Consider the following 452187-nt stretch of genomic DNA (forward strand, 5'->3'; position numbering starts at 1 on the left):
GGGGATTTCCGCGACTGGCTTCTGTCGGACGCGGCGAACGAGGCCTCGCTCGCCAGCCTCGCGCCGGGGCTGACGCCGGAGATGGTCGCAGCCGTCTCCAAGATCTGCCGCAACCAGGACCTCGTCCTGATCGCGCGCAAATGCCGCGTGGTCACGCGCTTCCGCAGCACGATCGGCCTCAAGGGCCGGCTCTCCGCGCGGCTCCAGCCCAACCATCCGACCGACGATCCGACCGGCATCGCCGCCTCGATCCTCGACGGCCTGATGTACGGCAGCGGGGATGCGACGATCGGCATCAACCCGGCGACCGATTCCGTGCCCGCGGTCACCACCCTCGTGCACATGCTCGACGAGATCATCCGGCGCTACGAGATCCCGACGCAGTCCTGCGTCCTCACCCACGTCACGACCTCGATCGCGGTGATCGAGCGCGGCGCGCCGGTGGACCTCGTCTTCCAGTCCATCGCGGGGACGGAAGCCGCCAACCGATCCTTCGGCGTGTCGCTGGCCACCCTTCGCGAAGGCCATGACGCCGCCGCGAGCCTCAACCGAGGCACGCTCGGCGACAACGCGATGTATTTCGAGACGGGGCAGGGGAGCTGCCTGTCGGCCGGCGCCCATCACGGCGTCGATCAGCAGACGCTGGAGGCGCGCGCCTACGGCGTCGCTCGGGTCTTCCGGCCGCTTCTCGTCAACACGGTCGTCGGCTTCATCGGCCCGGAATATCTCTATGACGGCCGGCAGATCATCCGCGCCGGGCTGGAAGACCATTTCTGCGGCAAGCTGCTCGGCGTGCCGATGGGCTGCGACATCTGCTACACCAACCACGCCGAAGCCGACCAGAACGACATGGACACGCTGCTGACCATGCTGGGCGTGGCGGGCGTCTCCTTCGTGATGGGCATTCCGGGCTCGGACGACATCATGCTGAACTACCAGACGACCTCCTTCCACGACGCGCTCTATGCGAGAGCCGTGCTCGGCCTCAAGCCCGCGCCCGAGTTCCAGGACTGGCTGGAGCGCGCCGGCATCTTCGAACCCGGAGAGGCGCTGGCGCTCGGAGCAAAGCTTCCTCGCGCCTTCGAACGCGCGCTGACGGCGAGGGCGTCGTGAGCGGCGAGGACGACAAGCCCTCCGCGATCGTCGTTCCCAATCCCTGGGACCGGCTGCGCGAGGTGACGCCCGCCCGCATCGCTCTCGGGCGCGCGGGCACGAGCCTGCCGACGCGCCCGCATCTCCAGTTCCAGCTCGCCCATGCCAAGGCGCGCAGCGCGGTCCACCGCGAGCTCGACGTCGCCGCCCTCGCAGCGCGCATCGAGCCCCTGTTCGGCGCGCCGGTTTCCCTGCACAGCCGCGCGACCGACCGGGCGGCCTATCTCCAGCGCCCCGACGACGGACGCCGCCTCGACGAAGCTTCGCGCGCGGCGCTGGAGGCGAGCGGACGATCCGGCTTCGACGTGGCGTTCGTCGTCGCGGACGGGCTCTCGGCCTTCGCGGTGGAGGAGAACGCAGGCCCGCTTCTGGAGGCGCTGCGCCCGCTGGTCGAGGCGAAGGGCTGGTCGCTGGCGCCCGTCACGATCGTCGCCCAGGGCCGCGTCGCGATCGGCGACGAGATCGGTGAGATGCTGGAGGCGCGGATGGTCGTCGTTCTGATCGGAGAGCGACCGGGCCTCTCCTCGCCGGACAGCCTCGGCCTCTATCTGACGCTGAACCCGCGAGCCGGTCTCACCGACGAGGCGCGCAACTGCATCTCGAACGTTCGGGCCGAGGGGCTGAAGCCCGATCGCGCGGCGGCCAAGCTCGTCTATCTGATGGGGGAGGCCTTCTCCCGAGGGGTCTCCGGCGTCGCGCTGAAGGACGAGGAGGAGGCGTCGGCTTCGATCGGTCCCGGCGGCGGCGGGAACTTTCTGACGCGGGACTGAGGGGCGCTTACGGCCGCGCGGCCTCGATCGCCCGCAGCCCGTGCGCGTCGACCGCGATGCCGGGGCAGAGCGGGAAGAGCGCGGCCTGGAGCGAGTGGTAGATGTCCGGCTTGCCGGCGAACTGCTTGCCGGTCGAGCCGTCCGCCGCGCGCGCCTCCGGCAGCCAGCCGCCGTGCTCCCGGTCGATGAAAAGACGCTCGCTCGCCTCCCAGAAGCGGCGATAGTCGCCGTGCCGGTCGTCCCCGAGCTTGATGAGCGCGGCGGCGGCCCCGATCGCCTCCGTCACCGGCCACCAGTAGCGATTGTCCCGGAGAACGCGGCCGTTCTGCGGATCGACCGTGTAGACGAGACCGCTGCGCGCCTCGTCCCAGCCGTCGGCGAGCGCCCGTTCGTAAAGGGACGTCGCCCAGGACCGCAGGGCGTCGTCCGGCGACCGCGCATGCAGCTGCAGGATCAGCCGTGCGAACTCGAAGGAATGGCCCGGCGTCGAGCCGGCCGGGCGGAACATCGGGTTGCCCCCGTAGGACGGGTCCACCTGCCAGCGCCCGTCGAAATGCTCGGGCAGGCGCCAGCCGTAGCGCCGGCCCATCTCCCCGACGAAGAAGTCGAAGATGCCGCGGGCGCGCGCCAGGAAGCTCCGGTCGCCCGTCGCCTCGAAGGCGGCGAGAAGCGCCTCGGACATGTGCATGTTGGCGTTCATGCCGCGATAGGCGGAGACCGGCTGCCAGTCGCCGGCAAACTCCTCGCGCATGCGGCCCGTCTCGGGCTCCCAGAATCGAGCCTCGACGACCTCGAGAATGTCGGCGATCAGCCGGTCGGCGTCCGGGTGCCCGGCCATCTTGGCGCTGGAGCCGGCGAGAAGCACGAAGGCGTGGCCGTAGGCGAGCTTGGCCTCGTCAGCGGGCGCGCCGCCGGGCGAGAAGGACCAGCGGTAGCCGCCATGGACCGTGTCGCGATGGAGACGCCAGAGCGCGTCCATGCCGTGGTCGATCATGGCATCGCAGCCCTCGAACCCGGCGAGACGGGCGATGGCGAAGGCGTGCACCATGCGGGTCGTCGCATGAAGCTCGCGCGGCTGGCCCTCGATGGGCCGGCCGTCCACGCCCTGCGCGTGGAAGCCGCCGGCCGGATCCAGGCTCGGCCGGAAGAAGTCGAGCTGGGCCCTCGCGTCGGCGAGAAGGGCGGTCCGATGCTCCGGCGTGCCGAAGAGGGGACCGTCTCGCGGAATGGAAGGCCGCTCGCTCATCGCCGCTCAGACGGCGTCGGTGCGCAGGCGGCGGTTGAAGCGGAGCGCGGCCAGCGTGCAGAGCGCGCCCGACAGGAGGTACACCGCGACCGCCACCACGCCGAACTGGGCCGTGAAGAACAGCGCGACGAGCGGCGCGAAGCCGGCGCCGAACAGCCAGGCGAGGTCGTTGGTGAGGGCCGAGCCGGTGTAGCGGTCCTCGCTGGCGAAGTTGGAGGCGACGGCGCCCGACGCCTGGCCGTGGCTGAGGCCGAGGAGCGCGAAGCCGACGAGGATGAAGATCGTCTCGCCCACCGTGTCGAGCCAGAAAAGGAAGGGCGAGGCGACGGCGAAGATCGCGATCGCGACCGCGCAATAGCCCAGATGCCGGCGACGGCCGATCCGGTCGGCGATGACGCCCGAGAGCATGATGCAGCCCAGGCAGATGAAGGCGCCGATCAGCTGGATCAGCAGGAAGTCGCCGAGCGAGGTGTCGGTGAAGAGGTCGACATAGGAGATCGGGAAGATCGTCACGAGGTGGAAGAGCGCGAAGCTCGCCAGCGGCACGAAGGCGCCGATCAAGAGCTCCTTGCCGCGCGTGCCGATGATCTGGGAGACGCGCGAGGGGGCGAGCTCGCGGCTCTGGTAGAGCTCGGCGTACTCCTCGGTCGCCACCAGTCGCAGGCGCGCGAAGAGCGCCACGACGTTGATCGTGAAGGCGACGAAGAACGGGTAGCGCCATCCCCAGGAGAGGAAGTCCTCGGTCGTCAGGTTCAGGTAGAAGAAGGCGAAGAGGGCGCTGGCGACGATGAAGCCGATGGGTTGGCCCATCTGCGGCACCATCGCGTACCAGCCGCGATGCTTCTCCGGCGCGTTCAGGGACAGGAGCGCGGGCAGGCCGTCATAGGCGCCGCCGAGCGCGAAGCCCTGACCGATGCGAAAGAGGATCAGGGCGACGATCGAGATCGGACCGAGAGCCTGATAGCTCGGCAGGAAGGCGATGAAGGCCGTCGATCCGCCGAGAAGGAAGAGCGAGATCGTCAGCTTCATGCCGCGCCCATGGATCCGGTCCACCTTCAGGAAGAGCATCGAGCCGAGCGGGCGCACGACGAAGGCGAGCGAGAAGACGGCGAAGGAGTAGAGCGTCCCCGTCAGCGGGTCGGCGAAGGGAAAGACCAGCGCCGGAAAGACGAGGATGCAGGCGATGCCGAAGACGAAGAAGTCGAAGGCCTCCGAAGCCCGCGAGATGACGACGCCGATCGCCAGCTCGTTCGGCGAGATGGCGTGACCTTGCCCGCCGGTCGCAAGACGCGCATCGTGTTCCACGGTACTCGTGGACGCTGCGTCCGAAGAGAGAGTCATCACATTGTCTCCGCGAAGCAGGCGATACCTATGGCCGATCGAGGCCCGCCCTCTAGCATGTGAGTAATCTTAGGGCCGTTCCCCCGTCAAAGGGAGGTGGGTTGGACAAAACGTCCAATCCTTCCTTCGACGTAAACGACCTAGTTGGATGACGTGAAGCCCGACTGGCCGAGGTCTGCCTTGATTTCGAAACTTCTGCGAACGGTTCCCCTCCTTGGTCTCGCCGCCCTTCTGTCGGGTTGCGGCATGGTGGTGATGGACCCGGCCGGCGACGTCGCGGCGCGTCAGGCGAACCTGATCCTCTACTCCACCGGCCTGATGCTCCTGATCATCGTGCCGGTCATCGCCTTCACGCTGATCTTCGCCTGGCGCTACCGCGCCTCGAACAAGAACGCCGAATACGATCCCGAATGGCACCATTCGACGCAGCTCGAGGTGCTGATCTGGACCGCGCCGCTGATGATCATCATCGCGCTCGGCGCCATCACCTGGCTCTTCACCCACCTCCTCGATCCCTATCGCCCGCTCGACCGGATCGACGCCTCCACGCCCGTGACGGAAGAGACCGAGAGCATCACGGTCCAGGTCGTGGCGATGGACTGGAAGTGGATGTTCATCTACCCCGAATACGGGATCGCGACGGTCAACGAGCTGGCCGCTCCGGTCAACACGCCGATCAATTTCCGCCTCACCTCCACCTCGATCATGAACGCGTTCTACGTGCCGGCTCTGTCGGGCATGATCTACGCCATGCCGGGGATGCAGACGCAGCTCCACGCCGTCATCAACCAGGAAGGCAATTACGCGGGCTTCTCGTCCAACTATTCGGGACCCGGCTTCGCCAACATGCGCTTCCGCTTCCACGGCCTGTCGGCGCAGGATTTCGACGGCTGGGTCGAGCAGGTCCGCGAGCAAGGCGAGCCGCTGACGACCGAGCGCTACCTGGAGCTGGAGGCGCCGAGCGAGCTGGAGCCCGTCCACTACTTCTCGGAGGTCCAGAACGGGCTCTACCACGCCATCCTGAACCTGTGCGTCGAGCCGGGCCGCATGTGCGCCGACGAGATGATGCACATCGACATGCAGGGCGGCGCGGGCCTGGAAGGCCTCGGCAATCTCGAACGCCTCGTCTACGATTCCAACCGCGCCCACGACGGCAGCGCCGGCCACGGACCGGACGGCTATGCCGCGCCGCGCAACGCGGGCGACGCCGAGGCGCCGGGGGCGACCTTCCCCGCCTCGTCCCGCCCGCCGCGCACCGGCGAGGAGGCGCCGTCCACCCCGGCCGAGGCCGGCGACGGCGCGCACGAGGGCGACCGCCCGGGCGAGCCGGGCGCGGGGCCCGCGCCGGAAGCCGACGGGCCGGCGCCGAGCCAGCTGAACGAATGAGAGGCCGGACGGGGCGCCACGCGCTCCGCCCTCCTAGAACGCGCTAGAAACCGGACACAGCGATGCTTGCCGACACGGGCCTCTACCAACTGATCTTCGGGCGCCTCACCATCGGGGCGATCCCCTTCTACGATCCCGTCATCCTCGTCACCTTCGCGGTCGTCGCGGTGCTGGGGGCGGCGCTGCTCGGCGCGCTCACCTACTACCGGCTCTGGGGCTATCTCTGGACCGAGTGGTTCACGAGCGTCGATCACAAGAAGATCGGGATCATGTATATGATCCTCGGCATCGTCATGCTGCTGCGCGGCTTCGCCGACGCGCTCCTGATGCGCGCCCAGCAGGCGATGGCCTTCGGCGCGAACGAGGGCTTCCTGCCGCCGCACCACTACGACCAGATCTTCACCGCCCACGGCGTGATCATGATCTTCTTCGTGGCGATGCCGCTGATCACCGGCCTGATGAACTATGTCATGCCGCTGCAGATCGGCGCGCGCGACGTGGCCTTCCCCTTCCTGAACAACTTCTCCTTCTGGATGACGGCGGCCGGCGCGATCCTGATCATGATCTCGCTCTTCGTCGGCGAGTTCGCGCGCACCGGCTGGCTGGCCTATCCGCCCTTGTCGGGGGCGGCCTACAGTCCGGGCGTGGGCGTCGACTACTATCTCTGGGCGCTGCAGATCGCGGGCATCGGAACGACGCTGTCGGGCATCAACCTGATCGTGACGATCGTGAAGATGCGCGCGCCGGGAATGGGCCTGATGAAGATGCCGATCTTCACCTGGACCACGCTGTGCACGAACATCCTGATCGTGGCGTCCTTCCCGGTCCTGACCGTCTGCATCACGCTGCTGACGCTCGACCGCTATGTCGGCACGAACTTCTTCACGAACGATCTCGGCGGCAATCCGATGATGTACGTGAACCTCATCTGGATCTGGGGCCACCCGGAGGTCTACATCCTGATCCTGCCGGCCTTCGGCATCTTCTCCGAGGTCGTGGCGACCTACTCGCGCAAGCGCCTCTTCGGCTACGTCTCGATGGTCTACGCCACGGTCGTCATCACGATCCTGTCCTACCTCGTCTGGCTCCACCACTTCTTCACGATGGGGGCGGGCGCGACGGTGAACTCGTTCTTCGGCATCACGACGATGATCATCTCGATCCCGACGGGCGCCAAGATCTTCAACTGGCTCTTCACCATGTACAAGGGCCGGATCACCTTCGACGTGCCGATGCTCTGGACGATCGGCTTCATGGTGACCTTCACCGTGGGCGGCATGACGGGCGTCCTGCTCGCCGTTCCCCCGGCCGACTTCGTGCTCCACAACTCGCTCTTCCTCGTGGCGCACTTCCACAACGTCATCATCGGCGGCGTGGTGTTCGGCCTCTTCGCCGGCATCAATTACTGGGCGCCGAAGGCGCTCGGCTTCCGGCTCGACCCGTGGTGGGGCAAGGTCTCCTTCTGGTTCTGGCTCACCGGCTACTGGTTCGCCTTCACGCCGCTCTACGTGCTCGGCCTGATGGGCGTGACGCGGCGCCTGAACCACATTGAGGATCCCTCGCTCCAGATCTGGTTCCTGATCGCGGCCTTCGGCGCGCTCCTGGTCCTCGTCGGCATCGTCGCCTTCCTGGTGCAGATCTACGTCTCGATCCGCGACAAGGAGCGGCTGCGCGACGTGACGGGCGATCCCTGGGGCGGGCGCACGCTGGAATGGGCGACCTCCTCGCCGCCGCCGCAGTACAATTTCGCCTTCACGCCGGTCATCCACGCCCACGACGCGTGGTGGGACATGAAGCGGCAGAACTACCAGCGGCCGATCGAGGGCTTCGCGCCGATCCATATGCCGAAGAACACGCCGGCCGGCGTCGTCCTCTCCGGCCTCTCGCTCGCCCTCGGCTTCGCGATGGTCTGGTACATCTGGTGGCTGGCCGCGCTCTCCTTCCTCGGCATCGTGGCCTACGCGATCTGGCACACCTTCGAATACGAGTGGGACTACTACATCCCGGTCGAGGAGGTGGTCTCGGAGGAGAACCGCCGCACCCAAGCCCTCTCCGCGGGAGCCTGACGCCATGGCTCAGACCATCTCCACCCCCGCCGACGCGAACGGCGAGATCCAGTTCTACCTGAAGGAGGACCCGCATCACGGGCCCTCCGACGGCGGCTCGCTGCTGGGCTTCTGGATCTACATGATGAGCGACGCGCTCATCTTCGCGGTCCTCTTCGCCGTCTACGGCGTCTACGGCACGTCCTATGCCGCCGGTCCCTCCGGCGCCGATCTGTTCGACCTGGAGCTCATCGCGGTCTCGACCTCGATGCTCCTCCTGTCCTCGCTGACCTTCGGTCTGGCGATGATCGCGATGGTGGCGAACCGGCGCGGCGCGACCCAGGCGTGGCTCGCCGTCACGGGCGTTCTCGGCGCGGTGTTCCTCGGCATTTCGCTCTACGAGTTCCACCATCTGATCGAGATCGGCGCGGGACCGCAGCGCTCGGCCTTCCTCTCGGCCTTCTTCACCCTGGTCGGCACCCACGCGCTGCACGTCTTCATCGGCTGCATCTGGCTGGTGGTCCTGATGGTGCAGGTGCACCAGCGCGGACTCATTCCCGCGAACCGCACACGCCTGATGTGCCTGTCGATGTTCTGGCACTTCCTCGACGTCGTCTGGATCGGCGTCTTCTCCTTCGTCTACCTGATCGGGTCCCTGACATGAGCGCCAAGCCTCATCCGGTGAACGTGTCGACGCACGACGCTCACACGCAGGATCACCACGGCCAGGAGGGCCACGCGCACGGCACGTTGCGCGAGTACCTGATCGGCTTCTTCGCCTCGGTCGTGCTGACCGTCATCCCGTTCTGGCTGGTGATGGGCGGCGTGGCGCTGGAGCGCGAGCTGATCGCGCTCCTGATCATGGGCTTCGCGGTCGTGCAGATCGTCGTCCACATGGTCTACTTCCTGCACATGAACACGAAGTCGGAAGGCGGCTGGAACATGCTCGCCCTCCTCTTCACCATCGTCATCACGTTCATCATGCTCGCGGGCTCCCTGTGGGTCATGTACCACCTGAACACCAACATGATGCCGATGGGTGGAGAGGCCGCGCGGGGCGTGATCTGACCATGGCGGCCGCCGGCATACGGGACGGGGAGAGGCGGGGGCGCTCGCCGCGCACGCTCCTTCTCGTCGCGGTCGCCGGCGCGCTGCTCGCCGCCTTCTTCGCCTCCCTCGGTGTCTGGCAGGTGGAGCGGCTGTCCTGGAAGCTCGATCTGATCGAGCGCGTCGAGACCCGGCTCGCGGCAGACCCGGTGCCCGCGCCACCAGCCGCCGAATGGGCAGAGGTCCGCCCGGAGACGCACGAGTATCTGCGGGTCCGGCTCGAGGGCCGCTTCCTTCACGACCGGGAGACGCTGGTTCAGGCGGTCACCGATCTCGGGCCCGGCTTCTGGGTCCTGACCCCGCTGGTCACGTCCGACGGCGCGACGATCCTCGTCAACCGCGGCTTCGTGCCGGGCGAGTACCGCGACCCGGCGACGCGTGCGGCCAGCGCGCAGGCGGGTGAGGTCGATTTGACCGGCCTGCTTCGCATGGACGAGCCCGGCGGCGCCTTCCTGCGCGAGAACGATCCGTCGGCCGACCGCTGGTTCTCCCGCGACGTCGCGGCGATCGCCGCCGCGCGCGGCCTCGCAAACGTCGCGCCCTTCTTCGTCGATGCCGATCGCGGTCCCGACCCGTCCGCCTATCCGGTGGGCGGGCTCACCGTCGTCGCCTTCCGCAACCATCACCTCGTCTACGCGATCACCTGGTTCGTCCTCGCCGCCATGGTCGCCGGCGCCACCGTCTACGTCCTGATGGACGAGCGCCGCCGCCGCCGGTCGTCGAAGGAGGATCGGCAGTTCGAGCGGGCGGCGGGATGAGCGGCGCGGGCGGAGAGACGGTCCGCGCGGCCCCGGCGACGGACGATCCGACCGGCTCGCGCAATCTGCGCCTTCTGGTGACGCTGCGCTGGATCGCCGTCGGCGGCCAGATCGCCAGCATCGGCGCGGTCGTCCTCCTCTTCGACGTCGATCTGCCCTGGCAGCCCATGGCGGCGGTCGTCGCCGGGCTGGTGCTTCTCAACCTCCTCAGCCTCTGGCGCCTGCGCTTCCGCCGTCCGGTCGCGCAGGCCGAGCTCCTCGGCGCCCTGCTCATCGACGTCGCGGCGCTGACCTTCCTGCTCTATCTGTCGGGTGGGGCGAGCAATCCCTTCGCCTTCCTGTACCTGCTGCAGGTGGCGCTCGGGGCGGTCATGATCGACCGGCGCGCGACCCTCGTCCTTCTCGCCGCCACGGTCGCCGCCTTCGTGGGGCTGACGATCTTCAACGTGCCGCTGCCGCTTCTGGAACGTCCGGTGAGTTCGGCGGTGACCTTCCAGACGATCGGGCTCGTGATCTGCTTCGCCATCAACGCCAGCCTCCTCGTCGTCTTCGTCACGCAGGTGGCAGGCAACATCCGGGACCGCGACGCGCGGCTCGCGGCGCTCCGCCAGCGCGGGGCAGAGGAGGACCATATCGTGCGCATGGGGCTGCTCGCCTCCGGCGCCGCGCACGAGCTCGGCACGCCGCTCTCCACCGTGTCCATCATCCTCTCCGACTGGAAGCGCATGCCGGCCGTGAAGGCCGAGCCGAGCCTCATCGCCGATGTCGAGACGATCGAGGCGGAACTGAAACGCTGCAAGGACATCGTCTCCGGCATCCTCCTCTCGGCGGGCGAGATGCGTGGCGAGTCCGCCGAGGTGACGACGCTCGGGGCCTTCTTCGACGGGCTGGCGGCCGACTGGTCGGAGCGCCGGCCGGGCACCGCGTTCCACTACTACCGCGATGCGGAGGGCGAGGTCGCGATGGTCCTCGACTCGACCCTGCGCCAGTCGATCGTCAACGTGCTCGACAACGCCTACGAGGTCTCGCCGGCCCGCATCCGCTTCACCGTCGAGCGCGAGAGCGACGTGTTGAAGATCGAGACGCGCGACGAGGGTCCGGGCTTCGACGCCGGCATCCTGGAAGCGCTGGGCCGGCCGTACCAGTCCACCAAGGATGCGCCGGGCCGGGGCCTCGGCCTGTTCTTCGCGATGAATGCGCTGCGCAAGCTCGGGGGCCGGCTGGAAGCGGCGAACCGGCCGGGCGGCGGCGCCGTCGTCACGCTCCTCCTGCCGCTCGCGCCCCTTCTGATCGAAGAGGAGGAAGCGGCATGAGCGAGCGCCTTCTCGTCGTCGTGGACGATGACGACGCCTTCACCCGCACGCTCGCCCGCTCCTTCGAGCGTCGCGGCTACACGGTGCGCGTCGCGCCGGACCTGACGGCGCTCTCGGCGCTCCTGAAGAGCGAAAGTCCCGGCTATGCGGTGGTCGACCTGAAGCTCGCGGGCGCCTCCGGGCTGACGGCGGTGCAGACGCTGCACGCCCACGACCCCGACATGCTGATCGTGGTGCTGACCGGCTTCGCCTCCATCGCGACGGCCGTCGAGGCGATCAAGCTCGGCGCCTGCCACTATCTCGCCAAGCCCTCCAACACCGACGACATCGAAGCCGCCTTCGACCGCGCCGAGGGCGACGTGGACGTGCCGCTCACCGGACGGCCGACCTCCATCAAGACGCTCGAATGGGAGCGCATCAACGAGGTCCTGGTCGAAACGGACTTCAACATCTCCGAGGCCGCCCGCCGGCTCGGGCTCCATCGACGCACGCTGGCGCGCAAGCTCGGCAAGCGCCCGGTCCGCTGACAGAGGAAAGATCGAGACATGACCCTTTTCGCCCGCATCCTGACCGCAGGCCTGCTTCTGGGAGCTTCGATGCCGGCCGCCTTCGCGCAGGGTTCGGACGGCGGCATCACCGTCGAAGCCCCCTGGAGCCGCGCGACCCCTCCCGGCGCGCGGGTCGGCGTCGGCTACATGACCATCCGCAACGAGGGCGCGGAGCCGGACCGTCTGATCGGGGCCCGGTCCGAACGCGTGCCGCAGACCGAGGTGCATTCCATGTCGATCACCGACGGCGTGATGGAGATGGACGAGCTGACCGACGGGCTGGAGATTCCCGCGAACGGCACGGCGCGCCTGGAGCCAGGCAGCTACCATCTGATGCTGGTCGGGCTGGAAGAGCCGCTCGTCGAGGGCGAGAGCGTGCCCGTCACGCTTCTCTTCGAGACGGCGGGCGAGGTCGAGGTCGAGCTCGCGGTCGGATCGATCGGCGCGCGCGGTCCCGGCGAGCCTGCCGGAAGCGGCGTCTCGCACGAGGGGCACGGCTCGCACGGCGCGCATTCAGGTCATTGAGAGGCGGGCGGGAGCGTTCGGCCCCGCTCGATGTTCATGAGGAAGCGGGCGCCGACGCACGGACCCGCAGCGAGAAGGAAGAAAGACGATGAAGCGGGTCGACACGGTTCTCGCCATCGGCGGTCTGACGGTGCTCGTCGCGCTGATGGTCGGCGTTCTCGGCTACACGGCCATCTCGCGGCCGCAGGGCTCGGCCACCGCGCCCTTCGAACTCCAGGCGACGACGGGCGAGGCGATCGACCAGACCGCTTTCAAGGGCCAGCCCTCGCTCCTCTATTTCGGCTACACCCACTGCCCGGAAGTGTGCCCGACGACCCTCGTCGACATGACGCAGTGGCTGGAGATGCTCGGCCCGGACGCCGACCGGCTCCAGTCCTTCTTCTTCACCGTCGATCCGAAGCGCGACACGCTCGACGTCATGGGACCCTACGTCTCGGCCTTCTCGCCCCGGATCGTGGGCGTGACCGGCGACGAGGCGGAGATGCGAAAGGTCACCGACGCCTGGCTCGTCACGGCCGAGCAGCGGGGCGGCGAGGACGACTATTCCATGCGCCACATGACCTCGATCTACCTGATCGGAGCCAACGGACGGCTCGCCGGTCTCATCCCCTACGGGACCGAGCCGGAAGCGGCGGTCGCCAAGATCCGCGACGTTCTTCTGTCCGGTTCGGCGACGGCGTCGCGCCCGGAAGACAACCGCGCTCTCTGACCGGAGGGGAATGGAAGGCGGCGTCGCCGGAGCCGGAGGGCTCGGGCGGCCTCAGCCGTTCGCCGGATCGGCGTCGACGGTCTCGAAATGGGCCGCCGGCACGGTGAGCAGATAGGAGACGCCGTCGGGGTGATAGGTGAGCGAGGCGCGCCCGCCGACCGAATTCGGCACGATCCGTTCCAGCGTCGAGGTCCCGAACCGCGTGTCGTGGTCGGACTGCACCTGCGGTCCGCCGCTCTCGTGCCAGCTCAGCCGCAGCGCCGGCTCGCCGTCCTCCGTCACGATCTCCGAGAGGATCGAGACGTGGCCGTAATGGGTGGAGAGCGAGCCGTAGGAGGCTGCGTTCACGGCCAGCTCGTGCAGCGCCAGGCCGACATGCAGGGCCGCGGAGGGGGAGAGATAGACATCCTGACCGCGCAGCATCACCTGCTTCATGCCGTCCGGCGCGTAGCGCTCAACCTGCATGGCAACGAGGCCGAAGAGATCGGCGCCGCGCCAGTCGGAATCCGTCACGATGTCCTGAGAGGAGGAGAGCGACTGGATCCGGCCGCGGAAGCGGACGAGGAATTCAGGGACCGTGACCGAATGGCGGGCCGTCTGGCTGGCGAGGCTCTGGATGATGGCGAGGAGGTTCTTGGAGCGGTGCGACAGCTCCCGCAGCAGCGTCTTCAGCGTGTCCTCACGCCGCTTCTGCGCCGTGATGTCGATCGACGTGCCGACCAGCCCCTTGATCTGCCCGTCCGCGTCCCGCTCCACGTCCAGGCGGATGTCGTAGCAGCGCGTCCCGTCGGCGCGGCTGACATAGAGCTCGTACCGGCTGGCGACACCGGTCGAGAGCACCTCGGACTTGATGGAACGGGTCTGCTCGGCCGTCTCGGACGCGAGGATCTCCTCGTCCCGGGTTCCGGGCACCGCGTCTTCCAGCCAGGACGACGCGGCGTTGAACGTCCAGACGTAGCGCAGCTCGGTGTCCTGGCCGAACAGGCTCATTTCGCTCGTCGCGGCGGCCTTGCGAAAGCTGTTCTCGACCTGCGCCGGCACGGCCTCGCCAGCTTGCGAAGCGACGAAGGAGCGCGAAGGGCCCGGACGAGCAGACGTCCATCCGTTTTCGGCTTCTGTCGCCATGCTCATCGCGGGTTCGAGTGACAGGAGGGGGCGCCGAAGCGCCGCGGTCGAACGGTCCCGATCAGGTGCCGGTAGGTCAGTGAACGGAGCGAACCGACTGAAGTTCCCGATCAAACCGCCTTCGGCTCCGCATTTCTGAATCGTGCCGGAAAAAGATTAGCCGGCCACTAATAAGATCGGGAAAGGCCCGCTCCGTCTTGCGGATCGGGCCTCGCAATCCTCGATCAGGCCGCTGCGCGCTTCTCGCTCTCGAAGAAGAGAGCCTGACTGATCAGCGCCTTCACCATGTCCGGGTTGAAGGGCTTGGTCACCAGGAAGGTCGGCTCCGGGCGCTCGCCCGTGAGCAGGCGCTCGGGGAAGGCGGTGATGAAGATCACCGGGACCGCGACCTTCGCCAGGATGTCGTTCACCGCGTCGATGCCCGAGGACCCGTCCGCCAGCTGGATGTCGGCGAGGACCATTCCGGGGCGCTGCTCCTCGAAGAGCGACAGCGCCTCCTTGTGCGTGCGGGCGATGCCCGTGACGCCATGGCCGAGGCTCTCGACCATCTGCTCGATGTCCATCGCGATCAGAGGCTCGTCCTCGATGATCATGATGTTGGTCGAGACCTGACGGCCGATGTCCGAGCTGGCCTGATCGATGAGTTCGGAGAACTCGCGGTCGTCGACGCGCAGGATCGAGGCGGCCTCCTCGGTGGTGAAGCCCTCGACGGCGACCAGGAGGAAGGCCTGGCGCGGCAGCGGCGAGATCGCACGCAGATTGCGCGAGGCACGCTCCTCCCAGGCCGAGACGGGCGCATCCTCGCGGATGTTCACCTCGACGGACTGCCAAAGCGAGGAGAACAGCTTGTAGAGCGAGATGCGGGGGCTCTCTTGCGTGTCGAACAGCGTCGGCTCCGCAATCAGCGCTTCAAGCACGGCCGCGACGTAGGCGTCTCCGCTCGCCTGAGAACCGCTGAGGGCGCGAGCATAGCGGCGAAGATACGGTATGTGCGGCGCAATGCGCGACGACATCGACATGAAAGCTCCCCAAGGATCGGTCAGAACCGGAGGACCCCAACAAAGCGGCAGAGTGAAGGCGCAACGCGCCAGTTCACCCAACGCCGCGTCCGGGATGCGTCTCTCGGCGACGACACAGGCTGGCACAACATAAGGCGCAGGTTGCAGCCCGTGTAGGGGCAAGGGAAGCTGCCCAACGATTCCGCCGAGCGAGCGTCGCCTGAATCCGATTCGCCCACTTGAGAATGGGAGCGCCCTCCACACTTAGGCTCAAGCGGAAGGACGGCGGACGCGGACGACGGCTTCCGGGCGATCGGCATGCGGTGAGGCACGATGAGCGAGAACGAAGATCAACCGAAAGAGGCAGGTGGGGCGTCGCCTCCTGGCCGTTCGTTCGGTTCCGAACTCGGATCGAGTTCGGCCATCGGACGTCGGTTGAAGGCCTATTACGACGACGTGGCGAGCGAGCCGGTGCCCGACCGCTTCCTCTCGCTGCTCGACGCGCTGGACGCGGCCGAGAGCGGCGGCGCCCGCGCCAGGGATCGGGGGTCGAAATGACGGCCGAGCCCGACTTCCGACGTGAACTGATCTCGATCATCCCGAACCTGCGCGCCTTTGCGGCGTCGCTCGCCGGCTCCTTCGACCGGGCCGACGATCTCGTTCAGGAGACCCTCGTCAAGGCCTGGGACAAGCAGCACACGTTCCAGCCGGGCACCAATCTGAAGGCGTGGCTCTTCACCATCCTGCGCAACGAGTTCTACACGCAGATGCGCAAGAAGGGCCGCGAGGTGCAGGACGTGGACGGCATCCATGCCATGCAGCTGGCCGGCCATCCCGAGCAGCAGGGGCATCTCGACCTGCAGGACTTCCGCCGCGCGCTCGACCTTCTGCCCGACGACCAGCGCGAGGCGCTGATCCTGATCGGCGCGTCCGGCTTCTCCTACGAGGAGGCCGCCGAGATCTGCAAATGCGCCGTGGGCACGATCAAGAGCCGCGTCTCGCGCGCCCGCACCCGGCTGGCCGACATGCTGGGCATCGAGGGCGACGGCGAGTACGGCCCCGATTCGATCTCCTCCCAGATCATCGGGGTGGCGCCCGCCGCCTGATCGTCGCGCGGCGCGGGAACTTCGCGCCCTGCGACGCATTGTCCTTGCCGCGAGGGTGCGGCATGCGCGCCCTCATTCCGTTTCGATCCGCAGCAACGCTGAAAGGTAATTCGATGTCCGACACGCAGAGCAACGAGGCGAAGGCTGCCGAGGCGAAGGAGCGCGCGCGCCAGACGGGCGACGACCTCAAGGACGCCGTCAACCAGACGAGCGAGGACATCGGCCGCCGCACGAAGGACACCAAGGAGGATCTGGAGGCGCAGATCGCCCGTCTTCGCGAGGATGTCGCGGGCGTCACGGAATCTCTGCGGTCGCTGGCGACCGGTTCGGCCACGACCGCGCGCGCCCAGGCCTATGCCCTTCGCGACGACGTGAAGCAGACCGGCGAGCGCTACTACCGCCAGGCGCAGGAAGCGGCGAGCGATCTGGAGCAGGAGATCAGCGACCGCGTGCGCGCCGAGCCGATCAAGGCGGTTCTGATCGCCGCCGCGGTCGGTTACTTCTACGCCCGCATCTTCAAGAACTGATCCATGTTGGGATCGCTGGTCGTCAGGATCCTGACAGGCGAGGCGGGCGTTCTCTTCGCCCGCCTGCGCACCGTCGCCGTCCTTTACGCGCTGATGGCGGTCGCGGCCCTCTGCGTCGCGATCTTCCTGATGCTGGCGCTGTTCCTGTGGGTCGCCTCGCATCTCGGCGGGATCTGGGCGTCGCTGATCTTCGCCGGTGTCTTCGCGGTGATCGTCGCAATCCTCTACGCTTCGCTCGCCGCCAGCCGGCGCCCGAAGGAGACCGACCGTCAGGAGCGGCTGCGCCGCGACGTGGCCTCGATCGCCGGGGTGGCGGCGATGTCGAACCTGCCGGTGATCCTGCGCTCGGCACGCCGGCAGAAGCGCCTTCTGGCGATCCCGGTGGCGGCCATCGGCCTCTGGGGCGCCGTGCGCATGGCGATCTACTATCGCCGACGCTGAACGATGGGCGATGCGCGCGTTCTCGTGCGCGTCGCCTGCACACGACCGGAGTCTCGGGCGGTTCATCCTCGAGCACCACGCCCTGAGGGATACCCATGGCCAACATCGACCCGAAAGACGCCCGCCAGGGCAAGAAGGGGCAGCCCATCCTGATCGTGCTCGTGGCCGCGCTCGCGCTGGCCGTGATCGCCTTCATCGGCATGGGCTTCTACGGCGGCTCGTTGCCCGATGAAAACATCGGCTCGCCCGAGGAAGCCGGCGTTTCGACCGAGCCGGCGACCCCGGCCGAAACGCCCGCCGGCGGAGCGCCTGCCGGTGTCGTGACGCCGGAAGAGGCGCCTGCCGCGCCGCCCCCGGCGAACTGAGCGCTTCGTCGAGACCGGACAGGAGGAGGCGTGCCGATGAACAGCGACCAGACGGGCGAGCCGGACGCGGGCGCCTTCAGCCGCGACGCGCTGGTCGGCGACGCCGTCCGCGACGAGGAGCGTCGCCGGCTGATCGCCGAGATCTCCTCCGACGAGACCATGCCCGTGGCGGACCGGCAGGCGAGGCTGGAGGCCCTTGCGGCCGAATGGGGCTTGCCGAGCGAGGCGGAGGCGGTCGACGATCCCTTCCGCCAGCAGATCGCGCGGGCGCTCTCGCTTCTGGCCGAGGGCGGACACGTCTGACCGCCCTCGCGCCCCGGCCCATGAGCCGGTGAGGCAGGCCTCCGGGCCGGGCTGCCTCGAGCAGGCGAACGGCCGTGCGATCGTCGCACGGCGGCCTTGCGCATGAGGCTCTTGCTTTCCCGCGCGGCCCGTGCGGAAAAGCCGGTCATGACACAGCACACCGACACCGTCCTCATCGTCGACTTCGGGTCCCAGGTCACGCAGCTCATCGCGCGGCGCGTGCGCGAGGCCGGGGTCTATTCCGAGATCGTCCCCTTCCAGTCCGCCGAGGAAGGGCTGGCGCGGCTCAAGCCCCGCGCCGTCATCCTCTCCGGCTCTCCGGCCTCGACCATCGAGGAGAACAGTCCGCGCGCGCCCAGGGGCGTGTTCGAGTCCGGCCTGCCGGTGCTCGGCATCTGCTACGGACAGCAGACCATGTGCACCGAGCTGGGCGGCCGGATCGAGGGCGGGCTGCACCGCGAGTTCGGCCGCGCCTTCCTCGAAGTGAAGAAGGCCTCGCCGCTCTTCGAGGGCATCTGGGCCGAGGGCACGCGCCATCAGGTCTGGATGAGCCATGGCGACCGCGTCACCGCGTTGCCCGACGGTTTCGAGATCATCGCCTCTTCTCCCGGCGCGCCTTTCGCGGCGATCGCGGACGAGAGGCGCCGGCTCTACGGCGTCCAGTTCCATCCCGAAGTCGCGCACACGCCGGACGGCGGCAAGCTGATCGCCAATTTCGTGCACCGCATCGCGGGCGCGGCGGGCGACTGGACCATGGCCGCGTTCCGGGAGCAGGCGATCGAGGAGATCCGCGCGAAGGTCGGCACGGGCCGGGTGATCTGCGGCCTTTCGGGCGGCGTCGACTCCTCCGTCGCCGCGATCCTCCTGCACGAGGCGATCGGCGATCAACTGACCTGCATCTTCGTCGATCATGGCCTGCTGCGCATGGGCGAGGCCGAGCAGGTGGTCGGCATGTTCCGCGACCACTACAACATCCCGCTCGTGCACTCCCAGGTGCAGGACCTCTTCATCGACGCGCTGTCGGGCGAGAGCGACCCGGAGGTGAAGCGCAAGACCATCGGGCGCCTCTTCATCGAGACCTTCGAGGCCGAGGCCGAGAAGCTGGGCGGCGCGGACTTCCTGGCGCAGGGCACCCTCTATCCCGACGTCATCGAGAGCGTCTCCTTCACCGGCGGGCCCTCGGTGACGATCAAGTCGCACCACAATGTGGGCGGCCTGCCCGAGCGCATGAACATGAAGCTCGTGGAGCCGCTGCGCGAGCTCTTCAAGGACGAGGTGCGCGCGCTCGGCCGCGAGCTCGGCCTTCCCGAGAGCTTCGTTGGCCGCCATCCCTTCCCGGGGCCGGGCCTCGCCATCCGCTGTCCGGGCGGCATCACGCGCGAGAAGCTCGACATCCTTCGGCAGGCCGACGCGATCTATCTCGACGAGATCCGCAAGGCCGGGCTCTACGACGCGATCTGGCAGGCCTTCGCCGTTCTGCTTCCCGTCCAGACGGTGGGCGTGATGGGCGACGGGCGCACCTACGAATATGTCTGCGCCCTGCGCGCGGTGACGTCGGTCGACGGCATGACGGCGGATTTCTACCCGTTCGACATGGAATTCCTCGGCAACGCCGCGACCCGCATCATCAACGAAGTGCGCGGCATCAACCGCATCGTCTACGACGTGACATCGAAGCCCCCCGGCACCATTGAGTGGGAATAATTCGCGCCGCTTCGGAGCGGTAAGCTCGACGACCGGCGACGGCGGCTAACCCGCCGCGTCGGCGAGCGCCTCGCGCAGAACGGTCGGCAGCTTTCGGTCGGCCATCTGCGTGACGTTGAAGCGCATCCAGTCGGGAGCGGTCTGGCCCGCGCTGAAGACGTTGCCGGGCGCCAGGACGATCTTCTGATGAAGCGCGAAGCGGGCGACATCGGCGGCGTCGCGGCCGTCCGGCAGGCGGCACCAGAGATAGAAGCCGCCGCGCGGCTCGATCCAGGGTTCGATCCCCAGGCCCCGCAACTGCGCCGCCACCTCCCTTCGCCGCCGAGCGAGGCGCGGGCGCAGCGCTGCCAGATGCTTGCGATAGCTGCCGTCGTGAAGGACCGAGACCACGATCTGTGACGCGATCGGGCTCGGGCCGCCGAAATTCGTCGCGACCTGCAGATCGACCAGCCCCTCGATCCAGTCGGCGCGGGCCGCGACATAGCCGCAGCGGATCGAGGCGGACAGCGTCTTGGAGAAGGAGCCGACCCGCACGACCGTGGCCAGCCCGTCGAGAACGGCGAGACGCGGGGAGGGCTCCGGCTCGAAATCGGCGAAGATGTCGTCCTCGACGATCGTCGTCCCGTGCGCGGCGGCGAGCGTCAGGACGCGGTGCGCGGCGCGCGGCGAGAGCGTCGCCCCGGTCGGATTGTGGATCGCCGAGTTGGTGACGTAGAGGCGCGGGCGGTGCTCGACGAGCGCCGCTTCGAAGAGCGCGAGGTCCGGACCCGTCGGCGTCATCGGCACGCCGACGACGCTCACGCGATGGGCGCGAAGCAGCGCCTGGAAGTTGAAGTAGCAGGGATCGTCCAGAAGCACCGTGTCGCCGGGCTGCAGAAGCAGGCGGCAGACGAGGTCGATCGCCTGTGTGCCCGATGGGGTCAGGAGGACCTGATCCGTGCCGATCTCGAGACCCTCGGCGGCGAACTGGCGGGCCAGAAGACCGCGTAGCGCGAGCGAGCCGCGCGTCGCGCCGTAATCGGCCAGGAGCGCCTCCTCGGTGCGCGACAGCCCTCGGAGCGCGCGACGGATGGAGGCGTTGGGCATCCAGTCCGCCGGCATCCAGCCGCAGCCCGGCCGCACGACGTCCGGCCCGCCGTCGAGGCTCTGCCGCGACACCCAGAAGGGATCGACGGCGCGGTCGGCGCGCGGTTCGACCTCGGCCAGGGTCAGAGGCAGGCTGCCGGCGACGAAGAAGCCCGAGCCGGGGCGCGAGCGGATCAGCCCCTCGGCCGCGAGGCGATCGTAGGCCTCGACGACGGTGGAGGGCGAGACGCCCATCCGCGCGGCGGTTCCGCGGATCGAGGGAAGCTTCTCGCCCGCCTGGAGCGATCGCGTGGCGATCCGGCGGCGGACCTCGTCCATGACGGTGCCCGTCCGGCTGGCCGCTCGATCGGCGCCATGCTCTCCACTTCCCATCCGTACCGGCCCCCGCATCCATACAGTTCGGACCGACCGTATCGCACCGTTCCTTCCGCAACGAGGGCGGAACGGGCTTTTGGCTCAAACGGCGAACGGGAGACGAGAGATGGACAGATCCATGGCCGGCTGGGGAAGCGGCCTTCTCGGCGTCCTCATCTTCAGCGGATCGCTTCCCGCGACGCGCGTCGCCATCGGTGGCTTCGCGCCGCTGTTCCTGACATCGGCGCGCGCGGTGATCGCCGCCCTGCTCGGCGCCGCGCTTCTCGTGGCCCTGCGGCAGGCGCGGCCCCGCGCCGGGGATATCGCCTCCCTCTCCATCGTGTCGCTCGGCGTCGTCGTCGGATTCCCGCTTCTGACGGCGCTGGCGCTCCAGCATGTCAGCGCCGCCCACTCGATCGTCTTCATCGGGCTTCTGCCGCTCGCCACCGCGGTCTTCGGTGTCCTTCGCGGCGGGGAACGTCCCCGGCCGCCGTTCTGGCTGTTCTCGGTGCTGGGTTCGGCGGCCGTCGCGGGCTTCGCGCTGACGCAGAGCGGACCGTCCTCGCTGGAGGGCGACCTCCTGATGATCGCCGCGATCCTTCTGTGCGGGCTCGGCTATGCGGAAGGCGGCGTGCTCTCGCGAAGGCTCGGCGGCTGGCAGGTGATCTCCTGGTCGCTTCTCCTTTCGGCGCCTGTCATGGCGCTGATCGCGATCCTCACATGGCCGGAGAGCTTCGGGCGCGTCACCGCGCCGGAATGGCTGGGCCTCGGCTATGTCTCGGTCTTCTCGATGCTCGTCGGCTTCGTGTTCTGGTATCGCGGGCTGGCGCTCGGCGGCATTGCGGGCGTCGGCCAGCTGCAGCTTCTCCAGCCCTTCTTCGGGCTGGCCCTCGCCGCGATCCTTCTCGGCGAGCCCGTCGCGCCCTCCATGATCGCGGTGACGCTGCTCGTCGTCGCGTCGGTCTTCGGCGCCAGGAGGTTCGCGCGATAATCGTCCGCCTTACGGAACCTCCGGATGCTCTTTGATGGGCATGTCGTCCGCCGGCGGCACGGTCTGGCGCTCGATCATCCGGTGGACGCGCGGCCGTCCGGGTCCCCTGTGGAGCGAGCGGAGGCGTTCGTTGATGTCCGCATCCGCCTTGGTGCGCCGCGTGTTGTGGCGCACATACTCGACCCAGGTCGGGACATGGTAGGTCTCGGTCCAGATGCGCGGGTTCTCCAGATCGCGCAGGAGCGCCCACTGCCGCGCCCCGTCGCGGATGCGCACGCGCCGGCGCTCGGTCATGGCGCCGAGGAAGGCATCGACGTCCTTCTGGTCGATCTCGTAGTCCACCATCACCATGATCGGGCCGCTGCGGGAGCGGATGTCGAGCGCGAGGGTCGGCTCGCGGAACTGGTCGAGCGGGTCGAGGTCGAGGGCGAGCAGCGGCGGCAGGACGAAGCGCAGGCCGACCAGCGCGCCGAAGGCGAGAAAGCCGCCGGAGACCATCAGCGCCGTGCCGGGATCGTGCGCCTCGGCCAGAAGGCCCCAGAGCCAGCTGCCCGCCGCCATGCCGCCGAAGGTGGCGGTCTGGTAGATCGACAGGGCGCGGCCGACCACCCAGCGGGGCGTCGAGAGCTGGACCGTGACGTTGAAGAGCGAAAGCGCCAGCACCCATGAGGCGCCGGCCGGCAGGAGCACGAGGCAGGTGAGCCACGTCTCGCGGCTGATGGCGACGAGCGCGGCGGAGGCGCCGAAGGCGAGGAAGGCGCAGCGCGCCAGGTTCTCCGTGGTCAGGCGCTCGCGCAGCCAGGTGTTGGAGAAGGCCCCGCCGATGGCACCCAGCCCGAAGCTGCCGAGAAGCACGCCGTAGACCGCGGCGCCGCCGGCCACGAGGTCGCGCGCCACGAGCGGCAGGAGCGCCAGAAGCGCGACGGCGCCGAAGCCGAAGAGGAAGGCGCGGCCGATCACCAGGACGAGATTGGGCGACATGGCGACGAAGCGGAGCCCCGCCGAAATGGCGATGCCGAAGCCCTCCCTCGGCAGGGGCGAGGGCGGGCGCCGAAGCTTCCAGCGCGCCAGCGACGCGACGAGCGGCACGTAGCTCACCGCGTTCAGCGCGAAGGCCCCCGCCGCTCCGACGGAGGCCACGATGACGCCGCCGATCGCCGGGCCGATGCTGCGCATCAGGTTGAAGGCCATGCTGTTCAGCGTCACCGCCGAGGGGATGTCCGACCGGGGCACGAGATCGCCGATGGAGGCCTGCCAGGACGGATTGTGGAGCGCCGTGCCGCAGCCGATCAGAAAGGTGAAGAACAGCAGGAGCCAGGGCGTCATCAGCCCCTGGAAGGTGAGGACCGCGAGCGCGATCGAGGCCGTCATCATCGACGACTGCGCGACCAGCATGACCGTGCGGCGGTCGAAATTGTCGGCGAGCGCACCTGCCGCCAGAGAGAAGATCATGATCGGCAGCGTCGTCGCGGTCTGGACGAGCGCGACCATGTCCGCCGAGTCCGCGATGCTCGCCATCATCCAGCCCGCGCCGACCGCCTGGATCAGGCCCCCCAGATTGGACACGAGGACCGCCGACCAGAGGAGGCGGAAGTCGGCGCTGCGGAAGGGCTGGAAGAGCGAGGAACGCTGGGACAAGGGACGGATGCGGAACGGCTGGAACGAGGACGGGGACCGACCGGCCGGAAGGGTCGCCGATCGATGCGGGAGTTCGAGAGGGTCTCGAGCGAGAACTAGGCCGGACCCTGCCGGTTGACGAGCGCCGGGACGAAGATCGCGCGCGCCGTATCTATCGAATGTCTTCGGCCTCCCGCAGGAGGCGGTCGAGGAAGGCGTCCTCTTCCGCCGTCAGGGTCACGCCGTCCTCCCGCGCCCTGCGGCGGGCGTCGAAGCGACGCTGGGAGGGAAGGCGTGCGCCCTGCGCGAGAATCTGGCCGAAGAGGAGTTCGGCGCGCGCCAGCGGATCGCCTTGCCGTCCGCGCGAGAAGGCGGACGGGGAGAAGGCGAGGATCAGCTCCCCGTGCATCGGCGAAAGAGCCGTGGTTCCGAGCGCGTCCAGCACCTCAGGGCTCGTGAGGTCGCCGATTATCAGGCCCGCCAGAAGCTCGATCATGGTGGCGATGGCCGAGCCCTTGTGGCCGCCGAAGGGCAGCATCGCGCCCTCCAGCGCCGCGTCCGGATCGGTGGTCGGCGCTCCCTCAGCGTCGATCGCCCAGCCTTCCGGCAAGGTGCGCCCGGCGCGGCGGTGGAGTTCGATCTCGCCGCGCGCGACCATGGAGGTGGCGAAATCGAAGACGTAAGGGTCGGTGCCGGGGCGCGGCCAGGCGAAGGCGAGCGGATTGGTGCCGAGCAGCGGCGCGGTCCCGCCGGCCGGGGCGACCGCCGAGTAGCTGGGACAGAGCGCGAGCGCCGCGAGACCTTCGGCCGCCAGCGCCTCCACCTCCGGCCAGAGGGCCGAGAAATGGGTGCAGTCGTTGATGACGAGGGCGGCAAGCCCGTGACGGGACGCGGCGTCCACGAGCGCCGGCAGGCCAAGCTCGAAGGCGGCGGGCGCGAAGCCGTGGCCCGCATCGACGCGGATGACGGCCGAACCGTCGGGCGGCTGGAGGGCGGGGAGCGCGTCCGGCTTCACCTTGCCGGCCTTAACCGTTCGCAGCGCGCCTTCGATCCGGTAGATGCCATGCGACTTGGCGCCGTCCCGCTCGCCCGCGACCACGATCCGCGTCACCGCCTCCGCTTGAAGCCGGCTCAGGCCGCCCGCGCGGAAGATCGCCTCGACACGGGCCGAAAGCGCGTCGAGAGACAGGACAACGGGTTCGCTCATGCCGGGCCGCTCCTTGTATGACGCACTGGTTCTAGCGCTCGCCGGGTCTCTTGCGCGACTCTCGGCGCTTCGGCTTGATGGCCGCACCGCGACGCTGGTCTGTAAGCTCCGCGGGCGGATCGGGATCGTCATGGCAGCATCGTTCGGCGTATCTCGTTCGGCATCCGCGCGCCGATGAGCGCGGGGTCGGGAATGGAGCGTCCCGATCTACTCGTGGTCGGGGCAGGGGTCGTGGGCCTCTCCTGTGCCATCGCGCTGCGCGAGCGCGGCCTGTCCGTCACGGTCATCGACCGGGAGGGGCCGGCGGCGGGCGCCTCGGCCGGCAATGCGGGCGCCTTCGCCTTCTCCGACATCCTGCCGCTGGCCTCCCCGAAGACCCTCGCCCTTGCGCCGCGCTGGCTGTTCGACCCGCTCGGGCCCTTGAGCGTCCCGCCGGCCTATGCGTTGAAGGCCGCGCCCTGGATGCTGCGCTTCGCCAAGGCCAGCCTGCCCGGACAGGTGCGACGCTCGACCATCGCGCAAGCGGCTCTGATGGCCCTGTCGCGCGCCGAGCTGGAGCCCTTTCTGGAGCGCACCGGGATTCTGCCGATGCTGCGGCGGGAGGGCAATCTCGAAGTCTACGAGAGCGCCGTCGAGTTCGAAGCCTCGCGGCCCGGCTGGGAGGCGCGGGCCCGCGCGGGAATCGCGTTCCGGCATATGGATGCCGACGAGATGGCGGTGCTGCAGCCGGGCCTTTCACCGCGTTTCACGCACGGCACCTTCACGCCCGACTGGTGCTCGATCGCGGAGCCGCGCGGCTACGTTCTGGCGCTCGGCGAGCATTTCGCCCGGCAGGGCGGACGGATCGAGATCGTGGAGGCCCGTTCTCTCCAGCCCGAGACGGACGGCGTGCGGATCGAGACCTCGGGCGAGACCCTTCGCGCGCATCGCGTTCTCGTCGCGGCCGGGGCCTTCTCCCATCGCCTGACCCGCACGCTCGGCGATCGCATCCCGCTCGAGACCGAACGCGGCTACAACACGACGCTGCCGCCGGGCGCCTTCGACCTGCGAACGCAGGTGACCTTCGGCGGCCACGGCTTCGTCGTGACGCGCCTATCCTCCGGTGTCCGGGTGGGCGGCGCGGTCGAGTTCGCCGGGCTCGACAGGCCGCCGAACGTCTCGCGGGCCGACGCCATGCTGGAGAAGGCCGCGCGGTTCCTGCCGGGCCTGAAGATCACCGGCGGGCGGCGCTGGATGGGCTTTCGACCCTCGCTGCCGGACTCGCTCCCCGCCATCGGTCTGGCGCGCGGAACGGAGCGGGTCGCCTACGCCTTCGGCCATGGTCACCTCGGCCTGACGCAGTCCGCGGGCACCGCACGCCTCGTCGCCGATCTTCTCACCGGCCGACCGGCCGCTCTCGACCTTTCGCCCTTCTCGCCCCAGCGCTTCTGACGGACGCATCTTCCATGGCCAGCCACACCTTCCTCTGTCTCGACGGGCACACCTGCGGCAATCCGGTGCGGCTCGTGGCGGGCGGCGCGCCGCTCCTGAAAGGCGCGACCATGCTGGAAAGGCGCGCGCATTTCCTCAAGGAGTTCGACTGGATCCGCACTGGCCTCATGTTCGAGCCGCGCGGCCACGACATGATGTCGGGCTCGATCCTGATGGCACCGACCCGCGAGGATTGCGACGTCGCGATCCTCTTCATCGAGACCTCGGGCTGCCTGCCCATGTGCGGCCACGGCACCATCGGCACGATCACCATGGCGGTGGAGAACGGTCTGGTGACACCCCGCGAGGCCGGCCGCGTCGCGCTCGACGCGCCGGCGGGGCGGGTGGATGTCACCTATCGGCAGGAGGGGCGCTTCGTGGAGGAGGTGCGGCTGACGAACGTCGCCAGCTTCCTGCATTCGGAGGGGCTGACGGCGGAGGTCGAAGGGTTCGGGGAGATCGTCGTCGACGTCGCCTATGGCGGCAATTTCTACGCCATCGTGGAGTCGCAGAAGAACTTCGCGGATATGGCGGATTTTACGGCCGGCCAGCTCGTCGCGCTCTCCGCGAAACTGCGTTCGGCGCTGAACGAGAAATACGAGTTCGTTCATCCCGATCACCCGGCGATCCGGGGGCTGAGCCACATCCAGTGGACGGGCGCGCCGCGCGACCGGAAGGCTCACGCACGCAACGCCGTCTTCTACGGCGACAAGGCGATCGACCGATCGCCGTGCGGGACCGGCACGTCGGCGCGCATGGCGCAACTGGCGGCGAAGGGCCGGTTGTCCGTCGGGGACGATTTCGTCCACGAGAGCATCATCGGCTCGCTGTTCCACGGGCGGGTGGAGGCGGCGGCAGAGGTCGGGGACCGGCCTGCGATCGTGCCCTCCATCGCCGGCTGGGCGCGCCAGACGGGCATCAACACGATCTTCATCGACGACCGGGACCCCTTCGCCCACGGCTTCGTCGTGGTGTGAGCGGTCAGGCGGCGGAGCGTTTCGCGTCCAGCCGCCGCTGCAGGATCGAGCGATCCTCGCCATAGCCTGTCTGGTAGTGCGCGCTGATCGAATCCTTGGCGGCGAGCCACTGCTCGACCGGCTGGCGCGCGGCGGAGGCGTCGGGCAGCTCCACCTCGTCGAAACCGCAGGCGAGCGCTTCGGCGAACTGGTCCGCGACCAGAGGCCCGCGTGCGCGCAGCCGCCCCGTGAAGCCCTCGCGGCGCAGGCGACGGGCGAGCGACAGGCCGGTGCCGTCGGAGAAGCCCGGGAACGCGATCGCGATCAGGGCGAGCGAGCCGAAATGCGGGACGAGATCCTCCGCCTTCGTGCGGTTCGGCACGAGGACGCCGACCGGCGCATTGGAGCCGCCCGCCAGCGCCTCGGACAGAAGCTCCAGCGGAACCAGCACCGGCCGCTCGGCCGTGGCCAGCGCGGCCGAATCCTCGGCGAAGGTGAAGGCGTCGTCGATCCGCCCGGTGGCGTCGATCAGGGCGCTCATGCCGCTTCTCCCACCTTGCCCTCGGCCGAGGCGACATAGGCCTGGAAATCGGCCTTGAAGGGGTCGAGCCCGGCGCGGCGGACCGTGTCGATCAGGGCCTCGCCCTCGCGCTTCTCGCGCTGATAGGTCGCGACGATCGCCTCGACCGCGCCGGTCACCTGATCGGCGTCGATGCCGGGGCCGAGGCGTTCGCCGAGCGCGGCGTTCTCGGTCGCGTCGCCGCCGAGCGTGATCTGGTAGTTCTCGCGCCCGCCCTTCTCCAGGCCCAGAATGCCGATATGGCCGACATGGTGGTGGCCGCAGGCGTTGATGCAGCCGGAGATCTTGATCTGCAGCGGGCCGATCTCGCGCTGGCGCGGGGCGAGCTTGACCGAGATGTCCTGCGCGATGCCGATCGAGCGAGCGGTGGCGAGCGCGCAATAGTCGAGGCCGGGGCAGGCGATGATGTCGGTGACGAGGCCGGCATTGGCCGTCGCCAGACCCGCTTCCTTCAGCGCGGCGTAAACGGCCGGCACGTCGTCCTGTCTCACGTGGGGCAGGACGAGGTTCTGCACGTGGGTGACGCGCAGCTCGTCGAAGGAGTAGCGCTCGGCGATGTCGGCGAAGGCGCGCATCTGCTCCGCGCTCATGTCGCCCGGCACGTCGCCGATGCCCTTGAGCGAGACCATCAGCGCGATGTAGCCGGGCTGGCGGTGCGGGAAGCCGTTCTGCTCGACGAAGGCGTCGAGTTCGGAATCCTTCGAACGGGCCGCTCGCAGAATCTCCGAGACCTCGGGCAGCGTCTCGTAGGCCGGGGCGGCGAAATAGGCGGCGATGCGCTCCACCTCGTCCTGCGGCGCGTTCACCGTCGGCCCGTCGAGCTTGGCGTATTCCTCCTCGACGCGGGCACGGAACTCCTCCGTCCCGATCTCGTGGACGAGGATCTTCACGCGCGCCTTGAACTTGTTGTCGCGGCGCCCTTCGGAATTGTACACGCGCATCACGGCTTCGAGATAGGCGAGCAGTTCGTCCTTGGGCAGGAAGTCGCGGATCACCTTGCCGACGAAGGGCGTGCGCCCGAGCCCGCCGCCCACGATCACCTCGTAGCCGATCTCGCCCGTCTGCGGGTGCCGAAGGATGCGCAGGCCGATGTCGTGGACCTTCACGGCGGCGCGGTCGTGCTCGGCGCCGGTGACGGCGATCTTGAACTTGCGCGGCAGCCAGGAGAACTCCGGGTGCAGGCTCGACCACTGCCGGATCAGCTCGGCGGTCGGGCGCGGGTCTTCCACCTCGTCGGCCGCAACGCCCGCGAAATGGTCGGCGGTGACGTTGCGGATGCAGTTGCCGCTCGTCTGGATGCAGTGCATCTCGACATCGGCGAGCAGGCCGAGGATCTCGGGCACGTCCTTCAGCTTCGGCCAGTTGAACTGCAGGTTCTGGCGCGTGGTGAAGTGGCCGTAGCCCTTGTCGTAGACGTCCGCGATGTGGGCGAGCTGGCGCAGCTGGCGCGAGTTCAGCGTGCCGTAGGGCACGGCGATGCGCAGCATGTAGGCGTGGAGCTGGAGGTAGAGGCCGTTCTTGAGCCGCAGCGGCTTGAACTCGTCGTCGGACAGCGAGCCGTCGAGGCGGCGCGAGACCTGATCCGCGAACTGCGCCACGCGCTCGCGCACGAAGCGCTCGTCGAACTCGTCGTACCGATACATTCCAACCTCGCTTCGCGGCCTGGGACGGCCGCTAGAATTCGGCCTGCTTGCCCATGTCGGGGTGGATCGTGGGGCCCTTCAGGCGGATCGCCTCGCGGAAGTGCTTCGCCTGCGCATGGCCGTCCTCGCCGAGCGCGACCTCGACTAGATAGGGCTCGACGATGCGGTTGGCCTGGAAGTCGGCCTTGGCCCGCGTCTCCAGGCTCTCGGCCGTTCCCTCGTCGCGCGCCACGAGCGCACCCGCCGGATCGGGCGTCCAGCCGCCTTCGCCCAGGAACACGACCTCGCCGTCCAGGAGGTCGTTCGCGGTCATGATCACGGGCAGCTTCGGACCCTTGCCGCGCGCCGCCATCTTGGATTCGGCCATCGCACAATCACTTCGCGCCGGACGCCGACGGCCCGCCCGCCAGCTTCGAAGCATTCCAGATACGGCAAAGCCTCGCCTGGTGCTGCGAAGGATTTTCCAATCGAGGCCGCCTTTTCGAACGAAATTTGCGGCCTGCGGAATGCGTCGTCAGATCGGCTCGCCCTGCAGAAGGCGTGGCGAGGGGCCGGAGAGGCCCGCCGCCTGACCGATGAAGTAGCGTTTGGCGAAGGGGGCGCGGTCCACCAGGGAGAGGCCGAAGGTGCGGATCTGGCGCAGCAGGCCGCTGTCGTTGGAGAACAGATGGTTCAGCACGTCGGTGACGACGCCCATCTGCACCGTGTCGAAGCGCCGCCAGCGCTGGTAGCGCTCCAGCGTGTCGATCGAACCGATGTCGCAGCCGAGCCGCGCGGCGTCGACGACGGTCTCGGCCAGCGCCGCCGCGTCCTTGAAGCCGAGATTGAGGCCCTGGCCCGCGATCGGGTGAATGCCGTGCGCGGCGTCGCCGACGAGGGCGATTCGCGGGCGCACGAAGTCGCGCGCCAGCGTCAGGCCCAGCGGGAAGGCGCGCCGGTCGCCCTCGACGCGCAGAGGTCCGAGCTTGAAGCCGAAGCGCTGCTCCAGCTCCATCTCGAACACCATCTCGTCGGCCTCGATCAGCCGGTTGGCCTCCGCCGTCGGCTCGGTCCAGACCAGCGACGAGCGGTTGCCCTTCAGCGGCAGGACCGCGAAGGGGCCGGCCGGAAGGAAATGCTCCTCCGCGCGGCCGCCATGCGGGCGCTCGTGCGCGACGGTCGCCACGATGCCGGACTGCCCGTAGGCCTTATGGATCGTGCGGATGCCGGCCATGTCGCGGATCTTGGAGCGCACCCCGTCCGCCGCGACGAGAAGGCGGGCGCCGACGGTCGTGCCGTCGCCGAGCTCGATGCGGATGGTGGCGGGGCGCTCGTCGATCCCCGTCACCGCCGCGCCGGCGCGGAACTCCACGCCCAGCGCCTCGGCGCGCTCGCGCAGCGCGCCGTTGAGGCTGGTGTTCGGGACCATGTGGGCGAAGGGCTCGCTCGGCCCCGCCTCGCCGCCGAAGGTGAGGAAGACCGGACGCACCGGGTCGGAGGTGCGCGAATCGGTGACGATCATCTCGGTGATGGGCTGGGCGTCGCCCTCCATCGTCTCCCAGGTGCCGAGCCGCCGCATCATGCGGACGGCCGCCGCCGCCAGGGCCGAGGCGCGCGCGTCCTTGCGCCAGACGCCCTCCGGCGCGGCGTCGACGAGAAGGATCGACAGCTCGGGCGCGGCATCGCGGATCGCGACCGCCGTCGCCAGGCCGACATAGCCCGCGCCGGCGACCACGATGTCGTATTGCGGTCCGTTCGCGGCCGTCTCCATGGTCGTTCCTTCCCGCCTCGTCGTCGTTCTTGCCCGTGACTTAGGCGCCCGGTCCCGCCACGGCAATCGCGCAACGGACAGCTTGCCACCATCGGCCCGGTGACCCAGAAGGCTGAGACGCCCTTTCGCCGTCCCGAGGAGATGCGCCCCATGAACGACATCGTCGCCGGTCTCGTCGCCATCCTCGACCTGGAACGGGTCGAGGAGAACCTGTTCCGCGGCCTCAGCCCCAAGATCGGCTGGCAGCGCATCTTCGGCGGGCAGGTGATCGCCCAGGCGCTCGTCGCCGCGCAGCGCACCGTTCCGGTCGAGCGGCCCGTCCACTCGCTTCACGGCTATTTCATGCGGCCGGGCGACCCGTCCGTTCCCATCGTCTACGACGTGACGCGCATTCGCGACGGCGGCTCCTTCACCACGCGCATCGTCACCGCCATCCAGCACGGGCAGGCGATCTTCACCCTCTCGGCCTCCTTCCAGAAGCGGGAGGAGGGTCTCGACCATCAGGCCGCGATGCCGGACGTTCCGGGACCGGACGACCTGCCGCATGGCGACGACCTTCGCGAGACGATCCTGTCGCACGCGCCCGAGCCCGTCCGGCGCTATTTCGACCGACCCCGGCCGATCGAGTTCCGGCCCGTCTCGATGGACCATTACCTGACCGAGAAGAAGCTCGAGCCGCGCCAGGACATCTGGGTGCGTCTGGCAGCCCCGGTCGGCGACGACCCGGCGCTGAACGCTGCGATCCTAGCCTATCTCTCCGACATGACGCTCCTGGACACCTCGCTCTTCGCGCACGGGCTCTCGGTGTTCGACGCGCGGGTGCAGGCGGCGAGCCTCGACCACGCCATGTGGTTCCATCGACCGTTCAGCGTCCACGAATGGCTGCTCTACAGCCAGGACTCCCCGTCCTCTTCCGGCGGGCGGGGGCTGACGCGCGGCTCGCTCTTCGCGCAGGACGGCACGCTGGTCGCCTCCGTCGCGCAGGAAGGGCTGATCCGCCCGCGCAAGGGTGCGCCCGCCTAAGCATCGACCATTTGCCCGTTTCTTGGGCAGCGCGCCGGGTCTGATCGTCCCGTCCTGCGCTCTCGATCGTCACGCAGAGCGATTGTGCGGCACCGAATCCGCACTTCGCGACGTTTGGCACGCTTCTTGCTTCTCCTTGATTCGCAGCCGTCGCGTCGCGTTCGGCAAGGGGATGACCGGTCGAAACTCCGGTCCAGAAGCGAATCGAGGTGGACATGAAGATCGTGATGGCGGTGATCAAGCCGTTCAAGCTCGACGAGGTGCGCGAAGCGCTCACCGCCGTCGGCATCCAGGGTCTGACCGTGACCGAGGTCAAGGGTTACGGCCGGCAGAAGGGCCACACCGAAATCTACCGCGGCACCGAATACGCGGTCTCCTTCCTGCCCAAGCTGAAGATCGAAGTCGGCGTTCCGTCCGACCTCGCCGAGCGCGCCGTCGAGGCGATCGCGAGCGCGGCCAAGACCGGCCAGATCGGCGACGGCAAGATCTTCGTCTTCGACATCGAGCGCGCCGTGCGGATCCGCACCGGCGAGACCGATGTCGACGCGCTCTGAGGGGACGATCCGATGCAAATGAGAAAGACCATCGTCACGGCCGGCCTTCTGACGCTCGGCCTCGCCACCGCAGCCCTCGCCCAGGACGCGGCCCCCGTCGTGGAGGCGGCTCCCGAGGCGGAAGCGGCCGTGGACGTGAACTTCTACGTCTTCAACACGCTGCTCTTCTTCCTCGGCGGCATCCTCGTCATGTGGATGGCGGCCGGCTTCTGCATGCTCGAGGCGGGCCTCGTGCGTTCCAAGAACGTCTCGATGCAGTGCCTGAAGAACATCTCGCTCTATTCGATCGGCGTCCTCGTCTACTGGATCGTCGGCTACAACCTCATGTACACGGGCGTCGACGGCGGCTGGTTCGGAACGCCGTCCTGGATGGTGTTCCCGTCCCCGGCTGAGGACACCGGCGACTATTCGCTCGCCACCGACTTCTTCTACCAGTCGATGTTCTGCGCCACGGCCGCCTCGATCGTCTCGGGCACGGTCGCCGAGCGCGTGAAGCTCTGGCCGTTCCTTCTCTTCGTCGCGGTCCTGTGCGGCGTCCTCTACCCGATCACGGGCTCCTGGCAGTGGGGCGGCGGCTGGCTGTCCGAAGCCGGCTTCTCCGACTTCGCGGGCTCCACGCTCGTCCACTCGGTCGGCGGCTGGGCCGCGCTCACCGGCGCGCTCATCATCGGCGCGCGGCGCGGGCGCTTCACGGCGGACGGGCGCCCGGTGGCCATGCCGGGCTCCTCGATCCCGCTGGCGACGCTGGGCACCTTCATCCTGTGGTTCGGCTGGTTCGGCTTCAACGGCGCCTCGCAGCTCGCTCTCGGCACGCTCGAGGACGCCGCCTCCGTCGGCCGCGTCGTCGTCAACACCAACACGGCGGCCGCGGCCGGCGTCGTCATCGCGATGGTGCTCACGCAGATCCTCTACAAGAAGGTCGACGTCACCATGGCGCTCAACGGCGCCCTCGGCGGCCTCGTCGCCATCACCGCCGAACCGCTCACCCCGACCTTCCTGTCGGCCGCGATCATCGGCGGCATCGGCGGCGCGCTCGTCGTCGTCACGGTGCCGATCCTCGACAAGCTGAAGATCGACGACGTCGTCGGTGCGATCCCGGTCCACCTCGTGGCCGGCATCTGGGGCACGCTCGCCGTTCCCTTCACCAACGCGGACACGACCTTCGGCGCGCAGATCCTCGGCATCGTCTCGATCGGCGCCTTCACGGTCGTCGCGAGCGGCATCGTCTGGTTCGCCATCAAGGCGACGGTGGGCGTGCGGCCGAGCGCGGAGGAAGAGGATCTGGGTCTCGACCGGGCGGAAGTCGGCGTCGAGGCCTATCCGGAGTTCCAGTCCTCGCGCGTCTAGCGCGGGACTCGTCGACAGGGCGTCCGGCGGCCACGCGCCGCCGGACGCCGGCTTCGTTTGCTGTGGCCGCTTCAGGAGTGGAGAGAGCGGCGTCGGCTTTTCGGGGAGCCGTTCTTCCCCGGGCAAGGTCAATCCGATGAAGATCGTCATGGCGATCATCAAACCGTTCAAGCTCGACGAGGTGCGCGAAGCGCTGACCTCGATCGGCGTCCAGGGCCTCACCGTCACGGAGGTCAAAGGCTATGGCCGGCAGAAGGGCCATACCGAAATCTATCGCGGGGCGGAGTACGCGATCTCCTTCCTGCCCAAGCTGAAGGTCGAGGTCGGCGTGCCCGTCGATCTGGTCGACCGCACGGTCGAGGCCATCGCACGCGCCGCCAAGACCGGCATGATCGGCGACGGCAAGATCTTCGTCTACGGCATCGATCGGGCGGTCCGCATCCGCACCGGCGAGACCGACCTCAACGCGCTCTGACAAGGCCTGCCCCGATGCGCAAGCTCGTATCCCTTCTTTCGGGCGGCCTTCTCGCCACCCTCGTGCCCGTCCTCGCCTTCGCGCAGGACACCGGCATCGCCCCCGCGCCCGAGACCGTCGAGGCGGCCACCGCGACCATGGACAAGGGCGACGTCGCCTGGATGCTGGTCTCGACGGTCCTCGTCCTCTTCATGATCCTGCCTGGCCTCGCGCTCTTCTATGGCGGCCTCGTGCGCGCCAAAAACATGCTCTCCGTGCTGATGCAGTGCGTCACCATCACCGCGCTCGTGATGGTGATCTACGTCCTCTACGGCTACTCCTTCTCCTTCGGGGGCTCGGAAAGCGCCTTCTGGGGCGGCACGGGCAAGCTCTTCCTCGCCGGCATCGGCCCGGACACGATGGCCGCGACCTTCACCGACGGCGTCGTCATCCCCGAGCTGGTCTTCATCGCCTTCCAGATGACCTTCGCCTGCATCACGCCGGCGCTGATCGTCGGGGCCTTCGCCGAGCGCATCAAGTTCTCGGCCGTCATGCTCTTCACCGCGCTCTGGGTGACGATCGTCTACTTCCCCGTCGCCCACATGGTGTGGGACGCCAACGGCTTCATCTTCACCGGCGCCCATGCCGGGGGCGTGGCCGCGCTCGATTTCGCGGGCGGCACGGTCGTTCACATCAATGCCGGCATCGCCGCGCTGGTCGGCTCCATCCTGGTCGGCAAGCGCGCCGGGCTCGGCCGCGACAACATGGCCCCGCATTCGATGACGTTGACCATGGTCGGCGCCTCGATCCTGTGGGTCGGCTGGTTCGGCTTCAACGCCGGGTCCAACCTCGAGGCCAACGGCGGCGCGGCGCTGGCGATGATCAACACCTTCACGGCCACCGCCGGCGCGGCGCTCGCCTGGGTGGTCGTCGAGGCGTTGCAGCGGGGCACGGCCTCCATGCTGGGCGCGGCGTCCGGCATCATCGCCGGCCTCGTCGCGGTAACGCCCGCCGCGGGCCTGATCGGACCGGTCGGGGCCATTGCGCTGGGCGCTCTGGCCTCGGTCGCCTGCTACGTCTTCGTCACGGTGGTGAAGGTGAAGGCGGGCTACGACGATTCGCTCGACGTGTTCGGCGTGCATGGCGTCGGCGGGATCGTCGGCGCCATCGGCACGGGCGTCCTAGCCTCGGCCTCGCTCGGCGGGGTCGGCTACGAGGAGGGCGTCACCATGGGCGCGCAGGTCTGGTCGCAGTTCGTCGCCGTCGCCATCACCATCGTCTATTGCGGCGTGGTCTCGGCGATCCTCTACAAGCTCGTCGACGCCATCGTCGGCCTGCGCGTGACGCCGGAGGCGGAGATGACGGGCCTCGACCTGACCAGCCACGGCGAGCAGGCCTACCACGCCTGACTTCGCTTCGTCGGACATGCGAAAAGGCCGGCGGAGCGCTCCGCCGGCCTTTTCCGTTGGTTCGGGACGGGAACTCCATCACCCCCTCCGCCGGCCGGAGAGGGGGCGCCGAAGGGTCCGTCCTCACCGAACGGCCGCGTCTTCCCTGGGACCGCGCCCGGCCTCAGACCCGCCCGACCGGCTTCTCCTCTTCGGTGGCGATGTCGCCGTACTTGTCCGGATGCGCCTTGAAGAGCGAGCGGACGTAGGAGCAGGCGGGCACCACCTTCAGGTTCCGCGAGCGCGCATAGGCGACGCCCTCGTTCACCAGCGCCTCGGCGATTCCCCGGCCGCGCAGCTTCTCCGGCACATAGGTGTGGTCGAAGACCAGCGCGTCCTGAATCCCGGCATGGGCGTAGGTCATCTCGGCGCGTTCGTCGCCGTCTCCGTAGTAGAAGATGCCGTCGCGGCCGCGGTCGTCGTGAAGGATGTTCATGCTCGCGTTTCCCCTGCGTGCTTCGCCAGCGGAAATGGAAATTCCGGGGTCCGGGTTCCCCGTCCGGCGCTCCCGACCGCTCAGGGTTAAACGCCCCTTAACCACGACCGCTTAACCTCGCGGGCAGGAACAAGGCGACCTTCCTCCCGACGCTGCGCGCTCGGGCCGGGAGCGGGCCGGACGGAAGGCGGGCCCGCTCGGCCCGCCATCATTCGACGGGTGAGCGCGGCATGGCATTGGCATCGATCGAGCCGAAGATGGAAGAGCGGGCGGCGGTCGGCCGGCTCGGCCGGATCTGCGGGGGCCTCGCGCTCCTCGGTCTGGCGGGCTGGCTGGGCCTTTCGCTCGGCTCCTGGAACGTCGCCGATCCCTCCCTCAGCCACGCCGGCACGACGGAGGTCACCAATCTCGCGGGCGGCTCCGGCGCGGTCGTCGCCGACCTCGCCATGCAGATCCTCGGCCTGTCCTCGGTCCTGCTCGTCGTCTTCCCGACGGTGTGGGGCCTGATTCTCGTCGCGGACCGGCGGATCGGTCAGATGTCGCGCCGCGGCTGGATGGCCGCGGGCGGGCTCGTCCTTTCCGCCGCCGCACTCGGCTGCCTCTCCGCGCCCGCCGGCTGGCCGCTGCCGATCGGGCTCGGCGGCATCACCGGCGATCTCGCGCTCCGCGTTCCCTCGCTGGTCACCGGAGCCTATCCCTCCGGCGTCTTCGGCGCGGTCCTGGCCATTCTCCTCGGCCTTCCGGCCGGCTGGCTCAGCCTCTACGGCGCCGGCCTCCTGAAGCCCGCCCGTGCCGAGACGATCGCCGCGGCCGCTCCGTCCCGCCGGGGCGCCGCCGCCGATCCCTATGGCGAGGAGGAGGATGCGCCCGGACGCCTGCAACTGGCCGCAGGCGCCATGGGCCATGCCGTCTATTCGCTCGGCGCCGCGCTCTCGCGCCGTGTCGGCAGCGCCGCCCGTCGCGACCGCGAGCCCGAACTCGCCCGCCATGCCGAGCCGGTCTGGGAGGCGTCGGAGCGGCGCGCGGACCCGTCCGGCCTGCCGCCCGCACCGGCGCCGCGCATGCGGGCCGAGCGCGAGGTCCGCGTCGTCGAGCCGCGCATGGAGGAGTACCCGCAGGAGGACCCGGCCGCGCGCTACGTGCCGCGTCAGGCCGTGCCCGTGGCTCCCCGTCCCGCGGCACCCGCGCCCGCCTTCGAACCGGCTCCCTTCGAGGAGGCGCCGTTCGAGCCGCTCGCGGCCGAGCCGCCCCGCCGCCCCGTCGACACCAGCCGCGCCACGGTGCGCCACGGTCGCTCCGACTGGAACGGCTCGGTCGCCGCGTCCCGTCTCGGCCAGCCGCGCGGCCAGCCGACCGGCCGCGACGGCGAGCCGGAGTTCGAGGAACTCGAGGATAGCCTGCAGAACCTCGAAGCCGCCTTCGAGCATGAGGACCCGCAGGCCGGCTTCGAGCCGGAAGAGGCCGCGCCCGCCTGGGCGCCCGAGCCCGAGCCGGCGCAGGAGGCGGCCCTGTCGCTCGACGCCGACGACCGCATCCAGCCGGTCGAGCCCGCTCGCGAGGACGAGGATGGCGGCTGGCTGAACCGGGCCGCCAACATCGTCGCCTTCCCCGGCATGCGTCGCAAGGCCGAGGCCCCCGTGGCCGCGCCGGCTCCCGTGGCCGCGCCCGCGATGCGCGCGCCACAGGCTCCGGCGGCGCGCGTCCAGCAGCCCTCCATGGCCGACCACCAGCCGCGCGTCGTGCCCACCGCACCCGCGCAGGTCCAGTCGCGGCAGGCCGCCCAGCCGCAGCGCGTCTATCAGGGCGAGCCGGCCCACGCCTACGCGCCCGAATATTTCGAGCTGCCGCCGATCGACCTGCTCTCGCCTCCCAAGGCGCGCTCGCGCGACGATTCGCTCTCGCCCGAGATGCTGCAGGAGAACGCGCGGCTCCTGGAGGGCGTCCTCGACGATTTCGGCGTGAAGGGCGAGATCATCGAGGTGCGTCCCGGCCCGGTCGTCACGCTCTACGAGCTGGAGCCCGCGCCCGGCATCAAGTCGTCCCGCGTCATCGGCCTCGCCGACGACATCGCCCGCTCGATGTCGGCGATCGCGGCGCGCGTCGCGGTCATTCCGGGCAAGAACGCCATCGGCATCGAGCTGCCGAACGCACGTCGCGAGACCGTCTATTTCCGCGAGATGATCGGCTCGCAGACCTTCGGCCAGAACAAGGCGAAGCTCGCTCTGGCGCTCGGCAAGACGATCGGCGGCGAGGCGGTGATCGCCGATCTCGCCAAGATGCCGCATCTGCTCGTCGCCGGCACCACCGGCTCGGGCAAGTCCGTCTCGATCAACACCATGATCCTGTCGCTGCTCTACAAGCTGACGCCGGCCGAGTGCCGCATGATCATGATCGACCCGAAGATGCTGGAACTGTCGATCTACGACGGCATTCCGCACCTCCTGTCGCCCGTCGTCACCGATCCCAAGAAGGCCGTCGTCGCCCTCAAATGGACGGTCCGCGAGATGGAGGACCGCTACCGCAAGATGTCGAAGGTCGGTGTGCGCAACATCGACGGCTTCAACACGCGCGTGCGGCAGGCGATGGAGAGCGGCGAGACGATCTCGCGCACGGTGCAGACGGGCTTCGACCGCGAGACCGGCGAGCCGATCTTCGAATCGGAGGAGTTCGACCTCTCGCCGCTGCCCTACATCGTCGTCATCATCGACGAGATGGCCGACCTGATGATGGTCGCCGGCAAGGAGATCGAAGGCACCGTCCAGCGCCTCGCGCAGATGGCGCGCGCCGCCGGCATCCACGTCATCATGGCGACGCAACGCCCCTCGGTCGACGTCATCACCGGCACGATCAAGGCCAACTTCCCGACCCGCATCTCCTTCCAGGTCACCTCGAAGATCGACTCGCGCACCATCCTGCAGGAGCAGGGCGCCGAGCAGCTTCTGGGCCAGGGCGACATGCTCTTCATGGCCGGCGGCGGGCGCATCCAGCGCGTCCACGGCCCCTTCGTCGCCGACGAGGAGGTCGAGCAGATCGTCGCGCATCTGAAGACGCAGGGCCTGCCGGACTATCTCGACTCGATCCTGGAGGACGAGGACGAGGAGGAGGCCGGCGCAGCTTCGGGCGGCAAGGGCGGCGACACGAGCGGCCTGGAGGAATCGGGCGACCTCTACGACCAGGCGGTCGCGGTGGTGCTGCGCGACGGCAAGGCCTCGACCTCCTACGTCCAGCGCCGTCTCGGGATCGGCTACAACCGCGCCGCCTCCCTCATCGAGCGCATGGAGAAGGAAGGGCTGATCGGCCCGGCCAACCATGCCGGTAAGCGCGAGATCCTGGTGCCGACCGACAACGCCTGACGCGAGGCCGCCGGCCGGGGCACGGATGACGAAAGCGTAAGGGATGGGGCGTTGGCGCAAGGCCGCCGGCGCCCCATCTTTGCGTTCGAAGAGACGCCATCATCGGGCCTCAGCCGGCCCCTATCGTCGCCGCCGGGACGACCCGGCCGAGCGCGAGAACGGATGCGGGCGGACGCGGATACGAGGACGAGAAGACTTGACGATGAAGCCGAACAGAACCGCCGCGCGCAAGCGCCGGCTCACCGCCGCGATCCTGGCCCTGTCGCTCGCAGCCCCGCTCGGCGCGGGCGTGCTGGCGCCCGTCCCCGCGCAGGCTCAGGCGAGCCAGGCCGCGCAGGCCGTCGCGGACCGCTTCTCCTCCGTCCGCTCCATGACCGGCTCCTTCGTCCAGTTCGACGCGGCGGGCAACCAGTCCGAGGGAACGTTCTATCTGGAGCGGCCGGGCAAGATCCGCTTCGACTATTCGGGCCAGCCCCTGCGGGTGATCTCGGACGGCGACCAGGTCGCGATCAACAACCGCCGCCTCAACACCTGGGACCTCTACCCGCTGTCGCAGACGCCCATGGCGCTGCTCCTGAACCAGCGGATCGACCTCGGCGCCGCCAACATCCAGGACATCCAGCAGACGTCCGAGCTGATCACCATCGTGATGGCCGACCGCTCGCGCTTCGGCGGCAATTCGCGCATCACCATGATGTTCGACCCGAACACCTACGAGCTGCGCCAATGGACGGTGCGCGACGCGCAGAACCGCGACACGACGGTCATCATCTCCGGCGTGCAGGAGGGCGTGAACCTCGACCCGGCCATGTTCCAGATTCCCTACCAGCAGATCCGCGGCGGGGCGACCGGCAACTGACGTCGAACGGGGAGCGGAGCCGGCTCCGCTCCCCGTTCCCCTTGCAGACCCGGCGCGAAAGCCCCCGGCGATTGTTGACTTTCCCCGCCGTCATCGGATTGTGACAGTCTGGTCCTAATCGCGAGGGCCCGCGACCGTACCGGGCGCTACAGGGGGAACGAACATGATCGACATCAAGCGCCGCTTGCTCCTCAAGGGCGCGGCCTCGACCGCCGGACTGGCGCTGGCGACGCCCTACATCTCGCGCCGCGCCTTCGCGCAGAGCGCGGACCAGGTCAACATCTTCGCCTGGGCCGGCTACATCAACGACGAGATGCTGGCCGCCTTCCGCGAAGCCACCGGCATCACCGCCAATTTCACGCCCTACGGCACCAATGACGAGCTGCTGAACCAGCTGCGCGCCAATCAGGGTTCGGGCTTCGACATCATCTGGCCGACGGTCGACCGCGTGCCGAACTACGTCGAGTTCGAGCTGGTGCAGCCGATCGACGAGAGCCGCATCGAGGTGGACCGCGTCCTGCCGAGCGCTTGGGAGAGCTCGCGCGAGCTCGGCGCCGTGGTGAATGGCGAGCGCTATCAGGTGCCCACCGACTGGGGCACCGAGGGCGTCGCCTTCGACCGCGACCAGATGCCGCTGGAGCCGGGCGAGGCGTCCTATGGCGACATCTGGAAGCCCGAGGCCGAGGGTCTGGCGACCGTGCGCGGCCATTCCGGCCTCGTCGGGCTCGGCCTGTGGCTGGAGGCGGAGGGCCGCCTGCCGATGCCGCTGCGCGAGGCCTTTGTCTCCGAGGAGAACATGACGGCGATCTACGACGTTATCCTGGAGGAGGCGATCGCCCGCAAGGCCAACATCGCCCAGTTCTGGTCCAACGAGAACGAGGCGCAGGGCGCCTTCCGCGTCAACGGCTGCGCCGTCGGCCAGACCTGGGATTCGACGGCCGCCGCGCTGCGCAAGGAAGGCCTGCCGATCGGCTTCCTCGCTCCGAAGGAAGGCGCGCTCGCCTGGATGGAGGGCGTCTCGATCCCGGTCGGGGCCGGCAATCTCGACGGCGCCTACGCGTTCATCAACTGGATGCTGACGCCGGAAGCCGGCGCCATGTACACCAACGCGACCTCGATCAACTCGACCGCCGTCGGCGCCGCCGACCTCATCTCCGAGGACGCCCGCCAGTTCTTCGCCGACGCCTATCCGGGCGACGCGCTGGAGAAGCTCTGGTGGTGGCCGATCCAGGAGAACTGGTTCGTCACCAAGCGCAACGAGTATCAGGACCGCTTCCTCTCGGCCTGATCCGACAGGCGCCGGGGGAGGGGCCGACACCTCTCCTCCGGCGAGATTACGAGAGGAGCCCCATGTCTCATTCGGTTCAGCTTCAGAACGTCGGCATGCGCTTCGGCGCGACGAACGCCGTCGGCGACGTCTCCTTCACGGTGGAGGGCGGCGAGTTCTTCTCCATCCTCGGCCCGTCGGGCTGCGGCAAGACGACGATCCTGCGCATGATCGCCGGCTTTCTGGAGCCGACCGAGGGGCGCGTCATCATCGGCGGGCGCGACATGAAGGGCCTGGGGCCGAACCAGCGCCCGACCGCGATGATCTTCCAGAGCCTGGCGCTCTTTCCGCTGATGAGCGTGGCGGAGAACATCGCCTTCGGGCTGGAGGCGCGGGGCGTCTCGAAGGCGGCGCGCCGGGCCCGGGCCGACGAGCTTCTGACGCTGATCGCGCTGGAGGGCTATGGCGACCGCATGCCGGCCGAGCTCTCCGGCGGCCAGCGCCAGCGTGTCGCCATCGCGCGCGCGCTGGCGGTCGAGCCGCAGGTTCTGCTCCTCGACGAGCCGCTTTCGGCGCTCGACCTGAAGCTGCGCCAGCACATGCGCGCCGAGCTTCGCGCCCTGCAGAAGCGCACGGGCGTCACCTTCATCTACATCACCCACGACCAGTCCGAGGCGCTCGCCATGTCGGACCGTGTGGCCGTGATGAGCGCCGGACGCCTGCAGCAGGTCGGCAGCCCGCGCGAACTCTACGACGACCCCAGGACGCCCTTCGTCGCCTCCTTCGTCGGCGAGACCAATGCGCTCGCCGGCAAGGTTCGGCGCATCGAAGCGGGACAGGCCGTCATCGACACGGCCTTCGGCCCGCTGGTCGGGCGGGCGGGCGACGGACTGGCGGACGGCTCCAAGGCGCGTCTCTACATCCGCCCGGAGGCCCTTCGCCCCGGCGAAGAGGGCGGAAACTCCTGCTCGCCACGGTGGAGCGCATCGATTTCGAGGGCGCCTTCGCCCTGATCCATGCCCGGGCGGCGGGGGGCAGCGCGTCCTCTCCTCCGTCACGAGCACGGAGCTGTCCTCCGCGCCGCTGCCGGGCGCGAGCACGCGTCTCGCCTTCGCGTCCGCTCATGCGGTGGTGCTGCCCGATGGCTGATCTCTATCGCCGGTTCGGCCCCGGCCTCTCGACGCTGTTCCTCACGCTCGTCGCCGCCTGGCTCGCGGGCATGGTCATCGCGCCGAACCTGATGATGATCGACTACGCGCTGCGGCCGAACCTGATGCCCGCGCTGCGCGGCGGGGAAAGCGACGTCTACTCGCTTTCCAACTTCGCCTATTTCGCGGGCGAGGCGACGCACCGGGCGATCTTCCTCAAGACGGTGTGGGCGAGCGCGCTGGTGGCGCTCCTCACCTTCCTCGTCTGCTATCCGATCGCCTTCTGGCTGGCGCAGCGCGCGACCAGGAACCAGACCGCGCTGGTGCTTCTGGCGCTGACGATCCCGTTCTGGATCAACGAGGTTCTGCGCACGCTCGCCTGGTACATCATCCTCGCCTTCCGGGGGCCGCTGAACGTCGCGCTCATGGAGCTCGGGATCATGGAGACGCCGTTCCGCTGGTACGGCGATTCGGGCGTGCTGATGGGCATGGTCTACGCCTACATCCTCTTCATGCTCTTCCCGATCTACAATTCGATCGAGAGCCTGGAGAAGGCGCAGATCGAGGCGGCCCGCGACCTCGGCGCGCCGACATGGCGCATCCACTGGCGCATCGTCATCCCGCACGCCAAGGCCGGCATCGCGACGGGCTGCGTCTTCACCTTCATGCTCGCGGCCGGGTCCTACGTCGCGCCCGCGCTTTTGGGCGCGCCCGGCTCGCGCTGGTTCACGCAGATCATCTACAATTGGTTCTTCGAGGGCGGCGACTGGAACCGGGGCGCGGCCTACGCCCTCGTCCTTCTCGTCCTGTGTCTCGCGGTCGTCCTGGCGACGCTCAAGCTCTTCCGCGTCAATCTGACGGACGTCGCCAAATGAAGGCCACCGACGCGATCGCCAAGGCCCTCTTCGGCTTCTACTTCGTCGCCTTCTTCCTCTATCTCTTCGCCCCGCTCGCCATCATGGGCGCGGCGACCTTCAACGAGAGCCGCTTTCCCACGATCACGCCCTGGCAGGGCACGACGCTGCAATGGTTCTCGGCGCTCTGGGCCGACCGGGCCATGTGGCAGGCGCTCGGCACGAGCCTGATCGTGGCGTTCTTCGTCGTCCTCGTCTGCCTCCCGGTCGGCACCGCGGCGGCGCTGGTGCTCACCAGCCTGCACGCCCGCGCGCGTTCCTTCGCCTACGGGCTGATGGTCTCGCCGCTGCTCGCGCCCGGCGTGGTCATCGGCATCGCGACGCTGATCCTGTGGCGCGAGATCGGGGTCGGAGGCGGGATCTTCCTGATCGTCGTCGCGCAGTCGAGCTTCATCATCTGCTACGTGATGCTGATGGTCGCGGCTCGGCTCCAGCGGTTCGACCGCACGCAGGAGGAGGCCGCGCTCGGCCTCGGCGCCTCGAAGTTCATGGTGTTCCGGCGCATTCTGCTGCCGTTCCTGAAGCCCGCGCTCATCGCCGCCGGCCTTCTGGCCGTGCTGCAGTCCTTCGAGAACTACAACACGACGCTCTTCGTGCGCGGCTTCGACACGCCGCTGACGGTGCACATCGCCACGCAGGTGCGCACCGGGCTGACGCCGGCCGTGAACGCGCTGGCGCTGGTCATGATCGCGGTCACGGTTCTCGGGGCGACCGCCTTCGAGATCGCCCGCCGTCGCCGCGAACGCGCCTCAGCCGACGGCGCGTAGGGACTCGACGGTTCTCTCCAGCATCGCCTCTCCCTCGTCCGTGAGGCGCCCCCGGGCGCCCTCGACGGTGAGAAGCCCCGCGTCCTGCATTTCCTTCACGCCGTCCGGGTCGGCGCGGTGGCCGTTGCCGTCTTCGAGGACGACATCGCGCACGATCTCGCCGCTGGCGAGCTGGTGATAGGCCGCGAAGGTCAGGATCGAGCGGGCCTTGTCGGACAGGGGCATGGGGTCACTCCGTCGGGTTCTGGTCCAGCCCCAACGCCCATGGGCGACGCCCGATCCCGCATTTCGTTTGCGGCGCCTCGTCGCGGCCGAACTCGAAGGCTCCGTCAGACCCGTTCGAGATGCCGGAACTCGGCGATCACCCGTTCGTAGACCTCGCGCTTGAAGGGCACGACGAGGTCGAGCGCTTCGTCCATGGTCTTCCACGCCCATTCGGTGAACTCGGCCTCGTGGCCGCCGGGGGGCGGGGCGATCTCGATCTCGCTCTCCGGGCCGGTCAGCCGGAAGGCGAACCACTTCTGGCGCTGGCCCTTAAATCGGCCCTTGAGCGCGACGCCGACGAGCTCCGGCGGCAAATCGTAGTCGATCCAGCCGGCGGTCTCGGCGAGAAACTCGACCGAGCGCATGCCGGTCTCCTCGTAGAGCTCGCGCTTGGCGGCGGGCAGCGGCTCCTCGCCCTCGTCGATGCCGCCCTGCGGCATCTGCCACAGCTTCACCGCGCCATCCATCTCGCCCTTCGGAATGACGACGCGCTTGCCCAACCAGACGCGGCCTTCCGCGTTCAGGACCATGATGCCGACGCAGGGGCGGTAGGGCAGATTGTTGAAGTCGATCGGGTCGGTCATCGGGCGGGCTCCGGGAAGGTCGTGCCCGCGATGTAGGCTTGCCGCGCCTTAACGCGCAACCGTCAGAACATCTGCGGATCGTGGGCGAGGGCGGAGACGGGCACGATCTCGATGCCGCGCGCCTGCGCCTCGGGTATCCATTGCGCGATGGCGGCGACCGAGACGTCGAAGGCGCTTGCCAGACCGATCGCGGAGCCCTGCGCGCGGGCCGAGCGCTCCAGAATGTCGAGCTCGGCGCGGATCGCGGCCGCGTCCCGGACCTCGTCCAGCACGCGCTCGCCGCGCGCGAAGGGCACGCGGTTCGCCATGGCGACGTCGCGCGCCACCGAGCGGGGCGAGGCCCCGTCCTCGACGAAGAGAAGGCCCCGACGCTCGATCTCCGCCAGGACCGGCTCCAGCGCGGCGGGCTCGGAGGCGAGGCGCGCGCCCATGAAGTTCATGACGCCGACATAATTCGTCATGCGCCCGAGGGCGCGGTGCAGGTCGGAAAGATCGCCCGCGGCGGCGCTCTCGGCCGTCAGCGTTCCCGGCCCGGCCGAGACGTTCGGATAGCCGAAGGGCTCCATCGGCACCTGCAGGAGAAGCTCGTGGCCGGCGCGGCGGGCCTCGTGCATCCAGCGGTCCAGCGAATTGCCGGTGGCGGCGAAGCCGAGCGTCACGGCCTGCGGCAGCGAGGCGAGCGCGCCTTGCGTCCCGGTCTGGCTGATCCCGATGCCGCCGACGATGAGCGCGATGCGCACCCCGCCCGAGCGGCTGCCTTCGCCGGCATAGACGTCGAGCGGCCGGCGTCCGTCGCTGCCGCGCCGCGGCAGGGGGCCGAACTCCGACGGTTCGATGAGGGCGTCGTCGGGTATGTGGGCGAAGCGGGGCGGCTGGCGGAGCGAGCCGGGCTCGGAGACGCGGATGGAGCCGGTATAGGCCTCGTCCAGCGCGAAGGGCGCGACCTCGACCACCCGCATGCCGGGGGTCTCGTTGCCGCGCGTGACCGTCGGAGCGGCTTCGGCCGGCGAGGGGACGGCGGCTTCGAGCGTCATCGCCGGTGCGTCGGTTTCGGTTCTCTTGGCCTGAAGGCGAAAGTCCGGTTCGCGAAGAGCGCTCGCGGCCGAAGCGCCGATGACGGCGAGCGCGAAGAGCGCGAACGCCGCCTGGCCGCCCGAAACCTTCGGAAGGCGCACGATCCGTGCGCGGCGGTCGATCGTCCCGAGCGGCTGATTGAGATCAAGGGTCATCGGTTCCGGCCCGGCGGACGCCACACGAAGCCGGACCCTAGCGGGCGAGGCTGGCGCCTGCCTGTTCGCGGCCGGCAACGAAAAAGGGCTCCGACCGCGCGGTCGGAGCCCTCGAGAAACGCTTCGGATGGCGGGCGGACGCCCGCAATGCGTCTCAGTTGGCGGCGGAGGCCGCCGTGTCGTCGCGCGGCGGGAAGGCCGCATGGGTCTCGGTGCCGTTCAGGAGGCCGAAGGCGTATTGCAGCTGCAGGTCGTCGGCCATCTCCGGCGGCACGTAGTCGAGCGAGCCCGAGCCCTCTTCGGTCTCCTCCGCGCCGGTGATGTGGCCGCGCAGGGAGGATTCACCCCGACGCGCGTCGAGCTCTTCCTGCGTGATGCCCATCTGCTCCAGCATCTCGGCGGGTAGCGGCTGCTCGATGGTGATGTCCGGCTCGATGCCGCGTCCCTGGATGGAGGAGCCCGAGGGTGTGTAGTAGAGCGCCGTGGTCAGGCGCAGGGCGCCGTTCTGGCCGAGCGGGATGATGGTCTGCACCGAGCCCTTGCCGAAGGAGCGCGAGCCGACGACGGTGGCGCGGCGCTGGTCCTGCAGGGCGCCGGCCACGATCTCGGAGGCCGAGGCCGAACCGCCGTTGACGAGCACCACCAGCGGCTTGCCGTCCACCTCGTCGCCCGAGCGGGCGTTGTAGCGGCGCGTTTCCTCGGCGTTGCGGCCGCGCGTGGAGACGATCTCGCCATTGTTCAGGAAGACGTCCGAGACGCTGACCGCCTCGTCCAGGAGGCCGCCCGGATTGCGGCGCATGTCGAGCACGTAGCCCTTCAGCTCGTCCTCGGGCACCTGCGCCCTGATGTCCTCGATCGCGTCCCGCAGGCCGACCGTGGTCTGCTCGTTGAAGCGCATCAGGCGGATATAGCCGATTCCGGCCTCGATCGAATGGCGCACGGAGGGCACGCGGATCTCGGCGCGCTCCAGCGTCAGGCGGATCGGCTGGGCCGCGCCCTCGCGGATGATGGTCAGATCGACCGAGGTGCCGATGTCGCCCTTCATGCGGTCCACGGCGTCGGTCAGCGTCAGGCCGCGCACCTGCTCACCGTCGATCTCGGCGATGAGGTCGTTGGCGAGGATCCCGGCCTGGTCCGCGGGCGTGCCCTCGAAGGGCGAGATGACCTTGACCAGCTCGTTCTCCATGGTGACCTCGATGCCGAGGCCGCCGAACTGGCCGCGCGTCTCCGTGCGCATGTCCGCCGTCTGCTCGGCGTTCATGTAGGAGGAGTGCGGGTCGAGCGCGGTGAGCATGCCGTTGATGGCGGTCTCGATCAGCTTCTCGTCGTCCGGCACGTCGACATATTGCGAGCGCACGCGATCGAAGACGTCGCCGAAGATCGCCATCTGGCGATAGGTGTCGGAGGCCGCCGCGGCCTGGGCGATCGCGGCCGGCGAGCCGAGCACCGCCGTCATCGCGGTCGCCCCCATCAGGGCACCTGCGAAGAGTATCGAGAGCTTACGAATCATTCCTCGTCCTTCCAGATGCCCCCTCGATCCACCAGGGATCGGGGTCGACGGGCTTCCCGTCCTTGCGGAACTCGACATAGAGCGAGGGCTCGGTCGAAGGCAGGTCGCCGTTGCCGGCACTCGCCAGCCGCCTCGCGCCCATCACCGCCACCGGCTCCCCGGCCAGTACGAACTGGCCGACGTCCACGTCGATCTCCCGCATGCCCGCCAGGACGATATGATAGCCATCGCCGGCGTTCAGGATCAAGAGTTGGCCGTAGGAGCGGAACGGCCCCGAATAGAGGATCCGTCCGTCCGCCGGCGCAGTGACGAGGTCTCCCGCGCGCGCTGCGAAGACGACCCCCTCGGACCTGCGTCCGAAACCGTCGTCCTTGCCGAATTCGCGAAGGGTCTCGCCGGCCACGGGTCTGACGAGACTCCCCTCCAATGTCGAAAATGGGGCCGACACCTCCAGCGCATTCATCTCACGGCGAAGTGAGTCGATGTCGTAGGCCGGCTTCGCCGGGTCCGCCTCCGGTTCGAGCGCCGCCATCTCGACCTGCGGATCGCCGCCGGAGCGCGGCATTCCGGCAGGGTCGGCGCTTCGCTGCGCGGCCGCCACGCGGTCGCGTCGGGCGTCCTCTTCCGCCAGCGTCGCAAGGCGCCGAGCCTCCGCCTCCGCCGCCTCGCGTGCGGCGATCCGGCGCGCCTCGTCTTCGGCCGCCTGCGCGGCGGCGAGATCGCTTTCCAGCGCCCCGATCAGTTCCTCCAGCGAGGAGGCGCGGCCCGCCAGCTCCGTTCCGCGCGCGGCCATCTCGGTCAGCGCCTCGCGGCGGTCGGCCTCGAGCTTTTCTCGCTCCTGCGACAGACGGGCGAGCCGTCCCTCCTCCTCGCGCTGGCGCTGGAGGCTGGCGGCGAAAGCCTGTCGCTGCTCCTCGATGTCGGTCCGCAGGGCCGCGAGCTCGTCGAGGTCGCGGCGAAGGGCGTCGGTCTCCTGCCGGATCGTCGGAACGACGGAGCCGAGGAGGATGGCGCTGCGCACCGAGCCGAGCGCGTCGTCGGGATGGACGAGGATGGCGGGCGGCGGACGCCGCCCCATGCGCTCCAGCGCGCCCAGAACCTCCGCGAGCGTTCCGCGCCGGGCGTGGAGCGAGGTGGTGAGGCGGCCCTCCCGAAGGCGCAGCTGCGCGATCTCCTCCTCGCTCGCGGCGATCTCGGCGCTGGCGCGGCGCTGGGCCTCCGCCGCCTCGATCATCGCGGCGCGGATCGTCTCGCGATCCTTGGCGATCGCCTCGATCTCGGCATCGAGAGCGCGCGTCGTCTCCTCGGTGGTCTCCAGCTCGGCGCCCAGCGCCTCCAGCTCCGCGCGGGCCCTTTCGCGCTCCCGCTCGATCTCGCCGATCGCCAGCGACGCGGTCCGCAGGACGGGCTCGTCGGGGTCCAGGGCGTGGGCGGGCGCGACAAGGGACACGGCGACGGCAACGGCGAACGCGGCGCGCAGGCGGGCTCCCGCCCGTCCTCGCCGTCTTCCCGCTTCGGCCGACGCCCAACGCATATGGCTCGCTTCCCCCTGTCCGATCCCGGACGCCCGCTCCCGCCTTCTCGCGCCCGCATGCGGCGCGGCGAAAGCGGTGCGGCCCTGATCCGAACCGTAAGATCGGCTCGGTCGCGAGCCGTTCAACGGGCCGATATCATGATTCGCCCTCACCCCTGCGCGAGCCTGTGGACGCGCCGGGCGGAGACCTCAACTGCGATGATAGGGGTGGCCGGACAGGATCGTCGAGGCGCGGTAGAGCTGCTCGGCCAAAAGCAGCCGCACGATCTGGTGCGGCCAGGTCATCGCGCCCAAAGCGAGAACGGCGCGCGCGCCGGCGCGGAACTGATGGTCGAGCCCGTCCGGCCCGCCGATGACGAAGGCGGTGTCGCGCACGCCCTCGTCCCGCCAATGGGCGAGGCGCTCGGCGAAGGCTTCGGATGTCTCGCTGCGGCCTGTTTCGTCGAGGACGACGAGAGCGGCCTTGTCGGGAAGAGCGGCGGAGAGGCGAGCAGCCTCGTCGCGCTTGCGCTCGGCGGCGTTCGGGGAGCGGGCTTCCGGCAGCTCGCTGACGCCGCCCCATTCGAGCGCGACGGCGGGCCCGGACTTGGCGAGCCGGTCGAGATAGCGTGCGGTGAGGTCGCGCTCGGGCCCGGCCTTCAGCCGCCCGACCGCCGCGATGGTGAGCCTCACCGCGCGCGCGTCGCGATCAATGGACCTGGGTCGCCGGACCGGTCTCGGAGACCGACCACATCTTCTCGATGTTGTAGAAGGCGCGGACCTCGGGACGGAAGATGTGGACGATGATGTCGCCCGTATCGATCAGCACCCAGTCGCCGTTCTGCAGACCCTCGACCTTGGCGGTGCCGAAGCCGTTTTCCTTCAGATCGCGAAGCAGATGGTCGGCGACGGCCGCCACATGGCGGTGGGAGCGGCCGGAGGCGACGACCATGTGGTCGGCGAGCGCGGACTTGCCCCGAAGATCGATCGAGGCGATCTCCTCGGCCTTGGAGTCATCCAGGCTGGAGAGCACCAGTTCGATGGCGTCGCGCGCGGTCGGACTGTCCCCGGCGGGCGCTTCGGAAGGCGCGTCGAAGGCGGCTTCCGGTTGAGATGCAGGTCGCAGTGTGTCGTTTCCTTCTGCCGGACCTTTTCGCGATGCGGCCAATACTCCGCAACTGCCAGTAAAGTGGCAAAAAGGTTTGGCCGTTTCAAGACGTGGGGACTTTGGCCGAGCGAATCGCGGTGGACGACAGCGACGAGCGCGGTCCGTGCAGATAGACCCAGGCCGGCGCCGAAGCAAAGGGCAGGGCGGCGGCACGGGTCTCGGGCAGGCGGGCCGAGGCGAAGGCCCGCGCCATCGGGGCCGAGAGCGTGGAGAGCGTCGCGCCGGGCCGGTCGATCACGGCGATCGGCAGGCGCCGCACGATGTCGGGCCAGTCCTGCCAGTGATGGAAGCCGGCGAGGCTGTCTCCGCCCATCACCCAGACGAAGCGCACGCCGGGCCGCCGCGCCAGAACCCAGCGCAGCGTGTCGGCGGTATAGGCGAAGCCGACCCCGGCCTCGAAGCCGGTCACGACGGTGCGCCGGTCGCTCAGGAGCGCGCGGGAGGCCGTGATGCGGGAGGCGAGGGGCGGCAGGCGGCCGTGATCCTTCAGCGGATTGCCCGGCGTCACCATCCACCACAGACGGTCGAGCCCGAGCCGCTTCAGCGCGGTCTCGGCCACGAGCTTGTGCGCGGCGTGGGGCGGGTCGAACGTGCCGCCGTAGAGGCCGACGGTCAGGCCGGCCGGCGCGGGTGGAAGCCGCAGATCCTCCGGCCGGGGTCGCGTCGTCACGGACGCGTCTGGCCGGTGCCGCGGACGCGGTAGTTGAAGCTCGTCAGCTGTTCGACGCCCACCGGCCCGCGCGCGTGCATCTTGCCGGTCGCGATGCCGATCTCGCCGCCGAAGCCGAACTCGCCGCCGTCGGCGAACTGCGTCGAGGCGTTGTGGAGGAGGATGGCCGAATCGATCTCCGAGAGGAAGCGCTCGGCCGCCGCCGCATCCCCGGTCACGATCGCCTCGGTGTGGGCGGAGGAATACGCGCCGATATGGGCGATCGCCCCGCCGACCCCGTCGACGAGGGCGACGGAGATGATCGCGTCCAGATACTCGGTTCGGAAGTCCTCCTCGCTCGCTGGCGCTGCGCCGGGATAGACGGCGCGCACCTCCTCCGTGCCGCGGATCTCGCAGCCGGCTCCGGCAAGCGCGTCGAGGATCGGCGTCAAATGGGTCGCGGCGACCTTGCGATCGACCAGAAGCGTCTCGGCCGAACCGCAGATGCCGGTGCGGCGCATCTTAGAGTTCACAGCGAGGTCCACGGCCATCGAGAGGTCCGCCGCCGCGTCGATGTAGAGGTGGCACAGGCCTTCCAGATGCGCGAAGACCGGCACGCGCGCCTCGGACTGCACGCGGGCGACGAGGCTCTTGCCGCCGCGGGGCACGATCACGTCGATCGAGCCGGATAGGCCCGTCAGCATCTCGCCCACCGCCGCGCGGTCGGGCGTCGGCACGAGCTGGATCGCCTCGGCGGGCAGGCCCGCCTCGCGAAGGCCGTTCTGCAGCGCCGCATGGATGGCGCCGGACGAGCGCAGCGAATCCGAACCGCCGCGAAGGATGACGGCGTTGCCGGCCTTCAGGCACAGGGCGCCCGCGTCGGCCGTCACGTTCGGCCGGCTCTCGTAGATCACCCCGATGACGCCGAGCGGTGTGCGGACGCGGGAAATCTCCAGCCCGTTCGGCCGCGTCCAGCTCGACATGACGGCGCCGACCGGGTCGGGCAAAGCGGCGATGTCGCGCAGCGCCTCGGCGATGGCGGCGACGCGGCTCTCGTTCAGCGTCAGCCGGTCGAGCTGCGCGGCGGCCATGCCGGCTTGCCGCGCGGCCGCCAGATCCTGCGCGTTCGCCGCGAGGATGTCGGTCGCGCGTGCCTCCACGGCTGCCGCCATCGCCATGAGCGCGGCGTTCTTCTCGTCGGTCGATGCGGTCGACAGGCGCCGCGAAGCCGCCTTGGCCGCGCGCCCGATTCCCAGCATCAGGCCGGCGACGTCGTCTTCCATGCGGGTTCCGTCGGCCATCACGCCATGTCCTTTTCGGTCTCGTCGGCAAGCCGGGTGACGAGGTCGTCCCGGTGGATCATCGCCGCGCGCGGCGGATATCCAAGCACGGATTCGATGGCGGAGGAGCGCAGGCCCGCGATCGCCCGCGCGTCCTTCGCGTCGTAGGCGACGAGGCCGCGCGCGATCTCGCGTCCGTCGCCGTCGAGGACGAGGATCGTGTCGCCGCGCGCGAAATCGCCGTCGACGCGCCGCACCCCGGCCGGCAGGAGGGAGCGCCCGGCCTTCAGGGCCGCGATCGCGCCCTCGTCCACCGTCAGGCTTCCCATGGCGTTGAGGTGGCCCGCGATCCAGCGCTTGCGGGAGGTCACCGGGTTGGAGGCCGGCGAGAACAGCGTCATGCGCTCGCCGCGTTCGATGGCCGAAAGCGGGCTCATCCGGTCGCCGGCGGTGATGATCATGGACGCGCCCGCGCCGGTGGCGATCTTGCCCGCGTCGATCTTGGTGCGCATGCCGCCGCGCGAGAGGGCGGAGGCCGCGCCGCCGGCCATCGCCTCGATCTCGGGCGTGATGGCGGGCACGTGCGGGATGTGACGCGCCTGCGGGTCGCTCGCGGGCGGCGCGGTGTAGAGCCCGTCGATGTCGGAGAGAAGGATCAGGAGGTCGGCCGTCACCATGGTCGCGACGCGGGCGGCGAGGCGGTCGTTGTCGCCGTAACGGATCTCGGACGTGGCGACCGTGTCGTTCTCGTTGATGACGGGGAGGGCGCCCAAGGCCAGAAGCGTGCCGATGGTGGCGCGCGCGTTCAGATAGCGGCGGCGCTCCTCGGTGTCGCCGAGGGTGAGCAGGACCTGACCCGTCTCGATCCCGTGGGCGCCCATCACCTCCGAATAGGCGCGGGCCAGCGCGATCTGGCCGACGGCCGCCGCCGCCTGGCTCTCCTCCAGCTTGAGCGCGCGCATCGGCAGCTTCAGGATCTTGCGGCCAAGCGCGATTGCCCCGGAGGACACGAGCAGAACCTCGCGGCCCTCGCGCGTCAGCCGCGCGACATCCTCGGCGAGCGAGGCCAGCCATTCGCGCTTCAGCCCGCTCTGGCGATCGACGAGAAGCGCCGAGCCGATCTTGACGACGATGCGGCGATGGTTGCCGAGCGCGCTCATCCCCGCCAGTCCGTCTCGCTCAGGCGTCCGCCGTAGCGCTCCTCGTCGGCCTGCGCCTGGGCCTCCCGCTCGTCGGGAAGGGTCGCGCGCTGGATCTCGCGCTTCAGCCGGCGCAGCGCCTCGGGAATGCCCTGGCGAGAGACGGCCGAAAGCGGAATCGGCGAATGGCCGATCTCGGCTTCGAGCGCCTTCATCTTCTCTTCCAGATCCTCGGGCGTCAGAACGTCCATCTGCGAGAGCGCGACGATCTCGGGCTTCTCGGCAAGGCCGCCCTCGTAGAGTTCGAGTTCGCGGCGCACGGTCCGGTAGGCCTTCGCGACGTCCTCTTCCACCGCCGAGACGAGGTGCAGGAGGACGCGCGTGCGCTCCACATGGCCGAGGAAGCGGTCGCCGATACCCACGCCCTCGTGGGCGCCTTCGATCAGGCCCGGAATGTCCGCGATCACGAACTCCTCGGTGTCGACGGTGGCGACGCCGAGATTGGGATGAAGCGTGGTGAAGGGATAGTCGGCGATCTTGGGGCGCGCGGCGGTGACGCTCGCCAGGAACGTTGACTTGCCGGCGTTCGGAAGGCCGACGAGGCCGGCGTCGGCGATCAGCTTGAGCTGCAGCCAGATCGTCAGCTCCTCGCCTTCGAGGCCCGGATTGGCCCGTCGCGGCGCCTGGTTCACCGAGGAACGGAAATAGGCGTTGCCGAAGCCGCCATTGCCGCCCGCCGCGATGCGCTCGATCTGACCCACTTCGGTCAGGTCGAAGAGCAGCGTCTCGCCGTCCTCGGCATAGATCTGCGTGCCGACGGGCACTTTCAGCGTCACGTCCGCGCCCTTGCCGCCGGTGCGGTTGCGGCCCATGCCGTGCATGCCGGTCTTGGCCCGGAAATGCTGCTGGTAGCGATAGTCGATCAGCGTGTTGAGGCCGGAGACGGCCTCGACGAACACGTCGCCGCCGCGCCCGCCGTCGCCGCCGTCCGGTCCGCCGAACTCGATGAACTTCTCGCGCCGGAACGAGACGGAGCCCGCCCCGCCGTCGCCCGAGCGCACATAGACCTTCGCCTTGTCGAGGAATTTCATGGGTCTTGGGCCTTCTCGGAAGGGGTTGTCTTATCGTTCCGCCGGAGCGGAGGGAAGGGCGGCCACGTCCTTGGCGAAAACGACCGAGGACGTCGCGAGCGGCAGAGCGAAGCGCGAGACCACCACGTGGTTGGCGACGGTGCCGTCGTCCCGCATCCTCATGTGATGGGCGAAGGCGAGCCGCATGCCGCCGCCCGGCGCGATCCCGTCGTACCGCAGGCGCACGCCGTCCGAGTCCGACGTGCCGGAGACCGACGCGGGCGGGGCCAGGGCGCCGTCCGCCCGCTCGGTCTCGACCGTGCCCGCGAAACCGCCGGGCACGGCCCGAAGGTTCCAGACCTGCAGCCGCTCGCCTTCGGGAAAGGCGAAGCGCTCCTCCAGCCGGAGCGTCTCGCCCTGCCGTTCGCCGGCGAAGCGCGCCGTGAAGGCCCGTTCGCGAAGGCCGAGCGTCGTGATCGTGCCCTCGCTCGCGCTCGTCCCCTCGAAGAAGGCGAGAAGATCGAACCCGCCCGGCCCCGACACCTGCGGCTCCCGCGCGCTCCAGAGGAGCAAGGCGACAGCCGCCGTGACAGCGAGAGCGAGCAGGATCGCGAGGCGCTTCACTTGCCGCCCCAGCTCTTCAGCGACTGCCAGCAGCGCCGGTCCATCCGGTAGATCTCCGAGGCGACGCGGCCGGCGGCGAGCGAGAGATCCATCGCGGTCCCCGCATACTGGAAGCCGCACTTGCTGATGACGCGGCGCGACGCCCCGTTGACGACCCGGCAGCGCACCTCCACCAGCGAGACGCCGAGCGTCTCGAAGGCGTGGTCGATCAGCACCTGCGCCGTTTCGGTGGCAAAGCCCTGGCCCCAGAAGGCGCGCCCGAGCCAGTAGCCCAGCTCGACATGGCCTTGCCTGGCGAGCGGCTTCAGCCCCGCGCAGCCGAGAAGAACGCTCCGGCCGGCGGTGCGGACCGCGAAGACCTTCTCTTCGCCGAGGTCCGAGAGGAAGTCCTCGGCGTCCTCGATCCCGTAAGGGTGGGGAATGCGCGAAGTCATCTCGGCGATGTGCCGGTCGTTGGCGAGCGCGGCGACCTCGGCCGCGTCCGCCAGTCGTGCGGGTCTGAGGACGAGGCGTCTGGTGCTCAGACACTCGTCTTCCTCGGTCTCCATACTCATCGCTTCAGTCCCTCCGGGAACGAGTAAAGGGGAGATGGGTGGCGCCCCATCTCCCCTTTCGATCTCGATCCCCTCGGAACCGTCAGGTTCCTCGTCGAGCTCCGGGTCGGTGGGACGCCGGTGCTCGAAGGCGCAACCGGGTCACTCGGCGGCTTCGGCTTTCGGCATCACGGCAACGTAGGTTCGGTTGCCCGACTTCTTCTGGAAGGCGACCGTGCCGTCATTCAGCGCGAAGAGGGTGTGGTCGCGGCCGATGCCGACGCCCGCGCCCGGATGCCAGCGCGTGCCGCGCTGACGGATGAGGATGTTGCCGGCGCGAACCGCCTCGCCGCCGAACTTCTTCACGCCAAGGCGCTTGGACTCGGAATCGCGACCGTTGCGGGAGGAACCGCCTGCCTTTTTATGTGCCATCGTTCAGTCTCCTGTCTCGTGAGCGCCGGGCTCGTCTGAGCCGCGCGGCGCCTTTCATTCTCTAATCTCGCAACGGACGGCTCGTTTGGCCACCCGCTTCTCGAAAAATGCCTCAGGCCTCGTCGGAGGTCTCGGCCTTCTTCTTCGAAGCACGGGGCTTCTTCGCCTCGGCCGGCGCCTCGGCGGCGGTGTCGGCCTTCTTGGTCGCGCGCTTGGGCTTCTCGGCCTTCGGCGCGTCCTCGGCGGCGGCGGCGTCCGTCACCGCGTCGTCCTTGGCCTTCGCCGGCTTCTCGGCCTTCTTGCCCGAAGGCTTGGCGCCGTCCGTCAGGATCTCGGAGATCCGGATCAGCGTCAGCTCCTGGCGATGGCCGCGCGTGCGCTTGGAGTTCTGGCGACGGCGCTTCTTGAAGGAGATGACCTTCGGGCCGCGAACCTGCTCGACAATCTCGGCGGCGACGCTCGCGCCGGAGACGAAGGGCGCGCCGATCGACGTGCCGACCATGAGCACCTCGGCGAAGGAGACGGTGTCGCCCGCCTCGCCCGCAACGCGCTCGATCGTGAATTCGTCGTTGGCGGCGACGCGGTACTGCTTCCCGCCGGTCTTGATGACTGCGAACATTGAATTGGCCTTTTCAGCGTGCCGGTTCTCGAGGAAAAGCGCCCCGGACCGTCTTCTTGTCGTTCTTGTCGAAGCGCGCGCCGAACCGGCCCGAAGCGGGAGGATAAGCGCACACGCGCGTTGCCATAGCGGCCGAGGGCCGTTCGGTCAAGGTTCGGCGGCCGCGAGGCCGCGAAGGCGGGCGGGAACGCCGGGCCTCAGGCGAACGTCGCCTCCATCTCGCGCCTCACGCGGATCGCCTGGCTGTCGGTCGCCTCGACGTCCTCCCAGCTCACGACCGAGCCTGAAGCGACCGCGCGCCGAAGGCTCAGGCCGTGGGCGAGCCCGATCGGCAGGGCGTTCGCCCGCAGGGAATCGGCGGCACGGGCGAGCCGGCCCCAGACCGTGTAGCCGCCCTCGCCGTCGAGCCGTTCGCCGACGGCGAGATCCTTCTTGGCGACCGCCACCACGTCGGAGGAGAAGCCGGCGGTCGTGCCCGTCGGCTCGCCGCGAAGGGCGACGCTCGCCACGCTGATCCCGAGCTCGAGGCCGATCAGATGCGAGGGACGCCAGAGCGCCGCGTAGCGCCCGCTGCGGTCGTGCGAGACCTGATACTCGCCGAAGCAGCGGCGCACGTAGTCGGCGCCCCGCCCTTCCGCCTCGGCGGCCTCGAAGGTGACGTAGACGCCCCAGCGAAGGTCGCCCAAGACCTCGCGCCCGTCGCGCTCCTGGCTGGAGACGACCTCCACCATGCCGCTCTCCTCGAGACACCCGCCGTGGGCGCGCGGCTTCAGGACGTCCGCGAGATCGTGGACCCCGCAGGGCGGGAAGGCGAGGCCATCCATTGGCGCCAGAAGGCCGGAGGCATTGGAGATCGCGGCCATCTCCAGCGCCGACTTGGTACCGTCGAGGAAGGAGTTGAACATCTGCGGGTTCATGCCGCCGGCCTCCGCCGCCTCGGGAGACAGGCCGTAATGCTCCCAGACGGTGGCCGGCGTGGAGGCGACGAATTCCGGCCGGTAGCGCGTGCCCTTGCCGGCCGCGACGACCTTGAGCCCGCAGGTTCGCGCCCAGTCGATCATCTCGCAGACGAGGGCCGGCTGGTCGCCATAGGCCATGGAGTAGACGAGTCCGGCCTTGGCGAAGACCCGCGCCAGATAGGCGCCGGCCAGGACGTCGGCCTCGACGTTGACCATCACGATATGGCGGCCGTTCTCCGCCGCCAGGAGGGCATGGGCGATGCCAGCGGCGGGATGGCCGGTCGCTTCCACGACGACGTCCAGCCCGCCCGTGCGCATCAGCGCCCCGGCGTCGTCGGTGATCCAGACGCCACCGGTACGGACCGCGTCCTCGGCCGAAGCGGCGACGGCGCTCCCGTCCCAGCCGGTGTTGTCGAGCGCCCTGCGGGCGCGCTCGGGCGAAAGGTCGGCGATGCCGAGGAGATGCATGCCCGGCGTCGTGCGCACCTGCGCCAGGAACATCGAGCCGAACTTGCCAGCGCCGATCAGCCCGACGCGGACCGGCCGGCCCTCGGCCTCCCGGGCCTTGAGCTTGGCGTAGAGATTCATCTCGTCCTCCCCCTCCGCCCGTCTCTCCCAGGCGGCATGCGCAGTCCTGTGCCCCCGGCCTTCAAAGGCCGAGGGCCGGCCTCAGCACTCCTCGCCGAAGCCGTCCTCCACGAGGTCCGCGATCGCCTGCAGCGCGTCCTGCGCCTCGCGCCCCTCGGCCGAGACGTGGATGGTCGAGCCCTGTCCGGCGGCCAGCATCATCAGGCCCATGATCGACTGTCCCCCGACCTGCAGCCCGTCGCGGCTGATGGTGAGGTCCGCGTCGAACCGCTCGGCCGTCTGCACGAAACGGGCGGAGGCGCGGGCGTGAAGACCGCGCCGGTTGCGGATGGTGAGGGTTCGCTCGAGAGGGGACGCGGCCCCGTCGACCTTCGTCGATCCCGGCGCGTTCGGATCGGTGGGGACGAGGTCGGCCATGGTCGCCTATTTTCCGCTGAGCACGCGGCTGGCGACGGTGATGTATTTGCGCCCGGCCTCCTGGGCCTGCGCGAGCGCTTCGGCCATCGGCCTGTCGGCACGCACCGAGGCGAGCTTGATGAGCATCGGCAGATTGACGCCGGCGACGACGTCGACATCGCGTCCGTCCATGACGGAGATGGCGAGATTGGAGGGCGTTCCGCCGAACATGTCGGTCAGGATGATGACGCCGGCCCCGCGCGAGGAGCTTTCCACGGCGGCCACGATCTCGTCGCGTCGCGCGCCCATGTCGTCGTCCGGGCCGATCGAGACGGTCTCGAACGCCTCCTGCGGGCCGACGACGTGTTCCACGGCCGCCTTGAACTCGCGCGCCAACTGGCCATGGGTGACGAGCACGAGGCCGATCATAAGGTCACACGCTCCAGGACTGTGTCAGGCGACGACTCATGCCGTTCGACGCTCGCCGATACAAGCGCCCGTTCGCCACGCTCTTTAGAAAAGCGCCAAATCGCGCGCTTGCCAACCGCCCCCTCGTCGATTCCTCACCGATCGAGGAGGGAATCGACGCCCGAGGTTAAGAGCGTCAGCAGAAGATCGGCCGCGAAGGGCGCCTGGCGGGCGGGCAGGAGGAGGCGGGGGAGGGCGACGCCGAGAAACTCGACCGTCGCCGGGTCCGGCAGACGCTCGGGCGCGTCCGTCAGCTCGGCGACGAGATCGATGCGACTGTCCGCGATCGCCGGGACGCGGAGGATGCCGATGCCGGAAAGCTCGATCAGCCCGGCGATCGTCTCGGGCGCACGGCCGAAGAGACCGGCCTCCCGCCGCTCCAGGATCACCCGGTCGTCGGCGACGAGACCGGCCGTCATCCCTTCTCGCGCGGCCGACCGAAGCAGGCTGACGGCCAGGGCCGACTTGCCGCTGCGGGCCGGCCCGAGAATGAGAAGGCCGGCCCCCCGATCCGCACGAGGCCCGCGTGGATGTTCGACGCGCCCCCGCTCACGCTTCCGCCGGGAGGGAGACGGTGAAGCGCGCGCCGAGGATGCGGCGCGGCTTGCCCTTGTCGAAGACGTTCTCGGCGGTGATCGTCCCGCCATGCGCCTCGATGATCTGGCGCGAGATCGACAGGCCGAGACCCGAATTCTGTCCGAAGGCCTCGGTCGAGGGCCGGTCGGTGTAGAAGCGCTCGAAAATGCGCTCGATGTCCTCGGCCTGGATGCCGGGGCCGTTGTCCTCGATGGTGACGACGACGCGGCGGGCGAGGCGCTTGCAGCGCAGAACGATGCGGCCGTCCTCCTCCGGCACGAAGGAGCGGGCGTTCTCGATGAGATTGGTGAAGACCTGGCTGAGCCGAAGGTCGTGGCCGGAGACGACCATGGAGCGCGGCGCGCCCTGCGCGGGCTGTTCGATCTTCAGGTCGATGGAAAGGGTCCGGCCCTCGCGCGAGTGGGCGCGCGCGCCCTCCACGACCGAGGAGAGAAGCCGCGCGAGATCGACGTTCACCGAGGCCTCGCGGGCGAGCTCGGCGTCGAGGCGCGAGGCGTCGGAGATGTCGGTGATGAGCCGGTCGAGCCGCTTCACGTCGTGCTGGATGATGCCAAGCAGGCGCTGGCGCGAATCCTCGTTGCGCGCCAGCGGCAGCGTCTCGACGGCCGAGCGCAGCGAGGTCAGCGGGTTCTTCAGCTCGTGGCTGACGTCGGCCGCGAAGCTCTCGATCGCGTCCATGCGCGCATAGAGCGCGTTCGTCATGCCCCGCAGCGCCGAGGCGAGATTGCCGATCTCGTCGGTCCGGTCGCCGAAATCCGGGATCTCCTCGCGCGCGTTGACCGATCGCCGGACCCGGATCGCGGCGGCCGACAGCCGGCGGAGCGGCGTTGCGATGGTCGAGGCGAGAAGGATCGACAGGACGATGGTGACGAGGGCGGCGACCGCGAAGACACGGACGATCGCCATTCGCTCGTCGTGAACGATCTGGTCGATGTCGCCGCCTTGCGTGGACAGAAGAAGCACCCCCAGGACGGCCCGGAAGCGCTGGATGGGTATGGCGACGGAGACGACGAGGTCGCCGCTTTCGGTCACGCTCTGATGCGCCGAGCGCGACCCGGTCAGCGCCGTCATCACTTCGGGAAAGGCCGTGCCCGAACCGCCCGGCGTCTCGCGGTAGACGGGGAAGGCCGAGGAGCGGAAGAAGCGCCAGAACCGGTCGCCGAGGTCGTCCAGGAAGCTGCCGCTCTCCTGTTCGATCGGGGGCAGATCGTAGCGGAGCACCTGTCCGCGCGAATAGGAGAGGTGGCGCGTGTCGAGGATGAGGTTGGCGTCGCGGTCGTAGATCCGGGCCCGCGTGCGCGTCGGCGAGATCAGCTGGCGCAGCAGCTCTCCGGCCTGCTCCGGATTGATGGGAAAATCCAGATTGTCGATGAAGTCCGAGCCCGGCTGCAGCGTGGCGCCGGCCTGGAGCTCCAGGAGGCGTTCCGGGTCGAGCGTGATCGAGTTGGTCTCCACCGTCGCCGACGAGGCGATGGCGCTGGCGATGATCTGCCCCTGTGTCAGCAGGCTTTCCATCCGCGCCTCGATCAGTCCCTGGCGGAACTGGTTGAGGTAGAGGATGCCGGTGACGAGGACGATCAGCGCGACGAGGTTGAGGAAGACGATCCGGCGCGTGAGTGAGGACAGGATCGTGTGGCCGAGCAGCCAGCGCAGGCGGAAGAGCGTGCGGCGCACGAAGGTGGGGCGCCGCCAGGAGCGCGCCCGCCGCGTGCGCGGCACGCGTTCACCCTGGATGTCGCCCGTCGAAGCCAAGCGGCGCCTTCCCTCCCCGTTCGTCGCCAGACGCGCGGCGTCGCCGCCGGCCCCCGCGAGACGAGGTTCTGCCTACCTCAGACCTCGCGGAACCGGTAGCCGACGCCGTAGAGGGTCTCGATCATGTCGAAGTCGTCGTCGATCGCCTTGAACTTCTTGCGCAGGCGCTTGATGTGGCTGTCGATCGTGCGGTCGTCGACATAGACCTGCTCGTCATAGGCCGCGTCCATGAGCGCGTCGCGGCTCTTCACCACGCCCGGACGCTGCGCCAGCGCGTGGAGGATCAGGAATTCGGTGACGGTGAGGGTGACCGGCACGCCGATCCAGGTGCAGGTGTGCCGCTCCTGATCCATCACCAGCTGGCCGCGCTCGAGCGAGGATTCGGCCGCCACGCCCGTCTTGGCGCCGCCCTCGCGCGCCGCGCCGCGCCGCAGGATCGCGCGCACGCGCTCCACGAGGAGACGCTGGGAGAAGGGTTTGCGGATATAGTCGTCGGCGCCCATCTTGAGGCCGAACAATTCGTCGATCTCCTCGTCCTTCGAGGTGAGGAAGATCACCGGCAGGTCCGACTTCTGGCGCAGGCGGCGAAGAAGCTCCATCCCGTCCATGCGCGGCATCTTGATGTCGAAGATCGCCAGATGCGGAGGGCGGTTCGACAGGCCCTCGAGAGCGGATGCGCCATCGGTGTAGGTTTCGACCCGGTAACCTTCGTTCTCGAGCGCGATCGACACCGAGGCGAGAATGTTCCGGTCGTCGTCGACCAGGGCGATGGTGGCCATGGGGCGGCTTCTCTCTCTTTCCGTCCGTCGGGCCCTTCGGCCCTTGTCGTTGTCCCAGACCCCTCAAATGTGGCGTTTTGAGCGGAAATGCAAATTTCCGCCTTGGAATCAGGGCGCTCAGGCCGCGCCCCGATCCCGTCCCGGCCGGCCGTTCAGGGCCGGATCGTCTCGTGCGTCCCGGCCTTCGGGCGGTCCTGGTCGCCGAAATAGGCCTTCGCCAGTTCGTAGGCGTATTTCACGCGGCTGGTGGTCACGTCCCAGACCTCGGCGAACTCGGGCCGCACCGCGAGAACCGCGACGTTCGGGTCGTCCTTGCCGTTCGGCATCCAGGCCTCGACCTCCTCGTCCCAGGCGTCGTCGATCAGCGAGCGCTCGCTCGACACGCGCGCGGTGCCCGAGACGGCGAGATACTCGCCATGCTTGGTGAAGGAGCACGAGACCTGGGGATCGCGCTCGATCTCCTCGACCTTGTGGGAGGAGCGTTCCGTCACGAACAGGATCTCGTCGCGGTTCTTGGAGACCTTCGGCGCCATCGGCCGCGCGCGCAGGCGTTCGCCGTCGCGCGTCACCACCATGCAGGTGTCGAAGTCTCCGACGCGGTCCCAGAACTTCTCGGATGATGTCTCGGTCATGGTCAGGCCCTTGCGCTGTCGTTCTGCGCCCGCGCCGCGGCGCGGGGATGAAACCCCTTAACGAGCGAGCCGGGGTTTGGTGCCCTCGGGCATGCGGGGGCGGCGCCCACCGAAGATCAAACGATTAGATTGCGGCAATCGCGGATTAAAACGATTGAATACTATGGACATGGAAGTAGAGTGTTGCAAATGGCTTGCTCTTGGGGCGCAGTGCCCGTATTGGGCAGCGCTCGTCACTTGACGTGACTTCGCGACTTGGAGCCGTTTCGCATGGAAGAAATCGGGACCCGCAACCCGGCCGCCGGGATCGAGACCACGGGCTTGTCCGGCCTGTCCTCGGTGCGCTGGAACCTCACGGCCGCCGACCTCGTCGAGACGGCGATCCGGCGGGGCGAGGGTCGCCTGACGGCTCACGGCGCCTTCGTGGCGACGACCGGCCAGCACACGGGCCGCTCGCCGAAGGACAAGTTCGTCCTGGCCGACGAGAACACCGATCCGCGCGTCTGGTGGGACAACAACAAGCGCCTGGAGGAGGACGCCTACGAGCGCCTCTCGGCCGACTTCCGCGAGCACGCCAAGGGCCGCGACCTCTTCGTGCAGGACCTGATCGGCGGCGCCGACCCGCAGAACTCGATCAAGGTGCGCGTCGTCACCGAGTATGCCTGGCACTCGCTGTTCATCCAGAACCTCCTGATCCGCCCGTCGCGCCAGGATCTGGAAAGCTTCGTGCCGGAGTTGACGATCATCGACCTGCCGTCCTTCCGCGCCGACCCGACGCGCCACGGCTGCCGGTCGGAGACGGTGATCGCCTGCGACTTCACCGGCAACACCATCCTCATCGGCGGCACCTCCTATGCCGGCGAGATGAAGAAGAGCGTCTTCACCGTCCTCAACTACCGCCTGCCCGAGAACGGCGTCATGCCGATGCACTGCTCGGCCAATGTCGGCGACGCGGGCGACGTCGCCCTCTTCTTCGGCCTGTCGGGCACCGGCAAGACCACGCTCTCGGCCGATCCGAGCCGCACGCTTCTGGGCGACGACGAGCACGGCTGGGGCGAGGACGGCGTCTTCAACTTCGAGGGCGGCTGCTACGCCAAGACGATCCGCCTCTCGGCCGAGTCCGAGCCGGAAATCTTCGCGACCACCCGCCGCTTCGGCACGGTGCTCGAGAACGTCGTGCTGGATTCCACGCGGGTGCCGGACTTCGACGACGGCTCGCTGACCGAGAACACGCGCGCGGCCTATCCGCTGCACTTCATCCCGAACGCGTCGGAGACCGGCCGCGCCGGCCAGCCGAAGAACATCGTGATGCTGACGGCGGACGCCTTCGGCGTGATGCCGCCGATCGCCAAGCTGACCCCGGCCGAGGCGATGTACCACTTCCTTTCGGGCTACACGGCCAAGGTCGCGGGCACCGAGAAGGGCGTCACCGAGCCGGAGGCCACCTTCTCCACCTGTTTCGGCGCGCCCTTCATGCCGCGCCACCCGTCCGAATACGGCAACCTCCTCAAGGAGCTGATCGCGCGCCACGGCGTCGATTGCTGGCTGGTCTCGACCGGCTGGACGGGCGGCGCCTACGGCACGGGCAACCGCATGCCGATCAAGGCGACGCGCGCGCTTCTGGCCGCCGCGCTCGACGGCTCTCTGAAGGACGCGGAGTTCCGCACCGATCCGCATTTCGGCTTCCAGGTGCCCGTGGCGGTACCGGGCGTCGATTCCGCGATCCTCGACCCCCGCTCAACCTGGGCGGACGGCGCGGCCTACGACGCGCAGGCCCGAAAGCTCGCCGGCATGTTCCGCGCGAACTTCGAGAAGTTCGAGACCCATGTGGACGACGCGGTGCGCGCCGCCGCCCCGCAACTGCCGATGGCCGCGGAGTAGTCTTCGCGGTGCGTCCCGGCTGATCGGGGGGCCGCGGCATGTGGCCCTTCCGGGCAAGGCCGCTTCTCGACGACGACGTGGTCGATTGGATGATCGACCACGTCCACTGGCTCATGTCCCGGCAGGCCCATCGGGCGGCCTACGCCTCGGCGGGGCCGCTGCCGATCTCCGACCGGATCTTTCCCTTCGATCCTCGAGGCGGCCACGATGCGGCCGTGCGTCTGCTTCTCCTCGTGATGCAGAGGATGGGCGTCGAAGGGCTCCCGGTGGTGCTGGAGGCGGACGCTTCGAGCGCGCGGTACGATCCGGGGCTCGGCGGTCATCGTCCCGTTCCGCGCGTGACGGCGGCCGGAACCTATCGACCCGCCCGCGACGGGATCGTCATCACCTACGACACCACGCTTCTCCACCGTCCGGCCGAGCTCGTCGCCGTGCTCGCGCACGAGATGTCGCACGCTATTCTCGATCTGGGCGCGGAGACTCCGCCGCCGAGCGACGCGGAGGAGATGCTGACGGACCTCTCCGCGACCCTCCTCGGCTTCGGGTTCTATCTCATGCTGTTCCGATACGACACGGCGATCGAATCGCCGGACGTGGCCCGGGAATGGCGCGGCTATTTCGAGGAGTATATGAGCCTGCGCGAACTCTGCTTCGCGACGGCGATGCACAGCGACCTTTCGGGCGTCGAGCGCTCGATCGCGCTGCGCCACGCGGCCGATGCGGTCGGACCGGACGCTCAGGCTCACATGAAGCGGGCCTTCGCCGATCTCGACCGGATACCGTCCCGCCTCGCTCCGCTGCGCGCGCTCCGCATGGTCTCGCCGCCATCGCCCTCGCGTCCCGGATGACGCGACGGTTCGATCCGGTGAAGAGTCACGGGTCCTCGGCTTCCTCGCCGTTCGCATCTGGGGTTCGAACGCGAGACGCGATATGTCTCGGCTGCAACGAGGAGTCCGAGAGAGCGTGCCTGACCGAGCCGTAAAGTGCGCCGGAGCCGTGCGTTGAGCGAGGAGGGCGCCCGTCCGTCCGGGCTCTTCGTCTCCCGCCGCGTGACGATCCCCGAGGACGAACTGGAGGAGACCTTCGTGCGGGCCTCCGGGCCGGGCGGGCAGAACGTCAACAAGGTCTCGACGGCGGTGCAGCTCCGGTTCCTGGCCTCGCGCTCGCAGGCGCTGGGGGAGGAGGCCAAGGAGCGCCTCATGAAGCTGGCCGGCCAGCGCGGGACGAAGGCGGGCGACGTCCTGATCGAGGCCTCGCGCTTCCGCACGCAGGAGCGCAACCGCGAGGATGCGCGGGAGCGGCTGGCGGCGCTGGTGCGCGAAGCCCTGGTTCCGCCCCCGCCGCCGCGCAAGAAGACGCGGCCCTCCAGAGGCGCGATCGAACGGCGCCTGCAGGCCAAGAAGGGCCGTTCGGGCATCAAGCGCATGCGCGGTCGCGTCGACGAATAGAGCGATGGACCATGGACCGCGTCCGGCGGCCCTTGTGATCCCCGCCATGTGATCCCCGCGATGTGATCGACGCCTTGGCCGCCGCTGCGGCAAAGCGACACCGATCCGCCATCTTCGCGGCGATCCTCGTTGGCCGGCCCCGTTCCCGTTCCCATCTCGGGATGAATGACGGTCGTTCAGGCCAGAAGGAGCGGATCGATGCGACGGCGTGACTTTCTTCTTTCAGGTGCGGCCTTTCTCGGCCTTGCGGCGGTCGGGGCGCGGTTCGGACTGTTCGACGGCGAGGCAGGCGCGCAGGAGGCGTTCCCGGTCTCGATGAGCGAGGAGGACTGGCGCGAGCGCCTGTCCCCGGAAGCCTTCGCCGTGCTGCGGCAGGAGGCGACGGAGGCCCCCTTCACCAGCCCCCTGAACGAGGAGAAGCGCGCCGGAATCTTCGCCTGCGCGGGCTGCGGCAACGAGCTCTATTCGTCGGACGCGAAATACGATTCCCGCACCGGCTGGCCGAGCTTCTGGCAGCCGATCGCGGACGGACGGATCGGCACGAAGGTCGACTACCACCTCGTCTATCCGCGCACCGAGGCCCATTGCGCGCGATGCGGCGGTCATCTCGGTCACATCTTCGACGACGGCCCGCAGCCGACCGGCAAGCGCCACTGCATCAACGGCGTGGCGCTGGCCTTCGCGCCGGCCGACGCCGCCTGAGGCGTGCCCTCCCGCGCGCCGGGATCCTTCGCGCGATCATTGAAGAGGCGGGGAGGGGACGCCATATCAGGGAGGAACCGCACCGGCGGTGCCTTGAAGGGCCGCCGGTACTGAAAAGTCGCTTGCAACAAGGACTTGTCGCGTGACGAGCAGGACCACGCCCTTCTCCCACCCCTTGCTTCTGGGGTTCGATTCCATCGAGCGGACGCTGGAAAGGATCGGGAAAGGAGGGGACGGTTATCCTCCCTACAATATCGAGCGTGTCGCTTCGCGCACCGCCGACGGACGGGACGGCGAACCGGTGATCCGGATCACGCTGGCCGTCGCCGGGTTCGGGCCGGAGGACCTCGAAATCGTGACCGAGGAGAACCAGCTGACGATACGGGGCGTTCAGGTCGAACAGAAGGAGCGGGACTTTCTCCATCGCGGGATCGCCAGCCGCCAGTTCCAGAAGAGCTTCCTCTTCGCGGACGGCATGCGCGTTCTGGGAGCGGAGCTGAGGAACGGGCTTCTGTCGATCGAACTGGCAAGGCCGAAGGTGGAGCGTGCGGCCAAGAGGATCGAGATCGCCGTCTCCTGACGGACGGCTCGAGGCTCAAGCTCGCGAAAGGAGCCGATGATCATGGACATTCACAACACACGCCTGTCGAAGACCGATTTCGCCGCGCTCGGCGAAGGGCATCTGGCCTATCTGCGCCGCATGTCCTCCGACGACATTCGCGAGAAGTTCCCGGCCGCGCAGTCGATCCAGCCCGGGCTGAAGCTCTGGGCGCTGTTCTCCGCCGACGGCACGCCGCTCGCGGTCTCCGACGACCGCTCCTCGATCCTGGCGAGCGCCTCGCAGAACGAACTGATGACGGTCAGCATCCACTGACGGCCATGGCGCCGGCCACCTCGGGCCGGGCCTCGGACCTTCCCGGCAGGATGGGCGAGGGGTTCGACCACTGCCGTTATGCCGTCGTGCGACGGCGGAGCGGAGATGACGAAGGGCGGCCGGTCGGTCGCCCTTTTCGTGTGCTCGTCGACAGGAGCGCCGAGCGTCCGCTTGGACGCGCAAAGGCCGCTCCAACTCCTTGAATCTGCGCATCGCGCTTTCCAAAATCGGTTCCGATCTACGGGCCGATGCTGTCGCTGCCGAGCCCTGCGAACACCGGGTCTCGCCGCTCAGGCCGGCCGGTAGCCCGGAACGCCCGTTAGGATCGCGTCCACCACCGTCTCGATCTCGGTCGCGGCTCGGTCCAGCTGCCCCATCAGCAGGCGGTGCAGCGCGTAGGCGACCGCGAGCTCGATGATCATCCCGCCATTGGTGTCGGCAGGCACCTCTCCGCGCGCCTTCGCACGGTCGACGATCTGGATGGCGATCGCCATCCGTCCCGCCTGATAGGCCTCGAGCGCTTCGGCAGCGCCCGCATCGTTCTGCGCCTCGGCGATCACCGCCCGATAGACGAGCCCGCACAAGCGGTTGTGCCAGAAGCCGATGAGCTGGTTGGTGAGCAGGCCGACGAGGTCGCCGCGCAGGCTGCCCGTATTGGGGAACGCCCGCGCGTTCTTGAAGCGCTTGTAGACGTCGAGCATCAGCACCGTGCGGTTGGGCCACCAGCGGTAGATGGTGGGCTTGCCGGCCCGGGCCCGCCGCGCCACCGCCTCGATGGAAAAGCCGGCGATGCCCTCCTCCCGCAGCACCGCCTCGGCCGCGTCCAGGATGGCCTCTTGGCTCGCCGGATTGCGGCGTGCGCCGATGGAGCGACGCGTCTCGGCCTTGTCCTGATCGTTCATGCTCATGAGCTCCGTATGGCCCAGCGAGAGTCGAATGAAAAGCTTGAACGAAACGGATCGTTTCGATATATGAAACGGATCGTTTCTATGGAGCCCGCCATGCCCCTCTCCGCCCGTCTGCGAATGACGCTGTTGATGACCTTCGCCGTCTATCCCATCGTCACGCTCTATCTTTACATCATTTTCCCGTTCACCGACGGCTGGACCATCTGGCAGCGCAGCCTGGTTCTGGTTCCGGCCATGTCGGCGACCATCGTCCTCTTCGTCGTGCCATTCATCACCCGCCGCTTCGGGGCCTTCATCGCCGGCCGCACGTCACAAGACGCTCGAAGCGCGTAACTCGGGTCTGGATCGCTGCGCGCGTCCGTGCGCCTTTGAGCTCCGCCGACCCTATCGACGAACGGAAGCACCGAAGGCCCTGCGGACCTTCGATCCCGTCCCCCGCGTGGACCGTCCTGTCAGGAGGCGCTCGCGGTCCCCGGCCGATGGTCGGCGTTCTCGGGGGGCTACAGCGTCGGCCCGAAAATCGGAATCGATTCTCCGAAAGCCTGATGCGTAGATTCAAGAAGATGGAGCGACCTTTGTGCGTCCGAACGGACGCACGGCGCTTCAGCCGACCGGGTCCGGATGCTGGATGTGGAACAGCATGGAGGCCGCGTCCGGCGAGCGGCGGAGGGCTTCAACCGTCGAGCGGCTGCGCAGGAGCCGGGCGACGCGCGACAGCGCCTTGAGATGTTCTGCGCCCGAGCCGATGGGCGCCAGGAGCAGGAAGACGAGATCGACCGGCTCGTCCTCGCCCGCCTCGAAGGGCACGGGCTTGGCGAGACGCGCCAGCACGCCGACGACGCCCGTCAGCCCCGGCAGCTTGCCGTGCGGAATGGCGATGCCGTTGCCGACGCCGGTGGAGCCGAGCTTCTCGCGCTCCATCACCTTTTCGAAGATATCGCGTTCCTTCAACCCGCTCAGCTGCGCGGCGCGGGCGGACATTTCCTGAAGGACCTGCTTCTTCGAGCCAGCCTGCAGAAAGGGCATGATGCCCTCCTCACGGATCAGCCCTTCCAGTTCCATCGCCGTCGCCCGCCTCGACTGCCGATCTCGCGGCAGCGGTTCCTTTTCGTGGGCCGTAAGATTGAACGACCGCTTCTCCAGAGCGCCGTGCGACCGTTCGGACGCACGCAAGACCGCTCCATGTCCTCGCTTCCGCGCATCGTCCGTTCGAAGACCGGATACGGTCTTCCAGCCGATGCTGGACCGAGCCCTGTCCCGGAACGACGCGCCCTGCGACCGATGCGCGCTTCCGGCCGACCGGATCCGACGCCGCGTCCCGTTCGCGCGTTTCCGCCGCCGGAACCCGCAGGACGCGAGTCCCGGCGCGGAATACTGCGTCAGCTCTTGTCGTGCAAGGAGGAGGGGTCCACCCAGCCGAAATTGCCGTCCGCGCGCCGATACACGATGTTGATCGCGCCCGAGCCGGCGTTCTTGAAGACGACGACCGGGCTGTCGCGCCGGTCGAGCTCCATGACGGCGCCCGCGACCGAGAAGGTGCCGACCGAGAGGGTGGTCTCGGCGACGATCGCCGGCGCGTAGTCCTCCGGCACCTCGTCCGCCTCGTCCGGGATGGCTTCCATCACGGTGTAGGCGACCTCGCGCGTCGCCGCGCCGTTGGCCTTGTGGTCCTTCAGGCGGCGCTTGTAGCGCCGCAGGCGCTTCTCGATGCGCTCGGCGGCCTCGGCGAAGGAGGCCTCGGGGTCGTGTGCCATGCCGGCGGCCTGGAAGACGACGCCGGTGTCGAGATGGAGCGTGCAATCGGTGGAGAACCGGCTCGACTCCTTCGACAGGACCACGGTCCCGGAGAAGTTGCCGTCGAAATATTTGGCGACCTGCTCGTTCAGGCGCTCCTCGATTCGAGAGCGGAACGCTTCGCCGACATCCATGTGGCGACCAGAGACGCGAATTGACATGCAAGGCTCCTTCTTCAACGTCGCGACGGTCGGCCGGTCTCGACCTCCCGTCGCGGTCCGTCGCCTGAACTTAGCGCATCGCGCGGCAAATCGAAGGCGTTTCGCGACGGGGATTCGCCGCCCGGCGGGGCCTCAGGAGGCGAGGCGGCGCAGGCCCATCTCGCGCCGGCGCCGGGCGGAGGAAGCGATGCCGAGCGCTTCGCGGTACTTGGCGACGGTGCGCCGCGCGAGCTCCACGCCCTCGGCGCGCAGCCGGGCCGCGATGTCCTCGTCGGACAGGACCGCGCCGGGCCGTTCGGCGGCGACGAGCAGGCGGATCCGCTCGCGCACGCCGCTCGCCGAATGCGTCTCGGCCCCCTGCGAGGACGCGAGCGCGCCGGAGAAGAAGAATTTCAGCTCGAAGGTCCCGCGCGGGGTCGAGACGAACTTGCCCGAGACGATGCGGCTCACGGTCGATTCGTGGAGGCCGACGGCCTGCGCGACCGCCGCCAGCGTCATGGGGCGCAGTGCGGTCGGGCCGACGGCGAGAAACGCCTTCTGGCGCCGCAGGACATGCGTCGCGACCGTCAGGATCGAGTTCGCCCGCCGGTCCACCGCCCGCAGGATCGCGGCCGCCTGTGCCCGGCACTCCTCCAGGAAGGCGCGCTCGGCATCGTCGCGGCAGCCTGCCAGGATGTCTCTGGTGAGGTCGGCGTCGAACGACACGCGGGGCATCGAGCGCGCGTTGAGGACGACGTGCCAGCCGCCTCCGTCCCGCTCCTCCACGAACACGTCCGGTTCGATCGTCACCGGACCGCCGGCCCCGAAGGCGCTGCCGGGTTTGGGGTCGAGACTGCGCAGCAGGGCGACGAGCTCGGCGACGCCGTCCGCATCCCGCCCGCTCAGGCGCGACAGCGCACGAAGGTCGCGTTTCGCGACGAGCTCGAGCTGGGAAAGGACGGCGGCCATGCCATCGTCCAGCCGGCCCTGGCGCTCCAGCTGGAGCCCGAGGCATTGAGCGAGGTCCCGCGCGAAGAGCCCCGCCGGCTCGGCCTGCGCACGCAGCGTCGAGAGGACGGCTTCGACGGTCTGGCGCGCGATGCCGAGGCGCGCGGCCGCCTCGCCCGGCTCGATCCGCAGATAGCCCGCCTCGTCGATCTCGACGCAGAGCGCTTCGGCGATGCGGCGCTCGGCGGGCGAACGGAAGATGTCGGCGATTTCCGTCAGGACATGGGCGCAGAGGGAGGGGGCGGCTTCCGCCGCCATGTCGAGAGCGTCCGTCCGCGCCGGACCGGGGCGGGGTGCGAGGCGTGCCGCGGAGCGTCGTCCGCCGGGCCGATCCTCGACCGTCAGAAGCGGGTTGCGGTCGCCCTCGCGGCGCAGGAAGTCGGCGAGGTCGTGCCGGTCGAACTGCAGGAGCCGGATGGACTGGAGGAGCTGCGGCGTCAGCGCGAGCGATTGGGATTGGCGAACCTCCAACCGCATCGAGACGCTCATCGCGTGCCTCCCATCCGCGCGGACCGGGCGCGTGCCCCGTGCCCGGCCCCTCGCCGGACGGGCTCATGAAGCGATGGGCGGCGCCGCTCTGTCAAGGCGCGGCGCGCCGGCTCTCAGTAGCTGAAGCGGTCGCCGAGATAGATGCGGCGCACGTCCTCGTCGGCGACGATCGCCTCGGGCGTTCCGTGCGTCAGGACGGCGCCGGCATGCATGATGTAGGCGCGGTCGATGAGGCCGAGCGTCTCGCGGACATTGTGGTCGGTGATGAGGACGCCGATGCCGCGCGCCGTCAGATGGCGGACGAGGTCCTGGATGTCGGAGACCGCGATCGGATCGACGCCCGCGAAAGGCTCGTCGAGCAGCATGAAGGTCGGGCGCGAGGCGAGGGCGCGCGCGATCTCGCAGCGCCGCCGCTCGCCGCCCGAAAGGGCGGTGGCGGGCTGGCGCCGCAGATGCGCGATGCGGAATTCGTCGAGAAGCGAATCGAGCTGCTCGTTGCGCTTGGTCCGGTCGGGCTCCACCACCTCCAGCACCGCGCGGATGTTGTCCTCCACGGACAGGCCGCGAAAGATCGAGGCCTCCTGCGGCAGATAGCCGATTCCGAGGCGCGCGCGCCGGTACATCGGCATCTTCGTGATGTCGTGCCCGTCGAGCTCGATGCGGCCGGAATCGGCCGGAACGAGGCCCATCAGCATGTAGAAGCAGGTCGTCTTGCCGGCGCCGTTCGGACCGAGAAGACCGACCGCCTCTCCGCGCCGCACGCCGACATCCACCCCGTCCACCACCCGGCGGCCGCGAAACGTCTTGGTCAGGCCGCCGGCGACCAGCGTTCCCTCGCGCGCGCCCGGCGTCGAGGCGTCGATCGGGCGTGCCGCGGCCGAAGGGTGGGTTTCGTGAAGATTCGTCATGCGCCTCCGCGCTCCGGCGTGCCGCCGGAGCCTCGTCCTGTCACCATCGGATGCGGCTAGTTCTGCGAGCCGGGCGTCAGCAGCATGCGGACCCGGCCGCTTCCGCCGCCCGAACCGCCCGGGCAGTTCGAGCTCTGGAGCTGCGCGACGCCCGTCTCCATCTGGACGGTGAGCCGGCAGCCGGTCGCCACGTTCGGTCCCTGGCTGAGGACCACGTTCCCGGTCATGACCACGACTTGCGTCGCCATGTCGACATTGGCCTCGTTGGCCGTCGCCACCTGATCGGCCGAGGTGATCTCGACCGAGCCGCTCGCCTCGATGCGCCGGATCTCGTTGCCGCCGCCGGGCAGATTCCCGCCCGAGGAGGCGGGCTGGGCGCCGCCCGAGCCCTGCGAGTAGTGGACCACCAGGCGGTCGGCCTGCATCCGCGTCTCGCCCTGCTCGACCGACACGTTGCCCGAGAAGGTGGCCTGCGCGGCGCGGTCGTCGACGTCGAGCTGATCGGATTCGATCGCGATCGGCTGGTCGCCCTGCATCTGCAGGCCGCCGAAATTCTGCTGCGCGGCGGCCGATCCGGCCGTCGCGGCAAGAAGGGCCCCCGCGAGGGCGAGAAGGGGCATGTTCACGATCGGCCTCATGGGTTGGCTCCGACGTCGGTCTCGTCGGACGCGCTCGGAAGAAGGGTGAGCTTGACGCGATCGCCGAAGGAGAGCCGCTCGCCGCCCTCCTCAATGACGACGCTGCCCGATTCCAGTCTCTGGTTCGGCGTGGTGATGACGACGGGCCCCTGGCCCTGCATGCTGCGACCTGCGAGGTCGATCTCCGCCTCCGAGAGCCGGATGGCGATGCCGCTCGTCGTCTCCACCTCGATGTCGTCGAAGAGGCGCAGGCGTTCCGTGCCCACGTCGTAATAGCCGTTGCCGGCCTGAATGGTCGCGTTGGTGCTCTCGTCCACGGCGATGTCGGCGCGAACGCCCTCCAGATCGACGCCCGAGGCGGAGCCGGCCACGGCCTGCACCGCGCGGCGCGCCGTCATCGAATAGGGGCGGTCGCGGGAATCGCTGCCGGACATCCGCGGGTCCTGCATCACCAGCCGCCCGTCCTCCAGTGTCGAGGAGGCGAAGCTGAGTTCGCCGGGCAGCGAGCGGGCGACATAGGCCGCGCCGACCCCGAGGAGCACCATGACCGTGGCGATCGCAGGCAGGCCGACCTTCAGGAATCGCACCCGGCGCGAGTGGCGGCGCGCGCGCGCGAAGGCGTCGCCCGATCGCTGCTCGGACGGGCGGGACGGCACCTCGTCGAGGCTCCGGTTCGAAGAGCGGGCGGCCAGATCTGCCAAGCGTGTCCTGTCGGGAAGACGGTTCGGTTCGAGAGGCCCGGCAGCGCTCGCCTGAGAGCAGGCGCCATCGGTTCGGATCACGTTATATAAGCCCGTATACGGTTTTTGAATGGTAACCGAAGAACGACCGCTCGCTTGGCAATGCGAAGCCGCGCCGCTATCGCTGCGGGCCTCGCCGAAACGCCCGGGGAACATCGAATGACGCTTGGTCCGCACGATCTCATCGACCGCAGGCGGCTGCGCGCCAAGCTCGGCTTCTGGCGCCTTACCGCGCTCGGCATCGCGGCGATCGCCGTTCTGGGCGCCTCGTGGATGGCCATCGGAGACGCGCGCGGGGGAGGGGGCGGTCGCGAGACGATCGCCCGCGTCGAGATCAGCGGCCTCATCACCCAGGACCGCGAGATGCTGGAGCTGTTCGAGACGCTCGCCGAGGAGGACCGGGTCCGCGCCGTCCTCGTCTCGGTCAATTCGCCCGGCGGCACGACCGCCGGCGGCGAGACGATCTACGAGGCGATCCGCAAGCTGGCGCAGGTCAAGCCCGTCGCCGCCCAGATCGAGACGCTCGGCGCCTCGGCCGGCTACATGGTCGCCAGCGCCGCCGACCATGTCGTCGCGCATCAATCCTCCATCGTCGGCTCGATCGGCGTGATCTTCCAGTATGTCGATGCCTCGACGCTGCTGGACCGCATCGGCGTCGACGTGAACGCGGTCCGCTCCTCGCCGCTGAAGGCGGAGCCTTCGCCCTTCCAGCCGGCCTCGGAGGAGGCGCGCGCGATGATCGCCCGGCTCGTCGGCTCCTCCTACGACTGGTTCGTCGAACTCGTCGCCGAGCGCCGGGGGCTGACGCTGCCGCAGGCGCGGGTTCTGGCCGACGGCTCGGTCTTCACCGGGCGGCAGGGGCTGGACAACGGCCTCGTGGACGCGCTCGGCGCCGACGACGAGATCCGCCGCTGGCTGGAGGAGGAGCGGGACGTGCCGCAAGGCCTCGAGATCGTCGATCGCGAGCCGAACCGCGACACCGGACCCTTCTCGCTCCTGCGCTCCGGGCAGGCCGCGATCCTCTCCTTCCTGGGGCTCGATCCGTCCGCCGCCTCGCTGCCCGACGCCCTGATGCGCGAGGCCGGTCGCCTTGACGGTCTGGTGTCCCTCTGGCAACCTTTCGGCAGCGAAGTCCGGTGACGGGCGGGGCGGGCCGGGGGGCTCGCCGAACTGCCTTCAACGCGATCCTGCCGCGGCCTTCGCTGCGACGGGTCGTGTCGTGACCGGCCATCGAGGGGCAACGACGTGATCAAATCCGAACTCGTGCAGATCATCGCGAGCCGAAATCCGCATCTCTATCAGCGGGACGTCGAGACGATCGTGAATGCGATCTTCGACGAGATCACCGAGGCTCTCTGCCATTCGAACCGGGTGGAACTGCGCGGCTTCGGCGCCTTCTCCGTGAAGAACCGGCCCGCGCGCGCCGGGCGCAACCCGCGCACCGGCGAAGCCGTGGCGGTCGAGGAGAAGTGGGTGCCCTTCTTCAAGCCCGGCAAGGAGCTGCGCGAGCGGATGAACGGCGCGGCCTGACAGGGCGCGCCGTCCCGGCCTGAAAAACCTCAGGGTCCGGCGTCGATGCGAACGCCCGCCGGCGGCGAGCCCCGCGCGTCACGAAGCTCTCCCTACCCTGCCGGGACCTTTTCGCGCAGAGCGAAAGAAGGGTGCGGTTTCGATCCACGGCATCGTTTGAGGCGAAGGGCACCGTTCCTCTCTCCTTGGAGAGGGGGCCGAAGGGCCGGGTGAAGCCCGAAGCCATGGGTATATCCCCGCACGAGGCGCGCTCAAGGGGCCGTGCGCCGCGCCGTGCGAACCGACGCGATTGACGGACGGCGCGCACTCCTTAACTTCTAGTCTTCCCAATCTTGCCGGGCGCGATGCGGCCCGACGTCCGAACGAGACCTGAGATGCTTTCAAAGCTTCTGACCTTCCTGGTCCTCCTGCCGCTGGCGCTGCTCCTGGTCGTCTTCAGCGTCCTGAACCGCGCGCCGGTCACGCTGTCGATGGACGTGTTCGGAACGACCCCGCAGCTCGCCGTCCAGGCGCCGCTCTTCGTCGTCGTCCTCACCGCGCTCATCATCGGCGTGATCCTCGGCGGCATCGGCACCTTCATGACGCAGGCCCATCACCGTCGGCGCGCCGCGCGCAAGGAGCGCGAGGTCGAGCATCTGCGCCAGGAGGCGGCCGTCTCCAAGGAACGCGTCCGTGCCATGCGCGAGGAGCGCGAGCGGGCCGCCGCCGCGTCCTCCGCGACGCCCGCAACGGGCATCGGCTCCGCGCCGCGTCCGGGAGCGCTGCCGGCACCCCGCGCCGCGTAAGCGGGACGCTTCGACGAAGCCGGTCCGGCCAGCGTCACATTCCCGTGCGCACGCCCTCCGCCGCCGCCGGCCGGGCTCTCAGGCCGGAGCCGTGATCTCCTCTGCGCTCGCCGTGCCGCCGGACACCTTCGCGGCGAGGCAATCGAAGAACTGGCCGGAGAGCTTCTTGGCCGTGGAATCGATCAGCCGCCCGCCGAGCTGGGCGATCTTGCCGCCGACCTGCGCCTCCACCGTGTAGGTCAGAACCGTGTGGTCGCCGTCCTCGGCCAGATGAACGTGCGCGCCGCCCTTGGCGAAGCCCGCGATCCCGCCCTTTCCCTCGCCGACGATCGAATAGCTCTCGGGCGCCACCACGTCCTCCAGCCGGACCTCGCCGTTGAACTTCGCCTTCACCGGACCGACCTTGGCGACCACGAGCGCCGTCATGCGCCCGTCCTCCTGCCGCTCCAGGCTTTCGCAACCGGGAATGCACTCGCGCAGCGTCTCCGGGTCGTTCAACGCCTCCCACACCGCCTGCCGCGACGCCGGCAGCCGGTACTCGCCCTTCAGGTCCATCCCGCTCCTCCCAAGCTCAGGGCGCCGTCTCGCGTCCCTCGGGTGTCAGGATGAAGCGCCCGCCGCGCTTTGCCAATGGGCTGCAGACGGGTTAGAGCCGAGCCCATGAGCAGGAAGCCGGATCGGAAGGGACAGCGCCCCCCGGGGCGCGAGGAGAGCGAGGCGCGCCCGAGCACGGCCGCGCGCGCGCAGGACGCCCGCGCCGGGCGGCCGGAGGTGAGGATCGCTGACGGCGCCCGTCCGCAGGAGCGCCTGCCGGTGATCCTGACCGTGGAGCCGAACGCGGACTACGCGCTTCTCGACACGGGCGACGGCGAGAAGCTGGAGCGCTACGGGCCGCTGACGATCCGCCGGCCCGAGAACCAGGCGATCTGGCCGCGCCGCAGGCCTTCCGCCGAATGGGACCGCGCGGACGCAATCTTCACCGGGGACACGGACGAGGAGGGCGTCGGGCGCTGGCGTTTCCCGAACATGCCCCTCGGCGAGACCTGGCCGATGCGCCAGGACGGGCTGCCCTATCTCGGCCGCTTCACCTCCTTCCGCCACACCGGCGTCTTCCCCGAACAGGCGGCGCACTGGGCCTTCATAGTCTCGCAGATCGAAGCCGCGCGGGCGCAGGGACGCCGGGTTCGGGTGCTCAATCTCTTCGGCTACACCGGTCTCGCCTCGCTTCTGGCCGTCAGGGCCGGCGCCGAGGTCACCCATGTCGACGCCTCCAAGCGCGCCATCGGCTGGGCGCGCGAGAACCAGGAGATCGCCGGCCTCGACGCCGCTCCGATCCGCTGGATCTGCGAGGACGCGGTCCGCTACGTCGAGCGCGAGGTGAAGCGCGGCAGCGCCTACGAGATCGTCCTCCTCGATCCGCCGAAATTCGGGCGCGGCCCCAAGGGCGAGATCTGGCAGGTCTTCGAGGACCTGCCCTATCTCCTGTCGCTCGCGCGCGCGCTCCTGTCGGACCAGCCGCTCTCGCTCGTCCTGACCGCCTACTCGATCCGCGCGTCCTTCTATTCGCTCTCCGCCCTGATGGCCGAGCATTGCCGCGGTCTCGGCGGGCGGATCGAGTCGGGCGAGCTCGTCATCTCCGAGGAGGGCGAGGAGCCGCGCCGCCTCTCAACCTCCCTTTTCTCGCGCTGGGTGCAGTCATGACGAAGCCGACGGTCGCGCCGGGGCGGGTGAAGGAGGTCTCCTCCATCTCCAACCCGATCGTGAAGGACATCCGCACGCTCGCCCAGAAGAAGGGCCGCGACGAAAGCGGGCTGTTCCTCGCCGAGGGGCTGAAGCTCGTTCTCGACGCGCTCGACGCCGGCTGGAGGATGGAGACGTTGCTCGTCGCCAAGGCCAAGCTCGACGGCGAACTCCTTCAGAAGACGGCGGCGCGCGCCGTCGCCTCCGGCGCGGACCTTCTGGAATGTTCCGAGAAGGTGCTCGCCGCCGTCGCCCGGCGCGACAACCCGCAGAGCGCCATCGGCGTCTTCCGCCGTCATCTGACGCCGCTGGATCGCATGGAGACAGGTGCGGACGGCGTGATCGTCGCGCTCGACCGGGTGCGCGATCCGGGCAATCTCGGCACGATCCTGCGCACGTCGGACGCGGCCGGCGTCAAGGGCATCGTCCTCATCGGCGACTGCGTCGATCCGTTCTCGCTGGAGGCCGTGCGCGCCACCATGGGCTCGATCTTTGCCGTGCCGGTCGCGCGCGCCGACGAGGCGGGGTTTCTCGCTTGGCGAAAGCGCTTCTCCGGCCTCGTCGTCGGCACGCATATGCGCGGAGACACCGACTACCGGCAGCCTCGCTATGCCGGTCGGCCCTCGGTCATCCTCATGGGCAACGAGCAGTCCGGCCTTTCGGACGCGCTGGCGGGCGCCTGCGAGGCGCTGGTCCGCATTCCGCAGGTCGGCCGCGCCGACAGCCTCAATCTGGCCGTCGCCACCGCGCTGATGATCTTCGAAGCGCGCCGCGACGCGCTGAAGCTCGACTGAAGGTCGCTTTCATGCCGCCCATCGCCCTCGTCCTCATCATCGCCGCGTCCGTCGCCCTCGACCAACTCGTCAAGTTCATCGTCGTCGAGACCATGGCGCTCGGGCAGGCGATCGAGGTCCTGCCCTTCCTGGCGCTCCTTCACGCGCGCAACGAGGGCATCGCCTTCTCGCTCTTCGCCGGCTTCGAAGGCTGGACGCTGGCGATCCTCTCCACCGCCGTCCTCCTCTTCGTGCTCTGGCTCTGGCGTTCCACGCCCCGTTCGCGGGTCTACGCCCAGCTCGGCTTCGCGCTGATCGTCGGCGGCGCCATCGGAAACCTCATCGACCGCGTCCTCCTCGGCTACGTCGTCGACTACGTCTATTTCCATACGCCGGTCTGGTCCTTCGCGGTCTTCAATCTCGCCGACGCCTTCATCTCCGTCGGCGCCGGCCTCGTGATCCTCGACGAGTTCGTCCTGGAGACGTGGCGCAAGCGACGCGGGAGCCGTCATGAGACCGACGCCGACAGGCTCTAGACCTTGCCTCGCGGATCACGGTCCGAAGACGAGCGCGGAGAGGGGCGATGAGCGAAGCGCGGACGGTAAATCTTGAGGGGATGAGCCCGGCGGGGCTGCGGATGGGACAGGAGCGCGCGCTCGAAGGGCGCGTCCTCGGCCGGCTCGGGGGGCTGGAGGTGCGTCTCGCCGCCTGCGAACCCGACATCGAGCTGGCGCAGGCGCTGCGCTACCGGGTCTTCTACGAGGCCTGCGGGGCGACGCCGAGCGCGCTTCAGCGGCGGCTGCGCCGCGACGTCGACCGGTTCGACGCCCATTGCGACCATCTCCTCCTCCTCGACGCCGACGAGACCCTGCCCGCGGCCGAGCGCGTCCTCGGGACCTACCGCCTTCTGGCGCAGGAGCGGGCGGTGCGCGCCTGCGGCTTCTACGGCCAGAGCGAGTTCGACGTCGATTCGCTGGTGCGGCGTCATCCGCGCCGGCGGTTCCTGGAGCTCGGCCGGTCCTGCGTCGACCCGGCCCATCGCGGCCGGCGGTCGATGGAGCTCCTGTGGCACGGCGTCTGGGCCTATGTGCTGGAGCGCGGCGCGGACGTCCTGTTCGGCTGCGCCTCGCTGCCCGGCACGTCCCGCGAAGCGCTGGACCCGCAACTGGCCCTGCTGCGCGAGCAGGCTTTGGCGCCGGCCGAATGGCGGGCGGCCCCGACCGCTTCGGCAAGCTTTCCGCTGCCCGAGAGCCCGCCGGAGCCGGCGCTTTCCGCCAAGGACCTGCCGCCGCTCGTGAAGGGCTATCTGCGGCTCGGCGGGATGATCTCCGATCACGCCGTGGTCGACGCGGAGTTCGGCACGACGGACGTTCTCCTCGTCCTGCCGCTGGAGCGCATTTCGCCGCGCTACCTGGCTCATTTCGGGATCTCGGCCGACCGCTTCGCCTGAGTCGCGCCGGCGTCGTCCCGCCATGGCGCGGCCCGGATTCTTGCTCTAGGCTGCGCCCATGGCAGACGCCCTGAAGAAGCCGACGAGCCTCTACGAGAGCGACTTCTACGCCTGGACGGTGGACCAGGCGGAGAAGCTGCGCGCGCGTGCCACCTTCGACAATCGGGGCGACATCGACTGGGAGAACGCGGCCGAGGAGATCGAGAGCGTGGGGAACTCGGAACGCTACGAGATCGAGAGCCGGATCGCGGTCCTTCTGATCCATCTCCTGAAATGGCGCCTTCAACCTGAGCGCCGTTCGAGCGGCTGGAAGGGAACGATCGTCGAGCAGCGGAACCGGATTCACAGGCGTCTGGCGAAGAGCCCGAGCCTCCGGGCCTATCCGAGCGAGGCGGTCGAGGAGGAATATCCGTCCGCCCGCCTCCTCGCAGCCGGCGAGACCGGGCTTTCGGAGGACCGGTTCCCCACGGCCTGCCCCTTCACGATCGACCAGATCCTCGACCCCGACTTCTATCCGGACGCCGAATGAGATCGGCTCTCTCCTGCGCTCTGGCCGCATGGTTCGTCCTCGCGGCACCCGTCCGGGCCGTCGAGCTCGATCTTCCCGGAGAGGCGATCCGCCACATCGTCGCCTACACCTGCTCGGACGGCATCGATCGCTCGGCCGACTATGTGAGCGTCGGCGGGAACGATCTGGCGCTTCTCGATCTGGATGGCGAGCGGCGCCTTTTCGTTGCCGTCATCGCCGCGTCCGGCGTCCGCTACGCCTCCGGTGCCCATATCTGGTGGACCAAGGGCGCAGAGGCGACGCTTTTCGACGAGACACGGCCGGACGACGAGGGTATCGCCTGTCGGTCCAAGGAGAATGCCGGATGATCACAGCCGAGACGATCCGCGAGCGCGGGCACCATGAGGGCGACTTCGCCGACACGATCACGCTCGACGAGGATCTCCGGCACCGCCGGCGCATGGCCATGGTCTCGGACGGCGGCATCGCCTTCGTCCTCAACCTGTCGGAGGCGCGGCTCCTGCGCGAGGGCGACGGCATCGTGCTCGACGACGGGCGCGTCATCGAGGTCAAGGCCAAGCCCGAGCCGCTCTATGCGGTGCGCGGGCGCGATCCGGTCCATCTCCTCCATCTCGCCTGGCATCTCGGCAACCGGCATCTGGCCGCCGCGATCGAGGCCGACCGTCTCCTGATCCGGCAGGACCGGGTGATCCGCGACATGGTCGAAGGTCTCGGCGGAATCGTCGAGGAGATCGAGGCGCCCTTCGATCCGGCGGGCGGAGCCTATGCGAAAAATCATGCGCACGGGCACGCCGACGGTCACCATCACGGCCACGGGCAACATGACGGACATTCCCACGGCTGAGGGTCCCGCGGGCTCCCTTCTCACGCTGCTGACCTGGTTCTCGCCCGCCTTTCCCGTCGGGGCCTTCGCCTATTCGCACGGGCTGGAGGCGGCGATTCAGGAGGGCGCGGTCAGCGACGCCGCTGCCGTCGCCGACTGGATCGAGACGCTGCTGCGCTCCGGCAGCGGCTGGAACGATCTGGTTCTTCTCTCGGTCGCGCTGAAGGGCGAGGCGCTGCCCGACGACCTCTCCGACCTGGCTGCCGCGCTGTCGGGCTCCATGGAACGCCGTGCCGAGACGCTCGCGCTGGGCGATGCCTTCGCCCGCGCCGTCCGGCCCTGGGCCGATGTCGATCCGGGCCGTCCCTATCCGATCGCCGTGGCCGATGCGGCCCGGCAAGGCGGGTTCCGCGAGAGCGACGTCCTCCTGGCCTACGCCCACGGCTTCGCGTCGAGCCTCGTCTCGGCGTCCGTGCGCCTCGTGCCGCTCGGCCAGAGCGAGGCGACGGCGATCCTCAAGCGGCTGGAGCCCGTTCTGGCCGAGGTGGCCGCCTGCGCGGTGAACGCCGGTCTCGACGATCTCGGCAGCCGCTCGCTCCTTTCCGACGTCGCATCCATGCGCCATGAAACGCTTGCAACGAGGCTCTTTCGCTCATGACAAACAGGCACGGACCCCTTCGCGTCGGCATCGGCGGCCCGGTCGGCTCCGGCAAGACGACATTGGTGGAGAAGCTGTGCGTCGCCGCGCGAGACCACTGGTCGATCGGCGTGGTGACCAACGACATCTACACGGTGGAGGACGCGGAGGCTTTGGTGCGCCGGCAGGCGCTCTCGGCCGACCGGATCGAGGGCGTGGAGACGGGCGGCTGCCCTCACACCGCGATCCGCGAGGACGCCTCGATCAACCTCGCCGCCATCGCGAGGCTGAACGCGCGGCATCCGGACCTCGATCTGGTGCTGGTGGAATCGGGTGGCGACAATCTGGCCGCGACCTTCTCGCCCGATCTCGTCGATCTCTCGATCTACGTGATTTCGGTCTGCCAGGGCGACGATATCCCCCGCAAGGGCGGGCCGGCGATCACCCGCTCCGACCTTCTGCTCGTCAACAAGACCGACCTCGCGCCCCATGTCGGGGCGGACCTCTCGCGCATGGAGCGGGACGCCGAGAAGGGCCGGGCCGGGCGCCCGACCGTCTTCACCGACCTGTCGCGTGCCAAGGGGCTCGACGACATCCTCGCCTTCCTGACGAGCGTCGGCGCGCTGCGTCCCCTGCCGGAAAGTCGCACACATTAGAACATCGTTCTGCAAAACCGCCCGAAGTCGCAAAGAACGCTTGTCGCGTTTCGACATCTCACCCTAATGTGAACGCTTCGACGGCGAAAACGGGGTGGAATAATGGTGAAGTCGAGATGGGCCGCGCTGACGAGCGGCGCGCTGGTGGGCCTCGGGTTGGTCGCGGGCGCGGCGGTCGCGCAGGACATGGCCTTCTTCCGCATCGCGACCGGCGGCACGGCCGGCACCTACTTTCCCATCGGCGGGCTGATCGCCAACGCCATCTCCAACCCGCCGGGCTCCAGGGCCTGCGATGCCGGCGGGAGCTGCGGCGTACCGGGGCTGATCGCGACGGCGGTCGCCTCAAACGGCTCGGTCGCCAACATCAACGGCATTTCCGGCGGCGCGCTGGAATCCGGCTTCTCGCAGTCTGACGTCGCCTATTGGGCCTATACCGGCACGGGCGTCTTCGAGGGGCAGCCGGCGGTCGAGGGCCTGCGCGCCATCGCCAATCTCTATCCCGAAAGCATCCATCTCGTGGCGCGGGCCGATTCGGGCATCGAAACGGTCGCCGATCTCGCCGGCAAGAAGGTCTCCCTCGACGAGCCGGGCTCGGGCACGCTGGTCGACGCCCGGCTGATCCTGGAGGCCTACGGCCTCACCGAGACCGACATCGAGCCGGAATATCTGAAGCCGAACCAGGCCGCCGACCTCATGCGCGACGGCAATATGGACGCCTTCTTCTTCGTCGGCGGCTTCCCGGCCGGCGCCATCGCCGAGCTGGCGACCAGCCTCGACATCACTCTCGTGCCGCTCGCCGGACCCGAGGCCGAGGTGATCACCGAGGAGTACGGGTTCTTCTCGTCCAACACGGTGCCGGGCGGCACCTATGAGGGCGTCGAGAACGACGTCGAGACGCTCGCTGTCGGCGCCCAGTGGGTGACGAGCGCCGACCAGCCGGAAGAGCTCGTCTACGGGATCACCAAGGCGCTGTGGAACGACAATTCGCGCGCGCTCCTCGACGCCGGCCACGCCAAGGGCCGCGAGATCGTGCTCGAGAACGCGCTGAACGGCATCGGCATCCCGCTCCATCCGGGCGCCGCGCGCTTCTACGAGGAAGCCGGCCTCGACGTGCCGGACGAAGCCGCCGCGCAGTAACGGCCCCGCAGGGCGGGCATGAAGGAAGCGGGGTCGGCGGTGCCGGTCCCGCTTCATCGTTGATGGTAGAGAAGGGAAGAGCCGCGATGGCCGGACAGGAAGTCGCCTTCGACGAGGCCAAGGCGCGCGAGATCGAGGAGAAGTTCGATCCCGAGATCCGCTTCCGTCCGCTCGGCCCGGTCGCGGCCTGGATCGCGGCGATCGCGCTCTTCTCCCTGTCGGTCTTCCACTACTACACGGCCGGTTTCGGGCTCCTGCGCGAGGTCACCCATCGCGCCGTCCACATGGCCTTCGTGCTGGCGCTGATCTTCCTCGTCTTCTCGGCACGGCGCGACGACCGCACCCTCTACGCCTCCTCGCTCTGGCGGCCGGCCGGCATCCCGCTCCTCGACTGGGCCTTCGCGGCAGCGGCCGTCGTCTCTACGCTGTACGTTCCCTACGTCTTCTCCGACCTCGCCTTCCGCGTCGGCAATCCGCTGACGATCGACGTCGTCATGGGCACGCTCCTGATCGTCGTGCTTCTGGAGGCGACGCGCCGCTCCATGGGCTGGCCGTTGCCGGTCATCGCGATCCTGATCATCGCCTACGGCCTCTTCGGCCGCCATGCGCCGGGCGTCCTCGTCCATCCGGGCGCCTCCTGGTCGACCATGGTCAACCACCTCTATCTGACGAGCCAGGGCATCTACGGCCTGCCGGTCGGGGTGGTGGCGACCTACGTCTTCCATTTCGTCCTGTTCGGCGTGCTCGCCACGAGGATGGGGCTCGGCCAGCTCTTCATCGACACGGCGACATCGATCGCGGGGCGCTTCTCCGGCGGCCCGGCGAAGGTCTCCGTCGTCTCCTCGGCGATGATGGGCACGATCACCGGCTCCTCCATCGCCAATGCCGTCACCACGGGCGCGCTCACCGTTCCGGCGATGATCCGCATCGGCTATCCGCGCCATTTCGCGGCGGCCGTGGAAGCCGCCGCCTCGACCGGAGGGCAGATCACGCCGCCCATCATGGGCGCGGCGGCCTTCCTGATGATCGAGTTCCTCGGCATTCCCTACACACACATCATGATCGCGGCGCTCGTGCCGGCCTTCATGCACTTCTTCGGCGTCCTGATGCAGGTCCATCTGGAGGCCAAGCGCCAGGGGCTGCGGGGCCTGACCAAGGAGGAGATGCCGAAGATCTGGCAGGTCCTGAAGCGGGACTGGCCGACGCTCTTCCCGCTCTTCATCCTCGTGGCGATCCTGATGAACGGCTACACGCCGTATCTCGCCGCCTTCTGGGGCATCACCGCCTGCATCGTCATCGGCTTCCTGAACCCGCGCAACCGGCTGACGCCGGCGGACGTGTTCGAGGCCTTCGTGACGGGCGCGAAATACGCGCTCGCCGTCGGTGCGGCCGCCGCGACGGTCGGGATCGTCATCGGCGTCGTCACGCTGACCGGCGTCTCCTTCAAGGTCGCCTACATCGTCACCTCGACGGCCGCCGACTGGGCGTCTGCGATCGAGAGCGTCGTCCCCTTCGACCTGATGACGACGGCCACGCTGACGCTTCTGATGACGTTGATCCTGACGGGCGTCGTGTGCATTGTGATGGGGGCGGGCGTGCCCACGACGGCCAACTACCTCATCATGGTGACAGTGGCCGCGCCCATCCTGGGACTTCTGGGCGTCGAGCCGCTCGTCGCCCACTTCTTCGTCTTCTACTACGGCATCCTCGCCGACATCACGCCGCCGGTCGCGCTCTGCGCCTATGCGACCGCCGGCATCGCCAATTCGAACCCGTTCACGACCGGAAACACCGCGTTCCGCCTCGGCATGGGCAAGGCCCTCGTGCCCTTCGTCTTCGTGTTCTCGCCATCGATGCTGATCATGGTGCAGGACTTCTCGCTGAACGAGTTCATCCTCGCCACCGGCGGCTGCATCCTCGGCATCACCGCCCTGTCGGCGGCCTTCTCCGACTATCTGCTCGACCGGCTGTTCTGGTGGGAGAGGATTCTGCTCGCCTTCGCCGCGCTCCTTCTCGTCGCCCCCGAGCTGACGACGACGATCATCGGCATCGCCATCTTCCTGCCGATCGCGCTTCGGCCGCTCGTCTGGAAGACCCGCGAAGGCGCGCCGCAACGGCCACGCGCCGGCTGACCCCGCCGTCGCCGGACGGCGGCGGCGTGCTGGCAGGGCGCAACAAGCCGGGCTATCCTGCGGGCCGGCGTCCACGCGCCGTCCCGCTCCAGACCCGCCGGAGAGGTCGATGGTCGCTCATCTTCCGCCGGAGGCGCTTCTGGCCGGCGCCGATCCGCTGATCCGTGTCGCCGTTCGCGCGACCCGCGGCTCGGCCCCGCGCGAGGGCGATGCCCTCATGCTGGTCTCCCGCGCGGGCGTCGCCGGCACGATCGGCGGCGGGCGGCTGGAGGAGATGGCGATCGAGCGGGCGCGGGCCATGCTCGCAGGGGGAGAGGCGCAGGACGTCCTGTCGGTGCCCCTTGGGCCGGAGATCGGCCAGTGCTGCGGCGGCGCCGTGACGCTCGGCCTAAATCGCCTGGACGACCGCGCCCGATCGGAGCTTGCCGCCGAGCTCGACGCCGAGCGGCTTGCCCGGCCGCAGGTCTATGTCTTCGGCGCCGGCCATGTCGGGCGGGCGCTGACGCGCTGCCTCCTGCTTCTGCCGGTGCGCCCCGTTCTGATCGACAGCCGCGCCGACGAACTCGCCGCCGCTCCCGCCGAAGCCGAGACGCGCCTCTTGGCCCTTCCCGAGTCCGCGTTGGCGAAGGCGCCGGCCGGCAGCGCGGTCGTGGTCCTGACGCATGACCACGCGCTCGACTTCCTGATCGCCTCGCAGGCCCTGGCCGCCCGCCGCTTCGCCTATGTCGGCATGATCGGGTCCAGAACCAAGCGCGCGCTCTTCGCCCGCTCGCTCGCTGGCGGCACGGTGGACGACGCGGCTCTGGTCTGTCCGATCGGCGGAGCGGCCGTGCGCGACAAGCGGCCGGAAATCATCGCCGCGCTGACGGCGGCCGAGATCGCGGCCCGGCTGTTCGGCGCGGCGCCGGCGGGCGCTTGACCGCCCGAGCGCCCGCGTGGAACGAACGGCCGACTCTCACCCCATGCGCGGGAGCGCCCATGTCCGCCGGAATCGTCGTCGTCGGGTCCAACATGATGGACCTCGTCACCTATGTGGACCGGATGCCGGAGCCCGGCGAGACGCTGGCGGCGCCGAGCTTCGAGATGGGCCATGGCGGCAAGGGCGCCAATCAGGCGGTGGCCGCCGCCAAGCTCGGCTCCCCGGTCGCGATGGTCTCCAAGGTCGGCTCGGACGCTTTCGCGAAGGCCACCATCGACAATCTGTCCCGCCACGGCGTTGACGTGACGCATGTGACGCGGGCCGAGGGCGTGTCGTCCGGCGTCGCGCCGATCTTCGTCGAACGATCCGGGGAGAATTCGATCCTGATCGTGAAAGGGGCCAACGACCGGCTGGGGGCGGAGGAGGTGGATGCGGCGGCGGAGCTGATCGCCGGCTGCTCGATGGTGCTCCTGCAGCTCGAAATCCCGGTGGCGACCGTCTACCACACGATCGCGCTCGCCAAGGCGCGGGGCGTTCCCGTCCTGCTCAACCCGGCGCCGGCCGTGGCCGATCTCGACGTGTCCCGGATCGCTTCCGTGCGCTTCCTCGTGCCGAACGAGACCGAGCTCGCCCTCCTGACCGGCATGCCCGTCGAGGGCGAGGCCGAGGTGGAGAGCGCCGCGCGCAGCCTGATCGCGCGCGGCATCGGAACGGTGATCGTCACCATGGGCGCGCGCGGCGCCCTGCTCGTCGAAGGCGATCGCAGCGAGCGCATCGCCCCGGCGAGGGTCGAGGCCGTGGACACCACGGGCGCGGGGGACGCCTTCATCGGCGCCTTCGCCCATTTCTTCACGGGCGGCTTGCCGGTGGCGGAGGCGCTGCGCGAGGCCGCGCTCTACGCCGCCGATTCCATCACGCGGCGCGGCACGCAGAAGGCCTATGGAGACGCGCGGTCCTTCGTCGAAGCGAAGGCGCGTCTGACAAGCGAAAACGAGGTGTCGTCGTGAAGCTGCAGGCGATCCCCAAGCGATTCGAGACCGGGCGCCTCGTCCTTCGCCCCTTCGCGGCCCCCGATCGCGACGCTTACGCGGCCTATCATTCGCGACCCGAGGTCTACCGCTATCTCTATATGGCGACCCCTTCGGGCCGCGCGCTGGACGAGCAGTTCGGTGCGGTCCTGACCGCACCCTTCGAGGGCGACGGCGATGTCCTGCGTCGGGCGGTCGTGCGAAAGGAGGACGACGCCGTTCTCGGCGAAGTCCTCTTCAAGCTCGCCAGCCTCGACGCGTTGCAGGGCGAGGTCGGCTACATCTTCAACCCCGACTTCGCCGGACGGGGCTATGCCAGCGAGGCGGTGGCCGCGATGCTGAAGCTCGGTTTCGAGGCGATCGGCTTCCATCGCATCTTCGCGCGCCTCGACGCGGCGAACGAGGGTTCCGTCGGTGTCGTCGAACGGCTCGGCTTCCGGCGCGAGGCCCATCACATCCAGAACGACCGCTTCGACGGCCGATGGGGCGACGAGTATGTCTACGCCCTGCTCGCGAGCGAGTGGGCCGAGCGCTCCGTCTGATCGAATGCGTCAGGCTCCGTCGCGGCGGCGTTGACGGGCGCGCAGGAGCCGCCGCGCCAGCCTCGGGTCGGAGGTCAGGGGCGCGAGCGGGGCATGACGGGCGAAGGCGGCGGAGATGTCGTCCAGGGAGCAGGTGAATCCGCCTTCCGGAATGGAGATGTCGCCCTGCCCGATCCAGGAATTGTGGTGTCGGGCGAGGCGCGCTCCGAAAGGCCCCGGATAGCGCCCGGGTTCGCGCAGCCAGATCGTGAGGTAGCGGGAGCCGAGATAGGATTTCGTCTGCCAGCGCATCACCGCGCTCCAGGGGATCGTCTCCCTCGACCATGCGCGCCAGCGAAAGCCGTCGGCCGAAACCTCCAGCATCGGACCGCGCATGAAGAGGTTGCGGACGGGCCGGAGGAGGATGAGCGAGACGAACGCGATCAGTGCGCCGAAGACGACGCGGAACGCCGGCGGGTCGTGCGAGATGACGACGTTCGGCCACGCCATCAGCACCAGCATCGGCGTGAAGGCGGCGATCATCACCAGCGCCTTCTTCTTCGACGCAAAGGCCCGGAAGGGCGGTGGCGATGCTTCCATTCTATCAGCTTCCCCCGTTCGGCGTCAGCGTGAGAAGCCCGAAGACGATCGTTCCGGCGGACAGGAGGAACAGGAGACCGATCGCCAGCCACTGCAGCCGGTCGTCCAGCTCAGTCCGGTGCGAAAGAAGGCGGCGATGCAGGGTGCCGGCCGGCTTCACCAGCGCCATGCAGATCAGGATGGCGGCCATGTAGCCGATCTCGACCGGTCCCGTGGGGCTCCGCATCCGGTACGACAGGCCGAAATAGCTCAGAACGAGGATGGACAGCATGATGAGGACGATCCCGTAGCCGACGAAGATCCGTCGCCACGGAATGATGTCCCTCGGCGCCGCGTCGCCCCCTCCCGTCGAGCGGTCCGCAGCCGTCACGGGCAGGGCTCGGTGAAGCTCTCGGTGGTGATCCCGTCGGCCACGCTGACGGTCGAGGCCGTGCGTTCGCCTTCGCCCGAGGGGCCCTCGCAGCTGTCGACATAGACCTCGCGGAGGATTTCGTCGATCTGCGCCGTTCCGTCCTCGCCGATCGACGCCACGGTGAGCGACATGACGATCTGCCCCATGTTCATGGCGGAGGATTCGAGGAAGACCTCGTCTCGTCCGTCGCCATCCGTGTCGGCGGCGGCCACGAGCCGCTGATACTGCGTATCGTCGGGAAGGGCGTGAAAGCTCGGGCTGCCGTCCGCTCCCAGCACCAGAAGGACGGGCGCGCCCTCGTCGGGGAAGGGCTCGGCGGCCACGGCCGCCTGCTCTTGAATGAGGAAGATGCGCTCGTCCGCGCCCGGCGCGGTGAAGGAGCCGGCGGCGTCGCCCCGGATCACGAACTCGTCGGCGAAGCGCTGGGCGATCTCGTCCGGCGCCTGCGCCAGAGCCTCCTGCACCGTCCGTCGCTCCGATGCCGAATAGAAGGGAATGCCGGACAGGAATGCCTCGTCGCGGTAGTCGAGAAGCGTCTCGGCGCCGGCTGGCAGGGCGCCGGCCATGAGCGCCGAAAGGGTCAGTCCGCACCATGTAATGCGTCGCATGGATGTCTCCTATGAGGGTGTCCACAAGGGCGCGTTGCCGGCGATCAGCATCCACCAGACGGCTAGAGCCGCCGCCCAGACGATCGCAACGTAGAGGGGGATGCGCGTCCGCCGGCTCCGGCCGCGACGCGTCGCCCAGCGGTTGACGAGGCCCGCCACGACGAAGGCCGGCGACCAGACGACCGGCATCGCGATGATGAGCGGCCAGACGAGGGGCTGGTCCCAGGCCTCGAGCGGCGGGAAGCGGAGGTTCAGGATGGGCGACACGAGGTGATAGAGGACGAGGCCGAGCAGCCCCATCGACAGGAACCCGCCCATCGCGGCCATGAGAGCGGCGACGAGGGACGGCCAGATATCGCGGAGGACACGCAGGACGGTCATGGCGCTCCCATGCCGCAGGCGCGCTTTCCTGGAGCCCGGTGAGCCCCGGTCGCCGGTGACGCCGCTGCCGAACGGCCCTCGGGGCTCGCTCTTTCCATCGCCCGTCCTCCTGATCACGATGGTCTCGCGAGAATGTGAAGATTAGGAGGCGCCTCGATGAGGAGGCCTCGCTTTCAACTCGGCGGCGAGGCGGAGGAGGCGGGACCCGTTGCGCAGGCGTTGAATCCGCAGGACAGTCCGGGGCGGAAAAGGCCCGAGCTGTTCCGCGGCTCGGCGGTTCAGTCGGAGAGCACGTTGGAAAAGCTCGATCTGAAGAAGGCCTATCGCGACCTGTTCCAGGCGCCGACGCGCGACTTCGTGGAGGTACGGGTGCCCACGATGCGCTTCGTGAAGGTGGACGGAGCGGGCGATCCCAATCGCGCCCCCGGCTACCGGACGGCGGTCGAATGGCTCTATTCGGTCAGCTACGCGATGAAGTTCGCCGCCAAGCATGAACTGGAGCGAGACTATGTCGTGCCGCCGCTGGAGGCTCTCTGGTGGTCCGACGACCCTGAAAGCTTCCTTCGGCGCGAGAAGGATCGGTGGCAGTGGACCGTGATGATCATGGCGCCCGACTTCGTGACGGAAAGCCTGTTCGACGAGGCGGTCGCGAAAACGCTGGCCAGGCGCGACGACCGACCGTCGTCGCTGCGGTTCGAGGCTTATGACGAGGGCCGGTCGCTGCAAATCCTGCATGTCGGCAGCTATGATGACGAGGGTCCCGTTCTGAAGCGGTTGCACGATGAGGTCATGCCGGGCCTCGGGCTCACCTTCGGCGGCCCGCATCACGAGATCTACTTGAGCGATCCGCGCCGGGTCGAGCCCGCCAAGCTCAAGACCATTCTGCGCCAGCCGGTTCGGGACCGTTGAGCGCGGACCCCTCGAGTTCTATCCTCGATTGATCGCGTTGGCCGCCTCGACGGCCAGCGGCGCGTAGCGCTGGCGGAAGGCGCTCGGCGTCCATTCCGAGAGCGAGCCGATGAGGTGGAGCGCGGCCACCGGCCCGTTCGGACCGAGGATTGCGACGCCGAGCGCGATCTCGCCGACCAGCACCTCTTCCACCGCCAACGCGTAGCCGTCCTGCCGCGCCTCGCGCACGAGCCGCATGATGTCGTCCGTCGCGACCACGGTCTTGTCGGTGAAGGGTCGGCGGTCGGAGCGCGCCAGGATGTCCGCGACGCGCGAATCCGGCAGATGGGCCATGACCGCCCGTCCGCCCGAGGTGCAGAAGACCGGGACGTCGTAGCCGACGAGACTGGCGAAGAAGGTCTCGCGCTTGGACTGCATGCGGACGGCATAGACGAGGCGCAGATCGTCGAAGAGCGACAGGTCGATGCGCTCGCGGGCGCTGCGGCGCAGATCCTGCAGGACCGGCGTCGCGCGGGCGATCAGCGGGTTCATCCGCAGATAGTCGCGCGAAAATTCGAGCGAGCGCACGCCCGGCACGAAGCCGCGGTCGGCCTCGTCCCGCTCGATGTAGCCGAGCGCGCGCAGCGTGTGGACGAGGCGCTGAGCGGCGCTTCGCGTCACGCGCGCCGCCTGCGCGATCTCGCCCAGCGAAAGCGGCCGGGTGGCCCCCCCAAAGGCCGACAGGACGGCCATCGCCCGGCCGACCGACTGGACGAAGAGCGGGTCGTCCGCGCTTTCGAGCCCGTCCGGCAAGCCGGTCCTCTCGGTCGCGGTGGGAAGTTGGCGCATTCTTGATCACCGGCGTTGACGGATGAATTTAGCAGCCATACGCTTGCTTGGCGATAGAAGCGTATCGAGGTGCGATACAATGACAGCATTGTCAGGCTCGATCTGATGGTAAAGCGCGTCGCGGTCGCCGGCTTCCTGCACGAGACGAACACGTTCGCGCCGTCGAAAGCCAACCTCGACGCCTTCCGTCAGGGCGGCGGATATCTTCCCCTCAGCCGGGGCGCCGAGATCACGGCGCGGTGCGGCGGGGTCAATCTCGGCATCAGCGGCTTCCTCGATCACGCGGACGCCGCCGGGTGGGGCATCGTCCCGCTGCTGTGGTGCGGCGCCATTCCATCCGCCCAGGTCGAGCGGGGCGCGTTCGAGGCGATCGCGGGCGAGATCGCGGAGCGCCTTCGCGCAGCCGGCCCAGTGGACGGGCTTCTTCTCGATCTGCACGGCGCGATGGTCGCCGAGCATCTGGACGACGGGGAGGGCGAGCTTCTGGCCCGCCTGCGCGGGATCGTCGGGCCGGAACTCCCCATCGTCGCCAGCCTCGACCTGCACGGCAACGTCACGCCGCTGATGGTGGAGGCGGCGGACATGCTCGTCGCCTTCCGCACCTATCCCCATGTCGATATGGCCGAGACCGGGCGCCGCGCCGCCGCCGGGCTCGGCGCATTGATGGAGCGCGGCCGTCCCTATGCCAAGGCGTTCCGGCAGCTTCCCTTCCTGATCCCGATCCCGTGGCAGTGCACGACGATCGAGCCGGGCGCCTCGCTCTACGCCACGATCGAGGAGGTCGAGGGCGGCGCGGTCGCGAGCGCGTCGATCCTGACGGGCTTTCCCGCGGCGGACTTTCCCGACTGCCGGCCCTCGGTCCTCGCCTATGGCGAAACGCAGGAGGCCGCCGACGCCGCAGTCGACAGGCTCGAAGCGGCGTTCCTGGAGCGCGAGGCCCGCTTCGCAGGTCAGGCCTTCGAGGCGGAGGAGGCCGTGGCCCGCGCTTTGGCGATCGCCAAGGGCGCGGCGCGTCCGGTGGTGATCGCCGACACGCAGGACAATCCGGGCGCGGGCGGCGACAGCGACACGACGGGTCTCCTGCGCGCGCTCGTTTCGGCCGGCGCATCCCGCGCCGCCATGGGTCTGATCGTCGATCGCGAGGCGGCCAGGCTCGCTCACGAGGCGGGGCAGGGCGCGACGCTGACCCTCGCGCTCGGCGGTCGCTCCGGCATTCCCGGCGACCGGCCCTTCGAGGCCGAATTCACGGTCGAGACCCTGTCGGACGGACGCTTCATCGCGACGGGTCCCTATTACGGCGGCTCGGCGCTGGCGCTCGGGCCCTCCGCCTGCCTTTCGATCGGCGGCGTGCGCATCGCCGTCACCAGCGAGAAGGCGCAGCTGGCCGACCGGGAGATGTTCCGCTTTCTCGGCATCGTGCCGGAGGAGGCGGGTGTCCTCGTGGTGAAGAGCTCGGTGCATTTCAGAGCCGATTTCGAGCCGATCGCCGAGGCGGTGATCGTCGGCCTCGCGCCGGGGCCGATGGCGCTTCGGGCCGAGAACCTTCCCTTCACGCGGCTGGCGGACGGAGTGCGGCTTTCGCCGTGCGGCACGCCGTTCCGGCCGCCGGCATCCCTGCGGGCCAGCGCATGAACCGGCGCCCCGCGGACGTTTCGACCAGACACGACGACAACCAAGGCGCAGAGGGGCAGAGCATGACCATTCATGAATTCGCATGGGCGCGCACGATCCGCCGGTCCGGGCGCGGCATGGCCGTGGCGGCGGCGCTTCTGGCGTCGACGGCGCCCGGCGCGCTGGCGCAGGAGGGCGGCACCGTGACCGCCGTGATGCATTCGGGCCTGCGCGTGCTGGACCCGATCATCACCACCGCGCACATCTCGCGAAACCACGGCTACATGATCTACGACGTTCTGATCGCCCAGAACGACCGGTTCGAGCCGCAGCCGCAGATGGCCGAGTTCGAGGTCTCCGAGGACGGTCTCGTCTACACCTTCACGCTGCGCGAGGGCCTCGTCTTCCATGACGGCGCCCCGGTGACGGCGGAGGACGCGGTCGCCTCGCTCCAGCGCTGGGGCCAGCGCGATTCCGGCGGCCAGCTGATCTTCGACGTCACCGCGAGCCTGGAGGCGAGCGACGATCGCACGATCACCTGGACGCTGTCGGAGCCCTTCGCCCCGCTGCTCGACATCGTCTCCAAGCAGTCGGCGGTGCCGCCCTTCATCATGCCCGCGCGCGTGGCCGCGACCTCGCCGGACGAGGCCATCACCGAATATGTCGGCTCGGGGCCCTTCACCTTCGTGGAGGAGGAGTTCCAGCCGGGCGTTTCCGTCACCTACGAGAAGTTCGAGGACTACGTCCCGCGCGAAGAGCCGGCCGACTGGATGGCCGGCGGCAAGGTGGTGAACGTCGATCGCGTGGTCTGGCAGACCATGCCGGACGTGCAGACCGCCATCAACGCGCTGATCTCGGGCGAGATCGACTATCTGGAGCAGGTCCAGTTCGACCTTCTGCCGATCCTCGAAGCGAGTCCCGACGTCGTGGTCGAGGTGCGCGATCCGCTCGGCTACCAGACGATGGCGCGGCCGAACTTCCTGCATCCGCCCTTCGACGACAAGAAGATCCGGCAGGCCGCTCTCATGGCGATCGGCCAGGAATCGGTGCTGGCCGCGCTCGTCGGCAATCCCGAATACTATCTGGAATGCGGCGCGATCTTCGGCTGCGGCACGCCGCTGGCGACCGACGCGGGGTCCGAGACTCTTCTGAACGGCGGCGACCCGGACGGCGCCCGCGCGCTTCTGGAGGAGGCGGGCTATGACGGCACGCCCATCGTCCTGATGCAGCCGACCGACGTCGTGACGCTCGCCGCGCAGCCGGTGGTCGTGGCCCAGCAGCTGCGCGCCGCCGGCTTCACGGTCGATCTCCAGCCGATGGACTGGCAGACGCTGGTGACGCGCCGCGCCAGCCAGGCCGCCCCGGCGGATGGCGGCTGGAACATGTTCATCACCAACTGGGTCATCCCGGAAATTTCGACGCCGCTCGTCAACGCCATGGTCAACGGACGCGGGCAGGACGCCTGGTTCGGCTGGCCGACCGACGAGGCGCTGGAGACGCTGCGGGCCGAGTTCATCGCGGCCGACAGTTCGGAGGCGCAGGTCGAAATCGCCGGCCGGATCCAGGCCCACGTGCTCGACGAGGTGCTCTACGTGCCGCTCGGCGAATACACCTCGGTGCAGGCGCGCAGCCCGAAGATCGAGAACATGCTCCGCTCGCCGACGCCCGTCTTCTGGGGGCTGACCAAGACCGAGTAGCAAGGCCTCGCCCCGCACCGAACGGGGCCGGCGGCGCCGGCCCCACCCCCCGCCCATCCAGGATTCCCACCGCCCATGCTCGGATACATCCTGCGGCGCGTCCTTGCGGTCATACCCGTGATGGCGATCGTCGCGGTCTTCGTCTTCCTGCTTCTGCGGCTGACCCCCGGCGACCCGGCCGCGATCATCGCGGGCGACGCCGCGACGCCCGCGCAGCTGGAACGCATCCGCGAGACGCTCGGCCTCGCCGATCCCATCCACGTCCAGTTCGTCACCTGGATGGGCCAGCTTCTCCAGGGCGATCTCGGAACCTCGATCATCTCCAACCAGCCGGTGACGCGCCTGATCGGCCAGCGCATCTGGCCGACGCTCCAGATCGGCACGCTGACGATCATCCTCTCGGTGCTGATCGCAGTGCCGCTCGGCGTCCTCGCCGCGTGGCGCCACCGCTCCTTTGCCGACACCGCCGTCATGGCCTTCTCGGTCCTCGGCTTCTCGATCCCGGTCTTCGTGATCGGCTATCTCTTCATCAAGCTCTTCGCGATCGACCTGCGCTGGCTGCCGGTGCAGGGCTACACGCCGCCCTCGCAGGACCTGCAGGCCTTCCTGGCGCGCGCCGTCCTGCCCTGCCTGACGCTCGCCACGATCTACGTCGCGCTGATCGCGCGCATGACGCGCGCCTCCATGCTGGAGGTGCTGGGCGAGGACTATGTGCGCACCGCGCGCGCCAAGGGCGTGGGCGAGCGGCTCGTCCTCTTCCGTCACGCGCTGCGCAATGCGGCGGTGCCGATCCTGACCATCGTCGGCACCGGCTTCGCCCTCCTGATCTCGGGCGTCGTGGTGACGGAAAGCGTCTTCAACATTCCCGGCATCGGGCGCCTCACCGTCGACGCGATCCTGGCGCGCGACTACCCGGTGATCCAGGCGATGATCCTTCTGACCAGCGCGCTCTACGTCTTCGTCAATCTCCTGATCGACATCTCCTACACGATCTTCGACCCGAGGATCCGCTACTGATGGCCGGCGAACCTAAGCCCGCCGCCGGTCTTCAGCCCGTTCTCGGCCTGCTCGCCCTGCCGCGCGCCTTCCGTCTCGGCTGGGGGCCGACGCTGGCGGCGGCCGTTCTCCTCCTCATCGTGCTCGCGGTCGTGACCGCGCAGCTCTACGTGCCCTTCGATCCGATGGCGATCGACTCGCTCAACCGCCTGAAGCCCCCGAGCGAGACCAACTGGCTCGGCACCGACGCCTTCGGCCGCGACCTGTTCTCGCGCATCATGATCGGCGGGCAGGTCTCGCTCTTCATCGGCGTCGGCGCGGCGCTCGTGGCGGTGATCGTCGGCCTCGTCATCGGCCTCGTCTCGGGCTTCTTCCGCCTCGCCGACGCGATCATCATGCGCCTCATGGACAGCCTGATGGCGATCCCGTCCGTGCTCCTCGCCATCGCACTGGTCGCCCTGAACGGGCCGAGCCTCTGGTCGGTCATCGCCGCGATCACCATCCCGGAAATCCCGCGCGTGGTGCGCCTCGTGCGCTCGGTCGTCCTGTCGGCGCGCGAGGAGCCCTATGTGGAGGCCGCGATCGCGCTCGGCACCTCCATGCCGAAGATCCTCCTCCGCCATCTGATGCCCAACACGCTGGCGCCGCTGATCGTCCAGGGCACCTACATCTGCGCCTCGGCGATCCTGACGGAGGCGATCCTGTCCTTCCTCGGCGCGGGCGTCTCCACTGAGATTCCGACTTGGGGCAACATCATGGCCGAGGGCCGGCTCTACTTCCTCATCAAGCCCGAGCTCATCTTCTGGCCGGGCCTGCTCCTGTCGCTCTGCATCCTGACGATCAATCTCCTCGGCGACACGGCGCGCGACGCGCTCGATCCGCGCCTCCAGAAGCGGAGGAGCTGAGCCGATGCAGTTTCGAAACCGCGACATGACGAACCGTCCCGAAGTGCTGCGCATCGCGGGACTGTCGGCGAAGGCGAGCGGGTCGGGATCGTCGATCCTCTCCTCGATCGACGTCTCGATCCGCGAGGGAGAGACGGTCTGTCTCGTCGGCGAGAGCGGGTCCGGCAAGTCCGTCACCTCGCTCGCGATCATGGGCCTTCTGCCGAAGGGGTCGATCGAAGTGACGGGCGGGGAGATCCTGCTCGAAGGCCAGAACCTCCTGCGGCTCGACGCCAAGGCCATGCGGCGGCTGCGCGCCAGCCGCATCTCCATGATCTTCCAGGAGCCGATGACGGCGCTGAACCCGGTGATGCGGGTCGGCGACCAGATCGCCGAGGTTCTGGACAGCCATGTGCGGCTGCCGGCCAAGGAGAAGCGGCGCCGCGTCGTGGAGATCATGGAGCAGGTGCACCTGCCCGATGTGGAGCGCATCTACCGCTCCTACCCGCACCAGCTTTCGGGCGGCCAGCGCCAGCGCATCATGATCGCGATGGCGCTGATCCTGGAGCCCAAGCTCCTGATCGCCGACGAGCCGACGACCGCGCTCGACGTGACGACGCAGAACCAGGTCCTGTCGCTGATCGTCGAGCTGCAGGAGAAGCACGGCACGGCCGTTCTCTTCATCACCCACGACATGGGGGTGGTCGCAGAGATCGCCGACACGGTCCATGTCATGCGGCGCGGCGAGATCGTCGAGCGCGGGCCGGTGGAGACGCTTCTGCGCGCACCGCAGGCGGACTATACGCGCCAGCTTCTCTCCTCCGTGCCGAGCCTCGTGCCGCGCCCCGAGCGTCCGGCGGGCGGGACGGCGCCCGTCCTCCGGGTCGAGGGGCTGACGAAGGTCTACGACATCCGCGGCTTCCTCGGCGGCGGCGTCTCCACGCGGGCGGCCGACGACGTGAACCTTTCGATCGCGCCGGGCCGCACGCTGGGCATCGTCGGCGAGAGCGGCTCCGGCAAATCGACGGTGGCGCGCTGCGTCATGCGGCTGATCGACCCGAGCGAGGGGGCGATCCGCGTCGGGGGAACCGACATCGCCACGCTCGGCCGGGGCGAGCTGCGGCCGCACCGCCAGCGCATCCAGATCGTCTTCCAGGACCCGTTCCGCTCGCTCAACCCGCGCTGGACGGTCGGCGAAAGCCTGATCGAGGGGCCGTTGAACTACGGCGAGGACCGGACGTCCGCGCTCGCCCGCGCGGCCGAGCTGATGGATCTGGTCGGCCTGCCCGCCGACAGTCTCGGCCGTTATCCGCACCAGTTCTCCGGCGGCCAGCGCCAGCGCATCGCCATCGCCCGCGCCGTCGCCATGCGCCCGGACGTCCTCGTCGCCGACGAGGCGGTCTCCGCGCTCGACGTGTCGGTCCAGGCGCAGGTGCTGCGGCTTCTCGACGAGCTGCAGGAAAAGCTCGGCGTCGCCATCCTCTTCATCACGCACGACCTGCGCGTCGCGGCGCAGATCTGCGACGAGGTGATGGTGATGCAGAAGGGCAAGGTCGTCGAGCACGACACCGCCGCCCGCATCCTCGCGGCGCCCTCCCATCCCTATACGCGCGCCCTCATCGAAGCGGCGCCGGGGCGCGGCTGGGACTTCGCCAACTTCCGCGAACTCGCACCGTCTTCCGCTCATCGTCCCGAACCCGCCAAAGCAAGGCTGACATGACCGATCTCGTCGCATTCACGGCCACCGAACTCCTCGACGGATATGCCGCCGGCCGCTTCTCGCCCGTGGATGCGACCGAGGCGGTGATCGGCCAGATCGAGCGTCGCGAGAGCGAGCTCGGCGCGCTCTATCTGTTCGACGCGCAGAAGGCGCGCGCGGCCGCAAGGGCCTCCGAGGCCCGGTGGCGTGCGGGCGAGCCGTTGCGCCTGGAGAACGGCACCACGATCGACGGCGTCCCCATCACCATCAAGGAGAACATCGCGACGAAGGGCGACCCGCTGCCGGTCGGCACGGTGGCGAGCGACCACACGCCCCAGGCGGCCGACGCTCCGGCCGCTGCGCGGGTGCGCGAGGCGGGCGCGGTGATCCTCGCCAAGACGACCATGCCGGACTACGGCATGCTCTCCTCCGGCCTGTCGAGCTTCCACCAGCTCGCCCGCAACCCCTGGAACCTCGCCATGAATCCCGGCGGCTCGTCGGCCGGCGCGGGGGCGGCGGGGGCCGCGGGCTACGGCCCGCTGCATCTGGGCACCGACATCGGCGGCTCGGTGCGTCTGCCCGGCTCGTGGTGCGGTCTCGTGGGGCTGAAACCCTCCTTCGGCCGCGTGCCGGTGTCGCCGCCCTTCATGGCGCGGGCCGTCGGTCCGATGACGCGCACCGTCGCGGATGCGGGCCTTCTGATGAACGTCATCGCGCAGCCCGATGCGCGCGATCACATGAGCCTGCCGCCGACGAGCCAGGATTTCCGCGTCGATCCGCTCGACCTTCAGGGCGTGCGCATCGGGCTTCTGCTCGACGCCGGATGCGGGCTCGCCACCGATCCGCAGGTCCGGCGCGTCGTCGAGGAGGCCGCGCGTCGCCTCGAGGAGGCAGGGGGCACGATCGAGCCGATCTCACCCTGGATGGACGAGGACCTCTTGAACGGCGTCGACCGGTTCTGGCGGGCCCGCGCGGCGGTCGACTTCGCGCCCCTGTCGGACGAGATCCGCGCCAGAATCCTGCCGGCGGTTCGCGAATGGGGCGAGGCCGGCGCCGATCTGTCCGGCGCGGAGGTCTATCGCGCCTATGCCGCGACGCTGGACATCCGCGCGCGCACGCTCGCCGCGACGCAGGGCTTCGACTTCGTCCTCTCTCCGGTCTCGCCGAATGCCAGCTTTCCGGCCGAATGGCCGCATCCGGCGAACGACGTCGCGCAGGCCTTGGCCCATATCGGCTTCACGCTGCCCTTCTCGATCGGGGAGCAGCCGGCCGTGAGCGTCCCCTTCGGGCAGGACGATGCCGGCGTCCCCGTCGGAATCCAGATGTCCGGCCGCCGCTTCGACGATGCCGGCGTCCTGTCCCTTGCCGCCGCGATCGAGACGATCCGGCCCGAACAACCGCCGTTCCCCTTCTGAACGGCGCGTCGCAGACATCGAGAATTGGGAGGAGTTCCCCCGTGCCCACGCTGCCCCGCATCGACGCCTTCGCCGACGAACTGACGGCGATCCGCCGCGACCTCCACGCCCATCCCGAGATCGGCTTCGAGGAGGTTCGCACCGCCGGGATCGTGGCGCAGGCGCTGCGCTCCTACGGCATCGAAGTCCACGAGGGCATCGGCAGGACCGGCGTCGTCGGCGTGCTCGACGGCAAGGCGCCGGGCCGCACGATCGGCCTTCGCGCCGACATGGACGCGCTGCCGATGGACGAGGAGACCAATCTGCCCTGGCGCTCGCAGACACCGGGCGTCTTCCACGGTTGCGGCCATGACGGCCACACGACGATGCTGCTCGGGGCGGCCCGCTATCTGGCCGAGACGCGCGACTTCGCCGGGCGCGCCGTCTTCGTGTTCCAGCCGGCCGAAGAGGGGCTGGGCGGCGCGCGCGCGATGATCGCCGACGGTCTCTTCGAGCGTTTCCCGTGTGACGAAATCTACGGGCTGCACAACAATCCGCTCGCCGGGCCGAACGAGATCGGCGTGAAGCCGGGCCCGGCGATGGCGGGCGCCACCTTCTTCGACATCGTCGTAAGAGGCGTCGGCAGCCACGGGGCGATGCCGCACCATTCGCGCGACCCGATCGTGGCGGTCACCTCGCTCGTCCAGTCGCTGCAGTCCATCGTCTCTCGCAACGTGCCGGCGATCCAGCCGGCGGTCCTGTCGGTGACGAAGATCCACTCGGGCTCGGCCTACAACGTCGTGCCCGACCGCGCGACCATCGGCGGGACGATCCGCTATTTCGACGACGAGGTGAAGGAGCTGATCCTGCGCCGAGTGCGCGAGGCCTGCGAGGGCTGCGCGACGCTCTTCGGCGTCGAGATCGAGGCCGATCTGCGCGACACCTTCACCGTCCTCATGAACGACGCGTCCCTGACGGACGCCTATCTCGATGCCGCGCGCGACATCGTGGACGAAGCGAACGTCTCGACCAAGAACGACCTCGTGATGGGCTCGGAGGACTTCGCGGACATGCTGAAGGTCGTGCCCGGCGCCTATTGCACCATCGGGCATGGCGGAGACGTGCCGGTCCACAATCCCGGCTTCGTGCTCGACGACGCCATCCTGCCGGTCGGCGCCAGCCTGATGGCGCGGATCGTCGAGAAGCGCCTGCCGCTCTGAGAGGACCGACCATGACCTTCGACGTCAACGCGCTGCCCTTCGATCCGGACGAGATGCTGCGGGGCCTGAAGCCCTGGATCGAGTGCGAGAGCCCGACCTTCGACGCGGCCGCGGTCGACCGCATGATGGATCTGGCGGCCTACGACCTGGCCGAGGCGGGCGCCGAGATCGAGCGCATTCCCGGCCGGATGGGGTTCGGCGGCTCGGTGCGGGCGCGCTTTCCCCATCGCGACTTCGGCAAGCCGGGCATCCTGATCTCCGGGCATCTCGACACGGTGCACCCGCTCGGCACGCTCGCCAAACTGCCCTTCCGACGCGAGGGCAACAAGGCCTTCGGCCCCGGCATCCAGGACATGAAGGGCGGCAACTACGCGGCGGTGGAGGCGATCCGCCAGCTCGCGCGCGCCGGGATCGAGACGAGGCTTCCGGTCACGGTGCTCTTCACGCCGGACGAGGAGGTCGGAACGCCGGCCACGCGCGGGCTGATCGAGGCCGAGGCGAAGAAGAACGCCTATGTCCTCGTGCCCGAGCCCGCCCGCCCGGACGGCGGGTCGGTGACGGGCCGCTATGCCATCGCGCGCTTCAACCTCAAGACCGAAGGGCGGCCGAGCCATGCCGGGTGGGCGCTGAAGGACGGCCGCTCGGCCATCGCGCTGATGGCGCGCAAGATCCTCGAGATCGAGGCGATGACGACCGAGGACTGCACCTTCTCGGTCGGCGTCGTCCATGCGGGCCAGTGGGTCAACTGCGTCTCCTCGGTCTGCCATGCCGAAGTCCTGTCCATGGCCAAGCGGCAGGAGGACCTCGATCGCGGAGTGGAGGCGATGCTGGCGCTCTCGGGCAGCTGGAACGAGGTCGCTTTCGAGGTGACGCGCGGCGTGACGCGGCCGGTCTGGGAGCCGGACGGCGGGACGATGGCGCTCTACGAGCTCGGACGGCGGATCGCCTCCGAAATCGGCTTCGACCTGTCGCATGCGAGCGCGGGCGGCGGCTCGGATGGCAACTTCACCGGCGCTCTCGGCATTCCGACGCTCGATTCCATCGGCGTGCGCGGGGCCGGTCTCCATACCTTGAACGAGCATATCGAGGTCGACAGCCTTGCCGAACGCGGACGGCTGATGGCCGGGCTGCTCGCCCGCCTCTGAGCCATTGCTCGATCCCGTGGATCGGACGCGCGGGGGCTGGACCTTGCCCCCCGCCCGCGCGATATGCGCGCCGCCCGGCCACAGGAGCGGATCAGTGGACACGATCGAGACGGAACGCCTGCGCCTGCGGAACTTTCGCGCTGGCGACGCCGAAGGCCTGTTCGCCTATCTGCGCGAGCCCGGAGCCCGCTGCTTCCTGTCGCTGCGGCTGGACGATCTTGCCGCCGCCGAGGCCGAAGCGGCCCGCCGCGCTTCCGACGACGGGCAGATCGCCGTGGCGCTCCGGGACGACGACCGCCTGATCGGCGATCTCTTCGCCCATTTCGAGGCGCCCGACACCTACTCGGTCGGGTGGAACTTCAACGCCGGGTTCGCCGGTGCGGGATACGCGCGGGAGGCGGCGCGCGCCCTCTTCGCGCATCTGTTCGGCGAGAGGCGCGCGCGGCGGCTCTACGCCTATGTCGAGACCGACAACGCGCCCTCGCGCCGGCTCTGCGAGAAGCTCGGGATGCGCGTGGAGGGCACGTTCGTCGAGTTCGTCACCTTCACCGACGCCCCGGACGGCACGCCCCTCTACGAGGACACGATGCAGTACGCGATCCTCAAGAAGGAATGGGCGCGCTGAGGTCCGCCTCCCGGTGAAGGCCGAGAAACTGGCGCAGCTCCGGGGTCTTCGGATGCGCGAAGACCTCCTGCGGCGGGCCGATCTCGTGGACGCGGCCCTGATGCATGAAGACGACGCGGTGGCAGACGTCGCGCGCGAACTTCATCTCGTGCGTCACCATGACGAGGGTCATGCCCTCGGCGGCCAGCTCGCGGACCACCTGAAGCACCTCCGCGACCAGCTCGGGATCGAGCGCCGAGGTGATCTCGTCGCACAGAAGCGCGATCGGCTGCATGGCGAGGGCGCGGGCGATCGCCACGCGCTGCTGCTGGCCGCCCGAGAGTTGGTCCGGATAGGCGTCGAACTTGCCGGCCAGCCCGACGCGCTCCAGCTGCCGCCGCGCCATGGCCTCCGCTTCGGCCTTCGGCGTCTTCTTCACCACGGTCTGCGACAGCATGACGTTGCACCCGGCCGTCAGGTGCGGGAACAGATTGAACTGCTGGAAGATCATCCCGACCTTCAGCCGCAGCGCCTTCAGATGCGTCTCGTCCGGCAGGAGATGGGCGCCCGCGACGACGATCGACCCGTCGTCGATCGTCTCCAGTCCGTTGATGCAGCGCAGAAGCGTGGACTTGCCGGACCCGCTCTTGCCGATGATCGCCACGACCTCTCCGGGCGCGATGTCGAGGTTGATCCCTTTCAGGACCTCGTTGTCGCCGAAGCGCTTGCGAACCTCAGTGACCGCGATGAGCGACATTCAGCTTCCTTTCCAGGATCTGGCTCGACTTCGAAAGCGGCCAGCAGAGGGCGAAGTAGATGAGGGCGACGAGGCCGTAGACGGTGAAGGGCTGGTAGGTGGCGTTGGTGACGACCGTTCCGGCGCGCGTCAGCTCCACGAAGCCGATGATGGAGGTCAGCGCCGTGCCCTTGATGACCTGCACGGAGAAGCCGACCGTCGGCGGGATGGCGATGCGCAGGGCCTGCGGCAGGATGACGTGGCGCATCTGCTGGACGCGGCCCATGCCGAGGGAGGCGGAGGCCTCCCACTGGCCCTTCTGGATCGCCTCCACGCAGCCGCGCCAGATTTCGGCGAGGAAGGCCGCGCTCCACAGGATGAGCGCCAGCCCCGCCGCCAGCCAGGCCGGCAGGTTCACGCCCAGGAGCGACAGCCCGAAGAAGGCGAGGAAGAGCTGCATCAGGAGCGGCGTGCCCTGGAACAGCTCGATATAGCCCTTGGCGAGAAGGCGGGTGCCGCGCCGTCTGGAGATGCGGGCGAAGAGGACGACGAGCCCGACGACCGCGCCGCCGACGAAGGCCGCGAGCGACAGGGCCACGGTCCAGCGCGTCGCCAGGAGGAGGTTGCGGAGGATGTCCCAGAGCGTGAACTCGACCATCAGCGCGCCTCCGCCCGGCGCCCGACGATCGCCTCGCCGACCAGCGCCATCGCCTTGCGGATGAGGATGGCCAGCGCGAGATAGACGATCGTCGAGGCGATGTAGGTCTCGAAGGCCCGGAAGTTGCGCGACTGGATGTAGCTCGCGGCATAGGTCAGATCCTCGGCCCCGATCTGCGAGACCACGGCCGAGCCGAGCATGACGATCACGACCTGCGAGGAGAGCGCCGGCCAGATCCGGCCGAGCGAAGGCACCAGCACGACGTGGCGGAAGGTCTCGAACCGCGTCATGGCGAGACTCGCGCCGGCCTCGAACTGGCCGCGCGGCGTCGCCTGGATGCCGGCCCGCACGATCTCGCAACCATAGGCGCCCAGATTGACGATCATGGCGAGATTGGCCGCCTGCAGCTCCGACATCTGCACGCCCAGAGAGGGCAGGCCGAAGAAGATGAAGAAGAGCTGGATGAGGAAGGGCGTGTTGCGGATCAGCTCGACATAGGCGCTCACGAGCGGCCGCAGCCAGCGGGGCCCGAGCGTGCGCGCCCAGGCGCAGGCGATGCCGAGCGCGATGCCGAACACCGCGCCGACGAGGATGAGCTGGAGGGTGACCGCGACGCCGCCGAGGATGAGCGGCCAGTACTCGGCGACCCAGCCGAATTGGAATTGATAGCCCAAGCGGAGGCCTCGTGTGCGAGCGAGGGGGAAGGGAGCCCCGCCGGTCTCTGCGGCGGGGCGAAGGGCCTTAGAGGTCGGCGGGAAGGTCCGCGCCGAGCCAGCGCTGCGAGATCTCGTTCAGCGTGCCGTCGCCTTTGGCCTGCGCGATGATGGCGTTGACCCGCTCCAGAAGCGCCGGCTCGTTCTGGGCAAGGCCGACATAGCAGGGCGAGTTCTTGATCAGGAACTTCGGCTCGGGCCGGCGCGGCGGGTTGCGCTCCAGGATCGTGGCGGCGACGACGTTGCCGGTCGCGATCGATTCCACCTGCCCGGACAGGAAGGCCGAGATCGTCCCGTTGTTGTCCTCGTAGCGCCGGATCTGGGCATCGGACGGCGCGAGGTCGGTCAGCGCCAGATCCTCGACCGAGCCGCGCGTGACGCCGACGGTGCGGCCCGACAGATCCTCGGCGGCGGCGATCTCCACGTCCTGCGGCGCGAAGACGCCGTTGTAGAAGGGCGCGTAGGCGTCGGAGAAGGCGATCAGCGCCTCGCGCTCGGGATTCTTGCCGAGCGAGGAGATGATGAGATCGACGCGCCCCGTCTGCAGATAGGGGACGCGGTTGGCCGAGGTCACCGGGACGAGCTCGACCTCGACGCCCAGACCCTCGGCGATGAGATTCGCCATGTCGATGTCGTAGCCCTGGGGCGTCATGTCGACGCCGACGGAGCCGAAGGGCGGGAAGTCCTGCGGCACGGCCACGCGCAGCGTGCCGCGCGTCGTGATGTCGTCGAGCGCGTCGGCGCTGGCCGGAACGGCGTGAAGGCCGATGGCGAGGCCGACGATGGCGGCCATGGAGGCGAGGAGGAAGCGGCGGTGGATCATGGATGCCCTTTCAGAGCGAGGCGGGACCTTGAGGGGAAGCGGCCGCCGTCCCGTTCGGCGGTGCTGTGAGCGGTGGCAGGGGAAAGCCCAGCGATCGCCGCAGATCGGCGAGCGGGTCCTGACGCATGTCGAGGCGGAGCCCGGCTTCGACCTCGTCGAGATGCGCGGTGGCGAGACGGGCCGCCTCCTCGTGGTCTCCCGCCACCAGCGCCTCGAAGATCCGTCTGTGGCCCGCATGGGACTCGGCCGCGTGCTCCTGCGACTGGTAGAGCGTCGAGATCAGGATGGTGCGCGCCGTCAGGTCCCGCGTGATGGCGGTGACGACGCCGTTGCCGGCGAGTTCGGCGAGGCGGATGTGGAAGTCGCCCATGAGGCAGATGAGGAGCGGGCGATCGCCCGCCGCCAATGCCTCGGTCTCCTGGCGCAGATGGTCCCGCACGGCATTGAGGGCGCTCGGAGGCAGGGGGGCGGACAGCGTTCGGAGCAGGCCGGTCTCCAGAACCCGCCGCGCGTCGAACACCTCCCGCGCCTCGTCCGAGGACGGCTCCACCACGAACCAGCCCCGGCGCGGCCGCACCTCCACGATGCGTCGTGCCTCTAGACCCTTCATGGCCTCCCGCACGCCGGTGCGCGAGACGCCGAAGAGCGTCGCCAGCTCCGCCTCCCCGAGCCGCTGGCCGGGCCGGATGCGATGGGCGAAGACGCCGGCGAGGATCGCGGCTTCGATCGACTGGGACGGCTTGGAGGCGGACAAGGCTTGCATACAAGAGTGCCAAGCAAGTTCCATGCCAAGCGCGCCGATGCCGAAGGAGCGGGCCGCCGACATGGCCGGTCGCGCCCCCGTCGCGCTTCGAATGGGCAATCTGCCCCGTCGCGGGTCGCCGAGGCGCACAATGCCGCGCCATCTGCTGGTCCGTCGCCGTGCGATCGCGTAGACCTGAACCCACATCGAGGTTCGAGACGATGGCGCGCGTTCCGACGGAGCTGACGGTGGGGGAGGTGGCCCGGCGCTCCGGCGTCGCGGTCTCCACGCTGCATTTCTACGAGACCAAGGGCCTGATCGCGGGCTGGCGCACGGCCGGAAACCAGCGGCGCTATCCCCGCGCGGTGCTGCGCCGCGTCGCCATCATCCGCATCGCGCAGCGGGCCGGCATCCCCCTCGCCACCATCCGCGAGGCGCTGGCGGACCTGCCGCACGACCACGTCCCGAACGCCGCCGACTGGAAGCGCTTCTCGCAGACCTGGCGCGAGATGCTGGACGCGCGCATCGTCGCCCTCTCCCAGCTTCGCGACCAGATCAACTCCTGCATCGGCTGCGGGTGCCTGTCGCTGGAGGACTGCCCCTTGCGCAATCCCGACGATGCGCTCGGCCAAAGCGGCCCGGGCCCGCGCCGGCTCACGGGCGAGCGATAGGCCGGCTCCGAAAGTCGCTTGACCTCAACCATGCTCGAGGTTCTAGACCCCTTGTCGGCATCGTTCAGACAAGGAGCCGACCATGTCATCCTCCGCAGGACATTCCAGCCTCGATCTGGAGCCGGACGCCGCCCCCGGATGGGGCGATCTCTTCAGCGGCCGCAACGGCATCTTCGCGGCCGCCTTGGCCGGCGGCGTCGCCCTCCACGCGGTCAACACCTACATCGCGACCACGGTCATGCCGTCGGTGGTGCGCGAGATCGGCGGCCTCGACTTCTACGCCTGGGCGACGACGCTCTTCGTCACCGGCTCGATCATCGGCGCGGCGCTCACCGCACGGCTTCTCGCCCGCTTCGGCCCGCGCGGCGCCTATCTGACGGCGGCGGCCCTGTTCTTCGCCGGAACGCTTCTCTGCTCGGTCGCCCCGTCCATGCCGGTCATGCTCGCCGGACGCTCGGTGCAGGGGCTCGGCGGCGGCTTCCTCTACGCGCTGTCCTACGCGCTGACGCGCCTCGTCCTGCCGGAGCGCCTATGGGGCCGCACGATCGGCCTCGTCTCCGCCATGTACGGCATCGCCGCGCTGGCCGGGCCGGCGGTCGGCGGTATCTTCGCCGAACTCGGCTCCTGGCGGGCCGCCTTCTGGTCGCTCCTGCCCTTCGCGGCGCTTCTGGCGCTCGTCGCGGTCCGGATGCTGCCGCGCGCGAGCGACGATGCGGGCCGTGGGACGGCCATCCCCTTCGTCCAGCTGACTCTCCTCGTCGCCTCGGTCCTCACCGTCTCGGCGGCGGGCCTGTCGCAGACCGTCGGCTGGCAGCTGGCCGGGCTCGGCGCCGGCCTCGGCCTCGTCGCGCTCATCGCCGTGGTCGACGCGAAGGCCTCCGCGCGCCTGCTGCCGCGCCGCGCCTTCAATCCGGCGACCGCTCTCGGCGCCGTCTACGCGCTGATCGCGCTCCTGATGCTCGCCATGCAGCCCGAGATTTTCGTGCCCTACCTCCTGCAGGTCTTGCACGCGCAGTCGCCGCTCTGGGCCGGCTATTTCGCCGCGCTGATGGCGATCGGCTGGTCGCTCGCCTCGCTCATCAGCGGGCGGTGGCAGGAGGCTCACGGAAACCGGCTGCTTCCGGCCGGCACGGCCCTGACGCTTTGCGGCCTCGGCCTCCTCACCGCCTTCCTGCCGCATCCGAGCGGCGGCGAATGGGCGCAGCTCTCGGCCATCTGCCTCGGCATCCTGCTCGTCGGCTTCGGGATCGGCCTCGCCTGGCCGAGCGTGGTGACGCGCGTCTATGCCAGCGCGCCGGCGGGCGAGGAGGATCTGGCGACCGGCGGCATGACGACGGTGCAGCTTTTCGCCATCGCCTTCGGCACGGCGCTGGCGGGGATGCTGGCGAACATGGCCGGCATCGCCGATCCCGGCGGCGCGGAAGGGGCTTCGCGGGCAGCGCTCCTGCTCGGTCTGGCCTTCGCCCTCGCACCGGCTCTCGGCCTTCTCGTCGCGCTGCGCGTCGTGCGTCTCACCGGCGGCCGGCGGTAGAGCGCCGTGCGTCCGAACGGACGCACAAAGGTCGCTCTAACTGCTTGAATCTACGCATCGAGCTTTCCGAAGATCGATTCCGATCTTCGGGCCGATGCGGTAGCCAGGGCGCCCCGACGCCGCGCGTCAGCGACGTCGGGGCGCGCGGCAAGGCTTCTCGTCGCTCGCGGTCAGAGGACCGAGATCATCCCGCCGTCGACATAGATGACCTGACCGTTGACGTAGTTCGACGCGGGAGCGGCCAGGAAGACGGCGGCTCCCGCCAGTTCGTCCGGCCGGCCCCAGCGGCGGGCCGGCGTCCGGCCCTTCACCCAGCCATCGAACGCGGGATCGGAGATCAGCGCCTCGTTCATGTCGGTCAGCATGTAGCCAGGGCCGATCGCGTTCGCCTGGATGCCGTGCTCGCCCCACTCGGCGGCCATCGCCTTCGTCAGCATCTTGATGCCGCCCTTGGCGACCGTATAGGGCGCGACCGTGGCGCGGGCGAGCTCGCTCGTCAGCGACGCGATGTTGACGATCTTGCCGCCCCTCCCGCGGGCCATCATGCGCCGGGCGGCCTCGCGCCCGACGACGAAGGCGCTCGTCAGATTGGTGTCGATCACGCGCTGCCAGTCCGCCGTCGCGAGCTCGACCATCGGCTTGCGGAACTGGATGCCGGCATTGTTCACGAGGATGTCGATCTCGACGCCCTCGGCGTCGAACCGCTGGAAGGCCGCGACGATCTCGGCCTCGTCGGTCACGTCGAAGGCCGCGGCCAGCACGTCGCGCCCCTTGTCGCGCAGGGCTTCGGCCGTCGCTTCCAGCCGTTTTGCGTCGACGCCGTTCAGGATCAGGCGCGCGCCCGCATCGGCCAGTCCCTCGGCCATGGCGAGCCCCAGCCCGCGAGAGGAACCGGTGACGAGCGCCGTGCGGCCCGAAAGGTCGAAGAGAGGGTTCACGCCAGAGCTCCGGTCGGGATCGTGGCGGCGGTTCTCGCCGTCACGCGGGTTTGGGACGCCGCCGGTTCTCCCGGACCGCGATGACGCAGCCCGAGGCGACGATGATCGCCGCTCCGATCAGCATGGTCGCGCTCGGCAGGTCGGCGAAGAACAGCCATCCGAGGACGATCCCCCAGGGCAGCAAGGTGTATTGCAGCGGGGCGACCGTCGCCGCGTCCGCCAGCTTCACGGCCCGGTTCACGCAGATATGGGCGACCATGGCGACGACCCCGAGCGCGCCGAGCAGGATGACGTCCACCGCGCTCGGATCGACCCAGGTGGCGGGCGCCAGCACGATGCCCGCCGCCAGCGCGCCGAGGATCTGGAACAGGACCAGCACCGTGTCCGGCGTGCCTCTCAGCGTGCGACCGGTGACGACCATCAGCGCGAATGCGAGGCTTCCCACGAGCGAGACGGCGATCGCGAAGGGCTCGATCTCGCCGGACGGCGTGAGCGCGATCAGGACGCCGACGAAGCCGAGGGCGATCGCGGTCCAGCGCACCCGTCCCACCGTCTCGCCGAGCAGGAAGGGCGAGAGCGCCGCGACGTAGATGGGGCCGGCGAGCCAGTAGGTCATGACGTCCGCGAGCGGCAGATAGATCACCGCCCAGTAGAAGCAGAAGACCTCGACGGTGGAGAAGAGGACGCGCGCGAGCTGAAGCAGCGGCCGCTCGGCCGACAGGATCGGCCGCAGGCCGAGCTTCCAGAGGAACGGAGCCAGGATCGCCAGCGCGACGGCCGAGCGCAGGAGCAGGACCTGACCCACCGAATAGGTCGCCACCAGCCATTTGCCGAGCGCGTCGTTCGTTGCGAAGAGGAACATGCCGAGCAGCATGATCAGCATGCCGATCCGGGCCGGGGTCATGGCGCGGCCCTGATGGCGCAGGCTTGTCGCGCTCATCTCAGAGCTCTCCGTCGGCGTTCGACCGCCGGTGGACCGCGTCCGCCCGCCGGAACGTCTCGGGTAGGAGTTCGACGCCGAGGCCCGCCGTCTCGGGAAGGCTGATGTTTCCCCGCTCCACGGTCGGCAGGGCATCGACCACCTCCCTGTACCAGCCGGTGTAGAGCGCCCGGACCGATTCCTGGATCAGCGCGTTGCGGGCGTGCAGGGAGAAGTGGCACGAGGCCATGAAGACCACCGGCCCGGTGCAGTCGTGCGGGGCGACGGGAATCTGGTGCGCCTCGGCTAGCGCGGCGATCTTGCGCGCTTCGGAAAGCCCGCCGCACCAGGAGAGGTCGAGCATGGCGACGCCCGCGACGCCCGTCGCCAGATAGTCCCGGAAGGCATGCGGATAGGCGAGGGTCTCGGAGGCGCAGATCATCGCGTCGCTGTGGGCGGCGTAGGCCTTCAGCGTGTCGAGACTGTCCATGCGCACGGCGTCCTCGTGCCAATAGGTGTCGTAGGGCTTGAGGGCGCGCGCGATCCGCTGGGCGGCCGGAAGGCGCCAGAGCGAATGGAACTCGACCATGATGTCCATCCGGTCGCCCACCGCCCGGCGGATCTTCTCGAAGGGCTCCAGCGCGGCGTTCAGTTCGGCCGCGGAGATGTCGAGGCCGTGGGTCCGCTCGGCCGCGATGTCGAAGGGCCAGATCTTCATCCCGGTGATCCCCTCTTCCAGAAGGGAGTGGGCGAGATCGTCGGCGTTGTTCAGGAAGGCGTGGAGGTCTTCGTAGGGTCCGGCCGGCTCCAGCCCGAGGCCCCAGTTCTCGACCGACTGCGCCCGCGAATCGCGGATGTAGCCGTATCCGGCGCAGGTGTTGTAGGTGCGGATCGTCTCCCGCGACCGGCCCCCCAGGGCGACGCTCACCGGAACGCCCAGCGCCTTGCCGAAGATGTCCCACAGCGCGATGTCCACGGCGGAGTTGCCGCGGGTCTCGACGCCCGCCCCGCGCCAGCCGAGATACCCGATCAGGTCGCGGTTGATGGCCTCGATCTGCATCGGATCGCGGCCGACGAGCTTGGGCGCGACGGTCTCGTGGATGTAGGCTTCGACCGCCGCGGCGCCGAGGAACGTCTCGCCGAGGCCCGTCAGCCCCTCGTCGGTCCGGATCAGCACCCACAGGACATTGGCGAACTGGCCGAGCCGAAGGGTCTCGACGCCGGTGATCTTCATGGCGATGTCCGGAAAGGCGTTGGACGGCGGGAGCGGGCCGGGACCTTTCGGCGCCGGCCCGCTTTGCTCCTGAAGCTTACTGCCCGCGGATGGTCCGCAGCTCGGCGTTCACCCGCTCGATCACGTCCGCGCCGATGGAGTTCGCGCTGCGCTCGTAGACGCCCGCGACCGCCTCGCGGATCTCCGCCATCGCCTCCTCGGAGATGTCGTTGACCTCGAGGCCCGCGTCCTTGATGCGCTGCAGGGACTCCTCGGAGAGCGACCGGCTGGCCTCCCGCTGGACGGTCTGCCCGGCCGCCGTGCAGTCGAACAGGATCTGCTGCTCCTCCTCCGAATAGGTGTCGAAGATCGGCTTGGAGAACAGCACCATGAACGGCGTGTAGGCGTGGCGGGTGTTGGAGACGTAGTCCTGCACCTCGTAGAAGCGCGAGGTGTCGATCGTGACGTAGGGGTTCTCCTGCGCATCGATCGCACCGGTCTCGAGCGCGGTGAAAACCTCGCCGAAGGCCATCGGCGTCGCGTTGGTGCCGAGCGTCTGGAAGGTGTCGAGGAAGATGTTGTTCTGCATGACGCGCACGCGCATGCCGCTGAAGTCCTCTAGCGATTCCACCGGCCGCACGGAGTTCGACAGATTGCGGAAGCCGTTCTCCCAGAAGGAGAGATTGACCAGATTGTGCTGGGGCATCATGTCGGCCATATACTGGCCGAACTCGCCGTCGAGCAGCGCGTCCGCCTCCTGCTCGTTGGAGATCAGGAAGGGCAGGTCGAAGACGCCCAGCGCCGGCTCGATGGCCACGAGCGGCGAGGTGGAGGAGATGACCATCTCCAGGGTCCCGGAGCGCAGCGACTGGGCCGACTGGAGATCGTCACCCAGCGCCGAGCTCCAGAAGGCGTTGATCGTCCAGGCGCCGCCGGTGCGCTCGTCGATGCATTCCTTCATGGCGTCGACGCCCTTGCCGACGGGGTGATCCTCCGCGATGCCGTTGGCGATGCGGATGGTGCGGGTCGAGACCTCCGCGCTGGCGGGCAGGGCGACGCCGAGGGCCAGGGCGGCGGCGATCGAGGCTGTGATGACGGTTTTCATGGGCAAGCTCCTCCAAGTTCTTTTGCGTTTGTCGAATCGAAGCGTCAGCGCAGCCAGCCGAGGGGCGTCAGCACGATCTGCGGGAAGGCCACCAGCAGGGCGAGCACGACGAGCTGGGACAGGATGAAGGGCACGACGCCGGCCGCGACCTTTCCGAAGGGCACGCGCGACACCCCGCTCACCACGTTCAGGACGACGCCGACGGGCGGCGTGATGAGCGAGATGCAGGTCGTCATCACGAAGATGATGCCGAAATAGACCGGATCGATGCCCGCGGTGCGGATCATCGGCATCAGGACGGGCGCGAAGATCAGGATGGTGGGCGCGAGGTCCAGAACCATGCCGACGATGAGCAGCATGACCACGATGCCGAGCATCAGCACCTGCGGCCGGTCGATCAGCGGCTCGACGAGGCGGATCAGCTCGTTCGGGATGTTCGCCGAGGTGATGAGCCAGGAGGTGACCAGCGCCGCCGCCACGAGGAACATGACGACCGAGGTGGTCTTCGCGGCGTTGACGAAGACGCGGTAGAGGCTCGCAAAGGTCAGCTCGCGATAGATGACGCCGCCGACGAAGAGCGCGTAGACCGCCGCCACGACCGCCGCCTCGGTCGGGGTGAAGATGCCGAAACGGATGCCGGCGAGGATGATGACCGGCATGAAGAGCGCCCAGATGGCCGAACCGGCGGCCTTCAGGCGGTCGGCGCCCGAGCGCCGGGGCAGCGGTGTCACGTTCTCCTTGCGCGCGACGAAGCCCCACATGGCCGCGAGCGCGGCGCCCATCATCAGGCCCGGCACGATGCCGCCGAGGAACAGGCCCGTGATGGAGACGTTCGCGGCCACGCCGAAGATGATGTAGGCGAGGGACGGCGGCAGGACCGGCGCGACGATGCCGCCCGCGCTCATCAGGCCCGCGGCGCGCGGCACGTTGTAGCCCGCATCGCGCATCATCGGGATGAGAATGGCCGCCAGGGCGGCCGAGTCGGCGGCGGCCGAGCCGGACATGGAGGCCATGATGATCGCCGCCATCACGGCGACGTAGCCGAGCCCGCCCTTGATGTGGCCGCAGCAGGTGACCGCGAAGTCGACGATGCGGCGCGACAGGCCGCCTGCGTTCATCAGCTCGCCCGCCAGAAGGAAGAAGGGAATCGCCAGAAGCGTGAAGGTGTTGGCGCCCGTGATCATCTGCTGCGCGATGATCTGGGTGTTGAAGATGCCCATGTAGCTCATGAGCACGATGCCGGTCGTCAGAAGCGCGAAGGCGACGGGCACGCCGATGGAGAGCGAGGCGAAGAGCGCGGCGAGGAAGACGACGATGGTCACGATGCGCGCTCTTCGGTCTGCGTGTCGTCGTACTCGCCGACGAAGCGGGCGATCTCGCTTTCAGGCACGCGCCCGGTGAGGATCGCGGCGACGCGTGCCAGGGCGATCAGGCCGATGCCGGCGCTCGTGAAGTAGCCGATGCCGTAGACCCAGATCATCGACATGTTGACCACGGCGGCGGTCATCGTCGCGTTGATCGGATGCTGCACCCAGGTCCCGTGGAAGAAGACGGCCGAGCAGCCGAAGATGATCAGGTTGGATATCAGCATGCAGGCCAGACGGCCGCGTCGGCCGAACCGGCGGACGAGCGTCTCGACGCCGATATGGCCGTGTTCGCGGAAGGCGAGCACGGCGCCGACGAAGGTCAGCCACACGAAGAAGTAGCGGGACATCTCCTCGGAGAAGGTCAGGCCGCTATTGAAGCCGTAGCGAAGGACGACGTTCAACGCCACCATCACGACCATGCCGAGGAGCAGGGCGGCGAGGACCATTTCGATCGCCCTGACGACGACGTCGACGGCCTTGGTCATGACCGGACGACCCGCGCCCGGAACCGCGAATGCGCTGAGCGCATGATGAAAATCTCCTCCCGAGCGCGCTCAAGCGCTCCCGGACCTCCTGCCGTCTCGCTCGCGACGCATCGCGGAACTGGCGGCTCTCCCGAGATCATGCTTATTTGGTAACGTAAAACATTGTCAACGACCTGCATCGTTCGACGGCTGGGCAAAGGGGGGGCATGTCGAGGAGAGCCAAGGCCTTGCGGGCCGCGACGCTGAAGGACGTCGCCTCCGCCGCCGATGTTAGCGCTATCACCGTGTCGCGGGCGTTGCGCACGCCGGACATGGTCTCGGACGCCGTGCGCACGCGCGTCGCCGAGGCCGTCGAACGGCTGGGCTACACGCCGAACGAGGCGGCCCGGACGCTCGTCTCGGCGCGGAGCTCGACGATCGGCGTCCTCATCCCCTCCGTGTCGAACCTCGTCTTCATCGACGTCCTGCGCGGCATCTACGACGCGGCGGAGGGCACGCCCTACCAGGTGCAGCTCGGCAATTCGCGCTATCAGGACGCCAAGGAGGAGGAGCTCCTCAAGCTGTTCGCCGCGCAGCGCCCGGCCGGACTGGTCGTCGCCGGGCTCGACCAGTCCCCGCGGGCGCGGGAGATCCTGTCCGGGCTCGGCTGCCCGGTGGTGCAGATCATGGATGTCGGCCCCGATCCGATCGACATGGTCGTCGGCTTCGACCATCGCAAGGCGGCGCAGACGGCGACGCGGCATCTGATCGAGCAGGGCTACCGGCGCGTCGGCTTCATCGGCGGGCGCATGGACCCGCGAAGCCAGCGGCGGCTTCAGGGCTATGTCGATGCGGTCGTGGAAGCCGATCTCTACGACGAGGCCCTGATCCTCACCTCGCCCCAGCCGACCTCCGTGTTGCACGGCAGCCGCATGTTCTCCGACTTCCTGGCCATGGCGCCCGAGGCGGACGCGGTGTTCTGCAACAATGACGACATGGCGCTGGGCGCGCTCTTCGAGTGCCAGCGGCGGCGCATCCGCGTTCCCGACCAGTTCGGGATCATGGGCTACAACGACATCGAATATGTGAGCGCCAGCGCTCCCTCGATCTCGTCCGTGAGGACGCCGCGATACGAGATGGGGCGCGGCGCGATCGAGATGATCGTGGCCGCCGCGCGGGGCGAGCGGCCCGAGCGGGCGGTCGTCGATCTCGGCTTCGATCTCATCCGACGCCAGAGCACCGACCGGCTCGCCGGGCGCCTTCGCGAAGCGGGCTGAGCGCCGAAGCGCAGCGACGACAGCCCGGGCCGCGTCAGCCCGCCCGCAGGAGACCGCGCCTTGCGAGATTGGCCATCAGGGCGCCGATGCCGAAGGTCCATTCCGCGCATTGGTCGCTGTACCGGACCTCGTTGACGAGGCGGCCGAGGCGGGGCGAGGAGATGGTGACCCTGTCTCCGATCTCGTGGGTGAAACCCAGGCCCGGGCCGCGCCTGTCCTTCGTCGGCGCGAACATCGTGCCCAGGAACAGGAGCGCTCCGTCCGGATATTGATGGTTTCGGTTGAGGAGCTGCGAGACGAGATCCTCCGGCGTTCGGCTGATCGCGCGCATGGGGCTGACGGCATCCAGTTCGAAGCCGTCCTCGCCCTCGACGCGCAGGGCGATCTCCGCGCCCTTCACGTCGTCGAGGGAGAAGCCGGCGTCGAACAGGCGGATGAAGGGGCCGAGAGCGCAGGACGCGTTGTTGTCCTTTGCCTTGGACAGGAGGAGCGCCGAGCGGCCCTCGAAGTCGCGCAGATTGACGTCGTTGCCGAGGGTGGCGCCGACGATGACCCCCCGCGAGGTGACGGCGAGGACGATCTCCGGCTCGGGATTGTTCCATTCCGACTTGGGATGAATGCCGATCGGCGAACCGCAGCCGACGGCCGAAAGCGGCTGAGCCTTGGTGAAGATCTCGGCATCGGGCCCGATGCCGACCTCCAGATATTGCGACCAGAGCCCGAGCTCCTGAAGCAGCGCCTTCACTTCGGCCGCCTTGTCCGACCCGGCCGCGACCCCTCGCAGACTGTCGCCGAGGACCGGCGCGAGGCGGGCGCGGACCTCTTCCGCACGGCCCGCATCGCCCCGCGCATGCTCTTCGACGACACGCTCGAGCATGCTGTCTGCGAAGGTGACGCCCGCCGCCTTCACCGCCTGCAGGTCGGCCGGAGCCAGGAGTTCGCCCGCCGCGCCGGAGAGGTGGTCGTCGAGCGATCCGAGGTCGGGAAGGCCGTCCGACAGCGCCCGCAGGTCGCCGAGATCCGGGCGTTCCAGAAGCGCCGACAGCGTCGGCGCGAGCGAAGAGAGATCGGTCAGGCGGCCTTCGCGAACGAGGACGGGGCAGGGGCCGCCCGCCGCCTTCGACCAGACCCGGCCGACGAGAAGCGCCTCGTTTCCGTCCTCCGGCAGGATGCGCTCGGCGCTCAGCCCATGTCGCTCCATCGTTCTCTCCCCCTCGAAGGTGACTTGTTGTCGGATGTCAGACAAGTTCGCCTCCCACATCGGCGGGGGGCTGTCCAGTCCGGTTCGCAACGTCGCGTTGCGGCGAGCCCGTGCGTCGAAGCGAAGCTCGGCTAAGGCGTCTCCACGACGATCTGCAGCCTCGCCGCCGCCTGCACGAGATGGCGCTGCATGGCGGTGGCGGCGCCCGGCGCATCGCCCGCCGCCACCGCCTCGTGGATCGCCGCATGTTCGTCGATGGTGATCCTGACGATGTCCGTTCCCGTCGCCCGGGAGAAGGCGGTATCGATGGTCAGGCTGATCTTTTCGGCGACGAAGCCGAGGAAGATCGTGAAATACTCGTTCTGCGTCGCCGCCGCGAGCGCGCGATGGAAGGCGAGGTCTCCCTTCACGCCCCGATCCATCCAGTCCTTTGCATGGATCATGTCGTCGAGAGCCGCGCGCAGCTGGTCGAGGTCACGCTGCGTGCGATGCCGGGCGGCCAGCCGCGCCGCCTCGATCTCCAGCGGCAGTCGGAGCTGGAAGAAGCTTCGAAGGCTGGCGGGGTCGGCAAGGCTCGCCTGCTCGATGCGGATCGTCGCGCGCCTTTGAGGATCGGTGACGAACGCGCCGACGCCCTGCCGCGTCTCCACCACCCCCTCGTTGCGCAGTTTCGCGATCGCCTCGCGCACGACCGAACGGCTGACGCCGAAGGCGTTGGAGAGAACCTGCTCGGTCGGCAGCCTTTCGCCGGCTCCCAGACCCCGCTCGGCGATGGTGCGGACGATCTCCTTGGCGATGCGGGTCGGCAGATGAGCCGCGCGCGCGATCTGCCGAAAGCCCGTCCCCGCCGTTTCCGCTGGCCGCTCCGCCATGTCCGATTCCCTTTCGCCCGCAGACCGGTCGGCGGCCGGCCGTCCTTCCAGACCCATTCCTAGAGCGCCGTGCGTCCGATCGGTCGCACAAAGGTCGCTCCATCTCCCTGATTCTACGCGTCACACTTTCCGAAAATCGATTCTGACTTTCAGGCCGATGCTGTAGAGCGTTATCAGACAACCGTACAAGCTCGTCCGCGATTTGCGGCGAGACAGAGAGGGGGAGGGGTGAGCCATGCATGTCGCCGTGATCGGTGCCGCCGGAATGCTGGGGCGCAAGCTGACCGACCGGATCGTGCGCGAGGGCGCGCTCGGCTCGCGCACGGTCGAACGCCTGACGCTCGTCGATGCGGTGAGACCGGAGGAGCCGGCCGGGTTCCCGGGCGCCGTCGAGGCGAGACAGGCGGACATTGCGAGCCCGGAGGAGGCCTCGCGGCTGATCGCGGGACGGCCGGACGTGATCTTCCATCTGGCGGCGATCGTCTCGGCCGAGGCCGAGCTCGACTTCGAGAAGGGCTACCGCGTCAATCTCGACGGGACGCGCCATCTCTTCGACGCGGTCCGCCTCGCCTCGCAGGAAGACGGCTACCGGCCGCGCGTCGTCTACGCCTCGTCGATCGCGGTCTTCGGCGCGCCGCTGCCGCATCCCATTCCGGACGATTTCCATCAGACGCCGCTGACGAGCTACGGAACGCAGAAGGCGATCGGGGAACTGCTTCTGTCCGACTATTCGCGGCGCGGGTTCTTCGAGGGGATCGGCATCCGCCTGCCCACCGTCTGCATCCGTCCGGGGAAGCCGAACAAGGCGGCCTCGGGCTTCTTCTCCAGCATCCTGCGCGAGCCGCTGGTCGGACGGGAGGCGGTGCTGCCCGTGCCGGAGACCGTGCGCCACTGGCATGTCTCTCCCCGCTCGGCCGTCGGCTTTCTCGTGCATGCCGCCACGATCGATCCCGAACGGGTCGGCGCGCGCCGCAACCTGTCGATGCCGGGCCTTTCGGCGACGGTGGGCGAGCAGATCGAGGCCCTGCGCCGCATCGCCGGCGAGAAGGCCGTGTCGCTGATCCGGCGCGAGCCGGACGAGATGATCACCCGCATGTGCGAAGGCTGGGCGCCCGGCTTCGAGGCCAAGCGGGCTTTGGCGCTCGGCTTCACCGCAGAGACGAGCTTCGACGAGATCATCGCCGTGCACATCGAGGACGAGCTCCAGGGCGCCGGCTGAACGCGGAACATCGGTGGGCGGGGCAGGGCGGACGCTAGAACGCGCCCGTCCCGCTTCGACGCGGCACCGTCCTTCAGTCGCGCGCGGCGTCCGTTCTCGCGATGGCATGCCAGCGAACCGCACAGGCGAGGATCACGGCGTAGGCGAAGGTCTCCATCGTCTCTTCGATGGCCCGCGGCAGCCATTCGACGCCCCAGAGGGCGTGACGACCGTCGATCGCGTCCGCCGCGAGGAGGACGAGACCGGCAAGGGCCAGGGGCCAGACCGATCGGCTCGCCAGCCATTTCAGGATTTCGGGGGCGAACCGGAGGCCGCGAGGCGCGGCGAGGATCGCGAGAACGGCGACGACGATCGCTTCGTGCAGACGGAAGGCGCCGGACTGCAAATAGGTCGCGACCGGCTCGTCGCCGACCGGTTCCAGCTCCCGGAAGAAGAAGACGGCGGAAAGAACTGCGCCGGCCATGGATGCCAGACGGGGCGCGCCCATGGGCTGCCGCAGGGCGGCCGCGACCAGGAAGGCGGTGGTGAGGACCAGAAGCCATTCCTGCGCGGTCTCGAGCGGGCCCTCTTCCGCCGAACCGAACTCGATGCCGAAGGTCGCGAAGGCAAAGACCGCGATGAGGGCCGCGGCGAGAAGGCATGCCGCGATGTCGCGCAGGAACGCCGTGGGGAAATCGTACCGGTGCATATCGGCCTTTCGAGCCTCGTGACGTTCACCACGACATTCGAAAAGCGCAGCGAGACTTACGATTCCGCTTCTAGCGTCCGTCTTCCGTTCGATCCATGGTCCATTCGCGGCAGGCCGGGACTGTCTTGGAATCCGGAGCCTTCGGTAAACCTCGTGCGGTTCGCTCCATAGGTCGTCACGCGGGTGAAGACTCGGTCTACGGCCCGACGTCTGCGATTGTAACATTCGTCATCGTTCCGGGAGAGCGCATCGCTAAGGATCGTCTCCGCCGCGCTTGAGGAGGAGCGGCGGGCTGCTCTTCGCATTGATCGCGCCGGAGCCGCCAGCTCCCTTGGGTCTGTCTTGCATCATTTCGGCGGAGCCTTTCGGAAGCTCGCCGACGCCGAGCGTCTGAGGGGCACACCGTCCATTATCGGGAGGAACGACGTGATGAATTTCAATCCTGTTTCCCGCCTTGCGCTTTCCGCGGCGATCGTCGGGCTCGGCTCCGCCGCCCCGGTCGGCGCAGCGAACGCGCAGGCGTTGACCGTCTATTGCAGCGTCCTGGAGGATTGGTGCCAGTCCATGGCGAACGCCTTCACGCGCGAAACCGGCGTGCAGGTGAACATCACCCGCAAGGGCTCCGGCGAGACCTTCGCCCAGATCCGGGCCGAGGCCAGCAATCCGCGCGGCGACGTCTGGTGGGGCGGCACGGGCGATCCGCATCTGCAGGCCGCTCAGGAGGATCTGACCGAAGCCTACGAGTCCCCCATGCTGGCCGAACTCCAGCCTTGGGCAACGCAGCAGGCCGAGCAGTCGGAGTACAAGACGGTCGGGATCTACGCGGGCGCGCTGGGCTTCGTCTACAACACCGAGCTCCTGGCCGATGCCGGACTGGAGGCGCCGCGCTGCTGGGCCGACCTGATCAAGCCCGAGTTCGAGGGCGAGGTGCAGATGGCGAACCCGATGTCGTCGGGCACCGCCTATACGGCGCTCGCGACCCTCGTCCAGCTTTTGGGAGAGGACGAGGCCTTCGAGTATCTGGGCGCTCTGAACGCCAACATCAACGAGTACACGCGCTCCGGCTCGGCACCGGCCTCGGCCGCCGCGCGCGGCGAGACCATGGTCGGCGTCGTCTTCATCCATGACGGCGTGACGCAGGTCGTCGGCGGCTTCCCGGTCGAGGTGGCCGCGCCTTGCGAGGGCACGGGCTATGAGATCGGATCGATGTCGCTGATCAAGGACGGGCCGAACCCGGAGGCCGCGCGTCAATGGTACGACTGGGCGCTGACGGCGGCCGCGCAGGAGGTCGGCGCTGCGTCGCAGAGCTTCCAGGTGCCCTCCAACGTCAACGCCGCCATTCCCGAGGACGCGCCCGATCTCGAAGAGATCGAGCTCATCGAGTACGACTTCGTGAAGTACGGCGATACGGCCGAGCGCGACCGTCTGCTGGGCCGATGGGACTCCGAGATCGGCAGCCGCAACTGACCTGAGGAGGCAGGGGAGGGGAAAAGAGGCGGGAGGCCGGTTCGATGCATCGAAGCCATATCATCTGGCTGGCCGTCGGCTGGGCGGGCTACGCCCTCCTGCCCTGGTACGCCTACCCGCCTCGTGGCGGCACGGAGCTGTCCGTTCCGCTCTCGGCCCTGGCGCTCGGCCTGCTGGACGGACGGAGCTGGCTCCTCGTCCTTGCGCTGCCGCTGCTCCTGCCGCTTCTCGCCATCCGCGACGGACGCCGGGCGGGCGATCTCCTCGTCCTGTCCGGCGGCTTCGGCTTCGCCTATGTGCTGGCCCAGGGCTTTGCCTTGAACCACCGAGGCTGGGGGTTCTCGTTCTTCGAAAACCTCTTCGGGGCGACGGAGGCGACGCAGCCGGGCCTCGGCCTCGGCGCGCTCGTCACGCTCGCCGCGCTCCTCTTCCTTCTGACGGGCGGGCTCGCGGCCAAGGGGGCCATGAAGGGAGACCGCTTCACCACCGGCGCGATCGGGCTCGTCATCGCCTCGATCCTGATCTTCGTCTTCCTGCCGGTCTTCTACGTCCTCGCGGGCGCTGCGCAGGCGCCGGAGGGGCAGTCAGCGCTTCTCACCTTCATCCAGCGTCTGAGTTCCCCGGACATCTGGAGCCTCGGCTGCCTCGGGGGCGGCACGCGCTGCGGCGTTGCCTGGACGAGCCTTTTCCTCGCCGTTCTGACCGGCACGACGACGACGCTTCTCGGCCTCGCCTTCGCGCTCGTGGCGGTGCGCACCGGGTTCCGGTTCAAGCGCTCGCTCCGCCTCCTCACGGTCCTGCCGATCATCACGCCGCCCTTCGTCATCGGTCTCGCGCTGATCCTTCTGTTCGGGCGCAACGGCACGGTGACGCTGGCGCTGAACGACTGGTTCGATCTCGGCCTGTCGCGATGGATCTACGGCCTGCCGGGCATCCTCCTCGCGCAGACGCTGGCCTTCACGCCGATCTCCTTCCTCGTTATGATCGGCGTCGTGCAGGGCATCTCGCCCTCGATGGAGGAGGCCTCGCAAACGCTGCGGGCGAGCCGGTGGCACACGTTCAGGCGCGTGACGTGGCCGCTGCTGCGCCCCGGTCTCGCCAATGCCTTCCTCATCGGCTTCATCGAGAGCCTCGCCGATTTCGGCAATCCGCTGGTTCTCGGCGGCAATTACGAGGTGCTGTCGACGCGCATCTTCTATGCGGTGGTCGGTGCGCAGGTCGATCCGGGGCGCGCGGCCGCTCTCGCGGTTGTCCTTCTGGCGCTCTGCATCGGCGCCTTCTGGCTGCAGCGCTCCTGGCTCGGCAAGAAGTCCTACACGACGCTGGGGGGCAAGGGCGACTCCGGCGTTCCGGCAGAACTCCCCAAAGGCGTGCGCTGGCTGGTCTTCGGCACGGCCATTCCCTGGGCGACCTTCACCTTCGTTCTGTACGCGCTGATCCTCGTCGGCGGCTTCGTCGAGAACTGGGGCCGCAACAATGCGCTGACGCTGCGCCACTATCTGTCGGGCTTCTCCGTCGAGTGGACCGAGCACGGCATCCTCTGGTCGGGCCGGGCCTGGAACTCGTTCTTCACGACCATGCAGATCGCGACGATCTCGGCACCGCTGACGGCGGGGATCGGGCTCCTCACGGCCTATCTCCTCGTGCGTCAGCGCTTCGCGGGCAAGGGCGCCTTCGAATTCATGACGATGATGAGCTTCGCCATTCCCGGAACGGTGATCGGCGTCAGCTACATCCTCGCGTTCAACGCGCCGCCGATCGAGCTGACGGGAACCGCCGTCATCCTCGTCATCTGCTTCATCTTCCGCAACATGCCGGTCTCGATCCGGGCGGGCGTGGCCGCGATGAGCCAGATCGACAGGAGCCTCGACGAGTGCGCGCTGACGCTTCGCTCTTCCAGCGCGCGCACCGTGCGCCGGGTCATCGTGCCGCTGCTGCGGCCGGCGATCGTCGCCGCGCTCGTCTACTCGTTCGTCCGCGCGATCACGTCGGTCAGCGCGGTCGTCTTCCTCGTCTCAGCGCGGCACGATCTGGCGACCTCCTACATCGTCGGCCGTGTGGAGGCCGGCGATTTCGGCCTCGCGATCGCCTACTCCTCGGTGCTGATCGTCTTCATGGGCCTCGTCATCACCCTCATCCAGCTCGTTGTCGGCGAGCGCCGCCTCGGCCGCCGCGCCGGCAAGGCCGCGACGCGCGCCGCGCGCATCCAAGAGGTGCCAGCATGACCCGCCAGACCACGACCCCCGTCGTCCAGCACCCCGCCGAAGCCGGCGCGGTCGAGTTCCGGAACGTCACCCGACGGTTCGGCAGCGTCACGGCGGTGGACGACATCTCCTTCCGGATCGAACCGGGCACGCTGGTGACGCTGCTCGGACCTTCAGGCTGCGGCAAGACGACGACCCTGCGCATGATCGCGGGGTTGGAAGCCGCGAGCGAGGGGCAGATCCTGATCGGGGGGCGCGACGTGACGCTGCTGCCGGCGACGGACCGCAACGTCACGATGGTGTTTCAGAGCTACGCGCTCTTCCCCCATATGAGCGTGGCGGAGAATGTCGGCTTCGGACTGGAAACGGGGCCCCTGTCGAAGAAGGCGCGTCTTGCGAAGGCGGAGGAAGGGCTGGCGCTCGTCGGCCTCGCCGGCTTCGGCGACCGTCTGCCGAGCGAGCTCTCGGGCGGCCAGCAGCAGCGCGTGGCCGTGGCTCGGGCGCTCGTCTTGGAGCCCGAGGTGCTTCTCTTCGACGAGCCCCTCTCCAATCTCGACGCCAAGCTGCGCCGCCGCATGCGCGAGGACATCCGCGACCTGCAGCAGAAGCTCGGCCTGACCTCGGTCTACGTCACCCACGACCAGGAGGAGGCCCTCGCCGTCTCGGATCGCGTCATCCTGATGAACCGCTCGGTGATCGCGCAGGAGGGCACCCCGCGCGAGCTCTACGAACGCCCGCGGGATCGCTTCGTCGCCGACTTCATCGGCGCGGCCAACCTTGCCGAGGGCCGCATCGTGCGGCGCGACGGGGAGGCGGCGGAGGTCGAGGTCGGACCGGTGCGCCTGACCGTGCACGAACCGCGCGGGCTCTCCGACGAGGTGATGGTGGCGGTGCGTCCCGTTGCCATCCGGCTCGATCGGGAGCACACCGCCAACAGTCTGCCGGTGGAGGTGCGCAAGGCCACCTATCTCGGGTCCCATATGGAGTATGTCTTGGCGAGCGAGGTCGGAGAGCTCTTCGCTCTGGGCGAGCCCGCGGCGGCCCTTTCCCCGGGCGCCAGAGCCTTTGCGCGCCTGAACGAAAGCGGTGTCGCGCTCGTCGCCCGATAGGACGGCGCCGGCGCGTCGACAAGGCGCTTCGCGCGGGCTCGCGCGCGTCTTCAATCGGGGCGCGAGCGTTCACGGCCGCCTCATGGTCGTGCTCGCCATTCTGTCGGTGGTCCTCGTGGCGGCCGGCCTCCTCGGCTGGTTCGGGTTCGCGCGCACCGAACGCGTGCTTCAGCTCCAGCAGGAAGAGGCCCTGGCCGATCTGACGCGGATCATGACGCTGGCCGAACGCGGGACGAGCTTCGGCGCGCTCGCCGCGGTGTCCGTCCTGGCACGGGACCGGGCGGAACTCGCGAGCGCGAGCGACTCCCTGCACCGTCGTCTCGACGAACTGCGCGAGCTGACGGCGCAGCTTCCGCGCCTGGGACAGGCGAACCGGGCCGCGCCCACCGAGGTTCCGGCGATCGTGCGGCTGATCAACCGGCTGGACGGGATCACGAACGAGCTCGTCGCCGTCACAGCGCTTCGCCTGTCGTTCGACGAGGAACTGGCGGGGGCCGTCGCCGAAAGCGAAGCGGTGGCCGAGCGCCTCATCTCGACGCGTCTCCCGCCACAGGCGACGGTCTTCGGACAGGCGGCGATCGCGGCCGCCATGTCCGCCGCGACCGCGCGCGACGAGCCCGGTCTCCTGAGTGCCCAGGCCCGGTTCTCGGCCGCTCTCGGCGCCTTCCGCAGCAGCGCGACAGACGCGAGCGCCGATGTGCTCGGCGACGACATCGCCTCTCTGTCCACGATCTTCGAGCGCAAACGTGCGGACCTGAATGCCGCAGCCCGCACCCGCATCTTCGCCGCCGCGATTTCGGTCGGCTCGGGACAGCTGAACGATTTCGTCCGCTCCTTCGCGTCGCGCGTCAACGCGGCCGCCCTCGACCGCGGCAACACGACGCTCGGCATCCTCAATCTCGGACGCTGGGCGTTCTTCGCGCTCGGGCTGTGCTGCCTGGCGCTTGTCGTTCTGGCCGCATCACTTCTCATCCGCGACGTCGCGGCCAATCTTCGCGGCGCGACCGACGCTCTGACGCGCCTCGCTTCGGGCGATCAGAGCGCCGAAGCGCCGGGCCTCACCCGCAAGGACGAGATCGGCGACCTCGCGCGGGCCTTCTCGGTGTTCAAGGCACAGGCGTTGGAGCGCGAGCGACTTCTGGCGCGGCTCGATGACAACCATCGCCTTCTCGACGCCATCGTCCGCAACACCGACAGCGGCATCGCGCTGTTCGACGCAGGCAACCGGCTGCTGGCCTCCAATCCACGCTTCGTGGAGCTCAGCGGGCTGCCGCCGTCGCTGGTACAGGACGGGCTGCCTGCCACCGTGATCGTGGAGGCTTTCCTAGAGCGCGGCACGCTGTCGCGCACGCTGGAAGGGCGCGCGATCGCCGCCGAACGGCTCACCAAGGCGGCCGAGCGCGACAGCTTCTCGGCCGAACTCGCCCATCCCGACGGCCGTACGGTGGAGGTGCGCGGTGTGCGCACGCCGGACGGCTGGCTCGTCGTCACCCTCTCCGACCTGACCGAGCGGCGGACGCTGGAGGAGCGGTTGCGGCAGGCCCAGCGGCTGGAGGCGATGGGCCGCCTGACCGGGGGCATCGCGCACGACTTCAACAATCTTCTGGCGGCCATCACGCTCAACCTTCAACTGGTCGAGGGCGACCCGGGGCTGACGGTCGCGACACGCGCGCGGGTTCTGCGCGCAATCGACGCCGCGGAAGGCGGCGCAGCCATGACGGACCGGCTGCTCGCCTTCGCCAGCCGTCAGCCTCTGCTTCCCGAGCCGGTCGAAACCGGCTCGCGTCTGCGGGAGGTCGCCGCCCTTCTCGAGGCGGGACTCGATCCGTCGATCGACGTTCGGGTCGAGGCCGACGACCCGGCCTGGGCGAGCGTGGACGCGGCTCAGTTCGACAATGCCCTCGTCAACCTTCTCTACAATGCGCGCGACGCCCTGGCCGGAGGGAAGGGGACATTCGTCGTTCTGTCGGCCTCGGCGGTACAGGACGGCGTCCGCATTGAGGTTCGCGACGATGGGCCCGGCATGACATCGGACGTCTTGGCGCGGATCTTCGAGCCGTTCTTCACGACGAAACCGTTCGGTCGCGGCAGCGGACTCGGTCTGTCGATGGTCTACGGTTTCGTCCAGCAGTCGGGCGGCACGATCGAGGTGAAGTCCTCGCCAGACGGAGGCACAGCTTTCATTCTCACGCTTCCAGCCGCCGATCCACCGGCCGCCGACGACCGACCGGCCTCCGGGACGTTTCGAGTACCTGCGGGACAAGGCGGCCGCGTTCTCCTCGTGGACGACGATCCGCGCGTCCTCGCGGCCACCGCCGACATGCTGGACGGCATGGGATACGAGGTCGTTCCGGCAGGGTCCATGGACGCCGCGGAATCGGCGCTGGCCAACGGGCGCTTCGGAATCCTCCTGACGGACATCGTCCTGGGTCCCGGTGGAGACGGTCGGGAACTGGCGGCCAGGGCACGGCGCGCCGACCGGCACATCCTCGTCCTCCTGACGACAGGCTACGAAGGCGCAGAGACGGTCGATCCGGAATGGCCGGTTCTCCGAAAGCCGTTTCGCGCCGAAGCGCTTCGCGCAGCGCTGGCTTCGATCACGAGCGCGTCGTCCTGAACTTGGCGCGCCTCTTTTCGCGTCCGGAGGCCGCTCGGGACGTCTCGTCGAGGCTGATCGAGCAGTCTGGTGCAGGGCGGCTAACGAGGCTCGGTCGCCCCGACGATGTCCTGACTCCCGATCGCAGTGACGCCCGGTGTGAAGAGATAGCCGCGCCCGCGCTCGGTGCGGATGAACTGCGGCTGGGACGGATTGGGCTCGACCTTGCGGCGCAGGCGAAGAACGAGGACGTCGATGGTTCGATCGAAGACATCTTCGTTCGCGCCCGGCAAGAGGTCGAGCAGGCGCTCGCGACTGAGAAGACGGCCCGAATGGTTGAGGAAGGCGTTCAGAAGATCGAACTCCGCGACGGTGAGCGAGACGTTGCTCCCGTTCTCGTCGAGAAGACGGCGGCGGTCGAGATCGACCTTCCGCCCCGCGAAGGCATAGCCTCGCCGGATCTCCGGCGCGGGAGGGGTCGCTGCAGGCTCACCCGACGTGCGACGGAGCACTGCCCGCACCCGTGCCAGCAGCTCCTCCATGTCGAATGGCTTGACGACGTAGTCGTCCGCGCCCGTCTCAAACCCCTCGATCCGGTCCGCCCGCCCACCGCGCCCCGTCAGCATGATGATCGGCGTACGGGAGCGTCTTCGAACCTCGACGGCAACGGTCAGGCCGTCCTCGTCCGGGAGGGCGAGATCGAGAAGGATCAGGCCATGCGGGATGCCGGCCGAAACCGCCTCCACCAGCGAACGGGCATCCGGGTACAGAAGCGGGCGGAAGCCGGCCGATCGCAGGCCGTCCGCGAGCGTTTCCCGCAGGGTGCGGTCGTCGTCGACGACCGCGATGGATGTTGCGTCTTCCAGCGTCATGCCTCCCGGCCGCTCCTCCGGCCGACATCCCCTCGTTTCATCACAGCCACGGCCGAAAGGCCAGAATGCCCGCGATCCGAAAGCTCCGCATGACGCAAGCCGCCCGTTCCGCTCCTTTCCGTCTCGCGCTTCTGGCTGATCCGCATTATCACGCCGTGGACGCCGACTTCGGCTTCGATGGCATCGATTGGCGAGGCGTGAGGCGTGCCGCTGTTCGGACGCTGGCGGATAGCGGGGCCTCGACCCGCATCTACAACGAAAGCTTCTTCGCACTGCCCTCGGCCCTGGATCAGGTCGTTGCCGAAGGCATTCGTCACGTCGTCATCGCCGGCGACCTGACCGACGACGGACAGGCGGCCACGATGGCGGCGGCCTGCGCGCTTCTGTCCGACTACGAGGCGCGGCATGGGCTGCGCTTCTACCTGACGCCCGGCAACCACGATTTCTTCGGCATGCACGGGCGCGACCACACCAAGCGCTTCCTTGCGGCAGGCGGCGCCGCCGTCTCCGTCGGCAGCGGCGCCGAGGCGGACATTCAAAGCGCCGCCATGGCCTGCGAGGGATATCCCGCCGCACTCCGCAAATGGAGCCGCTTCGGCCTCGGTCCGCGTGAGGACGACCTTCTCTGGGAGACGCCGTTCGGCGGGAGCGGCGCAGCATCGGACCGCGTCTTCGAGATGCGTTCGCCGGACGGCGCGATCCGCCATCGCCAGATCGACGCGTCTTATCTCGTGGAGCCGGAAGACGGGCTTTGGATTCTCTCCCTCGACGCCAACGTCTTCGCGCCCCGCGACGGACGCCCCGACCAGCGCGCGCCCGACGCCGTTTCAGACTCCACCGATGCGGGGTGGAACGCGATGGTGGAGCACAAGGGTTTCGTTCTCGACTGGATCGCCGACGTCGTCCGCCGCGCGAAGGCCGGCGGCAAGGCGCTTCTGACCTTCTCGCACTATCCGATGATCGACCCCTTGCGCGGAACGCTTCGAGAGGAACGCGAACTCTTTGGCGACACGTCCATGGGACGGCGCACGCCCATGCCCCACGTAGCCGAGCGCCTCGCGGGCACCGGGCTCTCCCATCACTTCAGCGGGCACCTGCACGTCGAGGCTGTCTCCCGGGTACGGTCCGGCGACCATGACCTCACGAACTTCGCCTTGCCCTCGCTCGTCGCCTTCCCGGGCGGCTGGAAGAGCGTCGCCCTCTCGAGCCAGGAAATGACGTTCGCCTACCGCGAGGTCGAGCCGAAGGATTTCGATGCCTTCTTCGATCTGTACCGCGCGTCGGACCCCGCGGCGCCGATCCTCGGAGCGCAGAGCTACGGCGCTTTCCTTTCCGAGCATGTGCGGGAAATGGCGGTCCGGCGCTATCTGCCGCAGGAGTGGCCGCAGGACCTCGTGGCCGCCTTCGCCAGCTCGACGGTGCGTGATCTCATACAGGACCGCAGCGGTCTGCCGAGCGAGCTTCTCGACCGCTCCTTCGTCGACCTCGTGGCCGACTTCTACCGGTTCCGCAACGGTCACCGCGCGGCGGTGGAACGGATGCCTGCCGAGAGGCTCGCCGGCTACCATCGGCTTGCGGAACGGCTCTCGGACGGAGGTGCGGCGTCGGGCGAGCATCGCGATCGCCTCGTTCTCTTCGGCCGGATGCTGCGCGCCTATCTCCACGGCGACGAGGCTGGCTGAGGTCTCAGCGCTCGCCGTCGAGGGGCTTCAGACGCGATTCCCCGAGCGCTCCGAGATCGTCGAGAATGGGGTAGGCGACCGAGATCAGATGCGCGTTGACGCGCTTGAGGTCGCGCAGGACGTCGAGATGCATGCCGGAGGTCTCGATCGTCTCGGTGCGCTGGGCGCGCAACCGCTCCAGATGCCGTTCCGCCGAATTCGTCTCCAGCCGGCGCACGTCCACCTTGGCGTGGACGAGCTGGCGCGCGAGGTCCGCGTCGCGCGTCAGAAACACGCTCTGGGCAGTCTGCAGGATGTCGAGCGTGCGGTGGTAGAAGCTCGTGATCTCGGCGAGCCCTTCCGCCGAGAAGCTGAGACTGCGTCGCGCCTTCTTGGCCGCGAGATCGACGAGGCCGGAATCGATGATGTCGCCGACATGCTCGAGGTTGACCGCATAGGACATCACCTCGCCCGCCCGCTTCACATCGTCTTCGTCCAGTCCTTCGCGCCCGAGCGCGGCAAGGTAGGACTTGATGGCGCCGTAGAGCGTGTCGATGTCCCGCTCGATCGCGACGAGGCGGTCCCGGTCCGCCGGGTCGTTTCCCTGGAGTGCGCGCAGGCTGCCGGACAAAAGCTCGTTGACGAGATCGCCGAGGCGCAGGGTTTCGCGCGCCGCCAGAGAGATGGCGATCGCGGGCGTCGAGAGAGCCGTATCGTCGAGATATTGCGGGCCGAACCGCTGCGCTGTCGAGGAGGGCACAAGGCGCTCCGCACCCCGCGTGACGGGCCCGAGGATCGGCAGAAACAGAAGAAGCAGCACTGCGGAAAAAGCGAAGTGCGATGCGAGAGCCATCTGCGCGGTGTCCGGCCAGATGCCCGAAAGAAGCGGCGCGAGCCAGGGCGCAAGGACGGTGACGACCACGGCGCCGAGCGCGCGAATGCCGAGATTGGTCGCCGCGATCCGCCGCGCCTCCGCCCCTTCCGCGAGCACCGCGATGTAAGGGGGCACCGCGCCGCCGAGATTGGCGCCGGCCACGAGGACGAGCGCGGTGAGGGGTGAGACGACCCCGCTGCCCGCCAGCAGCGCGACGAAGAGGACCACCGCGAGGCTCGACGAGGCGAGAAAGGCGAGGATCGCGCCGAAGAGCAGGCCGAGGACCGGCGCTTCCCCGAGACTCGACAGGGCGGAGATGACGGCCGCGGAGGCGCGGATCGGCTCCGTCGCCTGGCCGAGCAGGTCGAGCGCCAGAAGCATCAGGCCGAGGCCGAGAAGCGCGCGGCCGATCCCCTTTCCGTTCGCCTGCCGCGCTCGCGAGAAGATGGCGACGCCGAGCAGGATCATGAGCGGCGAGAGCCAGTGGATGTCGAGCGAAAGGAGCGCTGCCGCGATCGCGGTACCGACATTGGCGCCGAGCATGACCGCCTGCGCCATCACGCCAGAAATCAGGGCACGGGCGGCAAAGGAGGAGGTGATGACGGCGGTCGCCGTGCTGGACTGGACGGCGACCGTCGCCACCGCGCCGACGAGGGCGGCGAGGGCGCGGTTCGACGTGCCGCGCGCGATCGAGCTTCGGAGCGAGGCTCCGAAGGCGCGCAGCATGCCCGTCTTGATGAGCCGCAGCCCCCAAAGAAGGAGGGCGGCCCCGCCCAGAAGGTCGATGAGGACGAGGTTGGCGTTGATCGCCGGCTCCTTGAGGGACGTTCGACATCAGCTGTCTCGCCAGAGACTTTAGAGTGGCCTTGCATAGGTGTGCAACGCCGTTTCGTTTGGTCGTAACCGCCGGCCGTTGGACTTTGCGGACAGAGTTTCCGCCGTGCTATGATCGCGGAGTGGCTGGGAAGCCTGCATCCTTGTGCAGGCGTTCGTTAAGCGAGCCGATCCGGAAACGATGAGCAGAGCCGAACGCCCGTCGCGATCCTTCGTCAGCGCCCAGGACGTGGCGCGCGCCGCAGGCGTTTCGCGCTCGGCCGTCTCGCGAACCTTCACAGACGGGGCGAGTGTCTCGCCGAAGACCCGTCGGAAGGTTCTCGCGGCCGCCGAAGCGCTCGGCTACCATGTGAACCATCTGGCTCGCGGTTTGACCCGGGATGCGAGCAATATCGTCTCGCTCGTGGTCACCGATGTCGGGACGCCCTACCAGTCGCAGCTGCTCGATGCCCTGACGCGCCGTCTTCAGGCGGCGGGAAAGGTCTCGATGGTCATCAACACCTCGGGGGATGCCGAGCGCGTGGAAGCGGCGCTGCGCCAGACGCTTCAATACCGCGCGGACGCGACCGTGGTTCTCTCGGGGCAGCCGGCGGCGTCGCTGATCGCGACCTGCCTCGCCAATGGCCAGCACGTCATTCTCCTCAATCGCGACCATCCCGAACCGGGGCCGGAAACGCTCGAGGTCACCAGCCGCCGCGCCGCGACGGAAGCCTTCCACATGCTTGAGAGGGCCGGTTGTAAGCGCTTGCTCGTCGCGGCCTCGGACATCGGCAGCCCGAGCATCCGGGCGCGGGAGGAAGCCTTCGTCGCGGCAGCGGCCGAGGGCGGCATGAGCGTCGAGGTGCGGCGCTTCGGGCCGTCCGTCCACCAGTCCGGCGCCGAGATCGCGCGACGCGCCTTCAGCGGGCGCGAGCGGCCGGACGGCGTCTTCTGCGCGACCGACCTCATCGCCTGCGGTTTCATGGACGTCGCGCGCCACGAGTTCGGCCTGCGTATCCCCGAAGAGCTCTGTGTGGTCGGGTTCGACGACATCGAGCAAGCCGGCTGGCCATCCTACGCGTTGACGACGTTCCGCCAGCCGATCGAGGAGATCGCCAGCCATATCGTCTCGCGGCTGGATGGCGGGCTCCTCGACGAGGAAGCCCCCGCCAAGACGACCTTCTATGTGGAACCCGTCTGGCGCAGGACGGTGCGTCCGCGCTCGGCCGCCTGACGCTTCAAGGCGATCCCGGTCGCCGCGCTCATACGATCGGCCATGCCCGGACAGGTCGCCAGGACCGGACCGCCGCCGTCGAGGCCTCCGTCCGACAGGAAGTCGCAGACCCGCCCGCCCGCTTCCTCGACGAGAAGGAGGCCCGCCAGGCAGTCCCATGGCTGCATGTGCAACTCGCCGTAAGCATCCGAACGTCCGTCCGCGACATAGGCGAGTCCGAGCGCTCCGGTCGCGGCCCGCCGCACGTTCGCGCCGCCGTCCGAAATCTTTCGCAGAACATCGAAGTAGACATCGTTCGCGACGCGGGTGGACCAGCCGAGTTCGACGCAGGCCGCCGACGCTTCACTGGTCCGGGAGACGGCGATCGGCTTGCCGTTGAGCGTCGCACCGCCGCCTCTTCTCGCCAGATACAGCTCGTCATGCGACGGATCGTAGATCGCACCGATCTCGATGATTCCGTGGGACACGAAGGCGATCGAGATGCAGTAATGCGGAATGCGTCGGGCGAAATTGGCGGTGCCGTCGATCGGATCGACGACCCAAAGCTCGTCCGCGAGCGTGCCGCCGCCTTCCTCGCCGAGAAAGCCGTCCTCGGGAAAATCGGCCGCGATGCGCGCGCGAAGGTGGTTTTCCACCTGCGCGTCGGTTTCCGTCAGGAAGTCCTGCGGCCCCTTCATGCGCAGGAGAACAGGATCGTCGAACGCGGCTCGCGCGATGGCTCCGGCCTCGCGGATCATCTGCGAGAGCCGGGTCGCGCGCAGATCGAGGTCAGAGGCAGGCGCTTCGCGCTCGATGCGGCCGAGGGTGGTGACGTTCATCCTGTAAGCTTTCTTCGAGGATTTCCGGGGCTCTCAGCGGCTTTGACGGATGCGCCAGGAGTCCCCGCCAGTCCTGCCGCCGATCGAAGTCGTCGATCACGGTGGTCGTATGGAAGCGCATCATCTCGTCCAGATGGTCGTCGACCCCGAAGACCAGAACGCGCGAATCGCAGCCTCCCGATGGAACACTCATTCATCACGCGGCCCCTTGTCCATCGAAATTGCACAGATGTGCAAACCGATCTTCGATGTCCGAACGCTGCCTGCGGGTTCATCGGACAAGGTCACGGCACCCGAGTTCCCCAACTGCGAACCGTTTCCGCGAAGATGATACTGCATGGGTGTGCATCGCGCGGCGGCGTTCCGTTGTCGCTGGCCCTGGCGCATTCTCGTTCACTTGCAGGCAACGGGCGTTGAGGGCAATTCGGTAGTGGCCTGGAAGGTCGCCCGTTAGCGTCGATCCGGTTCACTGGAGTTCAGGCCGATGATGTCGCTTCGCTCGATCACCCTTGCCGCTATGGTGGCCACGAGTCCGCTTCCTGCGTTCGGAAGCGAAGACTATCCAATCCGTCCGGTGACGATCGTCGTGCCGTGGTCCGCAGGCGGCGCCGTCGATATCGTCGCGCGCCTCTTCCAGTCCGGTCTCGAGCAGTCGCTCGGCCAGCCTGTCATCATCGAAAATCGGCCGGGGGCGACGGGGACGATCGGCCATGCCAGCGTCGCGCGCGCCGAGCCGAACGGCTATACGATCACCCTTGCGACGAACAGCACCTACGCGATCGCCGGCAATTTCCTCCCGTCGCTTCCCTACGACCACGAGGCCGACTTCGCGCCGATCGCAATGCTGGCGGCCAGCCCGCTTCTCCTGGCCTCCACGCCCGGAAACGACCTCTCCAGCGTGGCAGACGTGATCGCGGTTGCGGGCGCCGAGCCCGGGCGTTTGGCCTTCGCCTCCGGCGGGATCGGAACCACGAGCCATCTGGCGATGGAGCTCTTCATGGCGCTGGCCGGGATCGACATGGTGCACGTTCCGTACCAGGGCGGTGCACCCGCGGCGACCGCCGTCGCCGGAGGCGAGGTCGACATCGCGTTCCTCGATCTCGGCGCTTCGCTCCAGTTCATCGAGGGCGGTCAGCTGGACGCCGTTGCCGTCGGCAGTCCGGAGCGCTCGTCCAAGCTGCCGGATGTCCCGACGATCATGGAATCCGGGCTAGAAGGTTTTCGCTCGACCACGACCTTCGCGCTCTACGCGCCCGCGGCAACCCCTCAACCCGTCATCGACCGGTTGCACGAGGCGGTCGCCACTGCCGCGCAGCAGGATTCCGTGCGCGAAGGTCTCCAGAAGATCGGTGTCGTGATCGATGTCTCGACGCCCGAGGAGTTGCGTCAGAGCGCGATGGACGAGACGCGGCAATGGCGTGAACTGATCGCCGAGCGCGGTATCGAGGACAATTGAGCGTGGCGAACGTGCAGGCCGCTCCGGCCGGTCGCATCGCCGTCGTCGGAGCCGGACCGGTGGGCTGCGCGACGCTGGCCCATCTCTCCGCACGAGGGCATGCCGCCGCTCTCTACTCACCGACCGCCGGACGGCTCAACAGATCCTCCGGCATGGTTTCCTTCAGAAGCGAGGGGGCGGTCGAAGCCTCGGTCGAGGCGGAGTTCGTCGTCACGCCCAACGATCTGGGAGGCTTCGACACGCTCTTCGTATGCCTGCCTGCGACCGCCTTCGTGCGTGTTCTCGGTCCGCTCGGCGGCGTCTGGCGGGACGGTCAGCGGATCATCGTCAGCGGAGCTCTTTCGCTCTCGCCTCTATGGATCGAGAACGCCGCGAAACGGAACGGGGCAGCAGTAGACGTCGCGGGCTGGGGAACGACCTTGACGACCGCTCACTTCGTCGAGAATGCGAAGGTCCATGTGAACCCGATCCGGGCGCGCATCGATATCGCAGCCCTCGGCGAGACGTCGGAACAGGTGGTCGCACTCTGTCGGGGTCTGTTCGGGACGGCCTTCGTCCGGTCCGACAATCTTCTCGGCCCGCTGTTCGCGAACATCAATCCGATCGCCCATGCCGCGGAAGTCCTGCCCAACGTCACCCGAATGGACAAGGGAGAGGAGTGGGCGCTCTTCGGCAACTTCACCGAGGCGGTCGGACGACTGGCCGAAGCGCTGGATGCGGAAAGGCGTTCGGTGGCTCAGGCCTTCGGGTTCGACCTACCCAGCCTTCGTCAGCATTACGCCCGCTCGTATGGGGTGCCGGAAGGGGCGCTCGATCAGATGGCCGGCGCCATCGAGGCGAAGGGAATGGGACCCAAGGGGCCTTCAACGCTGTGGCACCGCTACGTTCTGGAGGACGCGCCCTACGGCCTCGCCGTCCTCGAGCGGCTGGGCCGGATGACCGGAACGCCGACGCCGATCCTCACCGGCGCGATCGACATCCTCCAGGCCTGTTATGGCCGCGACTTTCGAGCCGGCAACGACCTCGCAGAGGGGATCGGGCTTCATGATCTCGACGCAGCCTCGCTGTACACGCGCTGCGCGGCCGACCGGATGGCCGAGACGCCGGTGTATCGCGCGTCGGTCAGCCGATAGACGAGGACGATCGGAAGCGCAGGAGGCGCCGGTGTGACCGGCAGGCTGACGAGGCGTCCGCTCTCGATCAGCTCTTGAGCCGCATGGTCGGAAACGACCGTGAGGCCAAGGCCTTCGGCGGCCAGACGCAGGTTCGTCGCCGCATTCAGGCTTTCGTATCGCGGCACGATGGGTGAAAGCTTGGCCGTTCGCGCGAGATCCTCGATCATGCGACGGGCGTTCGTCGGGCGCGGCGGGAGGATCCAGTCGACCGAGCGGAGGTCATCGAGGGAAATGCCTCCCTTCTCACGGGGCAATCGCAAGGCCGGGTGCTCCGGTCTGCCGACGATGAGCCAGCGGTCGAGGCCGACGGGCTCGAGCGCGTAGCCGTCCGGCTTCAGATCGCCGAGCTCCGAAGGGGAGTCCATCGTGACGAGAATGTCGACGTCGCCACTGTCGAAGCGCTTCGTCATATCCGCCAGACGCCCTTCGACGATGCGGGTGGACGGCCGGTGCTGGGGCGCGAGCGCCGCGAGAAGCTTCGGAACCCAGCTCCAGGCGATGAAGGGCGGCGCCCCGATGACGAGGGTCCCGCCTGAGCCCTGACGGGCGGTCGAGAGCTCATCGGAGAGAAGCGCGATCTCCGCGAGCAGAAGCCGGGCTCGCTGGATGACGAGGTCGCCTGCGAACGTCGTGGCGAGCCCGCGCGGGAGGCGGCGGAAAATGGGCGTACCGAACAGCTCTTCCGCCTCGTGCAGGCTCTTGCTGACGGCGGAGGTCGTCATGTTCAGTCGCTGCGCGGCCGCTCGCATGTTCCCCGTGTCGCCGAGAGTGCTGATGATCTGAAGCTGGCGCAGGCGGAGAGACGCGATCAAACGCGTGACCGAGTTCGATTCTCTCGCCTTATCGCTGGACACCTCGGCAAGCCTCCCCCGGTCCGAAGAGCGACACTTACGATCGTGGCTGAATGATCGTCAAAGGGGGCGACGAGACGTGCGCAGCCAGATGCGGAACGACGAACGGCTCGTCCGTTCCAGACATCTTCGCCCTTTCCGCCCGCTTCGAAACGGCCGACCGCCGGCCGGCTCAAGTGAGCGGGTGTGTATCATGAGGGGCCCGCCGACGGTCTGCCTGAAGGGCCTCTCCAACTAGGAGATCATGAAGCCGGCATCGACCGGATCGTTGCGATTGATCGTCCAGCGCGCCGTTCCGATCAGGCCGCTGGCTTCCTTTCGCCACGTCAACCGCGTGCTGCAGCCAGCCGACCGAGGTGCGATTCAGGGCGTCGGCCGATCGCCCCGGCGATGAAGAGGCCCGCCTGCGTGATCTTCTCCAGATCGATGCCGGTCTCGATGCCCATTCCATCCAGCATGTAGACGAGGTCCTCGGTCGCGACGTTGCCGGTCGCGCCCTTGGCGTAAGGGCAGCCGCCGAGGCCGCCGACGGCCGAATCCACGACCGCGACGCCGAGTTCGAGGCAGGCGAGGATGTTGGCGAGGGCCTGCCCGTAGGTGTCGTGAAAATGGAGAGCGAGGCTTTCCACCGGCACGTGTTCGGCCACGGCCTCCACCATGGCGACGGCCGCACGCGGTGTGCCGGTGCCGATCGTGTCGCCGAGCGAGATTTCGTAGCAGCCAAGGGCGGAGAGCCGGTTCGCCACGTGGGCGACCGCCCCCGGCGCCACCGCTCCCTCGTAGGGGCAGCCCAGAACGCAGGACACGTAGCCGCGCACGCGAATGCCGAGATCGAGGGCGCGCGCCGTCACCGGTTCGAAGCGTTCCAGGCTCTCCTCGATGGTGCAGTTGATGTTGGTGCGGGAGAACGATTCCGAGGCCGCGGCAAAAACGGCGATCTCGCGTGCGCCGGCCTCCACCGCCGCCTCCAGACCCTTCATGTTGGGAACGAGGACGGGGTAGTCGATGCCATTCTGCTTCGGCACGGCCGCGAGGATTTCGGCGCTGTCGGCCATCTGCGGCACCCAGCGGGGCGAGACGAAGCTGCCGGCTTCGATCGTTCGGCAGCCGGCTTCCAGAAGACGATCGATGAGAGCGAGCTTCACCGCCGTCGGGATCGCGACCTTTTCGTTCTGCAGCCCGTCGCGCGGGCCCACTTCGACGATCCGCACGGCATTCGGCAGTGTCATTTCGGGCAACTTTCTATCGGTTCGAAGGGGTGGCGCGTGCCGAGCCGATGGCCCCGGCAAGGAAGTCGAGGAAGCGCGGATCGGCGCCATGGGCGACGTTGATGCGGAGGGCTGGCGGGTGGCGGTCCGAACGTTGAGGATAAAAGACCGCGCCGGGCGCGACGAAGATGCCTTCGGCAGCCGCGCGTCGGCACAGCTCCGCCTCGTCGGTGCCGGCCGGCAACGCGAGCCAGAGATAGTAGCCGACCTGGTTCGCTGCGGAAGGCTCCGGCAGAAGGGCTCCGAGCCCCTCCAGCGTCGCGGCCCATTCCTTCGCCAATCTGGAGCGCAGGCGTCGGAGATGGCGTAGATAATGGCCGTCGTGGATCAACTGGAAGACGAAGCGCTCCACGAGATCGGACGTCGCGACGGTCGTGACCATCTTGATGTCGCGCAAGGGGGCGACGAGCGTCGGATGGGCGGCGACATAGCCCGTCCTCAGGCTCGCAGAGAGCGTCTTGGAGAAGGAGCCGACATGGATGACCCGGTCCAATCGGCCGAGGGCGGCCAGACGCGGCAGGCTCGCAGGAACGATGTCGCCGAAGGCGTCGTCCTCGACGATGCGAAAGCCCCACTCCTCGGATGCCTGAACGAGCGCGAAGGCGACGGCTGGGGTCAGCGAGGTCCCGGTCGGATTGTGAGCCTGGGACTGCGTGAAGAAGAGCTTGGGTCGGTGGAGAGGCAGTTTCTGGTGCAGGTCTTCGAGGTCCGGCCCGTCGGGCGCGCGTCGCACGCCGACCATCCTGACCTTTGCGAGGGTGAGTTTGGCGAAGAGCGGATAGTAGCCGGGCTCGTCCACGAAGACCGTGTCGCCGGGTTCCAGGAACTGGCGGATCACGAGATCGAGTGCGTGGTTGGCGCCGTTCGTCAGAAGAAGGCCGCCCGGCTCGACGGCGATCATCCGCTCCCCCAGCATATGCTGAATTCGCTCGCGCAAGGGCGCGTAGCCTTCCGTGCTGCCATAACCGAAATCGACGTCGCCCCCGCCACGGAACGCCCCGAAATGCCGCCGGAGCTCCGAGGATTCCATCCAGGAGGGCGGCGGCCGCCCATCGCCCGGACGCAGGGCGAGCTGCGGGTCCAACTGCTCGCGCAGGAGCGAGACCGCGTCTGCTGCCTCGACGAAATGGGGGGCGGTCGTGGCGCGCAGCCCCTGGCTCCTCTGTGCGGCGTAGTATCCGGATCCAGCGACCGCCCGCAGGATGCCTTCGGACACGAGGCGGTCGTAGGCTTCGGCGACGGTGTTCTTCGAGGCCGAGTAGCGCTGCGCTGCGACACGCACGGCGGGCAGCCGATCGCCGATCGCGTAGATGCCGCGCGCGATCTCCTCCTTCACGTCCGCCACGATCGCATCGACGCGCGTGGAAGACCCCTCCGCTCTGCGAGCCAATTGTCCACCTTCTAAGGCAGGGACAATCCGGGCGAATTCGTCCCTTACTGTCCCTTGATTGTCCCCATTGAGGAAAGGACGATTATGCCAAGCGTCGGCCGAGAGGCAAGGCCGGCTCATTCGGAGGAGGATCCCCATGCATTCCACGAGCCGTCCGACGGCCGACGTCGATTCGCGCCTGAAGGGCATGCGGGATCTGACGCCGGAGGAGCGGCTCGCGGCCGTCGCCAGAGCCGCCGGCCTGACAGCCGATGAGGCCGGCACGCTTTCGGATCCGAACGCTCTGAGCCCGGAGCGGGCGAACGGCATGATCGAGAACGTCGTCGGCGCGTTCCAGCTTCCGCTCGGCGTGGCCACCAACTTTACGGTCAACGGCCGGGACTATCTCGTGCCGATGGCGGTGGAGGAGCCCTCCGTCGTCGCGGCCGCGTCCTACATGGCCCGGATCGCACGGGACAACGGCGGCTTCTCGACGTCGAGCACGCTGCCGATCATGCGGGCCCAGATCCAGGTCCTGGGACTGAAGGACCCGCACGGCGCCCGGCTCGCCCTTCTGAAGGCACGCGAGGAGATCATCGCTCTCGCCAACGGGCGCGATGCGGTTCTGGTGGGTCTGGGCGGCGGCTGCCGCGACATCGAGATCCACGTCTTCCCGCAGACGCGTCGCGGGCCGATGATCGTCCTCCACCTTCTGGTGGACGTGCGCGACGCGATGGGCGCCAACACGGTGAACACCATGGCGGAGGCGGCGGCGCCGCTCGTCGAGAGGCTGACGGGCGGGCAGGTTCGCCTGCGCATCCTCTCCAACCTCGCCGACCTTCGCATCGCCCGCGCCAGCGTGCGCATCGCCGAAGCGTCGCTCGCGACGAAGGACTTCTCGGGCCGTCGGATGATCGACGGCATCCTCGACGCCTATGAGATGGCGGCCATCGACCCCTACCGCGCGGCGACGCACAACAAGGGCATCATGAACGGCATCGACCCGGTCGTGGTGGCCACCGGCAACGACTGGCGGGCGATCGAGGCCGGGGCCCATGCCTACGCGTCGCGCACCGGGCGCTACACCTCGCTCTCGACCTGGGAGGAGGACGGCGACGGCAATCTCGTCGGCACGCTGGAAATGCCGATGGCGCTCGGCCTCGTCGGAGGAGCCACGAAGACCCATCCGGCCGCGCAGGCGAGCCTTCGCGTGCTCGGCGTCCGATCCGCGCAGGAACTGGCCGAGGTCACGGTCGCGGTCGGCCTCGCCCAGAACATGGCCGCGCTGCGTGCGCTGGCGACAGAGGGCATCCAGCGCGGCCACATGGCCCTGCACGCCCGCAACATCGCGATCCTTGCCGGGGCAAGCGGCCCGGAGGTGGAGGCGGTGGCACGCGAGCTTGCGGCGGCACACGACGTGCGCACCGACAAGGCCCGGGAGATCCTGGCCCGCCTGCGCGGTTGAGAAGGCGTAAGCCCGCGGCGCTTGGGCGCCGCGGGACGAACGGCCGCCGCCCTTCGACCCGGAGCGGTGTGACGAGGGGAGCAGTCGCGCCGGAAGGCGCGACCTCACCGGGAGACGGGTCGAGGAAGCGGGAGGAAACGATATGACCGAGAACGACGGGGCGAACATCCCCCGGCGGGCAACCGCAAGCGATCCCCGAAGCCCGGGCGCATCCGACTTCACGCAGGTCTGGGGCGATGTCGTGGCCCTGAGGGACCTGCGGCTGGCGATTCCGATCGGAGCCGCGATCAGCCTGACGGCCTATCTCGGCGCGTCGGCGCTCTTTGCGCGCGTCGTCGAGGATCCCTCCATGGCCCGCGCCTACGGCATGCTCGTCGGCATCGTCGGGTGCATCCTGTCGGGCGCCGTGTGCGCCGTCCTGTTCAAGCCCAAGCGCGTCGTCCACGAACGGATCGCCGACACCGCCTGGCACGAGCAGGTGATCGACCAGCTCGCGGCCGAGCGCGGCGGCATCGGTCGGATGAGCGATCTGTCGCCTGCGACCGTGTCCGAGTTGAAGGAGCTCGGCCTTTACGACCTCTTCGCCGAACGCGCCGCACGCGAGGAGCGGGACGCCGCAGGGTCGGCCGCAGTGCAGGGGAGGGCATGATGGACGATCTCTACTTCCAGATCGCCGTAGCGGTCGGCATGGGTGTCCTCGGCGCCGTGCTCTTCTCGCTGATCGGCCTCGTCTCGGGAACAGACGAAACCGCGACCATCGCGCCGGTGACGCTCGTCGTCGTGCTGCTCGGCGTCCCGCCGGTCGGCATCTTCACCTTCTGGATGGCGGCCGCCGTCTCCAAGCATCTGACCCATGCCGTTCCGACCGCGCTTCTCGGCATTCCGGGCGACACGCTGGCGATCCCGCTGATGCCGCAGGCGACCGCGCTTCGAAATCTCGGCGTGCCGCACATCGCCCTGCGCAAGATGATCTCGGGCGGGCTCCTCGCCGCCTTCATCGCGGTGCCGCTCTCGGTCGGATTCGCGCTGATCCTGGCGCCCTTCGCCTCGGTGATCACCAGCTCCGCGCCCTGGCTCTTCCTCGTCGCGGCGCTTCTCATCGCCTATTTCTCGGCCGGACGCTGGGCCTCGGTCGCGGCTCTCGTGCCCTTCGTCCTGATGATCGTGGCGCTTCGGGCCTTCACCGCCGGCTACGACACGCCGCTGACGATTAGCTACTTCCTCGGGATCGCGGTCGGCCCGCTGGTCGCCTCGCTCTTCTCCGTCCTGTCGCCGCTCGAGCGCGCGAACATGAAGGCGGACGGGCCACGCCAGTTCTCGCTGGCACCGGACGTGAAGTCCTGGACGGGCTACATGCCGAACCCGCTCCGCGTTCTCGACCGGGCGCAGATCAAATGGACCGCCGGCGCAGCGGCGGTCACGAGCGCCACCTTCGTCTTCAGCCCGGTCGCGATGACCGTCATCATGGGCGAGGCCGTCGGCGCCCGGATCAAGCACGCCTACCACCGGCTGACGACGGTGCTCTCGGTGCGCAACGGCGTGACGGAATCCACCTACATCGCCGAGGCGATGATCCCGCTGATCGCGTTCGGCCTTCCCTTGAGCCCCGTCGCGGCCGGCCCGGCCGCCCCCTCTTCGTCGCGCCGCCGCGCTTCACGGTGGACAGCGCGAGCGGACAGGTGGAGAACCTCCACACCCTGATGTCGCCGCTGGAGTTCCTCGGCTACGGGCTTCTCGCGGTCGCGCTTGCCGGCCTCATCGCCTATCCCTTCGCGATGAACTACGCGCGCACCGCGGCCATGTTCGTCTCGCGCAAGATCAGCCACGAGGCGATCATCGCAACCTTCGTGGGACTGGTGCTCGTGATCGGCGGCTGGGAAGGCGGCATTCTGGGCGTGCTGGTGATCACGACGGTCGGGCTCGTCGGCGGGCTGCTCTACCGCATCATCGGCTTCAACACGGGCGTTCAGTTCATGGGCTTCTACACGGCCATCCTGACCGTGCCGGCGCTCATCGCCCTGTTCTGACCGAGCCGGGCAGGCTTCGTCCGTCGTCGTTCCGACCTGATGATGGCACCGCGCCGGCTGACCGGCGCGGTGCAAACCATGGATACCGCTCGCCCGAAGCCGCCGAAGGTCATGCGACATCTGGCTTCCACGGCGAACGAACAGCTGGAAAATCGTTCGTTTCCGGTCGGCTCGACCGGACGCCGCGACCGTCCCGGAACGACGGGCGAGATCGCGGGATCGTCTGCCACTGCCGACGCTCCAGCGTTGTCTCGAGGCGCCGGTCGATGCCATGATCGGCTGGGAAGGCTACGGCCGATCGCCTCCCGTCAGGCCGCCGAGTTCCTGATGCGCCCGCCGCGCCGATGGCGACCGGCATGATCGACGAAGGCCCGCAGCCGCGACGACATGGTCCGGCGACTTGGATAATAGAGAAAGAAACCCGGGAAGGGCGGACAGAACCGTTCGAGCAGCTTGACGAGTGTCCCGCTCGCGAGATCGTCGTGAAACGTCTCCTCCATGCCGAAGGATAGGCCAGCGCCTGCGCGGGCGAGCTTTACCATCAACGCCATGTCGTTGGTGGTGATCTCCGGTTCGACGTCGACCACGAAGTCGCGCCCGTCCTGGGTGAACTCCCAGCGGTACGGTGCGGTTCGCGGTCCGGGTCGCCAGCCGATGCACCGGTGCTGAGCCAACTCGCGCGGGTGTGACGGCGTGCGGATGTTCTTGAGAAAGGCGGGTGCGCAGACCACGACATGGCGCTGGTCCGCGGAGACCGGCACGGCGATCATGTCCTCCTCGATCACCTCGCCGAGGCGGACTCCGGCGTCGAACCCGGCGGCGACGATGTCGAACTCCTCGTCGGTCACGAGGATGTCGAGCTGCACGGCCGGGTGATCGCGGCAGAACTCCGCCAGCAGCGCTCCCGACAGGACGCTTTCCGCGATGGAGGAGACGGCGAGGCGGAGTTGACCGCGGATTTCGCCCGTTTCCCCACGCACGCCCTGCAGGGCCGCACGCATGTCCGCGATCGCGGGGGCGATTTCGTCGCGCAGCCGTGCGCCTTCCTCCGTCAGACTCATGCTTCGCGTCGTGCGTCGCACGAGGGCGACGCCGAGATCGGCCTCCAGGCGTCGAAGCGTCTGGCTGACCGCCGAGCGGGTGACGCCGAGACGGTCGGCTGCTGCCCTGAGGCTGGTCTCCTCGGCGATGATCGCAAAGACGGAGAGAGCGTTGAGGTCGTCGCGCATTGTCGATTTTCTCTTTCCAGCGTGTGCAGAACACGCGGTCTTCTGGCGACAATGGGGTGGGTCTACCTGTTGCGCAACCGCGCGGCCATCGAGGGTCGCAGCGGGATCCCGGACCCAACTCAAGGAGGCCCTCATGGCTCTCGACAAGACCGTTCTCATCACCGGCGCCTCGTCCGGCATCGGCGAAGGCATCGCCCGCGAACTCGCATCGGCCGGCGCACGGCTCATGCTCGGGGCTCGCCGGACCGACCGGCTCGATGCGCTCGCGAATACGCTTCGCGAGGCCGGCGCCACCGTCGCGACCCGACGGCTGGACGTGACCGACCGTGCCGACGTGGAGGCGTTCGCGGACACGGCACGCGCACAGTTCGGACGCGTCGATGCGATCGTCAACAACGCCGGCATCATGCCCCTGTCCCCGCTGGCCGCCTTGAAGGTCGATGAGTGGGACCGGATGGTCGACGTCAATGTGAAGGGCGTTCTCTACGGCATCGCGGCGGTTCTGCCGGAGATGACGGCGCGCGGCTCCGGCCACGTCGTCAACATCGCTTCGATCGGCGCGCTCGCCGTCTCGCCGACGGCGGCCGTCTACTGCGCGACGAAGTTCGCGGTGCGCGCGATCTCGGACGGGCTTCGGCAGGAGCGACGGGACATCCGTGTCACCTGTATCCATCCCGGCGTCGTGGAGAGCGAACTCGCCTCGACGATCACGAACCCGGATGCCGCGGCGTTGATGGAAGGCTATCGCTCGATCGCGCTGACGCCCGACGCCATCGGCCGGGCCGTTCGCTTCGCCCTCGAGCAGCCGGACGACGTCGACGTCAGCGAGATCGTCGTGCGTCCGCTGCGGTCGGCCCATTGATGGCCCGCTCCGCATTCGCCGGCGCGGCTCTCCTGGCCGCGTCGATCACTCCCTTGAACGCCGAAGAGACGACCATGCGAGACCATCCCTACATCGGCCTCTGGGTGACCGATGACGATCACGTGCGCCACGAGCTCCTGGCGAATGGGCGCTATGACGAGGCGCGCGGCACGCGCGAGAGCGCCTATCGCGGGCGCTACGAGGTGACCGGCACCCACATCGAATACTGGGACGACACCGGCTTCACCGCCGATGGCGACTTCGTGGACCAGAACACGCTCCATCACGGCGGCATGGTGCTGCGCCGACGACGCTGATCAATCTGGGCCGCCCCGGTGCGCCGAGGTGGCCCAGCTCGGATCGATTTTCAGCGTATGCCGACCATCGCCGCGGCGAGGTGAGCGAAGCCGATACGTGGAGGGTTCTCCGCCGCGCCGCACGGCACTCGGGCTGGCCAACGGCCAGACCCGGGGGATACGCCGAGCGAAGACATCGATGACGAAAGCGACGTACACGAAGCCGGACCAGGTCGCGACATAGTGAAGTCCGACACCCAGAGCATGTTCGGCGGCGCCCTGAAGAAGTGGTTCACACGATCGAGCGGGCATGGAGCCGCAGTGTCGGGGATCGTGGTGCGGATGCTTCTGCCCCGTACGACGCCCTTCAGACCCATCTCCCGCATGAGGCGCGAGATGGTGCATCGGGCGACAACGAAGGCTTCGCGCATCATCTGCCGCCAGACCTTGCGAACGCCATAGACGCCGAAGTTCTCAACGAACACTCGGTGCACCTCGGCCTTCAGGACCGCGTCCGCTTCGCCTGCTCCGATAGTTTCGCTGGGTTGGCGCGCTTGTGACGTGGTCGTGGTAGGTCGACGGGGCGATCGGCAGGTCGGCTGACACTACAGCTCGAAGCTTTGAGCCTTCCCTTACCACCGAGCCGTAGCGCCTCAGGCTGATGAATCAGCCGGCAATAAAAGCCAACGCCGATTCCAGTCTTAAGAACGAGGCTTTAGGTCGGATCGACATTCACGATTCCGTTTCGGTTTGGTCGCTGGTTCACGGGGTTCCGTGTTTTGAGCATGGAGCCTTCGGATGGCGGCGAAGCGGTACGAGTTGAGCGATGCGCAGTGGGAGCGGATCGCACCTCTTCTGCCCGGCAAGGCCGGCGATCCCGGCCGCACGGGCTCGGACAACCGCCCGTTCGTCAACGAATGTCTATGGGTGCTGCGGTTCGGCGCGCACTGGCGCGACCTGCCGGAACGATACGGGCGCTGGAAGACCGTGCATCGGCGCTTCAGCCGCTGGTGTCACACCGGCGTCTGGGAGCGCATTTTCGGAGCTCTGACGGCCGAGCGCGATAACCGGTATCTGATGATCGACAGCACCATCGTGCGCGCTCACCAGCAGGCGGCGAATGGAAAAGGGGGGCCAAGGATCAGGTATTGGGGCGTCCCCGAGGCGGATTGACGACGAAGGCCCACATGCTGGCCGACGCGCTCGCACGACCGCTGCGCGTCATCGTGACGGCCGGGCAGGTCGGCGACGTCACACATGCGCCGGCCTTGCTCGAAGGCCAGGCAGGGGCGGCGGTTCTGGCCGACAAGGCTTACGACAGCAACGCCTTGCGCGCCCTCATCGCCGCGATGGGCACCGAGGCAGTGATCCCGTCCGACCGCTCCCGAAAGCAGCCGATCCCTTACGACGAGGCCGCTTACAGACACCGAAACCGCATCGAGCGGTGTTTCAACCGCCTCAAGCACTTCCGCCGCTTTGCGACCCGCTACGACAGGCGGACCATCCACTTCACCGGTTTCGTTCATCTCGCCACAGCGATGAACTGGATGCGCTGAATGTCGATCCGACCTAGGCAAAAGGTCGCCGTACGCACGGCGCGGGGTGTCTCTCAGCTGCTCGATTTTCCCGACCCTCTGCCGACGAAACAGGGCCTCGCTCCGTCGCGGCAGTGAGTGCCTTGAATGAGCTCGTCTGCAACCTCCCGGTCGTTCGGCGCGGTCAGGAGCAATGGGCCAGCATGATCTCGCGCAGCCAGCGATGCATCACCGAAGCGTTGGTGCGGGCCGTCCATACGACGCACAAGTCGAAGCGACCGCGAAAGGGGCAGTCACTCATAGCCATGCGGCCGGCGATGCGCGCCCCGAGCCGGCGTGGCAGGGTCGCCACTAAATTTGATCCCGCCAGCATTTCGGCAAGTCCCGCTGGGCTCGGCACGGTCAGCGTCGGCTCCAGCCGGTGGCCCGCCGCTTCCAACTCCTGCAGATAGGCCGACTTCCAGCCGCCGCCGTAGTTGATCAGGACATGGCGCAGGGCGAAATAGTCCTGAACGCTCAGGTCGCGACCCGCCATCGGATGGGCCGGGTCCATCAAGCAGGCATATTCCTCGGTGTGGAAGCGGCGGACGTAGAAGCCCGACTCGCTGCGCCCGAAGGGGCCGACCAGCACGTCGGCCTCTCGCGCCAACAGGCGGTGGTGGCCGTCGCCCAGCGCGTTGACGACGCGGATAGTCATGTTGGGGGCCTCGGCCCGCAGGGCGGCGATGATGCGAGGGATCAGCAGCACCCGCTCGTAGTAGTTGCAGGCGATGGTCAGGGTATGGGTCGAGGTCGCCGGTTCGAAGCGGTCGGCCTGTGCCATTTCGCTCAGAAGGTCCAGCATCTGTCCCGCCTCGGCCAGCAGCCGCTCGCCGCGCAGGGTCGGGACCTGCCGGCCGCCCTCGCGCACGAACAAGGGATCGCCAAAGCAGGCACGCAGCTTAGCGAGCGTGTAGCTGACCGCCGACTGGTTCACATCCAGCCGCTCGGCCGCTGCGCTGAACGAGCCGAGTTCATGAACCAGCCGCAGCGTCTGGAGGGCGTGGAAGTCCAGGCTGCGGGGATCGGGGATCACGGAGCCTCCATCAGATCTTTTGATGGCAGATAATAAACCCATCGTCTGGTTCGGCAATCCCGGCACGGTTTAGCTTCCGTGTCGGAGGAGGACGATCATGGCGCTAGCACCGCTGGATACGGATATCACACTGGACCAGCTGACGCTGGATCCCTATCCGACCTACCGCCGCTTGCGGGCCGAGGCGCCGGTAATGCGTGTGGCATCAGCCCGGCGGACCTTCTTGACCAAGGCGGCGCTGACCAAGCTGGTCAAGGATGACCCGGTCCTGTTCAGCAGCGACGATCCCAACACGCCGATGAAGCCCGCCTTCCGCGCCCACACGCTGATGCGCAAGGACGGCGATGAGCATCTGGCCGAGCGGCGTGCGATCAACCCGGCGCTGACGCCCAAGCGGATCAACAGCGACTGGGGCCCGCTCTACGAGAAGCTTGCCGCCGAGTACCTCGACCGCCTGCCGCGGGGCGAAGTGGTGGACCTCTTCGGAACGCTCTGCGGCCCGCTGGCGGCGCGCATCCTGACCCATATCCTCGGCATCCCCGAGGCGAGCGACGACGAAATGCAGCGCTGGTCGCAGCGGCTGATCGATGGGGCGGGCAATTTCGGCTGGCGGCCCGAGCCTTTTGCTGCCTCGAACGAGGCGAACGACCAAATGGACGCCCTGTTCGCCCGCCTCGCGCCGCTGCGCATCGTCGAGCCGGACGGGTCGGCCTTTTCCGTAATGCTGACGGCCGAGAACCCGATCCCGCTCAGCCAGATCCACGCCAATCTCAAGATCGCCATCGGCGGCGGCATCAACGAGCCGCGCGATGCTTTGGCCACCGCCGTCTTCGGCCTGCTGACCAGCCCCGACCAGCTGGCCGAGGTGAAGGCGCAGGGGGCCTGGAGCGCGGCCTTCGAAGAGGCGATCCGATGGGTCGCGCCCATCCAGGCCAGCTCGCGCCTCGTCACCGCCGATACCGAGCTGGGCGGTTTCGAGATCCCCAAGGGCGAGACGGTGATGACCATCCAGGCCTCGGCCAATCGCGACGAGGAGATCTTCGAGAACGGCGAGGAGTTCTTCGTCTTCCGCGACAAGAACCCGCACCAGGCGTTCGGCAACGGGCCGCACCATTGCGCGGGCGCTCATGTCGCGCGGCGCACGGTCGGCAAGATCATCCTGCCGATGCTGTTCGAGCGCTTCCCGAACATGACCCTACCCGACCCGGCAGCGGTCCAGTGGCGCGGCTTCGGCTTTCGCGGCCCGATCAACCTGCCGGTCGTTCTGAACTGAAGGAGGAGCCTCATGGTCCAGTTGACCTTCGTCCACCCGGACGGCAGCAAGACCCGGATCGTCGCGCCCGAGGGGCAGTCGGTGATGAAGGCGGCCGTCGCCAACGACGTGGACGGCATCGTCGGCGAATGCGGCGGCGCGATGATGTGCGCCACCTGCCATTGCTATGTCGACGAGGCTTGGGCGGACCGCACCGGCGCCCGCGAGGACGGCGAGGACGACATGCTCGAGGGCGCCGCCTCGGAGGCGACCGACCGCTCGCGCCTGTCCTGCCAGATCAAGCTGACGGCCGAGCTCGACGGACTCGTGGTCCATCTGCCCGCGGAACAGCTTTGAGCGGGCCGGGCGTCGTCATCGTCGGTGCGGGGCAGGGCGGTCTTCAGGCTGCGATCAGCCTGCGGCAGGAGGGCTATGGCGGTTCCCTCACCCTGATCGGCGTCGAGCCGGGCTTGCCCTATCAGCGTCCCCCGCTATCCAAGGCCTATCTGGTGGAAGGGGATGCGGACGCCCTGACCCTGCGGCCCGAGAGCTTCTTTGCGGCCAAGAACATCACCTACCGGCCCGGCACGAGGGTCGAGGCGATCGACCGCACCGCGCGGCAGGTGGTGCTGCCGGACGGGGAACGGCTGGACTACGACCGGCTGATCCTGGCGACGGGCACGCGCAATTTGCGCCCTCCGATCCGGGGGCTAGCCCGCGCGCTGGACCTTCGCACGCTGGCCGATGCCGGGCGCCTTCGCGAGGTGCTGGCCGGTCCGCGCCGCGTGGCAGTGATCGGGGGCGGGTTCATAGGCCTCGAATTTTCCGCCGCCGCGCGCAAGCTTGGACATGAGGTGGCTGTGATCGAGGCGGCGGACCGGCTAATGGCGCGTGTGGTCTCACCTTCGATGTCGGCGCATTTCAGGGCGCTTCACGAAGGCTGGGGAACCGAGCTGCACCTCGGCCAGCCGGCGGCCGGCGTGGACGAGACGGGTGTCACGCTCGCCGATGGCCGCCACGTGGCCGCCGAGACGGTGCTGCTCGCGGCCGGCGTTTGTCCCAACACCGAACTGGCCGAGGAGGCGGGTCTGGTGATCGAGAACGGCATCCGCACCGATGACCGCCTGCGCAGCTCGGACTCGGCGATCTTCGCGCTCGGTGACTGCGCCAGCTTTCCCGATCCGCGCAGCGGGCGCCAGGTGCGGCTGGAAAACGTGCAGGCGGCGACGGACCATGCCCGCCTCATCGCCGCGCAGATCGCCAAGGGTGCGGACGCCCCATATGCCGCCGTGCCATGGTTCTGGTCCGACCAGGCCGACCGCAAGCTGCAGATCGCCGGGCTGGCCGAGCCGGGCTGCGTGGAAGAAATCATCGCGGACGGGATCATCGCCCGCGTCGATGCGGCGGGCGTCGCCGCGCTGGAAACCGTGAACAACACCGGTGCGCACATGCGAGCGCGGCGCTTGCTCGCGGCTGGGAATGCCATCACGCTCGAGACGATGCGTGAGACGGTGCTGAAGACCGCTACCTGACGACGATCTGAAATCAACGAAGATGTTTGGGAGGACATCATGACCCTGAAGACCCTGATCCTTTCCTCGGCCGCCGCACTGGCGCTGACCGTGGCGACCCAGGCGCAGGAACTGCGCTACGCCAACTGGGCCGCGCCCATGCATACGATCAACAGCTCGCAGATCGAGCCCCTGGCCGAGGCGCTCGACGAGGCGACCAACGGTGCTGTCACGCTGCGCGCCTTTCACGGCGGCGAACTGGGCGCGGGCCCGGCCGATCAATATGTCCGCGTGGTGCAGGGCACGGCCGAGATGGGCTGGGGCCTGCCCGGCTACACGTCCTCGCAGTTCCCCAAGACCATGATCGCCGAACTCCCCGGCGCTCTTGATCTCGACGCCTCCGCATCCGATGCGATGTGGCTCGCCTTCGATGCCGAGCTTTCCTCCGAGTTCCCGATGACCGAGGTGATCGCGCTTTGGGGCTCCGAGCCGAACATCTTGATGATGCGCGACCGAGAGATCCGCAGCCCCGAGGATCTGCGCGGCCTCAAGATCCGGGTTTCCGGCGCAGCGGCGGCCGATGCGGTGACAGCGCTCGGCGCGACCCCGGTGCAGTTGCCGATCACGCAGGTCTACAACGGGCTGCAGACCGGCCTCATCGACGGGCTGGTCAGCGGCGCCTCGGTTCTGTCCGACTTCAAGCTGGACGAGGTCGTGGGGACCATGTCGCTCGGTGCCAACCTCGGGCGGCTCAGCTTCTTCACCGTGATGAACAAGTCCGCCTATGACGGGCTGCCGGAGGAGGCCAAGGCTGCGCTCGACCGCGACATGCGTGTAGAGATGTCGGGCCGCGCCGAGGAAGCGTGGAAGGCGACCGCCAACGCCGGGATCGAGGCTGCCCGCAACTCCGACCGAACCACCGTGATCGACCTGTCCGATGACGAAATCGCGGCCTTCTACGCGGCCCTCTCTCCGGTCACCGACGCCTATGTCGCCAATGTCGGCGGCGAGGCGGCGCTGACCGCAATGCGCAGGCAGTGATGGGTGCGCTCATGCGCTGGACGGACAGGCTCATCGGTCTGTCCGCCTTCATCGGCACGGCGGGGCTTCTGTTCGTGGTCGGTGTGATCCTCGTGGACGTGGTCGGGCGCAACTTCGGTCGCCCGCTCTACGGCTCCCAAGACATGGTGACGATGACCATGGTGCTGATCGTCTTTGGCGGCATGGCGCTGTGCGACCGCTTGGACGGGCACATCGTGGTGGATATCTTTGAGACCGCCTTTTCCGAACGGCTAAACCGCGTGATCGACGTCGCCTCGGCCCTCCTGGGCGCGTTGATCTTCGCGCTGATCGCCTGGGCGGTCTGGAACAGCGCGCAGCTCAGCGAGATGCTGAACCTGTCCACCAACCTGCTGCGCCTGCCGCTGGCGTGGTTCCAGTACACGCTGGTCGCCTTTTCCACCGTGGCCCTGCTGGCACTGGCCCTGCGCGCGGCCCTCCTGCTGTCGGGTGCGCCTCGCAAGCCTGCCGTTTCGGAGCCTCTGGCATGAGTCCCGTTCTTGTCGGTACGCTCGGCCTTGCGCTGCTGCTGGCTCTTCTCCTAATCCGCGTACCCGTTGCCTTCGCCATGTTCGCCGTCGGCTTTTGCGGCATCTGGCTGCTGAACGGCCTGCCCGCCGCAATCGGCTTGTTGTCGTCGGAAACCTTTGCGCTTTCGTCCAATGCCGAGCTCATCGTGGTGCCGCTGTTCATTCTGATGGGCAACGTCGCCAGCGTCACCGGCATGAGCCGGCGGCTCTACGACGCGGCCTATGCGTGCATCGGCCAGATCCGGGGCGGGCTCGCCTCGGCAACCGTGATCGGCTGCGGGGGATTCGCGGCGCTGTCGGGCTCGTCCGTTGCCTCGGCGCTGACAATGGGGCGCACGGCCTTGGCCGAAATGGACCGCTTCGGCTACAGCCCGCGCCTGTCCACCGGCGTCGTTGCGGCCGGCGGCACGCTCGGCATCCTGATTCCGCCTTCCACCGGCTTCGTCATCTACGCGATCCTGACGCAGCAGAGCATCGGACGCCTGTTCAGGGCCGGCGTCCTGCCCGGCATCCTCCTGCTCACGCTGTTTATCCTGACGGTCATGACTCTTTGCTGGATCTGGCCCGAGATGGGTCCCAAAGGTCCCGCCACCACGGCCGCCGAAAAGAGTCGCGCGTTTCTCGGGGCCGTGCCGATCCTCTCGGTGGTGCTGGTGACCATCGGCGGCATCTACGGCGGCATCTTTTCTCCGACCGAGGCCGCCGGCGTCGGCGCCGCCCTCGTCATCCTGATCGGCGCACTCAGCCGCAGCCTGACGCTGGCGAGCTTCTGGCGGGCGGCGCGCAGCAGCATCGTGACCACCGCCTCGGTCATGCTGATCCTGATCTCGGCGCATCTGATCAACCCGTTCATCGCTCTCAGCCACCTGCCGGCCGAGGTCAGCGGAATGCTGGTGACGCTGGATCTGGGCGTCTACGGCACGCTTCTGGTAATCCTTGCGATCTACCTGGTGCTGGGCTGCTTTCTGGAAGGGCTGGCGATGCTGGTCCTGACGCTGCCGATCTTCATGCCGGTGGTGCTGCAACTGGGGATCGACCCGATCTGGTTCGGCGTCCTCGTGGTTCTGACGCTCGAAATGGGCCTGATCTAGCCCCCCGTCGGGATCAACGTCTTCATCGTGAAGTCCGTCGCCCGCAACGTGCCGCTCGGAGACATCTTTCGAGGGGTCACGCCCTTCTGGTTCGCGATGCTGCTGTGCCTTCTTATCATCGTGGCCGTCCCGCAGGTCGCGCTGTGGTTGCCGGGGATGATGTAAGGCTCTTACAAAGCCGCCTGGATTGTTCAATCCATTCCGCGTATCTGCCGAATTCGTAGCGGTGAGCTACTATTTGGGCCTGTTGTCGTCTTCGCTTATCAAAGCGGGCCCGAGATTCTCGCCCGATGCAATTTTCGTAGACACAGAGATAATGTGTTTAAACGAAGTGAAGAGTGGGAATACGAAGAATTAAGATTGGCCGCGATTTCAAACCAAGAGTGATAGGGCTGGTCGCGACTAGTGTCGTTGTAGAGCGCGATCTGCGCAAGATAACGCCGCTGACTGCGGACTATCTGTCGTCAGGCGATGGATTGACAACACGCCGAAATGTCGTTTCCTTCGGGGTCAGCGATGTCCATCAGGCACTGGATGCAGGCACGACCGGGGCGCTCCTCCTCACCGGCGATACGGGACAGGGACGGCGGCGGCCCTCCGTACGGATCGGCAGCGGCAAGCTGTACTACATCCTGTCGAACCCGATCTATGTCGGTCGTGTGCGGCATGGCGAGACGCTTCATGCCGGCGAGCATGATTCGATCGTGACGCAGGACCTCTTCAATGCCGTGCAGGCGAAGCTGACCGAACAGGCGCAGTGCCCGCGTGGCTCGACCCTGCAGCCGGACGTCCACCTCCTCGCCGGCCTGATCCGCGACGGGGTCGGCGACCCCTGCCGACCAACCCATGCGACGAAGGGCGGCAAGCGCTACCGGTACTACGTCTCGAAGGTTCTTCTCAAGACCAACGATGCAGATCGCAGCTCAGCCTTGCGCCTTTCCGCGCGCGAGATCGAGATATTGGTGATCAGTGAGCTGCGCAAGCTCTTGGACGACGCGGCGCCGCTGACGCGATGGCTGGAGACAGCGGGACGGGACGGGTCGGTCGAAGTGGCGCTGCGCCGAGCGACGCAACTGCGCGAGGAACTCGCTGATGCTAAGGCCACCGATCGCCTGCGCCGGTTGCTGGCGGCGATGATCGACCGTGTCACGGTCTCTTCGATCAGCGTCGAACTGAGCGTCAATCGACGGGAGCTCATCGGGCTTCTGCTTGCATCCGACGGATCGCCGCCCGCTTCGATACGGGCTGGCAAAGCCGCTCGGTCTTTCAGGTCGAAAGCGGCCCCGGAAACCGGATCGCTGGCGGATCGAGCTGCGGGCGATGATCGAGCTTCCCCTTCCAACATCGATCTCGATGGACCGAAGGCGAACACGCCGTCGGCGGCTGACACATCGAACTTTCACACGATCAGCCTGCCGCTGGCGATGCGGCGGCGCGGCTTCGAGCGACGTCTGGTGACCGAGGGGCAGGAGGCTGCACCCGCGCGTCCCGACCGGCCGCTGATCGAGATGACCGCCCGCGCCCATCTCTACCTTCGCGCGACGACCGTCGAGGGACTGGATCGGCGGCAGGTGGCTCAGCGCTATGGCACGCGCGCGGAGGACGTCGGACGCGTCCTGCCGCTCGCCTTCCTGTCGCCTGAGGTCACCGACGCGATCCTGACTGGACGCCAGCCGAGCGATCTGTCGGTCATCCACATGGCCCGTCAGACCGATCTGCCTCTAGCTTGGACGCAGCAGAGCGACGAACTTGGATTCTGACTCGCACCGGTCTCGCGATCACTCGATCGGCGGAAACTGACCGTCGAAGTCCCGCGTAGCCTCTGCCGGTCGTTGCGAGTGCGCGCGCTGTCCCAATGGACGCGATCCTTAGAAGTTTTCGGAAGCGCTTTTCTGTGGGAGTTGAGACGGTCGTCACATCCGGCGCCTGCGGAACGCGGATCGCAGGACCATCCGAAAAGGCGCGAACTGAATTTTGAGAAGCGGCAACAGAGACGCAGGGGACTGGACCGCAAATCTCGGCGTCTCGACTGTCGCGGCCAGCCACGCGACGACGCATGAACCGCACTAACCCACAGAAATGGCGTGTATATTCCACGCGTCTCGGAATCTGCAGAAAGCGACAACGGTGAATGGTGGATGACCCAGTCGGATGCGAACCAGTCTCTAAGAGCCCATTTCCCTGTTAGACGGGAAGATACAGGGATATTTCGTGCGGTCGCGCGGTGAGAGGGTGGCTATCGGTGCCCGAAGGTCGTTGTTTCAAAGGGGGCGCCGCGAAAATCCCTAAGCTGTGAACAGGGAATGTTTATCAATTAACAAGGATCGGTGATGCTCTGAACACGTAACGTCGAGAATGCGACTGCGCGATCGTTGCTGATCGGACAACGTAGCGAACGCGGCGCAACTTGTGACCCGGCCGACAGGGCGCTGCGTTCCCTACACATGTACGCTCCTGCTGCCGACGAGCGAGGTTCGACGACGCTAGCCAACGTGAACGTCGACGCCGCATCCGACATCTGACGGCCGAGTTCCGCGAGAAGGTCGCCAACCTTTCTCCGACGGCAATAGCTTCTGATGGCGCGGATCGAAGCCGTCTGCCGTCCGCGTGTATGGGCACGCAGGTACGCAGGCATCGGACGCCAGCGTGACAGGATATAAGAACGCTCGATTCACGGGGCGCTCGTACCGCTCGACCCACCGTAAGGAAGCAGGCGGCTCAGAGCCGACCTAATTTTTTGGAACGTCCGCTGTCCTTCGGCGAGACACGTGCGTTTGCGGACTGGAAAACTTATGCATCCAGTCGGCCGAATGGTCGGCGAATGCACGGGCCGCCGTCGATAGAGGACGCGACTTTAGAAAGCCGAGCGCGAAAACGTGTGAGATCACCGGGCGAAGGGGAATCGAGACCGTCGACAGATGTCCAAAGTCTTGGGCCATCAGACGATTGACGATGGCGATGCCAATACCCGCTGCGGCGAAGCCGCAGGCCGCGCTGACTGAATGCGTCTCCACCTTCACACGAGGAGTGACGCCGGCCTCAAAGAAGGCGGTATCGACGTCGCGACGCGGAGCGCGCTGTCGGCCAAGAAGCACCAGCGGTTGATGTCGCAGATCGTCCACCGACAACCATTCACGCGACGCAAGGGCATGATCGCGCGTCATGACGCAAACGCTGTCTGTTTCTATGACGGCCGTTGTGTCGATCGCGTGCTGCTGCAATGGTAGGCGCAGGAAGCCGAGTTCGACATCTCCGTCCATGATCATGCGCTCGATCGAATTGTAGGGCCCCGTCATCACTTCGATCACGATCTCGCTGTTCTCGGCGAGAAAGCTTTTGACGAGAGTCGGTAGAATGCCGAGCGTCATTGAATTCGGGAAGGCGACGCGAAGAGAAACCGCACCGGAGTTCCCGCGGCGGATCTCATCGGCCGAATGGCGTAGCCGCAGCGCGCGTTCCAGAAGGTCCTGGATTTGAGGAAACAGGAGCTTTTCCTCCTGCGTGGGGATCAGCCGTCCCTTCTCGCGCCAGAAGAGCTGTATCCCCAGGGTCTCCTCCAGCTGCGTGAGAAGCCGCGACACGGCTGATTGGGAGATGTCGAGGCTGCGCGCGGCCCCGAGCGTCGATCCCGTTGCGACGATCGCGCGGAACACTTCGAGCTGGCGCAGGCTGACATCCGCGACGTTCGGATCGCTATGCGATGAGCGCATAGGCTTACCCGCTCCCCTCATAATATTGCGGCCTCCTCGCAGCACTGCCCAAACTGCACCCAACGGCATTCGCTGCCCGACGAATGCTCATCCACTGCGCGAGGAGGCGCTTCGTGGCGTTCATCATCCGACGACTGGCCCAAAGCATCGTGGTGCTCTTCCTGACCTCGGCCATCGTCTTCCTCGGCGTCTACGCGGTCGGCGACCCGCTCGAAATCCTGCTGCCGGCCGACGCCAGCATGGCCGAGCGCCAGCAGGTGATCGCCAGCCTCGGGCTAGACCGGCCCTTGTACGTCCAATACTTCGCCTTCCTTGGCAATGCGCTGCAAGGCGATTTCGGACGCTCTTTCGTGTTCAACCAACCGGCGATCGAACTGATCCTTCAGCGCCTGCCTGCGACGCTGGAACTCGCCTTCGTCGCGCTCGTCCTGTCGCTGATCATCGGCCTGCCGCTCGGCATGTGGGCAGGCCTTCGTCCGCGCACCGCCGTCGACGAGACGATCATGACGGGCTCGATCCTCGGCTTTTCCCTGCCGAATTTCTGGCAGGGCATGATGCTGATCATGATTTTCGCGGTCTGGCTCGGCTGGCTGCCGTCCACGGGCCGCGGGCCAACGGGCGAGATCCTGGGGATCACCACGAGTCTGGCGACCGCCGAGGGGCTGCGGCACCTTTTCCTCCCTGCGCTGAACCTTGCGCTCGCGCAGATCGCGCTGGTGATCCGGCTGACGCGCACCGGCGTTCAGGAAACGATGCCGCTCGACTTCGTGAAGTTCTCGCGCGCCAAGGGCCTCACCGAAAAGCGGATCGTCTCGGTCCACGTCTTCAAGAACATCCTCATCCCGCTCGTCACGGTGATGGGTGTGGAGTTCGGCTCGCTTCTGGCCTTCGCCGTGGTCACGGAGACGATCTTCGCCTGGCCGGGGGTCGGCAAGCTGATCATCGATTCCATCAACAATCTCGATCGCCCCGTCGTGGTCGCGTACATCCTGGTCATCGTCACGATGTTCATCCTCATCAACTTCGTGGTCGACATGCTCTATGCAGTCCTCGACCCGCGCGTGCGCGGGAGGGGTTGAGCGATGAACCTCCTCGCCGCCGGCCGGATGCCGTCCGACACGCTTGCCTCGCGGATGCTGCACGGCATTCTGTCGAGCCCGAAGGCGACGCTCGCCGCGATCGTCTGCCTACTTCTGGTTCTCGCGGCGATCTTCGCGCCGCTTATCGCACCGCAGAACCCCTACGACCTCGCGCAGCTCTCGATCTTCGATTCCCGTCTGCCGCCGGGCTCCGAATCGATGGAGGGCATGCGCTACCTCCTCGGCACCGACGGGCAGGGCCGCGACATGGTGTCGGCCATGCTCTACGGCCTGCGAACAAGCCTTCTCGTCGGCGTCGTCAGCGGCGTCTGCGCACTCGTGATCGGCACGTCGCTCGGTCTGGCCGCTGCCTATTTCGGCGGGCGCTTCGAAGCGCTGATCATGCGTATCGTCGACCTGATGCTCGGCTTCCCGACCATCCTCGTCGCCCTCATCATCCTCGCCGTATTCGGCCAGGGGACGGCTAAGGTCATCTTCGCGCTGATCTTCGTGCAATGGGCCTATTTCGCCCGTGCCGTGCGCGGCACCGCGCTGGTGGAGACCTCCAAGGACTACATCGAGGCAGCGCGTTGCCTCGGCCTGTCGCCGGCCCGGATCGTCTTCGGCCATCTCCTGCCGAACTGCATGCCGCCCATCATCGTGATCGGCACAATCCAGGTGGCGAGCGCGATCTCGGCGGAAGCGACACTCTCCTTCCTCGGCATAGGCCTGCCGATCACTGAGCCCTCGCTCGGGCTCCTGATCTCCAACGGATACCAGGTGCTCCTCGCTGGACTCTACTGGATGTCGGTCTTTCCCGGCCTTCTCCTGCTCGTACTCGTCTTCTCGATCAACATCGTGGGCGACCGGCTGCGCGAGGTGCTGAACCCGAGGCTCGCAGCATGAGCGCGCAGACCCCCGCCCCCGAAGAGACGCTACTCGTGCGCGATCTCCAGACGCAGTTCCCGACATCGGGCGGCGTCGTGCGCTCGGTCGATGGAGTCAGCCTGGAGGTCGCGCGCGGCGAGATCCTCGGTCTCGTCGGCGAGTCCGGCTCGGGCAAGTCGATCACTGGCTTCTCCATCCTCGGCCTCGTCGACCGCCCCGGACGTGTCGTCGGCGGCTCGATCCGCTTCAAGGGCGAGGAACTGACCGAGGCGAGCCAGGCTCGCATGCGCGCCCTTCGCGGCAACCGCATCGCGATGATCTTCCAGGACCCGATGATGACCCTGAATCCGGTGCTCAGCATCGAGACGCAGATGGTCGAGACGGTCCTGGCGCACGAGCGGGTCGGGCGCGCCGAGGCCAGGGTCCGCGCCGTCGAGGCGCTCAGCCTCGTCGGTATTCCCTCGCCTCAGGAGCGACTGAAGGCCTATCCGCACGAGTTCTCCGGCGGAATGCGCCAGCGCGTGGCGATCGCCATCGCACTTCTTCACAAGCCCGACCTTATCATCGCCGACGAGCCGACCACCGCGCTCGACGTGACGATCCAGGCCCAGATTCTTGCGCAGGTGCAGGGGCTATGCCGTCAGTTCGGCATGGCGATGATCTGGATCAGCCATGATCTGGGCGTCGTCGCCGGCCTCGCGGACCGGATCGCAGTCATGTACGCGGGCCGCATCGTGGAACAGGGCACCGTCGACGAGGTGCTCGACGCTCCCGTCCATCCCTACACGATCGGCCTCATCGGTTCAGTCCCGATCGCCAACGATCGCGGTGCGCCGCTTCGCCAGATTCGGGGGTCGGCGCCACCGCCGCTGAAGCGCCCCGAGGGCTGCGCCTTCCGACCGCGCTGCGATCACGCTACCGAAATCTGCCGCACCGAGCCGCCGGAGGACCGCGCGTCCTCGCGCACCTGGCGCTGCTTCCACCCTCGGACGGAGGCCTCCCGATGAGCGACATCCTCGCCGAGGCGCGCGCTGTTTCGAAGCGCTTCACCACCGACCTCGATGTGGCCGACCGCATCGCCGCCCGTTTTGGCGCCAAGCGCGCGCCCACTACGGTACATGCGCTCGACGGCGTCGACCTACAGATTGCGCGGGGCGAGGTCGTAGGCCTCGTTGGCGAGTCGGGTTGCGGCAAGTCCACGCTCGGGCGGATCATGGCTGGCACCCTGTCGGCCACGGACGGAGAGGTGCTGATCGAGGGCCGCGAGCGTGGTGCGCTGCGCGGGCGTGCCGCGCGCCAGGCGCGGCTCGACGCGCAGATCATCTTCCAGGACCCGATGTCGGCGCTCAATCCGCGCAAGCGCGTCGCAGACATCGTGGGCGAGGCGCCCGTGGTGCACGGGCTCGTGAAGCGCGGGGATAAGGACGGCTTCGTCGCCGGGCTTCTGGAGAAGGTCGGGCTCGACCCGGACATGCGCTCGCGCTACCCGCACCAGTTCTCTGGCGGGCAGCGCGCGCGTATCGGCATCGCGCGCGCCCTCGCGGTGAACCCCAAGTTCCTGATCTGCGACGAAAGCGTCGCCGCGCTCGACGTCTCGATCCAGGCGCAGGTCATCAATCTGTTCATGGAGCTCCAGCGCGATCTAGGGCTCACTTATCTCTTCATCAGCCACGATCTTGGCGTGGTGCGCCACATCTCGGACCGCGTCGTCATCATGTATCTCGGGCGCGTCGTGGAGTCGGCGCCGGCAGACGATCTGTTCGCCCGGCCGAACCATCCCTATACGCGCGCCCTTCTCTCAGAGATCCCCCGCATCGATGTGCGCAAGCGCCAGTTCTCGGCGATCAAGGGCGAGATCCCCTCGCCAACGAACCCGCCCCGAGGATGCCACTTCCACCCGCGCTGCCCGCACGCCTTCGAGCGCTGCCATGTCGAGCGCCCAGCCTTGCGCGAGGTGGCCGGCGGCCATCGCAGCGCCTGCCATCTCAACGACCTGCCCGAAACCGAGCGTCCGCCCGTCCCCGCGGCGGCGTGACACGAAGGAGAATCCTCGCATGACCGCCTTCAGACCTTTCCTCCTCGCAACCTGCGCGACGCTTGCTCTTACGGGTGCCGCGATGGCGCAGGACGTCACCATCGGACGCGCCACCGAGCCCTCCGCGATCGACCCGCACTTCTCCCGCTCAGCCAACAACCAGATGACGGCCACCGATATCTTCGACCGCCTCGTGGTCTCCGATCCGCAGCTTCAGATCTCGCCGGGCCTCGCGCTCTCCTGGGACAATCTCGACCCGCTCACCTGGGAGATCAAGCTGCGCGAGGGCGTCAAATTCCATGACGGCTCGGACTTCACGGCCGAGGACGTGGTCTATTCCTTGGAGCGCGTGAAGGACATTCCGAACAGCCCGGCGCCCTTCACCGACATGGTTTCTTCGGTCGAAGCCTATGAGATCGTCGATCCCTTGACGCTGCGCGTGACCACGAAGACGCCCGCCCCGGCCCTGATCGAGGAGATCGGCCGCGTCTTCATTGTCTCGAAGGCTGCTGCCGAAGGAAAGGCAATCGAGGCTTTCAATTCGGGCGAGGCCGCGATCGGCACGGGCCCCTACAGGTTTGAGCGCTGGACGCCGGGCGAGCAACTCGTTCTGTCGCGCAACGACGACTATTGGGGCGAGGCGCCCGACTTCGAGACGGTCACGCTGCGCTTCATCGCCAACGACGCGGCCCGTGTTGCCGCGTTCCTGTCGGGCGCGGTCGACTTGATCGACGCGGTGCCGCCGGCCGATCTCGACCGGCTCCAGTCGACGGCCGGCGTCAGCGTCGAATCCATCGACAGCGGACGCGTGATCTATCTGGGCATCAACCAGCGCCCGGGGGCCGTTCCGTTCTTCGTCGACAATGCCGGTCAGCCGCTCGATCCGAGCCCCGCGCAGGACGCGCGGGTGCGCAAGGCGATGTCCTTGATGATCGACCGCCAACTCATCATCGACCGCCTCATCAACGGCTCGGGCACCGCAGCCGGCCAACTCGTTCCGGAGGGGATCGGTGGCCATGTCGCCGACCTTCCTACCGACACGGCGGATGTCGAGGCGGCCCGAGCGCTCTTGGCGGAAGCAGGCTTCGCCGACGGCTTCGGCATCACGGTCCACTCCTCGAACGACCGCTTCGCGGGCGACGGCGACATCGCGCAGGCCCTCGGTCAGATGTTCGCCCGCGGTGGACTGACCGTAAACGGCGTCGTGACGCAGCCCTATAACGTCTACGCCGCCGCCACCACGCGCGGCGAGTACGGTGCCTTCGTCTTCTCGCTCGGCACCTCCACGCCGGACGCCGCGCCGAACCTGTCCGCGCTGCTGGAGACGCACGACACCGAAGCGGGGACCGGCTCCTTCAACCGCATGCGATACTCGAACCCCGAGTTCGACGCCGCGCTTGCCACCGCTCTCGAGGATTTCGATCCCGAAGGCCGCATTGCGGGGCTGGAGAACGCCACCCGCATCGCCTTCGAGGATGTCGCGATCATCCCGCTCTTCTGGCAGCGCGTCCATTGGGCGACCCGCGAGGGCGTCGGCTACGTGCCGAACATGAGCGAGTACACAACCGCTTCCTGGACGCTGGAGGCGAACTGACCCCATGGATACGATGATGCCCGACGATCTCGACCTTGGGGACGATGTTGTCGTCCAGCGCGACGTGATGGTCGCCATGCGTGACGGGGTCCGGCTCGCCACCGACATCTACCGCCCGGCCGTGAACGGCCGTGCGGTAGAGACGCCGCTTCCGGTGATCTTCGAGCGCACGCCCTACGATAAGAGCGGCCGCCCGCGCACCGAATTCAATCTCGGCATGACACAGCCGCTGACGCGGCCTGAACTCGCCGTGCTCCTCGTGCGAAGGGGCTACGTTGTGATCTGGCAGGATTGCCGGGGTCGCTACCGGTCCGAAGGCGAGTTCACGAAATATCTGTCGGAAGGCGAGGACGGCTTCGATGCCCTCGAATGGATCGCGTCGCAGGGCTTCTCGTCCGGCAAGGTCGGGATGATGGGCCTGTCCTACGACGCCCATGTGCAGATGGCCGCCGCCTGCCTCAACCCGCCTGCGCTCGCCTGCATGGCGGTGGATTCTGGCGGCTTCTCCAACGCCTATCGCTGCGGCATCCGCCAGGGCGGGGCCTTCGAACTGAAGCAGGCGACTTGGGCCTATCATCGGGCCATCGAAAGCCGCCTTGCCGAGGCTGATCCCGCGATCCGTCGTGCTGTCGAGGCCGAAAAGCTCGACGAGTGGTTCAAGACGATGCCTTGGGGTCCGCGCCGCTCGCCCGTGCGCTGGGAGCCCGACTACGAGGCCTATCTGCTCGAGCAATGGCAGCGCGGGACGTTCGATGCGTTCTGGAAGAAGGTCGGCATCTACGCCGCCGGCTACTACGACACCTTCCCGAAGATCCCGACCATCCTGATGTCGAGCTGGTACGACGCCTACGTCCATTCCACGCTCGACAATTACGAAGGGCTGAAAGGCGATCCGGATCGTCCGTTGACGCTGATCATGGGTCCCTGGACGCATGGCAACCGGACCAAGCGGGTTTTCGGAGACGTCGATTTCGGCGCAGCTGCGCCCTTCGACGGAAACGTTGCCGACAACTGGCTGGAGTACCGCGTCCGCTTTTTCGATCGCTGGCTGAAGGGTGCCACGGTGGAGGAAACGCCTTCGGTCCAGATCTTCGTGATGGGCGGAGGCAGCGGCGCGAAGACCGACGAGGGAAAGCTCGACCACGGCGGGCACTGGATCAGTGAGGAAAGCTGGCCGCCGGCTGGCAGCGAAGAGCGTTCGCTCTTCCTGCGGGCGGACATGACGCTCTCATCGACGGCCGAAGCCGCGAGCACGTCTCTGACTTATGATTTCGATCCCGCGAACCCGGTTCCGACGATTGGCGGCTCGCTGACGAGCGGCGAACCGATCTTCACGGGCGGCGCTTTCGATCAGCGAGAGGACACGCGCTTCTTCGGCTGCACCCGTCCTGGCCTTCCGCTTTCCGCCCGTCCGGACGTCCTCTCCTTCGAGACCGAACCGCTGGAAGAGAGCATCGCGATCGTCGGCCCGCTTTCGATTGAACTGTTCGTCTCGACCGACGCGCCCGACACGGACTTCACCGCCAAGCTCGTCGACGTCTACCCCCCGAGCGAGGACTACCCGACGGGCTTTGCGATGAACGTTACCGACGGCATCTTTCGCTGTCGCTACCGTAAAGGCTGGGACAGCCCGGAACTGATCGAAGGCGAAGAAGTGTTCCGGATCGAGATCGAGCCCTTTGCGACGGCCAACCTTTTCGCGAAGGGGCACCGTATTCGCCTCGACGTCTCATCGAGCAATTTCCCGAAGTACGACGTCAACCCGAACACGGGCGAGCCGGAGGGCACCGGACGGACGAAGCGAGTGGCGCGAAACAGCGTGCATCTGTCACAGGACCATCCGTCACGTCTGCGCTTCCGTTCGCTCGGCCGCTCAAGCCTCGCTAATTGAAACCAAGCTGGAAGCGGCGACCGTCGATGGACCGCGCCGCTGCTTCCATGTTGGCGCCTTCCATCGGCACCAAGGGGCTTCTACGAGTTGTCGTCTTCGACCCTTGAGTTGCTACGATCGAGGTTCGACGCTCCACGCTTGGACGGCCATACCGTTTTCCAGCGTGGACAGAGCCGAAAGTTCGAGAGCCGGTATTGGCGGTCCGGTCAGTCGACGAATTCGCAGCCTGCTTCGATCAAGACCTTATCAACCCAGGAACGATCGACGGTTCTGGCCGTCGTCTCCTCCATCTGCCGCGTCTCGGCGTCGTTCTTCTTCCGAGTGCGAGCGAGCACGTCTTCGGCGCCTGAACGAGGCACCGAGACGACGCCGTCGAAATCTCCAAGGATGAGATCGCCCGGTTCGATCGTCATGCCTTCGATGGCGATTGGGAACCCAATTTCGCCAGGCCCTTCGCGATAGGGGCCGCGATGAGTGACGCCTGTCGCATAGACCGGTAAATTGCGCGCGAGGAAATCGGCCGCGTCGCGGATGGCGCCGTAGAGGACGAAGCCAGCTACGCCGCGCCCGATCGCGTGGGCGAGCATCAGCTCGCCCATCAGCGAGTTGGTCGTGTCGCCGCCAGCATCCACCACGATAACGTCGCCCGGCTGTGCGATGTCGATCGCCTTATGCAGCATCAGATTGTCGCCCGGCCGCGTCTTCACCGTCAGCGCCGGACCCGCGAGGTTGCCTTCGCGATGCATCGGCCGCAGCGACGGGCCGCCCGCTGCTAATCGAGACATGGAGTCGCTGACATTGGCGACGGGGAGGGTCCGGAACGCCTCGACGAGGTCGGGGCGGGTCCGCTCGAAGCGCGTGCGTACGCGAAAGCCGATGGGCATGGTTTCGTCCTTATCTTGGTCGTCTCAGGCGGCGAGGCTGTCCGGCCGCGCGAGGCTTCGCTCGTCCGGTGCATGGCCGTCGAGGACCTGGATGATGTGACGGGCGGCCGTCTCGGCCATCGTCTTGGCAGAGCCGGCCGTCACGCCACCGATATGCGGGGTCGCGAAGAGGTTCGGCGCGCGCCAGAGCGGATTGTCCGCCGAGGGCGGCTCCAAGGCGAAGCTGTCGAGTGCGGCACCCGCGATCGTACCCGCCGTCAAGGCGGCAGCGAGCGCCGCCTCGTCGATGAGGCCGCCACGCGCTGTGTTCACGAGAAACGAGCGAGATGACATCAGCGAAAGTCGCCGCGCATCGACAAGGCCGCGGGTCTCGTTGGTCAGGGGGCAATGCAGGCTGACGACGTCGACGTTCGCGAAGAGGTCGTCGAGGGTCCGGACCTCGTCATGACCAAGGCTCTGGATCGCATCGCTGGAGAACGGATCGTAGACGCGAACGACCATGCCGAGAGCGTTCGCCAGGCGCGCCGTCTCCTGACCGATGGCACCGAAGCCAACGAGGCCGATCCTCGCACCGGCTATGTCGCGCCCGATGAAGCTCGGCTTCGGCCATGCCCCGCCGGTGACGGCTTGGGTGAGCGGCAGAACTTCCTTCAACAGCGCGACGGAAAGCGAGATCGCGTGCTCGGCGACGGCCCGCGCATTCGACCCGAGAGAGCGCAAGACCGGGATGCCGCGCCGATCGGCGGCGACGAGATCGACATTGTCGACGCCGACCCCGTGCTTGACGATGACCTTCAGCTTGGGCGAGGCGCCGATGACAAGGTCGTTGATCTTGCCCTGACGCACCATGATCGCGTCGACAGCGAGCTCGGCCGCGCGTGCCGCCACCGTCTCCGGGGGGTCGTAGGGCGGGGAGAAGAAGACGTCGATGTCGTTCTCGTTCAGGAGCGCGATCGCGCTGTCGGCGATGCTGTTGTGGGTGACGAGGATGCGCCGGCGGCGCTGGGTGGTCGCGGCGGAGGGTTCGGCCGGCATGGCTTGAGAAATCCTGTGTTGTCAGACGCGCGAGAGGGTCGCGCGGGCTCGCGCGACGATCGGGGCGTCGATGAAGCGTCCGTCCAGCGTAAAGGCGCCGAGGCCCTGCGCGGCCGCCTCTTTATCCGCCGCCACGACCTTGCGGGCCCATTCGATCTCTTCTGCGCTCGGGGCGAAGGCGTCGTTAAGGATCGGCACGATGCTTGGATGGATGCAACTGGCCCCGTCGAAGCCGAAGTCGCGTGCTTCGCGCGTGGCGGCCCGCATCGCCTCGATGTCGGAATAGTCCGCCACCGAGCGCATCAGGCCGAAGGACAGGACCTTCTCGGCTTTGGCCGCCATGTGGATCATCAGCTTGGGCAGGCGCAGCACCTCCGGCGTCGGGCGGGCTCCCATCGCGGTGGCGATGTCCTCGCCCCCGGCGCTCAAGCCCAGCACGCGGTCGGCCCGTGCGATGTTCCTCGCCTCGAACACGGCGCCAGGATCCTCGATCAAGGGCACGAAAACCATGCGCTCGCGCGCCATCTCGCGTTCCACGGGGGCCAGGAGCGCGGCAAGGCGCATAAGCGTCTCAGCGCTCTCGACCTTCGGAACGTAGAGCCCGTAGGCGCCCGCGCGGCAGGCCGCCAGAGCGTCCGCCTCCATCCGCTCGGCCTCGGCGTTGATGCGCACGAAAACCTTGGCGCCACCTTGCCCGACGAGGCCGACGGAGAAGGCCAGGGCCTCGCGCGCGGCCGCCTTGGCGTTCGGCGCAACCGCATCCTCAAGATCGACGATGATCGCGTCGGCGCCCCGTTCGTGGGCCTTGGCGAGGAAGCGATCGCTCGAACCCGGCACGTAGAGAAGCGAGCGGATCACCGGTCCGAACCCCTCGCGCGACGTTCGGCAAGCTCGGCGCGGATCTCGATGTCGTGCTCTCCGAGCGCCGGAGCGGGACGACGCCAGACGCCGGGTGTGCCCGACAGGCGCGGCACGATGTTGTGCATCGGCAGCGTGCCGTTGTCTGAATCCTCGACCTCGACGACGATGCCGCGCTCTTCGAAGTGCGGGTCCTGCGCAATATCGGCGATGTCGTAGACGGGTCCGACGGTTGCGCCGGCCTCCCGCATGATGGCGAGGGCCTCGTCACGGCCGCGCTCGGCGAACCAGGCACCGACGGCCTCGTCGACGAGGGCGCGGTTCTTCACCCGAGCGCCGTTGGTCGAAAAGCGCTCGTCGGTCTTCATGTCGGGCCGCCCGATGATGTCGAAGATGCGCATCGCCACCACCTGCATGGACCCGGACAGGGCTACGTACTTGCCGTCGGCGCAGCGGTAGATGTTGCGCGGCGAGACGGTGTTGGAGCCACTGCCGGCGCGCTCCTTCACCTTACCCGTCACGCGGTGGATCGAAGCCTCGGGCCCGAGCACCGAGAACATCGGCTCCAGCAGCGAGAGGTCGATCACCTGCCCGCGCGACAGACCCTTCTCGCGGGCGAGAAGCGCCATCGTCACGGCTTGCGCCCCGAAGATGCCGGAGATCATGTCGGCCAGAGCCAGAGGGGGGAGCACTGGCTCACGATCAGGGAAGCCGGTGCGCGCCGCGAAGCCGCTCATCGCCTCCACCAGCGTGCCGAAGCCCGGAAGCTGGGCATAGGGGCCGGTCTGGCCGAAGCCGGAGATGCGCACGACGATGAGGTCCGGGTTCGCTTCGATGAGCGTTGCCGGTGCGAGACCCATCGTCTCCAATGTTCCGGGCCGGAAGTTCTCGACGAAGACGTCGACGCTCGCGATCAGTTCGCGAAGCGTCGCGAGATCGTCCGCGTCGCGAAGGTTCAGCGCGATGGAGCGCTTGTTGCGACCGTAGGTCTTCCAGTGGAGCGACTGCCCGTCGTCCTTCCAGTCGCGCAAGGGGTCGCCGGACGGCGGCTCGACCTTGATGACGTCGGCGCCGAAATCGGCGAGCTGCACAGTCAGCATATTGCCCGCGACGAGGCGCGAGAGGTCGAGGACGCGCACGCCGCGAAGCGGCCCGGAGGCGCTCGGATCGAACCGGATGATGGCGTCGGGATGGGATGCCATGGCGCTCACCCGATCTCGGGCGCGGCTGTGAAGATGGCGGTCGCCTCCGGCGGGATGCGAACAAAGGCCTCTTCCACCCCAAGCCGCCGCGGCGTCTGGATCCGGAAGGTCTCGCCGGCAGCCTCGAGCTCGTACTGGTAGACCGAGCCGAGATAGGTCGAATGGGTGACGCGGGCGCGGATCGCGTTCTCGCCCCCCTCTCGACGATCTCCAGCCGCTCCGGGCGCACCGCGACCACGAGCGAGCCGTTGTCGGAAGGCTTTCCCGGGATGGCGCGGATGCGCGAGCCGTCGGTGAGCTCGACCATCGAGTGCTCGCCTTCGCGCCCAAGAAGCTTGCCTTTCAGGAAGTTCGAGGAGCCGATGAAGTCGGCGACGAAGGCGTCCTTCGGGCTTTCGTAGATCTCGTGCGGCGTGCCGAGCTGGCGAAGATGCCCCATGCTCATCACCGCGATGCGGTCGGAGACGGCGAGCGCCTCGGCCTGGTCGTGCGTGACGTAGATGGTGGTGACGTTCAGCCGCTCCTGAAGCTCTCGCAGCCAGACACGGGCGCGTTCGCGCAGCTTGGCGTCGAGGTTCGACAGCGGCTCGTCGAGGAGGAGAAGGCTTGGACGATAGACGAGCGCGCGGGCCAAGGCCACGCGCTGCTGCTGTCCGCCAGAGAGCTCGAACGGGTAACGCTCGGCATAGGGCAGCATCTCGACCAGCGTCAGCGCCTCGCGAATACGCTCGTCGCGCTCGGCGCGGCCCATCCTGCGGAGCTGAAGCGGGAAGGCGAGGTTCTCGGCGACGCTCTTGTGCGGCCAGAGCGCGTAGGACTGGAAGACGAGCCCGATGTCGCGGTGCTCGGGCGCGAGCGAGACGCTCCGGGCGCCGTCGAAGAGAACCCGGTCGCCGATCCGGATCGTGCCGGACGTCGCCTTGTTGAGGCCGGCGATCGCGAAGAGGGTCGTCGACTTGCCGCAGCCGGATGGCCCGAGCAGCGTCAGGAACTCGCCGGCCGCGACGGAGATCGAGATGTCGTCGACGGCAGTGACGTCGCCGTAACGAATGGTGAGATGATCGAGGACGAGATCAGCCATAGATCTTGGCTCCCAGTACGCGGCGGGCGAGAAGCACGAACACCGCTGTGATGACGACCTGGATGGTGGCGAGTGCCGAGACCGGCCCGTTGTCGCCTTGCGCGACGAGCTGGAGCATCGTGGTTCCGATGATCTCCGAGCCCGGCTGGTAGAGGAACACGGCCGTCACGTACTCCTTGAAGAAGTGGATGAAGAGAAGCGCGAAGCACGAGAAGAGCGCCGGCTTCAGGATCGGCAGGATGATGCGGGTGACCGTGGTCCACCAGTCCGCGCCGGAGATGCGCGCGCCACGGTCGAGCTCTTCGCCGACCTGCGAGAGGGCCGGAGCGATCGCCCCGAAACCGATGGGGATATAGCGCAGGATGAACGCGATCATCAGGATCCAGATCGTGCCCCGGATGAGGTCGAGGCCCGGAACCCAGACGACGGCGTAGAAGAAACCGAGGCCCGCGATGATGCCCGGCAGCGAACGCGGGAAGAGCGCCAGATATTCGAGCGGACGGGCGAAGCGGAACTCGGAGCGCCGCGCGATGAGCGTGATGATCGCCACGAAGAACGTTCCGATCAGCGCGCCGACGAGCGAGATCACGACCGAATTGGTGATCGAGCGCATGTAGTTCGTCGAGGAGAAGATCAGGTCGAAATTGGCGAAGGTGATGAGATTCCAGAACGGGATCAGCGGCGTCAGGAACGACACGGCCGAGCGCATGAAGATGCCGCCGAAGATCGCGATGATCGTGAAGAAGACGTAGGCGAACACCGCCAGGAACGCGACCCAGCGCCAGGGTCCGAGGTCGAGGATCGAGGGGCGGCTCGCCTTGCCGCGCACCGTGACGAAGCGGCCCGATCCCTTCATCAGATAGCCTTGCAGCCAGACCAGGAAGGCGACGAGGGCTAGCAGGATCACGGCGGCCGCGCCGACGATGCCGTAGTCTGGCTGGACGGCGGCGTTGATGCCGCGGTCGTAGAGGAAGGTCGTGACCGTCTGGATGCCGCTTGGTCCGCCGAAGAGAAGCGGGATCGCCAGCATCTCGATGCCGATCACGAAGTTGAGGACCGCCGAGTAGATGATCGCGGGACGCATCATCGGCACGGTGACCGACCAGAGGGCGCGGAAGGGACCGGCGCCGGCCGAACGGGCGGCGTCCTCGAGTTGCGGGTCTGCCTTCGTCACTGCGCCAAGGCACATGAGGTAGGCGAGGGGCGCCTGGCTGAGGCCGGCGACGATGCCCATGCCCGTCACCGAATAGAGGTTCCACGGCACGAAGCCGAACCAAGTGCGCATGGCGAGCGAGATGTAGCCGGAGGGCCCGTACATCGTGAACCAACCGAAGGCGATCACGAGGTTCGAGACGAAGAGCGGCCAGACGACGAGCTCGCCAATCCAGCGCCGACCGGGAAGGTTGGTGCGCCCAATGACGACCGCCATCACCGCGCCGAAGACCTGCGCCACGACCATCGTCAGGAGCGCGAAATAGAGGGTGTTCCAGAACACGGCGAGCATGCCGGGTTCGCGGACGAGGCGGGTGAAGTTCGACAGCGTCGCTCCCGCGTCGGCCGCGTAGAGTGGCCGGTCGAGAAAGGCCTGGATCAGGATCGGGGCGAGCGGGCCGATCACGAGCACAGCGGTGAGAAGCGCCACGCCCCAAAAGATCAGGCGCGAGCGGTCGATCACGGGCTCACGGTCCCGTGCCAGCGTCATGTCGGTCATCGTACGAGGCTCCGGATGGTCGCGACGGAAGGGCGCGTGCGCCCTTCCGTCGTCGGGGTCGCTCAGCGGCCCTGAAGGGCGGCGTTCCACTTCTCGACGAAGGGTGCGGCGTCGGTGATCAGGCCCTCGTCGAAGCCGGCGATGATCATGTTGTCTTCGCCGATCGCTTCGGAGATCCCCTGGTAGGTGTAGCGGACCTCGCTCTCGGGCACGTCCTCGCGATGGGGTACGAGGCCCCCTTTGCCGACCAGCGTCTGGCCTTCCGCGCTCAGCGTATAATCAAAGAAGAGCTTGGCCGAGTTCGGGTTCGCCGCGTTCTCCGGAATGCCCATGCCGCGCAGCATCACGATGGTGCCGTCGTCAGGAAAGGAGAAGCCGAGGATCTCGCCGCCCGGCTGTTCGAGGCGCGGGAAGATGGTGATGCCCGAGACCGCGATCCCCATGGCGTACTCGCCGGTTGCGACCTTCTCGTTCATCGGCCCGCCCGAGGTCTCGCCGCGGATCATCGGGCCGATCTGGCGAAGTTCGTTCCAGCCGTCCTCGCCCTTCACGTTCATGTAGTTCCACCAGGCTGCGAGCCCGAAGGAGTTGCGAGCGGCGTCGTAGGTGGTGATGCGGCCCTGAAACGTGCCGGGGTCAGCGACGGCCGCCTCGACGAGGGACGCGAAGCCGGTTGGGCGCTGAGCCTCTTCCAGCAGCGCGGCGTTGTAGACGATGACCAGCGGATCGGCGGACAGCACGGAAACACCCGGATACGGATGGGCGAAGTCGGGCAGGTGCTCGAGCTCGGGGCTCGCATAGTCGAGCATACGGCCTTCCAGCCCGTAGCTCGCCCAGCGGTCGTTGGCTCCGGAGACGAGGATGTCGGCGCTGCGCGACCCGCTGCCGGCCTCGGCTTCCCAGCGCGAATGGACGGTGCCCGAGCCGAGATCGAGCGTCTCGACGTTGATCCAGGGATAGGCCTCGCGAAAGCCCGCGATCACCGGCTGCCAGTTGTTGTCGGCCATGTTGGAGTAAATGACGAGGCCCGCCTCGCCTCGCGAGGCCTCGACGATCTCCGAGTAGTCGGCCGGATAATAGTCGGGCAGAGAATGGTCCTGAGCGAGCGCGGCGCCGGCGCCAAGCGCCAGGCCACTGGCGGTCAGGACGCCTGCGAAAAGTTTCCGTTCCATGGGTTGTCGTTCCTCCCGTTAGGCTTCCGCGGATTGCGCGTCCGGCGGGCCACCTCCTCAGTGGCGAGGCGTGCTGCCTCCACGACGGCCTTCACCGCCACGTCCTGATGCGCATGGAACCGGTCTTTGGGACCGGATAGATTGACGGCGGCGATGACGCGGCCGTCCGTATCGAAGACAGGGGCTGCGACGCCCGCGGCGCCTTCGACCACGCCTTTGAGATTGACGTAGAAGCCGTCGTGCCGCGCGCTGGAGACCATCGCGGTGATCTCGTCGCGCAGTTCGCCCTCGACGGAATGGCCCTCAAGGTAGGCTTCGAGCCCGCTGTCCCGGACATCGGTCAACAGCACGATCCCACTCGCCACCTGATGCGGCACGCGCAGCCGGGTGATGTCGCGGTCGTAGCGGACCTCCCGGTCCGGTAGGATCTTGTTCAGGTAGCGGACCTGTCCTGCTTCCATCACCGCGACGAAGCCGGTCTCCTGCGATGCCTTGACCGCGTCACGCAGGAACGGCTCGGCGATGCGCAGGATCGTCCCCCAGGCCTCCCGGCCCTCAGAGACTTCGCCCGGAAGACGCACGAGGCGATAGCGACCGTCGGCCATTCGCTCGACGTAGCGGCGATCGACGAGAAGGCGCAGGAGCAAGAGCGTGCTGCTCTTCGGCAGGTCCAGAGCCTGGACGAGATCGGTCAGCGAGGCCGAACCCGGATGGGCCGCCAGCCATTCAATCACATCCAGTATCCGTTCCGAACCACGTCCGCTCAAAGTCTGCCTGTTCAATATATTGAACTAGTCTTATATATTGAACGTACGCGGCCGGTGGGTGCTTGTCAAACCTGCAGGGGCTGATTTGCGTTCGCAGAGCCTCAGGGCTTGGCGGGCTGATAGCCCAATGCATTGAGGCGATGCGGAATGGGTGCTCGACCGCTTTGGTACTTGGCACTGTTACGTTGGCTAATCCCACGAGCTGCGCGGCTAAGCGGTGCGGCGCGGTCGCGGCTCTCGCTCAGATCTCGCCGCTTGCAGCCTACCCGCCTCGGGGTGCTCACGATCGGCGGCGTAGCCCTTGATCGGATCGGCAGAACGCCAGCTTACTCGTCTTCGGCGAGCGACGTCGCCGTCAGCGGCTTTCGCGGAAGGATTTCGGGTAGGAACCGCCGGAGATAGACGATCGAGGCCTCGGTGGCCTCGATGCGTAGCTCGTCGGTGATCCGCCCGTGCTTGCCGTAGGACATCGCCCAAATGCCGTCGAGACAAGCACCCGCGACTTCGATCCGGTAAACGAGGTCGGGCATGGCGGGCATCTGAAAGTAGGCGTGGAACATCCGCGCGCGTCCTGCTGCGATCCGCGCGTTGCCCGAAAGGTCGGAATTGCGTACGGCAACGCTGACGCCTGCGCCGAGGAAGAGCCGAAGCGCCGCGGGCCGCGAGTTCTGGAAGGCCGCGGCGCGCTCATGCTTCATGTGCAGCAGTTCCTGCCACGTCTGCGGCTCGGGATCGGTCAACAGCTGAATCGACAGCGCGTAGATTTCGTCGTTGAACCGACGTGCGAGGGCGACGAAGGCGGCATTCCTGTTAGGAAAAAAATGGTAGACCGACGGCAGAGGGACGTCAGCCGCCTCCGCGATCTGGGCCAAGCTGACGTCCTCGTCTGAACGGTCGGCGAGCAGCGTCTCGGTGGCATCCAGAAGCCGCTGAAGGCGATCGACCCCTCGCCGACGCATCGGCCGATCCACTGGTCTACGAGAGGCGCCTTTAGCAGTTCCTACCAAATCCGGCTCCATCTTTGCGCGGACGGTCCGTCGCAGCCGGCGCCCCTTTCAGTCGCACATCGCCGCCAGCGCCTGCAACATGACGTCGTCGTCGCCGAGCTTGCCGGATTTGAAGTAAAGCGAAAGCCTTGTCGGCTGAGTTGAGACGCAGAGTCCGCCCCCGAAGCCATGGTCCGGTAGGCAGCGCACGACGGAAAGCTGGAGTGCTTCAGCGACCGCGCCCGACGTTTCTCCACCAGCCACTGCCAGCCGTACGACGCCACGTTCGACCAGGCCGCGCGCGACGCCCGCGAGTATCGCCTCGGCCCGGCGGGCTGAGCCGAGCATTCCGAACCGCTCCTGCGCCTGAGATATCCGGCCAATATCCTCCGGCGCGGTCGTGACGCCGAGCGGTCGGTCGCCGATCCTCGGTCCGGCCCAGTCGAGGCATCGTCCGACGATCGCCTCGGTCCCTGCATCTTCCGTCAGGTCTATTCGAAGAACCGGGTACTCTCTCTCGAACGCCTCGATCTGAGCGTTGGCGACGGGTCCGACGCTCCCGAAGATTGCTGCGCCCGGTCCCGCCGCATGGCGCGCAGGCGGGGCGAATGCGCGGGAGGTTTCCGCCGCCCGCAGGCTTGCCAGCGCCATCACGTGGGCATCGCTTCCGATAGTCGCCCGCCGTCCGAGCGTCAGATGAGCTCCAACCTTCGCGTCCTCGTCGTCCGAGCAGTCGATGAGGAGAAGCGAATGGCCCTCTTCCGCGAGCTGTTCGACGAGGGCGCGCGCATGCGCTTCCCCGGTCCGGAGGGCCACATGGGGAATGAGCCCAACGCGAGCGTTCGTCTGACGAGAGATTGTGCGCACGAGATCGGGGTCGCTCATCGGCGTTAGAGGGTCGTGGCGCTTGATCGACTCCGACACCAGGCGCCCACGGTAGAAGAGATAACCCTGGTGCACGGTCGTTCCGTAGCGCGGGAAGCCCGCACTCAGGAGAAGCGGCGTCTCGCCGTAGCGCGCGAGAAAGAGGTCGGCGACCGGGCCGATATTGCCATCGTCGGTCGAGTCGAAACTTGCGCAGACCTTATAGGCGACCTGCGGGGCAGCGCCGTTCCGCTCCACCTCGACCAGGATGTCGGCGACCGTGGCCACCGCATCGGCAGCGGGCGCAAGACGAGTGCGGGTGGCAAAGATCACGATCGGCGAGCGCTCGTCGCGCGCCGCTTCCGGAGCGCCGATGACGACGGGACATTCCGTTCCTTCTGCCTCCAGCGAAGCTCCAACGAGGATCGCGCCGGTCAGGTCGTCGGCGATGATGGCCAGATCCAATCTTCCCCCGAGCCCTAATGGCCAGCGCGTGAATGTCGATCGTTCGTAACATTTAATGACAGACAAATCGACTTAAATCATGTCAGACTGAATGAACGGCGAGCGGACTCGTCACCATCGTCGAAATCTTTGTGAGTATGATCCTGCTGGGAAGGGGCGCTGCATGCGAGATATCGAGGCGCGCGAAGCTATCGTGGAGGCCGTGCGCCTTCTCGAAGTCAAGGGGTACAATCACGGCAGTTCCGGCAATGTGAGCGTTCGGGCAAGGGAGGGGCTTCTCGTCACGCCGACGGGCGCTCGGGGATCGACACTGACGCCGGAGGCGGTGGTGCATATGGACTACGACGGCCATGTCGACGGGCCGGGGACGCCTTCGAGCGAATGGCGTTTCCATGCAGAACTTCTGCGACGGCGGTCGGAGATTGATGCCGTGATCCACACCCATGCCGATGCCTGCGTGGCGCTTTCCTGCCTGCGTAAGGCTATCCCGCCTTTCCACTACATGGTGGCGAGCTTCGGAGGTGATGCGGTGCCCTGCTCGCGGTACGAGCCTTTCGGATCAGACCGGCTCGCCGAGACTGCTGTAGAAGCCTGCGAGGGCCATTTCGGCTGCCTTCTCGCCAACCACGGAATGATCGCGCTCGGTCGGAGCCTATCCCACGCGCTCGACCTGACCGCCAAGCTCGAGACGCTGGCGCGTCAGTACATCCTCGCGCTGCAGGCTGGGGAACCCGTACTCCTTCAAAGCGACGAGATGGCCGTGGTGCGCGAGCGCTACCGCCATTACGGGTCCGCCTCCATGCCGCGCTGAGTCCCTCCGCCCCGTCACCGGTCGCCCAGAATGTCTGAAGCAAGGTCAAAGCCGGCGTTTTCACGACGATTGGCTCGGCGTCGCGCGGTTCCCTCGGGGTCTGAAGCCTTCCGGTCGAACGAGAAGGAAGCCGTCGGTGACGGCCTCCTTCGTGCAATCGATCGATGGGGACGCGGCGCCTGCGGTAGGCTTACTGGGCCAGCCAGTTGGTCCAACGCTCGCGCAGCATGTCTCGGTTTTCGCCGATCCATTCGAAGTCTGGGTCGACCATCGCCTCGTAGTTCGCCGGGTAGGTGGCGAAGAGCTGCTGCTCCTCCTCCGGTAGCGCGGCCAAACCGTTCGAGGTGGCTGTCGCATAGCCGACGGCGCGCATGAATTCGGGCTGGCCCTCGGAGTTGCCGTAGAAGAAGTCGATGAAGTTCAACGCACCTTCGGGGTTGGGTGAGCCCTGCAGGATGGCGAAATAGCCGGTGTCCCGGATCGCGCCATCCCATGCCATGGCGAACGGCGTTCCCTCATTGATCGTGGCGAGCGCCCGTCCGGAGTAGGACATGGTCATCACGACCTCGTTGTCGCGCATGATCTGTTGGACTTGATTGCCCGTCTTCCACCAGACGGCGATGTTCGGCCGGATCTCGTCAAGCTTGGCATAGGCGCGGTCGAGATCTAGAGGGAAGAGCTCGTCCTTCGACACACCATCCGCCAACAAGGCCACCGCCGGCAGCCACCAGTCGCGGTCTCCGGTATCGGGCAGACCACGCGGGCCGGGGAAGGTTGTTGTGTCCCAAAAATCCGCCCAAGTCTGCGGCGCCCGGTCAGCGAATACCTCGCTGTTGTAGGCGAGAAGCATGCCGCCGGTCGTGCGAGCGACGCCCTTCGGCTCGCAGGAGCCCTCAAGCCCGAACTCCTGAACGTTCGCCAGCTGGTCGCAGGGAATGTCCATGAGCATGTCGGCGCGGGCGATCAGGTCTGGTCCCGTCGCCGTGACGATGTCGAACTCGACCGCGCCGGTCCGCGTCATGCCCTCCGCTCGGGCCCACTGGTCCGGTACCTCGATGTCGAACGGCAGGATGACCGTGCCCGTCTCGTCCTCGAAGGGAAGATACATGTATTCTTCCAGCATGTTCCGCATGAGGCCGCCGGTGGTGGCGATCACCACCTCGTCGGCCTGTGCGGGCAGGCTGGTGGTCGCGAGGAGGGCACCGGCCATGGAGCCGAGAAGTGTGGCCCGTATCGTCATTGCAGTCGCTCCTTGTCGAGGGGTTTATGTCGAACTTCACTCTTGCACGGGGACGGCGGCGGTCCGGGTGGAGGCGCGTCGCAGGAGCGCGGCGCCGACGAGGACTAAGATCGAGAGGCAGGTCAGGAGCACCGCGATCGCCGGGATGACGGGAGTCAGGTTCTGCTCGATGTCGTCGAACATCATGCGCGGCAGTGTCTTGTCGCGGATGCCTGCGAGGAAAAAGGCGATGACCGGCTCGTCGAAGGAGATGATGAAGGCGAAAAGGCCGCCGGACAGTACGTTCGGGAGGATGAGGGGCAGCGTGACGAGCCGGAACGCTTTGAAGCGGCTGGCGCCGCAACTCATCGCGGCGTCTTCCAGCGCTGGATCGACCGAGGTGAGCGCCGCAGCGACGGTAAAGACAACAAACGGCATCGCGATCACCGAATGCGCCAGGACGTAGCCGGCGACCGTTCCGCTGAGGCCCGTCTGCTGGAAGAACAGGTAGAGCGCGACCGCGAGGGCGATGTGGGGAACGACGATAGGTCCGATCAGCAGGCCTTGGAAGAGCGTGCCGAGCCTTCCGGCGCCGCGCACGAGCGCATAGCACGCCATCGTACCAACTAGGGTCGTCGTGATCGCCGTGAGGAGCGCGATCTGCGCGGAGAAGGAGAGGGCCACCATCCATCTGCGGCTGCCGAAGAACTCCCCAAACCAGCGGACCGTCAGCCCTTGGGGCGGGAAGGTCAGATATTCCGACTGGCTGAACGCCATCGGAAGGATGATCAGGATCGGAACAAGGACAAAAACGAGGACGGCATAGACATAGGCATTGAGGAGGAGCGACCGGGCGTTCATGCGCGGGCTCCCATCATGCGGTCGAAGCGGAAGACCTTCGAGAAGGCCAGCGTGATCGCCGTGACGAAGAGGGTCAGAACGCCGACGAGCGCCGCCGCGAAGGGCCAGTCGAGATTCTCTCGAATCTGTTGCGAGATCAGCGTCGCGATCATCAGCTCCTGCGGAGACCCGAGCAGCGACGGCGTGATGAAGTAGCCGAGCGATGTCAGGAACACGAGGATGAAGCCGCCGACGATCCCCGGCATGGCCAGAGGCAGGTAGACTTCTCGGAAGGTGCGCAGCGGGTTGGCCCCGCAGATCGCCGCCGCCTTCGCGTAGTCTTCCGGGATGTTGCGCAGGGCGCCGTAGATCGGCAGCACCATGAAGGGCATCAGCACGTGGGTCATCGCCACAACGACGGCGCCCTGGGTATAGAGGAGCCGCAGCGGCTCCGAGGTCAGGCCGATGAACTGCATTCCTTCGTTGACGAGCCCTTGGCGCTGGAGGAGCACCGCCCAGGCGGCCGTGCGCACAAGCACCGAAGACCAGAAGGGGAGGAGGATGCAGGCAGTGATGAATGCGACCTTGGGCCCTTTCGACCGGACCATCAGCCACGCCACCGGAAAGGCGAGCACCAGCGACAGCAGACTGACGAGAAGAGCGATGCGCAGCGTTCGCAGAAGAACGGTGACGTAGACCGGATTCTCGACGACCCGCCTGTAGTTGTCGAGCGTCGGCGCCGGCTCGAGGACGGAGACCGAGAGAAGGCTGAGCAGCGGGTAAAGGAAGGCGAAGAAGATAAGAGCGAAGAAGGGCAGCATCAGGAAGACGATCCCGGCCTTCGACAGATTGCGCCCCTGAGGCCGGAAGACGTCCGCGATCATGCGGTGGCGCCGGAATAGAGCAGCATGGCATCCTGCGAAAAGCCGAGATCGAGCCTGCTGCCGGGTTCGATAAGCTGGCTGCCGTGGCTGGGAACCCTCGCACGGACCTCCGTACCGTCGGACAACTGGCCGATGATGAGCGTTCCTGCGCCACCGTAGACGACGTCGTGCACCGATACGATCAGAGTGTCCCGGTGCTCGCCGGCAGGAACCTGGCCGATCCGCTCGGGCCGTACCGCCAGGATCGCTGGCCCGGGAGATACCGGACTGACCTGAGCTGCGGGTGGGATGGCGAGCCGCGTTCCGTCGCCCAGCGTCGCCGCCGTACCGTCGAACTGGACGGGGATCTTGTTCATCTCGCCGATGAAGCCGGCTGCGAAGAGGTTCGCGGGGCGCTCGTACAACTGGCGGGCCGGCGAGATCTGCTGAAGGCGCCCGTCCTTGAGGATGGCGACCCTGTCGGCCATGGTCAGGGCCTCGCTCTGGTCGTGCGTGACGAAGACAACGGTGATCCCGAGCTCCGAATGCAGCCGCTTGATTTCAAGCTGCATCTCCTCTCGCAGGTTCTTGTCGAGCGCCGAAAGCGGCTCGTCCATCAGAAGCACGCGGGGGCTGTAGACGATCGCCCGTGCCAGAGCGACGCGCTGCTGCTGGCCGCCGGACAACTGCTTGGGCATGCGTTCGGCGAAGCCATCGAGACGGACTGTCGCCAGCGCCTCACGTGCTCGACGATGGCGCTCGCCCTTGGCCACCTTCCGCATCTTCAAGGGGAAGGCAACGTTGTCGAGGACCGACAGGTGCGGGAACAGCGTGTAGTGCTGGAACACCATACCGATGTTGCGCTTGTGCGGAGCGAGCGGAGTGCAGTCCTGTCCGTCGATCAGAATCGCGCCTCCTGTCGGACGCTCGAACCCTGCAATGCTCATCAGGATGGTCGATTTGCCGGATCCGCTGGGGCCGAGAAGCGCCAGAAATTCGCCGCTCCGAATGTCGATCGACACGTCGTCGACCGCTGCAAGGCTGCCGAAGCGTTTCTGGAGCGAGCGGATCGAGATCGCCGCGCCGTTCGACGCCTGTCGGTTCGACATAGTCAGAACTCCTGAACCCGCTTTCGCGATCGGCCAGCCGACCCGTGAATTGAGACGTTACGAGATATATCAAAAAGTGCAAGAACGTTCGGCTAAAATCGCTGAGGTGGGCACAGGGCTGGGCAGTCGTCCGGTCGTTTGCTTACAGTGCGCCGGGAAAACGCTGAGGCCGTTCGGCAAGCTGAATGGGGTGAGAATCACCAGAACTGGGTTAATCGCTTGGCGAAGTATCTTCTCGGGATTGGCTCTGTGGAGCGAAGGCCAAGCGCGCTAAAATTCACTCGCTTTGTCTCATGATCGAATAAAATATCATCAAGTCGCATTTCATCGTTGACAAGGCGCTCAGGCGTAGGCTGTCTGATATATCGAGCGTCGGGTTCATTGGCCGGCGTGGGAGAGCCGCCATGTTCACTACGATCAGCCCCGCCAGTCCTTCCCTCGACGAGAGCTTGCGTCGCCGTGCGGTGGACGTGATCCCGGGCGGTATGTGGGGGCATCAGCGCGCGGCGGCCGTTCCCGAAGGCTATCCTCAGTTCTTCGCCGGAGGCGACGGAGCGCGGGTGCGCGACGTCGAAGGCAGAAGCTACATCGACTTCATGTGCAGCTGGGGGCCGATCATCCTCGGTCACCGCCATCCCCGGGTGGAGGAGGCGGTGCGCCGCCAGCTCGACGCTGGTGACTGCCTCGACGGGCCGACCGAACATGTGGTGACACTCGCCGAAATGCTGGTCGAGACCATTCCGCACGCCGATTGGGCTCTGTTCCAGAAGAACGGCTCGGACGCGATGACGTCCTGCGTGACGATCGCGCGGGCCAAGACCGAACGCCGTAAGGTGCTGGTCGCGACCGGCGCCTATCACGGCGCGGTGCCGTGGTCCTCGCCGTCGGTCGTCGGCGTCACGGCCGAGGACCGCGCCCATATCCTCCAGTTCGCTTACAACGACATCGCGAGCTTGCGTGCGGCCGCCGCGGCAGCCGGGGATGACCTGGCCGCAATCATCGTTTCGGCCTTTCGCCACGACCTCGGCCGAACGCAGGAGCTGCCAGAAGCAGAGTTCGCTCGTGCCGCCCGCGCGCTCTGCGACGCCGCCGGTGCCGCCCTCATCGTCGATGACGTGCGGGCGGGGTTCCGGCTCCATCTCGGCGGAAGCTGGGAGGTCGTCGGCATCCGGCCCGACCTTGCAGCCTACTCCAAAGCGATCGCCAACGGGCAGCCGCTGGCGGCGATCACCGGCGCCGAAGCGTTCCGCGATGCCGCTTCGCGCGTCTTTGTCACAGGCTCCTTCTGGTACTGTGGTGCGCCGATGGCCGCGGCGGTCGCGACGCTGACGGAGCTGCAGCGCGTTGATGCCCCGGCACGCCTCGACGCGATGGGGCGGCGTCTGGCGGACGGCCTGCTTGAACAAGCAGGGCGGCACGGCTTCGAACTGGAGATTTCTGGCCCGCCGCAGATGCCGCTGATGCTTTTCCGGAACGATCCCGATGCGGTGCTTGGAGCCGCTTTCTGCCGCGAGGCCCTCGCGCGCGGCGTCTACCTGCATCACCGCCACAACATGTTCCTATCCCTCGCGCATACCGAAGCGGTGATCGACGAGACGTTGGAAGCGACCGAGGCATCCTTCGCGTCCGTCGCACGCGTGCGCGCGGCCTGACATGAACGGGCTTGCGGACGATCCGGCCGACAGCCTGTCTGAGACCGTCTATCGGCGGATGCGGACCGCCCTGATGCGGGCCGAGCTGCTTCCGGGTCAGCGCCTCAAGGTCCGCGATCTCGCACGGCAGATGGGCACGTCGGAAACTCCGGTGCGCGAGGCTCTAATTCAACTCGCGCATGACGGCGCGATCGAGATCAAGCCGCGCTTCTACATCCGCGTCCGCCGCTTGTCCTTCGCAGCCTATTCCGAGATCCGGGACATCCGCCTCGAACTGGAGCCAATGGCCGCCGAACGCGCGATCGGACGTCTGGGGGCTAGCGACATCGACGCGCTGGCGCGTTCCCACGAGACACTTGTCTCGGCAGAGGAAAGCGGCGACTGGCAAACCGCCTTGCAGGCCAATTTTGAGTTTCACTTCGGCATCTATCGTCGATCCGGGCTATCGACGCTCACTGACATTATCGGCGGGCTCTGGGTGCGCGTCGGCCCGATGCTGTCGGAGCTTTATCCGGCCGCACGGCCGAGCTACGCAGAAGAGCATCAGCATCTGGCAGTCCTGGACGCCCTTCGCCGCAGCGACGCGCCCGCGCTGCGGATGGCGATCCGCATGGACCTAATCGAGGGCGGTCGAAACCTGCGTCGCCATCTCGCAGACCTCGAGAGAGATCAAGCACCGAACGCAGCCGAGCTGTCCAGCGCGGCAGACCGTTTCTCCTAGGAGCATGACCCGATGGCCCAAGACTCAAAAGCCGCGCCGTTCGCGCATCCCGAAATGGGTCCGCACGCCATCCGCCCCTGGCACGTCCGCAAGATGTACGGCGACGAGCACTTTCTCTCCGACTACCGTTACCAGTTCCCCCGCGAAGACCCGGCGTTGGCGGAGGTGTTCGTCTACACCGACCGCATGTCCTACGATCCAGGCGAGACGGTCGATTTCCATGGCTCGACGACCGCCGAGCGCTGGAGCATCCAGATCTATCGCGACGGCCATCGGCCAGAGATGGTCCACGAGAGCTTCGATCTCCCGGGAAGTTTCACCCGCACGTCTGAGACGGCCTACATAGACGGCTGCGACTGGCCGGTGCTCCACCGCTGGACGATTCCGGCCGACCAGCGGTCCGGCTTCTACCGGGTCGTTTCGACCTGCTTGCGTGCGAACGGTGAGCGCTTCGTCCAGCACCATTTCGTGGTGGTGCGGCCAACGCCGGAGACGCGGCGCGGACGAATCCTCTTCATGCTCGCGACCGGCACCTGGACCGCCTACAACGATTGGGGTGGCGCCAACCATTATTTCGGGACATGGGGCGAGAACCGGAACGAGGGTTCTCCGATCCTCAGCCTGAAGCGTCCCTGGACGCGTGGCATGATCTGGCTGCCGAAGGGGGCCGCTCGGATTGTGACGGCACCCCTGCCAGATATGAACGACGCACCGCGATTCCCTTCGAAGGAGTGGGGCTATTCCGGAGGATGGGGCCAGTACTACGCCGCCGCTGGCTGGGCGCAGTTCGACCGGCACTTCGCGGTCTGGGCCGAGAGCGAAGGGTACGAGTTCGACATCGTCACCCAGACCGACCTCCACAACCGGCCAGACCTTCTCGATGACTACACCTGCCTCGTGACCGTCGGGCACGACGAGTATTGGTCCTACGAGATGCGCAAAAGCGTCGAGGACTTCGTCGAGCGGGGCGGGGGCTTTGCTCGCTTCGGAGGCAACTTCCTCTGGCAGATCCGGCTGGAGGACGAGGGCACGCGGCAAGTTTGCTGGAAGTTCAAGGCGCCGACCATGGACCCCGTGCGTGACGACCCCGAGCGTCGGCACCTCCTGACCGCTTCATGGGAGAGTGAGGGCGCTAACTGGCCCGGTGCGTCAACCGTTGGCGTCAACGGCTGCCACGGCATGTACGGCAGTTGGGGTGGTTTCGCACCGCGGGGTTCGCGCGGATTCACAGTCTACCGTCCCGAACATTGGGCGTTCGAAGGGACGGACCTTCGCTATGCCGATGTCTTCGGTGCCGAGGCCGGCATCTTCGGCTACGAGGTCGATGGACTCGACTATACGGTCCGCCAGGGTCTGCCCTATCCGGTGCCGGCGCCGGGCGTGCCGGAATCGATCGACATCCTGGCGATGTCGCCCGCGGTTCTGCTCGAACACGAGCATCCCGGCGAGGGGGTGCGCTACTACGTGCGCGACAGCGACCTTGCCGGCCTGGCCGAACTCGCGCCCGGCAATACGGCCGCTGCCTACCGGAAGTTCCAGTACGGGTCCGGCATGGTGGTCGGGATGACGCGGGGCAAGGGCGAGGTGCTGACGGCGGGCACCTGCGAATGGGTCATGGGCCTGACCCGGCACGACGCTTTCACCCAGAAGATCACGCGTAACGCGCTCGGCCGCTTCACGGCCTGAACGCGCCGTCGCGGCCCAGGCCGGACGGACCATCGATCCGGCGAGGAGACATCCATGCGAAACGACCATCGCCCGAGCGAAGACGAGATCGAAGGATTGCGCGAGCGTGCCCGGTTCGTGCGGCTGGAGACGATCCGCCTCATCGAGATCGCCAAGATCGGGCACTATTCCTCCGTCTTCTCGGCGGCGGAGATCTTCGCCTCGCTTTACTACGACGTCATGCGCCTGTCGGACCATCCACGCTGGCCCCAGCGCGACCGGTTTCTCATGGGAAAGGGGCACGCCGCCGTCGGCCTGTTCCCCATTCTCGCCGATAAGGGATACATCGCTCGCGACGTTCTCGACGGCTACACGCGGTTGGGCAATCCTCTCGGCGACCACCCGGACATGCGCAAGGTGCCTGGGATCGACTTCTCGTCCGGATCGATTGGACACGCTCTCTCCAACGGTCTGGGGATGGCGCTCGGCGGTCGGCTACAGGGCCTCGACTTCCACACCTTCGTGATGCTCGGCGATGGCGAGATGCAGGAGGGGCAGGTTTGGGAGGCTGCCACAATGGCTGCCCACAATAAGTTGTCCCGCCTCGTCGCCATCGTCGATCGCAACGGTTACCAACTCGACGGGCGCGTCGACGATCTGATGGGCATCGAGCCGCTCGACGAGAAGTGGCGGGCCTTCGGTTGGGATGTGCATGTCGTTGACGGACACGACATCGCCGAGCTGACGGCACTCTTGCGTTGGATCAAGGCTGACACGCTCGCCGATCGGCCACGATGCGTCATCGCCCGCACGCTGAAGGGGAAGGGCGTCTCCTACATGGAGCGCGAGGCCGGCTGGCATCTCGGATACCTCGCACCTGAGGATGCGGAAGCGGCGCGCGCCGAAATCATGGCGAACACGATATGACCGGAACCCCTGCGATGAACGACGTCCAAGGACCTCGGTCCGCCGCCTCCTGGCACTACCGGGAGCTCAACATCAAGAACCCGGGGCTGGACCACCTTTCGAACGGGCTCATCGATCTCGCCGAGGCCGGGCATCCCGTGGTCGCGGGGTCGGCCGACCTGAAGTACTCGAACGGGTTGAACCGGTTCGCCGAGCGCTTCCCGGACCGCTATATCGGCTTCGGGATCGCCGAGCAAAACATGGTGTCCGCCGCCGCCGGCCTCGCGACCACCGGGCTCGTCCCCTATGTCGCGACCTTTGCCTCGTTCCTCGGGCTTCTCGCGTGCGAGCAGATCCGTATGGACGTCGCTTACTGCGCGCTCCCGGTGCGTCTGATCGGCCATCACACCGGCATCTCGATGGGCTTCTACGGCACCTCCCATCACGCGACCGAAGACATCGCGACGATGCGGTCTATCGCCGACCTGACCGTGGTCTCTCCAGCGGACGGGCCGCAGCTGGAGGCGGCGATCCGCGCCTCGATGGATCATGACCGGCCCATCTATTTCCGTACCGGGCGCGGACGAGAACCTGCCGTCTACGATGCACGAACACCATTTGTCTTCGGTCAGGCGATCGAGCACATGCAGGGGGAGGAACTGACGATCATCGCGTGTGGTCTGCCGGTTCACCCTTCGCTCGAAGCCGCCCGGAACCTCAACGCCGCAGGACGCAGCGTCGGTGTTATCGACATGCCGACCGTCAAACCGCTCGACCGCGAAGCGATCCTGGGCGCGGCGACGCGTTCCAGAATGATTTTGACGGTCGAGGAGCACAACATCCTCGGGGGGCTCGGCTCAGCGGTGGCGGAGGTGCTGGCCGAGGAGGGGATGCCGGCCCGCCTGCTGCGCCATGGGATCCGCGACGAGTTCGCGCTGATCGCTCCTCCCGCCCATCTCTATGCTCACTACGGCCTCGACGTCGACGGGATCGAACAGATAGCCAATGAGTGTCTGCGAAAAAGGATCGGCTGATAGAATGACGAGCGGGGCAGCAAGGTGGGCTGCTAGACAGCGCCTTGCGTAGCCCGAATATACGTCGATCTGTATTTTTTATGCAGCCGCAATACTCAAATCATAGACGAACGAATATTCGATATTTTTGGTTCGACAGCAGAAATCGATATTATTTATCTAATCAATAACATTGATCGGTCAGGTGATAAATCGAACCGAGTTCCATGCGGAACATGGTGCATACGGCGAGCGTAGGATTACATACGTCGGCTTTGCTGAAAGCTATACTCTACCTTTAAGGGAGCAGCTTGATTGCAGCGAATCCGCCTACCGTACCGGCCGCTGCGAGGACGAAAGCGAGCTTGAGCAGCCCGCCGGCGGTCGGCCGGCGGGCTTCTCCAATCAGGAGACCATGAAACCGGCATCGACCGGATCGTTTCGGTTGATCGTCCAGCGGGCCGTGCCGAGGATGCCGGCGGTGCCCTTCACGGTCGGCCGGATCGCCTTGAAGCTACCGAGCTGGGTCTCGCCGACGATGCAGCCCTCGAAGGTGCCGCTGCCCAGAAGCCCCTCCGACAGGATCGGCTGGTCGACGCCCAGCTTCCCGCGTGCCTCGAACATCGCCATCATGGCGCTGGTGCCGGTGCCGCCGGGCGAGCGGTCGAGCTGGCCGGCGCTGAACACGTGGACGTTCTTGTAGAACGCGCCCTCGATGGTCGGCTCGTGCCAGAAGGTGATGAAGTTGAGGTTGTTGATATGCCCCTCGGTCGGGTGCTGGACGACGAGCTTCTCGCGCAGCTGCTCGCGGGCGATGAGGCCGATGCGGGAGAGTTCGCTGCCGTTCTCCGGCTTGATGACGAGCCCCGAGCCGCGCAGGTCGATGATGCCGAAATAGTTGCCGCCCCAGACGAGGTCGGCCTTCAGCTTGCCGTAGGTCGGCAGCTCGATCTCGACGTCCTGCTCGGCGACGTAGGCCGGCACGTTCTCGAAGCGCGTCCACAGCACGGTGTCGCCCGCATTGGCGACCTCGGCGACGACGAGGCCGGCCGTCGTCTCGAAGCGGATGATCGTGCGACCGTTTTCCCCACGCGGCACGAAGCCGTGCGCGACCATCGCCATCGCCACCGCGATCGTCCCGTGCCCGCACATGTGCGAGTATTCCGCGCCGTCGATGTAGATGAGGCCGGCGTCGAACTCCGGGCTCGAGGGCGGCGTCAGGAACACGCCGAACATGTCGGCGTGGCCGCGCGGCTCGCGCATCAGCGCCTTGCGCAGCCAGTCGTAGTTGGCCTCCAGGAAGGCGCGCTTCTGAAGGATCGAGGAGCCGGCCGGGTAGGGGATGCCGCTGTGGACGATGCAGAGGGGCTCGCCCTCCGTATGGGTATAGATGACGTCGTACGCGTCCTGGATGCGCATCGTTCTCTCCTGATGATGAGGCGTTCGGTAAGGGGTCAGTCGTCGTCGGGCAGGAAGTCGAGGCCGACGGTCAGGTCGATGAGGACGATCGCGACGACGGCTGCGAGGATGGTCGCGGCGGAGACGGCGGCGATCGAGGGGTCGACCGAATACTGGACGTAGTTGAAGAGCTGGACGGGGATCGTGTTCAGCGCCGCCGTCGTGTTGAAGATCGACAGCTCGACATTGATGAACGAGGTGATGAAGGCGAAGATCGCGCCCGCCACGATGCCCGTGCGGATCTGCGGCAGGGTGACGAAGAAGAAGGTCTCGACCGAGCCGGCGCCGAGGTCGCGCGAGGCCTCCTCCAGCGACAGCTGGTCGTTGTCGAGCATCGGCAGGACCGTGCGCAGCACGAAGGGCGTGACGATCACGACGTGCCCGACGAGGAGGGCCGCGAAGTTGCGCGTCAGGCCGATCGCGCCGCCGAACTGCAGGAGCGCAGCGCCGAGAACGAGGTGCGGGAGCACCAGCGGCGACAGGAGAAGCGCGGCGAAAGCCGCCTTGCCGCGGAAATCGTTGCGGGCGATGGCGAGCGCCGCCGGTACGGCGAGGACGACGGCGACAAGGGTGGCCGAGAGCGCCAGGCCCGTGCTCGTCAGGAAGGACGAGACGTAGGTCGGGTCGGTGACGACCACCTCGTACCAACGCAGCGTCAGCCCCTGCGGCGGGAAGGCGAGGAACTCGCTCGCCGTCAGCGAGGCGCCGACGATCACGACGAGCGGCAGGACGAGGAAGGCGAGCGTCAGGAACGCGACCGCGCGGACGAGGAGGCGAAGGGCCATCAGCGCGCTCCCATCCGCGAGACGAGCGAGGACAGGGCGATCATCGCCATGGTGAAGGCCAGAAGCGTGATCGCGAGCGCGCCGCCGTAGTGGAAGTCGAAGACCGTAGAGTATTGTTGGAATACAAGGACGGCGAGGACGGTGACGCGTCCGCCCGAAAGAAGCGCGGGCGTCACATAGGCGCTGACGGCGAGGGCGAAGACGATGATCGCGCCCGAGACGACGCCCGGAATGCTGAGCGGCAGGGTGACGTGCCAGAAGGTGGCGGCCGGGCCCGCGCCGAGATCGGCCGAGGCCTGCTCGACCGAGCGGTCCACCTTGCCGAGGGCGTTGCCGACGGTCAGGACGACGAAGGGCAGCAGGATGTAGACGAGCCCGATGAGGATGCCCGTCTCGGTTCCCAGCAGCCGCAGCGGCCGTTCGATCAGCCCGGCACTCTGCAGCGTCTCGTTGACGAGCCCGTTGCGCCCGAGCAGCACCATCCAGCCGAAGGAGCGCACGATGTTGGAGGTGAAGAGCGGCAGGACGAGAAGGATGACGCAGATGCGCCGCCAGGAACGCCAGCGCACGATCCGCACGAGATACCAGGCGAGCGGATAGCCGAGGACGAGGCAGATCAGCGTCGTGAGGATGCCGAGCCGGAAGGTCACGGCGATGACAGACCAGTGGTACTCGTCTAAGAGGATCCGCGCGTAGTTCGAAAAGGTCGGGCTGCCGTCCGCGCCCGTCAGGCTCGCGATGAAGACGGTCGTCAGCGGCACGAGGAAGAAGGCCGCGAAGAACGCGAGCGGCAGGACGACGAGCCCGAACACGGCGGGGCGCGACAGCGTCATCGCGCGCCGCCCGGAATGACGTGAGCGTCCTCGGGGGCGAAGGTCACCGTGACGGGCTGGCCGACCATGAAATCCTCGACGAGGCCGAGGCGGCGCGCGGTGAGGGCGTGCCCGAGGGCGACGACATGAATGTTGGTGACGCCGCCGATGGTGGTGACGGCCTCGATCCGCCCGTCGAGGCGGAGGCAGCAATCGTCCTCCGGAACGCCCGTTGTCTGCGGCTCGATCCTCAGATGCTCCGGCCGAACGCTCGCGAGCCGTCCATCTGGCTGGCCGGCGATCGCGACGCGAAGGTCCCCGTCCGCATCCGCCGTCACCGGCACGAGGTTCGTCTCGCCGATGAACTCGGCGACGAAGCGGGTCGCGGGCTTTCGGTAGATGGCGGCGCCGGTGCCCAGCTGCTCGATCCGCCCACCGCTCATGACGGCGATGCGGTCCGACATCGCCATCGCTTCCTCCTGGTCGTGGGTGACGAAGATGAAGGCGATGCCGAGCTTCTCCTGCAACTGCTTGAGCTCGATCTGCATGCGCTTGCGCAGCTGCAGGTCGAGCGCGCTCAACGGCTCGTCGAGGAGGAGAAGCTTGGGCCGGTTGACCATGGCGCGGGCCAGCGCGACGCGCTGCTGCTGGCCGCCGGACATCTGCCGTGGATAGCGGTCGCCGAACTCGGCGAGCCCCATGAGGTCGAGCGCCTCGGCGGCCCGCGCCGCCGCCCCGACCTTCGAGGCTCCGGCACGCCGGGGCCCGTAGGCGACGTTCTCGGCGACCGTCAGGTGGGGGAACAGAGCGTAGTTCTGGAAGACGGTGTTCAGCGGTCTTTGATGCGGCGGCAGCCGCGTCAGGTCGTTCCCCTCGATCGAGATCGTTCCCCTGTCGGCGGTCAGGAAGCCGGCGACGAGCCGCAGAAGCGTGGTCTTGCCGCAGCCCGAGGGCCCGAGAAGCGAGACGAACTCGCCCGGCTGGACCTGCAGCGAGACGTCGCGGACCGCCTGGTGCTTTCCGAACGTCTTGGAGACGCCCGCGATCGAGAGAAGTGCCATATCGGGACCCGTCAGCGCGCGATTTCGCGGTTCCAGGTGTCTGTAAGCTCGGCGCGCCGGGCGTTCACCTCGTTCCAGTCGAGGAGAAGGAGGTTCTCGAAGGAGCCGTCCTCGCCCCAGGGGAGCTTGCGCGCCACCTCGGGTGTCAGCTCGACGCCCTCCACGGCCGGGCCGAGATAGAGGCGCTCGGCGAGGCAAGAGGCAGCGTCCGCGCTCATCGCCATGTCGAGGAACTGCGCCGCGCCCTCGGGGTTCGGGCCGTCCTTGACGAGATGCAGCCGCGCGTCGGTCGCCCAGACACCCTCCTGCGGGACGGTGAAGGCGATCGGCAGGCCGCTGTCGACGAGTGCCCAGGCGCCGACGTTGAAGTGGGCGCCGATGATGACCTCGCCGCTCTGGAAGGCGTTGCTGGCCGCACCCGAGGAGTCGAAAAAGAGACCCGCGTCGATCTCCTTCAGCCGCTCGAAGGTCGCGGTCATGTCGTCCGGCGTGCCGCCCGTCATCTGATTCAGGAAGAAGATGAAGGGGATGCCGGCCGAGTTGGCGGGCGAGGGGATGGTGACCGCGCCGGCATAGTCCTCGTCCCACAGGGCGTCCCACGAGGTCGGCGCCTCGGTGATCTCCTGGGTGTTGTAGGTGAGGCCGAGCGAATAGTAGCCGCCGCCGATCGCGAAGACATGGTCGCCGTTCCAATACGCGGCCGCGTCGGAGAGGTTGGCGCCGTTCGGGAGGGCGGCGAGGTCGATGGGGGCGAGCACGCCGGCCGCTTCCGCAAGTTCGCTAATGCCGCCGTCCATGTAGGCGACATCGAGCGTCGGGGCGCCGGCCTGCTGCTGGAGCTTGGCGAGGGTGGTCGTCGAGGTGCCGATGTCGGCGACGACGGCAATCCCGGTCTTTTCCGTGAAGGGCGCGGCGACGCAGGCGTGGAACGCGTCGCCCCAATTGCCGCCGTACCAGGCGACCGTGATCGACGACGGCTGGGCGTTGGCCGCGGGGAGGCCGGCGGCCAGCGCCATGGCCGAAGCGGAGAGAAGGACTGTCGGATATTTCATCTCAGGACCCCGTTGCTCGCTCGATGGGCAACTCTCGCAGCGCACCGCCCGAATGCGCTTGAAGGCCGTTGCCAGAAACTTGAATGTTATCGACAATGTCGACGGTGAAATCGATAAGGTAGACGAACGGAGTAATGGCGTCTGAACCACATGTCCAAGGCCTGCTGCGCGTCGGCTTCGTGCTGCTCGACAAGTTCACGCTCGCAGCCTTCGGCGGACTGATCGACGCCCTGCGGCTGGCGGCGGACGACGGCGGGCAGAGCCGGCAGATTCATGCGTCCTGGACGATCATGACGCCCGGCGCGAAGGAGAGCGTTGCGAGCTGCGGGCTGCGCGTAGAGGGCTCGCGCGATCTCCTCGATCCGGCCCAGTTCGACTATATCGCCGTCTGCGGAGGCAACGGTTACGTCAGAGCCCGCCCGGTACCGCACTTGAACGACTATCTGCGCCGGGCTCACGCCTCGAGCGTGCGCCTCCTCGGCATCTGCACCGGCAGCTTCGACATCGCGCGCGCCGGACTGGCCGAGGGGCGCTCGGTCTGCGTCCACTGGAACGTGCGCGACGAGTTCGAGCGCCAGTTCCCGGGCGTGAAGACCTCGATCGACCGCCTCTTCGTCGACGAGGGCGACCTCATCACCTGCGCCGGATCGACGGCCGCGATCGACCTTGGCCTCTATCTCGTCTCCCGCCATTGCGGGCGTGACAGGGCCACGCAGGCGGTTCGGCACATGATGCTGACGGGCATTCGCTCGCCATCGCGCCCGCAGGCCTCCTTCCGGCAGGAGCTGGAGGGCGTGGCCGACCCGCGCGTGGTCAAGGCCGTCCACTTCATGGAGCAGCAGCTCGACCATCCGCCGACCCTGCCGACGCTGGCGCGCTATGTCGGTGTCAGCGCGCGCCAGCTGGAGCGCGCCTTCAAGGCCGAGCTCGGGCTGACTCCCATGCGCTTCAACCGCGTCATGCGACTCGGCTACGGCCGTTGGATGATCGACAACAAGCTGGAGAACATCACCCAGATCGCGCTCGACTGCGGCTTTGCCGACACCGCGCACTTCTCGCGCGAGTTCCGAGCTTATTACGGTCTATCTCCAAGCCTCTATCGTAAGACGATCTGACCTTTGCCAAACAGTTGAGAGCCTTATTTGCCCTCGCGGTGGCGTGCGAGTTGACCACACAGGCGAGAAGCACCGCTCAGCGATGGTTTCAGTTGTCTTCTGGATGGTGCTCGAGGGCCATTCGAGGCCCCACCCACATGACGCTGGTCGATGGCGTCCACCGCAAGGTGGGTGGGCCCGCCTGTCGTCAGCGGCCAGCTCGATCGGCTCGCCGGCCCTCTCAGGATCCCGCGCACGAACCGAAACCCGCGCGGGGCGGCAATGACGTCCCGATTTCGGATCCGACTTCGCTCCTCGTTCATGCTGATCGGGGAGCGGCGACCCCGCCAGCCTTCGCCTAGAACGGTTTGCTAAGCCGGGCTGCCAGCGAGTGGTCCCGTGCCCCGCCTTCGATGCCGAGCGCCGGCCTGTAGTCGAAGGCGAGAGACCAGCCGTCGGCGAAGGCGGCATCGAACCCTAGACCGAACTCAAGCCTATCCCGCCCATCGCTGTTCGTCCGCACGCCGTAGGCAAGCGATCCAATGTCGGCGTAGCCAAGCGAGACACGATCGGACTGAGCGAAGTCGTGAGCGTACTCGATGCGTGCTCGCGGCGTCAGCACGCCCCAGTCGAAGCCGATGTCGGCTTCCATCCGCAGGCCGAGAATGCCGGCGAGACTGGAGACGTCCTGACTGCCGTAGGAGAGCGCGAACGGACTGGTGCCGGCTTCTGTGAAGGCGTCGAGCCGCGCTTGCGAACCCTCTAAGCCAAAATAGGGCGCTAACAGATGGTGCTCGCCTCGTTGCTCCCAGGTCGCGGTCAGCGAGCCGAACACCTGATCGCCGGATCGTTCGCCCCGAGCCATCTCACCGGTTGCCGTCACGAAGCGTTGGCTGTCGAACTCCAACCGGCTGTAGCCGACGAGGCCGTCGAGGAAGACGTTCGCGCTTGGCGAGAAGCTGCCGTAGACGACGCCGCTATAGGCCTCGCCCCGGCTGGTTGTGCCGTTCTCCCCGACGTCGGCCCGCTCACGGCCGTAGCCGATGCCGATACCGCCGACGAACTGCGGGGTGAAGCGGTAGTCGACCCCGGCACTGAGCCCGACCAGTGTCCGGTCCAGGTCGATCGACACTTCGTCGATATTACGCGACCCAAAATTGACGAACCCCCCGGCCCAGAAGGCCGCGTTCGATCTCGGCGCCTCGCTCGAGGCTGCCGCCGACTCTGGAACATTCGTCGGACGCTTTCCGGCGGAGGTCGGATCGACGGCTCCGAATCGTTCGTTCAGCGCGTTCGCGTCGCGCTCCTCGAAGAGTGCGATCGGATCGTTGGCGGACGACTCGCCTGGCAGGCCGATGGAGATGTTCGCCGACCCCTGACGACGCTCGTCCTCGTCATGCGTGCGCTCCAATCGGTCTCGGAAGTTTCGGATCTGGGCCCTGGCGATCCGCCGCGTCGAATCCGCCTGCGCGCCGAGAAGGCCGACAACTTCCGGGTCGAGCGAGGGGTCGGGGCGCGCTTCGACGAGCACCGTAAGGGTTGCAACGTTCGACAGGCCGAACGCGTTCGACAGCGTGTAGGCGACGTTCGTGCGCCCCGATCCCGTCGGATCGGCGGTGAAGAGGAGCGAGGTTCCTGTACCGCCCCGATCGAGCGTGGCAGTGCCAATGCGCGGATCTGCCTGTGTGACGATCGAGGCGCCCGTGAAGGGCCCGCCGGTCGCGCCTGCCGTCAGGTCCACCGTTATGGACGTGCCCGCGAGAACGGTCACTGTCGCGTCGGCGGCGACCGGAAGCTGGCCATCGACACGCAGCGTGTAGCTGACGGTTCCGGTAAAGTTGTTGGCGTCAGCGGCCTGTAGGGTGAAGGCGAACGAGCCGCCGGCCGTGGGCGTGCCGGCGAGGGTTCCCTCGGGGCTCAGCGTGATGCCTGCGGGCAGCGCGCCGGTGACGAGGGAGAAGGTGTAGGGGCCCGTTCCGCCGCTGGCGATGAGGGTCTGGCTGTAGGGGGTGGCGACGGTGCCCGCCGGGAGCGTCTCCGGCGCGATCGCGATCGTCGGAGCACCGACAGCGAGGGTGTAGACCTGTTCGCCGGTGTTGCCGTCGGCGTCGGTGGCCGTCGCGGTAATGCCGAAGCTGCCGGTCTCGGTGGTGGTGCCGGCCAGGGTCCCCTCGGCCGCCAGGGTGATCCCAGCGGGCAGGGCGCCTGCGGTGACGGTGAAGCCGTAGGGCGCGGTGCCGCCCGAGGCGGACAGAGTCTGGGAGTAGGCGAACCCGGCCGTGCCGTTCGGCAGGGTCCCCGGGGTGATGGCGATGGCCGGCGCTTCGAAGGTGAGGCTGTAGGGCCGGCTGCCGGCGTTGCCATCGACGTCGGTGGCGGTGGCGGTGAAGGAGAACGTGCCGGCGGTCGTCGTCGTACCGGCCAGGGTTCCCTCGGCCGCCAGGGTGATCCCGGCGGGCAGGGCGCCTGCGGTGACGGCGAAGCTGTACGGCGCGGCACCGCCCGAGGCGGTCAGTGTCTGGGTATAGGGCACGCGTGTGGTGCCTTGCGCCAGCGTCTCGGGATTGATGACGATCTCGGGGACGGTGACGGTCAGACTGTAGGCGAGGGACCCGGCGAAGGGGCCGCTCCCAGTGCTGGAATCGGTCGCCGCGACGGTGAAGTTGAACGTCCCGCCGACCGTCGGCGTGCCCGACAGCGTGCCGTCCGCACTCAGGGTAAGGCCCGTCGGCAGCGCACCGGCGGTGACGGCGAAGTCGTAAGGGGCGGTGCCGCCCGAGGCCGTGAGACTCTGGCTGTAGGCGACGTTGCGCGTTGCGTCGGGGATCGTGGCGGGCGCCAGCACGACCGTCGGCGTGCCGATTACGAACTCGTAGGCGCGGGTTCCGGTAAAGTTGTTGGCGTCAGCGGCCTGTAGGGTGAAGGCGAACGAGCCGCCGGCCGTGGGCGTGCCGGCGAGGGTTCCCTCGGGGCTCAGCGTGATGCCTGCGGGCAGCGCGCCGGTGACGAGGGAGAAGGTGTAGGGGCCCGTTCCGCCGCTGGCGATGAGGGTCTGGCTGTAGGGGGTGGCGACGGTGCCCGCCGGGAGCGTCTCCGGCGCGATCGCGATCGTCGGAGCACCGACAGCGAGGGTGTAGACCTGTTCGCCGGTGTTGCCGTCGGCGTCGGTGGCCGTCGCGGTAATGCCGAAGCTGCCGGTCTCGGTGGTGGTGCCGGCCAGGGTCCCCTCGGCCGCCAGGGTGATCCCAGCGGGCAGGGCGCCTGCGGTGACGGTGAAGCCGTAGGGCGCGGTGCCGCCCGAGGCGGACAGAGTCTGGGAGTAGGCGAACCCGGCCGTGCCGTTCGGCAGGGTCCCCGGGGTGATGGCGATGGCCGGCGCTTCGAAGGTGAGGCTGTAGGGCCGGCTGCCGGCGTTGCCATCGACGTCGGTGGCGGTGGCGGTGAAGGAGAACGTGCCGGCGGTCGTCGTCGTACCGGCCAGGGTTCCCTCGGCCGCCAGGGTGATCCCGGCGGGCAGGGCGCCTGCGGTGACGGCGAAGCTGTACGGCGCGGCACCGCCCGAGGCGGTCAGTGTCTGGGTATAGGGCACGCGTGTGGTGCCTTGCGCCAGCGTCTCGGGATTGATGACGATCTCGGGGACGGTGACGGTCAGACTGTAGGCGAGGGACCCGGCGAAGGGGCCGCTCCCAGTGCTGGAATCGGTCGCCGCGACGGTGAAGTTGAACGTCCCGCCGACCGTCGGCGTGCCCGACAGCGTGCCGTCCGCACTCAGGGTAAGGCCCGTCGGCAGCGCACCGGCGGTGACGGCGAAGTCGTAAGGGGCGGTGCCGCCCGAGGCCGTGAGACTCTGGCTGTAGGCGACGTTGCGCGTTGCGTCGGGGATCGTGGCGGGCGCCAGCACGACCGTCGGCGTGCCGATTACGAACTCGTAGGCGCGGGTTCCGGTAAAGTTGTTGGCGTCAGCGGCCTGTAGGGTGAAGGCGAACGAGCCGCCGGCCGTGGGCGTGCCGGCGAGGGTTCCCTCGGGGCTCAGCGTGATGCCTGCGGGCAGCGCGCCGGTGACGAGGGAGAAGGTGTAGGGGCCCGTTCCGCCGCTGGCGATGAGGGTCTGGCTGTAGGGGGTGGCGACGGTGCCCGCCGGGAGCGTCTCCGGCGCGATCGCGATCGTCGGAGCACCGACAGCGAGGGTGTAGACCACATTACCGGCATATCGGCCGCCGGGATTGGGGCCGCCGGTCGAGCTGTCGGTCGCGGTCACGGTGAAGGAGAAGCTGCCCTGGACGGTGGGCGTGCCCGACAGGACGCCGGTGAGCGACAGCGTGACACCGGTCGGGAGCGTTCCTGCGGTGACGGCGTAGCTGTAGGGCGCCGTTCCCCCGCTCGCAGTCAGGGTCTGCGAATAGGGTTGGCCGCCCGTAGCGGGAGGCAGCGCGCCTGGCGCGATCGCGATGGTCGGTGCCGACACAATTCCGGTGTATCGGCGCTCACCGGTGAAGGGCGCGCCGGTCCCGGTCGAACTGTCCGTCGCCGCGATCGTGAAATCGAAGGCGCCGCCCTGAGTGGGTGTGCCGGAGAGCGTTCCGCCCGGCGCCAGCGCAAGGCCCGCCGGCAGCGTGCCGGTGCTGACGGAGAAGGTGTAGGGCGCCGTTCCCCCGGTCGCCCCGAGGACGGCGTTGTAGGCCGCGCCCACCTGCGGCTGCTGGATCGAGGGCGGCGTCACGGCGATGGTCGGAGCCTGGATGTTGCCGCTGTAGGCCACTGTCAGCGTGTAGGGCCCACCGCTTTCGGGGGGCGAGCTGTCGGTCGCGGTGACGCTGAAATTGTAGCCTCCGGCCTGCGTCGGCGTGCCGGAGAAGCGGCCGGTGCCGGCGTCGAGCGTCATCCCGGCCGGCAGGCTGCCGCTAGCGAGGGTGTAGGCATAGGGCGCGGTCCCGCCGCTCGTGGAGAGATTCACGCTGTAGGCCACGCCCACCGTCCCGCCGGGAAGCGCGCCCGGAGGAGGAGACGCCGTCAGGGTCGGTGCCGCGACCGCGATCGTGAAATTCTGCGACTGTGTGACCGGTGGGCTGCCGAGGCCCGTATCGGTGACTGTGACGGTGAAGGTGAAATTGCCGCTGGCGGCCGGCGTGCCGGTGATCTGACCGCCAGTCGAGAGCGTGAGCCCCGCGGGCAGGGCGCCGCTCGTGATCGCGTAGCTGTAGGAGCCCGATCCGCTGCTGGTCGTGAAGGTGAAGTCGTAGGCCGCGCCCCGCTGGCCGGCGGGCGGCGTGCCCGAGATCGTCAGCGTCGGATCGGCGATGGTGATCGAGACCGTGGCCGGCGCGGAGGTGGCGACGCCGTTGCTGACGGTGAAGGTGAAGCTATCCGCCTCGCGCGCGTTCGTGGTCGGCGTGTAGGTGAGGTTCGGGGCGGTGCCTGCGAGTGTTCCGCGCGCCGGGTTGGTCGCGACGCTGTAGGTCAGCGTCCGCGCGGGCGAGTTCGGGTCCGTGCCCGTCAGGGTGATCGCCGTCGCGGTGTTGAAGGGCACGGTGACGCTCTGGGCGTTCGCGGTCGGCGCCTGGACAACGGTGAGCGTCGCCGCGTTCGTGGTGACGGTGCCTTGGCCGTTGGTGAAGACGGCGCGGTAGCGGTTTCCGTTGTCGGACGCCGTCGTCGCTGGCGTCGTATAGCTTGGAAGAGTGGCGCCCGCGACGTTCGTGAAAACTCCGCTGCCGGCCGGCGCAAGCTGCCACTGCACGGTCGGCGCGGGAGAGCCCGACGCCGTGGCGTTGAAGGTCGCCGTCGCTCCGACGGCGACGGACTGGTCCTCCGGATCCGCCGAGACGACCGGCGCGGTCAGGAGGACGTAGGTGTATCCGCCCGCCGCTGTCGCCGTGCCGCCGCCCGTTGTCACCGAAACATCGGCCGCGCCCGCCGAACCTCCGGGCGTCACTGCAGTGATTTGGGTGGGGCTGTTGACGACGAAGCTCTGCGCGGCCGCGCCACCGAACGTGACGACGGTCGCGCCCGTGAGGTTCGTGCCGGTGATCGTCACGCTCGTGCCGCCGGCGGTGGTCCCCGAGTTCGGCGTGACGCTCGTGAGCGTCGGTGCCGCGATGTAGGTGTACTGGTCGGCGGGCGGGTTGGCCGCGGTGGTCACGCTCCCTGTCGTGACGCGCACGCCGTAGGTTCCGACCGGCCGGGCCGGCAGCGTCGCGTTCAGCTGCGTGGCGTTGACAAATGTGACGCCGGTGGCGCCCACGCCGTCGATGGTGACCGTCGCGGCTGGCGTGAAGTTGGTGCCCGAGATGGTGACCGCGCGTGGCTGACCCGCCGGGCCGGAGGTGGCGCTAAGCGCGGTGACGGTCGGGGCGGCGTAGGTGAAGGTCGCGGCGCCGGAGGCGGCAAGATTGCTCGTGGTGTCGGTGACACTCACCGTCACGGCGCCGTTGCCGGCCGGCGTCGTCGCGGTCAGCGCCGTCGCACTGGCGAAGGTCGCGGGCACCGTGGTGCCGCCGAAAATCGCGCTGTAGGTGCTGGTGTTGACGAAGTTCGTGCCGGTGATCGTCACGGGCGTGCCGCCGCCGCTCGAGCCGCCGGTCGGGGAAATCGAATTGATCGTCGGAGGGGTCGGTGCGGCAGCCGTGCAGGTTACCCTGACGCTAAAGGAGCCGTTCCAGTCGGTCTGTTCCCGCCTCAGCTGCACGAAGGCGGCGTTCGTCGTCGGGGTGGTTGTCAGAGTGCTGGTGTAGGTTCCAGGAGTGTCCACGTTAACGAAGGCGTTGTTTTGAAACGCTCCCGTATTGGCGTTCGAGAGCCCGGCGTTCGTTCGGAAGCTCGGTGCGGTCGCGCCCGGCGTGACACTGTTGGTCGTCACGCTGATATTGATCGTTTCGTTCGCGGCGAAGTCGTATCGATCCGAGCCGAAGGCCGGCCTTCCAGCTGGGAGAAAGGTACTACCTCCGGTATAGCTTGCCGAGCTGATCGCCTGCGTGTTCCCGACCACGCCGTTGCCGCGTGCGCCCGGACTGGAAGGCCCGGTCGAGCTCCAGATGGTGTCGAAGTCGAGATATCCGGCGTTGATCGCGGTGCAGGCGTCCGACTGCGCAACAGCGGCCGATGGCGACAACATCGTGTAAATTGCTGCAGCGGCAATGCTCGTCGCCATCGAGGCGAGCCAAGACTTCGCTCCCCGATGCCTCGCATCGCCACCTGTTCGGGCGAGTGCCCTGCGGCAGACAGACAGTGCGCGCTCTAGGGCACGGACGAAGGCAGTCGACATTGGCGAATTCCCGACCTCTCGCCAGTTCCCCAACTGGTTGAAGAGAGTGACGATACCGTGTCGGAAGGCTTTATCTTGTCAATGAGTATATCCGCGCAGATCGCTTCGTTAGGGGATGCATATCGTCTGATGATGCGAATATAACACTGAACCAGAATAGTATTTATAGAAGAACGATTCAAGGAGCGGCATTTTCGAGATTCAGCTTGAAGCATGTTATGCGAGTTGCAAAACTCCGCCCCTGACCGGTTCGACAGGTGAGGCGCCAATCGTGGGGTGGCGCTCAAACGGTGACCAGCGCACCGATCCTAGGAGCGAATGATGGAAGCTTATCTCGGGTACGTCATGTTCACGGCAGGAAGCTACTCGCCCCGAGGCTGGGCCCTCTGCCAGGGGCAGCTTCTCGCCGTGTCGCAGAGCACGGCACTCTACTCGCTGCTCGGCACAGTCTATGGTGGCGACGGCCGGACGACCTTCGGGCTGCCCAATCTCGGCGGTCGTACGCCCGTCGGCACCGGCCAATCACCGGGCGTCGGCCATTACTACCAGCCGGGGGAAATGGCTGGGACCGAGCAGACCACGATCCTCGCTTCTCAGATGCCGATGCACGTGCACGCCGTTCCGGCTCAGGCGGGGGTGCCGGCTGTCACGGACAACACCGCGGACGACACGGTGAACAGTCCCAGCGAGGGGGCGCGTCTTGGTGCCGGCGTCGACCCGTCGGGGGCAGGGGTGACCTCGATCTATGTGCCCGCGGGTTCAGGCGGCGCCACGGTCAACCTCGCAGGCAGTCCGGCAGGCGCCACCGCCTTTGCGGGCGGCAGCCAACCTATGTCGATCATGCAGCCCTATCTGGCGATGAACGCGGTCATCTGCATCGAGGGTTTATTCCCTCCGCGTCCCTGACGCCTGCGACGGGTTGCGCGGTGCCTAGACTGCCTTCCCCGCCTCAGTTGAAGACAGCTTGGTATATCCGGCGATCCTTCAGGGGCGGGCATTGGGTGATGAAGATGCTGTGCGGCCCGCCGCGCCCGCAGTCGAATTCGTAGGCGAGGTCAAGCAGGCCGATCGACAGCGGCGCCTCGAAGAAGAGGGTAAAAGGCTGTCGAAAGTCGAGTCCGGGGCCGAGCCTCGGCATCGTCTCGATGCGGGCGAGCCGGACCTCGACGGCCTCGGGCAGTGTTTTCACCTTGATCGCCCTTCCAACCCAAGGGGCGAAGTCCTCCGGTGTCAGCAAATGCATGGCAAATCTTCCAGATGACAGCGCGACCGAAGCCGCCGCGTCTATGATTAGCGAAGCAGCACGTACGACGCGAGTCCGCCCGCGCTCGTCCATGACTGCATACCGGTACTGGTCTTGACCCGTGAAACTGGTCCAGACTGTAAGAGAATTTTCGGGGCACGATTTCTCGACGAGAGGAGAGAGGCGATGCCCAAGAAGCGGTTCACTGGCCTGCCCCCGTTGAAGTGGTCCTTCATGAAGTATGGTTGGGGATCGGGAAAGATCCGCTAGGCCCCCCGTTTTCATCCTATGACGATGGCGACGACACCACCTGCCTCCGCTGCCCTGACGGCCGAGTGGCCGTTCCCGACGAGGGCGACGATAGGCTCGGCGGTGCGTGCCAAAGGCATCGAGCGCGAGATGAAGGCGCGTCTCGCGTTTGCCGACCGGAAACACCTCGCCGTCGAAGCCGGGCAGGTTCGCCTGTCCTTCGATGCCGGGGACGACAAGCGTCTGGAAGCGGCCGCGGCGGTGATCGCCGCCGTCCTCGACCGGATCGAAGCGCTGCCGGTGCTTCCCCGGGAGATCGAGGACATCCTCACGATCTCGGCGAGCGAGCGGATGAAATGGCTGAAGGACGGCCGTTTGAAGAGCGCGGGAACCCGAACCGTGAAGCTTCGCGGCCGTGCCAAGGCCGTCATCTTCCATGTCTTCGAGCCGAACCATGTGGAGGACGTTCTCGACCGCGATCTCCCGGCGATCTGGCGCGCCGAGGACAGGCAGGCGGCCGTCGAGGCACGGCGACGCGCGGCGGGAAAGGCGGCGCTCACGCGGAGGGGCAAGCGCAGCCCGGAGGCGAAGGCCGGATGCCGTTGCGAACGCTCCGAGCGGACGGACGGCTCCGACCTCAAGGATTGGGACGCCTTCGCTTCGCAGGGCTGGCTTAGGTAGCGCGCGCTGTCAGGAACGCGTCCGCACTGCGCAGGCTCAGCGCCATGATGGTCAGCGCCGGGTTGGCGGCCAGAGCGCTCGGGAAGACCGAGTTGTCCGCGATCCAGAGGTTCTCGACATCGAACGACTTGCCGAACGGATCGACCACCGCCGCGTCGCAGTCCGTGCCCATCCGGCAAGTGCCGATCGTATGGGCGGTGCGCTCCATGACCCAGATGTCCGAGGCGCCGGCCGCTTCCCATATCGAGCGCATGAACGCGACGGCGTGCGCCTTCAGCGCCTGCTCGTTCTCGCTGTAGGAGAACCGCACGAGCGGCTTGGCCATTCCGGTGTCGTCGCGTTCGTCCGAGAGGATCATCCGGTTGTCGTCGCTCGGCAGGCATTCGCCGTTGATGCCGATGCCCGCGAGATGGTTGTAGCGCCCGAGATAGTCGAGAAGATCGCGGCCCCAGAGCCCGCGTCCCCGTGTCACCTGGTCGGCGAAGGTCTGGAGGACGACGCCAAGGCTCTGGACGAGATAGCCGCCGGCGAAGTCCGCGTCTTTCGGCCGAACCATCTCCTCGGTGATGATCGAGGACGGATAGCCTCGGTTCATCCGCATCTCCGTCTCGAACGTTCCCCAGACCTGTGTCGCCACATGCGCCGTGTAGTTCCGCCCGACCTGACCGCTCGAATTGCCGACGCCGCTGTGGAGAAGCAGGCGCGGTGTCTCGATGGCGCCCGCACAGAGGAAGACGGCAGCGCAGCGCTGGCGCCTGTCGCGACCGTTCTCCCGGTAGACGACGGCGGTGATGCGTCCGCTTCCATCCCGCTCGAAGCCGTGCGCCAGACAGTTCGGACGAATCTCGGCGCCATGAGCGACGGCGAGCGGCAGGTAGGTAACGTCCATCGAAGCCTTCGAACCGTTGCGGCACCCCTGGTGGCAATATCCGCAGCCGACGCAGGCGTGTCGTGTGCCGTGCGCCTCCTGCTCGAACGGGCGGGAGACCAGTGCCGCAGGCGCGTCCGCATGACGGATACCCAGGGCAGAACAGGCTTCGAACATGACGCGCGCCGGCCCGTTGCGGGCGACCGCCGGGTTCGCATAGCGGCGGCGCGCGTCCCACGGGTAGTCGGCTGGACCCGACACGCCGAGATACGCCTCGACTTCGTCGTAGTAGGGTTCGAGGTCAGCGTAGTCGAGCGGCCAGTCGACGCCGAGCCCGGTCTCGGTCCGCAGGCGCAGGTCGCGCGGATCGGCTCGCGGCACGAAGGCGCCCCAATGCAGCGTCGAGCCGCCGACGCCGATGCCGCTGTTGTTGGCACCGAACGCCTCCGGGGTCGCACCTCCGCTGATGCGTTCGCCCATCCAGTAGAGATTGGCCGAGGCGGTCTCGTCGGCGACGAATTCGGTCTCGGGGTGACGGTTGGCTCCGGCTTCGAGTGCCACGACCTTCAGCCCCGCCCGGGCCAGCCGCGCCAGGAGCGGCGCGCCTCCCGCGCCCGTGCCGATGACCACGGCGTCGACGACGTCGTCGTCGCGGTAGCGCGCCATGCGGTCGAGGTTCATCGGACGTCCTCGATCATGCGGTCGCTCCAACCTTCGAAGCCTGCGCCGCCTGCCACGCCGTTCGCATGCCCTTCGTAGTCGATGGTGGCCATCGCCGCCGGATGGGCAACGTAGATCCGAACCGCATCGGACCGGAGATCGTCGAACCAGACCTTCATCTGCCCGGCATCAAAACTTCTGTTCGCTGGTGCGACAAAGGTTCCAGCAGCGATCGACGTTAGCAGCGCGTGCTGCGTGTCGCGGGGTGCGGTCGCGAACGGCGACCCTTCGGCTTGTGCCGCCGCATCCAGCGTATCGAGGCCCTTCGCGTAGGCCCGCGCGTCGGCGGGAAGCGTCTCCGCCCGCCATCCGTCCCCCGACCCTTGCGCAAGCTTCGCGTCGATCCGCCGGGCGATGTCCAGCCCCTCGATGGTGTGAGGAACGACGAGCGCCAGGACCGCCCGAAGCACTTCAATGCGGGCGCGCGTCAGAACGACGGGTTCGTAGGGCTCCTCGTCGTATCGCGCACGATCGTCGAGGATCGCCAGGAGGCGAGGGGCGATCCTCGCTTGGCGTGCGATCGCCGCCGTATGTCGATCCATCATATCGCGATCAGCCATCGACGCGGTCCCTCCGCTTCGGAGCGGTCTTCGCAGGTCGATCCTCGCGGCCATAGGCCGTCGACAGCGCCATCAGATGGGCGAGGTGGCTGAGGCCCTGTGGCATGTTGCCCAGAAACGACCTGTCGTTCGGATCGACGATCTCCGACAGCACGCCCGAACCGTGCGAGAGGGCCGTCTGCAGTTCGTCCAACCGTTCGCATGCCTTTGCACTGTCACCGAGAAGCGCCCAGGCTTCCGCCGTCCAGTACGAGCAGGCGAGGAAGCAGCCTTCCTCCTTCTCCGCGCCGGAGTAGCGGTAGTGGAACGGACCGGACCCGAGCTCGCGGTCGATGGCCTCGAGGGTCGCGCGCAGACGGTCGCGTCCGTCGAAGCCGAACCGCACGGCCAGGGCGAGCGAGGCGTCGAGGCGCGTCGTCCCGGGATACATCACGAAGCTTCCGGCCTCCTCCGACCAGCAATGCTCCTCGATCCAAGCGGCGATCCGGTCCCGCTCGCGCATCCAGCGCTCCCGGCAGGTCGTCGGCAACTGACCGCCGTCGGCCAGTTCCACGGCACGGGCGAGCGCCTGCCAGCAACTGATCTTCGACATCGTGTAGTGCTGGATGTCCTCCAGCTCCCAGATTCCCGAATCCGGCGTGCGCCAGAGGTCGGCGCATTCGTCCGCGATGCGCGAAAGCGTCGCCGCGCTCCGGGCGTCGAGGATGTTGCCGCGCTCGACGAAGCGCGACGCGGTCTCGAAGATGTCGCCATAGACGCCGTGCTGGCGCTGCTGGGCCGCGACGTTTCCAGTAACGACGGGGGTCGAGCCGCGATAGCCCGGCATCGCCCATTCCTGGAGGTCCGAGACCAGTCCGCCGTCGAGCGTGTAGCAGACCTGCGTCCCATGCTCTTCGATCCGGTTGAGGAGCCATGAGAATGCGGCCTTGGCCTCGGCCTCGGCACCCGCGGCGAGGAACGCCTTGATCGTGTAGCCCGCGTCCCGCACCCAGGCGTAGCGGTAGTCGTAGTTCTTCGGTCCGCCGACCTTTTCCGGAAGCGATGTCGTCGGCGCGGCGGCGATCGCTCCGGACGGCGAGAACAAAAGGAGCTTCAAGGCGAGCGCGCTGCGCACGAACGCCTCGCGTCCCGGCCCGTCGTAGCTGACGCGTGCAGCCCAGACGCGCCATTCCTCGTCGGAGATGTCGATGCGCTCGTCGATCTCCTCGATCGTCGGGACGACGAGGGGACCGTCGCTGCACGCGATGATGGCGAAGGTGCGCCTCTCGCCCGCTTCGACCGAAAATCTCCCTGTCACGCATTCGTCGGACCAGTCGAACTCCAGATCAGCCGAATGAAGGAAAAGCCCGAGGACATCGCCGACGTTGAAGACCGTCTGCCGGCCGATCGTCGAATGGTAGGGGTTCACCGTGTCGCCGCGTCGGCCGGGACGCATGAGGACGTCGAACCGCATCGAACCGTCGACGCATTCGATGCGGCGCGCAAGCTCGGCCCACGGCAGGCGGCCGGCCGTTCCGCTGTTCAGGGATTCAACGAGGACGGCCTTGCCGCTCGCGGTGGTGAACACCGTCTCCAGCACGTTGCTCGCCTCGCGGTAGCGCTGCTCGACGTTGAACGGCTCGTCCGGCCGGATGGAGAAGCGGCCGCCGTTCTCGCCGTCGAGCAGGCGGTCGAAAGGGGAGGCGAGTCCATGTTCGGGACGCACCACCAGTCGATCGAGCCGTCGGTGCCCGAAAGGGCGACCGAGCGTCCCTCGCCGATTGCGCCGTAGTCCTCCAAAGGAAGATACCCATCGGTGCGCCGGCCGCGCTTGCGCGGATTCTCCGCCCGGATGACGCCCGCCAACCGCTCGGGAACCGCACTCATCGGATGCGCCTCGCGGCAGCGTTGCGGAGCAGGCCGCGCAAGGCCGCCCCCGCGAAGAGAAGCCCTCCGGCGCAGGCGAGCTTGAACGTCCGGACGTCGCGGCTGGTGACGTATTCGGAGGGCGAACCGACAACGTCCCCGACGCGAGGACCGTCGATCCTGGCAGGTCCCGATGCGGGCTCAGCAAGGTTGCCCTTACGTGGGGGCATCGGGTCTCCCTGCTGCGCCTCGATCATGCCCGCGGCCTGCCGATCCGCGAACGATGGTGCGAGAGCTTGGCCGAGCGCCATCATGACGGTGGACCGACCGACCCAGACCTCGCGCTGGGGGTCGAGCACCGAGGAGAACACGGCTTCCGCGCAAAGACGCGGATCGAACAGCGGGTCCGGGATGACCTGCTCGTGGCCGGTGCGGTTGCGCGCCCAGGTGGGTTGCGGCGTGTTGACGCCGGGCAGGTAGACGACGGAAAGGGTGACGCGCGACTTCTCCGCGATGAGCTCGGCGCGCAGGGAATCGGTGAACCCGCCGACTGCGGCTTTCGCCCCGCAGTAGGCCGCTTGCAGCGGCGCGCTGCGGAACGCCAGCCCGGACGACACCTGGACGATCGCTCCGCGGCCTTGCTTTCGCATCTGCCGCAGGGCCGCGAGGGTCCCATAGACTTGTGACAGGTATGTCAAAGCGGTGACCTGCTGGTACTCCCCGGCGGTGATCTCGTCCGCCGGCGCGACGACCGTCGTCATCGCGTTGTTGATCCATGCGTCGATCCGGCCGAACGCCTCGATCACCTGCGCCGCGGCGGAGTTCACCTGTTCGGGGTCGGCAACGTCGGTCGGAATGTCGAGGACGGTGCCGCCGACGCGCTCCAGCCGGGTACGGGCCTCACGAAGACGCTCCGGCTCGCGGGCGAGGATGGCGATCGTCCAGCCCGCTTTCGCGAAGCGCTCGGCGATAGCAAGGCCGATCCCGGCACTTGCACCCGTTACGACGGCAACTTCCATGAATCGATGACCTTGTCCGCACGGCTTCACACGCCGACGGCAGAGCCGACGCCCGAGCACAGTCCTGTTCTGCATCGCACAACGTCCGAGCCTAGCACCCGTTCGCCGGCAAACGGTCGCGAAGGGTGCGACACATCCGCCTTCGGCGGTTCGAACTCGTCAGGCGAGCGAACGATGCGCGTCTTCCGGTGTTGGTGAGATCCAAGCCAATCTGCGATCGGATCCTCGTGCCCCTGAACCTTCTCGTCGTCTCCAGCGAAACCCCGGATCAGCAGGAGGCGCGTCGCCGATGGGTCGGTGAGGCTTCGCACGAGACTTACGCGTCCACGATCCAACAGCTCGCTCCAGACGCGAGCATCAGCCACTGTTCCTGCATCGATGGCTCACAGCTCCCGAGCCTGGCCGACATCCACGGTGTCCTCTTCGCCGGCTCGCCCATTCAGATGCACGAGGAGAACGACGAGACGCGCGCGGCCGCATGCTTTGCCGCGGCGCTATTCGAGGCCAGCGCCAAGGCTTTCGGTTCGTGCGCGGGCCTCCAGATCGCGGCAGTCGCGGCTGGCGGTACGTGCCGGCCGCGCCGCGAGTCGATGGAGGCAGGCTTCGCGCGCGGCATCGTCGCGACGAAGGCTGGGCGTGACCACCCGATGCTGTCCGGGCGGCCGCTGTCCTGGGATGCGCCCGCGATGCACTCCAGTGTCGTCGACACCCTTGGGTCCGGAGGGTCGGTTCTGGCCCAAACCAGAAGCACGCCCGTCGAGGCCGCCGAAATCCGGAGCGGGCGAGGCATCTTCTGGGGCGTCCAGTACCATCCCGAGCTGACGGTGACCGAGATCGCGGCAACTCTTCGGCGTCAGGCGAAGGATCTCGTCGAAGCGCGAATGGCGCGCGACGAGCCTTCCGTCGAGTCCTACGCGTGCCTCCTGGACGACCTCGGTTCGCCCGGTAGCCCCGACATCGCCTGGCAGGTCGGCATCGACGAGGAGATTACCGACCCCGTCAAGCGAACGAGGGAGCTCTCTAATTTCCTTCGCTTCATCACCAATCGCTGAGTCGCGTCGGCCGGCTCGCCTTCGTTCGGGTCGCGGCGAACGGGCTCATGGCGGAGCTTGACCGGCGCGACTATGGTGTGCCGACATGGTCTACGCTCCTGACCTCGCCGCGATCGACACGACGTCCTGCGACCGCGAACCGATCCACATCCCTGGATCGATCCAGCCCTATGGCTGCATGCTTATCGCGGACGCCGAGCTTCGCGTCGTCGGCCACGCCGGTCTCCCGGGCCTGGACGAGAGCGACCTCGTCGGCCAGACGCTCCCGGATATTCTATCCGGGCGCCTCTCGCTGACACCGGAAAGCGTGCCCGCCAGCGGTCTCTACGTTCTCGGAGCCGTGACGTTCCGGGGGGAGGTGAAGGACGCCGTCGCCTTCCGCACAGGGGAGCACGTCGTCGTAGAACTGACGGATCGGGACGATGGCCCGGAGCTCGACGCAAGCTTCCTCGCCGAGATCGAGGCTGTCGGCGGCTCGCTCGATCGGGCCAACTCGTTCAGCGAGCTGTTCGACGAGGCCGCACGAACGTTCCAGCATCTGACCGGCTACGACCGGGTGATGATCTACCAGTTCGTCGACGACGAAGCGGGCGTGGTCGTCGGCGAGGCGCTATCCGACAGCACCGCCAGCTTCATGAACCACCACTTCCCGGCATCGGACATCCCACGGCAGGCCCGGGCGCTTTACGTGCGCAACCGCGTCCGAGTCATTGCGGACGTCCATTACGAACCCGCGCCGATCGTCGGGGCGCCGGAGCTCACTGAGATCGATCTCAGCGATTCCACGCTCCGCAGCGTCTCTCCCGTCCACATCCAGTACCTGAAGAACATGGGTGTGGAGGCCTCCGCCTCCATGTCCATCGTGAAGGACGGCATCCTTTGGGGCCTGGTCGCCTGCCACCATCATTCGCCGCGGCCCCTGTGCCTGACGACGCGGCTCGCAAGCCAGACGCTCGCATCGAGCCTCGCGCGCCAGGTCAAGGCCCGCGAGGACAGCGATCTCTATCGCGAACGGCTACGGCTTCGTTCGCACGAGGACATCGTCCTCAGGCGGCTCGGCGGAGACCAGACCCTCGAGCGGTTCTTCGACGGGTCGGGCGAGGACCTTGCCCGCCTCATGCGCGCCGATGGCTTCGCGGCCGTGCAAGGAGGCGAGGTGTACTGTGCCGGCTCGTGCCCTTCTGCCGAGGACATCCGGGAGATCGCATCCTTCGTGAAGGCACCGGGGGCGCTGAAGCCCTTTGCGAATGCGAGCCTTGCCCGCGACCTGCCGAACGCACGGGCCTATGCGGATATCGCGAGCGGCCTCCTCGCCATCACCATGTCGACGGAAGTTCCGACGATCCTCATGTGGTTCCGGGCGGAGTACCTTCAGGTGGTGCAGTGGGCGGGCAATCCGCACAAGGACGTGCCGGCGACCCTGGGCGAGACCCTTCGCCCGCGTTCGTCCTTCGAAGCTTGGTCCGAGAGCGTGCGTGGGCGATCGAGACCCTGGACGATCGGCGAGACCGAGGCCGCATCGCGGATCGTACGGCTTCTCCTCGACGCGCGGACCAACACCCGGCTGGAGCGGCTGAACGAGGAGCTGGCGACGACGATCCGCGAGAACGAGACGCTGCTCCGGCAGAAGGACTTTCTCCTCAAGGAGGTCAATCACCGCGTCCAGAACAGCCTCGGTCTCGTCTCGGCGTTCCTTCGTCTCCAGCGAAGAGAGGCCTCGGCCGAGGCGGCGACGCACCTCGTCGAAGCCGAGAAGCGCCTGAACGCGGTTGGGCTGGTCCACAAGCGCCTTCATCAGGACGACAGCGTCGAGATCGTCGACCTGTCGCGCTACTTCGAGGAACTCGGCGGCGAGCTGTTCGGCAGCCTCGGAGAAGCATGGGAACGCCAGATCACGCAGGACTACGCGCCCATCCTCGTGACGACGGACCGCGCGGTCAGTCTCGGCCTCATCCTGAACGAGCTTGCGACGAACGCGATCAAATACGCCTACGGAAGCGAGCCCGGCCCGCTCGGCATCCACCTCATGGAGCATCGCGACCGGCTCCGCCTGACGATCTCCGACAAGGGCGTCGGTCGCTCGGGCTCGGTGAAGGGAAGCGGCTTCGGCACACGCATGCTAGCCGCCCTCGTGGAGCGTCTCGACGGCACCCTCGAGTACGAGGACAACCATCCGGGCGTTCGTGCGATCCTCAACGCTCCCATCCAGGCCGCCTCATAGGCTTCAGCCCGAAATCAAGAGGCTATGGATCGTTGGACGGCGCCCGGCGTTGGCACTCGGCAGTGGAGTGCGACGCGTGGAGCCGATGGCAAACGAGACGAACCGATATGCACTCGTTGCCGACGACGACGGTATCATCCGCATGGACGCTTCGGCGATCCTCGAGGATGCGGGATACGAAACGCTCGAAGCCAGCAACGTCGAAGAGGCGCTCGCCGAACTCGAGCAGCACGGGCACGACATCCAGATCCTGTTCACCGATGTTCACATGCCGCCGAGCGAGCGGGATGGGTTCGAGCTTGCGAGACTCTGTTCGAAGGGCTGGCCGCATATCGCGATCATCGTCGCCTCCGGCGCGGCGGAGCCGAAACCGGATGATCTGCCCGAGGGCGCGGTCTTCATCCGCAAACCGTTCTCGCCAGAGGTAGTTCAGGACCACTTGACGCGTGTTAAGGGCGAATAGAGAAGACCTGTGATCGTCCCGTTAATCTGATGATTTCTGCTTGGATCGATTAGTAGTCCCTCGGAGGGCCAAGAGCGATAGCCGAACGCACTCGCTCGTTTCCGTAAACGTGTTTTGCCATCATCTGTGGAAACGGGTCCGGCGGGGTCCCCATCGTAGGCGAAAGCCGCATGATCGGGAGAATCCGCTTTAGAATTCGTCCTGCGGCGGGAACAGCGTTCCAGCCTGAAGTTCTAAAGCCGTGCGTCCCTTCGATCGGTTTCGGCTCGTCGAGGATGACGAGGAACAAATACTTCGGATCGTTCGCGGGCAAGACACCCATGAATGAGGTCATGACGCGCGTTCTCTCGTAGCGTCCATTGATCACCTTCTCGGCGGTGCCAGTCTTGCCGCCGATGTAGTAGCCATCGATGTTCGCGCCTTTGGCCGACCCCGATATGGCGTTGAGACGCATGAGGTAGCGCAGCGCTTCGCCGGTCCCAGGCGAGACGACCGGGTCGCGGATAATGCGCTCCGCTGCGTTCGATCCCTTCACGAAGGTTGGGCGGATCAGTTTGCCTCCGTTCACGAGGGCGGCGACGCCCATCGACGCCTGCAGCGGCGTGACGGCGAGCCCGTGCCCGAACGCGATCGTGGCGGTGTTCACGGCTTGCCAGTTTCGAGGGACGATCGGGCTGGCGCTCTCGGGCAGCTCAGTCGTCAGTCGATCAAGTTGACCGAGCTGCCGCAGAAAATCCTTGTGCCGGTCGACACCGACCCCCATCGCCATCCGGCCGAAAGCAATGTTCGAGGAAACCAGGAAGGCCTCCGGCAAATTAAGAGGCCGGTTCTCGCCCCGGAAGTCGTTGATCCTGAAGCGGCCAAAGCTAATGGGTTTGCTGGCGTCGAAGATCGAATTGAGGGTAAAGTTGCCTGAGTCCAAGGCCATGGCGGTCGTCATCGCCTTGAATGTCGAACCCATTTCGTAGACGCCGACATTGATCCGGTTGATGTGCTCCGGCTTCTGAGCCTGCGTCGCGTCGTTGGGGTCGAAGTCCGGCAGGGAAACGAGGGAGATCACCTCGCCGTTCGTGACATCGAGGACGAGACCCGCTCCGCCCACGGCTTCGAAGCGCTCGATCTCGGACGCGAGCTGGTCGGCGAACGCGTACTGAACCTTCATGTCGATACTCAGTTCGACGGGCGCCAGTTCATCTGCTTCAATCGCGAGTCCCGAAGACCGCAGCGCTTTGAGACCGCTTTGATCGATATAGCGTTCTATGCCTGCGATGCCCTTGTTATCGATGTCTGTGGCATCGAACCATTTGAAGCGCCAGGCCTCGCCCGCGAAGACATGGATCACTACTTGCCGCGGTCGCTCTATCCGTTCGCCGGCGCCAATCTGCGCAACCTTGCGCCGATGGGGGGCAAGTGTAACCGTGCGTACAAGCAGGCGCTCGATGTCATCTGCGACGGTGCCGGGCAGAGGCGAAGATGCTTTGATCCGTACGGCGAGAGCCGCGCGGAAGTCTCATTGCTAGCGAGCCGGCCATTTGAGGGCGGTGGCACGGATCCGTTCCCCCTACCCGTGTGGCGGGTGGATCTGCTGGGCGATGCAGAATCCGTCGCCACCTGGGATCATGTCTTCCAGATTCGCCGCCGCTACGAGGGGAAGGTCCAAGCACACTTCCGCGAGTGGATGGAGCACTTCGCGATCTGGTGCGAGGGGCAGGTGGGTCTCATCACAACCCGAGAGGAGGTGATCTCCGCATTGGGTGGATACCTCGATTTCGTTCTTCAGCGCACTCATGATGATGGTGCCCATCTAAAAAGAGCGATGTTCCAGATGCTGCGTCATCAGTGCGCGGAAGCGGATGTTTCCGATCGGCTGACGAATTGGCTATCCGCCCTAGTCAGAAGCCAGAGGCAGCTCGCCGCGTAGACCCGTCATCAGGGGGTTCTGCGGATTCCAGTCTCGCAAACTGATGCCTCTTGGAAGGAGTCGCGCCTCGGCCAATTGCGCTGGCGCAACGTGAAGGTCCGCTTGCCAGTCCCGCGACCCGAAAGCGGGCGGACGGCTTACGGCCCAACCTAGCCTAATTCCCGCAGAAGTGGACAAGGAACGGCAGAGCGTCCGGCTAGTGGGGCACTCAGCTCGCTGAGCGATCGGCAGCCTCAAGCTGCGAACAGGCCGTCCTCGGAAGCGAAGCCCTTGATCTCGATCGGGTTGCCGGAGGGGTCGAAGAAGAACATCGTGCGCTGTTCGCCCGGTTCGCCCTCGAATCGAACGACCGGCGGAATGTCGAACCGCACCCCCTTGGCCTCCAGTCGCGCTGCCAGCGCCTTCCAATCGTCCAACATCAGCGCGACGCCCATATGCGGCATCATCACCATGTGATCGCCGACCTTGCCGGTCCGCGTCGTTTCGAACGGCTTGCCGAGATGCAGCGAAAGCTGGTGGCCGAAGAAATCAAAATCGACCCAGGTGTCGGTCGAGCGACCTTCCCTGCAGCCGAGCGTATCGCCGTAGAAGGCGCGGGCCTCGTCGAGATCGGTGACGTGGCAGGCGAGATGGAAGACGGATTTCATTTCATGTCCTCGAGACTGCGATCGGTATAGTTGGCGGGCGGCCGGCTCACAGGCCGGCTCCAGTGGTTGCGGCGCGGATGGTCGATGCTCTCAGGCGGCCATCCAACCGCCGTCGACCATCAGATTGTGGCCGGTGATGTAGCTCGCCTCATCGCTGGCGAGGAACAGGGCCGCTCGGGCCACGTCGTCCGGGGTGCCGAGACGCGGCATCGGCGTGCGTTGGTTCGAATAGTCGATCCAGTGCGGGTCGTTCGCCCGCCCCGGCTTTCCAGTGATGATCTTGCCGGGCGCAACGGCGTTGCAGATGATGCCGTCCTGCGCATAGTCGGCCGCGATCTGCCGTGTCATGTAGGCGATGCCGGCCTTCGACACGCCATAGGCGAAGTCTTCGGGCGCGGCGATCATGCCATGCTGGGACGAGATGTTGACGATGCGCCCACGCGCCTCGCCGTGCGGCGTCTGACGCAGCATCCGACGCACCGCCGCGCGGGCGCACAGGTAGGCGCCCTTCAGATTGACGTCCATCACGCGGTCCCAGTCGCTCTCGCTCGTCTCGACGAGGCGGGCGGGCGCATGGATCGCCGCGTTGTTGACGAGAATGTCGACGCGACCGAACTGTGCGGCGGCGGCGTCGACGAGCGCCTCGACTTCCGAGCCCCGGGAGATGTCGGTGCGGTGGAAGATGCCCGTACCCCCCTCGGCCGCGATCAGGGCGCAGGTGGGCTCTCCGCTCTCGACCACGTCCTCTGTAAGGTCGGCGACGACGATTCGGGCGCCTTCGCGGGCGAACATGCGCGCGATCGCCCGTCCGATGCCGGACGATCCGCCGGTCACGATTGCGGTCCTGCCCTCAAGGCGCATCGTCGAGTTCCTTTCGCTCATGTCCGGGCGATCCCGCTCAGGAAAGCCCGCGCCCGCTCGCTGCGGGCGGCGGTAAAGAAGGCCTCCGGGTCGCCCTCCTCGACGATCGCGCCGGCATCCATGAAGACGACGCGGTCCGCGACGCGCCGTGCGAAGCCCATCTCGTGCGTCACGACGATCATCGTCATCCCCTCCTCGGCGAGATTCACCATGGTCTGGAGAACCTCGCGGATCGTCTCGGGATCAAGCGCGGACGTCGGCTCGTCGAACAGCATGGCTTTCGGGCGCATGCAGAGGGCTCGAGCGATCGCGACGCGCTGCTGCTGCCCGCCCGACAGGGCGTTGGGCAGCTTGTCGGCATGCTCGCTCACCATGACCTTGGCGAGCATGTCGCGCGCCCGCCTTTCGGCCTCGGCGCGCGGCACGCCGGCGATCCTGACTTGGGCGATGGTGCAGTTGCCGAGAACGGTCAGATGCGGGAACAGATTGAAGTGCTGGAACACCATGCCGATGTCGCGGCGCACCTTGTCGAGCGTCGCCGTCTGCCCATCGAGCCGGTGTCCGTTGACCACGATCTCTCCGGCGTCGAAGGACTCCAGCCCGTTGATGCAGCGGATCAGCGAGGATTTGCTCGAGCCCGAAGGGCCGCAGACGACCACCTTCTCGCCGGGTCCGACCTTGAGGTCGATACCGCGCAGCGCCTCGTACTTCCCGTACGATTTGCGCACGCCCTTCAGGGTGATCAACGGCTTGCTCACGTGGTCTCCCGCAGCCAGCGGATGGTCTCTTCGGCCGCGCGGGTCGGCGATGTCGTCGCCACTGGCCCGAGCGCCGACTCGATACGGGCGCTGTCGAGGACGGCCCGGTCGTGCGAAAGGGCCGGGCGCAGCGTGGCCGCCGCGTCGTCGATGCGCCATTCGAAGTCTTCGATGCAGCCGGTCAGCGCCGCACACCATTCCGCTAGGCCGAGAACCGGCCCGCCGAGGTTGAACAGGCGATGCGGGACGGTCTCCCGCGAAGCGATCTCAACGATGGCCCGCGCTGCGTCCCGGCTGTGAATGAAGTCGCCGCGCACCGGCCGCGAAAGGACGCAGCGTCCCATCTCCAGTGCCTGGTCGAGCACCTGCCGGGGCGGGCTGAGGATCGGGCGCAGTCCCGTCTGGTATTCCCAGGGCCCGAAGGCGGGACCGAGGCGGATTGCGCGAACGTCTATCGACCACAACTCGCCGAGCCGCAGCGCCGCCTGTTCCGCGGCGAGCTTGGTGATGCCGTAGAGGCTGGAGGGCGCCGGCGGCGTGTCCTCGTCGAGCGCACGCTCGACGAGCCGCCTTTCGCTCCCGTAGACCGCGACGGAGCTGAGGACGACCACACGCCGAACGCCCACCTGCCGGGCGCGCGACAGCGCAGCGAGCGTGCCGTCGACATTGACCGAGAGGATATCGCGCGGCCGCGCGGCCTCCATCGCCGCGTCCGGCGTGACGGCCGCTCCGTGGATGAGGACGTCCGTCTCCTCGTCGATGGCGTGGACGAGGTCCGGCGCCGCACGAACGTCTCCGGACAGGATGCGCGTGCCGCGCAGAGCCGGATGGCCGCCGATCGCCGCGGGCAGAGCACCGGTGCCGAAGAGGCTGACGGTGTCGCCACGCGCAAGGAGAGCCTCCGCGATCGCCAGTCCGATGAAGCCGGTTCCTCCGGTGACGGTGATCCGCATCAGCGCGCCTTCAGGGCGTTGCGTTCCAGCCGCGCGACGATGCGGGCGAACGGCCACAGGAGAACGAAGAAGATCACGGCTGCGGCGACGAGGGGCGTCGGATTGTAGGTCTGCTCTTGGGCGACCCGCGCCGAGCGAAGGAGCTCGGGCAGCGCGACGAGCGCGGCGATCGACGTCGTCTTGACGAGCTCGAGCGAGTTGGACGCCAGGGGAGCGACCACTTTGCGCACCGCCTGCGGCAGGATGATGTAGACGAGCGCCTTGAATCGGTGGAAGCCGAGCGCCGAGGCCGCCTCGAACTGCCCCTTCGGGATCGAGGCGAGGCCGGCACGGAAGATCTCGCCGAAGTAGCCTGTGTTGTTGAGGACGAGCGCGAGGACCGCCGAGGCGAAGTTCGAAAGAGTCAGTCCGACGAAGGGCAGGCCGTAGGCGATCAGGACCAGGAGCACGAGCACCGGGAAGGAGCGCAGGAGGTCGATGACGACGATGATCGCCAGCCGCGTGCGACGACCTGCGAAGCTGTACAGCAGCGCGATGCAGAGCCCCGAGGCGACTGCGAGCGGCAGCGCGGTGAGCGCGAGAAGCAGCGTCAGCTGCAACCCCTGCAGCAGCAGCGGATAGATCAGCAGCAGGCTGTCGAGATTGGCGAAGTTCTGGAGGAAGAGTTCCATCAGGCGACGCCCGCGCCGCGCGTTCCCACCCGCCATTCGACGATGCGGCTGAGGATCACGAGAGGAATGAAGAAGCACAGGTAGAAGGCTGCGGCGAGCGTCAGCGGGGACGGGTTCGCCATGATCGCCATCGCGCTCTGCGCGCTCGACAGGATCTCAGGAAGCGCCACCGCGCTGCCGAGCGCCGTGCCCTTGGTGATCGCGATCGCGCGATTGGTCAGGAGCGGCGTCGCAAGGCGCATGGCCTGAGGCAGGATCACCAGAAACATCACCGGGGTTGGCCGCAGACCGAGCGCGCTCGCCGCGTCCCACTGCCCCTTCGGCAGCGCCTGGATCGACGCGTAGAAAGTCTCGGCTGAGAAGGCTGCGAGGACGGCGCCGAGAGCCATCACGGTGGTCGTAAACGGCGAGGGCGCCCAGCCGGCATAAGGCAGGCCGAAATACAGGATGATCATGATGACCACCTGGGGCAGCGTGCGGAAGATGTCGCTGAAGATCGCGACGGGAACGGTCGCGAGCCGGTTCGGGGTGCAGCGCACGATCGCGAGCGCGAGGCCAAGGAGGATGCCGACGACGATCACGCAGACGGCGACCTGTACCGTGACCCAGAAGCCTTGCAGCATGGCCGGCAGTGCCCGCGCCATGATCGCGGCGTTGAAGTAATTGTCGACGATCCGGTCCAACTTGCCCTCGCGACGATGGAGCTGGGCGGCATGGGTGCCGCCCGGCTGGAGCGGTGGGATCAGTTGCAGGACGGCGTGTGCGGCTCGTCCAGGAAGCCGGTCATCTCCGGCGGCCCGTATCCCTCGTAGACGGTGACGAGCGAGGAGCCTTCCGCAGGCTCGGCCCCGTACCATTTGCGGTAGAGTTCGGTGAGCGTGCCGTCGAGCTTCATGCACTCGATCTGCTCTTCCACCTTGTTACGGTACTCGACGCTGTCCTTCCGGAAGGCGAAGCCGAAATTGCGGCCGTTGAAGTCGGTGAAGGCGACCTCGACCGCGCTGTTGCGGCTGGCGGCGTAGACGACGGTCGGAATCTCGTTCAGTGCCGTGAAGGCGCGCCGCGTGATCACCGCCTGTACCGTGTCCGGGAAGGTGTCGTAGCGCTCCACGGTGAAACCATAGGTCTCGGCATTCGCGGTGGCCCAGGTGTCGGAGATGGTCCCGCGGTTCACCGCCAGCGTCTTGCCGTCGAGATCCTCGAAGCCGCTCATGGTCTCGCCCGCCAGCGTGAGGAACCCGTTGCCGGTGGCGAAGAACGGCTCGGTGAAGAGCATCTGCTCGGCGCGTTCGGCGGTGATGTTCAGTGGATTGACCGTGAACTCGATGCGCCCGGAGAAGAGCGCGGCGAACAGTCCGGAGAAGTTGATGTCGACGATCTCGACGGACGGGCGATCGAGACGCTCGGCGAGTTCGGTGACGAGGTCGAAGCCGAAGCCCTCGGGGCCGTTCGTCCCGCGCATCATCCAGGGTGCGACACCGAAGTCGGAGCCGACCACGAGCGGCTGGTCGGACGGGTGGGCGCTCTCCTGTGCCGTCGTCGGCACGGCCCATGCCGCCTGCGCGGCAATCAGACCGGCAAGGGTCGCCTTCAGCATGCTGTTCATGACCTGCTCCTTCGGTTGCAAGAGGTTAGACGCGGTGATGCGTGTGCCAGTGCCGGGCGATGTCGCCGCGGCGGCAGACCCAGACGCCCGAATGGGCGGCGACATGATCGAGGAAGCGCTCGAGGCCGGCGGCGCGTGCGGGATGTCCGGTCAGGCGCAGATGCAGGCCCACCGACATCATCCTCGGCGTGGTCGCGCCTTCGCGGTAGAGAACGTCGAAGGCGTCGCGCAGCATCTCGAAGAACTGGCCGCCCGTGGCGAGGCCCCCGCGGATGAACTTGGCGTCGTTGTTGGTCAGCCCGTAGGGCACGATGAGGTGCGGTCTGCCCTGGACATCCACCCAATAGGGCAGTTCGTCGGCGTAGCTGTCGCTGTCATAGAGAAAGCCGCCATGCTCGGCGAGCAGCCGGCGGGTGTTGACGCTCGGCGCATAGCGGCAATACCAGCCGAGTGGCCGGGCGCCGATCGTGTGCTCCATGCTCTCGACCGTTCTCGCGATGCGCTCGCGCTCGGTGTCTTCGTCCAGCCCGCTGTGGTTCTCCCATCTCCAGCCATGGGCGCAGACATCGAACTGCGACTGGCGAATGTGCTCGCAGACCTCGGGATTGCGCTCCAGGGCCAGCCCGCAGCCCATGATCGTCGCCGCGAAGCCGCGCTCCTCGATCATGCGCGCGATGCGCCAGTAGCCGACGCGGCTGCCGTATTCGAACATCGATTCGGCGGCAAGGTCGCGGCCCTCGAACTGGCCGCCGCCCTCCGTCAGGCCGCGCTCGCTGGTCGCATCGCCGTCCTGTACCGAGGGTTCGGACCCCTCTTCGTAATTGACCACGAGATTGAGCGCGAGCCGTGCGCCGTCCGGCCAGCGCGGGTTCGGCGGGTTGCGGCCGTAGCCGACGAAGTCGCGGGTCGGCTGGCGTTCATGCGGCATCGGAAGCCTCTTCGGTGTTTGCCACAAGCGTCACAGTGAAGGGCTGCGGCAGTTCGAAAAAGACGTCGTCGTCGGCCTGGCCGACCGCCATCGACACCAGGAACTGGGCCGGAGCCTCGAGGACGCTCAGGCCATGGTGCCAGACATTGCGCGCGTAGCTGACGCCCTGCGAGGGCTTTGCCACGAAGGCCTCGACGGTCGACAGATCGGGCTCGCCCGTGGCGTCTGAGCGGCAGACGACCACGAGGGATGGCTGACCGAGGAGGGGCGCGAAAAGCTGGCGCGAATGCGGATGGCGTTCGAGCATCGTGATGCGGGCCGGCATGACGAGAGCCTCGCCGACGCGCGAAACCCAAGCGACCGCGTTCGCTTCCAGGAGGTCGGGATAGTGCGTGCGTCGTTCGTCGCCGAGGTGCTCCACCACCTGACCGAAGGGAGCGAACGCCTCGGCCGTCAGCGCTCGCGCTGTGACATCGGTGCGGGAAGGCGCTTCGGACATCGAGCTCTCTTCGGATACGAGTGGGATACCAGTGGAGTATCAAACGTTCGCTAGAGCTTGTCGATTGAAATCAACAAAACAGGGTAGAATGCGCGATGATTCGAACGAACGCTTTTCTTTTCGGCAGTCCCCGATCATTCGGTGGGCAGGCTGCCGTCCGCAGAAACAGCGCCGTGACCGAAGGTTGGGAGACACGACGGATGTCCAATGCGACCGCGCAGAAGGCCGTCGAAGCGCCGGCGAGCGTGTCCGAGCAGGCCTATCAGCATCTTCGGTCGCGGATCATCGCGCGTGACCTCGCGCCGGGGAGCGTCCTGGGTGAACGGCGGCTGGCCGAGGAGTTGCGGGCGTCCCGCACGCCGCTTCGCGCCGCGATCAGTCGTCTCGAAGGGGAGGGGCTAATCGAGCGGCTGTCGAACGGCAGCGTGGTGATCCGCCAGGTGTCGGTCGACGAGCTCTTCGACATTCTCTACGTGCGACGGCTTCTGGAGAGCGAGGCGGCGTTCACCGCGGCGACGTCGCTCGATCGCGGCCTTCTGGCCGCTCTCATCGCGGAAAGCCATGAACTGCTCGGCAGCTCGAACGTCTCCTTCGAAGACTTCTGGCGCTACAACGACCGGTTCCATGCGCAGATCGCGGACGCCACGGGGCGTCCGGTTATGGCGCGCACGATCACCGATCTGCAGGGCAAGGCCCGAATGTGCCACATCAAGCAGATGTCCGGGCACTTCGAGAACCAGATCCAAGAGCATCTGGCGGTCTTGAAGGCGATCGAGGCCGGCGACGGACGGGCCGCCAGGCGCGCGATGAGCAAGCACTTCGATAAGGTGCAAAGCCGGCTGCTGGGCTGGCTCGGCGCGCGATAAAATGTTTGCGACGCGAAGCCTGGCTGAATTCGACCTCGTATGTCCGTCGCTCTCAGCTTGAACAACGGTAGCTGAGTTCGATCCTTTAGATACCAGTCAGGCAGAATAGAAGGTGCCGCGCGACCGCCGCTGCTTACTCGAAGCGTCGGCAGCTTTCTACCCCCTGTCGCCCCACAGCGGAAGGTCTCCTTTCGGCCCTCAAGCGCTGTGTGGCGCTTGAACCAGCAGCACACTCCCTATCGGCGCCTGGCGGTCTATGCACATCTTTGACGAGTAATGTCGTTTTCGTTCTCAGTTCTCGTCGCTGGGATTCAGCGCATCGTTGAGGCCGTCACCGAGGAGGTTGAAGCCGAGGACGATGGTGACGATAGCGAGGCCCGGCCAGATCGACATCCAGGGCGCCTCGGTCATGAATTGGCGCGCAACGTCGAGCATGCTGCCCCAAGATGCGGCAGGTGGGCGTTGGCCGAGGCCTAGGAAGGCGAGGCTCGCCTCGGCGAGGATTGCGACAGCCATGGTGATCGTCGCCTGTACCACCACTGGGGTCACGACGTTCGGGAGGACGTGCGAGACGATGATCGCTCGGTCCCTCATCCCCTGACCGCGTGCGGCCGTCACGAAGTCCTCGTTCTTGATCGAGAGCACCTGGCCGCGCACCAAGCGGACGAAGATCGGCATCGCCGAGATACCGATCGCGATCATCGCGTTCTGGAGGCTCGCCCCGAGGAAGGCGGCGAGCGCGATCGCCAGGACGAGGAATGGGCAAGCAAGAAGCGCGTCGGTGCAGCGCGAGATGATCGTGTCGATCCAGCCGCCGAAATAGCCCGCGATCAGGCCGAGCGGCAGGCCGGCGAGAATGGCGATACCAACCGCGATGAGGGCGGCAAGAAGCGAGGCCTGCGCACCGTAGATGACGCGAGAGAGCACGTCGCGGCCGAGATCGTCGGTGCCCATCCAGTGTGCTGCCGACGGCACCTGACGAACGTTCAGCCAGTTCGAGGCGACGGGATCGTAGGGGGCGATGAGCGGCGCGAAGAGTGCCATCACGACGAAGAACGCAACGATGGCGAGGCCGATGACGGCGCTACGTTGGGACGCGGCGCGCCGCCAAAAACTTCGGGTGCGCGGCCGGGAATGTCCGGTCTGTGTGGCGGTCGCGCTCATGCCTGCAGCCTCGGGCTTAGCTTGACGTAGAGAATGTCGGCGATGAGGCTGAGGAGGAGGAAGATCGCTGCCGAACACAGGATCACCGCTTGCACCACGGCGTAGTCGCGGCTGAACACGCCGTCGACGATCATCTTGCCGAAGCCGGGAATGCCGAAGACCTGTTCGGTGAGGACGGCCCCCGAGAGAAGTTCGCCGAGATGCAGCGTCCCCGTCGTTACCACCGGGGTCAGACCGTTGCGCAGCGCATGCCGCACGATGACGATGCGCTCCTTCAGCCCCTTGGCGCGGGCGGTACGCACGTAGTCCTGCTTGAGGACGGTGAGCATCGAATTTCGCGTGTGGCGCATGATGATCGCGGCCGCCGCGGTTCCGAGGACAAGGCTCGGCAGGGTCGTGTATCGTAGGTTCTCGAGCGGCGACTGTAGGAAGCTCACATAGCCGCCGCTGGGCAGCCAGCCGAGCGAGACGGCAAAGGCCATGATGAGCATGATGCCGAGCCAGAAGCTCGGCACCGACAGGCCGGCCAGCCCCACTGTCGTCACGGCAACGTCTATGAGGCTGCCGCGCCGCAGAGCGGCGTAGACACCGGCCGGCACGCCGATCACAATGGCGATCAGCATCGCCTGGAGCGACAGTTGCAACGTCACGGGAAGGCGCTGAGCGAGCATCTCGCCGATCGGCAGGCGCGTGCGGATGGAGGTTCCGAAATCGCCCTGCAGGATGCCGGTGAGCCATGTGAGGTACTGGACGGGCAGCGGCTGATCGAGACCGTAGCGAATGCGTATGCTCTCGATCACCGCCGGGTCACGATCCTCGCCGGCGAGCGCGATGGCCGGATCGCCGGGCAGCAGCTTCAGGAGCAGAAACACGAAGACCGACAGGATCAGGAGCGTCGGGATCGCCGACGCCAGACGCCGCAGGATGAAGTTCAGCATCTGCATGCCGAGGGCCTTCCGGGCGACCGCGCAGGCGCTGGGCCCGCCCGGTCGCGGTTAGAATGTCAGTTCGAAGGCTTCACGCCGGTGACGCGCAGGAGACCGTCGGGATGGATGGCGATGCCCTTGACCCCGGCCCGTGCGCCGTAGAACCACGACGGATGGTAAAGTGGGATGGTCGGCAGGTCGTTCAGGAGGATGCCGGCGGCCTCGTTGTAGAGGGCGACACGCTCGTCCTGGCGGACCTCGCTGCGGGCCTTGGCGAGTACGTCGTCGAGCGCGGTGTTCTCGTAGCCGTTGAGGTTCTGGCTGCCGGCCGCGCCGAAGAAGGTGTTCAGCGTGGGATCGGGATCGGCGCGGCCGCTCCAGTTGCCGATATAAAGCTGGAAGTTGCCCGCCTGGTACCGTTCAATCGCCGAGGACGTTTCGAGCGGCAAGAGTTCGACCGCAAAGCCCGCCTCACCGGCCATCGCCTGGATGATCTGGGCGACACGTCCGTCCGTCAGCGAGTTCTCGTAGGTGATCTCGATCGAAGGACGGTCGACGCCGACCTCGGCGATCAGCGCCTTCGCCTGCTCGACGTCGCGCGCCGGCATCGGGTGGTCCTTGCTGTGGAACGGGCTCAACGGCGTCAGCATCTGGTTGTCCGCCGTGAAGGCGCCGTTGAAGGCGACCTGGTTGATCGCCGTGCGGTCGAGAGAGAGCTCCAGAGCTCGCCGCAGTTCGGCGTGCTCGGCGAGCGGGCTGCCGGAGTCGGCACGCAGATTGATGAAGAGGTGCGAAACGCCGAGGCCCGGCGACTCGTGCAGCGCAAGGCGCTCGTCGCCTTCCAGCGTCTGAAGATCTGTCGGCGCGATGCGCTCCGCGACATCGAGATCGCCGGCCTGCAGGCGCGACAGGCGAACCGTGGAATCCGGAAGGATCTGATATTCGACGCGGTCGTAGCCAATCGCCTCGGCGTTCCAGTAGTCCGCAAACTTCTCTAGAACGATAGAGTCGCGGGCGCTGCGGCTGACGAAGCGGAACGCGCCCGAGCACACCGGAGCGGCGGCGAAGCCGTCGCCCGCCGCCTCGGCCGCCGCTGTCGAGACCATCATGCCGGCGCGGTCCGTCAGCACCGACAGGAGCGGCGCGAACGGGGCGTCGAGCTTGAAGACGACGGTCTGCGGATCGACGATCTCGATTTCCGTGATCGGCGACAGCTCGGCCTTGCGCTTGGATTCGGCGAGCGTCTGCATGCGCTCGATGTTGTCCTTCACCGACTGCGCGTCGAAGGCGGTGCCGTCGTGGTAGACGACGTTTTCACGCAGCTTCAGCGTCAGCTCAGTACTGGCGTCGTTCCAGCTCCACTCGGTGGCGAGCTTCGGCACAAACCGGAGATCACCGTCAATGTCGATCAACTTGTCGCAGAGCGCCTCGAAGACGATGCGGCCGGCATAGGTGCCGCCCAGTGCCGGATCGAGCGCGTCGGGATCGTCCTGCAGCCCGACTCGCAGGTCGGCGGACCTCGCGGACGAGATGCCGGCCAGCATGATGGCCGCGACGATGGAGAGCCTACCCCCGATGGTCATGATCATTCCCCTTGCGCTTCGAAAACCGACAACCGCAGCGAACTATAGCTCGAGGCTTTTGTAAAGTTGGTGGACGATCTTTTTGGCAATGTCCGTCAGAGCGCCGTAACGGATGGGTCGACGGCATTGACCGGCAGTCCATCTTGGGTAATTTGTCCACATAAGGAACTAAAGCCGGCTCGTCATGATCCTCGCCTCGCAATCGTTTTCGTCCCGCCAGCAAATCCAACGCGCTGTGATCCTGGCGGTTATGGACAACGCCCAGGTCTCGCGTGCGGAGCTGGCGCGGGTGTCGGGCCTGTCCAAGCAGACGATGTCCGACGTCTTCCGCGGGCTGGAGGATGACGGGTGGATCGAGGTCGTTGGCCGCACGTCCGGCAGCGTCGGGCGCAGCGCAGCCGTCTATGAACTGTCAGCCAATCGAGCGCTGCTCTTCGGAGCCGATGTCGGCGGCACTAAGATCCACGCCGCGCTCGCAGACGCGCAGGGCGACCTCCTTGCCGAGATGGAGGTGCCGACGACGCAGGCCGGCGCCGTGGCCTTCGGCGAGCAGATCGTCGAATGCTGCGGCGCGCTTGCCGCGGAGGCGAACCAACCACCGGACCGGATCGCCGCCGGAGCGGTCGGTATCCCCGGTGCCTTCGACCCGGCCCGGCGCGAGCTCTTCATGGTGCCCAACATCACCGGGATGAACGGATACGCCATCCAGGACGACCTCCATGGGCGCCTGGGCTTCCCGGTCCGGGTGGACAACGACGTCAACATGGCCGCCAAGGGCGAGATGTGGCGCGGCGAGGGACGCGACATTGCCTGCTTCGTCTTCATCGCGCTCGGCACCGGCATCGGCATGGGGATCATCAACGAGGGACGCATCCTTTCGGGTTCGAGGGGAGCGGCCGGCGAAATCTCGACCCTGCCGATCGGCGGCGACCCGTTCGATGCGCGTGGCTTCCATGCCGGCGTTCTAGAGCGCAGCGTCGGCAGTATCGCCATCCGCGACCGCTACGAGGGCGCCGGCGGTGCGCGAGGGCTCACGGTCCGCGACATCTTCGAGGCGGTAGAGGCCGGCGATGAGGCGGCTGGAGCCGCGCTCACCGAGGTCGCGCGGCAGATCGCCGTCGGTATCGTGGCGATCTGCGCCATCCTCGATCCGCAGCGCATCGTCATGGGTGGCAGCATCGGCGCACGTGAGGAACTGCTGAAGCGCATCCGGCATTTCATCCCGCTCTGCACGCCGACGCCGCCCGAATGCGTGGTCAGTACGCTCGGGCGCCGCGCGGGGCTCCTGGGAACGATCAGCCAGAGCCGAGATCTCCTACGCGAGCTGCTTCTGACAACCGAGCCCGCGAGGGTCGGACGGCCATGATGCCCAGACCGACGAGCGCGCGGATGGCGAACAGGCATTTTCGGGTCGTTCGCTGCGATACGCTGGAGGACGCCGCAGGAATGACCGCCTCGTTCCTTCGTGATTACGTTTGCGGGGCTCGGAACCCGCGGCTGGGCCTTGCGACCGGTCGCACGATGCTTCCTGTCTATGCGCGACTGCGTTCGCTGCATTCCGAAGGTGCGCTGAGCCTGTCGCGCTGCCAGAGCTTCAACCTCGATGAATATTGCGGCCTGCAGTCCGCAGATCCGTCCAGTTTTGCGAGCTACATGCGCCGCAATCTCTTCGACCATGTCGATGTGCCGGCAGGCGGCTTTCATCTGCCCGACGAGGCCGATCCCGCCGCATTCGAGACGCTGATCCGGCAGCATCACGGCATCGGCCTCCAGTTGCTGGGCATCGGTCGCAACGGCCATATCGGCTTCAATGAGCCTGGCGCCGAACCGACGACCCGCACGCGCGTCGTGCCGCTGACCGAATCGACGCGCGCGGCGAACGCAATCGATTTTCCCGCCGGGGCCGCTGTCCCGCGGCATGCGGTGACGATGGGGATCGCCACGATCCTCGACGCCGAAGCGATCGTTCTTCTGGCGACCGGGAGCGCTAAGGCCGAAATCCTCCGGCGCGCCTTCCGGGGCCCCGTCTCGGCCGATTGCCCGGCCTCCTACCTGCAGACGCACGACGACGTCACCGTGATCTGCGACAGTGCCGCCGCCGCCTTGATCGAGGAGCCCTCATGATCGGCCAGACCATCGTCGAACGGGATTTCATGCGCCCAGGCCGCTCGGTCGCGCTGGCGGGGCAAGCGATGATCGCGACGTCGCACCCGCAGGCGACGCGGGCGGGACTGGCAATACTGGAGGCCGGCGGCAACGCCGTCGACGCGGCGCTCGCGGCGGCAGCGCTTCAGGGCGTCGTCGATCCGCACATGACGGGCATCGGCGGCGACTGCTTCGCGCTCTACTGCGCGGCGGGGCAGGCGCCCGTGGCGATGAACGGATCGGGGCGGGCGCCCGCCGCCGCGACGCCCGGCCATTTTGCCGCTCTCGGCCTCGACGCGATCCCGGACGGCTCGGTGCACGCCGTCACGGTTCCGGGCGCGGTCGATGCCTGGTGCCAGTTGAGCGACCGTTACGGCCGACTGGGCCTTGCGACCGCCCTGCAGCCCGCCATCGACGCGGCGCGCGAAGGTTTCATCATCACGCCGCGGGTCGCGAGCGACTGGGAACGATATGCGGATCGCCTGCGCTCCTACCCCGCGTCCGTCAAGCAATTCCTGCCCGGCGGTCTGCCACCGCGCATCGGCGACCGTCTCGACAACCCGGAGCTTGCCGCCACCCTGGAGCGGATCGCCGTAGAGGGGCGCGGCGCCTTCTACGAAGGTGCGGTCGCGCAGGACATGGTCGACACGCTGCGGGTGCTCGACGGCCTTCACACGCTGGAGGACTTTGCCTCCTACACGGCGTTCGAGACCGCCCCGATCGCAGCCTCCTACCGGGGCTACGACCTCGTCGAGTGCCCGCCGAACGGACAGGGGCTCGCCGCGCTGGTGATGGCGCGCATCCTGGACGGCTTCGACCTCGCCTCCGCCGACCTATCGCGAGCCGACCGCATCCATCTCTTCGCAGAGGCCACGAAGGCGGCCTATCGCCAGCGCGACCTGTATTTCGCTGATCCGGAGCACATGCGGTACACCGTGGACGAACTCCTTTCGGACGCGTTCATCGATGCCTTGCGCGCGCGGATCGATCCGCGACGGGCCAGCCCCGTGGAGCGGTTCGACGTCCCCGTCCACCGCGACACGGTCTATGTCAGCGTCGTCGATGCGGACGGCAACGCGATCTCGTTGATCAACTCGATCTTCTTTGCCTTCGGCAGCGGCATCTACGCCCCCCGGGCCGGCGTTCTCCTGCAGAACCGGGGCGCCGGCTTCTCGCTGGAGCCCGGCCACGCGAATGCGATCGGCCCGCGCAAGCTGCCGTTCCACACCATCATCCCGGCCATGGTCCTGCGCGAGGGGCGGCCCGTCATGTCCTTCGGTGTGATGGGCGGGCAGTATCAGGCCGTTGGGCACGTCCACATCCTGTCTCAGATCGTTGATCACGGCCTCGACGTCCAGATGGCCAGCGATCAGCCGCGCTCATTCTTCACCGAGGGCGCGATCTCGCTGGAGCCAACGATCCCTGACGAGGTGCGGATGGATCTCGAACAACGCGGCCACAAGACGCGCTGGGCCGAGGAGCCTCTCGGCGGCTGCCAGGCCATCTGGATCGACCGCGAGCGCAGACTGCTCTGGGGAGCGTCGGACCATCGCAAAGACGGCATGGCGCTGGGCTATTAATCATGGACAAGCGCACGATCGTCTCGATCCGCAATCTCAGTCTGCGCCTGCCTAAGGGGGCGGACCGGCAATTCGCCCTCCAGGAGATGAACCTCGACCTCGACGCCAACGAGATCGTATGCATCGTCGGCGAGTCCGGTTCGGGCAAGTCGCTGTGCGCGCAAGCCCTAATGGGCCTTCTGCCGAAGGCCATCGGCATCGCGTCGGGCGAGGCGCTGCATGACGGGCAGGATCTTCTCAAGGCGAGCCAGCGCCAGATGCGCGCGGTTCGCGGGGCGAAGATCTCGATTATCTTCCAGGAGCCGATGACCGCGCTCAACCCGTCGATGCGCGTCGGCGACCAGATCACGGAGATGTTCGAGGCGCATGGCCTCCTGAAACCTGCCGAGAGGCGGGCCCGCGCGCTCGATCTGGCCCGGGAGGTGCATCTGCCCGACCCGGTGAAGCTGCTCGAAGCCTACCCCCACCAGCTTTCGGGCGGCCAGCGGCAGCGCGCGATGATCGCCATGGCGCTCGCGCTGGAGCCGGAACTCATCATTGCCGACGAGCCGACGACCGCTCTCGATGTTACCACGCAGGCGCAGGTGCTGAAGCTCATCCGTGAGATCCAGCAGCGGCGCGGCACCGCCGTCATGTTCATCACCCACGATTTTGGCGTTGTCGCCGACATCGCCGATCGAGTGCTCGTGCTGCAGCGCGGCGTCGTGGTCGAGCAAGGGAGCGTCGACGAAGTGCTGCGCGCTCCGCGGCACGAATACACAAAGGCGCTTCTCGCCGCCGTGCCGACAGGCAAGCCAAAGATCGCCGGCGAAAATCAAGCCCAGCAACCCGCGCTCGAAGTCACGAAGCTGCGCAAGACCTACCGCACGCGCTCGGGCCTTACCGGATCGGTGCGCGAGGTAGTCGCCGTCGACGATGTCAGCTTTTCGATCGCGCGCGGCGAGACCCTTGGGCTTGTCGGTGAATCCGGCTCGGGCAAGTCGAGCATCGCCAAGCTCGTGACGCGGATCACCGAACCGGACAGCGGCAGCATCGTGCTTGCCGGGCAATCCTTCTCGCAGATGACCGGGGAAGCGCTGCGCAGAGGTCGCAGCCGCATCCAGATGGTCTTTCAGGACCCGTTCGCCTCGCTCAACCCACGCCGCCCGGTGGGCCTGTCGATCGCAGACGGGCCGATGGCGCGTGGCGCCACGCGGCGAGAGGCCCTGCAGCGGGCTCGCGAGCTTCTGGAGATGGTCGGCCTTTCGCCGGACGCCGCGATACGGCTGCCGCATGAGTTCTCCGGCGGTCAACGTCAGCGGATCGGCATCGCCCGCGCTCTCGCCCTCGACCCCGAAGTGCTGATAGCTGACGAGGCGGTCTCGGCGCTCGACGTAACGGTGCAGGCGCAAGTGCTGAAGCAGCTGGCGGAACTGAAGACGCGGCTAAACCTCGCAATGCTGTTCATTACCCATGACCTGCACGTGGCAGCGCAGGTCTGCGACCGGCTCGCGGTGATGCGCCGTGGCGAGATTGTAGAAATGGCGCCGACGGCGGAAATTTTTCACAACCCTAGGCACGAGTATACGCGCACCTTGCTCACTTCGATACCAGGAGCCGCACGCTTGTAGACCGCACGCGAAATAGCAGCTGGAACTTGCCGTAAATCTCACACATTTTGAGCGCTACTCAGTACACTTGAGATAAACTCGAAATGAACCGGCAGTCTACACGACAGTCGCCGGCTCAAGCCCTATAGGGCACGGCCGCTTCAGCGTTCGTGCCCCCGAATGCGGACGGTCTCCTTTCGGCCCTTTCGTCCCACGCACGCGAACGTTCCTCAAGCTTCGTCATGAGCCGACACTCTCTCCCTCGGCCATCCTGGCCGAGGGAGAACGACAATGGGACGCTCATCATTCGACCCGGTAACGAGTACAACAAAGGCATGGAATGCCGGCCGCACCGTCGGTGCCAAGCGGGCGCTGAAGCCCTCGCAGGTCTGGGCCATTCGGTTTTGGCTAGACCATGAAGGCCGGCTGCGTGATCGTGCTCTTTTCGATCTGGCCATCGACAGCAAGCTGAGAGGCTGTGACGTGGTGAAGGTGAAGATCGGCGATCTCGTGTCCGGCGGATGCGTTCGTGCCCGCGCAATCGTCATTCAGCGCAAGACGAAGAAGCCCGTGCAGTTCGAGCTCATGGAGGCAGCACGGGCGAGCCTTCTTCGCTTGGCTGGAGCGTCGCGGCGGCACGGTCGACGACTACGCTTTCCCGAGCCGCATCGATCAGACGACACATCTCAGTACGCGGCAGTATGCCCGCCTCGTTGATGAGTGGGTCACGGCGGCCGGCCTGAGGAAGGAAGACTACGGGACACATTCGCTTCGACGGACTAAGGCCTCGATCATCTATAAGGCGACCGGCAACCTCCGTGCCGTCCAGATCCTCCTCGGCCACACCAAAATAGAGAGCACGGTGCGCTACCTCGGCGTTGATGTCGAGGATGCGCTGACGCTCGCCGAAAGCACCGAAGTTTAAGGATTCCGAGATCGCAGTAGATTTGCACGGAACGGCCGCTTGCGAGACGCCGCCGCGGCCGTTCTGATAGCCGGACTGGGTGGAAAGTGGTCGGTCCGCGTTGGAGAAGGTTAGCGCTGGAAGCTGTCATTGGTGCGTACCGCCCGCCCTTCGAAAGGTTGCGGCGGATCGTGCAGTCCTATTTCATTCGGTTGGCCGGCCCTGATCTGGATGTCCGCTCTTTTGAGGTGGTCGACGAACGCTCGGAGCGGCGAAGGGACGTGGCGGCGTCCCGGATAGTAGAGCATGTACCGCTCGTCCGCTGGGCACCACTCGAGCAGCAGCGGTACGAGCGTACCATCGGCGATCTGCGCCTCGACCAGTTGTTCAAGCACGAACGCGATTCCGAGACCTTGGGCAGCAGCCTCGATCATCAGCGCCATTCGGTCGAGCGTCAGGCTGCCGGGCACGTCGAGGGCCAGTTTCTCTCCCCCGCGCGCAAACTCCCACGCGTAGCGTTCGCCGCGTGGCATCCGTGTGCGGATGCAGCGATGCTCTATCAAGCCGCTGGGGTGGGTCGGCGTGCCGCGCTGTGCCAGGTAAGACGGTGAGGCTACAGGCAGGAAGCGCAGTCGTTCGCCGAAGGGAACGCCGATCATATCCGGCGACACCGTCCTCTCTAGGCGCACGCCCGCGTCGCACCCTTCCGCGACGATGTCGACGAGGCGCTCTTCGTGCCGCAGGTCAAGTCTGATGCCTGGATGGCGGGCGGCGAAGTCGGGAACGATCTTCGCCAGAAGGTAGGAGCCCGCCGACAGCGGAACGTTGATCCGCAAGTCGCCTTCGATGGCCTCGTCCGACCCGCGCGGGGCAATTGCTTCGTCGAGCTCAGCCAAGAGCGGCGCGATGCGAGCCAGCAACGCTTCGCCCTCTGGCGTCAGGCCGACGCTTCTGGTGGTGCGGTTGAAGAGGCGGCGGCCGAGCTTGCGTTCGAGCCCGGTGACGAGATGGCTGAGCGTGGAGGGCGCCATGTCGAGCCGGCGGCTGGCAGCACGGAAGCTGCCGCTTTCCCGGATCGTTAGAACGATCCGCCATTCCTTGATCGTCGGTTCGGTCATTGGTGGCGTATATCGAACAAGCCGATGGGCCGCCACGTCATTCCAGCCGAAGGGGCGAACAGCCAGATGGGGAACGGTTCACGGACATAAGGATCCTCCCATGGCCAAGACATGGCTTATCACAGGCGCGAACTCCGGCTTCGGCAAGCTGATGACGCAGGCACTCGTCGAGCGGGGCGACCGGGTCGCGGCACTCGCGCGGCGTCCCGAGACGCTCGACGTGATCGACACCGGCGGACACAATGACCGGCTCGTCCGGCTGCGCCTCGATCTCACCGACGAGGCGACGATCCACGACGCCGTAACGCGGGCCTTCGCCGAACTCGGCCGGATCGACGTGGTGGTCAGCAACGCTGGCTACGGCACGTTCGGGGCGATCGAGGAACTGTCGCCTGCGCAGATCCGGCGGCAGATTGAGACCAATCTTGTTGGCACCGTCCTCTTCATTCGCGCGATTTTGCCACACCTGCGCCGGCAGGGCGGCGGGCGCGTCATCCAGGTGTCGTCGGAGGGCGGGCGGACCACCTATCCCGGCTTCTCGACCTACCATGCGAGCAAATGGGGCCAGGAGGGCTTCATCGAGACCGTGCGCCAGGAGGTCGCCCCCTTCGGCGTCGAGATGGCGTTGGTGGAGCCCGGCCCGACGGGCACCGGCTTCCTGGCCGGAATCGACATGGGACAGCCGCTGGCCGACTACGCCGCGAGTCCGGTGCATGGCCTGCGAGACGCGTTGGAGACCGGCGGCTTCACGATGACCTACGGCGACCCGGTGCTGATCGCAGAGGCGATCGTCGCGCTCGCCGAAGCCCTGGAGATGCCACTCCGCATGCCGATGGGCAGCACGGCTTGGGAGAACGTCAACCGCGAGGCGCGGGCACGCCTTGAGCTTTTGGTCGGGCAGAGGGATGCCGCCTATGCCTGCGACGCTGCACCAGACCTCGGCCATAGAGACGCTGGCGCCGAAGCGAAGGGTGCATGATCATGAGGAACCCGAACACCGCTCACCATCGACGGTCATTCATCGCGGCCTCCTTGGCAGCGGGCGTAGCCCTGACGCTCGGTCCTAGCGCACTCGCGAGGCAGCAAGGGGGAACGGTAGGGGGAGAGGACTTCCCCCTCGGCCGCACCGACGAGACGAACTCGTCTGCCGACGATACGACGCTTTCGCATCGTGCGCGCGCCTTAATCCGGATCGGCGAGGACGGCATCGCACGCGAGAATAGGGCTGCGTTTGAAGCCTTCTTTCATCCGAAGTTCCGGTTCCCATGGGCCCGGAGGTGCCGAGCTCGACCGTGAAGCCTTATGGAACTACTTCGCATTGTGCCGTGACGCTTTCGACGAGTTCTCCGTGACGCGCCAGGCGATGGTCTTGGACGGCACGCAGTACCTTGCCTGCCGCACCCGCTTCGCCGGGCGGTTCACGCGCCCCTTCGCGGGGTGCCGGATGGCCCGCTTCAGCCGAACAGCCGGAACGTCGAGTACCGTCCCATCAACATTTTCCGCTACGCGCCCGACGGCCGCCTGATCGAAGAATAGGTGCAATACGACGTCGGAGCTTTCCACGCGCAATTGCGTCGACCGGCGCAGGAATGACCGTTGGCAAATGAGAGGAACCATCATTGCTCGGCTATAGCCCCTGCGGAGCCAATGTCCGCGTTCGGATAAGATCCACTACGGGCGCTAATAGCAATGACGGGTCGAAAGCTGAAAGGCAGCTTTCCGATTTCTGCGACAAGGCTGTCGGTCTCCTTTCGACCCAGTCTTGCCGAGGAGCAAGGCTCGCACCTCGACGTCGAAACATCTCAGAACGTCGCTGGACTTCAGCCTAACACCAAGCATGAGTGAGGTCGGGCTCAGATAGGGCCGACTTCCTCGACATACCCGGCCCGGACGCGGGCTTTCCTCGGTACCGGCGCCGGACGCGCGCCGAGCCGAGGAAAGGAGCATGTTCATGAAGATGCAGAACACGAGCACGAAGACTACGAACCGCGGGAAGGGATCGAAGCGCATTGCTGCGCCGATCGTACCGGCCGGCGAGACGGCAACGATCGCGCGCCTGGAAGGAGGCGTCGAGGAGGCAATTGGTGGGGCCGGAGGGGCCAAGCCGGATACGCCTCGCGGAGCGCCGGACGTAGCGGCGGCAGACGGTTCGAAGGGCTCCGCAGCTGTCGGCATCGGCCTGATTAACGCGGCCGCCTCGTCGCAGCGGAAGGAAGAGCCGAGGAGCGAAACGCTCGCTGCTGCTCCGGAACGGAAGACCGGCGCCGTGGCTTCCGCTTCGTCGCGGTCGTCGACTGCGACGGTCGCCAGCACCGCAACGAAGACCGCGCAAGTCCTGAAGAAGCTGCAGGCGCCGCGGGGGACGACGCTGGCGGTGATCATGAAGGATACAGGCTGGCAGGCTCATTCGGTACGCGGCTTCCTGTCCGGCACGGTGCGCAAGAAGCTGGGGCTAACCTTGGCCAGCGAGGTCGGCAAAGATGGGGTGCGCCGCTATCGCGTCTCCGGAGCTGGGGCATGACAATCGCGCGAGCGGATCGGCTCGCGCAGGAGCTTGCTGATCTGACTGAAGCACCGAGAGAGGTGTTGGTCGAACGCTGGAGGGCCGCCTATGGGCGGCCGCCGACGCGGGGCACGCGGCGCGAGCTACTAGTCGCGTCAGCGGCATGGCATCTGCAGACGAAACGGCTCGGGGATCTGTCGCGGGAGGCCAAGCGCCGCCTGAAGCGCGAGATGGCGAAGGTCGCTGCCTTCAAGGTCGGACCGGAGGCAGACGAGAAGATCGTTAAGGCGTCCGCGGTCGGCGGCCCGCTCTCGCCGTCTTCAGTTCTGGTCGCCCCGCTCGCCGCTGGCCAGGGAATGATGACCGACTTGGTCTTACTCAATGAGCATGACTTCCCGGCCGCAGAGGCAACCGTCATCGATCCGGGTGATGCCATCAACGACGCTCCGAGAAGCCCGATCGCGCAGACCGCACAGATACTGCCGGTCGATCAGCCTGCCCCGGCACCGCTGCGGCTCCCCGCCGAGCGCCGGACGATCTTGCCCGGCGCCCGGCTGCTGCGTGACTGGAACGGGGAGACGCATGCCGTAGACGTCGTGGAGGGCGGATACCTCTACGACGGACGGGTTCACCGATCGCTCTCTTCCATCGCCAAGGCGATCACCGGAGCACATTGGTCCGGTCCGAGGTTCTTCGGCCTATGAGCGAGCGGAGCACCAAGCTGCGCTGTGCGGTCTACACCCGCAAATCGCACGAGGAAGGCCTCGACCAAGCCTTCAGCTCGCTGGATGCCCAGCGTGAGGCTTGCGAGGCCTACATCGCTTCGCAGGCCGGGCTCGGCTGGCGGCTCGTAAAGGACCGCTACGACGACGGCGGTCTCTCCGGCGGCACGATGGAGCGGCCGGCGCTGCAGCGTCTGCTCGACGAAGTCCGGCAGGGCCGGGTGGACGTCATCGTCGTCTACAAGATCGACCGGCTGACGCGCTCGCTGATGGACTTCGCCCGTATGGTCGAGATCTTCGACCGGGCGAAGGTGTCGTTCGTCTCGGTCACCCAGCAGTTCAATACGACGACATCCATGGGCCGGCTGACGCTGAACGTGCTTCTGTCTTTCGCCCAGTTCGAGCGCGAGGTCACGGCCGAGCGCATTCGCGACAAGATCGCGGCGTCGAAGCGCAAGGGTATGTGGATGGGCGGGACCGTGCCGCTGGGCTACCGGGCTGTGGATCGTAAGCTCGTCATCGAGCCGAAGGCGGCCATCGCCGTGCGTCATCTGTTCGAGCGCTATCTCCAGCTGGGATCGGTACCGAGGCTTGCCGCCGAGCTGAACGCGGAACGCGATCGACGCACGATAACGCCGCTGACTGCTGCGGACCAGCTGTCGTCAGGGGATGAGGCGGCAAGGGGCCGAGATGTCGCTTCCTCCGGGGTTAGCGATGTCCATCAGGCACTGGATGCAGGCACGACCGCGGCGCTCCTCCTCACCGCCGATACGGGACAGGGACGGCGGCGGCCCTCCGTACGGATCGGCAGCGGCAAGCTGTACTACATCCTGTCCAACCCGATCTATGTCGGTCGTGTGCGGCACGGCGAGACGCTTCATGCCGGCGAGCATGATGCGATCGTGACGCAGGACCTCTTCAATGCCGTGCAGGCGAAGCTGACCGAACAGACGCAGCGCCCGCGCGGCTCGAGCTCGCAGCCGGACGTCCATCTTCTCGCCGGCCTGATCATCGACGGGGCCGGCGATCCCTGCCGGCCGACCCACGCGACAAAGGGTGGCAAGCGCTACCGGTACTACGTCTCGAAGGCTCTCCTGAAGACCACCGATGCAGACCGCAGCTCCGGCCTGCGCCTTCCCGCGCACGAGATCGAGATCTTGGTGATCAGCGAGCTATGCAGGCTTCTGGGCGATTCTGCCCTTTTGACGCGATGGCTGGAGACAGCGAGACAGGACGGGTCGGTCGAAGTGGCGCTGCGCCGGGCGACGCAACTGCGTGACGAACTCTCCGACGCGAAGGCGACCGATCGCCTGCGCCGGTTGCTAGCGGCGATGATTGACCGCGTCACAGTCTCTTCGACCAGCGTCGAACTGAGCGTTGATCGACGGGGGCTCATCGGGCTTCTGCTTGCATCCGACGGATCGCGGCCCGCTTCGATACGGGCTGGCAAAGCCGCTCGGTCTCTCAATTCGAAAGCGGTCCCGGAAACCGGATCGCTGGCGGATCGAGCTGCGGGCGATGATCGAGCTTCCCCTTCCGACATCGATCTCGATGGACCGAAGGCGAAGACGCCGTCGGCGGCTGACACATCGAACTTGCACACGATCAGCCTGCCGCTGTCGATACGGCGGCGCGGCTTCGAGCGGCGTCTGGTGATCGTAGGGCAGGAGGCTGCATCCGCGCGTCCCGACCGGCCGCTGATCGAGATGATCGCCCGCGCCCATCTCTACCTTCGTGCGACGACCGCCGAGGGACTGGATCGACGGCAGGTGGCTCAGCGCTATGGCACGCGCGCGGAGGACGTCGGACGCATCCTGCCGCTCGCCTTCCTGTCGCCACGCATCACCGATGCGATCCTGACCGGACGCCAGCCGAGCGACCTGTCGGTCATCCGGATGACCCGGCAGACCGATCTCCCTCTGGCTTGGACGCAGCAGAGCGACGAACTCGGGTTTTGATCCCCTCGGTCCTGCGATCCTTCGATCGGCGGAAATTACCGCTCGAAATCTCGCCGGGCCTCAGCGGTTCATCACCGATGCGCGCGCTATCCCGATGTAGGCGATCCTCCAAAGTCTTCGGAAGCGCTCTTCTTTAGGAGCTGAGACAGTCGTCGCATCCGCGCCTGCGGAACTCGGATCGCGGGACCGTCCGAAAAGGCGCGAACTGGATTTTGAAAAGCGGCGACAGAGACGGGGCGGGCAAAACCGCAGAACTCGGCGTCTCGACGGTGGCGGCCACCCACATGGCAACGCATGAACCGCACTAACCCGCGGAAAAGACGTGTCTATTCCCCACGTCTCTGAATGTACGGAAAGCTACAACGGTGAATGGTGGAGCTGAGCGGGATCGAACCGCTGACCTCGTCATTGCGAACGACGCGCTCTCCCAACTGAGCTACAGCCCCGTCCACCGGTGGAGCGCTTCTAGGCCCCGCGCCGCCGCTCTGTCAAGCGGCCCGAGCCTGCCCTTTCTTGCGAAGCGCGTCCGTCCCGGCTACATGCGGCCTGCCCTTTTGATCGCCGTCGGCCTCCGTCCCGGATGCCGACTCCGATCCCAGCCCGAGGACAACCGAAAAACCGATGCTGGCTCTCATCCAAGTCGTGCTGGTCGCGCTGAACATCCTGTGGTGGATCATCATCGCCTCGGCGGTGCTCTCCTGGCTCTTCGCCTTCAACATCGTGAATCCGCGCAACCAGTTCGTGGGCACGATCGGCGAGTTCCTCTACCGCGTGACCGAGCCCATCTACCGGCCGATCCGGAACGTCCTGCCCAATATGGGCGGCATCGATCTCTCGCCGCTGGTCGTGCTTCTGGGCATCATCTTCCTGCAGAGCTTCATCGTGCTCTACATCGTGCCAGCGGTGCGCAGCGCCGGCATCTGACGCCTGGACGACCGGAGCGCCGGCGCGGGCTCGACGCCGACGCTCCCCGCTCTCAGGCCGATTTCTCGAGGCCGTCGCCGACGTCCTTCAGCGTCTGTCCCAGCTTCTCGTCCTCCACGCGCCCGGCGATGCGCGCGGTCTTGCCGCCGAGCTCGGACAGAAGCTTCTTCACGGCCGCCTCGTCGATCTCGTCGGCCGAGAGCTTGGTCTTCAGCGACTTCAGGTCGGCATGGATGCCCTTGGCGCCCGAGATGTCGACGTCCGCGAGCTGTTCCTCCCAATAGTCGATCTGCTCGATCGCGGCCTTCGCCGTCATCGTCTTCAGCCCCTTCGACAGGGCGTTCTGGAGCTTGGTGAAACGGGCTGCCATCGTTCTTGGTCCTTCCGGCTTGGTTCGCGCGGCCGATGCCGCGATCGTGAAGCCAGAACGTCGAGCGCGCACCCGGACGGGGTGAGGCAGATTGTCTTGTGAAGAGCCGGCTACCGACCGCTCTTCCCGTTCCAGCCGAAGGACATGAAAAGGCCGGGCCCGTCCGACGACGAGCCCGGCCTGATCGCAAAGCCGGTCGAGCCGCGAACGATCAGCCGTTCTTCTGCGCCTCGTAGCGCTCGACGGCTTCCGAGATCAGGGTCTTGGCCTTGTCGACGCCGCCCCAGGAGCCGATCTTCACCCACTTGCCGGGCTCCAGATCCTTGTAGTGCTCGAAGAAGTGCTCGATCTGCTTGCAGGTGATCTCGGGCAGGTCCTCGTAGCTCTCGATCTTGTCGAACTGCGAGCTCATCTTGCGCGAGGGGACCGCGATCACCTTTTCGTCCTGTCCGCCGTCGTCCTCCATCACGAGGACGCCGATCGGGCGCACGTTGACGACGCAGCCCGGCACCAGCGGCCGGTCGATCGCGATCAGGACGTCGATCGGGTCGCCGTCGTCCGAGAGCGTGTGCGGCACGAAGCCGTAATTGCCCGGATAGACCATCGGGGTGAAGAGGAAGCGGTCGACGAAGAGCGCGCCGGATTCCTTGTCCATCTCGTACTTGGTCGGCACGCCGCCGACCGGCACCTCGACGATGACGTTGATGTCCTCGGGCACGTTCTTGCCGCGCGGGATGGCGTCGATGCGCATGGATGGTCCTCGGTGGTTGGATGAAGGTGGCGGCTGATTAGCTTCTGGCGCGGTCGGAGGCAACTCGCGGGGAGGGCAGGCCCGTCAGGCCGCCCGGCTCGCCTCGGCCGACGCCCCGTCGAAATAGCGCGAGACGCTGGCGACGACGCGATCGACGTCCGCTTCGCTTAGATCCAGATGGGTGACGAAGCGCGTGCGCTGCCCGACGGAGGTGACGATCCCGTCCGCCTTCAGATGGTCGGCGAGCGGGGCCCAGTCGCGCGGCGCGACGTCGAAGAAGCGGATGTTGGTGCCGCCGCCGATGCACCTCATGCCCTCGACGCCGCGAAGGCCCGCCTCCAGCCGCTCGGCCTTGGTGTGGTCCTCGGCCAGCCGCTCGACATGGTGATCGAGAGCGTGAAGACAGGCCGCGGCGAGGAGCCCCGCCTGCCGCATGCCGCCGCCCAGCACCTTGCGCCAGCGCCGCGCGGTCTCGATCAGGTCGCGCGGGCCGACCAGGGCCGAGCCGACCGGGGCGCCGAGGCCCTTGGAGAAGCACAGCGAGACCGTGTCGAAGGGCTTGGCGATCGCCTCGATCGAGACGTCGTCGGCCACGGCGGCGTTGAAGGCGCGCGCCCCGTCGAGATGGACGCCGAGGCCGGCGTCGCGCGCGAAGGCGGCCGCCTCCTCGACATAGGCCGCGGACAGCACGAGCCCGCCATGGGTGTTCTCCAGCGCCAGAAGGCGCGTGCGCGCGAAGTGGAAATCCTTCGGTTTCAACGCCGCCTTCAGCTTTTCGATCGGCAGCGAGCCGTCGGGCGCGTGCTCCACGGGCTGCGGCTGGATGGAGCCGAGAACGGCCGCGCCGCCGCCCTCGTATTTGTAGGTGTGGGCGTTCTGCCCGCAGAGATATTCGTCGCCCCTCCCGCAATGGGCCATCAGGCCCGCGAGATTGCTCTGCGTGCCCGAGGGGAAGAAGAGCCCGGCCTCCTTGCCCGTGCGCTCGGCGATGACCGCTTCGAGGCGCGCGACCGTCGGGTCCTCGCCATAGACGTCGTCGCCGACGGGGGCGGCGGCCATCGCCGCCATCATCGCGGCGGTCGGCCGGGTGACGGTGTCGGAGCGCAGATCGATCGGGGCGTTTGCGGGGCGGGTCATCGGCTCTGGGCCTCAGGGTCTGTTGCGGGCCTGCCGGTCGCGCCGGCGGCCCTTCAAGACCACAGGAAGGCGACCTTGGAAAGCCGCTTGCCGTCGAAGGCCTCCGCGCCGGAGGCCACGTCGGTGCCGCCCATCGCAGCATAGAAGCCCATGGCGCGCTCGTTGTCCTCCAGCGCCCAGACGACGAGGCCCTCGAACCGGTGCGAGGCGAGGGCGGCACGCGCCTCGTCGAAGAGCAGCCGGCCGAAGCCGATCCCCTGGAACTCCGGCTGGAGATAGAGCTCGTAGATCTCGCCGTCGGCCCGCAGCGCCGCCGTCCGGTTCCGGCCGATGGTCGCGTAGCCCGCCAGCGCGTCTCCGTAGTGCAGGACGAGGATCGCGGAACTCGCGTCGATCGCCCGCCGCCACCAGTCCGGCCCGCGCCGCTCGATCATCGCGTTCAGCGCCCGATGGGGGATGAGGCCGCGATAGGCCTCCCGCCAGCTCGCCTCATGGAGCGCGGCCAGGCCCTCGGCGTCGGCCGAGCGGGCAGGGCGAGTCTCGGCGAGAACCGTCGTCATGACGGCTCAACTTCTGCGGGGGCAATTCGATCCCGAGTGGCGGGCAAATCGCGTCGGGCGGAGGGTGCGTGCATTCCCCCGGTTGGACCATGGGGGAGGCGGGCGGAGAAGCCCGCGGGCGCGATTTCCCCAGCTACAGCACCGGCCCGAAGATCGGAACCGATGTTCGGAAAGCCTGATGCGCAGATTCAAGGAGATAGAGCGACCTCTGTGCGTCCGATCGGACGCACGGCGCTCTCGGAGCCCCGGATGGCCGCCTCTGCGAAAAGGCCCTCCCGCGAACTCGTCGCGGAAGGGCCTTTGGAAGCGATTTTAGATTACGCCGCCTTGCGGGACTTCTCGAAGCGCTTGCGCTCGTGCGGATCGAGATAGAGCTTGCGAAGCCGGATCGTCTTCGGCGTCACCTCGACCAGCTCGTCGTCCTGGATCCAGGAGAGCGCGCGGTCGAGCGTCATGCGGATCGGCGGCGTCAGCTTCACCGCCTCGTCCTTGCCGGACGCGCGCATGTTGGTGAGCTTCTTGCCCTTCAGCACGTTGACCTCGAGGTCGTTGTCGCGCGTGTGGATGCCGATGATCATGCCGGCATAGACCTTCACGCCCGGATCGATGATCATCGGACCGCGGTCTTCCAGGTTGAACATGGCGTAGGCGACCGACTCGCCGTCCTCCATGGAGATCAGGACGCCGTTGTTGCGGCCCGCCAGCTGCCCCTTGAACGGCTGGTAGGAGTGGAACAGGCGGTTCATGATCGCCGTGCCGCGCGTGTCGGTCAGAAGCTCCGACTGGTAGCCGATCAGGCCGCGCGTCGGCGCGTGGAAGACCAGGCGCTGGCGACCGCCGCCCGAGGGGCGCAGCTCGACCATCTCGCCCTTGCGCTCGCTCATCTTCTGGACGACGACGCCCGAATGCTCCTCGTCGACGTCGATGACGACCTCTTCGATCGGCTCCAGCGTCTCGCCGGTCGTCTCGTCCTTCTGCATCACGACGCGCGGACGCGAAACGCCGAGCTCGAAGCCCTCGCGGCGCATGGTCTCGATGAGGACGGCGAGCTGCAGTTCGCCGCGGCCCGAGACGAAGTAGGAATCCTTGTCCTCGGACTCCTCGATCTTCAGCGCGACGTTGCCCTCGGCCTCCTTGAACAGGCGGTCGCGGATGACGCGGCTCGTGACCTTGTCGCCCTCGGTGCCCGCGAGCGGGCTGTCGTTGACGATGAAGGACATGGTGACGGTGGGCGGGTCGATCGGCTGGGCGACCAGCGGCTCGGTGACCTGCGGGTCGCAGAAGGTGTCGGCGACCGTGCCCTTGGAAAGGCCCGCGATGGCGACGATGTCGCCCGCCTCGGCGTATTCGAGTGGCGTGCGCTCCAGGCCCCGGAAGGCGAGGATCTTGGTGACGCGGCCGGTCTCGAGCGTCTTGCCGTCGGCGTGCAGCACCTTGACGGGCTGATTGGGCTTCAGCGAGCCCGACTGGATGCGCCCGGTGATGAGGCGGCCGAGGAAGGGATTGGCCTCCAGGATCGTCCCGATCATCTTGAAGGGCTCGTCCTTGCCGGCGGTGTCCGGCTCGGGAACGTGCTTCAGGATCAGGTCGAAGAGCGGCTCCAGACCCTTGTCCTGCGGGCCCTCGGGCGCCTCGGCCATCCAGCCGCCGCGGCCCGAGCCGTAGAGCACCGGGAAGTCGAGCTGCTCCTCGGTCGCGTCAAGATTGACGAAGAGGTCGAAGATCTCGTTCAGGACCTCCTGATGGCGCTCGTCCGGGCGGTCGATCTTGTTGATCGCCACGATCGGCTTGAGACCGACCTTCAGCGCCTTGGACAGGACGAACTTGGTCTGCGGCATCGGCCCTTCTGATGCGTCCACCAGGATGACCGCGCCGTCCACCATGTTCAGGATGCGCTCGACCTCGCCGCCGAAATCGGCGTGGCCCGGCGTGTCGACGATGTTGATGCGCGTGTCCTTCCACTCGACCGAGGTCGCCTTGGCGAGGATCGTGATGCCGCGCTCCTTTTCCAGGTCGTTGGAGTCCATGGCGCGCTCTTCGGTGCGCTGGTTCTCGCGGAACGAGCCGGACTGGGCGAGGAGCTTGTCGACGAGGGTCGTCTTGCCGTGGTCGACGTGGGCGATGATCGCGATATTGCGCAGCTTCATGTCTGGCCTTGCGGAGTTGGCCGGCGCTTCTCGTGCGCCCGCGGGAATTTGGGCCGGCCCGTTCCGCCGGCGGGAATGATGGCGCGCGTGGAAAAAGACCCCCTCGAAGGCGAAGGGGCCGTCCACGCGAGATCAAAGATTGGCGGCCTTATACCGCAGACTTCGCAGCTGCGAAAGGGTGCCCGTCAGAACGACCCGAAGAGCATCCCGAGGATGTTGATGACGACGCCCGCCAGGAACGGAACGAGGAGGCTGACCATGGCGATGTCGAAATAGGACTGGCGGTGCGTGAGGGCGGTGATCGTGAGCAGCGAGACGACCGCGCCCGAATGGGGCAGGGTGTCGAAGCCGCCGGACGAGACGGTGGCGATGCGGTGCAGGAGATCCGGGCTGATGCCCGCCGCCTCCGCACGCTCCAGATAGGTCGAGCCGAGCGTGCCGAGTGCGATCGACAGCCCGCCGGAGGAGGAGCCGGTGATGCCCGCCAGCGTGTTGACCGCGACGGCGAGCGAGATGGTGGGATGTTCGGGCGCGATCCCCAGAACTGCGTCCCGGATGACGGCGAAGGCGGCGAGCGAGGCGATGACGGCGCCGTAGGCGACCTCGCTCGCGGTGTTGAAGATCGGTCGCAGCGCCCCGAAGGCGCCTTCGTTCAACGTCTCCTTCGGACGCTCAATGAAGCGCCACTGCGTGGCGAAGGCGACGGCGATGGCGATCACGAGGGCGACGATCAGCGCCCAGGTTCCGATCACGGTCGAGGGATCGATCGAGCCGTAGGCCTGCTCGGCCAGATAGGAGAGGTCGAGGGCGGGGAGGACGAGGAGCGAGAAGAGCGCGTTCAGGCCGATGACGGTCAGGATCGGCAGAATGGCGAGAACGAAGCGGGGGCGGGCCCTGCGGTCGTCGATACCGGGCGCGCCGGCCGGATCCTCGCCATAGCCTTCGCCCGCCGCGCGCAGGCGCCGCGAGCGGTAGCCGAGCCAGGCCATTCCGAACGCGAACATGATGAGGGCGGCGATGAGCCCGAGGCCCGGTGCGGCGAAGGTCGTGGTGCCGAAGAAGCGCGTCGGGATGGCGTTCTGGATCGACGGCGTGCCCGGCAGGGCGGTCATGGTGAAGGTCGCCGAGCCCAGCACGATCGACGCCGCGATCAGGCGGCGCGGCACGCCCGCGGCGCGGAAGAGCGCGGCGGCGATCGGGTAGGCCGCGAAGGCGACGACGAAGAGCGAGACGCCGCCATAGGTCAGGATCGCGCAGGCCAGCACCACGGCGAGGATCGCCCGGTGGGAGCCGAGGCGCGCCACGATCGTGCCGGCGATGGCGAGCGACGCGCCGCCGTCGGCCATGACCTTTCCGAAAATCGCCCCGAGCATGAAGATGGGAAAGAAGAGCACGACGTAATTGCCGAGGCTCTGCATGAAGATCTGCGTGTAGGTCGCAAGAAGCGGGCCGCCCTCGGAGAGGAACACCGCCAGAAGCGCCATCAAGGGCGCCAGGACCAGGACGTTCACGCCGCGATAGGCGAAGAACATCAGGCCCGCGAGCGACAGGACGATCGCGAATATTCCCATTTCGAGTTTCCCCCTCCCGAGCGTCTTCGTCACCCCTCGGCGGATGCTACCTGAAGGATCGGGGCGGATCGGGGCGGATCGGGGCGATCCTTGCGAAAATCCGCGGCGCTCTAACGGCGGCGGCGCGTCGGCGCGTGAAAGTCCGGTGCCTTGCGGGCGACGAAGCGCAGGAAGGGCTGGAGGACGGGCTGGTCGGCGGGGCGCTCGCCCTCGCGCTCCAGCCGGGCGAGTTCCTTGTTGGTGAAACTCGCATGGAGCGCGCGGTGGCAGATAGGGTGCACCGGAACGGTGATGCGCCCGCCCTCGCTCTTCGGCCTCGGATGATGCCACTCGGTCCGCGCGCCCAAGGGCCGTCCGCACAGCCAGCAGGCGGGCGGGGCGGCCGGGGCGGGGGCAGGGTCCGGGAGGTCGAGGCGTCTTCGCGGCATTCGCACCAGATGGGGCCCGCGTCCGCGCTCGGCCAGCGACCGGATGCCGTCTCTACTGCGCGGCCTCGGCGTAGCGCTCCTCTGCGTCGGTCTCCTCATCCTCCGCGCCGATCGCCAGGAGGTCGCCCGGCACGACGGGGCCGATCTCCAGCGCCTCGACGTCGCGCAGCCTGCGGCTGACGGCGCGCGTCCGCTTGCCGGCCTCGTCCACGGTCCGGCGCGCGGTGTCGAGCTGCTTGCCGAGCTTCTCCCAAACCTCGCCGTATTTCAGGAACTCGCTCTTGGCCGCGCCGAGCACCTGCCAGACCTCGCTCGACCGCTTCTCGATCGCGAGGGTGCGGAAGCCCATCTGAAGGCTGGTCAGCAACGCGGCCAGCGTCGTCGGCCCCTGGATCATGACCCGGTGCTTGGACTGCATCTCGCTCGCCAGACCCGGCCGGCGGATCACTTCGGCGAAGAGGCCTTCGGTCGGAAGGTACAGGATCGCGAAATCGGTCGAATAGGGCGGGTGGACGTATTTCTCGCAGATCGTCTTCGCCTGCAGCCGCACGGCGCGCTCGAGCGCCTGCGCCGCCCTCTCGATCTCCTCGGCCATGCCGGCCTCCTGTGCGGCCAGAAGCCGGTCGTAGTCCTCGTGCGGGAACTTGGCGTCGATCGGCAGCCAGAAGGGAACGTCGTCGCCGGACCGCCCCGGAAGCCGCACCGCGAACTCCACGATCTCGGTGGAGTCCGGCCGGATGCGGACGTTCGTCGCGTACTGGTCGCGCGTCAGCATGTCCTCCAGGAGCGCCCCGAGCTGCACCTCGCCCCAGCCGCCCCGCGACTTCACGTTGGTGAGGACGCGCTTGAGATCGCCGACGCCCGTTGCGAGATTCTGCATCTCACCGAGCCCCTTGTGGACCGCCTCCAGCCGTTCGGAGACGAGCTTGAAGCTCTCGCCGAGCCGCTGCTCCAGCGTGCCCTGCAGCTTCTCGTCGACGGTGGCGCGCATCTGCTCCAGCTTGGCCTCGTTCTCCTGACGAAGCGTGGCGAGCTGCTTCTCCATGCTGGCCTTCAAGGCTTCGCCGGCCCGCGCGTTGGTTTCGTTGATCTCGCTCAACCGGACGCCGAACTCCGCCTGCGCCTGCCTGCCTCGCTGCTCGGTCTCGGCGGCGCTCTGGCGGAGCTGGCGTGCGAACTCGTCGAGCTGCTGGCGCTGGGCCGTGCCCGCTTCGCGCAGCCGCTGGCCGAGGGCGTCGGCCAGCCGCGTGATGGCGGACACGACCTCCTCGCGCAGCGCGCGCTGGCTGTTGCCGGCTTCCTCGCGCGCGATCCTGAACTCCTCGCGCTGCACGCGCTCGGCCCGCCCGATCGAATCGTCCAGCGCGTCGAGCTGGCCGAGAACGGCCCGATCCGGCCCGCCGAGGGCGGTCAGGCGGCTCAGGATCAGAAGGCAGAGGGCCACCGAGAGCGCGGCGAACGTCAGAGCCGCGATCGACAGGAGGAAGATCGGATCGGACATGGCGTTCGGCCCCGTGGCGAGTCGGGACCGAACGTAAACGAAACGGGAACAAAAGGCCACCCGCCGGGCGGGTGGCCTTTTCCGAAGACCTTATGCGGCAAGCCCACGCTTGCGCATGAGCGCGTCGGGCGTCGGCATGCGTCCGCGGAACGCCTTGTAGAGCTCGGCCGGGTCGCGCGAATTGCCGGCTGAATAGATGTAGCGGCCGAGGCGCTCGGCCGTGTCGGCATGGAACGGGTCGTCCTGCTCCTCGAAGGCTTCGAAGGCGTCCGCGTCCAGCACTTCGGACCACATGTAGGAATAGTAGCCCGCCGAATAGCCGTCGCCAGAGAAGACGTGGGCGAAGTGCGGCGAACGGTGGCGCATCACGATCTCGGCCGGCATGCCGATCTCGGCGAGGATTTCGGCCTCGCGCGCCATCGGGTCGGCCGGCGGCTCGCCGGTCTCGTGGAGAGCCAGATCGACGAGCGCGGAGGCGGTGAACTCCACCGTGTCGAAGCCGGTGTCGAAGGTGCGCGCGGCCTCAAGCCGGTCCGCCAGATCCTGCGGCAGCGCCTCGCCGGTCTCCACGTGGCGGGCGTGCTTGGACAGGACCTCGCGCGTGCCGAGCCAGTGCTCGTAGAGCTGCGAGGGCAGCTCCACGAAGTCGCGCGCCACGGCCGTGCCCGAGAGCGAGGGCCAGGTGACGTCGGACATCATTCCGTGGAGCGCGTGGCCGAACTCGTGGAAGAGGGTGCGCGCGTCGTCCATGGAGAGAAGGGCGGGCGAGCCCTTCGCCGGCTTGGCGAAGTTGCAGACATTGTAGATGATCGGCGTCTGCCCGCCGTCGAGCTTGTGCTGGGAGCGCAGCGCGCTCATCCAGGCGCCCGAGCGCTTCGAGGTCCGCGCGAAATAGTCGCCGATGAAGAGGCCGCGCTGCGCGCCGTCACGGCCGAGGACCCGCCAGACCCTTGCATCGGGATGCCAGGCGCGGGCCTCCGGCATCGGCTCGAAGGACAGGCCGAAGAGCCGGTTCGCGACGTGGAAGGAGGCCTCGATCATGGCGTCGAGCGCGAAGTAGGACTTCACCGCACCCTCGTCGACGTCGAACTCGGCGCGCCGGCGCTTTTCGGCGTAGTAGCGCCAGTCGTGCGGCTCGATGGGGCCGTTCTCGCCCTCGTCCTGCGCGATCGCCTGGAGCTTGGCGGCATCGGCGCGGGCGCGCTCAACCGCCTTCTCCCACACCGTCGTCAGAAGATCGCGCACGGCCTGCGGCGTCTTGGCCATCGTGTCGTCGAGCTTGTAGGCGGCGAAGGAGGCGAAGCCGAGAAGCCTCGCCTTCTCCGCGCGCAGCGCCAGCGTCTCCTTGATGATCGCCCGGTTGTCGCTCGGGCCGCCGTTCTCGCCGCGCTTCGTCCAGGCCGAGAAGGCGCGCTCGCGAAGGGCGCGGTTCGGGCAGTAGGTCAGGAAGGGCACGACGATCGAGCGCGAGAGGGTCACGACATGGCCGCTCATCCCGCGCTCCTCCGCCGCCTGCGCCATGGAGGCGACGAGGAAGTCGGGAAGGCCCGCGAGATCGGTCTCCTCGACCGGCAGCACGAAGGACTTCTCGTCGGAGAGGACGTTCTGGGAGAAGGCCGTGCCGAGTTCGGACAGGCGGGCGTTGATCTCCGTCAGGCGCTCGCGATCCTCGCCTTCCAGGCGGGCGCCGCGCCGCACGAAGCCGGCATGGGTGCGCTCCAGAAGCCGCGCCTCCTCGGCGCCGAGCCCGAGCGCCTCGCGTCCCGCGAAGAGTTCGTCGATCCGTGAGAAGAGCTGCGGGTCGAGCGAGATGGCCGAGGAATGGCGCGAGAGCTTCGGTGAAATCTCGCGCTCCACGGCCTGCAGGTCGTCGTTCGTGTTGGCACCCGCCAGCGCGAAGAAGATGCTGGCCACGCGCTCCAGATCCTGCCCCGCCCGCTCCAGCGCGCCGATCGTGTTGGCGAAGGTCGGCGCTTGCGGATTGTCCGCGATGCTCCGGATCTCGTCCCGGTGCGCCTGCATCGCCGCGTCGAACCCGGACCGGAAGTCGTCCGCCGTCAGGGCGGCGAAATCGGGAAGTCCGGCGGGGCCGTCGAAGGCGAAACGGGCGAGATCCGTCGAGGGGGCATTTGCGGTCAAAGGGGTGCTCCGTTTGCAGTCGCTTGTTTTGGCCGCTAGATAAGGGTCCCAGACCAGTCTTGGAATGCGTTCCGTACGGGAAAACTCGCCACGGCCTCACCTTTCGACGCGGGCCGGGAAGCCTCGTCACCTGTCCAGGAGTTCCCTTTGTCTCATCTGACCTCCGGAAATGCGCTCGGGTTCCTTCTCTCCGACACGGCGCGTCTCTTCCGTCAGTTCTTCGAGCGAAGCGTGACCGAGAACGGACTAGGACTGACGCCGGGCGAAATCCGGGCGCTCGGCCACGCCATACGCTTCGACGGCTCGCGGCAGGCGGTCCTGGCCGACCGGATGGGCGTCGAGCCGATGACTCTCTCGGCCTATCTGGACCGTCTGGAGACCCGCGGCCTCATCGAACGGTCCGTCGATCCGTCCGACCGCCGCGCCAAGATCGTGCGCCCCACGACGGCGGCGACGGAGATCATGCGCCAGCTCGATCCGCTGTTCGAGACGGTCTACCTCCAGGCCGTGCAGGGCCTGACGGAGGATCAGGTGGACGCGATGACCGAGGCGCTGGCCGTCATCCGCGCGAACCTGACCAACGACGCGAGCATTCTCGCCAAGCTCGACCTCCTCTCCGAGCGCAGGTCGGCCGGCTCCGAGGCGCGCGCGCCCGCCTGACGCAGACCTTCCGTTCCGTCGAAGGCGTCCTATAGTAAGGCGACCATTCTAATCGGCGCGGGCCCGCGCCGCGTCCGAAAGACCCCCACTCATGCCTCTCGCGATGTCCGAGCGGCGGACGAGCCTCCTCGGCGCGCTCCTCGTCGCGATCGCACCCGTCTCCATGGCGCTCTACACGCCGGCCTTGCCGACGCTGGTGGAGGCCTTCGACACGACGCCCGCCGTCGTGAACCTCACGCTTCTCGTCTATTTCGCCGGCTTCGCGCTGACCCAGCTCGTCTGCGGCCCCCTGTCCGACGCCTATGGCCGCAAGCCGGTGACGCTGGCCTTCCTCGGCCTCTACGTCGTCGGCTCCGTCATCGCGGTCCTGGCTCCGACCATCGAATGGCTGGTCGCCGCCCGCGTCGTGCAGGGGATCGGCGCCTCGGTCGGCGTGGCGACCTCGCGCGCCATCGTGCGCGACCAGTATGTCGGGGAAGCCTCCTCGCGCATCATGAACGCCATCGGCATCATGCTCGCGATCGCTCCGGCCATGGCGCCGACGATCGGCGGGCTGACGCTGGCGGTCGCGGACTGGCACGCGATTTTCGTCGTCATGCTCTTCGCGGGCCTCGCGCTTCTCGGCATCGTCCTCGTTTTCATGCGGGAGACGACGGTCGGCAACCCGGCGCTCGCCCATCCGGGCAGCCTCCTGCGCTCCTACCGGCAACTGGCGGGGAACCTCACCTTCGTCACCAGCGTGCTGACGGTCGCGGGCTCGGTCGGCGCCCTCTACACGCTGGCGACCGTGCTGCCGTATCTGCTGATCGACCGCGCGGGACTGACGCCGGCGCAGTTCGGCCTCGGCATGCTGGCGCAGTCGGGCAGCTTCCTTCTCGGCTCGGTCGTCATGCGGGGCCTGATGCGGCGCTTCTCAGCCTATGCGCTCGTCCCGGCAGGCCTCGGCTGCATCGCCCTCGGCTCGGTCCTGATGGCGCTGTCCATCGCGTTCCTGCCGATCAGCTATCCGTCGATCATGGTTCCGGTCGCGTTCTATGCCTTCGGCATCGCCTTCGTCATGCCGGCGATGACGACCGCCTCGCTCGCCCCCTTCCCGACGATCGCGGGGGCGGCGGCCGCGGCCATGGGCTTCGTCCAGATCGGCGCCGGTCTCGTCGGCGGGCTGGTCGCGACCGCCATCGGCGACCCCGTGCTCGGCACGCAGCTCGTCATCCCCGCGCTCGGAACGACGGCCATCGTCTCCTATTGGATCTTCCGCAGACGCACGCGCGTCATGGCCGTTCCGGCCCGCCCGAGCGAGCCGGACCCCATTCACGGGGTGGAGTGAGCCCTCACTCCGCCGCCTCGGCCCGGACCGCCCCGGAGCCGAGCGAGCGCATGGCGTCGGCCGCGATCGTGAAGGAGCGCTTGCGCGCCTCGTGATCGTGAATCATCCCGGTCAGGATGATCTCGTCCGGCCGGTGGGTCTCGATGAGGCGCGAGAGTTCGCGGCGCACGGTCTCGGGGGAGCCGACGGCCGAGACGCGCATCGCCTCCTCCACCATCGCCATGCCGGCCGCGCCGATCTCGGCCTCGATGTCCTCGACGGGCGGGGGCAGGAGACCCGGCTGGCCCGAGCGCAGCCGCGCGAAGGATTGCTGCATGGAGGTCCGCAGATAATGCGCCTCCTCGTCGCTCGGCGCGGCGAAGACGTTGGCGGCCAGCATGAAATAGGGCGCCTCCAGCGTCGCGGAGGACCGGAAGGTCTCGCGATAGATCGAGGCCGCCTGCTCCAGCGCGGCCGGGGCGAAATGCGAGGCGAAGGCGTAGGGCAGGCCGAGATGGGCCGCGAGCTGCGCGCCGTAGAGCGATGAGCCGAGGATCCAGACCGGCACATGGGTGCCTCCGCCCGGCACCGCCTGGACGCGCTGGTTCGGCTCGACGTCCTCGAAATAGGCCATCAGCTCGAAGACGTCCTGGGGGAAGTTGTCGGAGTTCTCCAGGCTTCGCCGAAGCGCGCGCGCCGTCATCATGTCGGTGCCCGGCGCGCGCCCGACGCCGAGGTCGATGCGGCCGGGAAAGAGCGTCGCCAGCGTGCCGAACTGCTCGGCGATGACCAGCGGAGCGTGGTTCGGCAGCATGATGCCGCCGGCGCCGACGCGGATCGTCTTCGTGCCCGCCGCCACATGCCCGATCACGACGGACGTCGCCGCGCTCGCGATGCCGGGCATGTTGTGATGCTCGGCCAGCCAGTAGCGGTGGTAGCCGAGCGATTCGGCGTGCTGGGCGAGATCGAGGGTGTTCGCCAGCGCGTCGGCGGGCGTCGAGCCCTCGGGCACGGGGGTGAGGTCGAGGAGGGAATAGGGGATCATCGCAGGGCGGCTCCGGCTGTTCTCCCCGCAGATGGTAAGGCGAACGCACGATGTCGAGGGAGGCCTCGCCGTCCCGCCGTAAGGTGCTTCGTGGCGAAAGGTTGGCGGCGGGAGCCTTTCCGTCTAGGGCTTGCCCTTTTCGGCGCGACGTCGTGAGCCTCCGCCCGGCCGCGCCCGACTTCGAAGGGTCCCATGGATATCGGCATCTGGATCAGCCTCGCGCTGTATTTCGGGCTGACGCTCGGCATCGCCTATTATGCCTGGAAGAACGCCGCGGCGACGTCGGAGCACTACGTTCTGGGCGGCCGGGGCCTTTCCCCCGGCGTCGCGGCGCTGTCGGCGGGCGCCTCCGACATGAGCGGCTGGCTGCTGCTCGGCCTGCCCGGCGCGCTCTACGCCTCCGGCCTCGTCGAGGCCTGGATCGGCATCGGTCTCTTCCTCGGCGCGTTCGCCAACTGGATTATCGTCGCGCCGCGCCTTCGCGAGCAGACGGAGCGCTACGACGACGCGCTGACCGTTCCAGCCTTCCTCGCCAACCGCTTCCCCAGCCGCGCCCGCGCCCTGCGGGTGGTCTCGGCGCTCATCATCGTCGTCTTCTTCGCCGTCTACACGGCCTCGGGGCTCGTCGCGGGCGGGCGCCTGTTCGAGACCGCCTTCGCCCCGCTCGTCGACGTTCCGGGCGTGTCGGACTACGCGCTCGGCATCTGGCTCACGCTCGGCGTCGTCCTGATCTACTCCGTCGTCGGCGGCTTCATGGCCGTCAGCCTCACCGACGTCCTGCAGGGCGGCATCATGATGCTCGCCCTCGTCCTCATCCCGATCGTGGTCTTCCTCGACCCGGCGGTCGGCGGCGCCTCGGGCATCGCCGAGACGGTGGCCGCGATCGATCCTACTTTCCTGTCGCTGACGAGCGGCATCACCTTCCTCGGCTTCCTTTCGGCCGTGGCCTGGGGCCTCGGCTATTTCGGCCAGCCCCACATCATCGTGCGCTTCATGGCCATGCGCTCGGCGGCCGATGCGCCGAAGGCGGCCGCGATCGGCCTTTCCTGGATGGCGGTCTCGCTGGTCGGCGCCATCGCCGTCGGCATTCTCGGGCGCGTCTATGCCGAGCGCACGGGACTGGATGTCGCCGATCCGGAAACGATCTTCATCGTCTTCGCCAACGTCCTCTTCCACCCGCTCATCACGGGCTTCCTCCTCGCCGCGCTGCTGGCCGCGATCATGTCGACCATCTCCTCCCAGCTGATCGTCGCCGCGTCCTCGCTGACGGAGGATTTCTACCACCTCTTCCTGCGGCGCGAGGCGACGGGGTCGGAGCTGGTGCTCGTCGGCCGCATCTCGGTCGTCCTCGTCGCGGTCGCGGCCGCGATCATCGCGCGCGACCCGAACTCGCAGGTCCTCGGCCTCGTCGCCAACGCCTGGGCCGGCTTCGGCGCGGCCTTCGGCCCGCTGATCCTGCTCGCGCTCACCTGGCCGCGCATGACCGGTGCGGGCGCCATCGCCGGCCTCGTCACCGGCGCGGCCGTGGTCATCGGCTGGATCGCGCTCGGCTGGAACGCCTCGTTCCTCGGCGGGGAGGGGATCTACGAGATGATCCCGGGCTTTGCCGCCGCCATGATCGCCATCGTCCTCGTCAGCCGGGCGACGAAGGATGCGGGCGAGTTCCGGGCGCTGGCCGCCCGAGGCTGAATCAAAGCGGCGGCGTGTTTCGCCGCCGCCTTCCCTCAACTGTATGGGAGGCTAACGAATTTCGACGTTTGGGGAGGACAGGCCGCCCGTTGACGGGTAGCTTTCGCGGAACGCCTTGTTTGGGAGGACATCCGCGTGAACCAATCCCTGCTGTTCGTCCTGGCGCTCTTGCCGATCGGGATCGTCTTCGTCCTGCTCGTCGCGATGCGGCGGTCGGCCAAGCTCGCCATGCTGGTCGCCTATGTCGCGACCGTCGTCCTCGCCATGGCGGTCTGGGGCCAGAGCGCGGGCACCGTCGCGGGCGCGACGGTCAACGGCCTCGTCACGGCCCTCACCCTGCTCTTCATCATCTTCGGTGCGATCCTTCTCCTGCAGACGGTGCAGGAGAGCGGTGCGATCCGCGCCATTCGCGACGGCTTCACCGACCTCTCGCCCGACCGGCGCATCCAGGCCATCATCATCGCCTGGATGTTCGGGTCCATGATCGAGGGCGCGTCGGGCTTCGGAACGCCGGCGGCGGTCGCGGCGCCGCTGCTCGTCGCGATCGGGTTTCCGGCGATGGCGGCGGTCCTCGTCACCCTCATCATCCAGTCGGTCCCGGTCTCCTTCGGCGCGGTGGGAACGCCGATGCTCGTCGGCGTGGCGACGGGACTGGGCGGCGATCCGGCGGTGGCGACATCCATCGCGCCGACGGCGGTCTCCGACTACGTGGTGCAGGTCGCGGCCAATGTGGCGCTGCTGCATGCCATCGTCGGCTTCGTCATCCCGCTTCTCATGGTCGGCATGCTGACGCGCTTCTTCGGCGCCAGCCGGTCGTTCCGCGAGGGCTTCGCGGTCTGGCCCTTCGCGCTCTTCGCCGGGCTCGCCTTCACGGTGCCCTATACGCTCGTCGCCTTCCTGCTCGGCCCGGAATTTCCCTCGCTTCTCGGCGGTCTCATCGGCCTTCTCATCGTGGTTCCGGCGGCTCGCGCCGGCTTCCTCCTGCCACGGGAGCGCTTCGACTTCCCCCGGCGGGCCGGCTGGAACGAGCACTGGTTCGGAACGCTCGGCGCCGCCGACGTCCGGCAGGCCGCCGCGCCCGCGGGGCAGGGCATCTCGCTCCTGCGCGCCTGGTCGCCCTATCTCGTCGTCGCCGCGCTCCTGGTCCTCACGCGCGTCGTCACGCCGCTGCAGAGCGCGCTGCGCTCGGAGGCCGCGACGCTGTCGATGACCGACCTCTTCGGCTCGGGCATCAACGCGTCGGCGCAGCTTCTCTACTCGCCGGGCTTCATCCTCATCCTCTCCTCGCTCGTCGCCTTCTTCGTCTACCGGATGAGCGCGGCGGCCTATGCGCGGGCCTGGAGCGGCTCCGCGCGCACGATGGTCGCGGCCGCGCCCGCGCTTCTCATCGCGGTGCCGATGGTTCAGGTCTTCCTGAACACCGGCGGCGGCACGCTCAACTCCATGCCGCTGGTGCTCGCCGAGAGCGTGGCCGGCGTGGCCGGTGCCTCCTGGCCGCTCTTCGCGCCGCTCATCGGCTCGCTCGGCGCCTTCATCGCGGGCTCGAACACCGTTTCGAACATGATGTTCTCGCTGTTCCAGTTCTCCGCGGCCGAGCAGATCGGGCTGGCGGGCGTCGGCACCATGCTCGTCGTCGCGCTTCAGGCCGTGGGCGGGGCGGCCGGCAACATGATCTGCGTCCACAATGTCGTCGCAGCCTCCGCCGTGGTCGGGCTCACCGACCGGGAGGGCGACGTGATCCGCATGACGCTGATCCCGATGACCTACTACGTCGTCCAGGCGGGGCTCGTCGGCATGGGCTTCATCTATGGCGGCGTCTGGTGGGTTCTCGCATTCGTCTGGCTGGCCGGCGTCGTCACGGCGATGACGATGAACCGGGGACGCGAGCGCACGGCCATGGCCGCCGCCGAGTAGGCGCGCGGCGCGCCTCATGAAAAAGGCCCGGCGGAGCGATCCGCCGGGCCTTTTCGTTTGCCGTTCGGGATCGGCCCCCGCGTCAGATCCGGTCGCGCTTGGCGAGCGTGCGAAGGCGCAGGGCGTTCAGCTTGATGAAGCCCGCCGCGTCCTTCTGGTCGTAGGCGCCCCGGTCGTCCTCGAAGGTGACGAGCTTGTCGGAGTAGAGCGACTTCGGGCTCGTGCGGCCGGTGACCATGACGTTGCCCTTGTAGAGCTTGAGCGTCACCTCGCCCTCGACATGACGCTGCGAATGGTCGATCGCGGCCTGCAGCATCTCGCGCTCCGGCGAGAACCAGAAGCCGTAATAGATGAGCTCCGCATAGCGCGGCATCAGCTCGTCCTTCAGATGCGCGGCACCCCGGTCGAGCGTGATCGACTCGATCGCGCGGTGCGCCGCGAGCAGGATCGTGCCGCCGGGCGTCTCGTAGACGCCGCGCGACTTCATGCCGACGAAGCGGTTCTCCACGAGGTCCAGACGGCCGATGCCGTTGTCGCGGCCGAGATCGTTCAGCTTGGCAAGAAGCGTGGCCGGCGACAGGCGCTGCCCGTCGATCGAGACCGCGTCGCCGCGCTCGAAGCCGATCGTGATCGTGGTGGCGACGTCGGGCGCGTCTTCCGGGGAGATGGTGCGCATGTGGACATATTCGGGCGCGGCCACGGCCGGGTCCTCCAGCACCTTGCCCTCGGACGAGGAGTGCAGCAGGTTCGCGTCGACCGAGAAGGGGGCCTCGCCCTGCTTGTCCTTGGCGACCGGGATCTGGTTCTTCTCGGCGAAGTCCAGAAGGTCGGTGCGCGACTTGAACGACCAGTCGCGCCAGGGCGCGATGATCTTGATGTCCGGGTTCAAGGCGTAGGCCGACAGCTCGAAGCGGACCTGATCGTTGCCCTTGCCGGTCGCGCCGTGCGCGATGGCGTCGGCGCCGGTCTTCTTGGCGATCTCGATCAGGTGCTTGGAGATCAGCGGCCGGGCGATCGAGGTGCCGAGGAGATAGACGCCCTCGTAGACCGCGTTGGCGCGGAACATCGGGAAGACGAAGTCGGAGACGAACTCCTCGCGCACGTCCTCGATGAAGATTTCCTTGATGCCGAGCATCTCGGCCTTGCGGCGCGCCGGCTCCAGCTCCTCGCCCTGGCCGAGATCGGCGGTGAAGGTGACGACCTCCGCGCCGAGTTCGGTCTGCAGCCATTTCAGGATGATCGAGGTGTCGAGGCCGCCGGAATAGGCGAGGACGACCTTCTTGACGTCGCGGGGGAGGGCCATCGTGCCGGGTTCTCCGTTTCGGGTTCCGTTCCGGAGGTGGCCTCTACATCAGAAGGGCGGGCCATGCGAGGCGTGGCCCGAAAATTCGGGTGGCGCGGGCATCGGCGCGGGAGTAACGCTGCACGCTCCGCAATCTTCGAGCCGCTCCGATGAGCTTCGTCCCCGACCTTCCGGCCCTTCTCGCCTTCACGCTGGCGGCGGTGATCCTCACCATCACGCCCGGACCGGACATGACGCTCTTTCTCGGCCGCACGCTGGCGCAGGGTCGCGCGGCCGGACTGGCGGCGATGTTCGGCGCGACCTCGGGCGTCGTCGTGCATACGACCCTCGCGGCCTTCGGCCTCTCGGCGCTAATCGCGGCCTCGCCGGAAGCGTTCCTGGCGCTGAAGGTGGCCGGCGCGGGCTATCTCGTCTTTCTCGCGGTGCAGGCGCTGCGCTTCGGCTCGGCGCTGAATCTCGACGAGACGGCGCGTCCCAGGCGGCAGGTCTCGCTCGTCCGCAACTGGGCGACCGGCGTCGGGATCAACCTCCTGAACCCGAAGATCGTGCTCTTCTTCGTGACCTTCCTGCCGCAGTTCGTCTCGGTGAGCGACCCGAACGCGACCGGCAAGCTCTTCTTCCTCGGCATCTACTTCATCGTCATCGCGACCCCGATCGCGATCGCGATGATCCTGGCGGCCGACCGCTTCGCGCGGTTCCTGAAGGCCAAGCCGAGGGTCATGCGGGCGATCGACTACGTCTTCGCCAGCATCTTCTCCGCCTTCGCGCTGCAGATCCTGCTCGCCCGCGCCTGAGGTTCAGGCGTAGGCGTAGGGGCCGCCTTTCTCCAGCGCCGCCTTATAGGCGGGGCGGGCGTGGATGCGGGCGAGGAAGTCCTTCACCGCGGGGTGGCGCGAATAGTCCACGCGGCTCGCGCCCGCCTCGACCGGGAAGCTCATCATCACGTCGGCGACCGAGAAATCCGCTCCCGAGAACCAGCCGGAGGTCTGCAACGCGCGCTCCCAATGGTCGAGATTGGCGGCGATCTCGGGCGCCACCAGCGCGCGGTCCAGCGTCGCCATGGCCGACTTCAGGATGCCGCGCGCGAAGAAGGGCGCGCGCTTGGGCATCTCGATCGTGACGAGCTTGAGGAACAGCGGCGGCATCGCCGTTCCCTCCGCATGGTGCATGAAGTGGCGGCACTGCCAGTAGGCGGGGCTGCCGGGCTCGGGCGTCAGGCGGCCGCGCGCATGGGTCTCGACGATGTACTCCACGATCGCGCCCGTCTCGGTCAGCGTCAGGCCGTTCTCCTGCAGGATCGGCGCCTTGCCGAGCGGATCGACGGCCTTCAGCTCGGCCGGCGCGCGAAGGTTCTTGCCGCGCCGATAGTGCTCGATCTCGTAGGGCAGGCCCAACTCCTCCAGGAGCCAGAGCACGCGCTGCGAGCGGGAATTGTTGAGATGGTGGATCGTGATCATCGTCTCGCCTGTCTTCGCACGTCGTGTCAGCGCTCGCCGCGCCCTATCGGTTCCCGCCCGCTCCTGCGAAGCGTTTACCATCGGACCGGCGAATGGCGCTCCGTTTACCTGACGGTGGCCCCCGCCGGTCCATATCGCGAAGACGGGGCGTTCCGGCCCTTCGAGGACCAGCCCCGATGCGTCTCTATCGCATTCTCGGCGTGACGATCACCGATGAGGCCTTCGAGGCGGCGGCGGATCACGTCCGCGCGCTCGTGGACGGAACGGGGCCGCGCTCGCTCGTCTTCGTCAACGCCCACACGCTGAACCACGCCGCCGCCGATCCCGCTTTCCGCGACACGCTGAACGCGGCGAGCCTCGTCTTCGGCGACGGAACGGGCGTGCGCTGGGCCGCGCGGCTGCAGGGCCTGAGGCTCCAGGCCAACCTCAACGGCACGGATCTGGTGCCGGCGGTGCTGAAGCGGCGTCCGGGCGTGCGCTGTTATCTCGTCGGCTCGGCGCCGGACCGGATCGCGCGTGTTCTCGAAGGCGCGAGGCGGCTCTTTCCCGAGGTCGAGTTCGTCGGCGCCCATCACGGCTATCTCGACGAGGCCGCGAGCCGGACGGTGGCGGAGGACATTCGCCGGTCGGGCGCCAATCTCGTCCTCGTCGGCATGGGCAATCCGATCCAGGAGCGCTGGGTCGAGGCCCATCGCGAGGCGGCGCCGGACGCGCTCTTCGTCGCGGTCGGCGGCTTCTTCGAGTACTGGCACGGCAATCTCCAGCGCGCGCCGGGCTTCATGCGCCGCGCCGGGCTGGAATGGGTGCATCTGATGATGCGCCAGCCGCGCAAGGTGCCGCGTTACCTTCTCGGAAATCCGCTCTATCTGGCGCGGGTCATGCGCTCTCTTCCGAAGGACAGGGCGTTCCGCGAACGCTTGTCCAACGCTTCAGGAGACCGATCATGAGAGAGCGCCCGATCGCCCGGAAGCGCTGGATCGCCAAGAAGGCCGCGCGGGCCGGCGTCGGCGCGCTCGGCCGGCTGACGCGCGGCACGGGCGTGCGGGTTCTCACCTATCACCGCTTCGGTCCGGCGACGCGCATGCCCTTCACGGTGACGGCGGAGGCCTTCGAGCGCGAGATGGCGTTCCTGGCGCGCGAGAAGCGCGCGGTCTCGCTGGACGAGGTCGAGCGGCATGTGCGCGGCGAGATCGGTCTGAAGGACGGCTCGGTGCTGGTGACCATGGACGACGGCGATCCGTCCGTCCTCCATGTCGCGTTGCCGATCCTGCGCAAGCACGCGATCCCGTCGGTCCTCTATGCGCTCGGCGGCTCGCCGGAGGGCTACGAAATTCTCTCGCCAGCCGAACTGCGCGAGGTCGCGGATGGCGGCGTCACCATCGGCTCGCACACGATGAACCATCGCTCGATGGGAACGCTGCCGGCGCAGGAGGGGAGGCGGGAGGCCGTCGATTCCAAGGCCCGGCTGGAAGATATCGTCGGCCGGCCCGTGACCTCATTCGCCTACCCCTTCGGCACGCGCCGCGACGTTTCGCCTGCGGCCGCTTCGATCCTCTCCGAGGCCGGCTATACGAGCGCCTTCACCTCGCTGCACGGGGCGCTCGCGCAGGGCGACGACGCGATGCTTCTCCCGCGCGTGAAGGTCGAGTCCGGCGATCCCGACTGGCTCTTCCCGGCGCTGTGCGACGGCGCGATGGACCGCTGGCGGCTGATCGACGAGGGACTGTCGGGCCTGCAGAAGCCGCAGACGGCCTGACGCTCAGAGACCGACGGCCTTTCGGAGCGCGTCGTTCATCCGGTCCTGCCAGCCCGGCCCGTCCTCCTGGAAGCGCTCCAGCACGTCGGCGTCGATCCGCAGCGTCACGCTTTCGCGCACGCCCGGCACCTTCGCCGGCTCCTTCAACCGCTCGGGCGCCTTGGCGGTCGCGGATTTGAACGCGGCCTCCGCTGCGTCGCGCGCGCTGGTCGGGCGTCGGGTCATGGCGTGTCCTCTCGTGTCGCGGGGGCGGGGCGGTGTCGCCAATGGCCCGCGCTGCGGCCGGCGACGATCCAGTAGACCATGAAGAATCCGAGCCCGCCGACGATCATCGCGGTGCGGATGGCGGCAGGCGCGTCGCCCCCGTACCAGAGCTGTGCCAGAGCCAGACCGGCCAGGGCGCCCGTCGCGGCGTGGAGCAGGAAGGAGGACCAGCGAAGGCTTTCCGTCAGAACCATGAAGACCGCCCAGGGCATGAGCGCCGCCGCGCCGATCTGCCCGGCCTGCGCGATGAGGCCGAGAAAGAGCTCGAAGAGCAGGAACGGGTCGTTCCACCATCCGGCGGGCAGGGCCAGGAACGGCCAGAGCAAGGCGAAGGCCGCCGCGAGGCACCCGGCGACGAAGCCGAGCGGGATCACGAAGAGAAAGCGCAGGACGGCGATCACGGGAGGTTCGGCCTTCCCGTGCTCAGACCGCGACGGTCGCTTCCAGCGCCAGCCGGTCGCCCTTTTTCATGCGCTCCGATTCCGACTTGAGCTGACCGCAGGCGGCGAAGATGTCGCGTCCGCGCGGCGTGCGGATCGGCGAGGCGTAGCCGGCGTCGTTCACGAGATCGGCGAAGCGCTCGATCTGGTCCCAGTCCGAGCACTCGTAGGGGCTGCCGGGCCAGGGGTTGAACGGGATCAGATTGATCTTGGCCGGAATGCCCTTGAGCAGCCGGACGAGTTCGCGCGCATCGTCGAGACTGTCGTTGACGCCCTTGAGCATCACGTATTCGAAGGTGATGCGCCGCGCGTTGGACAGGCCCGGATACTCCCGGCAGGCCTGCATGAGCTCGGCGATGGGGTACTTCTTGTTGATCGGCACGAGCACGTCGCGCAGCTCGTCCGTCACCGCGTGGAGCGAGATGGCGAGCATGACGCCCATCTCCTCGCCGGTGCGGCGGATCATGGGCACGACGCCGGACGTCGAAAGCGTGATGCGGCGCTTGGAGAGCGACAGCCCGTCGCCGTCCGAGATCACGTCCAAAGCCTTGGCGACGTTGTCGTAATTGTAGAGCGGCTCGCCCATGCCCATCATGACGACGTTCGAGACGAGGCGCCCTTCGGAGGGCACGATCGCGCCTTCCGGCGTGTTCTCGTCCGGGAAGTCGCCCAGCCGCTCGCGCGCCGTCAGGAGCTGGCCGACGATCTCGGACGGCTCCAGATTGCGGACGAGGCGCTGCGTGCCCGTGTGGCAGAAGGTGCAGGTGAGGGTGCAGCCGACCTGGGACGAGACGCAGAGCGTGCCGCGCCCTTCCTCCGGGATGTAGACGGTCTCGATCTCGACGGGCCGGCCGGCGCCGCGCGGCGGGAAGCGGAAGAGCCATTTGCGCGTGCCGTCGACGGAGATCTGCTCCTCGACGATCTCGGGGCGGCGGATCTCGAACCGCTCGGCCAGCGCCGCGCGCAGGGGCGCGGAGATGTTGGCCATCTGCGAGAAGTCCTTCACGCCGCGCACATAGAGCCAGTGCCAGAGCTGGGCGGTGCGCATGCGGATCTGCTTGGGCGCGACGCCCGCTTCCGCCAGGGCGTCGCCGAGCTCCTCGCGCGACAGGCCGAGCAGCGAGCGCGGACCGGCGGCCGGCGCGGCCTGCGTCGCGGCGGGCCTCGGGCGGGCGGCGGGCTCGGAAAGGTCGATCGTCAGGCTCATCGGCGGACATGCCGGCGGTGCACGCGCCGGTCCCTCGTCGTCGTCTTTATCAAGCGGATCGAGGGTAGATGCGCCTTCGGGCGGCAAATCGCAAGCGTTTCGGCCACGGCGGGCGACCACGGCCCGCCGCGAAAACGCGGCCGTGGTCCTGTCGTTCGAAGCGTCCGGGGCCGATCAGCTGCAGCTGTTGATCGACTGGATCGCCGCCGTGATGCCGGACAGCGAGTAGGTGTAGCTCGTCGCCGTGCCGCGCGCCGAGGTGGCGCTGACCGTCATCTGGCGACCGCCGCGCATGGCGGCGACGAGGGCCGGCTCCTTGGAGGCGTCCTCGACCCAGGCGGACTCGCCGCGCGTGAACAGCGTGAACTTGTTGCCGTCCACGTCCACGGTCACCTGGCTGCCCTCGCGCATCGGATAGCCCATCACGACCTGCGGCTCGTAGGCGTTCTGACCGGGCTTCTGGGAGACGAGGAAGAAGATGTCGCCGTGGTTCACGGTGGAGGGCTGCATCGCGGTCGGCGTCGACAGGACGTAGCAGACCTTCGTGCCGTTCTGGTCGTAGGAGTAGGACCCCCATGCGTTGAACTGGTTGATGCGGCTCGGCGTCTGGGCTGCGACGGCCGCGCTCGAAAGGATCACGAAAGCCGCCGCGGCCGTCAGGACTTTTTTCAAGGATGCCTCCTCGCTGGTCATTCACTTCAGGGGATCGCCCGTCGCCTCGCTGTGGAAGGAGAGCAACTGTCTCGAACTTATGTCGAAAGCCGTTTATCGTCCGTAAACGGACGCCGAAATCGGGCTGTTTCAAGACAGGACGGCGGAACTGGAACCGAGGCCGCCCGGCGTTCTCCTTCGCAAGCGAACCATCGCGAAGATGTGAACCGCGAAGGGGTCAGTCCTCCATCCCGGCCCCGGACGCGGCGCCCTCCTTGCCGAGCGTCGCTCTCGCCTTGGCGTAGTGGCGCGGGCGGATGTCGCGCTGCACCGCGCTGAAGGCGGCGAGAAGGACGGCGGCGTCGTCGGTGTAGCCGAGCCCGACGATGAAGTCGGGGATCACGTCGAAGGGCAGGACGAGATAGGCGAGGGCGGCGAGAAGGATGCCGCGCGTGCGCGCCGGCGTCCTCGTGTCCAGCGCGCAGTAATAGGAGGCGACGACGTCCTCGACGAAGGGAAGGTGCCGGGCGGCGCGTTTGAGCGTCGAGAAGAAGCCGCGGCGAACGGTCTCCTCGCGCGCCGCCTGCTCGTCTTCCGTTCCCGGCGCGAGGATTTCGCCGATTCGCTCCCGCTGGAGTTCCAAGGTCGCTTCTCCTTCGATCCGAAGGGGAAGATAGGAAAGGGCGCCCACCGCTCCAAGGTGGACGCCCTCCTTCGTCGGTCGTCGCTCAGCTCGCGAAGGCGGCGATGCCCTCGCGGGCTGCGCCGGCGCGCCGGCGGCCGGACAGGGTGAAGGCCTCCTCCAGGACGTAGGGGCCGCCGCCGACCGAATCCTTGGACGAGAACAGGCCGAAGCGCCCGACCTCGAAGGGCGGGGTGCGGAAGCCGCCGCGCGAAGACAGATAGCGCGCCACGTCCTCGGACTTGGCGTTGCGCAGCCGCGCCAGCGTCACGTGCGGCACGAAGCGGCGTGCGTCGGCCGCCACGCCGAGGCGCTTCAGCGTGCGGTCGATCTCGCCCTGCAGCGCGTCCAGCGCCTCGCAGGGGGCCACCGAGGCGTAGACGGAATGGGGCTTCTTGGACCCGAAGGCGTCGAGGCCGTTCAGCGCGATCGAGAAGGGCGCGCGTTCGATGCGGTCGAGATGGGCGACGACCTCGTCGGCCGTGCGGGCGTCGATGTCCCCGATGAAGCGAAGGGTGAGATGGTAGTTCTCCGGCTCGATCCAGCGGGCCGACGGCAGGCCGCCGCGCAGGAGGGACAGGGAGAGAGCGGCGTTGGGGGCGATCTCGATGGCGGTGAACAGGCGCGGCATGGCAGGCCCTTTCGCTTCATGAGGCATTCGCAGGAAGAAGACTTTCATTCGCACCCGCACACTTCAAGGTGCGCATGGCAGCAATGCACAGTCCGGAATGGCGAAGCTTGCGCGGAGCTTCTATTTTGAGAGCGACGGTGGGAGGCGTCGGACAGAGAGCCGCCCATGTTGCACTTCACGCCCGGACCGGGCGCCGAGCCGGTCCAAGCTCCGAACCTCCCGAACCTTTCCGGGTGCCGGATCCGGCCGCTCGTCGAGGGCGACGCCGACGCCTTCCGCGACCATCTTCTGCGCCTCGACGAGCGCTCGCGCCGCCTGCGCTTCGGCGCGCCGGTCAATGACGACTTCATCCGCGCCTATGCCGGGCGAGGCGAGAGCGTGCGCCGGGTCGGCCTTTTCGACGGAGACGTCCTGCGGGGCGTCGCCGAACTGCATCTCCACACGACGAACCCGGAATTTGCGGAGGGCGCGTTCAGCCTGGAGGTGTCCCATCGCGGGCTCGGCCACGGCACGCGGCTGTTCGACGCGCTCCTGTTCGAGGCCGAGGGCGCGGGCGTGAAGCGGCTCGATCTCCAGTGCCTGCGCGAAAACGTCGCGATGCAGCGGATCGCCCGGCGCTTTTCCGCGCGGCTCACCTTCGAGGGCAGCGAGACGGTCGCGACGATCGACCTTCCGCCCGCCGCGCTTGCGACCGTCGGCGACTGGCCGGCTCGCCTGCCGCCGGTCAGCTCCGAGCCTGCCTGATCGCCTCCAGCCGCTCCTCCACCAGCGGCAGCATGCGCTCGACGATCACCGCCACGCCCCTCGCATTGGGGTGCATGCGGTCCTCCAGATTGAGCTCCGCGACGGACGCCACCCCGTCGAGGAAGAAGGGGTAGAAGGCGACGTCGTGGCGCTCGGCCAGCCCTTCGAAGACCGGGTTGTAGTCCCGCGCGTAGTCGCCGCCCATGTTCGGCGGCGCGATCATGCCCGCCAGGATCACGTCCGTGTCCGGGCGGGCGGTGAGGCGCGACAGGATCTCGTCGAGATTGTCGCCGACGACCTGCGGCGAAATCCCGCGCAGGGCGTCGTTGGCGCCCAGCTCCACGATGACGAGATCGGCGCTTTCGGGCACCGACCAGTCGAGCCGGGCAAGGCCCGCCGAGGTCGTGTCGCCGGAGACCCCCGCATTGACCACGTCCACGTCGTGGCCGCGGTCCCGCAGCGCCGCTTCCAGCTGCTCGGGAAAGCTCTCGCCCGGCGCAAGGCCGTATCCCGCGACGAGACTGTCGCCGAAGGCGACGACCTCCAGCCGCTCCTGCGCCGACACAGGCAGGCTCGCCAGAAGAAGGGCGAAGACGGCCGCGAAGGCCGGCCGAGGAAAGCGCATCGCTTGGAACTGGAACATGCTCGGCCCATATGTCGGCACGCTGACGCGTGAAAGGATCGATGGACCCGCTCGGGGGGACGGGTCCGGAACGGACGGGCCGGCAGGCTTACCCGCCCGAACGGGAAGGGAGAGGCCCGTGGCCGCTCGCGGGACATAGGAAGGGGACTGACTTGGCGAAACCCGCGATCCGTCTGGAAAACGTACATGTGACACTCGGCTCGGGCCAGTCTCGCGTCCACGTCCTGAAAGGCGTCGACTTGACCGTCCGGGAGGGCGAATCCGTCGGCATCGTCGGGCCGTCCGGCTCGGGCAAGTCGACGCTCCTGATGGTCCTGGCGGGGCTGGAGCGCGCCGACGAAGGGCTCGTCGAGATCGCCGGACAGTCGCTGGCCGGGCTTTCGGAGGACAGGCTCGCGGCCTTTCGCGGCCGCCATGTCGGCATCGTCTTTCAGTCCTTTCACCTCATCCCGAACATGACGGCGCTGGAGAACGTCGCGGTGCCGCTGGAGCTGGCGGGCCGGCGCGACGCCTTCGAGCGCGCACGCTCCGAGCTCGAGGCGGTCGGGCTGGGCGGACGCGTCGATCACTATCCGGGCTCGCTGTCGGGCGGCGAGCAGCAGCGCGTCGCGCTCGCCCGTGCGCTGGCGCCCGAGCCCGCCATCCTCATCGCCGACGAGCCGACCGGCAATCTCGACGCCGAGACCGGACGCGTCGTCGCCGACCTCCTCTTCGCCGAATGCAAGCGTCGGGGCATGACGCTCGTGCTCGTCACCCACGATTCCGAGCTCGCCGCGCGGTGCCGGCGCGAGATCGCCGTGCGCTCCGGGCGGATCGAGGCGGGAGAGGCCGCGCCGGAGCTTCTGGGCGCGGCGCAATGAGCGCGGCCGATCTCCGCCTGGCGGTCCGCTTCGCGCTGCGCGAGATGCGCGGCGGGTTGCGCGGCTTCTACATCTTCCTCGCCTGCATCACGCTCGGCGTGGCGACCATCGCGGCGGTGGGCTCGGTCTCGCAGATGATGCAGGCCGGGATCGCGTCCGAGGGCCGGGCGATCCTCGGCGGCGACCTGCGCTTCAATCTCGGCCAGCGCGAGGCGAGCGCGCAGGAGCGGGGATGGATGGAGGCGCGGGGCGCGGTTTCGCAAAGCCTCTCGATGCGCTCCATGGCCCGCCTGCCCGACGGCAGCGATCAGGCGCTGGCGGAGCTGAAGGCCGTGGATGCCGCCTATCCGCTGGCGGGCCGGGTCGAGACCGAACCCGCCGAGCCGCTGGCCGCCTTGCTCGAAGAGCGCGCCGGCCGCTTCGGAGCGGTGGCGCCGCGCGAGTTCTTCGCGCGTCTCGGGCTCGAGCCGGGCGACACGCTGCGCATCGGCGACACGGAGGTGGAACTGCGCGCCGTCCTGACGCGCGAGCCGGACGTTCTCTCGGACGGCTTCCTCTTTGCGCCGCGCCTGATGCTCTCGCTCGACGCGATGGGCGCGACGGGGCTGGTGCAGCCGGGCAGCCTCCTGTCCAACATCTACAAGATCGGCCTCGCCGATCCCGACACGCCGGCGCGCGAGGTGCTGGAGGCCGCGGACGAGGCCTTTCCCGACGCCGGCTGGTCGATCCGCACCGCCGAGCGCGCAGCGCCCGCGCTTCAGTCCAACATCGAACGCTTCTCGCAATTCCTGACGCTGGTCGGCCTGACCGCGCTGATCGTCGGCGGCGTCGGCGTCGCCAATGCCGTCGCGGCCTATCTCGACGCCAAGCGGCCCGTGATCGCCGTGTTCAAGTCGCTCGGCGCAGGCGGGCGCTTCGTCGTCACGGTCTATCTCGTCCAAATCCTGATGCTGGCCGGCATCGGCATCGCGCTGGGGCTCGTCCTCGGCATCCTCGCGCCCTTCGCGACGGCCGGCCTTCTGGAAAGCGTGATCCCGGTGGCGGCGGAGGCTTCGGTCTATCCGTCCGCGCTTCTGGTGGCGGCGCTCTTCGGCCTTCTGACCGCGCTGGCCTTCGCGCTCCTGCCCCTCGGCGGCACGCGCGACGTGGCGGCCACGGCGCTCTTCCGCAGTTCGGGTTCGGACGGGTTCACCCGCATCCGGCCGACCTATGTGGCGGCGGTCGCGCTGATCGTTCTCGCCATCGCCGGACTCGCGCTCCTGGTGGCGGACGACCGCCGCATCGCCTCCACCTTCCTTCTGGCGACGGGCGTCGCCTTCGTGGTGCTTCGCCTCGTCGCCTTCGCGATCCGCAAGCTTGCGGCGCGCGCACCCCGCGTCTCCTCGACGCCGATCCGGCTCGCCATCGGCAACATCCACCGGCCGGGCGCGCTGACGAACTCGGTCGTCCTCTCGCTCGGCCTCGGGCTGACGCTGCTCGTGGCGCTCGCCGCGATCGACAGCGACCTTCGCCGCGAGATCGGCACGACGCTGGCGGCGCGCGCGCCGAACTTCTTCTTCGTGGACATCCAGAACGCGGAGATCGACGCCTTCCGCGACCGGATCGCGGCGCTGGCGCCGGAGGGCGAGCTCGCCGCCGTTCCCATGCTGCGCGGCCGCATCACCGCGCTCGACGGCACGGACGTGCGCGAGCTCGACGTGCCGCCGGAGGGCGCCTGGGTGCTGCGCGGCGACCGGGGCCTGACCTATTCGCAGGATGTGCCGGAGAACTCGACCCTCACCGAGGGCGAATGGTGGCCGGAGGGATACGAGGGCGAGCCGCTCGTCTCCTTTGCCGCGCAGGAGGGCGAGGAACTCGGCCTTTCCGTCGGCGAAACCGTGACGGTCAACGTCCTCGGCCGCTCGATCACGGCGACCATCGCCAATTTCCGCTCGGTGGAGTGGGAATCCATGTCGATCAACTTCGTCATGGTGTTCACGCCGAACACCTTCGCGGGCGCGCCGCACGCCTGGCTCGCGACGCTCGACCTGCCGGGGGACGACCCGGGCGAGGAGCGCGCGATCCTCTCGGGCATTTCTGGAAACTTCCCGGCGGTGACGAGCGTGCGGGTGCGCGACGCGCTCGACGCGGTGAACGATCTCGTGGCGCAGCTCGCCGTCGCCATCCGCGCGGCGGCGGCCGTCGCGCTCGTCGCCTCGGTCCTCGTGCTCTCGGGCGCGCTCGCGGCTGGCAATCGCGGCCGTGTCCACGACGCTGTCGTCCTGAAGACGCTCGGGGCCACGCGCCCGACTCTGATCGGCGCCTTCGCAGCCGAATACGCGATGCTGGGCGCGGCGACGGCCGTCTTCGCGGTCGGTGCGGGCGCGCTGGCGGCGTGGTTCGTCGTCTCGCGCATCATGCAGCTGCCGTTCCAGTTCGACCTGTCGATCGCCCTGGCGACGCTTGTCGCCTCGCTGATCCTGACCATCGGCTTCGGTCTGGCAGGGACCTGGAGGATTCTGGGGCAGAAGGCGGCGCCGGTGCTGCGCGAATTGTAGGAACGCGCAAGTGCGGCGGAAGGATCGGCGCGGCGCCCGTTTAGAATAACCGAAATGTAATCGACGAAGGCCTGTCAAAACGGCCCGGGAGTTCGTTGCGACCCTTGTGGAAGCGGCAGGACTTTCGCATATTCTATCTCAGGCATGCTGGGCGTCCCGCCAGCGGCGCCTCGATGCGCGATCGTAGGATACGCGGCGTCGACACCGGACGGGACACGCAGAAAGGGAACCATCACAATGGCTGATTATCGCAACTACGGAGCGCGCGTCCCGGCTGCGGGCAGCCGGACCGACGCGGCAATCGACGAGGGCCTGCGCAGCTACATGCTGCGGGTCTACAACTACATGATGGCCGGCCTCGCCATCACGGGCGTCGCCGCCTACGGTCTCTACATGGCAGCGACCTCGGGCGTGCCGGTCGAGGGCGGGGCGCAGGTGCGTCCGGACCTCTGGCTGACCCCGCTGGGCGTCACCGTCTTCACCTCGCCGCTGCGCTGGGTGCTGATGCTCGCCCCGCTGGCGCTCGTCTTCTTCCTCTCCTTCCGCATCCACAGGATGAGCCTCGCGGCCGCGCAGGCGACCTTCTGGAGCTACGCGGCCCTGGTCGGCCTGTCGCTCTCGACGATCTTCCTCGTCTTCACGCAGGAGTCGATCGTCCAGGTCTTCTTCATCACCGCGGCCTCCTTCGGCGCGCTGTCGCTCTTCGGCTACACGACCAAGCGCGACCTGTCGGGCATGGGCACCTTCCTGTTCATGGGCCTGATCGGCGTCGTCATCGCCATGGTCGTCAACATCTTCCTGCAGTCGTCGGCGCTCGGCTTCGCCGTGTCGGTGATCGGCGTGCTCGTCTTCGCCGGCCTCACCGCCTACGACACGCAGCGCATCAAGGAGATGTATTTCGAGGGCGACGACGTGCTGGTCGCGGGCCGCAAGGCTCTGATGGGAGCGCTGTCGCTGTACCTGAACTTCATCAACATGTTCATGTTCCTGCTGCAGCTCTTCGGCAACCGCGAGTAAGCGGGCCGGCGCGAGTTCGGATCGGATGCAAGGGGCGGCCTTCGGGCCGCCCTTTTCGTTTGTCCGCAGCGCCAGAGGAGGAGAAGCCGGCGCGCCGGCTTGCGAAGTCCGTCGCGCCGGTTCAAGGATCGTTTCCGTCATGAGCGCCCACGCCCTTCGCCCCGCCGTCGCGGACGACATTCCGGCCATCGCCCGGATCTATGAACACGCGGTCCTGAACGGCACCGCCTCCTTCGAGCTCGATCCGCCCTCCCAGGCGGAGATGTTGGCCCGGTTCGATACGCTGACGCGTCAGTCCTACCCCTATATCGTCGCCTGCGACGGCTCGGGCGCGGTCGTCGGATACGCCTATGCCGGGCCGTTCAGGGCGCGGCCGGCCTATCGATGGTCGGTCGAGGATTCGATCTATGTCCACCCCGACGCCAAGGGGCAGGGGCTGGGGCTGATCCTGTTGGAGCGGCTCCTCGAACTTAGCGAGGCCGCCGGGTTCCGCCAGATGATCGCCGTCATCGGCGGTTCCGACCACACGCCTTCGATCCGCGTCCACGAGAAGGCCGGCTTCGAGCGCATCGGGGTCTTCAAGGGCTCGGGCTTCAAGTTCGGCCGTTGGCTGGACACGCTCCTGATGCAGCGCTCTCTGGGCGAAGGCAGGGAGACGCCGCCCGACGAGAGCGCCTATCCCGGAACGCTTCGTTAGGCATCCGGCACCTTTGAAGGCGAAAGGCCCCCCTGCAAGTGGCGTGAGCCTCGCGCCCCTCATCCGCCGCGTGTGCGACCTTCAGGAAGCCTTATCCCGCCGCCCGTTAGATCAGAAGCGTCATAGCGGCGGGAGGGTGAGGATGAGCGGTATCGGCACGATCGCGGCCATGCAGTCGACGGGTGCGGGCACGGACGTGATCCAGGACGCGCTGTCCGCCGTTCGCTCGCATCTGAAGATGGAGATCGCCTATTTCTCCGAGTTCGTCGGCGATCGGACGGTCTTCCGCCGGGTGGACGCGCCCGGGCTGGAACATCTCATCAAGCCGGGCGACAGCCAGAGCCTCGACGACGTCTACTGCAACCACATCCTGGAGGGGCGGCTCCCCGAGCTGATCCCGGACACCCTGGCCGAGCCGCTCGCGCTCTCCATGCCGATCACCGGCGCGGTGCCGATCGGCTCGCATGCCTCCGTTCCGATCCGCTATCCCGACGGCCGGCCCTACGGCATGTTCTGCTGTCTCTCGCCGAACCCGAACCCGACGCTGAACGAGCGCGACCTGGAGATGATGCGGGTCTTTGCCGGACTCGCGACGCGCCAGCTTCACGTGGAATTGGAAGAGGCGGAGGGCCATCGTGCCCGGCGCCGGGCGGTGGAGGCCGTCATCGAAGCGGGAGACTTCTCGATCGTCTATCAGCCGATCGTCGATCTGGCCTCCATGCGGACGATGTCCTTCGAAGCGCTGACGCGCTTTCGCGCCGAGCCCTATCGCACCCCCGACCTCTGGTTCGCCGATGCGGAGGCGGTCGGGCTCGGCCTCGAGCTGGAGATCGCCGCGATCAGGGCCGCGATCGTCGCCTTCCCCCTCCTGCCGGCGGACGCGAGCCTGTCGGTGAACGCATCGCCGTCCCTCGTGACGTCCGGCCGTCTCGAAGAGGGGCTCGACCCGCGCTTCCTCGATCGGACGGTGGTCGAGATCACCGAACATGCGCAGGTGGACGATTACGAATTGCTGCGCGCCGCGCTCGATCCGCTGGCGGAGAAGGGCGTGAAGGTCGCGGTCGACGACGCGGGCGCGGGCTTCTCGGGGCTGCGCCACATCGTCCAGATCGCGCCCGACATCATCAAGATGGATATGAGCCTGACGCGCGGGATCGACGAGGATCGGGCGCGGCGGGCATTGGCGAGCGCCATGGTCTATTACGGCCGGGAGACGGGCGCGACGGTCGTCGCGGAGGGCATCGAGACTCAGGGCGAACTGGAGACGTTGAAGGGCCTCGGGATCCACCGGGGACAGGGATATCTCCTGGGGCGCCCGGCCGCGCTGCCGCATCGCGTCGAGCCGACGAGCGCGGCGGCCTGAAGCGCTTCAGTCGACGACGCGCAGGGCCTTGTCGAAGACGCGCAGCACCTGCGCGAGATCCGTCCCGCGCTTCATCACCAGACCGCCGGCCGCGATAACGCTGTAGGCGCCCTGGCGCCTGGCGAGCTTCGGGTTCTTCTCCACGCGGAAGATCGGCATCTCCGAGGAGCGGCGGAAGATCGAGAAGACGGCGCGGTCTTTCAGCATGTCGATGGCGTAGTCGCGCCATTCGCCGGCGGCCACCATCCGTCCGTAGACGCGCAGGATCTCGGAGAGTTCGCGCCGATCGAAGGAGACGATCGGGCTGGCGTTCTCGCGCCTGACCTGAGCGAGATCGACCGGACCGGAAGCGGCATCGAAACTCAAACCGGAAAGCCCCTTCGCATTCTCGCGGAGGCTTTCGCGCCCCAGCGTCTTCATCGTCTCACCAAACGGGCGCTTTGCCTACCGGGATCGTCATGGAATCGACGGACCCGCCGGCGCGAAAGCCGCCCATGCGCGGCATGGATCGCAAACGCTTCAGTCCGGCCGAGGTTGCGGGCGCTCGGGGAGGCCGAGGCCTCATAGGGGCAGGACCGCCGCCGCGAGGATCGGACCGGGAAGCCCGTCCTCGTCCATCGCCTGGAGAAGCACCGCGGAGCCGGTCTCGCCGCCTTCGGCGCCCGCCAGGGCGGCGACGGGCAGGTCCAGCTCGATCGACTTGCCGTTCATCTTGCCCACCACCTGCCAGTCGCGGACCGAATGGCTGTTGACCAGATCCCGGCCGGCATTGTCGCCGCGCTCGACGCTCGTGACCGTGCTTTCGCGATAGGTGACGAGGATGAGGACGATCTGGCCGTGGCCTTCGGCCTCGGGCGGCGCGTCCGCCTCGATGTGAAGCGTCGATCCGATCCGGGACAGGCGCAACTCGGCGGCCCGGGAGCGTTCGGGAAGCGCGTCCAGCGCCAGCGCGGCATCGACCGAGGGGCGTTCGAGCGGCTCGATGTCGTGCTCGCCGTTGACGATCATCTGCGGCGTGAAGACGGACCGATGGCCGATCGCCTTGGCGTATGCCTTCTGGCGCTCCGAATTGCGCTGCGATCCGAGCGGGTCCTTCCAGCCGATATAGTCCCAATAGTCGACATGGTAGGAGAGGGTCAGAAGGCGCTCGTTCGCAGCCAGCTCCGTCAGCGTCGCATCCGCCTGCGGGCAGGAGGCGCAGCCCTGGCTGGTGAAGAGCTCGACGACCCCGTCGATCGAACGCGAGGACGCGACCCTGTCGGGTTCGAGGGGAGGCTCGGCCTTCGAGGCGGGAGCGAGGAGACAGAGCGCCGCGAGCGCGAAGGCGGCCGGCGCCCAGAGGAGGCGACGGAGGCGCGACGGGCTCGGGCCCGTAAGGCGCTTCGCTTGTTCTCGGCTCATCAGGCAAGCTTAGTATGCGGACCGGGCTGCCGACCAGTCAATTGACGGTGACGGGAGGCGCGCGAACCGATGCGCGCCTCCCGTCTCTCGATTACGCGGCCAGCTTGCGCAGCACGTAGTGCAGGATGCCGCCGTTTCGATAGTAGTCGAGCTCGTCCAGCGTATCGATGCGGCAGAGCAGCGGGACGCTCTGCTTGGAGCCATCGGCGCGTTCGATCACGGCGTCCATCCGCTGGCGCGGCTGGACCTCGGTCAGGCCCTCGATGGTGATCTTCTCGTCACCCTTGAGACCCAGTGACTTCCAGGACGTGCCTTCCTCCGCGAAGACGAAGGGCGCGATGCCCATGCCGACGAGGTTGGAGCGGTGGATGCGCTCGAAGCTCTCCGCGATCACGGCGCGCACGCCGAGCAGCATCGTGCCCTTGGCCGCCCAGTCGCGCGAGGAGCCCGAGCCGTACTCCTTGCCGGCCAGGACCACGAGCGGCACGCCCTCCTCCTGGTAGCGCATCGCCGCGTCGTAGATCGGCAGTTGCTCACCGGACGGGAAGTGCTTCGTCACGCCGCCTTCGACGCCGTCCAGCATCTGGTTCTTGATGCGGATGTTGGCGAAGGTGCCGCGCATCATGACCTGATGGTTGCCGCGACGCGCGCCGTAGGAGTTGAAGTCCACCGGGCGGACCTGGTGGCTGACGAGATACTCGCCCGCCGGGCCGTTCGCCTTGATCGAGCCGGCCGGGGAGATGTGGTCGGTCGTGATCGAGTCGAGCAGGAGCGCCAGGATGCGCGCGCCGTGGATGTCCTCGACGGGCTTCGGCTCCATGCCCATGCCCTCGAAGTAGGGCGGGTTCTGCACGTAGGTGGAACGGTCGTCCCAATCGTAGGTGAGGCCGCCCGAGACGTCGATCTTGCGCCAGTGCTCGTCGCCCTTGAAGACGTCCGAATAGCGGGTCTCGAAGAGGTCGCGCGTCACCGTCTTGCGGACGATCTCGGCGATCTCCTGCGTGGAGGGCCAGATGTCCTTCAGATAGACGTCGTTGCCCTGGCTGTCCTTGCCGAGCGAGTCCTTGGTGACGTCCACGAACATCGAGCCGGCGATCGCATAGGCGACGACGAGCGGCGGCGAGGCGAGGTAGTTCGCCCGCACGTCCGGGTTCACGCGGCCCTCGAAGTTGCGGTTGCCCGACAGCACCGAGACGGCCACGAGGTCGTTCTGGTTGATCGCCTCGGAGATCGCCTCCGGCAGCGGGCCGGAATTGCCGATGCAGGTCGTGCAGCCGTAGCCGACGAGGTTGAAGCCCATGGCGTCCAGATCCTTCTGGAGCCCGGCCTTCTCGAGATACTCGGTCACCACTTGCGAGCCCGGCGCCAGCGAGGTCTTCACCCAGGGCTTGGGCTTCAGGCCCTTCTCGGCCGCCTTGCGGGCCAGAAGGCCGGCGGCGACGAGCACGTTCGGGTTCGACGTGTTGGTGCAGGAGGTGATGGCCGCGATCACGACGTCGCCGTCGGCGATGCCGTGGTCCGCGCCCTTCACCTCGTAGCGCGAGGTCTCCGGCGTCTGCCCGGCCTGGTTCGCACCCTCGGCCATGTAGCGCGCGTCCTCGGCGGACTTGGCCACGGCGGACTGCTTGCGCCCGCCCTGGAGCTCGGCCAGCGCCTTCTCGAACTGCGAGGCGGCGTCGGTCAGCGCGACGCGGTCCTGCGGGCGCTTCGGGCCGGCCAGCGAAGGCACGACGGTCGAGAGGTCGAGCGAGAGCGTGGACGAGAAGACCGGATCCTCGGCGCCGTCCTCGCGGAACATGCCCTGCGCCTTGGAGTAGGCTTCGACGAGCGCGATGCGGTGCTCGTCGCGGCCGGTCGCGCGCAGATAGGCGATGGTGTCCTTGTCGACCGGGAAGAAGCCGCAGGTCGCGCCGTATTCCGGCGCCATGTTGGCGATGGTCGCCTGATCCTCGAGCGTCAGGTTCGACAGGCCGGGGCCGTAGAACTCGACGAACTTGCCGACGACGCCGTGCTTGCGCAGCATCTGCGTGACGGTCAGGACGAGGTCGGTCGCCGTCGTGCCCTCCGGCAGGCGGCCTTCCACGCGGAAGCCGACGACCTCGGGGATGAGCATGGAGATCGGCTGGCCGAGCATGACCGCCTCGGCCTCGATGCCGCCGACGCCCCAGCCGAGGACGGACAGGCCGTTGACCATGGTCGTGTGCGAATCGGTGCCGACCAGCGTGTCGGGATAGGCGACGGTCTCGCCGTTCTCCTCGCGCGTCCAGACGGTCTGCGACAGATATTCCAGGTTCACCTGGTGGCAGATGCCGGTGCCGGGAGGAACGACGCGGAAGTTCTGGAAGGCTTCCTGGCCCCAGCGCAGGAAGGTGTAGCGCTCGCCGTTGCGGTCGTACTCGACCTTCACGTTCTTCTCGAACGCGTCCGGCTGGCCGAAATAGTCGACCATGACCGAGTGGTCGATGACGAGGTCGACCGGCACCAGCGGGTTGATCTTTTTGGGGTCGGCGCCGAGCTTCTGCGAGGCGTCGCGCATGGCGGCGAGGTCAACGACGGCCGGAACGCCCGTGAAGTCCTGCATCAGGACGCGCGCGGGGCGGTAGGCGATCTCGTGGCCGGCCGAGCCGCGATCCTCGACCCAGCGGACGGCCGCGCGGACGTCGTCGGCCTTGACCGTCCGGTTGTCCTCGTTGCGCAGGAGGTTCTCCAGGAGCACCTTCATGGAGAAGGGCAGGCGCGAGGCGCCGGTCAGCCCGTTCTTCTCGGCTTCCTTGAGGTCGTAATAGACGTAGTCGCGACCATCGACGGTCAGAACCTTGCGGCTCTTGAAGCTGTCCGGATGCGTCTCAGACATGGGCTCTCATTCCTTCCCGAACCAAGTGGTGTCCGAAAGGCGAACGCCCTGCACGCCCTGGCCGAGTGGCCCGGGCTGCCGGAAGATGCGGGTACGACCATTTCCGCCCGTCCGCCTCGCGGCCTTTGTGAAGGCCACATGAGATCGGCGCTATGACATCCGCGCCGGTCGCTGGCGTGGTTGGTCGCCTTATAGGCAAGTTTGTAATCGCTATAAAGGGGTCTGGACGCCCTCGTATACAAAAACGCGGGGTCGATGGATCGGCCGCCGCCCGCTCCCTTGCCTTTCGCTTCATCGACCAACAAGAAGGGCCCATGGAAACGTCCGGAGCGACGATCGTAACGGCATGGCCGCAGTCCGGATCATCTGCGAGAGACTGGCGACGGGGCGCTCAGGCGAAGCCCTGTCGCAGCCGCTGGACCTGACCCTGTCGGCCGGGGAGGCCCTGGTTCTGACCGGGGCGAACGGCAGCGGCAAGTCCACCCTCCTGCGGACGCTCGCCGGCCTCCTGCCGCCCTTCTCCGGCTCGGTCCGCATCGAGGGCGCGCTCGCCTCCGACGGCGAGCCCGCCGTGCGCATCGGCGAGGCGGCGCACTATCTCGGGCACCGCAACGCGTTGAAGGCCGGACGGACGCTCCGGGACAATCTCGCCTTCTGGCACCGGCATTTGGGTGCGCCGACGAGAGAGACCGAACGAGACGTCGCGAGGGCGCTGGAGGCAGTCGGGCTCGCTTCGCTCGCCGAGCTTCTCGTCGGCCATCTCTCCGCCGGTCAGCAGCGCCGCGCGGCGCTCGCCCGGCTCCTCCTCGTCCGCCGACCCGTCTGGCTTCTGGACGAGCCGACCGGCGCCCTCGACGAGCGCTCGCGCTCGCGCTTCTCCGCCATGGCGCAGGCTCATCTGGAGAGCGGCGGCCTCCTCGTCGCCGCAACCCACCAGCCGCTCGGCATCGAGGCCCGCGCGCTCGACCTCTCCGCGCCCGCAAACGTCGCGATGCAGCCGGTGAGGGTCTGATGGCGGCGCTCTTCCTGCGCGATCTTCGCGCGCATCTCTCCGGCGGGGCGGCGACGGGCCTCGTGTTCTTCCTCGCCCTCGTCGCGACGCTTCCCTTCGCCGTCGGCCCCGATCTGCCGCTTCTGGCGCGCGTCGGGCCGGGCATCCTCTGGGTCGGCGCGCTTCTCGCCACGCTCCTCTCCCTCGACCGGCTGTTCCAGGCCGACCGCGAGGACGGGACGCTCGACCTTCTCATCATCGGCCCGTCGCCGGTGGCGCTCTGCGTTCTCGCCAAATGCGCCGCGCTCTGGTGCGGGGCGGTGCTGCCGCTCGTGGCGGCCAGCCCCGTCCTCGGCCTGTTCCTGGCGCTGGAGCCGAAGGCGCTCGCGGGCGTCGCGCTCTCGCTTCTCCTCGGCACGCCCGCCCTCGTCTTCATCGGGGCCGTCGGGGCCGCGCTCGCCGTCTCGCTGCCGCGCGGCGGCCTGCTCGTCTCCGTCCTCGTCCTGCCGCTCGCCATCCCGGTCCTGATCTTCGGGGTCTCCGCCGCGCGCGGCCTGAGCGAGCCGGGCGTGCCCTTCGCGGCGCCCCTGATGATCCTCGCCGCGCTTTCCCTCCTCTTCGCGGTCATCGGCCCCCTGGCCGCCGCCGCCGCGCTCCGCGCCCTCGACGACTGAAGGACCGACGATGCCCCTGCCGGACGGATACGAACTGCGACGCGAGATTCCCTCGATCGAGGACTTCCGCCGGCTGCGCGAGATCACCGGGCTCTCGACCAAGACGGAAGAGGCCGCCGCGCTCGGGTTGCCGAACTCCTGGGCCTCGGCCGTGATCGTCCGGGACGGGCGCACGGTCGCCATGGGCCGCGTCATCGGCGACGGGGGCTGCCATTTCCAGATCGTCGACATGGCGGTGGAGCCGGGCGAACAGGGGCGGGGGCTCGGCAAGGCGATCTTCGCCGCCCTGATGGAGGAGCTGACCACGCGCGCGCCGAAGAGCGCCTATGTCAGCCTCATCGCCGACGGCGACGCGCACCATCTCTACGCGCAGTTCGGCTTCCAGCCGGTGATGCCGGCCTCGATCGGCATGGCGCAGTGGATCGGCGGCAAGCCGCCGCGCTCGCCGCTCGCGCCGCAAGCGTCGTGACCCGCGCCTCGATTGCGGGCGGAACGAAGAGGCAGCAGAGCGCCGTGCGCCCGTTCGGAGGCACAAGGGTCGCTCCAACTCTTTGAATCTGCGCATCAGGCTTTCCGAAAATCGATTCCGATTTTCGGGCCGATGCTGTAGAACGCCTCGCATGAGCGACATCGCCGCAAAAGGCTGGAGCGTTTCAGCGCTCGCCAACCCGACACGCTTCATGGGCCTGTCGGGCACGGTGCAGCCCTATGCCTACGGTCTGGCGCTCCTCGTCCTCGCCGCCGGCGTGACGCTCGGTCTCTCGGTCCCGCCGGACTACCAGCAGGGCTCGACGGTGCGGATCATGTTCGTCCACGTGCCCTTCGCCTGGGCCTCGATGATGGTCTGGGCGGTGATGAGCGTTTCGGCGCTCGGCGTGCTCGTCTGGCGCCATCCGCTGGCCGAGGTCGCGATCAAGGCCGCCGCGCCGATCGGCGCGGTCTTCACCGCGCTCGCGCTGTTCACCGGTTCGGTCTGGGGTCGGCCGATGTGGGGCACGTGGTGGGTCTGGGATGCCCGGCTGACGAGCGTCTTCGTCCTCTTCCTCATGTATCTCGGGCTGATCGGCCTGACGCGCGCCTTCGACGATCCGGCGCGCGCCGGACGACCCTCGGCGATCCTCGTTCTCGTCGGCCTCGTGAACCTGCCGATCATCAAGTTCTCGGTCGACTGGTGGAACACGCTGCATCAGCCGGCGAGCGTTCTGCGTGTCGCCGGCCCGGCCATGCCGGCGGTCTATCTGACGCCGCTGCTCCTCACGGCCTTGGGCGTCTCGCTCATGTTCTTCGCCCTGCATCTGACGGGCATGCGCACCGAAATCCGCCGCCGTCGCATCCATGCGCTCTCGCGCCGCGCCGCGCGCGGGGTGGAGGGCTGACGATGGCCGATCCCTATCTCGCCTATGTGGCCGCGGCCTACGGCGTCTCCGGCCTCGCGCTCGTGGCGCTGGCGGGATGGGTTCTGATCGATTCCCGCGCGGCCAGGCGACGGCTGGAGCGGCTCGAGGCCGAGCGAAGGAGGCCGCGGCCTTGAGCGCCGGCGACGAGGCCCCGGCGCGTCGGCGCCGGCCCATTCTCGCACTTCTGCCGGTCGTCGTCTTCGGCGCGCTGGCGGTCCTCTTCCTGACGCAGCTGATGTCGGGCCGCGACCCGCAGGCGCTGCCCTCCGTCCTGATCGGCCGGGAGGCGCCGCCCACGAGCCTTCCCGCGCTCGACGGCCTCGACCGGCCGGGCCTGAACCTGCCCGAGGGCGGCACCGGCCGACCGGTGCTCGTCAACGTCTTCGCGTCCTGGTGCGGCCCCTGCCGCGTCGAGCATCCGGCCCTGATGGCGCTGGGGGAGGACCCCCGGCTCGATCTCGTCGCGATCAACTACAAGGACCGGCCCGAGCAGGCGCTGGACTTCTTGACCGAACTCGGCAATCCCTTCGCCGAGGTCGGGGTGGACGGCACGGGCTCGGCGACGATCGACTGGGGCGTCTACGGCGTGCCGGAGACCTTCCTGGTCTCGCCGGACGGCACGATCCTGTGGAAGCACACCGGCCCCTTGTCCGACAACTCGATCCGCGACGGGCTGATGCCGGTGCTGGACGGAGCCCTCGCGCCCGCCTCCTAGACGCAGAACGAGAAGATGCCGTCGCGCCAGATGTCGGCGCCGTGCGCGTCCCAGGCCCAGAGGCCGAGGACGATGGCGAGGACGGCCGCGCCGTGGAGCAGGACCGAGGTCCGCTTCGAGACGATCATCGCGCACCCTCCATCGAAAGCCGAGCCAGCGGCGCGTCCCGGATCGGCCAGTTGACGAGCCCCGCGATGATGGCGAGCGCGATCGAGGCCGTCCAGGCCCAGTCGTAGGAGCCCGTCCAGGCATAGGCGAGGCCGGCGCCCCAGGCGCCGAAGAAGGCGCCGATCTGGTGGAACATGAAGACGATGCCGAAGAGCGTCGAGAGATAGCGAACCCCGAAGATCTGGCCGACGAGCCCGCTGGTCAGCGGCACGGTGCCGAGCCAGAAGAAGCCCATGGCGCAGGCGAAGAGCGTCGCCGAGAGCGGCGTGAAGGGGAGAGCGAGAAAGATCGCCATCGTCACCGCGCGCGCGAGATAGATGAAGCAGAGCACGTACTTCTTGCGCAGCCGGTCGGCCGACATGCCGAAGACGTAGGAGCCGAAGATGTTGAAGAGCCCGATCAGCGCCAGGGCCCGCGCGCCGATCGAGGGATCGAGCCCGCTGTCGGAGAGGAAGGCCGGAAGATGCGTCGCGACGAAGGCGACGTGGAAGCCGCAGACGAAGAAGCCGATGTTGAGAAGCCAGAAGCCGGAGTGCCCGCCCGCCTCGCGCAGCGCCTCGCCGAAGCTTTGCGCGGGGCCTGCGTTGGCCTTGGCGGCGGGGCGGCCGGAGATGCCGATCGCGAGCGCGGCCATGGTGGCGGTGAGGCCGGCGAAGATCATCAGAGTCTCGCGCCAGCCGAACTCGGCGATCAGCCCCTGCGCGACGGGAACGACGAGGAACTGGCCGAAGGAGCCGCCGGCGGTGACGATGCCGGTGGCGAGCCCGCGCTTCTCGGGCGGAACGGCGCGGGCCGCCGCGCCGATGACGACGACGAAGGTGACGCCCGTCATCGCGAGGCCCGTCAGGAAGCCGATGGTGATGTTGAGGCCGAGCGCCGAGCCGCTGTAGGCGCCGAGCGCAAGCGCCGCCGTATAGAGCAGCGCGCCCGCCGCCGCGACGCGGCCCGCCCCGTGCCGGTCCGCCAAGGCGCCGACGAAGGGCTGGGCGAGGCCGAGGATCAGGTTCTGGATGGCGATGGCGAGCCCGAAGGCCTCGCGGCCGACGCCGATGTCGAACTCGATCGGGCGCAGGAACAGCCCGAAGGACTGGCGCACGCCCATGGCGATGGTGACGATGGTCGCCGCGCAGGCAAGCACGATCCACGGGCTGCGGACGAAGGTCTGTGGCGACATGGGCGGGTGGCCGTTCCAAAAGCGGGAACCTGGACCATATTCCGGTTTCGTCCGCTGCGCGAGGCTCTAAGTGAGCCGAACGAGTCCGGACCTGTTCGCCTTTCGTGCTTGATTCGCCCCGTGATTCGGCGTTACCCGAATCGCATGCCGATCGTGTCCCCCATTCCTCACGAGCCACTGGTCGACGGGCGTCAGTCGGCACGGGCCATGATGGTCCGCCGAGGCGTCCAGCGCCTTCTGATCGCGCGGCGCGTCTCCGCGCTTCCCGAGTTTCCGCTCGTCTCGGGGCGGCGGGCGGATCTCATCTGCCTGTCGGAGAAGGGCGAGTTCACGATCGTGGAGATCAAGACGTCGATCGAGGACTTCCGCGTGGACCGCAAATGGCCGGAGTACCGGCAGCATTGCGACCGGCTGTTCTTCGCTACCCATCCCGGCGTGCCTCCGGACATCTTCCCGGAGGAATGCGGGCTGATCGTCTCGGACGGCTACGGCGCCGAGCTCCTGCGCGAGGCGCCCGAGCATCGGCTGGCGCCCGCGACGCGCAAGGCCCTGACGCTTCGCTTCGCGCGCATTGCCGCCGACCGGCTGCAGCAGGCCGAATGGGCGGCGAACCCGTACATGACCGGGCTCGTCGAGGAGTGAGTCATGTCCGGCCGAAGCGCAATCGCTTCGGCGTCGGACGATGCGATCCGGGTCGGCCTTCAGCGCGGTGCGCGCTTGGCGAGGATGCGCTGGAGCGTACGGCGATGCATGGAGAGGCGCCGGGCCGTCTCCGAGACGTTCCGGTCGCACAGTTCGTAGACGCGCTGGATGTGCTCCCATCGCACGCGGTCGGCCGACATCGGGTTTTCGGGAAGATCGATCTTCTCGCCCGGCGTCCGGTTCAGCGCCGCGACGATCTCGTCCGCATCGGCCGGCTTGGCGAGATAATCGACCGCGCCGAGCTTCACCGCGCGCACGGCGGTCGCGATGTTGCCGTAGCCCGTCAGCACGACCGCCTTGGTGTCGGGGCTGCGCGTCTGGAGCGCCTCGACGATCTCCAGACCGTTGCCGGCGCCGAGCCGCATGTCGACCACCGCATAGGACGGGGGGTCGGAGGCAATGGCGGCCAGTCCTTCGGGAACGTCCTCGGCGGTTCGCACATGGTAGCCGCGGGTTTCGAAGGCCCGCGCCAGTCGCGTCAGGAAGGCCTTGTCGTCGTCGACGAGGAGAATGGACTGATGGGCGGCGGACGCGCCGGACTCGAATCTGGAACCGGCGGTCGCCTGCTGGGCAAGGCTCATTGGTCAGCGTCCCTTGTTTTCGACCAAGATGGGAATTTCGGTGGCCGTGATCAACGTCTTTCGGGCGTGCCGGCTCACGCGGAACGGAGCCGGCGCCCTATTGCGCGGGAAGCGCGTCGCTGGCTTCGACCGCCTCGAGCCGGCGCGCGCCCGCCCGATCGGTGGCCGGCAGGGCCAGCACCTCGCGCGGCCAGGCGATCTCCACACGCGCGCCCCTCCCGGCCTCACGCGGACGGTTGCCGAAGTCGATCGAGGCGCCGGAGCGTTCCAGAAGCGTCTTGGCGATGAAGAGCCCGAGGCCGAGCCCGCCGCCGGACGAGCCCGTCGGACGTTCCCGGCGAGAGAGATAAGGGTCGCCGATCCGCGCCAGCGATTCGGACGAGAAGCCCGGTCCGTCGTCGGTGATCGTGATCGTCACGCGCTCGGCCGTCCAGCGGGTCTCGACGAGGACGCGGCCTCGAGCGAAATCGACGGCGTTCTCGATGATGTTGCCGAGACCGTAGGAGATGCCGGCGTTCCGGCGGATCGTCGGCTCCTCGCCCTGGCGTTCGCGGATCACGGTGTCCACCTCGATCCCCATGTCCAGATGCGGCGAGACCGCTTCGTCGACGAGCGAGGTCAGGGCCAGCTGCGCCATGTGCTCCTCCGAGGAGGAGGGGAGGCTGGAAAGGCGCCTGAGGATGTCGCGGCAGCGCTCGGACTGCGCGATGAGGAGATCGATGTCCTCGCGCATCGGATCGCCCGGCGGCGAGGCCCGGCCCATCTCCTTGGCGACGAGCGAGATGGTGGCGAGCGGCGTGCCGAGCTCGTGCGCGGCCGCCGCCGCCAGCCCGTCCAGCGCGGAGAGGTGCTGTTCGCGCTGCAGGACAAGCTCCGTCGCCGCCAGCGCGTCCGACACGGCCCGCGCTTCGGCCGCGACGCGATAGACGTAGACGGTGGCGAAGAGGATCGTCGTCACGAGCGAGAACCACAGGCCGCCGAGATAGATCGCGGGCAGATCGAGCGAGTGGCCCGGAATCCAGGGTAGCGGCAGGTGGACGAAGGTGAGGACGCTCGCCGACGCGATCGCGACTAAGGACAGGCCGACCACCGTGATCGCCGGCTGCGTCGCGGCGGCGACGATCGCCGGCAGGATGAGGAAGAGCGCGAAGGGATTGGTCAGACCGCCGGTCAGGAACATCAGGCCGGAGGGCTGCAGCACGTCGAAGAGCAGGATCAGTCCTGCGGTGCGCGAGGACAGCCGGTGGCTGTGGCGGAAGCGGAGCGTCAGGGCGACGTTCAGCGCCGCCGAAAGGGCGATCAGGCCGAGGCAGGCGAGGACGGGGTAGGGGAACCACAACCCCCAGGCGACGAAGATGCAGGCCGCGACCTGCCCGGCCACGGACACCCACCGCAACCGCACCAGGGTCGCCGCGCGCATGCGCTGGCTCTCCCTGACGGGCGACACGAGGCGCCCGAGCGCGGAACTCCAGGAGGGGGCGACGGCAAGGCTCGACATGGGGACTAGAAGTAGATGCCGTAAGCCTTTCGCACAGAGGCTCGCGACCGGGACGTCGGCCTGGCTCGTCAAATTCGTGCGTGACGTGGCGGGCCGAAATCGGCAAAGGGGAGATCGACTTCGGGAGGACGAGGGCCGGGATTGGATATCGTCGACACCATCGCAGCCTTGCGCGCCGCGCTCGAACCGCACCGCCGGGCGGGCCGCTCGATCGGGCTCGTCCCGACCATGGGCTATCTCCACCATGGCCATATGGAGCTGGCGCGCCGGGCGCGGGCGGACAACGACATCGTCGTCCTCACGATCTTCGTGAACCCCACGCAGTTCGGCCCGAACGAGGATTTCTCGTCCTATCCGCGCGATCTGGATCGCGATCTCGCGCTCTGCCGCGAGAACGGCGTCGATCTGGTCTTCGCGCCCGGCGTGGCGGAAATGTATCCCGAGCCGATCGAGACGCATGTCGAGGTCGAGACCCTGTCGGACATTCTGATCGGCGTGCAGCGGCCCGGCCATTTCCGGGGCGTGGCGACCGTCGTCTCCAAGCTCTTCAACATCGCCCAGCCGACCCGCGCCTATTTCGGCGAGAAGGATTTCCAGCAGCTCGCCGTCATCCGCCGCATGGTGCGCGACCTCTGCGTTCCGGTCGAGATCGTCGGCGTCGCGACCGTCCGAGAACCGGACGGGCTGGCGGCCTCCTCGCGCAATGTGCGCCTGTCGCCGGAGGACCGTGCGAGCGCTTCCGTCGTGCCCGGCGCGATGGACCGGGCGGCGCGGCTGGCCGAAAGCGGCGAGCACGATCCGCAGGCCATCGTCGCGGCGATGGCTCGGCATCTCGCCGGGGAGCCGCGCGCGAGCGTGGGTTCGATCGACATCCGCGACGCCGAGACGCTGGGGCCGATCGACCGGCTGGGGGAGCGCGACGCGGTGGTGCTCGTCACCGTGCGTTTCGGCGCCGTCCTTCTGATCGACCAGTGTGTCCTGCCGGCGAAGCGCGGAGCGGGAACGGGGTCATGAGCGCGCGTGCCACGCAGAAGCGCCTGACGGCGCCGCAGATCTTCGCGCGCAAGGGCGGCGAGCCCATCGTCTCGCTGACCGCCTACAGCGCCACCACGGCGCGGCTCGTCGATCCGCATTGCGATTTCATCCTCGTCGGCGACAGTCTCGCCATGGTCGAGCACGGCATGGAATCGACGCTCGGTGCGACGCTGGAGATGATGATCCTGCACGGCGCTGCCGTCATGCGCGGTTCGGCGCAGGCCATGGTCGTCGTCGATCTTCCCTTCGGCTCCTACGAGGCCGGGCCGCAGAAGGCCTTCGAGAGCGCCGCACGGGTTCTCGCGGAGACGGGCTGCGCGGCGGTGAAGCTGGAGGGCGGCGAGCGCATGGCGGAGACAATCCGCTTCCTCACCGCCCGTGGCATTCCCGTGATGGCCCATATCGGCCTGACGCCGCAGTCGGTCATGGCCTTCGGCGGCTTCAAGACGCAGGGGCGCGAGCGCGCCGCCTGGGACGGCGTCCTGGCCGACGCGCGGGCCGTATCCGAGGCCGGCGCCTTCGCCGTGGTCGTGGAGGGCGTCGTCGAGCCCCTGGCCGCGCGCGTCACCGCCGAGATCGCGGCGCCGACGATCGGCATCGGCGCCTCCGCTGCCTGCGACGGGCAGATTCTCGTTCTGGAGGACATGCTCGGCTTCAACGAGAAGGTGCCGCGCTTCGTCCGAAAATTCGGCGATCTCGGGACCGCAGGGGAGGCGGCGATCGCCGCCTACGCGGCCGCCGTGCGGAACCGGAGCTTTCCGGGTCCCGAGAACGTCTACCAGCCGAAGGATTAGGTCCCGCGCGGTTTGGCGCGGGCCGTGGCGGGCGCGGTCGCCGGGTCCTCCGGCCAGGGATGCCTCGGATAGCGCCCGCGCAGATCGGCCCGAACATCCCGCCACGAGCCCGACCAGAAGCCCGGCAGGTCGCGCGTCACCTGGATCGGCCGATGGGCGGGCGACAACAGCTCCAGCGTCAGGGGCAATCGACCGCCCGCGACGCTCGGATGGCGGGTGAGGCCGAACAGCTCCTGAACCCGGACCGGAAGGATCGCATGCCCGCTTTCGTAGCGGATCGGCAGGCGCGAGCCGGTCGGCGCGGTGAAGTGGGAGGGCGCGGCGCGGTCGAGTTCGCCCGCAAGGCCATGCGGCAGGCGCGACATCAGACCCTCGCGCACGGCGGCGCCCGGAATGTCGGCGATGCGCGATGCGCCCGGCACGAAAGGCCCGAGCCATTCCGGCAGCGTGGAGGCGAGCGTCGCCTCGTCGAATGCGGGCCAGGGCTCCCCGATCTCGGTCGCGAGGAAGGCGAGGCGCTGCAGCAGGCGTTCGGTCTCCTTGTCGTCCAGAACGACGCCGAGGCCGAGCCTGGCGATGCCGTCGAGAAGCGCGGCGAGGACCGCGTCAGGTGAGGGATCGCGCAGCGGAACCTCTTCGAGCGTGGCGCGGCCGATGCGCCTCACCAGCCGCGCGCGCACGGACCGACTGGCCGCGTCGAAGGCGACGCGACGCTCCTCGACGATGCGGTCGCCGCCGATCTCGGCAAGGCCCTCCGGCGACAGGGCGGCGGCGGACAGGATGCGGGGCTGGCGCGCCTGCCCCTGCAGCTCGGCCACGACGACGAACCGTTCGCGCGACAGAGCATGGGTCTCGTCCAGCGCCCCGCCGCGCCCGTTGGCGAGGACATAGGCGCCCCGCGCGCCTCTCTGGACGGCGATTCGGTCCGGATAGGCCAGCGCCAGCAGCGCGCCCGTCTCCCGTGTCTCGATCCCGTCCGCCGGTCCGCCCGAGGCGATCCGCGAGGCGAGGCCCGCGGCCGCCTTGGCGCGGGGGCCGCGATCGGCGCGCCAGCGCCGCAGGCGCTCGTCGAGGTCTGTGTCGGTTCCACCGAGGCCCCGCTCGGTCAGGAGGACGGCGATCTCGGCGGCATGCCGGCGCGTGGCTCCGGGCGCGGCGCCCGTCACCATCCGCGCGAGGCGCGGCGGCAGAGCCAGCGCGCGCATGGCCGTTCCGCTCGGCGTGATGCGGCCGTCCTCGTCGAAGGCGCCGAGATCGGTCAGGAGCGCGCGCGCCTCCGTCAAGGCCGGCAGAGGCGGCGGGTCGAGAAAGGCGAGGTCGCGCGGGTCTGCGACGCCGAAGGCCGCGCAGTCGAGGAGAAGGCCGGACAGGTCGGCCGAGAGGACCTCCGGCGGGTCGAACGCGTCGAGCGCGTTTTCCTGCGCCGCGCGCCAGAGCCGGATCGAGACGCCGGGCTCGGTTCGTCCGGCGCGCCCGGTCCGCTGGGCGGCGCTGGCGCGGGACACGCGGGCGGTCTCCAGCCGGGAGAGGCCGGTGGATGGCTCGAAGACAGGCCGGCGCGCTAACCCCGAATCGACGACGACGCGAACGCCTTCGATCGTCAGCGACGTCTCGGCGATGGAGGTGGCGAGCACGATCTTGCGCGTGCCCGCTTCGGCGGGGCGCACCGCGCGGTCCTGGGCACCCGCCTCCATCGCGCCGAAGAGGGGCGCGAGGATCACGCTCGCGGCGATGCGCGGGGCCAGGCGTTCGGCGGTGCGCTCGATCTCGCGCTGGCCGGGCAGGAAGGCGAGGATGCTGCCGGTCTCCGAGGCCAACGCGTCGAGGATGGAGCGAGCCATCGCGTCCTCGATCGGCTCTACGGGATCGCGGTCGACATGCCGGATCTCGACCGGAAAGGCTCTGCCCTCGCTCTCGATCACCGGAGCGTCCAGAAGGCTGGCGACCCTCGCGCCGTCGAGCGTCGCCGACATGACGAGGAGCTTCAGATCCTCCCGCAGGGCCGAGCGGACGTCGAGTGCCAGGGCGAGGCCGAAATCGCCCTCCAGCGAACGCTCGTGGAACTCGTCGAAGAGGACGGCCGAGACGCCGGCCAGCTCGGGGTCCGCGAGGATCATCCGCGTGAAGACGCCTTCGGTCACGACCTCGACGCGCGTCGCCTTCGAGACGCGCGTGTCGAGCCGCATGCGCCAGCCGACCGTCTCGCCGACGCTTTGCCCAAGCAGCGACGCCATGCGCGAGGCGGCGGCGCGCGCGGCGAGGCGCCGGGGCTCGACGAGAAGGATGCGGCCGTCACCGATCAGGTCGCGGCGCAGGAGATCGAGGGGCACGAGCGTGGTCTTGCCCGCGCCGGGCGGCGCGACGAGCACGGCCATGCCGCCCGTCTCCAGTGCCTGCGCCAGCGCGTCGAGAATGTCCGTGACGGGAAGGCGGGGGAGGGGCGGGAGAGCTGTCGAAAGATCAGCGGTCATAGTGGAATCGGCAAGCTGCGATCTCCAAAGCCTGCTCGCTCCCCGAACCACGAACCCTGTAAACGAGACGATGCTCGCTTGTGATCCTCCTGGACCACCAGCCTTTGAGATTTCCAGCTAGAGGTTCCGGCTTGCCGATACCTTTGAAAGGCACCCTCGAGCAGCTACGGATGAGCTCGTTCAGACGCTCCAGCTCGGCCCCGCCTTTTGAGAGCCAGAACTGGTAGTCGTCCCAAGCGGTCTCGGAAAAGACGATCTTCACTGGTCGACGAGCTGGCGCTCCGAGCCTCTTCCGGCATCGAGCTGCGCAATCGAAATCCGCAGTCTTTCCGCGTTCGACGCGTTTGAAAGAAGGTGTAAGGTTTCGCGCAGCGAGTGCAGCTCGGAAAGGGGAAGAACCGCCATCGGCTCGTCGCCGGACCGGATCACGACGACCTCCTCCCGATCCTGCGAAGCGCGGGTCAGATGCTCTTCGAGATGGGCTCTGAAGTCTGAAAGAGTGACCTCGGTCATCCGGCGCCTCGTCGGTTGTCGACCATGGGTGGAATATCGGAGGTCGTCGACGTCCGGTCAACGCCCGAATCCCGTTCGCTTCCGTCTGCCGCATGGGCTAAGAGGGCGGCCACGCACGATGTTTCGGGCAGAGGAGTTCGGTGATGTCGCAAACCGCCGCGCAGGAGCGCAAGACGCTGGTTCTCACCGGAGCCTCGCGCGGCATCGGCCATGCGACGGTCAAGCGCTTCTCGCGCGAAGGCTGGCGGGTCATCACCTGCTCGCGCCAGGACTTCGCGGAGAACTGTCCCTGGCCCGCGGGGCCTGAAGACCACATCAAGGTCGATCTCTCGGACCCCGAGGACGTCGGCTACGCGACTTCGGAAATCCGCCGCCGGCTGGAGAGCGACGGCTCGCGCCTGCATGCGCTCGTCAACAACGCCGCCATCTCGCCCAAGGCCGAGAAGGGCGCGCGGATGGACTCCATCCACACGCCCATGCATGTCTGGCGCGACGTCTTCCAGGTGAACTTCTTCGCGCCGATCATGCTGGCGCGCGGTCTCTACAACGAGCTGGCCGCGGCGCAGGGGTCGATCGTCAACGTCACCTCCATCGTCGGCAGCCGCGTCCACCCCTTCGCCGGCACCGCCTATGCGACCTCCAAGGCCGCGCTCTCCTCGCTGACGCGCGAGATGGCCGCCGATTTCGGTCCCGCCGGCATCCGGGTGAACGCCATCGCGCCCGGCGAGATCGATACGGCGATCCTGTCGCCCGGCACGGAGAAGATCGTCGAGACGATCCCGCTGCGCCGCCTCGGCCTCACCTCCGAGGTCGCCGACATCATCTTCTTCCTGTGCTCGGGCCAGTCCTCCTACGTCACCGGCTCCGAGATTCACATCAACGGCGGCCAGCACGTCTGACCGTCTCGAAGGGTCAGCTTCGGCGCGCTCCGAGGGCCGCCGCCAGAAGCGCCGCGCCGGAGAGCGCGAAGGAGAAGCCGAGGAAGAGGCCGATCGCCACGACGGCGGTGCCCGGCAGGCCGACGACCAGGAACACCGCCAGGGCGATGTTCAGGGCGGCGGACAGATAGAGCAGCGTCGAACGGCCGTTCGCATGGTGCATCGCGCGGGCGAAGGCGAAATTGGCGAAGGCCGAGAGCAGGAAGAAGACCGCGATCAGAACGGTCAGCGAGACCGCGCCCGCGAAGGGGTCGAACAGGACGACCAGCCCGAGCAGCAGGATCAGGACCGAGAACAGGATCCCCGACCGCCGGCCCGCCAGGCCGCGCATGGAGAAGGCGCCGACGAGGCCGAGAATTCCGGCGCTGACGAGGAGAGCCCCGAAGAAGATCACGGTGACATAGGTCGCCGCGAAGGGCGCGGCGACGGCGATCAGCCCCAGCACCAGTTGCACCGCGCCCTGAATGGCATAGGCCTTCCAGTATTGGTGGACGTGGTGGCGGATGTCCGCCTCGGTCGGCGTCAGCTGGGGTCCGTTCGGTTCGATCGACATGGCGCTCGGCGCTCCTTCTCACGCCGGCCTGTCCGCCGGCGACCGAAACGGTAGGACGGTTCGGGCATGGACGCTATCGACGTCAGGGCGAGTGCGACGATGCTCCCCAAGGATCGGCTAGCGCGCTGCCGCTTCCTGCGCCCGCCGGTAGACCCAGACGCGGGCCGGCGGAAGGTTTGCCCAGACGACGGGCGAGGAGGAGGTGGCGTAGCGGGCGGGGTCGGCGCGGATCGGCGGAACCCAGGAATAGGAGAGCTGCGTCAGGTTTCCGCCCGGCATGATGCGCTCGAAATAGTGGTCGAGCAGTTCCCGGCGGCGCTCCTGCGGGAAGCGGACGATCGGGATGGCGAAGAGGATCGAGGCGAAGCGCTCGCCCTCGCGGCCCGCCAGCGTTTCGGTCAGGTCGAGCCCGTCCCCGCAGATCACGTCCACCTCGGGGAAACGCTCGGCCAAAGCCTTGGCGAAATCCTTGTCGAACTCGATCGAGGTGATGCGGGACGGCTCGACGCCGGCGCGCAGAAGCGCGCGGGTGACGACGCCGAGACCCGCACCGAGCTCCAGGATCGGACCGTCGAGATGGGTCGTGGACTGAGCCACCATCTCGTCGCAGTAACGAGGGGAGGAGGCGGCGATCGCACCCATGGCGCCGGGATGGCGCATCCAGGTTCCGAAGAACTTCACCCAGTCGCCCTTGTGCCGGCCTTCCGCTTCCCCGGTCATCCGCTTGGCCTCGGCCATCTCGACGCGTCTCCTCAAGCTTTCGGTTGATCGTTCGGCGGCCGGCGAGCCTCTACGCGCGCAGGCGTCGATAGACGAGCACGCGCGCCGGCGGCAGATTGAGCTTCACCCAGGGAGCGGTCTCGACGCGCGCGCCGATCCGTTCGGCCCGCACGGGCAGAGTGGGCGAATAGGTGAACTGGATGAAGGGGGCGCCGACGGGCATCCGGGAAAGATGGTTGCGCAGCGCGGCCTCGCGCTCGGCCTCGCCCCGCGCCATCAGAGGCAGGCTGGAGACGACGGCGGCGATCGGACGGCCGTTCAGCGCCTTCGCGAAGGCCTCGCCCGGCTGGTAGGCGTCGCCCGGAACGATCGTGGCGCCGGGAAAGCGCTGCGCGAGCAGCGCGCAGAAGTCCGGCGAGTATTCCAGGAGGACCAGACGCTCTTCCGGCAGTCCGCGCTCGAGCAGCGCCCGCGTCATCACGCCGGTGCCGGGACCGAGCTCGACGACGACGGCATCGGGGTCGATCCGGTCCGGCACCCGCTCGGCCATGGCGCGGGCCAGCGCCCTGGACGAGGGAAAGACCGCTCCGACCTTCAGCGGATCCCGGAGCCAGGTCCGAAGGAAGCTGCCCTGGGTCCGGTGTTCGACCGGAGCCTTCGTGCAGGTGTTCGAGCGGGATCGAAGCGTCATCCGTTCTCCTCTCGGACGGACCGGCGCGATGCCGAAACCCCGTTCCTCACCGTCGGTACGGGCCCGGCGGGCCGGGTCGCTTCTCCCTTATGCCCGTATCAGGCCCGCGTGTCTCCGAGCCCTTCGAAGAATTCGCGCATCCGTGATAGGAAACCGGCCGATTGGGGCGAATTGTCGGAGGAGGAGATCTCCTCGAACTCCTCCAGAAGCTCGCGCTGGCGCCGCGACAGATTCTGCGGCGTCTCGATCGTCACCTGGATGAAGAGGTCGCCCGTCTGGGCCGAGCGCAGCACCGGCATGCCCTTGCCGCGCACGCGGAACTGCTTGCCCGACTGCGTGCCTTCGGGAACCTTCACTCGCGTCGAGAGCCCGTCGAGGGTGGAGACCTCGAACTGGCCGCCGAGCGCGGCGGTCGTCATGGAGATGGGGACCTTGGCGAAGAGGTCGGCCCCGTCGCGCTGGAAGAACTCGTGCGGGCGCACCGACAGGAAGATGTAGAGATCGCCCGCCGGACCGCCGCGAAGGCCCGCTTCGCCCTCGCCGGCGAGGCGGATGCGCGTTCCGTCCTCGATGCCGGCGGGAATGTTGACCGACAGGTCGCGCTCCTCGGGCAGGCGGCCTTCGCCGCCGCACTTGTCGCACGGGTCGGTGATCGTCTCGCCCCGGCCCTGGCAGGTCGGGCAGGTGCGCTCGACGGCGAAGAACCCTTGAGCCGCGCGGATGCGGCCCGCGCCGCCGCAGGTGGCGCAGGTGCGCGCCGCCGTGCCGGCCTTGGCGCCGGTGCCCGTGCAGGCGTCGCACTGGATCGTCGTCGGCACGCGGATTTCGGCGGTCTTGCCGGAGAAGGCCTCCTCCAGCGAGATTTCCATGTTGTAGCGAAGGTCGGACCCGCGCTCGCGGCCGGACGCCCCCTGAGGCCGGCCGCGCCGCTGACCCATCATCTCGCCGAAGATGTCGTCGAAGATGTCCGCCATGGAGGCGGAGAAGTCGCCGCGGAAGCCGCCACCGCCGCCGCCGTTCTGGAAGGCGGCATGGCCGAAGCGGTCGTAGGCCGCGCGCTTCTGCGGGTCCTTCAGGCACTCGTAGGCCTCGCCGATCTCCTTGAAGCGGCGCTCGGCCTCCGCGTCCCCGGGGTTGCGGTCCGGGTGGTACTGCATCGCGAGCTTGCGGAAGGAAGCCTTGAGGGTCTTCTCGTCGCAGTTCTTCGCGACGCCGAGGACTTCGTAATAGTCGACCTTGACGGACAAAGCTCTTTGCTCTCGGCGTGTGTTATCAGACGTCGGCGAAAGGGTGCGGACTCGAGGGTTCGCAAGAATTGCTGCCGATCGAAGCCGACCGGACTTGCCCGATATGGGCACCTCGCCCCGCCGTTACCATAGGGCTCGCCGAAGCGGAAGCGCGCCCGCCGCGCCGCCACAGGCCCGACACAAGTCTGGCGACTATGCTGGCCGCTGGATCGAGGACGTTCCCGCCGCCTCGCGGGGGCGCGAACCGGCGAGGCTTTGGATGCGGACCATCTTCACGGCGCTTCTCCTGGCGCTCGCGCTGCTCGGACCGAAGAGCGCCGCCGCGCAAGGGGTCGAAGCCGGCTTCCGGCCGTTCCTGGAGAATCAGATCTGGCCGCAGGCGCGCGCGCAAGGCGTCAGCCGCGCGACCTTCGATGCCGCGCTCGGAAACGTCCGCCCGAACCTGCGCCTGCCCGACCTCGTTCTGCCCGGTCAGTCGGCGGGCGTCTCGGAGACCCAGCATCAGGCCGAGTTCCAGAGCCCGCACGCCTACTTCAATTCCATCGACGGCGTCGTCTCGCGCGGCCGCTCGCTGCTCCAGCAGCATGCCGGGCTCCTGCAGCGGATCGAGCAGCGCTACGGCGTTCCGGGGCCGGTCGTCCTCGCGGTCTGGGGCCGCGAATCCGCCTTCGGCTCGGCCTCCATTCCGCACGACGCGTTCGAGGTTCTGGCGACCAAGGCCTATCTGGCCCGGCGCCGGGAGATGTTCACCGCCGAGCTGATCGCGGCGCTGCGCATCGTCGAGGAAGGTCACAAGACGCCATCGCAGATGAAGTCGTCCTGGGCGGGCGCGCTCGGGCAGCCGCAGTTCATGCCGACGAAGTTCCTCGAGCTCGCGGTCGATTTCGATGGCGACGGGCGCAAGGACATCTGGAACTCCGTGCCCGACACGCTCGCCTCGATCGCCAATTATCTGCGCCAGTCCGGCTGGGTGCCGGGCCGCGACTGGGGCTTCGAGGCGAACGTGCCCGACAACGTCTCCTGCACGCTGGAGGGGCCGGACCAGGGACGCCCCATCTCGCAATTCGTGAATGCCGGCGTCACCCGCGTCTCGGGCCGTCCCTTCCCGGCCAACGAGACGAACGCACAGGGCTTCCTGATGATGCCGGCGGGCCGCTACGGCCCGGCCTTCATCGCCACGCCGAACTTCTACGTCATCAAGGAATACAACAATTCCGACCTCTACGCGCTGTTCATCGGCCATGCGGCCGACCGCATGCGCGGCGGCGGCCCCTTCCAGGGCGACTGGGTTCGCGTGGACGGGCTGACGCGCGGTGACGTCGCCCGGATGCAGGAGCGGCTGGTGGCGCAGGGCCGGGACGTCGGCGGCGTGGACGGCTTGCCGGGCTTCAAGACGCGGCGCTCGATCGGCGCGTTCCAAGAGGCGTCCGGGATGTCGGCGACCTGCTGGCCGAGCCGGGAGCTGAAGGGCCGGCTCGGCTGAAGCTTCAGCGCGTTCCGAGGCAGACGATCGGGAGGATCGAGTCCTGCACGTTGGCCGTCGCGTCCGGCACGCTCTGAAGATCGAGCGTTTCGTCGGCGACGCGGTAGTCGATGTCGTTGGCCTGCAGGAACCGCGTCGCGGCGTCCGGGCGGATGGCGAAGTTGATCGACTGCGGGATGTCGCCCGTGAGATCGGCCACGGCGACCGCGTTGAGCTTCGCCGTGACGACGCCGACCACGCGGCCCGCGAGGTCGATGACGGGACCGCCCGAATTGCCGGGCTGAACGGCCGCCGAGATCTGGATGTAGTTCGGGTCGTTCATCAGGCCGAGCAGCGAGGAAATGTTGCCGCGCGTGACGTTCAGGGAATCGGCCAGGATCGAGCGCAGCGGATAGCCGAGCGCCAGGATGTCCTCGCCCAGGCGCGGCTTGCCCTCCACGATCGCCAGCGGCTCGCCCAGATCGACGCCGTCGACCTTCACCAGGGCCAGATCGTTCTCCTCGTCCACCAGAACCTGCGAAGCCGCGCCGTGCTCGCCGACGAGAACGGTCTTGCAGGCATTGGCCACATGGGCGTTCGTCATCAGCCAGCCGTCGTCGGAGACGACGAAGCCCGTGCCCGAACCGTCGAAGCCGGGGGAGGCCTCCTGTTCGCTCGTTCCGCCGGGAACCGCCCGGACCCCGGCCATCTCGGGTCCGGAGAAGGCGAGCGAGAAGGAATCGTCGGGACGCAGACCGGCAACGAGCCCGCCTTCCATCGGCAGCGCGAAGGGCTCGAACGAGTTCGACGCGACCGTGATGTAGGGCGCGAACCGCTCGGCGAGCTGCGGCGGGTAGGACACCGAGAAGCCGCGCAGATCCTGGCCTTCTCCGTCGAAGCGGATGAAGAACTCGCGCCCGTCCTCGAGGCCCGTGAGGATGAAGTGGTCGCCGATGAAGTCCGCGCGCTCGACCGTCTTGGTCGCGCTCTCCTGCGACAGGATCTCGAAGATGTCGGGAAGGCTGTAGCCCTCTTCGTTGAAGCGGACGGTCTCGATCTCGACGCGGCCGTCCGGCGAGCGCCACATCGAGCCGACTTCGGTGCGGCCGACCGAGGAGACCTCGCCGAGCGGCAGGCCGACCCGAACGCCCGTATTGGCATCCTCGTACCATTCGAAGCCGACGGCCTTGACGGCGAGGTCGCTGGCCGCGACGAGCGACTGCAGGAAGCGCTCGTTCATCACGCCGTCCGCCTCGAAGCCGTGGCGGGCCTGGAAATCGCGGATGGCGCGCAGCGTCTCGGCGCCGACGCGGCCGTCGAACGCGCCGGCATAGTCGCCGGTCCAGGCGAGGCGCATCTGCAGCCCCTGCCGGAATTCGACGTCGGTGTGGTCGTTGTAGGCGGAGGCGAGATCGGCGGTTTCCGACACCGAGGCCGGTGCCGAGAAGGCCGGGGCCGGCGCGGAGATCGACAGCGAGGCGCCCGCCGCGAACACGACGGAGGCGGCCAGAATTGCCTTCAGCGAACGCCCCATGATCTCCAAGCCCCTTCCAGTCTTTCGACGAGAGAGGAACGCGGAAGATGCCGATTTGATCCATGCGGCGTTAAGGCTTTGTCAAGAGGTTACGTGCAGCGGTCGCATTTATCTCGAATTTTCCTGTGGGGATCAGCCTTCGCCCGTCCCGGCGGGCGTTCGGTGCTGGATCGCCGCCCCGATCCGATCGAGTTGACCGTCGCGCGGGCGCGGATTACCTGACGGCCATGACGATCAAGCCGCTCATCATCCTTCCCGATCCGATCCTGCGCCAGGTCTCCGCGCCCCTGGAGCGCGTGGACGACGCGGTCCGCCGGCTGGCGGACGACATGCTCGAGACGATGTATGACGCGCCCGGCATCGGTCTCGCCGGGATCCAGATCGGCGAGCCCCTGCGCATCGTCACGATCGACCTCGCGAAGGAGGACGAGGAGAAGCGCCCGCAGGTCTTCCTGAACCCGGAGATCCTGCAACGCTCCGACGAGCCCTCCGTCTACGAGGAAGGCTGCCTCTCGATCCCTGATTACTACGCGGAGGTCGAGCGGCCGGCGACGATCACCGTGCGCTATCTCGATCTGAGCGGAAAGACCCAGGAGATCGAGGCCGACGGCCTTTTGGCCACCTGCCTGCAGCACGAGATCGACCATCTCGACGGCGTTCTCTTCATCGACCACATCTCCAAGCTCAAGCGCGAGATGGTGGTGAAGAAGTTCACCAAGGCGGCCAAGAGGGCGGTGGCCTGACCGCTTCGGCCGGATCGGCGGAGAAGGGCGGGCGATGAGCCTTCGGATCGTCTTCATGGGCACGCCGGCCTTCTCGGTGCCGACGCTCGACGCGCTGGCGCAGGCCGGGCACGAGATCGTCTGCGTCTACACCCAGCCGCCCCGGCCCGCCGGCCGCAGGGGGCTCGCGCCGACGCCCTCTCCGGTCGCCGCGCGCGCGGCCGAGCTGGGCGTCGAGGTGCGTCACCCCGTCTCGCTGAAATCCGCCGAGGAGCAGGACGCCTTCGCCGCGCTGGGCGCGGATGTCGCGATCGTGGTCGCCTACGGCCTGCTTCTGCCTAAGCCGATCCTCAATGCGCCGCGCTTCGGCGCGCTGAACGGCCATGCCTCGCTGCTTCCGCGGTGGCGGGGCGCCGCGCCCATCCAGCGCGCCATCGAGGCGCGCGATGCCGAGACCGGCGTCATGGTGATGCGCATGGAGGAGGGGCTGGACACCGGACCCGTCGCCGTCACGCGCCAGACGCCGATCGGCGAGGCCGAGACGGCGGGCGACCTTCATGACCGGCTGTCGGCCCTTTGCGCCGATGGCATGGTGGAGGCGCTGGCGCAGCTGGAGGCAGGCGCGCTGTCCTTCGAGACGCAGGACGAGATCGCCGCGCGCACGGGGCGCGAGACGCTCTACGCCCGCAAGATCGACAAGGCCGAGACGCGCATCGACTTCTCGCGCGAGGCCAGGGACGTGGCTGCCCGCATCAACGCCTTCTCGCCCTTTCCCGGCGCGTGGACGCAGATGGACTTCGGCGCAGGTCCCGAGCGCGTGAAGCTCCTGCGCGCGGCGCCGGCCGAGGGCTCGGCCGAGCCGGGCACCCCGCTCGAAGGGGGTCGCCTGATCGCCTGCGGCACGGGCTCGGTGCGGCTTCTGGAACTCCAGCGCGCGGGCGGCAGGGCGATGGACGCCGAGACCTTCTTCCGGGGCAGCGCTCCCGTGCCGGGCAGCCGGGCCGGCTGATGCCGCGCTACAAGCTCACCGTCGAATATGACGGCGCGCCCTATTGCGGCTGGCAGCGTCAGGCAAACGGCCTGTCGGTCCAGGGCGCGCTGGAGATCGCGCTGGCGGATTTCGCAGGCGAGCCGGTCACGGTCTTCGGCGCGGGGCGCACCGATGCGGGCGTTCACGCGACGGGGCAGGTGGCCCATGTCGATCTGCCGAAGGAGCGACGCGACGCGACGGTGCGCGACGCTCTGAACGCGCGGCTGCGCGAGGCCGGGGGCGTCGCGATCCTCTCCGCCGAGCGCGTGCCGGACGGGTTCGACGCACGCTTCTCGGCGCGCAAGCGGCATTACCTCTACCGCATCCTCAACCGCCGCCCGCCGCCGACGCTTCTCAAGGGCAAGGTCTGGTGGTGCTGGCGAAGGCTCGACGTCGACGCGATGCACGACGCCGCCCAGCGGCTTCTGGGCACGCACGACTTCACCACCTTCCGCTCCACCCACTGCCAGGCGAAGAACCCGGTGCGGACGCTGGAGAAGCTGGACGTGGTGGCGGCGGGCGACGAGGTGCACATCCACGCCTCGGCGCAGTCCTTCCTGCACAACCAGATCCGCTCGCTGGCCGGGTCGCTGAAACTCGTCGGCGAGCATCGCTGGAGCGCCGACGACCTCGTCGCGGCGCTGGAGGCGAAGGACCGCAAGAGCTGCGGCCCGGTCGCGCCGCCGGACGGTCTTTATCTGACGAGGGTGGACTACGCCGAAGCCCCGTTCGCCGAGGCGAACCAGCGGATGACGAAATCCTCGTAGATCCGCGTCAGGGTCTCAAGATCCTTCAGCGGCACGCGCTCGTCCACCATGTGCATGGTCGAGCCCACGAGGCCGAACTCCACCACCGGGCAGGCGTTCTTGATGAAGCGCGCATCCGACGTGCCGCCGGTCGTCGACATCTCCGGGCGACGTCCGGTCACGGCGTGGATCGCCTCGCCGATCGAGCGGGTCAGGTCGCCTTCGGGCGTGAGGAACGCGTCCGCGTTGGTCGGCAGGCAGGTGAGCTCGACCGTCACGCCGCGCGCGGCCCAGTGCGCCGGAACGACCGTCTCCAGGCGGCGGCGCAGTTCGGCCTCCAGGGTCCGGGCGTTCCAGAGGTCGTTGTGGCGGATGTTGAAGGCGAGGCCGACCTTCGCCGGGATGACGTTGCCGGCGCGGTTGCCCGTATCGACCGTCGTGATCTCCAAATTCGACGGCTGGAAGGACTCGGTGCCGGCGTCGAGCGGTTCGCGTTGCAGTGCCTCCATCACGGCGGGCAGCATCCGCATCGGGTTCGCCGCCCGGTCCGGATAGGCGGCGTGGCCCTGGCGGCCGAAGACCGTCACCGTGCCCGACAGGGAGCCTCTGCGGCCGACCTTCACCATGTCGCCCATCGCTTTGGCGCTGGTCGGCTCGCCGACGACGCAGGCGTCGAAGCGGTGGCCGCGCCCGATGGCATGGTCCAGAAGCTTGACCGTGCCGTTCAGCGCCGGCCCCTCCTCGTCGCCGGTGATGAGAAGGGACACCCGGCCCTCGGGCAGCGCGTCGCGGGACGCAAGGCGCGCGATCGCGGCGACGAAGCAGGCGATCCCGCCCTTCATGTCCACCGCGCCGCGCCCGTAGATCTCACCGTTCTCGATCGCCGCGGAGAAGGGCGAATGGCGCCACGCGGCCTCGTCGCCGGGCGGTACGACGTCCGTGTGGCCGGCGAAGGCGAGGTGAGGGCCGCTCGCGCCCCGCACCGCCAGAAGGTTTTCCACATCCGGCGTGCCGGCCTGACGGAAGACCGGGCGCTCGACGGCAAAGCCGAGCGGCTCCAGCATCGCCTGCAGCGAAGACAGCGCGCCGCCTTCGTCCGGCGTCACGGACGGGCAGCGGATGAGGGACGCGAGGTTTTCGACGGGATCGGTGGGGAGCTGTGTCATGCCGTCCTGATAGCCCCGCACCGGGGCACGCGCCAAGCGCGTTTGGACGCCTCGTAAACCTGTTCGAAAGGTTTCGAGAATCGCCCCGGGCTGGATCGTGCCCCGCCCGTGCCTTCTTTTGGCCCCGTTTCGCGCCGATCCCATGCGCCGGGATCAACGGCGCGGGGGCCGATACATGCTTTCCACGATGGCCGGTTCGAAGGCATCCGGCGTCCAGCGACGCGCGTGTCAGGCTCTGGCTATCATGGCGGTACCCATCCTCCTCTCGGGCTGCGTGTCGGGCCAGTCGCAGGGCATGGCGAACTTCGCCCAGACCGCGGCGGAAGAGGAGGTCGCCGCGAAGGAAGCGGCCGAGGCCGAAGCGGCGGTGAATTCGGAGGCGACGACCACCGCTCTCGCCCCCATCCGCCGCGAGAACGGCACGATCTCGGGCTCCAAGGCCATCGACCAGATGATCGCCCAGGCCGCCGACGCCAACAACATTCCGCGCGACCTCGCCTTTGGCGTCGTCCATGTCGAATCGACCTACAATCCGCGCGCCCGCGGCCGCGGCGTCTACGGCCTGTCGCAGATCATGCCGTCCACCGCGCGCTCCATGGGCTTCTCCGGCTCGGCCGAGGACCTTCTGGAGCCGGCCACCAATCTTCGCTACGGCATGCGCTATCTGGCGGGCGCCTGGGAGAAGGGCGGCCGGGACGTCTGCCGCGCCTCGATGAAGTACAAGGGCGGGCACCGCGCGACGACGATGACGCGCTCGGCCGCCGCCTATTGTGGCCGCGTGCGCCAGCACATGGCGCGCATCGCCGGCAACCCGATCCTTTCCGGAGCCCCGGTGCAGCTCGCCGTGAACGCCCCGGCGACCACCGTCGCGCCGGGCGCGACGCCGTCAGAGAGCGCGGCTTCGACGCAGGTCGCCTCGGCCCCTGCCGCCGCGCAAGCGGAGCGCTCCGTCGTGGCCGCGGCGCTGGCGCCGAACCCCTCTTCGTCGAACGCCGCGAGCGCCGCGATCGAGGCCGGTCGGTCTCAGGCCGAACGGGCCGTCGCCCAGCCGAGCGCCCGTCCCGAAAGCGCCCGTCCTGAAAGCGCCCGTCCCGAAAGCGCTGGGCCCGAAACGGAGGCGAAGCCGTCGCCTGCCGTCGCGGAGGTCGCGGCCGCTCCGCAGGTCGAGCCGACGCTCTCGCTTTCCGCCGAGCCGCCGGCTGCAGCGCCTGAGGCCTTCTCCGAACCCGATTCCGCGCGCTTCGGCGGCTGATCCGCCGCTCGCCGCGAGACCGTCACCCGGACATGAAGAAGGCCGGCGGATCGCTCCGCCGGCCTTCTTCATGTGATGGCATGGAAGTGAGGAGGCTCAGAACTCCTCCCAGCCGTCCGCCTGTTCCTCGACCTTGCGCGCCGCGCCGCCCGAACCGGTCGTGCGCATCTGCGCCACCGGCCGTGGCGTGCTCGCGCGGGCCGGCGAGGGGCGGGTGCCCGAGCGCCGCGCCTGCGCCGCATGGCCCGTGGTCGCCGCCAGCTTGAAGCCCTCGATCAGTGAGGCGAGCGTGTCCGTCTCGTCGGCCAGCGCCTGGGCGGCCGCCGTCGCCTCCTCCACCATCGCCGCGTTCTGCTGCGTGACCTTGTCCATCTGGTCGGCGGCCGTCGAGACCTCCTTCAGCGACATGGCCTGCTCGCGCGCCGAGCGGGCGATCGCCGCCACCGTCGAGCTCATCGCGGTCACCTGCGCGACGATCTCCTCCAGGCTCCGGCCGGAGGCCGAGACCAGCTCGACGCCGTCCTCGACCTGCCCGCGCGAGGTCGAGATCAGGTTCTTGATCTCCTTGGCCGCCTCCGCCGAGCGCTGGGCGAGACCCCGCACCTCCTGCGCCACCACGGCGAAGCCCCGGCCCGCCTCGCCGGCGCGCGCCGCCTCCACGCCCGCGTTCAAGGCGAGGAGGTTCGTCTGGAAGGCGATCTCGTCGATGACGCCGATGATCTTGCCGATCTGCTCGGAGGACTGCTCGATCGCCTGCATGGCGAGGACGGCCTTGCCGACGATCTCGCCGCCGCGCTCGGCGCCCAGACGCGTCGTCTCCGCCGCCTGCTGGGCCTCTGCCGCGCCCCTGGCGGTCTCGTCGATGCCGCGCGTCACCTCCGAGAGCGCCGCGACGGTCTGTTCCAGGCTCGCCGCCTGCTGCTCGGTGCGCTGCGCCAGATCGTTGGAGGCGACGTTGATCTCCGACAGGCCGTTGCGGATCGTGCCGATGGAGGTGACGACCGAGCCGAAGGTGGCCTCCAGGCGCTCCACCGTCGTGTTGAAGCGCCGGCGGATCGGCTCGTACTCCTCGGCGACCGCCTCGCTCATGCGCACCGTCAGATCGCCGGCCGCAAGGCCCTCGAAGCCGGTGTCGATGCCGTGGACGAAGCCTTCCAGCTCCTCTGCCTTGCGCCGGTCGGCCACGGCCTGCCGGTCGCGCGCGGCGGTCTCGCGCTCGCGCATCGCGGCCGCTTCCGCCTCCAGACGCTCCTGCTCGATCGCCGCTTCCTTGAAGCTCTGCACGGCCTTGGCCATCTGGCCGATCTCGTCGCGCTTGCCCACGCCCTCGATCTCGACCGACTTGTCGCCGCCCGCCAGACGGTTCATCTGACCCGTCATCGTATTGATCGGACGCGTGATCGAGCGCGCGACCGGCCATGCGGCGAGAAGCAGAAGCAGCAGCAGCGCGCCGCCCGCGAGCGCGGCACTCTTCGCAGCGACGAGGAAGTTGGCGTAGAGGTCGTCGATGTAGAGGCCGGCCGCGATCGTCCATCCCCAGGGCTGGAAGAGATTGGAGTAGGCGAGCTTCGGGATTTCGTCGCCGCCGGAAAGGCGCGCGCGATAGTAGGTCGTGAACCCGCCGCCGGCATTCGCCCGCTCGATCATCTCGCGGACCTGGAAGGTGCCGCGCGTGTCCTGCGTGTCCCAGCCGCTCTTGCCTTCGAGCGCCGGGTCGGCATGCGTCACGCGCACGCCGTCCGGCTGGTACATGAAGATGTAGTCGTTGTCGCCGTAGCGGACGGGGCGGATCGCCTCGCGCGCCCGTATCTGCGCCTCCTCGACCGACATGGCGCCGCGCTGCGCCTCACCGTGGAAATAGGCCAGGATGCTCTGGGCGGCCTCGACCTGCGTGACGAGCGCGTTCTGCCGCTCGCTGTACATCGCGGAGTAGAGGATCTTCAGCTGGAAGCCCATCGCGACGAGGGTGAGGACAGCCGCGATCGCGATCAGTCCGAACAGCTTCCGGGAAATCGTCAAGTTCATGACACGTTCGAGCACCAGAGAAATCGGAGCTCGAACTTGCGGTTGCATTTGTATATTTTCTGTTCAGATGCCGCCGACAAAAACGGCGAAATCTGGACACAGCCACGCATCGAACGAAAAAGAACGCTCCTCGCGTCAGTTCCGCAGGAGGTCGTTGATCGAGGTCTTGGAGCGGGTGCGCTCGTCGACCCGCTTCACGATGACCGCGCAGTAGAGCGACGGGCCGGGCTCGCCGTTGCCCATCGGCTTGCCGGGCAGGGCGCCCGCCACGACGACGGAATAGGGCGGAACCTCGCCATAGGTGATCGAGCCGGTCTCGCGATCGACGATCTTGGTCGACTGGCCGAGGAAGACGCCCATGCCGAGGACAGAGCCCTCTCGCACGATCACGCCCTCCACGACCTCGGAGCGGGCGCCGACGAAGCAATTGTCCTCGATGATGGTCGGGCCGGCCTGCAGCGGCTCCAGGACGCCGCCGATGCCGACGCCGCCCGACAGATGCACGTTCGCGCCGATCTGCGCGCAGGAGCCGACCGTCGCCCAGGTGTCCACCATCGTGCCCTCGCCGACATAGGCGCCGAGATTGACGAAGGAGGGCATCAGGATCGCGCCCTTGGCCACGAAGGCGGAGCGGCGGACGACTGCGTTCGGCACGGCGCGGAAGCCCGCATGCCGGAATTCCGCCTCACCCCAGCCCTCGAACTTGGAGGGCACCTTGTCCCACCAGGTCGCGCCGCCCGGACCGCCTTCGACGATGGTCATGTCGTTGAGGCGGAAGGAGAGGAGAACGGCCTTCTTGAGCCACTGGTTCACGGTCCAGCTGCCGTCGGCCCCGCGTTCGGCGACGCGGCGCTCGCCGCGGTCGAGAAGGGCGAGCGCGGCGTCCACGGCCTCGCGCACCTCACCGGTCGTCGACGCGTTCACGCCGTCGCGCGCCTCGAAGGCGGCTTCGATGGTCGTCTCGAGGCTCGAATGGTCGGTCATCGCGGCAGCTCTCTCCTGAAATCCGTCGAGGGCGGGATAGGGGAGGGAGCGGCCCGCCGTCAATCGCAAGCCGCCGGAACCGCCCACTCGGGCGCCCGTTCCCCAATCTGAAGCCGAAAGGAACAGGACATGTCAGGATTCGACACCGATCCGAAGATGATGCGGGGCCAGCAGGACAAGGACACGCCCGAGACCATCGAGGCGGACGAGCGCGCCGCGAAGACCGGCCGCAGCGATCTCGACGCGGCCTCGCGCCGCGACCGCGAGGCCGCCAAGGTTCCCGAGGGCGAGGATGCGGCCAGCGCCAACGAGACGATGGACGACGTCTTCAACGAGAACCGCGCCGCCGCCGGGTCGGGCCGGACCGCCGACCGAATGATGGAGGATGCGGCGACCGACGGCTCCGCCTCGCTGGCGCAGACGGACCGCTCGCTTCTCGGCCGCTGAGTCCCGCCGTCAGTCGCCGCGGATGCGGCGCAGGAAGCCGGAGAGGCTGTCGGTGACGAAGTCGATATGCTCGCCCTCGCGCCCTTCGTGCTCCCAGGCGTCGCCGAGCGCCGTCTCGAAATTCTCCGGCACGACGAGGACGGTGCGCATGCCGAGGCGCTTGGGCACCTCCAGGTTCCGGGCCAGATCCTCGAACATGGCCGCGTGGGTCGTGTCGATGCGGTGCAGGCCCATGAACTTGTCGTAGGTCTCGGCCGCCGGCTTCGGGATCAGCCCGGCCGCAACGATGTCGAACACGTCCTCGAAATGATCGAGGATGCCGAGCGCGCGCGCCGTACGCTCCGCATGGCCCCGGTCGCCATTGGTGAAGATGAACTTGCGGCCGGGAAGCGCCTTGATCTCCTCGCCGAGCGCCGGATCGGGACGGATGCCCGAATAGTCGATGTCGTGGACGTAGTTCAGGAACGCGTCCGGATCGACGTCGTGAACCGTCATCAGCCCGCGCAGCGTCGTGCCGTGGTCGCGATAGAACTGCTTCTGGACGACGCGCGCCTCGTCGCGCTCGAGCTTCAGGAGCTCGCCGACGAAGCTCGTCATGCGGCTGTCGATCTGCGCGAAGAGGTTCGTCTTGCGCGGATAGAGCGTGTTGTCGAGGTCGAACACCCAGTCGCGCACATGCGCGAAATCGGCGGGAGTCGCCTCGGCGGTGCGGCGGATGGTGGTGGCGGTCGGTGTCATGGCTCCGTTCGACAGGCTCGCGCTTACGGGGTCAAGCCCCGCAGGGCTCGTCCCCGTCTTTACGCGGGACGTACGGTGCTCAGTAGGCGAACTGGAACCGGCCGGTGACGGCATGGACCCGGTCGCCATCGTTCGGGCCGGAGGTGGCCTGCGTGTAGGAATAGTCCGCCGTCAGCATGAAGCGCTTGGTGAGATAGAGATTGGCGACCGCCGAAAGGCCGAACTGCGTGCCGCCCTCCGGCCCGAGGTCGGACAGGTCGAGATAGTCGGCCCGCGCACCGATCTCGAAGGCGCCGAACCCGCCCTCGTCGATCGGGTTGATCGGAACGACGCGGCCGAAGGTGCCGGCCTGACGGTCGTAGCCGCGCCGTTCTCCGGTGACGAAATAGGTGGTGTAGAGATAGCCGCCGTGGCCGAAACCGGACAGGCCCGGCGCGTGGACATGGATGCCGGTCAGCTCGCCCTGGAAAGAGAGCGAGCCGATCGAGCGCGCCGCCTCCAGATTGGCGCGCACCAGCGTGTCCGCGCCGTCGAAGGTGGGGCTCGCCGCCAGCGTGCGCGAGGTCAGCGAGGAGTTCGCGTTGCCGCCGAAGGAGAAGGAGCGGTCGATGTCGCCGCGCACCGAGATCGCAGCGCCCAGATGCAGGAGGTCATCGACCCGCTGCGTGCCGACGCCATCGTCCGCCGCGTCGCCGCCGGGGGTGATCTCGCTCTCGCGGTAGATCGGCGCCCAGGTCGCGCGGCCGGTGACCGCGATGCCGTTGTCGCGGACCGAATTGTTGAGGTCGCCGCCGAAGACGCCGAGCGCCAGCGAGTGGTCGTCCCCGCCGTATCGGATTTGTGCGCCGACGTTGTCGCCGGTGCCGAGCGTGGCGCTCTGGCCCGCCTCCGCGAAGGGAAGGAAACGCGAACCGGACAGATCCTGCAGCGAGAAGGGCTCGTCCTGCTGGCCGAACTGATAGGTCAGACGGTCATTGGGCTCGTAGGTGACGAAGGCGTAGCGGATGGGGAAGTCGTCGTTTTCCAGATCGAAGGCGAGCGTTCCGCCGAAATGGTCGTAGGCGCCGTAGAGATAGAGGCGCGCCAGACGCAGCCCCTCGGAGAAGCCGCTCCCGCCGCCTGGCTCCGGCGAGACGTAGCCCCCGTCGAGCTGGATGAAGGGCGCGATCGTGATGTTCCGGTCGGACGCGCCGAAGCGCAGGATCTGTTCGTCCTGCGGGAAGAGATCGCTGTCGTCGCCCGCGGACTGGGCCAAGGCCGCGTGAGGGATGCAGATCGTCGCGAAGGCGAGGAGAGCGCCGGAGGCGGCGCAAAGGGAAAAGGGCATCAAGAGGGTTCACCGGTCGAGGGATGGGAGGGCGGTTGCTCTCCCTCTCGCTCGCACGGTTTTGGCCGCGGTGACGTGCCTTCTGGGGCACGGCGCCGGAGGAAAGCCGCCGTAATCGCAGCTCGTTTCTTCGCCGGCTTTCTGTCACCCATCCTTACGGAACGATCAGCGTGCCCGCGCCGTGCTCGGTCAGGAGCTCCAGAAGGACCGCGTGGAGCACCTTGCCGTTCAGGATGACGACGCCCGCAACGCCGCGCTCGATCGCCTCGATGCAGGTCTCGACCTTCGGAATCATGCCGCCGGAGATCGTGCCGTCGGCGATCAGGGCGCGCGCCTGGGCCACCGACAGCTCCTTGATGAGCTGCTTGTCCTTGTCGAGGACGCCGTCGACGTCGGTCAGGAACAGGAGGCGCTCGGCCCCGAGCGCGCCGGCGATGGCGCCCGCGAAGGTGTCGGCGTTGATGTTGTAGGTCGCCCCGTCGCGCCCGGGCGCCACCGGCGCGATGACCGGGATCATCTCAGAACGGGCCAGGAGGTCGAGGAGCGTGCGGTCCACCTCCACCGGCTCTCCGACGAAGCCGAGGTCGAGAACGCGCTCGATGTTGGAATCGGGATCGCGGACGGTCTTCTTCGCCTTCTCGGCGAAGACCATGTTGCCGTCCTTGCCGCAGAGGCCGATCGCCCATTCGCCCTCGGCGTTGATGAGCGCGACGATCTCCTTGTTGATCGACCCGGCGAGAACCATCTCGACGATCTCGACCGTCTTCTCGTCCGTGACCCGCAGGCCGCCCTCGAAGCGGCTTTCGAGGCCCATCTTCTGGAGCATGGCCGCGATCTGCGGGCCGCCCCCATGAACGACGATCGGGTTGATGCCCGACTGCTTCAGCAGCGCGATGTCGCGCGCGAAGGCCCGGCCGAGTTCGGGATTGCCCATGGCGTGGCCGCCATATTTCACGACCACCGACTTGTTCTCGTAGACCTGCATGAAGGGCAGGGCTTCGGCGAGAAGTGTCGCGCGCTTTTCGTTGTCCTCGACCGAACGGACCATCATAAACTCCTCGCGTTCCCGGCGAGTGGGGTCATAGAGCATCGGTCCGACGGTTTGAAGACGACCGCGAAGCAAGAGCTCGTTCACCATGTTCCACGTGTTTGGAGAGCATTTTAGCTGATTCATTTACCTCCCGGTTGCGATCCTTTCGGCTCTGCGGCCGAACCCGTCGCCGGCCTTATCCTCGCGACGGCTTTCGAAGGCTCGAAGGCCCGTGTTCCGGATCGCGCGTCTCGCCCTCTGCCTCGGTCTGATCGGCGCTCCGGCCGGAAGCGCTTACGCGGGAGCCTGGACGCTGGAGCGGGGGACCGGCATCGCGATCCTCGACCTCGCGCGTCTTGGAGCCGACCGGCGTCTCGGGGCGGATCGCCGAAGCGCCGCAGCCCCCGACTTCGGCAAGGCTGAAGGCCGCGTCCTCGTCGAGTACGGGCTGACGGACGCCGTGACGCTCCGCATGCGCGGGGCCTTCGAGACCTGGCGGCAGGATGGAGCCTCCCCCTCGTCGTGGCGCGGGATCGCCGTCGGGGAAGCCGGCGCGAGGGCGAAGGTCTTCGAAGGCGGGCGCTTCATCGGTTCGCTCGAGGGCTCGCTGCGCGTGGTCGAGCCGCAGGCGGACGCCGCCGCCGAGTTCGAGATGCGGGCGCTCGGGGGCGCGAGCTTCGAGCTTCTCGATCGCCCGGCCTTCGTCGATGCACAGCTCGGCTACCGCTTCCGGCCCGACGCCGTGTCGGACGAGGCGCTGATCGATCTGACGGTCGGCATCCGCCCGGCGGATCGCACGCTTCTCCTCCTCCAGAGCTTTTCCACCGTTGCGACGACACCGACCGAGGACGGCCGGCCCGCCTACGATCATCACAAGCTTCAGGGCAGCGCGGTCTTCGACGTGACGCGCCGCTGGTCGCTGCAGGTCGGCGGAGGGCGAACGATCGCCGGCTCGAACGCGCTTCGCGAGCGCTCCGCCTTCGCCTCCGTGTGGCTGCGCTTCTGAGAAGCGCTTGCGCCGCGTGACATTTCTTTGAATACAGGAGACGGACGAAGTGACGGGAGGCTCATCGACCCATGCTGACGGTGCTCGACGATCTGGAGCGGCGGCGCGGCCAAGCGCGGCTGGGGGGCGGCGAGAAGCGCATCGCGGCCCAGCATGCCAAGGGCAAGCTGACGGCGCGCGAGCGGATCGAGATCCTGCTGGACAAGGGCTCCTTCGAGGAGTTCGGCATGTTCGTGCAGCACCGCTCCCATGATTTCGGCATGGAGAAGCAGACCATTCCGGGCGACGGCGTCGTCACGGGATGGGGAACGGTCAACGGACGCACCGTCTTCGTCTTCGCCAAGGACTTCACCGTCTTCGGCGGGTCGCTTTCCGAGGCCCATGCCGAGAAGGTTCAGAAGATTCAGGACATGGCGCTGCGCGCCAGGGCCCCGATCGTCGGCCTCTACGATGCGGGCGGCGCGCGCATCCAGGAGGGCGTCGCGGCGCTCGGCGGCTATGCGGAAATCTTCCGCCGCAATGTCGAGGCCTCCGGAGTCATCCCGCAGATTTCCGTCATCATGGGCCCTTGCGCGGGCGGCGACGTCTATTCGCCGGCCATGACGGACTTCATCTTCATGGTCCGCGACACGAGCTACATGTTCGTGACCGGACCGGACGTGGTGAAGACGGTGACGAACGAGACCGTCTCGTCGGAGGATCTCGGCGGCGCGCGCATCCACACGACCAAATCCTCCATCGCCGACGGCGCCTATGACAACGACGTCGAGGCGCTGCTCGACGTTCGCCGCTTCATCGACTTCCTGCCGCTGAACAACCAGTCCGGCGTGCCGGAATGGCCGACGCAGGACCCGGCGAACCGCGAGGAGCCCTCGCTCGACACGCTGGTGCCGCCCTCCGCGACCAAGCCCTACGACATCAAGGAACTGATCGCGAAGCTCGCCGACGAGGGCGACGTCTTCGAGATCCAGGAGGCCTTCGCCAGGAACATCGTCACCGCCTTCGTGCGCATCGACGGGCGCACGGTCGGCGTCGTCGCCAACCAGCCGATGGTGCTCGCCGGGGTTCTCGACTCGGACGCCTCCCGCAAGGGCGCGCGCTTCGTGCGCTTCTGCGACGCCTTCGAGATCCCGATCGTGACGCTGGTGGACGTGCCCGGCTTCCTTCCGGGCACGGCTCAGGAATATGGCGGCCTCATCAAGCATGGCGCGAAGCTGCTCTTCGCCTACAGCCAGGCGACCGTGCCGCTCATCACCATCATCACGCGAAAGGCTTATGGCGGGGCCTACGACGTGATGGCGTCCAAGCACATCGGCGCGGACGTGAACTACGCCTGGCCCTCCGCCCAGATCGCGGTGATGGGCGCCAAGGGCGCGGTCGAGATCATCTTCCGGGGCGGCGACGCGCAGACCATCGCGCGCCAGACGAAGGAGTACGAGGACCGGTTCATGTCGCCCTTCGTCGCGGCCGAGCGCGGCTATGTGGACGAGGTCATCATGCCGCACTCCACGCGCCGCCGCGTCGCGCGCGCGCTTGCCATGCTGCGGGCCAAGACGAGCGAGACGCCCTGGCGCAAGCACGACAACATCCCGCTGTGACCGGATGCCGAAAGTCTTCGAGTGGAAGGGGTGGCGCTTCGTGTTCTACAGTCTGGACGGCATGGAACCACCGCATATCCACGCCCTGAAGGACGGCAGGGAAGCGAAATTCTGGCTGGCGGATTGCTCGTTGGCACGCAGCCGTCGGTGTTCCAAGGTCGATCTTCGAGGATTGGAGCAGGTCGTCGAAGAATAACGCGAGGTCTTTCTGGAGAGATGGCGTGAGCATTTTGGAGATTGACCATTCGCTTATCGAGCCCGTGTCGGCCCACTGCACGGACGAGGATGTCGTCGTGACGCTTGCCGATGGCGCCAGGATCGTCACCCCCCTTTGGTGGTACCCGACGCTCCTGCGCGCGACGGACGACCAGAGGAATGCGATCGAGCTTTCTCCCTTTGGCGTCCACTGGCCGGAGATCGACGAAGACCTCAGCATCGAAGGCATGTTGAAGGGCCGAAAGGCCACGAACGCCATCCCGCCCGCGCAAGCCGCCGAGTGAATGCCTTGTTCAAGAAAATCCTGATTGCCAATCGCGGCGAGATCGCCTGCCGGATCATCAAGACCGCGCGCCGCATGGGGATCGCGACCGTCGCGGTCTATTCCGACGCCGATGCCGACGCGCTGCATGTGCGTGCTGCCGACGAGGCGGTTCATATCGGCCCGGCGCCGGCCTCCGAGAGCTATCTCGTGATCGAGAAGATCGTCGAGGCCTGCAAGGCGACGGGCGCCGAGGCGGTTCACCCGGGCTACGGGTTCCTCTCGGAGCGCGCCGCCTTCCCGCGCGCGCTGGAGGCGGCCGGCATCGTCTTCATCGGACCGAATCCGGCCGCGATCGACGCCATGGGCGACAAGATCGAATCGAAGAAGGCAGCGAAGGCGGCGGGCGTCTCCACCGTTCCCGGCCATGTCGGCATCATCGAGAGCCCGGAGGAAGCGGCGCGCATCGCCGACGAGATCGGCTATCCGGTGATGATCAAGGCCTCGGCGGGCGGCGGCGGCAAGGGCATGCGCATCGCCCATTCGCGCTCCGAGGTCGAGGAGGGCTTCGCCCGCGCCCGCTCGGAGGCGAGGAACTCCTTCGGCGACGACCGTGTGTTCGTCGAGAAGTTCATCCAGAACCCGCGCCACATCGAGATTCAGGTGCTGGGCGACAAGCACGGCAACGTCATCCATCTCGGCGAGCGCGAATGCTCCATCCAGCGGCGCAATCAGAAGGTCGTCGAGGAGGCGCCGTCGCCGCTGCTCGACGAGGAGACGCGCGCGAAGATGGGCGCACAGGCCGTCGCGCTCGCCAAGGCGGTGAACTACGATTCGGCCGGCACGGTGGAGTTCGTCGCGGGACAGGACAAGAGCTTCTACTTCCTGGAAATGAACACCCGCCTGCAGGTCGAGCATCCGGTCACCGAGCTGGTGACGGGCGTCGATCTCGTGGAGCAGATGATCCGCGTCGCCGCGGGCGAACGCCTGTCGATCGCGCAAGGCGACGTGTCGCTGAACGGCTGGGCGGTGGAGAGCCGCATCTACGCCGAGGACCCCGTTCGCGGCTTCCTGCCCTCCACCGGGCGCATCACCACCTACCGGCCGCCGCAGGAGGGCGAGCGGGACGGGGTGACGGTGCGCAACGACACCGGCACCTTCGAGGGCGGCGAGATTTCGGTGAACTACGATCCGATGATCGCCAAGCTGGTGACGCATGCGCCGACGCGTCTGGAAGCGATCGAGGCGCAGGGCGCGGCGCTCGACGGCTTCGCCATCGAGGGCATCCGCCACAACATCCCGTTCCTGTCGAGCCTGATGGCGCACGAGCGCTGGCGCGAGGGCCGGCTGTCGACCGGCTTCATCGCCGAGGAGTACGCGCAAGGCTTCGCGCTCGAAGCGCCGCAAGGAGAGGCGGCGCGCCTCTTCGCCGCGATCGCGGTGGCGGTCGACGATCATCTGAACCGGCGCAAGCGCCTGATCGACGGTCAGCTCCCCACGCGGCGGCCCTTCGCCTTCGAAGCGGAGCGCGTGGTGCGCATCGGCGACGACCGTCTGGATGTCGAGATCGCGGAGACACGCGAGGGCTCCCTGTGCCTGTCGCTCGGCGGCCGGGAGATGCAGGTCGAGACCGACTGGGCGCCAGGCCGGCCGGTCTGGCGCGGCACGGTGGACGGGCGCGCCGTCGCCGCCACGGTGGCGCCACGCCTTGCGGGCGTCGAGATCGCCCATGCGGGCCGGGCCGCGCGCGTGCGCGTCTTCACGCCGCGCGAGGCCGAGCTCGACGCTTTGATGCCGGTCAAGCTGCCGCCGGACACGAGCAAGCAGCTCTTGTGCCCCATGCCGGGCCTCGTGCGCCAGCTCATCGTGGTCGAGGGCCAGGAGGTGAAGGCCGGCGAGCCGCTGGCCGTGGTCGAGGCGATGAAGATGGAGAATCTTCTACGCGCCGAACGCGACGGTACGGTCTCGAAGGTCCATGCGAGCGAGGGGGACGTGCTCGCCGTCGATGCGGTGATCCTGGAATTTGCCTGACGGGGTCCGGGCGCCCAGAATAGCCTGATACGCAGGGAGGATACGCGTGGACGGGACCGGAACGAGCGAGGCGCTCTGGCGCGCGCGCGCCGAGAAGGCGCTCAAGGGCGAGCCGTTCGAGAGCCTCGTCTCGCGAACGCTGGACGGTATCGAAATCCGGCCGCTCTATCCGAGGGGGCAGGGTGACGCGCTCTCCGTTCGCCAGCGGCCGGACCGCCCCTGGGCGATCGTCCAGCGGGTGGATCACCCGGACCCGGCCGAGGCGAACGAACTGGCGCTGGCCGACCTCATGGGCGGCGCCAACGGCCTGGCCCTCGTCTTCGAAGGCGCTCCGTCCGCCTATGGCTTCGGCATCGCGCCGGGCGATCTCGGCCGCACGCTCGATGGCGTCGAACTCGATCTCGTCGTTCTGCGCCTCGATCCCGCGCGAGATCGGGAGGACGAGGCGATCGCGGCGGTCAGCGACCGCGTCTCCGCGGCGCGCCTCGTTCCGCAAACGCTCGACGTGGATTTCGGCCTCGACCCGATCGGCCTCGGCCGAGGCTCCGATGGCGTTCGCGACGACTGGGCGGAGCGCACGCTCGGCCGGATCCGGGCGCTTCGCGGCGCAGGCTTCGCCTCGCCGCTGCTGCGCGCCGACGGCCGCGTCCACCACGATGCGGGGGCGGGCGAAGTGCAGGAACTGGCGGCGGTCCTTTCGACCGCAACCGCCTATCTGCGGTGTCTGGAAGGAGAGGGGATCGGCCTCGACGAAGCCCGCCGCCTGATCTCGTTCGAACTCGCGGTCGATGCCGACCAGTTCCTCGGGATGTCCAAGCTGCGCGCCCTCCGCCGGCTCTGGGCCCGCGTCGAGACCGCCTGCGGCCTGGAGCCTGTGCCGGCGCGGATCGCGGCGCAGACCTCGTTCCGCATGGTCTCGAAGCTCGACCCGGCGGTGAACTGGCTGCGCGCGACCTGCGCGCTCTTTGCGGCCGGCACCGGCGGTGCCGATCAGGTCACCGTCCTGCCGCACACGATCGCGCTCGGCCTGCCGGACGCCTTCTCGCGGCGCATGGCGCGCAACGAGCAGATCGTCCTGATCGAGGAAAGCCATTTGTCCAAAGTGTCCGACCCGGCCGCGGGCTCGGGTGCGATCGAGGCCATGACCGAAGCGCTCGCGCGGTCCGCCTGGGACCTCTTCCGCCGGATCGAAGGCGAAGGCGGCCTGATTGCCGTGGGCCGGACGGGGCGCTGGCAGGCGCTCGTCGAAGAGACGGCGAAGGAAAGGGCGCGCCGGATCGAGACCGGCGAAGCGCCGTTGGTCGGAACGTCGATCTTCCGCAGCCAAGGGCAGGCGGGCGCGGAGACCCTACCCGTTCCGCCGAAGCGGGATGGGGAACGGCTGCTGCCCGTACGCCGGGACGCGGCCCGCTTCGAGGAGGCCGGTCGATGAGCCGCGTTCCGGATTTCGCCGAGGTCGAGTTCGGCGACGAGATCGGCGCCGGCGCAGCGGACGGGCCCGCCTGGACCACGCCCGAAGGCATCGCCGTCAAACCCGCCTTCGGCCCGGCCGACCGCGACGCGGCCGACATTCCCGAGACCTTTCCCGGCCTGCCGCCCTTCCTGCGCGGGCCCTACCCGACCATGTACGTGAACCAGCCCTGGACGATCCGGCAATATGCCGGCTTCTCCACGGCCGAGGAATCGAACGCCTTCTACCGGCGCAATCTGGCGGCCGGTCAGAAGGGCCTGTCGGTCGCCTTCGACCTCGCCACCCACCGCGGCTACGATTCGGACCACCCGCGCGTGTCCGGCGACGTCGGCATGGCGGGCGTCGCGATCGATTCCATCCTCGACATGCGCCAGCTCTTCGACGGCATTCCGCTCGATAAGATGAGCGTGTCGATGACGATGAACGGGGCGGTGCTGCCGATCCTGTCGCTCTTCATCCTGGCCGGCGAGGAGCAGGGCGTGCCGCCCGAAAAGCTTTCGGGTACGATCCAGAACGACATCCTGAAGGAGTTCATGGTCCGCAACACCTACATCTATCCTCCCGAAGGATCGATGCGGATCATCTCGGACATCTTCGCCTACACCTCGGCCAACATGCCGAAGTTCAACTCCATCTCCATCTCCGGCTACCACATGCAGGAGGCCGGGGCGACGGCGGACCTGGAACTGGCCTACACGCTGGCGGACGGGCTCGAATATGTGCGGGCCGGGGTGAAGGCGGGCCTTGCGGTGGACGATTTCGCGCCGCGCCTGTCCTTCTTCTGGGCCGTCGGCATGAACTTCTTCATGGAGGTCGCCAAGCTGCGCGCCGCGCGCCTGCTCTGGGCCGAACTGATGCAGGAGTTCGAGCCGAGGAACGAGAAGAGCCTCGCTCTCCGCGCCCACTGCCAGACCTCCGGCTGGTCGCTGACGGCGCAGGACGTCTTCAACAACGTCACCCGCACCGCGATCGAGGCGATGGCGGCGACGCAGGGGCACACCCAGTCGCTCCACACCAATTCGCTCGACGAGGCGCTGGCGTTGCCGACCGATTTCTCGGCCCGCATCGCGCGCAACACCCAGCTCTTCCTCGCGCACGAAAGCGGCACCACGCGCACCATCGACCCCTGGGGCGGCTCGCATTACGTGGAATGGCTGACCCGCCAGCTCGCCGACAGGGCGCGCGATCACATCACGGAAGTCGAGCGGCTGGGAGGCATGGCCAAGGCCATCGAGGCCGGCGTGCCCAAGGCGCGCATTGAGGAGGCGGCGGCCCGGACGCAGGCGCGCATCGATTCGGGCGCGCAGATCGTCGTCGGGGTGAACCGGTTCCAGGTGGAGGGCGAGCCCGAGATCGAGGTTTTGAAGGTGGACAGCGAGGCGGTGCGCGCGAGCCAGCTGGAGAAGCTGAAGCGCCTGCGCGCGAACCGCGACGAGGCGGGGGTGGCGAAGGCTCTCGACGCTCTGGAACGCGCCGCCCGCGACAAGACCGGCAACCTCCTGGCGCTCGGCGTGGAGGCGGCGCGCGCCCATGCGACCGTCGGGGAGATGTCCTCGGCCCTGGAGCGCGCCTGGAGTCGGCACGTCGCCGTCGCCACCATCAAGTCCGGCATCTACAGCGAGGCCTTCGGCGAACCGGATGCCGAGACGCAGCGCGCGCGCGGCCTCGTCGAAGACTTCCGCGACATCGAAGGCGCCGCGCCGCGCATCCTCGTCGCCAAGATGGGACAGGACGGGCACGATCGGGGCCAGAAGGTCGTCGCCTCCGCCTTTTCCGACCTCGGCTTCGACGTGACGATCGGCCCGCTCTTCGCAACGCCGGAGGAGGCGGCGGCCCAGGCGGTCGCCGAGGACGTCCACATCGTCGGCGTCTCCTCGCTGGCGGCGGGGCATCTGTCGCTCGTTCCCGCGCTCAGGGCCGAACTCGCCAAGGCCGGTCGCCCGGACATTCTCGTCGTGGTTGGCGGCGTTCTGCCCCCGCAGGATCACGACGCCCTGCGCCGGGCGGGCGCGGCGGCGATCTTTCCGCCGGGAACGCCCATCGCGAAGGCGGCGTCCGACGTGCTCGACCGGCTGCATGCGGCCTACGGCTTCCGCCAGAAAGAACCGGAAGCCTATCTGGATCGAGATTCTCGATCTCGGTAGTCTTGCGCAATTTTGTTGCGCCGCCGCATCGCCGAGCAGAATGCATTGCTCGTTCGGTTAGATGTTGATCGTGTCGAAAATTGTGGCGCCACCCTTGCCAAGCTTCTGAATTGAGTGTTCATTCCGCCGATCCGGTCACCTTGGCGTCATTCCAGACCCGTTGCCGAACCGGACATGCTTCAACGTTTGAGGGTGGTTCGAACATGCGGATTGCAATGCTGATGGCCGCGACCGCGCTTGCCGCGGGTCTGGTGACGAGCGCAAGCGCCGAAACGGTCAGCTGGGCGCGCTCACAGGACGCCACCACGCTGGACCCGCACTCCCAGAATCTGGGAACGAACCACAACTTCCTGCATCACATCTACGAGACGCTGCTCGACCGCGACGACGCGGGCGAGGCGCAGCCGCGCCTTGCGACCGAGTGGAACCTCAAGGAAGGCGACGACACCGTCTGGGTCTTCAAGCTGCGCGAAGGCGTCACCTTCCACGACGGATCGCCCTTCACGGCGGACGACGTCGTCTTCTCGATCGAGCGCGCGAAGTCCGAAGGCTCGAACATGCGTCAGCTCCACGTGGACGTGGAGAGCGTGACGGCCGTCGACGACTACACGGTCGAGTTCCAGATGGCTGGTCCCTCGCCGATCTACCCCAACAACCTGACCAACACCTTCATCATGGACCGCGAGTGGTCCGAGGCGAACGACGTCGTCGAGGTGCAGGACTATTCGGCCGGTGAAGACAATTACGCCGTCCGCAACACCAACGGCACCGGCCCCTACAAGCTGGCCTCGCGCGACCCCGACGTGCGCTCCGTCCTGACCTATTACGAGGATCACTGGGGCGAGACCCCGGACGTGACGGAGATCAACTACGTCGTCATCGGCGAAGCCGCGACGCGCGTCGCAGCTCTTCTTTCCGGTGAGGTCGATTTCGTTCAGGACGTGCCCGTCCAGGACATCGAGCGCCTGTCCTCGCAGAGCGGCGTGAAGGTCGAGACCGGCCCCGAAAACCGCTCCATCTACTTCGGCTACAAGATGAACGAGGAGCCGCTGGCCTCCTCCAACGTGACCGACGTCAATCCGTTCTCCAAGCCCGAGGTCCGCGAGGCGATCCATCTGGCCGTCGACCGCGACGCGATCCAGCAGGTCGTCATGCGCGGCCAGTCCGACCCGACGGGCGTCATCGTGCCGCCCTTCGTCAACGGCTGGACGGAAGAGCTGAACGCCTATCCGGCGCCGGATCTGGAGCGCGCGCGCGAACTGATGGAAGAGGCCGGCTACGCGGACGGCTTCTCCGTCACGCTCGACACGCCGAACAACCGCTATGTCAACGACGAGGCGATCTCGCAGGCGGTCGCCGGCATGCTCTCGCAGATCGGCATCAACGTCACGCTGGCCTCGCGTCCGGTGGCGCAGCATTCGCCGCTCATCCAGAACAACGAGACGGACTTCTACCTGCTCGGCTGGGGCGTTCCGACCTTCGATTCGGCCTACAACTTCAACGATCTGGTCCACACGAAGGAAGGCGACTACGGCGCCTACAACGCCGGCCTCTACTCGAACCCCGAGCTGGATGCGAAGATCGAGGCTCTCGGCACGGAGATCGACATCGACGCCCGTAACCGCTCGATCGCCGAGATCTGGGCGAAGGTCCAGGAAGACCGCGTCTTCCTTCCGATCCACAACCAGGTTCTCGCTTACGCGATGAAGGACAATCTGACGCTGGCGGTGAACCCGGAGAACCAGCCCCGTCTCTACAACATGCAGGTCGCCGACTAACGACCGCTGGACGATCGAGCCCGCCCTGCGACCTCTCGCGGGGCGGGCTTTTGTTTGTGCAGGGCCGCCCGGCCCCGCTCACCCTACAAGGCCAACGCCATGCTCGCCTTCATTCTGAGGCGCCTCGCCCAGTCCATCGTCGTGATGCTGGTCGTGGCGCTCGTCTCTTTCCTGATGTTCCGCTTCGTCGGCGATCCGCTCGCCTCGATGGTCGGGCAGGACACGCGCCTCACCGAGATCGAGGCGCTGCGCGAGCGGCTGGGGCTGAACGACCCGTTCTACATGCAGTTCTTCAACTTCATCTGGAACGCGGTGCAGGGCCAGTTCGGAATTTCCTACCGCCTCCAGCAGCCCGTCATGGACCTCATCATCAGCCGGGTCCCCGCGACGCTCGAACTGGCGCTGACCTCGGCGATCCTGGCGCTGGTGCTCGGCATGGCGCTCGGCGTCTACACGGCCATCCGTCCGAACGGTCTCCTGTCGCGCTTCCTGATGACCGCCTCTCTCGTCGGCGTCTCGCTGCCGACCTTCCTGATCGGCATCGCGCTGATCTACGTCTTCGCCGTCGAGCTCGGCTGGCTGCCGTCCTACGGCCGGGGGCAGACGGTCGCGATCGGCGGCTGGCAGACCGGCTTCCTCACCGAGAGCGGGCTGCGCTCGCTCATCCTGCCGGCGATCACGCTCGCGCTCTACCAGATGACGCTGATCATGCGCCTCGTGCGCGCCGAGATGCTGGAGGTCATGCGCTCGGACTACATCAAGTTCGCCCGTGCCCGCGGCATCCCGCAGCGGCGCATCAATTTCGGCCACGCGCTGAAGAACACGATGGTGCCGGTCATCACCATCACCGGCCTGCAGCTCGGCTCGATCATCGCCTTCGCGGTGGTGACGGAGACCGTGTTCCAGTGGCCGGGCGTCGGCCTCCTCTTCATCCAGTCCGTCCAGGTCGTCGACGTGCCCGTGATGGCCGCCTACCTGATGCTGATCGCCTTCGTCTTCGTCGTCATCAACCTCGTGGTGGACATTCTCTACCACGTCGTCGATCCGCGGCTGCGCGTCTCGACCGGCACGGCGAAATAGGAACCGACCCCATGTCCGATACCGCAAAGCCCGTTCCGTCTCCCAAGGAGCGGTCGATCCTGTACCGCGCCTGGGACAGCGATCTCGGCTATTCCTTCCGCACCTCGCCGGTCACCATCATCGCGGCGCTGGTCGTCCTGCTCCTCCTCGGCTCGGCGCTGCTCGCTCCGTGGATCGCGCCGACCAACCCATTCGACGGCCGCGGCATCAATCTGATGAACGGCTTCACGCCGCCGATGACGCCGAACCAGTTCACCGGCCAGACCTTCCTGATGGGGACGGACAATCAGGGCCGCGACATCTTTTCGGCCATCCTCTACGGCTCCAGGGTCTCGCTCTTCGTCGGCTTCTCGGCGGTGGCCTTCAGCCTCGTCCTCGGCGTCTCGCTCGGGCTTCTGGCCGGCTATGTCGGCGGGCGCACCGACGCCATCATCATGCGCATCGCCGACGTGCAGCTCTCCTTCCCGGTGATCCTGATCGCGCTTCTGATCTTCGGCATCGCGCGCGGCTTCCTGCCGCCGCAGTACCGCGAGACCATGGCGGTCTATGTCCTGATCGTCGCCATCGGCCTGTCGGACTGGGTGCAGTATGCGCGCACCGTGCGCGGCGCGACGCTGGTGCAGAAGAACAAGGAATACGTGCAGGCGGCCATGCTGATCGGGCGCAAGCCCTTCGCGATCATGTTCCGCCACGTCCTGCCCAACGTCACCGAGCCGATCCTCGTCATCGCCACCATCTCGCTGGCGCTCGCGATCATCTCGGAATCGACGCTCTCCTTCCTGGGTGTCGGCGTTCCGCCGACCCAGCCCTCGCTCGGTACGCTGATCCGCATCGGGCAAGGCTTCCTCTTCTCCGGCGAATGGTGGATCCTCCTGTTCCCGTCCCTGACCCTGCTGGCCCTGGCCCTCTCGATCAACCTCCTCGGCGACTGGCTGCGCGAGGCGCTGAACCCGAGGCTGGCGAAATGAGCGCCGTCATCGACACGACGGCCGCCAAGACCGCCACAGCGACGCCCGTCATCTCGCTGAAGGACCTCGTCGTCGAGTTTCCCACGCGCCGCGGCGTGCTGCGGGCGATCGACAAGGTGTCCTTCGACGTCGCGCCGGGGGAGATCCTCGGCGTCGTCGGCGAGTCCGGGGCCGGCAAGTCGATCACCGGCTCGGCGATCATCGGCCTGATCGATCCGCCCGGGCGCGTTGCCGGCGGCGAGATCCTGCTCAAGGGCCAGCGCATCGACAACCTCCCGGAGGAGGAGATGCGGCGCCTGCGCGGCAAGCGCATCGGCATGGTCTTCCAGGACCCGCTGACGAGCCTGAACCCGCTCTACACGGTGGGCGAACAGCTCATCGAGACGATCCGCACCCATCTTCCGATGAGCGAGGCGAAGGCGCGCGAACGGGCGATCGAGCTTCTGGCCGATGTCGGCATTCCGGCACCGAAGCAGCGCGTGGATTCCTATCCGCACCAGTTCTCGGGCGGCATGCGCCAGCGCGTCGTCATCGCGCTCGCGCTCTGCGCCGAGCCCGAGTTCATCGTCGCCGACGAGCCGACGACGGCGCTCGACGTCTCGCTGCAGGCGCAGATCATCGCGGTCTTCAAGAAGGTCTGCGCCGAGCGCGGCACCTCGGCCATCCTGATCACGCACGACATGGGCGTCATCGCGGAAGCCGCCGACCGGGTCGCGGTCCTCTATGCCGGGCGCATCGCCGAGGTGGGGCCGGTCAAGGACATGCTCCAGCGCCCGCTGCACCCCTACACCTCCGGCCTGATGGGCTCGATCCCGTCGCTGGCGGGCGACGACGACCGCCTGAAGCAGATCCCCGGCGCCATGCCGCGCCTCAACCGCATCCCGAACGGCTGCGCCTTCCACCCGCGCTGCGAGCACGAGATGCCGGTCTGTTCGCAGAAGCGGCCGGGCCTCAACCATGTGGGCGCCACGCATGTCGCCTGCTTCCTGCATGGAGACGCGACGCAATGAGCGCGCTTCTGAAAGTCGATCACCTCTCGCGCGAGTTCGACGTCTCCGCGCCCTGGCTGAACCGCGTCATCGAGCGCAAGGGGCGCCAGAGCGTGAAGGCCGTCGACGACGTCACGCTGCACATCGAGAAGGGCAAGACCTTCGCCCTCGTCGGCGAGTCGGGTTCGGGCAAGTCGACCATCGCGCGCATGGTCGTCGGCCTCATCGAGCCGACGCGCGGCGAGGTGAAGTTCGACGAGGTCGACATCTGGGACAAGGGCAACGCCCGCAGGCTCGGCGAGCTGCGCCGCCGCTTCCAGATGATCTTCCAGGACCCCTACGCCTCGCTGAACCCGCGCTGGCGCGTCCGCGACATCATCGCCGAGCCGCTCAAGACCTACGGCATCGCGACCACGTCCAAGGAGATCGACGCCGAGGTCGGCCGGCTCCTGGAGACGGTGAAGCTCAGCCCGGAGGACGGGCTGAAATATCCGCATCAGTTCTCCGGCGGCCAGCGCCAGCGCATCTGCATCGCCCGCGCGCTCGCCAACAAGCCCGAGTTCATCGTCTGCGACGAGCCGACCTCCGCGCTCGACGTCTCGGTGCAGGCGCAGATCCTCAACCTGATGCGGGATCTGCAGGACGAGTTCGGGCTGACCTACCTCTTCATCAGCCACAATCTGGCGGTCGTGAACTACATGGCCGACGAGGTGGGCGTCCTTTATCTCGGGCGCCTGTGCGAGATCGCGCCGCCCAAGCGCCTGTTCGAGAACGCGCGGCATCCCTACACGCGCTCGCTTCTCGATTCCGTGCCCGACATGGAGATGACGGGCCGCGAGCGGACGCCGGTGAAGGGCGAGATCCCGAACCCGATCTCGCCGCCCTCGGGGTGCTTCTTCCACCCGCGCTGCCCGCACGCCAACGATCGCTGCCGGCGCGAGGCGCCGCTCATGAAGCCGCAGGACGGCGTCGTCGTCGCCTGCCACGGCGTCGAGGAAGGCCGCATCTGAGCGGGTGATCCGAGCTTGACGGCGGGCTCCGGCCCGCCCATCCTCTCCCCATCTTCCGAGGGGTGCCCTCCCGTCCGCGGGACGAGAGGGCTGAGACGGCGTGACGCCGAACCCTTGAACCTGATCCGGGTCATGCCGGCGTAGGAACGGAACTCGCGCGCTTCGCCGTTTGGGCGAAGGCGGCGCGTCGTCCCCCTCGCGCCGGTGCGTCCGGCCAAACGAGGGACGAGAGCCGATGACCACACGCTTCACCGAGACCTTGAGGGACGCCGCGCGGGAGGACTGGGAGGCGACGATCTCCCACCGCTTCGTGGACGAGCTGATCGCCGGCACGATCGCGCCGGAGGTCATGTCCCGCTATCTCGTCCAGGACCACCGCTTTCTGGACAGCTTCCTCATGCTGCTGGGGGCCGCGCAGGCCAGCGCCGACGGCTTCGACGCGCGCCTTCGCTTCGCGCGCTTCGGCGGCATGATCTCCGGCGAGGAGAACACCTATTTCGAGCGCTCCTTCGAGGCGCTCGGCGTCACGAGGCAAGAGCGCGAGGGCGCGCCGGACACGGCCCCGACCGCCGGCTTCAAGGCGATCATGCGCGAGGCGGCCGAGACGCGCTCCTATGCGGTCGCTCTTTCGGTCCTGTGCGTCGCCGAATGGTCCTATCTGGAATGGGCGTTGAAGGCGAAGGGCGCCTATCCGCAGAGCTTCGTCCATGCCGAATGGATCACGCTGCACGACAACGAGGCCTTCCGGGACTTCGTCGCGTTCCTGCGGTCCGAGCTCGACCGTGTCGGACCGGCCGAGGAGGGCGCCGCGCGCGATGTCTTCACCCGTGCGGTCAAGCTCGAATGCGCCTTCTTCGACGCCGCCTACCGGCCCTGAGACGAGAGCGTTTGCCCGCCCCGGCCCGAAGGGAGTAAGCCAAGGTCGGGGCGAGCAGCGAGGGTGGCATGGCGGTCGAAGGCGGCGACGGGGTCGGGCTCGTCCAGGTGGTGGCGCTTCTGGCGGCGGGCGTCGTCGCGGTGCCGATCTTCAAACGTCTCGGACTGGGGCCGGTCCTCGGCTATTTCACCGCCGGGCTGATCATCGGCCCGTTCGGCCTCGGCCTCTTCGCCGAGCCGGAAGGCGTCCTCCACTTCGCCGAGTTCGGCGTCATCATGCTGCTCTTCATCATCGGGCTGGAGATGGAGCCGGCGCGCCTCTGGGCGCTGCGCCGGCAGATCTTCGGGCTGGGCCTGGCGCAGGTCGCGCTCTGCGGCTTCCTCCTGACGATCGCGGGCATGGCGTTCGGCCTGCCGACCCCGGTCGCCTTCGTCGCCGGCCTGGGCTTCGTCCTCTCCTCCACCGCCGTCGTCATGCAGATGCTCGAGGACGAGGGCCTGCTCGGCACGCCCGAGGGACAGAAGGGCGTCTCGATCCTGCTTCTGGAGGATCTGGCGATCGTGCCGCTGCTCGCCATCGTCGCCTTCATCGGCCCGCGCGAGACCGACAACGGCGCACCGCTCTGGCAGGAGCTGGCGCTCGCCGGCGGCGCGCTCGTCGCCCTGGTGCTGGCGGGCCGCTATCTGCTCGATCCCATGTTCGCGGTCCTCGCCAGAGCCCGCGCCCGCGAGGTGATGACGGCCGCCGCGCTCCTCGTCGTCCTCGGCGCTGCGCTCCTCATGGATCTCGGCGGCCTCTCCATGGCGATGGGCGCCTTCCTGGCGGGCGTCTTCCTGTCCGAGTCGACCTTCAAGCATCAGCTGGAAACCGACATCGAGCCCTTCCGGGGCATCCTCCTCGGGCTCTTCTTCCTCGCCGTCGGCATGTCGCTCGACCTCGCGGTCATCGCCGCGCAATGGCCGACGATCCTTCTCTTCGTCGTCCTCTTCGTGATCGTGAAGGGCATCGGCATCTACGCCGTCGCGCGGCTCTTCGGCTCGGCCAACCGGGCGGCGGTCGCGCGCGTCGCCCATTTCGCGCAGGGCGGCGAGTTCGCCTTCGTGCTCTATTCGGCGGCGGTCGCGAGCGGCATCTTCGACGGGCAGACCAACGCGATCTTCACCGCGACCGTCATCATCTCCATGGCGCTGACGCCGTTCTGGTCCATGGCGCTCGCGCGGCTCATGCCGGCCGAAACGGTCTCGCTGGACGGGGTCGACGAGGCCTCCGACCTGGAGGGCCGCGTCCTCATCATCGGCTTCGGCCGGTTCGCGCAGGTGGCGGCGCAGTCGCTGCTCGCGCGCGGCATCGACATTTCCATCATCGAGAACGACGTGGAGATGATCGAGGCGGCCGCCCGCTTCGGCTTCAAGGTCTATTACGGCGACGGCACGCGCCTCGACACGCTGCATGCCTCGGGTGCGGGCCGGGCGGAGGCCGTTCTCGTATGTGTCGATCGGCCCGAGACGGCCGACCGGATCGTCGAGCTTCTGGAGACGGAGTTCCCGCACGCCAAGGTCTTCGCGCGGGCCTTCGACCGGGGTCATTCGCTGAAGCTCGTGCAGGCCGGCGTCGACTACCAGATCCGCGAGACCTTCGAGTCAGCCATGATGTTCGGCGCCGAGGCGCTTCGCCGGCTGGGAACGCCGGAGGAGGTGGTGGAGGAGATCGCCGAGGACGTGCGGCGACGCGACGCCGAGCGCTTCGATCTGCAACTCGCCTCCGGCATCTATGCCGGCACCGATCTGATGCGCGGCAACGCGCCGGTTCCGGCACCGCTGACCAAGCCCCGGCGCGCCGGTCAGGTCATCGGCGACGGTCGGACGGTCGAGAACGGCACGGCCGAGCCCGCGACCTGAGGATCCTCAAAGGACCAGGATCGCGCGCAGGTCGTTGACGTTCGTCAGCGTCGGCCCGGTCGTCACGAGATCGCCGATGGCGCCGAACAGCGAGTAGCTGTCGTGCCGGCCGAGGAATGCCGCCGGGTCGAGCCCGGCGGCTCTGGCGCGCGCCAGCGTGTCGGGCGTCACCAGAGCGCCGGCCGCGTCCTCGGTCCCGTCGATGCCGTCCGTGTCGCCCGCGATGGCGTGGACGCTCTCCATTCCGTTCAGCGCGACGGCGAGCGCGAGCAGGAATTCGGTGTTGCGGCCTCCCCGGCCGGGTTTCTCGCGCCCGATCGAGACCGTGGTCTCGCCGCCCGAAAGGATCAGCGCGGGGGAGGGCAGGGGATGCCCGTGCGCGCGGACCGAGCGAGCGATCCCCGCCATCAGGATGCCGGCCTCGCGCGCCTCGCCCTCCAGCGCGTCTCCGAGGATGATCGGCGTCACGCCGGCCTCGCGCGCAAGGCCGGCGGCCGCCTCCAGCGCCATCTGCGGCGTGGCGATCATCCGGAAATCGGCCTCGAAGGGCGCGCGCGGCGCGGGCGTCTCGGCCAGAAGCCGCCGGGCGGCCTCCGGCAGGTCCGGGCCGAGCCGCTCGATCATGGCGGAGAGGTCCGCGCCCGCATCCGGGTCGTAGACGGTCGGACCGGAGGCGATGGCGCGCGGATCGTCCCCCGGAACGTCGGAGATCGCCAGCGTCACGACGCGGGCCGGGCGGGCCGCTTCCGCCAACCGTCCGCCCTTGATGCGCGACAGGCGCCGACGCACGCGGTTCATCTCGTTGATCGAGGCGCCGGAGGCGAGCAGCAGGCGGTTGACCGTCTTCTTCTCCTCCAGCGTCAGCCCCTCGGCGGGCAGCGTCATCAGGGCGGAGCCGCCGCCCGAGATCAGCGCGAGGACGAGGTCGTCGGCGGTCAGGCCCTCGACCCTCTGCAGGATGCGGCGGGCGGCCTCCTCGCCCGCCTCGTCCGGCACCGGATGCGAGGCTTCCAGCACTTCGATGCGGCGGGTGGGGACCGCGTGCCCGTAACGCGTGACGACGACGCCCTCGAGCGCCACGTCATCCCAGGCGTCTTCCAGCGCGGCCGCCATCAAGGCGGCGGACTTGCCGGCGCCGACGACGATCGTGCGGCCCTTCGGCCGTTCGGGAAGGTGGGCGGCGAGAACCTGTCTCGGGTCCGCGCTGGCGATCCCGGCGTCGAAGACGGATCGCAGAAAGGCCCTCGGATCGGCGATGGGGCTGGTCTTCGGCGTCATATCGTTCCTCCCGGCTCGCCCCCTGTCGCATTGGAGGACGCCGGACGTCCAGTGGCCGGGTGCGGCAGACCGCGATCAAGCGGCGAGGCGTAGACCGATGTCGGCTCGGCCCGTTCGCCTTCGGCGCTCGCACCCTCTTTTCGCGGGCCCGCGATCCTCCGGCCCAGCGGGCCTTCGATGAGCCGGAAGGAAAGGAGCGCCATCACGAGCGTGAGCCCCATCGGGATCAGCCAGAACAGGTAGAAGCTGACGAGCTGCGTCGGCGCGACGATCCGCTGCCAGAGAAAGGAGAGGAACACGATCTCGGGCAGCGAATGCAGGATGTAGATGCCGAAGGAGACGCGGGTCAGCGGCATGAGCGGTGCCAGCCGCGCCGTGGAGGCCGGACGGGCCGTCTCGGACAGGCCGATCAGAAGAACGGCGAGGAAGAGCAGCACCAGCGTCGGATAGACGGGGGCGGCCATCGCCATCGAGATGACGGCGCACAGGAGCGCGAGAAGGCCCGGGACGTGCGAGCGGATCGGCAGAACGCGCCGCGCGACCAGCTCGGCCGCGATGGCGCCGGCCGTGAAGTCGGCGAAGGCGCGATAGGCGCCGAACGTGTCCGCCGTGGACCAGTGTCCGCCCGGAAAGACGCCGGCACGCGACAGGGTTTCCAGAAGAACGAGCCATGAGAGGAGAAGGACGGCCATCCCCGTGACGCCCGCTCGGCGCGCGGCGAACACGATCACGGGGAAGAGGATGTAGCAGAAGAACTCCGCGCTCACCGACCATGACGGGTAGTTGAAGCCGAGGGTTTCGGTCGTGCCCCAGGCGTGCAGGCCGAGAATGTGGAAGGGAAGGTCGCCGAAGTTCCACCGCGTCGGATGATGCAGCGTGATGAGACCGCCCGCCCCCGCCGCTCCGATCGCCACGAAGGCGAGGAGCGTGAAGAAATGCAGCGGGTAGAGACGCGCGAAGCGGCGCCGCAGATAGCGCAGATAGCCGCGCGCCCCGTCGATCTGGTCCGCGCAGCGGGTCATGATCAGGAAACCGGACAGCATGAAGAACATGTCGAGCAGCGAGAGGAAGCGCTGGGAGAAGGCCAGCAGCGTCTCGACGTCCTCGCGCGGCGCGAAGTAGCTGTAGTGGTAGATCATGATCAGCATCACGGCCGCGAAGCGCCAGCAGTCGAAGATGCGATAGTACATGGCGCTCCCGGGCCGCACCGGCGTTCGCCCACCGGGCCGAAGGGCAACCATACATTTCGGCGGGCTGTCCCGTCATATCGCACAGGTTGTGACGCACGGAAGGGTAAACGAGCGCCGCATCTTTCGTGTGCCCGGCAAAAGCAAAAGGGCCCCGGCGCTTCCGCCGGAGCCCTAATGGATCGCTGCGAGGTGAGGCGAAAGCCTCAGGCCGACTTCTTGCGGTCCTCGTCCTGGACCTCCTCGAAGTCCGCATCGACGACGTCGTCGCGGCGCTCGCCCGCGCTGCCGTCATTGGCCGGACCGGCGGAGGCGTCCGCCTCGGCCTGGGAGGCCTCGTACATCGCCTGGCCGAGCTTCATGGACGCTTCCGCGAGCCGGTCGGACTTGGCCTTGATGGCCTCGGCGTCGGCCTCGGGCTTCTCCAGCTCGGCCTTCAGGTCCGCGATCGCGTCCTCGATGGCCTTGCGGTCGTCCGCCGAGACCTTGTCGCCGTAGTCGGCGAGCGATTTCTCGGCCGAATGGACGAGGCTCTCGCCCTGGTTCTTGGCCTCCACGGCGGCGCGACGCTTCTTGTCGTTCTCCGCGTTCGCCTCGGCGTCCTTCACCATCTTCTCGATGTCGGCGTCCGAAAGGCCACCCGAAGCCTGGATCGTGATCCGCTGCTCCTTGTTGGTGCCCTTGTCCTTGGCCGAGACGTTGACGATGCCGTTGGCGTCGATGTCGAACGTGACCTCGATCTGCGGCACGCCGCGCGGAGCCGGCGGAATGCCCTCGAGGTTGAACCGACCGAGCATCTTGTTGTCGGCCGCCATCTCGCGCTCGCCCTGGAAGACCTGGATGGTCACGGCGTTCTGCGAATCCTCGGCCGTGGAGAACACCTGGCTCTTCTTGGTCGGGATGGTCGTGTTGCGGTCGATGAGGCGCGTGAACACGCCGCCCAGCGTCTCGATGCCGAGCGAAAGCGGGGTCACGTCGAGGAGTAGCACGTCCTTGACGTCGCCCTGCAGGACGCCGGCCTGGATCGCGGCGCCCATGGCGACGACCTCGTCCGGGTTCACGCCCTTGTGCGGCTCCTTGCCGAAGAACTGCTTCACCGTCTCCTGCACCTTGGGCATGCGCGTCATGCCGCCGACGAGGACGACTTCGTCCACCTCGTTGGCCGACAGGCCCGCATCCTTCAGCGCCGCCTTCATCGGGCCGACCGTGCGCTGCACGAGATCGTCCACGAGGCTTTCGAACTTGGAGCGGGTGAGCTTCAGGGTCAGGTGCTTCGGGCCGGTCTGGTCGGCGGTGATGAAGGGCAGGTTGATCTCGGTCTGCGCCGAGGAGGACAGCTCGATCTTGGCCTTCTCGGCGGCCTCCTTCAGGCGCTGGAGCGCGAGCTTGTCGCCCTTCAGGTCGATGCCCTGGTCCTTCTTGAACTCGGTCGCGAGGTAGTCGACCAGACGCAGGTCGAAGTCCTCGCCGCCGAGGAAGGTGTCGCCGTTGGTGGACTTCACCTCGAAGACGCCGTCGCCGATCTCCAGGATTGACACGTCGAACGTGCCGCCGCCCAGATCGTAGACCGCGATCGTCTTGCCGTCGTTCTTGTCGAGGCCGTAGGCGAGCGCTGCCGCCGTCGGCTCGTTGATGATGCGCAGCACCTCGAGGCCCGCGATCCTGCCGGCGTCCTTGGTGGCCTGACGCTGGGCGTCGTTGAAGTAGGCCGGGACCGTGATGACGGCCTTGTCAACCTTCTCGCCGAGATAGGACTCGGCCGTCTCCTTCATCTTCTGAAGGATCATGGCGGAGATCTGCGAGGGCGAGTGCTTCGAGCCGCCCGCCTGAACCCAGGCGTCGCCATTGTCGGCGCGCACGATGGAGTAGGGCACCATGCCCTTGTCCTTCTGGGTGGTCGGGTCGTCGAAGGTGCGGCCGATCAGACGCTTGATGGCGAAGAGCGTGTCTTCGGGATTGGTCACGGCCTGGCGCTTGGCGGGCTGGCCGACGAGACGCTCGCCGTCTCCGGTGAAGGCCACGATCGAGGGCGTCGTGCGCGCGCCTTCCGCGTTCTCGATGACCTTGGCGTTCTTGCCGTCCATGACGGCGACGCAGGAATTGGTGGTGCCGAGATCGATGCCGATCACCTTGGCCATGTCGGAATTCTCCTTCTTCGAAAGCGACCCGCCGGGACCCTCACGTCGAGGCGTTCCAGGGGGCGGGCCCAAAAGCGGTTCCAGCGGCCGGTCCTCATGTGCTGGTCGAGCACCGGTCCGGTCGGCTGGCGGCTATATATGAACGGGCTTTTGGGGGCGCAAGGCGGTCTGCGCGCGGACATGCGCGCTCGCGCAGGGCGCGAAACCGTTGCAGGCGAACAACCCGGTTTGGAACGGAGTGCCGCACCCCGCCTTTAGGGATGAAGCACGCCGCCAGCCCGGCGGCGATCAGGAAAGAGGCCCCATGCACAGCATCATCTACATCATCGGGGTGATCGTCGTCGTCCTGTTCGTCCTGTCCTTCCTCGGCCTCGCCTGACGGCGGGTTCGCGGGACGGACGTCACGTTCCAGGCACCCCTTCCCAGAGAATCGCATCGCCTGCCGCCGGCCCGGACCATCTCCGGGGCGTTGCGCAGTCATGCCGCAGAGAGGAGAATCCGATGGTTTCCGAGACCCAGACGACCCGTCCGCCGGACGGCTCGAACAACGACATGGCCGATCGCGTGCGCGCCGCGGCCACGCGCGAGGCCGATTCGGCCCGCGAGGAGGCCAGCCGCGCCGGGCAGAGCGTGCGCTCCGAAGCGTCGCGCCTCGCCTCCGGCGCCAAGGAGAAGGCCATGGAACAGGCCGAAGCCGGCAAGTCCATCGCGGCCGAGAACCTGAACGACTTCACCGCCGCTGTCCGCAAGGCGTCCGAGGAGCTCGGCGAGCGCGACCAGTCCATGGCCGCCAACCTCGTGCGCGAGGCCGCCTCGGGACTGGAACAGGTCGCCGGTGCCATTCAGGGCAAGAGCGTCCAGGAACTGACGCGTTCGGTGGCGGGCTTCGCACGCCGCCAGCCTGCCGCCTTCCTCATCGGCGCGGCGCTGGCCGGCGTCGCGCTCGGCCGCTTCGCCCGTGCCTCCGGCGAGCATGACCGCGACGACGGATACGGCTCGCCCTCGCGAGACCGGTATCGTGCGTCCTCCGACGGCTACGGCGACGGGCGGTACGGCTCGGGACGCTACGGTTCGTCCGCGAGCGCTTCCGACCGCTCCTACGGCACGGCCCGATCCGGCGCCGAGGGTTCGTTCGGCGGCGCGGCGAGCGGCTCTGCCACCACCGCCTCGCGCCCCGCCGTGTCGAGCGCGGGTCTTGCCGGCATGACCAGCGAGCCCGGTCCCTCCGGCACCGGACTTTCCGACAGCATGACCGACCGCCCGGGAGGTGACAATGTCCGTTGATCCCCGCGATACGCCGCGCGAGACGCGCTCCGTTCCTGACCTGATCGGCGACCTGATGCGCGAGGGCAACGAGCTCCTGCGCACCGAGGGCCGCCTCATCCGCTCGGAAATCTCCGACAAGATCCGGCAGGTCGAAGTCGGCGGCGGCTCGATCCTGGCGGGCGCCATCTGCCTGCTCGTCGCCCTGAACGTCCTGGCAGCCGCGCTCGTGGCGGCCCTGGCCAACGTCGCGCAGATGGGTCCGGCCTGGGCCGCGCTCATCGTCGGCGTCGTCATCGCCGCCATCGGGGCGATGCTCCTCGCCAAGGGCAAGAAGGACCTCGAACCCTCCAACCTCACCCCCGAAATGACCGCGCAGCAGCTGCGCAAGGACGGGCAACTCGTGAAGGAGCAGACCCGATGAGCGAAGAGACCGAACGTCTCGCCCGCGAGGCGGAGGCGCGCCGCAACAATGTCGATCAGACGCTCGACCAGCTGAAGGACAAGTTCTCGCTCGGCCAGATCGTCGACGAGCTTTCGGGCTATGTCCGCGAAGGGCAGGGCGCGGACATGGTGAAGAACCTGAACCGGCAGGTGCGCGACAACCCGCTGGCGCTCGGCCTCGTGGGCGCGGGCCTCGCCTGGCTCCTCGTCGGATCGGGCGTGCGGGACAGGGGCGATCGCTACGGCGACCGCGACGAGGGCTATCGCCCCTTCGACCGCGACCGCCTCTCCGGCGGCGGCTACCCGATCGCTGACGGTCGCCCGCATGTCGTGGGCGAGGGGCCTTACGGCTCGGCGTCTGGCCACGCCTCGGGCGGTCGCGACGCGGACCGGGACGGCCCGGGTCTGATGGACCGGGCGAAGGGCGCGGCCTCCGGTGTCGGCTCGGCGGCGGCCTCGGCCGGATCGAGCGCGGCACAGGCCGCGTCGTCCGCGTCGTCCTCCATCTCGGACAAGGCCCGCGCCGCCGGCGCGAACGTCTCGGACGCGGCGCATTCCGCATCCGACCGGGTCGGCCACGCCATGCACGACGCGCGCGACGCGATGTACGATGCGGGCGACCGCGCCTATCGCGGCGGCGCCTACACCGCGCGTCGGGTCGGCGACTACGGTTCGCGGGCGCGCCGAACCTTCCTCGACACGCTGCAGGAAGAGCCGTTGATCGTCGGTGCCGTGGCGCTCGCCATCGGCGCGGCAGTGGGGGCGGCGCTGCCCTCCACGCGGCGCGAGGACGAGCTGTTCGGCGAGGCCCGCGACCGCCTGCGCGACGACGCGCTCGACTACGGCCGCGACACGCTCCACAAGGCCGAGCACGTGGCGGGCGAGGCCTATCGCGCCGCCGACGAGGAGGCCGAGAACAAGGGGCTGAAGCCCTCCGGCGAAGGGGAGACCCTGGCGCAGAAGGCCTCCTCGGTCATCGGCCGCGCCGGCGAGGCCGCCAAGGACGACGCCCGCAAGGAAGGGCTGATCTAGCCCGATCGGCGCCGAAACGATGAAAGGCCGCGCCGGAGGAACGGCGCGGCCTTTTTCATGAGATGCCGCTTTCGCGCAGACATTCGTGGATGATGCCGCCGTTGAGCGCCATCAGGACGGAAGGTCTCAGATCACCCGCCGAAGAGGCCGCGGAAGAGCGAACGGTCGATGGAGCGCTCCACCGGTCCTTCGAGCACGGCGTCCGGCGGAAGCTCGTCGCGGCGCACCACGCGGGCAGGCCCGATCTCGGCCGGCGCCATGCGCGTCGGCTGGCCGTACTGGTCGCTTCCCGCGAAGGTGCCGTCGGGCGCGACCGGCACGTAGTCCGGCTGCGTCTCGGGCTGAACGACGGCGTAGCCTTCGCTCTCGCCGCCGCGCATGGTCGGCAGGGTGCGCTGGGGCTCGTTGGAGACCATGCCCTCGCCGCCGAGCGGACGGCCGTAGGGATCGACCGGATTGCCGTACTGGTCGACATAGTTGCCCCACTGGTCGACATAGACCTGAACGGGCTCCTGCGGCTGAGGCTGCTGGTCGAGCTGCCGCTGGCGCTCGATCCGGTCGCTGCCCGGCAGCGGCACGGGCGGCAGGCCCTCGTGCACGGCGACCATGAAGGCTTTCCAGGCCTCGGCCGGCAGGGCGCCGCCGGTCACCTGTCGCATCGGCGCGCCGTTGTCGTTGCCGAACCAGACGCCGGTGGTGAGGTTGGCCGTGTAGCCGACGAACCAGGCGTCCTTGAACTCCTGCGTCGTGCCGGTCTTGCCGCCCGCCTGCCAGTCGGGAATGGCGGCGCGTCGGCCGGTGCCGTTGGTGATGACGCGCGTCGTCATCTGGTTCATCATCGCCGCCACGTCGGGATCGACGACGATGGGCGGCACGCCCGCGCCGCGCTCGTAGAGGACGCGGCCCGATACGGTGGTGACGCGGTTCACCAGATGCGGCGTTGCCTGATAGCCGCCGTTGGCGAAGGGGGCGAAGGCGCCCGTCAGCTCCAGAAGCGAGACCTCGGCCGTTCCGAGCGCGATCGAGGCGTTCTCCTGCATCGGCGAGGCGATGCCGAGCCGCTTGGCGGTCTCGATGACGCGCGCCGGCCCGACCTCGGCGGTGAGCTGCGCGGCGATGGTGTTCAGCGACAGCGCGAGGGCGTCGCCGACCGTGACGGCGCCGCGGAAGCGGTTGTCGTAGTTCGACGGGCTCCAGTTGCCGATCCGGGTCGGGGCGTCGTTGACGACCATCTCCGGCCGCCAGCCCTGTTCGAGCGCGGCCGCCCAGACGAAGGGCTTGAAGGTCGAGCCCGGCTGGCGCTTGGCGTCCACCGCGCGGTTGAACTGGCTTTCGTTGTAGTCCCGCCCGCCGACGATGGCGCGGATCGCGCCGGTGCCGTCGAGCGCGACGAGCGCGCCCTGCGTGACGTTCTGCGTCGCGTTGTCGATCGTCTCCTTGATGATCGTCTCGGCCCGCTTTTCCAGATCCATGTCGATCGTCGTCTCGACGACGACGTCCTCGGTGATGTCGGGCGCGAGCTGGCGCAGGTCCCGCATCACCATGTCGGCCGCGTAGTGCTCGCCGCCGGTCCAGTAGGCGCGGGCGATCGTCGGCTCGTTGGCGCGGGCCGCTTCCAGCTCCTCGGACGAGATGAAGCCGGCATCGCGCATGGCCGACAGGACGACCGAGGCGCGGGCCTTGGCGCCGTCCGGGTTGCGCACGGGCGACAGGCGCGAGGGCGCCTGCAGGACGCCCGCCAGCATCGCCGCCTCCGACAGCGTCACGTCGGAGGCGTTCTTGTCGAAATAGCGCCGCGCCGCGGCCTGAACGCCGGTCGCGCCGGAGCCGAAATAGACGCGGTTCAGATACATCTCCAGGATCTGGTCCTTGGAGAATTTCGCCTCCAGCCAGACCGAAAGGATCGCCTCCTGGATCTTGCGCTGGATGGTCTGCTCGGGCGTCAGGAAGACGTTCTTGGCGAGCTGCTGCGTCAGGGTCGAGCCGCCCTGGACCGTCGAGCCGGCGGACAGGTTCTCGACGAGCGCGCGGCCGATGCCGATCGGGTCGACGCCGAAATGATCGTAGAAGCGGCGGTCCTCGATCGCGATGACGGCCTGCGGAATGTGGGCGTTCATCTGGTCGAGCGAGACGGCCTCGCCGCCGGTCAGGCCCCGGTCGGCCAGGAGCTCGCCGTCATAGGAGACGATCTTGACGTTGGGCGGGCGGTCCGGGACCACCCAGACCTCGTCGGGGAGGGTCATGGCGAAATAGCCGACGACGACGCCGAGGCCGATCACGCCCCAGAAGGCGGCGACGATTCCGAGGCGGACCAGATGGCCGAGGAAGGACCGCCGACGCCGGCGCGGACGACCGAAGAAGCCGCCGCCACCGCCACCCCCGGCCGAGCCGCGGCCGCCGGACGCAGCGCCGCCGGACTTGGCGCGCGAGGCGCGTCCCGTCGTCTTGGCGGGCGCGCTTCTGCGCCGCGCGGCCATCGCGCTGGGAGCGGTGTCCACGACGGCCCGGTCGTCGGCCGACAGCCGGAAATCATCGTCCGCTTCCGGCTCCTGGCCGAAGGTCGGTTCGATCCGCGTCTGCCTGCGTCCAAGGCCCATCGACAGCCCCCTCTTGATGCATTGCGCGCCGCCGCGCCTTCAGGTCGATCGCCGACCTCGTCCGCCGGAACACGGCACCATGCCCGCCCAGCCTGAACTCGCCCTGAACGTCCGCGACCGAACGTGCCCGGGCCTCGCATCGACACGCGCCCGACATTCCAGCCGAATGCGGCGTTTTGACGTGCCTCGGACGCGACAAAGGCCCGTTTCCGGGCCTTCGGGCATTCTCATCGGGAAAGACCGCCTTAACCGGGCGGACGAACCGCTCCGGGCCTCAGTAGCCGAAACGGCGCAGGCGCAACAGCCCGCGATCGATGTCCTTCTGACGCCGCTCCAGGTCGGTCAGCGAGGCTGCGCCTTCCAGATAGGCATGCTCGCGCTCATTCTGCGACAGGGGCGTCACGGCGCGACGGAAACGTCCGACGATGTTCATTCGGCTTCTCCTTCTTACGTTGTTCCACCCACGACCAATCTGGGCTTGCGAAGGCCATGCCGCAATGCGGGAGAGCGCATGTCAGGCATGCGCTCTCCGTGAAGCGAAGCGGCTCAGAGACGGGCGAACTTCGCCAGATCGCTCGTCAGCCGGTCCTTCTCGGTGAAATGGAGACCGTGCGGGGCGTCGTCGTAGGGGATGAGCTGCGAGCCGGCGATGCGCTCATGCGCGTTCCGGGCCGCCGTGTCGAACGGCACGATCTCGTCGCCCGTGCCGTGGATGATCAGCGTCGGCACGTTGAAATGCGCCATGTCCCGGCGGAAATCCGTGCGTCCGAAGGAATCGACGCAGGCGATGGTGGCCGGAAGGCTCGCCTGCATCGCGATCCCGAAGGTCCAGTTCAGGACGTCGTCCGAGACCGGCGAGGACAAGATCCCGACCCCGAAGAACGTCTTGCCGAAGCCGGCTAGGAAGTGCGGGCGGTCGCGACGCAGTTCCTCGACGAAGCCGTCGAAGGTGGAGCCGTCCAGCCCGTCCGGATTGTCCTCGGTCTTGAGCATGAAGGGCGTGACCGCAGAGACCAGGACCGCCTTGCCGACGCGCTTGCCCTGATGCCGGCTCATGTAGCGGGCGACCTCGCCGCCACCCATGGAGAAGCCGACGAGCACCGCGTCCTGAAGGTCGAGATGGTCGAGCACCGCCGCCAGATCGTCGGCGAGCGTGTCGTAGTCGTAGCCCCGGAAGGGCTGGTCGGACCGTCCGAAGCCGCGCCGGTCGTAGGCGACGACGCGGAAGCCCTGGGCGGCGAGGTCCAGCGACTGGTCCTCCCACATGTCGGCGCTCAGCGGCCAGCCGTGGATGAGGACGATGGGGCGGCCCTGGCCCCAGTCCTTGTAGAACAGTCGAACGCCGTCCTTCGTCTCGACGAAACTCATGGTTCATGCTCCTTCGGGTTGGAGCAGAGCCAATGCACGCGGAATCCGGACCGTTCCGGCCCCGCGATCAGCTTGAAGTGATCGAGGGGCCGGGACGGCCGGCTCAGAAGATGTCGAAGGAGAAGCGGCGCGACAGGCCGATGCCGACGGAGAACTGGTCGCGCGAGCCGACGGCCGCGATCGGAGAATCCGCCGCGTCGCCGACGAGCCGCTCGTAGGAGGCCTCGGCTCGGGCGAACCAGTTCGGCCGGAACTCGTAGCGTGCCGACGCGTCCACGCCGACCGAGGTGAAGCCGCCGTCGGCGCTGAACGCGTCGAGGCGGCCGCCCGAAGCCGCGCTTTCGGCGGGCGAGACCGAGAAATAGGTCGAGACGTAGTCGGTGGAGGCGAAGGTGGCGCGGGGGCCGAGCTTCAGCTCCAGAATGTCCGAGGGGCGGGCGATGGCGTCCACGCCGAGGTCGCCCGTCACGCCGCGTGCCTCGCCGAAGGCGCCGCGCAGCGCGCCGTAGACCTCAACGCCGTAGATCGGGTCGAGCGCGTGCTCGTAGCCGATCCGCAGGCCGAGCTCATAGGTCTCGTCGAGGGCGCGGGTGCCGGTCAGGTCCGAATCGTCGCCCGCGTCGCGCGAGCCGATCAGGCCGAAGGAGGGGCCGAAGGTCAGTCCGCCGACCCGGTCCGATCCGCCGACGGTGAAGAGGCCGGGGATCGAGAGATAGTCGACGCTGATGATCGGGAAGGGCGTGACGATGTACTCGTCGGCGCCGAGATAGCGCGGGCGCACGCGTCCGCCGACGCCGAGCTCCACGATGAGATCGGCGTTGTTCGCGATCGCGACCTCGGAGGTGTCGATGCCGATGGGCGGCTGGCCGGCGGGCGTCTGGGCGAAGGCGGGCTCGGCCGAGAGGGCGGCCGCGCCTGCGAGGAGGGCGACCAAAGCGATGCGGTGATGGGACAAGACGTTCGGACTCCGGTGGCAGCCTTCGCGGCTCCTTTGGGCGTCATTAGTCGGGCGGAACATTCAATGTTCAATCACCGGCTGCGGGGGAAGGGCGGTTTGGCGGTGCCGAGTGGCCGTTCGGCCACGGGGCACGGAGCTTGTCCGGGGCTGGAGACCCCGCTACCTTTCCCCTTTCTGGCCGAAAGGACGGCCGATGGAGGACCGATCACGATGAAGAACCTACTGTCCGGCGCCGTTCTGGCGTTCGGTGCCCTTGCTGCATCGCTCGCGCCCGCCAGCGCGCAGGCCGATTTCCCGAGCCAGCCCATCACCCTCGTGGTGCCCTTCGCGGCCGGCGGCTCGACGGATCTCGTCGCGCGCATCGTCGCGGCCCGGATGAGTCAGGAACTCGGCCAGCAGGTTCTCGTCGACAACCGCGCGGGCGCGGGCGGCACGCTCGGCGCGACGGCGGTCGCCCAGGCCGAGCCCGACGGCTACACCATCCTCATGGGCACGATCGCGACCCACGCGCTCTCCGCCTCGCTCTACGCCAACCCGCCCTTCGACCCGGTCGAGGATTTCGAGCCGATCGCCTGGCTCGTGACCGTGCCGAACGTCCTCGCCGTCAACCCGGACTTCCCGGCCCAGACCGTCGAGGAGCTGATCGCGCTTCTGAAGGAGGACCCGGAGGGCTACATCTACGCCTCCTCGGGCAACGGCACGCCACTGCATCTGTCCGGCGAGCTCTTCAAGGAGCTGACCGGAACGGACATGACCCACGTGCCCTATCAGGGCTCCGGTCCGGCGCTGATCGACGTGATCGGCGGCCAGGTGCCGATCATCTTCGACAACCTTCCCTCGGCCACCGAGCCCATCCGCTCCGGCCAGCTGCGCGCGCTGGCGGTGACCACGACCGAGCGGGCCGGCAACTTCCCGGACCTCCCGACCATGGAGGAGGCTGGCGTGCCGGGCTACGACACCAATTCCTGGAACGCGCTCTTCGCGCCCGCCGGCACGCCGCAGGAGGTGATCGACGTTCTGGAAGGGGCGGCGCTCACGGCCGTCAACGATCCGGAAATCCAGCAGCGGCTGGAGGATGCCGGCGCGATCATCGTGGCGGAGGGCGCCGACGCGCTCGGCGAGCATGTGCGCTCGGAGGTGGAGCGCTGGGGCCCGGTGATCGAGTCGGCCGGCGTCCGGATGGACTGAGCCGTTCGGCCCTTCCGGTCTCGAACCATCGAGGGGCGGAGCGATCCGCCCCTTTTTCATGCCCGGCCTGCAGCATCGGCCCGAAAATCGGAATCGATTTTCGGAAGGGCTGATGCGCAGGTTCAAAGAACTGGAGCGACCTTTGTGCGTCCAATCGGACGCACGGCGCTCTAAGATCGAATGCCGGTGAAAGCGAAGGGAACGATCCATGGCCGAAACGGTCCTCCACGGCATCCGCAATTGCGACACGGTGAAGAAGGCGCGGGCCTTCCTGGACGAGCGCGGCGTCGCGTTCCGCTTCCACGACTTCAAGGCCGAGGGCGTGTCGGAGGATCAGTTACGTCGCTGGTGCGAGAGTGCCGGCTGGGAGAGCGTCCTGAACCGAGCCGGGACGACCTTCCGCAAGCTCCCGGAGGCGGACAAGGCGGATCTGACGCATGAGAAGGCGATCGCGCTCATGACGGCGCAGCCCTCCATGATCAAGCGCCCCGTGCTGGAACGGGACGGGGCGATCCATGTCGGCTTCAAGCCGGCGCAGTACGAGGCGCTGTTCGGCTGAAGAGGCGTCGTTCCGACAGATGAAGCCCGCACCGTCTCATCGCTTCCGCACAGGGTCGTCGTGCGGGCGCTCGCGATCGGATGCGCGCAGGCTCGTGGTGACCTCGATCGGAGCGTTAGAGCCTCGAAAGGGTGCGACCGTTGCTCGACATGCGACGCAACGTCAGATTGCCTGTCGTAAGTTCTTTCGGGTTCTCGTATGAAATTGATAACTGAAGGGCGTTGCAGCGAGAAGTTCTTCGAGCGCGCTTTGCTCGAAATTTACCGATGAGCGCCACTGTCGGTCTTGAACCGACAGGCGCACCATGAGCACGACCACCGCCTTGCAAGATGCTTTCGGCTTCGGCAACCGAGATCCTATGGATCGGTGGCTGTGTTTCGTCTCGCCGATCCAGACGCGTTACGACGAAGAAAACGGCGAGCGGCGCATAGGGGAATTGCGGGGCGCGATCTATTTCGGCCTCGTTATTTACAACGTCTACAACATCACCAGCGTCGTTCTCCTGCCCGACGTTGTCCTGCTGTCCGTCATGCTGCGCCTCGGCCTCGTGACGCCGACCTCTCTGGCTCTCGCATGGCTGATCGGACGGACGAGATCGTCATGGGCCGAACGCCTCGTAACGCTCGGGGTCGTCAACGCCTATTTCGTGCCGCTCTTCCTGTTTTGGATATCGCGCGAGCCGGTCAGTCTCTACACGTTCGGTGAGTTGCCGCTGACGATCATTTTCGCGACCATGCTCCTGGTCCTGCGCTTCCCGAACGCAATCCTCTTCACGCTTTGCGCACTGCTGTCGACGCTCCTAGCGCTTGCCACCAAGAGTGGACTGGAACCCCCGATCGCCTTTGCGTTCGCAGTTCAGATCACGACGGCCTGTATCTTCGGCCTTTACGCGAACTACCGCCAAGAGCGTCGCCGCTGTCTGGACTACTTGAGGACGCTCGGTGCGCGACTGGAGGCGCGTAGCGCCCTGACGGACAGCCAGATCTACCGGGGTCTCTCGCGGACGGACGCGCTGACCCACCTCCCGAACCGACGCGAATTGTCGGACCGTCTGGAAGCATGGCTTCGTGAAGGGCAGGCTGTCGCAGTGATGATGATCGATATCGACCATTTCAAGCTGTACAACGACGCGCTTGGCCACCCCGAGGGGGACGACTGCCTCCGGCGGGTCGCCGCGACCTTCGCGCTTATTGCGTCCGAAACGGACGAGGCCTTCTGTGCCCGGTTCGGCGGAGAAGAGTTCACCTTCGTGCTGCGCGGCCGGGGAGAGGCGGAGGCCGCGCGCCTCGCCCATACGATCGTCGAGGCGGTCAAGGGTCTGGCCATTCCCCATCCTGCCCGCGGAGACGGCGTGAACATCGTCACGGTCAGTGTCGGCGTTGCCCGAAGCGACGGCGACCCGCCGCGCCCGATCGAGGATCTGCTCGCCGCGGCGGATCGCTCGCTCTACGCGGCCAAGAGGCGAGGACGAGGCCGCTTCGCCTTCGAGCTCGCGATCGACCAGCCTGCGCAGATCGGCAGACGGCACGCCTGCTGACCGGGAGACGGTCCCGCTCCTCCGGGGGCGCGGCGGGTTCCGGCTAGGAGACGCCCTTCTGCCCGAGCGCGGCGAGGACGCGCGCCCAGGAGCGCTGGCCCTTGGCGAAGGAGCTCATCTCGTACTTCTCGTTCGGAGAATGGATGCGGTCGTCGTCGAGGCCGAAGCCGATCAGCAGCGAGGGCATGCCGAGCCGGCGCTGGAACTCGCCGACGACCGGAATCGATCCGCCCATGCCGATGAGGACGGCCGGCTTCGGCCATTCGTCGGACAGCGCCTCGCGGGCCGTCGCGACGGCGGGGGAGTCGAAGGGCAGCTGGATGCCGGGCGAGCCGCCGTGTTCGTAGAACTCCGCGCTGACGTCCGCCGGCAGGCGCTCGGTGACGAAGCGGCGGAAATTCTCGCGCACGGAGACCGGATCCTGATCGCCGACGAGGCGGAAGGAGACCTTGGCGCTGGCCTGCGCCGGCAGGACGGTCTTGAAGCCGCGCCCCGTATAGCCGCCCTCGATGCCGTTGATCTCGGCCGTCGGCCTGGCCCAGAGCTTTTCCAGCACCGAGCGGTCGCGCTCGCCGGCCGGAACGGACAGGCCGACCGCGCCGAGGAACTCGGCCTCGTCGAAGCCGAGCCCGTCCCACATGCGGCGGATCTCCGCCGGCACCTCGGCGACGCCGTCATAGAAGCCGGGGATGGTGACGCGGCCGTTCTCGTCGTGAAGCTGGCCGAGGATCCGGGCGAGGATGGTGATCGGATTGGCCGCCGCGCCGCCGAAGGAGCCGGAATGAAGGTCCATGTCGGCGGCCTTCAGCACCACTTCCTCGCCCACGAGGCCGCGAAGGCCGGTGGAGATCGCCGGCGTGTCCCGGTCCCACATGCCCGTGTCGCAGACGAGGGCGATGTCGGCGGAGAGCTCGTCGCGGTTCTCGTCGAGGAAGGGCAGGAGCGAGGGAGAGCCGGACTCTTCCTCGCCCTCGAGAAAGATCGTGACGCGGCAGGGCAGGGAGCCCGTCTCCGCGATATAGGCGCGGCAGGCTTCGACGAAGGTCATCAGCTGGCCCTTGTCGTCGGCCGCGCCCCGCCCGGTGATGATCCGCGAACCGTCGTCGCGCGTGAGGACCTGCGGGTCGAAGGGGTCCTGGTCCCACAGATCGACCGGATCCACCGGCTGGACGTCGTAATGGCCGTAGAAGAGGACGTGCGGCGCGCTCTCGCCTGCGCCGTCGTGATGGGCGACGACCATCGGGTGACCCTTGGCCTCCGCGACGCGGGCGGAAAAGCCGATGGCGGAAAGGTCCTTCGCCAGCCATTCGGCGGCCCGGCGAACGTCGGCGGCATAGGCCGGGTCGGTCGAGATCGAGGGAATGCGCAGAAGGTCGCGCAACCGCTCGACCGAGGCGTCGAGATTGAGGTCGAGGCAGGAGAGGACGCTGTCGAGGCCGGCCATGGATGATGGTCCTTGCATGTCGGAAGAACGATGTCGGCGGAAGGTCTACCGCATCGGTCCGAAAGTCGGAATCGTCTTTCGCCGGGTCCGGCCGAGCGACCGGTCGAAGCGGACGAGCCGATCGTCGGCACCGGGCCGCCCGGATGGAGACGACGTCAGCGACGTGCATGCGTGCGTTGCGATGTCGCAACAAGTCTTCGAAAATGTCGGGAAGGAGGCCCGAAAAAGGCCGTCGCGGACTGGAGGGGGATTGTCGCGACGGCCCTTTCTGGTAAAGCGGGGGTCCCGAGAGGGGGGATGGGACTGCCCGCTCATCATTCGGCGTCGAAAGCGGGGGACGAGCTTTGCGCCGAACACGACGCTTGCGTCGCGTCGTTGATCGATAAATGCGCCTTCGTGCGAAAGCGTTCAAGATCGTCCGATCACAAGTTCGTGATCGCGGGCATTAAGCTTTCGTAAGGCCGCCGGCGCCTGTGGCCGTTTCCTCCCGGGCTTCCACGTCGGCCCGCGCTTTCGTCTCATGGACAGCGCTTCGCGCGCGCGCTACTGCACCGCCCATGAAAAAGGGCGATCACCTCTTCCTCGTCGACGGTTCGGCCTACATCTTCAGGGCCTACCATGCGCTGCCGCCCTTGACCCGCAAGTCCGACGGACTGCCGGTGGGCGCCGTCTCCGGCTTCTGCAACATGCTCTGGAAGCTGGTGGAGGAGTCGCGCGACACCTCGGTCGGCGTCGCGCCCACCCATTTCGCGGTCATCTTCGACCATTCCTCGACGACCTTCCGCAACGAATTGTACGACCAGTACAAGGCGAACCGCACCGCGCCGCCCGAAGACCTCGTTCCCCAGTTCGCGCTCATCCGCGAAGCCGTGCGCGCCTTCGATCTGCCCTGCATCGAGAAGCAGGGCTTCGAGGCCGACGACCTGATCGCCACCTATACGCGGCTGGCGCTGGAGGCGGGCGGCGACGTCACCATCGTCTCCTCCGACAAGGACCTGATGCAGCTCGTCGGGCCCTGCGTGAAGCTCTACGACCAGATGAAGGACAAGCGCCTCGGCGCTCAGGAGGTCTTCGACAAGTTCGGCGTCTATCCGGACAAGATGATCGACCTGCAGGCGCTGGTCGGCGACAGCTCCGACAACGTGCCCGGCGTACCGGGGATCGGGCCGAAGACCGCGTCCAAGCTCCTCGACGAGTTCGGCACGCTGGAGGCGCTTCTGGAGCGCGCTTCGGAGGTGAAGGCCAAGAAGGCCTCCGAAAACCTCGTCGCCTTCGCCGAGCAGGCGCGCCTCTCCAAGCGCCTCGTGACGCTGGATCAGAACGTGCCGCTGGGCGACGGCGAAGGGCTCGACGACCTCTTCATCCACGAACCCGACGGCGAGAAGCTGATTTCCTACCTCAAGGCCATGGAGTTCACGACGCTGACGCGGCGCGTCTCGGCCGCGCTGGGAACTGAGGCGGCGGAGGTCCAGGCGGCCAAGATCGACGTCGGCGGTCCCGCGCGCGGCCCCGATCTCGATCCCGAGACGCAACCCGGCGCCGCTCTGGCCGAGAGCGGCGGGGACGGCGCGGTCTTCAATCTGACGCCGAGGGCGCTGGTCGAATCCCGTCTGGAGTCCGTGCCGTCGATCCCCTTCGACCGCTCGGCCTACCCCGCCATCCGCGACGAGGCCGCGCTTGGCGCGTTCCTGGCGAAGGCGCGCGAAAGCGGACATCTGGGCTTAAGCGTCCTCACCGACGCGCCGGAGGCGATGCGCGCGGAGATCGTCGGGATCGGCTTGGCGGTCGCGCCGGGCGAGGCCGCCTATCTGCCGATCGCCCATGTGGCGGATGGAGCGGGCGATCTCCTCGGCGGCGACGAGGAGGCCGCGTCGCGGCTCGGGGCACAGGTGCCGGAGCGCGTCGCCTTCGACCTGCTGCGCGAGATTCTGGAAGATCCGTCGATCCTCAAGATCGGGCACGACTTCAAGTTCGATTGGCTGGTTCTGCGGCGGCACGGCATCGTCGTCGAAAGCCTCGACGACGGCATGCTGATCTCCTACGCGCTCGACGCCTCGTCCTCGACGCAGGGGCACGGGCGCGACGAGCTCTGCCAGCGCGTCCTCGGCCATGAGCCCCTGGTCCGCAAGACGCTGACGGGCAGCGGCAAGTCACTGAAGGCGCTCGCGACCCTGCCGATCGAGGATGTCTCGGGCCTCGGCGCGGAAGGGGCGGACGTCGCGATGCGGCTGTGGCGCGTTCTCAAGCCGCGCCTTGCGGCGGAAGGGCTCGCCCATGTCTACGAGCGTCTGGAGCGGCCGCTCCTGCCCGTGCTGGCACGGATGGAGGAGCGCGGCATCCGCGCCGACCGGCAGATCCTCTCGCGTCTCTCGGGTCGCTTCGCGCAGAAGGCGGCGGGCCTCGAAGCCGACATCCACGCTATGGCCGGCGAGCCGTTCAACATCGGCTCGCCCAAGCAGCTCGGCGACATATTGTTCGGGCGCATGGGCCTGCCGGGCGGCAAGAAGACCCGCACCGGCCAATGGGCCACCGACGCGCGACTTCTGGAGGAGCTGGCGGCCGAGGGGCACGAGCTGCCGCGCCGCATCGTCGACTGGCGCCAGATCACCAAGCTGAAGGGCACCTACACCGACGCCCTGCCGCTCCACATGGACGGCTCGGACCGCATCCACACCTCCTACTCGCTCGCCTCGACGACGACGGGGCGGCTCTCCTCGACCGAGCCGAACCTGCAGAACATCCCGGTCCGCACGCAGGAGGGACGCGAGATCCGCACCGCCTTCGTCGCGGCCAAGGGGTTCAAGCTGGTCTCGGCCGACTATTCCCAGATCGAGCTTCGCATCCTGGCGCACATGGCCGAGATCCCGCAGCTCGTTCAGGCCTTCGTGGACGGCACCGACATTCATGCCATGACCGCCTCGGAGATGTTCGGCGTGCCCGTCGAGGGCATGCCGGCGGACGTGCGCCGCCGCGCCAAGGCGATCAATTTCGGCATCATCTACGGCATCTCGGCCTTCGGCCTCGCCGCCCAGCTCTCCATCCCGCGCGAAGAGGCCGGCCTCTACATCAAGCGCTATTTCGAGCGCTTCCCCGGCATCCGCGACTACATGGACGCGACCAAGGCCTATGCCCGCGAGCACGGCTACGTCGAGACGCTGTTCGGGCGCCGGGCGCACTATCCCGACATCCGCCACTCCAACCCCTCGATCCGCGCCTTCAACGAGCGCGCCGCCATCAACGCGCCGATCCAGGGAACGGCGGCCGACATCATCCGCCGCGCGATGGTGCGCATGGAAGACGCGCTGGAGGAGGAAGGGCTCTCCGCCGCCATGCTCCTGTCGGTCCATGACGAGCTCGTCTTCGAGGTGCCCGACGACGAGGTGGAGGCGACGATCCCGGTCATCCGCCGCGTCATGGAGGGCGTCAGCGCACCCGTCGTGGAACTGGCCGTGCCGTTGGTGGTGGACGCGCGAGCGGCTTTGAACTGGGACGAGGCCCATTGAGCCGGTCCGGGTTTTACGAACCAAAGGTTGCAGCCGGCGACGCTTCGCCGGCTCATTGCCGCTCACGTCATCGTCATAGGGGTTGCATAGCTCTGCGACATTGTGCCCGAAGCCTTGGAACGCAGGGCGTGGATGCCAGTTAGAACACCGGATCGCCACGCAATTGCCTTGTGATCCGCCTATCCGGCCGAGCCGCTGCGCGAATCGTGTTGGAACTCGGTTGGGCATTCGATAATCTTGAACCAAGGCCGGTGCGCGGCCGCCCCGGGGGACTGGATGGCACAGAAGGAGTTCGAACCGGGTGGCGGTTCGACCATGCCGGAGGGGATCACGGCCGCCGCGCTGGCGAAAGTGCCGCTGGCGCTCGTCCTGACCAATCCGCATCTGGACGACAATCCGATCGTCTACGCCAACCGGGCGTTCGAGCGCATCACCGGCTACTCGGCGGAGATGATCATCGGCCGCAACTGCCGCTTCCTGCAGGGGGAGGGCACGGACCCGAGGCATGCCCGCGAGATCGGCGAGGCGCTGAAGGCCGAGCGCGACATCTCCATCGACATCATCAATCATCGCGCGGACGGGACGAAGTTCCTGAACCGGCTGATGATCACGCCGCTCTACAACGAGAACGAGGAGCTGCAGTGCTTCCTCGGCGTGCAGCGCGACATGAGCGAGGGCCGCGACTCCAGCGTCTCGCGCGAGGACGCGGACGCCGGCGAGCGGCTGGACGTCGCGCTCGGCGAGATCCAGCACCGCGTCAAGAACCATCTGTCGATGATCATCGGCATGGTCCGCATGCAGTCGCGCGTGAAGACGAGCAGCGACGCCTTCAACGCGCTGGCGCGCCGGATCGAGAGCCTTCAGCTCCTCTACCAGGAGATGACGGAGGCGGGCGTCGCATCCTCGCGCTCGCGCCGCTCGGCGCCTATGTCAGCCGCATCGCCTCCACGATCGGCCATCTCGACGGCCGCAATTCCGTGCGCATCAACATCGACTGCGACGCGATCGAGGTGGATGTCGAGAAGGCGGCGCGCGTCGGCCTGCTCTTCTCCGAGCTCATCACCAACGCCCTGAAGCACGCTTTCGTGGATCGCGACGAAGGCCTCGTCGAGGCGCGGCTGAAGATGCTTTCGGCTGGCGTGATCCGCATGACGGTGGTAGACGACGGCGTCGGCCTGCCGCAGGGCCGCGAATGGCTGGCGGACCCGAGATCGGGCGGCGCGCCCGGCGGTCTCGTCACCGGGCCGGACGAGCGCAACATCGCGCGCGAGATCGCGGACTCCATTTCCGACGATCCGAAGTCGGTGCTTCACACGCGCGCCGAGACCGCGCCCAGGCGCGACGGCCAGTCCGGCGGGCTCGGCAAGCGGATCATCATGTCCCTGGTGCAGGGGCTGGACGCCAGGATCGACGTGAACACGAGCACGGTCGGCACGACCGTGACGGTGGACATTCCAGCCGAGGACTGACGGTTTGCCGGACGCGCACGATTCCATGGCATCGGCGCGCGAGCGCCTGATCGTCGGCCTGGACCTCCCTGACGTGGGCCAGGCGTCGGCCATGGTCGAGACGCTCGGGGACGACATCTCCTTCTACAAGATCGGCTATCAGCTCGGCTATGCGCCGGGCGGACTGGACTTCGTCCGGGACCTCACCCGGTCGGGCAAGCAGGTCTTTCTCGATCTGAAGATGCACGACATCGGCAACACGGTTCAGAAGGGTGTCGAGGCGGTTCTGTCGCTCGGCATCTCCATGCTGACCGTCCACGCCTATCCGCAGACCATGAGCGCCGCCGCCAAGGCCGCGTCCGGCACGTCCCTGACCGTGCTCGGCGTCACGGTCATGACCTCCTACGACGAGGCGGACCTTCGCGAGGCGGGCTATGCGGGCGGCGTGCGCGATCTCGTGCTGCGCCGCGCCGCGCAGGCACGCGACTGCGGGCTCGGCGGCATCGTCGCTTCGGCCGCCGAGGCCGCGGAGGTGCGCAAGGTTCTCGGGCCGCAGTTGGCGATCGTCACGCCCGGCATCCGGCCGGCGGGCGCCGCGCTCGACGACCAGAAGCGGGCGGTGACGCCCGGCGACGCGCTGCGGGACGGCGCCTCGCATCTCGTCGTCGCCCGGCCCATCGTGTCGGCGTCCGATCCTCGGGAGGCCGCGCGCGCCATCCTTGCGGAGGTGGACGCGGCATTGCACGGTTCCGCGAACGAGCGTTCGTAACGAGGAGGGAAGACGATGGCCAAGGCCTACTGGATCGCGCGCATCTCGGTGAAGGACCCCGAGCGCTACAAGGACTATGTCGCGACCGCCAAGCCGGCCTTCGAACGGCACGGCGCGAAGTTTCACGTCCGCGGCGGGCCCTATCACGAGCTGGAAGGCGAGGCGCGCGAACGCAACGTCGTGATCGAGTTCGAGAGCGTCGAGGAGGCGCTGGCCTGCTACAACTCGCCCGAGTATCAGGAGGCCGTCGCGATCCGCAAGGAGGCCGCCGACGGCGAGCTCGTCCTCGTCGAAGGCGTCTGACCGCGGCCCTCGTCCGGCCGTTCCGAGCGGGAGACGAGGCCGGGCTCCTGCACGTCGAACATGCGGCCAGTGCGCTTTTGAGCGCGCATGGGCCGCATACGCCGGCGCCGCTCGTCTCTCCCGGCGATTTCGCCGCCTTCCTGGCACGCCATACGGTTCTCGTCGCCGAGGCGGACGGGCGCCCGGTCGGCTATGTCGCGGGGCGCGACCTCGGCGATCTCTACTGGATGGTGGAGCTCGGCGTCGATCCGGCCTTCGGCCGTCGAGGCATCGGGCGGCGTCTCGTCGCCGCGATCTGCGGGGAGGCGAAGGCGCTCTTCCACCGCGCCATCGGCCTCACGACCTATCGCGACGTCCCGTTCAACGCGCCTTTTTACGCCAGGTGTGGCTTTCTGACAGTTCCACACCAGCCGGGCAACGCTACGTTCGAGGAACGGCTCGTTGCAGAAACGCCGGTCGGCGCGTGTCCGAGGGACCGCGTGGCGATGGTGAAATGGCTCTGAAGGCTCGCGCGATCGAACCGCCGCCGCGCTGTCTGCGTTCCTATCCGGCGGAAGGCCTTCGAACGGGCGCACGCCCTTTGATCGGGAGCAGATGTTGTACCAGTTCTACGAATGGAACCATGCCGCCCTCGCTCCCTGGCGCGCCGTCGCCGACGCGACGAAGGCGATCTATCAGAACCCGCTGAACCCGGCGTCCCGCACGGAGGTGGGGCGCGCTGTCGCCGCGATGGCCGAGCTCTTCGAGCGCACGACCCGTGTCTACGGCAAGCCGGCCTTCGGCCTCGACGAGACGTCGGTCGATGGCGTGCGCGTGCCCGTGGCCGATCGCGAGATCTGGGTCAAGCCGTTCTGCCGCCTCCTGCATTTCGAGCGCGCTCTGCCCGAGACGCGCCGCAAGGACCCGAAGATCCTCGTCGTCGCGCCGATGTCGGGCCATTACGCGACGCTCCTGCGCGGCACGGTCGAGGCGCTGCTTCCCTATGCCGAGGTCTACATCACCGACTGGACGGATGCGCGCCTCGTGCCACTGTCGGCCGGCCGCTTCGATCTCGACGATTATGTCGACCATCTGATCGAGATCCTGCACTTCATCGGCCCCGACGTGCATGTCGTCGGCGTCTGCCAGCCGGCGGTGCCGGTCCTGATGGCGACGGCGGTGATGGAGGCGAGGGGCGACGACCGCGCGCCGTCCTCCATGACGCTGATGGGCGGGCCGATCGACACGCGCATCAATCCGACGGCCGTCAACAAGCTCGCCGAGGATCGCGGCATCGCGTGGTTCCGCGACAACGTCATCATGAAGGTGCCGTTTCCCCAGCCCGGCTTCCTGCGCGACGTCTATCCGGGCTTCCTGCAGCTCACCGGCTTCATGTCGATGAATCTCGACCGGCATCTCATCAGCCACAAGGACTTCTTCTGGCATCTCGTGCAGGGCGACGGGGATTCGGCCGAGAAGCACCGCACCTTCTACGACGAGTACAATGCGGTGATGGACCTGACGGCGGAGTTCTATCTCCAGACCGTCGACGAGGTCTTCATCAAGCATTCGCTGCCCAAGGGCGAGATGCACCATCGCGGCGAGCGGATCGACCCGAGCCGGATCAGGCGCACGGCGCTTCTCACCATCGAGGGCGAGAACGACGACATTTCCGGGCTCGGCCAGACCGAGGCCGCCCATCGCCTCTGCACCTCCATCCCGGACGAGAACCGCGTCCACTACGTTCAGAAGGGCGTCGGCCATTACGGCGTCTTCAACGGATCGCGCTTCCGCTCCGAGATCGCGCCGCGCATCGTCGATTTCGCGCTGACGCACGGCCGGACGGCGAGCGAGCAGCGGAAGGCCGCATCGTCCGCGCCGCCGGCGGGCAAGGCCGTGGAGCAGTTGGTGGACAAGGCGCCCGCGGCCGTGTCGTCGGACAGCCTGACCTCGGCGTTCGCGCTGGCCGGCCTCGCGCCGGCCGCGAAGGACGCTGCGGGCGTTGAGATCGTCGCCGCGGCGACGGCCGGCGCCGGTTCCAAGCCGGCGGCGAGCCCGCCGGCCAAGCGGGTGCGCCGCGCCAAGGCGGCACCCGCCGCCCCGGTGAACGAGCCCGCCGCCGTGGCCGTCGAAGAACCGGAGGCGAAGGCGGCCGCCATCCTGCCCGAGGCCGAGGTGGAGACGCTGCTCCAGCCGAGCGAGCCGGAGGAGACGGTCGCCGAGCTGATCGCCGCGACGGAGGATCCGGTGATCGAGGCCAGCTCCGCGCTGGAGCCGGCGGCAGGCGAGCCGCTGGCCGCCCCCGCTCTCGAGCCGGCGATCGCGGCGCCCGAGGCGGCGTCTGCTCCGGGGTCCGCCGCCCGGCCGGCGACGCAGCCGACGCGCCAGCAGCGGCGCAAGGCCAAGTCGATGGAGCGGACCCGTCGCCGCTGATCGCGGCCGGCACGATTTGAGACCGAGGATACGGGGCGGGCCGCGGATAAGCGGCTCGCCCTTTTCGCGTCTTCGAATCAATATTGAACGGCCATCGGGCGACACCCATCTCGAAGGAAGGCGAGGTTCCGTTCGCCGTCTTTTCTGGAACAAGGAAGTCGCTTGATGAGCTCCACCGCCCTGATCCGTCCCGCCTGGACGCCCGCGACCATCGCTCTGATGGTCCTCGGCTTCATCGTCTACTGGCCGCTCGGCCTCGCCGTCCTCGCCTACATCCTGTGGGGCGACCGCCTCGAAGCCTTCCGCGGTGACGTGAACCGCACGACCGACCGCGTGATGGGCGGCCTGCGCCGCTCGGGCGCAAACCTTCCCTTCGGCGAGGGCCGCACCGGCAACGTCGCCTTCGACGACTGGCGCGAGGGCGAGCTGAAGCGGCTCGACGCGGAGCGTCGCAAGCTGGAAGAGTCCCGCGCCGAGTTCGAGACCTATGTCCGCGAGCTGCGCCGCGCCAAGGACCAGGAGGAGTTCGACCGCTTCATGCGCGAGCGTCGTCAGGCGAGCAACATCGTCGACGCCAACTGATCTCGGTCGAGCGTGCGGCGGGCGTCACGCCCGTCCGCGAGCGCCGGTCCTTGCGAGGGGTGCCCCTCCATGTCATGCCCTCGTCTGGTCTCGCCGGACGGGGGCAAACCATGTTCAAGGCCTTGAGTTCGCTTCGCCCGAAGGTGCCCGAGCGCATCGTCGTCGGCGGGCGGGACGTCGCGGTCGAGCTTCGCGAGCACGCAACGGCCCGCCGCATCGTGATGCGTATCGCGCCCGGCGGCGAGGCGCTGCGGCTGACGGTCCCGAAGCGTACGCCCGCGCGAACCATCCTCGACTTCCTGAAGCGTCACGAGGGCTGGGCCGCCGATCGCCTGCTCAAGGTCGCGCGCACGCAGGTCGTGGGCGATGGCAGCGTCCTTCCTTTTCGCGGCGGCGTGCTGACGGTGCGCCGCGAGGCCGGGCGTCGCGCCGTGTCCTTCAAGGAGACGGCGGAGGGGCCGGTCCTTTTCGTCGGCGGGGACGAGGCGCATGTCGCCCGCCGGGTGAAGGACTTCCTCGTGCGCGAGGCGCGCCGCGATCTCGACGCGGCCGTCGAACGCCATGCCGCGGCCGTCGGCATCCGGCCGTCCGGTCTCGCGCTGCGCGACACGGTGAGCCGCTGGGGCTCCTGTTCCTCGACGCGCCGCCTGTCCTTCTCCTGGCGGATCGTGATGGCCCCTCCCGCCGTTCTCGACTATCTCGCCGCGCACGAGGTGGCGCATCTGCGGGAAATGAACCACGGACCGAACTTCTGGGCGCTCTGCCGCCGGCTCTGCCCGGCGACGGAGGAGGGGCGGAGCTGGCTGAAACGCCACGGGTCCTCGCTCCACGCCATCGACTTCGGCTGACGGCCTCGGAAGGCTGGACGCGTCCTTTACCTTGCCTCGCTCAAGCGCGATAAGCTGCCTCCATGAACATCACGCCATCGATCGACCGGCCGGACGGGACCGCAGGCATCATTCGCCCGGCGGTGAAGATCTGCGGCCTTTCGGATGCCGCGATGATCGACGTCGCGCTCGGACGAGGCGCGGACGAGATCGGGCTCGTCCATTTCGAGCCGAGCCCCCGGCACCTGCCTCTCGAACGCATCGGCACGCTCGCGGCGCATGTCGCCGGCCGCGCGACGGTGACGGTCGTGACGGTGAACGCGGACGACGCGTTTCTCGACGCGCTGGCCGAACTGGGTTCGGTCCACACCGTCCAGCTGCATGGTTCCGAAGCGCCCCAGCGCGTTTCTGCGGTCAAGGCGCGGACGGGCCTTGCCGTGATGAAGGCGATCGCCGTCGCGGACGAAAGCTCGCTCGACGCTCTGTCGCGCTATCACGGGGTCGCCGACCGCATCCTGCTCGACGCCAAGGCGCCGAAGGCCTCCGCCATTCCGGGCGGCAACGGCGTGTCCTTCGACTGGTCGATCCTTGCCGGAGGGCGCGCGCCCGGAATCGTCCTCTCCGGCGGGCTGACCCCCGCCAATGTCGGCGAGGCGATCCGCATCGCCCGGCCGTCCGGGATCGACGTCTCGTCGGGCGTCGAGGCGAGCCCCGGACTGAAATCGGCAGACCTCATTCACCGCTTCTTCGACGCGCTCGACGCGGCGACCCTCGAAATGGCCGGAAGGCAGACCCCATGAACGAGATCGCGACCCCCAATTCCTTCCGTGCCGGCCCCGACGAGGAAGGGCGCTTCGGCCTCTTCGGCGGGCGCTTCGTGGCCGAGACGCTGATGCCGCTGATCCTCGACCTCGAAGCCGAGTGGAAGGCCGCGCGCGCCGACCCGGCCTTCAAGGCCGAGCTGGACGGGCTCAACGCGACCTATACCGGCCGGCCCTCGCCGCTCTACTTCGCGGAGCGGCTGACGCAGGAGCTCGGCGGCGCGAAGGTCTATTTCAAGCGCGACGAACTGAACCACACGGGTTCGCACAAGATCAACAACTGCCTCGGCCAGATCCTGCTCGCCCGCCGCATGGGCAAGACGCGGATCATCGCGGAGACCGGCGCCGGCCAGCACGGCGTGGCGACCGCGACCGTCTGCGCGCGCTTCGGCCTGCCCTGCGTCGTCTACATGGGCGCGACCGACGTGGAGCGGCAGGCGCCGAACGTCTTCCGGATGAAGCTTCTGGGCGCCGAGGTGGTGCCGGTCACCGCCGGCCACGGCACGCTCAAGGACGCCATGAACGAGGCGCTCCGCGACTGGGTGACGAACGTCGAATCGACCTATTACCTGATCGGCACCGCCGCCGGCCCGCACCCCTATCCGGAGCTCGTGCGCGAGTTCCAGTCGGTGATCGGCAAGGAGGTGCGCGAGCAGATGATGGCGGCCGAGGGCCGGCTTCCGGACCTCCTCGTCGCCGCCGTCGGCGGCGGCTCGAACGCGATCGGCCTGTTCCACCCCTTCCTCGACGACCGCGAGGTCGCGATCGTGGGCGTGGAGGCCGGGGGCAAGGGTCTCGACGGCGAGGAGCACTGCGCTTCGCTGACGGCGGGCAGCCCGGGCGTTCTCCACGGCAACCGAACCTATCTCCTCCAGGACGGCGACGGGCAGATCAAGGAAGGCCATTCCATCTCGGCCGGCCTCGACTATCCCGGCATCGGGCCCGAGCACTCCTGGCTGAAGGACACGGGCCGCGTCGAGTACGTGCCCATCATGGACACCGAGGCGCTGGAGGCCTTCAAGCTGCTGACGCGGGTGGAGGGCATCATCCCGGCGCTGGAGCCCGCCCACGCGCTGGCGGAGGTGGTGAAGCGCGCCCCGAAGATGCACCGCGACCAGATCATCGTCATGAATCTCTGCGGGCGCGGCGACAAGGACGTCTTCACCGCCGCCAAGCATCTGGGCGTCGAGCTGTAGTTCGAAGTCGTCCACCGGGCGCGGGCGCCGCCCGCGGCGCCCTACCGCCAGGCCGCGACGTCCTGTCCGCCGAAGACGTAGCGCTTGACCATCGGCGACCAGAGCGTCGCCGGATAGGTCGGCATCGGCGCGCTCGCCTCGTCGAGGCGCCGGCGGTGCTCGTCGGGCAGCACGAGCGACAGGGAGCGCCGGTTCGCCTGGATCTGTTCGGGCCTGCTCGCGCCGGCCAGCACCGAGGCGACGCCGGGCCGTCCGATCAGCCAGGCCAGCGCCACCGCGGCCGGCGCCTCGCCGATCTCCTCGGCGACCGCCACCAGCGCATCGACGATGTCGAAGTTCCGTTCGGTGAACTTGGTGTCGCCGAAGGGGTTCGAGCCGGCGAGACGACCGCTGCCGCTCCGCTCCGCGGGGCGTCCGTCGGGAAGGTCCGGCGCGCGGCCGCCTGAGCGGTGGGCGGGGTCGTCGCGGCGGTACTTGCCGCTCAGAAGGCCGCCGCCGAGCGGGCTCCAGGGCACGATCCCCATCCCGAACTCCTGCGCCATGCGGACATGCTCGTTCTCGATGCCGCGCTCGACCAGCGAATATTCGAACTGCAGGGCGATCGGCACGGGACCCTGTCCTTGCGCCGCGAGCGTCGCGACCTTCGCCGCGTACCAGGCCGGCACGTTGGACATCGCCCAATAGGCGATCTTGCCGGCCCTTTTCAGGTCGTCCATCGTCCCGAGCACTTCCTCGGCCGGCGTCGTCATGTCCCAGACATGCTGCCAGAAGAGGTCGATCCGCTCGAGGCCGAGCCTTTTCAGCGAGCCTTCCACCGCGTGTTTGACATGCTTGGCGCCGTTGCCGCCCGAATGCGGGTGGTCGCCCGTTCCGAAGCCCGACTTGGTGGCGACCACGATCCGGTCCGCTAGCCCGCGTTCGGCGATGAAGCGCCCGACGAGCGTTTCGCTCTCTCCGCCCGAATAGATGTCGGCCGTATCGACGAAATTGCCGCCCGCCCCGACATAGTCGTCGAAGATGCGGGCCGAGCCGTCGGCGTCGGCGCCCCAGCCCTTCGTTCCGAAGGTCATGGTGCCGAGGCAGAGCGGACTGACGGACAGGCCGGAGCGGCCGAGCGTGCGGTAGTGGGTGAGGTCCATGGGCGAAGTCTCCTTCCGATCTGTGCGACGGAAGATGGACCCGCATCGTTCAAGCGTTTAGGCGCCCTATCTTCGTTGGGTCTGTGAGCGGATTTCACGAATGGACCGAAATCGCTGGGCCGAGCTCGTGCTGTTCGCGGCGGTCGCCGAAGCGGGAAGCTTCACGCGCGCCGCCGTGGAGCTGGACCTCACGCCCTCGGCCGTCAGCCATGCGATGCGCCAGCTGGAAGAGCGGCTCGGGATCCGCCTGTTGAACCGCACGACGCGCTCTCTGGCGCCGACCGAAGCCGGAGAGCGCCTCCTGTCCACGCTTCGTCCGGCGGTCGCCGATGTCGAGGGCACGATCGAGGCGCTTCTGGCGAACCGCGAGCGGCCGGCGGGACGCCTGCGCGTCAGCGCACACCGGTCCGCCGCCTTCGGCCATGTCGCGCCCAGGCTGGCGCGCTTCGAGACGGTTTACCCGGACATCGTGCTCGAACTCGTGGTGGACGACGACCTCGTGGACATCGTCGCAGAGCGGTTCGACGCGGGCATCCGGCGAAGCCCGGCGCTGGAGGAGGACATGATTTCCGTGCGGCTCGACGAGGGCGAGGCGCTCCACTTCGTCGCCGCACCCGCCTATGTCGAGCGCTTCGGCATCCCGGTCGAGCCGGCGGACATCCTGCGCCATCGCTGCGTGAACTATCGCTATCCGTCCTCGGGACGGCCGCATCGCTGGGACTTCGAGCGGGGCGCGGAGCGGCTGACGCTCGACGTGCCGGCCGTGTTCATGACCAACGACGTCGATCTCCTGAAGGAGGCCGCGCTGGCCGGTCTCGGTCTTGCCGTCATGCTCGGCTCCATGGCGCATGACGCGCTGGCGTCGGGCAGGCTCGTCGATCTTCTGCCGGAATGGCGGAGCGCGGTTCCGGCGAACCATCTCTATTATGCGGGCCGGCGCAACGTCTCGCCGGCGCTCCGCGCCTTCATCGACGCCATGAAGGCGCCTCTCGAATCGGCGGGAACGTCGTCCGGCGCTTGAGGTGCGGGGGAGGGACCTGTATCGCTCTCAGCCGACGCCGCCGATGCGTAGACCCTGAAGGATGAAGCGATTTTCGCTCGTCCGGACGGACGCACGGCGCTCCCGGACGAGGACGCTCATGACCACCCGCATCGAAGACCGTTTCCGCGAGCTGAAGGCGCAGAACCGTCCCGCTCTCGTCACCTTCCTCATGGCGGGCGATCCGGACGCCGAAACGGCCTTCGAGCTGATGCGGGGCCTGCCGAAGGCGGGGGCCGATCTCATCGAGCTCGGCATGCCCTTCTCCGATCCGATGGCGGACGGGCCGGCGATCCAGAAGGCGGGATTGCGCGCGCTCCAGGCCGGCGAGACGCTGACCAGGACGCTCGCGACCGTCGCGCGCTTCCGTGAGGCGGATCAGCGGACGCCCGTCATCCTGATGGGCTATTTCAACCCGATCTACATCTACGGCGTCGAGCGCTTCGTCGCGGACGCGAAGGAGGCGGGCGTGGACGGTCTGATCGTCGTCGATCTGCCGCCGGAAATGGACGGGGAACTCTGCCTGCCGGCCGTCGACGCGGGGCTGAACTTCATTCGTCTGGCGACGCCGACGACGGACGCCAAGCGCCTGCCGGCGGTCCTCAAGAACACCTCCGGCTTCGTCTACTACGTCTCGATCAACGGCATCACCGGCTCGGCCGCGCCGGATGCGGGCAGGGTTGCGGAGGCGATCGGACGGTTGCGGGCGAAGACCGATCTGCCGGTCTGTGTCGGCTTCGGCGTGCGCACGGCCGAGCAGGCCATGGCGATCGGGCGCGAGGCCGACGGAGTCGTCGTCGGCTCGGCGCTGGTCAACGCCATCGAGACCTCGCTCGACGAGGGCCGCGCCACCCCCGGCACGGTGGATGCTGTTCTCTCGCTCGTCCGCTCCCTTTCGGACGGGCTGAAGACCGCGCGCCTTGAGAATGCCGGCTGAACCGTCCATCTGATGGACTGATGGAACGGCGGCTCGCAGCCGCCTCGAACGAACCCTTCCGGGAAGCGCCGCCTTGAACTGGATCACCAACTACGTCCGCCCCAAGCTCACGAGCCTGCTCGGCAAGAGCGAGGTTCCCGAGAATCTCTGGATCAAGGATCCCGAGACCGGCGAAATGGTCTTCCACAAGGATCTCGAGGCGAACCAGTGGGTGGTGCCGTCCTCCGGCGTCCACATGAAGATCGGCGCCAGGGACCGGCTCGCCGCCTTCATGGACGGCGGGCGTTACGAGACCGTCGAACTGCCGAAGGTCCCGGTCGACCCTCTGAAGTTCCGTGACTCCAAGCGCTACGTGGATCGCCTGAAGGAGTACCGCGCCAAGACCTCGATGGAGGATTCGGTGCTGGTGGCGACCGGCGAGGTGGACAGCCTCGGCATCGTCGTCGCCGTTCAGGACTTCGCCTTCATGGGCGGCTCGCTCGGCATGGCGGCCGGCGAGGCGATCGTGACGGCGGCCGAGAAGGCCGTCGAGATGCACCGTCCGCTCGTCCTCTTCGCCGGCTCGGGCGGCGCGCGCATGCAGGAGGGCATCCTGTCGCTGATGCAACTGCCGCGCACCACGGTCGCGGTCGAGAGCGTCAAGGAGGCCGGACTTCCGTACATTGTCGTCTTGACCAATCCGACGACCGGCGGCGTGACGGCGTCCTACGCCATGCTGGGCGATGTCCACATCGCCGAGCCGGGCGCCCTCATCGGCTTCGCCGGTGCGCGCGTCATCGAGCAGACGATCCGCGAGAAGCTGCCCGAGGGCTTCCAGCGCTCCGAATATCTGATGGAGCACGGCATGGTGGACATGGTCGTCCACCGCCACGAGTTGAAGCCGACCATCTCGCGCCTGCTCCGCCTTCTGACCAAGGCGCCGGCCTCGGGAGCCACCCCGGTCTCCGCCGCCGCATGAGCGAGGGGTCGCGCGCCGAACGCGAGATCGCGGAGCTCCTGAACCGGCATCCGAAGGGCGTCGATCTGGCGCTCGACCGGATCCGCAGCCTTCTGGCCGCGCTCGGCGATCCGCAACGACGCCTTCCGCCAACGCTCCATGTGGCGGGCACGAACGGCAAGGGCTCCACGGTCGCTTTCGCCCGCGCCATCCTGGAGGCGGCCGGACGGAGCGTCCACGTCCACACCTCGCCCCATCTCGTCCACTGGCACGAACGCTATCGCCTCGGCCGGGCGGGCGGCGCGGGGCAACTCGTCTCGGACGACATCCTCGCGGACGCGGTGCGCCGGGCGGCGCAGGCGAACGGCGACGCGCCGATCACGGTCTTCGAGGTGCTGACGGCGGTCGCCTTCCTCCTATTCTCCGAGCATCCGGCGGATGCCTGCCTTCTGGAGGTCGGTCTCGGCGGACGCTTCGACGCGACCAACGTCATCGAGAGGCCGGCGGCGAGCTTCGTCGCCTCCATCTCGCTCGACCATCAGTCCTATCTCGGCGACCGGGTGGAGCTGATCGCGGCCGAGAAGGCGGGCATTTTCAAGCCGGGCGTTCCGGCCGTCGTCGGGCATCAGAGCGAGCCGACCGCGCTCGACGTCCTGCGCACGCAGGCCGAACGGATCGGCGCGCCGCTGACGGTCTACGGCGAGGACTTCTTCGCCTTCGAGGAGCGTGGACGCTTCATCTATCAGGACGAGCGGGGCTTGCTCGACCTGCCGCTGCCGCGCCTTTCCGGCCGGCATCAGCTCTCCAACGCGGCGCTCGCGATCGCGGGGTTGCGCGCGGCCGGCTTCGACCTGCCGCGCGAGGCCTTCGAACAGGGCGTCGCGCGCGCCGACTGGCCGGGGCGCATGCAACGGCTGACGAGCGGGCCGATCTTCGACCTCGCCGCACCGGGCTCGGAGGTCTGGCTCGACGGCGGCCATAATCCCGGCGCCGGGCTCGTCATGGCCGAGACGCTGGCGAACATGGAGGACCGTGTGCCGCGCCCGCTCGTTCTCGTCGCGGGCATGCTCACCACCAAGGAGCCGCTCGGCTTCTTCGAGGCCTTCTCCGGCATGGCGCGCCACGTCATGACCGTACCGATCCGCTCTTCCGATGCCGGCATGCCCGCCGAGGAACTGGCGGACGTCGCGCTTGATGCGGGGCTCGACGCCCAGGCCTGCGGCTCGGTGGAGGAGGCCATCGACGTGGTGTCGCGGAACTGGGATTCTGAGACCCCGCCGCGATTCCTCATCTGCGGCTCGCTCTATCTCGTCGGCGACGTCCTGGCCGCGAGCGGCCTGCCGCCGAAATGAAGAAGCCCGGCGCGAAGCCGGGCTTTTCGGAACTCTGCAGCGTCGTGCGAACGATCAGACGTTCGAGTTGATCCAGGACACGAGCTTGGACTTCGGCGCGGCGCCGACCTGGACGGAGGCCTGCTCCCCGTTCTTGAAGAGCATCAGCGTCGGGATCGAGCGCACGCCGAACTGGGCGGCCAGATCCGGGTTCTCGTCGATGTTCACCTTCACCACGTCGATGGCGGTGTTCTCCTCGGAAATCTCCTCCAAGCTCGGGGCGATCATCTTGCAGGGGCCGCACCACTCCGCCCAGAAATCGACGACGACGGGCTTGCCCGCGTTCAGGACGTCGGATTCGAAATTGGTCTTGTCGATCGTCTTCGTGGCCATGGTCGGCTCCGTTCGAGGCTCTCCGCCCCCGGGGCGGAATCGTCAGCGTCGGGGCGAAGGTAGAAGTCGCCGGCCCCGACTTCAAGCGGTGGCGCGACGCTGCGCGAGACCGGCGAGCGCGTCCTCCATGACGGCCGCCGGCACGTCGATCAGATGCAGTCCCTCGGTGAAGAGCAGGCAGGCGACCACCGTCCGGTCCGGGTAGAGCGGCTGGAGCAGCGCGCGGTAAAGCGCGAGCTGGAGGATGTAGGAGGGCGACACCTCCTCAAGCGTGCGCGGCGCCGGCCTGTTGGTCTTATAGTCGACGATCGAGACGCGGTCGGCCGTGACGGCCAGCCGGTCGATCAGGCCGGAGACGGGCCAGGACAGGCCGTCGAGCTCGATCGTGCCCCGCACGCCGACCTCCGCCCGGCTGCCGGGCGAGAAGAGGGCCGAGAAGTCGGGTGCTGACAGGATGGCGAGCACCTGGCCGAGCATCGCCTCGCGCTCGCCCGATGCGAGGTCGGCGGCCTCGGTCTCCAGATAGCGGCGGCTTGCAGCCTCGCGGGCGTCCTCGTCCATCTCGGGCAGCACCTGCAGCAGCCGGTGGACGAGAAGGCCGCGACGGATGGCGAGCGAGGGCTCGCCGCCATAGAGGACGGGCGAGCGCGCGCCGGCCTCCTCGTCCTTCTCCACACGCAGCGTTCCGGCCGGATCGGACGGAACGAGCGGGCGCGGCGGCGGTGCTTCGGGGGCCAGCGGCGAAAGATCGACGATGCGCGTGGTCCCGGGTCCCGCGTGCTCGAACGGCGCGGCGACCTCGCCCGCCGGAAGAGCGCCGCGCCGCAGCGCGACGAGGTCGCCGGCCGCATCCAGAACGCGTTCGCAATGGCCTTCGAGGCTCGCCGTGACGCGCTTCAGCCAGGAGTTCTCGTCGGCGCCGCGCGAACCCGAATGGCCGCAGAGGACGAGGCGGTCGGCCGCCCGCGTCATGCCGACATAAAGAAGACGCCGATACTCCTCTTCCGCCCGCGCCTTCTCCGAAGCGCGCAGCGCCTCGACATGGGAATCGGCGAGGCTCTTCTCGGGGCACCAGAGGAAGCCCGGCGGGGCGCCGGGCGGCAGGCCGGGCATGCCCTCCCAGGCGATCAGCTTCGCCCCGTGCGCGTGCGAGAAGGGCGCCGACCCCGGATCGACGAGGAAGACGACGGGCGCCTCCAGTCCCTTCGAGGCGTGGACCGTCATGATCCGCACCTCGCCCGACGCCTCGCCCATCTCGCGGCGCACGGTCGGCGGCGAGGCTTGAAGCGTTTCGAGGAAGGCGTCGAGATCGGCGCCGCCGTCGCTCTCGAAGGTCAAGGCGAGGTCGAGAAAGGCGTCGATCACCTCGCCGGAATCGCGGCCGAGCCGCGCCGTCAGGGCCAGGCGCCCGCCCTCCGGTCCGAGGATGCGGGCATAGAAGGAGAAGACGCCCTCGAAGCCGATGCGCCGCCGCAGCTCCTCCAGCCGGTCGAAGGCGGCTTTCGCCTTCGCCAGGAGCTCGGTCCGGTCGGTGGCGAAGGAGGGAAGCCGCTCCGCTCCGTCCTCGCCCGCGAGGCGGCGAAGCGCGAAATAGAGGCTTTCGGGGCTCGTCTCGCGCCGCGAAAGAGCCAGCGCCATCAGATCGTCGTCGGAGAAGCCGAAGAGCGGGCTCTTGAGGACGCTGGCGAGCGACAGCTCGTCCTCCGCATTGGCGACGGTGCGCCCCAGCGCCATCAGATCCTCGACCGCGATGTGGTCGGTGATGAGTAGCCGGTCCGCGCCCGCAACGGGAATGCGGCGCTCGCGCAGGGCCGCGCTCATCGCGCCGACGAAGGCCGAGCGCTTTCGCACGAGCACGATCACGTCGCCGGGAGTCATCGGACGCAGATGCCCCCTGGCCTCGATCGGCGTTCCGATCCAGGCCCTGATCTGCTCGGCGATCCGATCGGCGAGGCGCACGAGCGGCGAGGAACGGGGCTCCTCGTCGATCGGCGTCAGCCAGTCGTCGCTCTCGGGCGCGGCCTCCTTCTCGAAGGGCGGCCAGATTTCCACCAGCCCCGGAACGCGTCCGCGCGCGCTGGAATGGACCGGCGGCTCGTTCTCGAAGGACAGGCCGGTGCGGTCCGCCTCTGACGCGAAGGCGAGATCGACCGCCTCGAGGATGTCGGCGGTGGAGCGGAAGGACTGGTGCAGCGCGACGCGCGCGAAGGGCGCGCCGACATCGCCCGCGCGCCGCTCCAGCGCCAGCCGCTCCTGCGCGAACATGGCCGGGGAGGCGCCCTGGAAGGAATAGATCGACTGCTTCTCGTCGCCGACGGCGAAGAGCGTGCGAACCCGCTCGGCGGAGACCGAATCCGGCCCCTGGAAGAACTCCTCCACGAGCTGGCGGACCACCTGCCACTGGCGCGGGCTCGTGTCCTGCGCCTCGTCCACCAGCACGTGGTCGATGCCCCGGTCGAGCTTGTAGTGGACCCAGGCCGCCGCTTCGCCGCGCGAGAGGAGTTCGGCCGCCCGCACGATCAGGTCCTCGAAGTCCAGCCGCGCGCGGGCGCGCTTGAGCGTCTGGTAGTCCCGCTCCAGCCGCTCGGCGATGACGAGCGCGGCCTTGGTCGCGATGAACAGGCGAAGCGTCGCGAGGCGTTCGGCCAGTTCTTCCGCGAAATCGGACGCCTCCTCCACGCGCTCGGCGAAGTCGGGCAGGGCGTCCGTCACGGCCTTGGTCGCGAGGCTCGTCGCCTTGTAGCGCCCGCCATCGGCCTTGAAGAGGAACGAGCGCAGAGCCTCGAAGCGCTCCGAAGGTGTCTCGGCGGTCTCGAAGCGTTCCAGCTTGGCGAGGAGCTTGGCGTCCGTCGCCTTAGAGGAGGCGGAGGCGAGCTCCCGCAGACGCTCGCGGAAATCCTCGTCGAGGCCCGGCGGGTCGATGGCGTCGCGAAGCAGCGCGTCCTCGCCCATCCCGTCCCGGATGTCGAGCGCCGCTTCCAGCCTGCGGATCGCGCCTTCCAGCCCGCCCTGCGAGTTCAGATGGGCTCGGATGGCGTCGCGCTTGGCGACGATCTCGGACAGGAGCCCGTCGAGACCGAATTCGCCGCCGCGCGCCAGACTTTCGGCGAAGGCCTCGCTCAGCGCCGCGTTCGACGGATCGTCTTTGCGCACGGCCAAAACGATGAGCCGCCGCCGCGCTTCGGCCAGAAGAAGGGCGCTCTGCGCCTCGTCCAGAACCTCGAAATGGCCCGGCACGCCGGCTTCGAGCGGAAAGAGGTGCAGGAGCTGCTCGCAGAAGGCGTGGATCGTCTGGACCTTCAGGCCGCCCGGCGTCTCCAGCGCCGTGGCGAACAGCCGGCGCGCGCGGGCGATCTCACCGGGGGTCGGGGCCTGACCGCCGAGTTCGGCCAGCCGCTCGCGCAGATCCGCGTCCGACAGCCGCGTCCATTCGGAGAGGATCGCGAAGATGCGGCCCTGCATCTCGGCTGCCGCGGCCTTGGTGTAGGTCAGGCACAGGATCTTGGAGGGCGCGGCACCCGAAACGAGCAGCCGCACGACGCGGCGCGCGAGGACGAAGGTCTTGCCGGAGCCCGCATTGGCCGCGACGAAGACGGAGGAGGCGGGGTCGGAGGCGTCGGCCTGCGCCTTGCGCGTCGCCGCCGAGATGGACAGACCGCTCACGAGGCGTCTCCTTCGCCGGCATCCTCGTCCTCGCCGAGCGCCCATTCGCGCGCGCGGGCCAGATGGTCGTACTCGCCGGTGAAATCGCCCTGCAGCATCGGCCGGGCGCGCGAGCGGAACCCGTTCGCCTCGGTCAGCACGAAGGCGGAAAGCGAGCGGAAGCGGCGCAGCGCTTCATCCGCGAGACCGTCCGCGGTGATCGCCTCGCGCGTCGCCGACGCGGCTTTCGACAGCCGGTCCTCGGAGAAGGCTCGCTCGCGCAGGCGCACATAGGTGAGTTCGGAAACGGAGGAGACAGGGCCGAGCGCCACGAAGGCGCCTTCGCGGGCCATCGCCGCCTCCAGAGCGAGCTGCGGCGAAAGAAGCGTGCGGGCCTGTTTGGCGCTCGGATTGGTGCCGGTCTTGAAGTCGAGTATCTCGACGCCGCCGTCCGCCGTCTCGTCGATCCGGTCGGCCTCGCCCGACAGCATCACGCCGATGTCGGGGATCGGCATCTCGCCCTTCAGCTCGGCATGGCGCCTCACGATGAAGGCGCCGCGCCGCCGCTCCCAGTCGACGACGTTGGTCGCCAGCGTTTCCATGCGCGGCCACCACACGGCCTCGATCTCCGGCGGCAGCGCCTCGACCGCGAACTCCTCGCGCGCGATGGCGAGAAGGTCGTCGCGGGCCCTCTCGCCGCCGGGCTCGGCGACCTCCTTGGCGAAGCGGGCGAGGATGCGGTGGTAGAGCGTGCCGCGCTCGGCGGCGGCCGGCGCGCGGATCAGCGGTTCGAGCTTCTGAAGATGCAGGACGCGCCGGGCGTGGACCGCGTAAGGGTCGCGGAACAGCGTCTCGACCTCCGTCACGGAGAAGCGGCGCGGCCGAGCGCTCAAGGGCGGGCGAGGCTCGGGGCGCGGCGCGCGCGGTCCTTCCGCCACCTCGTCGAGGCGCGCGGCGCCCGCGAGGAAAGGCGCGCCCTCGGCGCGTAGCCGGGCGGTTCCCGCATCTCCCGCCAGCGTCGTCAGGCGCTGCAACCAGCGCGAGGGAACGGTCGGCGCGCCATCGGACCGCAGCGAACGCGTCAGCACCACCCGCTCGTGCCCGAGCGCCATCCAGATGTCGTGGGCGGCGAGACCGATGCGCCGCTCGGGCGGGTCGAGCAGGATCTCCGAGCGCATGACGCGCGAGAGGAACGCATCGGAGCGCGCGCCCTGCGGCCATGTTCCCTCGTTGAGCCCGCCGAGCACCATCACGTCCACGTCCTGCAGCCGGGCCTCCAGCGCGCCCCAGACGAAGGCGCGGGAGGACAGGCCGGCGCGCGGGCGCACGGAGACGCCGCTCGAAAGGGCGGCGAAGACGTCGGGCCATTCGGACGCCTCGACCGGGAAGCCGATCTCCGGGGCCGCGACCAGATCGGCGAGAAGACCGGCCAGCGCGGCGCCGGCCTCTTCCGCATAGAGTTCGCGGACGTCTCCCTCGCTGTCGGACGCTATGGCCTCGAGACTGCGGGTCAGAGCCGCCGCGAAGACGGAGGTCTCCACCGCCGGCGCCTCGCGAAGGTCGAGAAGCGGGCGAAGCGCGAGCGCGAGCGCGTCGCAGACGGAAGCCGCGAGATCGCGACCCTCCTCCTTCACGAGGCGCACTGCACGGGGAATGCGCCTGGCCGTCTCCAGCGCGGCGCGGCGCTGGCGGTAGAGATCGGCGAGCGTTGCGGCGCTCGCTCGGCCCGTTCCGCCGCGAAGCGCCAGAAGCTCGATCGTGCGCGCCGCGCGCCGCGCCTCGGCCGCGTCGCGCCCGAACCGCGCGAGCGGATGCTTCAGGAGCGACAGGAGCGTCACGGGGTCGCCCGGCGCGAAGGCGGCTTCGAGGACGAGTCGGGCGAGCGTCCCCGGGGCCGTCGCCGAAAGGGGACGGCCCGCCGAATCGTTGGCCGCGATTCCGAAGCGCGCGAGTTCGGCGACGACGCGGCGCGCCAGATTGCGGTCCGGCGTCGTCAGCGCCGCGCGCGCCTTGGGGTCGCTCAGCGCGTCGCGCATCGCCACCGCGATCGCCAGGGCTTCCGTGCGTTCGTCCGGGGCCTCGACGAGGGCGAGCCCGTCCAGCGCCTCCGTCCCGTGGGGCTCGCTCGTGGCCCAGAGGTCCGTCGTCTCGGCGGGGCGCAGCGCGTCGGAGACGAAGCGCCCGCGCCTCGCCCGCGGCGAGGCCAGCGTTTCGACATCCTCGCGCCTGACGCGGAGGCCGGCGAGGACGCGCGCTAGCCCGTATTGCGGATGGCCGGAGGCCGAGGGCTGGGCCGAACGGTCGATGCGCGCGAAGCTCGGCTCGTCGAGCGTCATGTCGAGGCCGGGCAGGACGACCGCGCCGTTCGGAAGTTCCGCGATCGCGGCCAGAAGCTCCAGCGTGGCGGGCGCTGTCGCGGTGGAGCCGGCGACGACGACTGGCCCGCGCGAGCCGTCCCTCCGGTATCGCGCCGCGCGCTCGCGGGCCCAGACGCGCTTCGCCTCGCCCGGTTCGCCGAGCTTCAGGGACGCCAGATGCGCCGGCCAGGCCTCCGTGACGATGGAGAGGAAACGCGAGGTGAGCTGCCACCATTCGGCGAGCCGGTCGTCGATATCCAGCGTGGCGAGGGCGGACAGGGCGACCTCCTCGTCGCCCGCCTCGTCGAGAAGCGCGCCGAGATCGTCGGCGAGCCACAGCGCGTCGGCCGAGGATGCGGGCAAGACGATGGGCTCGCCCGAGAGCGCGGTGGCCGCGCTCGAATCGATCTGCGACTTCCAGAAGCGGATGAGGCGGGCCAGATCGAGACGGCGCCGCAGCGGGTCGATGGTGGGCAGAAGCGCGCCGGCCGTTCCGCCTTCGGGCGGGGCGGCGAACGGGTCCATGGCCTCGCCTTCGCCGAGCGGACGCACGCTCGGCAGGATGGCGCTCCGGCCTCCGAGCGCATGGGCGAAGGCGGCCGTCAGCCCCTGCGCGGCGCGGCGGGTCGGAACGTAGACGGTGAGATCGGCGAGCGCCAGCGGGTCGCCGCCGCGCGTCACGCCGGGAACGATGCGCCCGTCGAGGATCCCCTCCGCCAGCGTCGGCAGGAAGGGCAGGCCCGGCGGAATGGAGAGAATGCGAGCAGGCATCGGCGCGAGGTTAGAGCATCGGCCCGACGATCGGAATCGGTTTTCGGAAAGCCTGATGCGTCGATTCAAAGAGTTGGAGCGACCGCCGTGCGTCCGATCGGACGCACGGAGCCCAAAGCTTGAGGCGAAGGCGAGCCGGTGCGATCAGGCCGCGCTCGATTTCAGGACCCGCTCGGCCTCCGCGATCGAGCCGGGCGTGCCCACCGTGACCCAGAGCCCGTCGAGGCGCACGCCGAAGAGCCGCTTCCTCTCGATCGCGGCGTCGAAGACGCGGTTGAGGGAGAACTTCTCCTCCGCAAGGTCCTCGAAGAGCTCCGGCTTCAAAATCGCCGCACCGGCATAGATGAACGGGCTCATGTCGCGATCGGCGAGGCGGGCGAGCCGCCCGGCGGCGTCCATGGTGAAATCGCCGCGCCCCTCGTAGCCGGTCGCTCGCTTCATGTCCGCGATCAGCAGGAGCGCGTCCATCCGGCTCGGGTCCCACAGCTCGGCCATGAGCGAGAGATTGTCGCGATAACCCTCGATCCAGAACGTGTCCGAGTTGATCAGGAAGAAGGGTTCGGTTCCGAGCTCCGGCAGGGCCTTGACGATGCCGCCGCCCGACTCCAGGAGCCTGCCGCTTTCGTCCGACACGACGATGGACAAATCGCGTCGCCGGCGCAGATGGCCGCGCAGCTGGTCGGCCAGATAGTGGACGTTGACGACGACCTTCTCGACGCCGACACGGGCCAGTGCGTCGAGGCCGTAGTCGATCAACGCCTTGCCGCCGACCTCGACCAGCGGCTTCGGGATCGTCGCCGTCACCGGGCGCATGCGCTTTCCGAGCCCGGCGGCGAGCACCATCGCCGTCTTCGGGCAGAACACCGTCTTCGTCATGTCGAGAGGCTACCGTCGTCCTTGCGCGAGGTCGGCGTCGAGCACGCCCCAATCCTCGTATAGTTCCATCAGCGCCGAGAGGTCCGGATGGACGAGCGTGCGCTTCAGATAGGCCTGTATCCGCGGGATGTGGCGGAGATATTGCGGCTTGCCGTCCCGCTCGTGCAGCCGGACGAAGATGCCGAGGATCTTCGTGGCGCGCTGGACCGCCATCACGCGATAGGCATGCTCGAAGGACGCGACGTCGAACCCCTCGTCGTCCGAACGGGCGTCGCGATAGGCGGCGATCAGGCGCTGCTCCAGCTCCGCCGGCACGTCGACGCGCGCGTCCTGGGCCAGAGAGGCCAGATCGTAGGCGGACGGCCCGATCATCGCGTCCTGGAAGTCGAGCAGGCCGACGCGGCGGCAGTCCTCTCGCTCGTCCCGCCAGAGAATGTTGGGGGAGTGGAAGTCGCGCAGGACCAGCCGCCGCTCGGCGCCCTCGATCGTATCGAACAGGGCGTCCCAGACGGCCTCGAAGCGCTCGCGCGCCGCGCCTTCGGCCGGTCGGCCCGTCAGTCTCGGCACGAACCAGTCGACCATCAGCGACACTTCGATGGCCATCGCGGCACGGTCGAAGTCCGGAACGCGGTAGGAATGGCCGCCGATCGCGATCTCGGGCTCGAACGGGTCGTCGTGCAGGAGGGCGAGACACCGCGCGGCGGCCTCGTAGCGCTCCGGGATCGGCTTCCCCTCCGCGTCGAGGATGCCCTCGTCGCCGAGATCCTCCAGGAGCACGAGGCCTGAATCCAGATCGACCGCATGGACCTCGGGGACGCTGAAGCCCTTCGCGGCGAGCGCCTTCGCAAGGGCCACGAAGGCGGTCACGTCCTGCGCGATATGGGCGATCTCGGCATAGGTCCGCCCGTTCGGCAGGACCGGGCCGCGCGCCAGACGCGGCGCGTCCATCAGCACCATCGGCCCGTCCGGCCCTTCGACATGCTCGTAGCGCCGCGCCGAAGCGTCCGCGCGGAACGGCAGACGGCGGGCCTTGCCGTGACCCGCGTTCTCCAGGAACCGACGGATTCGCAGCGAGCGCGAAAGGCGAAGGGCCGTCTCCGCGGCGGCGCCGACGGTCAGGTTCCGTCCGCCGCCGGGCGCGACCTCGAGAGACAGGGTCAGATTGGCCTCGGAGCCGACGAGTTCGGAGCGCTCGGGCCATTCGACGAGGACGACGCCGGTCTCGGCGGCCTCCTCCAGGCCGAGTTCGGCCAGTTCGCCGTCTCCCTCGATCCGGTAGAGGTCGAAATGCGTGGCCTTGGGCCGTGTCTCGTAGGTCTGGACGAGCGTGTAGGTCGGGGAGGGGACCTCCATCGCATCGTCGCCGGCGAGGTAGCGAAGGACGGCGCGCGCGAGCGTCGTCTTGCCCGCGCCGAGATCGCCGGACAGCGAGACCATGTCGCCGGTGCGCAGCAGGATCGCGACGTCCTCGGCGAAGACGCGGCTCGCCTCCTCGTCCGGCAGTTCGAGGACGAGCCCTTCCGGGAAGGTGTCGACCTGCTGCCGGCCGCTCATTCGGCGGCCCTGTCGAGTTCGGCGCTGTGCGCCGGGAAGCGGCAGGTGACGACCGTGCCGCCCTCGGGTCGCGAGGCGATGTCCACCCGCCCGCCATGCAGCTCCACGAAGCTCTTGACGATCGAAAGGCCGAGGCCGGCACCGGACTGGCGGCCGCCGGCCGGATTGGTCTCGAAGCGGTCGAAGACCCGCGCCAGATCCCGCTCCGAAATGCCCGGTCCCTCATCGGAGACCTTGAACAGGACGTCCTGGCCGAGCCGGGCGGCCCGCAGCGTCACCGTGGAGCCGGCGGGCGCGAAGTTCGCCGCGTTCGACAGAAGGTTGAACAGCACCTGCGTCAGCCGGTGCTCGTCGGCCCGGAAGGTCTCTCCGGCCTTCGACACGTCGATCGTCAGCCTGATGTCGCTGTCGCGCATGCGCTCGCGGACGGCGTCGGCGGCATGCTCGGCGACCTTGCCGATATCGACCTCGGTGATGTCGAGATCCATGATCCCCGCGTCGATGGTCGCGAGGTCGAGGATGTCGTTGACGATGGTCAGGAGCGTGTTGGTGGAGGTCGAGATGTAGTCGAGATATTCCGACTGCCGCTCGTTCAGGGGACCGGTCTCGACCGAGCGCAGGAGCGCGGAGAAGCCGATGATATTGGTCAGCGGCGAGCGCAGCTCGTAGTTCACGTGCTGGACGAAATCGGACTTCACCCGGTCCGCCGCCTCCAGCGCCTCGTTGCGCTCGCGCAGCATGCGCTCGGCGGCCTTGGCGTCGGAGATGTCGGCGAAGGTGAGCATCGTCTGCCCGTTGGGCAGCGGCACCACGCCGAAGGTCTGGACCCGGCCGTCGGACAGTTCGATCTCGCCGGACAGGGTCTCGCGCACGCCCTCGTCGAAGGCGGTGACGGCGCTGGCGAAGGTCGCCCAGTCGATGTCGGCCGCGTTCGGCCGGATGCCGACGCCGACGGTCGCGGCGAAGGAGCGGATGTGCGGCTTGGCGGCGAGGAAGTCGCCGGACAGGCCCCAGGTCTCGGCGAAGATCGGGTTCGACAGGCGCAGGCGTCCGTCCGGCCCGAAGACGGCCACCGCTTCCGCGAGGCTGTCGAGCGTCTGGCCCTGGAGCTGGACGAGCGCGTTGAGCCGGCTCTCGAGCTCGAACTTCTCGGTCAGATCCTCGAAGACCCAGGTCGCGCCGCCCTGCGGTGCGGGGTTGGCGAGGACGCGCAGGGTCCGCCCGTCCGCCAGATGCCAGATCGCGTCGGTCGCCTCCGTCGCCCGGTAGGCGGCCAGGATGTCGGCCTTGATCTCGCGCAAGGGGCGGTCCTCGGGCAGGACGCCGTTGGTGCGCAGCCGGTCCATGATGGCGATGTGGTCCGGCCCGCTGTCCAGATAGTTGCCGGGCAGGCCGAAGAGCCGGGCGAAGCCGGCATTGTGGTAGACGAGCTGCGTCTTCTCGTCGAAGCGCGCGACGGCCGTCTCCAGCCGGTCCAGGGTCTCGGAGTGCGAGCGCATGGTCTCGCGCAGTTCGGCGCGCACGGCTTCGGCGGCCGAGACGTCGACGGCCAGTCCCGCCGAGCCGAGGGGGCCGGAGGCGTCGACGACCGAGAAGTTGCGCCGGTCGGCGTCCACCACGGCCGACAGGCGTCCCTCGTAGACGCCGCTCGCATCCACGGCGCCGGCGATGGCCGCGCGGTCCTGCGCGTTGAAGAGCTCGAGCCGGCGCTCGATCGCGTCCTCCACGTCGCGCGCGTCCACCGCGCGGGCGTAGGCCCGGTTGGTCCAGACGAGCTCGCGGTCGCGCCCGCGCAGCCACATCGGCAGGGGGGCGGCGTCGAAGAGCGTCTGCATGGTCTCGATGGTGGAGACGGCGCGCTCGTTCTCGATGCGCAGCCGCGCGATCTCCTCGCGCAGGCCGTCCAGCGCCGTGAAGCGGACGAGCGCGATCTCCCCTTCGGTGCGGCCGGCGGCCTCGATCGCGTGATCCTCTCCGATCTCGATCTCGATGCGGAAGGGCTCGGCCGTTCCGATGAGCCTGTCGATGGCCGAAGACAGGCGCGCGGCGTCGAACTCCGGCATCCAAGTGGCGAAGCGGAGGAATTCCGCGCGCTCGCGCGGCGCGCCGAGGCTCGCGGGCAGGCTCCCCATCATGTCGGGCACGGCGGAGCCGCGATAGGCGAGCAGGCGCTGGTTCTCCGTCGAGATCATGGCGCTGCGCGTCTCGACCTCGTGGCGCGCATCCGCCAGTTCAGAGCGCAGCCGCTCGTTCTCGCTCTCCACCACGACGCGCCTGCGGCTCAGCCACACGGCGGCGATCATACTGCCGCCGATCACGAGCGCGACGAGCGCGGCCGTTCCCACCGTCTCCGGCGCGAGCGCCCGGTCGATCAGCTGGGCGCTGGCCGGCGTCGCGCCGCATGCGAGGAGGGCGGCCGCGCCCGTACAGACGCGCGCGGCGACGCTGCGCCCCGCCGGTCTACGGGCGTCGTCCATCCGGCCCCGGTCGTGCCTCTCGCAATCCATCCAAGTCCCCGCCGCCGCGCTTCTTCAAGAACCGGCGAAAATGTCCCCGCCTCCCGCGCCGCCTCTGTTCGACGCAGGATGGCGACAGACTAGACAAGCATGACCCGGCTGGCAAAGCCGACGAGACACAGTGTGGCGAAAAAGGACGCCGCCGACGGCAGGACCGTCGGCGGCGCGCAAGGCTCGGAAGGTTAAGGCGCGGGAGGCGTCAGTAGCGGTACTGGTCGCTCTTGAACGGGCCCTGCGGGGTCACGCCGATATAGGCGGCCTGCTCCTCCGAAAGGATCGAGAGCTTGGCGCCGAGCTTGTCGAGATGCAGGCGCGCGACCTTCTCGTCCAGGTGCTTCGGCAGGACGTAGACCTCGTTCTTGTACTGATCGCCCTTGGTGAAGAGCTCGATCTGCGCCAGCGTCTGGTTGGTGAAGGACGCGCTCATCACGAAGGAGGGGTGCCCCGTCGCGTTGCCGAGGTTGAGAAGGCGGCCCTCGGACAGCAGCAGCATGCGCTTGCCGTCGGGGAAGGTGATCATGTCCACCTGCGGCTTGACGTTGGTCCAGGTCAGGTTCTTCAGCGCCGCGACCTGAATCTCGTTGTCGAAATGGCCGATATTGCCGACGATCGCCATGTCCTTGAGCGAGCGCATCGTGTCGAGCGTCACGACGTCCTTGTTGCCCGTCGTCGTGATGACGATGTCGGCGGTCGGGGCGGCCTCTTCGAGCGTCACGACCTCGAAGCCGTCCATCGCCGCCTGCAGCGCGCAGATCGGGTCGACCTCGGTCACCTTCACGCGGGCGCCGGCGCCCTGGAGCGAGGCGGCCGAGCCCTTGCCGACGTCGCCGTAGCCGCAGACGACCGCGACCTTGCCGGCCATCATGACGTCGGTGCCGCGACGGATGCCGTCGACGAGGGATTCCTTGCAGCCGTACTTGTTGTCGAACTTCGACTTGGTGACGCTGTCGTTGACGTTGATCGCCGGGAAGGGCAGCAGGCCCTTCTTCTGCAACTGATACAGACGGTTGACGCCCGTCGTCGTCTCCTCGGTCACGCCCTTGATGGCGTCGCGCTGCCGGGCGAAGAAGCCGGGCGTCTGCGCCATCCGCTTCCTGATCTGCGCGAAGAGGATCTCCTCCTCCTCGTTGCCCGGGTTCGACAGGACGTCCTCGCCCGCCTCGGCGCGCGCGCCGATCAGGATGTACATCGTGGCGTCGCCGCCATCGTCGAGGATCATGTTGGAGGGCTGGCCGTCCGCCCACTGGAAGATGCGGTCGGTGTACTCCCAGTACTCGGTCAGCGTCTCGCCCTTCACGGCGAAGACGGGCGTTCCGCCGGCCGCGATGGCGGCGGCGGCGTGGTCCTGCGTGGAGAAGATGTTGCAGGAGGCCCAGCGGACCTCGGCGCCCAGGCTTTTCAGCGTCTCGATCAGGACCGCGGTCTGGATCGTCATGTGCAGCGAGCCGGTGATCCGGGCGCCCTTGAGCGGCTGCTCGGCGCCGAACTCCTCGCGGCAGGCCATCAGGCCCGGCATCTCGGTCTCGGCGATCTCGATCTCCTTGCGGCCCCAGTCCGCGAGCGAGATGTCCTTGACGATGTAGTCCTGCGTGCCGGTCATGGCTTCAAACCTTCAGAGATGGATCGGGAAGGGCGCGCGTTGGAGCGCGCGCGAATTCTGCCCGGCTTTTACCAATCGGGGCGCGCGACCACAAGCGGATATAAACATCTCTTTATGTGTCTTGGTTTCCGGTCTCTTCCGGAGCCGCCGGCCGCGGTGCGGGGGACAGATCGTCGTAGAGTGCGACGGCCTCTTCAGCGGGACCCCGGCGCACGCCCGGCGAGCGGACCTTCAGAACGCGCACGCGCCCGTGCAGCGACATCGTCAGGACGTCGCCGGGACGGATCAGCTTGGCCGGCTGGTCGATCTTCTCGCGATTGAGGCGCACGGCGCCGGACTGGACGATGTCCTGCGCCAGCCCGCGCGTCTTGGTCAGACGAGCGAAGAACAGCCATTTGTCGATTCGCTGGCTGCCTGCGCTCATCCCGCCTCGCGCTACTTCTTGAGCTGCTCTTTGAGAGCGGCGAGCTTGGCGAAGGGCGAATCCGGATCGGCGACCTTCGGCTTCTCGAAGCGGCGCGGCGCCTCGTCGTTGCGCGGCCCCTTGTCGAAGCGCGGCTTGCCCCCGCCCGAACCCTTGCCGCCGCCATGGCCACCGGGGCGCTGGCCGCCGAAGCGTTCCTGCCGGCGATCCTCGCCCGGCTTGTCGCCGTCCCGGCGCTCGCGGTTCGGACCGCCGCGGCCCGGCCTCTGGCCTCGCCGCTCGCCGTCGCGGGACGGCCGCTCTGCGCCTTCGCTGGAAGCGTTGCGGTTGTCGCCGCCGCGACCCTGATGGCCGCCGCGACGCGGACCGCGCTCGCGGTCGCCGCGCGACGGGCGCCAGAGCTGGACGATCTTGGGCTCTTCGGCCGGCTTCTCTTCGGCACCAGCGGTTTCGGTCGGGGCAGGGTGAGGCGCTTGGTCCGCCGTCGGCTCCTCGACGCTCGGGGCATCGACGTCGTCCGTCCCGGCCTTCTCCTCGGCCGGGTCGGCGTTCGCCGCCGGCTCGACCGGAGCGGCTTCGGCCGTGGTCTCCTCAGCATCCGCGACCGGCTCGCTCACGGCATCGGCCGCCTCGTCACCGCCCTCGGGCGACGCTTCGCCGGTCTCCTCGGTCGTCGGAGCGGCCTCGGCGGGCGCTGCTGCGGCCTGCGCGGTCCGGGCCGCGGCGGCGGCGTCCTCTTCGGCGAGCCGCGCCTCCACCGCGCCGGCATCCATGCCGTTCGCGCGGTAGCCGAGGCCCTTGAGAATCTCGTCCATGTCCTGCGCGGTCGCGCCGAGGATCGACATCATGGCGGGGGTGACGATGAAGGCGCGGCCGTCGAAGGCGCCTTCGGGGCGCTTGGAGGTTCCGGGCTTCCAGGCGAGAGCCGGGCGGATGAGGTCCGCGAGGCGCTCCAGGATGTCGATGCGCACCGCGCGGCTGCCGAGCAGGCGATAGCCCGCCAGCGCGTAGAAGACCGGGTCGAATCCCTCTTCCGGCCGGGCCGAGGTGCGGCCCGTCGCCAGAAGCTGCGGCACCTCGCCGTAGCCCGGCCGGTCGCGCGCGTCCTTGGCCGTCGCCCACAGAAGCGTCATCAGATGCGCCGGGGCTGGCTTGATCAGCGCGGGAACGAAGATGTGATAGGCGCCGAAGCGCACGCCGAGCCGGCGCAGCGCGGCGCGCGCGTCCTGGTCGAGCGAGCGGACGTCCTCGGCGATGTCGCGCCGCTGGATCAGGCCGAAATTCTCGTACAGCCGGTAGGCGATTCCCTTGGCGGTGCCCTCCAGCCCCTCGCCCGCGCCGAGATCGGCCAGCGGCTTCAGGATGGTGGAGACCTGATAGGTCACGTAGCGCTCGGCACGGGCGGCGACCTTGTCGCGCGCCGGGCCGGTCAGCTGGTCGTCCGCGAGAAGCACGACGCGCGGGCGCAGCGGGTCGTCGCCCGCCGAGATCGCCGCCACGGGTGCCCCGAGCCAGCGCACGAGGCCGTCGGCGCCGAGCGCCAGGTCGCCGTTCGGTGCGTTGAAGAACCGCTCGGCCCGGCGCTCGTACTCGTTCGCCAGCGCCTTCTGCGCGGCGGCGCGCACCGCCTTGCCGTCCTGCCCCTCCGACACCGCGTCGGGCGTGAACCGGAACCCCTGCAATTCGCCGACATGGTGACCCTCGACGGTGACCTTGCCGTCGTTGCCGACCTCTGCTTCCATGAAGGCGTTCTCTCTCAACCGCCGCATCAAGACGCTTGTCCTGCGATCTACGAAGCGTTTCGTCAACCGCTCGTGAAGGGCGTCGGAAAGCCGGTCTTCGATCGCCCGCGTCTTTTCCTGCCAGTGTGTCGGATCGGCCAGCCAGCCGGGACGGTGCGAAACATAGGTCCAGGTGCGCACCTCCGCGATGCGCTGGGACAGGGCGTCGATGTCACCCTCCACCCTGTCGGCGCGCCGCACCTGCTCGCCCATATAGTCTTCCGCCACATGTCCGCGCCGGACCAGATCGGCGTAGATGGAGCCGATGATCTCGGCGTGCTGGGCCGGTGCGATGCGGCGGTAGTCCGGCAGCTTGCAGGCCTCCCAAAGCGTTTCCACCGCCTTGGCGCCCGTCGCCATCGCGGCGATCGAATCCTCGCGCGACAGGATCTCCAGCGCCCGCTGGTCCACCGAGGGCAGGGCGCGGGTCAGCTCGCCCGGCGGCGGAGAGCGGTCCAGGCTGCCCTTCAGCGCGTCGAGGGAGCGGAAGTCCAGATCGCGCGAGCGCCATTGCAGAACGCGCATCGGCTCGAAGCGGTGCGATTCGAGCGCCTCGACGAGCTCGTCCTCCAGGGGATCGACCCGCGCGGTCACGCCGAAGGTGCCGTCGCGCACGTGCCGCCCGGCGCGCCCTGCGATCTGGCCGAACTCGGCGGCCGTCAGGCGGCGATACTGGAAGCCGTCATACTTCCAGTCCTGCGCGAAGGCGACGTGGTCGACGTCGAGATTCAGCCCCATGCCGATGGCGTCTGTCGCGACGAGGAACTCCACCTCGCCGTTCTGGTAAAGCTCGACCTGGCGGTTGCGGGTGCGCGGCGAGAGCGCGCCGAGCACCACCGCCGCCCCGCCGCGCTGGCGCCGGATCAATTCGGCGATGGCGTAGACCTCGTCGGCCGAGAAGGCGACGATGGCCGAGCGGCGCGGCAGGCGCGTGATCTTCTTCGATCCGGCATAGAGAAGGTTGGACAGGCGCGGCCGCTGCACGAAGCGGATGCCGGGCAGCACGCGCTCCAGAACGCCGCGCATCGTGCCTGCCCCGAGCAGAAGCGTCTCCTCGTAGCCGCGCGCATGCAGCACGCGGTCGGTGAAGACGTGGCCGCGCTCCAGATCGCCGCACAGCTGCACCTCGTCGATGGCGACGAAGGCCGCGCTCGGCTCGCGCGGCATCGCCTCGACGGTGCAGACCTGGTAGCGGGCGTGCTTGGGCTTGATCTTCTCCTCGCCCGTGATCAGGGCGACGGCACCGACCCCGACGCGCTCGACGAGCCTCTGATAGACCTCGCGGGCGAGCAGGCGCAGCGGCAGGCCGATGACGCCGGAGGAATGGGCGATCATCCGCTCGATGGCGTAGAAGGTCTTGCCGGTGTTGGTGGGTCCCAGAACGGCCGTCACGCCCGTCCCGTCGGGCGGGGCGCCGCGTCGTGCGGCTTCATGCGGGAAAGGCGCGTTCATCATCCGTGCCGATAGTTATGGCGTCCGCGCCAAAACGCAAAGGCGCGGCTGCGACGGATCGCCCGGCGATCGTCGCTCGTCCACTCCCCGATGTCGCAAAAAGGACTGCATCGCGTTGTTGGCAACGCCTAACGTCTTCGATGAAGCATGAATGGAGCGACAGGTCTTGGCCGGATTCCCTGAGCGAGCGAAGGTCGTCATCGTCGGATTGGGAGGCATCGTCGGCGCCTCCGTCGCCCATCATCTGATCGAGCGCGGCTGGGACGACATCGTCGGCATCGACGCGTCCGGCATCCCGACCGATGTCGGGTCCACGGCGCATGCCTCGGACTTCTGCTACACGACCAGCCACGACTTCCTGTCCTGCTGGACGACGCTCTACTCGATCGAATTCTTCGACAAGCTCGGCCACTACGCCCGCGTCGGCGGCCTGGAGGTGGCGCGCGTCGGCGACGATGCGCGCATGGACGAGATCCGCCGCAAGGTCGCCTCCGGCAAGGCCTTCGGCACCAGGGTCCGCCTGATCGAGCCGGCCGAGATCAAGGAGAAGTTCCCCCTCATCGAGGAGGATCAGGTCCAGGGCGGTCTCTGGGACCCGGATGCCGGTCTCGTGATCCCGCGCTCGCAGACCGTGGCGGGCAAGCTCGTCGACGAGGGCGAGAAGTCGGGCAAGCTGCGCGCCTTCGCCAACACGCCCGCGACCTCGCTCGTCATCGAGGACGGGAAGATCGGCGGCGTCGTCACGCCGCGCGGAACGATCCACGCCGACCACGTCGTGGTCTGCGCCGGTCTCTGGGGGCGGCTCATCGCCGAGATGGCCGGCGAGGACCTGCCGGTCATGCCGGTGGACCACCCGCTCACCTTCTTCGGTCCGTACAACGAGTTCGCCGGCACGGGGAAGGACATCGGCTATCCGCTGATGCGCGACCAGGGCAACTCGGCCTACATGCGCGACACGGGCGACCCGACGACGGCCGAGGGCGGCCAGATCGAGTGGGGCTATTACGAGGAGCACGATCCGCGCCTCTGCCACCCGCGCGACATCCTGTCGAAGGCCGAGGCGCGCCTGTCGCCCTCGCAGCGCGATCTTGACATGGAACAGATCATGGAGCCGTTGGAGCGGGCGATCGAGCTGACGCCGATCCTCGGCGAGCTCGGCTACCGCGAGAGCCATTCCTTCAACGGCCTCCTGCAGGTGACGAGCGACGGCGGCCCCTCCTGCGGCGAGAGCCGGAAGGTGAAGGGCCTCTGGTACTGCGTCGCGATCTGGGTGAAGGACGGCCCGGCCTACGGCAAGCTCATCGCCGACTGGATGACGGACGGCCGGACCGAGATCGACCATCACGCGATCGACGTCACGCGCTTCTATCCGCACCAGCTGACCGAGGAGATGATCCACGAGCGCTGCACGGAGACGGCCAAGAAGATCTACAACCCGGCCGTCCATCCGCGCGAGCCCTTCTCGCTCGGCCGCAACGTGCGCCGCTCGCCCTTCCACGAGCGCGAGAAGGAGCTCGGGGGCTACTTCATGGAGCTCGGCGGCTGGGAGCGCGCCCACGGCTACGCCTCCAACGAGCACCTTCTGGACAAGTACGGCGACCGTGTTCCGGTGCGCGAGAACGAGTGGGACGCCCGGCACTTCTGGCGCGTCTCCAATGCCGAGCAGCTCGCCATGAGCGAGGACGCCGGCATCATCAACCTGTCGCACTTCGCGATGCTCGAAGTGTCCGGCCCCGACCACGTCGCGCTGGCCGAATGGCTGTGTGCGGCCAAGATCGGCGGCGACGCCAACGTCAACAAGGGCATCTACACTCACTTCCTCGACGACGAGGGCATGGTGCGCGCCGATCTGACGGTGCTGCGCTTCGAGGACCGCCTGCGGATCGTCGACGGGGCGGACGCCGCGCCGCGCGACTTCCACTACGTCGCGCGCGTGGCCGAGGAGAAGGGCTTCGACGTCCAGCTGGCGGACCGCACGAACGAGATCGTCACCGTCGGCATCTGGGGGCCGAACGCGCGAGAGAAGCTGAAGACCATCGTCGAGGACCCGGCGGCGATCGAGAAGGAGGCGCTCGCCTTCACGCAGCTGCGGGCCGGCCGCATCGCGGGTAAGGACGTCACGATCTTCCGCATCTCCTATGTCGGCGAGCAGGGCTTCGAGATCCACGTCGCCTATGATGACGCGCCCGCAGTCTGGGCGGCGCTGGAATCCACAGGCGCGACGCCGGTCGGCATCGAGACCTATGCGAACTCGCGGCGCATGGAGAAGAGCCTGCGCCTGCAGAACGCCGATCTCCTGACCGAGTACAATCTCTACGAGGCCGGCCTCTCACGCCCGAAGGTCAAGGAAGCGGACTTCCGCGGCAAGGCCAAGCATCTGGAGTATCGCGAGCGGCCGCATCAGCCGGCGATGCTGTGCACGCTGGTCCTGACCGAGAACACTGATTCCGAGGGCGTGAAGCGCTATCCCGTGGGCATTCTGCCGGTGCTCGACCCGGCCACCGGCGAGACGCTGGTGGACGAACTCGGCCGGCGCTCCTTCACGACCTCGATCGCCTTCGGCCCCTCGGTCGGCAAGACCATCGCGCTCGCCTATCTCCCGCACACGCATGCCGAAGTCGGCACCAAGCTGGAGGTCGAGTATTTCGCCGAGCGCTACCCGGTCGAGGTGGCGTGCGTGGGGATGAACTCGCTCTACGACCCGGAGAACCTCAAGCCGCGCAGCTGACGCGCGGGCCCCGTCCTCACCGGGCCGAGCGATAGGGCTCGGTCGGAACCGAGACGTGCAGGGGAGGGGGCGCCGGATAGGCGGCATCCACCCCGCCGATATCGCTCGGGTCGCTGGGAAGCATCACGCTCAAGACGAGGCCGGCGGCGGCCAGTCCGGCAACGACGGTCGTGCGGAAGGAAGCGGTCATCGTGTTCGCCCTCGAAGCAGCGTCCCCCCGGTCGCTTGGCGAGTCGAATGAGCGGGACCGCGATCGGTTGCAAGCGCCGGGTTCGATTTCGTGAGCCGGCTCACGATCCTGTGAGTCTCGGGCCGTCGGGCGGCGTCTCGAAGATAAGCCCGCCTTCCCATTTCCAGGCTCCGCTGCCTTTCGGAAATCTTTTCCCCAACGCCGGTGCTCGGGAGGCGACGGAACCTCGTGACGCGCCTTCATGCCGTCCAAGGTCGGGTCACGTCGCGGCGAGGGGATCGTCCTGCCGAGGCGAGACCGAAAGCTCGAAGCGCTCGAACGAGGGCGCCGCACCGGAGAAGACGACATGCCGAAGAAGACGACGCTCCTTGCCGCCGCCGGCCTTGGCGCTCTGATGATGGCGACCCCCGCGCTCGCGATCGAGGGCGCGGACGGCCCGCTGGTCACGACCGAATGGCTCGAGGCCAATCTCGGAAACCCCGACCTTCGCCTCGTCGAGGTCTCCGTCGAGCCGGGCGTCTTCGAGCGCGGCCATATCGAGGGCGCGCAGAACGTCGTCTGGCACACCGACCTCGTCGATCCCGTAAAGCGCGACATTGCGACCCGCGAGAACTTCGAGGAGCTGGTGCAGCGCCTCGGCATCGAGGAGGATTCCACGGTCGTCCTCTATGGCGACAACAACAACTGGTTCGCGGCCTGGGGCGCCTGGGTGTTCGATACCTACGGCATCGACGTGAAGCTGCTCGACGGCGGCCGCAAGAAGTGGGAGGCCGAGGGCCTGCCGCTCTCCACCCGCGCCACCACCGTCGCCGCCTCCGACATCACCCTGCCGGAGCGCAACGAGGACATCCGCGCCCGCCTGTCCGACGTCCTCGAGGTCGTGAACGGCGAAGCGGAGGCGACCATCGTCGACATCCGCTCCAACGACGAGTTCACCGGCAAGATCTTCGCGCCGGAGGGCAGCCAGGAGCTGACGATCCGCGCCGGGCACGTGCCGGAGGCGATCAACGTGCCCTGGGGCACGGCGGTGGCCGAGGACGGAACCTTCAAGCCGGCCGAGGAGCTGAAGGCCATCTATGCCGAGAAGGGCATCGACGGGTCCGAGCCGATCATCGTCTACTGCCGCATCGGGGAGCGCTCCTCGCACACCTGGTTCCTTCTCTCGAAGATCCTCGGCTACGACGTGCGCAACTATGACGGCTCCTGGACCGAGTACGGCAATTCGGTCGGCTCGCCGATCGTGAACGTCTCGAACACGGTCTGGACGGGCAAGTAACGCACCGTCATTCTCGAAAGAGGCCCGGCGGGTTCGCTCCCGCCGGGCTTTCGTCCGTCCGGCAGGGAGCGCGCCGAGCCGTGAGCATCGTCCACGAGACCGAGGGCAACGGCCCGAACCTCCTGATCCCGAGCCCCGCCTCGGCCCGTGCGCCGGCCGGCCGGCCCGCGCGGTTCCGCCTGCCGGGATGGGCTCTCGCAGCCCTTCTGGCCGTGCTGATCCTCGGCGCCGCCCTGTACCTCTCGCGTGCAGGCTACGGCGATGCGCTCGCGCTCTCGCTCGTCCTCGGTGCCGCCTTCGGCTTCGTCCTGCAGCGCTCGCGCTTCTGCTTCTATTGCGGCATCCGCGAATGGGTGGAGGAGGGAGAGCCGGACGGCGTGCTCGGGCTCCTGACGGCGATGGCCGCCGGCGCGCTCGGCACCGCGCTCGTCTTCGGCGCCTGGATGCCGGACCCTTCGACCGGCCGCCTGCCGCCCGACGCCTTCATCGGCCCCATCGCCTGGACGCTCGTCTTCGGCGGGCTCGCCTTCGGGGCGGGCATGTCGATCTCGGGTTCGTGCATCTCGGCCCATCTCTACCGGCTGGGGGAGGGCTCGCCGACCGCGCCCTTCGCGATTCTCGGAACGCTCGCGGGCTTCGTCCTCGGCTTCGCGACCTGGAACCGGCTCTATCTCGACTTCGTGCAGGGCGCGCCGGTCGTCTGGCTGCCGGCGTGGACCGGATATCCCGGCTGGGTCGCGCTGACGCTCGTCGTGCTGGCGGCTCTCGCCTGGCCGCTTCTTCTCCGCCGCTCGCCCCGGCGCGAGGCCGTGCGGGCCGAGCTCGACCGCTATGACGGGCGCTCCGCGCTCGCCCCGCTCGCGGCCGTCTTCACCGGGCGCTGGCCGGGCTGGCTCGGCGGCCTCTTCGTCGGCGGGCTCGCCGCCTTCGCCTATCTGCGCGTCGCCCCGCTCGGCGTCACGGCCGAGCTTTCGGCGCGCGCAAGGGACGTCGGCACCGCGCTCGACGCCGTGCCCGGCACGCTGCTGGGCCTGGAAGGCCTGCGCGGCTGCGTCTCGATCGTCGCCAACGCGCTCCTGTCGAACAACGGCGTCTTCGTCCTCGCCATGTGCGCCGCGAGCTTCGCCGCCGCGCTCGCCTCCGGCCAGTTCCAGCCGCAATGGCCGAAGGCCTCGCAGATCCTTCGCGGTCTTCTCGGCGGGCTGCTTCTGGGATGGGGCGCGATGGTCGCGCTCGGCTGCTCGATCGGCACGCTTCTCTCCGGCATCATGGCCGGAGCCCTGTCGGGCTGGGTCTTCGCGCTCGCGATGATCGCCGGACTCGTCGTCGTCCGCCGGATCGACCGGGCGCTCTTCGGATAAAATCGTTTCGTAAGCGGGCCTGACAATGGACGCGCCTTTCGCGCGGGTCTATCGCGGACGACGTCGCGCGGGCGGCTCGCTGGGGAGCCGTGGGCCCGTGCCTCGGGAGGCGTATCCGTGAGCCAGGCGAGCATGAAGGCGGGCAGCGGCACCGGACAGGCGCAGACGACCATGCTGGTCCTCTGGTCCCTGTCGCTGTGTCACATGCTGAACGACACGATCCAGTCGCTCCTGCCGGCGCTCTATCCGGTGCTTCAGGCCAACTACCAGTTGACCTTCACGCAGATCGGCATCCTGCACTTCACCTTCCAGGCGACGGCCTCGCTGCTGCAGCCGGCCGTCGGCCTCGCGACCGACCGCCGCCCCTATTTCCGGCTGCTGACGATCGGCATGGGCGCCAGCCTCGTCGGCCTCGTCATTCTCGCCTTCGCGCATTCCTACTACGTGCTGCTTCTGGCGGCGGCCTGCGTCGGCATCGGCTCGTCGATCTTCCATCCGGACGCCTCCCGCGTCGCGCGCGCGGCCTCGGGCGGGCGCTACGGCTTCGCGCAGTCGGTCTTCCAGGTGGGCGGCAACACGGGCACCGCGCTCGGACCGCTGCTCGCGGCCTATATCGTGCTGCCGCTCGGCCAGCCCTCGGTCCTGTGGTTCTCGGCGCTGGCGCTTCTCGGCATGATCGTGCTCTGGCACGTCGGGTCCTGGGCGAAGGCCAAGCATCTGGAGCGCCTGGCCGCCGCCGCGAAGGCCGGGCCGGCGCCGATCGCCGCCTCGCGCCTGCCGCGCAACCGCGTCGTCTTCGCGATCGTCATCCTGGCGATGCTGGTCTTCTCCAAGCAGCTCTACACGGTGTCCCTGTCGAGCTACTACACCTTCTACCTGATCGACACGTTCGGCGTGTCGATCCGCGACAGCCAGCTCCTGCTCTTCCTGTTCCTGGCGGCGGCGGCGGCCGGCACCTTCCTCGGCGGCCCGATCGGCGACCGGTTCGGGCGCAAGGCCGTCATGTGGTTCTCCATTCTCGGCGTCCTGCCCTTCACGCTGCTTCTGCCGCATGTGAACCTGTTCTGGACGGCGGTTCTCTCGGTCGTCATCGGCTTCGTGATCTCGTCGGCCTTCTCGGCGATCGTGGTCTTCGCGCAGGAGCTGGTGCCGGGCCGCGTCGGGCTGATCGCGGGCATCTTCTTCGGATTCGCCTTCGGCATGGGGGGCATCGGGGCCGCCGTCCTCGGCGCGATCGCGGACGCGCGCGGCATCGGTTACGTCTTCCAGCTCTGCGCGTTTCTGCCGCTGCTCGGCCTTCTCACCATCCTCCTGCCACCGGAGAAGACGATCACCCAGCCGCGATAGTCTTTTTCTCCCGATCCGCCCTGCGGCGGAACGTTCGACCCTCGCCTTGGCGGTCGGAATGCGTCATGCCGGTCGTCGAATTGTACGGCGGGCTTTCGGCAGGGTCCGCGGAAGCCTATGTTTGCCGCACCGCACACGTCCATCCATCAGCCGAGAGGCGCGAAGAGCCGATGAACGCCATCGTCGAGAAGCTTGAAACCGAAACCGCCTTCCCGATCCCGGCCGGCGTCTTCGCCGAGACCGTGACCGAGGTTCGGCACTACACGGATTCGCTCTTCAAGTTCCGCATGACGCGGCCCTCGAGCTTCCGCTTCCGCACCGGCGAGTTCGCCATGATCGGGCTGCCGAACGCGGAGAAGCCGGTCTATCGCGCCTATTCGATCGCCAGCCCCGCCTGGGACGAGGAGTTGGAGTTCTTCTCCATCAAGGTGCCGGGCGGACCGCTGACCGAGCATCTGCAGAAGATCCAGCCCGGCGACACGGTGCTGATGCGCAAGAAGCCGACGGGAACCCTCGTTCTCGATGCGCTGATCCCCGGCAAGCGCCTCTACCTTTTCTCGACGGGAACCGGCATCGCGCCCTTCGCCGGCATCATCCGCGACCCGGAGACCTACGAGAAGTTCGAGGAGGTCATCCTGACCCACACCTGCCGCAACGACGCCGAGCTCCAGTACGGGCGCGACCTCGTGGAGGCGACGAAGACGGACGAGCTGCTCTCGGAGGTCGTCGGCGGCCGCCTGCGCTATTTCGGCGGCGCGACCCGCGAGGGCAACCCGCCCGCACAGCGCATCACCACCATGATCGAGAACGGCTCGCTCTTCGAAGCGCTCGGCGTGCCGCCGCTCGATCCCTCGACCGACCGAGGCATGATCTGCGGCTCGATGGACATGCTGAAGGACACCAAGGCGCTTCTGGAGGCCGCGGGCCTGGAGGAGGGCGCCAATTCCAAGCCGGGCACCTTCGTCGTCGAGCGCGCCTTCGTCGACTGACGAATCGTCGGCGCTCTTGTCTTTGACGAGGGCGCCGGGCCGCTGGTAGGGATCGCCGGACGGCCACCGGAGCGTTCCCGATGAAAGCGATCTTCGTCCAGTTCAAATGCCGTCCCGGCATGGCCTACCGCGTGGCCGACGAGATCGGCGAGACGGTGGAGGAGATGTCGGAGGTCTATTCGACCTCCGGTCAGTACGATCTCCTCGCCAAGTTCTATCTCGACGACGACCGGGACACCGGCCATTTCGTCACCGAGAAGCTGCAGACGATCGAGGGCGTGGCGGACACCTTCACCACCGTGACCTTCAAGGCCTTCGGACGCGCGTGACGAGTCCCTCGACGGCGCGCGGCGCGGCGCGGCTCCTGGTCGTCGTAGAGGACGGGACGGAGGCCGAAACCGTTCGCCGGGCCGGGGGCGTCGCCATCCGCTCGCTCGACGCGCCTGATCTCGAAGAGGCGGTCGGACCTTCGCGCCGGCTGGACGCAGCCTCCATCACCGCTCTGGACGACACGCTCGTCGAGAACGGCGCGACGCTTCTTCTCGACGCGTCGCCCGATCGGCTTCTCGACCGGGTCTCCTTTCCCGACCTCGCGCGATTTGCCGACCACGCGAACGAGCGCGGCGTTCGGTTCGGCTTCGCCGGCAGGCTGGAGGCGCCCGACGTTCCCCGTCTCCTGCCGCTGCGGCCTTCCTTCCTCGTCTTCAACGAGGCGATCCGCGACGATGCGGGCCGGCTCGACCACGGGACGCTTTCGGACGTCGCGACGCTCTTCGCCCCGCCCGAACACGCGCCGCGATTTGAGGGCGAGCCCGACAAGGTCTTCGTGCGCGACCTCGTCCAGGAGATGGAACTCGGCGCCTATGCCTCCGAACGCGGGCGCCGCCAGCGCGTCCGCTTTTCCGTCGAGGCCGAGCTGGCGCCCCGGACGGGGCCGTGGGCGGCCGCCGACATCTACTCCTACGACCGGATGATGGATGCGATCCGGGCGCTGGCGCAGCGTGCGCCCGAGCCTTTCGTGGAAACGCTCGCCGAAACGCTCGCGCGCGAACTCCTCGAAGACGCGCGGCTGATCGCCGTGACCATCCGCGTCGAAAAGCTCGATCTCGGGCCCGCATCGGCCGGCGTAGAGATCCGGCGCGCCCGCAAGAATTGAGCTGAATCGCCGGTCCGCCATGCCGCAGTGCGGCGACGAAATGGCGGAACCGCGGCAAATGGGCGTCATTATCGAATGGACGGACGGCGCGCGATCCGTTTGGATGGAGCGTAACGGCTGCGACGGGAAGGAGCGAAGGCGCGAATGCACGACATGCTGATCGTCAAGTTCGGAGGAAGTTCCATTCCACCTTTTGACCTGGCGCGCTGGGTCGGGGCGGTGGAGGAATCGAGCCGGCCGACGGTCGTCGTGCCGGGCGGCGGGCCTTTCGCGGGCACCGTCCGCCGCCTTCAGAGCCAGATCGGCTTCGACAACGACGCCGCGCGTGAAATGACGCTGCTGGCCATGGAGCAATTCGCCCGCGCGCTCTGTTCGATCGGCACGCGCCTGGAACCCTGCGACAGCGAGGAGGCGATCCTTCGCACGCTGTCGGAGGGGCGGATCGCGGTCTGGCTCCCGACGCGCAGCGCGATGAGCACCGACGATCCGGTGTGGGACACGACCATGTCGTCCGACGGCTTCGCGGCCCGGCTGGCCAGCCAGTTTCCCGGAGCCACGCTCTGCCTCGTTAAGCGGATCGACCTGCCGGAGGGCCGCGATCTTCATGCCGTGACGGCTGCGGGCGTCGTCGACCCGGCCTTCGAGACCATGCTGCACCCGGCGACGCGGCTCTATGTCGCCGGGCCGTCCGAACTCTCGCTCGCCGGGCGGCGGCTCGCCAAGGGGCAGGTGCCCGGCCAGGAGGTGGTGCGCGAGGACGATCTCCACACCATGCACGAGGCGGCGCAGTAGAGAGCGGCCGCTCTCCAATCCGGTTCAGGCACTCAGATCGGCGCGAGGGAAGAGGGAGGCGCCCGACGAATGTTCAGCGTCCGTCGGGTTTGGGCGTCGCGTTCGAGCCGGCGGCGAGCGCGTTGCGGATCGCGTTCGGATTGACCGCGACGGACGGCTGCGGAATGTCGAAGAGCCGCTCCGGCCCTGCGCCCGCGATGCTCGGCGTATCCGACGCGCTGGGCGAGGCGCCGAAGGAGCCGCCCGAGGTGCTGGACAGGCCGGTCCCGCTCGTCCCCTCGCGGGCGAGCGAATCCACGTTCAGGGAATTGATGCTCGTCGCGCCTTCGCTGGCGCGCTCCTCGGTGGTCGATGCGCCCGAGCCGGCCGCACCGCCGACGCCCGATCCCGACAGGCCGCCGCTGCCGACGCCGCCTCCCGAGGGAGTCGAGCCGGAGCCCAGCGACGGTGTGGGCGACACGGTGCCGGACGAGCTGCCGACGCCGCCCGCGGCGCCCCCGGCCGAGGAGGAACCAAGACCGCCACTGCCGCCAAGACCACCGGACGAACTCCCCACGCCGCCGGCCGCCCCGCCCCCGGAGCTTCCGACGCTGCCGGACGACCCCCCGGTCGAGCCGCTGAGCTGGGCGAGAGCGGGGCCGGACAGCAGCGCGAGGGCGAGCGCGGCGGTGGAGAGGAGCTTGGCGGACATGGGAAGACCTCGGTGCGTCTCGATCTGTCAGACGCCAACGTGAGGCGTGACGGCCGGTTCCGCGATCGAGGGTGTGTCCCTGCGCACGGCGCTCTAGCGTCGTGGCGCCAGCGAAGGGCGCGTGACGGAACTGCGGCCGATGGCGGTCGGCCCGCCGCGCGAGAAATCGCCGGCTCGCGCAGGGTCGAGGTCCGGCCGCCCCATCCGGCCCCGTCCGTCCGGCTCCATCGAGGCGGCGGGGATGTCGGGGCGGGTGTGGCGCGCGCCGATCCGCTCGCGGATGATCCGGTTGCGCAACTGGCGCTCGCGCGCGAGCGTGTCGGGTGAGGGCAGCGGGCGCACGATCACCGGTAGCCCGTTCGTCACGTGCGGGCCGGGGATCACCGTTCCCTGTCCCGGGACGATCTGGATCTGCGCCGCGGCCGGACCGAGCGAGGCGCAGAGAGCGGCAAGGGCGAGGAGGGCGAGCCGTATCGTCGCGTTCGCTGCCATCAGACCTCCTCCTCCTCGCTCTGTCCCCTCACGTGGGGTCGATCGGCCCCACGTCCAAGGCGTATCGGGTCAGACCTTGGTCGCGGGCGCCTCGCCCGGCACGAAGACCATGGTCGAAAGGGGCGGGATGCTGAGGCTCAGCGAGAAGGGACGGCCGTTCGCCTCAATCTCCTCCGCCTCGACGCCGCCCATATTGCCGACGTTCGACCCTGCATAGATCTCCGCGTCCGTGTTCAGCGCCTCGCGCCAGAACCCGCCCTGCGGCGCGCCGACCCTGTAGCCGTGATGGACGTTCGGCGTGAAGTTGCAGACCACGATCGCCGGCCCGCCGTGCCGGTCCTTGCGCAGGAAGATGAGAATCGACTGATCGACATTCGATGTGTCGATCCATTCGAAGCCGTTCGGGTCGCAGTCGAGCTCGTGCAGGGCCGGAATGCCGCGATAGAGCGTGTTCAGGTCGCGAACGAGCCTCTGGGCGCCCTTGTGCTCGGCGTGGTCGAGCAGGTGCCAGTCGAGCGACTGATCGTGGTTCCATTCGGCCGACTGGCCGAACTCGCCGCCCATGAAGAGCAGCTTCTTGCCCGGATGGGTCCACATGAAGCCGTAATAGGCGCGAAGATTCGCGAACTTCTGCCACCAGTCGCCCGGCATCTTGCCGAGGATCGAGCCCTTTCCGTAGACGACTTCGTCATGGGAGAGCGGCAGCACGAAGTTCTCGGTGTAGTGATACACCATGCCGAACGTCATGTGATGGAGATGGTACTTCCGGTTGATCGGGTCTTCCTGCATGAAGTGCAGCGTGTCGTGCATCCACCCCATGTTCCATTTGAAGTGGAAGCCGAGCCCACCGAGATAGGTCGGGCGCGACACGTTCGGGAAGGCCGTCGATTCCTCGGCATGGGTCGTGGCGGCGGGGTAATACTCGCCGACGCGCTCGTTGGTCTCCTTCAGGAAGGCGATGGCCTCCAGATTCTCTCGCCCGCCGAAGATGTTCGGCTCCCATTCGCCGTGCTCGCGCGAATAGTCGAGATAAAGCATCGAGGCGACGGCATCGACGCGCAGGCCATCCACATGGAAGCGGTCGAGCCAGTAAAGGCCGTTGGCGACGAGGAAGTTCTTCACCTCCGTGCGCCCGTAGTCGTAGATCAGCGTGTTCCAGTCCTTGTGGAACCCGCGGCGCGGGTCGGCATGCTCGTAGAGCGGCGTGCCGTCGAACTGGCCGAGGCCGTGGATGTCGGTCGGGAAATGGCCGGGGACCCAGTCGAGCAGGACGCCGATCCCCTCCTGATGGCACGCATCGACAAGGCGCGCGAAGCCCGCCGGGTCGCCCTGTCGCGCCGAAGGGGCGAACAGGCCGATCGGCTGGTATCCCCAGGAACCGTAGAAGGGATGCTCGGAGACCGGCATCAACTCCACATGGGTGAAGCCCATCTCCTTGACGTAGGGCACCAGCTCGGGGGCGATCTCGTCATAGGTCAGGAAGGCGTTGTCCGGGCCGCGACGCCAGGAGCCGAGATGCACCTCGTAGATCGAGACCGGCTTGTCGGCGGCCTGCCAGTCGTTGCCGTGGACCCGGAACGCCTCGTCCTTCCAATCGTGCTCGACGAGCCCTTCCACAATCGAGGCGGTGGAGGGCGCGAGTTCGTGCCGCGTCCCGACGGGATCCTGCTTCAGCGGAAGCACTTCGCCGTGCGGGCCGACGATCTCGTATTTGTAGACCTCGCCTCTGGCGAGACCGGGCACGAAGAGCTCGTAGATGCCGGTCTCGTGGTTGCGGCGCATGACATGGCGCCGCCCGTCCCAGGAGTTGAAGTTGCCGACCACGGAGACGCGCCGGGCGTTCGGCGCCCAGACGGCGAAGCGCACGCCCTCGACCCCGTCCATCGCTCCGGGATGGGCGCCGAGCTTCTCGTAGAGCTTGTAGTGGCGCCCCTCGGCCAGGAGATAGGCGTCGAGATCGGACAGGACCGAGCCGAAGCGGTACGGGTCGTCCTCCTCCCAGGTGACCGTGCCGTGGGTCAGCCGCAGCCGGTAGGTCGTCGTTCCCTCGGGAAGCGCGCCGGAAAAGAAGCCGGCGTCGCCGATCGGCTCCAGAGAGGAGAGCACCGTTCCGGCCGCGTCGATCGCCTCCGCCTTCTCCGCGCCGGGGCGGAAGATGCGCAGCGCAATCCCGCCCTCCCGGCGGTGCGGCCCGAGGATCGAGAACGGATCGCCATGAGCGCCACGTTCGATCTCGGCGACCTCGTGCTCGTTCGGACGGTGGGCGAGCGTGGTCGCGGCGTTGGACATCAGATCACCTGACGGTTCTGGAGGAGCGAAACGATTCCGCGAAGCGGGATCGGCAGCCACGCGGGCCGCATGGAGGCTTCGTAGCGCAGTTCGTAGAAGGCCTTCTGGAGGAGGAAGAGGTCCAGGAGCGTCCGGTTCCCTTTCTGGCCGAGATCGATGCCCGACGCCTCCTGCCAGGCGGCGAGGAAGGCGGCCGACACCTCGTCCCGCCAGCTCTCGGCCCGCTCGCGGACGCGAAGGCCCGCCTCGTCGGAGACGCCCACCTTGTCGCGTGCCGAGAAGGCCGCGTAGTCGTAGGACCGCAGCATGCCGGCGACGTCGCGCAGCGGCGAGGTCTTCTCGCGGCGCTCCTCCAGAGGCCGGCCCGGCTCGCCCTCGAAATCGAGGATGACCACGTCGTTGCGCGACACCAGAAGCTGGCCGAGATGGTAGTCGCCGTGGATGCGCGTGCGCTCGCCCCCGATGGAGCGCTGGCCGATGTCGCGGAACCATTCGGCGACCTTGCCGCGCGCCGAGACCAGACTGTCGATCTCCGCCGCGACCTCCTCGCCCGCGCTCTCGCGCAGGCCGGCGAGAAGCTCGATGACGGAATCGGCCTCGGCGGCCGCTTCGCCGGCGATCTTCGACAGGAAGGCGGCGTCGATCGGCTCGGGATCGAAGGCCGCGTCGCCGGTGCGCGTGGCGAGCGCGGCGTGCATCTCGCCCGTGCGCCGCCCGATGGTCTCGCCGGGGTCGAACTGCATGATGAAGCGGGGGTCGCTCGTCGAGCCCTCCTCGGCGTCGGGCGCCTCCTCGGTGGCGTAGGCGGTGTCGCGCAGATAGCGCGTCAGGCTCTCGGTCACCCGGCTCCAGGCGTCGCCCTGGTTCTCCACCCTCTCGAACAGGGCCGCGAGCGCGGTCTCCTCGCCGTCTTTCGTCTGCAGCGTCGTGGAGGCGAGCAGCGCCGGTGCGGCCGCGAAGCTCGTGTTCTCCGTGAGGAAGCGCGAAATCTCCAGCTCCGGCTGGATGCCGCTGCGAAGGCGCCGGTAGAACTTCAGGATCGCCGGACCGACCGCGACGGAGGTGTTGGACTGCTCGCCCGAGAGCGGCGAGACGCCGTCGGCCTCCACCTGCCGGACGGTCTCGAGCAGTTCGGCCCGCGACGGGGAGGCCTCGAAGCGCAGGGTTCCGCCGTCGGCGGTCTCCATCGCGCCGCCCTTGGTCATCTGCCGCACGAACTCGCGCACGAAGTCGGCGTCGCGCGCGGCGTCGATGACGGCGCCGACATTGGCGCCCTGGCGGATCTTCGCCAGCGTGTAGGGAAGCGTCGGCGCGTCACGGCCGAGATGAGCCTCGCTCCACTTGCCGGCGAGCGGCAGGAAGTAGCGCTGCGGTCCCTCGCTCGTCTCCACCACCGCCTCGCCGAGGAGATGGGTGCGCGAGCGCGGCGTCAGCGCGCCGATGATGCGGTAGGAGGCGCGCGTCGGCGTCTCGGCCTTGGCCGCGAACCAGCGCTGGCGCGACACGAAGCCGGGCAGGACGCTTTCGATCTCGCGGCGGTTGCGGCCGGGAATCGTGTCCTGGAGATTGCCGTCGATGACGAGCGTGTTGAACTCGGGCAGCGGCTGCGGCCCGGCCGGCCCGTCGCGGACATTGTCCTGCGGGGTCAGCGCGAACCAGAAGAAGCCGTAGGCCGGCAGCGACAGGAGATAGGGCAGCTGGCCGATGGCCGGGAAGTTGGACAGGCCCAGCATCTCCACCGGCACCGAGCCGGCATGGGCCGACAGGTCCAGCTCCACCGCCTGCGCGGAGGAGGACAGATTGGCGACGCACAGGATCGTCTCGCCGTTGTGCTCGCGCAGATAGGCGAGGATCTTGCGGTTCGACGGGTAGAGGAAGCGGATCGTGCCGCGCCCGAAGGCCTCGCGCGTGCCGCGCACCTGGATCAGGCGGCGCATCCAGTTCAGCTGGCTGGCCGGGTTGTTCGACTGCGCCTCGACGTTGATCGCCTGATAGCCGTAGAGCGGGTCCTGGATCGTCGGGAGGTACAGCCGCTGCGGATCGGCCCGCGAGAAGCCGGCGTTGCGGTCGGGCGACCACTGCATGGGCGTGCGCACGCCGTCGCGGTCGCCGAGATAGATGTTGTCGCCCATGCCGATCTCGTCGCCGTAATAGACGACGGGCGTGCCGGGCATGGACATGAGGAGCGCGTTCAGAAGCTCCACCTTGCGGCGGTCGTTCCCCATGAGCGGGGCCAGACGGCGGCGGATGCCGAGATTGATGCGGGCCCGCTTGTCCGAGGCGTAGGTCGACCAGAGATAGTCGCGCTCCTCCGCGGTCACCATTTCGAGCGTCAGCTCGTCATGATTGCGCAGGAAGATGGCCCACTGGCAGTTCTCGGGGATCTCCGGCGTCTGGCGCAGGATGTCGGTGATCGGATGCCGGTCCTCCTGCGCCAGCGCCATGTACATGCGCGGCATCAGCGGGAAGTGGAAGGCCATGTGGCATTCGTCGCCGTCGCCGAAATAGGGACGCGTGTCCTCCGGCCACTGGTTGGCCTCGGCCAGCAGCATCCGGTCCGGATAATGCGCGTCGATCTCGGCGCGGATGATCTTCAGGACGTCGTGCGTCTCCTTCAGGTTCTCGTTGTTGGTGCCCTCGCGCTCGACCAGATAGGGGATCGCGTCGAGCCGCAGCCCGTCCACGCCCTTGTCGAGCCAGTAGCGCATCACGCGCAGCACCTCCTCGATCACCTTCGGGTTGTCGAAGTTGAGGTCCGGCTGGTGCGAGTAGAAGCGGTGCCAGAAATACTGGCCGGCGACCGGGTCCCACGTCCAGTTCGAGGTCTCGGTGTCGAGGAAGATGATGCGGGTGAGGTCGTAGCCCTTGTCGTCGTCCGCCCAGACGTAGAAGTCGCGCTCCGGCGAGCCCTTCGGCGCGTTGCGGGCCGCCTGGAACCAGGGATGCTGGTCGGAGGTGTGGTTGATGACAAGCTCGGTGATGACGCGCAGGCCGCGCTTGTGCGCCTCCTCGATCAGCCGCTCGAAATCCTCCATCGAGCCGTAGGACGGGTTGATCGTCTCGTAGTCGGCGATGTCGTAGCCGTCGTCGCGCAGGGGCGAGGGATAGAACGGCATGATCCAGATGGCGGTGACGCCCAGCTCCTTCACGTAGTCGAGCTTGGACAGGAGACCGGCGAAGTCACCGATCCCGTCGCCGTTCGAATCCGCGTAGGTCTTGACGTGGAGCTGGTAGATGACCGCGTCCTTGTACCAGTCGTTCGCCTTGGGGTCCGGCGTGGCGGTCTCGGCGGGGGCGGCGGCTGCGGTCTCTTCGATCATGGACGTTCTTCGGTTCGGGCCGTTCGGCCGAGGATGGACGGGAGGGATGATCCTCCCCGGATGACGGAAAAATTCAGGCCGAGATGCGGAAGACGGCGTAGGGGCAGTCCTCCGGGTTGATCCACCAATGCTGGACCTTGCCCGACCAGACGAACTGCCGGTCGTTGACGAGGTCCTCTACCTTCACGGAGGCGGTGTCGGGCAGACCGAACTCCCAGAGCGGGACCTCGAAATGGCCGCCCTGCGAGTTCTTCGGGTCGAGCGAGACGACGAATAGGAGGTAGGACGACCGGTCCCGCGTCCGCTTGGCGTAGTAGAGGACGTTCTCGTTCCAGAAGTTCAGGAACTGCAGCGAGCGGAAGTCGCGCATCGCGGGTTCGGAGCGGCGAAGCGCGTTGAAGAAGGCGATGTCGTCGCGGATGTGGCCCTCGCGCTTCCAGTCGAAGGCGCGGATCTCGTATTTCTCCGAATCGAGATACTCCTCCTTGCCCGGCACCGGCGTCGCCTCGCACAGCTCGAAGCCGGAATAGACTCCGTAATTGCCGCCGAGCGTGGCGGCGAGCGCCAGCCGCAGGCGATGGCCGGGCCGTCCGCCGGTCTGGAGGAAGATCGGGTTGATGTCCGGCGTGTTGACGAAGAAGTTCGGCCGCATGAACTCGGCGCATTCCTCCTGCGTCAGCTCCTTCAGATACGCCTCCAGCTCCCACTTCTCATTGCGCCACGTGAAGTACGAGTAGGACTGGTTGTAGCCGACCTTCGCCAGCCTCTTCATCACCTTCGGCCGGGTGAAAGCCTCCGCCAGGAAGATGACGCCGGGATCCTTTTCGCGGACCTCCGCGATCATCCATTCCCAGAAGGGGAAGGGCTTGGTGTGCGGATTGTCGACCCGGAAGATGCGGACGCCCTTGTCGAGCCAGAACAGGACGACGTCGCGCAGCTCGATCCAGAGATCGGGGATCGAGTCCGGCTTGTAGAAGTCGACATTGACGATGTCCTGGTACTTCTTGGGCGGGTTTTCGGCGTACTTGATCGTGCCGTCCGGCCGCCAGTCGAACCAGCCCGGATGCTCCTTGATCCAGGGGTGGTCGGGCGAGCACTGGATGGCGAAGTCGAGGGCGAGTTCCAGCCCGTGCGCCGCCGCTTCGTTGAGAAGGCGCTCGAAGCTCGCGAAGTCGCCGAGCTCGGGGTGGATCGCCGTGTGCCCGCCCTCGGCCGAACCGATGGCGTAGGGCGAGCCGGGCTCGCCCTCCTTCGCGGTGACCGAGTTGTTCTTGCCCTTCCGAAACTGCTTGCCGATGGGATGGATCGGCGGGAAATAGAGGACGTCGAAGCCCATCTCCCGGATGTCCGGCAGGCGCTTGATGACGTCGTCGAAGGTGCCGTGGCGGTTGACGTCGCCGCTTTGAGAACGCGGCATCAGCTCGTACCAGGCGGAGAAGCCGGCGGCCTCGCGATCGACCCAGACCGGAACCTCCACCTCCCAGCGCGTCTCCTCGTCGCGCGGGCCGACGCGGTTCATGAGCGCGGCGGTCTCGGGCTCCTCGTAGGCGGCATAGGCCGCATCGCCGTCCAGCTTGTCGAGCCGTGCGGCGAAGGCCGCGAGCGCTCCTCGGTCGGCCTCGTTCCCGCGCGAGCCCTTCTCGGCGCGCTGGACGAGGGCGCGGCCCTCCTTCAGCTCCAGCGAGATGTCCTGGCCGGCGTCCTTCTTCTTCTTCGTGTCGCTCGCCCATGTCGCGAAGGCGTCGCGCCAGGCGAGGATTGTGTAGCGGGCCGGCCCGGGCTCGTCGAAGCTCACCTCGCCGCGCCAGCGGTCGTTTTCCCAAAAGGTCAGCGGCGTTTCGGTCCAGTCGCCGCCCGCCGTCCGAACGAGGATCGCCGCGTCGATCTTCTCGTGCCCGTCGCAGAAGACGTCGGCCTCGATCCTCAAGGGTTCGCCCACGAGCCGCTTCACCGCGAAGCGCCCGCCGTCGATGACCGGCGTCACCCCTTCGATCGCCAGACGCGACTTCGCCAGCGTCTCCAGCGTGTTCGCGGATGCGTCGAGACCGGCGCTGCGGGCCGCGGCCTTCAGGGATCCGGTCAGTGTCTGGCTGGCCATCGCGTCCTCGTATCCATGTCCTGCTTCGTCATATCCCCGGCGCGGCTCCTTCGAGACGGCCCTTTAAGGATTAGGAAGGCGCCGGCTCGTTTCCAGTTGCATCGCACCATCGGCTTCGTCGTCCGGCGAAGGATCGGCGGTGTCGGGCCAGAGGCGCTCGCCGTCGCGCAGCGCCCGGCGCAAGGCGACAAGCCGTTCGGCCGGGAAGGGGCGATCGAGCCAGCCGTTCAGCTCCTGAAGATAGGCGAGCTGCCGGCGCGAGGGCCGCCCGGCGAGCACCGTGACCATGAGAAGCGCGGCGCAGAGCTCGTCGCGCGCCTCCTCCGGCAGGCTCGTCATCGCGCCGCGCCCCCGGTCGCCCGCGGGCGCGAGTTCGTCGGAGCGGGTCCATTCCTGCAGCCCTGCGAGGAGGAGGACGTAGTTCGGATGGGCGTTGCCCGCGCACCGCACCAGTTCCACCGCGCCCGCGACGAAGGCCGCGCGAAAGGCTTCGTCATCATGGCGCCTCATGCGCTCGAAGCCTTCGCGCAGGGCGAAGGGCCCGAAGGCGCGCACGCGGGCCTCCTCCATGATGCGGTGGAGGATTAGCGCGTTCCAGGCGGCGTAGAGAGGGGCGGCGAGCAGCGGAACGTAGGAGCGCAGCACCGCGCGCACGAAGAGGCGGCGCATGGCGATGCGAAGGACGAAGGAGGTGATGCCGACCTTGGCCCGGTAGAGGAGGCTGCGCGCCAGGAGCTGCCATTTCGGTTCGAAGGCATGGGGATCGACGCCGAGGATCTTGCCTTCCGGATTGGGTGATTCGAGCGCGGCGCGCGCGAGGGCGGCCCGGACCAATTCTCCCGTCCCGCCCTCTCCGGGCGGCACGCCGACGATCCGCTTCACCTTCGCCACGGCCCGTAGCGTGATCCAGTAGAGGAACAGGATCTCGACGAACGTCACGATGCCGACGATGGCGTAGAACAGCCCCCATTTCAGCGGGGCGTCGAGAAGGCCGGCATCCTCCCCGTCGAGGATTCCGAGGGTCAGCCCGATTTCCAGCCCCCCGAGGATCAGGCCGGACAGGGTGCCCGAGCCGACCCCGATCCAGACCGTGCGGCGCTGGATCGAACCCAGCCGCACGCGCTCCTCGTCGCGGATCGGAACCGAGCCTTCCTTCAGCTCTCCGTCCAGAAAGGAGAGGGCCCGACGCTCCAGCGCATTGGGCTCGGGCGCGTAGACGTCGAGGAGGTCGCGTGTCGTCGAGCGCCCGGACCGTTCCGAGGACGAGCGATCCGGCAGGTGCGACGCCGCGTCCATCTGATCCTTCGCTCCAGCCTACGCCTTCCGATGCGCATCAGCTAGGGCACGCGCCCGGATCGGGAAACGGAAGAAGGCCGGTTGCGGGCCGTCCTCCGACGTCTATTGCTGCGCGGAGGCCTCCATCTCGCGCCGACGCTCGTCGAGAGCGCCGTGGAGGAGGGGCGGAAGGCCTGGGGGCGCACCGGTGCGCGTGTGGACGCAGCGCCCGGCCGCATAGGTCGCGGCCACGGACCGGTCGTCGCCCATCGTCATCAGGAGGAACAGCTCCTCCTCCAGCGTCCCGATCCGCTCCAGGCGCCGTCGCATCGCCGAAGTCGCGCCACTGTCGAGGACGGCGAAATCGGCCTCGAAGCCGGGCGCGACACGGCCGATCCGGCCGCCGAGGCCAATGGCCTGCGCGTTCCCGGCGGTCATCCAGTGGAAGGCCTGGAGAGCCGGAAGCTTCTGTCCGCGAAGCGCCAGCACCTTGTAGCCCTCGCCCGCCGTCGCCAGCATCGAATAGGACGTGCCGCCCCCGATGTCGGTGGCGATGCCCGTCTTCACGCCTGCCTCCAGAAGGCCCGCGCGATCGAAGAGGCCCGAGCCGAGGAAGAGGTTGGATGTCGGGCAGAAGATCGCCGAGGCGCCGCGCTCGGCGAGCGAGGCGATCTCGCGCTCCGTCAGATGGATGCAGTGGCCGAAGAGCGCGCGCTCGCGCACGAGGCCGTAGCGCTCGTAGACCGCGAGATAGTCCTCCGCCGAGGGGAACAGCTCGCGGACATAGGCGATCTCGTCGAGATTCTCGGACAGATGGGTCTGGATCGAGAGGCCGGGATTCTCTTCGGCCAGCGCGCCCGTCGCCTCCAGCTGCGCTTCCGTCGAGGTCGGCGCGAAGCGGGGAGTGATGGAGACCTCCAGCCGTCCCCTTCCGTGCCAGCGCTCGATCAGCGCCTTCGATTCCTCGTAGCCCCGCTCGGGCGTGTCGAGCAGCGCCTCCGGCGCGCCGCGATCCATCATCACCTTGCCCGCGAGGATGCGAAGACCGCGCCGCTCGGCCTCGGCCATCAGGCTGTCGACCGACTGGGGATGCGAGGTGCAGAAGAAGGAGGCCGTCGTCGTGCCGTTCGCCAGAAGCTCGGAGAGGACGAATTTCGCGGCCGCGTCCGACACGGCCGGGTCGCCGTAGCGGCTTTCCTCAGGGAAGGTGTAGCGCTGCAGCCATTCGAGGAGTTCGGTGCCGTAGGAGGCGACGACCTGGGTCTGCGGCATGTGGATGTGCGGATCGACGAAGCCCGGCGTCAGAAGATGCGGCCGGTGGTCGACGAGTCGCAGGCCGGCGGGCAGGGACGGCAGGAGAGCGGCCGCCTCGCCGACCGCCTCGATCAGGCCGTCGCGCACGGTGACGATACCGTCCTCGATGAAGCGCACCGCGCCCGGATCGAGCCTCGGATCGCCGTCGAAGGAGAGGATGCGGGCGCGGATCGCGAGCGTGCCGCCGTTCGCGAGCGCGGTCATGGCCGGTAGCCCTTCGCCGAGGACATCCAGCGGGCGAGCGCCAGCCGCTCCTCCGCCTCCATGCCGGTCAGGTTTCCCGGCGGCATGGCGTGGCTGCGCACCGACTGCGCGTCGATGAGGCGGGCATTGTGGACGATGTCCTCCGGCGTCTCCAGAAGGATCGCCTTCGGCGCATGGTCGATGCCGGGCCAGAGCGGCGCGCGGGCATGACACATCGAGCAGCGCGACAGGACGATGCCTTCCGCTTCGGGAAAGTGCACCGATGTGATGAGCGCGCGGCCCGGATCGTTGGCGATCGTGCGGGCCTCCGCCGCCTCGACGCTCGCGGCCGCGCGCCAGCCGGGCGCGCCGGACAGGGTGATGACGGCCGCAAAGAGCAGGCCCGCCACCGCCCAGCACCACCAGAGCTTCTGGTGCGTGCGGTGCATCGTGTTGAAGAAGTGGCGGATCACCGCGCCCATCAGGAGGACGAGGCCTGCGATGGCCCAGTTCCACTGCGTCGCGAAGGCGAGCGGATAGTGGTTGGACAGCATGAGGAAGATGACGGGCAGCGTCAGATAGTTGTTGTGGAGCGAGCGCTGCTTGGCCTGCTTGCCGAGATAGGCTTCCGGCGTGCGGCCCGCGCGCAGGTCCGCCACCACGATCTTCTGGTTCGGGATGATGATGAAGAAGACGTTCGCCGTCATGATCGTCGCGATCATGGCGCCGGTGTGCAGCATTGCGCCGCGCCCGGAGAAGAGCTGCGAGAAGACGAAGCTCGCGGCCACGACGTAGACGAAGAGCGCGGCGAGGAGCGCGGTGTCGTTCTCCTTCAGCCTCGACTTGCAGATGAAGTCGTAGACGATCCAGCCGAGGCCGAGGCCGAGCATGCCGATCAGGCTCGCGCCCCACACGGGGAGATCGGCGACGGATCGGTCGATCAGATAGAGATCGGCACCGACGTAATAGACGAGGAACAGGAGCGCGAAGCCCGACAGCCAGGTCGCGTAGCTCTCCCATTTGAACCAGGTCAGGTCCTCGGGCATGTGGCTCGGCGCCACCATGTATTTCTGGATGTGGTAGAAGCCGCCGCCATGGACCTGCCAGGCCTCGCCCCCGACGCCCTCGGGCGGCGTGCCGTGCGGCTTACGCAGGCCGAGATCGAGCGCGATGAAGTAGAAGGACGAGCCGATCCAGGCGATCGCGGTGACGACGTGCAGCCAGCGCACGCCGAAGGACAGCCATTCGGAGAAATAGGTCCACATGGGATGCTCCCTCCGGAGCGCCGCCCCCTAGCCGCGGGCACCCCAAATTGATCCGATGTGCCGTTCTGCGCCCTTCGCCGTTCAGGAGACGGTGGGAAGGGCAGGCGCTTGTTGCCGGTCGCCGCGCGGGCCGCGCGTCGACGGAGCTTTTCGGTAGCACGCGCCGGGGCGCGCGAAAACGGGTTGCGAGGGGCGGGACGCGACTCTTCGGCCGACATCGCAGACTATCGGGCCGCGATGCCCCTATTCCCGCGCGGGTGAGGAATGCGCCCCGTTCTGAAACCGCCCCTTCTCCTCGAGGAGAAGGTCCCGGCAGGGGGATGAGGGTGTTACGGCTGCGGGGCGCAAGGCGTGCGCCCGCCAACGCCTTCCGGCCAGGGATCGCGCCCCAAGAAGCCCTCACCCGGCCCTTCGGGCCACCCTCTCCCGCAAGCGGGAGAGGAATGGCGCCCATCCGCGGGCGTTGAGGTTCGGGATGGCGAGTCGGATAGGGCGGGGATCCGAGACCCGGACCGGAATGGACTGGATGTCCACGAGGACCGGAAGCGTAGGAGACCCGCCCTAGGCGGCCGCCAGCGCGAACTGTCTAGTTGCGCACGCCCTCGACGTACCACTCCATCGACAGAAGCTCGGAATCGGGGATCACCTCGCCCTCGGCGACGCGCTCCTCGCCGGACTGGTCGTTGATCGGGCCGGTGAAGATCTCGTACTCGCCGGCCTTGGTCTGGTCGATGATCTCCTGCGCGGCCGCCTGGACCTCCTCCGGCATGCGGTCGTTGAAGGGGCCCATCTCGACCTCGCCCTCGGCCATTCCGAGCCAGACGTTCGAGGTCTCCCAGGTGCCGTCGATCACGGCCTGGACGCGCTGGACGTAGTACGGGCCCCAGCGGTCGACGATCGAGGTCATGTGGGCGTTCGGCGCGAACTCCTCCATGTCCCAGGCCTGGCCGAAGGCGATGCCGCCCCGCTCCTCGGCCGCCTGCAGCGGGCCCGGGCTGTCGGTGTGCTGCGTGATGACGTCCGCGCCCTGGTCGAAGAGGGCGTTCGCGGCCTGCGCCTCGCGGGCCGGATCGTACCAGGAGTTCACCCAGACGACCTGCGTCTCGAAATCCGGGTTCACCTTGCGCGCCGCCAGCGTGAAGGCGTTGATGCCCATCACCACTTCCGGGATCGGGAAGGAGGCCACGTAGCCGGCCTTGCCGGTCTCCGACATCATGCCGGCGATCGTGCCGAGCACCGCGCGGCCCTGATAGAAGCGCGCGTTGTAGGCGGCCATGTTCTCGGCCGTCTGGTAGCCGGTCGCGTGCTCGAACTTCACGTCCGGGAACTCGCGCGCCACGCGCAGCGTCGGCTCCATGAAGCCGAAGGAGGTGGCGAAGATGATGTCGTTGCCGTCCTGGGCGAGCTGGCGCAGCACGCGCTCGGCGTCCGGGCCTTCCGCGACGCTCTCGACAAAGGTCGTCTCCACCGCGTCGCCGAGCTGCTCCTCCAGATAGAGGCGGCCCTGGTCGTGGGCGTAGGACCAGCCGAAATCGCCGATCGGGCCGACATAGATGAAGGCGACGCGAACGGGATCGCTCGCGCCCTCGGCGGGCGCGTCCTGCGCGAGCGCGGGCTGGGCGATCGCGATCAGCGCGGCGGCGCCGGCCATCAGCATGCGGCGGGTGAGATGGGTCATGGGCGAGGCTCCTTGGGGGACGAGGGGAAGGGTCAGGCGGTGGCGCGGAACGGCCGGCCGAGACAGGCGGGTGCGGCGTTGCGCGCCGAGACCTTGCGCGCCGAGATCAGCGCCAGGACGAGGATCGTCGCGAGATAGGGAAGGGCGGTCAGGAACTCGGGCGCCAGACCCGACCAGCCGGCGGCCTTGGCCTGCAATTCCAGCGTGATGACCGCGCCGAAGAGATAGGCGCCGAGCAGCAGCCGGCCCGGCCGCCAAGCCGCGAAGACGACGAGGGCGATGGCGATCCAGCCCCGGCCCGAGGTCAGGCGCTCCGCCCACATCGGGGTCAGCACCAGCGAGAAGAACGACCCGCCGAGACCGGCCATGGCGCCGCCGAAGAGGACGGCCATGTAGCGCACGAACAGCACGGGATAGCCGATCGAATGGGCGGAGACGTCGTTCTCGCCGACCGCGCGCAGGATCAGCCCGGCCCTCGAATGCTTCAGGAACCACCAGACGGCGAAGACCATGAAGAGCGAGAAATAGACCAGCGGCGAATAGCCGAAGAGGACGCGCCAGATCGGGTCGGCGCTGAGCGATGTCGGAAAGACCGAACCGAAGGTCGCGGTCGTGCGGCCGACGAAGGAGGCGCCGAGCAGCGCCGAGACGCCGGTTCCGAAGATCGTCAGCGCCAGCCCCGTCGCGACCTGATTGGCCGTCAGCGTCAGGGTCAGCACCGCGAAGACCATGGAGACGGCCGCGCCGGCGAGCAGCGCGGCGAGAACGCCGAGCGCGGGCGATCCGGTGGCGGTCGCGGCGATGAAGCCCGTGACCGCGCCGATCAGCATCATGCCCTCGACGCCGAGATTGAGGACGCCGGACTTCTCCACCACCAGTTCGCCGAGCGCGGCGATGAGGATGGGCGTCGCCGACATGACGACGGCGACGATCAGCGCGACCGCGAATTCGGGGCTCAAGAGGTCGCTCCCTTGCGCGCGCCGGAGAAGGTCAGGCGGTAGCGGATGAAGATGTCGGAGGCGAGGAGGAAGAAGAGCAGCATTGCCTGGAAGACGCCGATGGCGGCCGCCGGCAGGCCGATCGTCGTCTGGGCGCTCTCGCCGCCGACATAGGTGAGCGCCAGCACCAGAGAGGCCGCGACGATGCCGATCGGGTGGAGCCGCCCGAGGAAGGCGACGATGATGGCGGTGAAGCCGTAGCCCGTCGGGAAGGTCGGCACCATCTGCCCGAAGGGGCCGGCGGCCTCCAGAATGCCGGCGAGCCCGGCGAAGGCGCCGCCGGCCAGAAGGCAGGCGAAGACGATGCGGTTCTCGCGAAAGCCGCCGTAGCGCGCCGCCTGCGGCGACAGGCCCATCAGCCGCACCTGGAAGCCGGCGATGGTGCGCACCATCACGAACCAGACGGTGATCGCCAGCGCCAGAGCCACGGGGATGCCGAGATGAAGGACTGTGCCGGTCAGGCGCGGCAGCGTCTGGTCGAGCGAGAACATCGCCGTCTGCGGGAAGCCGAAGCCCATCGGATTCCGCCAGGGGCCGCGCACCATGTAGTAGAGGAACTGGATCGCGACGTAGTTCAGCATCAGCGACGACAGGATCTCCGAGACGCCGAGCTTCACCCGCAGGAAGGCGGGGATCGCCGCATAGGCCATGCCGCCGAGGACGCCGCAGACGATCATCGCCGGCAGGATCCACGGCCCCTGCATCTGCAGCGTGGCGAGGGCGATGCCGGTGCCGGCGAGCGCGCCGATGACGTACTGCCCCTCCGCCCCGATGTTCCAGACATTGGCGCGGAAGCCGATGGACAGGCCGATGGCGATGATGGCGAGCGGCGCGGCCTTCACCAGAAGGTCGTACCAGCGCCACAGGCTCGTCAGCGGAGTGAAGAAGATCGCGCGGGCCGCGCCGATCCCGTCATAGCCGAGCGCCGTGAAGACCAGGGCGCCGACGACGAGCGTCGCCACCACCGCCAGGACGGGCGACAGGAGCAGCATGGCGCGGCTGGGCTCCAGCCGCGGGACGAACTTAAGCGACATGGCGGGGCGCCTCCGCGTCGGTGCCGTGGACGCCGCCCATCAGGAGGCCGAGCTCGTCGATCGAGACCTCCGCGACCTCCATCGCCTTGGACAGGCGCCCGCCATTGATGACGGCGATCCGGTCCGAAATCTGGAGCAATTCGTCGAGGTCCTGGCTGACGAGGAGGATCGCCGCGCCCTTTTCGGCGAGATCCGCCAGCGCCTGACGGATGGAAGAGGCGGCGCCCGCATCGACGCCCCAGGTCGGCTGCGAGACAAGAAGGACGGCCGGGTCCTGTCCGATTTCGCGCCCCATGATGAACTTCTGCAGATTACCGCCGGAGAGCGAGGAGGCGACCGACGCCGGTCCGCGCGCCTTGACCGAGAAGGCGGCGATGACCGAGCCGGCGAAGGCCTTCGCGGCGCCGAGCTTCAGGAGACCGCGCGAGGCGAGACCCTTTCGCGCACGGGCGGAAAGGATGGCGTTCTCGGTCAGCGACATGGCGGGCACGGCGGCGTGGCCGTTGCGCTCCTCGGGCACGCTGGCGAGGCCGAGCCGCCGCCGCGCCGAGACGCCGAGCCGGGACGCGTCCGTGCCCTCGATGGAGATGGAACCGGAGACGCCGTCGGTGCGCTCGCCCGACAGCACCTCGAAGAGCTCCGACTGCCCGTTGCCGGCAACGCCCGCGATGCCGAGGATTTCGCCGGCGCGCACCGAAAGGGCGATGTCCTTCAACGTCGTGCCGAAGGGCGGCTCGCCAGGCGCGGAGAGGGCGGAGACGGTGAAGCGCGGCTCGCCGAAGGAGCGCCAGCCGCGCCGCTGCACGTCCTTCAGATCGCCGCCGATCATCGTCTCGGCCATGGAACGCGCGGTCTCGGCCGCCGGATCGCAGGTCGCCACCACCTTGCCGCCGCGCAGGATCGTGGCGGTGGAGCAGAGCGCTTTGATCTCGTCGAGCTTGTGCGAGATGTAGAGGATCGAGCAGCCTTCGTCCCGCAGCTGGCGCAGCACCGCGAAGAGCTCCTCCACCTCCTGCGGCGTCAGCACCGAGGTCGGCTCGTCCATGATGAGGAGCTTCGGCTTCACCAGAAGCGCGCGAACGATCTCGATGCGCTGGCGCTCGCCGACCGAAAGCGTGTGGACGAAGCGGTGCGGGTCGAGCTTCAGATTGTAGCGCTTCAGCACCTCGCGGACCTGGCCCTCCAGCTCGCGCCGGGGCGGCGGCTCGTCCATGCCGAGCGCGACGTTCTCCAGCACCGTCATCGCCTCGAACAGGCAGAAGTGCTGGAACACCATGGCAAGGCCGAGCCGGCGCGCCTCGCGCGGCGAGGCGATGGTCACGGGCTTCCCGTCGAAGCGCATCGCGCCTTCGTCGGCCGACTGAACGCCGTAGATGATCTTCACGAGGGTGGACTTGCCGGCGCCGTTTTCGCCGAGGAGCGCGTGAATCGCGCCCGGCGCGACCTGGAAGGAGATGGAATCGTTCGCCGTGACGCCCGGATAGCGCTTCGAAATCCCCTCCAGCTCAAGACGTGGCGTCATGGACCCCCGGTATGTTGCGCGGGCCACCCCTGCAGGTCCGCGCGGCCATATTGCACCGGCTCCGCGCAGGCGCAAAGACTGTGCAGAGCTTTTCCAAAGGGTTCGCGCCGACGTTTGTCGCTGAGGCGCCATTCTTCTCCCCAGCGGGGAGAAGGTGGCCCGAAGGGCCGGATGAGGGGGGCCGCGCAGCGGGGCGGACGGTTGATCATCGGCAAGCGCCGCGTGCCCCTCATCCCCCTGCCGGGACCTTCTCCCCGCAGGGGAGAAGGCGAAGCTTCGGCGCCGCGAGCGGTCGTCTCACCCCCGCACGGTCTGCACCGCGGCCAGAATCCGCTCCGGCGTCGCCGGCGCGTCGAGTGCCGGGAAGGCGCGATAGTCGCCTGCCGCGAGAACGGCATCGGCCAGCGCCGAGAACACCGAGAGCGCCAACATGAAGGGCGGCTCGCCCACCGCCTTGGAGCGGTAGATCGTCGCCGAAGGGTTGCGGCCCTTGTCCCAGAGCGCGATTCGCAGATCGTCCGGCCGGTCGTTGGCGGTCGGAATCTTGTAGGTCGAGGGCGCGTGGGTAGAGAGCCGCCCGGACTGGTCCCAGCGCAGCTCCTCGGTCGTCAGCCAGCCGACGCCCTGGATGAAGCCGCCCTCGATCTGACCGAGATCGATCGCCGGGTTCAGCGAGCGCCCGACATCGTGGAGGACGTCGGCGCGCAGGACCCGGTTCTCGCCGGTCAACGTGTCGATCACGACCTCGGCGCAGGCCGCGCCATAGGCGAAGTAGTAGAAGGGCGTTCCCCGCGCCGTCTCGCGGTCGTAGGCGATGCCCGGCGTGGCGTAGAAGCCGGTCGAGGAGAGCGAGACGCGCGCCAGATAGGCCTCGCCGACGAGGTCCGCGAAGGACAGCTCGTGGCGGCCGATCCGCACGCGGCCGGGCAGGAATTCCACGTCCTCGGCCGGGACGCCGTAGCGCGAGACGGCGTAGTCGATCAGCCGGTCCTTGATGATGCGGGCGGCGTTGCGCGCCGCCATGCCGTTCAGATCCGAGCCGGACGAGGCGGCGGTGGCGGAGGTGTTCGGCACCTTGCCCGTGGTCGTGGCGGTGATGCGCACGCGCCCGACGTCGATCTGGAACTCCTCGGCCACGACCTGCGCGACCTTGGTGAAGAGCCCCTGGCCCATCTCCGTGCCGCCATGGTTGAGCGCCACCGACCCGTCCTTGTAGACGTGGACGAGCGCGCCGGCCTGATTCAGATGCGTCGTGGTGAAGGAGATGCCGAACTTCACCGGCGTCAGCGCCAGACCCTTCTTGAGGATCGGGCTCGTCCGGTTGAAGGCGCGCACGCTCTCGCGCCGCGCGCGATAGTCCGACGAGGCTTCCAGCTCCTCCACAATCTCGCCGATCACGCAGTCGGCGACCGCCATGTGATAGGGCGTCTTCGCCTCCACGCCCGAGCCCATCGCCGGGTAGAAGTTGCGCTTGCGAACGTCGAGCGGGTCGAGGCCGGTGCGGTGGGCGATCTCGTCCATGGCGCGTTCGATGGCGACCATGCCCTGCGGCCCGCCGAAGCCGCGAAAGGCGGTGTTGGAGGCCGTGTGGGTCTTCAGCCGCCGCGAATGGATGCGGGCGGCGGGAAGCGCGTAGGCATTGTCGGCGTGGAACATCGCCCTGTCGGCGATGGCCCCCGACAGGTCCTTGGAATAGCCGCAGCGCACGAGGTGGCGGAAGTCGGCGGCGAGGACCCGGCCTCGTTCGTCATGGCCGATCTCGTAGGACGTGCGCATCTCGTGGCGCTTGCCCGTCATCTCCATGTCGTCGTCGCGGTCGAGCCGGCATTTGGCCGGCCGGCCGGTCTTCACGGCGACGAGGGCCGCGACCGCGGCGAAAAGCGCGGGCTGGGATTCCTTGCCGCCGAAGCCGCCGCCCATGCGCCGCACCTCGACCGTCACCGCGTGGTCCGGGACGCCGAGCGCCTTGGCGACGTTGTGCTGGACCTCGGACGGGTGCTGCGTGGAGGAGCGCACGAGGACGTCGCCGTCCTCCAGCGGCACGGCGCTCGCGATCTGCCCTTCCAGGTAGAAATGGTCCTGTCCGCCCGTCTCCACCACGCCGGACAGGCGGTGCGGCGCGTTCGCGAGCGCGCTCGCGGCGTCGCCGAGCCGCATCTCGTGCGGCGGCAGAAGGTCTCCCTCGCGCTCGGCCAGAGCCACGGCGTCGTCGATCGTGATCGCGGGCGTCTCGGCCTCGATCTCGATCGTCGCCAGCTTGGCGGCCGCTCGCGCCTGCGCGAGGGAAGGCGCCGCGACGGCGAAAAGCGGCTGGCCGCGGAAGAAGACGTGGCGTTCGGCGAAGATCGGATCGTCGCCGAAGACGGGCGAGTAGTCGTTCTTGCCCAGAATGTCGGCGGCGGTCAGCACCAGCGCGACGCCCGGAGCGGCGCGAACCGCGTCGAGGCTGAGCGAGACGAGCTTCCCATGCGCCACCGGCGACATGGCGATGTAGATCTGCAGCGTGCCCGGCAGCTCGGGCTCGTCGTCGGTGTAGCGCGCCTCGCCGGAGACGTGCTTGGCGCCGCTGTCGTGCTTCAGGCCCGTGCCGACGCCGCCGCGAATGGCGCGCGGATGGCGCGGCGCCTCCTCGTGAAGGCGCGTCGGATCGACGGTGCCGGCTTCGCCGCGATCCTGGATGCGGGTCTCCTCCATCACGCGACCTCGCTGATGCGCGTCGGCACGCCGTCGACCGAAAGGCGGAAGCGCTCCAGGCAGTTGCGCGCGGCCTGCAGCCGGTAGTCGCGGCTCGCCCGCATGTCGCTCAAGGGCTCGAAGTCGGAGGCGAGCGCCCGGCCCGCCGCCTCGACCGCCGAAGCGTCGAAGGGGCGCCCGACGAGGGCCGCCTCCGCCGCGCTCGCGCGCTTCGGCGTTCCGGCCATGCCGCCGAAGGCGAGGCGCGCCTGCGCAACGACCGGGCCGTCGAAGGACAGCTTGAAGGCCGCCATGACGGCGGAGATGTCGGAGTCCATCCGCTTGGAGATCTTCGAGGCGTGGAAGCGCTCGTTCTCCGCGAGCAGCGGCACCTCGATCGCGACGACGAACTCGCCCGGCCGCCGGTCCTGCCGGCCGTATTCGAGAAAGAAGGTCTCCAGCGGAAGCTGCCGCGTCTCCTCGCCCTGGCGCAGATGCAGCGTCGCGCCGAGCGCGATCAGGGCCGGCGGCAGGTCGCCGATCGGCGAGCCGTTGGCGATGTTGCCGCCGACCGTGCCCGCGTTGCGGACCTGATGGCCGGCGAAGCGCCGCATCAGTTCGCCGAGATCGGGATGGATTTCCGCGAGGCGCCGCGCGGCCTTCGAATGGGTGACGGCCGCACCGAAATAGAGCGCGCTCGGGCCTTCCTCGATATGGGCGAGGTCGGCGACACGGCTGACGTCGATCAGGAGCGGCAGATCGCGATGCTGCTTGGTGACCCAGAGCCCGACATCGGTCGCGCCCGCCACCAGCCGAGCGTCGGGAAGCTCGGCATAGAGGTCGGCGAGATCGTCCACATGGGTGGGGGAGAACCAGCGCCCGCCTCCGCCGGAATAGTCGAACACCTCGTCCTGCCGCAGGCGTGCCAGCCGCGACGCCAGTGCCGCGTCCGCCGCCGTGTGGTCCTCGCGCGGCGCGCGCGCCGCCTCAAGTCCGGCCTCGACGATCGGACCGTAGCCGGTGCAGCGGCAGAGATTGCCGGCGATCGTGTCCTTCACCGCCTGCCGGCTCTCCAGCCCCTCGCCGAGCCACGCCGAATAGAGCTGCATGACGAAGCCCGGCGTGCAGAAGCCGCACTGGCTGGCGTGCAGATCCACCATGGCGCGCTGCACGGGATGGTCGCCGCTCAAGCCCTCCACCGTCTCCACCGAGCGGCCGTGCAGGGCGGGCAGGAACAGGATGCAGGAGTTGACCGCGCGCCGGGCGAGGCCGCCCGCGCCGTCGGGCTCGGACAGGACCACGGTGCAGGCGCCGCAATCGCCCTCCGCGCAGCCTTCCTTGGTGCCGGTCAGCCGCTCGTGGCCGCGCAGATGGTTCAGAACCGTCGTCGTCGGATGCGGTCCCTCGACGGAGCGTTCCTCGCCGTTGAGGATGAAGCGGATCGGTGCCATCAGCTGCCCCGGTAGGTCGAGTAGCCGAAGGGCGAGAGCAGGAGCGGCACGTGGTAGTGGCGGGCCTCGGCCATGCCGAAGCGGATCACCACCTCGTCGAGGAACTTCGGCTCCGGCAGGTCCATGCCCGACCGGTCGAGATAGGCGCCGGCCGAGAAGACGAGCTCGTAGGTCCCCGTGGCGAAATCCTCTCCCGCCAGAAGCGGGGCGTCGCAGCGTCCGTCCGTGTTGGTGACGGCCGTCGCGATGCTCGTGCGCCGTCCGCCGTCGAGCCGGAACAGCTCGACGGTCAGCCCGGAGGCGGGCCGCCCGGTCGCGGTGTCCAGCACATGGGTCGTCAGCCTGCCGCCCGCATTCGTCTCAGCCATCGGCGCGATGATTCCGTTGCCGTTTACCCAAAGGCCGGAGTTTGCACCCGCGACCCTGCCTCCGTCCAGCGGCCTGGAAGCTTTCCAGCCTCTATTGCGCCTCGATCTCGGCCCGGTAGAGGACCGGCCAGTCGTCCGGCATCACGCCCCGGCATTCGCCCATCATGGCCTCCTCGACGAGGGCGAGGTCCTCACCGTCGAAGACCCAGGAGGTGACCGTACCGCAATCGCCAAGCCCCCGGCCCCGGAAGAAGGCCTGGATGGTGCGGCCGTCCTCGGTCAGCCCGGCATTGACGAGTGTCGAGCCCGTCTCGGCGTCCGGGTCGATGCCGGTGCCGCGCGCGCCGAGATCGGCGGGGCGGGCGACGCCGTCCGTCACGATCGAGAAGTCCTCGAAGAGATTGTAGGCGCCGGCCGAGGTGCAGACGCCCCAGAGGAGGGTCCCGTCCTGCGCCTCGAAGACGGTGTCCTCGCCGCCTTCGGGACAGAACTCGTCGCGCTCCGGCAATCCCTCGGGGCGCTCGGCCGGCACGTCGATCGCGGTCAGCGCCAGTGCGGTCACGGTGGGAAGAGGCGAGGGGCCCGGGATCGTATCGGCGGGCCGTTCGCCGCGCGCGACGAGCGCGCCGGACGCGCCCGCCCGCTCCTGCGCGGCGTCCATGTAGCGCAGCGCCGCGCTCATGCCCTTCAGCGACACCGGAACCGTCTCGTCCCCGATCGAGACGTCGAGCGTCTCGCCGGGCAGAAGCGCGTTCAGGAAGGCAATGTGATCGACGGGTCCGAGCGCCGCCGAGGCGAAGCTTCCGCCGTCCTCCTCCGGCTCCAGCGTCTCGACCGGAAGCGTTCCGCCCTCCAGCGAGAGGCCGATCGGACCGCCTGCCTGAAGTTCGTCTAGGATGGTGACCGAGACGAGCGGACCGGATTCGGCGCCGGCCTCCCGCGTCACTTTCAGATAGGCGAACGCAGCCGCGACCTGGGGCGAAAGGCCGAGGGCGGTGCAGGCCCTGGAATTGTCGCAGCCGACCACCCAGTCCCCGAAGGTCTGGAGCGTTCCGGTCTCAGCGGCCGCGGCGGGTAGGGCGGCGAGAAGGGGCAGGGCGGCGAGAAAGCGGCGCATGGAGACCTCCGGACGGTGCGGCGCCGATTGGTGCCAGTGCGCGGAAGGTGGCGCAAGCGGGGTGGACGCCGAGGCCGAACGCTTCCACAATGCTCGCGCGACGGGGGCGTCCGCGAACATCGCGGGCTGAGAAGCACCCTTGGAACCTGAACCGGATCATGCCGGCGGAGGGAGTTGCGAGGCCCGGCGTGAGCTCCGGTCGCGGCTTTCTTCGTCCATCGAAGGAGCTGAGAATGACCCATCCCGCGAACGCACCGGACGATTTCGGATCCCCGCTCTTCGCCGCCCTCCGCCGTGGGGCCGGGCAGGACTGGATGGCCTATGTCGGGCATGAGTTCACCGAGAGGCTCGGGGACGGCTCGCTGCCGCGCGCGGCCTTCCTGCACTATTTGAAGCAGGACTACATCTTCCTCGTCCACTTCGCCCGCGCCTGGTCGCTCCTCGCCTTCAAATGCGCGGATGTCGAGGAGATGCGGATGTGCGCGGCGACCGTGCACGACCTCATCGGCAACGAGATGACGCTGCATCTGGAGACCTGCGCCCGCGAAGGGTTGGACGAGGCGACGATCCTTTCGACCCGCGAGCGGCCCGAGAACGTCGCCTATACGCGCTACGTCATCGACCGAGGGCTGGCGGGCGACGCCCTGGACCTCCTCGTGGCCCTTGCGCCCTGCCTCTTCGGCTATGGCGAGATCGGCCCGCGCCTGAAGGCCGCGCACGGGACGGACGGAACCTATGGCGAGTGGATATCGGTCTATTCGGGCGAGGATTATCAGGGCGCCGTGCGCCGCTCCGCCGGGCTCTTCGAGAAGGTGGCCCGACGCACGATCGGCGCCGATTTCGAAGCTTCGCCGCGCTGGCCGTCTCTCGTGGAAGGGTTCGCGCAGGCCTGCCGGCTGGAGCAGGACTTCTGGTCCATGGGGCTGAGACCGTAGGAGTTTCGGCGCCGCTTCGCGTACGCGCCCGTCGATTGGCTCAAGTCTCCTCCGATGATATATTGAATGCATATCATCGGAGGATTCGCATGCGCGCCCTCGTCGACATGAGCGATACGCAGGTCGAAGCGCTCGACGCGCTTGCCCGAGAGCAGCGCCGGTCGCGCGCGTCCCTCATCCGCGCGGCGATCGACGATTATCTCGCCCGTCATCGGCAAGACGAGCTCGTCGATGCCTTCGGCCTTTGGGGTGGGGACGGCCCGGACGGTCTGACCTACCAGGAAAAGGTGCGCGGCGAGTGGTAGCCGCGCTCTTCGATACCAACATCCTTATCGACCATCTGAACGCCGTGCCCGAGGCGCGCGAGGAGATCGCGCTCTACGACAGCCGTGCGATCAGCATCGTGACCTGGATCGAGGTGATGGTGGGCGCCAAACCGCACCTCGTCGAACCGACCCGCTCGTTCCTTCGGGCGTTCGAAATCATCGGCTTGGACGACGAGATCGCCGCCCGATCTGTCGAACTTCGGCGCGATCACCGCATCAGATTGCCCGATGCGGTGATCTGGGCCACTGCCCAGATCGGGCGGCGCCTGCTCGTCACCCGGAACGTCCGCGATTTTCCCGCCGACGATCCGGGGATACGGGAGCCCTACCGGATCTGATCCCGGTCTCTGGAGCATCGGCCCGAACGACGGAATCGATCTTCGGAAAGCCTGATGCACAGATTCAAAGAGATCGAGCGACCTTTGTGCGTCCAATCGGACGCACGGCGCTCTACACCGCCAGCCGCGCCGGGCGGCGCAGGTCCAGCGTGGTCGGGAAGGACGGATCGGGACGCTCGGGCACGGGCTCGAACGTCCCGCCCGTGTGGCCGATCGGCTCGAAGCGGGCGAGGCGGCGGGCCTCCGCCTCGTTCGCGTTCACGGGGAAGGTGTCGTAGTTGCGCCCGCCCGGATGGGCGACGTGATAGGTGCAGCCGCCGAGCGAGCGGCCCGACCAGCGGTCGAAGAGATCGAAGGTCAGCGGCGCATGGACCGGGATCGTCGGGTGCAGGCCCGAAGCCGGCTGCCACGCCTTGAAGCGCACGCCGCCCACCGCTTCGCCCGGTGTTCCCGCCGCCGTCAGCGGCACGGGCCGGCCGTTGCACAGGACCGCGTGGCGCGAGGGATCGTAGCCCGAGAGCTTCACCTGCAGGCGCTCCACCGAGGAATCGACGAAGCGCACCGTGCCGCCGATCGCCCCCGTCTCGCCCATCACGTGCCAGGGCTCCAGCGCCTGGCGCAGCTCCAGCGAGACGCCCTCGCGTTCGATCTTGCCGCAGAAGGGGAAGCGGAACTCCCACTGCGCCTCGAACCATTCGGGGCGCATCGGATAGCCGGAGCGCTCCAGCTCCCCCAGCACCTGGAGGAAGTCGGCCCAGACGAATTCGGGCAGCATGAAGCGGTCGGCGAGCTGGGTGCCCCAGCGCGCGAAGAGCCCGTCCTGCGGCTCCTTCCAGAACTTGGCGACGAGCGCCCGGATCAGAAGCTGCTGCGCCAGACTCATCTTGGCGTCCGGCGGCATCTCGAAGCCGCGGAACTCGACGAGCCCCAGCCGCCCGGTCGGCCCGTCCGGCGAATAGAGCTTGTCGATGCAGATCTCGGAGCGGTGCGTGTTGCCGGTGACGTCCACGAGGAGGTTGCGGAACAGCCGGTCCACCAGCCAGGGCGGCGGCGCCTCGCCCTCGCCGGGCTTCGGCACGTGGCTCATGGCGATCTCCAGCTCGTAGAGCTGGTCGTGCCTCGCCTCGTCCACGCGCGGGGCCTGGCTCGTCGGGCCGATGAAGAGCCCGGAGAAGAGGTAGGAGAGGGACGGGTGGCGCTGCCAGTGGAGGACGAAGGACTTCAACAGGTCCGGCCGCCGCAGGAAGGGCGAGTCGGCCGGCGTGCGTCCGCCGACGACGACATGGTTGCCGCCGCCGGTGCCGGCGTGGCGGCCGTCGATCAGGAACTTGTCCGTGCCGAGCCGAGAGAGCCGCGCCTCCTCGTAGACGCCCGTCGTGATGGCGACGGCGTCCGCCCAGGACGCGGCCGGGTGGACGTTCACCTCTATGACGCCGGGATCGGGGGCGACACGGATCACCTCGACGCGCGGGTCGAAGGGCGGCGCGTAACCTTCGATGCGCACCTTCAGGCCCTTGGCCTCCGCCACGTCCTCGATCGCGGCCAGAAGCTCCAGATAGGCCTCGAAGGTCTCCACGGGCGGCATGAAGGCGCACAGCATGCCGTCGCGCGGCTCGATGGCGAGCGCGGTGCGGACATGGCCGACGATCTCGGTCGCGACGGCCTCGGGCGCCTGCCAGGACTGCGGGTTCGCCTTGTCGATCGACATCTGCTCGCGGCCGGGATCGGCCGGCGACGGCTCTGCGGGTGCCGGCGCCGGAGACCGCGAGCCGAAGGCGTCGCGCGCGGGCAACGGGCCGAAATCCTGCATCGGGTCGGCCGGGTGGACGAAGGGATATTCGGCCTCGGTCAGATGCGGGAGCGAGGTGAGCGGCAGGCGGTAGCCCGCGGCCGAATCGCCCGGCACGAGGAACAAGTGCCCGCGCCGCGTCTTCCAGCGCTCCGAGCGGAAGCGCACGGCGCCCGCCTGCCACTCCTGCACCGGCAGGACCATGGAGGTCGGCTGGCCGAGTCCCCGGTCGAAGGCCTTGGCGAGGCGGGCGCGCTCCTCGGCGTCGGCGAGCTTGGAATCGGTCGGGTCCACGTTCTCCGGCAGCTGAGCCTCGCGGGCCAGCCAGTAGGCGGGGTCCTCGAAGGCGGGCTGGGCGTTGTCCGGATCGACGCCGAGACGGACGGCGACGGAGCGGATCAGATCCTCGGCCGCGTCGATCGACGGCGCAGAGCCCTTCTCCTCGCGGGCGAACAGGTCCGGGTTGCGCCAGATCGGCTGGCCGTCGCGCCGCCAGTAGATCGAGTAGGTCCAGCGCGGCAGGGTCTCGCCGGGATACCATTTGCCCTGCCCGTGGTGCAGGAAGCCGCCGGGCGCGAAGCGCTCCTTCAGGCGCCGCGTCAGCTCGTCGGCGATGCCGGCCTTTCGCGGTCCCGTCGCGTCCGAGTTCCACTCGCCCGACTGGAAGTCGTCGATGGAGACGAAGGTCGGCTCGCCGCCCATGGTCAGGCGGACGTCGTTCGCCTCCAGCTCGGCATCGACGGCGCCGCCGAGCGCGTTCAGGGCGTCCCAGCTCTCGTCGGAGAAGGGCTTGGAGACGCGCGGCCGCTCGGCGATGCGCGTCACCTTCATGTCGAAGGAGAAGTCGACCTCGGCGAAGCTCGCGACCCCGGCGATGGGTGCGGCCGAGCGGTAGTGGGGCGTGGCGGCGAGCGGCACGTGGCTCTCGCCCGTCATCAGGCCGGAGGTCGGATCGAGCCCGATCCAGCCCGCGCCCGGCAGGTAGACCTCGGCCCAGGCATGCAGATCGGTGAAGTCGTGGTCCGTGCCCGCCGGCCCGTCGAGCGAGACGCGGTCGGGCTTGAGCTGGATCAGATAGCCGGAGACGAAGCGTGCGGCGAAGCCCAGATGCCGAAGGATCTGGACGAGCAGCCAGGAGGTGTCGCGGCAGGAGCCGGACGCCTTCTCCAGCGTCTCCTCCGGCGTCTGCACGCCCACCTCCATGCGGATCGTGTAGGCGATGTCCTGGGAGAGCTGGCGGTTCAGCCCGACGAGGAAGTCCACCGTCCGGTCCTGCGACCGGTCGAGTCTTTCGAGATAGGTCTGCAGGCGCGGGCCGGCGGGCTCGGTGCCGAGATAGGCGGCGAGATCGCCCTTCAAGAGCGTCTCGTACTCGAAGGGCCAGCGCTCGGCGTCCTCTTCGACGAAGAAGTCGAAGGGATTGTAGACGGTCATGTCCGCGAGAAGATCGACCTCGATCCGGAACTCGGTGGTCGGTTCGGGGAAGACGAGGCGGGCCAGCCAGTTGCCGAAGGGGTCCTGCTGCCAGTTGATGAAGTGGTTCGCGGGCTCGATCTTCAGGGCGTAGGAGGGGACCCGCGTGCGCGAATGGGGCGCCGGGCGCAGCCGCACGATCTGCGGCCCGAGAACCACCGGCCGATCGTAGCGGTAATGGGTGACGTGGCTGAGGCTCGCGAGAATGGACATGGGCGGCGGGGGAACCTTGTCTGGCGGCGCGAAGGGTCGCGTCGGAGACTAGCTAGGGTGCGGGTCGCGGGGAAGGTCCCGCAGTGCAGCGAAGACGATGTTAATATTTTCGTCCCCGCGTCCGCCCGTCCGGAACCGCGTGCCTCCCCGGCAGCTTCTAGGGCCACACCGGCCATCTCCGGCCGCACCCCGCTGGAACCCTTCCATGAAGCTGTTTTCCTGCCCCTCCTGCGACCAGGTCGTCTATTTCACCAACACGCTCTGCGAGCGCTGCGGCCACGCGCTCGGCTACGAACCGCTGTCGAACCGCATGCTGTCTCTCGAGCCCGACGCCGAAACGGGCTTCTGGGTCGCCGTGGGCAAGGGGGCGAACGGCGAGCGGTGGAAGTACTGCGAGAACTACCAGTACGGCGTCTGCAACTGGCTGCTGGCGGCCGACAGCCCCGAGACGCTGTCGCTCGCCTCGCGCTTCAACAAGACCGTTCCGGACCTGACCGATCCCGAGAACGTCGCGCTGTGGCAGAAGATCGAGTTCGCCAAGCAGCGGCTGCTCTACACGATCCTGCGCCTCAAGCTGCCCTTGATGACGCGCGCCGAGCACGAGGAAGGCCTGTCCTTTGACTTCCTGGAGGATCTGGGCGACGGGCAGAAGGTGATGACGGGCCACGACCGCGGCCACATCACCATCGCTCTGGCCGAGGCCGACGATGCCGAGCGCGAGAAGCGCCGCACGGCGATGGGCGAGCCCTACCGCACGCTGCTCGGCCATTTCCGGCACGAGATCGGCCATTGGTACTGGGACCTTCTGGTGCGCGACGGTGGCGCCCTCGCCGAATGCCGCGCGGTCTTCGGCAATGACGAGGAGGATTACGGGCAGGCGCTGCAGAACCACTACGCCAACGGCCCGAAGCCCGACTGGCAGAACGAGTTCGTCTCCTCCTATGCCGGTGCCCATGCCTGGGAGGACTTCGCGGAGACCTGGGCCCACTATCTCCACATCATCGACAGCCTGGAGACGGGCGGTTCCTGGGGCATCACGCTGCAGCCGCGCCTCGACCGCGAGGGCATCCTGACCACCGACCTCGACTTCAAGGTCTATGACGAGGCGACGACGATCGAGCAGATCGTCGAGGCCTGGACGGCGCTGTCCTCGGCGCTGAACTCGCTGAACCGCTCGATGGGTCTACCGGACCTCTACCCCTTCGTCCTCTCCCCGGCGGTGGTCGGCAAGCTCGGCTTCATCCACGACCTCGTCCACGGACGAGTCGGGAACGCCGCCAAGCAGGGCGTCTCGGAAGATCTCGCCAAGGACCAGCAGGCGACCGCCGCCTGACCGTTCGTCCCCAACGCAAATAGAGGGGGGCGGCGCGCGCGCCGCTCCTTCCCGTTCGGGACGCGACCTTTATCTAGACATGCCGATGGTGCAGCGCGGCAGATGCCTCCCGCAGCCCTCGTCGAAAGGGACATCGACATGGCCAATCGCTTTGCGTTCGAGACCTCGTGGGGCGCGAACCGGACGGCGGAGGGGCGCTACCGCTTCCGTCTCTGGGCGCCGCACGCACGCTCCGTTCGCCTCGCCCTCGACGGCGGGCAGGACGGCCCCGACCTGTCGAAGGACGACCACGGCTGGTGGCAGGTCGAGACGGACCTCGTCCCGGTCGGCGGAGGCTACGGCTTTCGCGTCGACGACGGCTCGGCTGTGCCCGATCCGGCGGCCCGCGCGCAAATGGGCGACGTCCACGGCCTCTCGAAGCTGGTCGATCCATCGGCGTTCGAGTGGAAGCATGGCGACTGGAAGGGCCGGCCCTGGCACGAGACGGTGTTCTACGAGCTCCACACCGGCACCTTCACGCCGGAGGGAACGTTCGACGCGGTCATCGACAAGCTCGACCACATCCGCGACGCCGGCCTGACGGCGATCGAGCTTCTGCCCGTCGCGCAGACGGGCGGCCGTCGCAACTGGGGCTATGACGGCGTTCTGCTCTACTGCCCGCACGAGGCCTATGGCGGGCCGGACGGGCTGAAGCGCCTCGTCGACGCCGCGCACGAGCGCGGCCTGATGGTCTTCCTCGACGTCGTCTACAATCACTTCGGCCCGGACGGGAACTACATCCCCTCCTACCTGCCGGACTTTTTCCATGCCGAGATCAACACGCCCTGGGGCCCCGCGATCGCCTATGACGAGCCGCCGGTGCGCGACTTCATGATCGAGAACGCGCTGCACTGGCTGGAGGAGTACCGCATCGACGGACTGCGGCTCGACGCCATCGACTCCATCAAGGACACGACGGACGTACCGCTGGTGGAGGAACTGGCGCGGCGCGTGCGCGAGCGCTTCCCGGACCGCCATGTCCACATCACCTCAGAGGACGAGCGCAACATCACCCGGCTGGTGGAGCGCAACGAGGACGGCTCGCCGAAATTCGTCTCCGGCGAGTGGAACGACGACTTCCACCACACCGCCCATGCGATCGCGACCGCCGAGCAGGAGGGCTACTACGCCGACTACGCGGCCGACAGCGCCGAGCAGATGGCCAAGGCGCTCGCGACCGGCTTCGTCTACCAGGGCGAGCATTCCGAGCATCGCGGCAAGATCGTGGGCGAGGATTCGGCGCATCTGCCGCCGACCGCCTTCGTCAACTTCATCCAGAACCACGACCAGATCGGCAACCGCGCCTTCGGCGACCGACTGCGCTCGCTCGCCTCGGCGCGCCTTCACGACTGCCTGCACGCCATCCTTCTCCTGTCCCCGCAGATTCCGCTGATCTTCCAGGGCGACGAGTTCGGCGACTGCAACTCCTTCTGCTTCTTCACCGATTTCGACGGCGAACTGGGGCAGGCGGTCTCCAAGGGTCGCAAGGAGGAGTTCAGGAACTTCGCCGCCTTCGAGGACCCGCGCGCGCAGGAGGTGTTCCCGGACCCGAACGATCCGCAGACCTTCGAAAGCTCCAAGATCGACTGGCAGCTCCTGCCCCGGCCGGTGAACCGCCGCCGCCTGCAGGTGACGCAGGAGCTTCTGGAGGCGCGCCGCGAGAAGCTGATGCCGCTGCTGGCGGATGCGCCGGGCGATTGCGGCTTCGCGCTGATCGACGGGCTCGCCTTCGCCGTGTCCTGGGAACTGGCCGAGGGCCGGGTCTACACGCTCTTCGCCAATCTCTCCGACGAGGCCTGGGAGATCGAGGACGGGATTCTCAACGGCGGCGTCGAGACCGCCGAACTCGTCTTCCAGAGCCATCGCGGCACGCGGGACGAACTGTCGAAGGGCGTTCTGCCCGGCATGTCGGTCGCCTTCCTGCTTTCGGACGAGCATCTGGTCGAGGTCTTCCTCGAAGAGGACGAGGAGACGGAGGATGCCTGAGCGCCTCGACCGGCTGGCGGAAAGCCACGGCATCCAGAGCGAATACATCTCCGAACTCGGCGAGCGGACGCGGATCGACACCCATTCCAAGGAGACGCTGCTGCGTGTCCTCGGCGTCGATCCCGAAAGCGGCGAGGAGGGACGCTTCGGCGACCACCAGCACGAGGCGAAGCTCGCCTGCGTCGCGCCGCAGGGCGGACGGCGCTGGGGCATCGCCTGCCAGCTCTACGCGCTGCGGTCGGAGCGCTCGCTCGGTCTCGGCGACTTCGAGGATCTGGCGCAGCTGGCCGAGATCGGCGCCGGGGCCGGCGCGGCCTTCGTCGGCGTCAATCCGCTGCACGCGCTGTTCTTCGCCGACCCGGGCAAGTTCAGCCCCTACTCGCCCTCCACGCGGCGCTTCCTGAACCCGTTCTACATCGCGATCGACAGGCTCGACGGCGGCGCGGAGGCGATCGAAGCGCTCCGTGAGAGCGAGCCGACCCTGTTCGAAGGGCTCGACGGCGACCTCGTCGACTATGGCCGGGCGGGCGAACTCAAGCGGCGCCTGCTGCGCGGCTTGTTCGAGGCGGACGCCGAGGATCCCGCCTTCGAGGCCTTCGTCTCCGAAGGGGGCGAAAGCCTGGCCGACTTCGCGCTGTTCGAGGCGATCTCCGAGCGCATGGTCGGGGAGGGGGGCGGGGCCGGCTGGCACGGCTGGCCGTCCGAATGGCACGACCGCCATGGGCTGGCGGTCGAAGCCTTCGCCCGCGAGAACGGGCGGGCCGTCCGCTTCCACCAGTGGCTCCAGTTCGTCGCCGACCGGCAGCTCGAAGACGCGCAGGTGCGCGCCAAAGCGGCCGGCATGGCGATCGGCCTGTATCTCGACTTCGCTGTCGGCGTCTCCCCGGACGGGGCGGAAACCTGGATCGACCCGGAGCTGACGGTCGCCGAGGCGCGCGTCGGCTCGCCGCCGGACATGTTCAACAGCCAGGGGCAGGACTGGGGTCTCGCGCCGCTGTCGCCGAAGGTGCTGGCCGAGCGCGGCTACGAGCCGCTGCGACAGGCCTACCGCTCGATGATGCACCATGCGGGCGCCGTGCGGATCGACCACGCCATGGGCCTCGCCCGGCTCTGGTGGATCGCGGATGCGGACGGGGAGCGCGCGGGCGGATATGTCCGCACGCCGCTCGGCGCCATGGTGGACACGGTGGCCGAGGTCAGCCGCGAGAACGGCACGATCGTGATCGGCGAGGATCTCGGCACCGTGCCCGAAGGCTTCCGCCCGGCCATGGAGCGGGCCAACATCCTCTCCTACCGCGTTCTCTATTTCGAGCGGCGCGACGACGACGGCTTCATCGCGCCCGAGCGCTATCCCGAACTCTCGCTCGCCTGCATCTCCACCCACGATCTGGCGACGCTGGCCGGCTGGTGGACCGGCGCCGACATCGATTTGCGCGCCTCGACCGGACGGCAGGACGAGGCGGCCGGCGAGCGCGACCGACGGGCACGGGCCGGCGACCGCAGCGCTCTGGTCCGCGCGCTGAAGGCGCAGGGTCTTTCGCCCGAGGATGCGGGCGAGGACTATTCGGAGGATGTCGCGATCGCGGTCCACCGCTTCGCCGCGCGCACGAGGTCCGCGCTCTTCGCCGTCCAGCTCGACGATCTGATCGGGTCGGAGCGGCAGGCGAACCTGCCGGGCACCACCGACGAATATCCGAACTGGCGCGTGCGAACGCCCGTCGCGCTCGAGGATCTGTCAGACCATCCGCTCTTCCAACGCATCGCCCGCGCCCTGCGCGAAGAGCGACCGGAGCCTACGACATGACCGTGAAGCCCGTCGCGACCTATCGCCTGCAGTTCCGCGAGGGCACCGATTTCGCCAAGGCGCGCGAGATCGTGCCCTATCTGAAGACGCTCGGCGTCAGCCATCTCTACGCCTCGCCCATCGGTCCGGCGAGCGAGGGCTCGACGCACGGCTACGACGTTTCGGACTACAATTCCTTCGAGGAGGATCTGGGCGGCGAGGCCGGCTTCCGCGCCTTGAGCGACGCCCTGCGCGCCGAAGGTCTGGGGCTCGTCATCGACTTCGTTCCGAACCACATGGGCGTTTCGCCGAAGAACGCGTGGTGGGAGGACGTCCTGCGCTGGGGCCGCGAGTCCCGCTATGCCCAGACCTTCGACATCTCGTGGGAAGCCGAGAAGATCCTGATCCCGATCCTCGGGAAACCCTATGGAGAGGCGTTGAAGGACGGCGATCTCTCCGTCGTCTTCGACGAGGAGAAGCGGGAGCTGCGCTTCGACTCCTCCGGCTACACACTGCCGCTCGATCCGCGGACCTACGCCAAAGTCTTCGCCTTTCTCGACGACGAGAACCGCGACCGGCTGGTGCGCCGCTTCGCCTCGGCCGATCCGGCCGACCGGGACGATCTCGCCGAGCGCTTCGCCGAGCGTCTCTCCGACACGGGCTTTCGCGCCTCGCTGGATCGCGCGCTCGGCTCGATCAATGCCGACCGCGACGCGCTCCACGCGCTGCACGAGGACCAGCACTGGCGCCTCGCCTGGTGGCGGCTGGCGCGCGAGAAGCTGTCCTACCGCCGCTTCTTCGAGATCGCCGAGCTCATCGGCGTGCGACAGGAGATGCGCCGCGTCTTCCGCGAGTCGCACCGCCTGATGGTGCGCCTCGCGGAGGAGGGCCGGCTCGACGGCATCCGAATCGATCATGTGGACGGCGTCGCCGACCCCAAGAACTATCTTCTCGACCTGCGTGCCGCCTTCCAGGCGGTCGGCGCCGAGCCGATGATCCATGTCGAGAAGATCCTGACCGGACCCGAGCGCCTGCGCTCGTCCTGGAAGATCGAGGGCACCACCGGCTACGAGTTCATCACGGCCCTGTCCGGCCTCTATGTCGATGCCTCGAAGGAAGAGGCGATGACGCAGGCCTATGAGGACTTCCTGGGCGGGCCGGACGATCTGCGCGCGACCATCGCCGAGCAGAAGCGGCACATTCTGGAGCACAATCTGGCGGGCGAGCTTTCGGTTCTCACCGATCTAGCGCTCCAGGTCGCGGGGCGGGGCCTCGACACGCGCGACCTCGGGCGCGACGCCATCCGCCGCTCGATCGTGGAGGTCGCGATGGCGCTGCCGGTCTACCGCACCTATGTCGGCGTCGACGGCGTGCCCTCCAAGGACGTCGAGATCGTGGACGACGCGGTGGAGGCCGCGCAGGCCGGGCGCGAGGTGGAGGCCGACGAGCCCGTCGCCTTCGTCGGCCGGCTCCTGAAGCTCGACTTCGAGGACGGCCGCGACGTTTCGGGCGCGCTCCACTTCACCCGCCGCTTCCAGCAGACGACGGGCGCGGTGATGGCCAAGGCCGTCGAGGACACCGCCTTCTACCGCTACAACCGGCTGATCGCGCTCAATGAAGTGGGCGGCGAGCCCGACCATTACGGGTCGGATGTCGAGGCCTTCCACGACGAGATGGAGGTGCGCACGAAGGACCAGCCGCTCGGGCTGATGGCGACTTCGACGCACGACACCAAGCGCGGCGAGGATTCTCGCGCGCGCCTCTACGCCCTTTCGGAGGATCCGGAGGGATGGGCCGCGATCGTGGCGGATGCGGCGGAGGCGCTCTCGTCCTACCGCGTGGAGATCGGCGACGGCCTCGTTTCACCCGACCCGGCGACCGAATGGGGCTTCTACCAGTCGCTGCTGGGCGTCCTTCCGGCCGATTTCGACCCCGAGGACGCGACGGCGCGGACGGACATTCGCGACCGCCTGACCGCCTTCATGGAAAAGGCGGTGCGCGAGGCCAAGCGCTTCACCACTTGGACGGCGCCCAACGAGCCCTACGAGGCCGGCGTCAAAGGGTTCGTCGAGACGGCGCTCGACCCGGAGAAATCCGGCGACTGGCTCGCCCGCTTCTGGCGAGACTGCCAGCCTTTCGTGGTCTCGGGCGCCGTCAACTCGCTCTCCCAGACCCTTCTGAAACTGACCGCGCCGGGCATCCCCGACATCTATCAGGGCACCGAGTTCTACGATCTCTCGCTGGTCGATCCCGACAACCGCCGCAAGTTCGACTTCGATGTGCGGCGGAGCGCGATGGCGGACGGGCAGACGCCGGCTGAGGCGCTGGCCGCGTGGCGAGACGCGCGGGTAAAGGCCAAGCTGACCGCCGCGGCCCTGAAAGCCCGGATCGAGGCGCCGGAGCTTTTTACGACGGGCGTCTACGAGAAGCTGGAGGTCACCGGCGAGCGCGCCGAACACGTCGTCGCCTTCCTGCGCCGCGACGAAGCCGGCCGGGCGGCGCTGGTCGTCGTGCCGCGCCTCGTCCACACGTTCCTGAAGGGTCGCGAGGAGCCGTCGGGACTGGCGTCGCACTGGCGCGACACGGCCGTCGTCCTTCCCGAAGCACTGGTCGGCCGGCGCTTCGACGACGCTCTGGGCACCGGCAGCTGGTTCGAGGCGGGGAACCGCGTCGCGCTCGCCGATCTCCTGGAGAACCTGCCGGTCGCGCTTTTGATGAGCTTCGACCGGGGCTGAGACCCGTCTTCTGCCGCTGTTGACACGGTCCAGGCTTGGAGCGTTCTATACGCAAAGTGCGTAAGCGAGATCGCGGTCGGTGCGCAACGACATCACGTTCGTTCTCGACGAGACTCTGAGCGACGATCCGATCTTCACGGTATCGATCGTCACACCGCTCGGAACGCTCGGCTTGATAGCGGAGATCATGTTCGAGAATGGCGTGGTCGAGTTGCGAGGGCTGCATATCGGTGGTGATCCCGCAACCGAATGGGGTTGGTCGCGGCTGAGAACCATCGCACGCTGGGCAACGGAGGTGCTGGATGTCGACGAAATCGTCGTTGTTGGCGCGATTCGGACCTCGGGTGCAAATCCGGGCCGCCGACCCGGTCGATACAGGATCCGCCGTCCGCCTCGCACTGCGCCGGATCCCGAATGTACGCCTTGACAGTCCGACGGCTGCTCGGGCGCTGGCCCGTCGCCACCTTTCCATTCGGGCCGCTCATTCGACGCTGACGGATCTCGTGGATCACGGTGACGCTTATGTCACGGTGCCGCGAGTGGAAGATCTTGCCCGCCTCCGGGCGGAACTCGCCGAGGCGGGCGTGCAGATGCGGCGACATGCGCCTGACCGCCTGGACGTGCGTCTGGTCCGACAGAACACGGGCCTGTCTCAAAGTGCCTTCGCCGTGCGCTTCGGACTGGACGAGGCGACCCTGCGCAACTGGGAGCAGGGGCGTTCCGAGCCGGGGCTTGCGGCCATGACGCTGCTCTGGACGATCCACCGCAACCCGGAAGCAGTTGTCAGCTCGATCGACATGGACGGCGACGAACCCCGTTCCAAAGGGGCGACCTCCTGAGACCGTCGCACGAACTGAGCCAGGCCGGAGGAGGATGAGGGCCGAAGCATGGCGGCGGTCGATCATCTTTCGTCACAGGCGGTGCGAGAATCGTGACCCTTCGCGGCGCGTTTCCGCTTGCTCAGCCTTCCTTGGTTAAGGCTTTTTAAGCTCCGGTCCGGTAGTCTCCCGGCCAAGCCGACACTGCCCTTTGAACGACCCCTGTCCCGCTCCCTGCGCGGGACCTCGATCGCCCGATCGCGCGAGCCGGCCTCTTCACATCCAGCCTCGTCGTCGGTGCCATGCAGACCGGAATCCTTCTCGCGTTCCTCGCCTACCTCGCCTATGCCTGCTCGGACGCCGCCGCCAAGGCGCTCGGGCACCAGATGTCGGTCTTCCAGATCGGCTTCTCCATCTCCCTGATCGCGCTCGTCCTCTGCCTCCTGTCGAAGCGCTCGGACGTCTCCTGGCGCACGATCGCCAGCCCGAAGCGGCCCGGCCTCGTCGCGCTGCGGGCCGCCAGCGGCACCTTCGGCGGCATCTGCGCGGTCGTCGCCTTCACCACGCTGCCGCTGGCCGAAGCCTACGCGCTCATCTTTCTCCTGCCGCTCGTCGCCGCGCTGCTCTCGCGGGTGATCCTGCGCGAAAGCGTCACGATGGGCCGGTGGCTTGCCTTGTTCGGCGGGCTCATCGGCGTGCTTCTCGTCGTGCGACCGGGGTTCCAGGAGGTCTCGTTCGGCCATCTGGCGGGCCTTGGCTGCGCGCTGTCGGGCGCGACCAACGTCATTCTCCTGCGCACGCTCGGCCCGGTCGAGAACCGGCTGACGCTGATCGGCTCGGTCCTCGGCCTCGCGACCCTCGTCAACGGCGCCGCAATGATCCCGAGCTTCACCGTTCCGAGCCTGGACCTCCTGCCGATCCTCCTCTTCGGCGGCGTCAGCGCGGGCATCGGCCATCTCGCCATGGTGATGGGTGCGCGATTGGCGCCCGCGAGCCGCATCGCGCCGACGCAATATTCGCAGATCGTCTGGGCGAGCCTCTTCGGCGCGGTCCTGTTCGGGGAGTTCCCCGATCCGCTCGCCGTCACCGGCATGGCGCTGGTCGGCTTCTTCGGCATGCTGACGCTCGCGCCCGAACGGACGGCGCCGCGCCGCCCGCTCTTCAAGCGCCTTCGCGGCAACCGCGTCGCCTGAGGTCGGAGCGGCCTTCGGCCGGTCCGACCTGTTTTCTCTGCGCATCAGGCCTTCCGAAGCCATCAGACGGCTTCGGGCCGATGCTTCCGTCTATTCCGCGGCCTGCCGGGCGAAGACGGCACGGCCCTCCATCGGGGTCGAGGCCTGCGCCCCGGCGCGGGGCGTCATCATCCCCGCCTCGAACGCGGTCCGCCCGGCCTCCACCGATGCCTTAAACGCGCCCGCCATCGCGACCGGATCGCCGGACCCCGCGACGGCCGTGTTGAGGAGCACGGCATCGTAGCCGAGCTCCATCACGGCGGCCGCGTGGCTCGGCCGCCCGATCCCAGCATCGACGATCAGCGGCACCTCCGGGAAGGCCGTCCGCATCGCCCTCAGCGACGCCGGGTCGAGCAGGCCGGCGCCCGAGCCGATGGGTGCGCACAGCGGCATCAGGAGTTCGCAGCCGGCTCGCAGCAGATGCTCGGCGACGACGAGGTCCGCGCTCGTATAGGGGAAGACCTTGAAGCCCTCGGCGACGAGAATGCGGGCGGCGTCTACCGTGCCGACGACGTCGGGCTGCAGCGTGTCCTCGCGCCCGATCACCTCCAGCTTGATCCAGTCCGTGCCGAAGATCTCGCGCGACATTTGCGCGGTCGAGACCGCGTCCTCGACGGTGAAGCATCCGGCCGTGTTCGGAAGGATCCTGAGGTCCAGCCGTTCGATCATCGCCATCAGGGCTTCGCCGGCCCGCCCGTTCGCGGTGTCGCGCCGCACCGACAGGGTGACGACCCTCGTGCCGGAAGCGGAGAGGGCGGCTTCGAGGACGTCCGGGCCGGGATAGCGCGCGGTGCCGAGGAGAAGGCGCGAGGAGAGTTCGGTTCCGTAGAGCGTCAGCATGGCCTCAGCCCCCCTGCATGGGCGACAGGATTTCGATCCGGTCCCCGGCTTCGATCGTGCGGCCGCCCCACTCGGCCCGACGCACGAGCTCGCCATTGACGGCGGTGCCGATGAAGGGGCTTTCGAAGCCGAGTTCGCTGAGGAGCGCTTCGAGCGTATGGGCGTGGACGCTCTGCGCCGTTCCGTTCACGACGATTTCGGTCGGGACGCTTCTCGCCTGAACGGGCTGGGATGCGGATGGCATGGGGCTCTCCTTCGCGGTTCGCGATCCGAGCCCTTGCGGCGGAAGGGGAGGGCGGCGTTTCGGTTCGTTCGATCCGGTCGGCCTCGTCACCGTCCCTCCGCCAGCATGAACTGGATCAGGTTCGAAGGGTCCCCGCGCCGCCGTTTCCGGCCCCGCGGCATCTCAGCCCCTCGGCATGGGGCACCCCTGGTGTCGGTTCAGAGGTGAGGCCGACGCCCCGTGCTGTCAACCCGGACGAGGCTTGAGGGCGAGCAAACCGGCGTTACGTTCCGGCCCGGTTCGACACGGCGTCCGCCAGCCGGGCGCGCGAGAGAGGAGGCCCCGATGGCCAAGATGATCCATTCGATGATCCGCGTCGCCGACGAGGCGCGCTCGATCGACTTCTACGATCGTGCCTTCGGGCTCGAGGTCGCCGACCGTTTCGCCTTCGACGGTTTCACGTTGATCTATCTCTCGAACCCGGAGACGGGCTTCGAGCTGGAGCTGACCGTGAACGAGGGGCGGGGCGGCTACGATCTCGGCAATGGCTATGGCCATCTCGCCGTCTCGGTCGAGGACATCGAGGCGGAGCACGAGCGCCAGAGGCGCGAAGGCCTTGCCGTCGGCGATCTGAAGACGCTGTCGCATCCGAGCGGTTTCTCGGCGCGGTTCTTCTTCGTCACCGATCCGGACGGCTACAAGATCGAGGTGCTGCAGCGCGGCGGACGCTTCCTCTGAGAGCGTCGGCCGGGCGGCCATAGCCTTCCGATCCGGGGTCCGGCGCCCATGTTGCGTTGCAACGAGGAGCGGCGTGTCTATAGTTTCGGGATCGAACGCGTTTGGGGGAGCGTGGCATGCCGATATCGAAGATTCTCGTCGCCAATCGTTCGGAGATCGCGATCCGCGTCTTCCGGGCGGCGAACGAGCTGGGTCTGAAGACGGTCGCGATCTGGGCCGAGGAGGACAAGGTCGCGCTGCACCGCTTCAAGGCGGACGAAAGCTGGCAGGTGGGGCGCGGCCCGCATCTGCGGCGCGAGATGGGCCCGATCGAGAGCTATCTGTCGATCGAGGAGATCATGCGGGTCGCCCGGCTTTCGGGCGCGGACGCGATCCATCCGGGCTACGGCCTCCTGTCCGAGAGCCCGGAGTTCGCCGAGGCCTGCGCCGAGAACGGCATCGTCTTCATCGGCCCGAGCCCGGAGACCATGCGTCGTCTCGGCAACAAGGTCGCCGCGCGCAATCTCGCCATCGAGCTCGGCGTGCCGGTGGTGCCGGCGACCGATCCCCTGCCGGACGACATGGAGGAGGTGAAGCGCCTCGCGGCGGAGATCGGCTATCCGGTGATGCTCAAGGCCTCCTGGGGCGGGGGCGGGCGCGGCATGCGCGCCATCCGGCAGGAGCAGGACCTCGTCCGCGAGGTGACCGAGGGCAAGCGCGAGGCCAAGGCCGCCTTCGGCAAGGACGAGGTCTATCTGGAGAAACTCGTCGAACGCGCCCGCCATGTCGAGGTGCAGGTGCTCGGCGACACCCACGGCAACGCCGTCCACCTCTTCGAGCGCGACTGCTCCATCCAGCGGCGCAACCAGAAGGTCGTGGAGCGCGCGCCCGCGCCCTACCTCTCCGACGAGAAGCGCGCCGAGCTCTGCGGCCACGCGCTGAAGATCGCGCAGGCGACGAACTATGTCGGCGCCGGAACGGTCGAGTTCCTGCAGGACGCCGACACCGGCGCCTTCTACTTCATCGAGGTGAATCCGCGCATCCAGGTGGAGCACACGGTCACCGAGGAGGTGACCGGCATCGACATCGTCAAGGCGCAGATCCACATCCTCGACGGGCATGCCATCGGCACCCCGGAATCGGGCGTGCCGGCGCAGGGCGACATCAAGCTGAACGGCCACGCGCTCCAGTGCCGCATCACCACCGAGGACCCCGAGCACAACTTCATTCCCGACTACGGCCGCATCACCGCCTATCGCGGGGCGACCGGCTTCGGCATCCGGCTCGACGGCGGCACGGCCTATTCCGGCGCGGTCATCACGCGGTTCTACGATCCGCTTCTGGAGAAGGTGACGGCCTGGGCGCCGTCGGCCGAGGAGGCGCGCTCGCGCATGGACCGGGCGCTGCGCGAGTTCCGCATCCGGGGCGTCGCGACCAATCTGACCTTCCTGGAAGCCATCATCCGGCACGGGAAGTTCCGCGACCTCTCCTACACGACGCGCTTCATCGACACGACGCCGGAGCTCTTCGCGCAGGTGAAGCGCCGCGACCGCGCGACGAAGCTCCTGACCTATCTGGCCGACGTGACCGTCAACGGTCATCCCGAGACGAAGGGCCGGGCCAAGCCTCCCGCCGATGCGAGAAAGCCCGTCGCGCCGCTCTTCGACGCAGCCATCGCGGAGGGCTCGCGCCAGCGGCTGGAGGCGCTGGGCGCGAAGGGCTTCGCCGACTGGATGCTGGCGCAGCGTCAGGTTCTCGTGACCGACACGACCATGCGCGACGGCCACCAGTCGCTGCTCGCCACGCGCATGCGCACCCACGACATCGCGGGGATCGCCGAATCCTATGCGCGCGGCCTGCCGCAGCTCCTCTCGCTCGAATGCTGGGGCGGAGCGACCTTCGACGTCGCCATGCGCTTTCTGACCGAAGACCCGTGGGAGCGGCTCGCGCTGGTGCGCGACAAGGCGCCCAACATCCTCCTGCAGATGCTGCTGCGCGGCTCCAACGGCGTCGGCTACACCAACTACGCCGACAATGTCGTCAAGACCTTCGTCGCCGAGGCGGCGAAGGGCGGGGTCGATCTCTTCCGCGTCTTCGACTGCCTGAACTGGGTGGAGAACATGCGCGTCTCGATCGACGCGGTGGCCGAGTCCGGCAAGCTCTGCGAGGGCGCTCTCTGCTACACGGGCGACCTCTTCGACCCGGACCGGTCGAAGTACGATCTGAAATACTATGTTCGCCTCGCCAAGGAGCTGGAGGCCGCAGGCGCCCACATCCTCGGCATCAAGGACATGGCCGGCCTTCTGAAGCCCGCCGCCGCGCGCGTCCTCGTCAGGGCGCTGAAGGAGGAGGTCGGCCTGCCGATCCACCTCCACACGCACGATACCTCCGGCATCTCGGCGGCGACGATCCTGGCCGCCGTGGAGGCGGGGGTCGATGCGGTGGACGCGGCGATGGACGCGCTGTCGGGCGCGACCTCGCAGGCCTGTCTCGGCTCCATCAACGAGGCGCTGAAGGGCACGGAGCGCGACCCGGGCCTCTCGGCCGACGCGATCCGGCACATCTCCTTCTACTGGGAGGCGGTGCGCGCGCAGTACGCCGCCTTCGAGAGCGACCTCAAGGGGCCGGCTTCGGAGGTCTATCTCCACGAGATGCCGGGCGGGCAGTTCACCAACCTGAAAGAGCAGGCACGCTCGCTGGGCCTGGAGACGCGCTGGCACGAGGTCGCCCGCACCTATGCGGACGCCAACGTCATGTTCGGCGACATCGTGAAGGTGACGCCGTCCTCCAAGGTCGTCGGCGACATGGCGCTGATGATGGTGGCGCAGGACCTGTCCGTGGCGGACGTGGAGAACCCCTCGCGCGACATCGCCTTCCCCGAGAGCGTCGTCGCGATGCTGCGGGGCGATCTCGGCCAGCCGGAGGGCGGGTGGCCGGAAGGACTGCAGAGGAAGGCGCTGAAGGGGGAGACGCCGATCACCGTGCGGCCCGGCTCGCTGATCCCGGCAGCCGACCTTGCCGCCGAACGCGCGGCCGCCGAGGAGAAGGCCGGACGGGCGATCACCGACACCGAGTTCGCCTCCTATCTCATGTATCCGAAGGTCTTCACGGAGTTCGTGGCCGCCGCCGAGCGCTACGGCCCGGTCTCGGCCCTGCCGACGCCGAACTACTTCTACGGCATCGCGCAGGAGGACGAGATCGGCGTCGAGATCGAGCGGGGCAAGGTGCTGATCGTGCGGTGCCTCGGCATGAGCGAGACCGACGAGAAGGGCATGCGGACGGTCTTCTTCGAGCTGAACGGTCAGCCGCGCCGCATCAAGGTTCCGGACCGCTCGCGCTCGGGCACCGCGGCGATCCGCGCCAAGGCCGAGCCGGGCAATCCGGCCCAAGTCGGCGCGCCGATGCCGGGCGTCGTCTCCACGCTCGCCGTCTCCGCCGGCCAGAGCGTGAAGGCCGGCGACGTGCTCCTCTCCATCGAGGCGATGAAGATGGAGACTGCGCTCCACGCGGAACGCGACGGCACGGTGCAGGCGGTCAACGTCAAGGCCGGGGACCAGATCGACGCCAAGGATCTGCTCGTGGTGTTCGCCGCCTGACGAAATCGGGATGCGGCGCGCCCTTCCCACGAAGGGCTCCCGCCGCATCTCCCGTTCCGTTGCATCAGCAGGGGGAACGGGCATGGCGGAGAAGATCGAGGTCGAAGCGGAGGTGGACGACGCCGCTCCGCCCGAAGTCGCGGAGAACGCGCTCGGCTACCTGAAGCCGAAGCCCAAGCGGTCGGACGACGGCGTTCTCGTCCTCTCCGTTCTGGCCGGCATCTTCATCGCCTTCGGCGGCGCCATCTTCATCGCCGCCGGCGCGGGCAGCGCCGGCTATGCCGGGGGTCAGCAGCTCGCGGCCGCCCTCGGCTTCTCGGTCGGCCTGATCCTGTGCATCGTCGCGGGCGCCGAACTCTTCACCGGCAACACGCTGCTCGTGATCTCGGGCGTCGAGGGCCACCACAAGGGCGGCCGGATCGTCCGCTTCTGGGCGCTGGTCTGGGCGGGCAATCTCGCCGGCTCGTTTCTGATCGCCTTTCTCTTCGTCCTTGCGGGCGCGCATCTGGCGGGCGAGGGCGCCGTCGGGCTCCATGCGCTTCAGGTCGGCGACGAAAAGATGGGCAAGGGGCTGATCGCCACTTTCACCTCCGGCATCCTCGCCAACATGCTCGTCTGCCTCGCCGTGTGGATGGCGCAGGGCGCGCGGACCATACCGGGCAAGGTTCTGGCGATCATCGGGCCGGTGGCGGGCTTCGTGGTGCTCGGCTTCGAGCATTCCGTCGCCAACATGTCGCTACTGCCCATCGCGGGGCTGATCCACGCCTTCGCAGGCTCAGAGTTCTGGCAGTCCGCGGCCTTGATCGGAATGACGCGGGAGACCTTCGGCTCGATCGGTCTCTTCGCCTTCCTGTTCAATCTGATCGTCGCGACCCTCGGCAATATCGTCGGCGGGGCCGCGATCGGGCTCGCCTACTGGTACGCCTATCTGCGTAAGGACGACTGACGAACGAGGGGAGGCCGCTCGTTCGAGCGGCGTCCCTTCGCAAGACCGGTTCGGTCCGTCAGAGACGGCCGGTCAGAAGCAGGATGATGACGATCAGGAGGATCACGCCGAGAATGCCGCTCGGCCCGTATCCCCAGGAGCGCGAATGGCCCCAGGTCGGGAAGGCGCCGACGAGCAGAAGCACCAGAACGATGACGATGATGAGAGTGAGATCCATGAGGCGAACTCCGGCCAAATGAGGCTTTTTCTTGTCCCAGCCTCACAAACCGTTGATGCGCCCGTCCGGTTCCCTCCTCGTCAGATGAAGAGCATCACCCACAGGATCACGACGAAGGTGAGCGCGACCGCTGTCGCGATCGCTGGCCGGTAGTCCCAGCCGCGCGACCAGGGCCAGACGGGCAGGACGCCGACGAGGATGGCGATGAGAGCGATCGAAAGCGCGGCGCCGATGGTCATTCGCATGTCTCCCGTGAAGGACCGTCGCGCCATACCGGTCGCGCCGGTCCCCGATCAACCGGCTTCGTCATTCTTGCGACGCGACACCATGATGGTTTGACATTGCAGCGCCGAGGTTTCACCTCAAGCTGAACCGTCGATATCCGGGCGAACCCTTTCCATGACCCTGACCACTCCCCTCGAACCGGTGATCGCCGACCCGCTGCCGCGCCGCCGCACCGTCGGCGTCGATGTCGGCGGCGTGACCGTCGGGGGCGGGGCGCCCGTCGTCGTCCAGTCGATGACGAACACCGACACCGCCGACATCGACGCGACGGTCGCGCAGGTCGCCGCGCTCCATCGCGCGGGATCGGAGATCGTGCGCATCACGGTGGACCGCGACGAATCGGCCGCCGCCGTGCCGCGCATCCGCGAGCGTCTGGAGCGCCTCGGGCTCGACGTGCCGCTCGTGGGCGACTTCCACTATATCGGCCACAAGCTTCTGGCCGACCATCCGGCCTGTGCGCAGGCGCTCGCCAAGTACCGCATCAACCCCGGCAATGTCGGGTTCCGCGACAAGAAGGATCGGCAGTTCGTCCAGATCGTCGAGACCGCGATCCGCTACGGCAAGCCGGTGCGGATCGGGGTCAACTGGGGCTCGCTCGACCAGGAGCTGCTGACGCGGCTGATGGACGAGAACAACCAGTCGTCGACGCCGCTTTCGGCTAGAGCCGTGACGCGCGAGGCGATCATCCGCTCGGCCATCTATTCGGCGGAGCTGGCCGAGGAGACCGGGCTGCCCCGCGACCGCATCATCCTCTCGGCCAAGGTCTCCAACGTCCAGGATCTCATCGCCGTCTATCGCGACCTGTCGCGGCGCACCGACCACGCGATCCATCTCGGCCTCACGGAAGCCGGCATGGGAACGAAGGGCGTCGTCGCCTCCTCGGCGGCGATGGGCATCCTCCTGCAGGAGGGGATCGGCGACACGATCCGCGTCTCGCTGACGCCGGAACCCGGCGGCGACCGCACGCGCGAGGTGCAGGTGGCGCAGGAGCTCCTGCAGACCATGGGCTTTCGCCAGTTCATCCCGATCGTCGCCGCCTGTCCGGGCTGCGGGCGCACGACCTCGACGCTCTTCCAGGAGCTGGCCGAAACGATCCAGAACGACATCCGCGCCAACATGCCGGTCTGGCGCGAGCGCTATCCGGGCGTGGAAGCGCTGAACGTGGCCGTCATGGGCTGCATCGTGAACGGTCCGGGCGAGTCCAAGCACGCCGACATCGGCATCTCGCTGCCGGGAACGGCGGAGACGCCCTCGGCCCCGGTCTATGTGGACGGGCAGAAGGTCGCGACGCTGCGCGGGCCCAACATCGCCGCCGACTTCCAGGTGATGGTGTCCGACTACATCGAGCGCCGCTTCGGCCGGAAACAGGACGCGGCGGAGTAGGGGATGGCGGTCGGGCGCTTCCCTGACCGAAGGAGGCGCCATTCCTCTCCCGCTCGCGGGAGAGGGTGGCCCGAAGGGCCGGGTGAGGGCCTCGAAGGGCGTGGCGTCGGCACGACTTCGATCGCGTTCCCGACCGGACGAGGGCCGTTCTTTCGGATGGTCAAGCCGGCGTTTCACGAAGCCCTCACCCGGCTGCTCGCTCGCGCTCGCATCCACCCTCTCCCGCGAGCGGGAGAGGAATGGCGCCTCGTTCTGATCACTCTCGCTTTCCTGTGGACGTGCCTTCCCGCCCGCGCCGAGGAACCCGTCGATCCGCGCGTTGCGGCGATCTGCGATCTGATCGAGACGAACGCGGCGGCGACAGGCATGGCGCCGGACTTCTTCGCCCGCCTCATCTGGAAGGAGTCGCGCTTCGACGAGGGCGCGATCTCGCCGGTCGGGGCGCGGGGCATCGCCCAGTTCATGCCGGCCACGGCCGCCGAACGCGGGCTGGCCGATCCCTTCGACAAGGAGCGGGCCATCCACCATTCGGCGCGCTATCTCGCGGACCTTCGCGCCGAGCTCGGATCCTGGGGGCTCGCGGCCGCGGCCTACAATGGCGGGGTCAACCGGGTGAAGCGCTGGATGGCGAGCGGCGGGCGCCTCCCCTACGAGACCGAGGACTACGTCCTGTCGATCACGGCGCATCCGGCCGCCTGGTTCCGCGAGGACGCCACCCGCGAGGCCGACGTCGCCCCGCTGGATGCGAGCCTGTCCTTTGCCGAGGCGTGCCGGCGCCTGCCCATCATGCAGACGCGCGCCATCTTCGCCGTCGCGGAGTCGGCGCCGATGAAGCCCTGGGGTGTCCAGGTCGCCGGCCATGTGAACGAGGCGATCGCGATCCGCATCTACCGCCGGCTGCAGGACGACCATCCCGACATTCTCGGCGGCGTCGATCCGATCGTCATGCGTGTGCGCCCCATGTCCGGCCCGCGCCGCATCACCGCCATCCGCATCGGCGCCGACACGCGCGGCGAGGCGAACGCCTTCTGCGAGCGCTACCGGGCGCGGGGCGGGGCCTGCGTGGCCATGCGCAACTGAGTTTGACCGTTCCGCGTCATTGCTCTTCGCCCGTCAGCCGCTATGAAGGCCCTTGGGAGGCTGCGATGATCTAGGAACGGTACAATGAACCACGGCGTCGATCGGACGGCAGCGCGCACGACGCGCAGCGGGCTTTTGAAGGTCAATCGCAGGCAGCTTCTGGGCGGCGGTCTGGCCCTCGGCGCGACGACGGCGCTTCCGGGCTGCGCACAACCGACCGTCGAGGCGAGCCGGACCGTGGACGTCGTTCTGATCGGCGGCGGGACGATGAGCGCCACGATGGGCGCGCTGCTCAACCATCTCGAGCCGGGCTGGACGATCGAGATGTTCGAGCGCCTCGACGCGGTCGCGCTCGAGAGCTCCAACGCGTGGCACAATGCCGGCACCGGCCATTCGGCGCTCTGCGAGCTGAACTACACGCCGGAGGACGAGGACGGGAACATCGACGTCGCCCGCGCGCTGCGGATCAACGAGTCCTTCCAGATCTCGCGCCAGTTCTGGGCATCGATGGTTCGCGAGGGGCTTCTCGACGAGCCCTCGACCTTCATCCGCACGACGCCGCATATGAGCTTCGTCTGGGGCGAGACGAACGTCGATTTCCTGCGCCGCCGCCACGAGGCGCTGATCGAGCACCCGCTCTTCGCCGGCATGGAGTTCTCGACCGATCCCGATCAGATCCGCGAGTGGGCTCCGCTTCTGATCGAGGGGCGCGATCCCGCGCAGCCGATCGCCGCGACCTGGTCCTCGCTCGGAACGGACGTCGATTTCGGCGCCATCACTCGCCAGTTCGTCACGCATCTGACCGAACAGGAGAGCTTCGCTCTCACCCTGTCCAGCGAGGTGGAAGGGCTGGAGAAGAACGAGGACGGCACCTGGAAGGTGACCTACCGCAATCTGTCGGACGGCTCCGATCCGCAGGCCGTCAACGCCCGCTTCGTCTTCATCGGCGGCGGCGGCGCGGCGATCCTGCTCCTTCAGGAGAGCGGCATCGAGGAAGCGGCCTCCTACGGCGGTTTCCCGGTGGGCGGTTCGTGGATCATCAACCGCAATCCGCAGACCGCCGAAGTCTACACCGCGAAAGCCTATGGCCGCGCGGAATCGGGCGCGCCGCCCATGTCGGTTCCCCATCTCGACACGCGCGTGATCGACGGCGAGCGGGTGCTGATGTTCGGCCCCTTCGCCACCTTCTCCACCAACTTCCTCATGGAAGGCTCGCGCCTCGACCTTCTCGCCTCGGTGACGACGACGAACATCGGCCCGATGGTGCATGTGGGCCTGGACGAGTTCGGCCTCGTCCAGTACCTCGTCGGCCAGGTCATGATGAACCAGGACGACCGCGTCGAGGCCCTGCGCGCCTACTATCCGCAGGCCGTCGCCGAAGACTGGACCTTCCTCCAGGCCGGCCAGCGCGTGCAGATCATCAACCGCGACGAATCGGGCCGGGGCGATCTTGAGTTCGGCACCGAGATGGTCGTCGCCGACGACCGGACCATCGCGGCTCTTCTCGGCGCTTCCCCGGGCGGCTCGACCGCGCCCTCGATCATGATCGACGCGCTGGAGGAGATATTCCCGGAGCGTTTCTCGTCGCCCGAATGGCAGGAGCGCATCCGCGAGCTCGTGCCGAGCTACGGCATCCAGCTCAACGGCGAGCCGCAGCGTCTGGCCGAGAGCTGGGCCTATACGAGCCGGATGCTGGCGCTGGCACCGCCGCCGGATCTCGGTCTGGAACAGCCCGCCGAGCCGGCGCCGGAGTCCGAGCCGACTGACGCGCCCGAGCTCGAGCCCGCCCCGCCGGTCGGCGATTCGGGCGTGCCGGCGACGCCTCCGGGCGCCGTCCCGGTCCAGCCGCAGCCCGTTCAGCCGCAGCCCGCCGGCTGACGCCCTACCGGTCCCGCCCGGCCACGAACCGGGCGGCGGCCTTCAGCGTGTCGGCGCGCTCCCCGTAGGGTTCGAGCTCGGCCTCGGCCTCGGCGACGAGTTCGGCGAGGCGCGCCCGCGTCCAGTCGAGGCCGCGAAGGGCCGGCAGGGTCTTCTTGCCGCGTGCCTGATCCTTGCCCGCGGCCTTTCCGAGCGTCGCCGCGTCGCTCGTTTCGTCCAGAAGGTCGTCCGCCAGCTGGAAGGCGAGGCCGACCACCTCGCCGAAGCGCCGCAGCCGCGCGCGATCCTCGTGTCCCGCGTTCGACAGGACGGCTCCGGCCTCGCAGGCGAAGGTGAGGAGCGCGCCGGTCTTCATCGCCTGCATCCGGGCGATTGCGTCCTGCGACAGGACTTCCGCCTCCGCCGCAAGGTCCAGCGCCTGCCCGCCGACCATGCCGGCGGGGCCGGCCTCGCGCGCGAGCGCCGCGACGAGAGTCAGGCGCGCCTGCGCCGAGACGTCCTCGGCGCCGGCGATCACGCCGGAGGCCAGCGTCAGCAGCGCGTCGCCGGCCAGGATCGCGGTCGCCTCGTCGAAGGCCCTGTGGACCGTTGGCCGGCCTCGCCGCAGATCGTCGTCGTCCATGGCCGGAAGGTCGTCGTGAACGAGCGAATAGCAGTGGACCAGTTCCAGTGCCGCGCCCACGGCGCGCGCGCCGTCCTGCGGCCCGGCGAAGAGGCGGGCGCTCTCCACGACGAGGAAGGGGCGCAGCCGCTTGCCGCCGCCCAGCGCGCCGTGCCGCATGGCGGCGAGCAGTCTCTCGGGCGTGCCCGCGACGAGCGGGTGCGCCGGGTCCAGAACGGCGGCGAGCCGCCCTTCGGTCGTCTGCGCCTCCTCGTTCAGCCTCGCCTCGAAGATCGTCGGTTCCATGCTGCCGCCTCCGCCATTGCGGCCTCTCCTTGGACGTGCGGGCTCGCGCGGACAAGGCCCGTTTGCGCCGCGCCGACCGCGCCTCTATGACGCTGGGCACGAAGGGAGGCCGGGAAACGGCGCGAAGAGGGGTCGGAAGCTCGCATGGCAAGGCGCCTCATCCGCTGGGTCCTGATCCTCGGGGTCGTCCTCGTCGCGATTCCGCTCGTCCTCGTGCCGGTCTATTCCTCCTCCTCGGTCCGGCCGATCTCGACCCTGATGCTGGCCGACCATTTCACCTTCCAGCCCTACGACCGCCAATGGGTGCCGCTCGACGCGATCGCGCCGGTCATGATGCATTCGGTGGTGATGTCGGAGGACGGGCAGTTCTGCGCCCATGACGGCGTCGACTGGACGGAGCTGCGCGCCGTGGTCGATCGCGCGCTGGAGGAGGGCTCGGCCGGGCGCGGCGCGTCCACCATCCCCATGCAGACCGTGAAGAACGTCTTTCTCTGGGGCGGGCGCTCCTTCGTCCGCAAGGGGCTGGAGCTGCCGCTCGCGCTGTACGCGGACGCTGTCTGGTCCAAAGGGCGGATGATGGAGATCTATCTGAACGTCGCCGAATGGGGCGAGGGGATCTACGGCGTGGAATCGGCGTCCCGATTCTACTTCAACCGTCCGGCGAAGGACCTGACGGCGCGCCAGGCCGCGCTTCTGGCGGCGAGCCTTCCCGCCCCGCTCCAGCGCGATCCGGCGAACCCCTCCGCCAGCCTGTCGCGCATCGCGGACCGCATTCAGGCCCGCGCGCGGGGCGCGGGCGCCTATGTGCGGTGCCTGCCCTCCTGACGGGCTTTGCAATCGCGCGCGAGCGGTGTTATGGAGCGGCCCGAATTCCTGTCGCTCTGGTCTGACCGGCGATCGTGCGGAACCACGATCTCTCAACGTCTATGGCCCGGCGGCATCGACGTGAGAAGACGGACGGTCCGGCTCGAGACATGCCGAGGACCCAATCGAGACGGAGCAGGACATGGCAGTTCCCAAAAGAAAGACGTCCCCCTCGAAGCGCGGCATGCGCCGCTCGGCCGACGCGCTGACCGCGCCGACCTACATCGAGGACAAGAATTCCGGCGAGCTGCGCCGCCCGCACCACATCGACCTGAAGACGGGCATGTATCGCGGCAAGCAGGTCCTGACCGTCAAGGACAAGGACTGATCGTGCCTCGCACGGCGATCGACGAAGGGCGCCTCGCGAGGGCGCCCTTTTCGTTTGGGGCGACGCTTCTCTCTGTCGTGAAACCGTGACAATGGCGCGATAGAGCGCCCTGCGTCCGTCGGACGCACAACGGTCGCTCGATCTGTCTGATTCCGCGCATCAGGCTTTCCGAAGATCGATTCCGATCTTCGGGTCGATGCTGGAGGCGAACCGGCTTCGAACGAGGCGTGCCGAGACCGCCCGGTCCGCCGCGCGAGGGAGATGTCCTGCCGATGGCCGAAATCCTGCTCGAAGAGGTCACGCGCCGCTTCGGCGGCGGTGCTCCTGCGGTCGATTCGCTCAGCCTGTCCGTTCCTTCGGGGAGCTTTCTCGCCCTTCTTGGTCCCTCGGGCTGCGGCAAGACGACGGCGCTGCGCCTCATCGCCGGGTTGGAGCGGCCCGACGGGGGCGCCATCCGCATTGGCGGCCGGGCGGTCGCGGCGGACGGCCTCTTCGTCGAGCCGGAGGATCGCGGCCTCGGCATGGTCTTCCAGTCCTACGCGCTCTGGCCGCACATGGACGTCGCCGCCAATATCGAGTTCGGCCTGAAGGCCAAGGGCCTGTCCCGGCCCGAGCGGCAGACCCGGATCTCGGACGCGCTCGACCTCGTCGGCCTGTCGCAGCACGCCCGCCGCCGGCCGCACGAGCTCTCCGGCGGCCAGCGCCAGCGCGTGGCGCTCGCCCGCTCGCTCGCCGCCCGCGCGCCGGTGATCCTGCTCGACGAACCGCTCGCCAATCTCGACGCGCATCTGCGCGAGCAGATGCAGGCCGAGTTCCGCCGCATTCACCGCGAGGCGCGCACGACCTTCGTCTTCGTCACCCACGATCAGGCCGAGGCGATGGCGCTCGCCGACATCGTCGCCGTCATGGACAAGGGCCGCCTCCAGCAGGTCGCGGACGTCGAGACCCTGTTCCACCGGCCGGCCTCGCCGATGGTCGCGCGCTTCATCGCGGGCGGACGAACGGTGAAGGTCAACGTCTCCAGCGAGCGGGCCGGCGAGGGGCTGTGCCGTGTGCATCTGCAGCGGCAGGTCTTCGATCTGCCGGGCGACGCGCCGGCCGGGCCGGGGCTGCTCTGCCTTCGCGCGCGAGACCTGAGGATCGTCACCGACGACGCGAGCGGGCCCTCGCTGTCCTCGCGCGTCGAGGATGCCCGCTTCGAGAACGGCGACCACCTTGTCTCCGTCGTTCTCGAGGACGAGCCGGACGGTGCGCGGCTGACGGTGCGCAGTCCGGTCCCGCTCCGCAAGGGGGAGCGCCTGCGGCTCGTGCCGACGGGCGGCTGGGTGCTCGGGGCCCGGACGTGAGACGGCTGACGGCGCTCTCGGGCTTCGATGCCAAGGGGCCGGCCTGTTTCCTCCTCGAAATGGGGTCGTCTCGGCTTCTTCTCGATCTCGGCGAGGGGCCGGACCATGGGCGTCGGCCGGACCTCTCCGGGGTCGGCCCGGTCGACGCCGTGCTGGTCAGCCACGCCCATCACGACCATGTCGGCGCGCTGGATCTCAAGGGGCAGGTCGGGCATCCGCCGGTGCATGCGACGGCGCTGACGCGCGATCTCGCCGGGCTCGGGCCGGAGGTCCGCTTGCTGCCCGAAGCCGGCCGGACGCAGATCGCCGGCCTGAGCGTCGAGACCGGTCCATGCGGGCATGCGCCGGGCGCCGTTTGGATGCGGATCGGTGGGTCGGATGGCCTCCTTTACACCGGAGACTGCTCGGCCGAGAGCACGCTCTACCCGTATGCCGGGCCGCCGCCCGCCGCCGCGCTGCTCTTCGACGCCTCCTATGCCGCCTATGACGAACCGCTCGACGGGGCGGCGAAGGCGCTCGGCGACCTTTCCCGTCAGGGGCCGCTCCTCCTTCCGGCGCCCGCTGCCGGTCGCGGGCTGGAGATGGCGATCCACTTCCATCGCCTCGGGGCGCAGATCGCCCTGTGTCCGGCCCATTTCGGGGTCGCCGAACGTCTTCTGGCGCAGGCTTCGCTCGGCGCAGTCCATTCCGCCGAGCTTGCCGCGGCCCTGAAGGGCGCGCGCCGCCTGGAGGCGGACAGCGATCCGGGCGGCGTCATGATCGCCGCCAATCCGAATGCGGAAGGGGGTGTCGCCGCAGCGCTCGCGGCACGCTTTTCGTCGGACGGCTCGGCGCGGATCGTCTTCACCGGCCATCTGGCGGAAGGCGAGCCCGCTCATGCGCTGGTCGCATCGAGGAAGGCCTCGTTCCGGCGCTGGAACGTGCATCCGCGCCTGTCCGAGATCCGCGCGATCCTCGGCCGGGTGAACCCGGCGATCGCCATGCCCGCCTTCGTCAAGGCGACAGGGCGTGGGGAGATCGAGGCCGCGATTCCCGACCGGCGTTTCGCCCCCGGCCCGCGGATGGTCTGGTAACGGACACGACACGATCGCCCCTTCCGTCCGTCATCGACCTGTCGCAGAACCCCCATAGGGGACCGACCATCTTGCCAAGGAGACGAACGAGATGATCAAGCGCATTGCCCTTTCGCTCATCGCAGCGACGGCGCTGACGGGCGTTGCCGCCGCGCAGGAGGGGTCGATCACGGTCTACACCTCGCAGCCGACCGACCAGATGAACGCGGTGGTCGAGGCCTTCAACCGGGATTATCCGGACGTGACGGTGGAAATCTTCCGCTCCGGCACGACGGAGCTTCTGGCCAAGCTCCAGGCCGAGTTCGCGGCCGGCAACCCGCAAGCCGACATCCTCCTCATCGCCGACGCCGTCGCCATGACGCAGCTGAAGAACGAGGACCGGCTGGAGCCCTATGCCGAGGCCGCGACCGACGGCGTTCCGGCCGAGCTGATCGACCCCGACCGCACCTTCTTCGGCACCAAGCTCATCACGACCGGCATCGTCTACAACACCGATCTCGTCGAGACGCCGCCGTCCTCCTGGGCGGAGCTGACCCGGCCCGAGATCGCCTCCGGCGTCATCATGCCGAGCCCGCTCTATTCCGGGGCGGCCGTCATCCATGTCGGCACGATGGTCCAGCAGCCCGAATTCGGCTGGGACTACTACGAGGCCCTGGCGGACGGCGGCGCCGTCGCCGGACAGGGCAACGGCACCGTCATCGAGGCGGTGGCTCGCGGCGAGAAGCCCTTCGGCATCATCGTCGAGTTCATGGCGATGAACGCCAAGGCGAACGGCTCGCCGGTCGACTTCGTGTTCCCCGAGGAGGGCGTCTCGTCCATCACCCAGCCGGTCGCCATCGTGAAGGGCACCGACAATCTGGAGGCGGCGCAGGCCTTCGTGGACTGGCAGCTCGGCCGCGCGGCGCAGGAGCAGTCCGTCGGGCAGGGTTATTTCCCGATCCTCGACGGCGTCTCCCCGCCCGAGGGCTATCCGGCGGTCGAGAGCCTGACCATCCTGCCGACCGACTCCGGTAAGCTCTTGGCGGACGACCAGGAGATCAAGATGCAGTTCTCGGACCTCTTCGGTGGCTGAGACGGCCCTGTCGGCCGGCGCGACCTCGCCCGGCCGCCGCGTCCTCCGCCTTCCCGCCCTGCGCGGGGAGGCGTTTCTGCTTCTGGGGCTGGCGATCCTCGTCGGGGTCTTCAGCGCCTTCCCGCTCGCCCGTCTCCTCATGCAGGCGTTGTCGCCGGGCGGGGAGGGGGAATGGCTCGGAACCCTTCGAGAGAGCTGGGCGAGCCGCGCCGTGCAGCGGGCCTTCTGGAACACGCTCTCGGCCTCCGGGGCGGCCGTCGCCCTTTCGGCGCTGCTCGGAACGGCCCTGGCCTTCTGCGTCACCCTCGCTCCGATCCGGGCACGCATCTGCGCGACCTTCCTGATCCTCTCGCCGCTCCTTGTTCCCTCGCAGATCACCGCGCTTGCCTGGATCGAGCTGTTCGGATCGTCCAGCCCGGTCCTGGGGCTTTTCGGTCTCGCACCCGCCCCCGGCACGCCGAACCCGCTCTATTCGGGCGGCGGCATCGCGCTTCTGATGGGCATCGAGCACATGCCCTTCGTGTTCCTGGCCGTGCGCGCCGCGCTCGCTGGCGTGCCGCAGGATCTCGTCGAGGCCGCGCGCGTCGCGGGCGTGCGCACCGGGCGCATCGTCTCGCACATCCTCGTGCCGCTGGCCGCGCCCGCGATCCTCGCGGGATCGATCCTCGCCTTCGCGGCCGCGATCGGCAATTTCGGCGTGCCGGCGCTTCTGGGCATTCCCGGCCGCTTCCCGATGCTGACGACGCTGATCTATCAGCGGCTCGCGAGCTTCGGGCCTTCGGTCATGGGGCAGGTCGCCTCGCTCTCGCTGATCCTCCTTCTCGTCGCGGCGGCGGCGCTCCTCCTGCGGGCGGCCTTCGTGCAGCGCGTCCAGGTTCCCGTCGCCAGCGGCGCACGGCTTCGTCCGCTCGTGCGGGGGCGAGCGGCGCTCGCCGCCAATCTCTTCGTCTGGGCCACCATCCTCGTTACGGCCATCGCCCCGATCCTGGCGCTCGTCGCGGCCTCTCTGATTCCCGCCGTCGGCGTGCGTCTGACGCTGGAGACGCTGAGCCTGCAGAACTACGCCGCGACCATTCTGGACAGCGGGACGATCCGGCGCGCCTTCGCCAACTCGCTCTGGCTGTCGCTGGCCGCCGCGCTCGTCGCCATGGTGCTGGCTGTGCCCTTCGCCTATCTGGCCGTCCTTCGCCGCTCGCGGGCCGCGCAAATCCTGCATGGCCTGGCCGACATGCCCTTCGTGGTGCCCGGCACCGTCTTCGCGCTGGCGATGATCCTCGTCTTCCTGTCGCCGCTGCCGCTGATCGGCGTCTCGATCTACGGCACGGCGACGATCCTCTTCCTCGCCTACGCGGCGCGCTTCCTCCCGCTCGTCCTGCGTCCGGTCGCCTCCGGCCTCGGCTCGGTCGAGCCGGCCCTGGACGAAGCGGGCCGGGTCGCGGGCGCGCGGCTCTTCCGGCGGCTCGCCTTCATCGTCGCCCCGCTCGCCGCGCCCGCGGCGGTGGCGGGCGGTCTCCTCGTCTTCATGACGGCCTTCAACGAGCTGACGGTCTCCGCGCTCCTCTGGTCGAGCGGGGTGGAGACGGTCGGGGTCATGATCTTCTCGCTTCAGTACGAAGGAAACTCGACCGGCGCGGCGGCGATCTCGACCGTGTCGATCGCCTTCGTCCTCCTCCTCGCCCTCGCGCTCGATCGCCTGGCGACCCGCCTGCCGCCGGGAACGCTGCCCTGGCGCGACTGAGCGGGGCACGACCTTGACAGGGGAGGGCCCGGCGCTGACATGGCGGGGTGTCGGCAGGGCAAGGAGCCCGCTCGCCGCTTCCTTCCGCTGAAACGGACCCTCCCCATGTCTGACACCGCACCGGCCTATCCGGACACGCAGCTCTTCATCGGCGGCGAATGGCGCGACGCCGCCGACGGCCGCACGATCGACGTCGTCGATCCGGCGACGAGCGAGCCGATCGGCAAGGTCGCGCACGCCTCGAAGGCCGATCTCGACGCCGCGCTCGACGCCGTGTCGCGCGGGTTCGAGGTCTGGAGCGCGACCTCGGCCTACGACCGGTCGAAGATCATGCGCCGGGCGGCCGATCTCCTGCGCGAGCGGGGCGATGCCATCGCGCGGATCATGACGCGCGAGCAGGGCAAGCCGGTGGATCAGTCGAAGGTCGAGATCCTCGCCGGCGCCGACATCATCGAATGGTTCGCCGAAGAGGCGCGCCGGACCTACGGCCAGATCATTCCGGGCCGCGCCCCCGGCGTTACCCAGCTCGCCTACAAGCTACCGGTCGGGCCGGTCGCGGCCTTCACGCCCTGGAACTTCCCGATCAATCAGGTCGTGCGCAAGCTGTCCGGCGCGGTCGCGGCAGGCTGCTCCATCATCGTGAAGGCGCCGGAGGAGACGCCGGCCTCCCCGGCCGAACTCGTGCGCGCCTTCGCCGACGCCGGCGTTCCGGCGGGCGTCGTCAATCTCGTCTACGGCGTTCCGGCCGAGATCTCCGAGTACCTGATCCCGCATCCGGTGATCCGGAAGATATCCTTCACCGGCTCGACGCCGGTCGGCAAGGAGCTCGCGGCCCTCGCCGGGCGCCACATGAAGCTCGCGACGATGGAGCTTGGCGGCCACGCCCCGGCGATCATCTTCGAGGACGCCGACGTGAAGAAGGCGGTCACGCAGCTCGCCGCCTCCAAGTTCCGCAATGCCGGGCAGGTCTGCGTCTCGCCGACGCGCTTCCTCGTGCAGGACGGCGTCTACGAGGAGGTCGTGGACGCGTTCACGCAAGCGGCCGAGGCGGTGAAGGTCGGCAACGGGCTGGAGCCGGGCATCGAGATGGGGCCGCTGGCCAACGAGCGTCGCGTTCCCGCGCTGGAAGGCCTCGTGCGCGACGCGGTCGAGCAGGGCGCCAAGCTGCGCACGGGCGGCCGGCGCATCGGCAACAAGGGCAATTTCTTCGAGCCGACCGTGCTGTCCGACGTGCCGCTGCACGCGCGCATCATGAACGAGGAGCCCTTTGGCCCCGTGGCGGTCTTCAACCGCTTCTCCACGCTCGACGAGGCCATTGCGGAATCGAACCGGCTGCCCTTCGGCCTCGCCTCCTACGCCTATACCGGCTCGGCCGAGACGGCCTACGCCCTCGGCCAGCGCATCGAGGCGGGCATGACCACGATCAACCACATGGGCCTCGCGCTGCCCGAGGTGCCCTTCGGCGGGATCAAGGATTCCGGCCATGGCACGGAGGGCGGCTCGGAGGCGATCGAGGCCTATCTGGTCACGAAGTTCGTGACGCAGGTTCCGGCCTGACGATGAGGAGCCGGCGGGGAGGGGCGTCGTCCCGCCTTCGCCGGCACCGGACTTGAAGCGCGCGGCGCGCGCGTGCTAAGGGCGCTTCCAGCATCAAGAGTCGGATCGACGTCCGACGCCAACCTGCTCCCGAGCAAGGTGGCGCTCCGCAAGGAGGATGTGGCCGTTCCGGCAACCATCGGGCTCCGCCACATGACAGACGTCTCTCCGCCGAAAGGCAGATCGAGCGTCATGGCGAACTCCTCTTTCCCTTGTCTTCCCATCGCCCGCGAGGGCGACGAGGTCCTGTATCTCGGTGCGGTCGGCGGGGCGATGCGGAGCACTCGGCGCGGCGGCGGGATCTGGATCGTGGTCCACCGCGCCGGCGGGGAATGGACCCATGTCTACCGGCGCGACGAGCGCGCCGAACGCACCTTCCACCTGGAGCGCGTCGCGCCCGGCGACGCGCGCGCGACCCTCGTTTCCTGGGCGCTGAAGGTCTTCGAGATCGAGAATACTGAAGCGCGCGCGGCCTGACGGACGATCAGCGGCGCGGCCCGACGAGGCCGAAGCGGATCGACTGGTCGTCGGCTGCGACGACCGAATGGCTGCCGCCCGGGATCTCGTCGGGGCCGGCGAGAACCGAACCTCCGGCTTCGCGCAGGCGCGCAAGCGCGGCATTGATGTCGTCGACCGCGAAATAGACCAGCCAGCCCGGCTGCCCGCCCTCCGTCAGGCCCATCACGGCACCGATGGCGTCATGGCCGGCATGAAGGAAGGAATAGTCGCCGAGCGGACCCATCGGCATGGCGCCCTCCTGTCGGATGCCGAGGACCGCGCCGTAGAAGCCGATCGCGGCCTGCGGATCCGGGGTGGTCAGCTCGTTCCAGACCGCGTGGCCCTGCGGGATTTCGGCGTCCGTGCCGGCCATGGGCAGGAAGGCTCGACTTTCAGCCTCGCTCGCACCGTGGAGAAGGTAGAACATCGAGCCTTGCGGGTCGGCGAGGAAGGCGAAGCGCCCGATGCCGGGAATGTCCGTCGGCGGCAGATGGACCGCGCCTCCGGCCTCCGCCGCGCTCTTGGCGGTGCCGTCCACGTCGTCTGTGCCGAAATAGACGAACCAGTGCCGGGGCGCGCCTGCGCCCCCGGCCTGCACCAGACCGGCGACGCCGCAGCCGCCTGCTTCCGCGACCCTGTAGTCCCGGTCGAGACCGGCCCGCGGCGGAGAAACCGCCCAGCCGAGGACATGCGTGTAGAAGGCGGACGCCTTGCCGTTGTCGGGCGAGATCAGCTCGTACCAGACCGGTTTGCCGTTGCTCGCGCCCATGATCTCACGCCCCCGAAACGATCTGGAAGCCGCCGAAGATCATGCGCTTGCCGTCGAAGGGCATGGGATCGTCCGCCATCGCCGTCTCCATCTGCGAGAACACCTTTGCCTGGCCCCGGTCGCGCGTCTCCTTGTCCGGCCACTCGATCCAGGAGAAGCAGACGGTCTCGTCGTCCCTGGCCTGAACGGCTCGACGGAAGTCGGTGACCTTGCCCTCCGGCACGTCCACGCCCCAGCATTCGACGTGCCGGGTCGCGCCGTTCTCGAGAAAGAGCGGGGCGGCGGCGAGGCAGTGCCGGATGAAGACCTCCCGGTTCGCGCTCGGCACGGCGAGGACGAAGCCGTCGACATAGCCGGCGCGTCCGCCCGGCCCTTCGTCGACGACCGGTTCGAACCGGCCGAAGATCATCCGCTGTCCGTCGAAGGCCATGTCGGACATGTCCATTCGCGGGTCCTCCATCATCGCCTTCTCGGCTTCCAGGCGGGACGCTTCGTCGGGAAAGGCCATCCAGCCGAAGGCGACGATCTCGTCGTCCCCGGCCGCGACCGCGCGGTAGAAATCGGTCACCTGACCGCGCGGCACGTCGTCGCCGATGGCATCGACCGCCTCGGTCGCGCCGAACTCCCTGAAGAAGGGCGCCGAACCTCTCGCCTGCTCGATGAAGCGCTCGCGCCGGCCCGCCTGAACGGGGCTCACGCATCCCACGATAATCGTCATGTCTGGTCTCCCTGGGTTCTTCCGATTCGGCGCGGAGGGCTCACGGGTCTCCGAACGCGGAGACAACGCCCGACGAAACCTTGACTTTTAGGTTGATATCAACATAATAGGTCCATGTCAAATTCCTGTGTTTCAGCCGGTAAGAACGCTCCTCCGCCGGTGCCCTTCGCGACGACGCTGTTCGTCCGGGACCACTGCCTCTGCCTTCACACCCAGCGCGCGGCGCGGGCGATCTCGCGTCGCTTCGACGAGGCGCTGCGCCCGGTCGGGCTGAAGAGCGGGCAGTTCTCGGCGTTGATTTCACTGAACCGGCCGCAGGCGCCGACGCTCGGCTCGGTGGCGCGGCTTCTGGCCATGGACCGCACGACGCTGACGGCCAATCTGAAGCCGCTCGAGCGCGAGGGGCTGGTCGAGGTGAAGGCCGACGAGAAGGACAAGCGCGCCCGGCGGCTTCATCTGACGCAGAAGGGGCGGGCGCTTCTGGCGCAGGCGGCCCCGATCTGGACGGCGACGCACGAGGCGATCGAGGCCGATTTCGGGCGCGACGCGAACCGGCTTCGCGACGACCTCAACGCCTTCCTGGAGGCGCCGAGGCCGGAAAAGAGCTAGGTGCCTGGCCGCTCGCCGGCCAGCGCGGCGGCGATCACCACCTTCTTGCCGCGCACATGGGCGCGCATGAGGTCGGCCAGCCCCTCGGCCCGGCCGGCCTTCAGAAGGACCAGCATTTCCTCGTGGTCCGCGACGGCCTGCGCCCATTGCTCGGGCGTCTTGGGCGCCGAATAGCGCGCGCGCTGGATGCGGCCGGTGAAGTTCCGGTAGAGATCGAGAAGGGTGCGGTTGCCGCTCGCCTCCATCAGGAGGTCGTGGATCGCCTCGTTGCGGGCCAGATACAGCGCCTCGTCGCCGGCCTCGAAGGCGGCCACCATCTCGGCATGGGCGTCTTCGATCGCGGCGAGCGTCTCCGGCGTCATGGCGCGGGTCGCGAGTTCCGCCGCGCTGCCCTCCAGCGCGGCCACCACCTCGATCATCTCCTCCATCTCGTTCAGCGAGATCGAGGCGACGCGCGCGCCGCGCTGGGGCAGGAGATCGACCAGCCCGTCGCGCGCCAGCACTTTGATCGCCTCGCGCAAGGGCGTGCGCGAGATGCCGAAACGGGCGGTCAGCTCCATCTCGTTCAGCCGGCTGCCGGGCGCAAGCTCGCCCGACAGAACGAGCTCGCGCAGGGCTTCGGCTACCTCCTCGTGAAGGGAGCGGCGCGCGATGCCGGACGGGGCCTGCGCCGCTCTCAAGCGCGCGCCTCGGCGTTCAGGCTCATGGCGAGGACCCGCGCCACGTGCACGGCCTCCCGTGCCGCGCCGTCCTTGATCTGGTGGCGGCAGGAGGTGCCGTCGGCGACGAGGATGGTGTCGGCGTTGGCCTTTCGCATGGCCGGGAGGAGCGAGAGCTCGCCCATCGCCAGCGAGACGTCGATCGTGTCGGCCGCGTAGCCGAAGGCGCCCGCCATGCCGCAGCAGCTCGATTCCACCGTCTCGACCTCCAGTTCCGGGATCGCCCGCAAGACCGTCTCGACCGCACCCATGGCCCCGAACGCCTTCTGATGGCAATGGCCGTGAAGGAGCGCCTTCTTGCCCACCGCCTTCAGCGGCAGGGAAAGATGCCCCGCCGCGATCTCGCGCGCCAGGAACTCTTCCAGGAGCCGGGCCGCCTCCTTGATCGCCTCGGTCTCCGGTCCGGGCAGGAGGCTGGCGAACTCGTCGCGCAGCGTCAGAAGGCAGCTCGGCTCGAGCCCGACGATCGGGACCTTGCGCGCGGCGAAGGGCGCATAGGCCTCGATCACGCGCCGAGCTTCCGTGCGCGCCTCCTCCACCGCCCCGACCGAGAGGAAGGTCCGCCCGCAGCAGAGCGGCCGGCCGCCCTTCCCGGGGGCGAGGACGTGGATCCGGTACCCGCCCGCCTTCAGCACCGCCAGCGCGGCGTCGAGATTCTCGCGCTCGAACCAGCGATTGAAGGTGTCCGCGAAGAGGACCACTTCGCGCCCCTCGGCCGGGCCGCTGGGACCCGCGGGATCGCGAAAGGCGTCGCGGCGAAAGCGCGGAAGGCTGCGCCGGGCGCTGAGGCCCGCCAGCTTCTCCGAAAGGCGCGCGGCGCCCGGCAGCCGGTCGCGCGCATTGGCCGCGAAGGGAAGGCGGGAGGCGAGGGCGGCGTAGCGCGGCAGCCAGCCGACCAGACGCTGCTGCAGCGTGTGGCCGCGCGATTTGGCGCGCGCGGCGTTCACCTCGATCTTCATCTTCGCCATGTCGACGCCGGTGGGGCATTCGCGCCGGCAGGCCTTGCAGGAGACGCAGAGCTTCAGCGTCTCGGCCATCTCGTCGGAGGCGAGCGCGTCCTTTCCGAGCTGTCCGGTCAAGGCGAGGCGCAGCGAATTGGCCCGCCCGCGCGTCACGTCCCGCTCGTTGCGCGTCACGCGGTAGCTCGGGCACATCGCGCCGCCCGCGAGCTTCCGGCAGGCGCCGTTGTTGTTGCACATCTCGGCCGCGCCCTGCAGTCCGCCGCCGACGCCGGGATATCCGCTCCAGTCGAGCGCGGCCTTGACCGGCTGCGGCTTGTAGTTCGGCCCGAAGCGCATGACGCGCCGGTCGTCGAATTTCGGGGCGCGCACGATCTTGCCGGGGTTGAGCAGGCCCTCTGGGTCGAAGCTGTCCTTCACCTCCTCGAAGGCGCGCGCGATGCGCGGCCCGAACATGGCTTCGTGGAACTCGGAGCGCACGATGCCGTCGCCGTGCTCGCCCGAATGCGATCCCTTGAAGCGGCGCACCAGCTCGAAGGCCTCCTCGCCGATGGCGCGCATGGCCCTCAGATCCTGATCGAGGCGCAGATTGAGGACCGGGCGCACATGCAGGCAGCCGACGGAGGCATGGGCGTACCATGTGCCCCGCGTGCCGTGGCGCTCGAAGACCTCGGTGAGCGCGCTCGTGTATTCGGCGAGATGCTCCAGCGGGACGGCGCAGTCCTCGACGAAGGAGATCGGCTTTCCCTCCTCCTTCATCGACATCATGATGTTGAGGCCCGACGTGCGCACGTCGGAGACCGCGGCCTGGAGACCGGCGTCCGCGACGGGCACGACGCCGCCCCAGCGGTCGGGCTCGCGGTCCCAGCCGAAGCCGAGATCGCCCATCAGCGCCTCGAGCTGAACGAGCTTGGCGGCGTTTTCCGCCTCGCTCTCCTCGGCGAACTCGACCAGAAGCACCGCCTCCGGTCGCCCCTTCACGAAGCGCTCCAGCGTCGGACGGAAGATCGCGATGTCGCCCGCCAGCTCGATCAGGGTGCGATCGACCAGCTCGATGGCGATGGGCTTTAGGGTGACGAGGTGCTGGGCGGCGTCCATCGCGGCGCGGAAGCTGCCGAAATGGCACGCGCCGACGACGCGCTTGCCCATCAGGGGCCAGAGCTTCAGCTCGATCCGGTCGAAGAAGGCGAGGGTGCCCTCCGAGCCCACGAGGATGTGGGCGAGGTTGCGGTCGGGCGTGGCGGGAGAGAGGGCGTCCAGATTGTAGCCGCCGACGCGCCGCTGCACCTTCGGAAAGCGGTTCGCGACGTCGGCGGCCGTGCGCGCGCCCAGCCTCAGAAGGGCCTCGGCCATGGGCGGGCGGGGGTCGCGATTGCTGGCCAGCGGTCCGAAATGGGCGTCCGTCCCGTCGGCGAGGAGCGCGTCGATGGAGCGCACGTTGTCGCGCATCGTCCC

The 452187-nt window shown here is 68.3% G+C and carries 413 protein-coding genes, 1 tRNA gene, 5 pseudogenes and 4 riboswitches (2 of these 423 running past the window's edge); of the genes and pseudogenes, 222 read left to right on the forward strand and 197 right to left on the reverse strand.

Annotated elements, in window-relative coordinates:
- Window positions 1-1113 carry the 3' portion of an ethanolamine ammonia-lyase subunit EutB gene (locus AC6R2M_RS00265; protein ID WP_500484349.1) on the forward strand. 279 nt of this gene lie to the left of the window's left edge, so 1113 of the gene's 1392 nt are visible here — the last part of the coding sequence; its start codon lies beyond the left edge, outside the window; the stop codon is at window positions 1111-1113.
- Window positions 1110-1922 carry an ethanolamine ammonia-lyase subunit EutC gene (gene eutC / locus AC6R2M_RS00270; RefSeq protein WP_500484351.1) on the forward strand — a complete coding sequence of 271 codons (813 nt, stop codon included), beginning with the start codon at window positions 1110-1112 and terminating at the stop codon, window positions 1920-1922. Before AC6R2M_RS00265 ends, eutC begins: the two co-directional genes overlap by 4 nt.
- A 7-nt stretch (window positions 1923-1929) precedes the next feature.
- Here the strand turns inward: eutC and AC6R2M_RS00275 are convergent, their stop codons facing one another.
- A complete protein-coding gene (locus AC6R2M_RS00275; RefSeq protein WP_500484352.1) occupies window positions 1930-3168 on the reverse strand; it encodes an AGE family epimerase/isomerase in 1239 nt (412 codons plus the stop codon).
- A 6-nt stretch (window positions 3169-3174) separates the two neighbouring features.
- Window positions 3175-4509: an MFS transporter gene (locus AC6R2M_RS00280; protein WP_500484354.1), complete on the reverse strand. Its 1335-nt coding sequence runs from the start codon at window positions 4507-4509 to the stop codon at window positions 3175-3177.
- 180 nt (window positions 4510-4689) lie between these two features.
- Here AC6R2M_RS00280 and cyoA point away from each other — a divergent pair, with 180 nt between their 5' ends.
- The 9 genes from cyoA to AC6R2M_RS00325 all read left to right on the forward strand — a co-directional run bounded on the left by cyoA (window position 4690) and on the right by AC6R2M_RS00325 (window position 12900).
- Entirely contained in the window at window positions 4690-5895 is a 1206-nt protein-coding gene (gene cyoA, locus AC6R2M_RS00285; RefSeq protein WP_500484356.1) for a ubiquinol oxidase subunit II, read from the forward strand.
- Window positions 5896-5957: 62 nt separating this feature from the next.
- The gene (gene cyoB / locus AC6R2M_RS00290; RefSeq protein WP_500484358.1) at window positions 5958-7961 is read left to right on the forward strand and encodes a cytochrome o ubiquinol oxidase subunit I; all 2004 of its coding nucleotides are present in this window, start codon (window positions 5958-5960) and stop codon (window positions 7959-7961) included.
- A gap of 4 nt (window positions 7962-7965) precedes the next feature.
- The gene (cyoC, locus tag AC6R2M_RS00295) at window positions 7966-8604 is read left to right on the forward strand and encodes a cytochrome o ubiquinol oxidase subunit III (protein WP_500484359.1); all 639 of its coding nucleotides are present in this window, start codon (window positions 7966-7968) and stop codon (window positions 8602-8604) included.
- Window positions 8601-9008: a cytochrome o ubiquinol oxidase subunit IV gene (cyoD, locus tag AC6R2M_RS00300; protein WP_500484360.1), complete on the forward strand. Its 408-nt coding sequence runs from the start codon at window positions 8601-8603 to the stop codon at window positions 9006-9008. The genes cyoC and cyoD overlap by 4 nt, the downstream gene beginning before the upstream one ends.
- A gap of 2 nt (window positions 9009-9010) precedes the next feature.
- A complete protein-coding gene (locus tag AC6R2M_RS00305) occupies window positions 9011-9805 on the forward strand; it encodes an SURF1 family protein (protein ID WP_500484361.1) in 795 nt (264 codons plus the stop codon).
- Window positions 9802-11118 carry an ATP-binding protein gene (locus AC6R2M_RS00310; protein WP_500484362.1) on the forward strand — a complete coding sequence of 439 codons (1317 nt, stop codon included), beginning with the start codon at window positions 9802-9804 and terminating at the stop codon, window positions 11116-11118. The genes AC6R2M_RS00305 and AC6R2M_RS00310 overlap by 4 nt, the downstream gene beginning before the upstream one ends.
- A complete protein-coding gene (locus tag AC6R2M_RS00315; RefSeq protein WP_500484363.1) occupies window positions 11115-11645 on the forward strand; it encodes a response regulator transcription factor in 531 nt (176 codons plus the stop codon). Before AC6R2M_RS00310 ends, AC6R2M_RS00315 begins: the two co-directional genes overlap by 4 nt.
- A gap of 18 nt (window positions 11646-11663) precedes the next feature.
- Window positions 11664-12191: a copper chaperone PCu(A)C gene (locus AC6R2M_RS00320; RefSeq protein ID WP_500484364.1), complete on the forward strand. Its 528-nt coding sequence runs from the start codon at window positions 11664-11666 to the stop codon at window positions 12189-12191.
- 88 nt (window positions 12192-12279) lie between these two features.
- Window positions 12280-12900 (forward strand): SCO family protein, encoded by a 621-nt coding sequence (locus tag AC6R2M_RS00325; protein WP_500484365.1) that lies wholly within the window; start codon window positions 12280-12282, stop codon window positions 12898-12900.
- A 51-nt stretch (window positions 12901-12951) separates the two neighbouring features.
- On the opposite strand, the gene AC6R2M_RS00330 is transcribed toward AC6R2M_RS00325, so the two are convergent.
- Together AC6R2M_RS00330 and AC6R2M_RS00335 are read right to left on the reverse strand one after the other, a co-directional pair.
- Window positions 12952-14031, reverse strand: coding sequence for a sensor histidine kinase (locus tag AC6R2M_RS00330; protein WP_500484366.1), 1080 nt, complete (start codon window positions 14029-14031; stop codon window positions 12952-12954).
- Between the two features lie 218 nt (window positions 14032-14249).
- On the reverse strand, window positions 14250-15044 hold the full coding sequence (locus AC6R2M_RS00335; RefSeq protein ID WP_500484367.1) for a response regulator: 795 nt from the start codon (window positions 15042-15044) through the stop codon (window positions 14250-14252).
- 312 nt (window positions 15045-15356) lie between these two features.
- Between AC6R2M_RS00335 and AC6R2M_RS00340 the strand changes: the two genes are divergently transcribed.
- The 7 genes from AC6R2M_RS00340 to guaA all read left to right on the forward strand — a co-directional run bounded on the left by AC6R2M_RS00340 (window position 15357) and on the right by guaA (window position 19469).
- Complete coding sequence (locus AC6R2M_RS00340) at window positions 15357-15581, forward strand: NepR family anti-sigma factor (protein WP_500484369.1); 225 nt, start codon at window positions 15357-15359, stop codon at window positions 15579-15581.
- Entirely contained in the window at window positions 15578-16129 is a 552-nt protein-coding gene (locus tag AC6R2M_RS00345; RefSeq protein ID WP_500484371.1) for a sigma-70 family RNA polymerase sigma factor, read from the forward strand. The genes AC6R2M_RS00340 and AC6R2M_RS00345 overlap by 4 nt, the downstream gene beginning before the upstream one ends.
- Before the next feature lie 113 nt (window positions 16130-16242).
- Entirely contained in the window at window positions 16243-16656 is a 414-nt protein-coding gene (locus AC6R2M_RS00350) for an ElaB/YgaM/YqjD family protein (protein WP_500484373.1), read from the forward strand.
- A gap of 3 nt (window positions 16657-16659) precedes the next feature.
- Window positions 16660-17097, forward strand: a complete 438-nt coding sequence (locus AC6R2M_RS00355; RefSeq protein ID WP_500484374.1) for a hypothetical protein — start codon at window positions 16660-16662, stop codon at window positions 17095-17097.
- A gap of 95 nt (window positions 17098-17192) precedes the next feature.
- Entirely contained in the window at window positions 17193-17462 is a 270-nt protein-coding gene (locus AC6R2M_RS00360; RefSeq protein WP_500484376.1) for a hypothetical protein, read from the forward strand.
- Between the two features lie 36 nt (window positions 17463-17498).
- Window positions 17499-17765: a hypothetical protein gene (locus AC6R2M_RS00365; protein WP_500484378.1), complete on the forward strand. Its 267-nt coding sequence runs from the start codon at window positions 17499-17501 to the stop codon at window positions 17763-17765.
- 147 nt (window positions 17766-17912) lie between these two features.
- Entirely contained in the window at window positions 17913-19469 is a 1557-nt protein-coding gene (guaA, locus tag AC6R2M_RS00370; RefSeq protein ID WP_500484380.1) for a glutamine-hydrolyzing GMP synthase, read from the forward strand.
- 45 nt (window positions 19470-19514) lie between these two features.
- Here guaA and AC6R2M_RS00375 read toward each other — a convergent pair whose 3' ends face one another.
- On the reverse strand, window positions 19515-20873 hold the full coding sequence (locus tag AC6R2M_RS00375; protein ID WP_500484382.1) for an aminotransferase-like domain-containing protein: 1359 nt from the start codon (window positions 20871-20873) through the stop codon (window positions 19515-19517).
- Window positions 20874-21036: 163 nt separating this feature from the next.
- Between AC6R2M_RS00375 and AC6R2M_RS00380 the strand changes: the two genes are divergently transcribed.
- Window positions 21037-21900, forward strand: coding sequence for a DMT family transporter (locus AC6R2M_RS00380; protein ID WP_500484384.1), 864 nt, complete (start codon window positions 21037-21039; stop codon window positions 21898-21900).
- A gap of 9 nt (window positions 21901-21909) precedes the next feature.
- Here the strand turns inward: AC6R2M_RS00380 and AC6R2M_RS00385 are convergent, their stop codons facing one another.
- Both AC6R2M_RS00385 and AC6R2M_RS00390 read right to left on the reverse strand, forming a co-directional pair.
- Window positions 21910-23538, reverse strand: coding sequence for an MFS transporter (locus AC6R2M_RS00385; protein WP_500484386.1), 1629 nt, complete (start codon window positions 23536-23538; stop codon window positions 21910-21912).
- A 151-nt stretch (window positions 23539-23689) separates the two neighbouring features.
- Window positions 23690-24724, reverse strand: a complete 1035-nt coding sequence (locus AC6R2M_RS00390) for an Ldh family oxidoreductase (RefSeq protein WP_500484388.1) — start codon at window positions 24722-24724, stop codon at window positions 23690-23692.
- A 192-nt stretch (window positions 24725-24916) separates the two neighbouring features.
- On the opposite strand from AC6R2M_RS00390, the gene AC6R2M_RS00395 reads away from it, so the two are divergent.
- Both AC6R2M_RS00395 and AC6R2M_RS00400 read left to right on the forward strand, forming a co-directional pair.
- On the forward strand, window positions 24917-26155 hold the full coding sequence (locus tag AC6R2M_RS00395) for an NAD(P)/FAD-dependent oxidoreductase (RefSeq protein WP_500484390.1): 1239 nt from the start codon (window positions 24917-24919) through the stop codon (window positions 26153-26155).
- 14 nt (window positions 26156-26169) lie between these two features.
- Entirely contained in the window at window positions 26170-27171 is a 1002-nt protein-coding gene (locus tag AC6R2M_RS00400) for a 4-hydroxyproline epimerase (protein ID WP_500484392.1), read from the forward strand.
- A 4-nt stretch (window positions 27172-27175) separates the two neighbouring features.
- Here AC6R2M_RS00400 and AC6R2M_RS00405 read toward each other — a convergent pair whose 3' ends face one another.
- The 4 genes from AC6R2M_RS00405 to AC6R2M_RS00420 all read right to left on the reverse strand — a co-directional run bounded on the left by AC6R2M_RS00405 (window position 27176) and on the right by AC6R2M_RS00420 (window position 31123).
- Window positions 27176-27691, reverse strand: a complete 516-nt coding sequence (locus AC6R2M_RS00405; protein ID WP_500484394.1) for a DUF934 domain-containing protein — start codon at window positions 27689-27691, stop codon at window positions 27176-27178.
- Entirely contained in the window at window positions 27688-29373 is a 1686-nt protein-coding gene (locus tag AC6R2M_RS00410) for a nitrite/sulfite reductase (protein ID WP_500484396.1), read from the reverse strand. The genes AC6R2M_RS00405 and AC6R2M_RS00410 overlap by 4 nt, the downstream gene beginning before the upstream one ends.
- Window positions 29374-29404: 31 nt before the next feature.
- Complete coding sequence (locus AC6R2M_RS00415; protein WP_500484398.1) at window positions 29405-29740, reverse strand: DUF2849 domain-containing protein; 336 nt, start codon at window positions 29738-29740, stop codon at window positions 29405-29407.
- Between the two features lie 147 nt (window positions 29741-29887).
- Entirely contained in the window at window positions 29888-31123 is a 1236-nt protein-coding gene (locus tag AC6R2M_RS00420) for a ubiquinone biosynthesis hydroxylase (protein ID WP_500484400.1), read from the reverse strand.
- A gap of 150 nt (window positions 31124-31273) precedes the next feature.
- On the opposite strand from AC6R2M_RS00420, the gene tesB reads away from it, so the two are divergent.
- From tesB to AC6R2M_RS00445, 5 genes are all read left to right on the forward strand, one after another.
- Window positions 31274-32146 carry an acyl-CoA thioesterase II gene (gene tesB / locus AC6R2M_RS00425; protein ID WP_500484402.1) on the forward strand — a complete coding sequence of 291 codons (873 nt, stop codon included), beginning with the start codon at window positions 31274-31276 and terminating at the stop codon, window positions 32144-32146.
- 215 nt (window positions 32147-32361) lie between these two features.
- Complete coding sequence (locus AC6R2M_RS00430) at window positions 32362-32700, forward strand: P-II family nitrogen regulator (RefSeq protein WP_500484404.1); 339 nt, start codon at window positions 32362-32364, stop codon at window positions 32698-32700.
- A gap of 12 nt (window positions 32701-32712) precedes the next feature.
- On the forward strand, window positions 32713-34047 hold the full coding sequence (locus tag AC6R2M_RS00435) for an ammonium transporter family protein (RefSeq protein ID WP_500484406.1): 1335 nt from the start codon (window positions 32713-32715) through the stop codon (window positions 34045-34047).
- Between the two features lie 136 nt (window positions 34048-34183).
- Window positions 34184-34522 (forward strand): P-II family nitrogen regulator, encoded by a 339-nt coding sequence (locus tag AC6R2M_RS00440; RefSeq protein WP_500484408.1) that lies wholly within the window; start codon window positions 34184-34186, stop codon window positions 34520-34522.
- A 14-nt stretch (window positions 34523-34536) separates the two neighbouring features.
- Window positions 34537-35910 (forward strand): ammonium transporter, encoded by a 1374-nt coding sequence (locus AC6R2M_RS00445; RefSeq protein ID WP_500484410.1) that lies wholly within the window; start codon window positions 34537-34539, stop codon window positions 35908-35910.
- Between the two features lie 163 nt (window positions 35911-36073).
- Here AC6R2M_RS00445 and AC6R2M_RS00450 read toward each other — a convergent pair whose 3' ends face one another.
- Window positions 36074-36385: a GNAT family N-acetyltransferase gene (locus AC6R2M_RS00450; RefSeq protein WP_500484412.1), complete on the reverse strand. Its 312-nt coding sequence runs from the start codon at window positions 36383-36385 to the stop codon at window positions 36074-36076.
- A 230-nt stretch (window positions 36386-36615) separates the two neighbouring features.
- Here AC6R2M_RS00450 and AC6R2M_RS00455 point away from each other — a divergent pair, with 230 nt between their 5' ends.
- The 6 genes from AC6R2M_RS00455 (at window position 36616) to AC6R2M_RS00480 (ending at window position 44693) form a co-directional block, all read left to right on the forward strand.
- Window positions 36616-39738 carry an FtsK/SpoIIIE family DNA translocase gene (locus AC6R2M_RS00455; protein ID WP_500484414.1) on the forward strand — a complete coding sequence of 1041 codons (3123 nt, stop codon included), beginning with the start codon at window positions 36616-36618 and terminating at the stop codon, window positions 39736-39738.
- Between the two features lie 202 nt (window positions 39739-39940).
- A complete protein-coding gene (locus AC6R2M_RS00460; RefSeq protein ID WP_500484416.1) occupies window positions 39941-40597 on the forward strand; it encodes an outer-membrane lipoprotein carrier protein LolA in 657 nt (218 codons plus the stop codon).
- Window positions 40598-40760: 163 nt separating this feature from the next.
- A complete protein-coding gene (locus AC6R2M_RS00465; RefSeq protein ID WP_500484418.1) occupies window positions 40761-41885 on the forward strand; it encodes an extracellular solute-binding protein in 1125 nt (374 codons plus the stop codon).
- Between the two features lie 62 nt (window positions 41886-41947).
- On the forward strand, window positions 41948-42877 hold the full coding sequence (locus AC6R2M_RS00470; protein ID WP_500484420.1) for an ABC transporter ATP-binding protein: 930 nt from the start codon (window positions 41948-41950) through the stop codon (window positions 42875-42877).
- Window positions 42878-43005: 128 nt separating this feature from the next.
- The gene (locus AC6R2M_RS00475) at window positions 43006-43887 is read left to right on the forward strand and encodes an ABC transporter permease (protein ID WP_500484422.1); all 882 of its coding nucleotides are present in this window, start codon (window positions 43006-43008) and stop codon (window positions 43885-43887) included.
- Entirely contained in the window at window positions 43884-44693 is an 810-nt protein-coding gene (locus AC6R2M_RS00480) for an ABC transporter permease (RefSeq protein ID WP_500484424.1), read from the forward strand. The genes AC6R2M_RS00475 and AC6R2M_RS00480 overlap by 4 nt, the downstream gene beginning before the upstream one ends.
- On the opposite strand, the gene AC6R2M_RS00485 is transcribed toward AC6R2M_RS00480, so the two are convergent.
- The 22 genes from AC6R2M_RS00485 to AC6R2M_RS00590 form a co-directional block, all read right to left on the reverse strand.
- Window positions 44676-44918: a hypothetical protein gene (locus AC6R2M_RS00485; protein ID WP_500484426.1), complete on the reverse strand. Its 243-nt coding sequence runs from the start codon at window positions 44916-44918 to the stop codon at window positions 44676-44678. The genes AC6R2M_RS00480 and AC6R2M_RS00485 overlap by 18 nt on opposite strands.
- A 104-nt stretch (window positions 44919-45022) precedes the next feature.
- Complete coding sequence (locus tag AC6R2M_RS00490; protein WP_500484428.1) at window positions 45023-45541, reverse strand: RNA pyrophosphohydrolase; 519 nt, start codon at window positions 45539-45541, stop codon at window positions 45023-45025.
- 62 nt (window positions 45542-45603) lie between these two features.
- Window positions 45604-46770: a divergent polysaccharide deacetylase family protein gene (locus AC6R2M_RS00495; RefSeq protein WP_500484430.1), complete on the reverse strand. Its 1167-nt coding sequence runs from the start codon at window positions 46768-46770 to the stop codon at window positions 45604-45606.
- A gap of 154 nt (window positions 46771-46924) precedes the next feature.
- Window positions 46925-48280 carry a S41 family peptidase gene (locus AC6R2M_RS00500; protein WP_500484432.1) on the reverse strand — a complete coding sequence of 452 codons (1356 nt, stop codon included), beginning with the start codon at window positions 48278-48280 and terminating at the stop codon, window positions 46925-46927.
- Entirely contained in the window at window positions 48270-49730 is a 1461-nt protein-coding gene (locus AC6R2M_RS00505; protein ID WP_500484434.1) for a murein hydrolase activator EnvC family protein, read from the reverse strand. The genes AC6R2M_RS00500 and AC6R2M_RS00505 overlap by 11 nt, the downstream gene beginning before the upstream one ends.
- Window positions 49731-50003: 273 nt before the next feature.
- Window positions 50004-50486: a 23S rRNA (pseudouridine(1915)-N(3))-methyltransferase RlmH gene (rlmH, locus tag AC6R2M_RS00510; RefSeq protein ID WP_500484436.1), complete on the reverse strand. Its 483-nt coding sequence runs from the start codon at window positions 50484-50486 to the stop codon at window positions 50004-50006.
- A gap of 16 nt (window positions 50487-50502) precedes the next feature.
- Window positions 50503-50919, reverse strand: a complete 417-nt coding sequence (gene rsfS / locus AC6R2M_RS00515; protein ID WP_500487431.1) for a ribosome silencing factor — start codon at window positions 50917-50919, stop codon at window positions 50503-50505.
- An 85-nt stretch (window positions 50920-51004) separates the two neighbouring features.
- The gene (locus tag AC6R2M_RS00520; RefSeq protein ID WP_500484438.1) at window positions 51005-51631 is read right to left on the reverse strand and encodes a nicotinate-nucleotide adenylyltransferase; all 627 of its coding nucleotides are present in this window, start codon (window positions 51629-51631) and stop codon (window positions 51005-51007) included.
- Window positions 51628-52911 carry a glutamate-5-semialdehyde dehydrogenase gene (locus AC6R2M_RS00525; protein ID WP_500484440.1) on the reverse strand — a complete coding sequence of 428 codons (1284 nt, stop codon included), beginning with the start codon at window positions 52909-52911 and terminating at the stop codon, window positions 51628-51630. Before AC6R2M_RS00525 ends, AC6R2M_RS00520 begins: the two co-directional genes overlap by 4 nt.
- Complete coding sequence (gene proB, locus AC6R2M_RS00530; protein WP_500484442.1) at window positions 52911-54050, reverse strand: glutamate 5-kinase; 1140 nt, start codon at window positions 54048-54050, stop codon at window positions 52911-52913. Before proB ends, AC6R2M_RS00525 begins: the two co-directional genes overlap by 1 nt.
- Complete coding sequence (obgE, locus tag AC6R2M_RS00535) at window positions 54047-55120, reverse strand: GTPase ObgE (RefSeq protein ID WP_500484444.1); 1074 nt, start codon at window positions 55118-55120, stop codon at window positions 54047-54049. The genes proB and obgE overlap by 4 nt, the downstream gene beginning before the upstream one ends.
- Window positions 55121-55150: 30 nt before the next feature.
- On the reverse strand, window positions 55151-55723 hold the full coding sequence (locus AC6R2M_RS00540; RefSeq protein ID WP_500484446.1) for a DUF3833 family protein: 573 nt from the start codon (window positions 55721-55723) through the stop codon (window positions 55151-55153).
- Window positions 55720-56277 carry a GNAT family N-acetyltransferase gene (locus AC6R2M_RS00545; RefSeq protein WP_500484448.1) on the reverse strand — a complete coding sequence of 186 codons (558 nt, stop codon included), beginning with the start codon at window positions 56275-56277 and terminating at the stop codon, window positions 55720-55722. Before AC6R2M_RS00545 ends, AC6R2M_RS00540 begins: the two co-directional genes overlap by 4 nt.
- Window positions 56278-56418: 141 nt before the next feature.
- The gene (gene rpmA / locus AC6R2M_RS00550) at window positions 56419-56688 is read right to left on the reverse strand and encodes a 50S ribosomal protein L27 (RefSeq protein WP_500484450.1); all 270 of its coding nucleotides are present in this window, start codon (window positions 56686-56688) and stop codon (window positions 56419-56421) included.
- A gap of 112 nt (window positions 56689-56800) precedes the next feature.
- Window positions 56801-57307, reverse strand: coding sequence for a 50S ribosomal protein L21 (gene rplU / locus AC6R2M_RS00555; RefSeq protein WP_500484452.1), 507 nt, complete (start codon window positions 57305-57307; stop codon window positions 56801-56803).
- Between the two features lie 197 nt (window positions 57308-57504).
- Window positions 57505-58854: an NAD(P)H-dependent oxidoreductase gene (locus AC6R2M_RS00560; protein ID WP_500484454.1), complete on the reverse strand. Its 1350-nt coding sequence runs from the start codon at window positions 58852-58854 to the stop codon at window positions 57505-57507.
- 81 nt (window positions 58855-58935) lie between these two features.
- Window positions 58936-59271: an HPr family phosphocarrier protein gene (locus AC6R2M_RS00565; RefSeq protein WP_500484456.1), complete on the reverse strand. Its 336-nt coding sequence runs from the start codon at window positions 59269-59271 to the stop codon at window positions 58936-58938.
- 6 nt (window positions 59272-59277) lie between these two features.
- Window positions 59278-59679: a PTS sugar transporter subunit IIA gene (locus AC6R2M_RS00570; protein ID WP_500484458.1), complete on the reverse strand. Its 402-nt coding sequence runs from the start codon at window positions 59677-59679 to the stop codon at window positions 59278-59280.
- A 134-nt stretch (window positions 59680-59813) separates the two neighbouring features.
- On the reverse strand, window positions 59814-60365 hold the full coding sequence (locus tag AC6R2M_RS00575; RefSeq protein WP_500484460.1) for an HPr kinase/phosphorylase: 552 nt from the start codon (window positions 60363-60365) through the stop codon (window positions 59814-59816).
- Window positions 60268-62067 (reverse strand): sensor histidine kinase, encoded by a 1800-nt coding sequence (locus AC6R2M_RS00580; RefSeq protein ID WP_500484462.1) that lies wholly within the window; start codon window positions 62065-62067, stop codon window positions 60268-60270. Before AC6R2M_RS00580 ends, AC6R2M_RS00575 begins: the two co-directional genes overlap by 98 nt.
- Before the next feature lie 77 nt (window positions 62068-62144).
- Entirely contained in the window at window positions 62145-62846 is a 702-nt protein-coding gene (locus tag AC6R2M_RS00585; RefSeq protein ID WP_500484464.1) for a response regulator, read from the reverse strand.
- Window positions 62847-62998: 152 nt separating this feature from the next.
- Window positions 62999-63478 (reverse strand): pyridoxamine 5'-phosphate oxidase family protein, encoded by a 480-nt coding sequence (locus AC6R2M_RS00590; protein ID WP_500484466.1) that lies wholly within the window; start codon window positions 63476-63478, stop codon window positions 62999-63001.
- Between the two features lie 270 nt (window positions 63479-63748).
- Between AC6R2M_RS00590 and AC6R2M_RS00595 the strand changes: the two genes are divergently transcribed.
- The 6 genes from AC6R2M_RS00595 to AC6R2M_RS00620 all read left to right on the forward strand — a co-directional run bounded on the left by AC6R2M_RS00595 (window position 63749) and on the right by AC6R2M_RS00620 (window position 68383).
- Window positions 63749-65359: a phosphoenolpyruvate carboxykinase gene (locus AC6R2M_RS00595; protein WP_500484468.1), complete on the forward strand. Its 1611-nt coding sequence runs from the start codon at window positions 63749-63751 to the stop codon at window positions 65357-65359.
- 38 nt (window positions 65360-65397) lie between these two features.
- The gene (locus AC6R2M_RS00600) at window positions 65398-66207 is read left to right on the forward strand and encodes a hypothetical protein (protein WP_500484470.1); all 810 of its coding nucleotides are present in this window, start codon (window positions 65398-65400) and stop codon (window positions 66205-66207) included.
- Between the two features lie 153 nt (window positions 66208-66360).
- Window positions 66361-66807, forward strand: coding sequence for an alternative ribosome rescue aminoacyl-tRNA hydrolase ArfB (gene arfB / locus AC6R2M_RS00605; RefSeq protein ID WP_500484472.1), 447 nt, complete (start codon window positions 66361-66363; stop codon window positions 66805-66807).
- 198 nt (window positions 66808-67005) lie between these two features.
- Window positions 67006-67509 (forward strand): peptide-methionine (R)-S-oxide reductase MsrB, encoded by a 504-nt coding sequence (msrB, locus tag AC6R2M_RS00610; protein WP_500484474.1) that lies wholly within the window; start codon window positions 67006-67008, stop codon window positions 67507-67509.
- A gap of 142 nt (window positions 67510-67651) precedes the next feature.
- Entirely contained in the window at window positions 67652-68089 is a 438-nt protein-coding gene (locus AC6R2M_RS00615) for an Hsp20 family protein (protein WP_500484476.1), read from the forward strand.
- Window positions 68090-68131: 42 nt separating this feature from the next.
- Window positions 68132-68383: a BQ00720 family protein gene (locus AC6R2M_RS00620; RefSeq protein WP_500484478.1), complete on the forward strand. Its 252-nt coding sequence runs from the start codon at window positions 68132-68134 to the stop codon at window positions 68381-68383.
- A 290-nt stretch (window positions 68384-68673) separates the two neighbouring features.
- Here the strand turns inward: AC6R2M_RS00620 and AC6R2M_RS00625 are convergent, their stop codons facing one another.
- Window positions 68674-69291, reverse strand: coding sequence for a TetR/AcrR family transcriptional regulator (locus AC6R2M_RS00625; protein ID WP_500484480.1), 618 nt, complete (start codon window positions 69289-69291; stop codon window positions 68674-68676).
- Window positions 69292-69354: 63 nt separating this feature from the next.
- Here AC6R2M_RS00625 and AC6R2M_RS00630 point away from each other — a divergent pair, with 63 nt between their 5' ends.
- Window positions 69355-69624 carry a putative antibiotic biosynthesis monooxygenase gene (locus tag AC6R2M_RS00630; RefSeq protein WP_500484482.1) on the forward strand — a complete coding sequence of 90 codons (270 nt, stop codon included), beginning with the start codon at window positions 69355-69357 and terminating at the stop codon, window positions 69622-69624.
- A gap of 270 nt (window positions 69625-69894) precedes the next feature.
- Here the strand turns inward: AC6R2M_RS00630 and AC6R2M_RS00635 are convergent, their stop codons facing one another.
- From AC6R2M_RS00635 to AC6R2M_RS00660, 6 genes are all read right to left on the reverse strand, one after another.
- Window positions 69895-70353: a PTS sugar transporter subunit IIA gene (locus AC6R2M_RS00635; protein ID WP_500484484.1), complete on the reverse strand. Its 459-nt coding sequence runs from the start codon at window positions 70351-70353 to the stop codon at window positions 69895-69897.
- A 317-nt stretch (window positions 70354-70670) separates the two neighbouring features.
- Entirely contained in the window at window positions 70671-71246 is a 576-nt protein-coding gene (gene hpf, locus AC6R2M_RS00640) for a ribosome hibernation-promoting factor, HPF/YfiA family (RefSeq protein WP_500484486.1), read from the reverse strand.
- A 132-nt stretch (window positions 71247-71378) separates the two neighbouring features.
- Window positions 71379-72722: an RNA polymerase factor sigma-54 gene (gene rpoN, locus AC6R2M_RS00645; protein ID WP_500484488.1), complete on the reverse strand. Its 1344-nt coding sequence runs from the start codon at window positions 72720-72722 to the stop codon at window positions 71379-71381.
- 113 nt (window positions 72723-72835) lie between these two features.
- Window positions 72836-73630: an LPS export ABC transporter ATP-binding protein gene (lptB, locus tag AC6R2M_RS00650; protein WP_500484490.1), complete on the reverse strand. Its 795-nt coding sequence runs from the start codon at window positions 73628-73630 to the stop codon at window positions 72836-72838.
- 56 nt (window positions 73631-73686) lie between these two features.
- The gene (gene lptA, locus AC6R2M_RS00655) at window positions 73687-74268 is read right to left on the reverse strand and encodes a lipopolysaccharide transport periplasmic protein LptA (protein WP_500484492.1); all 582 of its coding nucleotides are present in this window, start codon (window positions 74266-74268) and stop codon (window positions 73687-73689) included.
- Window positions 74265-74969, reverse strand: a complete 705-nt coding sequence (locus tag AC6R2M_RS00660) for an LPS export ABC transporter periplasmic protein LptC (RefSeq protein ID WP_500484494.1) — start codon at window positions 74967-74969, stop codon at window positions 74265-74267. Before AC6R2M_RS00660 ends, lptA begins: the two co-directional genes overlap by 4 nt.
- Before the next feature lie 198 nt (window positions 74970-75167).
- Here AC6R2M_RS00660 and sppA point away from each other — a divergent pair, with 198 nt between their 5' ends.
- The 3 genes from sppA (at window position 75168) to AC6R2M_RS00675 (ending at window position 77323) form a co-directional block, all read left to right on the forward strand.
- Window positions 75168-76148 carry a signal peptide peptidase SppA gene (gene sppA, locus AC6R2M_RS00665; RefSeq protein ID WP_500484496.1) on the forward strand — a complete coding sequence of 327 codons (981 nt, stop codon included), beginning with the start codon at window positions 75168-75170 and terminating at the stop codon, window positions 76146-76148.
- 105 nt (window positions 76149-76253) lie between these two features.
- The gene (locus AC6R2M_RS00670; protein WP_500484498.1) at window positions 76254-76538 is read left to right on the forward strand and encodes an integration host factor subunit beta; all 285 of its coding nucleotides are present in this window, start codon (window positions 76254-76256) and stop codon (window positions 76536-76538) included.
- Window positions 76539-76912: 374 nt separating this feature from the next.
- Window positions 76913-77323 carry a lipopolysaccharide assembly protein LapA domain-containing protein gene (locus tag AC6R2M_RS00675; protein WP_500484500.1) on the forward strand — a complete coding sequence of 137 codons (411 nt, stop codon included), beginning with the start codon at window positions 76913-76915 and terminating at the stop codon, window positions 77321-77323.
- Window positions 77324-77401: 78 nt separating this feature from the next.
- Here AC6R2M_RS00675 and AC6R2M_RS00680 read toward each other — a convergent pair whose 3' ends face one another.
- On the reverse strand, window positions 77402-77878 hold the full coding sequence (locus AC6R2M_RS00680) for an SRPBCC family protein (RefSeq protein WP_500484502.1): 477 nt from the start codon (window positions 77876-77878) through the stop codon (window positions 77402-77404).
- A gap of 105 nt (window positions 77879-77983) precedes the next feature.
- Between AC6R2M_RS00680 and AC6R2M_RS00685 the strand changes: the two genes are divergently transcribed.
- The 14 genes from AC6R2M_RS00685 (at window position 77984) to AC6R2M_RS00750 (ending at window position 89689) form a co-directional block, all read left to right on the forward strand.
- Window positions 77984-79024, forward strand: coding sequence for a class I SAM-dependent methyltransferase (locus AC6R2M_RS00685; RefSeq protein WP_500484503.1), 1041 nt, complete (start codon window positions 77984-77986; stop codon window positions 79022-79024).
- The gene (locus tag AC6R2M_RS00690) at window positions 79021-79857 is read left to right on the forward strand and encodes a TrmH family RNA methyltransferase (RefSeq protein ID WP_500484505.1); all 837 of its coding nucleotides are present in this window, start codon (window positions 79021-79023) and stop codon (window positions 79855-79857) included. The genes AC6R2M_RS00685 and AC6R2M_RS00690 overlap by 4 nt, the downstream gene beginning before the upstream one ends.
- An 11-nt stretch (window positions 79858-79868) precedes the next feature.
- Window positions 79869-80372 (forward strand): signal peptidase II, encoded by a 504-nt coding sequence (lspA, locus tag AC6R2M_RS00695; protein WP_500484507.1) that lies wholly within the window; start codon window positions 79869-79871, stop codon window positions 80370-80372.
- 47 nt (window positions 80373-80419) lie between these two features.
- Window positions 80420-81286 (forward strand): GNAT family N-acetyltransferase, encoded by an 867-nt coding sequence (locus AC6R2M_RS00700; protein WP_500484509.1) that lies wholly within the window; start codon window positions 80420-80422, stop codon window positions 81284-81286.
- 58 nt (window positions 81287-81344) lie between these two features.
- A complete protein-coding gene (locus AC6R2M_RS00705) occupies window positions 81345-81815 on the forward strand; it encodes a DUF29 domain-containing protein (RefSeq protein ID WP_500484511.1) in 471 nt (156 codons plus the stop codon).
- Window positions 81812-82162, forward strand: a complete 351-nt coding sequence (locus tag AC6R2M_RS00710) for an MliC family protein (RefSeq protein WP_500484513.1) — start codon at window positions 81812-81814, stop codon at window positions 82160-82162. Before AC6R2M_RS00705 ends, AC6R2M_RS00710 begins: the two co-directional genes overlap by 4 nt.
- Entirely contained in the window at window positions 82159-82659 is a 501-nt protein-coding gene (locus tag AC6R2M_RS00715; protein ID WP_500484515.1) for an urease accessory protein UreE, read from the forward strand. The genes AC6R2M_RS00710 and AC6R2M_RS00715 overlap by 4 nt, the downstream gene beginning before the upstream one ends.
- On the forward strand, window positions 82592-83296 hold the full coding sequence (locus AC6R2M_RS00720) for an urease accessory protein UreF (RefSeq protein WP_500484517.1): 705 nt from the start codon (window positions 82592-82594) through the stop codon (window positions 83294-83296). Before AC6R2M_RS00715 ends, AC6R2M_RS00720 begins: the two co-directional genes overlap by 68 nt.
- Window positions 83293-83931: an urease accessory protein UreG gene (gene ureG / locus AC6R2M_RS00725; protein ID WP_500484519.1), complete on the forward strand. Its 639-nt coding sequence runs from the start codon at window positions 83293-83295 to the stop codon at window positions 83929-83931. Before AC6R2M_RS00720 ends, ureG begins: the two co-directional genes overlap by 4 nt.
- Before the next feature lie 99 nt (window positions 83932-84030).
- The gene (locus AC6R2M_RS00730) at window positions 84031-85068 is read left to right on the forward strand and encodes a TAXI family TRAP transporter solute-binding subunit (RefSeq protein WP_500487433.1); all 1038 of its coding nucleotides are present in this window, start codon (window positions 84031-84033) and stop codon (window positions 85066-85068) included.
- 62 nt (window positions 85069-85130) lie between these two features.
- Window positions 85131-87200, forward strand: a complete 2070-nt coding sequence (locus AC6R2M_RS00735; RefSeq protein ID WP_500487435.1) for a TRAP transporter permease — start codon at window positions 85131-85133, stop codon at window positions 87198-87200.
- Window positions 87201-87309: 109 nt separating this feature from the next.
- Window positions 87310-88119 carry a xanthine dehydrogenase accessory protein XdhC gene (gene xdhC, locus AC6R2M_RS00740; RefSeq protein WP_500484521.1) on the forward strand — a complete coding sequence of 270 codons (810 nt, stop codon included), beginning with the start codon at window positions 87310-87312 and terminating at the stop codon, window positions 88117-88119.
- A 59-nt stretch (window positions 88120-88178) separates the two neighbouring features.
- Window positions 88179-89126 (forward strand): ribokinase, encoded by a 948-nt coding sequence (rbsK, locus tag AC6R2M_RS00745; protein ID WP_500484523.1) that lies wholly within the window; start codon window positions 88179-88181, stop codon window positions 89124-89126.
- The gene (locus tag AC6R2M_RS00750; protein ID WP_500484525.1) at window positions 89123-89689 is read left to right on the forward strand and encodes a GNAT family N-acetyltransferase; all 567 of its coding nucleotides are present in this window, start codon (window positions 89123-89125) and stop codon (window positions 89687-89689) included. Before rbsK ends, AC6R2M_RS00750 begins: the two co-directional genes overlap by 4 nt.
- 9 nt (window positions 89690-89698) lie before the next feature.
- Here the strand turns inward: AC6R2M_RS00750 and AC6R2M_RS00755 are convergent, their stop codons facing one another.
- Genes AC6R2M_RS00755 through AC6R2M_RS00770 form a run of 4 tightly spaced genes read right to left on the reverse strand, consistent with a single transcriptional unit; the run spans window position 89699 to window position 91669 of the window.
- Complete coding sequence (locus tag AC6R2M_RS00755) at window positions 89699-90268, reverse strand: STM3941 family protein (protein WP_500484527.1); 570 nt, start codon at window positions 90266-90268, stop codon at window positions 89699-89701.
- A gap of 4 nt (window positions 90269-90272) precedes the next feature.
- Complete coding sequence (locus AC6R2M_RS00760; protein ID WP_500484529.1) at window positions 90273-90638, reverse strand: hypothetical protein; 366 nt, start codon at window positions 90636-90638, stop codon at window positions 90273-90275.
- Window positions 90635-91288: a hypothetical protein gene (locus tag AC6R2M_RS00765; protein ID WP_500484531.1), complete on the reverse strand. Its 654-nt coding sequence runs from the start codon at window positions 91286-91288 to the stop codon at window positions 90635-90637. Before AC6R2M_RS00765 ends, AC6R2M_RS00760 begins: the two co-directional genes overlap by 4 nt.
- A gap of 9 nt (window positions 91289-91297) precedes the next feature.
- Window positions 91298-91669, reverse strand: coding sequence for a hypothetical protein (locus AC6R2M_RS00770; RefSeq protein WP_500484533.1), 372 nt, complete (start codon window positions 91667-91669; stop codon window positions 91298-91300).
- Window positions 91670-91825: 156 nt separating this feature from the next.
- Here AC6R2M_RS00770 and AC6R2M_RS00775 point away from each other — a divergent pair, with 156 nt between their 5' ends.
- Window positions 91826-92578 carry a GyrI-like domain-containing protein gene (locus AC6R2M_RS00775; protein WP_500484535.1) on the forward strand — a complete coding sequence of 251 codons (753 nt, stop codon included), beginning with the start codon at window positions 91826-91828 and terminating at the stop codon, window positions 92576-92578.
- 18 nt (window positions 92579-92596) lie between these two features.
- Here AC6R2M_RS00775 and AC6R2M_RS00780 read toward each other — a convergent pair whose 3' ends face one another.
- Window positions 92597-93406, reverse strand: coding sequence for an IclR family transcriptional regulator (locus AC6R2M_RS00780; protein WP_500484537.1), 810 nt, complete (start codon window positions 93404-93406; stop codon window positions 92597-92599).
- 105 nt (window positions 93407-93511) lie between these two features.
- Between AC6R2M_RS00780 and AC6R2M_RS00785 the strand changes: the two genes are divergently transcribed.
- The 9 genes from AC6R2M_RS00785 to AC6R2M_RS00825 all read left to right on the forward strand — a co-directional run bounded on the left by AC6R2M_RS00785 (window position 93512) and on the right by AC6R2M_RS00825 (window position 104677).
- Window positions 93512-95038, forward strand: a complete 1527-nt coding sequence (locus tag AC6R2M_RS00785; RefSeq protein WP_500484539.1) for a M81 family metallopeptidase — start codon at window positions 93512-93514, stop codon at window positions 95036-95038.
- 62 nt (window positions 95039-95100) lie between these two features.
- Entirely contained in the window at window positions 95101-96714 is a 1614-nt protein-coding gene (locus AC6R2M_RS00790) for an ABC transporter substrate-binding protein (protein WP_500484541.1), read from the forward strand.
- A gap of 75 nt (window positions 96715-96789) precedes the next feature.
- Window positions 96790-97731 (forward strand): ABC transporter permease, encoded by a 942-nt coding sequence (locus AC6R2M_RS00795; RefSeq protein ID WP_500484543.1) that lies wholly within the window; start codon window positions 96790-96792, stop codon window positions 97729-97731.
- Window positions 97731-98615, forward strand: coding sequence for an ABC transporter permease (locus AC6R2M_RS00800; protein WP_500484545.1), 885 nt, complete (start codon window positions 97731-97733; stop codon window positions 98613-98615). The genes AC6R2M_RS00795 and AC6R2M_RS00800 overlap by 1 nt, the downstream gene beginning before the upstream one ends.
- Window positions 98616-98619: 4 nt before the next feature.
- Window positions 98620-100314, forward strand: a complete 1695-nt coding sequence (locus tag AC6R2M_RS00805) for an ABC transporter ATP-binding protein (protein ID WP_500484547.1) — start codon at window positions 98620-98622, stop codon at window positions 100312-100314.
- Window positions 100311-101708 carry an amidase gene (locus AC6R2M_RS00810; RefSeq protein WP_500484549.1) on the forward strand — a complete coding sequence of 466 codons (1398 nt, stop codon included), beginning with the start codon at window positions 100311-100313 and terminating at the stop codon, window positions 101706-101708. Before AC6R2M_RS00805 ends, AC6R2M_RS00810 begins: the two co-directional genes overlap by 4 nt.
- A 41-nt stretch (window positions 101709-101749) precedes the next feature.
- Window positions 101750-102907 (forward strand): M20 aminoacylase family protein, encoded by a 1158-nt coding sequence (locus tag AC6R2M_RS00815; protein WP_500484551.1) that lies wholly within the window; start codon window positions 101750-101752, stop codon window positions 102905-102907.
- Window positions 102908-102918: 11 nt separating this feature from the next.
- Window positions 102919-104052 carry a M20/M25/M40 family metallo-hydrolase gene (locus tag AC6R2M_RS00820; protein ID WP_500484553.1) on the forward strand — a complete coding sequence of 378 codons (1134 nt, stop codon included), beginning with the start codon at window positions 102919-102921 and terminating at the stop codon, window positions 104050-104052.
- A gap of 94 nt (window positions 104053-104146) precedes the next feature.
- Window positions 104147-104677 (forward strand): GNAT family N-acetyltransferase, encoded by a 531-nt coding sequence (locus AC6R2M_RS00825; RefSeq protein WP_500484555.1) that lies wholly within the window; start codon window positions 104147-104149, stop codon window positions 104675-104677.
- Here AC6R2M_RS00825 and AC6R2M_RS00830 read toward each other — a convergent pair.
- From AC6R2M_RS00830 to AC6R2M_RS00850, 5 genes are all read right to left on the reverse strand, one after another.
- Window positions 104655-105413 carry an amino acid ABC transporter ATP-binding protein gene (locus tag AC6R2M_RS00830; RefSeq protein WP_500484557.1) on the reverse strand — a complete coding sequence of 253 codons (759 nt, stop codon included), beginning with the start codon at window positions 105411-105413 and terminating at the stop codon, window positions 104655-104657. The genes AC6R2M_RS00825 and AC6R2M_RS00830 overlap by 23 nt on opposite strands.
- The gene (locus AC6R2M_RS00835) at window positions 105391-106050 is read right to left on the reverse strand and encodes an amino acid ABC transporter permease (protein ID WP_500484559.1); all 660 of its coding nucleotides are present in this window, start codon (window positions 106048-106050) and stop codon (window positions 105391-105393) included. The genes AC6R2M_RS00830 and AC6R2M_RS00835 overlap by 23 nt, the downstream gene beginning before the upstream one ends.
- Window positions 106050-106724, reverse strand: coding sequence for an amino acid ABC transporter permease (locus AC6R2M_RS00840; RefSeq protein WP_500484561.1), 675 nt, complete (start codon window positions 106722-106724; stop codon window positions 106050-106052). The genes AC6R2M_RS00835 and AC6R2M_RS00840 overlap by 1 nt, the downstream gene beginning before the upstream one ends.
- Window positions 106725-106791: 67 nt before the next feature.
- Window positions 106792-107586 carry a transporter substrate-binding domain-containing protein gene (locus tag AC6R2M_RS00845; RefSeq protein ID WP_500484563.1) on the reverse strand — a complete coding sequence of 265 codons (795 nt, stop codon included), beginning with the start codon at window positions 107584-107586 and terminating at the stop codon, window positions 106792-106794.
- Between the two features lie 10 nt (window positions 107587-107596).
- Window positions 107597-108349 (reverse strand): GntR family transcriptional regulator, encoded by a 753-nt coding sequence (locus AC6R2M_RS00850; RefSeq protein WP_500484565.1) that lies wholly within the window; start codon window positions 108347-108349, stop codon window positions 107597-107599.
- A 200-nt stretch (window positions 108350-108549) separates the two neighbouring features.
- Here AC6R2M_RS00850 and soxR point away from each other — a divergent pair, with 200 nt between their 5' ends.
- Both soxR and AC6R2M_RS00860 read left to right on the forward strand, forming a co-directional pair.
- Entirely contained in the window at window positions 108550-108999 is a 450-nt protein-coding gene (gene soxR / locus AC6R2M_RS00855; protein WP_500484567.1) for a redox-sensitive transcriptional activator SoxR, read from the forward strand.
- 82 nt (window positions 109000-109081) lie between these two features.
- Complete coding sequence (locus AC6R2M_RS00860; RefSeq protein WP_500484569.1) at window positions 109082-110530, forward strand: MFS transporter; 1449 nt, start codon at window positions 109082-109084, stop codon at window positions 110528-110530.
- A 170-nt stretch (window positions 110531-110700) separates the two neighbouring features.
- Here AC6R2M_RS00860 and AC6R2M_RS00865 read toward each other — a convergent pair whose 3' ends face one another.
- The 6 genes from AC6R2M_RS00865 to AC6R2M_RS00890 all read right to left on the reverse strand — a co-directional run bounded on the left by AC6R2M_RS00865 (window position 110701) and on the right by AC6R2M_RS00890 (window position 116557).
- Complete coding sequence (locus AC6R2M_RS00865) at window positions 110701-111468, reverse strand: SDR family oxidoreductase (RefSeq protein ID WP_500484571.1); 768 nt, start codon at window positions 111466-111468, stop codon at window positions 110701-110703.
- A gap of 40 nt (window positions 111469-111508) precedes the next feature.
- Window positions 111509-112408 (reverse strand): DMT family transporter, encoded by a 900-nt coding sequence (locus AC6R2M_RS00870; protein WP_500484573.1) that lies wholly within the window; start codon window positions 112406-112408, stop codon window positions 111509-111511.
- Between the two features lies 1 nt (window position 112409).
- Window positions 112410-113621 carry a mandelate racemase/muconate lactonizing enzyme family protein gene (locus AC6R2M_RS00875; RefSeq protein WP_500484575.1) on the reverse strand — a complete coding sequence of 404 codons (1212 nt, stop codon included), beginning with the start codon at window positions 113619-113621 and terminating at the stop codon, window positions 112410-112412.
- Between the two features lie 76 nt (window positions 113622-113697).
- Complete coding sequence (locus tag AC6R2M_RS00880) at window positions 113698-114705, reverse strand: TRAP transporter substrate-binding protein (protein ID WP_500484577.1); 1008 nt, start codon at window positions 114703-114705, stop codon at window positions 113698-113700.
- A 44-nt stretch (window positions 114706-114749) separates the two neighbouring features.
- Window positions 114750-116027 carry a TRAP transporter large permease subunit gene (locus AC6R2M_RS00885; RefSeq protein WP_500484579.1) on the reverse strand — a complete coding sequence of 426 codons (1278 nt, stop codon included), beginning with the start codon at window positions 116025-116027 and terminating at the stop codon, window positions 114750-114752.
- Window positions 116024-116557 (reverse strand): TRAP transporter small permease, encoded by a 534-nt coding sequence (locus AC6R2M_RS00890; protein ID WP_500484581.1) that lies wholly within the window; start codon window positions 116555-116557, stop codon window positions 116024-116026. The genes AC6R2M_RS00885 and AC6R2M_RS00890 overlap by 4 nt, the downstream gene beginning before the upstream one ends.
- 206 nt (window positions 116558-116763) lie before the next feature.
- Here AC6R2M_RS00890 and gntR point away from each other — a divergent pair, with 206 nt between their 5' ends.
- Window positions 116764-117813 carry an HTH-type transcriptional regulator GntR gene (gene gntR / locus AC6R2M_RS00895; RefSeq protein WP_500484583.1) on the forward strand — a complete coding sequence of 350 codons (1050 nt, stop codon included), beginning with the start codon at window positions 116764-116766 and terminating at the stop codon, window positions 117811-117813.
- A 34-nt stretch (window positions 117814-117847) separates the two neighbouring features.
- On the opposite strand, the gene AC6R2M_RS00900 is transcribed toward gntR, so the two are convergent.
- Together AC6R2M_RS00900 and AC6R2M_RS00905 are read right to left on the reverse strand one after the other, a co-directional pair.
- Window positions 117848-119014, reverse strand: a complete 1167-nt coding sequence (locus tag AC6R2M_RS00900; RefSeq protein WP_500484585.1) for a fumarylacetoacetate hydrolase family protein — start codon at window positions 119012-119014, stop codon at window positions 117848-117850.
- Between the two features lie 131 nt (window positions 119015-119145).
- On the reverse strand, window positions 119146-119886 hold the full coding sequence (locus tag AC6R2M_RS00905; RefSeq protein WP_500484587.1) for a FadR/GntR family transcriptional regulator: 741 nt from the start codon (window positions 119884-119886) through the stop codon (window positions 119146-119148).
- 235 nt (window positions 119887-120121) lie between these two features.
- Between AC6R2M_RS00905 and denD the strand changes: the two genes are divergently transcribed.
- Window positions 120122-121105 carry a D-erythronate dehydrogenase gene (gene denD, locus AC6R2M_RS00910; RefSeq protein WP_500484589.1) on the forward strand — a complete coding sequence of 328 codons (984 nt, stop codon included), beginning with the start codon at window positions 120122-120124 and terminating at the stop codon, window positions 121103-121105.
- Between the two features lie 73 nt (window positions 121106-121178).
- Here the strand turns inward: denD and AC6R2M_RS00915 are convergent, their stop codons facing one another.
- Window positions 121179-121793: a hypothetical protein gene (locus AC6R2M_RS00915; protein ID WP_500484591.1), complete on the reverse strand. Its 615-nt coding sequence runs from the start codon at window positions 121791-121793 to the stop codon at window positions 121179-121181.
- Window positions 121794-122222: 429 nt separating this feature from the next.
- Here AC6R2M_RS00915 and AC6R2M_RS00920 point away from each other — a divergent pair, with 429 nt between their 5' ends.
- From AC6R2M_RS00920 to AC6R2M_RS00935, 4 genes are all read left to right on the forward strand, one after another.
- A complete protein-coding gene (locus AC6R2M_RS00920) occupies window positions 122223-123260 on the forward strand; it encodes an ABC transporter substrate-binding protein (protein ID WP_500484593.1) in 1038 nt (345 codons plus the stop codon).
- 44 nt (window positions 123261-123304) lie between these two features.
- Window positions 123305-125485 carry an ABC transporter permease gene (locus tag AC6R2M_RS00925; protein WP_500484595.1) on the forward strand — a complete coding sequence of 727 codons (2181 nt, stop codon included), beginning with the start codon at window positions 123305-123307 and terminating at the stop codon, window positions 125483-125485.
- A complete protein-coding gene (locus AC6R2M_RS00930; RefSeq protein ID WP_500484597.1) occupies window positions 125482-126573 on the forward strand; it encodes an ABC transporter ATP-binding protein in 1092 nt (363 codons plus the stop codon). The genes AC6R2M_RS00925 and AC6R2M_RS00930 overlap by 4 nt, the downstream gene beginning before the upstream one ends.
- An 82-nt stretch (window positions 126574-126655) precedes the next feature.
- On the forward strand, window positions 126656-129190 hold the full coding sequence (locus AC6R2M_RS00935; protein ID WP_500484599.1) for an ATP-binding protein: 2535 nt from the start codon (window positions 126656-126658) through the stop codon (window positions 129188-129190).
- An 80-nt stretch (window positions 129191-129270) separates the two neighbouring features.
- Here AC6R2M_RS00935 and AC6R2M_RS00940 read toward each other — a convergent pair whose 3' ends face one another.
- The gene (locus AC6R2M_RS00940; protein WP_500484601.1) at window positions 129271-130041 is read right to left on the reverse strand and encodes a response regulator transcription factor; all 771 of its coding nucleotides are present in this window, start codon (window positions 130039-130041) and stop codon (window positions 129271-129273) included.
- A gap of 65 nt (window positions 130042-130106) precedes the next feature.
- Here AC6R2M_RS00940 and AC6R2M_RS00945 point away from each other — a divergent pair, with 65 nt between their 5' ends.
- Entirely contained in the window at window positions 130107-131723 is a 1617-nt protein-coding gene (locus AC6R2M_RS00945; RefSeq protein ID WP_500484603.1) for a metallophosphoesterase, read from the forward strand.
- A 4-nt stretch (window positions 131724-131727) separates the two neighbouring features.
- Here the strand turns inward: AC6R2M_RS00945 and AC6R2M_RS00950 are convergent, their stop codons facing one another.
- Window positions 131728-133383 carry a Na/Pi cotransporter family protein gene (locus AC6R2M_RS00950; RefSeq protein WP_500487437.1) on the reverse strand — a complete coding sequence of 552 codons (1656 nt, stop codon included), beginning with the start codon at window positions 133381-133383 and terminating at the stop codon, window positions 131728-131730.
- 208 nt (window positions 133384-133591) lie between these two features.
- Between AC6R2M_RS00950 and AC6R2M_RS00955 the strand changes: the two genes are divergently transcribed.
- Window positions 133592-134623: a LacI family DNA-binding transcriptional regulator gene (locus tag AC6R2M_RS00955; protein ID WP_500484605.1), complete on the forward strand. Its 1032-nt coding sequence runs from the start codon at window positions 133592-133594 to the stop codon at window positions 134621-134623.
- Here AC6R2M_RS00955 and AC6R2M_RS00960 read toward each other — a convergent pair.
- Window positions 134572-135441: an inositol monophosphatase family protein gene (locus AC6R2M_RS00960; RefSeq protein WP_500484607.1), complete on the reverse strand. Its 870-nt coding sequence runs from the start codon at window positions 135439-135441 to the stop codon at window positions 134572-134574. The two genes, AC6R2M_RS00955 and AC6R2M_RS00960, sit on opposite strands and share 52 nt — an antisense overlap.
- Window positions 135442-135490: 49 nt before the next feature.
- Between AC6R2M_RS00960 and AC6R2M_RS00965 the strand changes: the two genes are divergently transcribed.
- The 3 genes from AC6R2M_RS00965 (at window position 135491) to AC6R2M_RS00975 (ending at window position 138030) form a co-directional block, all read left to right on the forward strand.
- Window positions 135491-135772, forward strand: coding sequence for a hypothetical protein (locus AC6R2M_RS00965; RefSeq protein WP_500484609.1), 282 nt, complete (start codon window positions 135491-135493; stop codon window positions 135770-135772).
- Window positions 135773-136027: 255 nt separating this feature from the next.
- Window positions 136028-136897, forward strand: coding sequence for a Bug family tripartite tricarboxylate transporter substrate binding protein (locus AC6R2M_RS00970; protein WP_500484611.1), 870 nt, complete (start codon window positions 136028-136030; stop codon window positions 136895-136897).
- Between the two features lie 2 nt (window positions 136898-136899).
- Complete coding sequence (locus AC6R2M_RS00975) at window positions 136900-138030, forward strand: NAD/NADP octopine/nopaline dehydrogenase family protein (RefSeq protein ID WP_500484613.1); 1131 nt, start codon at window positions 136900-136902, stop codon at window positions 138028-138030.
- Here AC6R2M_RS00975 and AC6R2M_RS00980 read toward each other — a convergent pair.
- From AC6R2M_RS00980 to AC6R2M_RS00990, 3 genes are all read right to left on the reverse strand, one after another.
- A complete protein-coding gene (locus AC6R2M_RS00980) occupies window positions 137940-138926 on the reverse strand; it encodes a LysR family transcriptional regulator (RefSeq protein ID WP_500484615.1) in 987 nt (328 codons plus the stop codon). The genes AC6R2M_RS00975 and AC6R2M_RS00980 overlap by 91 nt on opposite strands.
- Before the next feature lie 323 nt (window positions 138927-139249).
- Window positions 139250-140152 (reverse strand): hydroxymethylglutaryl-CoA lyase, encoded by a 903-nt coding sequence (locus AC6R2M_RS00985; RefSeq protein ID WP_500484617.1) that lies wholly within the window; start codon window positions 140150-140152, stop codon window positions 139250-139252.
- 13 nt (window positions 140153-140165) lie between these two features.
- A complete protein-coding gene (locus AC6R2M_RS00990) occupies window positions 140166-141581 on the reverse strand; it encodes an aminotransferase-like domain-containing protein (protein WP_500484619.1) in 1416 nt (471 codons plus the stop codon).
- Window positions 141582-141717: 136 nt separating this feature from the next.
- On the opposite strand from AC6R2M_RS00990, the gene AC6R2M_RS00995 reads away from it, so the two are divergent.
- From AC6R2M_RS00995 to AC6R2M_RS01010, 4 genes are all read left to right on the forward strand, one after another.
- A complete protein-coding gene (locus AC6R2M_RS00995; protein ID WP_500484621.1) occupies window positions 141718-143025 on the forward strand; it encodes a hydroxymethylglutaryl-CoA reductase, degradative in 1308 nt (435 codons plus the stop codon).
- A gap of 142 nt (window positions 143026-143167) precedes the next feature.
- Window positions 143168-143674, forward strand: a complete 507-nt coding sequence (locus tag AC6R2M_RS01000) for a hypothetical protein (RefSeq protein WP_500484623.1) — start codon at window positions 143168-143170, stop codon at window positions 143672-143674.
- The gene (locus tag AC6R2M_RS01005; RefSeq protein ID WP_500484625.1) at window positions 143671-144726 is read left to right on the forward strand and encodes a tripartite tricarboxylate transporter permease; all 1056 of its coding nucleotides are present in this window, start codon (window positions 143671-143673) and stop codon (window positions 144724-144726) included. Before AC6R2M_RS01000 ends, AC6R2M_RS01005 begins: the two co-directional genes overlap by 4 nt.
- The gene (locus AC6R2M_RS01010; protein WP_500484627.1) at window positions 144705-145052 is read left to right on the forward strand and encodes a hypothetical protein; all 348 of its coding nucleotides are present in this window, start codon (window positions 144705-144707) and stop codon (window positions 145050-145052) included. Before AC6R2M_RS01005 ends, AC6R2M_RS01010 begins: the two co-directional genes overlap by 22 nt.
- 308 nt (window positions 145053-145360) lie before the next feature.
- Here the strand turns inward: AC6R2M_RS01010 and AC6R2M_RS01015 are convergent, their stop codons facing one another.
- On the reverse strand, window positions 145361-146281 hold the full coding sequence (locus tag AC6R2M_RS01015; protein ID WP_500487439.1) for a LysR family transcriptional regulator: 921 nt from the start codon (window positions 146279-146281) through the stop codon (window positions 145361-145363).
- Window positions 146282-146414: 133 nt separating this feature from the next.
- On the opposite strand from AC6R2M_RS01015, the gene AC6R2M_RS01020 reads away from it, so the two are divergent.
- Together AC6R2M_RS01020 and AC6R2M_RS01025 are read left to right on the forward strand one after the other, a co-directional pair.
- The gene (locus AC6R2M_RS01020; protein ID WP_500484629.1) at window positions 146415-147143 is read left to right on the forward strand and encodes an SDR family oxidoreductase; all 729 of its coding nucleotides are present in this window, start codon (window positions 146415-146417) and stop codon (window positions 147141-147143) included.
- Complete coding sequence (locus AC6R2M_RS01025) at window positions 147143-147460, forward strand: Atu4866 domain-containing protein (protein ID WP_500484631.1); 318 nt, start codon at window positions 147143-147145, stop codon at window positions 147458-147460. The genes AC6R2M_RS01020 and AC6R2M_RS01025 overlap by 1 nt, the downstream gene beginning before the upstream one ends.
- 156 nt (window positions 147461-147616) lie before the next feature.
- Here the strand turns inward: AC6R2M_RS01025 and AC6R2M_RS01030 are convergent.
- Window positions 147617-148033, reverse strand: a pseudogene (locus tag AC6R2M_RS01030) (IS3 family transposase); the annotation flags it as partial.
- 204 nt (window positions 148034-148237) lie between these two features.
- Here AC6R2M_RS01030 and AC6R2M_RS01035 point away from each other — a divergent pair.
- A pseudogene (locus tag AC6R2M_RS01035) lies at window positions 148238-148995 on the forward strand (IS5 family transposase).
- Window positions 148996-149158: 163 nt separating this feature from the next.
- Here AC6R2M_RS01035 and AC6R2M_RS01040 read toward each other — a convergent pair.
- Window positions 149159-150049 carry a LysR family transcriptional regulator gene (locus AC6R2M_RS01040; RefSeq protein WP_500484633.1) on the reverse strand — a complete coding sequence of 297 codons (891 nt, stop codon included), beginning with the start codon at window positions 150047-150049 and terminating at the stop codon, window positions 149159-149161.
- A gap of 97 nt (window positions 150050-150146) precedes the next feature.
- On the opposite strand from AC6R2M_RS01040, the gene AC6R2M_RS01045 reads away from it, so the two are divergent.
- From AC6R2M_RS01045 to AC6R2M_RS01075, 7 genes and pseudogenes are all read left to right on the forward strand, one after another.
- Window positions 150147-151322 carry a cytochrome P450 gene (locus tag AC6R2M_RS01045; protein ID WP_500484635.1) on the forward strand — a complete coding sequence of 392 codons (1176 nt, stop codon included), beginning with the start codon at window positions 150147-150149 and terminating at the stop codon, window positions 151320-151322.
- A 12-nt stretch (window positions 151323-151334) separates the two neighbouring features.
- On the forward strand, window positions 151335-151658 hold the full coding sequence (locus AC6R2M_RS01050; protein WP_500484637.1) for a 2Fe-2S iron-sulfur cluster-binding protein: 324 nt from the start codon (window positions 151335-151337) through the stop codon (window positions 151656-151658).
- Complete coding sequence (locus AC6R2M_RS01055; protein ID WP_500484639.1) at window positions 151655-152833, forward strand: NAD(P)/FAD-dependent oxidoreductase; 1179 nt, start codon at window positions 151655-151657, stop codon at window positions 152831-152833. Before AC6R2M_RS01050 ends, AC6R2M_RS01055 begins: the two co-directional genes overlap by 4 nt.
- Before the next feature lie 39 nt (window positions 152834-152872).
- Window positions 152873-153853 (forward strand): TRAP transporter substrate-binding protein, encoded by a 981-nt coding sequence (locus AC6R2M_RS01060; protein WP_500484641.1) that lies wholly within the window; start codon window positions 152873-152875, stop codon window positions 153851-153853.
- Window positions 153853-154362: a TRAP transporter small permease gene (locus tag AC6R2M_RS01065; RefSeq protein WP_500484643.1), complete on the forward strand. Its 510-nt coding sequence runs from the start codon at window positions 153853-153855 to the stop codon at window positions 154360-154362. Before AC6R2M_RS01060 ends, AC6R2M_RS01065 begins: the two co-directional genes overlap by 1 nt.
- Window positions 154359-155657 (forward strand): annotated as a pseudogene (locus AC6R2M_RS01070) (TRAP transporter large permease). The gene AC6R2M_RS01065 and the pseudogene AC6R2M_RS01070 overlap by 4 nt, the downstream one beginning before the upstream one ends.
- 173 nt (window positions 155658-155830) lie before the next feature.
- On the forward strand, window positions 155831-157252 hold the full coding sequence (locus AC6R2M_RS01075) for a recombinase family protein (protein WP_500484645.1): 1422 nt from the start codon (window positions 155831-155833) through the stop codon (window positions 157250-157252).
- A gap of 969 nt (window positions 157253-158221) precedes the next feature.
- Here AC6R2M_RS01075 and AC6R2M_RS01080 read toward each other — a convergent pair.
- Window positions 158222-159202 carry a LysR family transcriptional regulator gene (locus tag AC6R2M_RS01080; protein ID WP_500484647.1) on the reverse strand — a complete coding sequence of 327 codons (981 nt, stop codon included), beginning with the start codon at window positions 159200-159202 and terminating at the stop codon, window positions 158222-158224.
- Window positions 159203-159285: 83 nt separating this feature from the next.
- Between AC6R2M_RS01080 and AC6R2M_RS01085 the strand changes: the two genes are divergently transcribed.
- Genes AC6R2M_RS01085 through AC6R2M_RS01110 form a run of 6 tightly spaced genes read left to right on the forward strand, consistent with a single transcriptional unit; the run spans window position 159286 to window position 166689 of the window.
- Window positions 159286-160281: an ABC transporter permease gene (locus AC6R2M_RS01085; RefSeq protein WP_500484649.1), complete on the forward strand. Its 996-nt coding sequence runs from the start codon at window positions 159286-159288 to the stop codon at window positions 160279-160281.
- Window positions 160282-160284: 3 nt separating this feature from the next.
- Window positions 160285-161187: an ABC transporter permease gene (locus AC6R2M_RS01090; protein ID WP_500484651.1), complete on the forward strand. Its 903-nt coding sequence runs from the start codon at window positions 160285-160287 to the stop codon at window positions 161185-161187.
- Window positions 161184-162176 (forward strand): ABC transporter ATP-binding protein, encoded by a 993-nt coding sequence (locus AC6R2M_RS01095; protein WP_500484653.1) that lies wholly within the window; start codon window positions 161184-161186, stop codon window positions 162174-162176. The genes AC6R2M_RS01090 and AC6R2M_RS01095 overlap by 4 nt, the downstream gene beginning before the upstream one ends.
- Complete coding sequence (locus AC6R2M_RS01100) at window positions 162173-163204, forward strand: ABC transporter ATP-binding protein (RefSeq protein WP_500484655.1); 1032 nt, start codon at window positions 162173-162175, stop codon at window positions 163202-163204. The genes AC6R2M_RS01095 and AC6R2M_RS01100 overlap by 4 nt, the downstream gene beginning before the upstream one ends.
- Window positions 163205-163223: 19 nt before the next feature.
- A complete protein-coding gene (locus AC6R2M_RS01105; RefSeq protein WP_500484657.1) occupies window positions 163224-164798 on the forward strand; it encodes an ABC transporter substrate-binding protein in 1575 nt (524 codons plus the stop codon).
- A 4-nt stretch (window positions 164799-164802) separates the two neighbouring features.
- Window positions 164803-166689, forward strand: coding sequence for a CocE/NonD family hydrolase (locus tag AC6R2M_RS01110; protein ID WP_500484659.1), 1887 nt, complete (start codon window positions 164803-164805; stop codon window positions 166687-166689).
- Between the two features lie 206 nt (window positions 166690-166895).
- Here the strand turns inward: AC6R2M_RS01110 and AC6R2M_RS01115 are convergent, their stop codons facing one another.
- The 11 genes and pseudogenes from AC6R2M_RS01115 to AC6R2M_RS01165 form a co-directional block, all read right to left on the reverse strand.
- Window positions 166896-167573: an RraA family protein gene (locus tag AC6R2M_RS01115; RefSeq protein ID WP_500484661.1), complete on the reverse strand. Its 678-nt coding sequence runs from the start codon at window positions 167571-167573 to the stop codon at window positions 166896-166898.
- A gap of 24 nt (window positions 167574-167597) precedes the next feature.
- Window positions 167598-168608, reverse strand: a complete 1011-nt coding sequence (locus AC6R2M_RS01120) for a hydroxyacid dehydrogenase (protein WP_500484663.1) — start codon at window positions 168606-168608, stop codon at window positions 167598-167600.
- A gap of 21 nt (window positions 168609-168629) precedes the next feature.
- Entirely contained in the window at window positions 168630-169466 is an 837-nt protein-coding gene (locus AC6R2M_RS01125) for an HpcH/HpaI aldolase/citrate lyase family protein (protein ID WP_500484665.1), read from the reverse strand.
- Window positions 169463-170668 (reverse strand): CaiB/BaiF CoA transferase family protein, encoded by a 1206-nt coding sequence (locus AC6R2M_RS01130; protein ID WP_500484667.1) that lies wholly within the window; start codon window positions 170666-170668, stop codon window positions 169463-169465. The genes AC6R2M_RS01125 and AC6R2M_RS01130 overlap by 4 nt, the downstream gene beginning before the upstream one ends.
- Window positions 170669-170673: 5 nt before the next feature.
- Window positions 170674-171210: a TOBE domain-containing protein gene (locus AC6R2M_RS01135; protein WP_500487441.1), complete on the reverse strand. Its 537-nt coding sequence runs from the start codon at window positions 171208-171210 to the stop codon at window positions 170674-170676.
- 98 nt (window positions 171211-171308) lie between these two features.
- A pseudogene (locus tag AC6R2M_RS01140) lies at window positions 171309-171749 on the reverse strand (ABC transporter ATP-binding protein); the annotation flags it as partial.
- Entirely contained in the window at window positions 171742-173460 is a 1719-nt protein-coding gene (locus AC6R2M_RS01145; RefSeq protein ID WP_500484669.1) for an ABC transporter permease, read from the reverse strand. The gene AC6R2M_RS01145 and the pseudogene AC6R2M_RS01140, both read right to left, overlap by 8 nt.
- A 62-nt stretch (window positions 173461-173522) precedes the next feature.
- Complete coding sequence (locus AC6R2M_RS01150; protein ID WP_500484671.1) at window positions 173523-174632, reverse strand: ABC transporter substrate-binding protein; 1110 nt, start codon at window positions 174630-174632, stop codon at window positions 173523-173525.
- Entirely contained in the window at window positions 174602-175399 is a 798-nt protein-coding gene (locus AC6R2M_RS01155) for an IclR family transcriptional regulator (RefSeq protein WP_500484673.1), read from the reverse strand. Before AC6R2M_RS01155 ends, AC6R2M_RS01150 begins: the two co-directional genes overlap by 31 nt.
- A gap of 326 nt (window positions 175400-175725) precedes the next feature.
- A complete protein-coding gene (locus AC6R2M_RS01160) occupies window positions 175726-176418 on the reverse strand; it encodes a TetR/AcrR family transcriptional regulator (RefSeq protein ID WP_500484675.1) in 693 nt (230 codons plus the stop codon).
- A 36-nt stretch (window positions 176419-176454) separates the two neighbouring features.
- A complete protein-coding gene (locus tag AC6R2M_RS01165; RefSeq protein ID WP_500484677.1) occupies window positions 176455-177714 on the reverse strand; it encodes a four-carbon acid sugar kinase family protein in 1260 nt (419 codons plus the stop codon).
- A 163-nt stretch (window positions 177715-177877) separates the two neighbouring features.
- On the opposite strand from AC6R2M_RS01165, the gene AC6R2M_RS01170 reads away from it, so the two are divergent.
- The gene (locus AC6R2M_RS01170) at window positions 177878-178525 is read left to right on the forward strand and encodes a class II aldolase/adducin family protein (RefSeq protein ID WP_500484679.1); all 648 of its coding nucleotides are present in this window, start codon (window positions 177878-177880) and stop codon (window positions 178523-178525) included.
- Window positions 178526-178715: 190 nt separating this feature from the next.
- On the opposite strand, the gene AC6R2M_RS01175 is transcribed toward AC6R2M_RS01170, so the two are convergent.
- The 4 genes from AC6R2M_RS01175 to AC6R2M_RS01190 all read right to left on the reverse strand — a co-directional run bounded on the left by AC6R2M_RS01175 (window position 178716) and on the right by AC6R2M_RS01190 (window position 182556).
- The gene (locus tag AC6R2M_RS01175; protein WP_500484681.1) at window positions 178716-179735 is read right to left on the reverse strand and encodes an extracellular solute-binding protein; all 1020 of its coding nucleotides are present in this window, start codon (window positions 179733-179735) and stop codon (window positions 178716-178718) included.
- 66 nt (window positions 179736-179801) lie between these two features.
- Complete coding sequence (locus AC6R2M_RS01180) at window positions 179802-180605, reverse strand: ABC transporter permease (RefSeq protein ID WP_500484683.1); 804 nt, start codon at window positions 180603-180605, stop codon at window positions 179802-179804.
- Window positions 180602-181468, reverse strand: coding sequence for an ABC transporter permease (locus tag AC6R2M_RS01185; protein ID WP_500484685.1), 867 nt, complete (start codon window positions 181466-181468; stop codon window positions 180602-180604). The genes AC6R2M_RS01180 and AC6R2M_RS01185 overlap by 4 nt, the downstream gene beginning before the upstream one ends.
- Window positions 181465-182556 (reverse strand): ABC transporter ATP-binding protein, encoded by a 1092-nt coding sequence (locus tag AC6R2M_RS01190; RefSeq protein WP_500484687.1) that lies wholly within the window; start codon window positions 182554-182556, stop codon window positions 181465-181467. The genes AC6R2M_RS01185 and AC6R2M_RS01190 overlap by 4 nt, the downstream gene beginning before the upstream one ends.
- A gap of 404 nt (window positions 182557-182960) precedes the next feature.
- On the opposite strand from AC6R2M_RS01190, the gene AC6R2M_RS01195 reads away from it, so the two are divergent.
- From AC6R2M_RS01195 to AC6R2M_RS01215, 5 genes are read left to right on the forward strand one after another with little or no spacing between them, the layout of a single operon-like run.
- The gene (locus AC6R2M_RS01195; protein ID WP_500484689.1) at window positions 182961-184208 is read left to right on the forward strand and encodes an aminotransferase class III-fold pyridoxal phosphate-dependent enzyme; all 1248 of its coding nucleotides are present in this window, start codon (window positions 182961-182963) and stop codon (window positions 184206-184208) included.
- Between the two features lies 1 nt (window position 184209).
- Window positions 184210-184929, forward strand: coding sequence for a GntR family transcriptional regulator (locus tag AC6R2M_RS01200; RefSeq protein ID WP_500484691.1), 720 nt, complete (start codon window positions 184210-184212; stop codon window positions 184927-184929).
- Between the two features lie 54 nt (window positions 184930-184983).
- Entirely contained in the window at window positions 184984-186615 is a 1632-nt protein-coding gene (locus AC6R2M_RS01205) for a N,N-dimethylformamidase beta subunit family domain-containing protein (RefSeq protein ID WP_500487443.1), read from the forward strand.
- Between the two features lie 54 nt (window positions 186616-186669).
- Window positions 186670-187521, forward strand: coding sequence for a transketolase (locus tag AC6R2M_RS01210; protein WP_500484693.1), 852 nt, complete (start codon window positions 186670-186672; stop codon window positions 187519-187521).
- A 14-nt stretch (window positions 187522-187535) separates the two neighbouring features.
- Window positions 187536-188534, forward strand: coding sequence for a transketolase family protein (locus tag AC6R2M_RS01215; RefSeq protein WP_500484695.1), 999 nt, complete (start codon window positions 187536-187538; stop codon window positions 188532-188534).
- Window positions 188535-188918: 384 nt separating this feature from the next.
- Here AC6R2M_RS01215 and AC6R2M_RS01220 read toward each other — a convergent pair whose 3' ends face one another.
- The 5 genes from AC6R2M_RS01220 to AC6R2M_RS01240 are packed head-to-tail and all read right to left on the reverse strand — an operon-like array spanning window position 188919 to window position 193681.
- Entirely contained in the window at window positions 188919-189932 is a 1014-nt protein-coding gene (locus tag AC6R2M_RS01220) for a proline racemase family protein (RefSeq protein WP_500484697.1), read from the reverse strand.
- Window positions 189933-189967: 35 nt separating this feature from the next.
- Window positions 189968-190756 (reverse strand): ABC transporter permease, encoded by a 789-nt coding sequence (locus AC6R2M_RS01225; RefSeq protein ID WP_500484699.1) that lies wholly within the window; start codon window positions 190754-190756, stop codon window positions 189968-189970.
- Window positions 190756-191589, reverse strand: a complete 834-nt coding sequence (locus AC6R2M_RS01230) for an ABC transporter permease (RefSeq protein WP_500484701.1) — start codon at window positions 191587-191589, stop codon at window positions 190756-190758. Before AC6R2M_RS01230 ends, AC6R2M_RS01225 begins: the two co-directional genes overlap by 1 nt.
- Window positions 191586-192629, reverse strand: coding sequence for an ABC transporter ATP-binding protein (locus AC6R2M_RS01235; RefSeq protein WP_500484703.1), 1044 nt, complete (start codon window positions 192627-192629; stop codon window positions 191586-191588). Before AC6R2M_RS01235 ends, AC6R2M_RS01230 begins: the two co-directional genes overlap by 4 nt.
- 11 nt (window positions 192630-192640) lie before the next feature.
- A complete protein-coding gene (locus tag AC6R2M_RS01240; protein WP_500484705.1) occupies window positions 192641-193681 on the reverse strand; it encodes an ABC transporter substrate-binding protein in 1041 nt (346 codons plus the stop codon).
- Between the two features lie 134 nt (window positions 193682-193815).
- Here AC6R2M_RS01240 and AC6R2M_RS01245 point away from each other — a divergent pair, with 134 nt between their 5' ends.
- The gene (locus AC6R2M_RS01245; RefSeq protein WP_500484707.1) at window positions 193816-194796 is read left to right on the forward strand and encodes a GlxA family transcriptional regulator; all 981 of its coding nucleotides are present in this window, start codon (window positions 193816-193818) and stop codon (window positions 194794-194796) included.
- Between the two features lie 337 nt (window positions 194797-195133).
- On the opposite strand, the gene AC6R2M_RS01250 is transcribed toward AC6R2M_RS01245, so the two are convergent.
- Window positions 195134-201325 (reverse strand): putative Ig domain-containing protein, encoded by a 6192-nt coding sequence (locus AC6R2M_RS01250; protein ID WP_500484708.1) that lies wholly within the window; start codon window positions 201323-201325, stop codon window positions 195134-195136.
- Between AC6R2M_RS01250 and AC6R2M_RS01255 the strand changes: the two genes are divergently transcribed.
- Both AC6R2M_RS01255 and AC6R2M_RS01260 read left to right on the forward strand, forming a co-directional pair.
- Complete coding sequence (locus tag AC6R2M_RS01255; RefSeq protein ID WP_500484710.1) at window positions 201297-201506, forward strand: hypothetical protein; 210 nt, start codon at window positions 201297-201299, stop codon at window positions 201504-201506. The genes AC6R2M_RS01250 and AC6R2M_RS01255 overlap by 29 nt on opposite strands.
- 851 nt (window positions 201507-202357) lie before the next feature.
- Window positions 202358-202942, forward strand: a complete 585-nt coding sequence (locus AC6R2M_RS01260; RefSeq protein WP_500484712.1) for a phage tail protein — start codon at window positions 202358-202360, stop codon at window positions 202940-202942.
- A 43-nt stretch (window positions 202943-202985) separates the two neighbouring features.
- On the opposite strand, the gene AC6R2M_RS01265 is transcribed toward AC6R2M_RS01260, so the two are convergent.
- Entirely contained in the window at window positions 202986-203279 is a 294-nt protein-coding gene (locus AC6R2M_RS01265) for a DUF6916 family protein (RefSeq protein ID WP_500484714.1), read from the reverse strand.
- 372 nt (window positions 203280-203651) lie between these two features.
- Here AC6R2M_RS01265 and AC6R2M_RS01270 point away from each other — a divergent pair, with 372 nt between their 5' ends.
- Window positions 203652-204209 (forward strand): hypothetical protein, encoded by a 558-nt coding sequence (locus tag AC6R2M_RS01270; protein ID WP_500484716.1) that lies wholly within the window; start codon window positions 203652-203654, stop codon window positions 204207-204209.
- Here AC6R2M_RS01270 and AC6R2M_RS01275 read toward each other — a convergent pair.
- The 4 genes from AC6R2M_RS01275 to AC6R2M_RS01290 all read right to left on the reverse strand — a co-directional run bounded on the left by AC6R2M_RS01275 (window position 204202) and on the right by AC6R2M_RS01290 (window position 209221).
- Complete coding sequence (locus tag AC6R2M_RS01275; protein ID WP_500484718.1) at window positions 204202-205758, reverse strand: GMC family oxidoreductase; 1557 nt, start codon at window positions 205756-205758, stop codon at window positions 204202-204204. The genes AC6R2M_RS01270 and AC6R2M_RS01275 overlap by 8 nt on opposite strands.
- The gene (locus tag AC6R2M_RS01280; RefSeq protein ID WP_500484720.1) at window positions 205755-206411 is read right to left on the reverse strand and encodes a gluconate 2-dehydrogenase subunit 3 family protein; all 657 of its coding nucleotides are present in this window, start codon (window positions 206409-206411) and stop codon (window positions 205755-205757) included. Before AC6R2M_RS01280 ends, AC6R2M_RS01275 begins: the two co-directional genes overlap by 4 nt.
- Window positions 206350-208062 carry a glycoside hydrolase family 15 protein gene (locus AC6R2M_RS01285; protein ID WP_500484722.1) on the reverse strand — a complete coding sequence of 571 codons (1713 nt, stop codon included), beginning with the start codon at window positions 208060-208062 and terminating at the stop codon, window positions 206350-206352. The genes AC6R2M_RS01280 and AC6R2M_RS01285 overlap by 62 nt, the downstream gene beginning before the upstream one ends.
- A 157-nt stretch (window positions 208063-208219) precedes the next feature.
- Window positions 208220-209221 (reverse strand): SDR family oxidoreductase, encoded by a 1002-nt coding sequence (locus AC6R2M_RS01290; RefSeq protein WP_500487445.1) that lies wholly within the window; start codon window positions 209219-209221, stop codon window positions 208220-208222.
- 227 nt (window positions 209222-209448) lie between these two features.
- On the opposite strand from AC6R2M_RS01290, the gene AC6R2M_RS01295 reads away from it, so the two are divergent.
- The 3 genes from AC6R2M_RS01295 to AC6R2M_RS01305 all read left to right on the forward strand — a co-directional run bounded on the left by AC6R2M_RS01295 (window position 209449) and on the right by AC6R2M_RS01305 (window position 212957).
- Window positions 209449-210273 carry a gamma-glutamyl-gamma-aminobutyrate hydrolase family protein gene (locus tag AC6R2M_RS01295; RefSeq protein ID WP_500484724.1) on the forward strand — a complete coding sequence of 275 codons (825 nt, stop codon included), beginning with the start codon at window positions 209449-209451 and terminating at the stop codon, window positions 210271-210273.
- Between the two features lie 85 nt (window positions 210274-210358).
- On the forward strand, window positions 210359-212494 hold the full coding sequence (locus tag AC6R2M_RS01300; RefSeq protein WP_500484726.1) for a histidine kinase dimerization/phosphoacceptor domain -containing protein: 2136 nt from the start codon (window positions 210359-210361) through the stop codon (window positions 212492-212494).
- Window positions 212495-212579: 85 nt separating this feature from the next.
- Window positions 212580-212957 carry a response regulator gene (locus AC6R2M_RS01305; protein ID WP_500484728.1) on the forward strand — a complete coding sequence of 126 codons (378 nt, stop codon included), beginning with the start codon at window positions 212580-212582 and terminating at the stop codon, window positions 212955-212957.
- Window positions 212958-213006: 49 nt separating this feature from the next.
- Here the strand turns inward: AC6R2M_RS01305 and AC6R2M_RS01310 are convergent, their stop codons facing one another.
- Complete coding sequence (locus AC6R2M_RS01310) at window positions 213007-214299, reverse strand: peptidoglycan D,D-transpeptidase FtsI family protein (protein WP_500484730.1); 1293 nt, start codon at window positions 214297-214299, stop codon at window positions 213007-213009.
- On the opposite strand from AC6R2M_RS01310, the gene AC6R2M_RS01315 reads away from it, so the two are divergent.
- On the forward strand, window positions 214291-214878 hold the full coding sequence (locus AC6R2M_RS01315; RefSeq protein ID WP_500484732.1) for a hypothetical protein: 588 nt from the start codon (window positions 214291-214293) through the stop codon (window positions 214876-214878). The genes AC6R2M_RS01310 and AC6R2M_RS01315 overlap by 9 nt on opposite strands.
- Window positions 214879-215111: 233 nt before the next feature.
- On the opposite strand, the gene AC6R2M_RS01320 is transcribed toward AC6R2M_RS01315, so the two are convergent.
- The 9 genes from AC6R2M_RS01320 to AC6R2M_RS01360 all read right to left on the reverse strand — a co-directional run bounded on the left by AC6R2M_RS01320 (window position 215112) and on the right by AC6R2M_RS01360 (window position 221801).
- On the reverse strand, window positions 215112-215525 hold the full coding sequence (locus AC6R2M_RS01320; RefSeq protein ID WP_500484734.1) for a VOC family protein: 414 nt from the start codon (window positions 215523-215525) through the stop codon (window positions 215112-215114).
- A 90-nt stretch (window positions 215526-215615) separates the two neighbouring features.
- Window positions 215616-216407, reverse strand: coding sequence for an SDR family NAD(P)-dependent oxidoreductase (locus AC6R2M_RS01325; RefSeq protein WP_500484736.1), 792 nt, complete (start codon window positions 216405-216407; stop codon window positions 215616-215618).
- Window positions 216404-217132, reverse strand: a complete 729-nt coding sequence (locus AC6R2M_RS01330; RefSeq protein WP_500487447.1) for an amino acid ABC transporter ATP-binding protein — start codon at window positions 217130-217132, stop codon at window positions 216404-216406. The genes AC6R2M_RS01325 and AC6R2M_RS01330 overlap by 4 nt, the downstream gene beginning before the upstream one ends.
- Window positions 217133-217140: 8 nt before the next feature.
- Entirely contained in the window at window positions 217141-218097 is a 957-nt protein-coding gene (locus tag AC6R2M_RS01335) for an NAD-dependent epimerase/dehydratase family protein (protein WP_500484738.1), read from the reverse strand.
- Entirely contained in the window at window positions 218097-218768 is a 672-nt protein-coding gene (locus AC6R2M_RS01340) for an amino acid ABC transporter permease (protein WP_500484740.1), read from the reverse strand. The genes AC6R2M_RS01335 and AC6R2M_RS01340 overlap by 1 nt, the downstream gene beginning before the upstream one ends.
- Window positions 218768-219451, reverse strand: a complete 684-nt coding sequence (locus tag AC6R2M_RS01345) for an amino acid ABC transporter permease (protein WP_500484742.1) — start codon at window positions 219449-219451, stop codon at window positions 218768-218770. Before AC6R2M_RS01345 ends, AC6R2M_RS01340 begins: the two co-directional genes overlap by 1 nt.
- A 59-nt stretch (window positions 219452-219510) precedes the next feature.
- Complete coding sequence (locus tag AC6R2M_RS01350; RefSeq protein WP_500484744.1) at window positions 219511-220374, reverse strand: substrate-binding periplasmic protein; 864 nt, start codon at window positions 220372-220374, stop codon at window positions 219511-219513.
- A 25-nt stretch (window positions 220375-220399) separates the two neighbouring features.
- The gene (locus AC6R2M_RS01355; protein ID WP_500484746.1) at window positions 220400-221302 is read right to left on the reverse strand and encodes an allantoinase PuuE; all 903 of its coding nucleotides are present in this window, start codon (window positions 221300-221302) and stop codon (window positions 220400-220402) included.
- On the reverse strand, window positions 221292-221801 hold the full coding sequence (locus AC6R2M_RS01360; RefSeq protein ID WP_500484748.1) for an ureidoglycolate lyase: 510 nt from the start codon (window positions 221799-221801) through the stop codon (window positions 221292-221294). The genes AC6R2M_RS01355 and AC6R2M_RS01360 overlap by 11 nt, the downstream gene beginning before the upstream one ends.
- Window positions 221802-221896: 95 nt before the next feature.
- Here AC6R2M_RS01360 and AC6R2M_RS01365 point away from each other — a divergent pair, with 95 nt between their 5' ends.
- Window positions 221897-222667, forward strand: a complete 771-nt coding sequence (locus tag AC6R2M_RS01365; protein WP_500484749.1) for a GntR family transcriptional regulator — start codon at window positions 221897-221899, stop codon at window positions 222665-222667.
- 291 nt (window positions 222668-222958) lie between these two features.
- Here AC6R2M_RS01365 and AC6R2M_RS01370 read toward each other — a convergent pair whose 3' ends face one another.
- The 3 genes from AC6R2M_RS01370 to AC6R2M_RS01380 form a co-directional block, all read right to left on the reverse strand.
- A complete protein-coding gene (locus AC6R2M_RS01370; RefSeq protein ID WP_500484751.1) occupies window positions 222959-223831 on the reverse strand; it encodes an ABC transporter permease in 873 nt (290 codons plus the stop codon).
- A complete protein-coding gene (locus tag AC6R2M_RS01375; protein ID WP_500487449.1) occupies window positions 223828-224769 on the reverse strand; it encodes an ABC transporter permease in 942 nt (313 codons plus the stop codon). The genes AC6R2M_RS01370 and AC6R2M_RS01375 overlap by 4 nt, the downstream gene beginning before the upstream one ends.
- Window positions 224770-224834: 65 nt before the next feature.
- Window positions 224835-226340, reverse strand: a complete 1506-nt coding sequence (locus tag AC6R2M_RS01380; protein ID WP_500484753.1) for an ABC transporter substrate-binding protein — start codon at window positions 226338-226340, stop codon at window positions 224835-224837.
- Between the two features lie 184 nt (window positions 226341-226524).
- Here AC6R2M_RS01380 and AC6R2M_RS01385 point away from each other — a divergent pair, with 184 nt between their 5' ends.
- The 5 genes and pseudogenes from AC6R2M_RS01385 (at window position 226525) to AC6R2M_RS01405 (ending at window position 232579) form a co-directional block, all read left to right on the forward strand.
- Window positions 226525-227706, forward strand: a complete 1182-nt coding sequence (locus AC6R2M_RS01385) for an ROK family transcriptional regulator (protein ID WP_500484755.1) — start codon at window positions 226525-226527, stop codon at window positions 227704-227706.
- A gap of 80 nt (window positions 227707-227786) precedes the next feature.
- Complete coding sequence (locus AC6R2M_RS01390) at window positions 227787-228464, forward strand: glucosamine-6-phosphate deaminase (protein ID WP_500484757.1); 678 nt, start codon at window positions 227787-227789, stop codon at window positions 228462-228464.
- Window positions 228461-230065 carry a gamma-glutamyltransferase gene (gene ggt, locus AC6R2M_RS01395; protein WP_500484759.1) on the forward strand — a complete coding sequence of 535 codons (1605 nt, stop codon included), beginning with the start codon at window positions 228461-228463 and terminating at the stop codon, window positions 230063-230065. The genes AC6R2M_RS01390 and ggt overlap by 4 nt, the downstream gene beginning before the upstream one ends.
- 2 nt (window positions 230066-230067) lie before the next feature.
- On the forward strand, window positions 230068-231675 hold the full coding sequence (locus AC6R2M_RS01400) for a dipeptide ABC transporter ATP-binding protein (protein WP_500484761.1): 1608 nt from the start codon (window positions 230068-230070) through the stop codon (window positions 231673-231675).
- Between the two features lie 270 nt (window positions 231676-231945).
- Window positions 231946-232579, forward strand: a pseudogene (locus AC6R2M_RS01405) (tyrosine-type recombinase/integrase).
- A 110-nt stretch (window positions 232580-232689) separates the two neighbouring features.
- Here the strand turns inward: AC6R2M_RS01405 and AC6R2M_RS01410 are convergent.
- On the reverse strand, window positions 232690-233676 hold the full coding sequence (locus AC6R2M_RS01410; RefSeq protein WP_500484763.1) for a LysR family transcriptional regulator: 987 nt from the start codon (window positions 233674-233676) through the stop codon (window positions 232690-232692).
- 100 nt (window positions 233677-233776) lie between these two features.
- On the opposite strand from AC6R2M_RS01410, the gene AC6R2M_RS01415 reads away from it, so the two are divergent.
- The 4 genes from AC6R2M_RS01415 to AC6R2M_RS01430 all read left to right on the forward strand — a co-directional run bounded on the left by AC6R2M_RS01415 (window position 233777) and on the right by AC6R2M_RS01430 (window position 238859).
- Window positions 233777-234655 carry an SDR family oxidoreductase gene (locus AC6R2M_RS01415; protein ID WP_500484765.1) on the forward strand — a complete coding sequence of 293 codons (879 nt, stop codon included), beginning with the start codon at window positions 233777-233779 and terminating at the stop codon, window positions 234653-234655.
- Window positions 234656-235627: 972 nt separating this feature from the next.
- Window positions 235628-236197, forward strand: a complete 570-nt coding sequence (locus AC6R2M_RS01420) for a DUF3489 domain-containing protein (protein WP_500484767.1) — start codon at window positions 235628-235630, stop codon at window positions 236195-236197.
- The gene (locus AC6R2M_RS01425) at window positions 236194-236883 is read left to right on the forward strand and encodes a DUF2924 domain-containing protein (protein ID WP_500484769.1); all 690 of its coding nucleotides are present in this window, start codon (window positions 236194-236196) and stop codon (window positions 236881-236883) included. Before AC6R2M_RS01420 ends, AC6R2M_RS01425 begins: the two co-directional genes overlap by 4 nt.
- A complete protein-coding gene (locus AC6R2M_RS01430; protein ID WP_500484771.1) occupies window positions 236880-238859 on the forward strand; it encodes a recombinase family protein in 1980 nt (659 codons plus the stop codon). Before AC6R2M_RS01425 ends, AC6R2M_RS01430 begins: the two co-directional genes overlap by 4 nt.
- A gap of 370 nt (window positions 238860-239229) precedes the next feature.
- Here the strand turns inward: AC6R2M_RS01430 and AC6R2M_RS01435 are convergent.
- Window positions 239230-239305 (reverse strand) — tRNA-Ala (locus AC6R2M_RS01435).
- A 175-nt stretch (window positions 239306-239480) separates the two neighbouring features.
- Between AC6R2M_RS01435 and AC6R2M_RS01440 the strand changes: the two genes are divergently transcribed.
- On the forward strand, window positions 239481-239783 hold the full coding sequence (locus AC6R2M_RS01440; protein ID WP_500484773.1) for a YggT family protein: 303 nt from the start codon (window positions 239481-239483) through the stop codon (window positions 239781-239783).
- 52 nt (window positions 239784-239835) lie between these two features.
- Here AC6R2M_RS01440 and AC6R2M_RS01445 read toward each other — a convergent pair whose 3' ends face one another.
- The 9 genes from AC6R2M_RS01445 to AC6R2M_RS01485 form a co-directional block, all read right to left on the reverse strand.
- The gene (locus AC6R2M_RS01445) at window positions 239836-240153 is read right to left on the reverse strand and encodes a hypothetical protein (RefSeq protein WP_500484775.1); all 318 of its coding nucleotides are present in this window, start codon (window positions 240151-240153) and stop codon (window positions 239836-239838) included.
- A 211-nt stretch (window positions 240154-240364) separates the two neighbouring features.
- Window positions 240365-240904 carry an inorganic diphosphatase gene (gene ppa / locus AC6R2M_RS01450; protein WP_500484776.1) on the reverse strand — a complete coding sequence of 180 codons (540 nt, stop codon included), beginning with the start codon at window positions 240902-240904 and terminating at the stop codon, window positions 240365-240367.
- 84 nt (window positions 240905-240988) lie between these two features.
- On the reverse strand, window positions 240989-242041 hold the full coding sequence (gene ltaE / locus AC6R2M_RS01455; RefSeq protein WP_500484778.1) for a low-specificity L-threonine aldolase: 1053 nt from the start codon (window positions 242039-242041) through the stop codon (window positions 240989-240991).
- Window positions 242042-242094: 53 nt separating this feature from the next.
- On the reverse strand, window positions 242095-242601 hold the full coding sequence (locus AC6R2M_RS01460) for a GNAT family N-acetyltransferase (RefSeq protein ID WP_500484779.1): 507 nt from the start codon (window positions 242599-242601) through the stop codon (window positions 242095-242097).
- Between the two features lie 317 nt (window positions 242602-242918).
- Window positions 242919-244748, reverse strand: a complete 1830-nt coding sequence (gene typA, locus AC6R2M_RS01465; protein ID WP_500484781.1) for a translational GTPase TypA — start codon at window positions 244746-244748, stop codon at window positions 242919-242921.
- 185 nt (window positions 244749-244933) lie between these two features.
- Entirely contained in the window at window positions 244934-246319 is a 1386-nt protein-coding gene (locus tag AC6R2M_RS01470) for a GntP family permease (protein ID WP_500484783.1), read from the reverse strand.
- Between the two features lie 110 nt (window positions 246320-246429).
- Window positions 246430-246666: an HNH endonuclease gene (locus tag AC6R2M_RS01475; protein ID WP_500484785.1), complete on the reverse strand. Its 237-nt coding sequence runs from the start codon at window positions 246664-246666 to the stop codon at window positions 246430-246432.
- 133 nt (window positions 246667-246799) lie between these two features.
- A complete protein-coding gene (locus tag AC6R2M_RS01480) occupies window positions 246800-248248 on the reverse strand; it encodes a DNA recombination protein RmuC (RefSeq protein WP_500484787.1) in 1449 nt (482 codons plus the stop codon).
- 90 nt (window positions 248249-248338) lie between these two features.
- Window positions 248339-250387, reverse strand: a complete 2049-nt coding sequence (locus tag AC6R2M_RS01485; protein WP_500484789.1) for a M3 family metallopeptidase — start codon at window positions 250385-250387, stop codon at window positions 248339-248341.
- Window positions 250388-250534: 147 nt separating this feature from the next.
- Here AC6R2M_RS01485 and AC6R2M_RS01490 point away from each other — a divergent pair, with 147 nt between their 5' ends.
- Both AC6R2M_RS01490 and AC6R2M_RS01495 read left to right on the forward strand, forming a co-directional pair.
- Window positions 250535-251047 carry a MarR family winged helix-turn-helix transcriptional regulator gene (locus AC6R2M_RS01490; protein WP_500484791.1) on the forward strand — a complete coding sequence of 171 codons (513 nt, stop codon included), beginning with the start codon at window positions 250535-250537 and terminating at the stop codon, window positions 251045-251047.
- A gap of 91 nt (window positions 251048-251138) precedes the next feature.
- A complete protein-coding gene (locus AC6R2M_RS01495) occupies window positions 251139-252374 on the forward strand; it encodes a multidrug effflux MFS transporter (protein WP_500484793.1) in 1236 nt (411 codons plus the stop codon).
- Between the two features lie 4 nt (window positions 252375-252378).
- On the opposite strand, the gene AC6R2M_RS01500 is transcribed toward AC6R2M_RS01495, so the two are convergent.
- Window positions 252379-253398 (reverse strand): LLM class flavin-dependent oxidoreductase, encoded by a 1020-nt coding sequence (locus tag AC6R2M_RS01500; RefSeq protein WP_500484795.1) that lies wholly within the window; start codon window positions 253396-253398, stop codon window positions 252379-252381.
- A gap of 192 nt (window positions 253399-253590) precedes the next feature.
- On the opposite strand from AC6R2M_RS01500, the gene putP reads away from it, so the two are divergent.
- Together putP and AC6R2M_RS01510 are read left to right on the forward strand one after the other, a co-directional pair.
- Window positions 253591-255087 carry a sodium/proline symporter PutP gene (gene putP, locus AC6R2M_RS01505; RefSeq protein ID WP_500484797.1) on the forward strand — a complete coding sequence of 499 codons (1497 nt, stop codon included), beginning with the start codon at window positions 253591-253593 and terminating at the stop codon, window positions 255085-255087.
- A gap of 135 nt (window positions 255088-255222) precedes the next feature.
- Window positions 255223-257001 carry an L-lactate permease gene (locus AC6R2M_RS01510; protein WP_500484799.1) on the forward strand — a complete coding sequence of 593 codons (1779 nt, stop codon included), beginning with the start codon at window positions 255223-255225 and terminating at the stop codon, window positions 256999-257001.
- Between the two features lie 82 nt (window positions 257002-257083).
- Here the strand turns inward: AC6R2M_RS01510 and AC6R2M_RS01515 are convergent, their stop codons facing one another.
- Window positions 257084-258304 carry an argininosuccinate synthase gene (locus AC6R2M_RS01515; protein ID WP_500484800.1) on the reverse strand — a complete coding sequence of 407 codons (1221 nt, stop codon included), beginning with the start codon at window positions 258302-258304 and terminating at the stop codon, window positions 257084-257086.
- Between the two features lie 149 nt (window positions 258305-258453).
- Here AC6R2M_RS01515 and AC6R2M_RS01520 point away from each other — a divergent pair, with 149 nt between their 5' ends.
- Window positions 258454-259098: a LysE family translocator gene (locus tag AC6R2M_RS01520; protein ID WP_500484802.1), complete on the forward strand. Its 645-nt coding sequence runs from the start codon at window positions 258454-258456 to the stop codon at window positions 259096-259098.
- 3 nt (window positions 259099-259101) lie between these two features.
- Here the strand turns inward: AC6R2M_RS01520 and AC6R2M_RS01525 are convergent, their stop codons facing one another.
- Window positions 259102-259761 (reverse strand): glutathione S-transferase family protein, encoded by a 660-nt coding sequence (locus tag AC6R2M_RS01525; protein WP_500484804.1) that lies wholly within the window; start codon window positions 259759-259761, stop codon window positions 259102-259104.
- 176 nt (window positions 259762-259937) lie between these two features.
- On the opposite strand from AC6R2M_RS01525, the gene AC6R2M_RS01530 reads away from it, so the two are divergent.
- Window positions 259938-260708 (forward strand): WecB/TagA/CpsF family glycosyltransferase, encoded by a 771-nt coding sequence (locus AC6R2M_RS01530; protein WP_500484806.1) that lies wholly within the window; start codon window positions 259938-259940, stop codon window positions 260706-260708.
- Window positions 260705-261517 (forward strand): polysaccharide deacetylase family protein, encoded by an 813-nt coding sequence (locus AC6R2M_RS01535; protein WP_500484808.1) that lies wholly within the window; start codon window positions 260705-260707, stop codon window positions 261515-261517. The genes AC6R2M_RS01530 and AC6R2M_RS01535 overlap by 4 nt, the downstream gene beginning before the upstream one ends.
- Before the next feature lie 3 nt (window positions 261518-261520).
- Here the strand turns inward: AC6R2M_RS01535 and AC6R2M_RS01540 are convergent, their stop codons facing one another.
- The 6 genes from AC6R2M_RS01540 to thpR form a co-directional block, all read right to left on the reverse strand.
- Window positions 261521-261742, reverse strand: coding sequence for a BrnA antitoxin family protein (locus AC6R2M_RS01540; RefSeq protein WP_500484810.1), 222 nt, complete (start codon window positions 261740-261742; stop codon window positions 261521-261523).
- On the reverse strand, window positions 261739-262182 hold the full coding sequence (locus AC6R2M_RS01545) for a hypothetical protein (protein WP_500484812.1): 444 nt from the start codon (window positions 262180-262182) through the stop codon (window positions 261739-261741). Before AC6R2M_RS01545 ends, AC6R2M_RS01540 begins: the two co-directional genes overlap by 4 nt.
- 22 nt (window positions 262183-262204) lie before the next feature.
- Window positions 262205-263428 (reverse strand): dual-specificity RNA methyltransferase RlmN, encoded by a 1224-nt coding sequence (gene rlmN / locus AC6R2M_RS01550; protein WP_500484814.1) that lies wholly within the window; start codon window positions 263426-263428, stop codon window positions 262205-262207.
- 174 nt (window positions 263429-263602) lie between these two features.
- The gene (locus tag AC6R2M_RS01555) at window positions 263603-264121 is read right to left on the reverse strand and encodes an invasion associated locus B family protein (protein WP_500484816.1); all 519 of its coding nucleotides are present in this window, start codon (window positions 264119-264121) and stop codon (window positions 263603-263605) included.
- Between the two features lie 196 nt (window positions 264122-264317).
- Complete coding sequence (locus AC6R2M_RS01560; RefSeq protein WP_500484818.1) at window positions 264318-264722, reverse strand: YkvA family protein; 405 nt, start codon at window positions 264720-264722, stop codon at window positions 264318-264320.
- An 85-nt stretch (window positions 264723-264807) separates the two neighbouring features.
- Window positions 264808-265392 (reverse strand): RNA 2',3'-cyclic phosphodiesterase, encoded by a 585-nt coding sequence (gene thpR, locus AC6R2M_RS01565; protein WP_500484820.1) that lies wholly within the window; start codon window positions 265390-265392, stop codon window positions 264808-264810.
- Between the two features lie 165 nt (window positions 265393-265557).
- Between thpR and AC6R2M_RS01570 the strand changes: the two genes are divergently transcribed.
- On the forward strand, window positions 265558-266136 hold the full coding sequence (locus AC6R2M_RS01570; protein WP_500484823.1) for a GNAT family N-acetyltransferase: 579 nt from the start codon (window positions 265558-265560) through the stop codon (window positions 266134-266136).
- Here AC6R2M_RS01570 and AC6R2M_RS01575 read toward each other — a convergent pair.
- A complete protein-coding gene (locus tag AC6R2M_RS01575) occupies window positions 266117-266779 on the reverse strand; it encodes an arylesterase (protein ID WP_500484825.1) in 663 nt (220 codons plus the stop codon). The two genes, AC6R2M_RS01570 and AC6R2M_RS01575, sit on opposite strands and share 20 nt — an antisense overlap.
- A 152-nt stretch (window positions 266780-266931) precedes the next feature.
- On the opposite strand from AC6R2M_RS01575, the gene AC6R2M_RS01580 reads away from it, so the two are divergent.
- The 5 genes from AC6R2M_RS01580 to AC6R2M_RS01600 all read left to right on the forward strand — a co-directional run bounded on the left by AC6R2M_RS01580 (window position 266932) and on the right by AC6R2M_RS01600 (window position 273253).
- A complete protein-coding gene (locus tag AC6R2M_RS01580; protein WP_500484827.1) occupies window positions 266932-267639 on the forward strand; it encodes an ABC transporter ATP-binding protein in 708 nt (235 codons plus the stop codon).
- Window positions 267636-270176, forward strand: coding sequence for an ABC transporter permease (locus AC6R2M_RS01585; protein WP_500484829.1), 2541 nt, complete (start codon window positions 267636-267638; stop codon window positions 270174-270176). The genes AC6R2M_RS01580 and AC6R2M_RS01585 overlap by 4 nt, the downstream gene beginning before the upstream one ends.
- Window positions 270177-270413: 237 nt before the next feature.
- Window positions 270414-271193, forward strand: coding sequence for a Bax inhibitor-1/YccA family protein (locus AC6R2M_RS01590; protein ID WP_500484831.1), 780 nt, complete (start codon window positions 270414-270416; stop codon window positions 271191-271193).
- Window positions 271194-271332: 139 nt separating this feature from the next.
- Window positions 271333-271890 (forward strand): GNAT family N-acetyltransferase, encoded by a 558-nt coding sequence (locus tag AC6R2M_RS01595; RefSeq protein WP_500484833.1) that lies wholly within the window; start codon window positions 271333-271335, stop codon window positions 271888-271890.
- Between the two features lie 142 nt (window positions 271891-272032).
- Entirely contained in the window at window positions 272033-273253 is a 1221-nt protein-coding gene (locus AC6R2M_RS01600) for a sensor domain-containing phosphodiesterase (protein ID WP_500484835.1), read from the forward strand.
- A gap of 6 nt (window positions 273254-273259) precedes the next feature.
- Here AC6R2M_RS01600 and AC6R2M_RS01605 read toward each other — a convergent pair whose 3' ends face one another.
- From AC6R2M_RS01605 to acnA, 3 genes are all read right to left on the reverse strand, one after another.
- Window positions 273260-273673 carry a DUF2794 domain-containing protein gene (locus AC6R2M_RS01605; protein WP_500484837.1) on the reverse strand — a complete coding sequence of 138 codons (414 nt, stop codon included), beginning with the start codon at window positions 273671-273673 and terminating at the stop codon, window positions 273260-273262.
- Window positions 273674-273814: 141 nt separating this feature from the next.
- A complete protein-coding gene (locus AC6R2M_RS01610) occupies window positions 273815-274654 on the reverse strand; it encodes a DUF1223 domain-containing protein (RefSeq protein ID WP_500484839.1) in 840 nt (279 codons plus the stop codon).
- Window positions 274655-274745: 91 nt separating this feature from the next.
- On the reverse strand, window positions 274746-277508 hold the full coding sequence (gene acnA, locus AC6R2M_RS01615) for an aconitate hydratase AcnA (protein WP_500484841.1): 2763 nt from the start codon (window positions 277506-277508) through the stop codon (window positions 274746-274748).
- 346 nt (window positions 277509-277854) lie between these two features.
- On the opposite strand from acnA, the gene ccmA reads away from it, so the two are divergent.
- The 6 genes from ccmA (at window position 277855) to AC6R2M_RS01645 (ending at window position 281285) form a co-directional block, all read left to right on the forward strand.
- Window positions 277855-278520 (forward strand): heme ABC exporter ATP-binding protein CcmA, encoded by a 666-nt coding sequence (ccmA, locus tag AC6R2M_RS01620; RefSeq protein WP_500484843.1) that lies wholly within the window; start codon window positions 277855-277857, stop codon window positions 278518-278520.
- Window positions 278520-279173 (forward strand): heme exporter protein CcmB, encoded by a 654-nt coding sequence (gene ccmB / locus AC6R2M_RS01625; RefSeq protein WP_500484845.1) that lies wholly within the window; start codon window positions 278520-278522, stop codon window positions 279171-279173. The genes ccmA and ccmB overlap by 1 nt, the downstream gene beginning before the upstream one ends.
- 10 nt (window positions 279174-279183) lie before the next feature.
- Window positions 279184-279642 (forward strand): GNAT family N-acetyltransferase, encoded by a 459-nt coding sequence (locus tag AC6R2M_RS01630; protein ID WP_500484847.1) that lies wholly within the window; start codon window positions 279184-279186, stop codon window positions 279640-279642.
- Window positions 279643-279793: 151 nt separating this feature from the next.
- On the forward strand, window positions 279794-280549 hold the full coding sequence (locus tag AC6R2M_RS01635) for a heme ABC transporter permease (RefSeq protein WP_500484849.1): 756 nt from the start codon (window positions 279794-279796) through the stop codon (window positions 280547-280549).
- A gap of 2 nt (window positions 280550-280551) precedes the next feature.
- Window positions 280552-280704, forward strand: a complete 153-nt coding sequence (gene ccmD, locus AC6R2M_RS01640; RefSeq protein ID WP_500484851.1) for a heme exporter protein CcmD — start codon at window positions 280552-280554, stop codon at window positions 280702-280704.
- The gene (locus AC6R2M_RS01645; RefSeq protein WP_500484853.1) at window positions 280701-281285 is read left to right on the forward strand and encodes a DsbE family thiol:disulfide interchange protein; all 585 of its coding nucleotides are present in this window, start codon (window positions 280701-280703) and stop codon (window positions 281283-281285) included. The genes ccmD and AC6R2M_RS01645 overlap by 4 nt, the downstream gene beginning before the upstream one ends.
- Here AC6R2M_RS01645 and AC6R2M_RS01650 read toward each other — a convergent pair.
- Both AC6R2M_RS01650 and AC6R2M_RS01655 read right to left on the reverse strand, forming a co-directional pair.
- Window positions 281282-281413, reverse strand: a complete 132-nt coding sequence (locus AC6R2M_RS01650) for a hypothetical protein (RefSeq protein ID WP_500484855.1) — start codon at window positions 281411-281413, stop codon at window positions 281282-281284. The genes AC6R2M_RS01645 and AC6R2M_RS01650 overlap by 4 nt on opposite strands.
- Window positions 281410-282627 carry an MFS transporter gene (locus AC6R2M_RS01655; protein WP_500484857.1) on the reverse strand — a complete coding sequence of 406 codons (1218 nt, stop codon included), beginning with the start codon at window positions 282625-282627 and terminating at the stop codon, window positions 281410-281412. Before AC6R2M_RS01655 ends, AC6R2M_RS01650 begins: the two co-directional genes overlap by 4 nt.
- 144 nt (window positions 282628-282771) lie before the next feature.
- Between AC6R2M_RS01655 and AC6R2M_RS01660 the strand changes: the two genes are divergently transcribed.
- Window positions 282772-283269 (forward strand): MmcB family DNA repair protein, encoded by a 498-nt coding sequence (locus AC6R2M_RS01660; protein WP_500484859.1) that lies wholly within the window; start codon window positions 282772-282774, stop codon window positions 283267-283269.
- Between the two features lie 59 nt (window positions 283270-283328).
- Here AC6R2M_RS01660 and AC6R2M_RS01665 read toward each other — a convergent pair whose 3' ends face one another.
- Together AC6R2M_RS01665 and AC6R2M_RS01670 are read right to left on the reverse strand one after the other, a co-directional pair.
- On the reverse strand, window positions 283329-283910 hold the full coding sequence (locus AC6R2M_RS01665) for an ActR/PrrA/RegA family redox response regulator transcription factor (protein WP_500484861.1): 582 nt from the start codon (window positions 283908-283910) through the stop codon (window positions 283329-283331).
- 97 nt (window positions 283911-284007) lie between these two features.
- Window positions 284008-285408 carry an ActS/PrrB/RegB family redox-sensitive histidine kinase gene (locus AC6R2M_RS01670; RefSeq protein WP_500484863.1) on the reverse strand — a complete coding sequence of 467 codons (1401 nt, stop codon included), beginning with the start codon at window positions 285406-285408 and terminating at the stop codon, window positions 284008-284010.
- Between the two features lie 141 nt (window positions 285409-285549).
- Here AC6R2M_RS01670 and panC point away from each other — a divergent pair, with 141 nt between their 5' ends.
- Window positions 285550-286422 carry a pantoate--beta-alanine ligase gene (gene panC / locus AC6R2M_RS01675; protein WP_500484865.1) on the forward strand — a complete coding sequence of 291 codons (873 nt, stop codon included), beginning with the start codon at window positions 285550-285552 and terminating at the stop codon, window positions 286420-286422.
- Window positions 286419-287237: a 3-methyl-2-oxobutanoate hydroxymethyltransferase gene (gene panB, locus AC6R2M_RS01680; protein ID WP_500484867.1), complete on the forward strand. Its 819-nt coding sequence runs from the start codon at window positions 286419-286421 to the stop codon at window positions 287235-287237. The genes panC and panB overlap by 4 nt, the downstream gene beginning before the upstream one ends.
- Here panB and hrpB read toward each other — a convergent pair.
- From hrpB to AC6R2M_RS01695, 3 genes are read right to left on the reverse strand one after another with little or no spacing between them, the layout of a single operon-like run.
- A complete protein-coding gene (gene hrpB / locus AC6R2M_RS01685; protein ID WP_500484869.1) occupies window positions 287234-289708 on the reverse strand; it encodes an ATP-dependent helicase HrpB in 2475 nt (824 codons plus the stop codon). The two genes, panB and hrpB, sit on opposite strands and share 4 nt — an antisense overlap.
- Window positions 289698-289970: a Txe/YoeB family addiction module toxin gene (locus tag AC6R2M_RS01690; RefSeq protein WP_500484871.1), complete on the reverse strand. Its 273-nt coding sequence runs from the start codon at window positions 289968-289970 to the stop codon at window positions 289698-289700. Before AC6R2M_RS01690 ends, hrpB begins: the two co-directional genes overlap by 11 nt.
- Window positions 289967-290221 carry a type II toxin-antitoxin system Phd/YefM family antitoxin gene (locus AC6R2M_RS01695; RefSeq protein WP_500484873.1) on the reverse strand — a complete coding sequence of 85 codons (255 nt, stop codon included), beginning with the start codon at window positions 290219-290221 and terminating at the stop codon, window positions 289967-289969. Before AC6R2M_RS01695 ends, AC6R2M_RS01690 begins: the two co-directional genes overlap by 4 nt.
- Window positions 290222-290364: 143 nt before the next feature.
- Between AC6R2M_RS01695 and AC6R2M_RS01700 the strand changes: the two genes are divergently transcribed.
- Entirely contained in the window at window positions 290365-291120 is a 756-nt protein-coding gene (locus tag AC6R2M_RS01700; RefSeq protein WP_500484875.1) for an SDR family NAD(P)-dependent oxidoreductase, read from the forward strand.
- A 13-nt stretch (window positions 291121-291133) separates the two neighbouring features.
- On the opposite strand, the gene AC6R2M_RS01705 is transcribed toward AC6R2M_RS01700, so the two are convergent.
- The 4 genes from AC6R2M_RS01705 to dnaJ all read right to left on the reverse strand — a co-directional run bounded on the left by AC6R2M_RS01705 (window position 291134) and on the right by dnaJ (window position 294370).
- A complete protein-coding gene (locus AC6R2M_RS01705) occupies window positions 291134-291712 on the reverse strand; it encodes an HdeD family acid-resistance protein (RefSeq protein WP_500484877.1) in 579 nt (192 codons plus the stop codon).
- A gap of 117 nt (window positions 291713-291829) precedes the next feature.
- On the reverse strand, window positions 291830-292468 hold the full coding sequence (locus AC6R2M_RS01710; protein WP_500484879.1) for a class I SAM-dependent methyltransferase: 639 nt from the start codon (window positions 292466-292468) through the stop codon (window positions 291830-291832).
- 34 nt (window positions 292469-292502) lie between these two features.
- A complete protein-coding gene (locus AC6R2M_RS01715; RefSeq protein WP_500484881.1) occupies window positions 292503-293123 on the reverse strand; it encodes a class I SAM-dependent methyltransferase in 621 nt (206 codons plus the stop codon).
- Between the two features lie 98 nt (window positions 293124-293221).
- A complete protein-coding gene (gene dnaJ, locus AC6R2M_RS01720; protein ID WP_500484883.1) occupies window positions 293222-294370 on the reverse strand; it encodes a molecular chaperone DnaJ in 1149 nt (382 codons plus the stop codon).
- 259 nt (window positions 294371-294629) lie between these two features.
- On the opposite strand from dnaJ, the gene AC6R2M_RS01725 reads away from it, so the two are divergent.
- Window positions 294630-295853, forward strand: a complete 1224-nt coding sequence (locus tag AC6R2M_RS01725; RefSeq protein WP_500484885.1) for a lytic murein transglycosylase — start codon at window positions 294630-294632, stop codon at window positions 295851-295853.
- Between the two features lie 4 nt (window positions 295854-295857).
- On the opposite strand, the gene AC6R2M_RS01730 is transcribed toward AC6R2M_RS01725, so the two are convergent.
- Window positions 295858-297366 (reverse strand): trypsin-like peptidase domain-containing protein, encoded by a 1509-nt coding sequence (locus AC6R2M_RS01730; RefSeq protein WP_500487451.1) that lies wholly within the window; start codon window positions 297364-297366, stop codon window positions 295858-295860.
- A 227-nt stretch (window positions 297367-297593) separates the two neighbouring features.
- On the opposite strand from AC6R2M_RS01730, the gene def reads away from it, so the two are divergent.
- Genes def through truA form a run of 3 tightly spaced genes read left to right on the forward strand, consistent with a single transcriptional unit; the run spans window position 297594 to window position 299885 of the window.
- Window positions 297594-298109, forward strand: a complete 516-nt coding sequence (gene def / locus AC6R2M_RS01735) for a peptide deformylase (protein WP_500484887.1) — start codon at window positions 297594-297596, stop codon at window positions 298107-298109.
- Window positions 298110-298143: 34 nt separating this feature from the next.
- A complete protein-coding gene (gene fmt, locus AC6R2M_RS01740; RefSeq protein WP_500484889.1) occupies window positions 298144-299097 on the forward strand; it encodes a methionyl-tRNA formyltransferase in 954 nt (317 codons plus the stop codon).
- Window positions 299097-299885, forward strand: coding sequence for a tRNA pseudouridine(38-40) synthase TruA (truA, locus tag AC6R2M_RS01745; protein WP_500484891.1), 789 nt, complete (start codon window positions 299097-299099; stop codon window positions 299883-299885). Before fmt ends, truA begins: the two co-directional genes overlap by 1 nt.
- On the opposite strand, the gene dapE is transcribed toward truA, so the two are convergent.
- Window positions 299831-301030 carry a succinyl-diaminopimelate desuccinylase gene (gene dapE, locus AC6R2M_RS01750; protein ID WP_500484893.1) on the reverse strand — a complete coding sequence of 400 codons (1200 nt, stop codon included), beginning with the start codon at window positions 301028-301030 and terminating at the stop codon, window positions 299831-299833. The genes truA and dapE overlap by 55 nt on opposite strands.
- 244 nt (window positions 301031-301274) lie before the next feature.
- Here dapE and AC6R2M_RS01755 point away from each other — a divergent pair, with 244 nt between their 5' ends.
- Window positions 301275-302282: a lytic transglycosylase domain-containing protein gene (locus tag AC6R2M_RS01755; RefSeq protein WP_500484895.1), complete on the forward strand. Its 1008-nt coding sequence runs from the start codon at window positions 301275-301277 to the stop codon at window positions 302280-302282.
- A gap of 96 nt (window positions 302283-302378) precedes the next feature.
- Here the strand turns inward: AC6R2M_RS01755 and AC6R2M_RS01760 are convergent, their stop codons facing one another.
- Window positions 302379-304307 carry a methyl-accepting chemotaxis protein gene (locus AC6R2M_RS01760; RefSeq protein WP_500484897.1) on the reverse strand — a complete coding sequence of 643 codons (1929 nt, stop codon included), beginning with the start codon at window positions 304305-304307 and terminating at the stop codon, window positions 302379-302381.
- Window positions 304308-304442: 135 nt separating this feature from the next.
- Window positions 304443-305291, reverse strand: a complete 849-nt coding sequence (gene dapD / locus AC6R2M_RS01765) for a 2,3,4,5-tetrahydropyridine-2,6-dicarboxylate N-succinyltransferase (protein ID WP_500484899.1) — start codon at window positions 305289-305291, stop codon at window positions 304443-304445.
- 129 nt (window positions 305292-305420) lie between these two features.
- Between dapD and AC6R2M_RS01770 the strand changes: the two genes are divergently transcribed.
- Window positions 305421-305738 carry a hypothetical protein gene (locus tag AC6R2M_RS01770; protein ID WP_500484901.1) on the forward strand — a complete coding sequence of 106 codons (318 nt, stop codon included), beginning with the start codon at window positions 305421-305423 and terminating at the stop codon, window positions 305736-305738.
- A gap of 9 nt (window positions 305739-305747) precedes the next feature.
- Here the strand turns inward: AC6R2M_RS01770 and AC6R2M_RS01775 are convergent, their stop codons facing one another.
- The 3 genes from AC6R2M_RS01775 to argB form a co-directional block, all read right to left on the reverse strand.
- Window positions 305748-306476 (reverse strand): pyrimidine 5'-nucleotidase, encoded by a 729-nt coding sequence (locus AC6R2M_RS01775; protein WP_500484903.1) that lies wholly within the window; start codon window positions 306474-306476, stop codon window positions 305748-305750.
- 79 nt (window positions 306477-306555) lie between these two features.
- The gene (locus tag AC6R2M_RS01780; RefSeq protein WP_500484905.1) at window positions 306556-307803 is read right to left on the reverse strand and encodes an OprO/OprP family phosphate-selective porin; all 1248 of its coding nucleotides are present in this window, start codon (window positions 307801-307803) and stop codon (window positions 306556-306558) included.
- A gap of 154 nt (window positions 307804-307957) precedes the next feature.
- Entirely contained in the window at window positions 307958-308851 is an 894-nt protein-coding gene (gene argB, locus AC6R2M_RS01785) for an acetylglutamate kinase (RefSeq protein WP_500484907.1), read from the reverse strand.
- A gap of 214 nt (window positions 308852-309065) precedes the next feature.
- Between argB and AC6R2M_RS01790 the strand changes: the two genes are divergently transcribed.
- From AC6R2M_RS01790 to AC6R2M_RS01855, 14 genes are all read left to right on the forward strand, one after another.
- Window positions 309066-309839, forward strand: coding sequence for a hypothetical protein (locus AC6R2M_RS01790; RefSeq protein WP_500484909.1), 774 nt, complete (start codon window positions 309066-309068; stop codon window positions 309837-309839).
- A gap of 71 nt (window positions 309840-309910) precedes the next feature.
- The gene (locus AC6R2M_RS01795; RefSeq protein WP_500484911.1) at window positions 309911-311437 is read left to right on the forward strand and encodes an acyl-CoA carboxylase subunit beta; all 1527 of its coding nucleotides are present in this window, start codon (window positions 309911-309913) and stop codon (window positions 311435-311437) included.
- 40 nt (window positions 311438-311477) lie between these two features.
- Window positions 311478-311633, forward strand: coding sequence for a DUF4160 domain-containing protein (locus AC6R2M_RS01800; protein WP_500484913.1), 156 nt, complete (start codon window positions 311478-311480; stop codon window positions 311631-311633).
- A gap of 25 nt (window positions 311634-311658) precedes the next feature.
- On the forward strand, window positions 311659-311937 hold the full coding sequence (locus AC6R2M_RS01805) for a DUF2442 domain-containing protein (protein WP_500484915.1): 279 nt from the start codon (window positions 311659-311661) through the stop codon (window positions 311935-311937).
- A gap of 5 nt (window positions 311938-311942) precedes the next feature.
- Window positions 311943-313946: an acetyl-CoA carboxylase biotin carboxylase subunit gene (locus AC6R2M_RS01810; protein ID WP_500484917.1), complete on the forward strand. Its 2004-nt coding sequence runs from the start codon at window positions 311943-311945 to the stop codon at window positions 313944-313946.
- Between the two features lie 46 nt (window positions 313947-313992).
- Window positions 313993-315378 (forward strand): methylmalonyl-CoA mutase family protein, encoded by a 1386-nt coding sequence (locus tag AC6R2M_RS01815; RefSeq protein ID WP_500484919.1) that lies wholly within the window; start codon window positions 313993-313995, stop codon window positions 315376-315378.
- Window positions 315375-317561, forward strand: coding sequence for a methylmalonyl-CoA mutase (scpA, locus tag AC6R2M_RS01820; RefSeq protein ID WP_500484921.1), 2187 nt, complete (start codon window positions 315375-315377; stop codon window positions 317559-317561). The genes AC6R2M_RS01815 and scpA overlap by 4 nt, the downstream gene beginning before the upstream one ends.
- 203 nt (window positions 317562-317764) lie before the next feature.
- Entirely contained in the window at window positions 317765-319339 is a 1575-nt protein-coding gene (locus AC6R2M_RS01825) for an ABC transporter substrate-binding protein (RefSeq protein WP_500484923.1), read from the forward strand.
- 99 nt (window positions 319340-319438) lie between these two features.
- Entirely contained in the window at window positions 319439-320419 is a 981-nt protein-coding gene (locus AC6R2M_RS01830; protein ID WP_500484925.1) for an ABC transporter permease, read from the forward strand.
- Window positions 320420-320430: 11 nt separating this feature from the next.
- Entirely contained in the window at window positions 320431-321387 is a 957-nt protein-coding gene (locus AC6R2M_RS01835; protein WP_500484927.1) for an ABC transporter permease, read from the forward strand.
- Window positions 321384-322397 (forward strand): ABC transporter ATP-binding protein, encoded by a 1014-nt coding sequence (locus AC6R2M_RS01840; protein WP_500484929.1) that lies wholly within the window; start codon window positions 321384-321386, stop codon window positions 322395-322397. The genes AC6R2M_RS01835 and AC6R2M_RS01840 overlap by 4 nt, the downstream gene beginning before the upstream one ends.
- Window positions 322394-323386 (forward strand): ABC transporter ATP-binding protein, encoded by a 993-nt coding sequence (locus AC6R2M_RS01845; protein WP_500484931.1) that lies wholly within the window; start codon window positions 322394-322396, stop codon window positions 323384-323386. Before AC6R2M_RS01840 ends, AC6R2M_RS01845 begins: the two co-directional genes overlap by 4 nt.
- 48 nt (window positions 323387-323434) lie before the next feature.
- Window positions 323435-323550: riboswitch (TPP riboswitch) on the forward strand.
- Between the two features lie 71 nt (window positions 323551-323621).
- Window positions 323622-324263: a TenA family protein gene (locus AC6R2M_RS01850; protein WP_500484933.1), complete on the forward strand. Its 642-nt coding sequence runs from the start codon at window positions 323622-323624 to the stop codon at window positions 324261-324263.
- Window positions 324264-324331: 68 nt separating this feature from the next.
- A complete protein-coding gene (locus AC6R2M_RS01855) occupies window positions 324332-326161 on the forward strand; it encodes a monovalent cation:proton antiporter-2 (CPA2) family protein (RefSeq protein ID WP_500484935.1) in 1830 nt (609 codons plus the stop codon).
- Between the two features lie 6 nt (window positions 326162-326167).
- Here the strand turns inward: AC6R2M_RS01855 and AC6R2M_RS01860 are convergent, their stop codons facing one another.
- From AC6R2M_RS01860 to dnaK, 3 genes are all read right to left on the reverse strand, one after another.
- Window positions 326168-327439, reverse strand: coding sequence for a glycerate kinase type-2 family protein (locus AC6R2M_RS01860; protein ID WP_500484937.1), 1272 nt, complete (start codon window positions 327437-327439; stop codon window positions 326168-326170).
- Window positions 327436-328629: an acyltransferase family protein gene (locus tag AC6R2M_RS01865; protein WP_500484939.1), complete on the reverse strand. Its 1194-nt coding sequence runs from the start codon at window positions 328627-328629 to the stop codon at window positions 327436-327438. Before AC6R2M_RS01865 ends, AC6R2M_RS01860 begins: the two co-directional genes overlap by 4 nt.
- Window positions 328630-328832: 203 nt before the next feature.
- Window positions 328833-330764, reverse strand: coding sequence for a molecular chaperone DnaK (gene dnaK / locus AC6R2M_RS01870; protein ID WP_500484941.1), 1932 nt, complete (start codon window positions 330762-330764; stop codon window positions 328833-328835).
- 238 nt (window positions 330765-331002) lie between these two features.
- Here dnaK and AC6R2M_RS01875 point away from each other — a divergent pair, with 238 nt between their 5' ends.
- The 4 genes from AC6R2M_RS01875 to AC6R2M_RS01890 all read left to right on the forward strand — a co-directional run bounded on the left by AC6R2M_RS01875 (window position 331003) and on the right by AC6R2M_RS01890 (window position 333503).
- Window positions 331003-331143: a hypothetical protein gene (locus AC6R2M_RS01875; protein WP_500484943.1), complete on the forward strand. Its 141-nt coding sequence runs from the start codon at window positions 331003-331005 to the stop codon at window positions 331141-331143.
- 122 nt (window positions 331144-331265) lie between these two features.
- Entirely contained in the window at window positions 331266-332048 is a 783-nt protein-coding gene (locus AC6R2M_RS01880) for a hypothetical protein (protein ID WP_500484945.1), read from the forward strand.
- A complete protein-coding gene (locus tag AC6R2M_RS01885) occupies window positions 332038-332451 on the forward strand; it encodes a phage holin family protein (protein ID WP_500484947.1) in 414 nt (137 codons plus the stop codon). The genes AC6R2M_RS01880 and AC6R2M_RS01885 overlap by 11 nt, the downstream gene beginning before the upstream one ends.
- A complete protein-coding gene (locus AC6R2M_RS01890) occupies window positions 332448-333503 on the forward strand; it encodes a hypothetical protein (protein WP_500484949.1) in 1056 nt (351 codons plus the stop codon). Before AC6R2M_RS01885 ends, AC6R2M_RS01890 begins: the two co-directional genes overlap by 4 nt.
- Before the next feature lie 131 nt (window positions 333504-333634).
- Here AC6R2M_RS01890 and AC6R2M_RS01895 read toward each other — a convergent pair whose 3' ends face one another.
- The 4 genes from AC6R2M_RS01895 to AC6R2M_RS01910 form a co-directional block, all read right to left on the reverse strand.
- Complete coding sequence (locus AC6R2M_RS01895; RefSeq protein ID WP_500484951.1) at window positions 333635-336100, reverse strand: transglycosylase domain-containing protein; 2466 nt, start codon at window positions 336098-336100, stop codon at window positions 333635-333637.
- A gap of 274 nt (window positions 336101-336374) precedes the next feature.
- On the reverse strand, window positions 336375-336533 hold the full coding sequence (locus tag AC6R2M_RS01900; protein WP_500484952.1) for a DUF3563 family protein: 159 nt from the start codon (window positions 336531-336533) through the stop codon (window positions 336375-336377).
- Between the two features lie 113 nt (window positions 336534-336646).
- Window positions 336647-337468 (reverse strand): alpha/beta fold hydrolase, encoded by an 822-nt coding sequence (locus AC6R2M_RS01905; protein WP_500484954.1) that lies wholly within the window; start codon window positions 337466-337468, stop codon window positions 336647-336649.
- Window positions 337469-337571: 103 nt separating this feature from the next.
- The gene (locus AC6R2M_RS01910; protein ID WP_500484956.1) at window positions 337572-338423 is read right to left on the reverse strand and encodes a MipA/OmpV family protein; all 852 of its coding nucleotides are present in this window, start codon (window positions 338421-338423) and stop codon (window positions 337572-337574) included.
- Between the two features lie 213 nt (window positions 338424-338636).
- On the opposite strand from AC6R2M_RS01910, the gene AC6R2M_RS01915 reads away from it, so the two are divergent.
- From AC6R2M_RS01915 to AC6R2M_RS01925, 3 genes are all read left to right on the forward strand, one after another.
- A complete protein-coding gene (locus tag AC6R2M_RS01915; protein WP_500484958.1) occupies window positions 338637-339614 on the forward strand; it encodes a Bug family tripartite tricarboxylate transporter substrate binding protein in 978 nt (325 codons plus the stop codon).
- A 208-nt stretch (window positions 339615-339822) separates the two neighbouring features.
- Window positions 339823-340173 carry an arsenate reductase gene (locus AC6R2M_RS01920; RefSeq protein ID WP_500484960.1) on the forward strand — a complete coding sequence of 117 codons (351 nt, stop codon included), beginning with the start codon at window positions 339823-339825 and terminating at the stop codon, window positions 340171-340173.
- Window positions 340174-340477: 304 nt separating this feature from the next.
- The gene (locus AC6R2M_RS01925; protein ID WP_500484962.1) at window positions 340478-341710 is read left to right on the forward strand and encodes a GGDEF domain-containing protein; all 1233 of its coding nucleotides are present in this window, start codon (window positions 340478-340480) and stop codon (window positions 341708-341710) included.
- Window positions 341711-341753: 43 nt separating this feature from the next.
- Here the strand turns inward: AC6R2M_RS01925 and AC6R2M_RS01930 are convergent, their stop codons facing one another.
- On the reverse strand, window positions 341754-343172 hold the full coding sequence (locus AC6R2M_RS01930) for a dipeptidase (RefSeq protein WP_500484964.1): 1419 nt from the start codon (window positions 343170-343172) through the stop codon (window positions 341754-341756).
- 539 nt (window positions 343173-343711) lie between these two features.
- Between AC6R2M_RS01930 and polA the strand changes: the two genes are divergently transcribed.
- The 11 genes from polA to trpB all read left to right on the forward strand — a co-directional run bounded on the left by polA (window position 343712) and on the right by trpB (window position 355015).
- Window positions 343712-346657: a DNA polymerase I gene (polA, locus tag AC6R2M_RS01935; RefSeq protein WP_500484966.1), complete on the forward strand. Its 2946-nt coding sequence runs from the start codon at window positions 343712-343714 to the stop codon at window positions 346655-346657.
- Window positions 346658-346933: 276 nt separating this feature from the next.
- Window positions 346934-347731 (forward strand): PAS domain-containing protein, encoded by a 798-nt coding sequence (locus AC6R2M_RS01940; protein ID WP_500484968.1) that lies wholly within the window; start codon window positions 346934-346936, stop codon window positions 347729-347731.
- Entirely contained in the window at window positions 347635-348126 is a 492-nt protein-coding gene (locus AC6R2M_RS01945) for an ATP-binding protein (protein WP_500484970.1), read from the forward strand. The genes AC6R2M_RS01940 and AC6R2M_RS01945 overlap by 97 nt, the downstream gene beginning before the upstream one ends.
- A 25-nt stretch (window positions 348127-348151) precedes the next feature.
- Window positions 348152-348874, forward strand: a complete 723-nt coding sequence (gene pyrF, locus AC6R2M_RS01950; protein WP_500484972.1) for an orotidine-5'-phosphate decarboxylase — start codon at window positions 348152-348154, stop codon at window positions 348872-348874.
- A 15-nt stretch (window positions 348875-348889) separates the two neighbouring features.
- Window positions 348890-349177 carry a DUF1330 domain-containing protein gene (locus AC6R2M_RS01955; RefSeq protein WP_500484974.1) on the forward strand — a complete coding sequence of 96 codons (288 nt, stop codon included), beginning with the start codon at window positions 348890-348892 and terminating at the stop codon, window positions 349175-349177.
- A 77-nt stretch (window positions 349178-349254) separates the two neighbouring features.
- Window positions 349255-349680 (forward strand): GNAT family N-acetyltransferase, encoded by a 426-nt coding sequence (locus AC6R2M_RS01960; RefSeq protein WP_500484976.1) that lies wholly within the window; start codon window positions 349255-349257, stop codon window positions 349678-349680.
- Between the two features lie 91 nt (window positions 349681-349771).
- Window positions 349772-351589: a polyhydroxyalkanoate depolymerase gene (locus AC6R2M_RS01965; RefSeq protein WP_500484978.1), complete on the forward strand. Its 1818-nt coding sequence runs from the start codon at window positions 349772-349774 to the stop codon at window positions 351587-351589.
- Window positions 351590-351754: 165 nt separating this feature from the next.
- Window positions 351755-352171 carry a DUF2852 domain-containing protein gene (locus tag AC6R2M_RS01970; RefSeq protein WP_500484980.1) on the forward strand — a complete coding sequence of 139 codons (417 nt, stop codon included), beginning with the start codon at window positions 351755-351757 and terminating at the stop codon, window positions 352169-352171.
- A 110-nt stretch (window positions 352172-352281) separates the two neighbouring features.
- Window positions 352282-353019 (forward strand): M48 family metallopeptidase, encoded by a 738-nt coding sequence (locus AC6R2M_RS01975; protein ID WP_500484982.1) that lies wholly within the window; start codon window positions 352282-352284, stop codon window positions 353017-353019.
- Window positions 353020-353081: 62 nt separating this feature from the next.
- Entirely contained in the window at window positions 353082-353798 is a 717-nt protein-coding gene (locus AC6R2M_RS01980) for a phosphoribosylanthranilate isomerase (protein WP_500484984.1), read from the forward strand.
- Entirely contained in the window at window positions 353795-355015 is a 1221-nt protein-coding gene (gene trpB, locus AC6R2M_RS01985; RefSeq protein ID WP_500484986.1) for a tryptophan synthase subunit beta, read from the forward strand. Before AC6R2M_RS01980 ends, trpB begins: the two co-directional genes overlap by 4 nt.
- Window positions 355016-355056: 41 nt before the next feature.
- Here trpB and AC6R2M_RS01990 read toward each other — a convergent pair whose 3' ends face one another.
- On the reverse strand, window positions 355057-356154 hold the full coding sequence (locus AC6R2M_RS01990; protein WP_500484988.1) for an aldo/keto reductase: 1098 nt from the start codon (window positions 356152-356154) through the stop codon (window positions 355057-355059).
- Between the two features lie 100 nt (window positions 356155-356254).
- On the opposite strand from AC6R2M_RS01990, the gene AC6R2M_RS01995 reads away from it, so the two are divergent.
- From AC6R2M_RS01995 to AC6R2M_RS02010, 4 genes are all read left to right on the forward strand, one after another.
- Window positions 356255-357175: a LysR family transcriptional regulator gene (locus AC6R2M_RS01995; protein WP_500484990.1), complete on the forward strand. Its 921-nt coding sequence runs from the start codon at window positions 356255-356257 to the stop codon at window positions 357173-357175.
- A gap of 118 nt (window positions 357176-357293) precedes the next feature.
- Window positions 357294-358130 carry a tryptophan synthase subunit alpha gene (gene trpA / locus AC6R2M_RS02000; RefSeq protein ID WP_500484992.1) on the forward strand — a complete coding sequence of 279 codons (837 nt, stop codon included), beginning with the start codon at window positions 357294-357296 and terminating at the stop codon, window positions 358128-358130.
- A 73-nt stretch (window positions 358131-358203) separates the two neighbouring features.
- Window positions 358204-359088: an acetyl-CoA carboxylase, carboxyltransferase subunit beta gene (accD, locus tag AC6R2M_RS02005; RefSeq protein ID WP_500484994.1), complete on the forward strand. Its 885-nt coding sequence runs from the start codon at window positions 358204-358206 to the stop codon at window positions 359086-359088.
- Window positions 359085-360419, forward strand: a complete 1335-nt coding sequence (locus AC6R2M_RS02010) for a bifunctional folylpolyglutamate synthase/dihydrofolate synthase (RefSeq protein ID WP_500484996.1) — start codon at window positions 359085-359087, stop codon at window positions 360417-360419. Before accD ends, AC6R2M_RS02010 begins: the two co-directional genes overlap by 4 nt.
- A 54-nt stretch (window positions 360420-360473) precedes the next feature.
- Here AC6R2M_RS02010 and trxA read toward each other — a convergent pair whose 3' ends face one another.
- The 9 genes from trxA to AC6R2M_RS02055 form a co-directional block, all read right to left on the reverse strand.
- Window positions 360474-360791 carry a thioredoxin gene (trxA, locus tag AC6R2M_RS02015; RefSeq protein WP_500484998.1) on the reverse strand — a complete coding sequence of 106 codons (318 nt, stop codon included), beginning with the start codon at window positions 360789-360791 and terminating at the stop codon, window positions 360474-360476.
- 81 nt (window positions 360792-360872) lie between these two features.
- Window positions 360873-364454: a double-strand break repair helicase AddA gene (gene addA / locus AC6R2M_RS02020; protein WP_500485000.1), complete on the reverse strand. Its 3582-nt coding sequence runs from the start codon at window positions 364452-364454 to the stop codon at window positions 360873-360875.
- Complete coding sequence (gene addB / locus AC6R2M_RS02025; RefSeq protein WP_500485002.1) at window positions 364451-367561, reverse strand: double-strand break repair protein AddB; 3111 nt, start codon at window positions 367559-367561, stop codon at window positions 364451-364453. Before addB ends, addA begins: the two co-directional genes overlap by 4 nt.
- 144 nt (window positions 367562-367705) lie before the next feature.
- Window positions 367706-368437 carry a nucleotidyltransferase family protein gene (locus AC6R2M_RS02030; protein ID WP_500485004.1) on the reverse strand — a complete coding sequence of 244 codons (732 nt, stop codon included), beginning with the start codon at window positions 368435-368437 and terminating at the stop codon, window positions 367706-367708.
- 9 nt (window positions 368438-368446) lie between these two features.
- Entirely contained in the window at window positions 368447-369991 is a 1545-nt protein-coding gene (gene tsaE / locus AC6R2M_RS02035) for a tRNA (adenosine(37)-N6)-threonylcarbamoyltransferase complex ATPase subunit type 1 TsaE (protein WP_500485006.1), read from the reverse strand.
- Entirely contained in the window at window positions 369988-372468 is a 2481-nt protein-coding gene (locus AC6R2M_RS02040; protein ID WP_500485008.1) for a sensor histidine kinase, read from the reverse strand. The genes tsaE and AC6R2M_RS02040 overlap by 4 nt, the downstream gene beginning before the upstream one ends.
- A gap of 238 nt (window positions 372469-372706) precedes the next feature.
- Window positions 372707-374107, reverse strand: coding sequence for an adenosylhomocysteinase (gene ahcY / locus AC6R2M_RS02045; RefSeq protein ID WP_500485010.1), 1401 nt, complete (start codon window positions 374105-374107; stop codon window positions 372707-372709).
- A gap of 112 nt (window positions 374108-374219) precedes the next feature.
- The gene (locus tag AC6R2M_RS02050; RefSeq protein WP_500485012.1) at window positions 374220-374531 is read right to left on the reverse strand and encodes an RNA-binding S4 domain-containing protein; all 312 of its coding nucleotides are present in this window, start codon (window positions 374529-374531) and stop codon (window positions 374220-374222) included.
- A gap of 11 nt (window positions 374532-374542) precedes the next feature.
- Entirely contained in the window at window positions 374543-377764 is a 3222-nt protein-coding gene (locus tag AC6R2M_RS02055) for a helicase-related protein (RefSeq protein WP_500485014.1), read from the reverse strand.
- A 166-nt stretch (window positions 377765-377930) separates the two neighbouring features.
- On the opposite strand from AC6R2M_RS02055, the gene AC6R2M_RS02060 reads away from it, so the two are divergent.
- Window positions 377931-380492 carry a GcvT family protein gene (locus AC6R2M_RS02060; protein WP_500485016.1) on the forward strand — a complete coding sequence of 854 codons (2562 nt, stop codon included), beginning with the start codon at window positions 377931-377933 and terminating at the stop codon, window positions 380490-380492.
- Between the two features lie 16 nt (window positions 380493-380508).
- Here the strand turns inward: AC6R2M_RS02060 and AC6R2M_RS02065 are convergent, their stop codons facing one another.
- On the reverse strand, window positions 380509-380682 hold the full coding sequence (locus AC6R2M_RS02065; protein ID WP_500485018.1) for a hypothetical protein: 174 nt from the start codon (window positions 380680-380682) through the stop codon (window positions 380509-380511).
- 346 nt (window positions 380683-381028) lie between these two features.
- On the opposite strand from AC6R2M_RS02065, the gene AC6R2M_RS02070 reads away from it, so the two are divergent.
- The 7 genes from AC6R2M_RS02070 (at window position 381029) to AC6R2M_RS02100 (ending at window position 387603) form a co-directional block, all read left to right on the forward strand.
- Window positions 381029-381958 carry a sulfurtransferase gene (locus AC6R2M_RS02070; protein WP_500485020.1) on the forward strand — a complete coding sequence of 310 codons (930 nt, stop codon included), beginning with the start codon at window positions 381029-381031 and terminating at the stop codon, window positions 381956-381958.
- Between the two features lie 80 nt (window positions 381959-382038).
- Window positions 382039-383319, forward strand: coding sequence for a YeeE/YedE family protein (locus AC6R2M_RS02075; protein ID WP_500485022.1), 1281 nt, complete (start codon window positions 382039-382041; stop codon window positions 383317-383319).
- 132 nt (window positions 383320-383451) lie between these two features.
- The gene (locus AC6R2M_RS02080) at window positions 383452-384666 is read left to right on the forward strand and encodes an MFS transporter (protein WP_500487453.1); all 1215 of its coding nucleotides are present in this window, start codon (window positions 383452-383454) and stop codon (window positions 384664-384666) included.
- Window positions 384667-384836: 170 nt separating this feature from the next.
- Window positions 384837-385655, forward strand: a complete 819-nt coding sequence (locus AC6R2M_RS02085; RefSeq protein WP_500485024.1) for a ferredoxin--NADP reductase — start codon at window positions 384837-384839, stop codon at window positions 385653-385655.
- Window positions 385656-385735: 80 nt separating this feature from the next.
- On the forward strand, window positions 385736-385984 hold the full coding sequence (locus AC6R2M_RS02090; RefSeq protein WP_500485026.1) for an Lrp/AsnC ligand binding domain-containing protein: 249 nt from the start codon (window positions 385736-385738) through the stop codon (window positions 385982-385984).
- On the forward strand, window positions 385981-386811 hold the full coding sequence (locus AC6R2M_RS02095) for a dihydroneopterin aldolase (protein ID WP_500485028.1): 831 nt from the start codon (window positions 385981-385983) through the stop codon (window positions 386809-386811). The genes AC6R2M_RS02090 and AC6R2M_RS02095 overlap by 4 nt, the downstream gene beginning before the upstream one ends.
- Window positions 386812-386955: 144 nt before the next feature.
- Complete coding sequence (locus AC6R2M_RS02100) at window positions 386956-387603, forward strand: amino acid kinase family protein (protein WP_500485030.1); 648 nt, start codon at window positions 386956-386958, stop codon at window positions 387601-387603.
- A gap of 73 nt (window positions 387604-387676) precedes the next feature.
- Here the strand turns inward: AC6R2M_RS02100 and AC6R2M_RS02105 are convergent, their stop codons facing one another.
- The 16 genes from AC6R2M_RS02105 to AC6R2M_RS02180 form a co-directional block, all read right to left on the reverse strand.
- On the reverse strand, window positions 387677-388294 hold the full coding sequence (locus AC6R2M_RS02105; protein WP_500485032.1) for a hypothetical protein: 618 nt from the start codon (window positions 388292-388294) through the stop codon (window positions 387677-387679).
- A 93-nt stretch (window positions 388295-388387) separates the two neighbouring features.
- Window positions 388388-388786, reverse strand: coding sequence for a hypothetical protein (locus tag AC6R2M_RS02110; protein WP_500485034.1), 399 nt, complete (start codon window positions 388784-388786; stop codon window positions 388388-388390).
- A gap of 69 nt (window positions 388787-388855) precedes the next feature.
- Window positions 388856-391075: a 1,4-alpha-glucan branching protein GlgB gene (glgB, locus tag AC6R2M_RS02115; protein WP_500485036.1), complete on the reverse strand. Its 2220-nt coding sequence runs from the start codon at window positions 391073-391075 to the stop codon at window positions 388856-388858.
- Window positions 391075-394395, reverse strand: a complete 3321-nt coding sequence (gene treS / locus AC6R2M_RS02120) for a maltose alpha-D-glucosyltransferase (protein WP_500485038.1) — start codon at window positions 394393-394395, stop codon at window positions 391075-391077. Before treS ends, glgB begins: the two co-directional genes overlap by 1 nt.
- A gap of 73 nt (window positions 394396-394468) precedes the next feature.
- Window positions 394469-396493, reverse strand: a complete 2025-nt coding sequence (locus AC6R2M_RS02125; protein WP_500485040.1) for an alpha-1,4-glucan--maltose-1-phosphate maltosyltransferase — start codon at window positions 396491-396493, stop codon at window positions 394469-394471.
- A 63-nt stretch (window positions 396494-396556) separates the two neighbouring features.
- Window positions 396557-397789, reverse strand: coding sequence for an LBF_2804 family protein (locus AC6R2M_RS02130; protein ID WP_500485042.1), 1233 nt, complete (start codon window positions 397787-397789; stop codon window positions 396557-396559).
- A 102-nt stretch (window positions 397790-397891) separates the two neighbouring features.
- Complete coding sequence (gene guaD, locus AC6R2M_RS02135) at window positions 397892-399286, reverse strand: guanine deaminase (RefSeq protein ID WP_500485043.1); 1395 nt, start codon at window positions 399284-399286, stop codon at window positions 397892-397894.
- The gene (locus AC6R2M_RS02140; RefSeq protein WP_500485044.1) at window positions 399283-400530 is read right to left on the reverse strand and encodes a urate hydroxylase PuuD; all 1248 of its coding nucleotides are present in this window, start codon (window positions 400528-400530) and stop codon (window positions 399283-399285) included. The genes guaD and AC6R2M_RS02140 overlap by 4 nt, the downstream gene beginning before the upstream one ends.
- A gap of 586 nt (window positions 400531-401116) precedes the next feature.
- Window positions 401117-402208 carry a BMP family ABC transporter substrate-binding protein gene (locus AC6R2M_RS02145; RefSeq protein WP_500485046.1) on the reverse strand — a complete coding sequence of 364 codons (1092 nt, stop codon included), beginning with the start codon at window positions 402206-402208 and terminating at the stop codon, window positions 401117-401119.
- Between the two features lie 32 nt (window positions 402209-402240).
- A complete protein-coding gene (locus AC6R2M_RS02150) occupies window positions 402241-403167 on the reverse strand; it encodes an ABC transporter permease (RefSeq protein ID WP_500485048.1) in 927 nt (308 codons plus the stop codon).
- Window positions 403164-404240 carry an ABC transporter permease gene (locus AC6R2M_RS02155; protein WP_500485050.1) on the reverse strand — a complete coding sequence of 359 codons (1077 nt, stop codon included), beginning with the start codon at window positions 404238-404240 and terminating at the stop codon, window positions 403164-403166. Before AC6R2M_RS02155 ends, AC6R2M_RS02150 begins: the two co-directional genes overlap by 4 nt.
- Window positions 404230-405762, reverse strand: a complete 1533-nt coding sequence (locus AC6R2M_RS02160; protein ID WP_500485052.1) for an ABC transporter ATP-binding protein — start codon at window positions 405760-405762, stop codon at window positions 404230-404232. Before AC6R2M_RS02160 ends, AC6R2M_RS02155 begins: the two co-directional genes overlap by 11 nt.
- 297 nt (window positions 405763-406059) lie before the next feature.
- Window positions 406060-408456 (reverse strand): xanthine dehydrogenase molybdopterin binding subunit, encoded by a 2397-nt coding sequence (gene xdhB / locus AC6R2M_RS02165; protein WP_500487454.1) that lies wholly within the window; start codon window positions 408454-408456, stop codon window positions 406060-406062.
- Window positions 408456-409886, reverse strand: a complete 1431-nt coding sequence (xdhA, locus tag AC6R2M_RS02170) for a xanthine dehydrogenase small subunit (protein ID WP_500485054.1) — start codon at window positions 409884-409886, stop codon at window positions 408456-408458. Before xdhA ends, xdhB begins: the two co-directional genes overlap by 1 nt.
- Complete coding sequence (gene uraH, locus AC6R2M_RS02175) at window positions 409886-410254, reverse strand: hydroxyisourate hydrolase (RefSeq protein WP_500485056.1); 369 nt, start codon at window positions 410252-410254, stop codon at window positions 409886-409888. The genes xdhA and uraH overlap by 1 nt, the downstream gene beginning before the upstream one ends.
- A gap of 91 nt (window positions 410255-410345) precedes the next feature.
- Complete coding sequence (locus AC6R2M_RS02180; RefSeq protein WP_500485058.1) at window positions 410346-411371, reverse strand: DUF1176 domain-containing protein; 1026 nt, start codon at window positions 411369-411371, stop codon at window positions 410346-410348.
- 92 nt (window positions 411372-411463) lie between these two features.
- Window positions 411464-411561, forward strand: a riboswitch (TPP riboswitch).
- Window positions 411562-411604: 43 nt separating this feature from the next.
- Here AC6R2M_RS02180 and tenA point away from each other — a divergent pair.
- From tenA to AC6R2M_RS02195, 3 genes are all read left to right on the forward strand, one after another.
- Entirely contained in the window at window positions 411605-412306 is a 702-nt protein-coding gene (gene tenA / locus AC6R2M_RS02185; RefSeq protein WP_500485060.1) for a thiaminase II, read from the forward strand.
- 89 nt (window positions 412307-412395) lie between these two features.
- Window positions 412396-412611, forward strand: coding sequence for a ribbon-helix-helix protein, CopG family (locus AC6R2M_RS02190; RefSeq protein WP_500485062.1), 216 nt, complete (start codon window positions 412396-412398; stop codon window positions 412609-412611).
- The gene (locus tag AC6R2M_RS02195; protein WP_500485064.1) at window positions 412605-412970 is read left to right on the forward strand and encodes a type II toxin-antitoxin system VapC family toxin; all 366 of its coding nucleotides are present in this window, start codon (window positions 412605-412607) and stop codon (window positions 412968-412970) included. The genes AC6R2M_RS02190 and AC6R2M_RS02195 overlap by 7 nt, the downstream gene beginning before the upstream one ends.
- A 112-nt stretch (window positions 412971-413082) precedes the next feature.
- Here AC6R2M_RS02195 and AC6R2M_RS02200 read toward each other — a convergent pair whose 3' ends face one another.
- Window positions 413083-416445, reverse strand: a complete 3363-nt coding sequence (locus AC6R2M_RS02200; protein ID WP_500485066.1) for a transglutaminase family protein — start codon at window positions 416443-416445, stop codon at window positions 413083-413085.
- A 205-nt stretch (window positions 416446-416650) separates the two neighbouring features.
- On the opposite strand from AC6R2M_RS02200, the gene AC6R2M_RS02205 reads away from it, so the two are divergent.
- From AC6R2M_RS02205 to AC6R2M_RS02235, 7 genes are all read left to right on the forward strand, one after another.
- Window positions 416651-417778 (forward strand): zinc-binding metallopeptidase family protein, encoded by a 1128-nt coding sequence (locus tag AC6R2M_RS02205; protein ID WP_500485068.1) that lies wholly within the window; start codon window positions 416651-416653, stop codon window positions 417776-417778.
- 138 nt (window positions 417779-417916) lie between these two features.
- Window positions 417917-419803 carry a malto-oligosyltrehalose trehalohydrolase gene (gene treZ / locus AC6R2M_RS02210; protein ID WP_500485070.1) on the forward strand — a complete coding sequence of 629 codons (1887 nt, stop codon included), beginning with the start codon at window positions 417917-417919 and terminating at the stop codon, window positions 419801-419803.
- Window positions 419796-421607, forward strand: coding sequence for a 4-alpha-glucanotransferase (malQ, locus tag AC6R2M_RS02215; RefSeq protein ID WP_500485072.1), 1812 nt, complete (start codon window positions 419796-419798; stop codon window positions 421605-421607). Before treZ ends, malQ begins: the two co-directional genes overlap by 8 nt.
- Window positions 421604-424321: a malto-oligosyltrehalose synthase gene (gene treY, locus AC6R2M_RS02220; RefSeq protein ID WP_500485074.1), complete on the forward strand. Its 2718-nt coding sequence runs from the start codon at window positions 421604-421606 to the stop codon at window positions 424319-424321. Before malQ ends, treY begins: the two co-directional genes overlap by 4 nt.
- Before the next feature lie 79 nt (window positions 424322-424400).
- Entirely contained in the window at window positions 424401-424748 is a 348-nt protein-coding gene (locus tag AC6R2M_RS02225) for a hypothetical protein (protein WP_500485076.1), read from the forward strand.
- Window positions 424749-424860: 112 nt separating this feature from the next.
- Window positions 424861-425160, forward strand: a complete 300-nt coding sequence (locus AC6R2M_RS02230; protein WP_500485078.1) for a helix-turn-helix domain-containing protein — start codon at window positions 424861-424863, stop codon at window positions 425158-425160.
- A gap of 281 nt (window positions 425161-425441) precedes the next feature.
- Window positions 425442-426332, forward strand: a complete 891-nt coding sequence (locus AC6R2M_RS02235; protein WP_500485080.1) for a DMT family transporter — start codon at window positions 425442-425444, stop codon at window positions 426330-426332.
- Between the two features lie 90 nt (window positions 426333-426422).
- Here AC6R2M_RS02235 and AC6R2M_RS02240 read toward each other — a convergent pair whose 3' ends face one another.
- On the reverse strand, window positions 426423-427211 hold the full coding sequence (locus AC6R2M_RS02240) for a thiazole synthase (RefSeq protein ID WP_500485082.1): 789 nt from the start codon (window positions 427209-427211) through the stop codon (window positions 426423-426425).
- A gap of 4 nt (window positions 427212-427215) precedes the next feature.
- Complete coding sequence (gene thiS, locus AC6R2M_RS02245) at window positions 427216-427455, reverse strand: sulfur carrier protein ThiS (protein ID WP_500485084.1); 240 nt, start codon at window positions 427453-427455, stop codon at window positions 427216-427218.
- A gap of 74 nt (window positions 427456-427529) precedes the next feature.
- A riboswitch (TPP riboswitch) is annotated at window positions 427530-427653 on the reverse strand.
- A 126-nt stretch (window positions 427654-427779) separates the two neighbouring features.
- On the opposite strand from thiS, the gene AC6R2M_RS02250 reads away from it, so the two are divergent.
- The 3 genes from AC6R2M_RS02250 (at window position 427780) to AC6R2M_RS02260 (ending at window position 432693) form a co-directional block, all read left to right on the forward strand.
- Complete coding sequence (locus AC6R2M_RS02250) at window positions 427780-428172, forward strand: VOC family protein (RefSeq protein ID WP_500485086.1); 393 nt, start codon at window positions 427780-427782, stop codon at window positions 428170-428172.
- Window positions 428173-428288: 116 nt separating this feature from the next.
- Complete coding sequence (gene pyc, locus AC6R2M_RS02255; RefSeq protein ID WP_500485088.1) at window positions 428289-431747, forward strand: pyruvate carboxylase; 3459 nt, start codon at window positions 428289-428291, stop codon at window positions 431745-431747.
- 82 nt (window positions 431748-431829) lie between these two features.
- Window positions 431830-432693, forward strand: coding sequence for a formate/nitrite transporter family protein (locus AC6R2M_RS02260; protein ID WP_500485090.1), 864 nt, complete (start codon window positions 431830-431832; stop codon window positions 432691-432693).
- Between the two features lie 58 nt (window positions 432694-432751).
- Here AC6R2M_RS02260 and AC6R2M_RS02265 read toward each other — a convergent pair whose 3' ends face one another.
- Together AC6R2M_RS02265 and AC6R2M_RS02270 are read right to left on the reverse strand one after the other, a co-directional pair.
- Window positions 432752-432910 (reverse strand): DUF3309 family protein, encoded by a 159-nt coding sequence (locus AC6R2M_RS02265; RefSeq protein WP_500485092.1) that lies wholly within the window; start codon window positions 432908-432910, stop codon window positions 432752-432754.
- Window positions 432911-432990: 80 nt separating this feature from the next.
- Window positions 432991-433149: a DUF3309 family protein gene (locus AC6R2M_RS02270; RefSeq protein ID WP_500485094.1), complete on the reverse strand. Its 159-nt coding sequence runs from the start codon at window positions 433147-433149 to the stop codon at window positions 432991-432993.
- A 160-nt stretch (window positions 433150-433309) separates the two neighbouring features.
- On the opposite strand from AC6R2M_RS02270, the gene ispG reads away from it, so the two are divergent.
- From ispG to mqo, 3 genes are all read left to right on the forward strand, one after another.
- Window positions 433310-434578 carry a flavodoxin-dependent (E)-4-hydroxy-3-methylbut-2-enyl-diphosphate synthase gene (ispG, locus tag AC6R2M_RS02275; protein ID WP_500485096.1) on the forward strand — a complete coding sequence of 423 codons (1269 nt, stop codon included), beginning with the start codon at window positions 433310-433312 and terminating at the stop codon, window positions 434576-434578.
- A 156-nt stretch (window positions 434579-434734) separates the two neighbouring features.
- A complete protein-coding gene (locus tag AC6R2M_RS02280; RefSeq protein WP_500485098.1) occupies window positions 434735-435658 on the forward strand; it encodes a lytic transglycosylase domain-containing protein in 924 nt (307 codons plus the stop codon).
- 84 nt (window positions 435659-435742) lie between these two features.
- Window positions 435743-437536 (forward strand): malate dehydrogenase (quinone), encoded by a 1794-nt coding sequence (gene mqo, locus AC6R2M_RS02285; RefSeq protein ID WP_500485100.1) that lies wholly within the window; start codon window positions 435743-435745, stop codon window positions 437534-437536.
- A 4-nt stretch (window positions 437537-437540) separates the two neighbouring features.
- Here mqo and AC6R2M_RS02290 read toward each other — a convergent pair whose 3' ends face one another.
- On the reverse strand, window positions 437541-438443 hold the full coding sequence (locus tag AC6R2M_RS02290) for a polyprenyl synthetase family protein (protein ID WP_500485102.1): 903 nt from the start codon (window positions 438441-438443) through the stop codon (window positions 437541-437543).
- A gap of 144 nt (window positions 438444-438587) precedes the next feature.
- Here AC6R2M_RS02290 and mtgA point away from each other — a divergent pair, with 144 nt between their 5' ends.
- From mtgA to AC6R2M_RS02330, 8 genes are all read left to right on the forward strand, one after another.
- A complete protein-coding gene (gene mtgA / locus AC6R2M_RS02295; RefSeq protein ID WP_500485104.1) occupies window positions 438588-439268 on the forward strand; it encodes a monofunctional biosynthetic peptidoglycan transglycosylase in 681 nt (226 codons plus the stop codon).
- Between the two features lie 181 nt (window positions 439269-439449).
- Complete coding sequence (rpmF, locus tag AC6R2M_RS02300) at window positions 439450-439635, forward strand: 50S ribosomal protein L32 (RefSeq protein WP_500485106.1); 186 nt, start codon at window positions 439450-439452, stop codon at window positions 439633-439635.
- A 272-nt stretch (window positions 439636-439907) separates the two neighbouring features.
- Window positions 439908-440981, forward strand: coding sequence for an ABC transporter ATP-binding protein (locus tag AC6R2M_RS02305; RefSeq protein ID WP_500485108.1), 1074 nt, complete (start codon window positions 439908-439910; stop codon window positions 440979-440981).
- On the forward strand, window positions 440978-442054 hold the full coding sequence (locus AC6R2M_RS02310) for an MBL fold metallo-hydrolase (RefSeq protein ID WP_500485109.1): 1077 nt from the start codon (window positions 440978-440980) through the stop codon (window positions 442052-442054). Before AC6R2M_RS02305 ends, AC6R2M_RS02310 begins: the two co-directional genes overlap by 4 nt.
- Window positions 442055-442145: 91 nt before the next feature.
- Complete coding sequence (locus AC6R2M_RS02315) at window positions 442146-443126, forward strand: ABC transporter substrate-binding protein (RefSeq protein ID WP_500485111.1); 981 nt, start codon at window positions 442146-442148, stop codon at window positions 443124-443126.
- On the forward strand, window positions 443119-444864 hold the full coding sequence (locus tag AC6R2M_RS02320; protein WP_500485113.1) for an ABC transporter permease: 1746 nt from the start codon (window positions 443119-443121) through the stop codon (window positions 444862-444864). Before AC6R2M_RS02315 ends, AC6R2M_RS02320 begins: the two co-directional genes overlap by 8 nt.
- 105 nt (window positions 444865-444969) lie before the next feature.
- Entirely contained in the window at window positions 444970-446421 is a 1452-nt protein-coding gene (locus AC6R2M_RS02325; protein ID WP_500485115.1) for an NAD-dependent succinate-semialdehyde dehydrogenase, read from the forward strand.
- An 85-nt stretch (window positions 446422-446506) separates the two neighbouring features.
- Window positions 446507-446610: riboswitch (SAM-I-IV-variant riboswitch) on the forward strand.
- Between the two features lie 42 nt (window positions 446611-446652).
- The gene (locus AC6R2M_RS02330; RefSeq protein ID WP_500485117.1) at window positions 446653-446937 is read left to right on the forward strand and encodes a hypothetical protein; all 285 of its coding nucleotides are present in this window, start codon (window positions 446653-446655) and stop codon (window positions 446935-446937) included.
- A 7-nt stretch (window positions 446938-446944) separates the two neighbouring features.
- Here the strand turns inward: AC6R2M_RS02330 and AC6R2M_RS02335 are convergent, their stop codons facing one another.
- The gene (locus AC6R2M_RS02335; RefSeq protein WP_500485119.1) at window positions 446945-447727 is read right to left on the reverse strand and encodes a VOC family protein; all 783 of its coding nucleotides are present in this window, start codon (window positions 447725-447727) and stop codon (window positions 446945-446947) included.
- Between the two features lie 4 nt (window positions 447728-447731).
- Window positions 447732-448445 carry a DUF1428 domain-containing protein gene (locus AC6R2M_RS02340; protein WP_500485121.1) on the reverse strand — a complete coding sequence of 238 codons (714 nt, stop codon included), beginning with the start codon at window positions 448443-448445 and terminating at the stop codon, window positions 447732-447734.
- 114 nt (window positions 448446-448559) lie between these two features.
- On the opposite strand from AC6R2M_RS02340, the gene AC6R2M_RS02345 reads away from it, so the two are divergent.
- Window positions 448560-449054, forward strand: coding sequence for a MarR family winged helix-turn-helix transcriptional regulator (locus AC6R2M_RS02345; RefSeq protein ID WP_500485123.1), 495 nt, complete (start codon window positions 448560-448562; stop codon window positions 449052-449054).
- Here AC6R2M_RS02345 and AC6R2M_RS02350 read toward each other — a convergent pair.
- Window positions 449051-449734, reverse strand: a complete 684-nt coding sequence (locus tag AC6R2M_RS02350) for a GntR family transcriptional regulator (RefSeq protein ID WP_500485125.1) — start codon at window positions 449732-449734, stop codon at window positions 449051-449053. The genes AC6R2M_RS02345 and AC6R2M_RS02350 overlap by 4 nt on opposite strands.
- Window positions 449731-452187 carry the 3' portion of an FAD-binding and (Fe-S)-binding domain-containing protein gene (locus AC6R2M_RS02355; protein WP_500485127.1) on the reverse strand. It continues 456 nt past the right edge of the window, so the window shows 2457 of its 2913 coding nt (coding positions 457-2913); its start codon lies off the right edge, out of view; the stop codon is at window positions 449731-449733. The genes AC6R2M_RS02350 and AC6R2M_RS02355 overlap by 4 nt, the downstream gene beginning before the upstream one ends.

This window comes from Aureimonas sp. CAS (genome assembly GCF_059838215.1).

Coding starts and splice junctions, on each gene's coding strand:
- AC6R2M_RS00275 (WP_500484352.1), bottom strand. CDS start 3,168: ATGAGCGAGCGGCCTTCCATTCCGCGAGACGGTCCCCTCTTCGGCACG.
- AC6R2M_RS00280 (WP_500484354.1), bottom strand. CDS start 4,509: ATGACTCTCTCTTCGGACGCAGCGTCCACGAGTACCGTGGAACACGAT.
- cyoB (WP_500484358.1), top strand. CDS start 5,958: ATGCTTGCCGACACGGGCCTCTACCAACTGATCTTCGGGCGCCTCACC.
- cyoC (WP_500484359.1), top strand. CDS start 7,966: ATGGCTCAGACCATCTCCACCCCCGCCGACGCGAACGGCGAGATCCAG.
- cyoD (WP_500484360.1), top strand. CDS start 8,601: ATGAGCGCCAAGCCTCATCCGGTGAACGTGTCGACGCACGACGCTCAC.
- AC6R2M_RS00305 (WP_500484361.1), top strand. CDS start 9,011: ATGGCGGCCGCCGGCATACGGGACGGGGAGAGGCGGGGGCGCTCGCCG.
- AC6R2M_RS00310 (WP_500484362.1), top strand. CDS start 9,802: ATGAGCGGCGCGGGCGGAGAGACGGTCCGCGCGGCCCCGGCGACGGAC.
- AC6R2M_RS00315 (WP_500484363.1), top strand. CDS start 11,115: ATGAGCGAGCGCCTTCTCGTCGTCGTGGACGATGACGACGCCTTCACC.
- AC6R2M_RS00320 (WP_500484364.1), top strand. CDS start 11,664: ATGACCCTTTTCGCCCGCATCCTGACCGCAGGCCTGCTTCTGGGAGCT.
- AC6R2M_RS00325 (WP_500484365.1), top strand. CDS start 12,280: ATGAAGCGGGTCGACACGGTTCTCGCCATCGGCGGTCTGACGGTGCTC.
- AC6R2M_RS00330 (WP_500484366.1), bottom strand. CDS start 14,031: ATGAGCATGGCGACAGAAGCCGAAAACGGATGGACGTCTGCTCGTCCG.
- AC6R2M_RS00335 (WP_500484367.1), bottom strand. CDS start 15,044: ATGTCGATGTCGTCGCGCATTGCGCCGCACATACCGTATCTTCGCCGC.
- AC6R2M_RS00340 (WP_500484369.1), top strand. CDS start 15,357: ATGAGCGAGAACGAAGATCAACCGAAAGAGGCAGGTGGGGCGTCGCCT.
- AC6R2M_RS00345 (WP_500484371.1), top strand. CDS start 15,578: ATGACGGCCGAGCCCGACTTCCGACGTGAACTGATCTCGATCATCCCG.
- AC6R2M_RS00350 (WP_500484373.1), top strand. CDS start 16,243: ATGTCCGACACGCAGAGCAACGAGGCGAAGGCTGCCGAGGCGAAGGAG.
- AC6R2M_RS00355 (WP_500484374.1), top strand. CDS start 16,660: ATGTTGGGATCGCTGGTCGTCAGGATCCTGACAGGCGAGGCGGGCGTT.
- AC6R2M_RS00360 (WP_500484376.1), top strand. CDS start 17,193: ATGGCCAACATCGACCCGAAAGACGCCCGCCAGGGCAAGAAGGGGCAG.
- AC6R2M_RS00365 (WP_500484378.1), top strand. CDS start 17,499: ATGAACAGCGACCAGACGGGCGAGCCGGACGCGGGCGCCTTCAGCCGC.
- guaA (WP_500484380.1), top strand. CDS start 17,913: ATGACACAGCACACCGACACCGTCCTCATCGTCGACTTCGGGTCCCAG.
- AC6R2M_RS00375 (WP_500484382.1), bottom strand. CDS start 20,873: ATGGACGAGGTCCGCCGCCGGATCGCCACGCGATCGCTCCAGGCGGGC.
- AC6R2M_RS00380 (WP_500484384.1), top strand. CDS start 21,037: ATGGACAGATCCATGGCCGGCTGGGGAAGCGGCCTTCTCGGCGTCCTC.
- AC6R2M_RS00390 (WP_500484388.1), bottom strand. CDS start 24,724: ATGAGCGAACCCGTTGTCCTGTCTCTCGACGCGCTTTCGGCCCGTGTC.
- AC6R2M_RS00395 (WP_500484390.1), top strand. CDS start 24,917: ATGGAGCGTCCCGATCTACTCGTGGTCGGGGCAGGGGTCGTGGGCCTC.
- AC6R2M_RS00400 (WP_500484392.1), top strand. CDS start 26,170: ATGGCCAGCCACACCTTCCTCTGTCTCGACGGGCACACCTGCGGCAAT.
- AC6R2M_RS00405 (WP_500484394.1), bottom strand. CDS start 27,691: ATGAGCGCCCTGATCGACGCCACCGGGCGGATCGACGACGCCTTCACC.
- AC6R2M_RS00410 (WP_500484396.1), bottom strand. CDS start 29,373: ATGTATCGGTACGACGAGTTCGACGAGCGCTTCGTGCGCGAGCGCGTG.
- AC6R2M_RS00415 (WP_500484398.1), bottom strand. CDS start 29,740: ATGGCCGAATCCAAGATGGCGGCGCGCGGCAAGGGTCCGAAGCTGCCC.
- AC6R2M_RS00420 (WP_500484400.1), bottom strand. CDS start 31,123: ATGGAGACGGCCGCGAACGGACCGCAATACGACATCGTGGTCGCCGGC.
- tesB (WP_500484402.1), top strand. CDS start 31,274: ATGAACGACATCGTCGCCGGTCTCGTCGCCATCCTCGACCTGGAACGG.
- AC6R2M_RS00430 (WP_500484404.1), top strand. CDS start 32,362: ATGAAGATCGTGATGGCGGTGATCAAGCCGTTCAAGCTCGACGAGGTG.
- AC6R2M_RS00435 (WP_500484406.1), top strand. CDS start 32,713: ATGCAAATGAGAAAGACCATCGTCACGGCCGGCCTTCTGACGCTCGGC.
- AC6R2M_RS00440 (WP_500484408.1), top strand. CDS start 34,184: ATGAAGATCGTCATGGCGATCATCAAACCGTTCAAGCTCGACGAGGTG.
- AC6R2M_RS00445 (WP_500484410.1), top strand. CDS start 34,537: ATGCGCAAGCTCGTATCCCTTCTTTCGGGCGGCCTTCTCGCCACCCTC.
- AC6R2M_RS00450 (WP_500484412.1), bottom strand. CDS start 36,385: ATGAACATCCTTCACGACGACCGCGGCCGCGACGGCATCTTCTACTAC.
- AC6R2M_RS00455 (WP_500484414.1), top strand. CDS start 36,616: ATGGCATTGGCATCGATCGAGCCGAAGATGGAAGAGCGGGCGGCGGTC.
- AC6R2M_RS00460 (WP_500484416.1), top strand. CDS start 39,941: ATGAAGCCGAACAGAACCGCCGCGCGCAAGCGCCGGCTCACCGCCGCG.
- AC6R2M_RS00465 (WP_500484418.1), top strand. CDS start 40,761: ATGATCGACATCAAGCGCCGCTTGCTCCTCAAGGGCGCGGCCTCGACC.
- AC6R2M_RS00470 (WP_500484420.1), top strand. CDS start 41,948: ATGTCTCATTCGGTTCAGCTTCAGAACGTCGGCATGCGCTTCGGCGCG.
- AC6R2M_RS00475 (WP_500484422.1), top strand. CDS start 43,006: ATGGCTGATCTCTATCGCCGGTTCGGCCCCGGCCTCTCGACGCTGTTC.
- AC6R2M_RS00480 (WP_500484424.1), top strand. CDS start 43,884: ATGAAGGCCACCGACGCGATCGCCAAGGCCCTCTTCGGCTTCTACTTC.
- AC6R2M_RS00485 (WP_500484426.1), bottom strand. CDS start 44,918: ATGCCCCTGTCCGACAAGGCCCGCTCGATCCTGACCTTCGCGGCCTAT.
- AC6R2M_RS00490 (WP_500484428.1), bottom strand. CDS start 45,541: ATGACCGACCCGATCGACTTCAACAATCTGCCCTACCGCCCCTGCGTC.
- AC6R2M_RS00495 (WP_500484430.1), bottom strand. CDS start 46,770: ATGACCCTTGATCTCAATCAGCCGCTCGGGACGATCGACCGCCGCGCA.
- AC6R2M_RS00500 (WP_500484432.1), bottom strand. CDS start 48,280: ATGATTCGTAAGCTCTCGATACTCTTCGCAGGTGCCCTGATGGGGGCG.
- AC6R2M_RS00525 (WP_500484440.1), bottom strand. CDS start 52,911: ATGGCCGACGGAACCCGCATGGAAGACGACGTCGCCGGCCTGATGCTG.
- proB (WP_500484442.1), bottom strand. CDS start 54,050: ATGAGCGCGCTCGGCAACCATCGCCGCATCGTCGTCAAGATCGGCTCG.
- obgE (WP_500484444.1), bottom strand. CDS start 55,120: ATGAAATTCCTCGACAAGGCGAAGGTCTATGTGCGCTCGGGCGACGGC.
- AC6R2M_RS00545 (WP_500484448.1), bottom strand. CDS start 56,277: ATGAGTATGGAGACCGAGGAAGACGAGTGTCTGAGCACCAGACGCCTC.
- rpmA (WP_500484450.1), bottom strand. CDS start 56,688: ATGGCACATAAAAAGGCAGGCGGTTCCTCCCGCAACGGTCGCGATTCC.
- rplU (WP_500484452.1), bottom strand. CDS start 57,307: ATGTTCGCAGTCATCAAGACCGGCGGGAAGCAGTACCGCGTCGCCGCC.
- AC6R2M_RS00560 (WP_500484454.1), bottom strand. CDS start 58,854: ATGAATCTCTACGCCAAGCTCAAGGCCCGGGAGGCCGAGGGCCGGCCG.
- AC6R2M_RS00565 (WP_500484456.1), bottom strand. CDS start 59,271: ATGGCCGACCTCGTCCCCACCGATCCGAACGCGCCGGGATCGACGAAG.
- AC6R2M_RS00570 (WP_500484458.1), bottom strand. CDS start 59,679: ATGATCGGCCTCGTGCTCGTCACCCATGGCCAGTTGGCGCGCGAGTTC.
- AC6R2M_RS00575 (WP_500484460.1), bottom strand. CDS start 60,365: ATGGCGGGACGATCACCGCCGAGAACGTCTTCGACAAGGGCAAGCCGC.
- AC6R2M_RS00585 (WP_500484464.1), bottom strand. CDS start 62,846: ATGGCCACCATCGCCCTGGTCGACGACGACCGGAACATTCTCGCCTCG.
- AC6R2M_RS00590 (WP_500484466.1), bottom strand. CDS start 63,478: ATGACCGAGACATCATCCGAGAAGTTCTGGGACCGCGTCGGAGACTTC.
- AC6R2M_RS00595 (WP_500484468.1), top strand. CDS start 63,749: ATGGAAGAAATCGGGACCCGCAACCCGGCCGCCGGGATCGAGACCACG.
- AC6R2M_RS00600 (WP_500484470.1), top strand. CDS start 65,398: ATGTGGCCCTTCCGGGCAAGGCCGCTTCTCGACGACGACGTGGTCGAT.
- msrB (WP_500484474.1), top strand. CDS start 67,006: ATGCGACGGCGTGACTTTCTTCTTTCAGGTGCGGCCTTTCTCGGCCTT.
- AC6R2M_RS00620 (WP_500484478.1), top strand. CDS start 68,132: ATGGACATTCACAACACACGCCTGTCGAAGACCGATTTCGCCGCGCTC.
- AC6R2M_RS00625 (WP_500484480.1), bottom strand. CDS start 69,291: ATGAGCATGAACGATCAGGACAAGGCCGAGACGCGTCGCTCCATCGGC.
- AC6R2M_RS00630 (WP_500484482.1), top strand. CDS start 69,355: ATGAAACGGATCGTTTCTATGGAGCCCGCCATGCCCCTCTCCGCCCGT.
- AC6R2M_RS00635 (WP_500484484.1), bottom strand. CDS start 70,353: ATGGAACTGGAAGGGCTGATCCGTGAGGAGGGCATCATGCCCTTTCTG.
- hpf (WP_500484486.1), bottom strand. CDS start 71,246: ATGTCAATTCGCGTCTCTGGTCGCCACATGGATGTCGGCGAAGCGTTC.
- rpoN (WP_500484488.1), bottom strand. CDS start 72,722: ATGAGCGTCTCGATGCGGTTGGAGGTTCGCCAATCCCAATCGCTCGCG.
- lptB (WP_500484490.1), bottom strand. CDS start 73,630: ATGACGAATCTTCACGAAACCCACCCTTCGGCCGCGGCACGCCCGATC.
- lptA (WP_500484492.1), bottom strand. CDS start 74,268: ATGAGGCCGATCGTGAACATGCCCCTTCTCGCCCTCGCGGGGGCCCTT.
- sppA (WP_500484496.1), top strand. CDS start 75,168: ATGACGCTTGGTCCGCACGATCTCATCGACCGCAGGCGGCTGCGCGCC.
- AC6R2M_RS00675 (WP_500484500.1), top strand. CDS start 76,913: ATGCTTTCAAAGCTTCTGACCTTCCTGGTCCTCCTGCCGCTGGCGCTG.
- AC6R2M_RS00680 (WP_500484502.1), bottom strand. CDS start 77,878: ATGGACCTGAAGGGCGAGTACCGGCTGCCGGCGTCGCGGCAGGCGGTG.
- AC6R2M_RS00685 (WP_500484503.1), top strand. CDS start 77,984: ATGAGCAGGAAGCCGGATCGGAAGGGACAGCGCCCCCCGGGGCGCGAG.
- AC6R2M_RS00690 (WP_500484505.1), top strand. CDS start 79,021: ATGACGAAGCCGACGGTCGCGCCGGGGCGGGTGAAGGAGGTCTCCTCC.
- lspA (WP_500484507.1), top strand. CDS start 79,869: ATGCCGCCCATCGCCCTCGTCCTCATCATCGCCGCGTCCGTCGCCCTC.
- AC6R2M_RS00700 (WP_500484509.1), top strand. CDS start 80,420: ATGAGCGAAGCGCGGACGGTAAATCTTGAGGGGATGAGCCCGGCGGGG.
- AC6R2M_RS00705 (WP_500484511.1), top strand. CDS start 81,345: ATGGCAGACGCCCTGAAGAAGCCGACGAGCCTCTACGAGAGCGACTTC.
- AC6R2M_RS00710 (WP_500484513.1), top strand. CDS start 81,812: ATGAGATCGGCTCTCTCCTGCGCTCTGGCCGCATGGTTCGTCCTCGCG.
- AC6R2M_RS00715 (WP_500484515.1), top strand. CDS start 82,159: ATGATCACAGCCGAGACGATCCGCGAGCGCGGGCACCATGAGGGCGAC.
- AC6R2M_RS00720 (WP_500484517.1), top strand. CDS start 82,592: ATGCGCACGGGCACGCCGACGGTCACCATCACGGCCACGGGCAACATG.
- ureG (WP_500484519.1), top strand. CDS start 83,293: ATGACAAACAGGCACGGACCCCTTCGCGTCGGCATCGGCGGCCCGGTC.
- AC6R2M_RS00735 (WP_500487435.1), top strand. CDS start 85,131: ATGGTAGAGAAGGGAAGAGCCGCGATGGCCGGACAGGAAGTCGCCTTC.
- xdhC (WP_500484521.1), top strand. CDS start 87,310: ATGGTCGCTCATCTTCCGCCGGAGGCGCTTCTGGCCGGCGCCGATCCG.
- rbsK (WP_500484523.1), top strand. CDS start 88,179: ATGTCCGCCGGAATCGTCGTCGTCGGGTCCAACATGATGGACCTCGTC.
- AC6R2M_RS00755 (WP_500484527.1), bottom strand. CDS start 90,268: ATGGAAGCATCGCCACCGCCCTTCCGGGCCTTTGCGTCGAAGAAGAAG.
- AC6R2M_RS00765 (WP_500484531.1), bottom strand. CDS start 91,288: ATGCGACGCATTACATGGTGCGGACTGACCCTTTCGGCGCTCATGGCC.
- AC6R2M_RS00770 (WP_500484533.1), bottom strand. CDS start 91,669: ATGACCGTCCTGCGTGTCCTCCGCGATATCTGGCCGTCCCTCGTCGCC.
- AC6R2M_RS00775 (WP_500484535.1), top strand. CDS start 91,826: ATGAGGAGGCCTCGCTTTCAACTCGGCGGCGAGGCGGAGGAGGCGGGA.
- AC6R2M_RS00780 (WP_500484537.1), bottom strand. CDS start 93,406: ATGCGCCAACTTCCCACCGCGACCGAGAGGACCGGCTTGCCGGACGGG.
- AC6R2M_RS00785 (WP_500484539.1), top strand. CDS start 93,512: ATGGTAAAGCGCGTCGCGGTCGCCGGCTTCCTGCACGAGACGAACACG.
- AC6R2M_RS00790 (WP_500484541.1), top strand. CDS start 95,101: ATGACCATTCATGAATTCGCATGGGCGCGCACGATCCGCCGGTCCGGG.
- AC6R2M_RS00795 (WP_500484543.1), top strand. CDS start 96,790: ATGCTCGGATACATCCTGCGGCGCGTCCTTGCGGTCATACCCGTGATG.
- AC6R2M_RS00800 (WP_500484545.1), top strand. CDS start 97,731: ATGGCCGGCGAACCTAAGCCCGCCGCCGGTCTTCAGCCCGTTCTCGGC.
- AC6R2M_RS00805 (WP_500484547.1), top strand. CDS start 98,620: ATGCAGTTTCGAAACCGCGACATGACGAACCGTCCCGAAGTGCTGCGC.
- AC6R2M_RS00810 (WP_500484549.1), top strand. CDS start 100,311: ATGACCGATCTCGTCGCATTCACGGCCACCGAACTCCTCGACGGATAT.
- AC6R2M_RS00820 (WP_500484553.1), top strand. CDS start 102,919: ATGACCTTCGACGTCAACGCGCTGCCCTTCGATCCGGACGAGATGCTG.
- AC6R2M_RS00830 (WP_500484557.1), bottom strand. CDS start 105,413: ATGTCGCTCATCGCGGTCACTGAGGTTCGCAAGCGCTTCGGCGACAAC.
- AC6R2M_RS00835 (WP_500484559.1), bottom strand. CDS start 106,050: ATGGTCGAGTTCACGCTCTGGGACATCCTCCGCAACCTCCTCCTGGCG.
- AC6R2M_RS00845 (WP_500484563.1), bottom strand. CDS start 107,586: ATGATCCACCGCCGCTTCCTCCTCGCCTCCATGGCCGCCATCGTCGGC.
- AC6R2M_RS00850 (WP_500484565.1), bottom strand. CDS start 108,349: ATGCAAGCCTTGTCCGCCTCCAAGCCGTCCCAGTCGATCGAAGCCGCG.
- soxR (WP_500484567.1), top strand. CDS start 108,550: ATGGCGCGCGTTCCGACGGAGCTGACGGTGGGGGAGGTGGCCCGGCGC.
- AC6R2M_RS00860 (WP_500484569.1), top strand. CDS start 109,082: ATGTCATCCTCCGCAGGACATTCCAGCCTCGATCTGGAGCCGGACGCC.
- AC6R2M_RS00870 (WP_500484573.1), bottom strand. CDS start 112,408: ATGAGCGCGACAAGCCTGCGCCATCAGGGCCGCGCCATGACCCCGGCC.
- AC6R2M_RS00875 (WP_500484575.1), bottom strand. CDS start 113,621: ATGAAGATCACCGGCGTCGAGACCCTTCGGCTCGGCCAGTTCGCCAAT.
- AC6R2M_RS00880 (WP_500484577.1), bottom strand. CDS start 114,705: ATGAAAACCGTCATCACAGCCTCGATCGCCGCCGCCCTGGCCCTCGGC.
- AC6R2M_RS00890 (WP_500484581.1), bottom strand. CDS start 116,557: ATGACCAAGGCCGTCGACGTCGTCGTCAGGGCGATCGAAATGGTCCTC.
- gntR (WP_500484583.1), top strand. CDS start 116,764: ATGTCGAGGAGAGCCAAGGCCTTGCGGGCCGCGACGCTGAAGGACGTC.
- AC6R2M_RS00900 (WP_500484585.1), bottom strand. CDS start 119,014: ATGGAGCGACATGGGCTGAGCGCCGAGCGCATCCTGCCGGAGGACGGA.
- AC6R2M_RS00905 (WP_500484587.1), bottom strand. CDS start 119,886: ATGGCGGAGCGGCCAGCGGAAACGGCGGGGACGGGCTTTCGGCAGATC.
- denD (WP_500484589.1), top strand. CDS start 120,122: ATGCATGTCGCCGTGATCGGTGCCGCCGGAATGCTGGGGCGCAAGCTG.
- AC6R2M_RS00915 (WP_500484591.1), bottom strand. CDS start 121,793: ATGCACCGGTACGATTTCCCCACGGCGTTCCTGCGCGACATCGCGGCA.
- AC6R2M_RS00920 (WP_500484593.1), top strand. CDS start 122,223: ATGAATTTCAATCCTGTTTCCCGCCTTGCGCTTTCCGCGGCGATCGTC.
- AC6R2M_RS00925 (WP_500484595.1), top strand. CDS start 123,305: ATGCATCGAAGCCATATCATCTGGCTGGCCGTCGGCTGGGCGGGCTAC.
- AC6R2M_RS00930 (WP_500484597.1), top strand. CDS start 125,482: ATGACCCGCCAGACCACGACCCCCGTCGTCCAGCACCCCGCCGAAGCC.
- AC6R2M_RS00935 (WP_500484599.1), top strand. CDS start 126,656: ATGGTCGTGCTCGCCATTCTGTCGGTGGTCCTCGTGGCGGCCGGCCTC.
- AC6R2M_RS00940 (WP_500484601.1), bottom strand. CDS start 130,041: ATGACGCTGGAAGACGCAACATCCATCGCGGTCGTCGACGACGACCGC.
- AC6R2M_RS00945 (WP_500484603.1), top strand. CDS start 130,107: ATGCCCGCGATCCGAAAGCTCCGCATGACGCAAGCCGCCCGTTCCGCT.
- AC6R2M_RS00955 (WP_500484605.1), top strand. CDS start 133,592: ATGAGCAGAGCCGAACGCCCGTCGCGATCCTTCGTCAGCGCCCAGGAC.
- AC6R2M_RS00960 (WP_500484607.1), bottom strand. CDS start 135,441: ATGAACGTCACCACCCTCGGCCGCATCGAGCGCGAAGCGCCTGCCTCT.
- AC6R2M_RS00965 (WP_500484609.1), top strand. CDS start 135,491: ATGCGCCAGGAGTCCCCGCCAGTCCTGCCGCCGATCGAAGTCGTCGAT.
- AC6R2M_RS00985 (WP_500484617.1), bottom strand. CDS start 140,152: ATGACACTGCCGAATGCCGTGCGGATCGTCGAAGTGGGCCCGCGCGAC.
- AC6R2M_RS00995 (WP_500484621.1), top strand. CDS start 141,718: ATGCATTCCACGAGCCGTCCGACGGCCGACGTCGATTCGCGCCTGAAG.
- AC6R2M_RS01000 (WP_500484623.1), top strand. CDS start 143,168: ATGACCGAGAACGACGGGGCGAACATCCCCCGGCGGGCAACCGCAAGC.
- AC6R2M_RS01005 (WP_500484625.1), top strand. CDS start 143,671: ATGATGGACGATCTCTACTTCCAGATCGCCGTAGCGGTCGGCATGGGT.
- AC6R2M_RS01015 (WP_500487439.1), bottom strand. CDS start 146,281: ATGCGCGACGACCTCAACGCTCTCTCCGTCTTTGCGATCATCGCCGAG.
- AC6R2M_RS01020 (WP_500484629.1), top strand. CDS start 146,415: ATGGCTCTCGACAAGACCGTTCTCATCACCGGCGCCTCGTCCGGCATC.
- AC6R2M_RS01025 (WP_500484631.1), top strand. CDS start 147,143: ATGGCCCGCTCCGCATTCGCCGGCGCGGCTCTCCTGGCCGCGTCGATC.
- AC6R2M_RS01045 (WP_500484635.1), top strand. CDS start 150,147: ATGGCGCTAGCACCGCTGGATACGGATATCACACTGGACCAGCTGACG.
- AC6R2M_RS01050 (WP_500484637.1), top strand. CDS start 151,335: ATGGTCCAGTTGACCTTCGTCCACCCGGACGGCAGCAAGACCCGGATC.
- AC6R2M_RS01060 (WP_500484641.1), top strand. CDS start 152,873: ATGACCCTGAAGACCCTGATCCTTTCCTCGGCCGCCGCACTGGCGCTG.
- AC6R2M_RS01065 (WP_500484643.1), top strand. CDS start 153,853: ATGGGTGCGCTCATGCGCTGGACGGACAGGCTCATCGGTCTGTCCGCC.
- AC6R2M_RS01080 (WP_500484647.1), bottom strand. CDS start 159,202: ATGCGCTCATCGCATAGCGATCCGAACGTCGCGGATGTCAGCCTGCGC.
- AC6R2M_RS01085 (WP_500484649.1), top strand. CDS start 159,286: ATGCTCATCCACTGCGCGAGGAGGCGCTTCGTGGCGTTCATCATCCGA.
- AC6R2M_RS01090 (WP_500484651.1), top strand. CDS start 160,285: ATGAACCTCCTCGCCGCCGGCCGGATGCCGTCCGACACGCTTGCCTCG.
- AC6R2M_RS01095 (WP_500484653.1), top strand. CDS start 161,184: ATGAGCGCGCAGACCCCCGCCCCCGAAGAGACGCTACTCGTGCGCGAT.
- AC6R2M_RS01100 (WP_500484655.1), top strand. CDS start 162,173: ATGAGCGACATCCTCGCCGAGGCGCGCGCTGTTTCGAAGCGCTTCACC.
- AC6R2M_RS01105 (WP_500484657.1), top strand. CDS start 163,224: ATGACCGCCTTCAGACCTTTCCTCCTCGCAACCTGCGCGACGCTTGCT.
- AC6R2M_RS01110 (WP_500484659.1), top strand. CDS start 164,803: ATGGATACGATGATGCCCGACGATCTCGACCTTGGGGACGATGTTGTC.
- AC6R2M_RS01115 (WP_500484661.1), bottom strand. CDS start 167,573: ATGCCCATCGGCTTTCGCGTACGCACGCGCTTCGAGCGGACCCGCCCC.
- AC6R2M_RS01120 (WP_500484663.1), bottom strand. CDS start 168,608: ATGCCGGCCGAACCCTCCGCCGCGACCACCCAGCGCCGCCGGCGCATC.
- AC6R2M_RS01130 (WP_500484667.1), bottom strand. CDS start 170,668: ATGGCATCCCATCCCGACGCCATCATCCGGTTCGATCCGAGCGCCTCC.
- AC6R2M_RS01145 (WP_500484669.1), bottom strand. CDS start 173,460: ATGACCGACATGACGCTGGCACGGGACCGTGAGCCCGTGATCGACCGC.
- AC6R2M_RS01150 (WP_500484671.1), bottom strand. CDS start 174,632: ATGGAACGGAAACTTTTCGCAGGCGTCCTGACCGCCAGTGGCCTGGCG.
- AC6R2M_RS01160 (WP_500484675.1), bottom strand. CDS start 176,418: ATGGAGCCGGATTTGGTAGGAACTGCTAAAGGCGCCTCTCGTAGACCA.
- AC6R2M_RS01170 (WP_500484679.1), top strand. CDS start 177,878: ATGCGAGATATCGAGGCGCGCGAAGCTATCGTGGAGGCCGTGCGCCTT.
- AC6R2M_RS01175 (WP_500484681.1), bottom strand. CDS start 179,735: ATGGCCGGTGCCCTCCTCGCGACCACCAGCCTGCCCGCACAGGCCGAC.
- AC6R2M_RS01180 (WP_500484683.1), bottom strand. CDS start 180,605: ATGAACGCCCGGTCGCTCCTCCTCAATGCCTATGTCTATGCCGTCCTC.
- AC6R2M_RS01185 (WP_500484685.1), bottom strand. CDS start 181,468: ATGATCGCGGACGTCTTCCGGCCTCAGGGGCGCAATCTGTCGAAGGCC.
- AC6R2M_RS01190 (WP_500484687.1), bottom strand. CDS start 182,556: ATGTCGAACCGACAGGCGTCGAACGGCGCGGCGATCTCGATCCGCTCG.
- AC6R2M_RS01195 (WP_500484689.1), top strand. CDS start 182,961: ATGTTCACTACGATCAGCCCCGCCAGTCCTTCCCTCGACGAGAGCTTG.
- AC6R2M_RS01200 (WP_500484691.1), top strand. CDS start 184,210: ATGAACGGGCTTGCGGACGATCCGGCCGACAGCCTGTCTGAGACCGTC.
- AC6R2M_RS01205 (WP_500487443.1), top strand. CDS start 184,984: ATGGGTCCGCACGCCATCCGCCCCTGGCACGTCCGCAAGATGTACGGC.
- AC6R2M_RS01210 (WP_500484693.1), top strand. CDS start 186,670: ATGCGAAACGACCATCGCCCGAGCGAAGACGAGATCGAAGGATTGCGC.
- AC6R2M_RS01215 (WP_500484695.1), top strand. CDS start 187,536: ATGAACGACGTCCAAGGACCTCGGTCCGCCGCCTCCTGGCACTACCGG.
- AC6R2M_RS01220 (WP_500484697.1), bottom strand. CDS start 189,932: ATGCGCATCCAGGACGCGTACGACGTCATCTATACCCATACGGAGGGC.
- AC6R2M_RS01225 (WP_500484699.1), bottom strand. CDS start 190,756: ATGGCCCTTCGCCTCCTCGTCCGCGCGGTCGCGTTCCTGACGCTCGCC.
- AC6R2M_RS01230 (WP_500484701.1), bottom strand. CDS start 191,589: ATGACGCTGTCGCGCCCCGCCGTGTTCGGGCTCGTCGTCCTGCCGCTC.
- AC6R2M_RS01235 (WP_500484703.1), bottom strand. CDS start 192,629: ATGGCACTTCTCTCGATCGCGGGCGTCTCCAAGACGTTCGGAAAGCAC.
- AC6R2M_RS01240 (WP_500484705.1), bottom strand. CDS start 193,681: ATGAAATATCCGACAGTCCTTCTCTCCGCTTCGGCCATGGCGCTGGCC.
- AC6R2M_RS01245 (WP_500484707.1), top strand. CDS start 193,816: ATGGCGTCTGAACCACATGTCCAAGGCCTGCTGCGCGTCGGCTTCGTG.
- AC6R2M_RS01260 (WP_500484712.1), top strand. CDS start 202,358: ATGGAAGCTTATCTCGGGTACGTCATGTTCACGGCAGGAAGCTACTCG.
- AC6R2M_RS01265 (WP_500484714.1), bottom strand. CDS start 203,279: ATGCATTTGCTGACACCGGAGGACTTCGCCCCTTGGGTTGGAAGGGCG.
- AC6R2M_RS01275 (WP_500484718.1), bottom strand. CDS start 205,758: ATGAACCTCGACCGCATGGCGCGCTACCGCGACGACGACGTCGTCGAC.
- AC6R2M_RS01280 (WP_500484720.1), bottom strand. CDS start 206,411: ATGGCCGCGAGGATCGACCTGCGAAGACCGCTCCGAAGCGGAGGGACC.
- AC6R2M_RS01290 (WP_500487445.1), bottom strand. CDS start 209,221: ATGGAAGTTGCCGTCGTAACGGGTGCAAGTGCCGGGATCGGCCTTGCT.
- AC6R2M_RS01300 (WP_500484726.1), top strand. CDS start 210,359: ATGGTCTACGCTCCTGACCTCGCCGCGATCGACACGACGTCCTGCGAC.
- AC6R2M_RS01305 (WP_500484728.1), top strand. CDS start 212,580: ATGGCAAACGAGACGAACCGATATGCACTCGTTGCCGACGACGACGGT.
- AC6R2M_RS01315 (WP_500484732.1), top strand. CDS start 214,291: ATGGATCACTACTTGCCGCGGTCGCTCTATCCGTTCGCCGGCGCCAAT.
- AC6R2M_RS01320 (WP_500484734.1), bottom strand. CDS start 215,525: ATGAAATCCGTCTTCCATCTCGCCTGCCACGTCACCGATCTCGACGAG.
- AC6R2M_RS01325 (WP_500484736.1), bottom strand. CDS start 216,407: ATGAGCGAAAGGAACTCGACGATGCGCCTTGAGGGCAGGACCGCAATC.
- AC6R2M_RS01335 (WP_500484738.1), bottom strand. CDS start 218,097: ATGCGGATCACCGTCACCGGAGGAACCGGCTTCATCGGACTGGCGATC.
- AC6R2M_RS01340 (WP_500484740.1), bottom strand. CDS start 218,768: ATGGAACTCTTCCTCCAGAACTTCGCCAATCTCGACAGCCTGCTGCTG.
- AC6R2M_RS01350 (WP_500484744.1), bottom strand. CDS start 220,374: ATGAACAGCATGCTGAAGGCGACCCTTGCCGGTCTGATTGCCGCGCAG.
- AC6R2M_RS01355 (WP_500484746.1), bottom strand. CDS start 221,302: ATGCCGCATGAACGCCAGCCGACCCGCGACTTCGTCGGCTACGGCCGC.
- AC6R2M_RS01360 (WP_500484748.1), bottom strand. CDS start 221,801: ATGTCCGAAGCGCCTTCCCGCACCGATGTCACAGCGCGAGCGCTGACG.
- AC6R2M_RS01365 (WP_500484749.1), top strand. CDS start 221,897: ATGATTCGAACGAACGCTTTTCTTTTCGGCAGTCCCCGATCATTCGGT.
- AC6R2M_RS01370 (WP_500484751.1), bottom strand. CDS start 223,831: ATGAGCGCGACCGCCACACAGACCGGACATTCCCGGCCGCGCACCCGA.
- AC6R2M_RS01375 (WP_500487449.1), bottom strand. CDS start 224,769: ATGCTGAACTTCATCCTGCGGCGTCTGGCGTCGGCGATCCCGACGCTC.
- AC6R2M_RS01380 (WP_500484753.1), bottom strand. CDS start 226,340: ATGACCATCGGGGGTAGGCTCTCCATCGTCGCGGCCATCATGCTGGCC.
- AC6R2M_RS01385 (WP_500484755.1), top strand. CDS start 226,525: ATGATCCTCGCCTCGCAATCGTTTTCGTCCCGCCAGCAAATCCAACGC.
- AC6R2M_RS01390 (WP_500484757.1), top strand. CDS start 227,787: ATGACCGCCTCGTTCCTTCGTGATTACGTTTGCGGGGCTCGGAACCCG.
- ggt (WP_500484759.1), top strand. CDS start 228,461: ATGATCGGCCAGACCATCGTCGAACGGGATTTCATGCGCCCAGGCCGC.
- AC6R2M_RS01400 (WP_500484761.1), top strand. CDS start 230,068: ATGGACAAGCGCACGATCGTCTCGATCCGCAATCTCAGTCTGCGCCTG.
- AC6R2M_RS01410 (WP_500484763.1), bottom strand. CDS start 233,676: ATGACCGAACCGACGATCAAGGAATGGCGGATCGTTCTAACGATCCGG.
- AC6R2M_RS01415 (WP_500484765.1), top strand. CDS start 233,777: ATGGCCAAGACATGGCTTATCACAGGCGCGAACTCCGGCTTCGGCAAG.
- AC6R2M_RS01420 (WP_500484767.1), top strand. CDS start 235,628: ATGAAGATGCAGAACACGAGCACGAAGACTACGAACCGCGGGAAGGGA.
- AC6R2M_RS01425 (WP_500484769.1), top strand. CDS start 236,194: ATGACAATCGCGCGAGCGGATCGGCTCGCGCAGGAGCTTGCTGATCTG.
- AC6R2M_RS01430 (WP_500484771.1), top strand. CDS start 236,880: ATGAGCGAGCGGAGCACCAAGCTGCGCTGTGCGGTCTACACCCGCAAA.
- AC6R2M_RS01440 (WP_500484773.1), top strand. CDS start 239,481: ATGCTGGCTCTCATCCAAGTCGTGCTGGTCGCGCTGAACATCCTGTGG.
- AC6R2M_RS01445 (WP_500484775.1), bottom strand. CDS start 240,153: ATGGCAGCCCGTTTCACCAAGCTCCAGAACGCCCTGTCGAAGGGGCTG.
- ppa (WP_500484776.1), bottom strand. CDS start 240,904: ATGCGCATCGACGCCATCCCGCGCGGCAAGAACGTGCCCGAGGACATC.
- ltaE (WP_500484778.1), bottom strand. CDS start 242,041: ATGACCCGCCCCGCAAACGCCCCGATCGATCTGCGCTCCGACACCGTC.
- AC6R2M_RS01460 (WP_500484779.1), bottom strand. CDS start 242,601: ATGACGACGGTTCTCGCCGAGACTCGCCCTGCCCGCTCGGCCGACGCC.
- typA (WP_500484781.1), bottom strand. CDS start 244,748: ATGAAGCTGCGCAATATCGCGATCATCGCCCACGTCGACCACGGCAAG.
- AC6R2M_RS01470 (WP_500484783.1), bottom strand. CDS start 246,319: ATGGGAATATTCGCGATCGTCCTGTCGCTCGCGGGCCTGATGTTCTTC.
- AC6R2M_RS01480 (WP_500484787.1), bottom strand. CDS start 248,248: ATGTCCGATCCGATCTTCCTCCTGTCGATCGCGGCTCTGACGTTCGCC.
- AC6R2M_RS01495 (WP_500484793.1), top strand. CDS start 251,139: ATGCCTCTCGCGATGTCCGAGCGGCGGACGAGCCTCCTCGGCGCGCTC.
- AC6R2M_RS01500 (WP_500484795.1), bottom strand. CDS start 253,398: ATGATCCCCTATTCCCTCCTCGACCTCACCCCCGTGCCCGAGGGCTCG.
- putP (WP_500484797.1), top strand. CDS start 253,591: ATGGATATCGGCATCTGGATCAGCCTCGCGCTGTATTTCGGGCTGACG.
- AC6R2M_RS01515 (WP_500484800.1), bottom strand. CDS start 258,304: ATGGCCCTCCCCCGCGACGTCAAGAAGGTCGTCCTCGCCTATTCCGGC.
- AC6R2M_RS01520 (WP_500484802.1), top strand. CDS start 258,454: ATGAGCTTCGTCCCCGACCTTCCGGCCCTTCTCGCCTTCACGCTGGCG.
- AC6R2M_RS01525 (WP_500484804.1), bottom strand. CDS start 259,761: ATGATCACGATCCACCATCTCAACAATTCCCGCTCGCAGCGCGTGCTC.
- AC6R2M_RS01530 (WP_500484806.1), top strand. CDS start 259,938: ATGCGTCTCTATCGCATTCTCGGCGTGACGATCACCGATGAGGCCTTC.
- AC6R2M_RS01535 (WP_500484808.1), top strand. CDS start 260,705: ATGAGAGAGCGCCCGATCGCCCGGAAGCGCTGGATCGCCAAGAAGGCC.
- AC6R2M_RS01540 (WP_500484810.1), bottom strand. CDS start 261,742: ATGACCCGACGCCCGACCAGCGCGCGCGACGCAGCGGAGGCCGCGTTC.
- rlmN (WP_500484814.1), bottom strand. CDS start 263,428: ATGAGCCTGACGATCGACCTTTCCGAGCCCGCCGCCCGCCCGAGGCCC.
- AC6R2M_RS01555 (WP_500484816.1), bottom strand. CDS start 264,121: ATGACCAGCGAGGAGGCATCCTTGAAAAAAGTCCTGACGGCCGCGGCG.
- thpR (WP_500484820.1), bottom strand. CDS start 265,392: ATGCCGCGCCTGTTCACCGCCATCGAGATCGCCCCCAACGCCGCTCTC.
- AC6R2M_RS01570 (WP_500484823.1), top strand. CDS start 265,558: ATGTTGCACTTCACGCCCGGACCGGGCGCCGAGCCGGTCCAAGCTCCG.
- AC6R2M_RS01575 (WP_500484825.1), bottom strand. CDS start 266,779: ATGTTCCAGTTCCAAGCGATGCGCTTTCCTCGGCCGGCCTTCGCGGCC.
- AC6R2M_RS01585 (WP_500484829.1), top strand. CDS start 267,636: ATGAGCGCGGCCGATCTCCGCCTGGCGGTCCGCTTCGCGCTGCGCGAG.
- AC6R2M_RS01590 (WP_500484831.1), top strand. CDS start 270,414: ATGGCTGATTATCGCAACTACGGAGCGCGCGTCCCGGCTGCGGGCAGC.
- AC6R2M_RS01595 (WP_500484833.1), top strand. CDS start 271,333: ATGAGCGCCCACGCCCTTCGCCCCGCCGTCGCGGACGACATTCCGGCC.
- AC6R2M_RS01600 (WP_500484835.1), top strand. CDS start 272,033: ATGAGCGGTATCGGCACGATCGCGGCCATGCAGTCGACGGGTGCGGGC.
- AC6R2M_RS01605 (WP_500484837.1), bottom strand. CDS start 273,673: ATGAAGACGCTGGGGCGCGAAAGCCTCCGCGAGAATGCGAAGGGGCTT.
- AC6R2M_RS01610 (WP_500484839.1), bottom strand. CDS start 274,654: ATGAGCCGAGAACAAGCGAAGCGCCTTACGGGCCCGAGCCCGTCGCGC.
- acnA (WP_500484841.1), bottom strand. CDS start 277,508: ATGTCTGAGACGCATCCGGACAGCTTCAAGAGCCGCAAGGTTCTGACC.
- ccmA (WP_500484843.1), top strand. CDS start 277,855: ATGGCCGCAGTCCGGATCATCTGCGAGAGACTGGCGACGGGGCGCTCA.
- ccmB (WP_500484845.1), top strand. CDS start 278,520: ATGGCGGCGCTCTTCCTGCGCGATCTTCGCGCGCATCTCTCCGGCGGG.
- AC6R2M_RS01630 (WP_500484847.1), top strand. CDS start 279,184: ATGCCCCTGCCGGACGGATACGAACTGCGACGCGAGATTCCCTCGATC.
- AC6R2M_RS01635 (WP_500484849.1), top strand. CDS start 279,794: ATGAGCGACATCGCCGCAAAAGGCTGGAGCGTTTCAGCGCTCGCCAAC.
- ccmD (WP_500484851.1), top strand. CDS start 280,552: ATGGCCGATCCCTATCTCGCCTATGTGGCCGCGGCCTACGGCGTCTCC.
- AC6R2M_RS01650 (WP_500484855.1), bottom strand. CDS start 281,413: ATGATCGTCTCGAAGCGGACCTCGGTCCTGCTCCACGGCGCGGCCGTC.
- AC6R2M_RS01655 (WP_500484857.1), bottom strand. CDS start 282,627: ATGTCGCCACAGACCTTCGTCCGCAGCCCGTGGATCGTGCTTGCCTGC.
- AC6R2M_RS01660 (WP_500484859.1), top strand. CDS start 282,772: ATGCCGATCGTGTCCCCCATTCCTCACGAGCCACTGGTCGACGGGCGT.
- AC6R2M_RS01665 (WP_500484861.1), bottom strand. CDS start 283,910: ATGAGCCTTGCCCAGCAGGCGACCGCCGGTTCCAGATTCGAGTCCGGC.
- AC6R2M_RS01670 (WP_500484863.1), bottom strand. CDS start 285,408: ATGTCGAGCCTTGCCGTCGCCCCCTCCTGGAGTTCCGCGCTCGGGCGC.
- panB (WP_500484867.1), top strand. CDS start 286,419: ATGAGCGCGCGTGCCACGCAGAAGCGCCTGACGGCGCCGCAGATCTTC.
- hrpB (WP_500484869.1), bottom strand. CDS start 289,708: ATGACCGCTGATCTTTCGACAGCTCTCCCGCCCCTCCCCCGCCTTCCC.
- AC6R2M_RS01695 (WP_500484873.1), bottom strand. CDS start 290,221: ATGACCGAGGTCACTCTTTCAGACTTCAGAGCCCATCTCGAAGAGCAT.
- AC6R2M_RS01700 (WP_500484875.1), top strand. CDS start 290,365: ATGTCGCAAACCGCCGCGCAGGAGCGCAAGACGCTGGTTCTCACCGGA.
- AC6R2M_RS01705 (WP_500484877.1), bottom strand. CDS start 291,712: ATGTCGATCGAACCGAACGGACCCCAGCTGACGCCGACCGAGGCGGAC.
- AC6R2M_RS01715 (WP_500484881.1), bottom strand. CDS start 293,123: ATGACGCTTCGATCCCGCTCGAACACCTGCACGAAGGCTCCGGTCGAA.
- AC6R2M_RS01725 (WP_500484885.1), top strand. CDS start 294,630: ATGCGGACCATCTTCACGGCGCTTCTCCTGGCGCTCGCGCTGCTCGGA.
- AC6R2M_RS01730 (WP_500487451.1), bottom strand. CDS start 297,366: ATGGGGCGTTCGCTGAAGGCAATTCTGGCCGCCTCCGTCGTGTTCGCG.
- def (WP_500484887.1), top strand. CDS start 297,594: ATGACGATCAAGCCGCTCATCATCCTTCCCGATCCGATCCTGCGCCAG.
- fmt (WP_500484889.1), top strand. CDS start 298,144: ATGAGCCTTCGGATCGTCTTCATGGGCACGCCGGCCTTCTCGGTGCCG.
- truA (WP_500484891.1), top strand. CDS start 299,097: ATGCCGCGCTACAAGCTCACCGTCGAATATGACGGCGCGCCCTATTGC.
- dapE (WP_500484893.1), bottom strand. CDS start 301,030: ATGACACAGCTCCCCACCGATCCCGTCGAAAACCTCGCGTCCCTCATC.
- AC6R2M_RS01755 (WP_500484895.1), top strand. CDS start 301,275: ATGGCGGTACCCATCCTCCTCTCGGGCTGCGTGTCGGGCCAGTCGCAG.
- AC6R2M_RS01760 (WP_500484897.1), bottom strand. CDS start 304,307: ATGAACTTGACGATTTCCCGGAAGCTGTTCGGACTGATCGCGATCGCG.
- dapD (WP_500484899.1), bottom strand. CDS start 305,291: ATGACCGACCATTCGAGCCTCGAGACGACCATCGAAGCCGCCTTCGAG.
- AC6R2M_RS01770 (WP_500484901.1), top strand. CDS start 305,421: ATGTCAGGATTCGACACCGATCCGAAGATGATGCGGGGCCAGCAGGAC.
- AC6R2M_RS01775 (WP_500484903.1), bottom strand. CDS start 306,476: ATGACACCGACCGCCACCACCATCCGCCGCACCGCCGAGGCGACTCCC.
- AC6R2M_RS01780 (WP_500484905.1), bottom strand. CDS start 307,803: ATGCCCTTTTCCCTTTGCGCCGCCTCCGGCGCTCTCCTCGCCTTCGCG.
- argB (WP_500484907.1), bottom strand. CDS start 308,851: ATGGTCCGTTCGGTCGAGGACAACGAAAAGCGCGCGACACTTCTCGCC.
- AC6R2M_RS01795 (WP_500484911.1), top strand. CDS start 309,911: ATGCTGACGGTGCTCGACGATCTGGAGCGGCGGCGCGGCCAAGCGCGG.
- scpA (WP_500484921.1), top strand. CDS start 315,375: ATGAGCCGCGTTCCGGATTTCGCCGAGGTCGAGTTCGGCGACGAGATC.
- AC6R2M_RS01825 (WP_500484923.1), top strand. CDS start 317,765: ATGCGGATTGCAATGCTGATGGCCGCGACCGCGCTTGCCGCGGGTCTG.
- AC6R2M_RS01830 (WP_500484925.1), top strand. CDS start 319,439: ATGCTCGCCTTCATTCTGAGGCGCCTCGCCCAGTCCATCGTCGTGATG.
- AC6R2M_RS01835 (WP_500484927.1), top strand. CDS start 320,431: ATGTCCGATACCGCAAAGCCCGTTCCGTCTCCCAAGGAGCGGTCGATC.
- AC6R2M_RS01840 (WP_500484929.1), top strand. CDS start 321,384: ATGAGCGCCGTCATCGACACGACGGCCGCCAAGACCGCCACAGCGACG.
- AC6R2M_RS01845 (WP_500484931.1), top strand. CDS start 322,394: ATGAGCGCGCTTCTGAAAGTCGATCACCTCTCGCGCGAGTTCGACGTC.
- AC6R2M_RS01850 (WP_500484933.1), top strand. CDS start 323,622: ATGACCACACGCTTCACCGAGACCTTGAGGGACGCCGCGCGGGAGGAC.
- AC6R2M_RS01855 (WP_500484935.1), top strand. CDS start 324,332: ATGGCGGTCGAAGGCGGCGACGGGGTCGGGCTCGTCCAGGTGGTGGCG.
- AC6R2M_RS01860 (WP_500484937.1), bottom strand. CDS start 327,439: ATGACGCCGAAGACCAGCCCCATCGCCGATCCGAGGGCCTTTCTGCGA.
- AC6R2M_RS01865 (WP_500484939.1), bottom strand. CDS start 328,629: ATGTACTATCGCATCTTCGACTGCTGGCGCTTCGCGGCCGTGATGCTG.
- dnaK (WP_500484941.1), bottom strand. CDS start 330,764: ATGGCCAAGGTGATCGGCATCGATCTCGGCACCACCAATTCCTGCGTC.
- AC6R2M_RS01880 (WP_500484945.1), top strand. CDS start 331,266: ATGGTTTCCGAGACCCAGACGACCCGTCCGCCGGACGGCTCGAACAAC.
- AC6R2M_RS01885 (WP_500484947.1), top strand. CDS start 332,038: ATGTCCGTTGATCCCCGCGATACGCCGCGCGAGACGCGCTCCGTTCCT.
- AC6R2M_RS01890 (WP_500484949.1), top strand. CDS start 332,448: ATGAGCGAAGAGACCGAACGTCTCGCCCGCGAGGCGGAGGCGCGCCGC.
- AC6R2M_RS01895 (WP_500484951.1), bottom strand. CDS start 336,100: ATGGGCCTTGGACGCAGGCAGACGCGGATCGAACCGACCTTCGGCCAG.
- AC6R2M_RS01900 (WP_500484952.1), bottom strand. CDS start 336,533: ATGAACATCGTCGGACGTTTCCGTCGCGCCGTGACGCCCCTGTCGCAG.
- AC6R2M_RS01905 (WP_500484954.1), bottom strand. CDS start 337,468: ATGAGTTTCGTCGAGACGAAGGACGGCGTTCGACTGTTCTACAAGGAC.
- AC6R2M_RS01915 (WP_500484958.1), top strand. CDS start 338,637: ATGAAGAACCTACTGTCCGGCGCCGTTCTGGCGTTCGGTGCCCTTGCT.
- AC6R2M_RS01920 (WP_500484960.1), top strand. CDS start 339,823: ATGGCCGAAACGGTCCTCCACGGCATCCGCAATTGCGACACGGTGAAG.
- AC6R2M_RS01925 (WP_500484962.1), top strand. CDS start 340,478: ATGAGCACGACCACCGCCTTGCAAGATGCTTTCGGCTTCGGCAACCGA.
- AC6R2M_RS01930 (WP_500484964.1), bottom strand. CDS start 343,172: ATGCAAGGACCATCATCCATGGCCGGCCTCGACAGCGTCCTCTCCTGC.
- polA (WP_500484966.1), top strand. CDS start 343,712: ATGAAAAAGGGCGATCACCTCTTCCTCGTCGACGGTTCGGCCTACATC.
- AC6R2M_RS01940 (WP_500484968.1), top strand. CDS start 346,934: ATGGCACAGAAGGAGTTCGAACCGGGTGGCGGTTCGACCATGCCGGAG.
- pyrF (WP_500484972.1), top strand. CDS start 348,152: ATGGCATCGGCGCGCGAGCGCCTGATCGTCGGCCTGGACCTCCCTGAC.
- AC6R2M_RS01955 (WP_500484974.1), top strand. CDS start 348,890: ATGGCCAAGGCCTACTGGATCGCGCGCATCTCGGTGAAGGACCCCGAG.
- AC6R2M_RS01965 (WP_500484978.1), top strand. CDS start 349,772: ATGTTGTACCAGTTCTACGAATGGAACCATGCCGCCCTCGCTCCCTGG.
- AC6R2M_RS01970 (WP_500484980.1), top strand. CDS start 351,755: ATGAGCTCCACCGCCCTGATCCGTCCCGCCTGGACGCCCGCGACCATC.
- AC6R2M_RS01975 (WP_500484982.1), top strand. CDS start 352,282: ATGTTCAAGGCCTTGAGTTCGCTTCGCCCGAAGGTGCCCGAGCGCATC.
- AC6R2M_RS01980 (WP_500484984.1), top strand. CDS start 353,082: ATGAACATCACGCCATCGATCGACCGGCCGGACGGGACCGCAGGCATC.
- trpB (WP_500484986.1), top strand. CDS start 353,795: ATGAACGAGATCGCGACCCCCAATTCCTTCCGTGCCGGCCCCGACGAG.
- AC6R2M_RS01990 (WP_500484988.1), bottom strand. CDS start 356,154: ATGGACCTCACCCACTACCGCACGCTCGGCCGCTCCGGCCTGTCCGTC.
- AC6R2M_RS01995 (WP_500484990.1), top strand. CDS start 356,255: ATGGACCGAAATCGCTGGGCCGAGCTCGTGCTGTTCGCGGCGGTCGCC.
- trpA (WP_500484992.1), top strand. CDS start 357,294: ATGACCACCCGCATCGAAGACCGTTTCCGCGAGCTGAAGGCGCAGAAC.
- AC6R2M_RS02010 (WP_500484996.1), top strand. CDS start 359,085: ATGAGCGAGGGGTCGCGCGCCGAACGCGAGATCGCGGAGCTCCTGAAC.
- trxA (WP_500484998.1), bottom strand. CDS start 360,791: ATGGCCACGAAGACGATCGACAAGACCAATTTCGAATCCGACGTCCTG.
- addB (WP_500485002.1), bottom strand. CDS start 367,561: ATGCCTGCTCGCATTCTCTCCATTCCGCCGGGCCTGCCCTTCCTGCCG.
- AC6R2M_RS02030 (WP_500485004.1), bottom strand. CDS start 368,437: ATGACGAAGACGGTGTTCTGCCCGAAGACGGCGATGGTGCTCGCCGCC.
- tsaE (WP_500485006.1), bottom strand. CDS start 369,991: ATGAGCGGCCGGCAGCAGGTCGACACCTTCCCGGAAGGGCTCGTCCTC.
- AC6R2M_RS02040 (WP_500485008.1), bottom strand. CDS start 372,468: ATGGACGACGCCCGTAGACCGGCGGGGCGCAGCGTCGCCGCGCGCGTC.
- ahcY (WP_500485010.1), bottom strand. CDS start 374,107: ATGACCGGCACGCAGGACTACATCGTCAAGGACATCTCGCTCGCGGAC.
- AC6R2M_RS02050 (WP_500485012.1), bottom strand. CDS start 374,531: ATGAGCGCAGGCAGCCAGCGAATCGACAAATGGCTGTTCTTCGCTCGT.
- AC6R2M_RS02055 (WP_500485014.1), bottom strand. CDS start 377,764: ATGAACGCGCCTTTCCCGCATGAAGCCGCACGACGCGGCGCCCCGCCC.
- AC6R2M_RS02065 (WP_500485018.1), bottom strand. CDS start 380,682: ATGACCGCTTCCTTCCGCACGACCGTCGTTGCCGGACTGGCCGCCGCC.
- AC6R2M_RS02070 (WP_500485020.1), top strand. CDS start 381,029: ATGCCGAAGAAGACGACGCTCCTTGCCGCCGCCGGCCTTGGCGCTCTG.
- AC6R2M_RS02080 (WP_500487453.1), top strand. CDS start 383,452: ATGAAGGCGGGCAGCGGCACCGGACAGGCGCAGACGACCATGCTGGTC.
- AC6R2M_RS02085 (WP_500485024.1), top strand. CDS start 384,837: ATGAACGCCATCGTCGAGAAGCTTGAAACCGAAACCGCCTTCCCGATC.
- AC6R2M_RS02090 (WP_500485026.1), top strand. CDS start 385,736: ATGAAAGCGATCTTCGTCCAGTTCAAATGCCGTCCCGGCATGGCCTAC.
- AC6R2M_RS02100 (WP_500485030.1), top strand. CDS start 386,956: ATGCACGACATGCTGATCGTCAAGTTCGGAGGAAGTTCCATTCCACCT.
- AC6R2M_RS02105 (WP_500485032.1), bottom strand. CDS start 388,294: ATGTCCGCCAAGCTCCTCTCCACCGCCGCGCTCGCCCTCGCGCTGCTG.
- AC6R2M_RS02110 (WP_500485034.1), bottom strand. CDS start 388,786: ATGGCAGCGAACGCGACGATACGGCTCGCCCTCCTCGCCCTTGCCGCT.
- glgB (WP_500485036.1), bottom strand. CDS start 391,075: ATGTCCAACGCCGCGACCACGCTCGCCCACCGTCCGAACGAGCACGAG.
- treS (WP_500485038.1), bottom strand. CDS start 394,395: ATGATCGAAGAGACCGCAGCCGCCGCCCCCGCCGAGACCGCCACGCCG.
- AC6R2M_RS02125 (WP_500485040.1), bottom strand. CDS start 396,493: ATGGCCAGCCAGACACTGACCGGATCCCTGAAGGCCGCGGCCCGCAGC.
- AC6R2M_RS02130 (WP_500485042.1), bottom strand. CDS start 397,789: ATGGACGCGGCGTCGCACCTGCCGGATCGCTCGTCCTCGGAACGGTCC.
- guaD (WP_500485043.1), bottom strand. CDS start 399,286: ATGACCGCGCTCGCGAACGGCGGCACGCTCGCGATCCGCGCCCGCATC.
- AC6R2M_RS02140 (WP_500485044.1), bottom strand. CDS start 400,530: ATGTGGACCTATTTCTCCGAATGGCTGTCCTTCGGCGTGCGCTGGCTG.
- AC6R2M_RS02145 (WP_500485046.1), bottom strand. CDS start 402,208: ATGACCCATCTCACCCGCCGCATGCTGATGGCCGGCGCCGCCGCGCTG.
- AC6R2M_RS02155 (WP_500485050.1), bottom strand. CDS start 404,240: ATGTCGCTTAAGTTCGTCCCGCGGCTGGAGCCCAGCCGCGCCATGCTG.
- AC6R2M_RS02160 (WP_500485052.1), bottom strand. CDS start 405,762: ATGACGCCACGTCTTGAGCTGGAGGGGATTTCGAAGCGCTATCCGGGC.
- xdhB (WP_500487454.1), bottom strand. CDS start 408,456: ATGGAGGAGACCCGCATCCAGGATCGCGGCGAAGCCGGCACCGTCGAT.
- xdhA (WP_500485054.1), bottom strand. CDS start 409,886: ATGGCACCGATCCGCTTCATCCTCAACGGCGAGGAACGCTCCGTCGAG.
- uraH (WP_500485056.1), bottom strand. CDS start 410,254: ATGGCTGAGACGAATGCGGGCGGCAGGCTGACGACCCATGTGCTGGAC.
- AC6R2M_RS02180 (WP_500485058.1), bottom strand. CDS start 411,371: ATGCGCCGCTTTCTCGCCGCCCTGCCCCTTCTCGCCGCCCTACCCGCC.
- tenA (WP_500485060.1), top strand. CDS start 411,605: ATGACCCATCCCGCGAACGCACCGGACGATTTCGGATCCCCGCTCTTC.
- AC6R2M_RS02190 (WP_500485062.1), top strand. CDS start 412,396: ATGCGCGCCCTCGTCGACATGAGCGATACGCAGGTCGAAGCGCTCGAC.
- AC6R2M_RS02200 (WP_500485066.1), bottom strand. CDS start 416,445: ATGTCCATTCTCGCGAGCCTCAGCCACGTCACCCATTACCGCTACGAT.
- AC6R2M_RS02205 (WP_500485068.1), top strand. CDS start 416,651: ATGAAGCTGTTTTCCTGCCCCTCCTGCGACCAGGTCGTCTATTTCACC.
- treZ (WP_500485070.1), top strand. CDS start 417,917: ATGGCCAATCGCTTTGCGTTCGAGACCTCGTGGGGCGCGAACCGGACG.
- malQ (WP_500485072.1), top strand. CDS start 419,796: ATGCCTGAGCGCCTCGACCGGCTGGCGGAAAGCCACGGCATCCAGAGC.
- treY (WP_500485074.1), top strand. CDS start 421,604: ATGACCGTGAAGCCCGTCGCGACCTATCGCCTGCAGTTCCGCGAGGGC.
- AC6R2M_RS02235 (WP_500485080.1), top strand. CDS start 425,442: ATGCAGACCGGAATCCTTCTCGCGTTCCTCGCCTACCTCGCCTATGCC.
- AC6R2M_RS02240 (WP_500485082.1), bottom strand. CDS start 427,211: ATGCTGACGCTCTACGGAACCGAACTCTCCTCGCGCCTTCTCCTCGGC.
- thiS (WP_500485084.1), bottom strand. CDS start 427,455: ATGCCATCCGCATCCCAGCCCGTTCAGGCGAGAAGCGTCCCGACCGAA.
- AC6R2M_RS02250 (WP_500485086.1), top strand. CDS start 427,780: ATGGCCAAGATGATCCATTCGATGATCCGCGTCGCCGACGAGGCGCGC.
- pyc (WP_500485088.1), top strand. CDS start 428,289: ATGCCGATATCGAAGATTCTCGTCGCCAATCGTTCGGAGATCGCGATC.
- AC6R2M_RS02260 (WP_500485090.1), top strand. CDS start 431,830: ATGGCGGAGAAGATCGAGGTCGAAGCGGAGGTGGACGACGCCGCTCCG.
- AC6R2M_RS02265 (WP_500485092.1), bottom strand. CDS start 432,910: ATGGATCTCACTCTCATCATCGTCATCGTTCTGGTGCTTCTGCTCGTC.
- AC6R2M_RS02270 (WP_500485094.1), bottom strand. CDS start 433,149: ATGACCATCGGCGCCGCGCTTTCGATCGCTCTCATCGCCATCCTCGTC.
- ispG (WP_500485096.1), top strand. CDS start 433,310: ATGACCCTGACCACTCCCCTCGAACCGGTGATCGCCGACCCGCTGCCG.
- AC6R2M_RS02280 (WP_500485098.1), top strand. CDS start 434,735: ATGGTCAAGCCGGCGTTTCACGAAGCCCTCACCCGGCTGCTCGCTCGC.
- mqo (WP_500485100.1), top strand. CDS start 435,743: ATGAACCACGGCGTCGATCGGACGGCAGCGCGCACGACGCGCAGCGGG.
- AC6R2M_RS02290 (WP_500485102.1), bottom strand. CDS start 438,443: ATGGAACCGACGATCTTCGAGGCGAGGCTGAACGAGGAGGCGCAGACG.
- mtgA (WP_500485104.1), top strand. CDS start 438,588: ATGGCAAGGCGCCTCATCCGCTGGGTCCTGATCCTCGGGGTCGTCCTC.
- rpmF (WP_500485106.1), top strand. CDS start 439,450: ATGGCAGTTCCCAAAAGAAAGACGTCCCCCTCGAAGCGCGGCATGCGC.
- AC6R2M_RS02305 (WP_500485108.1), top strand. CDS start 439,908: ATGGCCGAAATCCTGCTCGAAGAGGTCACGCGCCGCTTCGGCGGCGGT.
- AC6R2M_RS02315 (WP_500485111.1), top strand. CDS start 442,146: ATGATCAAGCGCATTGCCCTTTCGCTCATCGCAGCGACGGCGCTGACG.
- AC6R2M_RS02325 (WP_500485115.1), top strand. CDS start 444,970: ATGTCTGACACCGCACCGGCCTATCCGGACACGCAGCTCTTCATCGGC.
- AC6R2M_RS02330 (WP_500485117.1), top strand. CDS start 446,653: ATGGCGAACTCCTCTTTCCCTTGTCTTCCCATCGCCCGCGAGGGCGAC.
- AC6R2M_RS02335 (WP_500485119.1), bottom strand. CDS start 447,727: ATGGGCGCGAGCAACGGCAAACCGGTCTGGTACGAGCTGATCTCGCCC.
- AC6R2M_RS02340 (WP_500485121.1), bottom strand. CDS start 448,445: ATGACGATTATCGTGGGATGCGTGAGCCCCGTTCAGGCGGGCCGGCGC.
- AC6R2M_RS02345 (WP_500485123.1), top strand. CDS start 448,560: ATGTCAAATTCCTGTGTTTCAGCCGGTAAGAACGCTCCTCCGCCGGTG.